The following is a 461,373-nucleotide window of genomic DNA, read 5'->3' as shown; positions in this document are numbered from 1 at the left end:
AGGAACACGTATCGGCATTGCTAAATCGAGCCTTAGAATTAAAATAGAGAAATCAAGTCTTAGACCAACTCCTGCACCTACAGCTATTTCGCTTAAAAAATCTTTGGAGAATTTTCCTCCTGGTCTATAAGGGTCACTATTGATTAACCAGACATTTCCAGCATCCACAAAAGCAGCAACATTTAAAAATTTATATAAATTTGCTCTATATTCTGCATTTACTTCTAGTTTAATATCTCCTGATTGATCAAATGAAAATCCTTGTGATAGGGACCTTGGATCAAAACTTCCCGGCCCTAAAGTTCTTGCTCTAAATGCTCTGATACTGTTACTTCCTCCCACAAAGAACTGTCTGGAAAAAGGGATGAATTCTGAGTTTCCATAAGGATATGCAACTCCGGCAATTATTCTTGATGCGAAATTAGTTTTTTCTGAAAATTTATGGTAAAATCTAAAATCATTTTCAATTTTTGCATATTGACTGAATGGAACTCCAAAAATTTCTTTTTGTTTATCTTTTTTTGCATTAGCTCCTGTCAGCAAGCCTGTAATATTTCCTGCCAAGTCCAGTGTACCTTTATAATAGATAGTATTGGTTTGGGGTAACATGGTATTGGTATAAGTATAGGAGTATGTAGGCCCGAAAATGAGTTGCTTTTCTACAATTCTTTGCTGTGCTGGTGTGGTTGCAATAGATTTATACAATGGAGTTACATTGGCAGGGGAAACCAACGTAATATCAATCACTTTCAGATCATGTTCTTTGCGAGCATTTTCCTTCCATACATAGCCGAAAGATGCTGTAAAGTTGTTCAATGTGTAATATTGCGTACGGTTCTGGAATTCATATCCTAAACTGATATTTGTTCTTGGAACAAAAGCACTCGAAGAATTAAAGCGGAAAGGAGCAACAATCCTAGGAATTGACAACTGTACATTAGCTCCCGCACGATACATATTCTTAGCTTCAGATTGTTGTCCTCCCATCTGTACATCAAATGCTCCGTATACAGATGCTTTGAATTGTTCAGCACCTTTGAAAAAATTTCTGTGGGTCCAGTTTAAGTTGAGCTCACTACCCGCGTAGCTTGCTGAATTGGTTCTCCCTAAAGCCTCAAGGCGTAAAGATTGTACTTCCCGAGGTGTTAACAGGTAATATGCATCAAATTTGTGTTGCAAAGAATCCGAAACGATAAACTCATTTTTCACAAACTTAAAAACCCCTAAACTAATCAGCCTGTTTAATGAAAGGTTATGATTTGTCCGGTTATAAAGATCTCCTTTTTTAAAATATAATGCTCTGTCAAAGATCTTAGGTTTGAATTTATGCTGCGGATCTATAACGTAGATATCATCATAAACATATTTTGATAGTGAATCCGGATTCATAGGGACACTGTATTTTCCCTGCTTTACATCCTGAAGATTATAATTGGGGAATACAATAACCTTATCGATACCGAACTGTTGTGTTGCAAGTTCAGGTGTATCATCTTTTAGTTTTACATTAAGCTCAACCTTATGATTTTTGGCTACTGTACTGTCTGCCTGAACAATAATATTGTCAGGATGAAAATAATAAAATCCTTTTTCTTTCAACCCGTTATCAATCCTGTCACGTTCCGACTTAATAACACCAAGGTCGAATGGATTTCCATTTTTCAGTAAGCTTTTATCTTTTAAATTTTGAATTTCGCGATTAACCAGAGTAGAATCTTTTTGAAATTTTACGTTGCTGATCAGATATTGGGCTCCTGGTCTTAATGTATAAATGACTTTTGCTTTTTTGTTTTTGGAAATCGTATCATAAGTGGCTTTAGCATTAAAATATCCTTTATTCTCGGAGTAATTAACAATAATGTCTTTATTGAATTCACGGTCAACGTCTCCTAATAAGACGGGTTTCTCACCCACCTTATATTTAAGCCAGTAATTGAATCCTTTTTCTTTTTTAGGTTCTTTGGCAATATTATAAAAATATAACCTTGGTCGTAGGCCCAGAATGGTTGAATTAGGTTTGGGAACCAGATTTTCTTCCAAAGCGGCCTGAAGTTCTTTTTTCTCTTTTTTGGAGATGGTATCATTTTCAATTTTTACTTCACCACCGGTGTATAGCATTTGTCCTTCTTTCAGAAACTTTGTATTGCTACACGAAAGTGAAATGGCAGCGAATCCCGATGCACATAAAGATGTAAGATATATTTTGAATGTATTTCCCATTTATTTAAACTCTACCACTTGGTTATTTTTATTTTCTTTTTTTTGGTTTGTCCTGTTTTGATTTCCTGAAAATATCCCGGAATCGGTCATAATCCAATGTAATAATGAAACCGACACCTGTTTCAATAATTTGTCCTTGCAGGGCTACCTGATATTCATCTTTACGATAAGCCCTCAGCATATATCTGCCATCTTTGGAAAGACTGTAATCCACAGTAACATTTCCTGCGATATTGGTTGTGTTCTCATTTTGTCTGGCATCACCTTCCAGGCCGAAATTGCTTCCCACCGTTACTTTAAGACGATCGTTTAGTAGCTTTTTACTAATATCTACGTTGAGGTCGGTTCTTGTATTTTTCTGCCCGGTAGAATAATCTTCGGAAGATTCCAGCCCAAAATTTAGATCAACTCCTTTAATAAGTCCTGAAGCCAGGTTATTCAGTTGCTGCGAAAGGATTTTACTTACACTTTGTCTTGCCATTGCTTCCGCAGACATTCCTGCGCTGCTTTGGAATGGATTCTCTCCAATAAAACGGTTCAATAATAACAAAGCGAAGACCTGTTTATTCATTTCCGATTCCTGAGTTCTGAGCTGGGTAAGTTTCTGATCAACTGCATCAGTTACAGTAGATGAAACAGCATTATTTTTCTTATCTGTAGTGATGTCAAATGTAATCTGTGGTTTCAGTAATTCACCTTTCATTTTTAACAACGTATTGAAAGGAATTCTTTGTTTGAATTGATTCAATGTAGCAGCATCACCCGTGAATTGTTGCTCAACTAGGTCAATTGGAGCCGTTTCGGTTTTATAAATGGCCGTAATATCCATAATGGCTGCAGTAGGCTCTCCTGTCCAGGTAATGGTACTCCCTTTCTGAATATCAAATTTTCTCTTAAGTACACTTACAGAAAGCTCATAAGATCCTTTTTCCACCTGATAAACACCCACAAGGGTAGTTTTTCCGGATGGATCAATGCCTCCGGTGAGTTCCGCCTCTCCCTGCAGTTTTACAAAATCACCATTGGCCTTATCAATAACAATTGACATTTTTGCTTCTTTACTTACTTCGATATTTACACTTACATCCATGCCTTTAATGCGGCTCTGAGCTTTCAAAGAGTCAGCTTTGATTGTTTTGTTTAAAACCACCTGATCCTGATCTACAAACTCCACGATTCCATCTCTTTCCTGCAATGACGGGCTGGATTGAGGAAGGACAAATGTAAAATCAGTATTATCCGCCACGGCTAATCTTCCATCTACTTTCGGAAGATCCAGATTACCACGGATATGCAGTCCTGCGTCGATAGCAAGAATCCCGTACATCATGGCATCATTGGATTTTTCAGAACTTACAACCTTAAAATCTTTAGCGTTTACATCAAGATTGAAGGCGAAGTCTCTATAGGTTTGTGTAAGGACCTGCCCGTCTACGACAAGTGCATTTCCATCCTTATCATTCACTTTAAATTGATTGAACTCAATTCCACGGCTGGTAAAATCGATCTCATCATTCAGTTTTCTGAAATCACTTCCCGTCTTTGCTATCTCAAGCCCAACATTATTAAATTTTACCTTACCGAGGATATTAGGCTTATCCGTACTTCCTGTAATCTTAAGATTTCCGGAAAGGTATCCTTCCGTATTGGTAATGGCATTCATTGAGAAGCCTTGGGCACTTTTCATCTGAAGCTTATTGATAGCCATGTCTAAATCAAATGTGCTTGATGATGTATTATAATCTCCAATGATCTTTACATCATTATCATTGCCTGATAATGCGATATTGGCATTTAAAAGCTTAGGTGAAGTACTGTTAACCTTTACAGCAAGGTTCCCGATTGGATTTCCAAATACATAAAGATCAGAAACGTTGAGGTCTGAGGTAAATGTCATGTCCTTTGTAAGATCCCTTAACTGAGCTGTACCGTTGATCGTTCCCTTCGCCAGTAGAGAATCCTTTTTAACGATCTCTGTGATTGTTTCTATCTTGAAATCCTTTAATGAAATATTTAAAGGACTGTTAGGAGATGTGCTTTCGGACTGAAGGGAAATTTCGCTTCCCGTGTTGGAAAGTCTGAAGTTATCTGCTACAATTCCTTTGCTACTGATCTGTATTTTATTTCCTTCCGCAACGGTCCAGTCATTATAATTTAATTTGAGGCCGTTTGGATTTAACGAGATTTCTGTAATGTCATTCAGTGATTTGGCATTTCCGGCTATCAGGAATTGCGTCACATCTTTCTGATCTTTGGTCGTGATGTTATAATTGATAGTGTTGTCAGAAATATCTCCGCCAATATTTATTTTATTTAAAGCAAAACTTGAGCTTTTCAATCCGGCAACATTCAAATTATATTGCAGGGCTTCGTTTTCATTCGTTACTTTAAGTGAGGCATTTTCAATGGAGTTTTCACCATATAGTAATTGAGGAATTTGTCCGTCGATTTCAATTTTATGGGAGTCAGCATTATAATTTCCAGCTAGATTGATTGTTTCAAAACTTTTAAGATCCGGAACAAACTTTCTGATCAGATCATCATTTTTAATTTTTGCATTAAAGGTAAAATATTGCCCTGCATCGATCTTTTGAGATTTATCAGGTTTCTGAAACTGGTAATACTGGTTAATGGTCTGAGCCAACGATCCGAAGATCTGCGTTAACCTGTATTTTCCTTTGAGCTCGACATCAGCAATCTGAGAATTGAGGACAATGCTTGTTGAATCATTTGCCGAACTTGCTTTCAGCGTTACTTCCTGAACAGGATAAACTTCTTTGGTATCTGAGAACGCGAAATTTTGGAGATTCAGATAACCATTAAGATGATCCGGATCCAGATTTGTAAAGTCACCCTCTATTTTTCCACCGATAATCATTTGTTTATCGTAGAAGCCTAGTTTATTGAGATCTACTTTGATAATATTTCCATTAACCTTTATCGTAGGATTTTTTTCATTATATATTCCCGAGGCTGTTAATTTCAGGTTGGCATTAGGATCATTAGAATCCAATAGGATATTATAAGCACCATTATCAATTTTTCCGGTCAGGTTCATATCTCGGTACTGGTATCCTTTGTAGGTTGCTGAAGCAACATGTCCTTTAAGATCTGCTTTTGCTTTTTTGAAGTCAAAACTTTCTCCTTTTGCAGAGATTTGTGCTGTAACCGAGCCAATGTCCTTATTCTGTATAATTTTTCCCACCTGTATTCCCTGCAAGTTAGCCTTTACATCATAGAGTTCATGATTTTTTCTGCGCATATCCACCTTGGCAATAACTGCAGCATTTCCGAGAGTGGAATACAGGTTGAGGTTGGTATCAACCATCTTCGTGGTTCCTTTCGCTGTCCCTTTGATGCTGAAATTTGATGGAAGGGAAATATTCGATGGAATAGTATTTTTAGGTACCAGGTTAAAGATTGTTTTTGCAGAAGATGACAGTTCGCCAATTTTCAGATCATAATATAACTGATCGGGATTCATGGCGTTTTTAATTCTTCCTGATGCCGAAACCCTTAGTTGATCAAGCCCTGATAATTTAAAATTCTGGATCAGCAGATCATTTACATTTCCTTTTACATTTGCATTAACTGCAAGTATTGCATTAGGATATTTATTAAACGGAACCGTTGTCCTTAAAGTTGGAACCAGATTTAAAATGTCGGCAAATCCTACTTTGGAATCTTTAATGTTAGCTGATATTTTTACTGCGCCCAGGTTTGAACTGAGTTGTTCGATTGAATTATACTCCAAAACAACCTCATCCCTTAGAATTGTTTTTGAGGTCTGCAAATAAAGATCTTTCAGATAGGCCTGTCTTTCACCATATACAAAATCTGTATTGAATTTCTGTATATCCAGCCCACGACTTTCCTTAATTTCCGCAGAGCTTACAGTTCCTGCAAACGTATTGTTTTCCATCTTGAAACTACGGACCTCCACATTCATTTTTGAAAAATTAAGATGGTTAAAATCCATTCCCTGCTTTGTAGGAGTAATCGCGGTATTATTGTATGCTACTTTCACATCGTTCAAAACCATCTTCCCCAAAAGTATTTTCATTGCTTTTTCAGCATTCGCAGAAGGCTTAGGCTCTTCTTTTGAGTTTTTGGGATTGGCATTTTGAGCCGGCAGATAAAGATTGGCATTAATATCTGCTCCGGAAAGAAACAGATTGGCTACGTTGTAAGAGTTGTTATCAAGATCCAGCTTATTGACCTTAGTACTTAATTCTTTAAATACAATTTTTGCAAAAGTTTTGGTATTGTCATCCCCATAATCTATATCAAAATTTGTCAGCTTAATTCCCCTTAATCCAATACTCATTGATTTTTTCTGGTTAAGAGAATCTACTTTCTTTTCAACTTTTTTTTGAAACCTCTTCTACAATATCCTGCTTTAATTTGAGCTTCAGTCCATCGAGGTTGATATCATTAACGGCGTAGCTATTTTTATTTAAATCAAAAGTTTTTACCCTGGTGTCAAAAGATTTAAAATATAATTTAATATCGTTTCGGGATTGCTGGTCATTAAAAGTAACCCCGATATCTTTTAATTTGATTTTATCCAATGAAATAATAAACGGTTTCGAAGGACTTTCTTCTTTATCAGAAGTGGCAAAGGCATCGATAATATAATCAAAATTGAATTTTCCGTCTTTTTTTTCTTACCACGTTGGCCTGTACCCCTTCAAGATCAACAGAAGTAATATCTGCTGTAGAATTAATAAGTTTAAGCATGTTCAGGCCTACATCGAGCTTCTTTACAGCAAGAAGTGTATCAATATTCTGCCCCTTTAAATAAAGATTTTCCATAACCAGGCTGTTAGGGAAACCTATATAGACCCTTTCAAGGCTTACTTTTGTTTTGATTTTTTTCTCAAGATAAACAATAAGTTTGTCTTTGATGAAGTTTTGAACTGCCGGAAGTCTCAAGCTTAAAATAAGTAAGGTAAGAAATACCAATATCGATATAATGGTAATGGCAGTGCGTCTTAGGAGTTTTCTTTTATTGATTTTCAGTTTCAAATGTGATAGGGTTTAGAACAAAGATAATTAATACTATTTAAAAAATTACCTGGTGTGGTACCCTCTGGAGAATGCAAAAATCCTGCCTTGGCTGCCATTTATGGAATTTTAGTTGTGTCGAAGTGAAGTGAATAATTGAGACAACAGCCAAAGCAAGGATTGATTTTTTTTCTTTAAAAAAGCCCCCTTTTGTTTATTTTCAAGTATGAAAAAGGTATCGAAAATAATATAATGTTAGTTAGTTTTCAAAAGGGGGCGAGACATAGTTGAAAAGTTTAGTTTATATTTTTACTGATTATTATTCTCCCATTTTACTTCTTCACCTTGGGGTGCAGCGCCACCCTGAGTAACAGTAATGGGTGTGGTTTCCTGATTGATGTGATAAACATAAGCGGCAATTTTTTCAGCATCCCTTCCGGTAATTGTCCCTTCTTTAACAAATGGTCTCATAGCTGGATTGTTCGGTGAACCATTTTCAAGCATCCAGAAAACATTTTTAAACAGGCTTTTTTCTTTAATATTGATCCAGTATGTATCCGTTAAATTGGGACCAATACCTCCTCTGCCACCATCACCATGGCAGGTTACACAATTGGTTTTAAAAAGTTGCTCACCTTCTGCGATGTTATCAGCGCTGTATTTTGCTGTTTCCAGATTAATGGTGGGAGCATTTTTTTCGTATTCTTCAATGGAAGCCAGCATTACTTTGGTCTCTTTATCATATTCTGCATCCGGATGTGCATAATCTGTAAAGGCGAAAGCCAGCATATATACAGCACAGAAAATAATTCCGAAATAAAATAGTCCGATCCACCATTTGGGTAATGAATTATCCAGTTCCGTAATTCCGTCGAAACCATGATCGATGAGAATGTCTTTTTCCTCTGTTTGTGATTGCTTTTTAAAAGCAGAATTCCAGAGTTTCTGAAAATAAGGAGTACTTTTTTCCCTAAGGTATTCTTGTTTTTCATACGAACTCAATCTGCTGAATTTTTCATTTTCCACCAGATCTCCAATCGAGTTCATGATCAAAAGGAGAATGGTGGCAATCAGTAATAATGCCCAGAAGAATGGGGAACTGAAATAACCGGAATCGTGAGCAAACATTTCGAATGCCATAACTGTTAATCCTACGGTTACAATGATGTATATAGAAATGGGTGTACGTGTTTTCATTTTTACATGTATTTAATAATTAATCCGCACTTGCTGTTTTAATGTCCGTGGTTTTAATATCAGTACCTAATCTCTGGAGATAGGCTATCATTGCTATAATTTCTCTCTGTTCAAGCGGGATAAAGGCAGAGCCTTTTGCTGCTTTATCTTTCTGAACCTGGTCTCTTACGTCTGTTGCCTCCGAATAAATTCTTTTTACAATAGCCTGGGACTGATGGTCTGCCCACTGGTTTGCCGAATCTATTTCCGCTTTTGTGTAAGGGATGTCAAAATTATTTTTCATCAGTTCCATCTTGCTGATCATTTCAGAGCGGTCAAGTTTGTTGGTGATCAGCCATGGAAAACGAGGCATAATGGATCCTGCAGATGTAATTCTTGGATTGTACATATGTTTGAAATGCCATGAGTCAGGATTTCGGCTTCCCTCCCGGTGAAGATCAGGTCCTGTTCTTTTTGAACCCCACAAAAACGGTCTGTCATACACGAACTCACCTGCTTTAGAGTATTGCCCGTTTTTACCGTCAAATCTCATTACCTCATCACGGAAAGGCCTGATCATTTGGGAATGACATGAATTACATCCCTCACGGATATAGAGATCCCTACCTTCCAGCTCCAATGGAGAATAAGGTTTTACTGCCGTAATCTGTGGCAAATTGCTCTTAATGGTAAGGGTGGGGACTATTTCTACCAATCCGCCAACTGAAATTACAATGAAGGCCAATATAGAAAGTAATTTTGGTGTTCTTTCAAGCCAAAGGTGAGCACCTTCACCTTCCTTTCTCTGGCTTCCAATATTTGCTAAAGCAGGAGCTTCTGCAGGAACTTCTCTTTGGAATGATCCGGCCTTAATGGTCTTAATAACATTCACAACCATTAATATGGCGCCGGAAAGGTAAAGGATACCTCCAATAAATCTCATTTTGAAATAAGGAATGATTGCGGTTACCGTATCCAGCCAGTTCTTCCACAATAGGGTTCCGTCCGGGTTGAATTGTTTCCACATCAAACCTTGAGTAAATCCTGAAATATACATTGGTACTGCATAGAAAATAATTCCTAAAGTCCCCAGCCAGAAGTGCCAGTTAGCCAGTTTTTTAGACCAGAGTTCCGTTCTCCACATAATTGGAATCAGATAATAAATAACTCCAAATGCCATAAAACCATTCCATCCCAATGCACCTAAATGTACGTGCCCGATTACCCAGTCCGTGTAATGTCCGATTTTATTTAAAGATTTTGTGGCTAAAAGCGGTCCTTCAAATGTTGCCATTCCGTAACAGGTCACAGCGACTACAAAGAACTTAAGAATAGGATTTTCTCTTACTTTATCCCATGCTCCTCTTAAAGTAAGAAGACCGTTAAGCATTCCTCCCCATGACGGAGCGATAAGCATGATAGAGAACCCGGTTCCTACTGCCTGTGCCCATGCAGGAAGTGCCGTATACTGAAGGTGGTGAGGACCTGCCCACAGGTAGACAAATATCAGAGACCAGAAATGGATAATAGACAGTTTATATGAGAATACAGGACGGTTAGCAGCCTTAGGCATGAAATAATACATCAGTCCTAAAACCGGAGTTGTTAATACGAATGCTACTGCATTGTGACCATACCACCACTGGACAAGGGCATCTTTTACTCCTGAATATACAGAATAAGATTTCCAGCTTGTGAAAGATAACGGAACTTCTAAGTTATTAAAAATATGAAGCATGGCAACAGCAATCCATGTAGCAATATAAAACCAGATGGCTACATAAAGGTGTCGTACCCGTCTTTTGGCAATGGTTCCAAACATATTGAACCCAAAAATGATCCATGAGAAAGCAATTAATATATCAATTGGCCATTCGTGTTCCGCATATTCTTTTGAAGTATTGATTCCCATCAGGAATGTAATAACCACACTGATGATCATAATCTGCCAAGACCAGAAATGGATCCACGAAAGTGTATCGCTATACATTCTGGTTTTTAGTAAACGCTGCATACTGTAATAGGCACCACAGAAAAATGAATTACATACAAAGGCAAAAATTACGGCACTCGTATGCAGCATCCGTATTCTTCCGAATCCCATTGCTCCCTGTGTATTGATCAGCCCCTGGATATTGCCGCTTCGTAAACTCTGAATCGTTGTGTCATCGGTTCCGAATAAAAATTCAGGTAGCTCAGGGTAGAAAAGCATTAGTGCTGCCGTAAGTCCCAGTAAAAAACCGACCAGACCAAATGCGATAGTAGCATAGAGAAATGCTCTGACAATGGTATTGTCATAATTAAATTTTTGCGTCTCCATAATTCCAATAGTTGTTGTAGAGAAAAATATTTATCATTAATAAGTGATCAGCTCTTATTTGTGAAGCTAAATTCCATTAAGAAATAAATATCATGTAACGTGTATAATGTTTTGCCAAAGGTATTTATTAACTTTGTTAGAGGCTAGTAGATATCCTTCTAAACTATACCAAAAACTACTAAAACAAATACAATGAAAGTATGCGGTCAGAACATCAGGAAAATCAGACGAACTAAAGATTTGACACAGGAGTATATGGCTTTTGAAATGGGGATTTCACAAAAGGCTTATTCGGATATTGAGAATTCTAAAGTGAAGATCAATCTGGATATCTTAAATAAAATCTCGCAGATTCTGGAAATTAAGCCTTCGGATATCTGCAGCATTTCACATAAATGCGGAATGGATGATTATGAAGACAAATACCAGTCTCTTTTGGAATATATGAAAAAGAATAATATTTCGGTTCCGGAAGAATATCTGTAAGAAAACAGAGTATTTTACTTTTTAATTCTTTAAAACTGAATGATTTGAATGTTCATGCTGCTTTATAGAAGCAAATTTCTTAAAGTTTTATATATTTAGGGCTTAATTCATTGTATGAACAACGAACAAAAAACCGGACCTAATGATGGGAATCTGGTTAGGGGATTAACCAACAGACATATTCAATTAATTGCTCTCGGTGGAGCTATAGGTACCGGTCTCTTTCTCGGTATTGGTCCTGCAGCTGTTTTAGCCGGCCCTTCCGTTATCTTAGGGTATGCATTAGCAGGGATCATTGCATTTTTTATTATGCGCCAACTTGGTGAAATGGTAGTTCAGGAACCTGTGTCCGGAAGCTTTAGTCATTTTGCATACAAATATTGGGGAAATTTTCCGGGGTTTGCTTCAGGCTGGAACTATTGGATTCTCTATATTCTGGTGAGTATGGCAGAACTTACAGCCATCGGACACTATATCCATTTTTGGTGGCCTGAAATTCCGCTCTGGGTTTCCAGTTTGTTCTTTTTTATCGTCATTAATGCGTTAAACCTTGCCTCTGTAAAAGTGTATGGAGAAACTGAATTCTGGTTTTCTATTATAAAGGTAGTTGCAATTATAGGAATGATTGTTTTTGGTATTTACTTATTGATTAGTGGTACCGGAGGGGATAAGGCAAGTATTTCAAATCTGTGGAATGACGGAGGATTTTTTCCAAAAGGTTTTTTTAATAAAACAGAAAATGGATATTCCGGACTTTTTGCGGCAATGGCCATGATCATGTTTTCCTTTGGAGGATTGGAATTAATTGGAATTACTGCTGCAGAAGCTAAAAGTCCGGAAAAAACGATTCCTAAAGCTACCAATCAGGTTATTTACAGAATTTTAATTTTCTATGTGGGGGCATTGGTTATTCTCTTTTCACTAAGTCCATGGAGAGAAATTACAGAAGGAACAAGCCCGTTTGTCATGGTTTTCCAAAATCTGAATGGATTTGCATTTACCATCTTTGGAAAAGTAATACACTTTAATGTTCTCATAGCAAATATTCTTAATCTGATTGTTTTAACCGCAGCTTTATCAGTTTATAACAGCAGTGTTTACAGTAACAGCAGAATGCTTTTTGGATTAGCGCAACAAGGAAATGCACCCAAATTTCTTACAAAATTAAATAAGAATAGCGTGCCTACCAATGCAATCCTTGTTTCCTCATGTTTTGCTGGGATCTGTATTATCATCAATAAGCTGGTTCCGGAAAAAGCATTTGAATATCTGATGGCCTTAGTAGTTTCCACTCTTATCATCAACTGGCTTATGATATGTTACACCCATTTAAAATTCAGAACTGAGAAAAATAAATCAGGAACAAAAACCAAATTTCCTTCTATATTTTATCCTGTATCGAATTACATATGCATCTTTTTCCTGTTGGCTATTTTAGTTTTAATGAGCATTACAGGAATGGAGATCCAGGTTATCCTGATCCCGGTGTGGTTGATTTTCCTCTTCATACTGTTTAAATTGTACAAGCCTAAAAACAGCTAGCTTTTTTGCAGAAAATAATATAAAAAAGGATGGATATTTTTCTGTCCTTTTTTTGTGAAGGTGTTTTTTAGTAAATTCATACGGTTATTAATTCATATGTGGCTGGCATTTTGTATAAATTGAAAACCCATGTGAATTATAAAGTACATTCATGCAGACTCATTTTGGTGAAATACAGAAGATTGTTGACCTCATTGAGGAAAACTTTGACAGAGAGATCACGGCTTATGAAATAGAGAGCATGTCTCATTATTCCTATAGGAATTTCCAAAGGATCTTTTTTAGGATTTTTAATGAAACCATTTCCGGATTTCAAAAACGGCTCCGCCTTGAGAATGCTTATAAAAAGCTAATATATACAACCGATACAATTTCTGACATTGGCTGGCAAATTGGTTATTTTAATATTCAATCCTTTTCTAAAGCTTTTAAACAACAATATCATATTTCACCGGCAGTAGCAAGGAAAAATAAACAGGAAATGTTTAGTCAGTTTATTGATAATACCCAAGGAAATCTGCCACATGAAATAAGATATAAAGATCCGGTTTCTATATACTGTAGGTTTATTAAAGCTGAAGATTATAATAATCAGGAAATTAATGATCTGTGGGAAAGTATTGAGAATGAAAATGAAATTTCTGATTCTGCCTATGGGATTATTCGGGATCAGCCCCTTATTACGAGCGTGCCTCACTGCAGATACGGAGCAGGTATAACACATATTTCTTCCGGGATATCGGGATTTCAAAAGAAAGAAATTTTTGGAGGCAAGTATATCAAATTTACCCATTACGGAAGCTTTGATAGTATTCTGGAAACGTACAGGATTTTTTATAGATTTTGGCTGACGGAGTCTTTGTTTATGCTGGATAATTCAGATGTTATAGAAGAATATACACAGTCCCCAACAGGAGAAATTATTACACACATTTATTTTCCGTTGTATTCATGAGGTTGTCCTTTTAGGACAATTTTTTGTTTTTTGACGATATAATTTTGCAGTCATCAATAACAAAGATGATTTATATAAGTAAAGACTTTAGAAAACAATAATGATGAAAAAAATAGTATTTCCCGTAGCTTTTCTGTTTTCATATGGAGCAACAGCTCAAATTTCAGTACAAGGTTATGCAGGTATCAAGGAAACAGAAGTTTTAGGGATTTTTGATAAGGATTTTAAGACAAAATGGAATTATTTCGCTTTAGGAACACTTTCCTACGAGTATGAGTCAAAGAAATGGAATGCAGAGTTATATCAGAATCTTAATTATTATATAGGAAGAAACTGGGGAATTTCAGGGGGAGTTCATGTATCTGCTGAAGATGTAATGCCTTCGCTTGGATTTGCCTTTATTAAAGAGAAAGGAGATTTTGGAATTAATTTATATCCGGCGCTGACTTATTCTTTTGATGGGAAAGAAATGGGATTCGGGCTTTATACATTAATGGAATATACACCCAGGATTAATGAGCGGTTTAGCCTGTATAGTATGTTGATTATAGATTCTGATTTTAGCCTTAAGGAGCATCAGATGAGTAATCAGGTCATCAGATTGGGAATAGAAACCCAAAAGAAGATGCAGTTCGGAATCGGAAGTACCGTTTCTCAGACCGGAAATAATTTTGAAACCACAATTGACTTTGGAATATTTATAGGAAAGAAATTTTAATAATATGAATAATAAATTTTTTGCATTTTTTTTTAACATTAAACTCAGTGTTTTGTATGTCACAAACGTATTATTTCCCGGAAGAGTCATCCCTTCACGAAGGAACATGGCTACAGTGGCCACATCATCACCAGCATGGTAAGGTTTACAGGGAAAGGGTCGAGCAGACATGGATTGATATGACCAAAGCTTTACAGGTTAATGAGAAGGTCCACATTATTGCTTATGATGAGGTAGAGAAGAAAAGGATTTTACATATTTTAGAGGAGAATGCCATACCGATGAAAAATATTGATTTTAAGATCTATCCTACAGATGATGTATGGATCAGGGATAATGGGCCTATTTTCGTGAAAGATAGTAAAGGACACCTCCTGATCGAAGATTGGGGATTTAATGGTTGGGGAGAAAAGTTTGATTTTGAAAATTGTGATGAAACTCCACAACGTATCGGAAAAGACATCGGGGCAAAGGTTATAGATCTGAATGAAGAAATGGTAAATGAGGGAGGTGCAATAGAAACTGATGGAAATGGGGTTTTAATGGCATGTAAAAGTTCCGTGATCAGCCAGAAAAAAGGTTCGGTAAGGACAAAAGGGATAACACAGCAGGAGGCTGAGGAAATGTTTAAAACCTATTATGGAGTATCAAAGGTGATTTGGTTGGATGGCGTTACAGGACTGGATGTTACTGATATGCACATTGATGGATTTATGAAGTTTATAGACAAGGATACCATGATTACGATGGATGACGAGGATCTTGCAGAAATGGGGCTGTCGGATAAAGATATCAATACATTGTATACTGCCACAAACGTGAAGGGAAAAGAATATAAAAAAGTTTATGTGCCTGCTACAAAAAACAAGGTGAAAACAGCTTATGGTAAACAACTGGATGAAAAGGGCTCGTATGTAAACTATTACGTGGCCAATAAAATTGTTCTCGTTCCAAATTATGGTGACCCCAATGATAAAGTAGCAAACAAAATTATTCAGGATCAGTATCCTACTAGAAAAGTGATTGGAATTGATGTTAGAAACCTATATGAAAATGGTGGGATGGTACATTGTGTAACCCAACAACAACCTGCCGGAGAATTGGCTAAATAATGATTATAATATTAAATAAATACCCCTGATCCATTAGATCAGGGGTATTTATTTAACGTCTCTTTGTGCTTTTCAGACAATATCAGTGGTAAATTAAAATTTATCCGGGAGTGTGGCTGTTTGATGGATATGTTACGTTTGTTATCCAAAAATTTTGATCAATAATAGAAAAACAAAAGCCACTCTTAAAAAGAGTGGCTTGTAGACCCACAGGGATTCGAACCCCAGATGACTGAACCAAAATCAGTAGTGTTACCGCTACACCATGGGTCTGTGTTATTTTTTGTGGTGCAAATTTATAAATTTTTTCTTGATACACAAAAATCTGGCATAAAAAAAATCATTTTAATACATCCTGAAATAATAAGTAGTTGTGTACTAGTATTTTATTAATGGGATTTTAAACATATAAAATAAAAAACCACTCTTAAGAAAGAGTGGTTGTAGACCCACAGGGATTCGAACCCCAGATGACTGAACCAAAATCAGTAGTGTTACCGCTACACCATGGGTCTGTGTTGTTTTTAGTGGTGCAAATTTAAAGCTTTTTTCTCTACATACAAGAACTTTTTAAACTTTTTTTTACATTTACATCACATTTTATTTGCGGAAAACATGGTGATAGATTTCAATAATCTCAAAATTAATAACTTATATCCACATACGGAATTCGAAAAAAAAAGTCATTCTTTTTTTGGAAAAATGGACTTCCGGTTCGGAAACAGTTGATGTCCAAACTTCAGGATCAACAGGAGTGCCTAAAGTTTTTGAAATTGAAAAAAGGAAAATGATGAATTCAGCAGTGATGACGTGTAACTTTTTACAGTTAAAAGAAGGAGATACGGCTTTGCTGTGTTTACCTGTAGAATATATCTCAGGTAAGATGATGGTAGTTCGCTCCTTTGAGAGAAAGATGAAGCTGCTTGTGGGAGAACCATCTTTACAGCCACTTGAAGAAATTACTGCAGAAATAGATTTTTGTGCAATGACTCCTCTACAGGTGGAAAACTCTGTGGATAAACTTCACCTTATAAAGAACCTGATCATTGGTGGAGCATCCGTTTCAGAGAGCCTGAAAAAAAGGATATCACACCTCAATACAAACATATTTGAAACCTATGGAATGTCAGAAACTTTATCCCATATTGCCTTAAAGCAACTGTCGCCAAAGGCTGAAGATTACTTTACCGCTTTTGAACATGTTGAAATCTCTAAAGATGATCGGGGATGTCTCCGGATATTTGCTCCGGATGTCAACAGTGAGGTCCTGCAAACTAATGACTTAGTTGAAATTAAAAATTATAATCAGTTCAGGTTTTTAGGACGTATTGATAATGTAATTAATTCCGGAGGGGCTAAAATTTTTCCTGAAGAACTGGAAGGATTGGTCAAAAAAGAAATTGCAAACGAAGTTGTATTTTTAGGATTAAAAGATGAAATTTTAGGCCAGAGATTAGTATTGGTTATCGAAGGGCAACGTTCGGAAAAATTGATTGAGAGGATTTCACAAATACCATTTGAAAAAAACTTTCATAAACCTAAAGAAATTATTTTTGTGGACGAAGTACCGAGGACTCCGAATGGTAAGGTGAACCGGCTAGAATTAATGAAAATGCTGTCATGAAATTTTTATCTGTAATCCTTGTTTCAAAACCATGAAAGATTTTTCAAAAGAACTTAGCTATAGAACTTCCAGGAGCAGTGGAGCGGGAGGTCAGAATGTAAATAAGGTGGAAACATCTGTCACCGTACTTTGGAATGTAAACGGATCTGAGTTTTTTACTGAAGATGAAAAAGTTTTAATTCAAAATAAATTAAAAAACAGAATCAATGCAGAAGGCTTGATGTTTTTGACGGTTTCTGAGAGTAGAACTCAATTGATGAATAAAAATAAAGCAGTTGAAAAAATCATAGAAATTGTAAATAAAGCTTTAATAATTCCTAAGAAAAGACTCGCAACCAAACCTTCCAAAGGTCAAAAGCAGAAAAGGCTTGATAATAAAAAGAAACTCTCAGACAAAAAGGAAAACAGACGTTTTAAATTCTGATTGTGCACTTCGGAAAAAATGTTATTTTTGCCGAAATTTTAAAACAAATGATAAAAAAAAATTACACTTTTAGGGATGTTTTCAATTACTGCTATGTCCATGGCACAACAAAAATTTTCAATCATTCCATCCGTGGGATATGCGTGGAGGGTAGCGAAAACTCCATCCAATATTTCAGGGGATACAAGAAACTACATTAAAGGGTTAAAAAGCGGGATGAATTTTGATGTTTCTGCTTATTATAATGTGAAGGGGAATATACATTTAGGATTAAAATATTCCAATTACAGTGCATCCAGTGATGGAAGAATTACCGTAAGAGATAATAATGGGCAAACTATTTCAGGATATGTCAGCACCAAAGACAATATCAATTTCTTTGGACCAGCATTTATGTATTCTAACTTTAACGATGAGTTTAAACATAAATTCTATTATGATGTTGCACTGGGAGCTATTACCTATACAACGAAAACCGGTAGCGTTAAAGGAACGGGGTCAAATTTGGGATTGGAAGCGAATTTTGCTTACCAATATGCAGTCTTGGATAACTTTTTTATTGGTCCTAAAATCGGTCTTACAGCCGGTACATTAAGCAAAATGACAATTAACGGAAGATCTTTTAAGCTGGAGGATGATCAAAAGGAAGGATTAACAAGACTTTCTCTGAGTGCTGCTGCTACATTCCGATTTTAAGTTTTATCTTTGCAAAAATCAAAATAAATGAACAAGCCAATTTCTGAATTTATAGAGAAATATTACCTGCACTTCAATGCAGCTGCATTGGTGGATGCATCAAAAGGTTATGTTGCGCATCTTAAAGATGGCGGAAAAATGATGATAACTTTAGCGGGAGCAATGTCTACTGCTGAATTAGGAAAGATTCTTGCTGAGATGATCCGTCAGGATAAAGTAGACTTTATTTCTTGTACCGGAGCAAACCTGGAAGAAGACTTAATGAACCTGGTTGCGCATTCTCATTATGAAAGAGTTCCGCATTACAGAGATCTTACGCCACAGGAAGAATGGGACTTATTGGAAAGAGGATTAAACAGAGTTACAGATACATGTATCCCTGAAGAAGAAGCATTCAGAAGGTTACAGAAACATATTGTGGAGATTTGGAAAGACGCTGACGCTAAAGGAGAAAGATACTTCCCACATGAATATATGTACAAAATGATCCTTTCTGGAGTTTTGGAGCAGTATTATGAGATTCCAAGAGAAAACTCATGGATGATTGCGGCTGCAGAAAAAAATCTTCCGATTGTTGTTCCGGGATGGGAAGATTCTACAATGGGAAATATTTTTGCATCCTACTGTATTAAAGGAGAGCTTAAAGCTACAACAATGAAATCAGGAATTGAATACATGATGTATCTTGCTGATTGGTATACTAAAAATTCAGGAGGGAAAGGTGTAGGGTTCTTCCAGATTGGAGGAGGAATTGCAGGAGATTTCCCAATTTGTGTAGTACCGATGCTATATCAGGATATGGAGATGCATGATGTACCGTTTTGGTCTTATTTCTGCCAGATTTCCGATTCTACAACATCGTACGGTTCATATTCCGGAGCAGTTCCAAATGAAAAGATCACGTGGGGTAAACTGGATATTACAACACCTAAGTTCATCGTTGAAAGTGACGCAACGATCTGTGCACCATTAATGTTCTCCTATATTCTTGAGAATTCTTAAGATGAAATTTCCGGGATATCCTGGATCATAAAATAAGAAAAACGCTTCATATTATGGAGCGTTTTTTATTTTTTAGATGTTGAAAAAATTCTCATGATATTCTAAAATAGCTAAAATCATCAAAAGTTCCGAGGCTCCAGAAATTGATTGGTCATATCGGGCTTAACAAAATAGTAAAGCTTCCTTTTTATAGAATTTAATCCATAGAATTTATAAGCACAAAATAACGGTATGCAAGAATTCCTTTTTGTAACTTCGTTAGTGAAGAAGGATCCTTATCACTTAATTTGGGTAAGATCTTTTTATTGATCGCATTTAGAATGCGGAAAAATGATTTTTTCATAACTTTATAATTTTAATGAGAAACATCATTGAAACTATTATCATTCAAAAATGATGCAATTATTTTAACCAATATAAATGATCGTGTATGGACGAAATTTTTAAACAACAGGTTTATGAAATTACAAAGCTTATTCCCAAAGGGCGAGTATCTTCTTATGGAGCCATTGCCAAAGCAGTAGGATATCCCAATCATTCACGTCATGTTGGAAAGGCTATGGGTGGATGCCCAAAAGATGTTCCTGCCCATAGGGTAATTTCCAGTTCCGGAGTTTTATCTGTAAAAGAATTTCAGCCTAAGCTGGAAGCAGAGGGTATTGTGGTTGAAAATTTTAGAATTAAAAATTTCAAGAAACTTTTTTGGGATCCTTTAAGTGAATTGTAGAATTTACTTTCTTGCTTTCAGGGTTTTTATTTCTGCCTGTAATTTCTGGTTCTCGGCTTTTAATAAAGAAATATATTCCTGAAGGTTTTCAACAATGGAAAGTGGAATCGTATTATTGTTATATTGATACACTCCCGATGCAGAACTGTCGTTAAATACTGGATGATCATTATTGACAACAATTTGGGCGTCATCTTCTTCATAAATGTCTTCCATAGTAACATCGAGGAAATTAGCAATCTTTTCCCATTCAGCCCTTACGATTTTTACATCTCCACTTTCTTTTCTGCTGTAATTGGAAACATCCGTAGCAATGATATCAGCAATTTGTTGCTGAGTATATCCCTTTTTCTTTCTGATTGATCGTAGCTTTTCTTTTTGCATCTCGCATTTTTATACAAATATGCAAAAAATCACACAAATTTGTATCTGTGTTGTACATGAAAAATGCAAAAAATCTGCAACAGGATTATGCATTTTGAATGTTTTGACTTTTATAGTTTTGGAGTACAACAAATAAAAAAAACAACACAATGAGAAAAAAATTACTTATGGCAGGAGTGCTATTCCTGCTGATTTTTCAGGCATGTTCTTCAAACGAAGATTTATCAACGGGACAAAATTCCAGCACAAAGACAACTCAAAAAAATGTTTTAAGAACTGCGAGATCAGATTCCGGAACTTTATCAGATTATGTATCGACCCAGCTCAGCATTCAGTCGGAAATCAAGAATCTGTTGGATAATGAAAAAGACGCAGATTTTTCACTGATTCAGTCGGGAATTGATAGGGTTAAGACCGTAGAAGAACTTGAAAGTCTTTATAATTCTGCAAAAATTGGAAGAAGCAGGGAGTTGATCTCTATGTATGAGAAAATGAATGATAATAGTTTAGCCTTCAGAGAATCTAATGCTGATTTTTATTCAAAATATACAGAAGAAGAAAGAACAAGAATGCTGACAAATGAGGTAGATTTGCAATTGAATTATGATGAAAGTACTCGTATGGCAAATGGAAAAGACTGTCAGGCAGGTTTTGTTAAAGCATCAAATAGATGTATGAGGAATTATGCAATAACAATGGGAGGAGCTGCTTTAGTAGGGATTTTTTCAGGAGGAACGGGGGCTATAATTGGAGGAGCAGTAGCTACTACTAATATGATTGTGTGTAATTCAGATGCAGAAACAGATTATCGAGGTTGCGTAAGAGAGGGAGGGAAACCATAAAGATAGAATATGAAATTTAATAAGTATATTATAATAATAGTAATGGTTGTGTTAATACTTACTCCACTGTTTACAAAGGATAGTATATGGCGTATCATTTTTGAATGTATCTCTTTTATAATTTTCTTTACCCTTATTATTTCAGCCTGGAGGGAACGTAATAAAAATGCTGTTATTGCTTATACTTTTTTAATAGTTATTTCAACTATTCAATTATTTGATAAGGAAGATAGGTACTTTTTTGTTCAGGTAATTCTTTTGATGATAATGCTTGTTCTGGCAATCTTTAAATCGAACCGATCAGAAAATAAAAATGGTATAGAATAAGCGATCAAGGATGAAGCTTAGTTTTCTAAGAACTAACTAGGATTTAGGCAAATTATCATAGAATAGTCTTATAAGAAAAAAGCGATACAGATTATCTGTATCGCTTTTGTTATTTTATTTTTCAAGCTGCTTGTAACTTCTTTGGATGAAATCTGTAAGATCTTTTCCTTTCAATAAATTCTGAGAAAGTTTCGCAAGATCTAAAGCGTATTTAATCATGCTTGCTTTCTCTTCCTGGTTTTCTGTTTTTAAGATTTGACCAGCGAATTCACTGTTAGAGTTTACTACCAGATTATACATTTCAGGGAAGCCTCCCATTCCAAACATTCCACCTCCGCCTGTTGCCTGCATATCTTTCATTCTTCGCATAAACTCAGGCTGCGTAATCGTAAAAGGAGCATCCGTACTATCTAAGTCTTCCAGCTGAACCGTGAATTTTGCATCACTGATGGTTTCCTCTACATTCTTTTTCAATGATTCCTTTTCAGAATCATTAAGCTTGGAGATTACAGGTTCATCTTTTTTGATCAGATTGTTAACGTGATCCGCATCTACTCTTACAAATGAAACCTTTTCTTTAGTACTTTCCAGCTTTTGAATAAGGTGAGGTACAATAGGAGAATCTAAAAGAAGCACTTCGTATCCTTTATCTTTTGCAGACTGGATGTAGCTATGTTGCTCATCTGCGTTGGAAGCATAAAGAATGATCAGGTTACCATCTTTATCAGTTTGTGCAGGTTTGATTTTTTCAGTCAATTCATTCCATAGGAAATAAGTTCCATCAACTGTAGGATATAAAGAAAACTTATCGGATTTTTCATAGAATTTCTCTTCAGAGATCATTCCGTATTCAATTACGATCTTGATATCATTCCATTTTTTCTCATAGTCTTCACGGCTTTCATTGATAAGGGAAGCCATTTTATCTGCTACTTTTTTAGTAATATAAGAAGAAATCTTTTTTACAGCACCGTCAGCCTGCAGATAAGAACGTGAAACATTCAATGGAATATCAGGAGAATCAATGACACCACGAAGAAGCATTAAGAAGTCCGGAACAATTCCTTTTACTTCATCGGTAACAAATACCTGATTCTGATACAGCTGGATTTTATCTTTTTCAATATTCAGGTTGTTAGCCAGCTTTGGGAAAAATAATATCCCTGTCAGATTGAAAGGATAATCAACATTCAGGTGAATATTGAATAAGGGTTCTTCAAATTGCATTGGATACAATTCGTGGTAGAACTTTACATAATCCTCTTTCGTGAGATCAGTAGGAGCAATTGTCCATGCCGGATTCGGGTTGTTGATGATATTGTCCACTTCCTCTGTTTCAGCAACAGCATCTTCCGGAGCACCTTCCGGTAATGGGAGAGTGTGGGTCTTTGTTCCAAACTTAATCGGAACAGGCATGAATTTATTATATTTTAATAGTAACTCGCGGATTTTTGATTCCTCCAGAAATTCGGTTGAATCTTCTGCGATATGAAGGATAATTTCGGTTCCTCTTTCAGTTTTATCTGTAGTTTCTTCAAGTGTAAATTCAGGGCTTCCGTCACATATCCAACGAACAGCAGGTTCATCTCGGTAAGATTTTGTAAGAATCTCTACCTTCTCAGCAACCATGAAAGCAGAGTAGAATCCAAGACCGAAATGTCCGATAATTCCTGAATCTTTTGCACTGTCTTTATATTTTTCCAAGAATTCTTCGGCACCTGAAAAAGCCACCTGATTAATATACTTTTCGACTTCTTCGGCCGTCATTCCTATCCCCTGATCAATAATATGAAGAGTCTTTTCTTCCTTATTGATTTTTACTTCAAGTTTAGGATTTCCATATTCCACCTTAGCTTCACCAATGCTTGTTAAGTGTTTTAATTTTAGAGTAGCATCAGTGGCATTGGAAATTAATTCTCTTAAAAATATTTCGTGATCACTGTAAAGAAATTTCTTGATAAGTGGAAAAATATTTTCCACAGAAACATTAATATTTCCTTTAGTCATAATAATTTAGTTTTGATTTGCATAATTCTTCTCAAAAAAAATACCATGAGGAAGAAAGTGACAGAATGACACGCTTGAACTTATAATGAAACAGGAGTTTCATGTAATTTTGTCAAAGAAATATCTTACTTTTAAATCTTTAAAATTATTAAAAAAATGAAGTTGAAATGTACAGTTTTTATTCTGCTCATCATGACCTGTTTTATGTATGGACAGAAAAAACCTCTAGATCATTCCGTTTACGACAGCTGGCAAAATATCGGGACAAAAAAAAATCTCAAATGATGGAAAATGGATTGCCTATTCCGTAGATGCTCAGGAAGGAAATTCTAACCTTTTTCTGCACTCAGTTAAAAATAAAACCTCAAAGAAGTTTGCAAGAGCAACAAAATTGGATTTTACCAATGATTCCAGGTTTGCTGTTTTTCAAATCCGTCCGCAGTATAAAGATATAAAGGCGGTAAAAGATAAAAAGCTGAAAAAAAAATAAATTAACGAAAGATAGTCTTGCAATAGTTGATTTTTTCAATGATAAAACTGAGAAAATTCCTAATGTGAAATCATTTAAAGTTCCTGAAAAAGCAGGTTCTTTTGTTGCTTACCTTTTGGAAAATACAAAAGATAAATCCTCTGATGATGCTTCTGATAAAGAAGATGGAGATGAAAATAATGATGAAGATAAAAATGTAAAACCATTACAATTGGTGGTACGGAATTTATTGGATGGAAAAAGTACAACATATGATAATGTAGTGCGTTATGAGTTCAGTAAAAACGGAAGACAACTGGTTTTTGTAACTAAAAAGCCAGAAGAAAAGGCTAAAAAAGAGAAAAAAGAAGATAAGGATTCTGAGGGTGAAAAATCTGCAGATAAAAAAGAAACTGACAAATCAAAGCCAAAGAAATATGCATTTCAAACCGTACAGGTAGTTGATCTGCAAAAAGGGACTGTATCTAAGGTTTCAGAAATGGAGGGCGATTTTTCACAGTTGTCTTTCGATGAAGAAGGAGACCAACTGGCATTTGTGGGAACTGCTTCTGCACAAAATGACCTGGTGAAATTATATCAGCTGTATTACTTTAATTTTAAAGGAAATAAGAAGGAGATTATAACCAATGAAAATGCACAGATGAAAAAGAATTGGGCAGTTTCTGAAAACAGGTTGCCTTTATTCAGCAAAAACGGAAAACAATTGTATTTCGGTGTTGCGCCAAAACCTGTTGCAAAAGATACTGCAATGATTGCCAACGATCATGCTGTTGTGGACATCTGGAATTATAAAGATGATTATCTTCAGACGGTACAGTTAAAAGAATTGAAAAACGATCTTAAGAAATCCTATGCCGCAGTAATGCAGACAGAAAAGCCTGGTTTCTTCAGAAATATTGATGGAGAAGATTTAGATACTTTAAGATTGGTGAACGAAGGAAATGCTGAATTTGCATTAGGAATTACCAGTATCAATAACCGTATTTCCTCTCAATGGGAAGGCTCTACAAAGAAAACCTATTTTCTGATTGATAATAAGACAGGCGAAAGAACAGAAATTATAAAAAATCTTGACGGGGCAGTTGCCATATCTCCGCTTGGAAAGTTTCTTGTGATTTTCAACAAAGAAAAAGGAATGTGGCTGAGTTACAATATCAAAACAAAACAAACTCTTCCTCTCAATAGCGGGTTGCCGGTTTCTTTTGTTGATGAAGAATTTGATATGCCGGATTTTCCAAATTCTTATGGTATCGCATCATGGACGGATAAAGATGAATCTGTAATTATAAGAGATCGCTACGACCTTTGGGAATTCTTCCTGAACGGCTCAAAAAAGCCAAGGAATATCACGAATGGCTTCGGGCGCAAACATAAAATAACATTCGACACATACGATTTAGATAAAGATGTAAAAAGCATGAACCGGAAATCTTCCATTTATTTATCAGCTTTTGATAATACATCCAAAGCAAACGGAATTTTCAGAACAACCATTCAGTCAGACGCTGATCCTGTAAAAATCCAAATGGAAAATGTCTGGGGGTATCGAAGCATTCAAAAAGCTAAAAATGCGGAAGAATATATTTTGGTAAAAGAATCCTATACAGAATCGCCTGATATTTTCGCAACATCAGATTTCTTGGAACAACAAAAATTAAGTAATACAAATCCACAGCAAGCTCATTATAATTGGGGGACGAATGAATTGGTCAACTGGACAACACCAAAAGGCAATTCATCTACAGGAGTTTTGTACAAGCCTGAAGATTTCAATCCCAACAAGAAATATCCTATGATTGTTTACTTCTATGAGAAGCTTTCGGACAATCTGAACCGTTATGTTGCTCCTGCTCCGACACCATCAAGATTAAATATTTCTTACTTTGTGAGCAACGGATATTTGGTTTTTACACCGGATATTTCATATACCGATGGTTTTCCGGGTGAATCCGCAATGGAATATATTAATTCCGGAGTTGAAAAATTAAAGCAGAATTCATGGGTAGACGGTACTAAAATCGGAATCCAAGGACAAAGCTGGGGCGGTTATCAGGTTGCTTACCTTATTGCTCACACAGATATGTATGCTGCTGCGTGGAGTGGTGCTCCTGTTGTCAATATGACCTCTGCATATGGAGGGATCAGATGGACCTCAGGAATGAACAGACAGTTTCAGTATGAAAAATCACAGAGCAGATTAGGGAAAAATCTTTGGGAGGCACCAGATCTTTACATTAAAAATTCACCGCTTTTCACGATTGATAAGGTGAAAACTCCGGTAGTCATTATGAGTAATGATAAAGATGGAGCAGTTCCATGGTATCAGGGAATTGAAATGTTTACGGCATTACGACGTCTGGGAAAACCCGTTTGGCTTCTTAACTATAATGGTGACGACCATAATCTCGTAAAACGACAGAACAGGAAAGATATACAAATCCGCGAGCAGCAGTTTTTTGATTATTATCTTAAAGGGGCTAAAGCACCGGTATGGATGACAAAAGGAGTCTCTGCAACTCAAAAAGGAAAAGATTGGGGCTTTGAATTGACGGATGATAAACCTTAACGATGAAAAAATCGGCGGACGAAATGTTCCGCCGATTTTTTTATTAAAAGATTAAAAGATTTTTTTAGTAAGTCTCATCAATATCTTACAAAAATACCGGCGCGCCAAAGAGTATTTCTCACTTGTGAGGGTAGGAAATAGAGTAAAAACAAAAGACAGCTTGAAGGCTGTCTTTGTTATTGATTTTGATTTGAAAAATTATTTTGATTTATTTTTCAATTCTTCTTTAATTTTATTCTCCAGTTCTTCAGAAAGTTCAGGATTGTCTTTAAGAACGTCTTTTACCGCATCACGGCCTTGTCCTAATTTTGTTTCATCATAGCTGAACCATGAACCGCTTTTCTTTACCACCCCTAGCTCTACAGCCTGATCAAGAATTTCTCCTGTTTTAGAAACTCCTTCTCCGTACATGATGTCAAATTCAGCTTGTTTGAATGGAGGGGCTACTTTATTTTTAACAATCTTTACTTTTACACGACTTCCGATTGCTTCGTCACCATTTTTGATCGGTGCACTTGCCTTTCTGATATCTACTCTTACTGAAGCATAAAATTTCAAGGCATTACCACCGGTTGTCGTTTCAGGATTTCCAAACATTACACCAATTTTCTCTCTCAGCTGGTTGATGAAAATTACGGTACATTTTGTTTTTGAAATTGTTGCAGTCAGTTTTCTTAATGCCTGAGACATTAATCTTGCATGCAGACCCATTTTGGAATCACCCATTTCTCCTTCAATTTCTGCTTTAGGAGTAAGAGCGGCAACTGAGTCGATTACTACAATATCAATCGCTCCTGAACGGATAAGGTTGTCCGCAATTTCCAGGGCTTGTTCACCATTATCCGGTTGAGATATAATAAGGTTTTCTAAATCTATTCCTAATTTTGCAGCATAAGTTCTGTCGAAAGCGTGCTCTGCATCAATAAATGCTGCAATTCCACCTGCTTTTTGAGCTTCTGCAATAGCGTGAAGTGTTAAAGTTGTTTTACCGGAAGATTCAGGTCCATAAATCTCAATGATTCTTCCTCTTGGATATCCTCCTACTCCCAATGCAATGTCTAATCCTAAGGATCCGGAAGGAATAACTTCTATTGTATTATCAACAGAATTATCTCCCAAAGTCATTACAGTTCCTTTTCCGTATGTTTTATCTAATTTATCAAGCACTAGAGCCAGTGCTTTTTTCTTATCGTCAATGTTACTCATTTCTAAAAAATAATTTCTCAAAAGTACATAATTTTGGAATCAAAAGCTAATATTTTTCAATTTCAAAGCGTCTTTTTAAAGTTAAAAAAACAATAATTTTGATTGGTGAAATAATGGCTATCTTATTATGAATGAAATAATAGCAAACTAAAAAAGTAGATCAACTTAATGGAAGTTGGAGCCCGATGTTATTCTTAAATAGTCTTCCAGAACTTTAAGGTGTTTTTTATTACCCGCTTCAATTCTTGCTTTTCGTCCTACTAAAGTATTATATATAATATTAGTTGCTTTTTTTACCTGAGGGAAAACTTTTTTATTGGAGACCTCAGGAATATTCAATCGCTTACAAACCTCATCGTCCAGTAAAAACCAGGTGCAGCAAATATGAAGATACCGTAGATTTCTTCTTTGAAAGCTGAACTTTAATATAGGATTCTCCAGGGATTCATCGAGTAATGAATGGGCAAGAAGTACAGAGTCTTTATCCGAAGGAGGCTGGATGGATGACCATAGGTAAAAATATTCCGTAGCCTGTTTTTTATGATCAGGAAGGAGGTGTTCGGGAATGCCCAGCAAATAACCGACATATTTCCATAGGTGAAAAATACCAAGCTCCTCTTCATTTGAAAAGCTATTGCCCAGTTTTTTTAGGCTATGAAGAAAAACCAAACTAAAACCTATATAGGTGGCCATCATATCCCAGGAGTTGATAGGTTCTCCCCAGTTTTCCGTATCCCAATCAGCATAATGCTTTTTGATCGAAAGTCTTGCATATGAATGAATAAGACGTGTTTTTATAGCAAATTCATAGCCTTTGGCATGAATATCCAGGGCATGGTAGCGGGTTACATTCACCCAGAAATCCAATGTTTCAGAAAGACGTTTTACGGCTCCTTTTTTCAATGCTTCTGTTACAATAAGGGGTTTATTTAGGTAGGCATAATCATAACCTCCAATTAAACAATAATCCCTAAGAGAGATGAGGGCATCTAGTCCACTTCGCATACAAAGCTCCGCGCCACTTTTCAGCAATTCTTCATTTAGCCATTCAGGTTTTTTCTGAACTTCTTTAAAAAGTCTTTTAACACTGTCCGGAACCTGATCGTTTTCAGAAACTCCATTTCTGATGTATTTCTCGATTTCCCTGGTAGCTTCGTGAAATTTTTTAGTAAAATAGACATCTTTTACCACCTGATCACCGGTTTCATCAACGTGATAATAATAGGGGGAAAATTGCTCAAATTCGCTGAAACTCACTTCTGCACCGGAAAATTCAATAAGCAGTTTTCCGTTACCCTTTTGCCAGAAATCTTTGAAATGAGGTGAATTTTTAAAACGGGGATGTACAATTGATCTTTCCATCAATTATAAAAGTACAAGTTTTACGCCGAAATACATCTGTGAGATTTATCAGCATAGAGAGTATATGTTTACTTCAAATATATCTTTTTATAATAGTTATATAATGCCCCATTCAAAAGCCTTTTTCAAAAGCTCTTTACCATTTCTTGAATTGGTTTTTGTAAGGATGTTTTTTCGATGAGAACGAACAGTATGCTGAGATAAAATAAGCATTTCGGATATTTCTGTTCCCGAATATCCTTTTGCAATCAGAGAAAGGATCTCTACTTCCCTTTTGGTGAGATTTTCGAGTGTCTGATGGGTTGATGAGGAGGGATTGTCTATTGTCATTTGGTGAAAATCGGCTCTGGGGCCAATCCCTGAAATCAGGACGGTATAAGGATTTTGCTTTGTTATATGATTGATGTTGGTATGTATATTAATGGATTGTACGAGGTTCCCATTTTCATCTTCTAGGGTAGGAATAGCCTGGTGATGGAACAACTCATAATTTCCTTTTGCAGTCTTCATCCTGAAGCAGTAACTCGATTTTAAGTAGAGATGATGTTCCGGGCCAATTTCAATCATTTTAGATACAACAGCCTGTTCCGCTTTTATTACAAAAGGAATGTCTTCAGGATGGGTGAGATCTATGACTTCTTTAAGGTTTTCAGGATTTTTTTTTTAAACCATGTAATTTTAAAATATTTTCATGATGATGAGAGAGGGTACTGTTTGTAAGATTTAATACATAATAATAAAATTCTCCGATTGCAAACATCTCACCAATGATACGTTCGATGGGGGGCGTCTTCAGTATTTCTTTTTTTTTCCTTTCTTGTAGCGGGATATCTTTCCCAAACTTCAATCAAGGGATGTTTTTTTTTCAGCGTCTTTCATGAAAATAGTCTTTTTTAGATAGTTAATATTTTCTTAAAAATACCCCTAAAGGGGGATTTTTTTGTGTTGAAAAAAATGCAAAATTTGTTATAAACTAATAACCCTGAAAACTTGATTTTCAAAACTGTTTGAGAAATTTTATTTTGATTATCTGTTATGGTAATTAATTTTATTTGTAAAATGCATTAATTTATTTAACTAAAATAAGCATAAAATAATATATTATTTTGTTTTTATTTGGTTTTTAATAATTGTATTTTAAGTTTGAATACGGAAAGGAAATGTTTTCAGGAAAATAATGGTTTATACTTTCTTTATTAGTTGTTTGGAAATGGTAAACTAAAAACCCCACTCACATCATGAGCGGGGTTTGTGTTATTTTAAATGTTTGATTCTTATAAAGAAGCAGCGTGAACAAGCATGTCAACTAATTTATTAGAATAACCCATTTCGTTGTCATACCAAGAAACAAGCTTTACGAAATTAGGTGAAAGCATAATACCTGCATCTTTGTCGAAGATTGAAGTTCTCTTATCACCTACGAAATCCTGAGAAACAACTGCATCTTCAGTGTATCCTAAGATTCCTTTTAGTTCCCCTTCAGAAGCTGCCTTAATAGTAGCGCAGATTTCTTCGTAAGAAGTAGCTTTTTCAATTCTTACTGTAAGGTCAACTACAGAAACGTCTACTGTAGGTACTCTGAAAGACATACCTGTAAGTTTTCCGTTCAATGAAGGAATTACTTTTCCTACAGCTTTAGCAGCACCGGTAGAAGAAGGAATAATATTATTCAATGCAGCTCTACCTCCTCTCCAGTCTTTCATTGAAGGACCATCTACAGTTTTCTGAGTAGCGGTTGTTGCGTGAACAGTTGTCATTAAACCTTCAACGATTCCAAAATTATCGTGGATAACTTTAGCTAAAGGCGCTAAACAGTTTGTTGTACATGAAGCGTTAGATAAGATTTTGATATCATCTGTAAGTTCTTTGTGGTTTACACCCATTACAAACATTGGAGTATCATCTTTAGAAGGAGCAGAAAGGATTACTTTTTTTGCACCTGCATTAATGTGAGCCTGAGCAGCATCTTTAGATAAGAAAAGACCTGTAGATTCTACAATATAATCAGCTCCGATTTCATTCCACTTCAGGTTATTTGGATCTTTCTCAGCAGTTACTCTTATTTTCTTTCCATTTACTACAAGATCATTACCTTCTACAGATACTTCTCCTGGAAAGATTCCGTGTACAGAATCATATTTTAACATGTAAGCCATGTATTCTGCATTGATAAGGTCATTGATTCCTACTACCTCAATGTTATCTCTTTCAGTCATTGCTCTGAAAACAAGACGTCCAATTCTACCAAACCCGTTGATACCTACTTTAATTGTTGACATAATATTTTGATTTTTACAATTATAAAAATTAGATTGCTAATATTTCTGAAATCAGTAAAAGGTCTTTATTGATTTCATTATGTTTTTTAATGGCTTCTTCAATAGGAGTGTATACCATATCGTTAGAACGCATTCCTGCCATTACATTTGTTTTACCTTCCATTAATCCTACCACGGCTCCGTATCCCAGTCTGCTCGCAAGAACCCTGTCTGCACAGCTCGGAGATCCTCCTCTCTGGATATGTCCCAGAATAGCTACACGAATGTCATAGTCAGGAAACTCCTGTTTTGTCTGTTCTGCCAGTTCATAAATATTCGCCAGTTTCTCACCCTCAGCAACAACTACGATACTGGAAGCTTTTCCGGTTTTTTCAGCATTTCTGAAAGTCGCAAAAAGCTCATCTACACTGTCCTTTTTTTCAGGGATAAGGATATCCAAAGCTCCGGTTGCCAGTCCACTATTTAATGCAATAAACCCAGCATCACGACCCATAACCTCAACAAAGAATACTCTGTTGTGAGAAGTGGCCGTATCACGGATTTTATCAATAGCTTCCATAGCAGTATTCAAAGCCGTATCATATCCAATAGTATTGTCGGTACCGAAAATATCATTGTCGATAGTCCCTGGAACACCAATTACTCTGATACCAAATTCTTCATTGAAGATCTTCGCCCCTGTGAAAGTTCCATCTCCACCAATACACACAATTGCATCAACACCATGTTTAACGCAATTATTGTAGGCTTTCTGACGTCCTTCTTTAGTTCTGAATTCCTGGGATCTTGCGGACTTTAAGATAGTTCCGCCCTGGTTGATTATATTTTTTACGGAACGAGGACCCATTTTTAGGAAATCATCGTTGATAAGCCCATTGTAGCCTTCTCTTATTCCGTAACATTCGATATTATAATAATTTGCCGTTCTTACCACCGCCCTTAATGCAGCATTCATACCCGGGGAGTCTCCTCCGGAAGTAAGAACTGCAATTTTTTTTTACAGCACTTTCTTTCATCTAGTAAAAAATTTCGAACACAAATTTACAAAAACAAGTTCAGATTATAGTAGTAAGTTGATAATACTTTTGAATATAAATTGTTAAAAACTTCTAAAGTTTGTTGGTTTAAAAATATATCTCGCAGTTTTTGTTTCGTTAGCTTTTACGTCTAAGTTGTACCACGGAGATCTGTTTTTATCAAAAGGATTGGAAAGAACATGGATAGATTGGGCAGGAGTGAAACCTTCACTTAGTAAAAATAACTTTTTCCCTTCTTTATTTCTGCAAGCGCCACATATCAATACAACATGTCCCGGACTTCCTGGTGTAATAAGAATGTCTCCGCTTTTTAAATCCTCACTTTTTAGAACCGGTTTTGTTTCTTTATTTAATGAAATAGTTCCTGCATAATTAAAGATCATATTTAGATAACTTCTGAAATTTTGAGGCGAGTCATCGAAAGGGGCTGTCTTTTTGAAATTAACAGAATTGCCATTGACAAAGGCCCGTGTTCCGTTTTTATAATCTTTCCAGCTCAGCAGATCACCATTTGTAAAATGAAATTGAATTTCATCTTGTCTTTTATTTTTAAATAAATATTCTGCCCTTAGCCGGATCACCGCATCTGCACATTGTTGAAGATCCTTATCACCGGTATCGATATCAAAAATTGCTTCATGCAGATGCTGGGTAGATATTGGATTTCCGTCATATCTGAGGATCTTGCTTTTATAGGGTTTTAAAGTGAAATTTTCGAGAAAATATCCGAAAGATTCCTGTTTTTCATCAATCCATTCATATCCCTGAGGTGCAGAAAACCTTTCTTTGATAATATTTTTATCGGTATGAACTAAAATTTCTGATCCTGTTCCGTTATCTATTTCAGATATTGCATTTCTTTTCTTATCAGGAATACAGCTGATAATACTGATTAACGCAATTGTACATAAGGTTTTTCCTGCCATCTTATGGTGTTTTTATTTTACATTACCTCTTTTCTGTCAGGTACTTCCAGTACCTTTTCGGGACATGCTGAATATGGAGCTTTAGATTTTTTTCTTTCTGTAATATTGGTTTTTATAAAGTACCGTTGCCATAATTTTTGATATTGGCTCTCTTCATCATGGAATTTCTGCTCATATTGATCCAGATCCAGTTTTTCATCAGGATAAAAGAAGTCACAATTTTCAAGATCAAACAAAATTCCATAATTTCTTCTGAGGTCATAAATCATCCACTTTTGATCCTGATATCGATCTTTAAAATGTTTTCTGATCAGGGGAATAACGTTGAAATCAGGATCTATTTTTGCAAAGAAAACGCCATCCTGCATTTTCTCAAACCTTACAAATGCCGTCATCCGATGCCTTTCTCTGTCTACGGATTTACATATTTTCGATATTTTTAAAATATCATTATCCGCATAATTCTGAAGGATATTTTCATGAGGATGGTGTACAGATAATTGTATGGCTGAAAGGATAATTCTTTCTGATTCCGGATCTTCTGATAGAAAAACTTTCAGCAATTGATGGATTCCGGATCTCCCTATGTTCTCTTCCAGCTTCTTAAAAACTCTTTCTGCCTTTTCTGTCTGTGTGACTACTTCGTGGGTTTCTGCAAAAATGTTTTCCTGATGATATTGATTTTTGCTGAAAATTTCAACGTCTTTATAACGGTATTCGAATACTTCAAACACTGCAGTTAAAAGTCCGTCAAAGCTTCCGTCGTAGAGTAGGGTAGTCATTTATTTTATATGGCAGTTTAATAATATGGAGATGTAAAATTTATAAACTTTTTAGAGATTTTTATCACAGTTTGCCCTTGAACAGGGAGAAAATCATTGTTCTTTAAAACAAGGTAAGTTGCTGTGAAAATTGATTATGAAATTTCGACGAGCTTCCTCCAATCAATAATTTCTTTAAATTTTGATTCGTTAAATATTTCAAAAAACCATTTCCTGCATTGAAGTCAATAAAGTATTTTGCTCTGTTTACAGCTGCTCCTAATTTCTTAAGATGATCCATGTTTAAAATCTGAAAACGTCTTGCTTGTATTATTTTTTTTAGCTGTTTTTACACCAATTCCCGGAATTCGAAGAATCATTTGATAGTCAGCTGTCTGGAGATTGATAGGGAATTGATCAAGATGTCTTAATGCCCAGCTTAATTTGGGGTCAATTTCAAGATCGAGAAAAGGAAGATTGGGATCTAAAATTTCTTCTGCTTTAAAGCCGTAAAATCTCATGAGCCAGTCAGATTGATACAATCTGTTTTCTCTAAGCATTGGAACTTCAGTAGTTAATGAGGGTAATCTTTTGTCTTCCAGTACCGGTACATACCCTGAATAATAGACTCTTTTAAGGTTATAATTTTTATAAAAATGATCCGCGACTTTTATAATCTGAAGATCATTTTCATTGGTAGCTCCTACGATCATTTGGGTCGACTGACCGGCTGGTGCAAATTTCGGAACTTTCCGGAAAATCTTTTTTTCATCATTATATTGGGAGATTCCTTTCTGAATATAACGCATAGGACTGATCATGTCGGCCCTGTTTTTTTCAGGAGCGAGTAGCTTGAGTCCGCTTTCGGTTGGAATTTCAAGATTGACAGACAGACGGTCCGCATAGAGTGCTGCTTCCTGCATTAATTCATCGCTTGCTCCAGGAATGGATTTTAAGTGAATATATCCATTGAAATTTTCTTCAAGTCGTAATTTTTTTGCAACTCTCACCAGACGTTCCATGGTCGTGTCAGCATTTTTAAAAATGCCTGAACTTAAAAAAAAGTCCTTCTATATAATTTCTCCGATAAAAGTTAATGGTAAGATCCACTACTTCTTCCACCGTAAAAGCTGCCCTTTTGATATCATTGGAGCTTCTTGAAACACAGTATGCACAATCATAAATACAATGATTGGTCAAAAGAACTTTAAGCAGGGAGACACATCGTCCGTCTTCTGTATAGGTATGACAAATCCCGCTTATGGAACTGTCTCCCAAAGCACCTTTTTTATTTTTTCGTGTTCCTCCGCTGGAAGAGCAGGAAACATCATATTTCGCTGCGTCAGCAAGGATTTCGAGTTTTTCTTTTAGGCGGTCAAAGTTCATATGTTATGATATAAGGACGATTTAACTCTGTGAATTTTAATTCAAAAGTAATTCCAAAATTGAGAAATGTCACCCTTTTTAACATAAAGTTATCAACAGAATAAAGTATCAAAATCAGTATATTTACGGTTCTTTAAAGTTATACTATGAATCATCAACCGATTGAAGGTTTTTCCAAATTGACCAAACAGGGGAAAATAGACTGGCTAGTCAATGAATATCTTGACGGCGATCAGGAATATCAAAAAATATTAAAGCAATACTGGAACGATAATACAGAACTTCAGAAGCTTCATGATGAATTTTCGGAAAATACGATCTCTAATTTTTATATGCCCTACGGAATAGCACCTAATTTTTTAATAGATGGAAAATTGGTGGCTTTGCCGATGGCTGTTGAAGAAAGTTCTGTAGTGGCTGCTGCATCTAAGGCTGCCAAATTCTGGATCGATAAAGGAGGTTTTAAAACGACCATTATTAATACAGAAAAATTGGGGCATACTCACTTCATTTTTAATGGAGAATCTCATAAACTATTACATTTTTTTAATTTTAAATTAAAGAAAAAACTATTTGAGGCTACGGAAGCAATAACCGCTAACATGAGAAATCGTGGTGGTGGAATTCTGGATATTAAGCTGGTGGATAAGACTGCTGATATGGCTCATTATTTTCAATTGAAGGCAAGCTTTGATACAGTGGATTCAATGGGAGCCAATTTTATAAATTCTTGTCTGGAGCAATTTGGGAAAACATTGAAAGAAGAAGTTGCTAAAGAAGAAGACTTTACCAAAGAGGAAAAAGATTCTTTACAGATCGTAATGAATATTCTCTCCAACTTTACTCCCGACTGTGTGGTTCGTGCTGAGGTTTCTTGTAAAATTGATGATCTTAAAGATGATAGCGGGATTTCCAACGAAGAATTTGCCAGAAAATTTAAACAGGCTGTAACGATTGCTGAAATTGAGCCGTTCCGTGCAACCACTCATAATAAAGGAATTATGAATGGAGTGGATGCGGTGGTGATTGCTACGGGAAATGACTTCAGAGCAACAGAAGCCTGTGCACACGCTTACGCTGCAAGAGACGGTCAGTACAGATCTTTGACTCATTGCACCACCGATAACGGAATTTTCAGATTTTGGATCGATCTTCCTATATCTGTAGGTGTTGTTGGCGGACTGACTAACCTCCATCCGTTAGTCAAGTTTTCATTAGCTCTTCTTGGTAAGCCATCTGCTCAGGAGTTAATGAGTATCCTTGCTGTTTCAGGATTAGCACAGAATTTCGGGGCACTGCGTTCGTTAGTGACCACGGGAATTCAGAAAGGACATATGAAGATGCATTTATTGAATATTCTGAATCAGATGGGAGCAACAGAAGAGGAAAAGCAGCATTTTGTTACCTATTTCAAAGACAAAACAGTTACCCATCATGAGGTTATCACAGAGTTTAACAGAATGAGAGCCCAATAATATGTTTGGAATCATATTGTCAGCATTTATTTTAGTTTTCGGAATTTTTCTGAAAATAACCCGGAACCCCGGTTTTGCAAGAAGTAAAAATATGGCCTGGATGTTAATAGCTATCGGAGCTTTGTCTTTGGTGTTTAAAATTTTAAACTATAAATAAGACAGATTAATTGAAGATCTGATCTCATAAATTGATATAATGAAAACAATTACTTTAGTATTTGGTGCCGTTTATGGCATGTTATCGGTTATTTTAGGTGCGTTCGGTGCGCACGCTTTAAAGAAAATATTGTCAGTTGAAAGGCTGGAAAGTTTTGAAACAGGAGTAAGATATCACATGTATGCTGCTTTCTTTCTGTTGATCATTGGATTCATTTTGAAATTTGAAACCTCTTCAGAAAAATGGGTTTCTATTTTGATGATTGCAGGAACAATGCTGTTTTCATTTAGTATATACTTCCTGAGTTTGCAGGACTATTTGGGAGCTAACCTGAAATTCCTGGGACCGATTACTCCACTTGGAGGCCTGTTAATGATCCTTAGCTGGGGAATGCTTATTCTTTATTTTGCTAAAAATAGGATCTAAACGCAATGAAAATCAACAGAAGGCGAAGGTTAATCAGAACATTTAATCTTTTAGATCAGCCCATTAGATTTAATCCATTTGTATTCAGCCGGACATTTTTTTATGTGGGCTTTTACCGGATTGGTAGGTGGAGTCATTGCCGGACTGTATTGGATTGTATTGGAATATTTTACTGACTTTTTAGCTCAGTATCAAGGTTGGATGGTGATTCCAACAATGGCTGTTTGCGGATTATTAGCCGGTCTTGTTATTCACTTCATCGGTGATCCGGGTGAAATTCATCTGATTGTTAATAATATCAGATTTAATAAAGGAAAGCTCGATCCTAAAAATAACCCCTCCATGATCTTGTCGTCGCTTTTTTGTGTCGCTTCAGGAGGTAGTTTAGGGCCTGAAGCTCCCCTGGTTCAGGTAACAGGATCTACAGGAACCTGGCTAGGGAAGATTTTCAGATTGAAGGGCGAGGAGTTGAGATCTTTAAGTATTGCAGGGATGGCATCCGGTTTCACTGCATTATTTGGTGCACCACTCGGTGGAAGTCTTTTTTTCACTTGAAATTTTACATCATAAGCATGCCGTTGAATATTATAAAGCAATAATTCCTGCATTGGTCGCAAGCTGTTTCAGCTATGTAATGTTTGCATTGATTATTCATCTCGGGATAGGTGCTACATGGAACCTGAAAGCGTATCACTATTCCGGAGTTTACGATTTTATGTATGCCTGTATGTTTGCTGTTGTTGCAACATTTGTAGGATGGTTGTTTATTTTTGTAGTTAAGTTTTTCAAAAAAGTCTTCGAGTACAGAAACTTTCCCATCTATGTAAAAACATTAGTAGGTGGAATTGTTTTGGGTATTATTGCGTTTTACTTTCCCATCACCAGATACTTCGGGCACCATGAAGTTAATGAGCTGATCGGAGGGGATTTTTCTCTGAATTTTTTACTTTTAATTCTGGTCTTTAAAATATTAGCGATAGCAATCACAGTGACTTCGGGCTGGAGAGGAGGGTTTATTATCCCTTTGTTTTTTGTGGGAACTACTTTGGGGCTGATCATACATCATCTTTTTCCATCAGTAGATACCACACTGGCAATTGTAAGCTGTATGGCTGCAATTAACGCTTGTGTAACCAGGACGCCTATGAGTACAACTATTATTCTCGGGACTTTAACAGGATTTACTTATTTTGTTCCGATACTTTTTGCGAGCTTAACAGGATATTTCCTGGCTCCGAAAATCCCTTTTATAGGATCTCAATCAGAAAAAATAACCGAAGAATAAAGAAAATATCAGGACCTGTTAAAAATCAAGGTGCTTACCATTTAATTTTTGGACTTAGAATCTTGAACTTCCATGTCTTTTTAGTAAATTTGTCAACCTTTATAATTTAAAATAAAATAATAAAAATAATATGAATCTTCACGAGTATCAATCAAAAGAGATTTTATCAAAGTATGGAGTAGCTATCCAACGTGGTTTCGTTGCAAACAACGTAGATGAAGCTGTAGCTGCTGCTGAAAAACTAACTGCTGAAACTGGCGCTCAAGGGTGGGTAGTAAAAGCTCAGATCCACGCAGGGGGTCGTGGTAAAGGTGGTGGTGTAAAGTTCTCTCCAAACATGGATAAGCTTAAAGAAAACGCTCAGAACATCATCGGAATGCAGTTGGTAACTCCACAAACTTCTGCTGAGGGTAAAAAAGTAAATTCTGTTTTGGTTGCAGAGGATGTATATTATCCGGGTGAAACAGAAACTAAAGAATTCTATGTTTCTATTTTATTAGACAGAGCTGAAGGTAAAAATACAATCGTATATTCTACTGAAGGTGGTATGGATATCGAACATGTTGCTGAAGTAACACCTCATTTGATTCACAAAGAAATCATTGATCCTGCTTTAGGTCTTCAAGGTTTCCAGGCTAGAAAGATTGCTTTCAACTTAGGTCTTGAAGGAAATGCTTTCAAAGAATTTGTAAAATTCATCGGTTCTCTTTACAACGCATATACAGGAATTGATGCTTCTCTTTTCGAAATCAACCCTGTTTTAAAAACTTCTGATAATAAAATTATCGCAGTAGATGCTAAAGTAACTTTGGATGACAACTCATTGTTCCGTCACAAAGATTTAGCTGAGCTAAGAGATACCAGAGAAGAAGATCCAATGGATGTTGAAGCTGGTGAAGCTGGTCTTAACTTCGTAAAATTAGATGGTAACGTTGCTTGTATGGTAAACGGTGCGGGTCTTGCGATGGCGACTATGGATATCATTAAATTATCAGGTGGTAATCCTGCTAACTTCCTTGACGTTGGAGGAACTGCTGATGCTCAGAGAGTACAGACTGCTTTCGGAATTATCTTAAGAGATCCGAACGTAAAAGCAATCTTAATCAATATCTTCGGAGGTATCGTAAGATGTGATAGAGTAGCTCAGGGTGTTGTAGATGCTTACAAAGCGATGGGAAGCTTACCAGTTCCATTGATCGTGAGATTACAGGGAACCAATGCAGTTGAAGCTAAGAAATTAATTGACGAGTCTGGTCTTCCGGTACACTCTGCAATTACTTTAGAGGAAGCTGCTAACAAAGTAAAAGAAGTATTAGCATAAGCTAGCTACTTATTATAAAAATTAAAACCGCTTGAAAAAGCGGTTTTTTTATTTTCTATTTGTCCTGATTTGATGTAGGACTGCTATTGCTTTCTCCTCCTCCTGTAATATTGATGCTGGTCGGGGTTACTAACAGGATGTTATCCGAATCAAGACGTTGCTTGATCTTCATATATGCATCACTCTTTACGCGGGTAATGTTGGCTCCAATGGTCATCCAGAATTTAGCCTGTAAATTGAATATCCCTTGTTTAAGATCGGTAAATACAACCTCGGCAGTATCCAGTTTGTCTACATATTCTAATCCTTTTATTACTTCCAGAATTCCCATTTGCGCCTTGTTGATATCTTCATCAGCCGGAATTTCAAAATTCAGGATTATTCTTCTCTGCGGAGAAGCAGTGATATTTGAAAAAGGAGAATTAAAAATGACCTGATTGGGAATATAAACCTTTTTACCGTCATCGGTTATAATCTTTGTTGTCAGAAAACCAATTTCCTGTACTGTCCCTGAGTTATTCCCGATAGATACATAATCACCTACTTTAAAGGCTTTATCGATTCCGATAAGCATTCCTGAAAATATACTGGACACCAGATCCTTTAAAGCAACCCCGGCGATAACCCCCGCAACTCCCAGACTTCCGATGAATTTCCATAGAAAACTGCTGAAACCCATTATTTCTAATGCAATAAAACTACCCATTAGCATAATGATAAACCGGAATACGGCCAGTAAAGTTACCAATGAACTTTCTTTTTCACTTTTAGGAAATAATTTATGAAAGAGCTTTACGGCAAGTTTACTTAAATATTTACTTGAAAATAAGAAGAAAGAAAAAACCAGTATGCCCACAATCAATTTAGGGGTCAGTTCTGCAAATTTTAAATACCAGCTTTGTAGAACTCTGTAGACCACTTCAACATAGCTTAAACCAATTTTCTCCATGTATTAATTTTTTTTAATTTAATATGTAATTTTTCATCAAAAATTTTGCCAGTTTCAAAAAGTCTACTAAATTTGTAGACTAATAAACGATAATGTTATGTCAATCAAACTAGGAGATACCGCACCCAATTTTCAGGCAGAAACTACTGCCGGTGATCTTGACTTTTATAATTATCTGGGAGATTCCTGGGGGATTTTATTCTCGCATCCTGCAGATTATACTCCGGTTTGCACTACGGAGCTTGGCTTTACATCAAAGCTAAAGTCCGAATTTGAGGCAAGGAAAACCAAAGTAATTGCATTGAGTGTAGATGGAGTAGAAGACCATCAGAACTGGATCCGGGATATTAATGAAACTCAAAATACGGATGTGCAATTTCCTATTATTGCAGATAAAGACAGGAAAATTTCGGAATTGTATGATTTCATCCATCCTAATGCTTCGGCAACTGCAACCGTACGCTCTTTGCTTATCATTGATCCGGATAAAAAAGTACGTTTGATTATAACTTATCCTGCTTCTACGGGAAGGAATTTTAATGAAATTATAAGGGTTCTCGACTCTCTTCAATTGGTGGATTCCCATAAAGTGGCTACCCCTGTAAACTGGAAAAATGGAGAAGATGTCATTATTCCACCGTCTATATCAACAGAAGAAGCTCGGGAAATTTTTCCTAAAGGCGTTACAGAAATAAAGCCGTATTTAAGATATACGCCTCAACCGAATACATGATTTATTTGATTTTTTATAGTTTAGTTTTAATTTGTACGAAAAGCGCCTCGAAATTATTCGAGGCGCTTTTATCTTTTTTAAGAAAAATAATTTTCTTAACGACTAGTTTTTAACGTCGTTTATGATTTGTTTTCCTTTAGATGTAGGTAAGAAAATACTAAATCCTACGTTGAAGGTAAGGGTAGAAGTTAAACCGTTTTTACCGAAACCTGCAACACCATTGTATTTAACAAGTCCTTCAACACCGATGTTAGGTGTAATGAAGTAAGAGTATCCCGGACCTGCACCGAAATCTAACCCAGTGGTAGAGTTTCCTCCTTCGGTAGACGTTCCTCCAATACCAACGTTACCTTCGAAGAACCAACGTCCGTGATGTAAAAGATTATCTATACCTTTTTCACCTGGTGATACATAGTAACGACCTAAAGCTCCTACCTTGTACACAAAGTTTGTAGGTGATCCTTTTGCAACTTTGTTAAATCCTAAATCAACATATCCTCCAAGTGCTACGTTATCTTCAATGAAATAAGCCGCTTTCGGTTGTAAAGAGATGTTATATCCTCCTCCCGTATTAAGACCAAAATTACTAGCTACAATACTACTACCAACCATCCAGTTACCTTTTTGAATCTGAGCATTGGCTGTTGTTGTTAATCCTGCTACCGCTACTATTCCTGCTAAAATTAGTTTTTTCATAATTTATAATTTTAATAATTAATGCTTATTTATTCTATGGGTGGTGAAAATCAATAAATGTGCCATAGTACTCATTTTTAGCTAATTTTACTAAAATAATGTTAAATTAAGAAAAATGAAAATCAAATTAATTTCCTTGTTTTATTGAATAAAATATAATTTTAGACAAGAAGTAATATAATGGAAACAACCAGTCCTAGAGCAGTAAAAAGCATTCCGCGTTTAAATGCTTTTGTTTTTGGATTAAACATCCAGAAGCTTGAGATTACAAAGAAGAATAGGGCAATTCCAAAAAAAGTGTTAAGAGGTGATAGTGTCTCTTTTGACTGGGATTTATGAAGTTTTGTCATTTTATCCAGGACAAATGGCAGCTCTTTTTTTACGTACTTTGCCTGCCCGGTTACCAGGTTATAGGCTCCCTGTTTGAAATATGCGATGTTTCCGATTCTATTTTCGATTTCTAGGTTTTTAATTTTTAATTCTTTTCCCAATTCCTTTTCAGAAAGGTTTTTAGCTACAATTTTGTCGTAATTTTTCTCCTTTTTTAAAAAGTCTGTATCCCTGTAAACCAGCAATACACCGCTTATTGCATAAACAGCCATAATTCCCGCAAGGAAATATCCTAAGTAACGATGCGTGATCCTCATGAAACTTCTGGTATCTTTTATTTTATCCATATTTTATTGTTTTGCTTTTATTTTTTTTAAATTTCAAAAGTGGAAACTGCAAAAATGCAGTTCCCACTTTTATTGAAAGAATTTTTATATTAAGAATTCTAGAGTCTGTAAGTCAACGTAAAATAATAGTTTCTAGGTGTGATAGGATTCACTGAATAATTCTCATGAACATTGTAGTTTATGACATCAAACAGGTTGCCGACTTTACCCTGGATAGAGAACTTATTCCAACTGTAACCGACACTTATATCAACCGTTGTGAATCCGTTAATATCAATCATTCTTGTTTGCTGTAATTGCCCTTTTACATCATTCCAGCCTGCTTGTCTTTTTCCGGTATAGAATGCTGTAGCTCCTAGCTTCAGGCCTTTTGCAAAATCCGTGAAGGTATAAAAAATAGACGCATTTGCTGTAAGGGCAGGAGTTCTTACCAATCTTTGATCTTCAACAAATCCGTTATCTGGAGTTTTTGTATACACAGTATTATTGTAAGAAATACCTCCTATTAAAGACAGATATTTTGTTGGGTTTCCTGTGATATCCAATTCAACACCCCTACTCCTTATATTGCCGGCATATACTTTATATAATGCCACCTTATTATCTGCAAGATATGGAGATGTGTAAGCATCCCTGTTATTTATTTGATAAGCTGTTAGGTTTACAGCGATAGCATTGTTCCATAAATTTTTCTTAACCCCTACTTCGTATTGATCAATTGTTGATGCTTTTAAAGATTGATTGTTTACATCAAACCCTGAATTAGGTGAGAATGAATTAGTATACGTTGCAAAAACAGATAAATTATCATTAGGATTATAGATTAATCCTACTTTTGGCGATAAGGCATGAGCTTGTAAACCGCTGTTTACTGTAGGCGTTTCTGTTCCTTTTAAGAAATCTTTTACTTCTGTATCTTCATTTTTTAAATAAGACCATCTTATTCCTGCCAATACTTTAAACTCTTTGCTAAGGCTGATCAAGTCTTGTGCATAAAGACCAAATCTTTTCGTTGCTATTCTGTTTCTTGATGATCTATAAGTTTCAGGCATAACACCTTCATTAGACCATGTGGAAGAATTATTTAAATATAATGTTCCATAGTTAATGCTGGTAGGATTAGTAAAGTTGTAAGCATAAGTATCAGCTAAACCATAGTCTCCATCTGCTCCAAATAGAACCTTATTGATAATATTTCCGGTTTTAAATTCTCCATTTAGGTTAACTTGTAATGAAGTGTAATTTTGTTCAGTATAATTTCTTCCCAAAGTTCTGTTCCAGGATGGGTCAAAATTTCCTTTTGCGGATTCATACTGCCATTGAATTCTTTCTGTTGAAAAATAATCTTTTGTATAATTCTGGTAGGAAGCAACTGCATTTAGACTCCATTTACTGTTCAATTGATGGTTTAAAACAACGTCTGTAGTGGCTTGTTGGTTGGTTTGATATTGCCAGTTGGCACCTAAAAAACTCCTGCGGTCAACTTCAGTAGCTAACCTGGATATTCCAGTGGTTTTATCAGTAACACTTCCAATTCCAAAATCAGGAGTGAAATTATGATATAAATAATCACCCTCTACAATTAGTTGTGTGTTTTCACTCAAATTAAAAACAAAAGACGGGTTGAAATAATGCTTTTTAGATTCTACCATATCTCTGAAACTTTCGGCATATTCATAAGTTCCATTGACTCTGAAAGCTACCTTTTGGCTTAAAGGTCCATAAATGTCAAATACAGGTTTATAAGAATTCCAGCTTCCACCGTTTAATCCGACAGATCCACCAAATTCAAATCTTGGTTTTTTAGTTATAAGGTTTACAATTCCACCTGGCCCTACATTACCATATAACATAGCATTTGCACCTTTTAAAACTTCAACTCTTTCAAGTCCACTTACTTCAGGGAAAACTCCACTGTTTACTCTTGCTCCATTTTTGAAGATATTATCATTTCCAAATATAAAACCTCTTCCTCCAAAGCTATCCTGAGACCCTCCTCTTGCAGATGTCAAATAAATACCATTCACATTTTTAATAACATCACTTAGCTGCTTTGCTTGTTGCTGCTCAATAATTTCATGAGTTACAATAGCTATGGGCTGAGGATTTTCCATTACTGTCAGGTTTGATTTTGTAGATAATGTTCTTGCCTGGTTAGGATTTCCTGTTTTATGAAGATTGATGTCCTCAATGGTTTGAATTCTGATGGTATCTGCTTCAGCATTTTTCATCTGTGAACTCACTGAAACAGCAGTAAATAGAAGACCTAAAGAAAGTAATTGTCTTTTCATTTTATTTTTATATAGAACAGTTTTAAATAAGCCGCAAATGTAAGTATTTGTTTAGAATAGATAAAAATAGTTTTATGATTTTGATCATATTTTCCGACTTGGTGAGATGGATTATTTCTATAGTTCCTTTAGATCGGGGAATAGAGAAGTTTTTATGAATATATTTGTTAAAAATTATAATATGCAATTGGTAAAAGCAGGGCTTTGTGCCTTTGGAATGAGTGGAAAAGTTTTCCATGCACCCTTTTTGAAGGAGCATCCGGGATTTTTTATTGCTGCTGTGGTTGAAAGAAGTAAAGAAGAGTCTAAGGATAAATATCCGGAAGCAACCATTTACCGTTCTGTGGAAGAAATGCTTCAGCATGCAGATGTAGAGCTGATCATTATCAATACACCGGTTCAGACACATTATGAATATGCCAAAAAAGCATTGGAAGCGGGTAAGAACATTATTGTGGAAAAACCTTTTACCGTAAATGTTTCTGAAGCGGAAGAACTGGTACAACTGGCTGAAGAAAAAGGACTGTTTCTTAGTGTATACCAAAACCGAAGATTCGACCGGGATTTTTTACAGGTTCAAAAAATTCTGGATGAAGGAAAATTAGGAAACATTAAAGAGGTTGAGATCCGTTTTGACCGGTTCCGGACTACACCCAGCGGAAAACAACATAAAGAAAGCCCCGATCAATTGGGAGCCGGGTCACTTCATGATTTAGGATCTCATTTGGTAGATCAGGCTGTACAATATTTTGGATATCCTGAAAAACTTTTTGCAGATGTATTTTCTATGAAAGGAGCGACGTTTGCCAACGATTATTTTGAGATTCTGTTATTTTATAAAGACGCTTTGAGAGTAAGGCTTAAATCTTCTGTTTTTAGTAAAGAAGGTCATTATGCCTATACCATTCATGGAGACCGGGGAACTTTCCTGCAGGAGAGAACCGATAATCAGGAAAATGAATTGGTAGCAGGCGCTACCCCCACATACGGAAAAGACTGGACACAGCCTTTGAAAGAAGCGGATGGAATTTTAAACTTTTTGAATGATCGTTCAGAAACAGAAAGAGTGCTTATCTCAAGTGAAGCTGGAAATTATATGAATTACTATCAGCAGATTTACGAACATATCGTGTTTGGATATGCATTGCCATCTCCTGGAAAAGAAATCATTCAGAATATGAAAATCATTGATGCTTCTTTAGAAAGTGCAAAAGAAGAAAAAGTAATTAAACTATAAAGATCAATTATGAATGAGTTCAGAGTTTATGGTTGATATTCTTTAATACTAAAATTATCCTATTCTCTAACTCTTTGAACTCATTCATAACTCATCGTTTCTATTTTAAAGGAGCTCCTGAAGTTCCAGCCATCTCATTTCATGGTTTTCAAGTTTTTCTGAAACCGTTTCCAACTCTGAAGAAAGCTTAGCTATTTTCTCATAATCTACTTCATTGTTAAGTTTGTCCAGAATTTTGGAGCGCTGTTCTTCAAGTTCAGGCATTTCTTTTTCAATCGTGTCAAGTTCTCTCTGTTCTTTGAAACTTAATTTTCGTTTCGTACTGGAAGGTGGTGTATTTTCCAATACAGGAACAGTTTCCTTAACCGGCTCAGTCTTTACAGCAGTATTTTTTTCTAATGCTTCTTCGCGACTTCTGGCTTCCCTGTATTCTGAGAAGGTCCCTACAAAATCTCTGATTTTTCCATGGCCTTCAAAAGCCAAAACATGATCTACAATTCTATCCATGAAATATCTGTCGTGGGAAACTATAATCAAAGATCCCTGGAACTGTTGAAGGAAGTTTTCAAGGACTGTTAATGTTGGAAGATCAAGATCATTCGTAGGCTCATCAAAAATCAAAAAATTAGGATTCTGATACAGGATATACATCAGGTGCAATCTTCTTTTTTCCCCACCGGATAATTTTGAAATGGGAGAATATTGCGTTTGATCATCAAATAAAAACAACCTTAAAAACTGGGATGCCGAAAGACTTTTTCCGTTGGCTAAAGGATAGAACTCGGCAATTTCTTTAATAAAGTCAATGACTCTCTCATCTTCTTTGTAAGTGAGCCCTTTTTGCGAAAAATAACCAAAAGAAATGGTTTCCCCTGTTTCTATTTCTCCTTTATCTGCTTTTTCAAGCCCCTGGATAATATTTAAAAGAGTAGATTTTCCCGCTCCGTTTTTACCTACGATTCCAACTTTCTCCCCACGTTGGAAAGAATAACTAAAATCTTTTAGTAAAACCTTCTCACCAAAACTTTTATCTATATTCTTTAATTCTAGAATTTTATTCCCAAGGCGTTTCATTTCAAAATCCAATTCCAGACCTTGTTTTGAAGTGTCTGTTTTTGCTACTTTTTCAGTTTCGTAAAAGGCATCAATTCTGCTTTTAGATTTCGTGGTTCTTGCCTTAGGCTGTCTTCGCATCCACTCCAGCTCTTTTCTGTAAAGATTATTAGCCTTGTCAATGGTAGCATTAAGATTATCCTCTCTGATCATCTTATTTTCCAGATAGGTAGCATAAGAACCATTATGGAAATAAAGGTTTCCGTCTTCCATCTCCCAGATAATACCGCAGACACTATCAAGGAAATAACGGTCGTGGGTTACGAGCAGTAAAGTAATCTTGGCTTTATTAAGATAGTTTTCAAGCCACTCTACCATTTCCACATCCAAATGGTTGGTTGGCTCGTCCATTATCAGTAATGTATGACGATGTTCTGCCCTGGTTTCCGTTAAAAGCTTGGCCAGTGCAACGCGCTTGATCTGCCCTCCGGAAAGGGTTCCCATCCTGGCTTCAAGATTTGTGATCTTAAGCTGGGAAAGGATTTGTTTCATCTCATTTTCCAGATCCCAGGCTTTATGGGCCTCCATATCCGCAAGAGCCTTTTCGATAAAATCAAGGTCCGTTGAGTGGAGTGACTGATGATAATTTTTAAGCGCTGTGATAGGAGCTGAATCAAGGGTCATCATGAATTCCTCAATGGTAAGTTTCGGATCATAATCAATTTCCTGGTCAAATAAAACAACCTGTATATCTTTATTGATAATTACATTTCCACTATCTGCAATTTCTTTTCCCATAAGGATCTTGAGCAGGGTAGATTTTCCACTTCCGTTTTTAGCAACAATGGCTATTTTGTCTCCTTCATTAATATTGAAAGAAATATTTTTGAATAAAACTTTTAGTCCGTATGATTTGGTAAGGTTTTCAGCAGCAACGTAATTCATTTCTATAAAGATTTCGTAGCGCGAAAATACGAAATATTGAAGGTTTTACCGGATAAAATATTTTCTTTGGTTTTTTGAATGAAGTAAAGGGCTGACAGATTTTGTTTGCTAATTTATAATCCTTTTTTACCTTCGATCCAATAAGCCTGTGATCTTACATTGGTGGAATGAACACCTTTTTCTTTCAGATATCTGCGTAAAAAGGACATCGTTTTTCCGTTTCCTGTCAAATAAAACGTGACTTCTTGGTTTTCAATGGCTTTTCGCTCTTCGTGGAGAAATTCATTGATTTGATTTAATATTGCCATCCAGTTGTTTTTAGAAGTATAGTAGCCGTATAAATCAAGTTTTTCGAGGCTTAAAGGATCTTCAAGCTCATGCAGGCAAACAAAGGATTTAGAAGTTTTTTCTGCGGCCTCCCGGATGGCAATTGAACTTCCCAGGGAAGTCTCATCTCCGATTGAAAAATGAATTTTAGCCTCATGATCAAAGAATCTTTTTCCACGGGGTATAATCATTTTAATAGAATCCCCGGCTGTCAGTTGGTTGATGAAGTGACATCCTGCAGCTTGGGTGTCATGTACATGGAAAAGGATATCAAAACTTCCTTTTTCTTTATCAAAATGAAAAGGGGAATAGTTTCTGAAATCCCGGTCATTGATACGGAACCCTACCGCATATGCAGGTTCAAAGTAAACATCTGAGAGGTCGGTTTCAAAAGTTATCTGTTTAAGATCATCTGAAATATAGGTAGTTCTTGTAACGGTACAATCTTTAAATTTTGATGGTAATAGATTTTCAACAGCGTCGTTGATCCATTTTGGTAAACTAGACATAATGATATTTTATTGCAAAGGAAGCTGCAAATGACAAAAATATCAATGGCCATTTTATGGAATTGATTGGACTATTCGTGGTTTACGAATTACTTTTTGCTTTTATTACGGAAAGATAATGGAGAGACTCCTTCCGATCTGGAAAAGAGACGTGAAAAGTAAGTATGGTCATTATATCCCAGCTGATAGGCTATTTCTTTAACCGTGCAATTGGTGAAAAACAATAATCTTTTAGCTTCTATCAAAACTTCCTGTTGAATCCAGTATGATGGAGATTTTCCTGTTGCCTTGCTGATTACCTCAGTTAAATATCCTGGTGAAATGTTCATGATTTCTGCATACCCAGATGCGCTTTTCTGTGTAATGAAATTTTTTCTTACCAGGATCCTGAATTGTCTGGCCAGCTCTAATGTTCTGTTTTCTTTTTGTTTTTTATGAGAGCTTTCATTCAGAAAGTGAGAAGCAAACATTCCGGTATAAGCATTAAGCAAAGATTTTATGATAAAGAAATTTTCTTTTGTGGCCATCATCTCTTCTGTGCATGATTCAAAAAGAACCTGAGCCAGTTTGTTGAATTTTTCAGACTCGGAATTGCTTACAGGTAAAGGCATAATATCCACGAGATATTCTTCAAAAGCTGAGCGGACAAAGTCAGGAACCAGGTCAACGTTTAAAGCAATGAACCATCCACAAGCATTATTCATAAGAAGGCCCTGATGGACCTGACCAGGTAAAACACAGTAAATATGTCCGTTTTTAGCCTCAATGATTTTAAAATCCACCATCATTTTTACATGTCCGGTTTGGAGAAATGTAAAGATATAATGACTATCCCTGTGGATTCCTTTATCTAAAAGATTATCCTCCGAACTATTGATTCGGTCAGTGATTTTTTCTACAATAAAACCATGATCGGAGATCGTACTGAGATCGTAGGTGGGAATTGTCTGTCTCATGTTGAATTATAAAATCAAAGCTAATAAGGTCTTACTGCGATAGCTTATCGTATTGCTTTTGAAAAATTTAACTAAACAAAGATAAAATTTAATAATATGTTATGAGCTTTTAATCCTGTAAATAAAGATTTTTGTGTCAAACCTTTACCATGAAAAAACTTAATTCCTTATTGTTCCTATTTTGTGTGGTGTTTGCTAATGCCCAGATAATTTCAGGAACTGTCCTCTCGAGAGACGAAAACCAGCCTATTCCATATGTTAAAATAGGAGTTGAAAAAGAAAATATAGGTGTAATTTCCGATGAGAAAGGTAATTTTTCTATTGACCTTTCTGAGGCGAATACTTCAGGAAAGATAAGGATAGAAGTTCCGGGATATGATAGTTATACAGTAGGTTTTCAGGATTTTATAAAAAACAGTACACAAAAGATTTTTTTAAAGGAAAAAGTACAGCATATCCGGGAAGTGAAATTGTCCCCTAAAAAGTTAGTAGATAAAAACTGGGGTGTCAATACAAAGACGAAAAGTGTCATGTACTCTGTAAATCCACAATTTAAAAAGGAAGACTTTTTGGGTGAAACAGCATTGGAATTTAATGCAAACAAAAGATCAAAAATAAAGAATATCAACCTGAATATTGCAAGCTATGTTTCCGACAGGCCCGTGTTAATGCGTTACAGTATTTATAGTGAAAAGAATGGTTTTCCGGACAAGAACATCCTCAATGAAGAGATTACAGTAAAGCTTACAGAAGATATGATACAATCCGGAACATATACATTGAGTGTTGATGATCGTAATATTTGGGTACAGGGTAAATTTTTTATAGGAATTCAGTTTTTACAGGAGTTTAACGGTAAAGTGAATATCAGTGCAGCTCTCTTCAGAACAGGCTTCCTGAGGAAGTTTTACGGGGAATGGCAAAAAGTAACCTTAGCTGCTCCTGCGATAAATATCGATGTAAAAGTAGATAAAACAGGAAAAAACGTGGAAGAACAATTGGAGGATGAGAGTCTTGCTGATCTGATTCCCGACCTTAGCAAATATGTTGGTGAGGCAGATCAATCAGGTTATGGTAAAAATCAGGACATAGGTAAAATAGTTAAAGTGAAAAATGCAGATTTATACTATGAGGTATATGGTGAAGGAGAACCACTGGTATTGCTGCATGGAAATTCAGGAAGTATTAAAGATTTTTATCAGCAGATTCCTGTTCTTTCCAAACATTACAAAGTTATTGCTTTAGATACAAGAGGTCAGGGAAAAAGTACAGATTCATCGAAAAAAGATTTGACTTATTTGGGATTTGCCGATGACCTTAAAGCGGTGATTGATCATTTAGGACTTGAAAAGATACATATAGCAGGCTGGAGTGATGGCGGGAATACAGCCCTGGAGTTTGTTCTGAAATACCCTGAACGGGTGAACAAATTAGTGATTATCGGAGCTAACATTCAGCCTGATGGTGTAGATAAGCGTCTTGTAGACCATATGAAAACAGAACTTGAGGTTTTAGAACTTGAAAATAATCCTCAAAAGTTTAATCAGACCAGGATTTTAAAGATCATGCTCAAGGAACCTAACATCAGTACAGGATCTTTACATAAAATTCATAATCCCGTGTTGGTTATAGCGGGTGAAAATGATGTGATAAAAAAAGACCATACCGAATTGATCGCCAGAGAAATTCCGAATGCAAAACTGAGGATATACAAAAATGCAACCCATTTTGTGCCGTTTGAAGAAGCTCAACAGCTGAATGAAGATATGATGAAGTTTTTGGGGAAATAATTAATCCAATGTCATTCTTTTCAAAGACCAGGAACTACCATTGTACATATCCAGGTCAACTTTAGTATTGATTCCGTGGACGATTCCGTTTTCAGTAAATTGCCAGAAATCCCAAGCGTCATCAGGAGACGGAGTGGGTACATCATTATAATTTGCCAGCCACAGAGGATATCCGTCGAATTCACCTTTCAGAAAATCTTTATAATAATGGTAGTAAGTATAGATAATGGGTTTAGTACCGTATGTCTCTTCTATGATTTTACACCATACCTTAAGGTCTTCAACCAGTTTTTTATTGGTTTTTCGTTTTGGAATTTTTTCAATGTCCAGAATAGGAGGGAGGTCTCCGGTTTCCAGCTTTACATTGGCAAGAAAGTTATTAGCCTGAATAATAGGGTCTTCATCTGCTCTGTAAAAGTGATATGCACCTCTTATAAGCTCATGCTTTTTGGCCTGGGACCAGAATTCATCAAAATGTTTATCAGCATTTTTATTTCCCATGGTAGCCCTCATAACCACAAATTCCAACGGAATGGTTTTGTTTCCAATGCTTAAACTATCCCATTTGATATCTTCTTTATTTTGATAATGGGAAATATCGAATCCGTATGTTTTATCGAGATTATCAGTGAGGATTTTTTGAATTCTCAGAGTTTCCTTTTCATTATTATGAAGCTTTTTATGGGTAAACTTATTAAAGTACAAAGCATAATAGTAACTGATGGATTGTTTAAGGTAAAAACCTGTGCCAATAAGTGCTACGATAAGAATAGCCAATAAAATCTTTCGACGAAATAAATAGTTTTTCCGTCTTTTATTATGAATGTTTTTGGCCGCTTTTTTGGTGTACTTTTTTTTTCGTCATAAAGTTTTGCAAAACTAACTTTTTAACAAGTAAAATGCTAAATAAAATCTGTAAATTTGTATACTATGGAAACACGCGAAAAGATCATCATCATCGGAGGAGGTTTTGCGGGGCTACAACTTGCGAAAACACTGAACAATAAAAATAAAAAAGTAATTGTTCTCGACAGGGTAAACCATCATATGTTTCAGCCGCTTTTTTATCAGGTAGCGTGTGGAAGGATTGAACCTTCCAATATTTCCTTTCCGTTCAGGAAAATTTTCCAGAGATCCAGAAATATACAGTTTCGTTTGACAGATGTTAAAGAGATTGATCCTTCTCAGAATAAAGTGATTACCGATGAAGCAGAGTTTCGTTATGATAAATTAATTATCGCAACAGGCTGTAAGACTAATTTCTTTGGGAACAAAGATCTGGAGGGTAAAGCTTTTGGAATGAAAAATACTCAGGAAGCGATTAGTATCAGAAATCATGTCTTAATGACTTTTGAGAAACTAATTCTTGAGAAAAGCAGAAGTGACGATGGAAACTGGAACATCGTTATTGTAGGTAGTGGTCCCACCGGTGTAGAGCTGGCTGGAGCCTTTGCCGAAATGAAAAAAGAAATCCTGCCGAGGGATTATCCTTACATGAATTTTGACCAGCTTAAAATTATTCTGGTCAGTTCGACGGAAAAACCACTTGCCGTAATGAGTGACGAAGCTCAGAATAAATCTGAAAAATACCTTAAGGACCTGGGGGTAACTTTTCTAAGTGGAGAAGTTGTTACCGAATATAACGGAGATAAGGTAATGATGAAAAGTGGAAAAGAAATCCCTTCGAACAATGTGATCTGGGCTGCAGGTGTTACAGGAAATGTAGTAGAAGGATTTCCTGAAGAAAAATTAATCAGAAACAGATATATAGTAGATCGATATAACAGAGTTAAAGGATACGATAATATTTTTGCGATCGGAGATATTGCCTATATGGAAACGCCTAAATATCCGCATGGTCACCCTCAGGTTGCGAATGTTGCGATAAATCAGGCAAAAAATCTGGGCAGGAATCTTTTGAAAAGCAATGAAAGTGAGTGGAAAGAATACGAGTATAAAGATAAGGGTTCTTTGGCAACCATTGGAAAACATCGGGCAGTAGTAGATTTACCATTTATTAAATTTCAGGGGTTCCTGGCATGGTATTTCTGGATGTTTTTACACTTAATGCTTATTTTAAGTGTAAGAAATAAGCTGGCGGTATTTTTCAATTGGATGTGGAGCTATTTTAATAAAGATTCGTCCCTGAGGCTCATTATCTCACCTACTAAGAAAAATGGAACATTACAATGAGAATTGATATTATAAGCGTACTTCCTGAGTTGATGGAAAGTCCATTTCAGACTTCTATTTTGAGAAGAGCAATGGAAAAAGGGTTAGTAGAAGTACATTTTCAACACCTGAGAGAATGGGCAATAAACAAACACAGGCAAATCGATGATGAGCCTTATGGAGGAGGAGCCGGTATGGTAATGATGGTTGAGCCATTGGATAAATGCATCTCCCAACTTAAGTCAGAGAGAAGTTATGATGAGGTGATCTATCTTACCCCTGATGGGGTTACCCTTAATCAGAAAATTGCAAACTCCCTTTCTATAAAAAATAACCTGATTTTTATTTGCGGACATTATAAAGGAATAGATCAAAGAGTAAGAGATCTGCATGTTACCAAAGAAATTTCAATCGGAGATTATGTTCTAACCGGGGGAGAACTTGCGGCGTGTGTCTTGGCTGACTCTATCATCCGGCTGATTCCGGGAGTGCTTAACGATGAACAGAGTGCTTTAACGGATAGTTTTCAGGATGATCTTCTTTCACCTCCGATTTATACAAGACCGGAAAATTATAAAGGATTGGAGGTTCCTAAGGTTTTGTTAAGCGGGAATTTTAAGCAAATAGAAGAATGGAGACATGAAGAGGCCGTAAGAATAACAAAAGAGAAACGTCCTGACTTGCTATAATTTATTGATCATATTTTTAAATTTCGTCCTGTTTTTTTTCTTTTTTTGCAATTTCATATAAAAATGGAATAATAATTGCTATAGAAAGCAGAATAATAAAATAACAACTATTATGTTTTTATAGTTGTTTTTAATTAATATTAAGTATTGTTTGCTGTTTTGATTTTGTTTTGTGCGATTTTAAAACGAATTTGTTAAAAGTTTTAATATATTATATTGATTTGATTAAACTGTTTGAAAAAAATTTCTTTTTAAGACAAAATCAAAACGAATATTTCGTAATTTAACCCGGGAAAAATTCGTAATTTCAAAATTAAAACTATTGATTGAATAGAAATATGTGTTGATGGAGCTTTTTACTTTTTATAATGTAGAAAATTTATTTTTACCGGACATAAAACCAATTCATAAATTAGATCCGACGAAATCGGGTTTGAGGAATTGGGATGAACGTAAATATAATAATAAGCTTTTCAAGATAGCAAATGTATTTCAATTGATCAAAGAAGAAAATGGAGTCTTACCATTTTTAATTGGTCTGTCCGAAGTTTCCGGAAGGAAAGTACTGGAAGATCTTGTGAAGATGGATCCTTTTCATTCTGAATTTGGAATTGTGCATTATAACTCCATGGATGAAAGAAAGGTAGATGTAGCTATGCTATATGATAAAAGCAAAATAGAAGTAATAGACTCGGAGGCTATTACATTCTTTTTTGAAATTAAAAATAAAAACACAGAATATTACGATACAACTAGAGATGTACTCTATTCAAAATTAAAATATAAAGGAGAGATTATTAATGTCTTTATCGCTCACCTTCCCTCAAAGAGAGAAAAAGATGTTAATAAGCCTAAGAGAGACTTTATATTAGCAGAAATTCGTAACAGAATTTTAAATATTGTGAATAGCAGCAATGAGCATGTTGTTTTGTGCGGCGATTTTAATGAAAATCCGGATGATGAAAATTTAACTAATATCCTTTATGATGATAATCATAATAAAATATTAGAAAATCCGTTTAATGAATTGTTTTCAACAGGAAATTTTTCTACTTTTCATTATAAATCTGGCTTATTGTTTGATCAGATTATATTGTCGAAGTCATTTTTCAATGATCATAACAATATAGGATTGTCATTTCAAAGTGCCGAAATATTTAAATCTGAAAAGATAAGCAGCCGGAATAAACAATTTTCAGGTCGACCTTTCAGAACATATGCAGGTACGCGATATTTAGGTGGATATAGTGATCATTTTCCGGTTTTTGTAAAATTTAAAGAATAAAAAAAAACATAAATAATAAAAAAAAATTACAAGATGAAAAATTCAACAAATGCTAGCTATCATTTAGACTCAATCGACAAAGAAATTATCTACATGCTGATGGATAATGCTAAAACTTCTTTAGCCCATATCTCAAAACATGTAGGGATTTCGACAACTGCAGTGCATCAAAGAATCAAAAAGCTTGAGCACGCGGGAGTTATTGAGAATTCTATTTCATTTTTAAATCCAAAAAAAATAGGATATAAAGTTATTTCTTATATCGGAATCTTTTTGGATCAGCCTAGCCACTACCCAGATGTAGTAAAATCTTTAAAAGAAGTTAATGAAGTCGTAGAAGCTCATTACACCACAGGAAATTATACTATTTTCCTAAAAGTTCTTTGTAAAGATAACGACCATTTGATGCAGATCCTTAGTAAACTTCAAAAGTTAAAAGGTGTAACAAGAACCGAAACATTTATATCTCTGGAACAGGGAATAAGCAGACAACTGAAAGTATAATAAGTTATGAATATTGCCCAATATTTGGATTCAACATACCTGAAAACTCCTGCACAGTCGGGGATATCAGAAAAAAAAAACTTTACAGAAAGATATAGATCTTACGCAGGAAGCTATTGATAATGGTATTTTTGCAGTGATGATCCGTCCGGATTATGTATCCGCGATCAAAAAATATATTCTGGAAAAGAATTCAAATGTTGTTGTTGGTACTGTGATTGGTTTCCACGAAGGAACGTATTCTGTGGAAGAAAAGATGGCAGAAGCAACAAAGGCAATTAATGACGGAGCGGACGAACTGGATTTTGTGATTAATTATAATGCTTATCTTAATGGAGATTTAGATTTAGTAAAAAAAGAATTTATACAATGTACTGCATTATGTGTACAACATCATAAAGTAGCAAAATGGATTATTGAAATTGCCGCTTTAACCAATGAACAAATTGCAGACCTTACTAAACATATCTCAGAATGGGCAGCAGAAAATTTTTCTGACCAGGACTTATCTTCCATTTTTGTAAAGTCTTCTACCGGTTTTTATGAAACTACAGATGGAAAGCCAAATGGGGCTACTTTCGAAGGTATCAGAATAATGCTTGATAATGCCGGCAGACTTCCGGTAAAAGCAGCTGGTGGAGTAAGAACTCCTGAAGATGCGGAGAAAATGATCGGGATGGGAGTAAAGAGAATAGGAACTTCTTCAGCTCTATCTTTAATCAAAAATCAATCAGCGTCTGAAGCTTACTAAAAATAATTCAATTGTAACAATAAAAAAACCATCAGCATCTGATGGTTTTTTATTTTATACTTTTTCCTGATATTCTTCGTAGAAATGTTGGGTTTCTTTGATCAGAGCATCCATCTCAGCAAGAGTGAATACTTCAAGGAATTTTTTTCTGAATTCTTTGAAATGAGGAACACCACGGAAATAGTTGCTGTAATGCTGTCTCATTTCTATCAGGCCTAATCTTTCACCTTTCCATTCCGCACTCCATTCCGCATGCTGACGAACCGCCAGTAGCCTATCTGAAATAGTGGGTTCAGGAAGATGTTCACCGGTTCTAAAGAAATGTTTGATTTCATTAAAAATCCATGGATATCCTATAGCAGCACGGCCAATCATTACACCGTCACAAGCGTATTTTTGTTTGTATTCCAATGCTTTTTCCGGAGAGTCAATATCACCATTTCCGAAAATGGGAATTTCAATATTAGGATTTTGTTTTATTCTTGAAATATGTTCCCAATCAGCTTCCCCTTTATACATCTGAGCTCTTGTTCTTGCGTGTATAGTTAAAGCTTTAATACCTGTTTCCTGTAAACGTTCTGCTACTTCATCAATATTAATAGAAGTACTGTCCCATCCTAAACGGGTCTTTACAGTTACAGGCAGGTGCGTAGAGCTTACAACAGCTTTTGTAAGACGAACCATCAGGTCTATATCTTTTAGTACTCCTGCTCCCGCTCCTTTGCAAACTACTTTTTTAACAGGGCATCCGAAATTGATATCTACCAAATCAGGATTTACTGTTTCCACAATTCTTGCAGACATGGCCATAGCCTCCTCATCACCTCCAAAAATCTGTATTCCGACTGGTCTCTCATAATCGAAAATATCCAGTTTTTTACGGCTCTTTATTGCATCACGAATTAAGCCCTCGGAAGAAATAAACTCCGAGTACATCATATCAGCTCCATGCATTTTGCACAAACGTCTGAATGGTGGATCACTCACGTCCTCCATAGGAGCCAGTAAAAGCGGAAATTCCGGCAGTTCTATGTTGCCTATTTTTATCATGGTGCAAATTTACGAAATTCTAAACTTTCATAAAGACTGATATTATCTATTGGTGTGAATGATGAGTTTGAGAACCCAATTGTATACAATAAGCGTCTTAAGATATGAACAAAAAGATTAAGCCTGGGACTTAAATTTTTAAAAGCTTGCTTTTACCTGCATGCTACCAATATGTATGGTACGGTCTCCGGAATTACGTCCTTCATAATTCAGGTTCAGCTGTAAGAATGAGTTGATTGCCTGCTGAATAAAGACACTCCAAACCTGATTTTTTCCAGGCTTAAGGCCGTCCAGCATCTGATTTCCTACAATACTGAAGTTGTTTCCGGTAAAGTTGTTGTTGATGAATGAGAAATTTCCTCTGATAGAGGTTTTTTTACGCTCCCATTGTATGGTTCCTGTAACGTCAAAAGCTTTTAGTAACTCCTCTCCGTCTATTCTCTGTTTCTGGCGGAAGGCGGAGGAAAGCTCTGCCTGTATGGCGTCTGTGAATTTATAGGTAGCTTTTGGCTTGGTTTCAAAGTTATTCAATCTGTAATCCCTCGTCGCAAATAATTGTGAAGAATTTTTAATATCATGAACGGAATTTTCCCAGTCGACTCTGAATTCTTTATTGAACCAATATCCTAAATTCAGGAAGTGGGAGGTCTGCTCCCGTTCTTCATTACTGAAATTGGCATTGATGAGATTATCATTCGAGATGAACCGGTAATTTCCATTCCAACCCGATTTTTCCGTAGGGTTAAACTGTACGGAAGCTAGAATATTTTGATTTTTTAGAATCTGGTCGCTGTTTTTCTCGAACGGGTTGATGACCAGGACCTTATCTTTTTTATAAAAAGAGTTTTGAGAATTCAAGGAAATATTAAAATTCCACCGTTTTAAAAATGCATTTTCAGAATTAAGGACAATGGCCGGGTTAACAAACAACGCCAGCTGTAATTTATTCTTGTTGGATGGGATATACCGGACAGAATTGGTGTATACCCGGATGTACTTGGCTAGATCGGAATATTCGGCAATCTCAAATTCATCGAGCTGCTGGATGCCATCCCCATTGTAATCCGTCCATTTGTAAACTCCCTGTCCATCGGTTACTTTGATATATTGGAACTCTCTTTGTGCTTCCTGTCCGTTTCCGAGTTCATAGAATGCCTGTAAACGCATACCATTTCTGAAAAGCTGCTGATTATAAAGAATGTTCCCAACAACAAAATCATTGTTTCGACTTGTTTGCATATCCTGAATCTGATAGAAAAACTTCCTGTAATGTACTAGCACATTCAAGGTTGTTTTTTCATTTTTGATCAGTTGACTTTCCGCCATGATTCCCAGGATATTATTCATATTCTGCAGCCTGTTGTCACGAACTGAATCATTATCCCTCATATATACTTTCGCAAGCAGTTTTGTTCTTGTACTGTCACCAATCTTCTTTTGAAGAAAAAGCTCTTTCCAGCTGAAACTGGTGACATCCATCAGCTGAGAATCATTGTATTTTTTTTTCGTTATGTTCCATACTTCCACCAAAGGCCCAGCTTCCTTTTTTTCCGGTATATTCTGTAGAAGCTCCCCCTCGTATGAACTTCGTGTCCTGGAGAATAGCATTGGTACTTAAGTAAGACAGATTTCCCTTTGTGAAAAACTTTCCTTTAATCCAGCCAAAATCAAGATCATTTTTAAAACCTTTGTATGAGTTTTGTTCATCCAGATAGTTAAGTCGGTAATTTAAAGTTGATTTGTTATTCCACTTGTTAAGGAAGCTGAATATGAATCGGTTCTGTGTTTTCTGGCTGAATTCCTGAGCTAAGTTGAAATCTCTGGAGAATTCTACATCATTAATTCTATCAAGAATGTGAAATTGCTTATCTATATATTGATACTCAAAACTTGGTGTTCCTTTCCAGTTATTTTTAGTGAAAGTTTTATTCCCGTAAATCCGGCCTGCATAGCCTATATTCTGATCTGAATCCTTCGAAGAAAATAAATTGACATCGTAGTTACTCAAAGATATATCAGCGCCAATTTTACCCTCTTTAAGCAAAAACTCTGAATTGACAGAAAACACCTGTGATTTCTGGGGTGAAGGCAGTTTTCTTACTGCTCTGTAATCTCCTGAATTTGGTCCTGTATATTCAAAAACACGACCGTTATTTGTGGTCTGGGATAATTTATAATCTCCCAGATTAGGGCCAAAATAAGTAAATGATACCTGGTAAAGTGTTTCGGCAGAATTAGTGGAAAATTCATAATGGCTGATTCCTGAATTCTGAACCAATCGATACAGGATCTTATTAACATCATATTCTGTAATGACTCCTGACGGGGCATACATCAGATTAGGATCATTTCCGGCATTGGCCAGAATTTGCTCATCCTCTTTAGATAAATTCAGGGCAAGCGGTGCATTTTTATTATCGTTTTCCATGAACCAGCTTAAGCCTACCTTCATTTTCTCTCTACGGTGTTCCACTTTTCCTGTGAAAAGATATCTGGAATAGTTTCTGTTGGTGTAATTGTAAGAAATGGTAATAAAGTTCTGTTGGAAAATTGGTCGGAAACTGGTGAAAGTAACTTCACCGGTGTTGTAATTTATGATGTAGTCCTGGTTTTCACCACGCTTCATTAATATTCCGTCAATAAATACCTGTTCAGATCCTGAAATCAGAGTAATGAACTGCTCTCCGTTTTTTCCCGTTAAACGATAAGGCCCCTGGTTACCTTCGACCCCTTGAAAACGTACCCTGTGAAACTCACTTCGGGCCACACCCATTGAAACATCTACAAATGTTTTGTTTTCATTCCCAAATTCCGTCTGGAACTCAAGTCCCATGCTACGTCGCTGGTATTTTGCAAAATAATTCTTAGCTTCCACCAAATCCAGATGTCCTGCTCTAAGGATTGACTTATCCTTAATGTTCAGCTGCATGTAGATTTTATCGAACTCTTCGAGTGTTTGAGTATAACCATCGGCCTGGATGGGAAGGTTATGATCAGAAATACTCGCAAGGATGGTAACGTCTTTAGAAAGTCTTCCCGATATCTGAAGGTCCATTGAACTTTGTACAGATTGTCCCTGATTGTTTCCGAAGGTAATTCCCCGGATGATGGAACCTTTTGAGTTAAGCTCGCCTAAGAACCTTTTTTTTGTCATTTTTGGCAAGTACGGCCTCATCTACAATTATTCTGTTTCTTGTTCTTACGAAATCCAGTGTGTCCTTTGAAAAAATATCCTGTTCAAGCCTTGCTGCTAAAATACTATCCTTTTTTATGGTGTCTTCGGGAATATTGGGGTTCTTCCATGAGAAAATCTGAGCATTTGTTACCAATGTGCCCATGAAAAGAAACAAGAATACAAGAATAAAATTCCGCAAATTTTCCAAAATAATTGGTAAAAATACTTAAAAAATGTTAAAGGTAGCCAGTTTAGCTTTATTAACAAAAAATCGCCATATTTATTGTTTTTCGTCAGAGAATACTCTTATTTTTAAAATAGAAAATTATAAAAAATACAAAGATGAAAAAGATTTATTCTCTATTTGTTGCATTGGCAACCACAACAGTTATGTCCGCACAATCTGTTATTACTCAATGGAATTTTGATGGAAATACAAATGCTGCCACCACAGGTTCGGGAACTGCAAGTGTTTTTGGAGTAAGTAATAATCCAACATTTGCTTCAGGGTCTCCGGGCAGAGCATGGAGTGTGAATGGGTTTCCTGGACAAGGCTCTGCATCGGGTACCGCGGGTTTTAAATTTGAAGTAGATACTTCAGGATATTCGGCAATCTCCGTATCTCTTAATATTGCGGGCTCCAATACGAGCTCAAAATATTTTCAAATGCAATACACAACCAATGGTACGGAATGGTTTGATGTAGGGAATGTAATTGAAATCGGACCTACATCATCCTCTAATTGGGTCAGCATGAATAATTCTATTCCGGCTGGAGCCAATAATAACACACAATTTGCGGTAAGGATTGTATCCGTGTTTGATCCTGCGAACAGCAGTACTTATACTGCGGTGGGTGCCTCATCAAATTATAGTACAAGCGGAGCCGCCAGGGTGGATAATGTAACCATATCCGGAACATCCACTACTTTATCTGTTCTTGATGCCGGTAGTGAGAAATTTAGTTTTATAAAAAATACATTCATCAAAAATGAAGGTATTGTTTTCGGAACAAAAGTGAAGGATATCAAGATATTTAATATGTATGGACAGGTTATAAAAACAGCTAAGGTCAATAAAAATCAGACTTTGGATATTTCTGAGCTACAAAAAGGAAGTTATATTGTTACAGGTATCGTCAATAATCAACCGGTATCACAGAAAATTCTGAAAGATTAATTTTGATTTTTGAATGGAAAAACCACCGCTTAAAAAGCGGTGGTTTTTTTATAATAATAGCATATTGATTTAATATTCTTAATAGAAACTTAATCCATCCTTAATTTAGTCGCTTTAATTTAGGTGTAATTTTGTTGTAGAGATTAAAAAAACAAACATAAAAAAGAAAAATTATGAGAAAAATCTTTACAATTTTAAGCATTGCTACATCATTGATTTTTGCGAATGCACAAAATCTCGTACAAAATCCTGGTTTTGAAACAGGAACTTTAGCACCTTGGGCTGCTGGCTGGAATACGGCATATACAGCACCTAATATTACAGCAGATGCACACACCGGCTCTTTTGGAGCTAATTATGTACCAACAGCTACGACTGGTTTTTTTCAAAATGTTAATATTACAGCCGGAACGCAATATACACTTAGCTTTTGGTATAAAATAAACGGCTCAGGTAATGGAGGAAGAATCTGGAGTAATTTTTTAGATGCTGGTGATAATCCGGTTAATCTCGTAACGGACGCTGCTAATGATCCATTAAGAAATAACAATCAATATTTACCTAAAAGTGCAGCCTGGCAACAAAAAGTAATCACATTTACGGCACCGGCCAATGTTAATAGATTACAGCTACATCTTCGTGCATACAGCAATTCAACCGTTAGCTTTGATGACTTTTCATTGACAACCGGAACATTGGCAACCGGCGAGGTTTCTGTATCTAAACACAGGCTTGTTAAAAATACTTTTATTCAGAATGATGGTATAACGTTTGGAACTCAGTCTCGTGATGTGAAAATTTATAATATGTACGGACAGGTTGTAAAAACAGCTTCTGTAAAAGAAAATGAGGTTTTACATGTTTCAGAATTACAAAAAGGAAATTATATCGTAACGGGAATTGTGAACAATGAGCCTGTTTCTCAGAAAATTTTAAAAGATTAATTCTACTTTTCAGATATAAACACGGCCGCTTTTAAAGCGGCCGTTTTGTTTTTATAAAATTTTAGATTTTTTATTTAATACCATCCTCTTCTTGCGGCATTGATAATGGATCCGAGATTGAGAACTAAAGTATATCTGATTCGCCTTCCGTAATCTTTAAATGCGGGTTCAAATCCCAGCGAGGATTGGATTGGGAAATAAATTTCTAGAAAATCAGGAACTATTTTTAATTTAATTCCGCTATCCCAGATAAATTGGGTAGGGTTGTTCCTGTTCTTATAAATTCCTGCATCAGCATACAAATGGAATATCTTCCATACGCTGGTATCAACATTTAAAGAGGTAATCCATTGATTTACACTTCCGGGAATAAAAGATTTAAATCCTCCGTCAGCAAGAATAAACTGCTGTGAAAGAAAACCACTGTTGGCACTTTCCCCTAAAAGATTATATGAAAAAGAGTAATTGGAAACCCTGGAAATCCCATAATTAAAAGTATTATTTCTAGTGTCATTTCTCACGAAATATCCTGCAAATAATCTTAGGCTGAGCTTTTGTTTAGGTGCAAATTCCCATCTGTAAAAGCCTTCGGCAGTTATTTTATTAAAGTCTTCCATTCCCTGGGTGCTGATGCTGATACTTTTTTCATGGATCATCTGGTTATCCGTATATCCATATCCGATACTCCACAGATTATACTTGTCATAGTCATTATTAGCTATCATAAGAGGGCTCAGGTCTCTCTCGAAATAATTATATGACATGCTTATTCCTCTGCTTACCGTACTTCTGGGATTCTTTCTAAAACTGATATTGGAAAAAACAGAGCCTTTCCTGTAAGCAAGATTATAATCATAATGGTAATATGCCCCGGATACTCCGAAGGTTAAACTGCGGATAATACTTTCTGCAGGAAGAAAAGAATATGAAACGGCACCTGAACCCGTTAATTTTCCGGTTCCTGTACTGTACGTAGGTGTAACAGAATAAAGGAATTTCTGATCAAAAAAAGATTGGTTTTTGAAATTAAATCCTAAAAGAAATTTATCATAAGTATTATTGAAACGGATTCTTGGACTGATGTAGATTTCATTAAACTCAGGATTGGGAATATCCTTTATAAGTTTAAGTTTTATTTTTTTTGCATTTGAGAATAAGCCTTTGGAGTAAAGGAAGTTGTCTCTGTAATTCGACTCCGGAAAGATATAATCATTATTTAAAGTGATCTTGTATATATCTAATGCGGGAATGGAAACCGTTTTTGTCATTTCCTCACCGTCGGTCTCTACCCAGTATTCTTTTTTTTTCATCCTCTCTCGTTTTTGTTTCTAATTTAACAGGAATAGGAGCAGAGGTATTTTTATTGATTTTAATATGCAGTGAATCGTCTTGTTTCTTCAATTTCTGAAGCTTAAAGTTAACCCTGTTTTTTTGTTTTAAAAAATCGGTTAAATAAGCGGTCCTGTTATCTTTTTCTGCAAGTTCTATGAGGAAATCTTTAGGATCAATTTGCTTGTCTGTATTTTTAGCTATGTAGTTCTGCAACAGGGTATTGAAGTTTTCATATCCCATTTTATCAGCAGAATAGTTGAATAAGCTTCCTGTTTCAAAGCTACTTATAGCCATTACATTGAAATTGCTCAGTACAGTAAACTTTTCTCCGATTTTCTGATCCAGATTCTGAGACATAATATATTGGTAGGTAAGACCGTAGCGATCAATTAATTTCAAATTAGAAGCATGAAATAATTTTAATGGTCTGATTCCAAATATTTTTGATTCAGGTAGTTTTCCCAGCAGCTTTGTTTCGCCATAGAATTTTTTGATGTATTGAATTTCTATATAGGATTTCAATCCATTCTTAAACCAGTGATTATCCTGTTTATCTGTAATAATACTTTCGTCAAGGACTTTTTTGGCGATAATTCCCAGGTAATCGAGATCTGCCTTTTCTGCATCTGTAAATAATTGAAACCGGAATTTCCAGAAACTAATATCATTATTACCAAAAAAATCTTCATTCGCTCTGAACTTTTCAGAAATAAAAAGTCTTGATGGAAGATAACCGATCTTTTCCTTTATAAATTTTAAATGCAGCGGAAGATAGAATTCTAAATTTTCCTTTTCCTGTGGTGTTAGTGGATATCCAAACCGTACTTCTGTGCTTATATCTCCTGTATTTACGTTAATGAAAGGGTATTCATCCTGGGAAATGATAAACTCGGGATCTGAATCCAGATAACCTTTGAATAAATTGGATTGATCCTGGTGAAGATTACCTTCAATAAAAGATTGGGCAGGAAGGTCAAATTGGAAGGTCCAGTAGGTATTGAAACTTACAGACTCTTCGATATCATGATAATATCTTCCTAAAATATTGCCCGGATCAAAATGATCCGGAACAATAAAGAAATATTTTAAAGCTATATTTCGATCAGATGTACCGTATCCAGTAAATTTTTTATCCGGAAGCTGTATCTGATACTGCAGTTTTAATCTTATGCTTTTCCCCGGTTGAAGAGGTGCATTTAAAGGAATAAAAAGATTTTCCGCACTTAAATTATTTACAGGAATAGCCTCATCATCAGGTCCTTTTATGCTAAATTGTAAAAGTTTCCCCAGTTGTTCAGGTTTTGCGAAATGAAGATCAGTATTACGATCTTCCAGTTTTCTGTAAACAAGTGAAGTTCCTCTTTTTTGATAAGCAGAAACCCAGTTTAAAAGTTTAACGGTACTTAAATCTTTTTCAGAGTTATTGTAATAAACAATTTCCTGATTTATATCCAGCGTTTTTTTATCTGAAGATAACTTCGCTTCAATAGAAATGCTGTCTTTTTGCGCAGAAACCTGCACAATTCCCAAAAACAAAATAAGACAAATACTGATCTTTCTCAATGTGGTGATAAAGCATCAAATATAACTCATTTTGTATAGACTTATAAATTTTTATTCTCGAATTAACCTTTTTTTTAAAGAACTTATATAAGCTTTCCAGCCTTCGTTTTTATAAGTTAATGCGGCAGCTTCAGGATTTTCAGATTTATAAATTCCTCTTCCTACGATTATAAAATCAGTATTCAGGCTTTTAAAAACATGTTCAGGAGTATTGTACTGCTGTCCTTTTCCATCTCCCGAATCTGAAAGATTTACTCCTGGAGTGAATAACAATAATTCTTCAGGAATTGGGTTTTGAGAAACTCCCCCGATTACATTAGGATGGGATAGAGATACTTTAAGAGCTTCTTCACGGTAGCTATTCGTTGTTAACGTTCCTTTTGAAGACATTCCTATAATTGCAACAACACCTACATTCTTAAAGCAGTCAAGAGATTCAAAACCACCGATAACCTGTGACGTTACAAAATCTGCCAGTCGGTAATTTTAAATACTCCACTCGTGAATTGTAATTCCTGTGTGTTTCCAATATCGGCAAATTTTCTATCTTCCATGAGTAAGAATTTATGCTTTTCGGCTAATTCTTTTAACGGAGTAATTGTTTTTTCAAATTCGAAATCTGAGATGATGTCAATATGTGTTTTGAGAGCAATAATATGAGGTCCTACTTTTTCAGCAAATTCCAGTAACTCTCTGGTTGTGGTAACATCTGCTGAAGCAATAAGGTTCGATTCTTTACTGATGGCTAGTTCTAATAATTTTTTAGAAACAGAATGTTGAGCGGATTTTAATTTCTGCTCATAAGAAGCTCTGATTTTTTCTTCAAATTGGATGTGGTTTCCTAAAAGGAAATCCTGGATCCTTTTTACTTCTTCATCTGATAATTCTCCTGTTTCCTGAAGAATAGTACATACTTCTGAAATATTAAATAGGGTATGAACTCTGAATCCTTTACTTTCCAAAAGCTGCTTTCCTCCCTGTTCCCTGTCAAGAACTACAACGATATCTGCTACTTTTAGATCTTCCTGTTCTACTTCAGCAATGGTTTCTAATAAAGATTTTCCGGAAGTGATCACATCTTCTACCAATAAACAGTTTTGTCCTTTCTGATAAATTCCTTCGATCATTTTCTTGGTCCCGTAATCTTTAGCCTCCTTTCTTTTAATGATAAGTGGAATGTAACTTTCCAGAGACATGGCTGTAGCCATAGGAAGAGCGGCATAAGGAACTCCACAAATAAGGTCAAAATTATCCAGAGGAAGCATTTCCAATAAATAATTTGCAAGATTTTTCAAAATTTTAGGATCAGAAGCCAAAGGTCTCAGATCTACGTAGAACGGGCTTTCAATACCGCTTTTTAAAGTGAACCTCCCAAATTTAATGATACCTAGCTTGTAGCACTCTAAAAAGAACTCTTTTTTACTTTCCATTATTTTTTATTAGATGTTGCAAATTTAAGGATTTGTAATAAGGCTCAAAAATTTATCCCTAAATTATAAATAAAAAGCCATTCCAAATTTTTGGAATGGCTTCAAATAATATATTTGCGTCAATTATTTTATAATTTGAGCATCGATTATCTTGGTATTACCTGTATTTAGTTTTTGTTCAGCTTCCCAAAGTAAAAACTTGTCCACTTCTTTGATTAGTTTAGGGATCACTAAGTATAAAACAGCCAGATCATCTAGGACTCCCAAAACAGGAACAGCTACTTCCGGAATTAAGTCGATTGGAGAAATGATATATAAAATCCCTAACATCGGTAAAATAATATCAATGGATTTCATAGGATAAATTCCTTTTCTCCAATATTTAACCATTCTGAAAATGTCAGGTATTTTTTTGACAAAGCCCTTATGGTTGATGGCTTCTTTAGCCAGGTTTAATTTAGAATATTTCATTTTGTGTTTGGTTTAAATAAATTCTTGACTTTACAAAATTCGCAAATTCTATACCAAATAATTATAAAAATTCGTTAAAAGATTTATTTAATAATATTGTCAATGAACTGATGTACAGACTCTGTATTCCAATCTCTGTACGCGTCTTCTTTGATCAGGATCCTTCCCGATTTATCCAGTAAAAATGTTGTCGGGAATGCTTTTGGTAACAGCTTTTCTGAAATCGGACTTTGGGCAATATAAACAGGGACCGTATAATTATTTTCCTGAAGGAATTTCCTTACTGCATATTCTTCATCTTTCATAGCAATCAGTACAAAGTCTACATTCCCTTTTCTGGTGTCGTACAGCTTTTGAATGGTTGGCCATTCTTTTCTGCATGGCGGGCACCAGGTTCCCCAGAAATTTAGAAAGATAGGTTTATCTGTAAAGTTTTTCAGATTTGTACTTGGAACGTTAATCCCCTGTAAATCGATATCATAATCTTCCTTACTTACAGTTACTGCATTTTCTATAGTAGCAACAGGAAAGAACTGGTCCTTCACAAAATTTCTTACTCCTGGAATAAAAGCAATAATTCCTATAATAATGATAAGTACAAGATATGGTATATTTTTTTTCATCTGCTATTTTTTATTGTCATTTCTGACGCATACATTTATTACAATAACTCCAGTATTTCCTGAACAGCATCCTTACCTCTGTTTTTAGCATAGTAAATTTGCAGATCATTATAAAACTGATCTTTAGGATAAGCCTCCGGATCTGCCTTATATTTCATTAACAATTCTTTGCCGTAATGAGGTCGGGGTCCCCATGAGTTCTTTACCGTAAAATCATCATTCAGGATGATAACTTTAGGAATAGACTCTGTTCCATTCGTTAGAAACTGATTAATTAAACTTTTATCACTGTCTCTCAGAAAAATTCTTACCTCATTATGACCCTCAAAAAACTTAACAAGTGCCGGTACCGTTGAGCTGGCGTCACCACACCATACTTCTGAAATAATCAGAATTTTCCCGTTAAAATTCTTAGATTTTAATTCGTTAACCTGGTTTTCGTCAAGGATATATTTTTTTAGGGTTCTGTCCATCCTTTGAAGCCCCAGTTCATAATATTGTTTATAATCGATGTCATGTTGGTTGTCAGGAGTTTCAAGTCTTTGTCTTCCAATACGAACATATTCTTCAAAATTGATTGCTTTATCCCAATAATCTTTCATGGTGTATATTATTGTGTTTAAAAGTTATTTAGATTTCTTGTTTTGTTGATCAAAAATAAGTCGGCTAATACAAATGCGGCTAAACTTTCAACTACGGGAACCGCTCTTGGAACGACACATGGATCATGTCTTCCTTTTCCTTCAACAACAACAGGATTTCCATCTTTGTCTATGCTGTCCTGTGGTCTTAATATGGTGGCTACAGGTTTGAAAGCTACTCTGAAATAAATATCCATACCATTGGAAATACCACCTTGTATTCCCCCAGAAAGATTAGATTTTGTAGTAAAATCGGGATTAAAGGCATCATTATGTTCTTTGCCGGTCATCTTAGCCCCACAAAAACCACTTCCGTATTCAAAACCTTTACAGGCATTGATATTCAGCATTGCCTTTGCAAGTTCAGCCTGCAATTTGGAAAAAATAGGTTCTCCAATTCCTACAGGAACGTTTTTTATAACACAGGTGATGGTTCCCCCGATGGTATTTCCTTCTTTTTTAATTTCTTTAATTCGGGCAATCATTTTTTCAGCTGTCTCAGTATCAGGACAACGTACATCATTGCTTTCTGTTTTGGAAAAATCCAAATCCTGATAAGGCTTCTCACAGAAGATGTCACCTACGGAAGAAACATAGGCATTGATCTCGATATCTGATAAGAGCTGTTTTGCAAGCGCTCCGGCTACAACCCAGTTGATTGTTTCCCGGGCAGATGATTTTCCACCTCCGCGGTAATCCCTGATCCCAAACTTCTGATCATATGTAAAATCTGCATGACTTGGACGGTATGCATTTGCAATATGATCATAATCTTTTGATTTCTGATTTTCATTTTCGATGATAAAACCAATGGGGGTACCTGTGGTTTTTCCTTCAAATATTCCGGAAAGAAATTTTACCGTATCACTTTCCTTTCGCTGAGTAACGATAGCAGACTGGCCAGGCTTGCGACGATCCAGTTCATATTGAACCTGATCGAGATCAACTGTTAAACCTGCCGGAAAGTTATTGATTATTCCACCATAAGCCACACCGTGACTTTCTCCAAATGTTGTAAGACTGAGAAGATTACCTAAAGTATTGAACATAGCACAAATTTACGGCTTTTTATTAATATAATAATGCCTTTGTGTTTAGTTCTGTTTATTGTGGTTAATGATAATATTGATAACCCGCATTGCTTCTTTTTTCTCCTTCATATTCATCGTTTTCCATACAAAGCCTTCCCGGATATTATTTTTATTGATGGTTTGCGGAAAGATGTTTGCGTTAGCATTATCAATAATATAACTAACGGTCATAGAAGGAAGTGGAGTGCCAAAACTATAAGGATAGTTTTCAGGAACATTAAAGATAAGATTTCCGATTCTGAAAGACCTGAACGGGGTATATTGATATACAGAGGGTTGGTAAATCTGTTTTTTTTCAAACTTACCCATGAAACGGGCCATTTTGTAGCTTGGAATATGCGTTGCAATCAATGATGGAAATAAGAAAAAGAATATAACACAAGTGCCCGCTATTGAAAATATGGCTATTGATTTACTTCTGTTAATATAATGAGATAACAAAATAAAGGCTACAATAAAGAAAACATCAATGAAGAACCGGTACTGTGCAGAGAATAAAAGAACAAGGATTGTCTTGATAATTATTGAAATGGTGATAAGATTAATAACTCTGTTTTTCTTTCGAACAGAATACAGTATCAAAAGAAGAAGAGTCAGTATGAATAAAATATTGATCTTTGCTTTAATGCCTTTTAAAAAGAGCCAGTTTTTAATATAATCTATTGAAGAAAACTTTTGAATTTCTTCAAAAGTGTATTGCATGTCATAGGTTTTCTGAATGGCAAACTGAGATGATCTTTTAAGTATTTCAGGGTTGGTTTTCCATGATATTCCCAGGTCAACAAAAGCAATTGGAAATACAGGATACCCGAATGTCCAGATATTTTTTACGAAAAACAAAATAAGTATTACCACACCCAAAAAAATATTCTTTACAGGCGATTTGATAATAAAGACTGAATAAAGAAAACTAAGAACGGGAAGCCAGATCATGGTTGGCTTTATTGTGAAAATAAAAACAGAGAGTGCGAAAAGGAGAGCTGATTTTTTATTTTCTGATAAAATTTCATTTAAAATAATCAGCGAAAAAATAATAACCGGCAGATCCGGGCTTGGGGACTGAGAGAAGAGAAGCATAACCGGAAGAAACCCAAGTTGAATCCAGGATTTTTTTTCAATGATATAAAATGCATAAATGATTAATATGATGACGTTGATCCGTAGAAAAGGATCAGAAAAGTTAGAAAACCCTGCCTGGAATATATGCCATACCGACATTTGCCCTAATGTAAGGTCTAGATTAGAGATTCCTTTAACAAGGCCGTATTCCGTGAGCCATTTTATAGAGGGTACATAATAGCCGAAGTGATCCAGAATATAAGGATAATAAGAACCACAAAAAAGAATGATCAACACGATGGCAGTCAGAAGAATCATGTCTTTTTTTGAAAACCGATAATATTCCAGATAGAGTTTATCTTTAAAAAAAAAAGAACAAACCTATTGCAATCGTGGTTATTTCTACGTTGATATTGAGCGGAATGAAAAATGCGATTAAGGTCCATATAACACTTATGATAAATATTCCCGAAAAAGCTTTTCCTGAAATACCTGAAAATAAAGTTCCTGAAAGCATATCCATAATTTTTCCCCATCCCAGAAGGGTGGAGATAATAATTACAGAGGAAAACAGAATTAGAATCATAAAAAAAGATTGCTTAAAAATAAGCAATCTTTTATTCTTTTATGTATAATTATTAATTACGAGGTTGTACTCTTCCGTCCTTTCTGTCTCCGGATCTACCAATTGCATATCCCGTTGCACCACCTACAACACCACCAATTACAGCTCCTAAACCTCTGTTGTTTTTACTGATAATAGCCCCAGCAGCAGCTCCACCTACGGTACCAATAATGGTTCCCTTAGCAGCCTTACTCATTCCTCTTTTCTGAGTTGTTCCCTGAGAAGCATTGCTTCCGTTGTTTGCATAGTTTCCATTATTACTATTGCTTGAACCTGATTCTCTGTCTCTATATATGGTTCGGGTTTTTGTGATAACTCTTGGTTCAGAATTTCTTGCAGCTACAGCTTTTGCTTTATTGGATTCAACAATACTGTCTGCTTTTTTCTGAGATTCATAGGCCATTTTCTCTTTTTCAATCGCCAACTTTTGTTTTTCTATTTCAAGTTGTTTGGCCTGGAATTCAATTTTCTGTTGTTCCAGTGACTTTTCCGCCACCTGATCATCCTTTTTACAAGCTGTCAGTAAAAATACTGACAATAAACCTGTTATTACTATATTCTTCATAATTCAAATTTTTTAGTCTAAGGTTGCCTCATCAAAAAGATGATAGCTTTCTAAGTATTTTCAATTATGAAGCCAAATTTTAGTTAACAAAAGTTAAAAAATCAGAAAAGAATCAGAAAAAGTAAAAATATATTTTAAAAATTTCAGAAAATAAAAAGTTTTTATTTGTAAGCGTTTTATTGTCAGTTAGTTATAGGTTGGTTGTTTATAATAAAATCATAAGAAAGTTAATTTATTGTGAAGGTTGTTAATTTTTTATGTGTAGGCATGAAAATTGCGGCATAATCCAAAGCTTTTAGTCATTAAAAGGTTTTAATCTTCTAAAATATTATTCATCAAGATCCCTCGGATATACCAGGGATCTTTTATAATGTACATTTCATTTAATTATGGGTTTTGATTAAATTCATATTAAATAAGTACTTTTGAGGATAAGTATATTTTTGAAATATTGTTGATGAAATTAAGTACGGCAAAGTATTGTGATCATTTCCTAAAATGGGATTTAACAGTATTTTATTAATGGATTTTAGAAATAAATAGTATTTTTGGTTTTTTAAAAATTATATTTATACAAATTTTGATCGTACATTGTAGTTTAAATTCAATAATTACAAGTTTAAATAAGCTTAATGAGTATATGATACAGCATTAATTGAGCGGATCAAAAGCAATAGAAAGCTAAATTTTATATTTAAGATATTCTATTTCGACTCTAGAAATAGATTTTTTTCATCATTTGTGTTTTTTGCGGCCTCTCAGGAGGCCGTTTGTTTTTTAATTTTAGTAAAAAATAATTTCCAACATTGAATTTTACAATTCATTTTTTCAGTAAAAAAGTAGAGTTAAATGGGGACTCGGTTTTTTTTTTGTTGGTTGTCATTTCTGTAAAGAGTGATTAATCCGTACTTTTTTCCGCTATCTCAATATTTGTTATTTATAACATTCATATAAAAAATATTAATTTATATACTAAATGTTATAAAAAAACGATTTAGATTTGTAGGATTAATATTAATAATGATAACTTATGAAGAGATTTTCTATTTTTTTAATACTTCTTCTTTGTTTGATCAACGTGAACTTGCTTGCGCAAGCCCCCGCCACGCTGCCGTATATTCAGGATTTTTCGACGGCAAATGATCTGACATTGGTTAATGGAAGTCAAACAAATAAATGGGAATATGGTGCCGCAACAGGAAATGCCGCCAATTCCATTTATATTTCAAATAACGGAGGAACGGCGAATGCTTATGATACTGGAAGTTCCAGCGTTGTACAAGCATATAGAGATATCACAATTCCTGCAGGATCCACAATTGCAACTTTAGCATTTGATTGGAAAGCAGATGGGGAAAGTACATATGATTATTTAAGAGTTTGGTTGGTTCCGGCTACATTAACTCCAACTGCCGGTGCACAGATTGGCACTGGTGGGGGAAATATTCAGCTGGGACAGTTTAATCAGCAGTCAACCTGGCAAACGTATTTAAATACAAGTTTGAACATCAGCAGCTTCGCAGGAAGTACTATGCGTTTAGTGTTTGAATGGAGAAATGATGGAAGTGTAGGAACCCAGCCACCTGTTGCAATCGATAATATTAATCTGTCGATTCCAACATGTTTACTTCCAACAGTATCGCCAGTTTCAGCCATTACATCCAATTCTGCAACGATATCGTGGACAGCACCTACGCCTGCACCTGCGAACGGATATGCTTATTACCTTACGACTACAAATACTCCGCCTGTTGCAGGAACAACCCCTACAGGAACTACTACTACAACTTCTGTGAACTTAACAACTTTAACTCCTAATACTACTTATTATTGGTGGGTAAAAGCAATATGTAGCCCTACAGACAGCAGTATCTGGGCGAATGGAGATAATTTTACCACGACTCAAATACCGGCAACTATTCCATACAGTCAAAACTTCTCGACTGGGAATGATCTGGGATTCACGAATGGAACCCAGGTTAATAAATGGGTATATGGTTCTGCAACAGGAAATCCTGCGAATTCCATCTATATATCGAATAACGGAACCGATAATACTTATTCTACAGGAACAACCAGTATTGTTCAGGCTTACAGAGATATAATTATCCCGGCAGGAACTACTGCAACGACTTTGTCTTTCGACTGGAAAGCAGATGGGGAAAGTTCTTATGACTATTTAAGAGTCTGGCTGGTTCCGGCATCTTTTATGCCTGTAGCAGGAACTCAGATTACTGCCGGAGGAGGAAGAATCCAGGTTGGAGGTAATTATAATCAACAAACGACCTGGCAGACTTATTTTAATACCAACTTAGACCTGAGCAGTTTTGCCGGAACTACAATGCGTTTGGTATTCGAATGGAGAAATGATAGCAGTGGTGGTACTCAGCCTCCTGTAGCTTTAGATAATATCAATTTAGCAATTCCTACTTGTGTGGTACCTTCAGCTTTGGCTGTAAATGGGGTAACAGCAACAGGTGCTGTACTGAGCTGGACAGGTCCGACGCCGGCACCTGCCAATGGATATGCTTATTATCTTACAACAACGAATACTCCGCCTGTTGCAGGTACTCCTCCGACAGGAACAAGTACTACGACTTCTGTAAACTTAACGACGTTAACGCCAAATACCACTTATTACTGGTGGGTAAAGTCTGTATGTAGCCCTACGGACAGCAGTTTCTGGATTGGGGGTCCAAGTTTCAGTACTACGCAGATTCCTGCAACGATCCCATATAATCAAAACTTTACAGGAGCGAATGATTTTGGATTCATCAACGGAACTCAAACCAATAAATGGGCTTATGGTTCAGCAACCGGAAACCCTGCTAATTCCATTTATATATCCAATACAAACGGAACTACGAATGAATATTCTACAAGTTCTACGAGTGTAGTACAGGCTTACCGTGATATTCTTGTACCGGCCGGAGCTTCGATTGCCACATTATCTTTTGACTGGAAAGCAGATGGAGAAAGTTCTTATGATTACCTAAGAGTTTGGTTAGTTCCATCATCTTTTATGCCTGTTGCGGGAGCTCAGATTACTGCAGGTGCGGGAAGAATTCAGTTAGGAAATAACTATAACCAGCAAACCACATGGCAGTCATATCTTAACAGTACATTAAACATCAGCAGCTTTGCAGGAACAACAATGCGTCTGGTATTTGAATGGAGAAACGACAGCAGTGGTGGTAATCAGCCTCCTGTAGCTGTAGATAATATTAAATTACTAATCTGTAGCACAGCAACACCAACTGTAGCTGTAAGTGCTATTACACATAATACAGCAATATTAACATGGCCACAAGATAGCGGTGGAGCTTCATACATTGTGAGATACAGACCGGTAGGTTCTAGTAGTGCATGGACTCAGGTAAGTGTGGCAGCGGCAGCGGCTCCTGCAACTACTAATACATATAACCTGGCAGGTTTATTACCGGCTACACTATATGAAGTAGAAGTAGCGGCAGTTTGTAACAGTATTCCTGGAACATATTCTCATAATGAATTTTTAACGAAATGTGACCCGACACCTCCGAATGTTACAGCAAGTAACATTACGACAACATCTGCATTGATCACATGGTCGCCACTTGCGGTAAGTTCATCTTATAAAATGAGATATAGAATTGTAGGAAGTGGTAATGCAGGATGGAGCGCTGATATTATTTTACCATTAGCGCCGACAAATACGTACTTATTAAGCGGGTTGAATGTCTATACAACTTACGAGGTTCAGATTGCCAATAAGTGTGATAATGAAACAACTTATAACGGATGGTCTTCTCCTGCTGTATTCACAACTGAAAGAACATGTGATTTACCTCCTCCGGGATTAACAATTACTAATCTTACAACTACTACCGCTACTGTAGTTTGGGATTCTTTCCCTGGTGCTACTTATATCTTAAGATATAGAAAAGTGGGTATACCAAGCTGGACAACAGTTGCAGTAACGAACAATAATTATGTGATCACAGGATTATTGGAGTTAACAAAATATGAAATGGAAGTAGCCAATGTTTGTAGTGGTACACCGGGAACTTATACACTTCCTTACTACTTCACAACACCTACAGTAATCTATTGTCCGATGAAATCCGGAAGCTCAGCATCTGAATATATTTCAAAAGTTACGGTAAAACCAAGCGGTAAACCGACTATGGAGAGCAGTACAGATGCCACTACGTATTCAGACTTTACAGCTGATACATCCAAATTTATTCAGTTGATTCAGGGATCTACAGGTAATGAGATTTCTATTGAAAAGTCTTGGACAGGAAATACATATAATGAAGGTATTGCTGTATGGATTGATTTTGACAGAAACGGAAGCTTTGATATCAATGAGAGAATTCTTGTGTCTTCACCCAATACGACAACACCTATTACAGGAACGTTCAGTGTACCTTCTGATGCGTTCATCAGTACGACAGATTATAAGTATGTAGTAATGAGAGTTGCCATGCAGAGAGATGGTATCCCTGTAAATTGTACAGGATTTGCCAACGGGGAAGTTGAGGATTATACAGTAAGAATCTCTAAAAATCCGGTACCTAATGCAACCAACCAAACGGAAATATTGATTTATCCTAACCCGGTACATACAATATTGAATGTGAAAAATATTAGCAAAAGAGCTAATTATAAGATATACAATGCGGCGGGTCAGCTTGTGACAAGCGGGATCATCTTAAATAACAAAATAGATGTAAGCAGCCTGATCCACGGAGTATATGTTATCGATATTGATGATACTCAGGGTACAGCCCAAAAGAAATTTATCAAGGAATAATACATTAAATAATTTGTAAAAAATAAGCTCCCAAATATGGGAGCTTATTTTTTTTCTCAAGTCACTGTTACAAAGCAAAGAAAAATATTTCAATAAATGTTGAAATATTTAAAAATAAAATCTTACCTTTAATGGTGTGGTATTCAGTTGTTTATTTCTTATTAAATGAGTTTTTGATTTTTCTGAGCGTTAGTTTTCAATTTTGTTAGATAAGCATTTAGCCAAGATGAGACAAACTTAAACAAAAAGTCAAACGATCTTATTAAGAATTGGATGATTGTATACACAGGTAATATGATGATATGATATAAAAGTTTTTATTGTTTTTGAGACCTCTTGTATTAATGACGGGAGGTCTTGTTTTATGATACTGTACCATCATATAACTCCAAGCTTACAAATATATTTAAAGGTAAATTCTCAATTAAAATTAAAACCTCCTGGCAAAAGAGGAATACTATAGCGGAATGTATTGAAACTAAGTAATATTAGTAATTATGATTCTGATCATAATGTGTATTTTCCGGTTCAGGTATCTTTACTGTTCCATATATGTTGTAACCTTGAACAAAGGTAAAAGTTTGCCCCCTCAATTTGAGGGGTCTTTTAATGTTAAGAAATAATATTTATTTAATGCGAAATCTTAAAATTAAGTTAAAATAAAATAAATGAAATTCTTGGCACGATATTTCAATGTAAAATGTAACTCATGTTTAAATTGAGTTTTCATGGTTATTAGTTTTTATCCTCAACTTCGGTTGGGGATTTTTTATTCAAAGATGTACTTTAATTTTAAAAGACGTTTAGGACGTAAAAATAAATATATAAGTATTTGTTTAAAATAGGGTTGCGAGATCGTGATGAACTCTAATCAAATATATTCTGAACCTTCAAGCTTATTTATGACTTAAATCATAAATGTTTATTATTAGTTTTCTACAAAAAAAGGAGCCTTCCAAAAATTGAAAGACTCCAGGGGCTGTAATATTATAAGATCTAAAAAAGTGTTTCACATAAAAACTTCCCCATAAAGAGGAAGTAATAATTATCCATTTTAGTTAAAGACACTAAGTGATGATTATTAAAGGATTGTACAACAAACTTACTAGTAGTTTTTGATTTTTTTTATGACTGAGATCATAAGAAGGTGAATTATATTTGAAATTTAATATCATAGATATATAAAAAAAGCTTTCCAATAAAATAAAGGAAAGCTTTGAGGTACCTAGCGTACCCGGATGATGTAATTTAGAACATCTGTATTTTCCTTAAAACAATATAAATAGCTGTAAAATAGTGATTTAGTAGTTTTAACAGATTGCATGGAAATGCAGTAATATTTAGGTAGGTTGGAATTTGGTTGGAATTTGGTTGGAATGTATATTTGCTTAATAATAAAATCACCAAATGGCAACTGTAAAATTCAGAGTACTTCATCAATCGGAAACAGCACAAATTTATGTTAGGCTTTCTGTTAGTCGATCAGTAACTCCGCAAACAAAAATAGGATTAACAATTAATTCCAAAAACTGGAGTGTTGCAAATGCTGCTCCGATTCAAAAGACTCCTGAATTGAAAAAGTTAGCGATTCAACTTGATGAATTCAAATTGCATTTAATTAAATCATATAATTCGGATTATTCAGAGGGTGTGATATTTAACAAGGCTTGGCTTGACGATGTAGTTCAAAAATACTTTGGCAGAGTAGATGATGTAATTGAAAATTCTAATACAGATGAAGGTGCTGAAGAAGACGATAATTACTTTTCAGTGTATCTTAATAAACATATTAAATTCAAGGAAGGTTTAAAGGAAACTAAGAAAGAATATGTTAATAAGCTCAAAAATCTTAGAGATAGATTTTCAGAATTTGAAGAACAAAGGAATCACAAGTATTTGATATTAAATGTTAGCGCAGAAGTATTAGCGAATTTTAAAAATTACCTAATAGTAGATTGTTCTCTAGCTGAAACAACGTCATCAAGATTCATTAAAAATTTTAAAACTGTTTTGTTTTACGCTAATGATAATGACGGGAAACCTTTGCATAATAAAGTTAGAGGATTTTCACCAGGCTCCACAAATGGAGAGTTTAAAATATATCTTAATTTCAGAGAGATTGATAAGGTAAAAAAGGTTGTCACGTTAGATAAGGACTGGAACACGGCAAGAGATTGGCTAGTTATAGGATGTTTTTTAGGTCAAAGGGTAGGAGACCTGTTTAGAATTACGAACAAGGATATATTCACTAAAATTGATTATAATGGCATAACATATAGATTTGTTGAGGTTATGCAGGAAAAGGGAGCTAAAAGGGTGGTTGTTCCTCTTCATAGTGAAGTTGAAAGCATACTTTTGAAGTATGGTGGTCAATTTCCTCCAGTTTTTTCTGAAAACGAAGATTCAAATGCTACATTATTTAATAGATACTTAAAAAAAGTCTGTGAGATTGCAGGGATTCATGATATTATCAAGGGACGAATGTTTAATGAAGAAACGAAAAAAACAGAAATTGTTAATGCGGAAAAATGTTATTTGATTTCTTCTCATGCCTGTCGAAGATCATTTGCGACAAATTTTTACGGAGATAAAAATTATAGTACGCCTCAATTAATGGCCATCACTGGACATACGACTGAAGCACAATTTCTTAATTATATCGGTAAAACAGCAGATGATTGGGCAATGCAAACGGCAAAAACATTTAGAAAACAATCACAAAGTAAGACTTCATAAAAAAAAACAATGACGGAGCTCGTGTTCTCGGATTATTTCTTTCCAAGTAATTTATTAACTTGAGTTTTAATCATAGGCGACGCAAAAACTTTCTGTCCATTTTGATCTATTCCAAATGATACGGCATAGAATAATGTTTTTGAGTTGAAATCAAGATATATATTGCCTTCCGGAAAGGATAGTGTAATTTCCTCCTTCTTTCTTGTTTCAAAATGGTCAGCTATTATATCGTATATTTTGTCAAGGGTGTTTGCTTCTATATTGAAAGTGAAATTAAAGCGCCCCTCTTTTACTCCTTCATTTCCTTTTCTTATTTCACTATTTAAATTATCAAAGTTTCTTTGGCTTTTAGTTTTAAACGTAGACAAAGGATCGTAACCCATTGTTTTACTCCTCACATCAATAACTGTTAACTTTGCTTTTGTTCCGTTAGTGAAAATCGACGTGTCATTAACCTCTTTTCCAAGCATTTTCCAATCAGATGAACTGTCTGATATTGTGAATTGCGAGAATAAACAATGCGAAAATAAAATACAGATAATTAGTATTAATTTAGGTAATTTTTTCATTATTCGTTTTTTAATTTATTTTATTGTTTTCTGTAGTAGTATATGTTGTCTACTGTGTGTGAGCCGGTTACCGTATTAGTAATAATCATTGTATTGCCTTCAAAAGACACACTTTGCCCATCTATTTTTTTTTGTTTCTGGATTGTAAGTATATGTGTAGGTGCCAAGCAAGGAGCATTTTCCAGCATTCGCTCCCCATACTTCATATTTTGCTTGGTTGTCGCTTTTTATTAAGTAATTGGATCGCCCACTGCATGCTCCTTCATGATTATTCTCTGAAGTTACAACTCCATCAATTTTAGCGATATTTTTAACGAAATAGTATTGCCCTACATATGTATCGCTTGGATCCTCGTTGTTACTATTGGAACAAGACATTATTATAGCACTGAAAAGAGTAAATAGTATTTTTTTCATGATTAATGATTTTTACAAATATAAATAAAAATAAAATTTCACATTTTACGGTTTCCCGTAATGTCTTATTTTGAATGAATAAAAAATACACTTTATTTCATTGTGATATGAATTATTTAATTATATTTGAAAAATGAGTATTTGTGTAAAATTAGCAACGTAACGAGCTATTATTTAGTATTTTTATACTGAATTAATCAAATGTAATAATTTATGAAGACAATTAAATTTATTATCGCAGCGTTATTGCTAACATTTACAGTTTACTCTTGTTCGGCTGAAAGAGAAGAAGAGAATGTACAACAATCTTCATCTCCCAAGTTGGACATTAAGAAACTAAAGACGAGTAATAACCAGAAAGAAGCCGGAAAGGTTGGAGATTCCGTTGTGCTTGCGCCAAACAAAGCTAACGATCCCGCTGACGGAGTAAATCAATCAGATCCAAATGCGCCAAACCCAGTCGTTGACCCCACAAAGCCAGATAAGCCGTGGTAAGATAATATTACAAAGAGTGGCAACAGTTTTAGTACTGTTGTCTTCTCTATTTCCGTTCGCAAATAATATCATAAGGAATTTCGTAGATACTGAAAGCATAGTGTTTAACAATATATCGGGAGTGAAACAGCTGGACCTTGATAGTTGTATATTCTTTCTTTCGATGCCATTAAGTTTTTTTATGCGTGGCATTTGGCGGCTACTTTAAAGCTCATAAGTATAGTTTTTATGCTGTATTTGTTTCTTGTTACTTTCAATTTGCATTCTTGATTAGGTTTATCTTTTTAGATAAGAATGACATATTTATAATTTCTGAAGTAGCGGCACTAGTTTTATTCTTGGTAATCGGAATTATCATGTTCAAAACCGAGAAATATCTTCAAAATGTAAATTTAATAGATCAGTTCAAAGAAAAAACACTAGATAGATATTCAGATATAATCAAAAATAGAAATGATGAAGCTGATTGATAGTACAGAAAGATTAAAAATTTTAATCTCGCTTGGTGATCAACTTTGGGAGGACTTGAATAATTTTATTATTTCGGAGAAAGAATACTCGTCAAGTATTGACTACATACGGAAAGAACTCAATAAAGAAGCGTCTTTAACGTTTTCTGATCTGCAAAATATAGCTGCTCAAATAGGCTACGTTTTAGTAAAAAAACAAAATATTGTAACGAAATTAAGCGATTGCAATATTTTAAAGAATTGATTTTTATTTTTCAGACTGATGTTTAAGGTGTTCCTTTAGCATCATTTTTATTTCTCGCAATTCTTCTTCCTGCGCTTTTATCTTATTCATTAACATCTTAAAATCCCGGTCTTGGTAATCTTGCTTTGCAAGAAGAACCGTACTATTGTTTGTAATGGAATTTTGAATTACTGCAAGCTTTTGCTCAAACTCACTTTCTTTATAGTATATTTTTTCCAACTGCTCACCTATTGGGAGTTTATTAAAATCCGTAGCATCTTGTGTAATGGCTTTTTCTGCTTTTTTATTGTTATTTTCTAAGATGAGATACTTTGTAGTTATATAACTAGTTATAGTTTTAAGCGTTCTCTCTAATGGCTTCTTCGACTTTCCATTAATAATCTTCTGCACTCCTTCTGCCGAAATGCCCGTTCCTTGGGCTATATCGTAAGCGGTTATTGAATACTTATCTATCAGATATAATACTTCTTGTAGCAATTTTTCGCGGTCTGACATAATTTTTCATGTTTGATATTCAACAAGTTGCATATTTTTAAAAGAAATATATGCAATAAGTTTGGTTTATAATATAACTAGTTGTATATTTGTCTCAACAAAACAACAACGCAAAGTTAATTAAAAATTGCAATGTTAAAAAATGGGTTTAGCCCTATTGTTTAAATAAAAGATAAATCATATGACAGCATTAGTACATGGACAACCGATCAGTTTAAAAGTGTCGGATTATCTAAAAGAGTTTACGACTCGTGAAGATATAGCAGATGTGAGTACTGAAACAGGAGTGAGTATTTCAACATTGAACTATGTAAAGCGAAGAGCTAATAATGTTTCTGAGGGCAATAAGCCGGGGATTATAAAGCTAATTGAACGAGCTTACAAAAATGCAGAATCGATGAAACGAGAAGCTAGTAAGTGTCAAAAAGAAATGAAATCAATTCTTGAAACTAATTTATCATGAACAGCGTAATAGTTTCTCCCGAAGGATTTATTCAACAGCTAAAAGATTCTCTTATTCCCGAATTAACAGCCAAAATCTATAAGGAATTAAATATCAAGCAGCCCACGGAATATCTAACAAGAGATGAAGTTTGCAAGATGCTAAAAATTGACAAAACCACTTTATGGAGATGGACAAAAGAAAAGAAAATCCCTTCGTATGGCATCGGAAATAGAGTGTATTTCATCAGAGAAGAAGTTGATCAAGTTTTATTAAAGAACAAAATAAATTAAAAAGCCACCAGCGGCAACTGATGGCAGATAAAAATTAACCGACTAAAGCTAATAATTATGGCAACAAAGTTAACACTTTCAAATCCAATCGAGCAAATCAAATTACAGAATATGGTTTTGTCGATTGAGTCAAGAGAGAGATTTACTGACGAAGACTTTATGTTGTTTGAAGATGAAGAGGTAGCATTAGAAGTAAATCTTGAAATAGAAACTGAGGATTCCGACTATGGAAGATCAGTAAAGCATATCAAAGCTCATTTTATCAGTGCTTACAGCAATGAAGAATGTGAAGATTTAGAACTAAATCTCTTAGAGAAGAGAGAGATTGAAAAGTACTTAGAAAATAACCTAATCATCAATTTACAGTAATGAAAAAAATACTTAATCACATTAAGAATCCGATCACTACCGGAGTAATGAAAGATTATTCAAGTGAATACGGATGGTTAGAGGTAACAACAGTTTACTTGTTTGGATTTAAGATTTTCACCGAGGTTCTAACATTTAGCTATGAAGACTATGATCACCATTAAACACGGTATTACCGAGTTTTACTACAGCCTTTTAGAATCACTATTAAAAATGAGGTAGTATGAAAAAGTTACATAAAAAGAGATCGTACATAAAGTGGGTTATTGACAATCGAAAAAACACTTTACAAAACCAAAGAGCTATTTACGACAATCACTCACAATACAAATACACTTACCATGAATAATTTATCACAAACATATCTACTTAACAACGGGTTCCAGCAAAAGCAAGGAGACGAGGAGTATTTTGAGAATGTGTTGACAAGTAAAGGACCTCAGGTTACAATATATGTATTTACGGATTCTACTTGTATGCAGATTGGAGGATCCGGAGAAATGAAAGATTTAAATATCGAGAGCGAAGAGCAAATGACTGTATTTCTATCAACCCTTGAAAGTGTAATACAATGACAGTAACAATAGTAAACGATGGAGGTGTTTTCCTTGTTAATGGTAAACGCCTCGGCCATGATCCTCTTACGGAATTAGAAATGGTAATGCTCAACGAATTCATAAAAGAATATAAAGATGGAATCAATTGACTTTAGCAGAGGAAGAAACAACGAAGTAAGCCAGTTAGCCTTTAGCAAGGTTAGGACTTCGGCAGATGCAATGAGACGTTTGGTTTATAATCTGGTTGATGGGAGTAAATGTACGAGAGAGATATGCGAGAAACTAGAAAAATTACCACACGAAATATCAGGAAGATTCACGGAATTGCTTAATGCTAATAAAATCTACTTAGTACGAAAAGTAAAATATAACAATTCGACATTTTCAGTCTACGCAAAAACAAATATTTAAAATGGAAAATACAGCACATAAAACTCACTTTCGAAAAGTGTATAAATCTGATCACTTAGGAGTGGCCGATTTAGAGGACTTACTCGAAGAAGGAAAAAGGCTTGTTTTCAAAATACGAGAAGTTAAACAAGAGTTGGGGGTAAATGTTGCAGGAAAAAAAGGAAACTTCAATATCGCATATTTTGAAGAAAATATAAAGCCATTAGTATTGAATGCTACGAATGCAGCAATATTAAAATTATTCTCAGGCTCCTCATTCGTAGAGGACTGGAAAGGACTCTTAATTGAGTTGTACATCGATCAGGGTGTAATGATGAAAGGTCAAGTAGTAGGAGGAGTTAGAATCATGAAAAAGCAGCCAATATTTGACAATGGCCTGGATTCTCAAATAGCTCTTTGTAAGGATGTGGCAGAATTACAAACATTATTTACTAAGATGTCTAAAGAACAACAGCAGAAATATAAAGTATTAGTAACCGAAAGAAAAAAAACAACTAGAAAATGTTAAGAGTGCGTGACTTTTCAAATTACAAGTTTAGGCCACATGCTGTTGGTAAATTAATGAAAGGCCTTCCAAAACCTCTTACTCCGGATCAGTCGAAAACATTCGTAGGATTAATCGAGAAAAGAAGAAAAGGAACATTAACAGATGCTCAAACTATTACATTGGCGGATCTGATAAAAAAGAAGAATGCTAGGCCTGAGTTATCAGAAGGAGCTAAAACATATTTAAAGGGAATTTTTAAGGATGAAGTCTTTGGGAGGTCAAAAAATGTTCAAAGCAAGTACTTAACGAAAGGTATAGGAGTAGAAGATGAAAACATAAATCAATACAATGAGGTTCACGGAACCTTTCTATTAAAGAATGAAACCCGTTACGAAAACGATTATTTCTCGGGAGAACCTGACATTATTGAAGACGGAATTATTTATGACTTTAAAAGTTCCTGGGATTACGAAACTTTTCCACTTTTTGAAGATGAGGTCCCAAATGAGGATTATGAATATCAGCTTCAGGCGTACATGGATTTGATTCCGGAATATAAACAAGCGAAACTTGTATACGGCCTTGTTGACACACCCGATGATTTAATCATAGACGAAAAAAGAAGAATGGCATGGAAGGCTGGATGTATTGATGGGATTCCGGAAGATCTTGACAAAGAAATCACAAATAATATGACATACAGTGATATTCCTAAAGAAGCGCGGATTAAAGAGTTTTTAATATATCGTGATGAAAAAAAGATAGCTCTAATGAAACTTATGATAGATCAGGCGAGGGAATATCTAAACTCACTTAACATAAGCCTAGCAACACATTTACAATTAATATGAACATTAACGAAGGATATTTTAAAAAAGTTGTTCTTCAACATTTAGGGCTTGAGTATGATGTATATAAACGAGAAAATGGAAGCTATTCATTCTTTCACCACAAATATGGACCAATTGATATTTATCCTAAAAAGAATAGAATGTTGTTGCGATGGGGAAATCAATGGAGAAGTGATGCTTTTGACTTTATAAACGAAAGAATATTAACAGAAAAATTTAAATAAAATGAGTAAAATAATCAACGTACGTCTTGAATTAGACAAAATCGACAAAACAAAAATCGTCGTAGGTGAAAAAGGAAAATACCTAAACATAATCGTGGCCGAACGTAAGGAGATTGATCAATACGGAAACACTCACACTGTCTACATCCAACAATCAAAAGAGGAAAGAGAAGCTAGGGACGAAAAAATTTACATGGGTAGTGGAAAAGAGTTTGAGTTTGAAAACGAAGTTAAAAACCTGATACCGGGATCAACAGAAGATGATCTTCCTTTCTAATGAAAGATAAAGATGGATTCTATATAGGTCGCGACTCGCAGGGGTTGTTTAAGTGGAATGAAAAGCGCCTTATTAGAATCGAGGAACCAAAAATTAAACAACCAAAAACAAAGAAAAAAATGAATAATCTAACTGCAAATAATCAACAAGGATACAATACTATTATTGTGAGCCTTTTATCTGACGAGGCGGTTGAAACTCCGAAAAGGAAAAACCGTGAGCTTTACAAAACACCTGCTCAGATAAAAGACGCCAAAATCGAAGAGATTAAACAAAGACGAAAATTGAATATTTTACCTGATGGTAATATCCCAAATAGTAGGGTTGCAAGAATGCTAGATAAGCTGGATGCCGAGGCGACATTAGAATATGCTAAATCTTTAAATCGACCCGTAAGAAGAGCTCATGCAGGAGAATGTCAGGCATATTTTGAATTACAGCAAAAAGCTACTACAGAAGTAAAGACCCTATTAACGCCTAGGGAAGCCGCTATACTGTTAAATATGTTCACTAAACGATTTAATATTTTGGTAGAAAAATTCGGACTGCAACCTGCGAAATCTCACGGGAAAAACAAGCTTTACAATCGGTCTGATATTGAGCAATTCCAAAGAAAACACGGTCCTTTTTATTTGGACTAAATGAATCCCACTGGCTCCGCAAAAAAAAAAAATGAAGAGTGTGTAAAAGTCGGAGTTCAGAAAAATAAGGATTGGATAGAGCCAATCTAACTGTTGAAAATTTTGAAAATATATAAATAAATATGAATGGCAAAAGATCCGGCGGTCCTAATTTACTTTGATAAATGGATCGCGTCAACTAATGGCATGAAAGCTCACCTCAGAGCTTGGTATATGGACTTGCTTTTCTTCCAATATGATAATCCAGATGGTATCCCTAATGATCCAGATTTTATTGCTGGGATTTGCAGGATTCTACCAAGTGAATACCAAATGATAGAGCAAATGCTTAAGCAAGTGCTTGAGCAAAAGTTCAAGCTTTGCGAAGGAAAATGGAAGAATAATTTCGCAGAAGAGATAATTTCTAAACGTCAAGATTTTAAAGATAAAAGAGCTAAAAGCGGAAATATAGGTGTTGTAATAAAGCTGGCTAAGACTATAAAAGGCTTTAATATCAAGTATTTAACGAAGCTTAAAAATGCTTTATTTGAAATGAATGATGAAGAAATAGAACAAGCAAAAAACAAGCAAGTGCTTGAGCAAATGCTTAAGCTATATATAAATGAAGATGTAGATGTAAATAAAGATAGAAGTATAAATAAAGATATTCCGTCAAAAGAAGATTTTTCAAATTACGCACTTGAGTACATCGAAGAAAATAAAATCGGAAAAAAAGAACAGTATCAGTCGCAGATCGAATCAAAATATGACACATGGGTAGCTGCAGGCTGGAAAGACGGATACGGCAAAAAGATTGAAAACTGGAAATTAAAAATACAAAACACGATACCTCACATAAAACCAATTTATGGACAATCAACTTACAACAACGCAAACAACGGATTTACCAATCGCTCAGGAAGTGCCGCAATGGGCAAAGGTGGGAAAGTCTCCGCTGCTTCCTTACTTGCCGAAAGAGTTCGTAACCAAAATGCCGGAAACGGTCTTGGCGGAAATTTCGCAACCGAAACTTAAATACGCTGATGATGAAAGCTTAATGCGGTTTGCAAATAGGGTTGTGTTTGAAATAGATCCTAAATTTCCAGACGATAGTGAATATGAAGTAAACGACCCATTATCGCCGCTAAACATTGCATTAAATAGGGTTATTGACTACGGTAGAAGATCTGATTTGACAGAACTGGAATTTATGATAGCATTGGCTATGGCTCCAAAAGGACTGCTGCAAATTGACGGTGAAAAGGTTGGATTTTATAGGGAGATAAATCAGGCACAACTTAGTCAATATGAACAAGGGTATATTGATTTTAAGGTAAGAGACCAAAAGTATCAAAACGCCAGGGGCGAAATAAGTAAACTACTAAATCCCCCACCTCCAAAATTGAGTTCAGAAGAACACGAAGCTTTGAATTTGGAAAACATCAGAAAAGATTATCATCGATTTAAAGCGGACGGATATGTTTTAGCAACTCCTTTATTCTATGATCTTATCAAGGTAGCTAAGGGCGAAAATGTTAAACTGAAATTTGTAGAAAACTTCCTTAAAAATTTTGTACCTGAAGTAGGTGAAGGAAAATTAAGTTCTGGAGGCACAGCATTGCCAAAGGTTGTTAAGAAAGATGTGTATCTCGAATTTCAAAATGAAATGATCAACAATTACGTGACATATTTAAAACTTGACGTCACATCAGAAGAGGTTTGGATGGAACACTGGAAAAGATTACTTCAAAAAAAGAAAGACAATGGCGGATAATAAATCAAGAACACCTTCGGAGCTTTTAGACGACTTAAGGATTTACTGCTTCCGGCTTAGAGAAAAAGGATTGTCGCTTAACAGGATAGCGATGAAGATAGGAAAAGATCATACAACAGTAATGTACCATTTGCAAAAATACACTGACTTTTCCCGGTTTGACAAAAATTTTAAGTTTAAAATTAAAGAATTCGAAGAAGATGAATTCATCAAAAGATACAATAGTTATAAAAAGAGAAAGTGCACTAAGAGCTTTTGTATAGTCCCAAATGCATAAAAAACCAACTAAGACAGTTGCGGATCTTTACAAAGAGATTAGTAAAAGCCCTAAGGTTTCTTAACATCAGTCAATAGTTCGCAAACGCTTACATCTAAATACTCAGCGATCTTGTAAAATACTTCTAAAGCTGGTTGAGATTCATTAGTACACCATCTTGAAATAGATACAACGCCCGCGCCGATCCCTTCAGCTAACTGTTTTTGCGAAACATCCTTTTCCGCTAAAACTATTTTTAAACGATTTAGTTTCTTCTTTTCCATAAAGCAAAGATAATAAATTATATATATAGTGATATAAATTATATTTCAAATATAATTTTTAACAAAACTTTAACACTAACCCGTAATATATTTCGGATATAACAATATATATTTGTAGTATAATTAATCAACAAACAAATATAATTATTATGAAAAATTTAGAAAACAAAATCGGAACAGTAGACAAGTTATTTATCGCAGGAATTGTAATGGTTGGATGTTCAATCGCAATCTATTTAATCGGAAGATTTTTTTAAGATGAAAACAGTTACAAAAAGATTAATTGACCTATTTGAAATGACAGATAGAAACGAGATTGCTAAAGAGATTGATATTTTACTTGATGATATGATTTCGTCAATAGGTGTAAGGTTAGAAAGGGAGTTCAATTTTCAAGATCACGAAGGCAACTATGTAGCAAATACATGTTACATATCACCTCCCAGAGTTGATGACTACATCACAGTACGAGAAAAGATGTATAAGATAGTAAAAGTGATTCATTGTTATGAAACTAACGCAGCAGGAACAATCATAGTAGAATTAGTTTAATGTTAAAGCAAACCTGAGCATGTTGTAAAAAGGCTTTTTAATAACTCTCAAAAATAAATATCATGAAAAAACAAAAAATAAGTTTCAGAGTTGATTGCGACATCGAAGATTATAATCAATCAATTCCAAAAAGAGAAATTAAGACTATCTACATAGATGCCGAAAATGAGCAAGAAGCTGAAGGCGATGCTAAATATTACTTCTTGTGTGTCAGACAGAACTTCGCTTTTTATGGTGTTAAAACAATCAAGAAATTATAATTAATTCAGAGCATAAAACCTATTAAAGTTTCCAGGTCTTCAAAACTGGTTCATGGTAAATGTTTTTCCCCGGCTTTCGGGTCGGGGTTTATTTGAACTCAAAAATTATCATTATGAAAAAAATAGAAAAATTAACAAAAGATCAAGAATCTCAGCTTGAAACAGTAAAAAACAAATGGCTCAGTAAAGTTTTCAATTATGAGTTAAATCAAAATAACTCATTCGAAGCTACAAAAAAGCTGATGAAAGATCTTTATAAATTTTGCAATCTAAAAGAGCCGATAGTACTACAACTTGATTCCCCTATGGCTTGTCAGATAGCAGCAAATATGCTTTGCAAAAAAGAGAGCCAAGTATGGAGCCAAGTAAGGAGCCAAGTAGGGAGCCAAGTATGGAGCCAAGTATGGAGCCAAGTATGGAGCCAAGTAAGGAGCCAAGTAGAGAGCCAAATGACATATTACACATTTTCACCCTACATTAATTACACGGATTTTGGAATTCTTTCATTTTTTGATTTTATGGATTCTACTTTAAATCTTAATATGAACAAGGACTGGCGTAATTGGGTTGACTGGTCAAGCGCCTCGTTTATGTCTATTCAATTAGAAGGATTATGTATTGTTTCAAATTTTCCAAATGTAATCCACAGGAATGATAACAACGACCTACATAGCGTTGAAGAGTATGCAATAAGCTTTAATGATGGTTACGGGATTCATTATATCAATGGAAAATATATACCTGAGGACATTTTTAAGCAAATTAAATCGAACGAATTTAAACTTGAATCTTTTTTAAAGGAACCGAACGAAGAAATTAAATCAGCTGCTATAGAAATGATGCAAATTATAAATGGTGACGCTTTCTTAGTTAGGTTTTTCGGTAACAATCTAAAAGAAGTTGATTCATATGTTGATAAAAAAGAAGCGAAGTATTTGAAAGGAACAACAAGTGGGATGAATATAGGAGTTTACACTTTATATAAAGGTAATATCAACGGTGATAGCATAGCTTATGTACAGTGCTATTGCCCTTCTACTGATAGAATGTTCTTTTTAGGAGTTGAGCCAACGCATAGAACAGCTAAAAATGCTATCGCTTCATTATATAGAGTTCCAACTATAGCAAAGGACGATATAAAATCAATTTCAAGGCAAGGCGAAAGATTCTTTACCGCTTTCACTGAGGAAGGATACAATAAAATTAAAACGTCAAAAAAAAATAACTGATTACTCAACAATATCAGGTGATGAATACTTTTCAAAAATGACCTACGAGTATTAATACTAATTTTTAAAATTAATCAAAATGACACAATCAAAAATCAACGTTGCTCCATCTTCAACAAGTGGACACTACATCACAAAAACACAAAAAGTTATCAATTTAGATAACATTAATGAAACGTTCTTAGTAGAGGAACCTGCTGAATTGGTTACGGAAAACCATACAACTCTTATTCAGCAGGAAAAGGGCTTAATTACTTGCCAAATGGTTTATAACCCATTCGCTAAGATGTTTGAGAAGTCTTACGATTAGTTATTAGTTTTTGCCGGGCGGGTTCGCTCGCTCGGTTTTTCAAATTTTAAAATCAGAAATATTATGAAATCAGAAAACGAAATAGATGTTGAATCATTGACAGAGCAGTTGGTTTACTGGAATCATCATGATGACAAAGACCGTAAAGAATTAAGAAAAATTGAAAAAGATTTGAATATCGAATATATTTCTGTCGATGTTGAAAAGCATAATGAACTGCAATACACCTATTACTTTGAAATTGACTACGGATTGGAGAATTTGTTTTTCGTTGAAATTGAGAATGGGATTATGAATGGAACTCGTGTGAATTCATCGGAATGGGGCTGCGACACAAAGCCTGAAAGCCGAAGCGTTGAAGTTTTACAAGATGTTGTATTAGATAAATCAGAATATCCAGATCTAGATGCCCGCAGAAAAGCTCAGGCAATATTAAATGCCAATAAGCAAAAGTTCTTTGACTTTCACAGGCAAAATAATTATGACAATTATGTCACTGGTGGAAACTCTCAGCTAAAAATGAATGGCCTAATTGCTCATCTGCATGTAAAATACATTTACGAGGATGTACAAGCAGATATAAACTTTATTTAAAACAACTAGAACAGAAATGAAAACTAACAACAATAGGAGACGATCCGGCGCTGCGAATGCCTTTGACAGAAAATACTTAGAAGCCAATCTAGTCGGTGAAATGCATCGAGGGTCTAAAGTAACCGCTGTTACAAGCAAATATATCTACACAGAAACAGATCGATACGAGAAAAAAGGTTATCGAATTTCTTTCGAAGAAAAAGAGGGTACAGATAAATTTATTACACCTGATACTTCCGGCGACACTGAGGGTGACAGACTTTAATACCAAAATCCAAGAAAATGAAAACTAAATACATAAAGGTTCCGGTATCGGAGAATAGACTTCCGAAAGATTTTACAGAAGTATTAGTACAATATAAGAACCAAAAAGACTTTAAAGAATACTCTTTTTTTTGATTCTCTACACTGCAAAGATGAAATAATTAAAGGAATGGACTTTTGGTTAGAAGAAGTACCGGACAGAGAGGAGGAAATGAAAGAAGATTTAATGAGAAATCTCAAAAAGACGGTTGAAGCATTAGAATTAATTGGATCTATAACAGGTGAAGAAATGCCACTAACTATTGAAGATGCAAAAAGGATAATTAATAAATATTCTTAACGAACTAAAACAAAAATAAATAATGGAAGATTATATAATTAACGTGACAAATGACGGCAATGGAATTTACATAAACAATTTATTAGTAGACGATTTTGATAGATTACCTGAATACCATAAAGGTTATGATTTTTGGTATTCTGAAATAAAAAAAATATGGTTTCGATTTAAAAAAGAGACATGATTTTATATGCAAAAGACTACAAGATAAAATGAATAGAAATAGGACAACTGCTGAACGAACTAAAACAAACAACATGAGAGAAATAAGCAAAAAAAATTCTATTTCGAGGTCAGAAAAAAGACTCAAGTGAATGGGTGGTTGGAAACTGTATCAAGCATTCATTTTTAGATAAATATTTTATATATGAAATGTTAGATAATACAGGCTCTTGGCGTAGTGAAGTAAAACCTGAAACTATAGGACAATTCTACATGAAGCTACAAACTTTCAAAGAATTCAACACTCATATTTATGCTTATGAGGGTGATGTTATAAAAGTTGAAAGATATGTTCCTGGTGAATTTTATATTGTAATTATTGAAGATATATCAAAAACGCCAAAAAACCTTTTTGGAAGTAGTGTTATTACAAGAGAATTAATTGGCAACATCCACTCTAACCCCGAACTACTAAATAACAATCAAAATAACTAACAATGGAAGAGCAATCAATTGGCGTTCAATTAATCGCCCAAGAAAGGCAAAAGCAAATAGACAAATACGGATTCACAGCGCAATATAGCGTTGAGCATCCGGAGTACTACGAAAATAAACAACTGCAGCAAGCCGCATTAATCTTAACAGGATTAGATTATGCTGAATCGCCTGTAACCCCTGATAATTGGGATCCAGATCGCTTTACTAAACTGTGCAATGAAAACCGAAAAGAGCGCTTGATAATAGCGGGAGCGTTAATTGCCGCTGAATTGGACAGATTAAGCGAATTAGAAAATTAGAACTCGAGTTAAACAATCATAAACGGAATGCCGAAGCCGTAAGTAGGCACAACACTTAAAAATTAAAATCAATGAAAAAGCTAATAATCTTAGCAATGATCGGAATGATCACACTATCATGTTCGAATGAGTCTGTAACTGGAACAAATCAGGAGCCTGTACAGAAATCAACCGTTAGTAAATCTGCTGCTAAAGGTGAAGATCCAAGCAGAGAAGAACAAGAAGCTATTAAAGCCGTAGAAATGGCTACTACAGGTAGGATTTACAATGGTGGTACTGTCATTAATTGTCATACTGATTACACTGCAAACAGTGGTTCCTCATGCGTAAGTTCAGGCGGATATTTAATTCTAGTTACCTGGATCACAACTACACCAACATCAAATGGAGACGCTGGACCTGTAAGACATTATTTCACGAATCATGTTTCATCTTGCGGCTGCTAAACACTCACGAGGGGAGAGATCCCCTCTTTTAAAATACAATTATGGAAAATACATTAGAAAATAAAGCTCGGTTTTTCGCTCAGTACTGGGGGCAAAATGTATATAGAATAAAAGACGGCATCGATGAACCTGGTAAAAACATTATAAATGACGATTTAGTTGCTTTTTTGGAACTAAAACCCCTTTCAATGATCAGTGATGAAGAAGCAATTGAAGTTGCTAAAATCGTAAGTCCTATGCTTTTTGAAGGGAATGGTGATGACGGAGGTCATGTAGTTGACAAAACGGAAAAAGAATGGATTTCTGTAATACATAAGAGAAAAATAATAAGTGTAGATATTGATTTTGATGGCTATGTTTATGAGTATCATGAAGATGAAAATTATTTAAGACCCATAAGGTCTTCATATGGAACTGATTTCCTACGTTCAAAAGGTTACGCATTACCATGGAATGGACTATCAGTTGAAAAGATGATTGAATACGGCTGGATTAAAATTAAAACATCCTAACCATATTCCCGGAGTCTGCAAAATAGGAATTAACCAATAAAAACAGAACAATGACAAAAGAAGAACAATTAAAGATATTTTCGGCTTATCTGCCGTATGGGTTACAACTGGAAATTTATGAGGAAGTTGAAATCGATTCACTTGATTCAATAATGCCTGGTATTGTAACGCTTGCAGGAATAACTAATGAGACCTCATTTATGCCTGATGCACTTCTGTACACTCGACAAGACGATGAAGGTGACGGGTATATTCAGACTGAGCATGTAAAACCCATCCTTTATCCCTTAGATATGTTAACCCAGGAGATAGAGCATGAGGGGGAAACAATTATTCCTGTTGAATTTGTCTTTGGCAAAAATCACAATATTCGAGAAGTGAAAGATGTCTATATAATCAATAAAAATGGATATTCTTTTCGAGCAACGAGCCTAAGTTATAAACAAGTTCAAAAGCTTTTAGAACTTCGCTTCAACATTTTTGAACTTCCAGAAGACCAGTTTATAAACAAAGCAACACTAAAAACAAAATAAGATGACAGTTAAAAAATTAAAAGAGATCCTAGAAAGTGTAGATGAAAATTTAGAAGTTTTCATTTGTCAAGAAAACATTGAATATGACCATTCAATTTGTGAGAAAGCGGAACCTAAAGTAATTGTGCTTTATGATGGTGATACGCCAATGTGTGAGAGTACTGTATTTGCAATAACTGATGAACTTTAAAACAAAATAAGATGATAAAGCCAGAAGAACAAGAAAAAGAAAACGATCCACATCCAAAAATGGAGGATTACGGATATTACTTTGCTAGATCATATGAAGAAGAATCAGGTTGGATGTATGATGAAGGTGAAGAAAAATACTACGAAGCGGTTAGGCAATGGGAAGAAAGAAACCTTTCAGATTTAGGATCTGAACTAACTATAAAAGAAGAGGGAAACTAATTCCCCTCATGCATTTAAGTATTTAATTTCCTGGGATTTTTGTATCTAAATATGCTTTGCAAGTTAGTTCGTAATAATCAAGATACATTTTAAACAATTGTACAGCATCTATAGTTTTAATGTGATCTTTTACCTCTTGTGATTGCCCTCCAGACTTTAATGGATAATGCACGATAATGAGCTCGTCAGCTAATGAAATTTTAGTGGCGTCAATCATTTTAATTAATTTTTGTCTATCCGAAGAATTATCTACAAATGTTTTGAAACTTAGAAAGCTATCATAGATAGCACCTAAGGCTTCATTTCTAAATATCTCAAGAGTTTCTTGTAATGTTTGCATGTTTATTTTTTTCCAAATATAACAATTAATAATATCCGTCACTACTTTTTACGGAAACCCACAACCAACAACACTAAAACAAAACTAAATTTGAATATGAAATGGCAATTACAAAATTTCATAATCCTTCTGATTATTGACGGGTTGAAAAATACTTCTTACGGGAAAGGAATTAGGGAGCTATATAATATTACCATTACCAGAGGACCTGAACAATCAAAAATAGAATTTTGTAGGAAAGACGGAAAAGACATTGATTTTGTTGATTTCTTTATGATGGCCTTGATGATAAACTGGAATAATTAATATATTTGAATATGGAACTAAAGGAACTAAGAATCGGAAATTATATTAATTATCCGTTAAATATAGATAAACAACCTATCGTTGTAAATGGGATTGTAGGTAATAAAATACTAACAGATTCTTTTGAAGGTGATGCAGAATGCTTTTTCCCTATTATTTTGAATGAGGAGTGGATGGATAAATTAGGATTTGAACATATAGTAAATGAATTTACCAAGGTTGATTTTTGGCAGCTTAAACGTAAACGAAATGAATATCATAAACCGGTAATTGTCATTTATAAAGATCGTACTACGGTAGGAAATAATACCTATGTGAAACATTTAAAATTCGTACACCAAGTGCAAAATCTGTATTTTATTTTATCTGGGGAAGAACTTGAGGTAAAATAATAGTTAGTATATTTACCTCATGGAAAAAATTGAGGAAATAGAATCTAAAATTATTGAAATAGTCAGAGAGCAGCACAAGAAAGACGGAGGTTCGAATGGTGTAACCTGTGGATCTTTCGATCACATTTTAAACTTACCAATTGAAGAAAGAAATGAATTTCTCTTCCGAATGGCCAAGGAACGGAAAATTGTAATTTTCGACAGCCTTAATATGAAGCGAGTAACAATGCCTAAATAAATAAAGCCCCTAATCCTAGGGGTTTTGTTTATTGTAATATTTAATTTGTGCCCCGCCTATTTAGTCAGCGTAAACTTGATTTAAAACATTTTTAGCGAAATCAAAATCAAAGGCCATATCAATCACGGTGCAAACTGGTACGTTAAGAATTTCAGCGATTAATTTAGCTTCGTTGTTTGCTTTTTCGTTGTAAGAATTTACCAACTCTTCATTATTGAACTCAACACCGTAACCGGAGTAATCTGCATTATTGTCTGCAAAGTTGTCTGCGTAGTCAAAAGCTGATTTCAAGTTCTTGATTGATTCTAAAGTGATTTTATAAGCTACCATAATATTTGTTTTAGTTGTTATTGTTTCTTTTTGTTGATACAAATGTATAACAAAATGTTATACAAAACAAATTATTTGAAAACAAAAGTATAGTTTGTTGTTAATTTAAAATTATTCTAAATAATAACATAGTGTTATACGTTTTAAATTTATATACTGATTATTGTTATATTTGTTGTATGAGTACAAGAATTAAAGATGTTGCCGATAGAAAGGGCATCACTTATACAGAAATTGCGAAGCAAATGGGCATATCTCGACAGTCTTTGACCAATTGGACAACGGGCCAGAGAAAAATGAAATTAGACGACCTGCAGGAAATTGCCAATATATTACAATGCGAAATAGCGGAGCTCCTGCCGGCCGGGAAAGACTTTGATCACACATATAATGAGCATGGTGAGTGGTTAGGAATTCGACGGAAAAATAGTTAATGTTGATTGAGGATCATATCTATTTTATGCCGCTTTATTGAGCGGTTTTTTTTATGTATCGCATTAGAGTTAGATTACTCAATAAAAAAAGTTAGAAAAATCTTCAAAATTTGTTAGAATAGTATTGTAATGAAGTTACTTTTTTTGTAACTTTACTATAAATAGGTTGGAAATGAAGGAGATAAAGCCTAAGGAGTGCGTAGTATGTGGTGAAGAATTTATACCGAGTAGAACTACTCAAAAAGTATGTGGATGGAGCTGCGCAATACCTTTAGGACGAACGAATATGGAGAAGCAAAACCGTAAAGCCTGGAACAAAGAGAAGAAGATTATTAAGGATAAACAAAAGACTCACAAAGATTGGTTAAAAGACCTTGAAAAAGTCGTAAATGAGTTTATCAGGCTTAGGGACAAGGGTAAACCTTGTATAAGCTGTGGGTCTGTTAACTATACAATGTCAGCAGGCCACTATTTTCCAGCCGGAAGCTATGGTAATGTTAGATTCGACGAAGATAATATTCACGGCCAATGTTGGTTCAATTGTAACAGTAGTAAACACGGAAACTTAGCTGAATATACGTTGAGGTTGCCGGAAAGAATAGGGAAAGAAAGATTTGAACAACTTCAAGTAAGAGCTAAGCAAACTACATTGAAATTGTCCATTCCTGAGATAAAAGAGAAGATAGAGTACTACCGGGGTAAGATAAGGGAGATGAAGGCGAAGCCGGTAGAAAAATGATGAAGTGGTGTATTGAACTAAGCAGAATGAAGAGGAGAAAAGATTGATGTTGAGGTGATGAGGTTGGAATGCTTAGTTTTTATTAAAAAAAGGAAAGTATGTTAACAGGAAAAGCGAAAGGATTGTTTGAAAAGTGGCTCAATGTAGAAGAGTTACGGAGCGACACGGTTGATTCATTAAAAAAACATGAGGCTTTTTATTTCATCATAAAGTGGCTTGATGAAATTGGATTTGTTAGTCAAATTACTACAACCTATTATGATGGTTATTTTTTTCAATGGCTGATAAACATTACGCATCCAATTAGGAGTGAATATGGTTTTGAAACCAGAGAGGAAGCTTTGACTGATCTTATAAAAAATTGTGACGAAATATTAAATCGAAAACAATTAGTATAAAACGGGATGCTAGCATATAGGTAATGCGCTGTTTTAGAAGTTGATTATTTTATTAATGATCAAATTAACAGAGAACCCTTGTTCGAGTCGGGGGCATCAACAAATAAAGAACAGTGGCGGAAGATAGACGCTAAGGGGATTAGAAAGAGGTGCGGGGAACACCGTGTGTAAGTTAAGTCCCAAGGGTACACAGTAAGTATAAAGTTCTAATGCTGTGTTAAGTTAGAGAAATCAAAGCGAGATACCTGATAAAACTCTTTTATACCAGTATCGAATCTGGTCTGTTCTTTTTTAAATCCCTCGAATTCGAGGGAGATTGATTAATGCAGAGGAGTAAATTTTTTCATATTAATATTTTGTGATTTGGTTTCCCACTGCTTATCGGTAGTGGGATTTTTTTATGATGATGAGTATGGAGAAAGATTTAGTTAAGATGGCAATGTATGAGAGTTTAGCAACAATTGCAGCAATGGTAATTATTTGGATCTGGACAGGTTCGCCTTGGAGCTTATTATTGTTGGTAAATATGAATAGCGTAAAGTATAAGTACTAATTTTTGGATTATGAAGATAGGAACTATGAGTAGTAGTAAAAAAGCCGCAATGAGTTTGTTGTTTGTGTTAGCATTCGGTTATTTGATTGGGTGGTTTATATCTGGAACAATCGATTCCACGAAGTGGGATGTTAATTTAAAGATCGTCCTTGCAGAGGTGTTTAGTGTATTCGGGATACTTTTAATGCTCTTAGTATTTAGTATTAGTGAGTTTCTTAAATAGAAGGCAATGAAGATAGGAGTTAATGAAACGTTGAGTACAAACATTGAGGATCTTCCTGGAGAGATATGGGAGGATATTCCCGGTACTAACGAAAGATACCAAATATCAAATTACTCAAGAGTAAAGAGTTTGATTAAAGGCCGTCCAATTATCGTTAAGAAAAGCTTATCTAATGGACGGTTTAAAGTTATCATATATCCTAAGAAAGGAAAGATTAAAAATCACGAATGCGGAAGGCTTGTACTTGAGGTATTCTTAAGGGCTCCGGAAGAGAATGAAGTAATCTTTCGCAGAGATGGAAATGTCCTAAATGATATGGTAAGTAACTTGAGGTGGACATCTAAAAAGGACAGTGCAAAAGCGGCCGTTGAGCGGGGAAGGTTCCCTGTTAATCATGGACGGGGTGAACGGAATGGGATGAATTTATTATCACCACGCGATGTGATCGAAATTAGAAGACTCAAAGCAGAAGGCAAGACATACAAGCAGCTTTGTGATACTTTCAAAATATCTAAAGGTTGTATACAGAATATGATTCAAAATAGAACATGGAAAACAATTAATTAGTTATGAAAAATAATAAGACATACTCAGAAAGAGGACTAGTAGAATTTGGAAATTACCTACTGTCTAAAGAAAGAGAGAAACACATAGATGGTGACAACCATGGAAAGCGGACCATTAATCTAATTGAAAAAAGGAGAGAGGTTTACCATGCAGATTTAGAAAACTGGAAAAACAAAAAGTAATGGCGGCGCCAGAAGGAAATCAGTTTTGGAGACTAAGAAGTAAACATGGGAGAGATAAATTATTCACTTCTCCTCAATTGTTGTGGGAAGCTGCTTGCGATTATTTTGAATGGTGCGAAAAGAACCCATTAATTGATATTGACTACAAAGGGAAAGATGCAGACAGAGTTGAACTTCCTAAAATGGTAGCCTTTACTATTCATGGGCTTTGTATTTATTTAGGATGTAACACTGCTTACTTTAGACAGTTTAAAGCCTCGCTTAAAGACAAAAAGGTCAAGAAACAAGGTAAAGAAAATGAAGATTTTTCTACCGTCATTACGCGTATAGAGGAAGTTATATACAATCAGAAGTTCATCGGGGCTGCAGCAGGCTTTTTAAATCCGAATATTATTGCCAGGGATTTGGGTCTCGTAGATAAGAAAGAGGTCGATAAAACAGAAACAGTCATGACTTCTGCAGAACGTGATGCAAAAATTAGAGAACTGCTAGACAAAGCGACAAAATAAATGTCACTAACAGACGAAGAAATATTATTGCTTGAGCGACTTCTCCACGACAGGGAAGTCGATCGCTTATTTAGTAGATTGGAGTGTATTGATGATGATACAAACCCAAATTATAAGCTTCTTTTTGAATCTATTAACAACCAGAAATGGGGCTACAACGAAAACAACAGGCCCGCTCTTATATACGGCTACGCTGGAGTGGCATTAGAAGGCAGTTCAAGGTCTGGAAAAACATGGAGCGGTGTTGATATTATTATTTATTTAACAACAATAAAACATAAAAAAGACGGTTGTACGATTAATATTTATCGAGAAACCTACAATGAATTTAAAACGACGCTTTACGAAGATTTTAAAAGGAGATTAGATGATTATGGACTTCCTAATCCATTTCACAACGCTAGAGAAGTGCCTAGTTTTAGGATCGGAAAATCAGTAATTAATTTTCTAGGTGATGGCAAGCACGGGGGCGGTTGTGATTACGCTTTTTTCAATGAATCAATGATGATTCGAAAGGATATTTTCAACCAGGTTGAGATGAGGTGTAGAAGGTTTTGGTGGATGGATTATAATCCAAGCTTTACTGATCATTGGGTTTTTGATAATGTGTTACAACGTCAAGATGTGGCATTTTTGAGAACTACATTTTTGGATAACCCTTATATTGCGCCTAGTGAGTTAAATAAAATTCTTGGATACGAACCATGGCTTCCCGAAAGTTATGAGGTTAGAGTAGATGGTGTGTTTTTTAATGGAATGCCTATTACTGAAAATAATTATCCGCCTCCACATCCTATAAATGTTAAACAAGGTACCGCTGACGAGTTCATGTGGAAAGTCTATGGCTTAGGTCTCAGAGGAGCGATGAAGGGGGTTATTTTCGATAATGTTGTATGGATTGATTCTTTCCCTGATTATTATGGCAATATATACGCGAATGATTTTGGTTTTACCTCTGATCCTAATTGTTTAGGAAAGTATTTCGAAGATGATGAAAATATCTTTGTTGAGCCGTTAGTATATGAACTAATTGAAACTGCTGATATTTTGGGAAGTTGTTTAAATCGGTTTGGGGTTGGAGAAAGTGATTTGATCATCTGTGATTCTTCAGACAAAAGAGTTTCTGAGAACAATGGCACAGTTCAGATGGTTGCGGATCTTATTGATCTTGGATGGAATGCAATGAAGGTAAGCAAAACTAAATCGGTTACGTATCATTTGTTATCAATGAAGAAAAAAAAAGATTCACATCGTTAAAAATCACTTGTACCAAAAAATAAAAAAGGAAGTTGAGAATTATAAGTGGATGGAAATAAATGGTATTCTTATCAATCAACCAATTGACAAATATAACCACTTCTGGGATATGACACGTTACGGCCACATGGCCTGGAACTCAAGCTTTGATGTGGAGACGGAGTGGAATTAAGAGTAACCAATAAATCTAATTAAGGTTCTTGTTTTTGAAATACTCGTCTAATAACCAATCCGGTATTCTAACTTCCTCCATTTCATTTTTTCCGCTGTTCCTACATTTTTCAACTTGATGTTCAATTTTACTGAGAAACTCTTTAGATTCATGACCTGTTCTTGTTGTTAAAAATCTGATAAAATCGGCAAAAATAACAATATTCATAATCTACGCATTTTAAAATCACCTTGCGCTTATCTCTAATATAGTTAAAATTTCTGGCAATTAAAATTATATGTAACAAAAATATTACGTATTTCTCACAATTTTATTTACGCACAACAAGTCCAAATTTAGCCTCTATTACTTTTGTCAATAAACTTTAAAGTATTGGCGACAATGGTTTTAGAACCAAAAGAATTTATTAAGAATAGAATTAATCATTCTTACATCCTTAAGGCTCAGCAGCAGCATAAGGATTTGTCGTATTTCACTCAATCAGCGCTACAAGATGACATTACAGTAGAGTATCTTAGGCAGTGGGCAAATAGAAAATATGCTACAAGTGACAAGTTTTTAAATTGGGTTAAGGCTGTATTTAAAACTGATAACTTTCTTTCATTCTTCAAATATTTAAGAAATCCTTTAGCTTCTGCTAAACTGATCAACGACGATATTAAACCGCAATTACGTAGAGTGTTTCATGCGGATGATTCTATTTTCAAATATACAGTAAATGGGATTGAGGAAGCTTGTCACCCTGAGTTGATGTCAGATAGTTTTGATGATGAGTTATTCAATGCTATACTTTTTAATCATAATTCGATAGTCGTACAGGATATTGATATTGCAAACAATAGGTATCGTGAATTTGTACAGATTGACCAGGTAATATCAGTTGATTGCGAGAAAGATAAGATCAATAAGCTTGCTTATAAATCGTGCTTGGAAATCAATAGCGAACTAGTCTACGGCTTCTCATATCTTGATAGCCAGCGATATATCTTCTTTGATAAGGATTTGAATGAGCTTGTTGCAGTTAATCATGATTTGAAAGAATGCCCTGCAGATTGGGTTTCATCTGAGAATATGTTTAATGACAACTGTGTAATTAAGAAGTCTATATTTTCTTACGCACTTACGGACCTTGAGGAGTATGTGTTTTTAAAGACTCTTCAAAGAATGACCGAGCCTAATGGAGCCATTCCAATTACTACAAAGCTTAAATCAAATGACACTAACGCATCAGGAATACTGAAAAAAACAGTATCCGATAAAGAGCCAATGTCCTCGTTAACGGTTGGCGGTCAAAGTGCTGATATAATCAATGGAGTTTCCTCATCGGAGAGTCAGTTACAAGCCGGGACGATTGTTGCAGTTGCGCCGGTTAAGGATCCTAACGGAAACATTAATATGGATCCTATTAAGCATTATTTCCAGTTTCATTATTTACCTGTTGAATCATTAACGTATTTGAATGACAGGATTAAAGAGATCGAAAATGCTATTAAAAGTTCGTTGCTAGGCGATTTTCAAGAGCAAAACGAAGCGGCTAAGAATGAATTGCAAGTTGCTAAAGGTTATGATGGTAAAGAAGATACTTTACGTTGGTTATCTAAAGAGTTGTCAAGAATCAAGAAACTTTCTGACTATAAAACATTAGCATTATTGCATGGAAGAGATCGTGTTACAGTTGAGGTTTTTTTTGGAACAGATTTCTTCATTGAATCTTTAGATGATTTATTCAGTTCATTTAAGAATGCACCGAACGCTATCGAGAGAAGGAAGATATTGAAGCGTATTTCGCAAAATAAAAATAAATACAATCTCACCCAGGCAAAAAGGGACGTTGTATTATACATGCTTCTTCCATATGCTTCAGATACTGATTTCGAAATAGCATTGAAAAAGGAAATGGACAACACTGTTTTTCAGATGCAAACAAGATTTGATTATTGGATTTCAATGTTTGAGGCTGAATACGGGCAAATAGAAGTTTTTTATGACAGTCTTGGGGATGATCTCAAGGAAAGTTCGAAAATTATATTAATCACGAATTTAATTAAAAACATAATAAATAATGAGCAAACTATCAGTAACGCTTAGGCTATACTATGGCCAAGTAACATATGACGTAAACCAAAAGGTTACGAGCAAAAATGAGCCTATAACTATTCAACATGGAACAGTTGAGTGGGTAAACTTCCTAAAGCACTTAAAAGCGAATGGTATCACTAAGGTTGATGTAGAAAAAATCTACGATCTAGATAAAGTGAACAAAGATGAGCCTGTAGAATCTTTAGAAAGGTATAAGGAAGTAGAGGACGAGAAAATCCAGAAGGAAGTTGATGAATACTTACAAGCTCCAGTAAAAGAATTAACACCAGAGCAAAAGCAAATCAAAGCACTGCAGGATCAGATTAACGAGCTGACTGCTGCAAACACAGCGAAAGCACCGAAGACTCCGCCAGCAGGTAATAAGGATGCTGCAAACACAGCGAAATAATATAAACATAAATACATAAAAGACTATGGTAATTACAGACGAACTAGCAAAGGAAGCAGGTTTAACACCCGAACAAGTTGCTGCTTTAAACCCTAAAATTAACGACTATGTTTCAGAACAAAAGAAAGAATGGGACGGAAAAGCAAATGAAAACGCAGAAAACATCCTTTCAGGAGCAGCGAAATACATTCAAGAAAAAACCGGGGTTAAAGAAGAAAGGCAGCAGGGAGAAAAACTCGGAGATTACCTTTCTAGAATTTCAGACAAAGCGATTGAGTCAAAATCAAATGAGGTTGCACAGCTGAAAAAAGACTACGAACAAAAGATCAAAGAGTTCAAAGGGGATGAAGCTACAAAAGCAGAGTTGGAAGCTTCAAAGAAAAAACTTGATGATGCGCAGAAATTACTAGCGGATTATGATGACTTAAAAGAAAAGGCAAGTAAGTACGAATCAACAGAGCAAACACTTTCAGAGTATAAAAGAAAGGCAGCGTTTGGCAATGTAAAACCGGCATTCTCAAAAGATGCTAACTCGTATGAAGTCGATGCAAAGTGGAAAGCATTTCAAAAGAATATTGAAGAGAAATACACAATCGAGCTTGTTGATGATGATTATATCGCAATCGATAAGGAAAATAAGTACAAGCATATTAAGCTCTCTGAGTTGGTTGAAAAGGATGAAAGTCTTAAACCTCTTACATCAGAAAGACAAGTTGCTGGTACCGGCGCAAAAGCTACTAAAATAACCGTTGAAGGATTTAATGTTGAGGTTACAGAAGAGGCGAAGAAAAGCACCGCTGAGCGTACTAAAGTTATTAAGGAGCAGCTTACAAAAGAAGGAATTTCATTAACGTCTCCTGAGTACTCCAAGAAATTTGCAGAGTACAATAAGAAGATAATGGAAGCAAAATAAAAACGCGAAAGACCGCAGAACGTAGAATAAAAACAATTAAAACAAAACAAAATGAATTTAGATGCAACAATGTGGCTGGATTTTCAAGACGTAAACTCGTCTAATGAGAAGCGTTTTGCGCAACTTGGCGTTTTAGATCTTGCAAAAGACAGCACACAATTTACAGATTACATTTCGCCTACAGCTAGGCAGAAAATGAACGAAGCTTCTTCGTTAAGAGGTGTTCAAATACCGGTAATCAAAGATCAGGAAGTGGAAGTAACAAGTACACCTGGATTTGTTATACCTGCCAACCAAGAAGAATCGGATCAATACGCTTTCGTAGCTTATGATGTATTCTCCGGTTTTAGACATCATCCTGCATTGTACGGAAATAATACTATTGATTCCGAATATGCAGTGAGAGAGAAGATGAAAAACATTTCTTATGCAATGGGTAAGAGAATCGAATCTATTCTTGCTACCGTATTGGAGGCTAGAAAAACTCAATCATTGGGATATACTACACAAGTGAGTCAAGGCGATGGAACATTCGCTTTTAATGCCACTACCGATACTTTGGAGGTGAGTAAGGCTGCTCAGAAGGAAACGATGTTTTTTAATATGGATGCTTTGATGGCAGCAAATGAAGTGGGAGGTTCTTACAACTTTGTTACTTCACGAGGTGGTTTAGCTGTTCAAAAATCAGAGTTAGCCAAGTATGGAGCATCAAATGAAAAGAACCTTCAGGCATTGAACTTTCCTACAATTGACAGGCTGTATGAATCGGGTACTATAGCTCCGGGCAGTAATGTGTTTAACGGATTTGCTGTTAGAGACGGAGCGATCGGTATTGTAGAAAACTATCCATGGGATTTCAGAAACGGGACCGAGTTCGCAGGAAAGAAATGGTCTATTTCCGATCTGGAAATTCCGTTCACAAGAATGAGATCTAATGTATATGTAAACAATGAGGCGACCAACGCAACGGCTTTGGTAGGAAACGGTACCGATTCAAACCTTATTATGACGGCATTTCAGGAAATGGCCTTATGGCATAGATTCTACGTTGTATACAGATACAACAGCGATATTGCTAACAGGGTGAATGACATCGTTAAAATTGCAGGTTTAACTTCTTAATCAAGGAAACATGGAAAATATAACACTTTCAAACGGAGAGATAGGAAGCTTGGATAGAGTAGCTGTGCAAACTGTAGTCAGTGACATAACTTTAAATGCTAATGATTCAGGTAAGATTATTCTAATTGGAACTGATGCAAAGACGGTGACATTGCCGCCTACTAAAGTGGGGTTAACATTCACCTTTGTAAACATTGGAGCTGCAGGAAATAATATTATTAAAGTTTCTCCTGCGGCAGTCGATGGGATTTCAGGAACAATCACACTGGCAAGCAGTGTAGTTGTTTTAGATGGTACGGTTAATAAAGCTGCTCAAAACACAAAGGCGACTTCACAAACTGGAGATTCACTTACCATTATTGGAACTGGATTGACAGGAACAAAAGCATGGATTGTGACTTCTGCCTCTGGTATTTGGGCAAGACAAGCATAATAAAAATAAAGTAAGAAAATGGAACTGGGATTTGTAGAGGATTTTACTTCAAATGTAACACTAGATTCAGAATTAACACTGAATCCAAACACAGGTATAATACTGAATAGTGGCGTACACACGTCGATAACATTAGATAATCTTTTGCATTTCCTTCCTGTTCCTGATCTAAATTTTAGAATATATGATGCTGAGGTAACTTATAATAACTATTCTAAATCACGAAGCAAGAATGATATTGTCCTTTATCAGGATTCTATTTATCAGTGTTTAGCCGATAACATAAAGGGAGTTTTACCTACAAACGGCGCAAGATGGCTTAAAACTAATGAAGAGAGTTTAATTCTTAAATCATTCATAAGCCGGGTAAAGGATAAGGTTATTTCTGATTTAAAGCTTTCGAAAAGGCTTGTAAATGCTCAGTACTTGTACGATGTTGGGAGAAATAAGATTTCATTACCGGGAGACTACACAGCATGGGTTTTTGAGCCAAAGGGAAGCGATTATACTACAATAACAATTAACGAAATCTCTTGTCAAGCTTTGACCGCTGATCCTGTTACAATGTATGTTATAAATCAGAACAAACTCATTGATACTATAATCTTGCATCCTAAAAATGGACTTTTAGAATTCGAGAAAATAGGATATGCTTTTAGTGGTCCCGGTAAATGGATTTTTGCTATCAACAGTCAGGATGTTTTGACCTCCAACAGTTGGATTGATGAACAAAAGTACGACGGATTTGTTTGTTATACTTCGACAGGGACTGGCGCAACAGTGGAAACATCAGATTGGAATATTACTAATAATTCTAACGGACTAGGTTTTAATGTTTCGGTAACGATGGATAGCGATAAATACATTCAGTATAATTTCTTGAATTTGACAAGCTTTATAAAGACTTCTTTCGAATTGATGTCAATGCACTTGTTCCTTAATAATTCAAATCAACGAAGTAATAGAAATGTTCAGATGAATAAAGATATGCTGATGTTTGAAACAAAGGATCTTGAAGGTAATACCGTCGCAAAAAGATATTATTCGGAATTAAGAGAAGCTAAGAAAGTCATTCAAAAGACATTTGATACGCAGCTTAGTGGTGATTGGGGAATTGAAACGGTAACAACATCTGTTTAGTTATGGAATTGTATCTAAGGGAAGAAGAAATAGGGCTTGATTTCATAATTGGGTCAACTCAGAAGAAGCTTTATGAGAAACTCTGTTCTAAATGGGGTGTTTCTTTAGATGCATATCCTAGATGTTATGTATTGGAGGATATTGATGAGAGTGGGAAAAGAACTGTTGAATATTATAAATCAAACAAAGAGTACTCAGGAAACTTAATTGTTTCGGAAAAGAATAAATTCTTTTTTACCGCCGAGGAGGATATTGAACGAGTTAATAACATTCAATTTAAAACGAAAGTCTCATTATACTTCATTTTGGATCTTAAGTTTATATATCCAAACATTTCAGACCGATGTGATGCAAAGATTTTGAATGATGTCGTAAAGGTTTTAGACTCTTGCCCCGGATTCTCCAAGCAAACAACAATTGTGACAGATTATCAAAATGTGTTCAGGGACTTCTATTATGAGTTCGATAATATTCAGCCTTATTACTGCTTTAGGATAGATTGTAATACTCAGCCATATGTTTTAGATCAAATATGTTAAATAAATAAAAAAATAATATAATGTTAACACTTAAAAAATGTAGTACATCAACAGCTATTGCGAGAGCGGGAGGTTTCTTTTGCAACGAAAAACAGGCTGTTGCTTTTATGCTTGTAGACCGATCAGTACGAATTGATCTGGCTACATTCGACAAAACAGAACTTGATGAACTTATGTCACAAGATAAGATCATTGGACCTCTTAGATTTGACAGTGCAGAGGATGCAAACGTAGATCCTGGTTTTACTGATACATCAACGGGTAAGAGAATCAAGAATACAAGAGGAATCAAGCGTTGGAACTTCACGTTCTACAAGGGCTATTGTTTCCAAAACGAGATTGCAAAAGTGGATCAAAGTGAAAGATACGGATGGATGCCGATTTTCGATGATGGAAGTTTCGGAGGTGCGATGCTTAAAGATGGCAGAATTAAAGCTTTTGATTGTGATCTATTCGTAGGTGTTAAGAATCTTAAGACATCCACAGAAGGAGGCGGAGGCTCAGTCTTGATGGTTGATATTACACCTGGATCAATGGGAGCATGGCAGGATAGATTTGCAGTTCTTGAAATGGATACTGTTGATTTTACCGAATTAAACGCAATCGCAGCATTAGATATTGATTTACCGGTATTGGTTGCTGCTGCAACATCTACTGTAGCAACTATTACAAATCTTTGTGCAGATTCTCCGGTAACCGGATTAACTACACCTGCAAACTGGAAAATGAGACGTAACGGAACCCTAGAGGCCGTGACCGCGATCACCGAGGTAAACGGTAAATATACATTTACTCACGCTGCTTTAGTAGCAAATGATATGATTTCATTTGAAACTAATGTTGGAGGTTATCCAGTGTATGTATTGGATACTGATTACTACGTAGGTAAATCGGAAACTGTAAAAGTAACTGCGTAATGACTACTTACACAGTAAGACGATATACAATTGTGCCGCCAAAACCTTTTAAAACATTGGATCAGGCGGTGCAATATATCCAAGAAAAATATCCTGAACTGGATAAAGAGACGATTGAGAAATATATAAACCCATCAATCAAAGAGAATGGCACTGATAAATCCGGAAACACTTCTGAAAAGGCTGCAGGAAGCCCAAAAACAAGTTCCAAAGCTGGTACAGGCGGAATTGAAGAAGGACCAGCTGGAAAAGATTAATCAGGATAACTTATTACATGGGAAAGACAGTGAGGGCGGTAATATGCCGCTCTACTCTCCCAGGTACAGAAGAGGGAATCTATTTTATGCCCAATATAAGCGAAGGTCTAACCCTTTCAACCGTGGCAGATGGGATTTAAAACACTGGTGGAATAAAAAGTACGACGGATTATTTTATAAAAGCATCACAGTAAAAGTGACTCTTAAGGAGGTTGTTTTTGATACAAATTACAATCCTACATACATGAAGGATATTTATTACCACAAGTCCAAAAAAAGAATCCTCGGGATCACTAAGAAACAGTTTATACAGGTTCAGATTACCAACAAACCACGAATAAAAGAGAAATTGTTAAGTATTATCAATAATGGGAGATAATAATGTGTAATTGCAGTAAACCCGTCACACCTTCGGAGTGCAGATGGTTATTAAAGTGCCTGAATGACCCCGAAAAAAGGACTTTTATCTATCATATTTTCGATGATAGAGGGCTTGAAATAGCTCAAGTAAAAAAAGGAAGTAACCCTATACAAGTCGCCATTGAACGGGGATTTGTAGACAAAGACAATAACCCGGAATATTATTTTATATCAGAACACCCCTGTTTACATGGAAAGACTTAAAACATACAAAGATTGCAAAGAACTCCCCTTTTGGAACTATAAACGAATAGTACAAACAGGGGATTTTTTTTTATTTGGTCAAAGGATATGATTCCGGAGACGAGCTATATAAAACTAAATCCACCCGCCAAAAAAAAACAGGCTGAATTAAAAATACAGTTTGATCAAATCGTAGAAGACTATGCTGTCTCTATGAATATGAAAAGCGAAGAAATATTGCAGTATGGGCAAATGATAACAGCTCACAATGAAATAAAGAAGCTTGTTGTTATTATCTGCCTTATTGAGTCCCTACAGAGAATAAATATACTAAGAGAAAACGGAGGGTTCCCGGAAACTCCCGAGTTCAATGAAGAGACGATAAAGGATCTTCTGAAAGACATTAAAGTAGAAAAAAGCGATGATCTTGAAAAACAGAAATCAATACTTGAAACCAAGATCAATAAATATAAAAATCAGCTTGAAAAAAGCAAAAAAAGTGCTGAAAAAGAGGAAAGCTCTGAGCCTGAGGACTTCGATATTGATCAGCAGTTTTGGAACGTGTGTTTAACCTTAGAAATGCATGTGAACCCTAGATTAATAACAGTATATGAATTTGGGGTAATGATTAAGGAGGCAATGAGCAAGGCGGAAGCAATAAATAAAGCGAACAACAATGGCAGATAGATTAGCGATAATACAGAGCGAGGAATCCATACGGGAGTTTCAGGCGATAATTGCCGCTTGTAAGGATGTTGTTTCCAATTTTAAAGATGTTGAAAAAGGAGCAAAAGCCGTTAATAAGGCTCTAAATAGTGGTAAGCCTAGAGAATACGCAAATGCGATCAGGGATTTATCTACTGTGAGTCAGCAATTTGCAAATATTGAGCGTAATTTGGCGGCATCAATGGCACGAACTGCAAGTCTTGAGGCTCAACAGGCGCGAGCCGCAAGGGATCAGGCTGCAGCAAGACGAGATAATGCAGCCGCTGCCAGGGAGGAAGCAAGAGTAAGAGATCAGGCAACACGTCAAGCCGAAAGAGAAGCCCGGGCGAATAGTCAATCCACAAGTGCATTCAAGAACTTACAAAGGGAAATGCAAGCGGTTAGGCAAAAGGCTAGGGATTATAAAGCTGAAATATTCAATTTAAAACGAGCGTTAGCAGATGGTTCAATAACTCAAGCTGAATACAATAGGAGATTAGCTGAATTTTCAAGAAATGCAAGGACTTCTACCAGGGAGGCAATTACCCTGCAAAGAGAGATAAGAAGAATTAATCAGGATACCATACCTTCCGATCAAAGAGGGGGCGCACTATCGGGAAGGGTTACCGATATTATAAAAGGGATAACAGGCGCGGGAGCTATCAATAAGATAGTTGATTCAATGGCAAGTATTGCGACCGATGGTTATGAAACAATAAAAATATTAAATGCACAGAATTTAGCATTAAAATCCGTTTTCGATACACAAGCGCAGATTTCCTTTCAAAAAGAGTACTTAATTGATTTAACAGATAAGTACGGTTTAGAATTAGTTTCCACTACTGAGGCTTATACAAAATATTCTGCCGCGGTAAAAGGAACTTATTTAGAAGGTGAAAAAGCGAGGAAAATATATGACAGCTTCTCTGGCGCATCGGCAAAACTTGGACTTTCAGCCGAGCAGAACACTGGTATATTCAGGGCCTTAGAACAGATGATTTCTAAGGGTAAGATTCAAGCGGAAGAATTACGGGGCCAGTTAGGGGATAGGATGGCGGGAGCTTTCCGTTTGTTTGCTGATGGTATGGGGGTAACTACTGCTCAGCTTGATAAAATGCTTAAGGACGGCGAGGTAGTTGCTGATACAGTACTTCCTAAAGTAGCAGACAGACTTGCCAAGGTTTATAATCTAGATACAGCTGAAAGGATTGACACGATAGCAGCTTCGCAAAACCGTCTAAAAAACGAATGGACATCGTTCCTTGATGACATCGCAGGAAATAAAGAGAATATAGACCTATTAACAGGAGGTATAGAGGCATTATCATATGGTGTTCAATTCCTACTGGATATTTTAATAAAAGATGGCGCCGCTGGCCGTGAGATATTAACAGGTTTAATAGATGTAATAAGCTCTTTGCTTGAAGTATTAGCGGCCGTTGGAGGCGTTTCCGATACGACATCTACAAAGATGGAAAAATTGCAGGCTACACTAACGTATATAAGTGCTGATGTAAATATTCTTGCTTCCGCTATCAAATACCTCACAAGCGTTGTTTCAAACTTCTTTTCTACAATGTTTGAGGAAGACGGATGGGATAAGTTTAATAAAAAGATGGAAAAGTCCGCAGACAGCTTAATTAATGCTTATGAAACATGGGATAAGAAAACAAGCGATGCGGATAAGTTATTTACCGGATTAACAGCTAATGAAAGAGCTATTAGACAACGGGAAGAAGAGACTAAAAGATATACTAAGAATTGGGAAGACGCAAAAGCGGCCAAAGCAGCTTATTTTAACTACAAAGGAAAGTATTTTAGTACTGCTACCGGAAGAAATACAGGCAAAAGCCTTGATGATTATATTGATGTAGGGGATCGTCTTGAAAAAAAGGTAAAAGTTAAACCAACGATATTACCGGACAAAACCAAGAAACCAAAGGCAGCCTCGTTATCTGCCGCGCAAAAGGATCAAATGAACATATTACAGGCGCAAAGAGATACGGCAATTGCATATTTGACACAGAGCCAAAACGAGGGCTTAATTAATGAACAGCAATTCCAGGAAAAAAGAATTGCTATTATAAAAGATTATGCCGCCAAAGTAACAAGTTACTTAAAAGGTCAAAACGCAAAAGAAAAACAAGTTTCTGCCTCGGTAATGCTTAAGGCTTCTAGCGAGATAAAAGCGTCTTTAAAGGATCAAGCCGATTACTTTAGTAAAGAAAATGAGGAAACTTATAAAAAGAGTCAGAATCTTATTGAAAGACAAGCTAAAGATCTTGAAAAAAAATGATTATCTAACCAGTACAGACAGGCTAAATAAGCAAATTGAACTGGATAATTTAGCGTTGGAGCAAGCTGAGAAATTCTACAATGACCAGCTGGACATTGCAAATGCTTTCCATCAAGATACCATAGAAATAGAAAGGAGGCGAGATCAGGAGATTGGTAAAATATTAGATGCTCGTTTCGATCACTATAGATCATTAAATGAAGGATTAAAAAAAAGACCTTGAGAAACAAACGGAATTCGCCAACACCTTTACCGACCTAAACTATGAGGAGCAGAGATCTTTAATTATTGCAAACAAGAAGATTTCAATAGAAGAAAGACAAAGGCAATTAGACATTCTTGAAAAAGCCCATCAAATTGAGCTTAACAAGAACAAAATAAAAGAACTAGAAGCTTTAGAGAAGGAGTTAAACACAAGAATTTCAATTGCTACCATAACAGGCGTTGTAAATCCGGAATATGTACAACAATTAGCAGGCGTTACAAGTCAGAAAAAAGGACTTGAAAATGAAAATGTTGTGCTTAACGACGACATAAAAAATAGCATATCCGAACAAACCCTAGCAATAAGGGAAGCGTTTACAACTGGCTTGAAAAATTTAGGGTTTGAAACTTTGGCGGACAACTACACTCGTATGATTGACCGTCTCAAAGACAAAACGCTAGAATGGCAAGACTACGCCGTTCTAGCAGCTACAGCAGTTTTGGAGAGTTTGTCAAAGGTTACAGATACCCAAAAGGAAAAGCGTATTGCTGCATTAGATGAAGAATTAAAAGCTTCACAGGCAACCAATGAGCAAGAATTAGGCTTTATTAACAATCGTCTTACCTGGCTTAATAACTTGGACGAAATGACCAAGGAACAGCAAGCCGAACGCGATAAGCTTGAGCAAGAAGCCCGAGGAATGAAAGAGCAGCAGTTGCAGCGTGAAAAATTAATCGCAACTCAAAAGGCTAAAGCGGAACAAAGAGCGGATGCAAATAAAGCCTTAATTAATGGAGCGTTAGCGGCTACAACAACATTGGCGCAATTGGGCTTCCCTATCGGGATAATTCCGGCAGGGCTTGCCCTTGGATTTGGTATTGCTCAATCAGTTGCTATCATGTCAAAAGACCCGGTTCCGAAATATTTCAAAGGTAGGGAAAACGGACCTGCCGAATGGGCGGTAACTCAGGATAGACACGGCCGTGAATTAATTGCCAATGAACAAGGAACGATTAAGAGTCTTGGATCTGATACAGGTGGAAAAATGACCTGGTTAGAAAAAGGAGATAAGGTAATTACAGCATCTAAAACAAAGGCGTTAATAAAAAGCCTCGGAAGAATGCCGAAAGTAGGGGAGAATATCTATAAAAATGCAGCAATGAAAACAATGATTGCCCCTGTAGTTGTCCATAATCAAAGCAGAAATGACAATTCAAAAGCCATTGAAACAGAAGTCGCAAAACAAGTTGAGGCGGCAACAATGAAAGCATTTAAACTTCATAGTAACCCATACATAGTGAAGAAAAAAGGGCTGATCATAGAGTATAACGGAGCAAAGAATCCTGTTATCCTCGGAACATATGATTTGAAAACACTTGCAGAAACCTATTACACAGAAGAATAATGAATATACCTATTGAAAATATTATTAACGAAAACGGAGTATCTGAAATATTCCGTTTAGTTGTTCCTTCCGGAGCCTACGCGGGAACCTATGAAATAGAAAAGCCGAGAGAATGGAACGAAAATGATTCCGTTATAGATATTGATGAAGATCTTTTCTTTGTAACCAATTACATTTTGGGTGAGAGTACAAAGCTACGCTTCACAGAATTTAATGATCCGGAGGCATATACTGTTATTAACAATGTTTATAAAGAGTCCGGGGGCGATGGCAGAATCATCTTTAAATACATCGCTAAAATCAACGGTGTAGAATATGATATTTTAGCCGATGGGTTTGAACTTAATCTAAATAAATACTCTACGGGGTTCGAAAAATCCATGATGGCAATTGATGTGGAACTAATAAAGAGCGAAGCTGAGAATAAATTTTTTGCTAGGGAAGACACGACTGTTAATTTGTTGGATACAAAAGATCTTGACGAAAAGGATCTTACTCCGATTCCTACATTTGACATTGGATTTAAAAAAGGGGATAAAACATTGTCTAATTTCTATACGTACGATATTAGTCAGGGAGCTTATGCAGGAAACTTGTATTATCAGAGATATGATCAGTTTTTTGCATATATAAGATCTTCTGATTATGAATTTGGAGATAATACAAATGAGTTTTGCGGATATAAAAACAATCAGAATCTAAGAAGCGAGTATGGTCCATTTGTTTCAACAAATATTACTCTTAAAAAAGTAAAAATTGAGATAACTAATTTTCATGTTTCAGCACAAAGACCCGACGGTGTACTGCCAAGCGTGAGATTGGTTGTGTTAGTTAGAAACGGAGGTACAGTAACCAATAAGCAAGAGTTAAAAAGGTCGTCACCGACAGCATTTCCCGGAGAAGCGGAAATAAAAATCGATAATGAAATTTATGAGCTTGAGGATGGTTTGCAGCCGGGACAGAATATATTTCTAACGGTAGAAAATTTAGATGGCGCAGAGTTTAGGCTATTTAATGTTTTAGATTCAACAACCATTAATATAACTGCTGATTTCGAATCGCCTTTAGTGAAGACTAAGAACATAAGACTGCTTGATGCTATAAATCAGATTGCTAAAAATTATACTTCTAGTCAAATTACGGCCGAAAGTTTAGCTCTTGGGACTGATGGAAACTATTATAATACTTCTGTTTCAACAGGTATGTATCTGCGTGGGCTTCCTGAGAAATATCTATTACAAAAAATAAAAACTTCCATGAAATCTTTGTTGTATGATGGAGGGTGTAAATTGATGGCTCTAGGATATGACATTTTAAACAATAAGCTCATAGTTGAGGATTTAGATTATTTTTTCAAGGATATATCAATCTATGATCTTTCCGATAAAATTTACTTAACTGAGGGACTAAAGTTTGAGAATGATAAAGATATAACTTATAATAGCCTCGCTTTTGGCTCCACCAAGTATTCTACAAAAGTCAACTTTGATATTACAAATTTCAACACTACAGTAGAAATAAGCACCCCAATCAAAAGCAATAAAAACAAATTTGATAAGCAAACAAATTTGATCATTGACCCTTACAAAATACAGGAAATTATTGAGGATAATAGCCCGGCAACAAATGATAATGATGATGATTTGGTTTTAATTGACCTGGTTGAACAGAATGACGTTTGGGACACTGGTATATTTGAAAATTGTAGTCACTCAGAAGAAAACGGTAAACTTGTCATCAGATGTCCCGTTACTCCATTCGACACCACATTAATGCAGCCCAATTATATTATGGAGATAACAGAAGGTAAAAATGTAGGCACATGGTTAATATTATCAATTGATGGTTCCGCCATCACTCTTAACAAGACATCCGGAATAGAGATAGGTATAACTGATACAACTATTAAGTATAAAATCGATAATTTAATTAAAAATAGATCTGCCGAGGGGTTTACGGGCTATGATGAAACCATTAGAAACCCACAATCTACAACTAACATTCGTCATAATCCTAAATATCAAATGGCGAGGTGGTTCCCTTTCTTTGGCAGCGGATTAAGAAAAAAGTTGAATAATGAATTGTTAAAAGTAACTAACTATAAAAATAACTCAGCTGCGAAAATGACTATCGTCCCTCCGGAAATGCCAAATGAATTACAGGGTCCTGTAGTGGTAGGAGCGAATGAGGAATTAGGCAGAATGAGGGATCATAAACAGACCTTTTTTAATGGTGAGACTATTGAAATTACTTACGCTGATATTAGTTATCATGAGTTCATGCTTATTTACAGCTACTGGAAGTTTGGAGAAGGAAACGACAGAATGAAAAGCCGTGGATATATTACTTGTAATACTCCATTAGGTATTTATGACGTTTACCCTTTTGGCAGCGGTGCGTTTTCTCACAACAAGATTAATAACAACCTTACTATTAAAGGCAAGGTTAAAGGTAAATCTGTCGATAATCCTACTTTGTTGTCCGTAATCCAGGTTGATAAAAACACAGTTACAGTAAGTTGGGATTATAACGTAGATTATCTCAATCCGGTTATAAAAGTACAAGCATCCCTGGACGGTGTAAACTGGACGACGGTTAATACAGTTAATAACGTAAAAACTTCGACTTTTTCGTCTGATTATTTTGATGATATTATCACCGGCACTGTGGTTTATTTTAAAGTATTAGTATCTACCGCTGATTATTCGAACAAGTCATCAAATACATTAAATGTAACATGGCAATTTAATGACTGGATTGTAAAGGAAATTAGCAGGACGGAAAACATAAATTGTGGTTACAGTTATTTGACTATAGAAATAACAGGTACGGTTAACCTTGAAATTGAGTGGAACTTCATAAGCAATCCGGGTGGTGGGACATCGTTTGTGTATGATGTAACGAATAATAATGAAACTCATGTTGAGTTTGCGGCACCTTATGGGTTAGATTACTTCGAAACCAAAACTACTAACATATCATTGGTAAACGAAACGAAACAATTACTATTTCAAATAAACAATTCCAACAAAACAGAGGATCTTAAAGTATTGAACTGCAGCGGAGGAAATGCCTTTGCGTTGGTTTATGCCTCTATTGAAGCCAAAATGAAAGACTTAAGCACTTCTAATGTAACAACAAAGTTTTTAACAGCAGAAACTACCAAGAAATATTTTAATAGGCCGACCGATCCAATAGGCCCGGTTGAGTAAATAAAATTACGCACAACAAGTCCAAACATTTGCATAGGTAATTTTGTACTAATTAATTACTTATGCAGAAGTTTTGGTATCATTCCCCGGTTCGTTTCTATAAAACTGAGGAGGAATTGTCTGACATGACAAATCCCCAAAACACGCAATTTTTCGGATATAAAGGCTCATACCCTTTGGAATTGTCGGTAATGCATCGATTTTTAATACCAAACTATCAAAACGAAGTATCCGCAGAGGAGCTTGAATTGTGGCTTGTAGGCGATGAAGAAACTTTAATTGCTTGCCAATTTGGGATTGCAAACGGGAAATTATTTAGAGTTACGTTTATATGTGACGAAGAAATTGAAGGCTCCTTTCAGATTCGCACCGGAGCTGGTGAGATATTATATTACAGTAATTGTGTCAGATTCATGGATAGTACCGATGATGATGGTAGAAAATATATCCGTGTTGCAACAAAGCACTATTATAATCGAAATCTATTTGCTTTTGCGAATAGTCAATATGATTGGGTATTGACAAATTTACCTGCATACTGTTTAGGTCAGTTCGATATAGATTCTGAATATGCTGTACAGAGAACCGGCAAGCAAAATACTTTAAAATCAACAGATTCATACATAGACGAGGTAATTAGCTACCAGTTTTTAGCAAGAGGGGACGCGAATATCTTGTCATTTATTAACGCTCATGTAGGAAATCAAAGCTTTTTTATCGATGGCACAAAGAGAGTCATGAAAGATAAACCAGACGTAGATGAATTTGCTGCAGTAGGTAAATTAAAATTTGTCAATGTAAAGGATGAAAACGGACTGAATGTCTTAATTGACGAGAATGAAATACTTGATGATTCTTGGATTCACGTATTGTCTGATAATACAAAGTCTACAATATACACATACGATACTAATAACATAATACCAACAAGATAATGGCAGGAAAAACAGTAAGCTCGCAATTTTTTAAAGCAGAACCTATCGAAGAGCTGGGGGTTAATAATGAGCCAGAGTTTATATTAAGTGCTGAATTATTAGAGGGGGGCAATAATCAACTGGTTAAGACCAGCTACAACACATTGAAAACTCAGATGATTTCAGGTAGTAAAGGAGAAGCAACTCCAACAAGCTCACCAACTCCCTACGATCCGGTCACTTATCCGGACGGACTATTTGAGAAGTGGGAAGTAAAAACAGCAGGAACATACACTAACTTTAAAGATGCAAGTAATAATCCTATTGTCGTAACGGCTGACGATTTGGACGGCAAGTTTGTTCAAATATGGGTTACAAATGGAGTTTCTAAATTAGAGCCTGTTGATTTACCTGAAAACCCCGCAAAACTTAAAGAGTGGGATCCGTTGGTAGATACTTCTTTAACCTTTCCTGAGACTAGAACAAGGTTAAATGCTATTTACAGAGTTAAGGAGGGTCAAACAGCAACTTCTTCGGATGTTCCCGCATTAGGTTCTACAAAATGGGATTACATTGGGGATAAAAAAATATTCGAAATAAGTAAGACTGAATCGGGTGATCATCCTGAGTATAAAAACTTTGTTTTAGCAGCGGGGCAGGCCACAACAGATGGGGCCTCTAACACATCTACTAACTGGATCAATGCTAAAATAACAGATTTTGCAGTTGGGGATGTATTAAATATAACAGGATTTGGAAACAATACATCTATTGTAAATGGGACCATTCCAAGAATTTTATTTTACAAATCTACTACGGCGACAGCCGCAAACCTAATTTCGGTAATTAATCATAGTAGCACAACGCAGCAAACATTTACTGTTCCTGCCTTAACTGTGATGATATGGATTAATATCGATGGTGGAACAGGTGTGGGAGCAGATATTCCAAACTCTCCTTATAATTCAAGTTTTAAAATATTTAAAATAATTGCCGGAGGAGACATCACGTTTTTAAATCTAGCTGCTGCAAAAACCAGTGATCGGATTGAGACGACGCAGATTACGACTTTAGAAACAAAAGTTACAGCCCTTGAAAACAATACTGGAAATAAATATTTCGATGGCTTAGGCTTCCCGGATAATTCGCTTGGAGGTAATACGGATAAATACTTTGATAAACAGGCCAAGATGCTTTATATTAAGCAAAATGGCAGTTGGGTTTTAAGTCCTCAATATGGAATTAAAAAGTTCGCTTATCCTTCTGCATTTACTTATCAACCAGTGAATATAATTCGCCAGGCAGACGGAAGATATTATCCGGATTGGAAGGGTCTCTTTGAAGAAAAAGTAAAAGCGGATTTCAATACTATTACGAAGTACTACGTAGATAATGTTAACGGACTAAACACAAATAATGGTCTTACACCATCCACAGCGGTAAAAACAATTGCTTATGCCCGTGATACATTAGGAGCGAGAAACATCATTTTAGCAGCTGGGATTTATTGGTTTGATGAACATTTCAAAACATTCACTGATAATAATACAACAACATCTCCATTATTAGTAACATGTAGAACAGGATTCGCTACATTTATTAATGCACATAAAGGAACGCAATATACATGGACAGCTAATGGTACATGTTATCAGGCTACACGGTCGAATGTTGTTAGTGTACTAGATTTAACAAATAAAGATGAAAGAGGTGCTTATAAAAACCTTACGAAAGTAACATCAATTGCACTATGTCAAAGTACTGCTAATAGTTGGTACACAGACAATGTAACACTGTATATACATACATTTAATAGTAGAATTCCTGATGCAAACATTGCATTAAATTTCGACACTCAAAATACTTATACAGCAGGTCAAAATGTGCCTTATGTATATTTTGAGAATATAATAAGCTACATAGACAATACCGGAAGCAGTATGTTTTTCAAAAACAATGCTACTACACAGTACAATACAAAAGTATACTTAAAGAATGTATTTGCTTATGGAAATACCCGTGGAAACGGTGTTGCTGTAGATAATATTAAAGAAGCGATTCTTGAAGGCTGTGGAGGCGGTAATGTGCTTCGTGATGCTCTAAACTATCATACATCTGCATTAGCCAGTGGTTTTATTCCTATGAAGGTTTTAGAAATCAACGGAAGCGGATATAATACCGGAGTAGGTAGTACGGAAGTTTCTTCTAATGGATCTACAACGCATGAAGGTATTACAATAATTAGGATCAACGGTTATTTCAGTACTTGTAGAGGCAGTGTTATCGCTGATGTCAATAACGGCGCAATGTCCTTGAATCTTGGTGTTGAAGCATATGATACGATATTGGATAATGATACATCATATCGAATCAACGGGACAGGATCAAAGATTTGGCTACTTGATTGTATTGGGTTTTCTGATCTTCCAGGGACAAAGTCGGTAACTGCCGAAACAGGCGCAACTGCTTACGTCAGAAAAGGGGAATTAGACAATGGAACAACGGGAGATATTCAACCAGTTTAATAATACTTAATAATGCAAAACCCACTGAATATGAAAGAAACATGGGCGTGGATTTGGAAGGCCATACAAGAGGTTTACGCGTTCTTGCTTAAGCCTTTTGCGGCCTTTATGATCGTTATTGTTGCGGTAGTGGTATGCTGGTATATATCTGATCAAAAATACGATAACGGGTATCAGGCAGGTATTAAAAATCAGAAGTCATCTGATAGTATAAATGTGACGTATCAGGAAAAGACAATAAAGAGTTTAGAACGTGATCGAGATTACTATAAACAAAAATCAGATTCCATGGACTGTGCCGAAGAAACACGAAAGGCTGTCGCGTACATTGAAAGTGTAAAGCGTATGGTTGGTAAGGAAAACCAGTCAAAGTCAGAGAAAATAAAAGAATTTTCTAATAAGAATAGGTCAATGAAAACCGAAATATCAAACTTAGAAAGTTTAATACCTAAAAATAAAAAGCAATGAAACAATTAATTCTAATATTATTTAGTTGTCTTGCTTTCGCGCAGGATCCGCCAAAGCCAGACACTTCGATTATTGCACCTGAACTTAAGGCGGCAATTGTAAGCGTAGAAGCAGAGAAAGCAAAAAGTGATGTTCTTGACAAAAAAATTAGATCAGGTAAAAGATGAAAGCAAAAAACTTGAATCTCGACTTTCTAAACTTCAAGCCTTATTGATAAAATTTTATAAAACATACTTTGGGTCAGAGGATTATAAAAATACAGGTGTAGATAAAGATAAGGCCATCAAAGAAGAAAACAGGACTGAGCCAGTAAATGAAATTGAAGTTTACGACGGGTCTGACACGATCCGGGGCGGATGGCTTTACCGGCTTTTCCATAGGAATGATTTTTATATAAAACGCTATAAAATTGAGAATAATGAAAAAGTTTATTTGGATTAGCGTTCTATTTATTTTCGTTGGATGTGGTTCGCGGAAAAAACAGGTTTACAAAGAGAATACTGAAACTGCCTTATCAAGTTCCGGGATTTTGAATACAAACACTGAACACAATAGTTCCAACGAAGTTAAAACGAACCTTTCAACACTTCTACAAGATAAAGGCTTGAAGATTATATCTGATGGTAATCCGTATCAACTTACATACGGCAGCCTCATATTTTCAGGATCTGCAAGTTTGGAGTTAAACGAAAAAAAAAGAAGAAACACATTATCATTATTTCAATGTTACTAAAACTACTTATGTCACACGGACAAATTACCAAACCAAAACTACATACAAGACCTTAAGTAATGTTAAAGCCGCAAAAGTTGAACGAGAGGGAGTTTCTTTCGGCGCTTTAATTTGGATCGTAATCGCATCTGGAATAGGAGGAGTTTTAGTATGGTCATTACTTAAAAGATATGTTCCAAAATCATTTAAAAACTTTTTCAAATGATCACAACGGCATTATATTTTACCTGGACGGGAATGTGTGCCGCGATTATTCTATTAACTGTATTATTAATTAAAGAAATTACAAAAAATGAAAACTTCACAAAGAGGGATTAACCTAATAAAAGAATTCGAAAGTCTTCATGATGGAGATTTAAAACAAGCAGGTCTCCAGCCAAAGATGGACCCAATTGGTATTTGGACTGAGGGATACGGGAGGGCAATGCGAGATGATAAAGGTAACTTTATAAGAGGTGCTGCAAACAAAGGATTGGCAATTAAAAGAGCTTCTGTTTACACGGAAAAAGATGCTGAGAACGCGCTACGTCAGGACTTAGAAGTTTATGAGAAAATCGTAGCCCAGAAAGTTAAGATTCCACTTACTCAAAATCAATTTGACGCGCTCGTATCATACACATATAATACCGGAGGATCTGATACTTTATGGAACCTAATCAATAGAAGAGCTGATCCAGCAAAAATTAAGAATTGGTTTTTGACTAAATACATTACTGCAGGAGGAGTGAAACTAAAAGGACTTATTAGAAGACGAAAAGCGGAAGCTGATTTATACTTTGAAAACTAACTAAAGAAGATTATATAGGGGGTTATAACTAATTTATTATATTTACATTATGACATTATCACAAGACCAAATTAACACTTTACGATCTTTCGGTTTTAAATCTAGGGGGAAAAAAAGTTTTTCTTTCACTAGTTTTTATCTACAAACTATCAGTGTTGATGTTTTAGAAGACTCTCTACAATTAATTGTTGATGGACGTCGAATATATGGAACTGAGTTGTCATTTGAGGATCTAGTAAAAATAGTAACCATATTATACCCCGATGAAAGCAGGAAAAGAATACGAGCTTTTAATAGCAAATATGTATCGCAGTCTAGAACCAAATGCTGAAGTGACGCATGATGATTATATTTTGGACAAGACAGCAAACGCCAAGAGGCAAATTGACGTTTCAATTAAATATAAAATAGCCGGGGTTGACATCCTCATTATAGTTCAGGCTAAAGATTATAAGCATAAAGCTGATGTTTTGGTAGTAGATCAGTTTAACACAGTAATAAATGATACTAAAGCTAATAAAGGTATTTTAATATGTTCTAAGGGATTTACTAAGGCTGCTCTTACTAAAGCTGAATTTCATAATATAGAATGTCTAACAATACATTCAGCTTTAAATAAAAAATGGGAAACATTATTAAGAATACCAGTAAAAAGAACTGTTCATGCATTCGATTTAGTCTGTAATATAGCATTAAACGTTGCTCACAAAGCAGGCCAAGAATGCACATTTGTGAGACGTACTTTTTCTTATGATGGAATAAATATTATTGGAACAGCCGATATTGTAAAAGACCATATTTTTGATAAGTTAGACTGGAATACTATTACCAGACCGGAAGGGGTAAGCCTAAAGTTAGAAAAAGGCAGTGTCTATCATTCGTTTGATAATGAAATGATTCCAGTTGAATTTGGACTTATAGAATTAAAATATAAAAATACTCAAATTACCAAATTTTACGTAGAGCCTTCCAGTTATATTTATGAAAAAGATCACATAAATAAAACTGACAAAATTCATGACCATACAATCTCTAAAGAGACACTTGAAGACATTGTTTATAAAAATTTTGAGAATGAAGAGGTTGAAGACGTTCTCATAGACGTTGTATTATTTGATTACAATGATGGAGATACTGTCGATGCGCAAATAATTTTCAATACCAAGGGAAATATTGACGGAAACTTTTTTATTAAAGGTAATGTAATGATGAATGATAATGAAATAAGTAGAACAATAGTAGAGTTTGAAAATCTCATAAAAAGTAAATCTCAAAAATAAAAATCCCACCAATATAGTGGGTATTTTTGTTATTCTTTGGTCATAGCTTGAAAAAATATACGTCCATCGGTCGCTACACCGCCTTGCACTTTCCAACCTTGGCTAAGATGTTCATTAACATCTCTTGTAAGAGCCCCAGTATTTGGGTGAAATAAAATTTTGTATTGCATAGGTATTAGTTTTCACTAATATACAAATTATCTCCAAACGAAAAGGAGTCCTTCAAATGAAAGACTCCCATCCAGTATAAAATAATATTAAAAAGTTTCTACGAAAAAGCTTCCCGGTTATGGGAGCTGTCAAACCTAGGATTTATTAGTTGTAAAACTAATGGTCGAATTTAATAAGTACAAATAAGTTCTTTTATGATCGAGGTCATAATACTGCAAGAAGATAAAAACTTGTAGATTTAAAGACAATGTATTTTTTTTTAACGAATTGCATTTGTGTTTTTTTTATCCTCAACTCAGGTTGGGGATTTTGCATTAAAAACTTCCCCAGATTGAGGAAGTTACCACAAAATAATGAAAGTTATTAGCTTTTATCCTTTTCAAACTTAGGCGTTTATGAAAAGATAGTTTATGATCATAATCACATTATTATTTTTGAATAAATCATTGATTTATAATTTTCGCACATCTTAACGGATGTATTAGCCTGTCTTCGGACAGGTTTTTTAATGCCGATTAAATCAGGAAAAATGCAGATTGTTACAAATTGTATCAAAGAATATTTTGAAAATGTTACAGAATGTATCAATTTTGAAGCATGGAAATTAGAGGAGAACTACAGGCAATAAACGCGGATCGTTTAATATTGATTGCAGCTGAAAAGAATCAGATACTTGACATCTTTTATACGCCCTCGCGTCTTCCGGAGATCAAAATATTAGTTCCTCGAGAGAAAGTGATATTTGATGTTATTCTTCAGACCGTTGAGATTAAAGGTGAAAAATTAGGGAAGTTTTGGTTAAACCACATTCTTTTCCCAAGACCTCCGTTGCCTCCAAGTCGAAAAAAAGGTGATAGCGATCGCAATTGGGCGCAAAATCAAGTGGATAGAACAAAAAGCTAGAGTAATGGAAGTAAAAGGATTTATAGAAGAAATAGGGCCGGATTATATTAGGCTCCTAACGTATCATGAAAAACAAGAAGTTGATGTTTTTTTTGAGAGTGATTTGCTAAAAGAACAAGTCAGCACCATGAAATTAGGCGCCATGTATATAGGTCAAGTAAGAATTCAAAGTGTTACTGTAAACGGGCAAAAATTAGCCAGGTTCCTAATGTGGTATGGTGGAACGGAATAAAATTTGTAGTTTCAGTTAAAAATATACACCATGTGCAATCGAATAGATAATTCCGATATGTCATGGGACGAAGTTGAAGAAGCATTAAGAGCGGAAAATGTAGGAGTATCTGAGTATGTGTACCCGCGGGCAAGTGCCTTTGATCGTCCTAAATTACCAATTGTTGCTGAATTCAATGGAAGGATTCTAACTCCTGCAATTTGGACTCTAAACCAGCTCAAAGAAAATGATTATCCCACTAAAGGTATAAACCTACAAGCCGAAAATTCGCATACATATTACCGGAAAGTAGAACATAATAGATGCGTGCTTCCAGTAAGCGGCTTTTTCGATTGGCAGCATTTTATGAATGAAAGAGGCAAGGAAGATACAATGTTACACCGGATGCACTGGGATGGCCTAAGACAATTTTATATAGCTTGTTTTTATAGCCATTGGGATAACGGAGATATGTCATTTGGTATGGTTACAACCGAAGGCAACGACCTAATGAAAATAGTCCATAATAAAGTAAATAAGGACCCGAAACGCAAAAACAACCGGATGCCAATTTGCTTGGATGCTAAAGCTGCAGATCGGTTCCTAAATGACGAGCCTATCGAAAATTTTACATTTCCTGGCTACGATCCTAATTTAGTAGCTGAGAACCTGGAGCCTTTTAAAAAACCAAATACCTTATTCGGATGAATACATACGATTCAGTTTTTCAACTATTAGCAAACTACATCGAAGAGGATCCGGATGACCTGGTAAACTTCTATGATGATGCTATGAACTTAATCAGGGGAGCGGCGGCAGATAAAAATATTGAATTTGATGGCTACTTCCGCACGCGATGGGAAATTTCAGCAGATACAATTTTTGAATTTGATGAAGAATATTTTGAGGATGAAGACCGAAGGGATCTGTATGTCTTTCTTGCTGCTCTCGTTGATGAAGATATTTTTTCGTACCTTCATTATATGTGGCAGTTTGTTTTCCACCAAGAACTCACCGAAGAAATAATTGAAACCAGAATTCACGAACTCAAAGAAAAAGGTGTAACGTTTTAGCTACACCCTTTTTATTATATAAAACTCGTTGGAATTATGTTGGAATTATTAGAAACAAAAAACCCCTAATTAGCATGTTATCAAGCCTTTAGGGGTTTTAAGTGAGGTACCTAGCGGATTCGAACCGCTGTAGATGGTGTTGCAGACCACTGCCTAGCCGCTCGGCCAAAGTACCATTTTTGAGGTGTGCAAATATAAAAATTTTTCTGACTTAATCAAAGTTTTTTAGATATTTTCTTTAGTTCCCAACGTGTTTATATCGCTTTTTAACTGTAACTCAGCTTCATAATTTTTCTTTACAACAACGCAGGTTTCACTCCATTTATCATGGAATCCACTTTTATCTGCTAAAAAAGATAACTGATCTACGAAAGGGATTCCTCGGATGATATTTCTAAGGAGATAATTACCGGCACCGGGAGACGTTCCGTCTATCATGACCACCTTTGTTCCGGTGATCAGTTTCCCTAAGCTTCTTCCCTGGGTGATCAGCTCTGTGAGGAACATCATCAGAAGGTAAGCGGATAAGGTGATCAGCCGGTCCAGTAAAGGATTCATATTTTCCATTCTATAACCTATTTCTTCTACGGTATTTCCTGTAATAAATGCATAGGCAATTCCCAATACACCTAATAATATAAGGATCAGAATATAACTGAAAATAAGGTCAATAATATAATTCGCAAGTCTGAGGCCTTGCGACGCTCTGTGTCTGTCAACAATCTGTAAGTATTTTCTCATGGTAATAGTTTAGTTTTTGGTGTTGTTTTTTTATTTAAATGCCATTGATAATGAGTTTTAAAGAAGCGTTAGTATCAATGACTGCAGTAATTCCTGATGTACCGAGAAGGATCTGGCCTGGCTTCAGATTAAAAACCCTTCCATTCATCTTTAGCCCTTTATAATATTCTTTATTAAAAGCTTCTTCAATACTTTTCTTTGAAGTATCCACCAGTTCCTGTGTTGGGATACCATATTCTTCTTCTATCATTCTTACGATTTTTCCCTGAAATAGAAGGCTTGCTGTTTTTTGGAGGATATTCATTGTCTTCAGCTTAAACTTAGTATCGGACAGTACAATTTTTTTCCTGGCATCATCATAAACAGGAATGCCCGAAATAAGTGCAGTTCCTTTTATATACCCTTCGGTCTGAGCTTCGATCATAATTCTGTTCTCAATGCCGTATACCCTGATATCGGTAATTTTTACTTTAGAATCGCGAACATCATATTCTTTTCCTAGGAACATTTTTCTGGCAATATTAGACGCTTCGGTAAAAGGAACATTGGCTGTTGTCTGAAGCGAAAACTGGTCTCCAAGTACAGGGGTGAAATTGAAGTTAGCTGCCGTTTTAATAGGAGCTGAAGATGCCGGTTTACTTCCGGTAAAGGTTTCGGAGTAAATGTCAATTCCGATATTGGCATCAATCTGATTTCCATAGAATTTCAATGGAGTAATATTTACATTTACAGGGGTTACTTTCAGCCATGTGTTGTATTCCTCCGAAATGTTAAAAGGCTGCGCGAAAACATTCCAGGCCATCACTGCATATTGCTGGAAATTAAGCTGGGTACCCATTTGCTGATCTATTGTTTTGCAAAATTTCAGTTGTTGCTCTTTCAGGCTTTTTTCAACAAGTGCGGTAATCGGGATCTGTACTTTTCCATAATCAAGAACCGGTTTGGTAACCCATTTGAATCCCATAGGCTGCGTATTGGTAACAATAGTCCAGTTATTTTTGAAATTAAGGGAGGTGTTGAAATACATTACCGTTTCAAATGTAGTATTCTGGTAAGTATAAAGTCCCAGGGTACCAATCCCTTTCTCTGCCCATATTTTCAGAGGAACTTCAATTAAAAGGTTTTGATTCGTTCCCCCTACAAGTCGTATAGGCCGGGTTTTCCATACTTTTACCTTAAACTGGTCATTGTTGTTATCCGTGTAGGAATCATCCTGATAAATCAATTCTTTTACTGAAGAATTGATGATATTACCAATTTCAGCAAGCGGAATGGTAACCGGCATGGTAATGCTGGATTTTATCTTTGGAAAATTATAATCAGCCAGTTGGTTGTCAACTTTAGCCTGGCCAAAAATATTGATACAAAGCAGTAATAATATAATTTTAATGGATTTCAATTCTTTAAATTTTAGAGAGTGAAATTAATGATTTTAATTATTTGGATTAAAACTTTTTTCCAGTTCAATACTTGCACCTTTCATTTCTCCCTGCATAGGAGGAGCTGTTTTGGTGATTTTAAGCTTGATATAAGAAACCTCAGGAAAGTTTTGATTAATTTTTGAAATAATTCTTCCGGCCACATGTTCCAGAAGTTTTGATTTAACTTTCATTTCCTCAAGGATAATATCATTGATATCCGCATAGCTGATGGTATCATTCAGATCATCTGATTCTGCAGCTTTCCAGAGATCGGTATGGATCTCAAGATTTAAAATGTAGTACGTACCGATGATGTTTTCTTCAGGTAAAACACCATGGTACGCATATATTTTCACATCTTCCAAAAAGATCTTGCTCATAAAATTCAGTTTTTGTTCAGCAAAAATCGTTTTAATTCTTGAAAATCTGAATTAATTTCAATGGTTTTTTTATCCTTTTTCATTAAATCCGCCAATGATTCGGGAATATCAATTTTTTCTGCAATGGCTTTTTCCACAGCATCGGGGAATTTTACAGGATGGGCTGTTTCCAGGATAAAACCTTTCTTTTCAGGATTTTGCTTCAGATAGTTTTCTAAAGAAGTGTAGGCAACTGCTCCATGGGGCTCGAGAAGATATGCATGATGTTTCCAGACTTTCCTGACGGTTGCTAAAGTTTCTTCGTCATTTACTGAATATCCGGAAATAACATGATTGAGATCTTCAAATTGGTGCTGGAACATTTCAAGAATACGGATAAAATTACTGGGATTTCCGACATCCATTGCATTGGAAAGGGTTGCTACTGTTTCTTTAGGTTCAAAGATTTGTGTTTTTAAATAATGAGGCACTACATCATTGGCGTTACATGCAGCGATAAAATGGTCTGCAGGAAGTCCTCTCATATAAGTCATCAATCCGGCGCAGATGTTTCCGAAATTTCCGCTGGGAACACAAATGACAGGATTTTCTCTTTCAGTTTTTTGCCACTGTTTTAAAGCCAGCAGATAATAGATCTGTTGAGGTACCCATCTCGCAATGTTAATGGAATTGGCCGAAGTAAGGAATAATTCATTATTGACTTCCGGATCTGAAAATGCCTGTTTTACAAGGCTCTGGCAGTCATCAAAATTTCCATTTACTTCTAAAGCAGTAATGTTTCCTCCTAAGGCTGTCAATTGTTTTTCCTGAACAGGACTTACTCTTTCTTTCGGATACAAAATAACCACATCGATTCCATCCACATTATAAAAACCATGGGCAACAGCCCCTCCGGTATCCCCGGATGTAGCAACCAGGACTGTTACTTTTTTCTGTTCTCCCTTTAAGAAGTAAGATAAACAGCGGCTCATAAACCTTGCTCCCACATCTTTGAAGGCGAGGGTAGGACCGTGGAATAATTCGAGTACGGATATGCTATCCGTAATTTTTTTTTAAAGGAATGTCAAAAGAAATTGTTTCCGAAATAATTTGTCGCAATTCATTTTCCGGAATTTCCTCATCTACAAAGTCTTTCATGCATTGAAAAGCAATCTCTTCATCTGAAAACCGGTTCAGATTCTGAATAAAATAGGTATCGAACAACGGAATGTTTTCCGGAAAAAACAGCCCTTTTTCTTTTCCCTGCCCTTTAATTGAAGCGGTTTTAAAACTTACCTTTTCCTTTTTATCTTTTAAATTGTAATAGTTCATCTTTCTGTTTTTTAGTTATTCTGTTCTTCTATGATGATCCCGGTAGAATTAATATCCGATACATAAACCATGCTATTGATATTGATCTGATCATAAACCGATTTCATCATCATGGCAATATCCCTGGCCGTTTTTTTTCTTTTCCGTTAACATGAAAACAGAAGGCCCTGATCCTGAAATTCCTCCCCCCCAGTGCCCCTATTTCCAGGCTTTCTCTCTTAATGGTATCAAATTCCGGAATCAAAATGCTTCGAACCGGTTCTACAATAACATCATTCAGGCTTCTCCCAATTAGGGACAGATCATTTTTTTCAATACCGGCAATGAGCCCGGCAATATTTCCCCATTGCGTTATGGCATCTTTCAGCTGAATATTTTTTTTTAAGGATCTGTCTTGCGTCAGATGTTTTTACTTCAACCTGCGGATGCACAGCGGCAATGAACAAACCAGGAGTATTCAGGGAAATAATATCAATAGGATCAGAGGATTTCACAAGGGTGATCCCCCCCATAAATACACGGCGCAATATTGTCCGCATGCCGTACTCCGGAAGCGAGCTCTTCTCCAAACATCGCAAAATGAATTGTTTCTTCCCTGGACAAAATATTTCCTATCAGGATATTTGCCGCAAAAGCGGCACCTGCAGCACTGGCAGCACTGGAACCGAGGCCGCTGCCGGGCTTGATGTGTTTATGAATAATGACTTCAAATCCGTTCTTCAGGTGAAGATGCTCTTGCATTTTCATAAGGACAACTCCTGCTACATTTTTTGAAGCTTCTTCCGGAAGATTGAAGCCATCGGTATGGCGTACAATAATATCTGGTGTTTCCAATAGTCTTACTTCCATTTCATCATATGGCTCATTGATCGCCATGCCCAGAATATCAAAACCACAAACGAGATTAGCGACAGTTGCCGGGACTTTAATTTTTATACTTTTCATAGATTTTTTTTTAAACGGAACGTACAATATCTGCAAAAACACCACTTGCTGTAACTTCAGCACCTGCACCTGCACCTTTTACAACCAGGGGTTGCTGTGAATATCTTAAAGTTTTGAAAATAACAATATTGTCTTTTCCGTACAGATGAAACAAATCACTGTCGGGCGCTATATGCTGTAATCCAACTTTTGCTTTCCCATTGTCAAACTCTGCGACATATTTTAAAATTTTTCCAACCTTTTTAGCCTGGTCAAATAGATTTTTAAAATGATCCTCATATTTTACAAGTATGGTATAAAAATTTTCTACATCACCCTGCATGCATTCTTTCGGTAAAAAACTAATGTTCTCAATTTCATTAAACTGCAGAGGAAAACCGGCTTCGCGTGCAAGTATTAAAATTTTTCTTGCCACATCAGTTCCGGCAAGGTCCAGTCTCGGGTCGGGTTCAGTAAATCCTTCTTTCTGGGCACGGGCAACAACTTCTGAAAATGATTGGGTTCCATCGTACTCATTAAAGACAAAATTCAAAGTACCGCTTAACACGGCCTTAATGGAAGTAATAGCATCGCCGCTTCTCACCAGATCATTTATAGTTCCGATAATAGGAAGTCCTGCCCCTACATTGGTTTCAAAGAAAAATCTACAATTGTGGTTTTTAGCAAGGTTTTTCAGCTTTTTATAATTTTCAAAATCTGATGCGGCTGCTATTTTATTACAGGCTACAATGTTGACACTCTTTTTTAACAGGTTCTCATAAATTTCCGGGATTTCAGTGTTGGCTGTAAGGTCTACAAAGACCGAGTTTCTAAGATTTCTTGTTACGATCTCTCTGCTAAATTGATGAGCAGAAGCTTTTTCTCCGTTTTCAAGCAGGTTGACATAATCATTTTCCGGAATTCCTTCATTCAAAAATACCATTTTCCGACTGTTGGAAAGACCGGCGATTCTCAGGTTAAGAGATAGATGATCTCTAAGATATTTATTCTGGGCATACACCTGCTGTATAAGCTTAGTGCCTACATTTCCTGTTCCGCAGATGTAAAGATGTACCTGTTTGATTTCCGACTCAAAAAACTCTTCATGCAGAATGTTAACTGCTTTTTTTGTATCATTTTCAGCAATTACGATGCTGATATTTTTTTCCGAAGAACCCTGTGCGATAGCCCTGATGTTTATCCCGTTATTTCCAAGACAGCTGAACATCTTGGCGCTTACACCGCTTCTGCTTTTCATATTTTCTCCTACAACCGCCACAATGGAAAGCCTGTTTTCAATTTTTACAGGTTCAATTCTCTGTAGTTTCAAATCATCTTCAAATGCAAGATTGATTGCGCTTTCCGCGTGAAAAAGCTCTTTTTCATCAATCGCAAGGGTGATTGAATGCTCAGAAGAACTTTGGGTGATTAGGATAACGTTTATTTTTTCGTGGCTTAAACACTGGAAAAGCTTGGCAGAGATTCCGGGAATTCCAACCATTCCGCTTCCTTCAAGAGTGAGAAGAGCAATATTATTCATATTGGAAATACCAACAGCTATTTGTTCCGGATCAGTATTCTGCAGATCATGAGAAATTAAAGTTCCGGAAGCATCCGCATTAAAAGTATTTTTGATACAAAGATCTATATTCTTTATCATGACCGGCTGAATGGTGGGCGGATAAAGTACTTTTGCTCCGAAATGGGATAATTCCATTGCTTCCTGATAAGTTATTTCAGGAATAACTTTTGCCTGGGATACAAGCCTGGGATCGGCTGTCATCATTCCGCTGACATCGGTCCATATCTGAAGCTCCTCAGCGTTAATGGCTGAAGCAATAATTGCAGCGGAGTAGTCTGAACCTCCTCTTCCCAGAGTTGTTCTGTTGCCATGTTCATCACTTGCTATAAAGCCTGGTGCTACGTAAATCTGCCTTGGATTGGTTTCGAAATAATGTCTGAGATTATTATTACTCACATTAAAATCAACTTTTGCCCGGGTATAATGGGTATTTGTTCTGATATAATCAGCTGAATTCATCCATACGGCGTCCAGTCCGGCAGATTCAAACCTTGCCGTAATGATATTTGAAGAGAGGAACTCGCCATAAGAAGCAATCTTATCTTTAATTCTGGGGGTAAATTCTCCCAAGGTGAATATCCCGTTACAAATATCTTCAATATCATTAAAGTGCTTTTTTACAAAACTTAGCCATGCGCTTTGTGCTGAAATGGGAAGAAGGTCTTTTACAAGGTTCAGATGTTTTTCTTCAAGGGTTTTAAGATGATGAGGGTAGCTTTCATTAGCCTCGGAAGCTTGCTCTGCTGCCTTGATCAATAAATCTGTTACTCCATGTAATGCTGAAACTACAACGACAATTTGCTTAGCGGAAGATTCTTTTTTTATAATTTTTTCAACTTGCAGAACTGCCTGTGCATGGGCAACAGAAGTTCCGCCGAATTTTAAGACTTTCATTGTATATTTTTAAGGTTAGGAAAAATTGAAAATGTTACTCTTTAAAAAAAAGAGTACGAGGTACCTGAAATAATATGTGAAAATCTACCCCGTTATGGGGTTGTAGTTGTAGTAGAAATAATAATGGATGATGCAACCGAAGCAGAGAACTCCGGATAAATAGTTACAGATATGTTTTGTACTGATTGCATCTTTGAAGTAACAAATGTAGAAGTTATTTTGGAAAATAAAAATTTTTAATCCAATTTAATGTAATTTTTTTTTAGACTCAAATTTTAGCAGATGTATTGTATTCCTTTGATAGACATAGCTAAATACGATTTTGCATTTCTTTTTTATGACCACCTTTAGACTGTTAGAATGATTGCTTTTATATGTAAGTTCATTGGGAAATCACGAAAACAATAAAAATCTCTACACTTACTTATTGATCCTATACAGATATTAAATACTGCTTTGTTTTGGATTTTATGATTCTCACTTTTATATCAAAAATTTAATCCGAATACAAATAACAAAACTTGAGTGTATGGAAAAGTTAAAGAAGCTCTCCAGAGAAGAGCAGAAAAAAGTGAATGGGGGATTTACCCAATTTCAGATTGATACTTGTGGCGGAGCAGCATATGTGTGTTTCAGACAAGGAGGCTGGGGTTGCTGGCGTACTCCTGGAGGAACCTGTTACCCACCCATGGTGTGATGAACTGACTTTTAGAATTTAAATTGATTAAAATATTCATTATGAAAAAATTATCACGAGTAAAATTAAAAATGATCAACGGAGGATCTTGCCCTGGTGGCTGTCCGGCAGGAAATACTTACGGCCCACCGGGGTCAGGAGCGCCCCATTCCTGTGCTGCCTATCAATTGTTATCACAGTGTTGTAAGAATGAGACGTTTCTGAGTCCTGCGTGTGCCGGGCCAATTACAATGTAGTGTAAGAAAAGGTTATTCTAAATGAGTAACCTTTTTATTTTGTTTGCTTTTTGATTGAATAGAGAGGTCAGTTTGGTCCGGATCCGGAATCATGTGCTGTATTCAATGCAATGCCGGAATGCTGTAAAGCGAGATTAATAGAACTTCCTCCATGTTAATCCAGAGCTAAACACTTTTTGTTTCTAATAAAAATAAATCAAAAAAAGCACTGTGATAACAGTGCTTTTTATTTATTTGATGCTTTTTGAAAGATCAAGCATCGCTTCAATTGGCTTTAAGGCCTTCAAACGAAGTTCTTCGTCGATAAGAATTTCCGGAAGTTCATATTTCATACACAAATAGAGCTTTTCCATAGTGTTTCGTTTCATATAGAAACATTCTGAACAGTTGCAGCTTTCATCGAAAACCAATGCCGGAATCAGTTCCTTATGAGGAGCACGTTTTTTCATTTCGTGCAGAATACCTTCTTCTGTAGCGATAATGAATTTCTGGCAGTCGTCTTTTTCCACATAGTTTAATAACGCAGAAGTAGAACCTATAAAGTGGGCTAATTTTAAAACAGCTTCTTCACTTTCAGGATGTGCAATTAGTTTTGCATCCGGATTATCAGCCAATTGCTGAGCAATTCTTTCCATTGAAAAGGCTTCGTGAACTATACAACTTCCATCCCAAAGGATCATATCGCGGCCTGTTTTTTTAGAAAGATATCTTCCAAGATTTTTATCTGGTGCAAAGATGATAGGTCGGTCTTTAGGTAAGGCCTCAATCACCGTTTCCGCATTGGAGCTGGTTACAATAATATCACTTTCTGCTTTCGTTTCTGCATTACAGTTGATGTAAGTTGCGATCAAAGCATTTGGATGCTGTTCGCGCATTTTTCTCAATCCTTCACCACTACACCCGTCAGCCAATGAACATCCGGCCATTGTATCAGGAAGAACAACTTTTTTTGTAGGGTTAAGGATCTTAGCTGCCTCTGCCATAAAATGGACACCGCAGAATACAATCATATCTGCATTGGTTTCTTTAGCCTGTCTTGCCAGCTGCAAAGAGTCTCCCAGGAAATCTGCGATATCCTGAATTTCTCCCGGTTGGTAATAATGCGCTAAGATAACCGCATTTTTCTCTTCTTTAAGCTTAAGAATAGCTTTCACCAGCTCTTCTCCCTGAGGAATCGCTATATTTTTAATATCTAAAAAACCCCTTACAGGAATTGCAGATTTAGCTTTTTCTAATGTTTCGGTACTCATATCAACCTCAATTTTTTTTAATTACCAGAAGCTAGAGGTTAGAAATCAGAAGTGTGATTTTGGGCATTAGTGCTCATTTCTTACTTTGATCTTCCAGCGATTAGTTGCTGATAAAACTTTTTATTAAACTTTCTATTTCTTTTTTTGCTTGATCCAGATCCGTATTGACGACAATTTTATCAAATTCTCCGGCGTAGGTCATTTCCTCTTCTGCCTTTTCTACACGGGTTTTAATGGTTTCTGCATCATCTGTATCTCTCGAGATCAATCTTCGTTCCAATTCTTCAATGGAAGGAGGTTCAATAAATATAGATAATGCTTTTTCTCCAAAATATTTTTTTAGGGAAATCCCTCCTTTAACATCGACATCAAAAATAACTACTTTACCTTGCTTCCAGATGTTTTCTACTTCAGATTTTAAAGTACCATAATATTTGTCTGTATATACTTCTTCATATTCTACAAAAGCTTCTTCACTGATTTTCTGTCTGAATTCATCAGGTGTCAGAAAATGATAATCTACAGCATGTACTTCACCTCCTCTCGGCTGTCTTGTTGTACAGGAGATGGAGAATTTAAGCTCCGGAAATACGGATAATGAATGTTTTACCAATGTTGTTTTCCCGCTCCCGGAAGGTGCTGAAAATATGATCACTTTTTCCATATAGTTGTCAGTTGCTGGTTGATAGTTAATAGGTTACTTTCAACTGTTAACTATCAATTGTCAACTATTTTATAATACATTTAACGTTTGTTCTTTAATCTTCTCCAGGTCATCCTTCATCATCACCACCAGCTTCTGAATTTCAGCATGGTTGGCTTTTGAACCTAATGTATTGATTTCCCTTCCGATCTCCTGAGAAATGAAACCTAATTTCTTCCCATTGAAATCTTCATTATCCATTACCTCTTTGTAATATTTTAAATGTTGGGAAAGTCTCACCTTTTCCTCAGAAATATCAAGTTTTTCCGTGAAATATGCCATTTCCTGATAGAAACGTGTTTCATCTACATTTTCAAACTCTTTCAGGGACTTTTGATAACGCTCCTTTACACTGTTGATTCTTACTTCTTCGTAAGGAACAACTTCAGATAAATATTTGTCGATATTCTGAATATTCTTTTCAAGTTCAAGGTGTAAGGTTTTTCCTTCTGCTTTTCTGAATTCTTCAAATCTGTCAATTGAACTGTTGACAATAGCAGCTAAATTTTCCCATTCACCTTCTGTTAGTTCGTCGGGTCTGGACGTGATGGCATCAGGAAGTCTTACTGCCATTTTAAGATATTCGAAATCTGGTCCGTCTGAGGCGATAGCACGAAGTTCATTGATGTAAGAGTCAATAAGATTTTTATTAATCTTTACATCGTTGGTTTCTTCAAGATTTTCCACAGAGATGTAGCAATCTACTTTTCCGCGGATAATTCTGTCGTTAAGGATTTTTCTGATTTCGAATTCTTTTTCTTTATAGCGCAACGGTATTTTGATATTTAAATCAAAGCTCTTGCTGTTCAGTGATTTAATATCTACGCATATTTTTTTTCCTTCAAAAACATCTTCGGCTCTACCGAAGCCAGTCATTGATAAAATCATAGTTTTTTATTGTCGTACAAAGATAAACATTTAAATTAGCACTGTGAAATCTATAAAGATTCCATCTGACGATAAAAAATGAAAGTGAACTGATGAAAAATTTGATTTCAGTAGTGGGACCCACCGGAATTGGAAAAACAAGACTGGCAATTGATCTGGCTAAGCATTTCAATACGGAAATCATTTCCTGTGACTCACGCCAGTTTTTTGCGGAAATGAAAATAGGTACCGCCTCTCCATCAGCAGAGGAACTTGCCGAAGCTCCTCATCATTTTATTGGAAATCTTTCGGTCAAAGAATATTACTCTATCGGGCAATATGAAGAAGACGCCTTACAAAAACTAAACGAACTTTTTAAGAAATACAATACCGTGATCCTTGTCGGAGGAAGCATGATGTATGAAAAAGCGGTCATCGAAGGACTGAACGACCTTCCTGAGGCTAATACAGAAAATCAACAAAAATTACAGGATATTTTTGAGACTGAAGGCATTGAAAAACTACAGGAAATTTTAAAAGAACTTGATCCGGAATACTATTCAGTTGTTGATATTCATAATCATAGAAGACTCTTAAGAGCCATTGATATCATCTGGCAAACTGGTAGAAAGTATTCGGAACTGATATCTGTTTCTCAGGATTCCCGTGATTTTAATGTAATCAGGGTGGGAATTGAAGCTCCCAGGGAAGAATTGTATGAAAGGATTAACAGGAGAGTGGATATCATGATGGAGAAAGGTTTGCTGGATGAAGCTAAAGGGCTTGAAGAATTTAAACATCTTACTGCTTTGAATACGGTTGGTTATGCAGAATTGTTTACATATTTTGAAGGAACCTGGAGTCTTGATTTTGCTGTTGAAGAAATTAAGAAAAATAGCCGGAGATATGCGAAACGCCAATTGACCTGGTATCGAAAAGCGGATGATATTCATTATTTGCAGGTAGGGTATTCACAAAATGATTTCAATAACCTGATTGAATATATTAATCGGAAAGCTTTACAATAATTCTTTTTAGTCTTTAGTTATTTGTTAAACTTAAAAAGCAAATTTAGTTTAACTATGTTTTAAGATTAAGAAACGTCTATTTGATTTTCCTTAGAAAACCACACCTACAGAATCTTTTTTCGCTTAAGGATTAAAAAAAAAAGTGCGATCCCTAAAGACCGCACTATCAACAATATTAAATTTAATTGACTACTTCCATCCTCCACCTAAGGCTCTGTACAGATCAACAATACTGCTTAATCTTTGTCTTTTTACAGATGCCAGGTTTAATTCTGCCTGAAGAGAGTTGGCTTGTGCCGTAATCACTTCAAGATAATTAGCTAAACCTCCTTTATAAAGCATTTGAGCACTTTTAATACCATCCTTTAACGTAGTTACCTGCTCAGTTGCTTTTTGTTCCTGAACTTTTAAATTTTCATTGGAAACCAACGCATCGGAAACTTCTCCCATTGCATTTAAAACAGACTGACGGAATGCCAGTACATTTTTCTCCCTCTGAATTTTAGCAACCGCAAGATCGGTTTTCAACTGTCTTTTTTGAAAGATCGGCTGTGTAATTCCTCCCAAAACGGATCCGAATAATGAAGCCGGAATCTGAAACCAATTGTCAAATTTAAAAGAATTGATTCCGCCGTTTGCTGTAATCTTTAATGAAGGATACATGTTAGCTTGTGCAATTCCTACCATGGCGTTGGACTCCAGTAATACCAATTCCTGCTGGCGTACATCAGGGCGACGGCTTACCATTTTTGCCGGAAGTCCTGTGGATAGATCCTGGGACAAAGAAGTATCAGACATTTCGATCCCTCTGTTGACTTTATTGGGAGCTTCACCGACCAATATGCTCAATGCATTTTCCTGGATTGCAATATTTTGCTGCAATTGAGAAATTAAAAGCTCTGTAGACTGCTTCTGAGCGGTAGCCTGCTGAACTCCAAGAGAGGTAGTGTCTCCACTTTCCCACATTTTTTCAGTGATTGATAATGTATTGGTGCTTAGTTCCAGGTTAGATTGTGCAATAGTCAGTTGCTTATCCAGCATAAGCAGGTTATAATACCCCTGAGCAATAGCTGCAACAACCTGGGTCTGGATTGCTTTGGTCGCTTCATAAGTTTGCAGATACTGCATTCTTGAAACTTCCTGCTGATTTTTTATTTTACCCCAGATATCCGCTTCCCATGAAAGGTTGAATGCTGCGTTATAATCCTCTACATGATTTTTTCCTATAAAAAGATTAAGACTTTGCCCGTTCATGCTGTTTTTTGATGGTCTTGAAATCTGTCCTGAGACAGCAAAACCTATATCCGGATATTGAAGGTATTTAGCCTGTAATAATTTTTCCTGTGATGATGCAACTTGTTTTAAAGCAATTTGCAGATCAAGGTTATTTGCAATTCCTTTTTCTATTAATCCCTGTAAAATAGGATCTTTAAAAAAATCTTTCCATTGTAAATTCGCTACACTGGCTGTATCAGCCGTTGCCGTAAAGCGAAAGTCTTCCGGAAGCTGTAAGTCCGGTTCCGTGTAAGCGACCTTAGTCACACACGAAACCGCTATTACAGCCAATATAAAAGTTAGAAAAATATTCTTTATTAATTTCATTGTTTTTCTTTTAAGTGGACCTTAATGACCTGGCGCTAAAGCCTGATTTTGTTTTTGAAGTCTGCGTTTTTTTCTGCTTGGCATTTTTTCATGCAGATATTGGAAAATCACATACATCACAGGGATAATGAAGATCCCGAAAATTACTCCGGTTAGCATTCCCCCCCACAGTACTGATACCGATAGAGTGGTTACCCTTTGCGGAAGCTCCCTGTGTCCAAACCAATGGAAGCATACCAATGATAAAGGCAAATGAGGTCATTAAGATAGGTCTTAAACGTAATCTTGAAGCCTGAAGAGCTGACTCGATCAATGTTTTACCCGCTTTTCTCCTCTGAACAGCAAATTCTACAATAAGAATCGCATTTTTCGCCAGTAATCCCACGAGCATGATCAGTCCCACCTGTACATAAATATTATTATCTATTCCTGCTAACCCTGTGAAGGCAAACACTCCGAATATCCCCGTCGGAACGGTAAGGATAATCGCAAAAGGAAGAATATAGCTTTCATACTGTGCTGCCAATAGGAAGTAAACAAATAAAATACTCAACATGAAGATGAAAGCAGTTTGTCCACTGGTTTTGATCTCTTCACGGGTAATACCTGTCCATTCATATCCATATCCACGCGGAAGAGACTGTTTAGCGACTTCTTCCACAGCTTTGATTGCGTCACCGGTACTGTATCCTGGTTTTGGAGTTCCGTTAATGGTTACCGCATTGAACAAGTTATTTCTTGTTACGGTTTCCGGTCCGAAAGTCCTTTTCAAGGTTACTAATGTTTTGGTAGGAACCATTTCTCCCTGTTTGTTTTTAACATAAATTCCCTCTAAAGAATTGATGTCTGTACGATAAGGAATATCAGCCTGTGCCATTACTCTGTAGTACTTACCGAATCTGTTGAAATCCGAAACGAAGCTACTACCGAAATAAATCTGCATGGTCTGCATCAGATCCGTAACAGATACTCCCAGCTGGTTTGCTTTATCCGCATCCACTTCTATAGTGTATTGTGGATTTCCTGCAGCATAAGTGGTGAAGGCAAATGCAATTTCTTTACGTTTCATCAGCTCACCAATGAACGCCTGGGTATTAGCTCCCAACTGTTCAAAAGATCCGTTGGTTTTATCCTGTAACATAAACTCAAATCCACTTACGTTACCGAAACCTTGGATTGTAGGGAAGTTAAAGAAGAATGCGCTGGCATCTTTTACCTGGCTCACTTTTCCCGTTAACCCGGCAGCAATCTGATCAGGATCTTTTACATCACCTCTTTTGTCAATATCTTTTAATTTGATAAATCCGGCAGAGTAAGGAGAAGCATTCGCATTACTGATAAAGTTTACTCCATCCGCTACCCATAAGTGGTTGGTTGCTTTTTCTCCGTTTACGATTTTATCAATTTGTTTTGTTGCACGTTGGGTTCTGTCCAATGAACTTCCCGGAGGAGTGTTTACCGCATATAAAACAAAACCTTGGTCTTCTGTTGGAATAAATCCTGACGGTGCCTTTTTAATTAAGATAACACTTGCTGCAATTAATACGGCTAATCCACCTACAGCTACCCATTTATTTTTAATTAAAAATTTAAGGCTATAGATATATTTTTGAGTCATGTTATTGAAGCTGGTATTGAATGCATTGAAAAATTTTGCACCAAATCCTTTTTTCTCATGACCATGCTCTCCATCCTGTGGATCTTTTAAGAAAAGAGCACATAAAGCAGGACTTAATGTTAATGCATTTACAGCTGAAATAAGGATCGCAATTACCAAAGTGAAAGCGAACTGTCTGTAGAAGACCCCAGCAGGTCCCTGCATGAAACCAACAGGAATAAATACAGCACACATTACTAAAGTAATGGAAATGATCGCTCCTGAAATTTCACTCATCGAGTTTACCGTTGCGTTTTCCACAGGCATTCCTGTATGTTCCATCTTGGAATGGACTGCTTCTACCACCACAATGGCATCATCCACCACAATACCAATCGCAAGAATTAAGGCAAACAGAGTAAGCATGTTAATACTGAATCCGAATAACTGCAGGAAGAAGAAGGTACCAATAATAGCTACCGGAACCGCAATCGCCGGGATTAACGTAGATCTGAAATCCTGAAGGAAGATATAAACTACGATAAATACAAGGATAAACGCAATCACTAATGTTTCCACCACCTGATCAATAGAAGCATCCAGGAAGTCTTTGGAATTATACATAATAATTGGATTGACTCCTTTCGGCAGCGTAGTTTTAAGCTCGTCTACCTGCTTTTCAATTTCAGTAAGAATCTCATTCGCGTTAGAACCTGCAGTCTGCAAAATTGCGAAACCTGCTACAGGTTTTCCGTCCACCCTGTTGGTTGCCGTATATGTATAAGAGCCGAATTCTACTCTTGCAACATCTTTTAATCTCAGGAAGGAACCATCGTCATTTGCCTTAATAGCTATGTTTTCATAATCCGCATTCTTGTTCAGTTTTCCTTTATATTTAAGGATATATTCGTAAGTTTCCTTACTTCCCTGGCCAAGACGTCCCGGAGCAGCTTCAAGGTTGTGATCTTTAATAGCTGTCATTACCTCTTGCGGAGATAAATTATTAGCTGCCAGACGATCCGGTTTCAGCCATATACGCATGGAATAATCCTGTGTACCGAATACCTGTGCCTGTGCAACTCCCGGAATACGTTGTATCTGTGGAATTACATTGATCTTAAGGTAGTTTTGTAAAAACAGTTCGTCATATTGTTTCGGATCATCACTGGATAATCCCATAAACATGATCATACTGTTCTGTACTTTCTGAGTTGATATTCCGGCCTGAACCACTTCCTGAGGAAGCTGGCTCATTGCCTTTGATACCCTGTTCTGAACGTTTACCGCAGCGTTGTCAGGATCTGAGCCCTGTTTGAAATAAACGCTCAAAGTCATCGATCCGTCATTACTTGAATTGGAAGTCATGTAGGTCATATTTTCAACCCCGTTCACCGCTTCCTCAATAGGGACAGCGACAGAACGTGCTACCACTTCCGCATTGGCACCCGGATAAAAGGCCGTTACCTGAACGGTAGGAGGCGCGATATCCGGAAATAATGTAATCGGAAGATTGAAAACCGACAGTATTCCCAGTAATAGTAATATTATGGAGATGACCGTAGAGAGCACTGGTCTTTCTATAAATTGTTTTAACATAAGAAGTTTATTTTTTTTAAGTCTTCTGTAATGGTACAGGTATTTACAAAGGTTTTGATTTGAACAAGCTGTCAGAAGATACTGCTTTCGGTTGTATCGTAGCACCATCTTTTAAGCTTCCAAGACCTTGATATACAATCTTGTCACCTACAGAAATTCCGTCGGAAATGAAGTAATAGCTTTCTGTTTTTCCAGAAATAGTGATTGGTTTGCTCGTTACTTTTTTGTCTTTTCCAACGACATATACATATGTTTTATCCTGAATCTCAAATGTAGATTCCTGTGGAATAACCACAATATTGGTAAGAAGCTGAGGCATACGCACTCTTCCTGTATTTCCCGTTCTTAGCGCCCCCTGAGGATTTGGGAATACCGCACGTACACTGATTGCTCCTGTACTTTTATCGAACTGACCGTCTACAATGCTCATTTTCCCTTTTTCAGAATAGATGGTGTTGTCAGCGATTACCAATTCTACCATCGGCATATTTTTCAGTTTTTCTTCCAGAGACGCACCCGGGTATTTCTTTTGAAAAGCGATAAAATCAAGTTCACTTAGAGAAAAATACGCATATATTTCGCTGATGTCGGATAATAAAGTTAAAGGGTTTGGATCTGTTCTTGAAATTAAACTTCCTTTTTTATAAGGAATTCTTCCAATATAACCACTTACCGGTGCTGTGATTGTTGTAAATCCTACATTGATTCTCGCATTTCCTACCGATGCCTGAGCCTGTGATGCGGCTGCAACAGCGGCTGCATAATTTGCTTTTGCTGTTTTAAGCTGTACATCAGATACCACTTTCGCAGCTACTAACGGCTGAAGGCGGTCTACTTCTACTTTGGCTTTCTGAATATTAGCATTAGCAGCCTGTAAATTGGCCTGTGCCATATTCATTTGTTCACCATAAGCTCTTGAATCGATTTTGAACAGGGGCTGGCCTGCTCTTACGAAGGCTCCTTCTTCTACATATATTTTATCCAGGTAACCATCCACCTGTGATCTGATTTCCACATTGTTTTTTCCTTCCAATGCAGTCGGGAATTCCTGATATGTTGTAGCTGGAGAAGTAATTACAGTATAAACCGGTAATTCTGGTGCAGGAGGGGCCTGATTCGAATTTTCTGCGGCCTTACTGCAGTTCTGTAAAAGGATAATACTTGTTATAAGTAATAAGATCCTCATTGTTCCAGGTATTTTCATTAAAATTTAATTTGTTTTGTTAAGCGTTTGAAAATTTAATAATGTTGTTTTTTTTAATAATTCGTGTTATTTTTTCTAACGGTGTTAATGATAAGTTTAAAAAAAAATTACAGAATTATTAATACTAGAATTAGATCGTCATTTCCATAATCATAAAGTTTTTAATGTTGTTTTTAAGTATATAAAGGTGAGGTGTATCGCGTTAATTTTACTAACAGTGTTAATGTTCAGGGTTGAATTTATGATTGTATTATCGTTAAATCCTTTGAAGTTCTTAATGCTAATTTTGTTTAAAAATCCAATTTAATTGTGCTATTTTTCCTAACGGTGTTAAGGTTTGGTTCAAAAAAAAATTTACAAAGACTTAATAAAAGCCGCCACTGTTTCATCCAGGGTAGTTTTGTTCATAGTGGCAGGAATATCAGTATTACGCATCATCATAATTGATATTAAACCATGTACCGCAGAAAACAAAGCATGTGACATATGGCATGCATTATCCGGATTAGATCCGTTTTTCTTAATAATATTGTATGTACAGTCGTAGATCATATCCTGGAAAGAAGAAAATTCTTCCTTCATTTGCCCTTTACCACTGCATTGCATTCCCAATCCAAACATTAACTGGTAATATTCTTTATTTTTAAAAGCAAATTTCCAATATGTATCTACAATGGCAGTAAGCTGCTCTTCAGGACTGTCATATTTTTTCTGAGCTTTTACCAATTCTTTGTGTAAAAGTTTAAACCCATTTAAAGAAATCTCAAATAAAATAGCTTCTTTATTTTCAAAGTAATCATAAACAACCGGAGCACTGTATTCAATCGCGTCAGCTATTTTCCTAATGGAAAGTGAAGCCCAGCCCTCTGTTTTTGCCAAAGTGAATGCCTCCTGCAAAATGTTTGCACGGATAGACTCCTTTTCTCTTTGACGGCGTTCATGTAATCCCATGATATTTTTTTACTAACAGCGTTAGCAAAACTACGAATATTAACTTGTAACTTCCAAATAATATTGAATAATATTTTTATTTTAACATTTAACTGAACTTTATAAAAACCTGAATTGCCCAATCATAAAAGAAATTTTATCTTTGTAGGCAAAGAAATAAAGGATATGAATACTCCCTCAAATATGTTGGCATTAGGAACAAGAGCTCCGTTTTTTGAACTTCCTAATCCGTCAAAAAGTAATGAAATTCAGTCATTGGATGATCTGAAAGGAGAAAAAGGAACGTTGGTGATCTTTATGTGCAACCATTGTCCGTTTGTTTTGCATGTAATCGATAAGATTAATGAGCTGTATGAAGACTATCAGGAAAAAGGGATTGAGTTTATAGCTATAAATGCAAACGATATTGAAAAGTATCCCGCAGATTCTCCTGAAAAAATGATCGAGTTCCAGATTGAAAGAAAATTTGATTTTCCTTATTTATATGATGAAAGTCAAAGTATTGCTAAGGCTTATGATGCAGCATGTACTCCGGATTTTTATTTCTTTGATGATAAACTGGATCTTGTTTACAGAGGTCAGATGGATGATTCAAGACCTGGAAATCACAAAGATGTTACAGGTGAAGACCTGATCATTGCTTTTGAAAACCTTCTGTTGGGAGAACCACAGGAAGAGATTCAAAGACCAAGCATGGGATGTAACATTAAATGGAAATAATTATTGAATTGAAATAGAGATTGAAATTTAAACCTGAATTTTTTATATTTTCTTTTCAACCTATTATAATAATAAGATAGTAAAGCTGTTCCTTTTTGGAATGGCTTTTTTATTTGTATAAGTATAAATATCTAAAAAGATTTCTGAACTACTTTTAGAGGTGGGGCCACGCTCTGAATCTTCTCATGTGAAGAATTCCTGATAAACTCTGAAGGTGTTTGTTCGGTGTATTTTTTGAACATCCTGTTAAAATAAGTTACATTGTTGAAACCACAGCTGTAACAGCATTCCGAAATGCTTTTATCCTGAACCATCAGCAGGCAGGCTTTGTTAATACGGTAACGGTTGACAAACTCTGTAAAAGTAATTTGTGTAGCTTTTTTAAAGAAATTGCAAAATGCCGGAAGCGTAAGATTGGCAAGCTTTGCGACGTCTTCTATATTGATGTCCTTATCGTAGTGATGCTCCACATAGGTGAATATATTTTCAAGCCTGGCCTTATTTTTTGAAATGATTGTGTAAGGCATAATCTCTTTATTGAGCAGATTATAATCCTTACGGGTAGAAAGATCAAAAAGAATATCAAGCAAAAGCAGATATCTTTTATACCCTTCAGTTTCCAGCATTTTTTTTCAGCTTAGGCAGTAATGCATTTTTTGTAGCCGGGCTGAAATGAATTCCATATTTGGAAAGCTCCAGTAAGTTTTTAACAGAGCGTGCTTCTATTTCCTGTTCAGGGAATTGTAATATCTCTTCACGGAACTGAAGGACTATTTCCTCATGCGGATCAATGGAATTCAGACCAAATCCGGAATGGGGAATATTCGAACCTATCAGTACCAGATCTCCATTTGAATAATTGCTTTTGTGATAGCCTACGTGCCGGGTTCCACTCCCGGAAATTACGCACACCAATTCAATTTCGGGATGGTAGTGATATTCCCATTTAAATTCAGAAATGGGGGGAGTTATTATGTAATGTGCGAAAGGAGCTTTTCTCATTAGGTAAAACTCTTTCAAAGCTAACTTTCATTAGATTAATGATATTTATGGTATAAAAATAATAATTATATTAATATAGTTCAAATATATATTTACTATGTTAAATTAACGTTAAGGCAAATGCTTCTATCTTAGCCAACAAGAAATTAATTTAATGCGAAATTTCAACATAAAGGCTATTCTGTTTTTAAACTATTTTGTTTTTGCCATTCTTCTGAACTCAGTAGGAACGGTGATCCTGCAGGTCCAGCAGAATTTCGGGATTTCAAAATCCTCAGCGAGTGTTTTGGAGGGTTTTAAAGATCTGCCTATTGCTATCTGCTCCTTTATTCTTGCTTCATTCTTACCCAAAATCGGAATTAAAAATTCCATGCTGATTGCTCTTTTTCTGGTTAGTGGGATGTGCTTTATGATGCCTTTTTCAAATGCATTCTGGTTTTTCAAATTGTTATTTGCCATTGTAGGAGTTTCCTTTGCATTGATTAAAATTTCAGTTTTTACATCCATCGGGCTTGTGACCAATACTGATAAAGAACATTCCAGTTTTATGGGTTTTCTAGAAGGCTTTTTCATGATCGGTGTATTAGCGGGAAATGTACTTTTTAGTTTATTTATTGATGATCATAATCCAAGATCGACACATTGGCTTAATGTATATTGGGTCCTGGGTGCATTGTCTGCTCTGTCGTTTTTGTTTTTATTCTTCTCAAGGTTAAATGAGAAGGAAGCCAGAAGTGAAACGACAGATTTACTAGGAGATATTAAGAATAGCATAAGCTTATTCAGTTACAAAAAAGTATTGTTTTTTCTTGTGTGTGCTTTTCTGTTTGTCTTAGTGGAGCAGAGTTTTCAAACCTGGACACCCACTTTTTATAAGGAGATCCTGAGATTACCCACTTCGATGAGTATACAGGCAGGGGCTGTTTTAGCCGGAGCATTTGCATTGGGAAGGTTTTTATCGGGTTTCTTTTCCAAGAAATTCAGCTGGATTTATGTTGTGTCATTTTGTGTGATAGGTTTTGCCATAAGCTTATTATTTGTTTTACCCCTAACCCATAACATTGAAATCAGTACAGGTACAACATGGTTCAATGCCCCGGTTGTAGTCTATCTGTTTCCCCTTATGGGAGGTCTGTTGGCTCCGATCTACCCGAGTATCAATTCTGTTATTTTAGCATCCATACCTAAATATTTACATAGTGCGATGTCCGGGCTTATTGTTGTTTTTTCCGCAATTGGAGGAACGATAGGTTCGATCATCACCGGTTTTGTATTTCAGGAATTCAGCGGGCAGCGTGCTTTTTATCTTTCATTGATACCACTCTCACTGTTGATCATATCAGCTGTTATTATGAATAAATTAAAAATAAACCCTAAAAAATAGATGAATACACAACTTTATATCAGGGATATCCAGGCACTTTTTGATGATGTCCAAAGATCAAGGATCTTTGAAGATCAAAAGATGATGACAGATGCAGTGCCTTTATTTCCTGTCGCAGAAATCAACGAGAAGTATGAAAAGGAAAGAGTTGCAGCAGATTTTGATCTTAAAGCTTTTGTACTTTCCAACTTTGATTTTTTAGGTGCCACAGTATCTATCCAACGGGAGGATCATTTGCCGATTGATCAGCATATAGAAAAACTATGGGATGAGCTTACCAGGACAGCTTATGAAGAAAGAGGAACACTTTTAAAGCTTCCAAAACCTTATATCGTTCCGGGAGGGCGGTTCAATGAGTTTTTTTATTGGGATAGTTATTTCATTATGCTTGGATTGCAGGTTTCAGGAAGGGTTGAAATGATGAAAAATATCGTTGAGAACTGTTCTTATTTAATTCGAAATATAGGATTTGTTCCTAATGCGAGCAGGACCCATTTCTTAAGCCGTTCGCAGCCCCCTTACTTTTCATTGATGCTTGATCTGCTTGCAGAGAGTACAGGGGATGAAAATGTTTATATCGAATATTATGATACCCTTGAAAAAGAATATGAATTCTGGATGGATGGAGAAGAAGGTTTAAACAATGATACCCAAAGCAAAAGGGTGTTGAAAACCGACAATGGTGATATCCTGAACAGATATTATGATGCTGAAAATACACCCCGTCCCGAGAGTTACCTGATCGATATTGAAGATCATGAAAATGCTCCGGGAGAAGAATTCTACAGAAACATCAGAAGTGGCTGTGAGTCTGGATGGGATTTTTCCAGCAGATGGTTTTCAGACGGGGAAACCATACAAAGTATAGAAACCCTGAACATCTCGCAGGTAGATGTTAATTGCCTTTTGTGGCATCTTGAAAAAACTTTGGCGAAAGCTTCAGGTCTTAAACATTTTAAAGAAAAAGAAAAATATTTCAGTGAAAGGGCAGCAAAAAGGAGACAGGTAATTGATGCATATTTCTGGGATCAGGATGCCCGGACTTACAAAGATTATCATATTAAGAAACACAAAAATACAGTGTCCGAACATATTGCTGCTCTTTATCCATTATTTTTAGGTCTGGCCAGCGATGAACAGGCAAAGGCGGTTTCCGAAATTATCGCTGAAAAATTCCTTTACAAAGGCGGTCTCGTTACGACAACAAAACGTTCCGGCCAACAATGGGATCTACCGAATGCCTGGGCACCTTACCAATGGCTTGGGTTTGTTTCGATGAAAAATTATGGATTTACACAATTAGCTAATGATATAAAAAACAACTGGTGCTCTAATGTCGAGAGAGTTTATGCGAATACAGGTAAACTTATGGAAAAATACAATGCATTAGACAATGAAGCGATAGCCGGAGGAGGAGAGTACCCTAATCAGGATGGATTTGGTTGGACAAACGGAGTCTATTTAAAATTAAAACAATAATTAAATTCTATATGGGCATGAAAAAAAAAATCAATCTTTTTACTCGCAGGAGTCGCTACGCTATATTTTAATAATGCGTATGCACAGGAAACGGTTAAGGATTCCACCAGAACAGGATCTATTGATCAGGTAGTTATCACGGGTAATGCAAACCCGAAAAAGAAAATAGAATCAAGTACGGCAATTTCTACGTTCAGTGCAAAAGAAATCCAAAAACAAAATCCTATCAGTGCAGCGGCATTGCTGCAGCGTGTTCCGGGTTTTGCTGTTGAAACTTCTGGTGGGGAAGTGGGAAATAACCTTTTCGCAAGAGGAATTCCTTCTGCCGGAGCATACGAATTTGTTCAGGTACAGGAAGATGGATTACCGGTTTTTGAAGATGGAGCTTTGCAGTTTGCCAATGCCGACAACTTCTTCCGGGTTGACAATTCTGTAAACCGACTGGAAGCATTAAGAGGAGGTTCGGGATCAATTTATGCTAACAACTCTCCCGGAGGGCTAATCAACTTTATTACGAGAGAAGGAACCAATGATTTCCGGGGAAGTGCTAAACTGGAAACAAGTACTTATGGATTAATGCGTACTGATGTAAACGTAGGTGGCGCTTTGGTACAGGATAAATTGTTCTTTAATATCGGAGGGTTTTACAGGACGGACAGCGGAATCAGAAAAACAGGGTTTAAGGCCAATGACGGGGGACAGATCAGGATGAACTTAAAATATGTATTTGATAAAGGATACGCAAAAGTATATTATAAGAAACTTGATGACAGAAATACCTTTTTCTTACCGATTCCATTAGTACAGAATGGAAATGACCTGAAAGAATTTCCTGGCTTCGATGCTAATTACGGGACATACAGTTACCGATCCATCAGCCAGCTGAATATTCCACAGCCCGGAGGAGGGTTCTTCAGAAGAAATCTGGAAGACGGAATTCATCCGAAAGTAGATGTCGTAGGCGCTGAATTCAAATATGATCTTGGAAACAATTTTACCGTTTTGAACAAGACAAGATATACGAATATCAATATGAATTATACCGGTATATTTCCTGCGGGAGCACCTCAACAGGCAGGTGCTTTTGCCAACAGCAACGGAATTGCGGGAAATAATTATCAATATTCTCTGGTAAGCAACGGGGCTCTTGTAAATCCGCAGTATGTGCAGAAGCTAGGATTCTGGGCGATTGATAAGCAGATGAATAATTTTGTCAATGATTTACAGTTCAATTATAAATTTGATAAAGGAAATGTAACGGCCGGATTTTATAAATCAAACTGGAAGTCTCATCAATACTGGAACTGGAGCAATATTTTGACCACAGCCACAGACAGGCCTCAGCTTCTTAATCTGGTAGATACCTCATTGAGCCCTACTGATGTAGGATATTCTAAAACTTATAACGGGGTTACAGATATGTCTTTTCTTGTGAGGGATTCTCAAATCCAGGGAAGTTTGAATGATGTTTACTTAAATCTGGATTATAATATTACAGATAATTTAAGCTTTAACGGAGGAATTCGTTACAGCCGTGATTATTATAAAGGATATGGAGTAAATACAACAACAGCAAATCTGAATAATTCTGGATTAACGACAGATGGAACCCATAGTTTTGCTACTACGACAGCCGACGACAATATGTCTGTATTGGGAAATAAATACAAATACTGGAATTACGATGTTAACAGAGTATCTTTTACAGTAGCTTCCAACTATAAGATCAATAAAGAAAATGCGGTTTATGCCCGCTTCTCAAATGGGTTCAGATCTCCTAATGAAGAATCATATTATAACAATATGGCAGATCTGAGCCAGATCAAACCGGTACAAACCAATCAATTGGAAATTGGATATAAGTATTACACCCGTACATTCGACATTGGAGTTATCCCGTTTTATTCAACTCTGAAAAACCTTTCTTTTACAGATGTATATTCTGACGGAACTTCAGAAAATAAATTTGCAAATACAACAAACATTGGAGTAGAGCTTGAAGGATTTGCCAGATTATTCAATAACCTTTTGGAGTTATCATTCAATGGAACTTTCCAAAACCCGAAATACAAGGATTTCACAGGAAGAAATGCCGATGGGTCAACATTTGATTACGATGGTAACCAGGTAAGAAGGATTCCCAAATTCTATTTTAATATTTCCCCTGCCGTTAATATTACGAAGCAGTGGAGAGCATATGTGAGCTATAATTATTATGGAAAGCGTTTCCAGGATGAGGCGAACAGTGATAAAAATATTTTACCTTCATTCAGTGAGGTAGGGGCAGGAACTTCCTATCAGTTAGGTAATATCCGTTTTGCAGTTGACGGAACCAATATTTTCAATACCATAGGTATTACTGAAGGAGATCCAAGATCTCCGCTTACAGGAACCGGAGATATAAGAATGGCAAGACCGATCATGGGTGCTGCAGTGAGAGCATCTGTAACATTTGATTTCTAGATCTATTTCTCAATATGTAAAAACCGTCAGAACAGTCTGACGGTTTTTTTATTGAGTGTTATGACTAAAATCTATGAAAAATAAGGTATTGCTAATCTTATTTCAAAAAGGGATTATATTGTTTTTCAAAACCAATGGTCGTTGGATTTCCGTGACCTGAAAAAACCTGGGTCTCTTCATCTAATACAAAAAGTTTGGTTTTAATTCCGGTGATCAGCTGTTCGTAATTTCCTTTATACAGATCTGTTCTTCCAATACTTCCTTCAAACAAAACATCTCCGGAAATCATGAATTTCTGTTTTTCGTTGTGGAAAACAATGCTTCCGGGAGAATGCCCGGGAACATGATAGATTTTGAATTTTTCACCATCAAAGTCCAGTTCGTCACCATCATTGATATATTGAACCTCTACTTTTACAGGGTCAATATTAATTCCAAACCTTATTCCGCTCATCTGAAGCATATCCAGAATTTCCTGATCCTGCTGATGCATATGTACGGGAAGGTTAAACGTGTCATATGCCCACTGCAAACCAAAAACATGGTCAATATGGGCATGGGTGAGAAGTATTTTTTGAATTTTTAGGTCGTTATCCTTAATGAAATTACTGATAAGGTTGGTTTCCTGCTCATTCATGTTTCCCGGATCAATTAACCAGGCATTTTTATGTTCATTATATAAGATGTAGGTGTTTTCGCTTGCAAAGTTGAATACAAAGGCTTGGATCTTCAGCATGTTCTGATTGTTTTTTTATCCAAAAATACGATATTCCTAAGAAAGTGGTGATTTTTCGTTATCTTCGTCATAATGAAAACATTGCGACTACTTTTACTTTCTTTAGGGGGATGGGTGTTCGGACAGAACATCCAGAGCATTCAGCTTTTTAATCCCCAAACCAATGATGAAACTCCTGTGATCAATTTTAATCAGACATTGGTTCTTAGTTTTGATGATCTTACAAATGCCAGTGAGATCTACAGGTATACCATAAAACACTATGACCGCAACTGGAATGATGATAATCTTTTCTTTACGGAAATTGCTAATGGAAGTCTTAATGGCTTATTGGATAAATTTGAATATTCATTCAATACGCTTCAGGCTTATACTCACTATAAACTCGTGTTTCCTAATGATAAAATACAACCGAAGATCTCCGGAAATTTTGAACTGATTGTGTACAAAGATTCTGCGGATAAACCTCTTTTTAAAAGAAGATTTTATTTGGTTGAAGACAATGTTTCTCTGGCCTTAAATGTATCGAGGATCACTGATAAAAACCCGAACATCAATCAAAGGGTAGAGGTGCAGGCGTTAGCAAAAGGAAATGATCTGTCGTCAAATGTAAATTCAATGACATTGAATGTCATGCAGAATAACAATCCCAATGTGGCTGTTAATAATCTGAAGCCCAGTTCCACTCTTGGGAATAAATTACTTTTCCAACAGATGAGCCTCACGTTCCCCGGAAATAATGAGTTTTATTATTTTGATAATAAAAACATGAATATGGCTGCTGATATGGTTCGAGCTACGGAAGTAAAAGACGGAGTGAATCAAACATACCTACATCCGGTGTGGGCTTTTCCTTTGAATTACCAATACCAGCCTGATGTAAACGGAGCTTATTACTTCAGGAGAAATGACCTGGGGCTTGAAAGAAATGCAGAAAGGGAAGCGGATTATTCATGGGTATATTTCTCTTTGGACTCAGATCCTGTAGACAAGGAAATTTATGTATTGGGAGGTTTCAATAATTTTATGCCTAGCAAACTGAATCAAATGCAATATGATGCTGCGGCTAAGAAATATGTGGCGAAGATCTTTCTTAAACAAGGCTTCTATAACTACATTCTCGCAACAAAAGAGAGTAATGGAACCTTAAATTTTGGTGAAATCAACGGAAACTTCTGGCAAACAGAGAATCTATATCAGGCATTTCTATATTATGCTCCTTTTGGAAGAAATTATGATGGTCTGATGGGATATGGAGAGTTCAGAACCCCAATCGGAAAATAATTTATATTAAAAATTAATCAAATAGCATATAATACCTCTACGGTTAAAAAATTGGCCATCTCATTTGAGATGGCTTTTTTTTTTTTTAAAACCATTTGTAGATAAGGATTTTTAAGAAATTTCACTAATATTTTACTAAACAATTAATATGCATAGCATAACGAAAAAATATTTCACTTGTGCATGATTTTTAACTTAATTTATTAATAAAAAAGAAGTTATGATTTGAAATAATAATTAATTAATTTTTTTTTATTGAAAAAACACATTGTATTTTATTTATGGATTTACCATATAAATTGATTTTTTTTCAATGGTTTATTTTTTTTATTGTAAAAAGTCTATAAATTCGCTAGACCATTTAATAAATATTTTTATGAAAACAAAATTTATCTTAGTGGCAAGTATTGCCGCTTGCTCTTTCGTATTTGGGCAGGACAAACCGTCAAAACTGATTTCCGGTAAAAACGGGTTACACGCAGAGTTTTTAAGATTTGATAAAAATGGGCCTTCTTTTCAGGGAAGTCCGGTTTTGTTTGATGAAGCTTCTCAAAGGTATATCCCCGCTGAAGCCAAAAAACTCAGCACAGAAAAGGACAGGTTGGGATTTGAAACCCATAGATTCCAACAAACTGTTAATAACATTCCTGTAGAATATGGAACAATAGCTGTTCAGACCAAGGGTGGAAAAATTGTAGGAGAATCTGGAAAATGGATTCTTAAAGTTCCTGAGAAGATTGAAAAAAGTACGAATATTTCCGAGGATATAGCATTGCAAAATGCATTATCATTTGTGGGAGCGGATTCGTACAAATGGCAGAATAAGGAGGAAGAGGATTTTATTAAAAAAGAATCCAATGATCCTAACGCAAGCTTTGCCCCAAAGGCAGAGTTGGTTTATTACTCAGATCCTACTGATGAAAAGCTTCGTGATTTGAAATTAGCCTATAAGTTTGATATTTATGCGGAAAAGCCATTGAGCAGACAGTATGTTTTTGTAGACGCTAAGAACGGGAAGATCCTGGGAACTGATGCAATAATTCATGATGTGAACGCTCCGGGAACTGCTACTACAGGGTATAGCGGAAACCGAAGTATTGTTGCAGATTCGTATAATGGAAGTTACAGATTGAGAGAAACCGGAAGAAATGCAGGGAGTGGTGCAGGGACTGCTGTAGAAACGTATAATTTAAAGAAAGGAACTAATTATTCTGCTGCTGTAGATTTTACGGATACTGATAACAATTGGAATAATGTAAATGCCAATAAAGACCAGTATGCTACTGATGCCCACTGGGGAGCAGAAGCAACTTTAGACTACTTGTACACAAAATTTAACAGAAAAAGTATTGACAACAATAATTTTGCTATAAAATCTTATGTTCACTATTCTACCAATTATACAAATGCATTTTGGGACGGATCCAGAATGACATATGGTGATGGCGCCTCTAATACCACTGGCGGATTGCCACTAACTGCTCTGGATGTTTGTGGGCACGAAATTACCCATGGAATGACTTCTAAAACTGCAAACCTTGCCTACCAAAGGGAGTCAGGTGCGTTAAATGAAGGTTTCTCAGATGTATTTGGAAATTCAATAGAATTATGGGCGAGACCTTCACAGGCAAGCTGGAAATTAGGAGAAGATTTTAATTATGTCATTAGAGATATGTCTAATCCTAATGCTTACCGTCAGCCTGATACGTATAAAGGAACGTATTGGAAAGATGCGAGCAGCTCTTGTACTCCTCAGGGAAATCCTAATTTACCTGGATATAACGACTATTGTGGAGTACATACCAATTCAGGAGTTCTTAACTTTTGGTATTATTTGTTAGTAACCGGTGGTTCAGGAACTAATGATAACGGTTTTGCATACAATGTTTCAGGAATAGGATTGGATAAAGCGGGAGCTATTGCTTACAGAACATTGACTTCTTATCTTACTTCTTCATCTACTTATGCCAATGCAAGAACTTCTTCATTACAAGCTGCAGCAGATCTTTATGGTACAGGTAGTAATGAAGTTACTCAGGTAACCAATGCCTGGAATGCCGTAGGAGTTGGAGGTGGTACTTCCTCTGCAGGACGTGCTGTTGCTGAGCCAAATACTTCGCTATACACGATTAGTCCAAATCCGGCGACTGATAAATTTACAGTAATATTTGAAGGTAAAGCAGGAAAAGGAGTTGTTGAGGTAGTAAGCTTAACAGGTAAGAAAGAAATTTCTGAAAAAGTAGAGCTTACAGACGGGGTTAATAAACTTGGTTTACAGATTCCATCTACAATGCTTCCTGGAGTATATGTTGTAGTGGTTAATGGCCAGAAAGCTGGGAATTTAATCAAAAAATAATCTTAATATATTTAATTACAGAAAGGACATAAGAATTTCTTATGTCCTTTCTTTTATTGTATTGATCTGAATTTTATACGAAATAGAACTCATTCAGTTTTTCTTCACATAGCGTTTTTACCACTTCAATCCATCGATCTTCATCATTTAAACACGGTATATAATGGAAGTTTTCTCCACCGCCATGTAAAAACTGTTCTTTGCCTTCTACTGAAATTTCTTCCAGGGTTTCAAGACAATCTGAAACGAATGCCGGGCAAACAATAGCCAGATTTTTGACTCCTTTTTTAGGGATTGTTTCTAACGTTTCATCGGTATAAGGTTCTATCCACTTATCCTTTCCCAGTCTGGACTGAAATGAAACAATGGTTTTTTCTTTGGGTAATCCCATTTTTGCAATAACAGTTTCAGTGGTCTTATAGCACTGATGTCTGTAGCAACGGGCATTATGGGCTTCTATTGTACTGTTAATGCAGTTGGAATCATCGATCTTACACGTGTGGGAAGGGTCTGTTTTATAGATATGTCTTTCCGGAACTCCATGATATGAAAACTGCAAGGCATCGAAATTTTCAGGAAGTTTTTCCTTGATACTTTCTGCTAGGCAGTTGATATAAATATCTCTATCGTAAAAAGGCTGGATATAATTGATTTTTACAGTCGGGAAAGTTTTCTTTCTTACTTCTTCTGCCTTTTCAATCACCGTTTCCGTCGTACTCATAGCATATTGGGGATACAATGGGAAAAGAACAATTTCGGAAACTCCCTGATCAACCAGTTTTTGAATCCCGGCTTCGATACTCGGCTGTGCATATCGCATTCCGATTTCCACAGGAACGTCAACCAACTTCTGTAACTTCTTCTGAATCTTCTCAGTAATCACTATCAATGGTGAACCTTCATCTGTCCATACGGTTTTGTAAGCTTCAGCAGATTTGGCCGGTCTTGTATTGAGTATAATACCACGCACAAGGAGAGCTCTGAAAATCCAGCGATAATCTATAACCCTTTCGTCCATTAAAAACTCATCAAGATATTCCTTTACATCGTTTACAGCTGTAGATTTGGGAGAACCAAGATTTACAAGTAAAATTCCTTTTTTAGCCAATTTTTTTATTTTAATTATGAAAAATAGAGTTTTCGAAACTGATCATCAATTTTGATATCATCGCAAAGGTATTATTTTCAATGTTACCATTTTCATCAAATTTACCTTTGATCCCTTTTATAAGGAGTTGATGATCACTCTCCGTTGCAGCACCGAGTGTTCTTAAAATCAGTAAAAGTTCTTCATGCGCTTTTTCTCCCTGAGCCGAAGCTGTAATAACAGCCACAGGTTTTTCAGAAAAGATCGTAGTGGATACACACCATTCCAGAAGGTTTTTTAATCTGCTTGGAATGCTGAAAATATATTCCGGTGTAGAAAATAATACACCTGCAGAACCTTTAATATCTTCTCTGATCTTTAAAATTTCTACAGGTGTATTATGATCCGTTTGTTGCGTGTCAAAATGAGGAAAAATGGAAAGATCGTCGTAAATCTCGAAATCAATGCTGCTCGTTTTAATGGCGTGCTGTATAAGTTTCCAATTACTTGAGTTCTTTGTGGCACTACCAATGATTACTACGATTTTCTTTCCTCCAGACATCAATTATCCATTACAGCTTCCACTCTTTCTACCAAATCAGGAACGAATTGCTTTAAAATATTTTCGATCCCGTTTTTTAGGGTAGCCGTAGAACTTGGACATCCTGAACATGCACCCTGTAACAGCATTTTCGCTGTTTTGTTGGCTTCGTCATATTCCATTAATGAAATTTTCCCGCCATCATTTTCCACTGCCGGTGCAACGTATTCATTTAATATATCAGAGATTTTCTGTTCATCATCCGTATAATCCCTGTTGATGATTTTTTCTACCGGATTCTCGTGCTTCTGAGGTTCAAGGTTTGAAATCTCACCCCCGTTCTGAAGATATTCAGCAATAAGCCCGCGTACAGCCATCATAACCTGATGCCATTCTACAGAATCGTTTCTTGTTACTGCAACGAAATTATCAGAGATAAATACTTCTTTGGCAAAATCAAATTCTTTAAAGATAGCCTGAGCTAAAGGAACTCCATCAGCTTCAGTTCTTGATTTAACCTCTACAAAACCATCCAGTAATAATTTGCTGGAAACAAATTTCATCACATTAGGATTAGGAGTCATCTCTGCATAGATCTGATACATTTCCTTTTTCTTCTGAAGGTAAACCCTTGGGTTAGCAAGCAATTCATCTTCAATTACATTTTTCAGACTTTCAGCAACATGCTCCCATTCTACAGTATCTTGTTTTGCAACAGCCACAAAATTAGCGGTAATGAAAATTCTCTCTACAAAAGGGTAGTTGAAAAGTTCCTGAGCAATAGGAATTTCTGAAATATCTGAACTTCTGTCCAATTCAAGAGACCCGGGAATCAAATTGTAATCAGCAACAAATTTCATCACTTTTGGGTTTTCTGTTGGCTCTATAAGTATCTTACGCATTTTTTCGTTAAATTTGAGATACAAAAATACGCAATTAGAAATTAGGAGGGAGAAGGAAGAAGTTAGATTTTTGCTATCACTGTAATTTAAAAATAGTGATTGCTTCACCTGATTTCAGAAGTTACTCATTTTCAAAATATCAAATTAACAATATGGCACTTATAAAAGAACTTTTAGGCAAAGCACCACAAATAGGGGAAAATACTTTTCTGGCAGAAACGGCGACTATCATTGGAGATGTTACTATGGGAAAAGAATGCAGCGTATGGTATAATGCAGTAATACGGGGAGATGTTAACTACATAAAAATGGGGGATAAGGTAAATGTCCAGGATAACGTCATGCTACACTGTACATATGAAAAATATCCACTGGTTATAGGGAATAACGTTTCTATAGGGCATAACGCCATTGTGCACGGATGTACGGTTCAGGATAACGTTCTGATCGGAATGGGAGCAATTGTGATGGATGACTGCCTTGTGGAAGAAAATTCAATAATTGGTGCTGGATCGGTTGTTACTCAGGGAACGCATATTAAATCCGGAGAAGTATGGGGAGGCGTACCGGCCAGGAAAATAAAAGATATTTCCTCCCAGTTGCTTGAAGGAGAGGTTAACAGGATTGCTGATAATTATGTGAAGTATTCTTCATGGTATAAGGGATAAGATTAAAAATATGATATAAAAAAAATGCTCTGTCATCTGACAGAGCATTTTTTTATCCTTAGTAAAAACTCCTGTTCGTGTATATAAAAATATTGTTTTATTGTCCTTCAAATATGAGCTCGGCTTTTCCATTCTTGCATTTTATGCCCTTGGGTTCAGCAATTACAGAACAATCCGAAGTAATACCATATTTGGTATTAAACTCTGCTTCTTTTTTATTGTAGCCTTCTATTAAAGGTAAAATCTGCTCTTCTGAAACCTTAGGATAAGCAATATAAAATTTAGGACCACCACAAGCTTTTGCTCCCATCGGTGCTATTTTCCAGTCATCAGGATTACTGCATTTTTCCTTGGCAATTTCTGATTCTACTACTGCTTTTGCTTTTTCCAATTGAACTTCATCATATTTCTTGCTGTTTTCATCAGCGGGTCTTTCTGAAATATCTTTAGGTAAATTATCTGTCATATTTTTTGTGCCACAAGAAGCCAAAGCCATTGCTATACATACTGATATCACAGAAATCTTAGCGGGTACTTTTCCCATATTAGTTTTTATCTTTAAAAAACGAACTCAAAAGTTATGCCACAAGAGCGATTTCAAATTCATTTTCCGTAATTTTGAAGACGATGAACAATCATTTTTTTGACATAATAGAGCACACCAACAGAAGTGTTTTCCTCACCGGAAAAGCAGGAACAGGTAAAACAACTTTTCTGAATGATTTTGTAAAAAGGACCAAGAAAAAGCACATTGTGATAGCACCTACAGGGATTGCTGCCATTAATGCAGGTGGAGTTACCATTCATTCCATGTTTGGGCTGCCATTACGAACATTTTTACCTACCACAGAAAGAATCGATGGAAGTTTAGCAAATAATATTGCTGATCTGATGCCTCATTTTAAGTACCGTAAGGATAAACTTAAGCTTTTAAGGGAAATAGAAATTATCATCATCGATGAGGTTTCGATGCTTAGAGCTGATGTCCTGGACATGATGGACTTTTCTCTAAGATTTGTCAGAAGAAACAATCAAAGATTCGGAGGGGTTCAGATGCTGTTCATTGGAGACTTGTATCAGCTGCCGCCGGTGGTAAGAGATGAACATATCCTGAAGATGTATTATCAGTCTCCTTTCTTTTTCGATAGCCTTGCAATCAAGGAAATTCCTTTGATTACTATTGAATTGACAAAAGTCTACCGTCAGTCCGATCAGGAATTCCTGGAAATCCTGAATGCTATCCGGGATGCGATATCGCCAATATTGATTTTGAACATCTTAATGAGAGGTATGACCCCGATTTCGAAACGGGACAGGATTCATATGTTTATTTGTGTTCTCACAATAAAATGGCAGATGAGATCAATCAGAAAAAACTCGCAGAAATAAAAGTTGATCCCAGCACTTATGAAGCGAAACTCTTTGGGGAATTTAAAGAAAACCAGTTTCCGAATGATCAGTTTCTGGAGCTGAAGATGGGAGCTCAGATTATGTTTATCAGAAATGATATTTCTCCTGAGAAGAAATATTTTAATGGAAAGCTCGGGGAAATTGTGGGACTGGATGAAAATGAGATTCGTGTAGCTTTAGAAGGAAGTGAAAGAGAAATCGTTGTCAAAAGAGAAGTATGGGAACAGAAGAAATATTTCCTGGATACTGATAAAAATATTAAAGAGGAGGTTTTAGGAAGCTTTGAGCAATTTCCTATAAAACTGGCATGGGCGGTTACCATTCACAAAAGCCAGGGATTAACCTTTGATAAGGTAATTATTGATGCCGGGAAAAGTTTTACGGCAGGTCAGGTGTATGTTGCATTATCACGATGCAGGACGTTGGAGGGGATTGTTTTAAAATCAAAAATTACTCCTGAAGTCATATTTAAAGATACGAGGATACTTCAATTCCAGGGCGACACTTTTGCTAATGATCATGTAGAAGATATTTTAAATAGAGAAAAATACGATTACAGTATTAAAAAAGTGCTTCGTACAATTGATAGTTTATGGTTTCTGAAAGAAGTTGAAGAATGGAATAAGCTGTCTGTCACTACAAAAAATATTGATCATGTAAAAACCAACCAGCTCTATCTTCAGCTAAAGGATGAAATCGTTCAGCTTGGAAAGATTTTTGGAAAACTGGAAAGGGTATTAACTCAAAAAATAGAGCTTCTTCTTGATAAGAAAGAGGAATGGTCTGAAATTGAAAATAAGGCAAAAGGGGCTGTTAATTTCTTTTTTATCGAGATACGCGACAAGGTTTTTAATCCTTTGAAAGATTTTTATGCTGAAATAAAAGGAGCAAAAGGGCTTAAGCAATATAACGAAGAATTTAAAGACTGGCTGGAAGATATTGAAGAATACCTGAATAGCCTGAAAGATATTCATTTGCTGGATACTAAACTTCTGGATGAGAAAAACAACCAGGAGGTCAGCCTGAAAATTGCCAAAGTTCCATCTCAGGTGCTTACCTTTCAACTATTTGAGCAAGGAAAAACAATTGGTGAAATCTCACTGGAAAGAGGGCTTGTAAAAGAAACCGTTATCGGGCACCTGGCGAAATTTGCAGAACAGGGTTTACTGGATATCTCCAGAGTCATTACTTCAGATAAGATTAAAGCTTTTGAAAAAGAATTTTACCAGAAACCGCACGAGACATTGACGGAATGGAAGAATGCTTTGCCGAATGATTTTGAATTTAATGAGATAAGAATTCTTATCAACCACTATAATTACAAAAAGGAAAAGAATTCCTAAGAATTCTTTTCCTGTCTATAGCATATTGAAAATTAAGGATACATTGCATTGATCGTATTGATGTCTCCTGTCGTAAAGCCTGTCCTGTTGTAGGTGAAATTGGTATTATCCGCTTTTTTAATGGTAGGTAATCCGTTTTTAGAATACGAGGTTGGCCAGTACATCATCACTGAATTAATATTGAAAGGCCCGATATCTGTTCCCGAATTATAAATATTGAAATTGTAAGCCTGTCCGCTTTGGATATTATCCCATTGGATGCTTACATATTGATCCCGGTCTTTACGGCAGTGCTCATGATAAAGCCCTACAGTATGTCCCATTTCATGGATCACTGATGCCGTAGAAATATTCTGATCCAATGAGATGTTTTGTTTACCTCCCTGGTATCCGATATGGGCCCACCCGTCATATCCGGAAGAGCTTCCGAAAATAAATTCTACATAATTGGATTGATTGGTACGGGGAATCCATTGGGTATTGGTTTTTGTATTATACTCATTGACCGCAGAAGTAATCTTATTTGCATTAATAGACCCCATATTGCTGGCTACGGTATAATAAATTTTGCCATTCGGCCACCTTGACAAAGTTGCTCCACCTTTATTTGCAGAATTATCTTCCGCTAATTGTTTATCGGATAACACGATGTCTCCCTGGAAAAAATTCATTCCATTCTTTCTCTCGTAGGTAATAACCTGTCCTCCTAATTTGCCCTGTTTAATATTAGCTGAATTGAAAGCATCAGTTTGTGCTTCCGTCATCATTTCTTCATTGTTTTTACTGCATGATGTAAGAATCAAGGCAACAATCAGGCTGATCGATAGATTTCTTTTGGTTAACATTCTGCTTAAGAATGTTTTTTCAAATCGTTTTTTCATAATAATATTTTTTGTGGTATTAAACTATGATCCAATATGATAGGATCACATACAAATTTAATATTTTATTTCTCTTATATATGATTTATTTGTATGGATGCAGTATAAATTTTACTTATTGTTGATTTTTTTGATGCTACAGACTTTTAAAAAGGGGATTTGGAAAAGTATTTTTCGATCTCATTTCTAGAAAATCCATAAGAGGTCCGGATAAGGATTTTTTAATAGTTTTTGCCTGAAATAGGTCATCAGACTTATCAATTACAAAAAGTAACTGATGCAGTTTTTATGTGGTAAATTTGTATGTTTTTAAATCTCAATTTTATAATTACGAAATTGGCAAAGGAGGTTTCAGATCTTCTTTAGAAAATAATGATCATCTATGAAAAATTTTGAAATATCTGTTTTGGATCTTGCTCCGGTAAAGCAGGGAAAAAGCATCCACGATACCTTTCAGGACAGTCTGTCCCTGGCAAATTATGCTGAAAATATCAATTATAAAAGATTTTGGCTGGCAGAACACCATAATATGGCAAGCATAGCCAGTTCGGCTACCTCTGTTCTTATTGGTTTTATTGCAAATGGAACCCAAAAAATAAGAGTAGGGTCGGGAGGGGTTATGCTTCCCAATCACAGTTCACTGGTCATCGCCGAACAATTCGGGACACTTGAGTCTTTATTCCCAGGCAGAATTGATCTTGGGCTTGGAAGGGCTCCCGGAACGGATGGCATTACCGCCCAGGCACTGGGAAGGAATCCTGCAATTATCAACGAACAATTTCCCAGACAGATTCTGGAACTGCAAAGATATTTTTCCAAAGAAAATTCCAACTCTTTAGTTCGTGCGATTCCTGGTGAGGGACTGGATATTCCATTGTATATCCTGGGTTCGAGTACTGACAGTGCGTGGCTTGCAGCAGAATTGGGCCTTCCATATGCTTTTGCGGGACATTTTGCCCCTGAACAGATGGAAATGGCTTTCAGTATTTACAGAGAACATTTTGAGCCATCCAAACAGCTTGACAAGCCTTATATTATAGCCTGTGTGAATGGAACTGCCGCAGAAACTTCAGAAGAGGCTCATCAGCTTTCTACCACATTATTTCAGGCATTTCTTAATATTATCAGAAATGATAGAAAGCCATTTGCTCCACCTGTGGCGGATATGGATGATATATGGTCGCCTATGGAAAAATCGGCTGTGCTACAGAAATTGAGATACAGTTTTATCGGGGATCAATCTGAAATTGAAAAAAAATTAAAAGACTTCCAGGAAAAATTCAATGTAGACGAGCTTATCATCAATTCTCATATTTATGATCATCAGAAAAGACTTGATTCTTACGGGATTTTCAGAAAAGCTATGGACTCTTTAATCATAAAATAACAAACCATTTATATTAATTGGCGATGCCTTTTTTTATGAGTATCTTTGCAAAAATTTAAAGTAAAAATGTCTGATATTAAATTAAATACTATTCCTGAGGCTATTGAAGACCTTAAAAATGGTAAAATAATCATAGTAGTGGATGATGAGAACAGAGAAAATGAAGGAGATTTTCTTTGTGCTGCAGAACTTACAACTCCTGAACTGATCAACTTTATGGCAGTGCATGGGAGAGGACTTATCTGTATGCCTCTTCCTGAAAAAAGATGTGATGAACTAGGTCTTGACATCATGGTGAGCAGAAGCAGTGATCCTAAAGAAACAGCTTTTACGGTTTCCGTAGACCTTTTGGGAAATGGTACGTCAACCGGAATTTCAGCAGGTGACAGAGCTAAAACCATTCTTGCTTTAATGGACGAAAAATCCAAACCTACTGACTTTATGAGACCGGGACATATCTTTCCGCTTCGTGCAAAGAAAGGGGGAGTACTAAAAAGAGCCGGACATACTGAAGCGGCTATTGACCTTACACATTTGGCAGGTTTAAAAGAAGGTGGAGTAATCTGTGAAATTATGAATGAAGATGGCACGATGTCCCGTCTTCCCGACTTGTACGCATTTGCTCAGAAGCATGATATGAAGATTGTATCAATTGAGGATCTTATTCACTATCAGCTTAAAAAAGGAAATTTAGTTGACAGAATAGAAGAAAGAAAAGTGAAAACCCATTATGGGGAATTCGATTTTTATGCATTCAGGGAAACCTCTAATGAGCAGATTCATTTTGTACTGACCAAAGGTGCATGGACTATAGATGAACCGGTATTGGTAAGAGTACAGTCTTCTGATTCTTATTTTGATGTTTTAACAAGACTGAATAATGGGGAAACTCCGTTATTGGAGAAAGTAACCAAAATGATCAATGAAGAAGGGAAAGGAGTTATTATTTTCATTAATAATGTTTCCAATTCTGAAAACACATTGAAAAAATTACAGCAGTTCCTAGATTATCAGGATGGTCAGCAGCAACATCCGACATTAGCCTATAATTACAGGGACTACGGTATCGGAACACAGATTCTGAAAAACCTGGGAATTAATAAATTCAAAGTACTTACCCAGAATCCTGATGTAAAACCACAGGTAGGAGGATATGATGTGGAAGTTACTGAGATGGTGAAATTATAGAAATATGTACGACATTTCAATATAAAAAATGGCTTGAGTAATCAAGCCATTTTTATTTCGTCAAAATTTCTGAAACCATTCAGGAAATCTTTGATATTCATTCTTTTTTTACCTTCCAGTTGGAGTTCTAATGGCTCATAAATTCCGTCCTGGGTATAAATTTTAAAAGTATTTTTGGATATCTCCAGTGTTCCGGGAGTTTCATTATGATGGGAAACCTCAAATTTTCCTCCAAAAATCTTTAATCCTTTATCTTCTTCTCCAATCTTCAGGGTCGTAAAAGCAGCAGGATACGGGGACATTCCAAGAATAAACTGATGGATGACTTTAGACGGAGCATTCCAGTTGATTTTAGTGTCTTCTTTAAAAATTTTAAAGGCATTTTTAGGATGCTCAACCTGTGGTTGAGGTATTTCCTTAATAGAGTTTTCAGCAAGGCCATCCAAAGTACGTACAACAAGCTTTGATCCTATTTGCATTAATCTGTCGTGAAGACTTCCGGCGTTCTCATCCGGCAGCAACTGTAATTCTTCCTGAAGAAGGATATTTCCTTCGTCTATTTTTTCATTGATAAAGAAAGTAGTTACCCCTGTCTTTTGTTCACCATTAATTACAGCATAATTAATAGGGGCCGCACCTCTGTAATCGGGAAGGAGGGAAGCGTGAAGATTGAATGTCCCTATTCTTGGCATTTCAAAAAGAACTTTGGGCATCATTCTAAAAGCAACAACCACAAATACATCAGCATTCAGATCTTTGATTTGTTGTAAGAATTCAGGATTTCTTAATTTTTCCGGCTGGAAAACAACAAGGTTATGTTCTTCAGCATATATTTTTACAGGAGACTGATGGATTTTCTGGCCCCGTCCGCTCGCTTTATCGGCAACTGTTACAACACCAACTACTTCATGATGAGATTGGTGAATAGCTTCTAAAGCAGTTTTAGCAAATTCGGGAGTACCTAGAAAAACGACTTTTAATGATTTCATACTGCAAAGATAAGTTTTTAGTTGAAGTTGAATGATGGGAATTTAGAAGTTAGAGGTTAGAGGTTAGAGGTTAGAGGTTAGAGGTTAGAGGTTAGAGGTTGCTAATTGAAAACTCATTAGAAATATTAATTTTTATCATTAATACATGAATACATTAATACATGAATACATGAATACATAACTACATTTTTCAACTAAGCCAAAGCATACGTCCTGAAATTCAACATTTTTACTTTTCCGGAGTCCAATAGAAAAATCAGGTTTTCTAAGATGTTCTCTTTGGAATGATAACTAAGCTGGATGGAAAGCTCTTCAATAGTGGCCGGTCTCTTAGCCAATAATGTTATCAGCTGAGTCGATATATTCTTTCCAAAGATGGTTTGTTTATTCTTTTCGCAAATAGAACATTGCCCACAGGTTTTTGAATTTTTCTCTCCAAAATAGGACAAGATAAGCTTCATTTTGCAATAATCTTTGTTTTCTACATAAAACTTCATCTCTTCCCATTTTTGGATTTTATTTCTTTGAATATGTTCAAAAAGCTTCCAGTAGGCGCCATTGATGGTTCTTTCATCCCGGGGTTTTAAAAACTTAATACTGGATAGGGCTCCGTCTACATATTCGAGATAATTTTTTTGCTGGAGTTCTTTAAGACGTTCCTTTATTAAAGGAATTGCAATTCCAATTTTGTTGCTTACATTTTGTTCACTGAACATTACTTTATGAGTTGTTATTCCTGATACAGTACGAAGCATAAGCTCGATAAAGTAAGCATCTTTTTTAGGAAGCTGATCTATTTCATCAGCCTGTATCAGCAACTCAAGTGAAGATAAACTTTTGTTGTCGTTGTGATAGATAATTTCCTGGTTATGAAGAAAGTTCAGAACGTTTTTAATCTTGGCAACAGATAATTTTGTAAAATTCTGAATACCATTCATGTTCAATTGAAATACTTTTTCAGGAAGTTCATATTCGGCAACCTGAAAAACTGAGTAAAGGTAACTGATGATCTTCAGAAACTCTGCTTTGTTAGGAATCTGATTTTTTAATATCTGTTCAAAATTTACAATTTCCTGTTGGTTCCATAATAAATATGCAAAACTATCCTGCCCGTCTCTTCCTGCCCGTCCTATTTCCTGATAGTAATTTTCAAGCGATGGAGAAGGGGAGTAATGAATTACAAACCGGACATTATCCTTATCGATTCCCATACCAAAGGCATTAGTTGAGATCAGAACATAATCATTACGGGTGTTCCATAAATGTTGTTTAGCATTTTTTTCTTTTGTGGATAATCCTGCGTGAAAGTAATCTACATTTTTCAGCTGATTCCTGTGCAGAAATTCCGTAAGCAGTTCAGCTTCTTTTCGGGTACGGACATATATAATTCCTGAGTCATTATTGTATTGTAAAATATCATAAATCCGCTGGTATTTATCGGACACTTCTTCAGTAAAGATCCGTATATTTTCTCTTTTAAAGCTTTTCTGAAAAACTACAGGATTGATCAATCCCAGCTTTATCTTTATTTCTTCTAAAACTTTTGGGGTAGCAGTAGCAGTTAAAGCAAGGCATGGGATATCGGGATTATTTTTTCTGAATTCCTTAATATTCTGATAGCTTGGACGGAAATCCTGTCCCCATTCCGAAATACAGTGTGCTTCATCTACAGCAATAAACGAAAGCTGTATTTCTTCCATATTCTGGATAAACTGTCTGTTCGTTAATCTTTCCGGTGAAACATAAAGCAGCTTGGTTAATCCGTCTTTGCATCGGTTAAAAATAACTTCTGCATCATAGTCATCAAGTTCCGAAGACAGATATTCCGCTTCAATTCCTCTGAATTTAAGCTGATTTACCTGATCCTTCATCAGGGCAAGCAAGGGAGAGATCACAAGGCATACACCTTCCCGGAACAAAGCCGGAAGCTGATAGCATAGTGATTTTCCGGCTCCTGTAGGAAGTAAAACCAGTGTATCTTTTTCGTTAATAATAGAATTAATAATTTCTTCCTGAGAATCTCTGAAACTATCGTATCCCCAGAAATATTTAAGGGTCTTATATTTTAACTGGTCAAAATCGCTTGAAGAAATCATGGCATAAAAATAAGGAAAGTATCACAACAAAAAAAAGTCACGCAATGCGTGACTTTTGTATAATGAATAAATAGTTTATTATTTAGCCTCGAAGTAAACTCTTCTGTTTGCTCTGTTTTTCCATTCAGGGCATTTAGTAGCTGGTTCACATTCAGGATATTTAAGGTCTTTTTCACCTTTACCGATAGCATTTAACTTACCTGTCTGAACACCATTTTTGATTAAGTAATTCTTAACGTTATTTGCTCTTCTTTCAGATAATTTTTTGTTGTAAGCATCAGTTCCTCTTGTATCTGTTGCTCCAATTACGTTATAAGAACCAGTTGATTGATTGATATAAGTAACTGCATTGTTAAGGATTGGTGTATTTGAAGGTAAGATTCTGTCAGAATTTAAATCGAATTCAATTCCTTCAAGAGTTCTTTCTTCTTCTTTTACAGGTCCTGTAGTTGCTGTAGGACAACCGTTGTTTTCAACAGGTCCAGGAACAGTAACACACTTATCGTAAAGATCGATTACACCATCAAGGTCTGTGTCAAGGGCAACACCTGCACCGTCCACTCTTGCACCGGCAGGAGTATCAAGCTGTCTGTCCCAATCGTCGCAAACTCCGTCATTATCAGCATCTCCTTTTTTACAAACTTCGATATCCTGGTTTTTGTTAGCCAAAACATCTAATTTATAATAGATTTCCTGTAATGGGTCATGCCACATTAAATGAGACTCGTGTTTTCCTAATTTTAAAGAAACCCCTAAAGTAGCATTGAAGAAATTATCAGACGTTCCTTCTTCTCTTTGGTTGATTGCACTGTATGGTGCACCTCCACCGTCGAAAGAATCATCACCTGTAACTACATACATTACTCTACCTTCGATGTCTAAGCTTCTGTTTACTTTGAATTTAAGACCTGCTCCGGCTTGTCCAAACAGAGAGTTGAATTTAAAAGGTTTAACTTCTGTCATTAGCTTTTGCCCAGAAGGATCTTTTAAATAAGCTCTATATGCTAGAGTACCGATACCTGCATACCCGTGAAGCGCCCATCTGTAAGTTGAGTGATTATCAACTCTTCTTAATAAATTAGAGAAGTTAACATCCCCCAAGATTGAGATCGCATCGTATTGAGTTCTTGCACCAATTCTGTCTCTTACAGCTAAATCAGTAGGAGCTGAATTTTTTGTGTTGAAGAATCCTTGTCTGGTCTCTCCTCTATCGTATTGTAAGTTAATACCAAAAGCATGAGTAATAGCTTTATCGATACTTACATATGCAGAATATCCGAAAAGATTTTTACCATTACCATTTTTGATAGATGTTAAATCCGCTGATTGCATTAATGGTACCCCGGCACCAAATGAAATCGCCCAGTCGTTGAATCTTTTAGACTTCTGTGTAAAAGGGGATACATTGGCAGAACCCGAAGAAAATGTATTAGGATATTCTCCTTTTGAAACTGCCGTTGAGTCTTGAGCAAAAGAAGCTGTTGGAACAGCTAATGCTAATGCTACAATTGCTAAACTTAATTTCATAGTGTATTTTTTTTTATTTAGTTAATTAAATGATTTCTTTAGTCGTTGTGATTACTTTCCTGTCGGACAACCGTTGTTTTCAGCAGGTCCCGGAACTGTAACACATTTATCATACAAATCAATAACGCCATCAAGGTCCATGTCTAATGCAACACCAGCACCATCTACTCTTGCACCGGCAGGAGTATTAAGTTCTCTGTCCCAATCGTCACAAACTCCGTCGTTATCGTTGTCTCCTTTTTCACAAACTACAAGATCAGTTGTCGCTTTTTCTAGCTCTTCTGTTCTGTAATAAGCTTCCTGTAAAGGATCATGCCATGCCAGATGCGACATATGTTTTCCTAATTTAAAGGATACCCCTAAGTTTACGGTCCACATATTATCAGATCTTGATTTGTTGATCATGTTGTACTTAGATACTTTAGATGCAGGATCATAATCAGCAGGTCCGGCATTACCTCCACCGTCGAACTCGTCATCACCACTGATGATATACATTGTTCTGGCTTCAATATCGATAAGTTTTGAAACGTTATATTTCACCCCAAACCCGAATTGGTAGAAAATAGAGTTGATGTCTATATCCTGTTTGATAAATAAAGGAACTCTTCTTGGAGCATTACTCCATCTGAATTCGTTGTTGTCATGCAGGGAAGTGTTATATCCCATAACACCAATTCCCCCATATCCATGGAAAGCCCATCTGTATGGAGAATGATTATCAACTCTTCTTAATAGATTTGAGAAATTTACATCCCCCAATAAAGCTATCTGATCGTATCTTGTGTTGGCTACACCCACTCCAGCAGCTACACCGGCAGCACCGGCTAATTTAGCTTTTTGATTCGTTTCTCCTCTCTGGTAGATAAGGCTTACCCCAAAAACGTGAGAGATCTGTTTGTCCAAACTGATATATGCATTGTATCCCCAATTGATCTTTCCATCATAAAATGAAGTAAGATCGGCATGTGGCATAAATGCAGCACCTCCACCGATTGATATAGACCAATCGTTAAATCTTCTTGCCTTATTATCAAAAGGCTGAACATTAGCGGAACCCGAGGAGAATGTATTAGGGTACTTGTCCGACGAATTTACTGTAGTACTGTCCTGAGCATAAGTAGCAATAGGCAGCGCGGCCAATAATAATAAACCTAATTTCATACAATATGTTTTATGTTTTGTTTGATAACATCATTTAATAATACTCTGGAAAATTCCCTTTCATAAAGATGTTTGGTATGAGGGATTTCCAACCTTTCTGATATAAATTTTAACTCATCATACTTAACAATATCAATATCAATAATGCGGTCTTTATAACCTCCAGAGGATTTTGAATCGCTAGTTCTTCCCATTTCAAATTCAATACTTTTAACAAAATCAAGCAGTTGAATAGGCGAAAGATGTGTGCGTATTATTGTTGCAATATTACAAAAAATATTAGAACTAACAAACTCTACGGGGTCAGATGTTAAAAAAAATGCTAATATTTAACATTTCAATTCCACCGGCTTTTAACATTTCAATAGCCTGTTCTATATTTTTTTTTCCATCCCCAAGGTTACTCCCTAGTAACAAAACTACCTTATGTTGCGACATATTACAAAAATGATTGATATATGAAAAGTTTTTTTAAAAATGTTTTAGCAAATATAGTGGCAATTGTCATACTATGTGCTGTATTTTTCTTCTTTTTTATAGTCATGCTGGTATTTAGTTCTATGAGTAGTGATAAATCGGTAGTGGTAAAAAAGAACTCAGTTTTAACGATCAATTTAAAGACGATCATAATTGATAGCCCTACTGAAGAACAAACGGGTGTATTTAATATAGGAAATCAGAATAAAAGCATTTTAATATATGAAGCTTTAGAAGCCATTGAAAAAGCTAAAACGGATGACAATATTAAAGGAATCAGTATTGAGGCGGATGATCTAAATGCGGGAATTACGCAAATCGACGATTTAAGGAACGCGATACAGGATTTTAAGAAGAGTGGAAAATTTGTGTATGCTTATGGAAATGCGGCTTCACAGTCATCTTATTACCTGGGATCTGTAGCGGATAAATATTTTTTGAATCCTTCCGGTATGATCGAATTAAAAGGATTGGCTACAGAAGTTACCTTTTTCAAAGATTTTGCGGATAAATACGGAATCGGAATTGAAGTGATCCGTCATGGAAAATTTAAATCTGCAGTAGAACCGTTTTTACGAAATGATATTTCTCCAGAAAATAAAGAGCAATTAAGTACTCTTCTTAACGATCTGTGGAAAAATACATCTTCGAAAATTGCAGCATCAAGAAAAATTGATTCATTACAGTTTAAGACTATTGTTGATAGTTTGTATGGTATGATTCCTGAACAAAGTCTGAAGTATAAACTGGCAGATCAGCTTATTCAGAAAACAGAATATGATGAGCTTATTAAATCTAAGCTAAGCTTAAAAGAAAAAGATAAGCTGAACAAAATTTCATTAGGAAAGTATATCAACTCTTATTCTGATGATGAAAAATCAGGAGATAAAGTAGCGGTATTGTATGCTTCCGGTTCTATAAACAATGGAGATGGTTATAATGAAATTTACTCTGAAAAATACATTAAGTATATTAAGGATCTTCAGGAAAATGATAAAGTAAAAGCAGTTGTATTCAGGATCAATTCCCCGGGAGGAAGTGCTAATGCATCCGATGAGATCTTGTTTGAGCTTCAGCAGCTAAAAAAGAAAAAACCACTGATTGTTTCTTTTGGTGATTATGCCGCGTCAGGAGGGTATTATATTGCAATGGCTGCAGATAAAATTTATTCTGAACCTAATACCTTGACCGGATCAATTGGAGTTTTTGGAGTAATTCCTTATTTCAAGGATATTGCCAATAAGAATGGAATCCGATCAGATATTGTCGCTACGAATGCCAATTCGCAATATTATTCAGGTTTGAACGGTGTAACTCCATATGGTGTAAGTATGATTACAAAAAGTGTGGAAGGAACATATAAAAGATTTGTACACTTTGTAACCCAAAACAGAAAACAGACATTTGAGCAGATCGATAACATTGGTGGCGGAAGAGTCTGGAGTGGTGTAAGAGCTAAACAAATCGGTTTGGTGGATGAATTGGGAACATTAAATGATGCCGTGAAATTTGCAGCGCAAAAAGCAGGATTGAAGTCTTATAATGTGGCCTCATATCCTAAGAAGATGTCTCCTTTTGAACAAATATTTAAAGACCTGAATGAAGATGATATTTCTGCAAGAGTTATCAAAAGTAAAATAGGTAAAGCCAATTATGAAATTTTACAACAGATTACAGAAGAGAAACTAAGATCTGAGGTAAAAATGGAAATGCCTTATCAGATAAAGATCAACTAAATTATTATATTGTTTTAAAAAAAGACCGGCTTGAATTTCAAGTCGGTCTTTTAATTTTTGATAAAATATTTTTTTAGCTTTTCTTTGAGGCCATTCCAAAAATCCAAAGGACGATAAGTGAACCTCCCACTGCTAATAACATGCTTCTGAAGTCAAAGTTTTCAACTGTTCCCCAGCCGATTAAACTTCCAACAAATCCACCTACGAAAGCTCCAACGATTCCTAGTATAATGGTCATAAGCCAACCACCACCTTGTGTTCCAGGCATAATAAGTTTAGCTATTGCACCTGCGATAAGACCAAAAATGATCCAAGTTAAAATTCCCATAGTTTTAAATTTTAATTGTTAATATGTATGAAATGTGTTTTGCAAATTCAGGAAGAATATGATATAAATCATCTCTTCTTGAAGAATGAGTCAACAAATTCCGTACCATTAAACAATTGCAAATCCTGCATTTTCTCCCCAACCCCTATGTATTTCACTGGAATCTGAAACTGATCAGAAATGCCTATAACCACTCCTCCTTTGGCTGTTCCATCTAATTTTGTAACGGCTAAAGCGTTTACTTCTGTGGCTGCTGTAAACTGTTTTGCCTGCTCAAATGCGTTTTGACCGGTAGAACCGTCAAGAACTAAAAGAATCTCATGAGGAGCATCAGGAATTACCTTTTGCATTACTCTTTTGATCTTTGAAAGTTCGTTCATTAAGTTCACTTTATTATGGAGCCTTCCTGCCGTATCAATGATCACAACATCGGCACCCTGGGCAACTGCACTTTGAACGGTATCAAAAGCTACGGAGGCAGGATCGGAACCCATTTCCTGCTTTACAATAGGTACGCCGACTCTTTCACTCCAAATGGTCAGCTGATCCACAGCTGCAGCTCTAAAAGTGTCTCCGGCTCCCAAAACTACCTTTTTGCCTTCCGACTTAAACTGATGAGCCAGTTTTCCGATAGTTGTTGTTTTTCCGACTCCGTTTACACCGACAACCATAATAACATACGGCTTTTTTGATGTATCAATATTTCCGGTTCCTGCATGCGGATTTTCGAGAAGTAAGTTTGATATTTCTTCACGAAGAATTTTATCGAGTTCACCTACATTCACATATTTGTCTCTGGCAACACGTTCTTCAATTCTCTGAATGATCTTGATCGTTGTGGATGCACCAACATCCGAAGCAATTAGTATTTCTTCGAGGTCATCTAATACTTCATCATCTACGGTGCTTTTACCGACTACGGCTTTTGTTATTTTTTCAAAGAAACCCTGGCTGGATTTTTCCAATCCTTTATCTAAAGTTTCCTTTTCTTCTTTTTTGAAAATATTTTTAAACCAACTCATAGTTCCGTTCTTATTTATTTTTTTTTAATAACTGCAGTTGCTTCCACTTCGATAAGCACGTCATCTCTGAAGAGCTTGCTTACTTCCACAAGGCTGCTTACGGGAGGATTCTGAAGATGGATATACCGATCTCTGACTTTTCTGAAGTCTGGAGTCTTGGAAATATCTGTAATGAAAATTCCAAGCTTGATAATATCTTTCGTGGTTCCTCCATATTCTTTTAAAATGCTCTCGATATTTTTAAAGATTTGTTCCGTTTGCTTTTCTACGTTATCCATCCCAACTAAATTTCCTTTGGCATCCAGGGGAACCTGTCCTGATAAAAGGATCATTTTTGAGGATCCGCAATCTATGCTTACAGATTGGGAGAGTCCTTTTATCGGGAAAACATTTTCTGAATTTTTATATTCTATATTATTCATTGTGTTTTGACTGAATGAAAAAAGGAACATTGACGTAAAAACCAGAACAACAATCTTTTTCATATCCAATTGTATTAAATTATCTGGTGAGCAAAGATAACAAAAAAACTTCCTGAAAGCTGTCTTTTTTGGCTAAGCTTATTACAGCGGTTTTAAAACATCATATATATGAAATTATAATGTTACAATATCACCCATTCTTGCAATATTATATCCGTTTTTAATGACAGTCTTACTTTCGTTGCTCTCCGGATTTAATAGTTTATTGGTGTGATTGAAATGGATGAAATATACCCTTTTTTTATACTCCGGGCTTAAATTGTTAAACAATTGCATGCTTTCTTCAACCAGGGGATGAGGAATGGTTGAAATATCCCGGTTATTAAGCTCTGTGGCATTGTAAAATGTTGCATCAATAAAAGCATAATCCACCTTTTTTATGAAGTCCGTAATATTGTATTTCCATTTCCCCCATTTGTCAATATCAGGAATAAACAACGCTTTTTTTTCAAGACCTTCGATCAAAAAACCAACTGTTTCTGAAAACTCATCACGGTGAGGGACCTGAATAGGGGTGATTTTTAGATTAGGGCTTAAGGTAACAGGATGCTCATTTTGCATTTCGTTAACCACAATATTTTTTTGAGTCACCAATTGCGACCATGGTCCGTTGTTATTTAAAAATCCTGTTAATTTGGGCATTGCATATACGGGAATATTTTGTGTGGATGCACCTTCTTTTCCCAGATACATTAAACCTGTATAATGTCCTATATGAGCATGCGTTATGAAGATCCCATCAATTATTTTTGGTGTTGTATGTTCTTGTTGCAGTAGTTGTAACTGAGAAGAAATATCAGGACTGGCATCAAGAAGATAATTTTTTTGGTATTGATGATCCATTACTCCCATGGATATGATCTTTCGTTTTAAATCAGGATTTTTCCAAAGGTCTTTACAACATTCTTTGTTACATCCTAATTGAGGAGAACCTGCGTCCTGAACATTTCCTAATACAATGAGCTGTATTCCTGTTTTACTTTTCTCTGCTGTTGGTGCCTTTCTACTATTGCAGCTCGCTATAAGTAGTAGGAATGTACATAAAATGAAATTTTTCATCAATATTTTTTTACTAAAATAAGTTGTTTTAACTTAAAATATGTAATAAGCAAAAAAACTACTCAAAATATGAGTAGTTTTTATATTGTAAATAAAGTAGGGGATTATTTTTTCAAATAACCATCAACTTCGTCTGCATTCATTACTTTTTCTTCGAAAACGTAAGCACCTGATTTAGATGACTTCACCATTTTCACAACTTTAGTCATTTTTTTTTGACTGACCGCTTTGTAGGGTTGCTACTACTTTTTTTGCCATGGTAAATTATATTTTATAAATTACTTGATTTCTTTATGAAGAGTATATTTCTTAAGAACAGGATTATACTTTTTAAGCTCTAATCTTTCTGTAGTGTTCTTTTTATTTTTAGTAGAAATGTATCTAGACATTCCTGCCATACCGCTTTCTTTGTGCTCTGTACATTCAAGGATTACTTGAACTCTGTTTCCTTTTTTTGCCATGATTCAATTACTTTTTAATCAATCCGTTTCTTACAGCTCTTTCAAGAGCTTCTTCGATTCCAATCTTGTTAATCACTCTCAATCCATGAGCTGATACTTTCAGTGTTACGTGCTTATCTTGCTCCGGAAGGTAAAACTTCTTCTCCAATAAGTTAATTTCAAAACGACGCTTCGTTTTGTTATTAGCGTGAGAAACGTTGTTACCAACCATTGCACGCTTTCCTGTTATTTGGCAAATTCTTGACATATCTCGATGTTCTTATTTGTATAATATTTGAGGTTGCAAAATAACGAAGAATTTTTTAGATAGGCAAATCTTTTAGAAAATATTTACAAATAACATCTTGATTAATAATATTGAAGATTACCTTATATAACAGCTGATTCCTGACAGAGAGCGGGAACTGATATATTTCATGTAAAGATCATAACATTAGATAAATTTATCACATATCTTTGTTTTTAATTAATCTAAATAAAAATAACATGAGGAAGGTCTATGTTTTACTATCTATATTACCGGTCGGTATAATGGCACAAAATTTTTCTGAAGTACAAACGGATATGAAGAATTTTTATTATTCATCCTGTGATGTGGCGGATATTAATGGAGATGGTTTTCAGGATATAGTCGTTAATGGAGCAATAGATACAGATGGAGATGGTAGTGCGGATACTTCATTCAATGAAATATATAAGAATAACGGTACTACAATGACTTCCTATGCTAATCTGGGAGTAGATGTTACTCATCTGGGAGATATCAAATTTATTGATTATAATAATGACGGGCTTGCTGATATTATTTCTACTGGCTTAAGTTATATGGATATCGTTAATTACAAACATTACCGGTTCCGCAATACCGGTTCGGGATTTGTTAAGGAAGCTGAGCTTCCCGGTAAGGTATATGGTTCAATGGAAGTTTTCGATTTTAATCATGACGGGCTGCAGGATTATGCTATTAATGGAGCGCAATACATTAGCGGGACAGGTTTCGTTAATAAATTGGATTATTATCAGAATACAGGGAATGGATTTCTTTTGATTCCGGGTTGGATGGAAGGCACACAAAACAGCAGTTTTAAAATGGTGGATCTGAATAATGATCAGTTGCTGGATATGGTAATTTTGGGATATGATATCAATAGTAATCCGCTATTCAGGGTTTATCTCAATAATTCAGGGGTCCTTACCCTGTCTCAGACGCTTTTATCTTTAGCAAACGGAAAGCTTGAATTTGCCGATTTTAATGCAGACGGTTATCAGGATATTGTGGTAGCTGCTCAGGATGAAAATTATGAGGGATATCTTGGTGTGCTGATGAATGATGGTACCGGCCATTTTAGTCTTCAGCAATTTGACATTCCGGAGTTTTCAGAGCCATCCCTGGCAACAGGGGATCTGAATAATGACGGGTATTATGATTTTATACTGTCTGGAAATGATGAAAATAATAATGCTTTGGTTAAAGTGTTTTTGTTTAATCCTGCCGGTCAAACATTTACTGAAAATATAACAACAGGTTTACATACTTTGGGAGGCCCTGGTTTTGTGCATTTACTTGACTATAACAATGATCATCATCTTGATGTTGTATTGTCCGGATTTGATTGGGCAGATCCGGGAATGCCCTCACTAACTAAAATCTTCAAAAATGTTTCTCCGGAAGCAAATTTAAAACCTTCGCCTCCTGTAAACCTGAATCTTACCAGAAACGGTAACAAGTTTAATTTCTCATGGAGTGGAGCAGGTGATGATAAGACGCCTGTAAATGCTTTGCGGTACGAAATCAAAGTTGGAAAGACTCCCGGAGCTCATGATGTGGCCCGATATGTAATAACAACGCCCTCATGGTTCTTAGATCTTGACCCATCCATTCAGAATGTATATTGGAGCGTAAGATCAATAGATGCCTCAGGAGTATATTCAGATCCTTCTGCAGAAGGAACCTTGGGAACTCAGGATATTATTAAAGATGATGAGTTTTTAATATACCCTAATCCTGCTTCGGAAAAAGTATTTATTAAAGGAAAGCAAATTACTGATGTTGAAATGTATGCAGTAGACGGAAGAAAGTTGACTGTAAAAAAGAATGCGGATCAGTCTGTAAATCTGTTCGGTTTTCCGAAAGGGATTTATTTTCTGAAAGTAAAAATAAAGGATCAATGGACTGTTAAAAAACTTATCATTAAATAATTGAACGTTTTATTAACCGGGAAAAACCAGGTGTCCAGCTGGTTTTTCTCTTTATTGTTTGTATTTGTTTGTGTCGGATCTTCGATATATTAAAGCGGAGAGACGGCTATCGGGAAGCTCAAAAGCTTCCCGTTTTAGTCAATTGAATTTCATTTTTTTTGAAATCTGCTCTGAACTCTTTTAATTAAAAAATAGAAAAGCAAGAAACCTAGTGCAAAAATCGAGATTCTTGATAAAAGGTCCCCGGTCCTTGTATAAAAAGTCTGTTGATCATACAGATTCACTTTCGCAAATAAAGTAGTTTTATCTCCGTAGAAAGTGTCGGCAACAATTTCTCCTCTTGCATCAATGTGTGCTGAAATTCCACTATTGGCTGCGCGGGCAATTTCTCTACGGGTTTCAATGGCTCTTAATTTGGCATAAGACAAAAGTTGCTTATGCCCTTCTGTAACACCCCACCAGGAGTCGTTGGTCATAATGGCTAAAAAGTTAGCCCCTTTTCTCACATAATCCGTAACAAACTCTCCATATATACTTTCATAACAAATAATAGGAGCCAGTTTTCCTTTATTGTAAGGGTTTGAAAAGGCTACCCTTTCTTTGTCTGTACCCAATGATGCTACGGTTCCTCCCAGGTTGAGCATAGCATCTCCTAAAATAGGCTTTAAAACATTCATGTAGGGGAATATTTCCACACCGGGAACTAATTTGCCTTTGTGATAGACTTCTACTTTTTGATTGGGAATGACCTGAATGGCTGAATTGTAGCTGGAAACCCACAGTCCCTGATTGATCTGATAAGCTTCTTTAGGAAGATTGTTCTGATTCAGGTAAAAACGATGCGAAGAAATTCCGGTAGCAAAAACAGAACCTTGATGTTTGGAGAGAAAGTCTTTTATGTTATTCAGAAGTAGGCTTTTTTCAAAAGCAGTTTCCGAAATAGATCCTCTTCCCGGAAGTGCTGTTTCCGGAGCAATATAATAATCAATCTTACCTTTGGAGTTTCTCTCCGCAAGACCAAGAAGGTCATTTTCTATTGTCAGGCTGTCCGTCGAATATTTTTCTGCATATGGATCAAGATCAGGTTGGAGTAATAAAACATTTACCTGGCCTGTCGGTTTTTCATCAAAATTATTATACTTAATTATTGAAATAATCATTGGAATGACGATTATAGCTACGGCAATCGATGTATTTTTGATAAGATCTTTTCTTTTGCGTCCTGCTTCCCAAGTCCTTATGGTATAAAAAATAAAAAGGTTGACGATCAGGATCCAGAAGCTGCCTCCTGTAGCTCCCAGGGTATCATACCACTGGATTAATTTCGGATAATCGGAAAATGCATTGCCGAGATTAAGCCATGGCCATGTAAGTTCCCAGCTCATATGAAATTTCTCAAATCCCATCCAGATAGCGATAAGAAATGCAAATCCCCAGTAGGTTCCCTGTGCATTTTTATACCAATGGTAACATTGGAACATCAGGGAGTATAAAAATGAATTGACGAGAACAGGAAATACAACGGCCATTAATGAATGACTGCCATCCGGGTTTCTTGAACCGTACAGCCATCCTGTTGTCACAATATTCCAGATCACAAAACATAGATAGGAAAGTCCGAAAACTACCCAGCTTTTTCTGTTAAAGCTTGAAAATTTAGAAACGCCATGTTCCATCATAAGGAGAGGAACAAGAGCAAAGAAAATAAAGAACGGAATCCCGTAAGTTGGCCATGATATGGACAGCAGCATCGCTGAAATGAGCGTAAGTAGAACGTATTTCATTACATTAGATTAACATACAAATTTAATGTTTTTGAAATGAATAAATCTGCAATTGAGGGTAAAGAAATTGCAGAGGCTTATTATTATACCTCGAACACTATTTTTACTGTACTTTATGTAGTGGATTTAGCCGTTTAGTTCTTTAGCGCGATTTTCTGCATTTAGAATCCCTTTCCCGATAGCTTCCTTTAATCCTTTTTCTTCAAAAGTCTTTAGAGCTGCTTCGGTAGTACCTCCTTTCGAGGCAACATCTTTTATTAATTCTTCAAGGCTTTTTTCGGAGTTATTCATCAGATGGTAGGCGCCCAACATGGTTTGTTTAACGAAAAGTTTAGAGAGGTTTTCATCAATTCCCATTTCTACACCGGCCTTAATCATTGCATCAACAATGTAATAAAAATAAGCAGGGCCACTTCCGGACAAAGCGGTTACACCGTCCAATAGTTCTTCGTCTTCCAAATAAACCGATCTTCCTGTGCTGTTGAGAAGCCTTTCAATAATAATAAGCTGACTGAAAGAAATACCTTCCGCGGAGGTATATCCCGTAATGCCCATTCCTAAAAGAGTGGGGGAGTTAGGCATCGCTCTGACCACCATTCGATGGTTTAATAATTTCTGAATCTTCTGTATTTTAATTCCGGCCATAATGGATAAAATCATCTGATTTTCTTTAAGAGTAAATTGAATCTTATCCACCACATTCTGAAAGTCCTGTGGTTTTACAGCGATAATAATAAGATCAGCATCCAGCTCCCTAACTTCATCGAACGTAGAAATTTTTGAATGGGGAAATTCTTCCGATATTTTGGCGAATTTAGATTCGTTTCTCGTAATCAGATGCAGATCTGCAGGTTTTATTAACTCATATTTCAGGAAAGATTTTGAAAATGATAACCCCATATTTCCTGCTCCCAGAATGGCTATTTTCATATTGTGCTTTTTTTATTCTAAACGAAAATATTATTTTTTGTAATTAGTTTTTCTATTTTATATGATATTTACTTCTCTCTCCAGCTCTATTCCAAACTTTTCCTTTACAGAGTTAATGATTAATGTGGAGAAATCATAAATTTCTTTTCCTGTAGCATTTCCTGTAGCGTTAATGATAACGAGCGATTGTAATCGGTGTGAAGCTACGTTTCCTATTTGCTTACCCTTCCATCCGCATTGCTCAATCAGCCATCCTGCGGGAACTTTTACCTGATCTCCATTAGGGTATCCCTGAATATTTTCGAATTTTAGTTTAAGGTCTTCAAACTGGGATTGCGGAATTGTCGGATTTTTAAAAAAACTGCCTGCATTTCCGATCAGTTTAGGATCTGGAAGTTTGCTTTGTCTGATATTGATCACAGCATTGGAAACATCCTGTATGGTAGGATTTTTAATGTTTAATTTCTCCAGCTCTCCTGTAATCGCACCATATTCAGTTTTGATGATATGATTTTTCTTTGTCAGCTTGAACGTTACGTCCAGAATCACATACTTTCCTTTTCCTTCTTGTTTGAAAATAGAATCCCTGTAGCCGAACCGGCACTGTTCCAGATCGAATATTTCAACTTCAAGAGTTTCCAGGTTCAGGACAGAGCATTGAACAAAGATGTCTTTTATTTCAGTTCCGTAAGCGCCGATATTCTGCATGGGAGAGGTACCCACATTTCCCGGGATTAAAGATAGATTTTCCAGTCCGCCATAATTATTATCCAGGCAGTACATGACAAACCCATGCCAGTTCTCACCAGCATTTGCTGTTACCAGGATATTGTTTTCGTCCTGATTTTTTTCGGTTATTCCTTTCAGATTGAGAAGAATGACAATACCATCGAAATCTTTTGTAAGTAAAACGTTACTTCCGCCGCCCAAAAATAAGAGCGGTAAAGAGTGAGATCTGGAGAATAGGATTGCTTCTTTCAGCTCATCAATGGTTGTTACTTCTGTAAAATATTTTGCTTTCGCTTCAACGCCAAAGGTATTGTAGGGTTTTAGGGAAAAATTATCGTGCATAGGCTTGTTGGTATTCTTTAGGAAGAATCTCTTCTATTCTGTTTTTAAGAGTTTGCAGTTGGGAATAATGAATCGTGTCCTGATAAGCATTCACGTAGACATGTGCCTTTTTCGGTGTCCTGATCTGAAAAGTTTCGTCAACTCCATCTACCGATTGGGCGCTGGGAGAGCTTTTAATGCTGTTCAGGGTTCGTACGTCAAGACTTGAAACCAGGTGCTTCCATTTGTTAGCATGCATTGAAGAGCTCCAGTACTGGTGTGTCTTTTTTGCTGTTGTGCCTTTTTCTAGGGAAATGGAATCCTTAGTAACTTTTATAATCCTGTAGTCTCCAAGAATGCCACCAATATTTGAAACGCTTATGAAAGTGATTTCGTTAGGATTTTGTGGAGCAGGAGCTTTTTTCTCCTTTGGGGAGCATGAAAAAAGTGTCAGCAATAAAAACATTGAAAATAATATTCTCAAAACGAAATTTCTTACTGCTGACATTGTGTTATTTATAGATTGAACTCTAATTTATATTGTTTTAGTGCTTCTTTTAGAATTTCAACACTTCTTCTTAAATCCTGCTCTTTTAGTACATAAGCAATTCTTACCTGTTTTTTACCCAGTTCAGGATCGCTATAGAAACCACCTGCCGGTGCTACCATGATTGTTTCTTTATTAAGCGAAAACTTTTCCAGCAACCATTGAGCGAATTTCTCAGTGTCATCTACAGGAAGTTGTGCCACACAATAGAAGGCTCCTTTCGGTTTAGGACAGATTACTCCGGGAATAGCATTTAACAGATCCACCAAAACGTTTCTTCTGTGGGTATATTCCTCCCTTACCGCGCGGATATATGCTCCGTCATTGTGGTGTGCAGCTGTAGCTGCAATTTGCCCTAAAAGAACAGGACTTAATCTGGCCTGTGCAAATAGCATTGCTGCATCGTGTATTTTTTTTTGAACGTGTAATCATACAGCCGATTCTTACACCACACATGGAATATCTCTTTGATTCTGAGTCTATAATGATGCAGTTTTCACTTAATTCCGGAAAAGAAAGCATAGATACCTGCTGTTTTCCATCATATACATATTCCCTGTATACTTCGTCGGAAATTACAACGATATCATATTTTAAAGCAATTTCTGCCAGCTTCTGGAGCTCCTCACGGGTATAAAGGTATCCTGTTGGGTTTCCGGGATTGCAGATAACGATAGCTCTTGTTTTTTCAGTGATCTTTTTCTCGAATTCTTCAATTGGAGGTAAAGCAAAACCTGTTTCTATAGTCGATGGAACAGCTACAACGTTGACATTGAATGTGCTTGCAAATCCATTGTAATTGGCATAGTAAGGCTCAGGGATAATAACTTCGTCTCCATCGTCACATAATGTGGAAATAGCAAAATTTAATGCTTCAGAACCTCCGTTGGTTACAATGAAATTATCAGGAGTAAGATCCGCAAACCCCAAAGAATGATAATAGTCTGTAAGTGCTTTTCTATATTCCAGGTTTCCTTCAGAAAGAGCATATTCCAATACTTTTAAATCAATATTTTTTAAAGCATTTAAAGCCGTTTCCGGAGTTTCAATATCCGGTTGTCCGATATTAAGGTGATATACTTTAATTCCTTTCTGCTTTGCTTGAAGAGAAAAAGGAACCAGCTTTCTTACCGGCGATGGCGGCATATGTTGTGCTCTGTTTGATATATTCGGCATTGTTTGAAAAATTTGTATGGCAAAAATAACACTTAATTTTTCAATATTAAAATTATAAGGAACACTATATAATTATATTTCATGCATTAAATTGTTCTTTGAGGTTAAAATCTATAATCCCCTGATTGTCTTTTCAATATTTATTTAATTTTAGTATTGATGATTGTTTTTAATTTTTATTTTAATTATTGTTGATTATGTATATTATAATATTAAATTATTATATATTGTTTAAATAAAGTTGTTTTGTGTTGATTTTTTTATAAATTTACTGAGCTAATGTTAAATACTATGAAAATAAATCTACTTTTTGGAGCATTAAGTACGTGTGCTCTGTTTTTCGGGTCAGATGCGATGGCTCAAAACTTTCAAACAATGCCTGTACAATCAGGATATACTGCAGATGTTATTGCGAATGGGATAGGTTCATCCATGACGTCTACAACAATGGATGTAGATGGGGTTTCCTTTGCATTTGTGGCAAGGGACTTCCAGCTTACTTCCTCAAGTACCCCTATTAATTATGGAATTCCTGTAAATGGAATTATCAATTCAGTAGTGGGAAGTACACCAGGCCTCAGCTATCAGTTGGGAGATCTAAGTGGAAATAACTCTTTAAGGCTTGCGACCATAGGCCAGTCCGGAACTTTGGTTTTTGGAACTCCCAAGGCGGCTTTTAAACTGTACATGCTTTCAACAAGTGGTAGTGGGACATCTACCGTAAGTGCTACGGTAACTTTTACAGATAATACTACTCAGGTATTTTCAGGCCTTGCCCTTTCGGATTGGTATGGGGGATCGAATTATGCCATCCAGGGAATCGGAAGGATTAACAGGACAAATAACGTATTGGAATCCAGTACGACAAATCCCAGATTATATCAATCTGTACTTACCATTGATGCGGCTAATGTTACGAAACCAATACAGAGCATAACCATTGCGAAAAGTGCCGGGTCAGGAATTTCGAATATTTTTGCGTTTTCAGCGGATGCTTTCACAGATTGTTCGGCTCCGACGCTTCAGCCTGTAGGAACACTTACTTCAAATTCAGCGCAGGTTTCGTGGACAATTCCTCCGACAACAACAGCAGCAAGTTATGATGTGTATTACAGTACAACAAACACGCCTCCTACAAGTGCTACAACTCCGAATATTGCGGGAGTTACCGGAACATCAACTACTATTGGAAGCTTGTCTTCATCAACAACCTATTATTATTGGGTGAGAACGAATTGTACAACGGCAACAAGCCAGAGCGGATGGTCAATTGGTGGTACTTTTACAACCTTATGCGGAGCAATGATACCTCCGTATACAAACACTTTTGATTCTATACCTGGAAATTGCTGGGCAAATAATCTTTCCGGAGGTACCCCTACAACAGGCCCTACGGGATCTACAACATATTGGGTGCAGGATGGATTTTTAAATGTAGGGACCACAGGTTCCATAAGAATCAATCTTTACACGACAAATAGCACAGGATGGCTAAAAACAGTACCATTTGATCTTTCAGCAGGTGGTTACAAAGTAAAATTTGATTACGGAGCAACAACCTATTCAGGAACTGCTTCTTCTCCAATGGGTTCTGATGATATAATACATTTTATGGTCTCCAATGATGGTGGAAGTACTTGGAATATATTGAAGACTTGGGATGTAAACAGCCCGGCTACTAATGTATCGACTAATTATTCTTATGATCTGGTAAGTAACACCAGTGCAAATACAGTCTTTGCCTTTTATGGAACGGACGGAGCAGTAGATGATGCTCCGGATTATAATTTCTTTGTTGACAACTTTACGGTAGAATCTGCACAACTAAGCACTTCTGAAGTAAACGCAAACAAAAAAACGGTGAATGTTCATCCGAATCCTTTCAAAGATGTATTGTATATTTCAGATACCAAAGATGTTAAAGCTGTTACGGTTACGGATGTGGCAGGAAGGTTGGTGAAAACGATTGAAAATCCGACGAAAGAAATCAATTTAAGTACATTGAATTCAGGGTTGTATTTTGTGAATATTCAATTTAAAGACGGTTCAAAAACAACAGTAAAGGCTATCAAACAATAGATCCTTAATATAGACTATAAAGAAAGGCAGTTATGAGAATGACTGCCTTTTTTATTTTATATATAATGATATGAAGTTGTCTTTTAATTTTGTTATTTTGAAAACTGATAAAACTGAACGAATATGCAAATCCATACAACCTCTATAGAAGAGTATATCGCCCGGATTCCTGAAGAAAGGAAAGAGGCTTTTAAAAAAACTGTTTGATGCTGTAAACAATAATTTACCCAAAGGCTTTAGTAGCAATACTGGTTATGGAATGGTAGGGTGGGGCGTTCCGTTGGAAACTTATCCCGCCGGATACCATTGTACACCCGGATCACCTCTTCCGTTTATCAGCCTGGCTTCCCAAAAGAATTTTATTGCTCTCTATCATATGGGAATCTACGCAAAGCCGGATCTTCTGGAGTGGTTTGTTGAAGAATTTCCGAAGCATTCAACGAAAAAGCTTGATATGGGGAAATCCTGTATCCGTTTTAAAAAAATGGAGGATATTCCTTTTGAACTAATTGCTGAGCTAAGTAAAAAAATGACCGTCGAAGACTGGATTGAATGTTATGAATCAAATTTTAAAAAATAACCCGGTTTATCCTGTTGTATGCATTGTTCTTTTATTTCTGATATCAGCATGCAAAAGCATTAAAAATGAAGATCTTAAAAATGGGGACTTACTTTTTGTAACGGCAAAAGAGTCTGGTTTGTCGGGAGCGATCAATAATGTAACACAAAGGCAAAAAAATGCTTCTTTTGATCATATCGGTATTCTGAAAAAAGAAGGTAATGCATTTTTTGTATTGCATGCAGCTCCTGAAGGAGGATCTCAAAAACAGTCCCTTAAGAATTTTGTAAAGGCTCAGGTGAAGGATCAGCAAAATGTTGTAGTGTACCGGCTAAAAGATAATTATCAATATACCATTCCGTCTGCTATTGCAAAAGCTGAATCAATGATCGGGAAACCTTATAATTTCAATTATATTCTGGATGACAATTCCTATTATTGTTCGGATTTTATTGAAAGAGCATTTAGAGAGTATCATATTTTTAAGCTGGAGCCGATGACATTTATTGATCCTAAGACAGGAAAGACCAACCTGTTCTGGGAAGAATTCTATGAAAAAAAGAAACTTAAAGTACCTGAAGGAGAACCCGGTTGTAATCCTAATGGATTGGCTGCCTCAGATAAATTGGAAAGAATAAAACAGCTGTAAAAATAAGGAGAAGTGAAGAGCTTCTCTTTTTTTATGTTAAAATTGAAAAATATTAGTCTACTAATTTGGTGGACTAATATTTTTTTATATTTTTGCTAAAGATTTAACGCAATAAGAAAATGTGAAATCAAAGTAGTCTAACCAAAAAAGTTGAGTGATGATAACACCAAATCCGAACCTGCAGGTTTTACAAAATAAAATTAACCTGCCAAAAAAAGAATTAATACTGGAAATAGAATTAAATGGCAAAATGAAGTTTGAAAACATTCTGAATGTCATTTATAACCAGTTCGGAATTTGTCACAGGGTGTTATCTGCCAATGTGGAATATATAGAGGGACGTAATTTTGGTTCAGTACAGTTGTACATTAATGCAGACTCAGATGATTGCCGGCAGCTTGAGCATTATCTGAATAAAAATAAACTTTTAAATACCAGTGTGGAGTATACCTGCAGGAAGTATTTTTAGGGGAGATTCATATAGTTTTAATTACGAAAGTGTTCCGGTTTACCGGGCACTTTTTTTTTATGGTAAACAGTATCTGAAAAAATAGTACTTTTAACTACAATAAATTAAAAATCTATGACCATACTAATTATCATTGTCGCTGTAATTGTTTTGTTTCTTTTATATGGAGTTTCTATTTATAATCGTTTGGTGAAACTGAGGAACCTGGTTCAGGAAGGGTGGAGCAGTATTGATGTTATGCTTAAAAAACGTCATGATCTTATTCCGAACCTTGTAGAAACGGTGAAAGGATATGCAACCCACGAGCGTGAAACTTTAGATAGTGTTACAAGAGCGAGGTCTCAGGCTATAGGAGCTAATTCTGTTGAAGCTAAGGAAGCAGCTGAAAAAAATCTGAACCAAGCCATGATGAATCTTTTTGCCGTAGCTGAACAGTATCCTGATCTGAAAGCCAATACCAATTTTCAGCAGCTTCAATCGGAGCTTACTTCTATAGAGAATGATATTGAAAAATCAAGAAGGTATTACAACGGAACGGTTCGTGAGAATAACACGCTGGTAGAATCTTTTCCAAGCAATATCATTGCTAATATGTATAAATTTGAAAAATCTGCTTTCTTTGAATTACAAAATATAGCTGAAAGAGAAGTTCCATCTGTGAAATTTTAAGCAATGAAAAAAATTCTGTTGCTTTTTGTTCTGTTAGCATTTGTATTGGGTTTTAGTCAGGAAGAGCCCCGGCGTTCCGATCAAATGGCCATCGTAGAAAATACCGAAAAAATTCTCTCCTTTCATTCTGATATTGATGTCGATAAAAGTTCCGGTCTTACGATAACGGAAGATATCAAAGTTCATAGTCTGGGAGATCAGATTAAACGAGGGATCTATCGGGCATTGCCGCTTTCCAGAAATCTGAATAACAAAAATCAGAAAGTTAAGTATACCATCCTCTCCATTAAAAAAAAATGGAGTAGAAGAAGATTATCATGACGTAATAGAAGATGGCTTTTTAAAAATATATGTTGGAAATAAAGACATTATACTGAGTCCGGGAGATTATGAATATGAGATCAGGTATAAAACAGAGAACCAGATCGGTTTTTTTGATAAATATGATGAGGTTTACTGGAATGTAAACGGAACCTATTGGGATTTTGATATTGATTCTGTCTCTGCTAAAGTTAATCTTCCGGAGGGCGCTAAAATACTTCAGAATTCCTGTTATACAGGAGCGTATGGCAGCAGTTCGCAGAACTGTACTGTAAAGGTTTTGTCTGATCGTTCGATAGAATGGACCGCGGCAGATCTTAAGTCTAATGAAGGGCTTACTGTGGCCGTAGGATTTAATAAAGGAGTGATGGTTCCTCCTCCGCCACCCACTTTCTTTGAAAAGTATGGAATTTTAATTGGTGGGTTTATCGTTTTTATCGGATTGATCTTCTATTATTACTCAACATGGAGAAAATATGGAGTGGATCCTGAAAAACCAATAGTTTATCCGCAGTTTAATGTTCCCGAAAATCTTTCTCCTGCTTCTTTAGGGTATTTGAGAAATGAGAATTTCAAAAATAAATATCTGACGGCAGCTATTGTCAATCTGGCCATAAAAGGATATGTTCAGATCATTGAAGGAGAAGATTCCGGAATTCTTGGTCTTTTCAGTTCAAAAATATTTACCCTTAAAAAATTGAAAGAAGCAGATGAGTCTTTACCAAAAGAAGAAATTAATCTCATGAATACGCTTTTTTCAGATAACATCGATACTGTAAAGTTTGATGGGAAATATGATTCCAGAATTGAAAGAGTGGTTACGAATTTTAAGGAAACGCTGAAATTCCAACATGATAAATTTCTCAATGAAGGAAATAACACAGGAAAATTAGTATTGCCTACTTTACTTATTACAATAGTGTATATGCTTGGATTATATATAAGTTATACCATTTATCCGGAAGCGGAAAAGGTTGTCATCGGAATTGCAGTGTATGTTATACTTTTTGTGGCATTTATTTTAGTTACATTTTTATTTAAAAGCCTTTCCTGGAAATTTCTGATTCCAATTCCATTTTGCATACTATTTGGAATAGGTAGCTTAATCAGTAACGGTCATGAAATAACTGAAAGCAGTAATTTCAATATCTGTTATATTTTCATTGCACTTGCATTTACTTCACTGATGATCTATCAATATCTGATCAAAAGGCCGTCAGAAGAGAAATTACAGAAAAAATCACTGATTGAAGGTTTCAAAATGTATATGGGAGCAGCGGAAAATGAACAGTTGAAATTCCATAATCCACCACAATTGACACCGCAGGTTTTTGAAACTCTTCTGCCCTTTGCTATGGTTTTGGGAGTAGATGAAATCTGGGGTAAAAAATTTGATACCTTGTTGAAAAATATGGCTAACGGAACAGAATATGTTCATAGCTGGTATATTGGAAATTCTATAAATCATTATAGCTTTGGAAATACATTGAACTCGAGCCTTACCAAATCTATACAATCTGCATCTACACAACCTTCCAGTTCCGGAAGCGGATCTGGCGGTGGAGGTTTCTCCGGCGGCGGCGGAGGTGGCGGTGGAGGCGGCGGCTGGTAAACCAGGTCTTATAAAAAGAAAAAGCGTTCAGGGGTCCTGAACGCTTTTATATTGTAAACAAATGTTTTTTTATATTCTTTCGATATCCGCTCCAATTGCTTTCAGTCTTCCGTCGATATTTTCGTATCCTCTGTCAATCTGTTCAATATTGTGGATAATAGATTTTCCCTCGGCAGATAAAGCTGCAATAAGAAGAGCGTTTCCGGCTCTGATATCCGGGGAAACCATTGTTGTCCCACGAAGAGGAGCTTCCTGGTTAAGGCCAATTACGGTCGCTCTGTGTGGATCACATAGAATAATCTGCGCTCCCATATCAATTAACTTATCTACAAAAAACAATCTTGATTCAAACATTTTCTGATGAACCAGAATGCTTCCTTTCGCCTGTGTAGCGACTACCAGGATAATAGAAAGCAGGTCAGGAGTGAATCCCGGCCATGGAGCATCCGAAATAGTAAGGATAGATCCATCAATGAATTTCTGAATTTTATAATTTTCCTGAGCCGGAATATAAATGTCATCGTTGCTTTGTTCAAGCTGGATTCCCAATTTTCTGAAGGTATTAGGGATTACTCCCAGCTGATTCCAGTTTACATTTTTTATAGTAAGTTCGGATTTTGTCATTGCAGCAAGACCAATCCATGAACCTATTTCTACCATGTCGGGAAGCATCGTATGTTCCGTACCTCGCAGATGGGTAACTCCTTCAATCGTTAATAGGTTTGAACCTATTCCCGAAATATTAGCTCCCATCCTGTTCAGCATCTTACAAAGTTGCTGAAGATAAGGTTCACAAGCTGCATTGTAAATTCTTGTTTTTCCTTTCGCCAATACTGCTGCCATAACAATGTTTGCAGTGCCGGTTACTGAAGCCTCCTCCAGTAAGATGAATTTCCCGTTGAGCTCCTTAGCCTTTAAAGAGTAAAAATATTCTTCTTCGTCATAGTGAAATTCGGCACCTAATTCTACTAACCCCTGGAAATGAGTGTCCAGTCGTCGTCGTCCGATTTTGTCTCCACCCGGAGTTGGCATATAAGCTTCACCATATCTGGCCAGCATAGGCCCCATAAGCATAATAGAACCACGTAATTTAGCACCGTCCTTTTTGAATTCGCTGGATTTTACATAGTCGAAATTAACGTGATCAGCCTTAAAAGTGTAATTTCCAGGTCCGTTTTTAGTGATTTTTACACCAAAATCGCCCAGAATTTCAATTAACCTGTTTACGTCGTGAATGTCAGGAATGTTTTTAATGGTTACCTCCTCATCAGTTAGTAAAACTGCACATAAAATTTGTAAAGCTTCATTTTTTGCCCCTTGTGGAGTAATTTCACCTTGCAGTCTTTTTCCTCCTCTTATTTGAAACGTTCCACTCATTTACTTTCTGTTTTTATGGTTGTTATTGTTATGTCTTCTCTTGTTGGTCTGATTTTTATTATTGCTGTTGCGATTACTATTGTTATTGTTGTTGCCTCGGTTGTTGGTATTGTAATAGATTTTACTTTTCTCAAGGGATTCTATACCTGTAAGGTCCAGTCTGTTTTCCGAAAGCTCTTTCAAATGACGGAAGATCACATCATCAGTAACATGCTCTTTATTATAAACATTATAGGATTTCTTCATGTTGTTGGCAATCACTTCAATAAGAGCTTCTTTTTCATCTCCGGCCTCAAGCTCTATAGCCTTTTCAATTAATTGAAGAATACTTTTTCCGTAAAATTTAAAATCACCCTGAAGTTTCGGGTATTCCATTCTCTTTGGCTTTTCTTCAAGCTGTTCTTTCGTCGGAAAAGGATAAGGAGAATCTACATCAAGATCATGATTGGCTAAAATGTAAAGATGATCCCAAAGTTTATGTTTATAATTTTCTTCGTCGCGAAGTTGTGGGTTTCTTTGTCCCATAAAATCGATGATTGCCATTGCCATTTCATTTCTCTCCTCTTTAGAAGGAAGTTCTTTGCAACGCTCAACCAACTGTTGTATAATTCTGCCGTATTCCGGCATATTAAGTTGCGTTTTTTGGGTGTTATATTCCATAATATGCAAATATATGGATTAAAAGAAAAATTGTGCCGATAATCTTAAAAGTTTATGATTTTTTAATGAAAATTTATGATACTATTTTAGAGCATATTTTTGAGTCTAAGTAAATTTATTCACGTTAAGTGGAATTTATTTTAATAAAAGTGTAATTTAGTTATTATATTAATAATTAAAAAACGGACTATGAAAAAAACATCTTTCTTATTTTCATTAATGGCTTTAGGAATCATGAATTCCTGTGAAACCAATGATGAAGGAGTCGGGAACACTTCGGGGGAACAAGAAGTTCATTCCAAAATAGTACAGGTCACTCGTCATGATGGAAGGCCGTTCAGTACTGGAAAAGAGTCAGTAAATGGTAAATTTGTTGCAGGTCCGGGAGGAAGTGTTCTGATGCAGGGTTTCTACTGGGATGTTCCGGATGGCGGAAACTGGTGGAATACAGTAAAAGATAAACTTACCGGTTGGTCCAATGCAGGAATCGGGGCAGTTTGGTTACCTCCCGCATCCAAAGCGCAGAACGGAGCTTATTCAATGGGATATGATCCTACCGACTATTATGATTTTGGAAACTTTAATCAAAACGGAAGTGTAGAAACCCGTTTTGGTTCAAGAGCTGAGCTGGAAGCATTGATCACTAAAGCCCATTCAGAAAATATGCAGGTCTATGCGGATATTGTGATCAACCATAACAGTGGAGGGCAGTCGGAAGCAAATCCTTATACTGGAACCAATACATGGACGGATTTTTCAGGAATAGCTTCAGGAAAATTTACCAGAAACTACAATGATTTTTATAAAAATGCCTACGGAAATAACGACGAAGGCTCTTTCGGCGGTTTTCCGGATTTATGCCATGCTAATCCCCATGTGCAGGACTGGCTTTGGGGAAGAGACGATTCCGTTGGTAAATACTATAAGAATGTAATGAAGTTCGACGGTTGGAGATTTGATTATGTAAAAGGTTTTGGTGCGTGGGTGGTTAATAATTGGAATGCAAAGGTAGGTGGCTTTTCGGTAGGGGAATTATGGGATTCCAATGTTAATACACTGGAATCATGGGCAAATAATGCAAACAGTTCTGTATTTGATTTTGCGGCCTATTATAAAATGGATGAAGCATTTGATAACGGAAATCTCAATGTTTTGAATGATGATATGATGTGGAAAAGAAATCCATATAAAGCCGTTACTTTTGTCGCCAACCATGATACTGATATTATTTATAATAAGATGCCAGCATATGCTTATATCCTGACTCATGAAGGGTATCCTACCATATTTTACAGGGATTACGAGGAGTGGCTTAATAAAGAAAGATTAAATAATCTCATCTGGATTCATAACAATAAAGCAACAGGGACAACCTCTATTCTCTACACAGATAATGATGAATATATTGCGAGACGTAACGGGTATAATGGTAATCCTGGCCTGGTGGTGTATATTAACACTTCATCAAGCTGGCAGGAAAGATGGGTAGACACCAATTGGAGCAATCAGCAGATCAAGGATTTTACAGGAGCATCAACCTGGTATCCTACAACACAGACTGATAAGAGAGTGAAAATTCAATGTCCTCCTAATAGTTATTCTGTTTGGTCATTAAATCAATAATTGTAGAACAGAATCGTAAACTTAGTTAATAAATTCCGGAGAGATTTTGTTATGTTGAATAACGAAGTGAAGTTAGAATTTTAGAATTTCGATACGAAAATCAGAATATGTAATATTACTTAATGGCAGGTATTGTGAAATCATATCATGATACTTGCCATTTCTAATTCAGGAATTTAAACTTCTATAAACTTTCTTTTCTGATTTTGATCAGGCAGATAGCATTTTTGAGCAGCAAGTTTCATTCTGTTTCTTGAAATCAAATCATATACCTGATCACTTAAGAAAGTCGGTATGATTTTTCCGGCCGCAATAAGTTGGTATACGCCACCCAGGAGTTGAGCAATCTGAAGAACAGCTCTAGATTTTACCAGATAATACTGATTAGGTTTCCAAAGATACATCGTATTGAAAACAGTAGTCTCCAATCCTCTTTCTGATAAGAACTTCTGGCCGAAATCCGATTGTAAAGAAGCAAAAAGGAATTTGTTTTTTTTGTCGCGTTCCAGGATCCACTGTACCCAGAAATTACAAACTCCACAATCTCCGTCAAAGAAGACAATATATTTATCCTGCCAATTTTCCTGCATAACACTTTTTTTAAAATACCATCGACCGTTCCGTTTCTGCTTTTACTTTTTTAAAATATTGTATAAGCTGCTTTCTCTGTTCAGGGGTTAATTTTGCGTCCTGATGACCGACAATATAGGATTCCAGAGGCATTTCCTCTTTCTCAATCATTTCAATACATTCCTGCAATTTGTGTGCCTGTCTTTCAGGTTCATACATTGCAAAGGTAGAGAAATTTAAATTCTTTCTGCCTTCATCAATATGATTTTTGAGAAACCACGATGAAGGAGCAATGCTTGAGTACCATGGATACTTCGTTTCGTTGGAGTGACAGTCGTAGCATGATGTACGGATGAGTTTGGCGATCTCAGGTTGTGTTTTTTTTATTTTTAAAAAATCCATACCCGGATTCACCGGTGGATTGGTCTTGTCAATAGGAAAAAACTGAATGATAATAAAAGCTACCAGAAGGATGATCAATATTTTTTTCATGCTTTTGAATTTTAGTGTTTATATGTTTAAATGTAATCTTTTTTTCCTTATTATGAAGGATAGAATCATTCTAAATAGGAGGCCTGTGTTTTGATTTTGCTTCATTTTCAATTAAATATAGCTAACTTATTGCAATAAATAAGACAAGGGCTGTAGAAGTTTATTATAGTTTTTAACTATCATAAAAATTTTATCAATAGATCGTATTTATTGAAAGGGTTGTTGTAAGTTTGTCTTGTTCAGATCAGATAAACGGTATTAATCAATATTAAAATTTAAACGACAATGGAAAAAGATTCAAATGACATCAGTAAATGTCCGTTTCATAATGGAACAATGAAACAAAATGTAGCTGGTGGCGGAACTCAAAATCAACAATGGTGGCCTAATCAGTTAAGAGTTGATATTTTACGTCAGCATTCCTCTTTATCCGATCCCATGGATAAAGATTTTAATTATGCTGAAGCATTTAAAAGCCTGGATCTTGAAGCTGTAAAAAGAGATCTTCATGCATTAATGACGGATTCACAGGATTGGTGGCCTGCAGACTTCGGACACTATGGTCCTTTGTTTATCCGTATGGCATGGCATAGTGCCGGAACGTATCGTGTGGGAGACGGAAGAGGAGGAGCCGGAGCAGGTCAGCAGCGTTTTGCACCATTGAATAGCTGGCCGGATAACGTAAGTCTGGATAAAGCAAGAAGGTTACTTTGGCCTATAAAACAAAAATATGGTAAAAATATATCATGGGCGGATCTTTTGATTCTCACCGGTAATATTGCGTTAGAGTCTATGGGTTTTAAAACATTTGGATATGCAGGAGGCCGTGAAGATGTCTGGGAACCGGATATGGATGTGTATTGGGGCTCCGAAACAACATGGCTGGGAGGTGATCTCCGATATGCACATGGTTCTGAGGGAGTAGTGGAAAATCATGCTGTGTTACCAACAGATGATGACGCGGATGGAAAAGTACATTCCAGAAATCTTGAAAAGCCTTTAGCAGCAGTACAAATGGGACTTATCTATGTAAATCCTGAAGGTCCGGATGGAAATCCAGACCCAATCCTTGCAGCTAAAGATATTCGTGATACATTCGGGCGTATGGCGATGAATGATGAAGAGACTGTGGCCCTTATTGCAGGAGGACATACCTTCGGTAAAACACATGGTGCAGGACCGGCCGACCATGTAGATAAAGAACCTGAAGGAGCAGGTATTGAATTGCAAGGGCTCGGATGGGCGAGCAGTTATAAATCCGGAAAAGGAGCAGATGCGATCAGCAGCGGGCTGGAAGTAACCTGGACAGAAACTCCTACCCAATGGAGTAATTACTTCTTCAAAAATCTTTTTGAAAATGAATGGGAACTTACCAAGAGCCCTGCAGGAGCTCATCAATGGGTAGCGAAAGATGGAGCTGAGATCATTCCTGATGCATTCGATTCTTCTAAAAAGCATAAACCGAACATGCTTACAACGGATCTTTCCCTGAGATTTGATCCGGTTTACGAAAAGATATCAAGACATTTTTACGAGAATCCTGATGCTTTGGCTGAAGCGTTTGCAAAAGCATGGTTCAAACTTACACATAGAGATATGGGGCCAAGAGCCCGCTATCTTGGACCGGATGTGCCGAATGAGGTACTGATCTGGCAGGATCCTATCCCTGAGGTAAATCATGCCTTAATAGATGGTTCTGATATTGAAACTTTGAAAGGGAAAATATTTGATTCGGGGTTAAGTTCTCAGGAACTGATCACAACTGCATGGGGTTCGGCTTCGACTTTCAGAGGAAGTGATAAGCGGGGAGGAGCAAACGGAGCAAGAATTCGCTTAGCTCCTCAAAAAGATTGGGAAGTGAATAATCCTGTGCAATTACAAAAAGTTCTGAATGTGTTGGAAAATATTCAGGCAGAATTTAATGCTTCACAGACTTCCGGTAAGAAGGTTTCTTTAGCAGATCTTATTGTTTTAGGAGGAACAGCAGCTGTAGAAAAAGCAGCAAGAGCTGCAGGGCACGATATTTCGGTTTCCTTCACGCCTGGCCGTATGGATACTTCTCAGGAGCAGACGGATATTGAATCGATGGGATATCTGGAGCCGGCAGCAGATGGTTTCCGTAATTATTTAAAAAGGAAATATACGGTTTCTACTGAAGCCCTATTAATTGATAAAGCGCAATTGCTGACCCTTACTGCTCCCGAACTTACAGTATTAATCGGTGGAATGAGAGCATTAGATGCTAATTTTGACGGCTCTAAAAACGGGGTGTTTACAGATCGTCCTGGAGTTCTTACCAATGATTTCTTTGTCAATCTGCTTGATATGGGAACTCAATGGAAAGCAGCCTCTGGTGACAATGAATTATACCTGGGAACTGATCGTAAAAGCGGACAGCCAAGGTGGACAGCTACCCGTGCTGATCTCGTATTTGGATCCAATTCAGAATTAAGAGCAATTGCGGAAGTATATGCAAGTGCTGATGCACAAGAAAAATTTGTAAAAGATTTTGCTGCAGCATGGACAAAGGTGATGAATTTGGACCGCTTTGATATAGCTTAATTTTATTGTTGTATTAAATATATAATAACGAGCCATCCTGATAAGGGTGGCTTTTTTACTGGGGCTCAGATATTTTGCGTTCATAATAAATTAAGTATAGTTAGCTTTCGACTTATGAGGATATGCTAAACCGCCATAAATAAAGGCTTTTCAGCCAAATGATATTTATCATTTTGGGATCAATGGTATGTAATTTGTTTCTTAATTTTTATTTATTCTAATTTAAAACAATATAATGTTTAAACTTATTCCATTTTTAGTGTTTACACCTTTAGTGATCTGTGGAACATTAACGCTAGTAGTTAAAAACACTATTAAAAGAAATGTTGACCATCTGCAAGATCAACCGTTGGAGGATTATAGTAATGCTCGTGGGCATCCGAGAAATCCATATAAAAGGTGTAAGCTTTTTGTTAAATCCAATTTGTAAAGTCATGAAAATCATGATTCATTTTTTAATTCAATTTATAATATTATGATCAAAAAGATATTTGTTTTCTCATTACTATCTTTTTTTACCTCTCTTTTTAGTCAATATTCAATTTCTGAAATAAACAAAGATGCTTATCTTAAAGATTTTGATATTGCTACTGCTATTCTTTTAAATCAGCACCCTAATCCTTATAGATTTCATAGCAAAGAAGCTATTACAAAGAAGCTGGATTCCCTTCGGAAAGTAATTGAAAAAGATCCCAGCTATATTAATTTTAATATTAATAATCCTGGAAGGGTATTAGGTGACGGACATATTTCTTTTATTCCGGATTCTAATTATCATGAAGACTACCTTAATTCTACTTATTTTTTTCCACTAATTACTTATGTTAATAACGGAAATGTTTATGTAAATGCAGATAATAAATACAACATTGAGGTTGGGAGTAAGCTTTTGGAAATTAACAACAGAAGTGTTGCAGATATTTTAAAACAAATTCCTGAACAAGCAGATGGAAATATTAAAGTAGAAGACTTGGATATATCCATGTATGTTTCATTTATTAATGAAAATAAAGATCATACTTTTACGATCAAATATCAGACACTTAACGGAGAACAGAAAAAAGCTAGTCTGGAAGGCATTACATTTACACGATTTAATTACGAATCCCGGCATGCTGTTTTACCAATTGATGTGAGTTCCGAAATCTATGGAATCTTTGGGTATGAAATTAGTCCTGATACATTTTATTTATCTGTAAGATCATTCTCTTATGATGAAAGTTTTTTTTTACGAGAAGTTGAAGAAATATTTTCAGAAAATTAAAAATAAAAAATACAAAAATCTTGTTGTAGACATCCGTAACAACTCTGGTGGTTCTGTTACCAATATTCCACTTTTGTACTCATTTATGTCAAAAGAAAAGATCTTTACAAACTCTTATAAATACGGGAGTAAAGTCATTGATATCAATTATAGTGATTACCTGATAGATCCCCAAACTGACCGATATTACTCTGAGAAAGACATCAGGGATTCTAATAATTTTATGAGACAACGATTTGATAAATCTGAAAAGGGAGATTATTATTTTGGGAATAACAGGTTGGATGATACCTATATCAAAAACTATCCAAGAGATGGACTGTTTTTCGATGGAAAAGTTGTTCTCCTCATTAACAACCGTACATTTTCAGCGGCTACTTACTTTGCTTCTCTGTTTAAAAAGGAAAAACGAGGCGAAATCGTTGGAAAGGAAACGGGTTCTTGTAGTAATTTTACGACGGCAGCCTGGTTTCTTACTTATAAATTACCGAATACTAAAATGACCATATCTATTCCGCGTACAGAAATCTTTTTCAATAATAATGAAAATGATAATATTCCCAATTGCACAGGTGTAATTCCGGACTATAAGATTGATAATAATTTCTTTTTAAAAGTGTTAAAAGAACGAAAAGATCCTGAGTTGCAATATTCGTTACAATTACTTTCTCGTAAATCATAAAGCAAAGTTGACGTTTGTACTTTATAAAATTAATCCGTGGAATAAGCTGTTCCACGGATTAATTTTAATAATGAGGTTTCTGTTATTTTTATCTAAAACGTTTTGATTCAAAAATATTGATCGCTACAGAATTGATATTCCCTCCAGATAATCTGGCATATATTGCTCCGTTTTGATAAAAAAAGACCAAGCTGGTATTATTGGCTCCAAAGTTAAAAGTTGCATCAGCTGTATAAGAAGATATACTGGTATCACCATTATCAGATGTTGAGCTTGTTACCGGATAGCGAGTTGATGTAGAACCGGAAGCGGAACTGAAATTAGATACTGAAAATCCGGAATTAACTCCGAAATTTATCGTTGCCAGAATATTCGATCCTGTACCAGCCGGACCTAATACCAAACCTGAATAAACTTTGAATGTTACAACACCTTTAGCTGTGATGTCTATAATTTTTATTCCGTCAGAATTATTAGGCACTGTGTAGTTGCCATCAAAACTTAAAGCAGTAGGAGAAGAAGGATCATAGGCTTTTACAATATGTCCATTTGCATCAATGTATAGTGGGGCTAACTTATTATAGTTTACACCAGGTCTAACTTTTCCATCCGACTGGTTTTCGGTGGAAGGAGGGTTAATGAGCCTGAGATTAGATCGTGAGCTTTCGCCATACAGATTGAGTAATGCATCATTTGTAGCATCAGGTGTCTGATTATCTGGTTTTCCTATGTAGGTCCTGTTATCACCGTAGACTTCTAAATTATTGGAATCTGATACTTTCCCGTTTTGTACGTAAAATGTTTTGTCGGTTGAGGCTGTATTTTGAGATTTTACATGTAAGGTTGCATCAGGAACCTGTGTATTAATCCCTACCTGTGCAAAATAGAATACTGGTAATAAACAAGTACTTAAGGTAATGTTTCTTTTCATAACGTAAATTTTAAATTATCAATGTGTTTATTAGATCTGTATTATGTTGGATATGCTGAAAATTTAAGGAGAGTTTAAAATTGCTTATCTTAAATAAGCTATAATGTATGAATATAACAATGAATTTTTCTTACAGAAGGAAAAAACATGCCAAAATAATAATAAAATTAAATTTTTAATTTTTTCTGATATAAAAGCTAAATTATGATATTTGGTATTTGCTTTTTTTTTAAAATATTTTTTCAACTTTCTAAAAAAAATAAATGGATGGTATTTTTGTATTTATTAGTGATATAGAAAATTTTTGATCAGCTAAATTTTATAAAAAATTGAAGGGATTAAATACTTTTAATACTTTGAGTTTCAATTGCTAGATATAAAGCCCTATCTTTGCAAAAAATTGAGCTCCAAAGGTTGGAGTAACTCATTAATAACTTGTCCTGAGAGAATCGAAGGATTATTAAACATTTTTTATGTCAAACATTGTCGCTATCGTTGGGCGTCCCAACGTAGGAAAATCCACATTATTTAACCGTTTCCTGGAGAGAAGAGAAGCTATAGTAGACTCTACTGCAGGTGTTACAAGAGACCGTCATTACGGAAAATCCGACTGGAACGGAGTAGAATTTACGGTAATTGATACCGGAGGGTATGATGTAGGAACAGAGGATATTTTTGAAGAGGAAATCCGTAAACAGGTACAGCTGGCAGTAGATGAAGCTACTTCTATTATTTTTATGCTTAATGTAGAAGAAGGCCTTACAGATACGGATTATGAAATTCATGAATTATTAAGAAGATCCAATAAGCCGGTTTATATCGTTGTAAATAAAGTAGATTCTGCAAAAGAAGAATTGGCGGCTACAGAATTTTATCAGTTAGGAATCGAAAAATATTATACACTTTCTTCTGCTACAGGATCAGGAACAGGAGATCTGTTAGATGATATCGTTAAAGACTTCCCAACCACGGATTATCAGGATCCTTTTGAAGGATTGCCTAAAATTACGATCGCTGGTCGTCCGAATGTAGGAAAATCCACTTTAACGAATGCTTTACTGGATGTAGAGAGAAATATTGTAACAGATATTGCGGGAACAACCAGAGACAGTATACAAACACTATATAATAAATTCGGGCATGAGTTTGTATTGGTAGATACTGCGGGGATGCGTCGTAAGGCTAAAGTTTCCGAAGATCTTGAGTTTTATTCTGTAATGAGATCAATTCGTTCTATTGAATATTCTGATGTAGTGATCATTATGGTAGATGCTACTCAGGGATGGGAATCTCAGGATATGAATATCTTTGGTTTAGCACAGAAGAACAGAAAAGGAATTGTGATCTTGGTTAACAAATGGGATCTTATCGAAGATAAGCAAACCAATACGATCCGTGATTTTGAAAAAGCAATTAAAGATAAGATCGGGCAGTTCCAGGATATTCCAATTCTGTTTGTATCTGCATTAACGAAACAGAGAATACTGAAGGCGGTAGAAGTGGCGATGCAGGTATATGAAGACCGTAAGAAGAAGATTAAAACTTCGAAATTAAATGAAGTGATGCTTCCTATTTTCGAACAAACTCCACCTCCTGCAAATAAAGGAAAATTCATTAAAATCAAATATTGTGTGCAGCTTCCTACGCCGTCACCGCAGTTTGTATTCTTCTGTAATCTTCCACAGTATATAAAAGAGCCGTATAAGAGATTTACTGAAAATCAATTGAGAAAAGAATTCGGATTTACCGGAGTTCCTATCGAAGTATATTTCAGACAAAAATAATTACTTCGTCTGCGCTTATTAAAAAAGTGTCACAAAGTAATAATCGATATTTAAAAAGTTCTGGTAAGAAATATCTTACCAGAACTTTTTTTTCTTTCATCAAATATATTTTATCCTTTACAGCCACTTTTCATACATTAGCCGGACAGGTTTATAGCCTTGTTTATCAAGCCAGCTTTGCATAATATGGTTATTGCATAAAGTAAACCTGTAAATTTTCCGGATATTAAAATCTCTATAGGTTTCTTCAAATGCTTTGTTTAGGGCAGTGTAAACACCGTGTTTTCTATATTCCTGCTTTACATATCCTTCAGAAACATACAGGTCATCTGCATCTCCTAGTTCAAAGTTGCTGTCATCTTTTTCATCAATATACCCGAATAAAAAACCAATAGCTTTTCCCTCTGCGTCAGCAATAAGAAATGTTCCGTTATTCTTTTCCTCACAGTCGGTCATAAAGCGCAAATAATGTTTTCTGATCTTGCTCCAGTCGGCTGTTTTCTCATTCATTTCCTTTTCAGAAACATGAAGCTCTCCTACCAACTCATCCACAATGGGGAGATGGTCTGATATTTTTATTTTTCGGATTGTAAAGTTCATAATATAATTTTTTTATTTTCCTCGTATCGGGCTTCCGTGCCAGGATGTATTATCAGAAAGTACCTCGCCCTTCATAATCAGTGAAAGGGCATCAACATTTACGTTATTACCTATTTCGGTATCGTAAAGAATAATGGTTCTTGAATTAATGGTTGTCTGCTTACCGATTTTTACACTTCCTATTTTCATAATACGATCTTCAAAAAGATGCGTCTGCGGCCCGCAGTCTTCATTCAACATTGCTTCGTCATCTATCGTTACCATATCGTACTCTGTAATATCTGTTGTATTGAGCCACACCCTTTTACCGATCTTCACACCCAAAAATCTCATAAAGAAAGGAAGCCACATCGTTCCCCGCAGGAAATCAAGAAAGAAGATTACAGGGAGTGCCTCATATACTGTAGTTATTCCTTCACTCAACCAAACTTTTAGGCTGTACATGGGCATTTCTGTTTTTTTATACTTTCCAACGAGAACCCATTTAAGGAGTACCGTAAAGAAAAAGGAAGGTAGGGCTACAATTCCCAGATAATAAAATGGAGAAAATAAGATCAAATGATGGATTCTTCCTTCAAGATAATTGCTGGTGTAGGCAATAAATAATACACTGCAGATAATAATAACGGTTTGAGGCAGAATAATCCGGATTCCCTCCACAATAGCCCGTGCAAATTTAAGACTGAGGGGAGGGTTGTAGGTAAGGCTATTGTCAAAGCTCTCCGATTTTTGTCTTGAGGGAAGTCCGATTGGCGGAGATCCAAACCAGTCTTTTTCAGAAGAGTTTTTAAGTTGTTCTTCATTCGGAGCTTTGCTTAGCACGCCGATCAGCATATTATCTCCTAATTCATATCCCTGTGGGATCAATCCGCTGTTTCCTACAAAACTATTGTTGCCGATTTTGGTTTTTGCCAGGATCAGTTTTTCATTTCTTACATCATGCTCCCCCAGGATGACCGCGTCAGCAATAAAAGATCCCTCTCCAATTTCCAGAAGATTGTGGGAAACATCGCTTGCTGTAGAGATCTCTGAATTTCTGCCCACTTTGGCTCCCATCATCCTGTAAAATTTACTGATATAAATTGAAGCAAAAAGAGGATGTACAACGGTTAATGCAAGATTAAATATCTGATCCTTTACCCATTTCCGATAATAGATAAAACTGTAAACAGGATATATTCCCGGCTTCATACGGTATTGCAGGCACCTTGTGATAATACTGACAACCCCGATAAAAATTAATATGTAGATTGTAGATAGAATAGGTGCCTGCCATAGGTAATAGAAACTGTAATCCGCTGAACGGTCGTCCAGATAATACAAGGTGTACAATGTTGGAGCAAGCGGTAAAACGATTAAAAGTGGGAAGAAAAAAAGAGAACATGCATATATGATAGCATATTTGTTTCTTTTTGCGGCAGAAACCAGCTGTGGAATCTGCGTCTCTTCCTTACTTTTTGTTCTTAGCTTTTCAGCCGGGCTACCATCCCAGACTTCACCGTACCCGATCGTATTTCCTTCATTTAAACAGCTGAGATCCTGAAGTTCTCCGAATTCCTCAATGACAGTATTACCACATACAATAGCTGAAGAGCCAAGATAAGCGTGTGCTTTAATATGTACTTTTCTTATTTTAAGCACTCCATTTTCTACAGATGCATTATCAATACTACATCCTGAGCTCGTGGTTACGTTTTGATCAATGGTAACAAGATCTTCAGCTGCAATAGGTAAAAGGCTAAGCTGTGCGCTCGGATGAACGTGTACACCTAATAATTTCAGATATTTCGGATACAATGGGGTTTCAACAATAAATTCTGAAGGCATCAGTCTTTTTACGGTTTTCCAAAGCCACCATCTGAAGTAATACCAGCCCCACAACGGATAATCACCTTCTTTTATTTTTCCGATAACAAGCCACTTTGTTAAAAGAATAATAACAGAATAAACCGGTGGTATGAGTGTATACAAAAGAATAGCACTTAACAGGGCTAATCCGGTTCCGTACCCATTAAGCTGGAAATAATAATAACTAAGATAGGGAAAAAATATCTGTACACTAAATAATGCAAAAACAACCAGTAAAGAAATAGTCTGTGCAAGATTGCAGGCATAATATTGAAATGACGAAACTCTTGTAAACGGTTCCTGATCGGATGTCTTTTCAGTGTGTTTATTTTTAAGGCAATCTGAATAAGCGGAAAGCGGCCTGTTTTCATAAATATCTTTTAAAGAAGCGTAAGGAATCCCTGCTTTTTGCCGGAGGTGAGAAACTAATGTTGCAGCAAGCAAGGAATGTCCTCCCAGATCCGTAAAAAAGTCCTGATGTAATTGGATCTCTTTTCCCGGAAACATCCAATGAAGGGTCTGCAAAAGTTTTTCTTCGATAGGAGCTTCAGGATTTATTTCAATGTCTTCACTTTTCTCATGACTGATGAAGCTTTCAGGAACCGGCAGTTTTTTTCGGTCAATTTTTCCACTCGGCATCCTGGGCATTTCCCTCATTTTGATGATCGAGACGGGAACCATATAAGGTGCCAGAAACTTTGCTAACTCTTTACGTATTGTATTTTCATCGAATTCATGATCGTCACTCATTACAGTATAGCCAACGAGTTGCCCCTGTCCGTTAGCGTCTTCTTTCACGGCAACAGCTGCTGAAGAAATGCCGGGAAGCTGATTCAACCGGGCTTCTATTTCTCCCAATTCAATCCTGTAGCCACGGAGTTTGATCTGGTCATCTATTCTTCCCTGAAAATCTATAAAACCGTTTTCCCGTATAATAACAGCATCTCCAGTTTTGTAAATGGTATCGCCGGGAAGTTCAGGAAATGGATTTTTCAGGAATTTTTGATCTGTTAGTTCCGGGAGGTTGAAATAGCCATTACTGACTCCGGGACCAGAAATGATCATTTCACCCCTTTCTCCTCGTGGTACGATATTCAGATTTTCATCAACCACAGCAATATGATAATTGGGTAGAGGATGGCCAATCGTAAGCTCGTCATCATCCTTCAGCTTAGCCATGTTGGAAGATACTGTAGTTTCCGTGGGACCATAGCTGTTGATGAAGGTTCTGTAAGGCTTTGCCCATTTTTCCTGTACTTGTTTTGTGCATGCTTCACCCCCTGTATTGATGATCCTCACTGAAGAAACCTCCTCGATAATGGCTAAGATACTGGGGACTGCATGAAGAACAGTGATTTTATTCCTGATTAATACCTCACTTAATTCATCAATAGCTTTTACAGTAAGGGCATCTGCAATCCATATCGTTGCACCGGAAAAAAGACTGATCCATACCTCTTCACACCACATGTCAAAGGAAACGGAAAACCCCTGATATACAATATCGGTATCTTTTATTCCTATGAAATCTTCTTCAGATCTTATAAGATGACAGATATTCTTGTGGGAAATTGGAATTCCTTTAGGATTTCCGGTACTTCCGGAAGTAAATAACACGTATGCCCATTGATCGGGGCTAATCGGATCGCTGATTGGAGGGATAGTGGTGTCCGGTTGTGGGGCAATGGCTAGAGGCCGACAATGGATTCCGGCATCTGCATCAGAGAAATAAGCTTTTACATGAATGTCTGTAAAAACTTTTCTTATCCTGTCTTCAGGCATCTCCCGGTCCAGTGGAACATAAGAGGCTCCGGCTTTTAATATTCCTAAAATAGCAACAGGAAGCTCCATACTTCGGGGATACCAAACCCCGACACTATCACCCGGCTTTATACCTTCATTGTGAAGCTGTAAAGCAATTGCATTACTCCAGTTATTGAGTTCTTCATAAGAGAGTTTTTTACCATTAAATATAAATGCTGTTTTATTTTTGTATTTTTCAAAAATAGGAGCTAATAACCCGGGAAGAGTCTCTTCCTTCAGAAATTCAGGAGCTATTTTTCCTAAGATTAAACTTTTCATCATTCAAGATTTTTTTATGTACAGATGGGTTGGGAAACTTTCATAAATATACTTTATTTCTGTTTACGTTCAATCTCGGATTTCGTTTTTTAATTGTAATTTTGCAGGAATTAAAGCCCACCAACTCTAATTAAAATTTAAAATTTCATGGTTACTATTTTATCTGAAAACTTTTCTCTTGTTAATGAGTGGATTAACGAACTGCGTAATGTAGATGTTCAACATGACCGATTGAGATTCCGTAGAAATATGGAACGTATCGGAGAGATTGCCGCTTTTGAAATCAGTAAAGAACTTGAGCAAAGAGAAGTTGAAATCCAGACTCCTCTGGATACGATAAAGGTAAGGGAAATAGCAGTACAACCAGTTATTACTACTATTCTTAGGGCAGGAGTTCCTCTATTTCAGGGAATATTAAATTATTTGGATAAAGCTGATTGCGGTTTTGTAGCAGCCTATAGAAAACATGATGCCAACGATTATTTTTCGATCAAGCAGGATTATCTTACTTGTCCAAGTATTGAAGGAAGACCTTTAATCGTGGGAGATCCTATGCTGGCTACAGGAGCGTCATTAATTGAAGCAATCAAAGACTTACTCACACACGGAACACCTACTCAATTGCACATTGTAGCGGCCATCGCATCTAAACAGGGAGTAGAAACAATTGAAAAAGCTTATCCTGAAGCAAAAATTTGGGTAGGTGCTATTGATGATCAACTGACTTCCAAAGGCTATATTACTCCCGGATTGGGAGATGCCGGTGACCTTAGCTATGGTGAAAAATTACAGCGGTAATTAATACACATTCCAGAAATCCTTCATTATATCCATCAATAGTATCGGACGTACTTTTTCCATTGGATGTCTGGTGTCCGGAAGTATCATTAATCTTGCGTTAGGAATACGACGATAGGTTTGAACGGTCTCTTCCAATGTTACCATATTATCATGGTCTCCGGCCATGATCTGGACTGGAGTTGTAATCTTTGATAAACTATCTGAATTTAGCGGTGGTTTTTTACCTAAAGAAACCATCATGCCGGCAATTGCGGGAAGCAGCTCTTTCCATTGGGAGCCGTGTTGTAATTCCAGTTGTTCAGCATATTTCGGAATTTTTAAAAGAATGGTCTCAGGGTCAAGCATTGTACTTTCCTTTAAAGCCTGCTCCTCTGTCCAGTCGAATTTTGTGCCTAATGTCAATACGGAATTTACATTTTCCGGTAACTGCAGAGCATAGCAGAGACCAACATAGCCACCCATGCTGTGTCCGAAAATATAAACATCATTGAGTTTTTGTTGCTTACAGTATTCAGTCAGTTCCTGAGTGTATTTTTCTATGCTGATACCATCTTGCGGAATTTCAGTGTTTCCATGCCCTGAAAAAAGAGGGGTGTGTATATTGAATTGTTTTGATAAGTCCTTTAGATAAGGTTTGAAAATATCACTGTGCCCTAAAGCACCGTGCAGTAAAAGCAGGTTTTTCATATCTATTAGTTTATCCGGAAAATTATGAAAAAGAATTGAAAGCTGGAAGTGAGGTTTAGAGGTTAGAAGTTAGAGGTTAATCTATTGCCATTACCAGAATGCTCACTTTGTTATTGCCGCTATTTAAGATTTCCCATGCTATAGTTGCGATCGTATTGCCGGTGGTAAAAACGTCATCAATTAATAAAATATGTTTGTCGGATACCTTTTTGGATATTGAAAAAGTGTTGTCATTTTTTAGGCGATGTTTTTTATCTTTTAGGGCCTGAGCTTGTGAGTAGTAATTTCTTTTGATCAGGTGATGGTCAAATGGAATATGATATTGACTGGATAGTATTTCTGTAAACAGATGCAATTGATTATATCCTCTTTCTCTTTCTTTTTTAGGATGAAGTGGAACGCTTACCAGTAAATCAGGTTTGTTATTTTTAAAATCCAGTCTACCGATTGTCCAGTTTGCAATCACTTTCCCGGTTTTTTCCCGGTTTTTATATTTTAATTCGTGGATGATCTTACGGCTTAAGTTTTCCTCCTCAAAATACATAAGCGCATATGCGTTTTCAACCGGAAACAATAATTTGCATTTTTCTTTAAACAGGTTATCTTCAAAATAATTGAAATGGGTAAAATGAATATGTTCAAAACAGGAGGAGCATACCAGAAGGTCAGCATCGATGATCCGGTTGCAGTGGATGCAACGATTGGGGAAAAGAAGGTCAAGAATCATTTTTGTGTTTTTACTAATATAAGTTTATTAGCTGAAACATGAAAGAGGTAAGAAGTAATGAAAGAATGTAATGCTTTTTAACCCTGAGATTCCACTTCCTTTCGGATTTTTTCAATGGAATTTTTCATACTCTGATTAAAATATTCCTTCTCAAGGCGAACCGGTGGAGCTTGTCTTACTTCACAATCTGCAATACTGCAGGATTCACAGGTTACCCCCACGTTGATCGTTGGTAAACTTGGAGATTTGATAAAGTTTATTTTCTTTATTGTTTGAGGATTTAATAATATTCCCAGACAGTAGCTTCGGTTACTGCCGTCTGAAAAAGGGTTTTTCTGGGAAGTGGAAATAACGAGATAACTTATCCCCTGATCTTTATAATGGGAGATCTGAGCGTCCGTTAATGTTTCATTTTCCGTTAAATCCTGAAGATTTTTTACAGCAATCCATCTTCTGCAATAATGTTCATTCGTAGCATTAGCATGAGGAGCCTGCTGGTGATTCAGATGCAGTTCTTTTAAAATCTGAATTCTTTCGGAATCTTTCTTTTTAACCAGGCATAAATAAAACAAATCTTTTATTCCTAATTCTGAAGACAGGACATTAGTCAGCCTGTAATAAAATGTTTCCGGAGAATTCGTAAAGCTTTCAATGAGATGGGTGAAGCTTTTGGGTTTCCAGCTATTTTGTAAAAAGAAGTCAGAAGTATTTTCTATAATCTGCTCTTTCGAAATCAATAGTGCGCCGGCGAAATAGGACGCATAGAAATTGTTCAGGATTTCCTCGAAGCTTCCGAAATCCAGCCATGAGTAGGTGTTGGGACGGTTTTTTAATTCAAGAACATTAAAACCAATTTCTTTAGCGAGAATAAATGTCTTCTGGTCTTTTTCTAATTTACTGTTGAGCAGTAAAAGTTTTTTTTCAGGAATAAATAATGAACGGAGATGCACGGATGTTCCAAAAGGTTCGAAATCTTTGGATTGAATCGTGTAATTGAATTTTTCATTGAGGATATTTTGTAAGATATCCGGATCCATATTTTTACTGAACTCTAAACAATGCTCCTGAGCAAAGGATAATACTTTTTCTTCGATATCAGGAAAATAATTATCATAAAGTTCCTGGAAGGATCGCAATACGGCAAAATAAAAACGCTCTTTTCCCAGATTGTAGTTTTGAGATATTTCAATCAGTGCATTGATAAAGGCGGTGACCTTTTTGGGGGCATCACTGATGATGCTGATGAGGTTATTTTTATTTATTCCGAAAAGGTCCAGGGGAACTTCTTTAAAAAAATCCGATTGTAAAATTTCATTAAACGGAGCCAGGCTTTTGTCCAGTTTCGTAGAAACCAGATCATCGAATGTACAGTTCAGAGATTCGGAAAGCTGGATGATCTTATCGTGCTTGGGGTACTTTTTTCCGTTCTCAATTTCGTTGAGGTAAGATTTTGATAACCCTGTTTTTACGGCAAGGTCCTGCAGAGACCAATTTTTCTTTTGTCTCAGCTGCTTCAGTTTAAGCCCGAAAACCGTTTTAATAAAATCACTTTCTGCATTCATTACTCAAATATAGATATTTGATTGCGATTATTCGCATAATAATTTTTAAAAATAATTAGCGAACGTTCGCTAATTGTGAAAATTTTTATTTATGTTTGTAATATCAAATCACAAAATCAATGAGTTATGGAAACAACCACGCAATTAAGAATAAAGGCTCAAAGCCAGTTTGAAGAGATTTTCAATCCCGAATTGATAGAGTTTCTGATTGAACTTCACCAGAACTTTAATGCTAAAAGGCTTGATCTTTTAGAAGAAAGAAAAGAAACTCAGCTTGATTTTGATCGCAGAAATCTTCCCAGGTTTTTACCTCAGACAGAAGAAATAAGAAATGGAGATTGGGTATGTTCGCCATTGCCTGAAGATTTACTTGACCGGAGAGTTGAAATTACGGGTCCGGTAGATCGTAAAATGATCATCAATGCACTTAATTCTGGAGCATCCACATTTATGGCAGATTTCGAGGACAGCAATGCTCCTACATGGAAAAACTGCATGGAAGGGCAGATTAATCTTTCAGATGCCATTAACGGAAGTATAGATTTTACAACCCGAGAAGGGAAAGCGTATCAATTGCAGGAAAAGACCGCCGTATTACAGGTTCGTCCAAGAGGATTACATCTTCATGAAAAGCATATCGAGATCAATGGTGAGGAGGCTTCCGGTTCATTGGTTGATTTTGGGATTTATTTTTTCAGGAATGCACAAAGGCTTCTTGAAAAGGGGAGTGGTCCTTACTTTTATCTTCCCAAACTGGAACACTATAAAGAAGCCAGATGGTGGAATGAAGTTTTTGATTTTGCCCAAAATTATCTTCAGATTCCAAGAGGTACGATTAAGGCTACGGTTTTAATAGAGACGATCACCGCATCGTTTCAGATCGATGAAATTTTATACGAACTAAAAGAACACAGCGCAGGATTGAACTGCGGACGATGGGATTATATTTTCTCATTTATTAAAAAATTCAGAAACCTTCCTGAATTTATAATACCGGATCGTGATCAGGTAACTATGACCTCCCCCTTTATGACTGCCTATTCCAAAAGGGTGATTGAAATTTGCCACAAACGAAATGTACATGCCATCGGAGGAATGGCTGCTCAGATTCCTATAAAAAATGATGATCAGGCGAATCATATTGCCTTTGAAAAAGTAAAAGCAGATAAGGAGCGTGAAGTAAAAAATGGGCATGATGGCACCTGGGTAGCCCATCCTGCTTTGGTTTCTTTGGCTAAAGATATTTTTGACGAATATATGCCTTCAAAAAACCAAATTGACAAGAAAGTGGATTATCAAATCAAGGAAAGTGATCTGCTGGAAATTCCTAAGGGAGAGATTAGTGAAAGAGGTGTTCGTAAAAATATTAATGTGGGAATTCTTTATCTCGAAAGTTGGTTGATGGGTATAGGTGCAGCGGCTATTTATAATCTTATGGAGGATGCAGCTACCGCAGAAATTTCACGGACACAGATCTGGCAATGGCTGAAGAATGAGGCTGTTTTAATTGATGACCGGATTCTTACCAGAGAAATGGTTCTCCAGTGGGAAAGAGAAGAGATGGATACCATTGAAAAATATGTAGGTGAAGAGCGCTTTAAAAACGGGAAATTTAATCTGGCTAAAGAGCTTTTTAACGAATTGATCTTCTCAGAAAAATTTGAAGAATTCCTCACTTTGAAAGCGTATCCTTTTATTTAGGTATCAACGCGTTTGAGAATGAAAAGTTGGTGGTAACTATAATATAGTCACTTCGAGTTGGTTTTTGAAATCATTGAATCTATGAGCGATATGTTCTTTTTGGTCAAGCTGATGGAATTCCAATGATAAACCTGTAGAACTCGTATTCCGAATCTTATAAAAATAATTTATAACTAAATACAAATCAAAATATTATGAAAACGAAACAAGAAAAAATTCAGGCTTTAGAGCAGGATTGGCTGAACAATCCACGTTGGAAGGGAGTACAAAGACCTTATACAGCTGAAGAGGTTTTAAAGCTCAGAGGATCTTATACGATCGATTACACGATCGCCACTGAAATGTCTAAAAAATTCTGGGAGAAGCTTACGACTCAGGATTTTGTAGCCGGATTGGGCGCATTAACAGGAAATCAGGCAGTACAGGAAGTAGATGCCGGGTTGGAGGCTATTTACCTTTCGGGCTGGCAGGTGGCTGCTGATGCGAATTTATCAGGAGAAATGTATCCTGATCAATCTTTGTATCCAGCGAACTCCGTTCCTTCTGTAGTTAAGAAAATCAATAATGCTCTGTTAAGAGCGGATCAGATCCAGTCTGTAAACGGAGGTGGCGATAAAGAATACCTTGTTCCTATTATTGCTGATGCAGAGGCTGGATTTGGAGGTAATCTGAATGCGTTTGAACTGATGAAACAGATGATCGAGGCCGGAGCAGCAGCGGTTCATTTTGAAGACCAGCTGTCTTCTGCAAAGAAATGCGGACATTTGGGAGGTAAGGTATTGGTACCTACTCAGGAAGCCATCAATAAATTAGTAGCTGCCCGTTTAGCTGCCGATGTAGCAGGGGTTCCGAGTGTCATTATTGCAAGAACAGATGCTGATGCCGCAGACCTGCTGACTTCAGATATTGATGACAGAGATAAGAAATTTGTGACCGGAGAGAGGACTTCAGAAGGGTTTTATGTAGTGAAAAACGGAGTAGAACAAGGAATCGACCGTGGTTTATCATATGCGCCTTATGCTGATCTGATCTGGATGGAAACGTCTAATCCTGATCTGGAACAGGCAAGAAGATTTGCTGAGGGAATCCATGCCAGGTTTCCTGGAAAAATGTTAGCGTATAACTGTTCACCTTCATTCAATTGGGCTGCCAAATTAAGTGTTGAGGAAATGACTACTTTCCGTGAGGAGCTTGCCAAAATGGGATATAAATTCCAGTTTATCACGTTGGCTGGTTTCCATGCACTCAATACAGCAATGTTTGAGCTGGCATTAGCGTATAAAGAAAAAGGAATGGCTGGATATTCCGAGTTACAGGAACGTGAGTTTGCTTTACAGCAAAAAGGGTTCAGGGCCGTGAAACACCAGTCTTTTGTAGGAACCGGATATTTTGATGAGATTCAGAATGTGGTAACAGGTGGTTCTTCAGCAACTGTCGCCATGAAAGACTCTACTGAAATAGCACAGTTTCATTAAGAAGTAAGTTTTTTCCACATTATACATATTGTTTGAAATCCTTCTCCATGTTGGGAAGGATTTTTGCGATGAAGAAATTAAATATTCTCAGGTTTGCAGGCTTTTGGACGGGAATAAAGGTTTAAAAAACTAATGAAAATTTGTATTATATTTGAAAACTAAAAAAAATAGTGTTTTTTAAACAATTTAATAAAAAAAATGAAGTTAATTAAGGTACTTTTTATTGCAGCAGGACTTACGCTAACGGCTAACGCTGCTAACGCTCAACAGAAGATTGGCCATGTAAACTCTGATGATATTTTTGCAAGTATGTCTGAAGTGAAAACGGTAACCTCTACTATTGATAACCTGACTAAAACCAAGCAGGCTGAAATTGAGAAGTTGATCACAGAATATCAAACCAGACTTAAGGCAGCTCAAGATAAAGAGAAGACATTGAGTGAAGCCAATAAAGAGGCTGTTACCAAAGAGCTGATGGCTGCACAAACAGAATTACAGACATTAGGTAAAAAGATAGAAGATGCCAGAGGTCAGGCGGCGAAGGAGGTTTCTGCTAAACAGACCGAGTTATTTACTCCGGTACAGCAAAAAATCCAAAATGCGATTTCTGCTGTAGCAAAAGAAAGAAATCTGAGCTATGTATTTGATACTTCATCAGCGCAGGGAGCCAACAATCTGGTATATACAGACGGAAGCGAGGATATTACACCGGCTGTAAAAACCAAACTGGGAGCTACTGCAACAGCCACTAAACCGGCTGCAAAAACTAAGTAAAAACTTTTAAGTTATGATATAAAAGCAGAATCGGATTTATTCGATTCTGTTTTTTTTGATCAAATTAAAATAATAAAACAGGAAAGGTATTTCCTGTTTTGGCAGATTTTATTTTTTATGCCTTATTTTTGGATAAATTTTGAAGAGAGATGAGTCTAGTGTATGAAAAGCAGATCAAGGTAACAGAAGAAAATATAGATCAGAATAAGCATGTCAATAATGTACAATATGTGAGTTGGGTAGAGGAAATTGCAACCGAACATTGGGATTCTGTAAAGCATTTAACTGAATACCCCGAAGATATCTGGATGCTGCTTGATCATCATATCCAATACAAAAAGCAAGTCTATCTGAATGATGTTATTACTGTAAAAACATATCCTAAAAATCCTGAAGGAATCAGGCAACCCAGGAAAGTTGAATTTTATTGTAATGGAGAGCTTGTGGTAGATTCATTAACACTTTGGGTTCTTATTGATTCTAAAACACAAAGGATTCAAAGGCTGAAAAGTGATTGGCTGAAGAAGATTTAAATATAACCGTTCATTTGATTGTACTCCTTGGCATGTGGCCTATACTCAGCCCAAATTCCTTATCTTTGCATCATGATACGTATTACAAAAATTTTTACATTCGAAACAGCACATGTGCTGTATAATTACGATGGAAAGTGTAAAAATATGCATGGACATTCCTATAAGCTGTTTGTAACAGTGAAAGGAAAGCCTATTAATGATTTGGAAAACCCTAAAAATGGGATGGTAGTGGATTTTGGTGATATTAAAAGTATCGTAAAATCTGAAATTGTAGATGTTTGGGATCATGCAGTATTGATCAACGGATTATCGCCGCATAAGGAACTGGGTGAAGATCTTGAAGAAAGAGGGCATAAAGTAATCTATTGTAATTTCCAGCCTACATGCGAAAATATGCTGTATGCTATCGCTGCTAAAATAAAATCTAAGCTTCCTGCTGAGGTTTCTTTAGCTTATCTTAAACTTCATGAAACTGAAAACTCTTACGGGGAATGGTTTGCAGAAGATAATATATAATTGTATTCAATAAAAAACTCAACCGGTGCTAAAGACAACCATCAATTTACAACCTGGAAAAAAAGTATATTTTGCATCCGACCAGCATTTTGGCGCTCCTGATCCTAAACAAAGCAAGGTTCGTGAGGAGAAGTTTATACGCTGGATGGATGAGATAAAGGAAGATGCTCAGGTTTTATTTTTAATGGGTGACCTTTTTGACTTCTGGCATGAATGGAAATATGTTATTCCCAAAGGATACGTTCGTGTATTAGGAAAAATTGCTGAACTGAAGGATCGTGGGATTCATGTTTATTTCTTTGTGGGAAATCATGATTTATGGATGAAAGATTATCTGGAAGAGGAAATAGGATGTACTGTATTCTATAAGAGGCAATATTTTGAAATGGGTGGCAAGCAGTTCCTTCTTGCCCATGGAGATGGTTTGGGTCCGGGAGATAAAGGATATAAAAGAATGAAAAAGTTATTCACTAATCCTATTGCACAATGGGCTTTTAAATGGCTTCATCCGGATATTGCCATGAAGATTGCGTTATATCTTTCACAGAAAAATAAAATGATTTCCGGTGAAGAGGATAAAGCATTTTTAGGAGAGGATAAAGAGTTTCTGATCATCTATTCAAAAGAAAAATTGAAAACAGAGAAAATTGATTATTTCATTTATGGACATCGTCACCTTCCCATGGTTTTAGAGCTCGAACATAAAGCTAAATACATCAATCTCGGAGATTGGATTTCTTACTTTACCTACGGGGTCTTTGAAAAAGATTTTGAATTAAAAACTTTTGATGATAAGGCAAAAAAAAAATTACCTCTAAAAGAGGTAATCTTCGAATGAATAAATTCACTCTGTTTTTAATCCATATTCCGAAAATAGTATTGCAAGAATTTGACCAAAAATTTCAATTTATATTAAAAAAATATTAAAAAAGAATGTTGTAAGGATAACCGGTTAAAAATGAGATCAAAAGAATGTTAAAAATTTAGAAAATTGGAAAATATATTCAACATACGAACTGAACAGGATTTTTTAAATGCTTCATTAAAAACATTTCGCTATCAATATGAAAATGTTGATGTATACAGGAAATTTGTAGATTACCTGAAAATTGATCCTGACACTGTTGACACAGTGACAAAAATTCCATTTTTACCCATTGAGATGTTTAAAAATCATCAGATCCTCGACAAAAGAGTAGTCGCTGATCTGTATTTTCAAAGCTCCGGAACCACGCAGATGAATTTGTCAAAACATTTCATTGCTAATGAAAATCTGTATAGGGAAAGTATTTATAAGAGTTTTGAACAGTTTATCGGAAAACCTGAGGATTTTATATTTCTTGGCCTTCTTCCGAGCTACCTGGAAAAGAAAAATTCTTCTCTGATTTATATGGTGGATTACTTAATGAATGTTTCTGCCCAGTCTGAAAACGGATATTTTTTATACAATCATGCTGATTTATTTGAACTTTTAAAAATTCTGAAGGGTAAAAAAGTAATTCTTTTCGGGGTTTCTTTTGCGCTTTTAGATTTTCTGGATTTTTGTGCCTCCCAAAGAGGTGATGAGCCGATTGGTTTTTCTAAAAATCTTATAATAATTGAGACAGGAGGGATGAAGGGACGTAAAGAAGAAATGACAAAAGATGAACTGTTGGTGATTTTACAAAAAGGTTTTAACACCAATGCCATATATTCCGAGTATTCTATGACAGAACTTTTATCACAGGCGTACTCTTTAGGAAATAACGAGTATGAATGTCCGAAATGGATGCGTGTGCTGGTGAGAAATGCTGAAGATCCTTTAACCTATGAAAAAGAAGGAAGAACAGGTGCTGTGAATATTATCGATTTGGCGAATTTTCATTCCTGCTCCTTTATTGCGACTCAGGATCTGGGTAAGATGCTTCCGAAAAATAAATTTCAGATCCTCGGAAGGATAGATCATTCAGATATCAGGGGATGCAGTTTATTGGTGAGCTGAGGTATGCGTAATGTGCAAGCCTTAGATTTCATCTCAAAGTTTCCAGAGCTTACCCTCTGAAATCTCTCGTTCCCAACCTTATGCCCAAAAGAAATATGCTAAAAATTGAAGAACTTGTTCATGCATTCATTCATTCTCATTGTGACTTTGAGAAAGAACTTGTTTTAACCAATCATTTTCATTCAGATTGGGAAGCTGATATTTTGATTATTGATGCTGTGGGGTTAAGTCATGAAATAGAGATTAAACTCTCTAAAAGTGATTTTAAGAATGATTTCAAAAAATCTTATCAGAATGCATCTACAGGAGAAAAATTTTTAAAACACGACAAAATCTCATGTGGTGATTATGTTTGTAACGCATTTAGCTTTCTCCTTCCTATGGGAATGGTCGATCATGAACAGATTCCGGAACATTGTGGGCTTATTGAGTTTTATCATAATGAGGATACATGGGAAACGGAATTTTATCACATTAAAAAACCGGTACAGGTACATATGGATTCTTACTGGAAGCTTAATGATAAAGACCTTTTTATCCGGAAAATGGCTTTGAATTTACTTCAGAAAAAAATGGAAGTTAAAGGAAAACATGAAGAACTGATTTTTAAAAACCCGTTCGATATTAAAAAAAGAAAATAAAAAATCCTGTCAGATCGACAGGATTTTTTATGATTAAGCAGCGACCTCATTGTCTGACCGCTGAAGTAAAAACTTATAAATTATCCCACCGGCAACTCCACCAAGGATAGGTGCGACCCAGAACAACCATAATTGGGACATGGCAGCTCCTCCTACGAATAATGCCTGAGACAAAGATCTTGCAGGATTTACAGAAGTATTTGTAATTGGGATGGAAATCAGATGAATCAGGGTTAAAGCAAGACCAATAGCGATTCCTGCAAACTTCCCGTTAGCCCATTTATCCGTTGCGCCCATAATAACGATAAGGAAGAAAGCTGTTAACAGAAATTCTGCTAAGAAAGCTGCCCCCATTGAATAGCTTCTGTTGTTATAACCTGGCATATCATAGAAATTCGTTGCAAAGGCTCCGGGCCCTTCGGCGCTGAAAGCTCCGGCTCCATTCAGTATAATGTAAAGACATCCTGCTGCTGCAATTGCTCCGAGACATTGTGCGACAACATATGAAATCAGATCCTTGAAAGGAAATCTTCCTCCGGCTAAAAGGCCGAAAGTAACTGCAGGATTAAAATGTCCACCTGATATATGACCTACAGCGTATGCCATGGTAAGCACTGTAAGACCAAATGCTAAAGCAACACCTAAAAGACCTATACCGATATCGGGAACTCCGGCGGCAAAGACTGCGCTACCGCAACCGCCAAAAACAAGCCAAAATGTGCCGAAAAATTCAGCAAAAAGTTTTTTTATCATAATGTTTATTTTTATATTGAAACCAAATTTATAGTTTAAATTTCAGATTTTCAAATTAATTTTTAAAAAGAATTAAATTAATTTGATTAACGAGTGTGAATATGATAATGTAATATGAAATTTATTGAAGTATATATTTTAAATATACATCTCTTATGGTTGAACTATATTGCATAAATGTTTATTTTTCATTTTTTTAATTAAAAAAAAACGGCAAATGAAAAAAATTCTTTGTTTGATTTTTGGATGTTTTATAGGATGTTTTCATTATGGGCAATCTTCAAAAAAAAATAGGGATCTGTTATGACCTTGCAGATGTTTTGAAGGTAGAGCCGACTCCGCTTTATAAGCCGCATCTCGATGCTTCAAGGAGCTTTGGTGTAAAGTTATTAACAAATAGTAAAACGGTTCAGAAATACATCAACAGTGGAAAATTTCATAAAATAAAAAAGGCGGGAAAAGGTTATCGGGTTCAAAAACTGGATTATAGCAGACCGTATATGGTTTCCAAGGCAAAAACAACACTCGAGAAAATGGGAGCCAGGTTCAGTAAAGAAACAAAAGGACATACTTTTACGGTTTCATCCATGACAAGAACGCTTGAGGATCAATGCAGGCTAAGACGAGTAAACTCCAATGCTTCCCTCGGAATCAGCTCCCACAACTACGGTAACTCTTTTGATATCTCCTATATACGGTTTAATGATGTCCTGAAGTATAATCCTAAAATGGAAATTGCCCTTGAAAAGGTGTTGAAATTTTATGCGAATGCCGGGAGGATTTATTACATCAAAGAAAGGCAACAGAGCTGTTACCATATTACAGTGAGGAACTATTAAGTCTGCTTGAAAAGAAACAATAGCACTTCCTTTGGAAAGACCTTTGAATAGGCTATTCTTATGTATTTAAAAATATTAATAAATCTTCAATTATAGATGGGATATTTGCATAGGTAGTTTAGTTTACATAATTTTATGCCACTAAAACCATGTAAATATGATAATTTTCAACAGAGAAGAGTATGCCGCTGCAATCGCCGCATGGGATACCAGTTCTAAAGATTACTCAACGATAAAAAAACTTATTCCCCCCAATTATGTTTTTACCATTTCCTTTGATCAGATTGATTGGTTAAAAAAGAACAATAAATGTGATGATTTTTGTTCTGAAATAGGGGTATACAAAAATCAGCTTGTACTGATCCTTTGCCCTCTTGATGTCAACGGACAAAAAATTGCTGTTAATGAATATCCATACAGTATTCTTGCAGAACTTACATCGAATCTTACTTTAGTAGAAACCAAAGAATATACATTAGTAAAAAAACGCCGTTCTTTCCAAGGAACTTCAGCAGGTAGATAAAACAGCGGATATGTATTTACCGGTAGCTAATATGCCGATAATGGAGCAGGATAAAGCTGTTGCTGCTATTGAGCTCTGGAGAGATGAAGGATCTACCTGGTTTTACAGGGAATGTGATGAATTCAAAGGAGCAAGGATTTTTAAGAGATTCTATGTACCTGTTGAAGATTTGTGTCCATCCAAAGAAGGATTGAGCTACATCATATGCTCTTTCGGAATTAAATTTTCTGAAATTTATCAGAGACCATTGGTAACACTCATCTTTATTTCATTTTATAAAGATCTGCAAAATACAGGAAGTGTAGAAGTTATTTCCAATACCTACGACTGGTCCAGACCATGTCCTCCAATTTGTCAATTATAGAACAATAAATGCATAGCTATTTTATTACTACTTGGGGTATCACTAATTTTTTACTTCTTGTTTCCCTTATTTTTGGGATAGCAAAGTATTCCGTTCTTAAAAAGGAAGAAAAACAATATGTTTTTTATATCGGATTTCTTTTTTTCATTGAAGCGGCCACTAATTTTTTAACGGTTGTTCTGCATTACAAGGACACTTCATTTTTGTACCCTATTTATATAGCTGGCGAATTTTTCCTTTTGACAAGTTTATTCATTAGAAAGCTGGGAATATCTAAATACGGATGGATTCCGCTAGCGGTTCTTTCTCTCGGTTTTTTACTGATGAATAAAACGTTTAAGATTTACTTTAATGATGATGTTGTAAAAGTAACTTCCAACATCATCATTATTTGCTTTGCAGGATCTACTTTACTGCAACAAATTAAAAATAATAAAGCCATCAACAGGTTTACCCTGGTAGATGCCTGTATTTTTTTCTATTACTCTGTTTCGGTCTTTATTTTTATCATTCAACATCAGATAGCCACCTTGTCAGAAGATGATTATTATACAATTTTAGGAACCAATAATATACTGTCAAGCATTTTGTATGGTTCATTTATATACACTTTTATCAAATTAAAGAAATAACCTTACATATTGATTTTTTAATACTTATAATTGTTACCATAGCAATTATCGTAGTATTTATTTTGTTGGCATACAAAACTTTTGTCGACCGGATCATCAAAGAAAAGAATGTACAGCATGAAGCTGAAGTCCTTCATCAGAAAAAGCTTGTACTGGAAAACATTAAGGCCCAGGAGGAAGAAAGGAAAAGGATTGCCGTAATGATTCATGATGATATGGGAAACAGACTCAATATTCTCTCTTTGTGGCTGAATAATCTCGATACAAAAGGCGATGAACTGATCAAAAAGAACATCAACGGGCAAATGTCTGCCCTTATCGATTCAGCAAGGACAATATCTCATTCACTCTATCCGGTGAATCTGGAATCGGTGGGACTTGTCTTATACATCGAAGAACTGATTGCAAATCTGTCCAACAGGGTTAATATTTCATTACATGTGGCATCTCATTATAAAAAGAAAGATATATTTATTGAGGTTCAGCTTTACCGGATTATACAGGAGTTTACGACCAATGTTATCAAGCATTCAGAAGCCACGAAGATTTGGATTTATCTTAAAGATTATTCGAAAATTACAGCACTCGTGGTTTCAGATAACGGACAAGGGTTTGATTATAACCTGGTCAAAAAAGGGATGGGCATCAAAAATATTGAATCCAGGATCAAATCCATTAATGCCATCCATAAGTGGAAGAATGTACCGGGTAAAAGAAGCCGTCTAATTATTAAAATTCCATGCAACAATGAATTCCAAGATTAAAATAGCACTGATAGATGATGAACAGTTAATTCTCGAGGGAATAAAGTTACTGTTATCAAACGAGCAGAATATTTCCGTGACCCTTACTTCAGATAACGGTCCCGATTTTATAAATAATTTAGAAAGTCTTGCGGAGAATAGTTTTCCGGATATTGCCCTCGTGGATGTGCAGATGCAACCTATGAACGGCTTTGAGTTGGTGGGAATTCTTAAAGAGAAATATCCAGATCTTAAGATTATTATTCTTTCCTCTCATTATAAAAGTTCCATTTTGGGGTATATGGTAAAACTGGGCGTGTCTGCTTTCCTTCCGAAGAATTCCAATAAAAAAACATTTATTGAGGCCATTACCATGGTACATAAAAACGGAGTTTATTTTACGGCAGAAGATCATCAAATGCTTTTTTCATATATGAATTCTTCCAGTAAAAAGAAATCCTTATTTGAAATGGAAGATGAACTTTCCGAGCGTGAAAAAGATGTTGTAAAACTCATCTGCCAGGAGTTTACCAATAATGAAATTGCGGAAAAACTTTTTATAAGCCCTAGAACAGTGGAAAGCCACCGCCAAAGAGTCCTTGAAAAGATCGGAGCTAAAAATACAGTTGGTATTGTGATCTATGCCATCATCAATCATATTTATTCAATAGAAAAAATATGATTCCGTAGAAATACGGAATTTTTTATTTGGTAGCTTTTACTCTACTATTCCATTTTTTTTCACGGTTAATTTGAAATGTTTATCCTGCTGAAAGCTAAAATTTTTAAGGCTTACTGTTAAATGCGCAGAGGGTAAATGTTTAAAATTGTTATTATGGAGAATACTATAATATCCGTCGGAATTTTTTTTTGATGGGGCAGGAAGTAACGGACTCAATGCAACTTCAGATAAAAAAACATTGACGGATCACATAAGTTATCACGCTTTGCCAACCAACATATATAAACTTTTTAAAGTATTCGACGGGAATGAAAAATTATATGTAGAAGGAATTGGAACAATAACAGGTTCCGAAGACAGTGATTTTGCAAAGGCTACCTGTAAAAATCCTATAGGATGTTCCGGCTATTCTTCAGACGATAAACTTCGGAGAGCATATGCTTTTATTGAAGATAAAATGAGAGACACAACCAAAGAATATCAGTTTTATGTTTATGGATTTGGAAGAGGAGGTATGTTGGCGAGGAATTTTTGCTATGAACTGTTAAAGCGGGTGCCTTCAATTTCAGGGCATATAAAAATAAAGTTCCTTGGAGTGTTCGATACTGTAGAATCAGCTCCATTTAACCAATACCACGTAAAGATATCGCAAGGAGTGGAAAATGCCCTTCACTTATGTGCGATGAACGAGTGCCGGTATTTTTTTCCGCTGACCGGTTTTTTTGAGAACTCCCGTACTATGAATGATTCCGAATTTATGACTGACAAATGCGTCTGGAAAGAAATTTTTGTTCCGGGTGTTCATGCGGATGTTGGTGGAGGGTATCTTAATAGCTCACAATCGGTATATATTTCAGGAAATTATTTTGAGGTTTCAGATGTTAATGATTATATTTCTCATGTAAAAGAGACAGCCAAAGACACAGAAGAAAATAAAATATGGGATATACCTTTAAGGAATCACCGGATCGATGAGGGGGATATCCTGTCCCAGGCATATGTTGAAAAAGAAATGGTATATAATGATCTTTCAAAAGTGTACGGGAGTTTAATGCTCATGCAGACAAATTCCGTGGCTCCGGTTTTTATCACTGACTTTAGTGAAAGTGATTTTACATTAGATCCGGAACATTTTTATTTGGAAACCCTTTATAATGAGCTGGAAAAATACGCAGTTAATCTTAAATCAGGCCAGAAACCTTTATATGATTATGAAAAGCTTGCGTGCTATATTCATATTTCAGCCAATTTCGGTTTGTATAAAAAAGGGCAACTTCAAAAATCACAAACTTTAATGTATAAGGAGATCATAAACAATGGACTGAATGTTCCGTGTAAATCCTTAGATAATAACTTTCATTCTGCTCTACGGACCGAAATGCTTTTTCAGGAAGATATGGTCATTACAGATTTTGCCTATGAAAGTAATATTCCAAACAATGATGATTGGATACGTTCTATTATTTATTAAGTAAACCGATAAATCAGATGTTCGCCCTTTTTTACTTGAAACTTATGTAATAAAGCGCCGCATGCAGGAGGCTTTTTTTTATTTCTGGTCTATTCATTTCTTTTTCCGTATTTTTGCACCCGAAAAATATTCAGTATTAATTCTTAAATTATATCATTAAATGCTTTCGGTTCAAGGTCTAGGGTTACATCATTCGGGAAACTATTTGTTTCAAAATGTGAATTTCACAATTAAAAAGGATGATAAAGTTGGTTTAGTAGGTAAAAATGGAGCTGGGAAATCCACTTTATTGAAAATGCTTTCCGGAGAAATTACATTCTACGAAGGAAATGTAGTCCCTGATGGAAATATCACCATTGGTTTCTTAAAGCAGGATCTGGATTTTGTGAAAGGAAGAACTGTTTGGGATGAAACCATGCAGGCTTTTGAACAGATCAATGCCTGGAAAAATGAACTTGAGGAGGTGAATCATCAGATGACGGTAAGAACGGATTATGAAAGTGATTCTTATACGGATTTGATCAACAGAATGACTGAGTTAAACGACCTCTTAATGCACCACGATGCTTACAATCTGGAAGGCGATATGGAAAAAGTATTATTCGGGTTAGGCTTTAAAGCAGATGATTTTAAGAAAATTACAGATGAGTTTTCCGGAGGATGGAGAATGAGAATAGAGCTGGCAAAACTGCTTCTTCAAAAGAATGATGTAATGCTTCTCGATGAGCCTACCAACCACCTTGATATGGAATCCATCATCTGGCTTGAAAACTTTCTTAAAGATTATCCTGGAGCGATTGTACTGGTGAGTCACGATAAACAGTTTATGACTTCTGTTTGTAACAGAACTTTTGATATTAATAACAGAAAGGTTGATGATTATAAGGCAAATTATACTAAGTATCTTGAACTCAGAAAAGACAGAAAAGAAAAGCTGATTCAGGCTAAAAAGAATCAGGATGCAGAAATAAAACACACCGAGGACCTGATCAATAAATTCCGTGCAAGTGCTTCCAAAGCCGCATTTGCCCAGTCGTTGATTAAAAAGCTTGAGAAAGTAGAACGTATCGAGGTGGAAAATGAAGATGTTTCCAAATTCAATATTCGTTTTGTACAATCGGTTGTTCCCGGGAAAGTTAATTTTGAAGCTATAAATCTTGGAAAAGCTTATGGAAATAAGCAAATATTCGATAACGTAGACTTTATGGTCCAACGTGGAGACAGGATTGCTCTTTTAGGGCAAAATGGACAGGGTAAAACAACTTTGGCAAAAATTCTTGCAGGAGAAATCAAAGATTACACAGGAACCTGGAATTTAGGACATAATGTAAATATCGGATACTTCGCCCAAAACCAGGAAGAAGTATTAACACCGGATAAAACGGTTCTGGAAGAAGCGGAAGATGCTGCTACGGAAGAAACCAGACCTAGAGTAAGAGATTTGCTGGGATCATTCTTATTTCAGGGGGAAGCTGTTACCAAGAAAACCAAAGTATTGTCGGGGGGAGAAAGAAACCGTCTGGCGTTATGTAAATTGTTATTGCGTCCGTTCAACACGTTGATTATGGACGAACCTACCAACCACCTTGACATCCAGTCTAAGGAGATTATCAAGCTGGCATTGCAAAAGTTTGAAGGAACATTGATCGTAATCTCTCACGACAGGGAGTTCCTGCAGGGCCTTTGTGATAAGATCTTTGAATTCCGTGATGGGAAAATGAAAGAATTTCTGGGAGATATCAACGAATATCTGGAGTACAGACAAAAAGAATCCATCAGGGAAATTTCTGCGGAAAAGGCAAAGCTTCATAATGATGATGTAAAAGAAGAGGTTAAGCCAAAAGTTGAAACATCGGAAAAAACTGAAACAGTATCTCAGCCAAAATCAGGATTTGTAAGTAAGGAGCAAAAAAAATATCCAGAACAAAATAAAGAAAGTAGAAGAAAGGATTTCCGAATTGGAAACTCAATCTGAAGAAATGGAAGCCTCTTTTGCAAAAGAAAATCCTTCAGAAGAGAGCCTGGAAAAATATAATAAAGTAAAAGCAGACCTGGAGCTGGCTTTACAGGAGTGGGAACATTTAGCATCTCAACTCGAGTAAACCTCGAAATATGATCAGATGTTTTAATTGAGGTTATTATTTTTATTGAATAATTACAATTATTATTGTTATTTTTGGTGCATGATTTTTAAGGAAACCAGACAATTAAAGAATTTTATCTCCAGACTTTTGTTTGGGATCTATTTTCTTGCTCTGTTTTCTCAAAGCTTTCACCACCATGATGTAGTGGATAACTTTAGAAATTTTAACCTCAAAAAATCTGAAAATACCGTTACAAAAAATGTAGCGAAAGAGAAGGTAGGCGATTGTTTAGCTTGTCATTTCCTGGCTACTGGTCATACTTTGGTACCCGAAGAATTTAATTTTTCTTTCGATGGGTATACACAAGAGGTAAAGCAGGTTATTACCATTCAGGAGATCATTTGGTCTCAAACCAAATTTACTTTTCAGCTTCGGGGACCACCCGCAATTTCATAAATTCATAGATCTTTATCGGATTTGTCTTATATCTGAGACTTCAATGTATGCCTGACAAGAAAAACATCAGGTAGGTACTATGAGGTACGATAGAAATAAGACTAAATGTATTGGAGAATTATCATTACATCAATACATTTTACTTCGTACAATTTAGAATTGTATAAAAAATAAAGCAACAAACTTTTACGAAAAAATGTACTTTTTAAGTACGCAATCTATCTATTTACAATGAAATTGATATATAGCTTATTACTGATCTTTTGCGGATTGGTATTAACAAACGCACAAAAAACTTATACCGTTGAAGGTACCGTCCAGGATTTTCATGATAAAAGCATGCTTGAAAATGCAGTCGTGAAAATAGGAGACTTTACGGCTAAAACGGATAAAAAGGGTAAGTTTTTATTCAGTAAAATTCCTTCGGGATCTTATAATCTCATTGCAAAGCATCCTGATTGCCATGATTATACTGAAAATATAGGAGTGGATCAGGATCTTCATTTAACGATCGTCCTGGAACATCATATTCAGGATATTGAGACGGTGACTATTCATGGAAACCATAAATCAAACGGATCTTTGATTATTAAGACCATTGATAAATCTGAAATAGAAAAAAATTCCACTGATAACTTGGGGAATTTACTATCCAAGATTTCAGGTGTTAATGCTTTGAAGACCGGAAATAATATTTCGAAACCCATTATTCACGGATTATATGGAAGCCGTATAGCTATTATGAATAATGGAGTAAGGCTAGCGGAACAAGAATGGGGAGTAGAGCATGCTCCTAATGTGGATATTAATAATTTCCAGCATATAGACGTGATCAAGGGGGCGTCTGCTCTGAAATATGGGAGCGATGCAATTGGAGGAGTTATAGTTATGGAACCTGAAATTTTCCCTAAAAAAGACACGCTAAAAGGTTCTGTGAATCTTTCAGGTATTTCAAACGGGAAAGGTCTTGGGTTAGATGTAAATGTTGCCAAGATCTGGAAAAACGGATGGGCGGTAAAATCCGGAGGATCCATTAAAAAATTAGGTGATCAGCATACTCCTGATTATAACTTAATGAATACCGGGATGGATTTTTCATCATTTAATTTTACAGTTCAGAAGAATAGCTATGAACAGGGAATTTCTTTTGATTATTATCTTACTAATCAGAATATTGGGATTTACAGAGGTTCGCATGTTGGAAATAATAATGATTTTTATAATGCGATGACGCTGAATATTCCTGTATATACGGGGAATTTTAGTTATGATATTGATAATCCAAGACAGGTTATAGAACATCATATTGCCAAAGTTTCTGCTTTTAAAAGATTTGAAAATATTGGTAAGGTATCTGCAAGTTATAGCTTTCAATACAACCATAGGCAAGAATATGATATAAGAAGGGGAGATTTAAAAGATATTCCCTCTTTGGATCTGGCATTGATGACTCATCAGTTTAATGTGAACGATTTATTAGAAAGAGAAAAATGGTCGTTGGAAACTGGAATTGACGCAAGTTTTCAGAACAATTATTCAGATCCGGCCACAAAAGCAAGACGTCTGATCCCTAATTATGACAAATATTCTGCGGGCGTTTACTCTGTTTTTAAATACAAAATTTCAGATGAATTGAATGCAGAGGGAGGTGTAAGATATGACTTTAACCGATATGATGTAACAAAATGGTACGACAAAAGTGATTGGGATAAATTATATAAAGCGACTTATCCTCAGTTTTATGTGAAAACAGATAAAAACAGAGTCTTAACACGTCCGAAACTTAATTATGAAAATATTTCTTTTAATGCCGGACTGGAATATCATCCTAGCTCAAATTTTAATCTGAAATTTAATTATGCTAAAGTAGGAAGAACACCTAATATTGCTGAATTATTTTCCGATGGGTTGCACCATTCTGCAGCGGTAATAGAAATTGGAGATATGGGCTTGAAAAATGAACAGGGACATCAATTTAATTTAGTTGCTGATGCTAAATTTAATGTACTGAAGGGATTAAACATATCAGTAAAACCTTATTTTTTCATAACTAAAAATTACATTAATGAAATTCCTACCGGGGTTCAGAATACGATAAGAGGTGTTTTTCCTGTATGGTCTTATCAACAGATTGATGCCAAAATGTATGGTATAGATGTGGATGTCAACTGGAAACTTACAGAAAACCTTACCTATATAGGAAGAGGAAGTTATGTTAATGGGCAGGACGATTCAAATAACGAACCATTAATCCTGATGATGCCACCTAATTTTTCGAATGCCTTACAGTTTAAAATGGAAAAATGGAATCAATTCTATTTCAGCCTTGAAAATCAAACCTTTTTAAAGCAAAATAGATTTCCTATTCATAATGCTCCCATTACTATTTTTGAAAATGGTGTAGAAGTAGAAAAGATAGTAGATTTCAGCACTCCCCCGAGCGGATATTCACTTTGGAATATTCAGACTGGTATTAATATCAGCAAAAACCTTTCTGCAGGACTTATCGTTAATAATCTATTCAACGTTTCATACAGAGATTATCTTAATCGTATGAGATTTTTTGCAGATGAAGCAGGAAGAAATTTTATACTTAATGTTAGATATCATTTCTAATATTTTACCATTACAAATCAAGATTTTAAAAATTTAAATTAAAAAAAATGAACAAATTATTTAACACTAAAAATATTATCAAACTAATAGGTATTTTATTCATCGCAGTTTCTATCGTATCTTGTCAAAGAGATAACTCAGCAGAAGAAGATGATCTGCCTCAGGAAGATCTTACTAATATTATTTTATTGGTAAAAGATGTTGCCACACAGGTAACTGTACCTTACAATTATAGTGTAGGTGCCGGAGGGGCACAGTCGATAAAATTAGAGAACGGGAAGACATATGAAGTAGAAGTGCAGTTCAAGAATGGTAATGAAGATGCAACCCAGGAAATTAAAGATGCAAAAGATGAACATTTTCTAGTGTACAATTTCCCTAATTCCGATCTTACACTAACCAGAACCGATGATGCAAGTTCTACAAGAGGTGATGGAAAACATGTAGGACTTAAAACAAAATGGGTAGTGACCAAGGCCGTAAAAAATGCATCAGCACAAAGCCAGCTTATTCTTACTCTGTATCACGAACCAGCCACCGTTTCCGAAGCTTCTTCAGTAAGTGGAAACGGAATAGTGTATGGAGCTCAAACAGGAGGAGAAACCGATGCTCAGGCTACTTATACGATTACAAATTAAAAAAAAACAGCAAATAGATAAAACCACTGAAAAATTCAGTGGTTTTTTATTTATAAATATTTGATGCCGAAGAATTTATCTTTAATAGTTTATTTTGATAAAAATTTCATATTTTTGCAACCTAAAATTTTAATCAATAATGAAGGTTACCGCACAAAACCATGATGACGTAAGTGCATTACTTACTGTAACATTGGAAAAATCTGACTACAAAGACAAAGTAGAGAAGCAGTTGATTAATTATGCTAAAAATGCGCAAGTTCCTGGTTTCAGAAAAGGAAAAGTGCCTTTAAGTATGGTTAGAAAACAATATGAAGCAGGTATTGCATTCGAAGAGATCAACAAACAAGTTTCTGATGCTTTAAATAACTATGTAAACGAAAACAAGTTAAGATTAGTTGGCCAGCCTGTACCTCAACCTGTAAATGATTTCAATCATAATGCAGATCAACTTGAAGTTGCTTTTGAAGTAGGATACGAGCCTGAATTCACTATAGATTTAGCTAAATATGAAGCGCCTCACTATAAAGTAGAAGCTTCTGATAAAGAAATCACAAAAAGCATTGAAAACATGCAGAAGCGTTTTGCTGAGCAGGTTCCTCAAGATAAGATCACTAAGGATTCTTATGTTGCTTTAGAGGTTTCTCAGGTTGTAGAAGAAGATGCTGAAGGAGAACACCACCACCATCCGAAAAATGTTACTATTACAGCTGAAAACAAAGAAGCTTTCAAATTAGTTAAAGCTTTAAAAATGGACGGTTCTGTAAAAGTTTCTAAAGAAACATTGGCAGGTGATGAAGAATTAGCTAAAGAATTAGGGTTTACTAAAGAAGAAGTTGAGCATTTACACCACGCTGAAGTTGAAGTTAAAGTAAAAGATTTCTATAGCCTGAACTTAGCAGAACTTAATCAGGATCTTTTTGATAAAGTATACGGAGAAGGAAACATCAAGTCTGAAGAAGAGCTTAAAAATAAAGTTAAGGCTGAATTAGATGAGTATTTCCAGCAAAATGCTGATGTTCACTTTGTGAATAAAGTATTGGAACAAATTACAGAAAAAGAAGAAGTAAAACTTCCTGAAAATTTCCTTGTAAAATGGTTACTATTCTCTAACCAGAATATCCAGACTGAAGAGCAGGCAAAAGAAATCCTTGAATCTGAGAAAAAACAATTAAGCTATCAGATCATCGAAGGTAAATTGATGAATGATAACGATATTAAATTGGATTATGCTGATGTTCTTGCACAAGCTGAACAATTAGTAAGAAACCAATTGGCGATCTACGGAATTCACCATTTAGGAGATGAAGAAATTCAAAAGTATGCTGTTGAAATGTTGAAAGACCAGGAGCAGGTAAGACAGATTTCTTCTGAAGTAGCTATGACTAAATTGAAAGATGTAATTCTTGAAAAGGCAAGCAAAAAAGAAACTGCAATTTCGCATGACGAGTTTTTAGAAGAACTTAAAAAATAATTTATTTTTAAATAAATATTTTAAAACCACCAATTTTGGTGGTTTTTTGTTGTAAAAAACATAGATTTTATATCGGGCAATATTCCTATATTTACGTAATAAATAAATTATATGAAAAAGATAATCATTCCGTTTTTCTGTGCAGTGCTTTTTTCCACTTCAGTAGCAGCACAGCAAAAAACAACCGCTGCTAAAACAGAAGCAGTAAAATCGAAACTGACACCTAAAGAAGTAATAGATAATTATCTTAAAGCTTTGGGGGGAAGAGATAAATTAGAAGCTATAAAAACAACCGTTATAGAAAATACCGTTACTGTACAAGGGATGGAAATTGCTATGACGACTAAAAAGATGGGAAATAAATTCAAGTCCGTACAAAGCGTAATGGGGCAACAAATGACTCAGGTTTTCGATGGCGAAAAAGGAACTTTTGACCAGATGGGACAAAAAATGGATATTCCTGCGGATAAAATTGCTGACCTTAAAAAAAAGCAAAACAGTTGATGCATTGGGATATGATCCTGCTTCTTTCCAATCCGTAAATGTAGAGAAGATAGATGGTAAAGATTATAATGTGCTAACTTCAGATAAAGGAAAATACTTCTTTGATGCAACTACAGGATTGTTATACAAGTCCGAATCAAAAGAAGGTACAGCGATTGTAAAAGATTACATGACTGTAGACGGATTGAAGTTCCCTGGAGAAGTAGATGCCGAGGGAAATGGACAGAAAGTAGTTATCAAAACCACTAAAATTGTTCTGAATTCCGGTGTTACGGACGCTGATTTTAAATTATAATAAGGTAAAACCTACAGCTTATAAAAAATAAAAACCGCAAAATCTGCGGTTTTTATTTTTTTAATTTCCATATTCTTTTTTCCATTCTTCAGCAGCTTCACTTAGAACGGTATAGAATTCATCACCGTATTTCCTGATAAGGGGTGTTTTCAGGAATTTATAAACAGGAACCTGCAATTCTCTTCCCAATGTACATGCATCGCTGCACACAGACCATTCATGGTAATTTAAAGCTGTAAAAGAAGAGTATTCCGTAATTCGTATTGGATACAGATGACATGAAATCGGCTTTTGCCAGTCAATAGCACCGTCTTCATACGCTTTTTCAATTCCGCATTTTGTAATACCTTTTTCATCGAATGTTACATAGGCACACTCGCGGTCTTCTACCATGGGCGTTACATACATTCCGTCAGAGGGATCGGTTGTCCATGTTCCCTGTTCTTCAAGAGCTTTTACACCTTCTTTCGTCAGATAAGGTTTGATTTTATCAAAGATATTATCTAAAATTTCAAGCTCGTTTTTATCTAAAGGAGCTCCAACATCTCCCTCCACACAACATGCTCCCTTACATTTGGTAAGGTTGCAAACAAACTCCTCGGAAAATATTTCCTCGGAGATTAATTTATCGTCTATCTGAATCATAATCTTTTTAAAATAAATTAAAATACGTACCTATTTTAAAGGTAACCAAACTCAAAATAATCAGCCAAAGGCTGACTTCCTGCATCCAGTATTTGGGCAAAAAACGCATCATCCGGCTCAGTATGATACTGGAAGGAAATGCGAGGAGCAGTAAATATTCATAGCTCTTATTCATATACAGGATAATAGTAACCAGCTGAGCTAAAGAGAAAACCAATAGGAAGGTATATTTATATCTGCTTATCGGGCTTTTTTTGTTGTAATTTTTAAAGTGATCATATACCGCATAGATCAGCATTAATGCAACCGGGATTAAAGGGATAATTCCTCTGTAATCTGTGATCAGTTTCATCTTTCCAAATGGGAAATAATCAAGGTTCCAGGTGGTAAAGTCCATAAAGAACATGACAGAAAAATAACTGAACACGATCAGGATAATTCCAAGTAAAAATCTGAATATATTTAAACTTATTTTTTCAGAGGTTGCAATAACGTGTATAACTACAAAAACGGCCATTGGCCATGTGGTAGGTAAAAAAATAAAATTCAATGCAACGATGGCACCTACCAGGACATATGATTTTTTCCGGGTATCTTCATTAGCGCTCGTCAGAAGAAGCAAAAGAAAGGAATTGGTAAGTAGTGATACGGCAATTCCTATATCAAGATTTCCGGGATAGAGCCCGAAAATGAAAAATGAATATAAAAATAAGGGAAGATGAGTCTGGTGATTAAGTGCAATACTGTGAAAACAGAAATATCCCAAAGCAATTCCCAGAAATGTTATTCCGGCAACAATTGCTTCGTAAGTATTGAAATTCAGGATGTTAAATATTATTACTATTAAAAGAAGAAAACCAATATAAACAGGAATTGAAAAAATATTGCTTTCTTTTGAAAGTAATTTAAACATTTTTTATAAATTTGTACAAAGTTAATTTAAAAAAGGAAAATAATGACGTCTTTCTTTCTATTCTTAAGCAAAGTTTTCAAATGGTCTTTCGGTTTTTTTGATTCCTTTGGAAATGTTTTAAACTGGATCCTATTTATTGTTTGCTGTGTGTTGTTCACCTATTGGTGTTACGTTCTGGTGGTTACACTGGGAGGTGATAAAGATAAAGACTACTATTCTCCAACAGAGGGAAAACACCCTTATTATGATCCTAGTATCTACAAAAAAGAAGGTTAATTAATTGGTTATATAGTAAAAAGCCGATCAAATAATTTATTTGATCGGCTTTTTTATAACGGTTAAAATTTACTTTTTTTATTCGTGAATAGGAAGTACCAAAACCGGAATTGTAGAGCTTTTCGTTAAACCTTTAGTCAGGCTGCCTACAAAAACATCATAAATTCCACTTCTTCCGTGAGAGCCCATTACGATATAGCTGGCATTTTTTGATTTAGCGTATTCCAGGATAATATCTTTGGCAATACCTTGTTTTAAAAGATGCTCGCATTCTACATCGTGAGAAATAATTCTCTGTTCAAGCCTATTCAACTGTACCAGTTCTTCTCTGATCTCATTTTCTTCAACTTCAGGAAAATACTGAAATCCCATATCACCAATAGCAAATCCAATGTCTGTAGGTGCTACATGGATCAGATGAATCTTGCCATTTATCTCTTTGGCAAATTTGATCGCACCATCTACGAGTTGTTCTGTTTTATCCCCAAAATCCACGGGCAATATAATGTTTATCATAACCTTTAATTTTGTTAACTAAAGATAGTGAAAAAAATATGAAATACGCTGTTAAATACTTATAATATTCGGATATCCAGAATTTTTTCATCCTCAAGGAATGCTTCCAGAATATCATTTTCTTCAACTTTCCCAACTCCTTTTGGAGTTCCCGTAAAGATAAGGTCTCCCACTCTTAATGTGAAATACTGGGAAACGAACGCGATGATATCATCAAAACTGAATATCATATCCTTTGTGTTTCCGTCCTGTACCTTTTCTTTATTTTGCAGTAATGAAAAGCCTAAACTTTCCAGATTATAATTTTCTTTATTAAAGAAGTTTCCTACTACAGCTGAACCATCAAACCCCTTAGCTAATTCCCAAGGCAGGCCTTTTGATTTTAACTCTGTCTGCAGGTCCCTTGCTGTAAAATCTATCCCCAAACCGATTTCTTCATAATGTTTATGGGCGGAATCTTTTTGGATGTATTTTCCTCCTTTTGAGATTTTCAATACCACCTCAAGTTCATAATGAATATCTTTAGAAAATTCGGGTAGGTAAAAATCATTACCCTTCAGGACAGCAGTATCAGGTTTGATAAAGATTACAGGTTTTTCAGGAATTTCATTTCCTAATTCTTTCGCATGCTCACTATAATTTCTTCCTATGCAGATAATTTTCATATGCTTATATTTTTTTATTGCATGGTATGAAATCATTGACGATGATACCTTGCAAAAATTATTTAATTGTTAATGGGTAAATTCATTCTCACAGTAATAGCAGATGAACTTATGACTTGTTAAGATAGAAACTCCGAAAAAACTTGTAGCACTATCATCTCTGTAAATATGATTGGAGCCACATTTTGGACATACAAAATCGAATTCGGGATCTTCGATGGTATGCTCCACTTCAAGAGCCATATTCTCGTTTTCTTTGTAATCTTTCAAAATTTCCGTTGCTTTACCCAGGTCGTCTTCAAAAACCTGAAGCTGAATTCCTCCCACTGCCTGAGACAATAGCCAGTCCGACTGAATGAGCTGCTCATTAGCTATGAAGCTGTTAAGGCCTTTTTCTGCCAATATCTGTTTATCCCTATTGGCTTCAAGAGCCGTTTCGTAAAATTTAAAACGAACAAGTTTTGACATCCTTAGAATTTACTTGATAGTTGAATTTTTGTAAAGACCTTCTTTGTATACAAAGGAAAATCGGCGTTCTGTAACCAACCATAATATCCCAGGTCTTTCTGGAAAACTACTTTTACACATTGTCCTTTATATTTACCGAAGCTGAAAGTTTCCTCCATCTTCTCGTTGAATCCAATAAACCCTGCTAAATCCGCATTCTTATTATGAAATGTAAATTCACTCAAAGCAGCAATTTCATTCGGCACGTCATCATATTTTCCTACCTGGGCATCTAATACCTCAAAGGTTGCCATAACGTCAGCCTCAGCGGAGTGTGCATTCTCCAATGTCTTACCACAGTAAAACTGATAAGCGGCTCCAAGGTTTCTCGGTTCTTTCTTATGGAAGATGGTTTGGGCATCCACCAACTTGAATTTGCTTAGGTCAAAATCAATTCCTGCGCGCAAAAGCTCCTCTGCAAGAAGAGGAACATCAAACCTGTTGGAGTTGAAACCTCCCAAATCTGAGCCTGAAATCATTTCCATTACCTTCGAAGCAATGGATTTAAAAGTAGGAGCGTCCTTAACGTCTTCGTCATAAATGCCGTGAATCTGGCTCGATTCCAAAGGAATTGGCATTTCAGGATTAATACGCCAGGTTTTACTTTCCCTGGATGCATCGGGATTTACCTTTAGAATACAGATTTCAACAATCCTGTCTTTTCCGATATTTGTTCCCGTTGTTTCAAGGTCGAAAATGCAAAGAGGTTTATATAGTTTTAAATTCATACTGAAGATTTATAAGTTGAGATAGTGAATTTTGAAGTAATAATATATCAATTTATTTTAGTCAAAATTCTGAATTTATGTAAGTTGTTTTTGAAATATAAGTGAAATTAAAATATAATAAAGTATAACCATCGGGATTCCTACTGTTCCCAATATGATCAGAATGATAATGGAACCTATTAATAAAGCAAGTTTTGGATAATTGTCTTCCAGTTTCATGGATTTGAATTTCATGGCAATCATTTTAACAGGGCTTACCAAAAGTAACGAAAAGACAATGGTAATGGCTATCATCAGATATAGATTGGAAAATATAAGCTCATAGCTCTGAGTTTTTTTAAAGGCATAATACAAACCAAAAATTAAAATAGTATTGGAAGGTGTATTTAAACCTTTAAAGTAATACTTCTGATCTTCATCCAGATTAAAAATTGCTAACCTCAGGCATGAAAATACAGTAAGTAAAAATCCTGAATAAGCATACCATGGAATGTGAGAATAAGAATTGTCTGTGAGAGCAACAAACATGGTCAATCCAGGAATAAAACCAAAGCTTACCATATCCGCCAGTGAATCCAGCTGAACCCCCAGATTCGAATTAGCTTTTAAAGCGCGGGCAACAAAGCCATCAAAAAAGTCTAAAACCAGCGAAAGGATAAGGTAAATAGCAGTTATTTTATAGTCACCAAGGATAAGATGCACTGCCCCTATGCATCCGGAAAATAAATTTCCTAAGGTTAGGACGTTCGCAAGATTGTTTTTAATAAAATTCATAGTCACAAAATTACATTTTTTAAGAATTCTAGGTTAAAATATTCCCCACTAAAAAATACATTAATCTGAAATTGATGTAAATTTGCCAAATGAAATTTTTTAAAGAATTTAGAAAACAGGAAGTTCTGGTATTGGTATACCGGATTTTTTTGGCATATGTTTTTTATCAGATTGCCAGATTTTTGTTCTGGTATTTTAATAGAGAGCTCATAAAGGTAGATTCGGTTTCAGACTATTTTAGTTTATCTTTTCATGGAATCGCCTTTGATACTACTGCAATTTTATATGTCAATTCTTTATTTATTTTGCTGAGTCTTATCCCTGTTATAATCAATACCAGAAAAGGATATCAAAAAATGTTATTTTGGCTTTACTTTATTACAAATGGAATTGCCTATGTCATGAACTTCGGTGATTTTGTTTATTATAAGTTTGCCCAGACAAGATTAACGTCGGCTGCATTTCAGGTGGCCAAGCATGAAACTAATATCGGAAAAGTGTTTGGTGCTTCCATTGTTCAGAATCCTTTTGTTCTTATATGGTTTTTTGTTCTTATGGCACTGTGGGTTTTTCTTTACAAAAGGGTAAAGATCACAGAACAGAAGCCGGTAAGACTTATTCCTTATTTTATCCTTTCTGTCCTTTGTCTATGTGGAATTACAGTTTTGGTAGTAGGAGGGATCCGTGGAGACTTCAGACACAGCACAAGGCCTATTAATCTTGTGGACGCAAATCGTTTCGTGAAAATTCCATCTCAGGGGAATATGGTTTTGAACAGTACGTTTTCATTCTTCAGAACATTAGGAACCAATAATTTTAAAGAAGTTCACTTTGTAGACCAGAAGTTTATAGAGGATAATATCCAGCCTTATAAAATATACGACAGGCAGGTAACCAACCGTCCGAATATCGTAATATTTATTGTTGAATCCTTCAGCAGGGAATATTCCGGAGCTTTTAATAAGGATAAGAATATTAAAGATTATGTTTCTTACACCCCGTTTATTGATAGTTTAGCTGGTGAAAGTTTAATTTTTCCCAACACCTTTGCGAACGGAAGACAGTCTATCCATGGAATGAGCAGTGTGCTTGCCGGAATTCCGAGTCTTACGGATGCTTTTACAAGTTCACCATATTCCAATCAGAAAATACAATCTATTGTTTCTATATGTAATGATCTGGGTTATGATACCTCATTTTATCATGGAGCACCCAATGGATCCATGGGATTCCTGGGCTTTGGAAATATTTTAGGCTTCAAACATTATTTTGGAAAGACCGAATATAATCATGATGCCGATTTTGACGGAATGTGGGCGATCTGGGATGAGCCGTTTTTGCAATACTTTGCTAAAAATGTTGGGAAAACGCAACCATTTATGGCTACTGTTTTTACCGCTTCTTCTCACCATCCTTTTAAAATTCCTGAAAAATACCAGGGGAAATTTAAAAAAGGTAAAAATCAAATGCATGAACCGATACAATATACTGATTATTCAATAAAAAAATATTTTGAAACGGCTAAAAAACAACCCTGGTATAATAATACTATTTTCGTGTTTACCGGAGATCATACCAATGAAATCTATTATCCGGAATATCAGAAAAGTATGAACCGTTTTGCCGTTCCGATTATTTTATATTCTCCCAATCCCGAATATCATTTGAAAGGAGTAAATACGGAAGAAGCACAGCAGATTGATATTTACCCAACACTGGCAGATCTGATCGGATATAATAAAAGGATAAGAAGCTGGGGAAGAAGTCTCGTAAGTGATAAAAAATACCCTGCTATCATAGCAAATTCAGATGGCGGTGTGGAACAATTTATTATTGGGAATTATATCTATCGTTTCGACGGAAAAAATGTAGTAGGCATTTATGATAAATCAGATCTGGGATTGGAGAAAAATCTGGCAGATCATTTGAATACACCGGAGACTGAAAAAGGAAAGGAGATTGCCAAAGCCTGGTATCAGGATTATATGGATAGGGTTATCAACCGTAAACTGAACTAAGAGGGTGTTTAATTTTTTAAATTGGTATGTGTCTTGTTATATATGCCTAGTATAATAAATGTTTTTGTTTGTTTAAAATTAATTTATATTTTTAGCGTTAAATAGATAACAAGAACAGTATATCAAAATTAAAATAACAAGTATATGAGAAAATTATTATTTACCCTGGCATTTTCTTTGGCAAGTATATTATCTTTTGCACAGATAGAAGGAAAATGGAAAACTATAGATGATGAAACCAAACAGGCAAAATCTATTGTAGAAATCTATAAAAAAACAGATGGGACTTATTATGGCAAGGTATCGCAATTACTTATAAAGCCTGCTGATCCTAACTGTACAAATTGTAAAGATGACAGAAAAGGAAAACCTATTCTTGGACTGGAAATTATCAGGGGATTAAAAAAAGAAGGTGACGAATTTACCGGAGGAACTATTACAGATCCAAAGACTGGAAAAACGTATAAATGTACGATTACAAGATCCGGAGATCAGTTGAATGTAAGAGGATACATCGGTTTATCCCTGTTAGGAAGAACGCAGACTTGGCAAAAAGTAAACTAATCTGTTTTAAATAAAATTAATTAACGGCATTTCATTTAAATGAGATGCCGTTTTTATGATGTGTGTAATAAAAAAACACTATTTTTGTAGTCTAAATTTTTCAAAGAAATATGGCAGAATATACTTTTCGTGAGGTAATTGCACAGGCAATGAGTGAGGAAATGCGTAAAGACGAATCCATTTATTTAATGGGGGAGGAAGTTGCAGAATACAACGGTGCGTATAAAGCTTCAAAAGGAATGCTGGATGAATTTGGTCCTAAAAGAATAATCGATACACCGATCGCAGAACTTGGTTTTACCGGAATCTCCGTAGGTGCAGCGATGAATGGGAACAGACCCATTGTAGAATTTATGACATTCAATTTCTCTTTGGTAGGAATTGACCAGATTATCAATAATGCAGCAAAAATCCGTCAGATGAGTGGAGGACAGTGGAATTGTCCTATTGTTTTCCGTGGTCCTACTGCTTCTGCAGGCCAATTGGGAGCTACGCACTCTCAGGCTTTCGAAAGCTGGTATGCAAACTGTCCGGGATTGAAAGTGATCGTACCTTCTAATCCTTATGATGCAAAAGGATTATTGAAATCAGCAATCCAGGATAATGATCCGGTAATCTTCATGGAATCCGAGCAGATGTATGGAGATAAAATGGAGATTCCTGAAGAAGAATACTATCTACCGATCGGAAAGGCAGATATCAAGAAAGAAGGTAAGGATGTAACTTTGGTTTCTTTTGGTAAGATAATGAAAGTAGCGATTCAGGCTGCTGAAGATTTGGCTAAAGAAGGAATTTCTGTAGAGGTGATCGACCTTAGAACAATCCGTCCTTTAGATTATGATGCTATTTTAAATTCTGTTAAGAAAACAAACAGACTGGTTATTTTGGAAGAAGCATGGCCGTTTGCGTCTATCTCTTCTGAAATTGCATATATGGTTCAGCAAAAAGCTTTCGATTATCTGGATGCACCAATCAAGAGAATTACGACTCCTGATGCTCCTGCTCCATATTCAGCAGCTTTATTTGCAGAATGGTTCCCTAAACTTGAAAAAGTGAAAGAGGAGATTAAAAATGCGTTGTATATTAAATCATAGAGAAAAACTTCCGAAAGGAAGTTTTTTCATTTATTATATTCATGAAGAATAATTCATGAGGTCATAAATTTAGTGTAGATTTGCGCTTTTAAAATTAGCTGATATGTCAGAAGTTACAGAGGGTGGTCATCATTTTGACTTAAAGAAACTTTCATTTGTAGGGGTTATTGTGTCCCTCGGAATTGTTTTTGGGGATATTGGGACGTCACCATTGTACGTAATGAAAGCAATTGTGAATGCCCGAAAAGATGGTGCGGCAATGCCATTCGATGAATATATTGAAGGTGCATTATCATGTATTATCTGGACATTGACCCTTCAAACTACTATCAAGTATGTAATTATTGCTCTAAGAGCAGATAATAAAGGAGAGGGGGGGAATTCTTGCACTTTATTCACTAGTAAAGAAACTCAAGAAGAAATGGCTCTATGTGGTTGCCATTATAGGAGCAGCAACACTTGTTGCAGATAGTGTAATCACTCCTTCACTAACGGTTATGTCTGCTATTGAAGGTTTAAAAATATATAATCCCGAGACACCGGTAGTTCTCATTACCCTGGTCATCCTGTTTGTAGTTTTTGTGGTACAACAGTTTGGAACGGCTTCTATTGGGAAATTCTTTGGACCCGTTATGGTAACCTGGTTCCTGGCTTTAGGGGTTTTCGGATCAATCCATCTTTTTGATCACATTGAAATTATAAGAGCATTCAACCCGATATATGCCTACAATCTTATTACACACTCTCCAAGTGCTATTGTTATCATGGGAGCAGTGTTCCTTTGTACAACAGGAGCGGAAGCTTTGTACTCGGATTTGGGGCATTGTGGTGCTAAAAATATAAGAATCAGCTGGGTGTTTGTAAAATTAATGCTTATCCTGAACTATCTGGGACAAGGGGCATGGCTGCTGGATAATTATCATCAGGTGTTCAGTGGAGTGAATCCATTCTTTGGAATTATGCCGCAATGGGCTGTTTTACCTGGGGTTATCCTTGCAACAGCTGCTGCAATTATCGCCAGTCAGGCCGTAATCACCGGATCATTTACCATGTTCTCGGAAGCCATGTCAGTTTCATTCTGGCCTAATCAGCACATTGAATATCCTTCGGGTATTAAAGGACAAATGTATATCCCGGGAGTAAACTGGGGATTGATGGTATTCTGTTTTGTTGTGGTTATATTTTTTCAAAAATCTGAAAGAATGGAAGCGGCTTATGGTCTGACGATTACCATTACCATGTTGATGACAACCATACTATTACTTTTCTGGTTGAGCAGAACACGGGTAAGCAAATTCTTTATCATCGGTTTTGGAGCGGTTTATCTTTTCCTTGAATCAGGATTTTTCTATGCTAATGTCATCAAATTTGTTGATGGAGGATGGCTAACAATGGTGTTAGGTGGGTTTATTGCAGTATGTATGTATGCATGGTATAACGGCAGACTGATCAAGGCTAACTTTATACAATATGTAAAGATCGATAAATATGTGTCTATTATTAAGGATATGAAACTTGATGAGACCATTCCTAAATATGCTACCAATCTGGCTTACTTAAGCAGAGCAAAAAGAAATGACGAGGTAGAGTCAAAGATTATTTATTCCATCATCAAGAAACAGCCTAAAAGAGCAGATCATTATTTTGTTTTAAGTATTGTAAATCAGGAAGATCCCTATACTTTTAAATATACGGTAGATGAAATATTACCAGGAACTGTATTTAAAGTGAATTTTCTTTTAGGATTTAAAGTAGACCGCAGAATCAATGATTATTTCGGTATGGTTCTGAAAGACCTTATGGCTGATGGAACTATTCCTTCAAGAAGCAGTCATCCTTCTTTGAGAGCACATAATATACCTCCGGATCTTAAATATGTGATTATAGATAATACATATATCAACGATATACTTTTGACGGTAAAACAAAAAATCACGCTTAATATTTACAATTTTGTGAAGTATATCGGAAGTGACGATTTCAAGGCCTGGGGAGTCACTTCACACAATGTAGTGGTAGAATCTGCTCCGATTACAGAGGAGACATTATATGATAAAAAAAATTGAACAGGCGGGATTTTTACGCCATAACTTCTAAGCACCACTTTATAAGCATACTATCTATTTAAATAAAAATTAATAAATTTGTAGATAATTATTTTAATGGATACTATACAAAAAGAAAAAAATATAGCTCTTATCAAAGATGTTTTGAGAAACTACCTTTTAGAAAAAGGTTTCCGAAACACACCTGAGAGATACACCATATTGGAAGAGATCTATAATATGGATCACCACTTCAATGTGGATGATCTCTATCTGTTGATGATGCAGAAGAAATATCATGTTTCTAAAGCAACAATTTACAATACAATTGAGATCTTCCTGGATGCAGGGCTAATTCGTAAACACCAATTTGGAGAAAAAACACTGACGTCTTCATCTTATGAGAAGTCTTATTTTGATAAGCAACATGATCACTTGGTGATCTACAAAAAAGATTCTGATAAGGAGATTGAGGAAATTATAGAGTTTTGTGATCCTAGGATTCAAGGGATCAAAGAAGCTATAGAAGATGCTTTTGGCGTAAAAATTGATTCTCATTCGCTGTATTTTTATGGCATTAAGAATGACTAATCAATGAGACTGATTCTTTTTCTGATACTCTTTGTTTCTACTTTTATGTTTGCGCAAGATCAACAAAAGCCTGCGCAAAGGGATCCTTATTTAAAAGCTCCTGTAAATAATAATGCACCCAAGCAAATAAGACCTGAAGATAAAATTAAAATCATCCATGCGGATTTTGTAAAAAAAGATCCTGCAAAGTATGACGGAAACCAATATCTTGAGGGAAATGTAAAAATCGAAAATCAGGGTTCTATCCTTACGGCAGATGAAGTTGTGCTGTATAGCGAAGAAAACTTTGCGAAAGCGATTGGTAATACAAAGCTCCAGAACACAGATGGATCGGTAATTACTGCTGGGGAAATGGAATACGATGGGAATACCCAAAAGGGCGTTGCACGTAAGAACGTAGTACTTACCGACCCAAAGCAAACCATCAGAACCGATATTCTTTATTACGATAAACTTTCAAATCTTGCCTATTTTAATACAGGAGGAACGATTTCTGACGGACAGAATGTGATGTATACAAAATCTGCGACCTATTTTCTGGATACGAAGATGATCGATTTTGTAGGTAATGTAAAAATTGATACTCCGGACTATGTTATCGAAGGTCCCAACATCAAACAGAACCAGAATACTAAAGTTGCTGAGTTCTTTGGTCCCACAACGATAACCAACAGGGCCAATCCGAAAAACTATATATACACCGAAAGAGGTACCTATAAAATGGGTTCTAAAGAATCCTACCTTAATAAAAATTCGAGGATACATTATAACGATAAAATTCTGACCGGAGATGATATGTATTTTAATCAGCTCACAGGGTTTGGTACAGCTACCGGAAATGTGACATTAGATGATCCTAAAGAAAAAAGATATGTGAAAGGAGGCTATGGAGAAATTTTTCAAAAGAAAGATTCTTCGATCATTACCAAAAATCCATATGCCGTAAAGATCCTTGAAAAGGATTCTATATATTTTGCAGCTGAAAAGATAATCTCTTATCAGAAACCTGATGAAACTGATGCTACAAAGAAAAAAAGTTTTTTGAGAGCATTCAGGAAAGGACGGTTTTATAAGTCCAATGCACAGGGAAGAGCAGATTCCATTGCATTTAACGAAACGGATGGTATTATGCATATGTATACTGCACCAATCTTATGGAGTGGAGAAAAGCAAGTGACAGGAGATAAAATCGAAGCTTATTTTAATACGGCAACCGAGGATCTTGATTCCTTGAAAGTAATAGGAAATGCATTCGCCATAAGTAAAGTTGATTCTTTGAACCTGAAAGATGAGTTCGACCAGGTAAAAGGAAAGCTCATGACCGTTTATTATGAAAAAAGCGAGGTTAAAGAAACCAAAGTTATAGGAAATGCACAGGCTATAAGTTATGCGGATGACTTTAACGAAAAGACTAAAGAAAATGAAAGAATAGGTATTACACTTACCTCATGTGGGATCATTGATGCTATATTTGAAAGCAGAGTACTTCAGATTGTATCCTGTAATATCGGGGCAACGTCCGATACATATCCTATGAGTAAGATAGAACCTGCCAGAAGGAAGTTTCAGGACTTTAACTGGAATACAAAAGACAGAATCAGGAAATGGCAGGATATCCTCGTAGATACTCCTGGATATGAAGAGATAAAATACGAAGCCGACACTGAACTTTATGATGCGGCTAAAGAAGCTGTTGAAAAGGAAAAAGCTAAGGAAGAAGCTAAAAAACCTAAGAGAGTCAGAAAATAAGTTTCTGTAAAATATAAAAGGCCTGCCAAAAAGCAGGCTTTTTTTGTGTAATGATAATTTCGGGATTTAATGAATGTTTTTTAGCTTTGCTAAAATTTTATTTAAAATGGAATTGCAAAAAGATTTTTTTTTCATACCAGGCACAAACTACACAATTTGCAGCAGGTTTTGAAGTTGAAAAAGCAGAAGGAAGCTATATTTTTGGAACGGACGGAAAGAGATATCTTGATTTTGTAGCAGGAGTTTCTGCAAATACTTTGGGACATTCCCATCCTAAAATCGTTAATGCAATCAAAGAACAGGCGGAAAAGTACCTTCATGTAATGGTATATGGTGAATATGCGCAGGATAAACCTGTGGCATTATGTCGTTTGCTGGCAGAAGCTACTCCGGATCCGCTGGAAGTTACTTATCTTGTCAATAGTGGAGCTGAAGCTATAGATGGAAGTCTGAAGCTGGCCAAAAGATATACCGGAAGGGAAGAAATTATTTCCTTTAAAGATTCTTATCATGGAAATACCCATGGAGCATTAAGTGTTTCGGGAAATGAGTATCATAAGAGGGAATTTCGTCCTCTTTTACCGATGGTATCATTTATTGAATTCAATAATGAAGATGATCTGGATAAGATTACAGAGAAGACAGCCTGTGTAATTCTTGAAACGATACAGGGTGCGGCAGGCTTTTTAGTTCCTCAGAACGATTATCTGAAGAAATTAAAAAAAAAGATGTGAGGAGGTGGGGGCTCTCCTTATCCTGGATGAGATACAACCGGGGTTTGGAAGGACAGGGAAGCTGTTTTCATTTGAACATTATGAAATTGTCCCGGATATCCTTGTTATGGGGAAAGGAATGGGAGGTGGAGTCCCTGTTGGGGCTTTTATGAGCTCTAAGGAAATAATGAATAGTTTGTCACATTCGCCGAAGTTGGGACATATCACTACATTCGGAGGGAATCCTCTTATAGCTGCATCCAGCTATGCAACATTAAAAGAAATACTAGAAAGTGGGCTAATGAATGAGGTGGACAGGAAAGAGGAACTATTCAGAGAATTACTGGTGCATCCCAAGATCAGTAATATAAACGGGAGAGGGTTGATGCTCGCTGTAAATTTAGGAAGCCCGGAATATACTTTAAAAGTTGCTCAGAAGTGTATGGAAAAAGGTCTTGTAGTGTTCTGGCAACTGTACAGGAATGAATATTTAAGAATTTCTCCACCATTAACCATATCTCTTGAGGAAATAAAAGAGGGATGCCAGATTATCCTTGAAGTTTTAAACGAAAATTAGATATCAATCTCTTCTTTCAAAGAAGAGATTTTTTTATGCCAAGCACTGTAAATTTTGCTTTTAAAATCCTTCACGATAGTGTCAGAACAACTGTGACAAATATCATGCATATTGTATAAAAAAGTAAATACATTTTTGTGTAATAAAAAAATTAATTTATATATTGCGGGACGATAAAACAAAGATTATATGGCGAAACTTAAAGTCCATTACGAATTTCCAATGCATTGTCTTTCAGAGATTTTATATGAGTATCTGGCGACGGCAGAAGGATTATCTGAATGGTTTGCGGATGAGGTAGTAGAGAAAGGAGATGACTTCTTTTTTAGCTGGGGTGGAGGCCCTGCTGAAAAGGCGACTTTGATTAGATATAAGCCAGAAGGTTTCGTGCGTTTCAGATGGGAAGAAGATGAGGGAACAAAGAATTTCTTTGAAATGACCATCACGATTGATGATATTACTGAAGATTTGGCTTTAAATATCACAGACTTTTGTGAAGAAGGAGATGAAGAAGAAAATGCGATGTATTGGGAGAATCTTATAGAAAATCTAAGAATAAAACTAGGGGCTGCTTAATAGTGGACTGTACAAAATGATAAAACTGATGAACGATTTATCGTTCATTATTTTTTTATAAATAAATCATACATTGGAAAATCAATATTTTACATCAGACGAATTGAATGTGAAGAACAGGGCATTTCTCCTGGGAGATGCTGTAAAGGTTTCTTTTTTTATTAGGAACTCTAAGCTCATTATGGACGAAGAGTGTTATTTCTTCCTAATGGCCTCAATGAGAAAAATGAGAATGAATATTCCTTTGACTTATACTCTTGAATTTTTTCAAACTCTTTTTCAAAAAGAGGTGATTGAAGGAAAGAATAGTAAAAATGCGATTATTAATTTTCAGGTTTTCAGGAATTCAGATGAACTTACTTTAGCCAAATCATCAATTTCCTATTTTTATGAAGTCGATGAAAAGGATGATATTCTGGCTATTCATCAAAGGCTTCTTGAGCTTGATCTTATCAAAGAAATTAATGTAAATAATAATCTTTTGAGTAATATCAGGGTTCATTGTCCTGAAAACATCTATGGAGGGATTTATGCTCAGGAAAACGATCTGGATGATGTGATTCTGCTTAATCCGAATAAGAGGATTGCGAGATCCACTTCTGGAAACCTTCTGTTTTTAGAAGGAAATATCATTAAAGTTCCAAAACATTCTGAAGGTGCATACATTTCTCCTTTACTGGAAAATTTTGTTACTTTTTTACATAAGAATAATCTTGCTGATATTCAAGAGCATGAAATTATTGCATTTGAATCTCAGAAAGCTGAAGAAATTTTAATGATTTCAGATGAGAAAGGCATATTTTCTGTAGGAAAGATAAGAAATAAGACTTTTGGAAATTCCCGATTCACCGAATTGGTGGAAAAATGGAAGGAAAGTTTTTAAAATTGACAAACCCGGTAAACAACAAAAGTTCCAAAGTCCTTTACCGGGTTTTATTCTGAATATATCAGAAATTGTATTTTTTTAAACCTGCTGAGATGTATCTGGCAGACTTATTTACAATATTATTTTTATTTATTGCCTCGCTTCACCTTAATAGGCTTAAGAGTTAAAAATACTTCCGGAAAGAAAAATAAAATGAGTTGTTTTAAGATTTTCATTTTCACGACTTTTTGGTTATTCAAATAACGGAAATTCTTTCTTAAAAATTGGTTAAAGCAAGCTTAAAATTTGTTAATATTTTTTTCTCGAATTCCAATATAAGTAGAATTAATTCAATGAAATATCTTCCGGGGAATTAGCCCAGAGTAGATATTCACCACCCAGATTCTGCATGATAGTTTTCCATAAGGTCTGGTCATTGGGTAATGTATAGTCGAGATTATAGATATCGACTACAGTCCACATTTTTCTTTGAACCTCACTATCCAGCTGATTGGCTGTCCATCCTGAATATCCGGAAAAGATCTTGACATCATCTATAAGGAGGTCTCCATTTAAAACGGAGCTAATGATGTTTTCAATATCCTCTGTCAGATAAAATCCATCAGCAATATCAGTATATAGTTCCGTTACTTTTTTGCCTTTTACAATAAAGAATATCTTATCATTTTCCACCGGTCCACCATCGTACACATCGATTTTAAAATCAAAGAAGTTCTTGAACTTGCCACTCACCTGATTGTTTTTCTTATTTAATATTAAACCAAATGCGCCGCTTTCGTTGTGTTCTACGATAAGGACTACTGATCTGGAAAAAATATCTCCGGAAATATCAGGTGTGGAAATTAATATTTTACCTTTGTATGAGTAATGCATACTCAAATTTAATAAAAAATATTTATGGAAAACCTTCACGATAAGAGAAAAATCTATGAGAAATCCCAACTTATTGAAAGTGAGATAAAACAAAATCCGATTGAGCAGTTCAGGGATTGGTTTCTTACAGCGTCAGAGAATCCAGATGTTTCCGAAGCAAATGCAATGGCTATATCAACTGTAGAGGAAGATGGATGCCCAAGGACGAGAATGGTTCTTTTAAAGGCATATACGTATGAAGGGTTTATTTTTTACACCAATTATTCAAGCAAAAAAGGAAAGGCAATTGAAAAAAATCATAAGGCCTGTCTCCATTTTTTCTGGCCAACACTTGAAAGGCAGATCATCATAAAAGCCAATTTGGAACGGGTAGCGGAGAATCTGAGTGATGGCTATTTTCATTCCAGACCAAAAGGCAGCCAGCTGGGTGCAGTAGTGTCGCCTCAAAGCCAGATTATTCCCAACAGGGAGTTTCTGGAAGAGAAATTAAAAGAGCTGGAGAAGCAATATGAAACGGATGAAGTTCCAAGACCTGAGAATTGGGGTGGCTATATCGCAAAACCTTATGAGATAGAATTCTGGCAGGGCAGACCCAATAGATTACATGACAGGATTATCTATCAGCTTGAAGGTCTCGACTGGAAAATTTCCCGTTTAGCGCCTTAATCCCTTTATCAAACTGAATAAACATAAAAAAACCTCATCAAAAGATGAGGTTTGCATTTTCTAATCTGAATGATTATTTTTTCTTAGCTCCAGAAACTGCTGTAGATAGATCAGCTCCAGCTTTGAATTTAGCAACTTTTTTAGCAGCAATTTTGATTGGTTTTTTAGTTGCAGGGTTGATACCTTGTCTAGCAGCTCTCTCAGCTACTGAGAAAGTACCGAATCCTACTAAAGAAACTTTTCCGTCTTTTTTCTTTAAAGTAGTAGTTACGTTAGAAATAAAAGATTCAAGAGCAGACTTTGCTGCAACTTTTGTAATTCCTGCATCTTTTGCGATTGCGTCGATTAATTCAGACTTGTTCATAATTTTTAATATTAAAGTTGGTTCGTAATTATAGCAAATATAATACTATTTTCTAATTGTGCAATTTTTTTATTAAATTTTGTGTTATTTTTTTGATTTTGGCGAAAAAACATCAAAATATCATAATTCGGTTTTTCACCAAAAATCTACGTTACCCGTTACTAAAATCATGCCAAATGCTTATGTGTATTGACTTTAGCTAAATCGGAATATTATTTTTTGTATTTATTAAATCTTGAATTTGTATTAAGTATTAATGTATTTGGTGATATGATTGTAGATTTAGTAAGTAAAATCCAAATATTTTAATTTAAAAAAAAAATAAATACCTGTGTATCTGATGCTTTTAAAATGGTTATAAACTTCAATTTATAAATTTTTATTAATAAATTTGCAGCATGTTAATAGAAGTTTTCAAGTCAAAGATTCACAGGGTACGGGTTACTGCCTCAGACCTTAATTATATCGGGAGTATAACGATTGACGAAGATCTTATCGAAGCTGCCGGATTGGTGGTAGGTGAGAGAGTTTATATCGTAAACGTAAACAACGGAGAGCGTTTCGATACATACATTATAAAAGGTAAGAGAAAATCCGGAGAGGTATGCTTAAACGGGCCTGCAGCAAGGAAAGTTCAGAAGGATGATATCATCATTATTATAGCTTATGCACAGATGACGCCGGAGGAGGCAAAAAGTTTCCAGCCAAAGATCGTTTTCCCGGATGAAAAGACAAACCTTCTTACCTGATTCATGGAGAAAAAACAAACGAATCCCATAAAGTCAATAATTACAGTCGTAATTTCGCTTGCTTTTGCAGGCTTTTTTTTTATGGCTTGCTTTAAAGGGACTTGATTTTAAGGTGATTCAGAAATCATTGGCAAAAGCAAATTACCTGTGGGTTTTGTTTGCTTCTGTTTTTGGGATTTTAGCCTACTGGTTTCGGGCTGTTCGCTGGAATCTTTTATTAGAGCCAATGGGGCATCAGATCTCTAACTCCAATTCATTGTGGTCTATTTCATTTGGCTACCTGATGAATCTTACCATTCCCAGAAGTGGAGAAGTAGCAAGGGCTACGGCATTGTATGGAGTGGAAGGAGTTCCGGTAGATAAATCTTTTGGAACGATTATTTTAGAAAGAGTAGTGGATCTTATTTGTATGTTGGGATTCTTGGGATTAACCTTAATCTTTAAATACAAGGCCATTCTTTCTTTTTACGAAAACTCAGGAATAGATATCAACCCAAATAAAATTTTAATCATTCTTTTAATTCTTGTAGCAGGAACAATACTTTTTTTTTGTTCTCAAGAAGAAGCTTGCAGCAATTCCTCTTTTAGGAAAGATTATTGGCTTTATAGATGGAATCTTCCAGGGGATCACTTCGATTTTCAGGCTGAAACAGAAAGGAAAGTTTATTTTGTATACGCTGGGAATCTGGATATCCTATTATTTTGCAGCCTATCTTGTATGTTTTGCACTTCCGGAAACTTCAAACTTCACCATTGCTGACGGTTTCTTTATTATTGTAGTAGGAACATTGGGAATGATCATCCCTGCCAGTGGAGGTATCGGAGCCTTCAACCTGGCTATGAAATTCGGATTTATGGCATTATTTATATCCATGGGAAAAAGTGCGGAATTAGGAGGTGAAATGGGACTTACTTATTCTTTTATTTCCTTACCTCTGCAAATTGTAATTATGCTGGTCATGGGATTGATTTCTATTCCAATGCTGGCGAAAGCAAGAAATAGCAGAGTCAGTCACAATAATTTTGAAAGTTAAATATCCATTCTGATATACAATACAGCCCGGTCAATTAGATCGGGCTTTTTCTATTAAAATATTTGGATATTCGGGAAATCAAATTTATCTTAGATATTTAAGATTTTATTATGGCAATTAACCTACAGAAAGGACAAAGAATAGATATAGGATTAACAAAACTAACGATTGGACTAGGATGGGATCCTAATGATGGAAGAGGATATGATTTTGATCTTGATGCTTCTGCAATTATGATCGATGCGGAAAGAAAGCTTGTAAGTGAAGATTATTTTGTTTTTTATAACAATCTAAGCTCTCCGGATGGCGCATTGACTCATACGGGTGATGATCCGAGTGGAAAGAACAGTGACGGGGATGATGATGAATCTATTATTATCGATTTGGAAAAAGTTGATGGAAGAGTAGAAGAAATACTCTTTGTGGTAACCATCGAAGATTTTGAAAGAAGAAAACAAAATTTTGGTCAGGTAAGAAATTCATATATCAGGATCATCGATAATAATAGCAACCAGGAAATCGCCAAATATGAGCTGGATGAGGATTTTTCTATAGAAACGGGAATCGAGTTCGGCAGGTTATACAAGAGGAATGGAAGCTGGAAATTTGAGGCTTCCGGAATTGGTTACAGGGCAGACCTTTCTTTCTTCCTTGAAAAATATTATAAAGGGCAAATCATTAAATAACAATGGCAATTAATTTACAAAAAGGCCAAACGATAGATCTCAGGAAAAACAATCTTGGTGAAAGCGTTTATGATCTTTCTCAGGTCACTATCGGATTGGGTTGGGACGTTCGCAAGCAGGGAGGTTTCTTTGGGAGGTTATTCAGCAATGAGCCCGAATATGATCTCGATGCTGTTGCTTTTCTTCTGGATAAAAACGGGAAAGTTGCTGATATGGGAAGAACTCTTCATGGGCATAATGGAAAACAGGTTGTGCTTTATGAAAGTGATGTTATTTACTTTAATTCGATGCGTCATCCTTCAGGTCACATCTGGTTGACGGGTGATAATAGAACAGGGGAAGGCGATGGAGATGATGAACAGATTATAGTGAAGCTGGATCAATTAAACGAACGTTATCAAAAGATAATTTTTGTCGTGTCTATATATCGGGGAAGGACCAACAGGCAGCATTTTGGAATGATTGATAATGCTTTTATCAGAGCGGTTGATGCAAGAGGAAAAGAAATTACAAAATATAGTCTTTCCGGAGATAGCAGTATAAATGGCATGTGCTCGATGGTTTTTGCTGAAGCATATCGCCATCATGGAGACTGGAAATTCAGGGCAATAGGAGATCCTTACAGTACGGATAATTTTATAGATGTTCTGGTGCCTTATACATATAAATAGAAAGTATGCTGGAAAGCATACTTTTTTTAATTAAAAAATTTCATATTATAAGAATGATCATCTTCATCGATGATTTTAAAACCTAAGCTGGAATAAAGTTTCTGTGCCCGATTAGTTTTTAAAACACTTAAGGAAACTGATTTCCGATCCGAAACCGATTCACGGATAATTTTTCTCAAAATAGATTTTCCAATACCCAGACCTTGTTGGTCAGGATGAATCTGAAGTTGTAAAATATTTATATTATCTGCAGTTCTGTTTATTTTTAACAATCCCATTGGGTTATCATTTAAAATGATGATATGAGCATTTTCAAATTGATAAAGGATCCTTTGAAGAGCATATTCTTTTGTGGTTGGCAGATTCGAGGTGGCATAATGCTCAGTCATCGTTTTCATTCTCAGATCGAGCAGGAATTCAATATCGCTTTCCTCAGCTTTCCTGTATTTCAATGTAAAGTCCATGGTATATTCAACCTTTTCAATACCACGAATATATTGAATTTAAGATTTAAAAAAGTTCGAAAAAAAATCTTTTTCCGATTTTGATTTTGGTGCCTTCTTTCAATTCAATTCTTCGATCGATATCTGTTATTTTCTCCTGATTAATCTGTACTCCTCCATTTTCAATCAATCTCCTTATAGCTGATTTACTCAGATCACTCTTAAGCTGGTGACACAAATCTGTAAGAAGGACATAATTTTCCGAGAGATGCAGGGAATCAATACCAACAGGTTTGAATGTCTTTTCTTCAAAGTTTTTATTTTGAACCTGATTAGCAAAAAAATCTTCTGCTCTTTTTGCTGAAGACTCGTCATGGTATTGAGTAATAATATTTTTAGCAAGTAACTTTTTAATATTCATGGGATTTTCTCCGTTTTCCATCCTCGATTTCAAATTCTGTTTTTCAACAGCCGAAAAGTCTGTGGTGAGATTCATAAACTCTTCGATTAAAGAATCAGGAATAGACATTGTTTTTCCAAACATCTCATTGGGTTCATCTGTCAGGCCAATGGTATTATGTAGTGATTTGCTCATTTTTTCTTTTCCATCAAGTCCTTTTAATAAAGGCAGGCACATCACAATCTGTGGTGAAAGCCCATACACTTCCTGTAATTGTCTACCCATTGTGCAGTTGAAAAGCTGGTCAGTTCCTCCCATTTCGATATCACATTCAATCTTTACGGAATCAAATCCTTGTAAAATAGGGTATACAAGTTCATGCATCGCAATAGGTGTATTTTCCGAAAATCTTTTATTGAAGTCGTTTCTGTGCATTAACTGGGCTACAGTTACTTTTGAAAGCAATCCGATCGCTTCAGAAAAGTTCAAATGATCCAACCAATCGGAATTAAAAACAATTTTTGTTTTTTTAATATCAATTATTTTAGATAGCTGATCGATATAAGTTTGGGCATTGTCATTAACATCTTTGGTGCTTAGCGGTTTTCGTGCTTTGTTTTTTCCTGTAGGATCCCCAATTCTTGCTGTAAAACTTCCGACAACAATAATAATCCGGTGTCCCAGATCCTGAAATTGTCTGAGTTTTTTTAGAACAACAGCGTGTCCGAGATGCAGGTCCGGAGCAGTAGGATCGAATCCCAGTTTGATGTTTAGTTTCCTGTTTTCGTCTTTAGCCTGTTGTAATTTTTTTTTCCAGACCGTTTTGTGGTAAAATAATTTCCACATTTTCTTGTAATAAATGAATCATTTCTTTTAAAATTTTGCATTAAAAAAGCCCGAACTATAATGTTCGGGCTCTATATAATTAATTAGTATTTTGTTATTGAATTATACACATAGACAGTCTTCCCGAACAGTACATCGGGTAGTAATACTCATTAAAGAAAGGAAGACGTAATATGCTGTTTAAATATTTCATATGAACAGCAAAGATAGAAACTTTTTTCTATTGTAAGAATTCAATCAGGAAACTGGCTGATTATTTTCTTTAAGAAGATTGACGGGTTTGCAATGGATGAGTGTTCAATATTTCAGATTCATTAGCATTCGTTAAGCGATCATTGATTTCATAATATGTATTTCTAATGTGCTCTTTCCATATTTCCACTTGTTCAGGAGATACCCTGTCTGCTTTATCGAAGAAAAAATGTTGGTTGATCTCAAAACCGCAGTATGTAAATATACCTTTATCGGAGGTTAATGAAAGTGCTTTATCCATTCCGATTTGTTCATATTCTGCATGTGATTTACCATGGGTATTGATAATTATGGCCTGTTTTCCTGCCAATAAACCCTTTTGAATGCCCTGGTCATAACGGTAAGCATAACCATAGCTGAAAACCCTGTCGATATATCCTTTCATAATAGCCGGCATTCCGGTCCACCAGATAGGATAGATGAAGGTAATATGCTCTGCCCATGTGATGAACTCCTGCTCATATTTGATATCATCGGCAAGAATTCCCATTCTCTGTTCCTGTATATCTTTTAAAGAAAACACAGGATCAAAGTTAATTGCATAAAGATCTCTTACAATAACTTCATGATTTTGGGAAGTCAGGCTTTCAACAACAGTTTCTAACAGATGGTGGTTTAAACTGTTTTCGTTATAATGTGCGTAAATAATTAGATGTCTCATTTTTTCTACTTTTTTATTGTTACAGGACAAAGGTAGAATAGCTGAGTACACAAAAATTGTAAGAAAACGAAGTGCCTAATCCGATTTTGGGTTGCAGATGTCCTGCTGAAACTTCAGGAACTGTGAAGGTGAAAGATGTATGAAGTGCTTGAAATCATGGATCAGCTGGCTTTGATCGTAATAATTACACTCATCAACAATGGTAAACCATTCAACTTTGTTTTGATTGGCAATTTCTTTCTCAATAAGCTGGATGGCTTTTGAAAACCTGTTATACCGGCTGATCTCTTTGGATGAATATCCAAATTGCTCTTTTTGTTTTAGCTGAATACTTCGTTCACTTTGATTGGTCTTTTCAGCAATTGTTTTAATGGGGTTTAAATTTTTATTTGTAAAATCACTCAAGAGCTGACCTGTGAGATCCCGCTCCTGCAAATAGGGTTTACAAAACTCAAGAATATAATTTACCTGTTCCTGAGTAGAATTAATTTTTGAAATCTGATGCCATAGATTGGTAAAACAGTTTTCTTCAAGAAGCTCGTCAGGATTTATCGCGGCCTGATATGAGATGCACGCTTTTCCAAAAAAACGATAAAAAGCATCATCTTTGAAATTAGCTACAAGAATTGAAGTTCCGGAAGGCAACGTATAGTCGAAAGAGTGCCTGATAGGCCCAAAAACGACACACTTATCTACCGTTATCATCGTTTTTTCCTTGGTTACCATTGATGCACTTTCCCCAAAGCAAAATAGCAATATCGTCTGATACGTGGGCAGCAATGTCTTGGTTACCGGAAATTCGGAATTGTTTTCAGCAAAATAGAAATGTGAAAATATATTCTCGAATTCCGGCGGAACTGAGATTCTGTAACCATTATATTGTGTTGATGATCCGGACATTTAAAAGCCATTTATTATGATGTAAAAATAAAGGATTTTTATTACTACATCGTTTTAACTGAATGGTAAAATTAAAAACAAATTGAGATTTATTTTTTAAGTTTTTGAATAAAATTCAATCGATATAATTTCTGCTGTTCAGGATTTAACAAAGGGTAAAACAAATTCATCTGGATAAGGCTGTAATGCGTAATTGCTTCTTCTTTTGGTAGATTGAGTGTTAGGCTATTATGGGTAACCCAATTATCGGCAATAATAAATATTTGGGTGCTAAGGTTATTTATAATAAAATCAGGGATATCTTCCCGGAAGATCCTGTTCTTCTGAAAATCAAGAAATATAGATTCAAATTCAGTTTTCCTGTGCAAATTAATTTGTTCATACTGAGTTTTTATTTCTGGAATTTTTCTTAGAATATCAACGAAATTGAGGAAGATAAAACGATAAGAATAGAAAATTTCGTAAGTACGGTAAGTAAAGTCAAATAAGTTTTGTAAGGTCTTATGATCAGTTTGCTGAAGTGTATTCATCATTTCATCCATTGCCAGTAGGAGTTCGGAAAAAACAACTTTAATAATATCTTCAGAATGTTTGAAGTGGTAATGCAGATTTCCCGGACTTATATTGAGTTCAGCCGCAATATGTCTTGTCGTGATTGTATTGTATCCTTTTTCGTTGAAAAGCTGGATTGCTGTTGAAATAATCTTTTCCCTGGTTTTCATGCCTCAAATATAAGAGAGATTTTTTGAATATTTTAAAAATTAGAACATTTGTTCTAATTTTTGTATATTTGTACTCAGAAATCAAAATGCAATGGAAGGGAAACAAAAATTTGATTACGAAAAAGTGGCAGAGAGAGGAAAAGATGGAAAAGACTTGCAGGAAGTGATGGTCAAGGTTCTGCAGGTCATTTTAGGGATCATTATGGCGGTATTACATGCTTAGAAAATACAGGATCTCGGTCTTATTTTTATGCGGCTTATTCATCTGGTCAGCCATTATCATTTTCCGAAAGAATGGAATTACTATTCCCTGGTTCAATGATTATTTTACAGATCTTATTACAGTTCCCATGTACGGTTATCTGATACAATATGGGATGAATAAAATATTGGGTTTCCGGTGGCAGCCCGATCTAAAGTTTATCATAAGATCGGTTATTTATCTCTCTCTTTTATTTGAATGGTTTTGTCCATTGGTTTCTGATCACTTTGTTGGAGATTTTTTTGATGTACTGGCTTATTCCATCGGAGGAATTGGATACCACCTTCTTTTTCAGTATAAAAAAGTACCAATCTAAACTGTTGTTGTCCTACTTATTTTAATTACCATTGCTTCCTCCAGCTCTGTTTGATTCTTCGAACTTCATTTGTTTGGTTGCTCCCTTTATATCATTATTACCGAATTTATAGGTTACTGAAAATAACATATTTCGTGAGGTTCCTTTGGAATAATACTCTACATTATAATTGGGATAATATTCTGTTCCCTTATTACGGTCGGTATTTAAAGCATCATTCAGGTATAAGTTGATCATTAATTTTTTCTCCATCAGGTTTAATTTTATTCCCGTATACACCGATCCGTTTCCATTAAAATAAGTATTTCCAATTCTGTTGGGAATGTTTGCCCATATACCTAGCATTAAAGTCAATGTTTTTTCCTTATTAAGGAAGAAGTTATTATCCATGTTAATATTGGCTCCATATCCTGCCGGTGCTGCCACCGCTTCAGGAAGATATGATTTGGATTTGACATAAAACCCATTTAGGAATGCACTAGATTCTAGCCATGTAAGCTTATTATAATTGTAGCTGATGTTAATACCTGCCTGATTTTGATTATAGAAATTTTTGACAATACTGTATTTCAGATTTCCTTCTACGACCTGTATTCTATCCCAATTATCCTTATTATAGTTGTAGTAGAGTGTAATGTTTAAATTATTTTTGAGCACGTAACCCAACTCAAAATTGTCTGAAAAAGAGGGAAGAAGATATGGGTTTCCGGTATTATATTCATATTCTGAAGTATAATATTTGAAGGGATTAAGGTTTCCGAAATAGGGCCGCGAAATTCTTCTGGAATAATTTAATGTAAATGTATTGTTTTCGTTAGGTTTATAACTTAAATAAGCCGTAGGGAAAAATTTTCCGTAATTGATGTTGGCAGAAGAATTATCATTTAATGAAATGCCTTCCAGTGTAGTGTACTCATAACGAAGGCCCGCTTTTGCATCCCATTTATCATTGATTTTGAAGCTGGTAGACAGGTACGCAGCAAAGTTCTCTTCATTATAGATAAATGTATTAGTCCTTTCTCTATTCAAAATATATTGCCCATTCTCAATATTGAAGAAATTAAAATCAGATGCGTTTTTTATTTTGGTGTATTTCAAACCTGATTCCGTTTTTATTTTGACAAAATTCTTTTCCAGATCAGCCTGACCTGAATAGATCCGGTACCTGCTGACAGGATTGGTAAGAGTAGAAACTTTGGTATCGGTGACGGTATTGTAAAAGTTATCGGCGTGTGCGTTATTAATTAATACATTACCTGATATGCTAAGTTTACTTCCAATTGTGTCAAGCTTTATATCGTAAAAAGCATTGGTATTGTGAAGGTTTCTGTGATTTTTATTTTTACTGTCGGAGAATACATTGAGTTTCCCTGTTTCATTAAAAATAGATGTATAATTTTCAGCCTTTTCGAATGGGTTGCCGAAAGAGTAATTATAATTGAATCCTACAAGGTGTTTATCACTGATTTTATATTCTCCTTTCAGATTGGCTCCTTTGTATTTGTTATTGTACAGTTCTTTGGAATCGGTGTTCCAGTAATTTGAGTTAGTAGTGCCTGTTAAATAATTGTAAGATGAACTGTCCCAATAATTATCTCCTGCTGATAAATTGGCTGTAAGAGATAATTTATTCCCCTGGTAATTAAAACCGGCTCCACTTCTTGCACTGACGGTAGGTTTTCCATAAAAGTAACTTCCTGATGTCTGTAAAGAGCCATTCCATCCCATATCAGCCTTCTTTTTCAGAATAATATTTATCAGCCCGCTTTTCCCCTCTGCTTCGTATTTGGCAGGAGGTGTAGTGATAACTTCAATTTTAGCGACATCATCCGAGCGTAATGTTTTTAGATAATTGATCAATTCCTGACCGGATAAATTTAAGATCCGATCATTCAACATCACTGCAACATTGCTTTTTCCTGCAATAGAAATAGCATCATCTGTAGCCCGTACCATTGGAGTTTTTGCTAATGCTTCCACGACATCTATTCCTTGTGATGCAATAGAGTTTTCAACATTAAAAACCAATCGGTCGACTTTTCTTTCAAATAGCTTTTTCTTTATGGAAACAGAAACTCCTTCTATCTTTTGCTCAAAAGGTGTATTTTCTTTTATATGGATGTCTTTAGTAAGATTTCCGCTAACAGTTATTTTTTCGCTTTCTACTTTTATTCCGTCATGAATAACCTCTAATAAATAAATTCCATTTTTATTCAGAACTATTTTAAACATTCCGTTCTGATCTGTAATAGCAGAAAATTTTTCAGTATCGTTTGTTATAACCACTTCAGTTTCTACCGCAGGCTTGTGATGTCCGTCAATAATACTTCCTTCAATGCTTTGAGCATAGATGAAAAGAGAAAATAAGAAAAATATGAAGGTAAATATCTTTCGAACCATATCATTATTTACTGACAGGGGCAATTTAAGAAAATAATGTTACATCATTATTCATTTGATAGTGAATTTTATAAAAAAATATGGTATCCTTATAGATAAATCTATATTTTAAGAGTCGTGAAGTTTGATAATTGGGTCTTTGTAAAATCGGGTTAGGTCATAGAGTTCACCGAAGTGTGTTGAAAGTTGAACACCATGATCAAAGAGTGATCCTGTTTCAGGATTGGTTTGAACAGCATTGAATTTGTCTTCAGCGAAGGAATATAAATCCTTATGATCCGGCTTTAAAAAGTCCATTAAAAGAATATGGCTGTTTTCTTTTTTATGGAACCGGCTGAGTAGTCCGGTAAAAAATATTCCATAGATAAGAAAAGGACTGAATTCTTCTGTATTGAACTTATAGGGTAAAGTGCTTTGAGAATATTTCTGATAATCGGAAATAATCTGGTTGAATGGAGTAACGTCAGGAGGAGAAATTTCGTAAAACTGATCAATCCCATTAATAAAAAGCTGATTAATTACTTCTTCCTTTGAATTTGATGGATCTGCACTTGTATCATGATATTCACCCTGAAACCAGTGAAAAATACTGCATAGTTCATCAGGTGTAAGATTTTCGACACTGTCTTTTACTTTAGCCTTAATAATTTCAAGGCTGGTTTTTTTGTCATCATCCAGATATCTGAGTGCTGAATTTTCCTCACGGCAAAGCTTATTGTACAAATTGATCTTGGCAATAGTAGGGTTAGTTTTTATGAAATAAATTTTTTCTGCCATAATTTTGTATCAAAAAATTAACAATAAAACCTTTAGATGTATTTAAAGATACAAATATGCGGTGATATAAGTTGAATATATTTTTTGGTTTTGTATGCAATGCTTTCTTCTGTCTTTTCAAAGTCGGATAAAGTTCAATTCTGATTTTACTGATGGCCAAAAAAATGACAGCTGTTTGGCTGTCATTTTTTTATTATTGAATGTGTTTTTCTATTTCCCCAGCAATCTGATCCAGTTCGCCGAACTTTCTGGCAATGATCTTTCCATTTTGATCTACCAGAATTTGTAGAGGATATCCGGTAGCATGAAGCTTATTGAGGAATGCCTGATTCACATCGAAATAATTTTTCCAGCTTACTTTATTTTCGTTCAGTATTGTATTGGCACGATCCATTCTGTCTTTCACAATATCGTCAGCAACACTTATGAATTGCACACCTTTATCCTTATATTTTTCATATAAGGTGACCAGCTTGGGCAAATCTTTAATACAAGGTTTGCAGGTTGTAGCCCAATAATCTATCAAGGTAAGTTTGTGGTCAGAAAAACTGGATTTATTTATCTGATCGGTTGAATTAAGTTTCAGGTTCGGGAAATTTGCACCGACACTTGTAGCATTTTCTATTTTCAGGATTTTCTCAAATTCTTTATAACTGAATATCCCTTTTATCTTTTTAGAAAATAAGGGCATATTTTCCACATAGCTTGGGTTAAAACCGTATTTTGAGAAATCATTTACGATTTCCCAGAACGCCACATAGGAGTTTGGATTTTTAGTAATATAGGTTCTCAGCAGCTTTTGTTTACTTTCAATATCACCAGGATTATTGTCTTCATAAGGTTTTAATTTTTTGTCTGCTATCTCAAGTAACTTCTTCAGTTTTTTGTATTCGGCGTTGGTTGGCGTTTCAGAACCTGACGTAAAATTCAGATTTTTATCCACGATACTGATCTTGTAATCCCCTTTTTCAATGAAAAAAATATCAGAACCATATCCTCCCTTTTCTACAGCATTAAAATATCCAAAGATAACAGGCTGAGGATATTCTATTTGTCCGGTCACTGTCTTTGAGTCATCGATCGTGATAAATGCGGTATTAAAACCCTTCATAAATCTTACACCTTTTTCCGGTTGAATGGTAAAATTGTACAGTTTATGGGTTTCTCCCATTCCCATCGGAGGAGCAATGGTTATGGAATCTTTAGCAAATACCGGAGCACTGATATCCATTTTAAAATTGGTTTGGGAATAAATAGTACAGAATGATAAAAAAAGTAAGACCTGTGAAATTTTTTTCATAAATAAATTGAGATTTTAAAAAATTAAAGATATTGTTTTATGAGTAACTTCCGTTATTGTTTTCAGGAAATATCACAAAAAAAAGAGACTTATTTAGTCTCCTTTTTTTACCCTTTGTAATTTTATTTAAAAATCCATTACTGTATCCAGTCCTCTTCTGAGACCTTTGAATGTGCCTATTTTTTCAATAGCAAGTAACCCACCCTTTACATAAGGTTCTGCACTGGTTCCTGAATCGTGTCTGATGATTAATTTTTCATCTTTTAACCCAAAAATAGTTTCTACAGCAATAACATGTCCCGGAAGCCTTACGGAATGAACATGAACCCCTTCCATTTCTGCTCCTCTAGTTGCCTTTTCACCAACCAGCTGATCCGTAGGAATAGGGACAACGGGTTTTTGAACCTGGGCTAATCGGTGAGCGAGTTCCCTTACCGTTCCGCTTGGGGTATCGATTTTTAGCTCGTGTGCATAATCTATAATTTCATAGTTGGGAATATATTTTGCAGCAATTTCAGCAAACTTTTGAAGAAGAACAACTGTGATCGCAAAGTTTCCTACCGCCAGTACGGAAGTATCATTTTCAATGGCAGCTTTTTCTATTTCTGCATAATCTTCTCCTGTAAGGCCTGAAGTTCCCACAATAACTTTTTTACCTCTTTTTACGGCCGCCAGGACATTGGTTTTGGCAACATCAGGTTTTGTGTAGTCAAATAACACATCGAAGTCAAGGGCATCTAAAGCCTTCTCAATGGTATCAAATACCGGAATTTTTTCATTCCCTAAATCAAGGATCTCAGCGAGGTTTTTTCCACTGCCGGAACGGGACAATCCACCGACCAGCTGCATTCCCTTTTGTTTAAAAATAGCTTTGCTCAGCTCAGAGCCGGCCCATCCGGTAGCCCCTGCAATGAATATTTTGATCATGATTTTTTTGTTTAAGTTAATTAATATTTTTTACTCCACTTCAAATACAGCTTGAATCTCAACGGAAGAGTTAACAGGAATCGATGATGCTCCAAAGGTAGCTCTTGCATGCTTTCCTTTTTCTCCAAATACTTCTACAGTAAGATCGGATGCTATATTCATAAGATCTGCGTGTTTAGTATAGTCGTCTTTTGTATTAAATATTCCCGTAAGCTGTACACAACGTTTTACGCGGTTTAAATCACCACCCAAGGCCTCATTTAATACAGAAAGAACATTAAGCATGGTCACTTTCGTAGCTTCTTTTACCTGTTCTTCAGTAAGTGAAAGGCCTAGTTTTCCTGGATTGAGGATTTTCCCGTCTTTTAATGCAACCTGGTTAATGAAAACCAGATTTCCTGAACGTACATAGGGCTGATAATTTCCTGCAGGTTTAGGAACCTGTGGAAGAATGATCTGCTTTTGTTTTAAGACAGTGTTGATATTAGCTGTTTTTTCTTGGATATCATTTTCCGATGTCATCTTATGGGGAAAGATATCTTTCAATGCTGCTGCTATCTTAGCAAAGTTTTCTCCTTGCATTCTGGCAATATAACGTTCACTTTCGCTGGGGCGTTCTACATTTTTAACTGAAGCAAGGCTGGTTACTCCAAGAACGGTGTTTCCCTGTGGGGTATTTTTGTCTATGTTTTCTGCACCACGAATACCATTCGATACCAGTACCATTCCATGAACGGCCAGGCTATTCCAAAAAGACTGAATAGCCAGCTCCTTTCCTGCACCACTTCCTGCAGACATGAAGACGGTCGCCGGCATTCCTTCTAATGCATGGGTGGTCCATAATCCAACCGTTTTTGATAAGAACTCACTCATTCCCGTACTGATATTTCCAAAATAAACGGGTGATCCAAATGCAATTCCGTCGTAGGAAGAGAGTTCTTCGACGCTGGCTATAGGGATATCTTTTAATTTGGGATGGGTTGACGCTTTTACCTGTTTAATTACAGCCTGTACATTTCCTTGGGTTTCAATTCCTTTTGATATTTCTTTTGCTAATTCATAAGTTCCTCCATTATCCGAATAAAACAGAACCAGAACTCTAGCTTTATGTTCTTGTGCCATCATAGATTGGGTTATTATCAGAAGTAGGAAAGCAGTGATGATCTTGCTTATATTTTTCATATTTTTTTAAGGTCTAACATTCAGATACAAAATTAATAATGTCGTTTTTATTAACTTTGCCAAAAAGAATATGCAAAACGCCAAACTTAAATGCGGATTGATTGAAACGAATCAGGGTTTCTACAATGATACCATCTCGAAGGATGCCTATGTGTGGTATGAGGAAAACTGGAAACATGATGAATATGAGCATATTCATGAAAGGGCCCAACTCACTTATGTGGAAGAAGGGTATCAGTATCTGCATATTCAGCAGAAAATATATCTTGTTCCTAAAAATCATGTGATCTGGATCCCTTCCGGAGTTAAGCACCGCACTACTTCTGATGCAAGATCAGTAAATCTGATGGTCATTTTATTTAAAAAGCTTTTACCATCTGATTTTTTTTAAAGAAGTGCATGTTTTTGCGGCACCTCCTGTTTTGAAAGAGATGCTTTTATATGCTTCAAAATGGAATAAACTGGATACTGAAGATCAGGAGCAAACCGTTTTTCTAAAAGCATTGTTAAATAGTTTGCCTAACTTTTGTAATGAAAGTCGTTTTCTGGAAATTCCTGTTCCTGAAGATCATCGCTTAATTCCTGTTTGTGATTATATTAACAGCCATTATCAGGAAAGTTTTAATGTGAGCGATATGGCAGACCTTGCAAAAATGTCTGTCCGAAGTTTACAGAGGATATTTAAAGAGCAGACAGGAATTACTCTTCAGAAGTACGGACAATTGATCAGGATTTTAAAGAGTGTGGAGCTTATCGATACCCGGCAATATACCTTAAGTGAAATAGCTTTTAAAATAGGATATAAAAGTCTTTCTGCTTTTACCTCTTCTTATGCTTCCATTATGAAGGAAGCACCGAAAGCCAAAAAAGATATTATTTTCTAGTCTGCATTGACTTTTTCTGAGTTTGGTTTTCTGCTTAATCTTCCTTTATTTTGAAGAGGTGTAAAAAGATCTCCAGCTAGTTCCAGATCAATCTTTTCAGGGTAGACAGGAGTGGGCTGATCATCATAAATACAATAAAAACTCAGCATAGTAAAGTGTGTTTTTATTAATAATCAATAGCAATTCAGTTGCCTTCATTTCAGTAATTGATCTTCTTTCCAAACATCATAAGCTTAGAATAATTATCTCTGGCTTTCTTTTACTGCTTTGATGAGGTCACGGTTTCGCTTATCTGCTCTTTCATTATTCAGGGAGAGAGCTGCCCAAATTGCAGCAGGGACCCAGCCGATTACAGTGATCTGTAAAATCAGGCATAATATTCCGGTTAGGACTTTTCCACGAACGATAAAAGATAAAAAGGGTAATAAAATTGCTAGTAACATGATTGTAAGATTTTAAATAGTGATACTTTTCTTTTAATTAATTTCTGTTGATATTTTCAAGTGCAAGTTTGGTCATATTCCTTACCGTTTCAGTAGGTGAATGGCAATCACAATTACTGAATCCTACTACATACAGGTCTTCTGACGGAATATATACCCCCATTGATTTAAATCCAAAAATACTGCCTCCATGTTCTCTGGAAGCAACTCCGTTAATGTCTTTAAGGTGCCAGCCATAACCATAGGTAAATTCTTCACCATTATTAAGCCTGTATTTTTGAAATGCTTTTTCGGTCTCCTGTGAATTTAGTAAAATATTTTTATTTAATGCATTTTGCCATTTCAGCATATCTTCAAGCGTGGACATCAGTGAGCCTGAGGAAAAAGGAACACTGAAACTGATAAGGGTCTTGTTTACGTAACCGGATTCTTTCTTATGATATCCAGATGCTCTCTTGAGAACTATTTTTCTGTCCGATGCATAATAAGAATGGTTCATGCCGGCTTTATCAAAAATATTTTTCTGTATGAAATTTTCATAGGAATCTCCTGAAATTAATTCAATCAGATGACCCAATACAACATATCCTGAGTTGTTATAATCAAACTTTTCTCCGGGAGCAAAATCTACCGGCTCATTTTTGAAAAAATCAACCATCATTTCTGGCTTCATTTCCTTTTGGGCAATCGTTGTGATCGATTTCATTTTCGTAAAATCCTTGATTCCTGAAGTATGGGTCAGTAAATGATGAATAGTAATTTTATCACCATTCGGAAAGTCTTTGATGTACTTAGAAATAGGGTCATTAACGCTTAATTTTCCTTGTTGTTCGAGCATTAAAGTGGCTATAGCAGTAAATTGCTTGGTCATGGAGCCGATTTCAAATACATAATCCGCATGAAGATTAGCATCAAGTTCCAGATTCGCCTTTCCAAAAGCCTTTTGATATAAGACTTTACCTTTTTGTGTAACCTGAAATACACCACCAGGAGCTTTTGCATCACTGAATTCTTTAAGAATTACATCATCGATCCTTTTTTCCAGAGTTTGTGCAAAAATAAGACTTGAAGAAAAAAAGAATAACAAAATGAATCGGTTAAAAGTTTTATTTGAGCTCAATAATCTATTGTGCTATACAAAGATATAATTTAATTTCATTACTATGCAATACAATATAGTTATTTCTTTTGTATTAATTATAGGTATTGGTAACTTGGATTGCTATTAGAATAAAATGAATGGAATAGAAGGTGGATATACAGGTAAAAAATAGGCTACCCAATTTGGTAGCCTGATATGATTTCATTTTTTATAAATCCTTAGATCAGTTTTTAGCTGAAATTTTTTTTTAGTTTGCTAGCGTCTATTAAGCAACCAGACCAAGTGTTTTCAGAGGTTTTAATCCGTAGGCACTTTTTATCGTTATCATACACTAGCGTAGCTTTAACAGGAATCAGACTTGTTAATCCTGTTGTGGATTCAGCAGAGGTTACACGTGGAATAACAAGACCCATTTCTTTATCCCTATTTTGGAGGTGGAGTAAACCTTCTGGTTTATTCGTTCCGATAGCCACTTGTGCCTTTCCTAATGCACAACAAATAGAAATACTGATAATATAACTTTATTAGCCATTATTTATTTGTATTTGTTTCAATATTATTTTTAGGATTGTTAAAACTTTTACCAGCAGACATTTGGCTAAGTTGCGTTTTGTCCAGCAGGCAATCTGACCAGTTTGTCTCTGAGTTTTTAATTCGTAAACAATGTTTACTCATATCATATACTAAGGTTGCTTCCACAGGGGTCATATTATCGGGTGTAGTTACAGAATCTACATTCTGTACTGTTGGCAGTACAAGTCCTAAATTTTTATTGTCTTTGTTCTTTATATGAAGGATACCTTCTGGTTTTTCTGTTTCTATTCCTACCTGAGCGTAAAATAATGGACACAGGCTAAAAAATATTAATAGTATCGTCAATTGTTTTGTCATAAGTTTATTTTTTGTGAGTGTTATTGTAAAACATCTATGAGTAATGGATTGTTACCAGAATTTCCGGCTTTGCCTAATTGGTTATTAGAGCCGCTTCCTGCTCCATACAGTTTGAAATTCCCATTTTTATCTTTTACATGAATATACATATTGCTGACCCCAAAGGCAACATCAATCATCTGACCGTCAATATTACTTGTATCAGCTAATGTTAAAGTTTTAAGATGTGTGGTGCCACCTGTGGAAAGTCTTCCATTGGTGTTTCGCCCTGCCACAAAAAGTCTGTTTTTATTGGTAATTAAGGCAACACCGTAGTAATCTAAATCAAATCCAACAAATTTTTCATCAGCAGCGAGTAGTTCTGAAGTAACTTCGATGGGTGTAGTATTGGTTACACCTTGTATTCCGTAATCGTACACGTATCCAAAAGTAAAATATCTTCCCTGATTGGTAATAAATCCACCACCGTTGGTTGTATTATCCATGGTAATTTGAGAGACTTTTTCTCCAGAATTGAATATAGAAGATGTGTCGAGTAGAGTTGGAAGATAAACATTTCCATCAGGAAGCCCGATACGTTTTACATATCCACCGTTTAGTCCCCATACGTAAATATTTCCATCACTGGTAACGGCTACTGCCTGCTGCATTCCAACCTCCATATCAACGACTTCCTTGTCATCAAAAAAGGCTATTTTCTTAAAAGGTCTCACATCCGCTGTTTCTCCACCTCCTGTTACAGAATAAGCATAGTATCCTGAAACGTATAACTTTTTATCCACTCCCAAAACGAGGGCATTAAAATATCCGGCTGTAACACGCTCTGCAAGAACTCCACCAGGTAACGGAATAACTTTTGGGGCAAAAACATTTCCGGTGTTTCCATCACCGATTCTTCCATAAGTATTCGTTCCCCAACCCCATAAAGTTCCATCTTTGGCAACTGCTAGCCCATAAGTTTGTCCCATAGAAACATCTTTGAAAGAGTTGTTTTTAATAACGGGTATTGAATAATTGGAGGAATTTGAGCTAGGAATTTGTCCTCCGGTATTTGCTCCTAGACCATAGACTGCATCATTATCAATAGGATTAATATACACCATCGCATTATCCCTAACGACACCAATTTTTCTTCCTTTACGGCCTAATCTTATTTCCGGAGTTACATCATTTTCGTCTGCAAGACAATCCGACCAGCTTGTTGCTGAATTTCTGACCCTTAAACAATTCTTACTGTTGTCATAAACAAGAGTGCCTTCTAAAGGCTGGCTTACAGTAACTCCTGTTACAGATTCCGCAGTGGAAACTCTTGGAATAACGATTCCCAATTCTTTGTCTGTGTTTTGTAGGTGTAAAATGCCTTTTGGTGAAACTGTTCCTATACCTACCTGTGCATGAATAAGAAGATATTGCGCAAAATAGATGACTATTAAGCTAATTTTTTTGATCATTACTGTTTGTGTTTTTATTTTAGGCAGTAAAAATAATTTTTTTTTAGAATGACTTAAGATTAAAATTTCATTAAAAATTAATTTCACTTTTCATAGCTCATTATGAGTATCATCGGCCTTCGCAATTCATCTTTCATTTCTGAAAATTGTTTGAGCATTTCCTCACTTGGTTGGGCTTCTACAACTTCCTTTAATTTGAATCCTTGGTTTAATAAACAGCTAAGGTATGTCGTTAATGTTCTGTGGTATTTAACAACATTTTCACCAAGAAATGTAGTGTTTCTCCTTCCTTCGATAAAATAGTTATCCACCGGCCAATGTTGCTTTTCTCCATGGGTATCATAACTCCAGTCCTGAGTGCCTTCGGCAGTAAAAACAGGATGTTCTACAGAAAATACAAACTGACCTCCGGGTTTTAACCATTTGTAGATATTTTGAGCAATGGTATCAAATAATTCTACATAATGTAAGGTAAGAGAACTTAAAATTACATCAAAGGTTTGATTTGGATAAGTTACCTCTTCAAGAGCACTCCGAAAGTACTCAATACCTTTTAGGTTATTGATCTCTCTGGCTTTTTTCAAGCATTTTTTCAGAGAGATCAATTCCAATTACAGATTTTGCCCCTTGCTCTATAGCATATCGGCAGTGCCAGCCAAAACCACAACCGAGATCAAGTACATTCTTTTCTGTAAAATCGGGTAGCATATCCTTTAAAACATACCATTCTCCGGCTCCCTCCAATCCAAGTTGAGAGCGAAGCATTTTTTCATATTGTCTGAAAAAAGAAGGATCATCGTATTTGTTTTCTTTCATAATAAAAATGTACTTGTGAATCTGTTGTATAGATTAGCGGTCTTAATGCCTCATAATTAGAAATGGTAATTATCCAAATGCTCTTTTTAATAAACTTTCTACTTTCGGTTCACTTCCTCTGAAGTTTTTATATAATTCCATGGGATCTTTTGTTCCACCTGAAGACAGAAGGATTTTATATTTGGCAGCAATTTCCGGATTAAAGATTCCATTTTCTTTAAAATATTGGAATGCGTCCGCATCCAGAACTTCCGCCCATTTATAAGAATAATATCCGGCAGAATATCCCCCCTGGAAGATATGAGAGAAACTCGGACTCATAGCTGTTTCCGGATTCGTGGGATAGAGTTGGGTTGCTTTGGTGTATTTATCTTCAAAGTTCTTTACGCTTTCACTCTCTAATTCACCTGCATTGGTGTGGTACATCATGTCAAGTATTCCAAAACCTAACTGTCTCATCGTCTGATATCCCTCCATGAAGTTTTTAGATTGTTCAATTTTCTGAATCTTATCATCAGGAAGAACTTCACCTGTTTTATAATGCTTAGCAAAGGTTTTTAAAAATTCCGGCTCATAACAGAAATTTTCCAGGAATTGAGACGGCAGTTCCACAAAATCCCACTTTACCGAAGTGCCGGATAATCCTGGATACTGGGTATTGGCAAGCATACCATGTAAAGCATGGCCAAATTCATGGAATAACGTGGTTACCTCCTGAAATGTTAATAAGCTTGGAGTATCTTTGGTAGGTTTGCTGAAATTGCAGACGATTGAAATATGTGGGCGTGAGTTCTCACCATTCTTTTTATACTGACTTTTATAGCTGGTCATCCAGGCACCTGCTCTCTTACCTTTTCTGGGGAAGTAGTCGACATACAGCAATGATTTGTACTCTCCGTTTTCTTTTACTTCATAGGTTTTTACGTCGTCATGATATTTAGGAATATCGTTTCTTTCCTCAAAAGATAATCCAAATAGCTTGTTGGCTAATCCGAAAACCGCATCCTGAACCTGATTTAAAGGAAAATAAGGTTTAAGCTCTTCATCATTAAGATCAAATTTTTCTTTGCGAAGTTTTTCAGCGTAGAAAGGATGATCATAACCTTGCATTTCTTCAATACCATCTTCTTTTGCCAATCCTTTTAATTCGTCAATTTCTTTTCCTGCATAAGGTTTTGCCTTGGTCAGTAATTCATTTAAAAAATCCAAAACTTTAGCTGGAGATTTGGCCATTCTTTCTTCTAATACAAAGTCAGCATAATTTTTATATCCGAGCAATTCTGCTTTTTTCTGTTTCAGATTAATAATTTCTTTGATAAGGTTTTGATTGTCAAATTCACCGCCATCAAAAGATTTTTTACCATTGGCCAAAGCCAGTTCTTTTCTTAGTTCACGGTTTTCAGCATACGTAATGAATGGTACATAGCTTGGATATTGCAATGTAAGGACCCAGCCTTCTAGGTTTCTTTCTTTTGCTTCTTCAGCATATTGTTCTATGATGGCTTCAGGAATACCTGCCAAATCTTCTTTGTTGGTAATATGCTTAAAATAGGCGTTGGTTGATGCCAGTACATTTTGGCCGAATTTCAGGGATTTCAAAGATAAATCCATGTTGATCTTCTTTAACTTCTCTTTGTCCTCATCATTAAGTAATGCACCGCTTCGTACAAAACCTTTATAGGTTTCCTCCAAAAGAATTTGCTGCTCTTCATTAAGATTGTATTTCTCCTTCTCTTCATATACTTTTTTGATTTTGCTGAAGAGTGCTTCGTTTTGCGAAATTTTTGAAGAATATTCACTTAAAATAGGTGAAACTTCTTCTGCGATTTGTTGTAATTCATCGTTTGTTTCCGCAGAATTTACATTGAAAAAAATATTGGAAAGAATATCTAATTTTTCACCGGAGTAGGCGAGTGCTTCAATAACATTCTCAAATGTGGGAGCTTCATTATTATCAACAATAGCGTTGATTTCTTCCTCAGATCTCTGTATTAGTTCTTTAAAAGCGGGAAGATAATCTTCATTTCTAATTTGATCAAAAGGAGCAGTATGGTAAGGTGTTTTGAAGTTTTCTGTTAAAATATTCATTATTCTATTTTTTATTGATGTAAACTTGATTTTTGAATTCGTCAAAAATAATGCCTTAATTATCGGTTATGACAAAAAGTAGCGATCAGCATAATCTTGTCATAAGAAAAGCAGTGTTATAACAGGAATGCGTAATTTTGGCTTAACATTAAAATCTAAAAACTATGAAAACAATTTTGAAAATCTTAGGGATACTCATTGTTTTAGCTATTTTGTATGCCGTATTTGCTATGGTGGCTTTCAGCAACAAGTATCATTTCGAAAGATCAGTAGTTATCAATGCTCCGAAGGAAAAAGTATGGGAACATGTTGGATCTACAAAAGCTTTTAATACCTGGAATCCTTTCATTAAACCAGATAAAAACATTGCAATCAGCTATTCCGGTACGAGTGGTGAAGTAGGAGATTCTTACAAATGGAAGGGGAATAACGATGTTGGAGAAGGAGTACAAACCGTTACTGCAGTAACCCCCAATGAAAAAATAACCAGTAAACTTCACTTTATCAGACCTTTCGAAGGTGAAGCAGTTGCAAATTTTATCCTGACTCCGGAAGGAAATGGAACTAAAGTAACCTGGACTATGGATGATGAGCTCAGCACTATGATGAAACCTATGAAGCCTATGATGGATAGCCAGATGGGAAAGACTTTTGATCAGGGGCTCGGGGAACTTAAGAAATTAACAGAGCGGTAAAATAAGAAAAGCCTTGTGAGCAGACAGGGCTTTTTAAACCTGATTTTTAATTTTTCGGAGATAAATATATTTATTTAAAAAAATATTATCTTTATGTAAAGATTAGATTTATGGAGAAGATCGTATTTGAGAAAAGTGACATAAGAAATTATGTTAAAAACGTGATCGCCGAAAAGATTGAGAAGCTAAAGAATTTTATAGAATTCACTTTGGATGCGAGCCGAGACATTAAGAAGACTCCAAAATATGACAGCATGCGCGAAGAAATGCAGGAAGAGATTTATCAGATGCAGAAGCAGCTTGGAGCACTTAATGACCTGAAAAGGAATATGTCGAAAGTTCTAAATAATGCCACGGAAAAAGTTCAATTGGGTTCTTTGGTGATAACCAATAAAGCAAGATTTTACATTTCGGTTTCTTTGGGTGAATTCTTTTTTGAAGGAGATCGTTTCTATGCCATTTCACCGCAAAGCCCTATGGCTAAAAAGATGATGGGAATGAAACCGGGAGATGCTTTTACTTTGAATAATATTCATCAGAAAATTGTTGAAGTACTTTAGATTAGTACCATGTATTTCATGATTATCAATTAAACATCAATAATACGGCGATTACTGAATAAGAAAAATTAATATTCATAATTAATAATATGCTTATTCGCAATCGTCTCACATCAACTTTTTCGTAATTTTGTCTCTATGAATAAAGCAGAAATTCTAAAAGAGATCATAGAACAAAGAAGAAGTATCTTCCCTAAAGATTATACCGAAACAAAAATCTCTCAGGATATCCTTGATGAGATTTTACATTCCGCAACACTGGCTCCGAATCATAAACGTACAAAACCATGGCGTTTTAAAACCTTCCGGGGTGAAGAAAAAGCTCAGCTGGCTTTAGAAATGCAGAATATTTACAAAGCAACCCAGTCCGAACAAACTTTCCTGCAGAAGAAATATGATGATATAGGCTTTAAAATAAACAAAGCTGATGTTGTTGTTTCCATTGTGGTCAACTTCAGTGGAATGGTGCCGGAATGGGAGGAAATAGCAGCTGTTTCAATGGCTGTACAGAATATGTATCTTACTTGCACAGCCAATGAAATAGGGTGTTATTGGAGTTCTCCTGGAATTGTCAATCACCTGAAAGATTCTTTAACCATTGAAGAAAACCAAAGATGTTTAGGGCTTTTCTATATGGGAAGACAGGATTAAATTAATTATGTCTGTGAAATTAATTCTACCGAAGGAAGTTATTTTTTAATCACCTGATAGGTAGGATTAGTTTCATCGGTCATATCCAAAACTACATCATAAGTGCCTTCATTGGCTATTTTTATATTATTGCCATGTTCTACCAGTTTCCCATATCCGTTGATACCTAATTCTATTACCCATTCATTATTGCTTCTGAACTTTATTTCACCCGGTTTCAAAAGGATATTTTGAGCCTTCAAAATATTGGTGTTTTTGTTCTCAGAAATTAATTTTATATCTGGTCCGCCCCATCCGTTTGGAGTAGCACTTCCTGTAATTCCCCAAGAAAAAGAATCACTGGTCTTTTCAGCTTCTGTGATCTTCCCATCTGGAGAGGTTATTTTTAACAAATTGACCTTTCCGTCTTTATCAGATTCAAATTCAAATCGAATTTTGTTCCCGTCATTATCTTCAGTGTAAAACTTCCTGTCACTTTCCGGGAAGAAAACCTTGTTTCTTGTGTCAGAATCAACCAAAGTAAGCATACCATCATTAACGGAAATATAAAAATTAGAGTCTGAGGTGTTGTAAATTCCTTTTAATTGATTTAGCCTGTTGAAATCAATGTTAATACGGGTAGGAATCTGATAAGGCAGGTTATAAAAAATAGAGACTATTTTGCTTGTCATTGAATAAAGACTGTCATCTCGCAGATTGCTTAATATGATAATGCTGATGTTGTCTTGTGGAATTGTAAAGAATCTTGAAACGAATCCAGGGCCACCACCATCATGCCCAACAGTTTCTTTTCCTTTTATCGGAGACATATCCCAGCCATAACCATAATGGTAATTATGAAATGGTGTTTGTGCTTTTTCTAAAGTTTCCTTTTTCAGAATTTTATAACTCTTAAGTCCCTCCTCGTATTTATACAAATCTTCCACTGTAGAATACATTGCTCCTGCAGTATGGGGATGGTCGTAATCATAGACTATACCTTCCCGGAAATTATTCTTTGATAAAAATTCATACCCCGTTGTTTTGTTTTTATTTTTCAATTCTTTAAACCCAAAACCGGTATTGGTCATTTTTAACGGATCGAGAATGTACTTTTGAATAGCTTTCTGGTAAGACATTCCAGCAGTCTTGTTGATGATATATCCTAATAAATAATAGTTGGAATTACTGTAATTCCATTGGCTTCCGGGAGAAAAATCCAAGGGTTGAGCTTTTATAAAATTTATAAATGTTTTCTCATCTTTTGTATCTTCAGGATTAGCATTATTCTGAATTCCGGAAGTATGAGTTAATAATTGTTCAATAGTGATACTATCTCCTTTTGGAAAGTTAGGGAAATACTTTGTCAGTTTATCCTGTAAGGATAATTTTCCCATGTCATTTAATAGTAAAATTGTCGTTGCAGTAAATGACTTTGTTGTAGAGTATATTCTGTAGATACTTTGATTGGTGTTTTTTTCCTGTGTTTGGAAGTTTTTGATACCGTAACTTTTTTCAAAAATTATTTTTCCTTTTTCTGAGACCAGAACACTCCCGTTAAAACGATTGAGTTGGCTGTAAGCGCTAATTAATTTTTCAATCTTTTCCTTTTTAGATTGACTTTGTACACTTTGACATAACAACAGAATTGTAGCAAACAGCAATAAATTTTTCATCAATTTAGATTTTGTCCCCAAAGATCTAAAAAAAAATGTATCCGGGACCTGTCTCCAAAAAATAATTGTTTCCACTTTAACCGAACCTGGCTGTAATCCGGATTTCTTTTTTACTTGTTATACGATGAGACAGATAAATTATTACATTTTTATTGATACATTAGAAATTTTATTTATCTTTGCACACTTAAATATTTAACTGGGACGAGTTCCCTTAAAATTCAAACATTATGTCAGTAAAAATCAGATTACAAAGACACGGTAAAAAAGGAAAACCTTTTTTCCACATCGTGGTTGCAGATGCTAGAGCTAGAAGAGACGGTAGATTCATCGAAAAACTAGGAACTTACAACCCAATTACTAACCCTGCAACAATTGATTTGAACGTTGATTCTGCTGTAAAGTGGTTAAACAACGGTGCTCAACCAACTGATACTGCAAGAGCTATCCTTTCTTACAAAGGAGTACTTTACAAAAAACACTTACAAGGTGGTGTTGCTAAAGGAGCTTTTGATGAGGCTGAGGCTGAAAAAAGATTTGCTGCTTGGGTAGATGCTAAAGAACAAAAAGTGCAAGGGAAAGTAGAAGGTTTATCTAAAGCTCAGGCTGATGCTAAAAAAGCTGCTTTAGAAGCTGAAGTAAAAGTAAATGAAGCTAGACTAGCTGCTGCTGCACAAGCTGAGGCTGATGCTAAAGCTGCTGAGGAAGCTGCTAACGCACCTGCTGAAGAAGTTGTTGCTGAAGAAACTGCAGAAGGAGAAGCTCCAGCTGCTGAAACTGAAGAAAACACTGAAGCTTAAGAAACACCATGTATGCGTAAAGACGATTGCTACTTTTTAGGTAAAATCACACGCAGACATGGCCTTGCGGGAAACGTTATCCTTAAATTGGATACCGATCAACCCGAACTTTACAATAAACTGGAATCAATATTCGTTGAAATCAACGGACTATTGGTTCCTTTTTTTATTGAAAAATCATCCTGGAGCAAGTCTGATGCTCTGAATATCGCATTTAGAAACTCTTCTGAAGCATTAGTGGATCAGTCATTGGGGAAAAGTGTATACTTACCGCTTGCTTCCCTTCCTAAACTCACCGGAAAACAATTTTATTACCACGAAGTAATTGGTTTTACTATTTTTGATGAACATGATAATGACTGTGGTGTTATTCGTTCAATCAATGATCAGACAGCTCAAACGTATTTTGTAACCAACCTGGATGGAAAAGAAGTTGTTATTCCTATCATTAAAGACTGGATTCTCGAAGTAAACAGAGAAGAAAGGTTTATTAAAATGCAATTGCCTGAAGGGCTTATTGATGTCTTTCTAGTTCCATCTAAGAAGGACGAGTAACATCTGTTGCATTACCTATTTAAAAGATTTCTATGTTTTAACGGGGTAACTCCCATGTTTTCCCTGAAGCAAAGGATGAAATGGCTCTGATCAGAAAAACCGCATTCAAGAGCGATATCTGTTAGGAATCCATAATTTCTATGAAGAAAACCAAGTGATTTATTTACTTTCAATTTTGGTTAAACCATTAAAATCAAGAGTTTGACTGGTTTGCCCGAAAAATTCACCTTTACGAAGTGAGTCCATTATAATTTTTCCTTTAGATTTTCAATTTGCTGATACATTGCATTAAAGAACATTTTTCTATCTCTGTTTCCTGAAGTGTTCAATGATCTGGAATTTTTAATCTGATGCTCAAAATAACTTAATGAGTCCTGGCAGGTCATCTTGTCATTGGTCATCATATATCCAAACATACTGAACGGAATAAAGAAAGAGCACTGTTGATCATTTTTAAATAAAATACTGTTGTTTAAAATTACTAAATCATTAGCAAATATTTGAAAATTAGACTTTTGAAGCATTTTTTTTTTCTAAATCTTCTAATAATTTTTTTGAGATCTTCCAGGATCAGAGAGGCTTCTTCTTTTTTTAATAATCCAATTTCGGAGTAAAAAGAAATCTGTCTTAATACACTCATGATTGTGGTGTCATTCCAGATTTCTGTGACATTCTGTTTTTCGTACAATTCGATTAGCATCTCATTTTTAGGAGAATGATACTCCATTTTGAATTCATTAAACGGGCTCAGAAACTGATCCTGATTTAATAAATTCATCCACACATAAAATTTAAAGCGGGATAAAATGGAATCTGAAATCGTATAGAAAAATGGAATGTCCTTTGCAGAATAATAGACCTGAGAATTGGTGATGTTGTGGAAAACATCGAGAATCTCAAGTGAGTTTTCAAAATAGTTTAATAAGTCTTCTGTGGTTCGTACCGGCTGTGTTCTTCTTACGACCAGTTGATTTTCAGTTCTTAAATATTGATCCAAAGAAATCTGATAATGTTTAGCCAGTTCCAATGCCTCCTCAAAACTAAATTTAGCTTTTAAAGAAGTTCTCCTATGAGCCGCATCATAACTTATATTCAGAATATTGGCGATCTCATCATTTAATGAGCGATCACCTATTTTTCTTCGGATCTCCTTTAGTAGTGCTTCCTGATGCATAATTTGTGATTTTCACAAATGTAGTATTTTTTTTTAATTCCTTTTCACATTGAGACTAGACTGTTCTGCTGATAATTTTGAATTGTAATTTTTAAGTAATCAGCTATGAAAACAATCATTTTTTCTATAATTAGTGTTATTGCAACTAGCGTATTATACGCTCAGGATAGTATTGCCGTTTTAGAAACGAAAACGAAAATAATTGCATTTACTCCCTTGAAAAAAGATATCAAAGAAGTAGATGGAATTGCTGTAGGAATGGGAGATGCTTTTGATTATCATAAAGGAAGGGTGAGGAAAATCAATGGAATTAATTTAGAACCTAATCCAGTAGGTGTTTTGATCTGGATGTTATTTGATCCTTCAAAATCTACGAATGCAATGCCCCATCTTGTGGTAAATGGTCTTACTATTTCCGGTGCAGGATATGGAAGAGGTACAAGTCATAATGGAATTACTATTTCATTATATAATTATGGGTATACTATGAAAGGTATTTCAATTGGAGGTCTTTCTACTGATATTAATAAAGGAAGTGGAATACTGATTTCTGGTCTGGGAGTAAGCAGTGCAGAATTGAATGGCATAAGTATTTCAGCATTCAACGATTCGAATCAGCTAAAAGGAGTACAGATTGGCATTTATAATAAAGGTCATGAGGCAAAAGGGATGCAGGTTGGTTTGTTTAATAAATCCCGTAAGATGAAAGGGCTGCAGATTGGTTTTTGGAACAAGAACGGTAAACGTAGTCTGCCTTTTATCAACTTTTAAATCTGTAATATGAAAGTTTTAGCTCTTTGTGTATTAATGGTAGTCAATCTACATGCACAACTGCTTACAGAATCTACAAAGAAGGAGAGGAGATCAATGGTCGAAGCGGGAGGTTTTCTTAGTTTTTCATCTTATAAAGAGAGCCAGATGCCTGGTGTCTATGTAGGTTACTGGTATAGGTTTCCTATTGAAGAAAATAAAGCTCATCTTGAATTTGGGTTAAATTTTTATCATAGCACAAGCAGATACGATTTTGAGTATGGTAAAAACGGAGAATTTTATCATGTCAGATCTAAAGAATTTTTATTGAATATAGGATTAAGAATGGTAAAAGAATATCCAGTCCAGAATAACAGCTTAGAATGGGTGAGTGAACTGAGTATGCATAACCTTTTCTTTAATGGGAATGGTATTCCTGGTGATAAGCCAGAAAAAGACAATGGAAATACGATATATGTCGATACAAATACCATGAGTACTGCATCATTAAGGATCGGTCAGGGAATAAGATTTTGGAAGAATAATTTTGGATTGGGGATACAAGGATCTTATATGCCTTTTAGGCTTTTACAGAAAAACGCAGTTCCATCCGGTTTTAATTCTTTTTCAATAGAAACAAGTATACATTTTAAATTTTAAAAACAGTGCATCATGAAAAAGTTACCATACATACTTACCGCAATACGGTTTTTTATTGCTCCAACTGTACTCTTATTAAGCTATTTGAAAGGTGAGGGATTCAGGTCTTTAATCTTAGTATTGATGTATATTGGACTATTAACAGATATTTTTGATGGAATTGTTGCCCGAAAGACAGGTGTTTCCTCTGAAAAATTAAGAAGGCTGGATAGCCAGACAGATCTTATTTTTTGGCTCTCTTTAGGAGTCTCATCATATATTCTGAATCCTGAACTGATAAAAAAGGAATGGACAGGTATTCTTCTGATTTTTATTATGGAGGCTCTGTGTTATATAATTAGCATCTGGAAATTTGGAAAAGAGACCTGTACACACGCTTTTCTTGCAAAGATGTGGGGAGTAAGTCTGTTGATTGCCTTTACATACCTCATTGGATTTCAGGAAATCACTTGGGCTTTCTATCTGTCACTTGGTCTGGGGTTGATTTCCCATATCGATGTGATCTTAATCATTTTACTTCTTCCAAAATGGGAATATGATGTTCCAAGCTCCTATCATGCCTGGAAAATAAGAAGAGGTAAACAAAGGAAAAAAACGATATTCTTTAACTAAATTGAATATGAAAAATAGATTTTATATTAAATAATGGGTCGATGATTTTTTAAAGACGACGCAATCATCAACTTGCGCTGTTTTTTTGTAACTTTGCAGACATTAATTTTTATACGAAAATTTATAATCAACAAATGAAAAAGCAAACGATTAAAGAAATCCTACAGGATTACAAAAAGGTATTACATCATGACATTACGGTATACGGTTGGGTAAAAGCTTTCCGTGCAAATCGCTTTATAGCATTAAATGATGGATCTACAATTAATAATTTGCAAATAATTGTTGACTTTGAAAATTTCGATAAAGAAATTATCAATAAGATCAGTACAGCTTCTTCCCTAAAAGTGGTAGGAGAGGTTGTTGAAAGCCAGGGTGCAGGACAAACGGTAGAGATTATTGCTAAGAAGATTGTTATTTTAGGAGATAACTTTACGGAGGAGCTACAGACAACGATTCTTCAGCCAAAGAAACACAGTCTGGAAAAACTTCGTGAGCAGGCGCATTTAAGATTCAGAACCAATTTATTTGGTGCTGTATTCAGAGTACGTCATGCGGTAACTTTTGCTATTCATTCATTCTTTAACAAAAATCAGTTTTTCAACATTCATACACCGATCATTACAGGTGCAGATGCTGAAGGAGCGGGAGAAATGTTCGGGGTGACTGGTTTTGATCTGAATAATATTCCGAGAACAGAAGATGGAGCTATTGATTATAGTCAGGATTTCTTTGGAAAGCAAACCAATCTTACTGTTTCCGGACAGCTGGAAGGCGAAACTGCTGCTATGGGATTGGGAAGAATTTATACCTTCGGACCTACGTTCCGTGCTGAAAATTCAAATACTACCCGTCACCTTGCGGAATTCTGGATGGTAGAGCCAGAGGTTGCTTTCAACAACCTTGAAGATAACATTGATCTGGCAGAAGATTTCCTGAAATATGTGATCCAGTATGTATTGGATAACTGTAAAGATGATCTTGAATTTTTAGATAAAAGATTTGCCGAAGAACAAAAAGCTAAGCCTGAAAAGGAAAGAGCTAAAGAAGGTCTTATAGAAAAGCTTCAAAATGTAGTGGCTAAACGTTTTATGCGTGTAAGCTATACGGAAGCTATTGAAATATTATTGAATTCTAAAGAGAATAAGAAAGGAAAATTCCAGTTCCCAATCGAAAGCTGGGGGGCCGATCTCCAGTCTGAGCATGAAAGATTCCTGGTAGAGAAACATTTTGAAAGCCCGGTAGTTCTTTTTGATTATCCGAAAGATATCAAAGCATTCTACATGCGTTTGAATGATGATAACAAAACAGTAGGAGCAATGGATGTTCTTTTCCCTGGAATCGGAGAAATCATCGGAGGTTCTGAAAGGGAGGAAAGAATTGAAGTTCTTAGACAGAAAATGAAGGAAATGCATGTTGAGGAAGAAGAACTTTGGTGGTATATGGATACCAGAAAATTTGGTTCGGTACCTCACTCAGGATTTGGATTAGGTCTGGAAAGACTTATTCTTTTTGTAACAGGGATGACGAATATCAGAGACGTGATTCCTTTTCCAAGAACGCCGAAAAGTGCTGAATTCTAGATACAAAAAAAGCCTTAAATTTAATTTAAGGCTTTTTTATTTTTAATAATAGCTTATTATGTTAAATTATATAATGCAAAAATCATGCTAAATATGAAATTTTTAAAAAAAAATTGATTAAATTCGTGGAATATCTTATGTTAAAACACAAAGAGTAATATGCTTAAACAACACTTACAACTCAAACTAGGACAAAAGTTGGCTCCTCAGCAGATCCAATTAATGAAGCTGATTCAACTTCATACTTTGGAATTTGAAGAGGAACTGGAAAGAGAGTTAGAAGAAAACCCAGCCCTGGAAATCGCAAAGGAGGAATCTAAAGAGGATGATTATGCTTCTCTTGAGGATTCTTATGAGAATGAAGGAAATGAAAGCATTGAAACTGATTTTGATGTGAATGAATATATCTATGATGATGAGCCAAGCTATAAAACTGCTTCGAGTAATTATTCTGCGGACGATGAGGAATTCGATAATGAAAGCCTTCTGACCGAAGGGCAGTCTCTATACGATTATCTATTGGAACAGATCCATCTGGCCAACATCAATCCTGAGGACATAAAAATTGCAGAATATATTATTGGGAATCTGGATACCGATGGATACCTTAGAAGGGAGATCAAGTCTATTGTAGATGATCTTGCTTTCTCACAGGGTATTTATACAACTATAGAAAAGGCTGAAGATATTCTGGAAAATTATGTACAGAAACTGGACCCGCCGGGAGTAGGAGCGAGGGGATTACAGGAATGTCTTCTTCTGCAAATCGAGAAGAAGGTAAGTTCGGATAAAGCTGTTTCTTTAGCAGCTAATATTTTGAGACATCAGTTTGATGCTTTAACCAATAAGCATTATAATAAAATCATCCAGAAGTATGATATCGAAGAAGAAGATCTGAAAGATGCTCTGGAAGAAATTTCGAAACTATCTCCTAAAGTCGGAGGTAATTTTGATACGCAAACGATAACGATCAATCAGGAAATTATCCCGGATTTTGTAATTCAGGTGAAGGATGGAGTGGTTATTCCGATGCTTAATAGTAAGAATGCACCTACATTAAGGGTTTCTGAAGAATATAAAGATATCCTTACCACCTATTCTCATGATAAAAACTCTTCAGAGCATAAACAAGCTGCATTATTTATCAAGCAAAAGCTGGATGCAGCGAAATGGTATATTGATGCAATCAACCAGCGTCAGAATACCTTATTGCAAACGATTACGGCTATTGTAAAGTTTCAGAAGGAGTATTTTATTACCGGAGATGAAAAATCTTTAAAACCGATGATTCTTAAAGATATTGCAGATATCACAGGTTTTGATATTTCTACGATTTCAAGAGTAGTAAAAAGTAAATATGCTGATACACCAAACGGTATTATTTATCTTAAAGACCTCTTTTCTGACAGTTTAACGAACGATGATGGAGAAGAAGTTTCTACTAAAGAAATTAAAACTCATCTTCAGGAAGTGATCAGTAAAGAAAATAAAAGAAAGCCTCTTACCGATGACGCCTTAGTAGTTATCTTAAAAGAACAGGGATATAATATTGCCCGAAGAACAATTGCAAAATACAGGGAACAACTTAACATTCCAGTTGCAAGATTAAGAAAAGAACTTTAAAAAATATAAATGCCCGGAGAGCCGGGCATTTTTTATGGTTATATTAATTGTTCCTTAAGTGGTCTAGTTTTAATTCTTTAACAGAGATCTCACGCATTTCAACCTTTCTTATTTTTCCTGAAATCGTCATTGGGAATTCTTCTACAAATTTCCAGTATTTAGGAATCTTGTAATGGGCAATCTTCCCGGTACAGTAGTTAAGAAGTTCATCTTCGGTTACATCAAAGCCATTCCTCACCTTCACCCATGCCATTACTTCTTCTCCGAACTTTTCGCTGGGAACACCTATAATCTGCACATCCAGGATGTTGGGATAGGTATATAGAAAATCTTCAATTTCCTTTGGGGAAATATTTTCACCGCCACGGATAATGAGATCTTTTATTCTTCCGGAAATGGTAATATAACCTTCAGAATCCATTACAGCAAGGTCGCCGGTATGCATCCATCGGGCATCATCAATAACCTTTCTTGTATTTTCCGGATCATTCCAGTACTTGAGCATTACAGAGTATCCCCGGGTACAAAGTTCGCCATGCTCACCACGTTCCACAGTTCTGCCATTCTCATCTATGATTTTTATTTCAAGGTGATCCTGAACGGTACCCACGGTACTTACCTGTTTTTCCAAAGATGTTCCTATTAATGTCTGGGTTGAAACCGGTGAGGTTTCCGTCATTCCATAGCAAATACTCATTTCTTTGATATTCATAAGACTTTCCACCTTTTTCATGATTTCTGGTGGACATACAGACCCGGCCATAACTCCGGTTCTTAAATTAGAGAAATCAAATGTATTAAAATCTTTTACTGCCAATTCGGCGATAAACATGGTAGGAACTCCGTACAATGACGTGCATTTTTCATCAGAAACCACCTGTAGGGTAATGTCCGGATCAAAGCTCTCATTGGGAATTACAATACAGGCGCCATGTGCAGTACAACAAATGTTTCCTATAACCATCCCAAAGCAATGATAAAACGGTACAGGAATACAAACTCTATCCTTTTCTGTGTAATGCAGCCGTATTCCGATAAAGTAACCATTATTCAGGATATTATGATGGGAAAGGGTAACTCCTTTGGGAAAACCGGTTGTACCGGATGTATATTGGATATTAACGGGATCATCAAATTCGATATTTTCTTCAAAATTTCGTAAGGTTTCATCGGAAACTGAATTTCCTTTTTCCAGAAACTGTTCCCAACTGTCGTCAAAGAAAATAGCACCGTCCAATGTAGGGCATACTTCCTTTGCATATTCAACCATTTCTTTATAATTACTGGTCTTAAAGGATAAAGAAGAAAAGATAAAACGAACTTCTGACTGATTGAGAACGTATGTGAGTTCGTGAGTTCTGTATGCAGGATTTATATTCACTAAAGTGCTGCCAATTCTTGCAGTAGCATATTGAAGCAGTACCCATTCATACCTGTTGGCAGACCAGATTCCTATCCTGTCACCAGATTTTGTGCCTAAGTGAATAAGAGCTTTAGCAACGGCTGTGGTCTGGTCATAAAATTCTTTGTAGCTTGCTCGATAGTTCTGCTGAACAGAAACTAAAGCTTCATGATCAGGGTATTTTTCAACTGTTCTTTTAAGGTTTTTACCGATTGTTTCTCCAAGTAAAGGAATATTTGAAGCTCCGGATACATAAGATAAAGCCATACAAAAAGATTTATTGATCTAAAATAACAAATAAATCCTAAGATAGCGCCTGGGAAAAGTTAATTTTCCAGGGAATCAATGTCTCTTAGCTGTGCAAGATTCTTATCAAGTTTTCTCATGATAATTCCATAAACAAGTCTGTAGTATAACCAGATCAGCAAAACACAGAGTCCGGTACTCAATACAGTACCTATGATGAAAATGATAACGGCCGAGTTGGCAGGTTCTACATTTTGAGAGTTTAACGCATAAAAAATAAAGACCGTAAAAATAGAAGTAAAAGCAACGAGTAAAACAATACTGATTAAAATAAAGGCATTAACCGTCTTCTTGAACTTAATAATTCGGGTAATAAGGCCTTTAAGGTTTTCTTCGATTTTTATTCTTCGATAATTCTGATAAAATTTATAGACAAAATAGGCAGTAACAAGTAAACTAAGAATCTTAAGGATCAGATATATCTTGTCAAAACTGTTTTCCACTTCGGGAGTTTTTCGAGCACCCAGTTTTTCTAAAACGTTGAGGAATCCATTGGTTTCTTCTCCCTGAAAGAAATAAAATAGCCCCATTACGGAGAAAAGTAAAAATTCAAAAACACTGATCCAGAAAATATATTTCACGTAGTTACGTGACTTTCTGTTGAGCATATTAAGAATCTCACTATTGTCGTATTTTTGCTGAACAGGCTGTTCCTGCCATGTTTTCTTAAAGTTGTCTAAATCAAAATCAGGCATATTTTTCCATCTGTTCTTTAAGGGTTTTCTTTAATCTGTTCATTTTCACACGGGCATTTACCTCAGTTATCCCAAGGTTTTCTGCGATATCCTTATAGGGCAAATCATCTAAATACATCATTACAATAGCTCTTTCTACATTAGGCAATGTCTTGATCACGGTGTATAGAAGTGAAATCTGCTGTTGTTTTTCATCATCATCCTCAATGAAGTCTTTATGATTGATGTCCAGCTCATTTGTAGGAAGGCTCTTGCTTTTTTTTTCTGAAAAGGGTAATGGCTGTATTTAAGGCAACACGATACATCCATGTGGAGATCTTTGAGTTCCCTTTAAAGGAGTCATAGCTTCTCCAAAGCTGCAGGACAATTTCCTGAAAGAGATCTTCTTCATCTTCCAGAGAATTGGTATAAAGACGCGAAACTTTGATAATCAATCCCTGATTATCTTTTATGAGCTGCGCAAATTCTTTTTCTCTGGAAATCACAATTAGATGTATAACGGCACGAAGATAATAATAATGTGCTAATTAGTGAAGGGTTATGAATTATAAATTGCAAGTTTTGGTAATCGGCACTTACCATATACTTAAGCTTTATCGGATTGTTTGTCTTTGATTAAGAAAGCGTATTGTTCGGCAGGCTTATAAGTAATCGTCATAACATATAATGTAAAGCCTTTAATTCGTATCTTTGCGCTCACGAGAAAAATCGGCCTGTTGATCTTTGTTTCGGCAAGGGTAGGAAAGTCCGGACACCATAGAGCAGCAAAGCGGATAACATCCGTCACCCGTGAGGGTAGGACAAGTGCAACAGAAAGCAAGTACAGTTCGGCTGTAGTGAAACCAGGTAAACTCTTTGCGGTGCAATGATAAGTATATCGGTTCTTTTCAGTAATGAAAATAGGAGTTGCTCGCTCTGAAAGCCGAGGGGTAATCAGCAAAAGTTTTGCAGCAATGTAAGACGCAGATAAATAACAGGCACTTCTCAGGAAGTACAAAATCCGGCTTATAGATTTTCTCGTGATTTTTTTAGATAACGAAATGACTATAAATAAAGCGGGGATTATTCCCCGCTTTTGTATTTCTGAGCCTGTTAAGATAATTAATATCGACTTGAAAATATGAATTTTACAAGTTGAAGCATTGTTTATGATGCTATTCGTTCTCAAGGGCTTTTTTAGCATCAACAAGTCCTTTCTTGTCCTTATCAGAAAGTGCCGGATATTTAAGGTCCATCTTTTCTAATGCATCAATAATGATCTGGATAGCGGCTACTCTTGCAAACCATTTATTGTCTGCAGGTAACACATACCACGGAGCATAATCTTTTGAAGTCTCATTAATAGCCTGCTCATAAGCGCTCATATATTGATCAAACAATGCCCTTTCCGGAAGATCAGCAGCCGAGAATTTCCAGTTTTTTTCTTGCTCGTTAATTCTGTCCAGCAGCCTTTGCTTTTGTTCCTTTTTTGAAACATTTAAAAATATTTTAATGATTTTAGTTCCGTTCTGAGAGAGGTGTTTTTCGAAATTTCTTATACTCTCATATCTGTTTTCCCAGAATTTGGCGTCAAAATCTTTTACGGACTTCCATGTTTTTTCACTGAGATTGTATTCCGGGTGCACCTTACAAACCAAAACACTTTCATAATGTGAACGGTTAAAGATTCCGATCATTCCTTTTTGGGGTAGTGCAATATAATGTCTCCATAAAAAATCATGGGCGTATTCCTTTGAACTTGGGGTTTTAAAACTTGTTACATTACAGCCCTGTGGATTTACTCCACCAAACACATGCTCAATAAGACTGTCTTTTCCTGCGGCATCCATAGCCTGTAAGATGATAAGGAGAGACTGGCTTCCATCCGCATACAACTTCTCCTGAAGGTTACGAAGTTTTTCTTTTTCTATAGCCAGCATTGCCTGTCCTTCTTGTTTAGTAAGAGGTCCCTTGTATTCCGTTGAGGTTTTTTTGATGGAAAATTTTCCTTTTACTTCAAAATCGTCTGAGAAATTGGTGTCCATAAATTATATATTTGAAATAAATGTAATAAAAAACGTCTACATGTAGACGGTTTTTTTATTTTTTCTGAGTAGAGCTTATTTTGCCGCAGCAACTTTTTTCGCTGCCTTAGCCGCTTTTTTAGCCGCTTTAGCATCTGCTGCAGTTTCAACCTTTGCAGGAGTAGCTGCAACTTCAGGAGCGTTAGCATCTACATTTCCTTTGATGTAAATTACACTTCTGCTGTTTGCCGGGTCATTAGAAAATACTTCAATCATTTTGTTGAATGGTCCGTTGATTGTCGTATTGTATCCAACTTTGATTTTAGCAGATTTTCCTGGCATTACAGGATCTGTACTAAATTCAGGAGTTGTACATCCACAAGAAGGTTTTACGTTAGAAATTACCAAAGGCTTATCACCTGTGTTAGTTACTGTAAAAAATCTTGTACCGTCTGCACTAGGCTTAATAGTACCATAATCGAAAGTGGTTTTATCAAAAGTAATAGTTTGTGCAGATGCAATAGCAAATGTTCCAAATAGTGCAATTCCTGCAATTAATTTTTTCATATTCTTGAATGTTAATATGTTTGTTTAGATAAACTTTAAGAAACAAAGTTAAAAATTATTTTAATTCATACTGAAAATTTTTTTTCTTTAAGCTATTTTTGCAAATTGTAAGCTAAAGAAATAGAATTTATGCAGATTTCAGAAAAGTATAATCCACAGGAAACAGAACAAAAATGGTACAACTACTGGTTGGAAAACAAGTTTTTCCATTCGGAGCCTAATGACAAGCCACCATATACCATCGTAATTCCTCCGCCAAACGTGACGGGGATCTTACACATGGGACATATGTTGAACAATACCATTCAGGATGTTCTGGTCCGCCGTGCAAGAATGCAGGGCTTTAATGCCTGCTGGGTTCCGGGAACAGATCACGCTTCAATTGCTACTGAAGCTAAAGTTGTTGCTAAACTGAAATCTGAGGGAGTCAATAAATCTGATATTACCCGTGAGGAGTTTTTAAAACATGCATGGGAATGGACTGACAAATATGGGGGAACCATCCTCGAACAGCTGAAGAAATTGGGTTGTTCATGCGACTGGGACAGAACCAGATTTACGATGGAGGATAAGCTTTCAGCACAGGTAATTAAAAGTTTTGTTGATCTTTATAATAAAGGATTGATCTACAGAGGCTACAGAATGGTTAACTGGGATCCGGAAGCAAAAACGAACATATCTGATGAGGAAGTAATATTTAAAGAACAGAACGGGAAATTATATTTCCTGAAATATAAAATAGAAGGTTCCGAAGAATTCCTTTCTGTTGCGACGACACGTCCTGAAACAATCTTTGGGGATACTGCTGTTTGTATCAATCCTAATGATGAAAGATATGCTCACCTGAAAGGTAAAAATGTGATCGTACCTATCGTGAACCGTGCGGTACCTATCATTGAAGATGAATATGTGGATATTGAATTTGGAACCGGGGCACTGAAAATTACTCCTGCTCACGATACCAATGACTACGAGATCGGGCAAAAACATCAGTTGAAAATGATTGATGCTTTAGATGATGATGGAAATCTTAATGAGTATGGATTACATTATGCCGGGAAAAACAGGTTTGAGGTAAGAAAACAGATTGCAAAAGAACTGGAAGAAAAAGATCTCCTTTTAAAAGCTGAGGATTATGTAAATAAGGTAGGTACTTCTGAAAGAACAGGAGCAGTGATCGAGCCTAAAATTTCTGTTCAATGGTTCCTGAAAATGTCTGAACTTGCTCAGCCTGCTTTGGATGTAGTAATGGACGATGAAATTAAGTTTTATCCTGAAAAATTCAAAAATACCTATAAACATTGGATGGAAAACATCCGTGACTGGAATATTTCCCGCCAGCTTTGGTGGGGGCAGCAGATCCCTGCTTATTATTATGGAAGCGGAGATGAAGATTTTGTAGTTGCAGAAACAAAAGAAGAAGCTTTAGAATTAGCAAAACAAAAAACAGGGGACCAAAATCTTACAGCTGAAAGCCTTACACAAGATCAGGATGCTTTAGATACCTGGTTCTCATCATGGTTATGGCCTATGTCTGTATTTGACGGGCTTGTTGATCCTGAAAATAAAGATATTCAGTATTATTATCCTACTTCTGATCTGGTAACAGGTCCGGATATTATTTTCTTCTGGGTAGCGAGAATGATCATGGCCGGATTAGAATATAAAAAGACAGTTCCTTTTAAAAACGTTTATTTTACCGGTATTGTTAGAGATAAGCAAAGAAGAAAGATGTCCAAGTCTTTAGGAAACTCACCGGATCCTTTGGAATTAATTGATAAATATGGTGCTGATGGTGTGCGTGTTGGAATCTTACTAAGTGCAGCTGCAGGAAATGATCTCCTTTTTGATGAAGATCTTATGCTTCAGGGGAGAAATTTCATGACCAAGATCTGGAGTGCTTTCCGATTAATCAATATGTGGAATCATGAAGATAAACCGGCCAACGTAACGGAAAACCAGACAATAGAGTGGTTCGAAAATAAATTGAACAAAGCGATTGCTGAAATTAATGATCAGTTTGAGAAATTCAGAATTTCTGATGCTCTGCATTTGGTTTATAAATTAATCTGGGATGATTTCTGTTCGTGGTATCTGGAGGCTATCAAACCTAATTATGGTGAAGGGATTTCGAGAGAAGTATACGAAAAGACTATTTATTTCTTTGAAGAATTAATGAAATTACTTCATCCTTTTATGCCATTCCTTACGGAAGAATTATGGCAGACGATTTCGGAAAGAAGTATAGAGGAAGCGTTGATTATCTCTCAGCAGAAAAAAGCAGGAGAATTTAATGAGACTATTATCAAAAACTTTGAAATGGCTCAGGAACTTATTTCAGGAGTTAGAAACTATCGCCAGACGAAGGGGATTTCTCCTAAAGAGGCAGCTGAAATTTATACGGGTTCTTCAGAGTTTGCCAATGAAGCTGTTATCAGAAAACTGGCGAATATTTCAGACATTTATTTTGGTGAAAAAACAAATAAACCAAGTTTTACATTCCTGGTAGGTTCTACCGAAGTGTCCATTCCATTGAGCGAAAACCTGGATCTTGCTGAAGAGAAAACAAAAACGGAAGACGAAATAAAGTATTTGAAAGGATTTTTAATTTCTGTAGAAAAAAAGCTCTCCAACGAAAAATTTGTTGCCAATGCTAAAGCAGAAGTTGTAGAAGCGGAGCGTAAGAAACAGAAAGATGCACAGGATAAAATTGCTATTTTGGAAGAGAAGCTGAAGAGCTTATAAATCTTTTGGCACTTATCTTGAAATAAAACAAATATCAATCCGGACAATCCCGGAAACTATATCCATAAAAGAAGACCAGTTTAACTTGTCTTCTTTTGTGAATTTAATACAATAGTTCAGACATAATATCTGAAGAGCAGATGAGCTGCCAAAATAACTTGTAAGCGGATCAGCTCATCACCAATAAATAAAGACAATAAAAATGACGCACGTAGAGAATATAAAAAAGCTGTTTTCAAGAGATTTTGTAGAAAGTCCTTTGTTAGAAAGCTTTGAGGTTGGGAAAATTTACCTTTCTAGTGGAAAATTGGTAGCTTGTGACCCCTTGATCACAAATGATATGCAGCCTTTTACTACAGATTTCCCAAAAGGGGATTTTGCTGTTCTATTACATAAGGAGAGAGAAAGTAACTGCGTAGCCTATGCTGAAATTATTTTCAGTCACTCAGAAATCGCAGAATGGAAATTGGCAACTACTTCAGGTCAGGATATAAAAGACCTTGCAGAGGGTGAGATATTTGGTTATCCTGTAGAAAGTGGGATGGGTTGTTTTATGGATGTTGATACCCAGGAAAAACTTAATGAACTGGAAAAAAGATTGTATCACAGTAAAGGTGCCGACTTTATGGGAATTTATGAGGAGTTTTTCCACGAATATTTTTTCGATGAAAACGGAGCGATCGATCAATATGCCTTTTTGAAACCTGCGGATGAGCATCCGGGAACTATCTTTGCTTTCGAGACAGGATATGGAGAAGGTTTCTATGCCAGCTATATCGCGTATGATAAAAATAATGCGCCTGTAAAGGTAGTTACGGAATTTATTGAAATAAGTTAATTATTGTTATATTAGTATTCCTAATTTTTTATTTTTGTATAAACCAATTTAACCGCAATGAACTTTTCCTCAGTACAACCCAAAATTATAGTTGTTGGCAGCTCTTCCATAGATCTTGTTCTGGAAACTGAAAAACTTCCGGCTCCTAATGATACTGTTTTAGCCATTAATTCGGATAGTTATTTTGGTGGAAAAGGAGCCAATCAGGCTGTAGGAACTGCAAGATTGGGAGCCAGTGTTTATTTCATTGGATGTGTGGGAATGGACCCACTGGGACAGCAAATTATGCGTAATCTGGTGAATGAAAATGTGAATGTGGGATTTGTTGCAGAAACAGACAAAGAAGCTACAGGAACAGCTTATGTGACGACTTCTGATGGTAATGCTGCCATTGTTGTGGTACCGGCTGCAAATAAGCTTTTAAGTACCAAACATATTGAAGATGCAGACCGGTATTTTCCTACAGCAGATCTTATCCTGGTTCAGTTAGAAGTTTCTATAGAAGTTGTTGAATATACCATTAGAAAAGCAAAAAAATACGGAAAAAAAAGTTGGTCTCTATGCTTCACCGGCTATGAAACTTAGTGAAGAAGTACTGGAAAATGTAGATTTTGTAATCGTAAAAAGTAGTGAACTCTATATTGTTTTTGGTGAGGAGGAAAAAGAGCGGGTTCTTGAAAAATATTTTAATAAAGTTTTTGTAAGAGATGATACGAATTCCACGATTTATTTTGATGGAACTGAAATGAAATACTTCAGAAACCATAACGATAATAAAACGGTACATAAAATGGGAATGGGAGATGCATTTACATCCGGATTTGCCATAGCCTTGTGTCATAATAATCCTATTGAGGAGTGTGTAAAGTTTGGAAATGAAGTTTCTTTAAAAGTCTCTACGAGAAAAGGATCGCAAACCGGATTGCCTAGAATGTCCGATTATGTTATTTAAAGCTATTTGGTACATATCGAAAGTATATAATTAACATAAAATAAACAGTAAAAATTTCCACTTTTGAGTGGATTTTTTCTTTTTACACTATGGAAAAACTAATTCTAAAAACTACAGATCACATTTCTATTGTCGCCCACCTTTTCCTGCCGGAACAGAGCAATAATAAATTATTACTAATCAATTCTGCTACAGGCGTAAAACAGCATGTTTACTTTTCCTTCGCACAATATTTTTCAGAGCAGGGATTTACAGTGATCACGTATGATTATCGGGGAATTGGGCTTTCAAAACCGGAGCAAATGAAAGGTTTCGAGGCTTCCATGCGAATTTGGGGTTCCCAGGATTATAAAGCAGTAACCACCTACATCAGAATCCGCTTTACAGGGTATGAGAAATATTGCCTGGGACATTCTGTTGGAGCATTGATCCTTGGGATGAATAAGGATTCGGAGATGTTTAAAGAATTCTTTTTTGTGGGAACACAAAATGCGTTTGTTGGGAATCTGAAATTCAGGACGAAAATAGAAGCTTATCTTGGATTTGGGATTGTCCAGCCTTTAGCCACGCAGCTTCTGGGTTATTTTCCGGCTCATTGGTTTGGACTTGGAGAAAGTCTTCCTAAAAATTGCGCTTATGATTGGAGAACCTTAATTTTGAATAAAAAATCAACAAACGGTTTACTGGAGAAAATTGATGATTATTCTAAAAAATTGACTCAAAAAGTTTTTGTAATCAGGGCTGAAGATGATGTCTGGCTTACGGATAAAGGAGTAAAGAGTCTATTAAACGACACGTATCCCAACCTTAAACCGACATATCGCCTGGTAAAAACTTCAGAATCTGAAAAAGGAGAAATAGGACATGTTAATTTTTTCAGGAGCTATAACAAGAAGCTTTGGAATATTATTTTAAATGAATTAATACATAATGAGTAGTGTAATTGAAAAGACAATAGATTTTGTAAAGGAAAAACTTAAAGGAGCAGAAGCAGGACATGATTGGTTTCATATCGAAAGAGTCTGGAAGCTTTCCAGAAAAATTGCTGAAAATGAAAACTGTAACAAAGAAGTTGTAGAATTAGGAGCTTTGCTTCACGATATAGCAGATCCCAAATTTCATGATGGTGATGAAACAATTGCGTTAAAAGTGTCCCGTGAGTTTTTGGAAGAACAGCATGTTTCAGAAGAAATTATCGGGCAGGTCCTTTTTATTATTAAGAATATTTCTTTTAAAAACAGGGGAGAAGCTCCGCAGAATTTACCTATTGAATTAAAGATTGTTCAGGATGCAGACCGTTTGGATGCTATAGGAGCAATAGGTATTGCAAGAACCTTTAATTTTGGTGGATTTAAAAATAACCTGATGTACCATCCGGATATTAAGCCAAAGCTGAATATGTCGAAAGAGGAATACAAAAAATCTGACGGCACTACAATCAATCATTTCTACGAGAAATTATTACTTTTAAAGGATTTAATGAACACAGAGAAAGGAAAAGAACTGGCTCAGGAAAGGCATGAGGTGATGCTTCAATTTCTTGATCAGTTTTATAAAGAATGGAATGTTGATTAACGTTCTTTCTTAAAATTCTTAATCAGTATATTTGCAGCATGGGATTAATCATCTTTGTTATCTTTCTTTGTTCTGTCCTCTCTCTTATTTTATCTAAGGTAAAATCAGGAAAAGGTGCTGAATGGGCAAAACTGTTCCGTATCGCAACGCTTATTTTTTCAATCTCGGTATTCACTTATTGGTTTATCAAGAAAAGTGCTGTTGGAGTGGTGAGTAATTCCGTTGGTTTGCAGGTTATTAATAAACTTCCTCAGACCCTGGATTTTTATGTCATCAACGTCAATAATCCGGATAAAAATGCAATGCACGAGGCAAAGCACATTGGAAAGATACGCCCGGAATATTACAGAATAGAATACCTCAAGATGGATAAATCTGATGAGTATTGGGTTATCGGATATTTAGGAAAGAAAAACCTGGTTTATTTTTCACAGCATTCTGTTCCTAACAAAAATATTGATCAGATCGTTGAGGTGAACAACTATATCAATCAAAGTGTAAAATTATCTGAGATTGCTAAAAAGCAGGTGGAAGCCTATAATTATGAAAATGTAAAACTGGGAATCTGGGTATCTCTCGATTTTCTTTTGCTATTTCTTAATTTGGTCTTGCTTTTTAGAATTAAAAAATAAATGTAACCCTTTCAAAATAAAAGATGATCTGCTGAAGCCAGCAGATCATCTTTCTTTTTTAGTTAAATATTAGTATCGATGTCTCTTGTTACATCACGGATAATTTAAAATTATCATGATTTTTTCTTTAAGCTCTTCCGGGCAGTTTTTGATGAGCTTATCCTTGCTTTGACTGCTGATCTGGTCATAGGTCAGCCATTCTGTTACATCCTGATGCTGGCTGGTACTGTCGTAGATTCTTTTAATCTTCTCATTTTCGTAAAAGGTGTAATTGTCACCAAGAGAATTGTTTGTAATGCTGATAGTACATATTTCCTTTTCCATAGTTTTGATTTTTACAGTTGGTAATAAGGGTTTTATACCTTACAATATATCATTTCTTGGTGAAAAATATTGCCTTTTGCTGATAAAAAATTTTTCACACCAAACAGTGATATATTTACTGTTAAAACATAAAAAAAAGCTATAAAATCTTAAATTAAATGATTAAATAGCTGAATATTTTTTTTTATGCTAAAACAAACTTTGGATACTTTCTGTTGCCATTTGAGGCACATGGAGGTCGGTTTTCCATTCCTCATTCATTTTTTTGATGAGATAAGCAGATAATAAAGGGGACGCCTTTTCAATATTCTGATGGACGAAAAAGTATAAATTTTGGAGGCCTTCTTTTTTCCATTGTGTAACCCGCTTTAACCAATCATCCAATCTTTCGTAGTCACTTTCTGCATTTGCTCCTACATAACGGATGAAAGCATTGGGAGTGGTAAGACGCATATGAAGCATATCCCTTCTTCCGGCAGTATCCACAATAATATTAGTGATATGATGGGCTTCAAAAAGATCGCAGGTTGTATTTAAAATGTTTTCATCATTAAACCATTCCGTGTTTCTGAGCTCTATAGCTAGTGGGACTTCTTTTGGCCATTCTTTGACAAACTTCTCTAATCTGTCATAATCTTTTGGTTTAAAGTTATCATGAAGCTGAAGAAATACCATACCCAGTTTTTCATCAAAATTAAGAACCGATGTTGCAAATTGGGTTACAGGTTCTGTAACATCAATTAATCTCCTGAAATGGGAAACCGTATTGGTAATCTTTGGGAAAAATTTAAACCCTGCCGGTGTTTTTTCTTTCCATGTCAATACCTGATCAGGAGTTGGCATTCCGTAGAATGTCGCATTGAGTTCTATAGAATTGAACTGGGTAGCATAATAGGTTAATTCGTCCTTGGTTCCTTTGGGATAAAATCCTTTGAGGTCGGTTTTATTCCATTTGGCACATCCGATGGAGATATTCTCTAATCCCTTTTTATTTTGTTTGAGGATCTCTTTGGTTCTGCTGTGATCTTTGGGTAATGTAAAATCTATTTTTGAAGGATCTTCTACTTGTCCGAATTTCATATTTGAAGTTTTTAAGAATTAAGTATCTAACAAATATAAAATAAAAATAAGACAATTATTTTATGAATTTAAGCTAAAGATATCAAGGAAAAGGGAATCAGTTTTTTATTATTTTTTTTGAAATTTCAGTAGATTTCGTCTTTATTTTGATAAGATAAATTCCTGCAGGATAACCTGACGTATTAATAGTGCAATCTCCTTTGCCACAGCTCTGATGTGATACTGATCTCCCCATACTGTCAAATATATCTATTGTATTCACGGGTTCAGGGGATCTTATCTGAAGGATATTTTTTACAGGATTAGGAAATACATCAATTTTGGTTATTATATGGTCTAGCTTCGTATTTTTTGAATTGGTAGTAGCCGGGCAATTGGTACTGAAATTAATGTCCGGATACATAGTTTGAAGATCGGTAAGTTGAGCAGGATCAACACAAATGGTTAAATTACTATTGTATCCGGAAAAGTCACAACCTTCCAATGCATTGTTTTTGATATTCACCTGGGCTAATCCGGACATGTTAAAGAATGCAATAGCTTCTAAAACGTTGCAATCCGATAAATTCAGATTAGTAATGAGCGGACAGCTTCTCAGAGTAAGGTACTTGAGTTGAACGTTTTGTGAAAAGTTAATATTGTTTACTAATGAATTATATTCAAGATCAGCAGATTCCAATTGTGTACATTGTGAAAGGTCTATCGTAGAAATTTTTGTGTTAGCAATACCTAATTCCCTTAAGGAGTTACATTGATTGATATTAAGGCTATTTAATTCCGTAAAGGTATCAAAAGGTGAGTTGCCTGGTAAATTAGGTCCAAGGTTCAATGTTTGTATAGCCGAACAATTCTGAAGGTCTAAGCTTTTCAGGTCTTTATTTCCTTTTATCGATAGATTGACCAAAGAAATACAGTTTTGTGCAGAAATCTGCTGCAGATCAGTATGTGGATTCAGGAAATTCAGATCACCGGGAATATCTGCTTTCAGAGTTTGGAGATGGGTAAGATTGTCTACATTTAAAACAGCCATGTAGCCACAGGAATTTGTGATATCCATATCTTCCAAAGCAGCCGCACTATTAAAAGTAGCATTGGTTATTGGCTGATTGAAAGCTTTTAGTATTTTCAATTTGGGAAGTCCGGATACATCCAAAGAGGTTACATTTCCAAAATATACTCCTGAAGTAGTATAATAGCCATACCGGTTGTAGAATGATGCATCAAGCTCTTCTAAATTGATTAATCCAGCATTGGAAAAATTGATTGAGGATGCATTAAGACCTTTGATCCTTTTTAACGAAGTACAGCCGTTTAGATCTACGGAAGTAAAATAAGCTCCGGTGGTTTCATAATGATCCGTATCTGCTATAACTTCTTCCAGGTTTGTACAAGATTTCGCAACAAGGTGGATATTCTGATTTCCGGATGGTAATATGGTTCCGGTAGATCCGGAAACTGAAATTTTGGTCAGTGAATTTAAATTTGGAACACTGATCTTATCTAACCGCTTACAGGATGTGAAGGTGAGCGTTTTTACATGGCAGTTTTTGATATGAAGCTCCTTAATGTTTTTATTGTTTAAGACAATATCATCCTTGATGAGAAGGCAGTTTTTATATCTCAAAATTGTGGAGGGGTCGTAAGGAGATAAATTGATGTCTGCAACAAAGTCATTCACATTTTCTACGGCACCACAATTGTCGAAAGAAAAATCAATGGGAACACGGTGGCTAACTCCTACATTGTTTACAAATCCACCACTTCCGGTGTAAAGAACTTTTTTAATTTTATTATTGTTAACAAAACTAATGACCGCTGATTTTGTGTCATTGATGTAAAGTTCTTCGATATTGGGGAATAAAAGAGCATCGGTGATTTGGTTTGGAAGGCTATTGTAAGTGGGAAGCACATTAAACTTTATATTTAAAGTTTTTACTTGCTGGGCTTCAGTAAGCTGAATCTGTCCATCTCCATTTGCATCAATTTTAATATTGTTGCCATTGATGTCTTTTGCAATCTGACTACCCGGACCTGAAGTTAGTAGTAAGGCCTTAAATTTGGCATCTGTAAAATTAAGGTTCTGAGAATAAGCCATGCAGGAAAAGCTTACACAGAAGATAAATAGCATTTTGTACATATTGTGTTTTTAAGGGGTTGCTAATTTTAACAAGGATATATCCAATGAAGGAAATTATAAACCTTAATCTTACAAAAGTACTATATTTTTAAACCTGGCAACTTAGAAATACTACTATAGTATTAATACTATATTTGTTATCCGTACAAATACTGATGAGTGCCTCTATCATGTTTTCCTTTTTTATCAAGGCTTTGATTTAGTAAAATGAACGTTGTTCATATTGTGTTCATATATCTTAAAATAGCTTCAATGCGGTAAAAGATTTATTTGTAAAATGTTACCAAGATCTCATCTTACATATTTACTTTAAGCAATTAAGTTTTTTTTTAAGGAAATATTAAACATTATGTTATATAATGTTAACTGTATGTTACCACACTTCATGATTGTTGCTTCTAATTTTGCCATAAAATTTAGAAGTATAAAAATATGAAGAGAAAATTGATCTGTGCTTTTGCTGTTTTGTCTTTTGGCTTAGCGTTTTCACAAGAAACCAGCTCTAAAATTTTCGGAAGATTAAAAGGGGTAAATTCTGAAGTTACGGTAAAAGTAGTTCACGTTCCCACCAACAGTACCTTTGAAACTAAAAGTAATAACAAAGGACAATTTAGTCTGGATAATCTACAACCCGGAGGCCCCTACACGATAGAGATTTCCGATGGTTCGCAAATTATCTACTCGAATACCAATTTACAGCTTTCATTAGGAAGTAATGATTTGCCTGTAGTAGAAATCAAAAACAGAGAAAAAGTGATCGACGAGGTAAAGCTTACCTCGAAGAGAACCACTGTGAAAAACGGAGTTGCAATTAGCCAGGCTCAGATCTCCGGACTCCCAAATATTAACAGGGGTATTCAAGATGTTACCAAGTTGGTCCCTCAAAGTGCTAACAACTCTTTCAACGGAACCAATTTCAGGTATAATAACGTTACTATTGACGGGTCGATCAATAACGACGCGATTGGTTTTAGTCCGTCTTTGGGTGGACAAACGGGAACATCAGGAATGCCGGGAAGCAGTACACGTTCCAACTCAATTAGTTTGGATGCGATTCAGGATGTACAGGTTTATATTGCTCCTTATGACGTGAAATTAGGAAATTTCCTTGGAGGAAGTATCAATGCCGTTACACGTAGTGGTAGTAATAATGTGGAAGGATCTTTTTATTTCTATGGAAGAAATGCTGTTATAACGGGAAGAAACAGAGTGGGTGACAACTCAAAAATGCCAAGATCTTTTCAGGATTTTATTTATGGGGGGAGAGTAGGATTACCTGTCGTAAAGGATAAGGTTTTTTTGTTCACTAATATTGAATATACAAAAAGAAAAGATCCTGTTTTTTATAATGCCGGCGATCCTAACTCATTGATTACTGAAGATGTTGCTAAAGACATTTCTAAACGTGTTCTTGACAAATATGGTTTTAATGTGGGAAGCTTTAATCAGTACACTAATTTTTCTGAAAGTGCAAAGCTTTTCAACAAATTAGACTGGAAGATTAATGATAAACATACATTATCCATTAAAAATAACACTGTATTCTCGCAGGCCTCAAATCTTGAAAGAGATGGTGCCAATTTCAGGTTTTCAAGCATGGACTATATTCAAAAGAACAATGCTTCAACGACGACTTTGGAACTAAAAAGCCGTTTTAATGATAAATGGAATAATAACTTAGTATTAGGATATTCTTCTATTAATGATTACAGGGATCCTACTTCTTCCAACGCTATGTTTCCACAAGTAGAAATAGGGTATAATGGAGGAACTATTTTATTAGGAAATGATAGAGAGGCAACGGTTTTCAATATGAAGCAGAAAACATTTGAGATCACCGATAATTTAACGTATAAGACAGGGAATCATACTTTCTTATTAGGAACGCATAATGAATTATACAATATCGATTATGGTTTTGTAAATGCATTGAACGGAAGAATCTCTTATAAGAATCTTGATGATTTTTATAACTCAAAACCAGCAAGGATAAGAGGGACTTATCCTTTCAATGGAGATAGCAGAGAGACGCTGTTTAATAATCCGTATGCATCATATAAAGTGAACCTTCTTTCATTATACCTTCAGGACGAGATCAATTTGGGAAGACTCCGTTTATCTCCGGGTGTAAGAGTAGATTATACTGATTTACCAAACAAACCTCTTTTGAGTTCAAAAGTTACTAATTCTCCTACCGATCCTAATATGGGGAATACCTACAGCTATACACCATTAAATCAGCTTACAAACAAATATCTTAATAAACCCACATTGTCTCCAAGATTAGGATTTACTTTGGATCTTACAGAAAACAGATCAGTTGTATTAAGAGGGGGGTCTGGTATTTTCGTAGGAAGAATACCGTTTGCATGGCTGGGTTATGCTTATTATAATGATGGAGTAGGTTTCGGAAGTTATGATTATAATGGTCCGACGGCAGCTCAAATGGCAGCTAATGGAGACCCATTGGTAAGCGGAAACTTTGCTAATTGGCAAAACTCTTCCAAAGTTCAGGTAGACCTTATTGATAATAACTTCAAAATGCCTAAAGTATGGAGAAGTTCATTAGGAGTAGATTATACCGTTGGAGGATATAAGTTGACATTAGAAGGTATTTATACTAAAGTACTTTATGATCTGAAATTCCAGCAGGTGAATAAAACGGATAACGTAACGTATTACAGTTATGACGTGAATCACCAAATGCCTATTTATACAACGAATATCAACAGTAATTTTTCTAATGCGTACATGTTATCCAATACGAAAGAAGGTTACAGGTATAATATAACAGCACAGATTTCTAAATCTTATAATTTCGGATTTAACTTCTTTGCAGCATATACTTACGGAGATGCTAAAGATATTACCAACGGGATCAGAAACTCAATGGAAAGTAACTGGCAGATGAATCAATCCCTTACACCTAATAATCCTCAGTTGACAACTTCTAACTTTGCTATTAAAAATAGAATTGTTGCCAATCTCGGATATGGTTTCAATGTTTCAGAGTCCAACAGATTGTCGGCCAACGTATATTTCAATGCTCAGTCAGGAAATCCTTTCTCATGGGGCTTTGTAAACAGTACGATTGCTAATACAGGACAAGCTGCCGGATTGGCATATATCTTTAAAGATGCTGCTGAAGCTGCTAAATATATTGTTCCGATAAAAGATGCTGCAGGGAATATTTTGGTAACAGCCCAACAGCAGGTAGCTGATTATGAAAGCTTCGTTAATAATAACAAATACCTGAGCAGCAGAAGAGGAACGTTTACACAAAGAAACGGAGACTTTACTCCTTGGAATATTCAGGCAGATATCAGAATTATGGATGAGATCAGACTGAGCCGGAAGTCTAAAAATAATATCCAGATTTCTTTAAGTATCATCAACTTCACCAATCTGTTGAATAAGGATTGGGGTAAGATCTATTTTGTACCGAATACTTTTAATTCAACAGCAAGTGTTGGATTAACTAAAGTTGGAAATGTGGCAGCGGGACAGCCGGGAGCTGGAGATCCAACCTATAATTTCAAATCTCCGGGGTTGCCTTATACGATTGATCAGTTTGCATCAAGATTCCAGGCACAGCTGGGAGTTCGATATAATTTTTAATTTTTACTTTATATATTCTTTCAAGAGTCCAGATTTTCTTTCTGGGCTTTTTTTTATTTTGTAATTCTTTACAAAACAAGATATAAGAAAAGCACGTTTAAAAAAACGTGCTTCAATATATAATTGTTTATTATTTGTAGTCTAAGCTTCGCAGCTTGAACAAGATACAAAGTTCACCATCATTTCCTTAGATACTGATGAGCTTCTTTGATAATATAATGTTTTTACTCCTTTTTTCCATGCTTCGATGTACAGATAGTTTACATCTTTTACGGGCATGGTAGATGGAATTTGTAAGTTCAATGATTGTGCCTGATCGATATATTGTTGTCTCTGAGCGGCCTGGGAAATGATCTCCATCGGAGAAATTTCCTTGAATGTCTTAAATACAGCTTTTTCTTCGTCAGTTAGTTCAGTTAAATGCTGAACGGAACCATGGTTCAACATAATCGTTCTCCATGTTTCTTCGTTATCTAGTCCTTTTTCTTCTAATAATTTTGCCAGGTACTTATTCTTACGCATGAAATTTCCTTTGGCCAAACCGGCTTTATAGTAGTTGGATGCGAAAGGTTCAATTCCCGGAGAAGTTTGTCCCAAAATAGCAGAGCTTGAAGTCGTAGGAGCAATAGCCATTGTGGTAGTATTTCTTAACCCATAACCTTTTAACAATTCAGGTTCTCCATAGATGTTAGCCAGTTCTCTTGATGCCTGTTCAGATTGCTCTTTAATATGTCTGAATGCTCTTGCATTAAACTGAGTTGCTTCAAAACTTTCAAACGGGATCATGTTCTTTTGTAAGTAAGAATGGTATCCTAAAACACCAAGCCCAAGAGCTCTGTGACGCATTGCAAAGTTTCTTGCTCCCTGTAGGTAATAATTGCCTTCTGTTTTATCAATAAATTCAGTTAAAACAGCATCAAGGAAATAAACAGCCAACTTCACTGCGTCCGTATCTTTCCATTCATCATATAATTCCAGGTTCATGGAAGAAAGACAGCAGATAAATGATTCTTCTCTCGTAGAAGGAAGCATGATCTCAGAACAAAGATTACTTGCATTTACAGTAAGTCCCAAATCTTTGTAAACCTGTGGTTTATTTCTGTTAACGTTATCCGTAAAGAAAATATAAGGAAGACCTTTTTGCTGACGGCTTTCCAAAACCCTTGCCCAGATCTTACGTTTTTCCATATCTCCATCGATCATATCCTGCATCCAGTAATCAGGAACACAAATTCCGGTAAATAAATTCTGAATAGGACTTCCGATATCTTTAATTGATAAGAACTCTTCAATATCACCGTGGTCGATATCCAGGTAAGCTGCAAAAGCTCCTCTTCTCACTCCTCCCTGTGATACTACGTCCATTGCTGTATCAAATAATTTCATAAAGGAAACCGCTCCCGAAGACTTTCCATTATCTGTTACTGCAGTTCCTCTGTTACGAAGTTCCCCGAAATATCCTGAAGTTCCACCCCCGATTTTTGTCTGCATGATGACTTCACCCATTTTATGAGTAATCCCTTCAATGCTATCCGGAATGTGTACATTGAAACATGAAATAGGAAGACCTCTCTGTGTTCCCATATTTGCCCAGACCGGAGAGGAAAAACTGATCCATCCTTTGGTGATCATTTCCTTAAAAGCAGGTTGTAATTCCGGTTTGTATAGCTTTTTGGCAGCAGCAGTGGTAATCCTGTCGATAGCTCCGTCTACAGTTTCCCCTTTTAACAGATATCCTCTGTTTAGCATTTGCTCAGACTCCTCGTTGAGCCACCATATATTAGTATTTTGTTCCTCCATAGTTGTTATATTTTCAAATTCCCGGATATCCATGTCGTAATATCCAGGAATTTTGTGTTATTAAATTGATTCTAAAAATTCTACCTTGTGGGAACCATTAAGTCCACTCTCATCTCTTAATCGTTGAAATTCTTTAAAAGATGGTGTATTCAAAACCTCATGTTGTACCTCTTCATTGCTGTAATTAGAATAATGTAAGAATGTAACACCGTCTTCTTTAAGAAAAACCTTGTATTCAAATGCCGACAGATCCAATTGTCTGAAATCATTCAGGAAATTTTGAATGTTTTCTTTGTTTTCTGAAACAAATTCTGGTTTTACGGTATAACTTACAATTACATTAATCATCTTTTGTGCTTTGGTTTTTATTTCATCCGAAAAGGATACTTTCTAATGAAAGATTGTTGAGCTATATACAGAGCTTGTTTAATTAAAACAAATCGTTGGCTGTAATACTCTTGTCGTGTTTCGTATAGTCAACAGGTCTTTTAGCAAAGAAATCATCCATAGAATTAGCAAAAACCTCTTCCTCAAACCATTTCATCGGACGGTATTGTTCCGGCGAAATGTTGTAGCGTGTATCCATATTGATTTTCTTTAAGCTGTCGTCAACACGGTATTTCATAAAGTTGAGTAAGTCTTCTTTTGAGAATACACTCAATTCTCCCAATTCAAAGATCCAGTCTAAGATTTCACCTTCCAATTCTACAGATTGATCTACTAAAGTATAAATATCTTCAATGTCTGAATCAGTTAATAAATCAGGTTGTTCTTCGCGGATTTTGTTTATCAGATAAATTCCTGCGTTAGCATGGATTTGTTCATCAACAGAAGTCCACGCGATAATATTGGAAACGTTTTTCATGTATCCTTTAAATCTTGTGAAAGAAAGAATGATCGCAAATTGTGAGAAAAGCGATACATTTTCAATCAGGATACTGAATAGTAAAAGAGAAGAAACATATTCTTTAGGGGTGGAAGAATTAGCATGTTTCAGAACATTTGATAAGAAGTCTATTCTCTTTTTTACAGCAGGAACTGCTATAACGTTGGTAAATTCTTCATTATATCCCAATACTTCCAATAAACGCGAATAGGCTTCGGAATGACGGAATTCACATTCAGCGAAAGTAGCACCTAAACCGTTCAGTTCAGGTTTTGGCATATGATTGTATAGGTTTCCCCAAAATGTCTTTACAGACACCTCGATCTGTGCAATAGCCAGTAAAGCATTTTTCACAGAATTTTTTTCGTGTGGTTCCAGCTGCGAATGAAAATCCTGAATGTCTGCAGTAAAATCCACTTCCGAATGCACCCAAAACGATTTGTTGATCGCTTCTACAAATTGAAGAACCTCAGGGTATTCAAATGGCTTGTAACTTACTCTCTTATCAAAAATTCCCATATTAAAAATGTCTTTAAATTAAACTAATTAGATCACTGTGGATAAAAATCAAAGAATAAATAACAGCTTGATTTGTTGGAACTTACATTTAAAAGTTTTTCACAAGAAAAGTGTCTTTATTATTTGCTAGTGCGAAGCACAAAGTTCGAAAAAAAGAAACGATTTTGAAAGGGCTAAACACTAATTGGTTGACTTTTAATCGTAAAAGTTTTCCACATTTACATGAAACAAGCACTGATATTGGTTTAGATACAATAATAAGCATAAAATAAATATTTTTGATAAGTTACAGTTAAACATAAAATCATAAAATACTATAAATAAAGGTGTATTATATTAAACACTAAAAAAATACAATAAATTTTGATTCTTGTAACAAATTGAAAATATCTTCTACTTATTGACTATAAAACATAGATCACTTAATGTTAGTAATTCAGGATTTAAACAAATCATACGATACAGGGAAAAGTAAACTGCACGTTCTCAAAGGAATTAATCTCAATATTTCCGAAGGCGAGTTTGTTTCTATTATGGGAAGTTCGGGTTCCGGAAAGTCTACCCTCCTTAATATTATAGGGATTCTGGATGAAAAGGATTCCGGGATTTATGAGCTGGACGGTGTTCCCATCGAGCATTTATCCGAAGTAAAGGCTGCAGAATACAGAAGTAAATTTTTAGGATTTATTTTTCAGTCTTTTAATCTGATAGGATATAAAACGGCTTTAGAAAATGTTGCTCTTCCTTTATATTATCAGAACGTACCCCGAAAAGAACGTAATCAGATCGCCATGGAATATCTGGAGAAAGTAGGACTCGCCCAATGGGCAACTCATCTTCCCAATGAGCTCTCCGGTGGACAAAAACAAAGGGTGGCTATTGCAAGGGCGCTGATCACAAATCCTAAAGTGGTATTGGCCGATGAGCCTACAGGTGCCTTGGATTCAAAAACAACCCATGATATCATGAAATTGCTACAGGATATTAATAATGAAGGAAAAACGATCATTGTAGTAACCCACGAACCTGATGTTGCAGCACAAACAAAAAGAAATGTGATTTTAAAGGATGGAGTTATCGAAAGTGATGAATTTATCAAACAGGTTGTTCTATAAATAGTGAATGTACATTGACTTTAAAAAAGTAAAAAAATAAAAATATGTTTGACCTGGATCGTTGGCAGGAAATATTCAGTTCCATTCGCAGTAATGTATTGCGGACGGTGCTTTCCGGATTTACGGTGGCATTAGGGCTGTTTATCTTTATCGTTCTTTTCGGAATCGGTAAAGGTTTACAAAACGCTTTTACAGAAGGTTTTGCAAGGGATGCTCAAAATCTTATTTCCATCTTTACAGGAAAAACAACCATTGCCTACAAAGGATTACAGTCGGATCGTAACGTAACCATGAATAATGATGACTATGACTTTCTGGTTAAAGCAGATAAGGAAAAAGTAGGCTATTCAACTCCAAGGTATCAAACCAGTTTGCTGGTGAAGTACGGAAAAGAAAGTGGGAATTATCAGGTTAACGGAGGAGATCCTGAAGAAAAGTTCATTGAAAACAGGAAAATTCTTGAGGGACGTTATATCAATCCTTCCGATCTTGAAAGAAAACAAAATGTTGCCGTGATCGGACGAATGGTACAGAGAGATTTGATCAAAAACGGAAGTCCGGTAGGAAAAGAACTGAATATTAACGGAACAATGTTCAAAGTAGTTGGAGTATTTTCCGACGACGGTGGAGACTGGGACGAAAGACATATTACAGTACCCATTACTACTTTGCAACAGATGAAAAAAGGTTCAGATACTGTAACAACGGTTTATATAGCCTATAACGAAAAGCTAACACCTCAGCAAGCTATAAAATACGGTAACGAGCTTAAAGATAGATTAAAAGCAAGGAAGAATGTTTCTCCTGACGATGAAAATGGGGTCCGGGTATGGAATAATGCAGAAAATATGAATGATACATTTATGTTTATGGCTGTACTTACAGGTATTGTTGGTTTTATCGGTATGGGGACTTTGATCGCAGGGATCATTGGAATCAGTAATATTATGGTTTACATTGTTAAAGAGAGAACCAAGGAGATAGGTGTTAGAAAGGCTATTGGAGCGAAACCAAAAAGCATTGTGGCGTTGATTGTACAGGAGAGTGTTGTGATCACCGTGATCTCAGGTTTAATTGGGGTAGGTTTGGGAGTTTTAGCGCTTAGCCTTATGGGAGACAGTCTTGAAGAATTTTTCATCAAGAACCCTAGTGTCGGCTGGACCGAGATCTTTATGGCATTTCTGGCATTGGTTTTTTCAGGATTGATTGCCGGTTTTGTTCCCGCTTACAGGGCATCGAAAATTAAACCTATAGAGGCATTACGAACAGAGTAATAGCTGATGTTCGTACATAATTATAAAAAAAGTATAAATCAAACTCATAACTAACACCAATGAACATCTTATTTAAAAAGGATACCTGGCAGGAAATTTATTATTCACTGAGAAATAATAAACTTCGGACATTCCTTACCATGATCGGGGTGGGTTGGGGTATGTTTTTATACGTAAGTTTGCTGGGAGCAGCAAAAGGAATGGAGAATGGTTTCGATAAATTATTTTCAGGCTTTGCAACGAATTCTATTTTTCTATGGGCTCAGAAAACCTCTATTCCATACGAAGGTTTTCCAAAAGGGAGAGAGATGAAACTGCATTTGCCGGATATGGAAATGCTTAAAAGAAAAATTCCTGAAATAGATTACATTTCACCACAGAATGCTCGGGGAAGTTTTACAGGAACACCCGGAGAATCTATGTCAAGAAACGGGAAAAGTGCTACCTATTCTCTTACAGGAGATTATCCTGTGGGAAATAAAATTTCTGAAAAGAAACTTATTTTCGGACGCTATATAAACGATGCCGATTTATCAGGCAATAAAAATGTTGCCGTGATCGGAGAAGAGGTATATAAAAACTTTTTTAATTCCAAAAAGAAAGAAAATCCTATTGGTAAATCAATAAATATAAAAGGGCTTTTCTTTAATATTATCGGTGTTTTCAGAGTGAAAAAAGGAGGCGGTTTTGAAAATGACCGTACTGTTTTCATTCCTCTTTCTTCATACACGAAAATGTATAATGCGGGAGACAATATTGATATGTTTGCTATTGTCAGCAGGCCGGATGCCGATTTAAAGATTGTGGAAGAAAAAGTAAAACAGGTATTAAAGCTTAAAAATAAAGTTTCACCTGAAGATACAAATGCATTTGGAAGCTTCAACCTTGGAAAAGAATTTGGAAAATTAACCGGATTCTTAACCGGAATGCAGCTATTAACAATTATTGTAGGAACACTTACGATTCTTGCGGGAGTTATTGCGATCTCAAATATCTTACTGATTACGGTAAAAGAGAGAACAAAAGAAATAGGGATCCGAAGAGCATTAGGAGCCAAACCTTCAGAAGTAAGAAATCAGATTCTGCTGGAAAGTGTTGTAATTACACTATCCTCAGGGTTATTAGGATTCATGTTGGGAATATTTGTCCTGATGGTCCTGAATATGGCTACACAGAATCAGGATGCCTTTCCATTTTATAATCCTACGGTAAACTACGGAAATGTATTTGCTGCTATGGCGGTGATGGTAGTTTTAGGATTGATTATCGGAATGATTCCAGCTCAGAGAGCTGTTAAAATCAGACCTATTGAAGCGTTAAGAACTGAATAAAAACCATTTAAATAAAAAATAAACTAGATATATGAAAAAGAAATTCACTTGGAAAAAAGCCATTTATATACTGTTGGGGCTTTTATTTGCAGTGGCATTATTCTCGGGAATCGGTTATCTGATCAAATCCAATTCTAAAGAGAGTGAAGCGTTCCTTACGCGAAAACCAACGGTCCAGAATATGGATGATAAAGTCATGGCGACAGGGAAAATTATACCAAAAGAAGAAATCGAGATCAAGCCTAATATTGCAGGGATTATTGATAAAATTTTAGTTGATGAAGGGGATAAAGTAGTTGCGGGACAATTGGTTGCAACGGTTAGGATTATTCCAAATATCGCAGATGTAAACAATGCACAGCAGGAAGTTCAGAATGCGCAGCTTCAGATCAGCAATGCCAAGCTGAATGTAGATAACATGCAGAAACAATTTGATATGCAACAGAAATTGTATAGTCAGGGAGTTATTTCCAAGCAGGATTATTTAAACTCTCAACAACAATTGTATTCTCAGCAACAGACTCTTAAAAACGCAAACCAGCAATTCCAGACGGCTCAGAAGAGATTACAAATTGTGAAAACCGGAGCAACTCCTGAACTTCAGGGTTTTGCTACAACGCAAATACGTTCAAAAGCTGCAGGAACGGTACTTGATGTTCCTGTAAAAGTAGGAAGCCAGGTTATTGAAGCGAACTCTTTCAACGCGGGAACAACGATTTGCTCTATTGCCGATCTTAATTCACTGATCTTTCAGGGAGAGATTGATGAAGCTCAGGCGGGAAAACTGAAGCAGGGGATGCCAATGAATATTGTGATTGGTGCCTTGCAGAACAAAACTTTTCCAGGGAAATTAACAATGATTGCTCCTAAGGGAAAAGATAATCTTGGAACGATAAAATTTCCTGTAGAAGGCGATGTAACCAATCCTAATAATGAATACATCAGAGCTGGATTTTCAGCAAATGGAGAGATTGTATTGAATTCCCAAAAGAATGCATTATTGCTTGATGAATCTCTTATTCAATATGAGAAAAACAACGGTAAAGACAGATCTTTTGTTGAGGTAAAGCAACCTGATGGAAAATTCAAAAAAGTATATGTGAAATTAGGAGCCAGTGACGGGATCAATGTTCAGATTCTTTCAGGAATAGATAAAAATTCTGAAGTAAAAGTATGGAACCCATCAGATAAGGACAAAGAGGAACTTAAAGAAAAGAAAAAATAATAAACTAATCAGATACATTTTATCTACAGTCCCGGGAATTTTATTCCGGGATTTTTTTTTGCTCCTTAAAGTTGTTGCCTATTCCGTTAAACAAGGTTTGAAAATGTAATGAATGAGAAGCTTAAAATGTCTTAATTTTAATTTCAAACTTTGACCTATGAAGAAAAGCTATCTTATTCTTTTCGTTTTTATTATTGCAAAATTTATTCTTCAATATTTATTGATTAACCCCGAATACGAATTACATCGGGATGAGTTTCTTCATATTGATCAGGGAGATCATCTTGCGTGGGGATATTTGTCCGTTCCACCAGTTAGTTCTTGGGTGGCATGGTTAATTAAAATATTAGGTAGATCAGTATTCTGGGTTAGATTTTTTCCGGCTTTATTTGGGGCGCTGACTATAGTTGTTGTGTGGAAGATCATTGAAGAGTTAAAAGGAGGATTGTTTGCTCAGATTTTGGCTTCTTTTGGGCTATTATTTTCTGTGCTTTTGCGATTAAATATGCTTTTTCAGCCTAACTCTTCGGAAGTGTTTTTATGGACTTTATTCTTTTATATTTTAATTAAATACATATATACAGAGAAAATAAAATGGCTTTATTCCGGTGGGATAATTTTTGGTTTGGGTATTTTAAATAAATATAATATTGCTTTTCTGGCATTGGGTTTTATCCCTGCACTTTTGTTAACAGGCCAAAGAAAGATCTTTGCAAACAAGCACACCTATTGGGCTGCACTTGTAACTTTAGTTATTATTTTTCCTAATCTCTTATGGCAGTATAATAATAACTTCCCTGTTATTCATCATATGAAGCAGCTTTCAGAGAATCAATTGGTCAATGTGAATAGATTTGACTTTTTTAAATCTCAATTACTATTCTTTATAGGAGTTACGTTTGTTATCATATTGGCTTTCTACGCCCTGTTATTTTACAAACCATTTGAAAAGTTCAGATTTTTCTTTTGGGGATATGTAATTGCAATATCTCTGTTTGTCTTTTTTTAAAGCTAAAGATTATTATGCAATTGGTCTTTATCCTGTTTATATTGCCTTTGGGTCAGCTTATTTGGATCACATTTTAGAAAGCGGATGGAAAAGATTTCTTAAACCACTCTGTATACTTTTTCCCATACTATTATTTATTCCCATGTATCGTATTTTGTTTCCTAATAAGAGTCCTGAGTTTATTGTGAATAATCCGGAGCGTTATAAAAAATTTGGATTGTTGAGATGGGAGGATGGAAAGGATCACTCATTACCTCAGGATTTTGCAGATATGCAAGGGTGGAAAGAATTAGCACAAAAAGTAGATAAAGAATATTATAAATTATCAAAGATAGGAAAGACTTTAGTTTTATGTGATAATTATGGTCAAGCTGGAGCTATTAACTATTATTCAAAGATGGGAATAAAAGCTGTCTCATTTAATGCCGATTATATCAACTGGTTTGATCTTAAAGACAAATATTTTAACTTGATAAGAATAAAAGATAATGATAATGATGATGAGCTAAAAGAGACTGGTCCTTACTTTGAAATTTCAAGAAAAGCTGATTCTATTACCAATCCTTTTGCCAGAGAAAAAGGTACTCTTATTTTTAGTTTCAGTCGGGCAAAAATAGATGTTAGACCGAAATTAAAAAATGAGATCGATGATAATAAAAGGGAATTTTGAAATAATTCATTATTGCAACTTTATTGCATTATCAAAAAATTATTTTATCTTTGTCTTAAATTTTATTTCAGACCATGGAAGTAAACCCTTATGATGTTATAATAATTGGAGGCAGTTATGCTGGTCTTTCAGCTGCAATGGCTTTAGGAAGATCTTTGAGAAATGTATTAATTATTGATGGAGGAAAACCTTGCAATGAGCAAACACCTTATTCTCATAATTTTCTGACACAAGATGGAAGGACTCCCCGGGAGATTAGTGATGAGGCTAAATCTCAGGTGAAAAAATATAGTTCTGTAAAGTTTTATGATGGTATTGCGAGTAAACTTCTGAAAATAGATAACGGATTTGAAGTCGAAACTCAGTCACTAGAAAGATTCAAATCTAAGAAATTGATTATTGCCACTGGAATTAATGATATAAAGCCACTTATTCCAGGATTCAAAGATTGTTGGGGTATTTCTGTTTTACACTGTCCGTATTGTCATGGGTACGAAGTGAAAAATGAGAAAACAGGAATTATGGGTAATGGCGATTTTGCCTATGAGTTTTCAAAAATGATTTCACATTGGACGAAAGACCTTACTCTGTTTACCAATGGAAAGGCAGAGCTCACAGAAGATCAGATCAGAAAGTTACAAGAAAAAAAAAATTAATATCAATGAAAATGAAATTACGGAATTGAAGCATAGGAACGGGATCATTGAAAGTGTCCTCTTTAAAGACGGATCAAAAGTTTCTTTAAAAGCTGTCTATGCTAAAGTTCCTTTTGAGCAAAATATAAACGTTTCACAGGATTTAGGCATCGAAATAACTGAGTCAGGCCATATAAAAACAGATGCTTTTTATAAAACCAATGTGTATGGTGTTTATGCCTGTGGTGATAGCTCTTCAATGATGAGATCTGTAGCAAATGCTGTCGGATCTGGAAATACCGTTGGTGCTATGGTAAATAAGGAGCTTATTGAAGAAGAATTTTAATTAAATTTTAAGTGTTTTTAGTATTCCTTGCTGTATTAATATAGCAGGGAATATTTTTTTATAAGAAGTGATGGGCACTTTTTCACTGAGATTTTAAGCTAGATAGGGATTGAGAAATAAATTGTGTTTTATATTATTTTATCCCAAAAATCATATTTTTATGAATAAAATCTTGTTGAAAATTCCGTACATTTGGGGTGAAAAATCTCAAAAACTAAAAGTAAATGGATATTATTTTCGACCTGATTGAAAAGGAAAAACAAAGACAAACTCATGGATTGGAGCTTATAGCATCGGAAAATTTTGTTTCTGATAATGTAATGAAGGCGATGGGGAGTGTATTAACAAATAAATACGCAGAAGGGTACCCTGGTAAAAGGTATTATGGTGGATGCGAAGTAGTAGATGAGGTCGAAACATTAGCAATAAACAGAGCAAAGGAGCTTTTTGGAGTTGACTATGTAAATGTTCAGCCTCACTCCGGATCTCAGGCTAATGCAGCTATTTACCTTGCCGTTTTGAAACCCGGAGATAAAATTATGGGAATGGATCTTTCCATGGGAGGACATCTGACTCATGGTTCAGCCGTTAATTTTTCAGGAATTCAGTATAATGTTGTTTCTTATGGCGTACAACAGGAAACAGGTTTGATCGATTACGATCAAATGAGAGAAGTTGCTTTGAGAGAAAGGCCCAAAATGCTTATTGCCGGTTTTTCCGCTTACTCCAGAGACCTGGATTATGCAAAATTCAGAGAGGTGGCAGATGAAGTAGGTGCTACTCTGTGGGCTGACATTGCACACCCGGCAGGTTTGGTTGCAAAGGGATTGCTGAATTCTCCATTTGAACATTGCCACGTAGTAACTACAACTACTCATAAAACACTAAGAGGGCCAAGAGGAGGAATGATCATGATGGGTAAAGATTTCGAAAATACGTATGGTCATAAGACACCTAAAGGAGAGATCAAAATGATGAGTCAGGTTTTAGATGGTGCAGTATTTCCTGGAATTCAAGGAGGACCTCTTGAACATGTGGTTGCTGGTAAAGCAATTGCTTTTGGAGAAGCTTTGGATACTCAGTTTGAGACTTATGCAAAACAAGTTAAATCTAATGCTCAGGCTTTAGCAAAAGCAATGATCAGTAGAGGATTTGATATTGTGAGCGGGGGAACAGATAATCACTTAATGCTTGTGGATCTTAGAAATAAAGACGTTAATGGTAAAGAGACTGAAAAAGCATTAGTTCTGGCAGATATTACATGTAACAAAAATATGGTTCCTTTTGATGATAAATCGCCATTTACTACATCTGGAATCAGACTAGGAACGGCAGCAATTACAACAAGAGGATTAAAAGAACAGGATATGGAAACTATTTCAGAGCTGATCTCCGAGGTTGTTGATAATATCAAGAATGAAGAAGTTATTGCATCTGTAAAAAAGAAAGTAAATGAATTAATGGAAGGGAAAGCTTTGTTTAATTACTAAATTTTACTTCAATTTAAATACTAAGAATGGGCACTTTGCTCATTCTTTTTTTATAATATATGGATAAGAAATCTTATACTTTTGAAGAAATCAAACAAAAGCTGGTTAACTATTGTGTTTATCAGGACCGATGTCATGCTGAAGTTGAACAAAAGATGAAAGAATTCATGCTGATCAACGAAGCTAAAGAGGAGATTCTTTTATATCTGATTCAGGAAAATTATCTGAATGAGGAGAGGTTTGTAAGAAGTTATATCAGGGGAAAGTTTTATATAAAGCACTGGGGGAGAAATAAGATTCGGATGAATTTAAAGCAAAAGCAAATTTCCGAAAAGCTTATTCAATCCTGCTTTAATGAAATAGATGAGGACGATTATTTTAAAACCCTTAAAAAGATGTTTGATGATCACTATTCCAAATCCAGTGGGCTGAAAGAGTACCAGAGAAAAACGAAAACAATCAGTTATTTAATAGGCAAGGGGTACGAATATGAAATAATCCTGCAGGTTCTTGAGAATTAATATATATGTAATTTACGTTCCGTTTATTTTCTGTTTAAAAAAAAATAGCTTTGTTGAAATTTTAAGGATAATAAATTATAACAATTATACTGTGAATTGAGCTGTAGTTTTATATAAGACTTTTATATGTAATATCTTACATTGTTTTATTAAAAAAAAAATTAAAATTTTAAAAGAAATTAAAGTAAGTGGCACGAAAAATGCATGTGGTTTGCAATATTTATATTTTGAAATTTATATCTGAAAAACAATGAAAATATGATATAAATAGCGTAAAAAGTATGGAGATTGTGTATAAATTTTTTTATAGACAATAATATGTGTTAGAAATAGTTTTTATTGGAAATAGATAAAGTAGAAAAAAGAAATTAAACAATTGCATTAAAATTATGAATAATATCTATTACCTTTGCCCCGCTAATAAAATCACCTAATGTTGAATGAAAAAGTTGCATGAAGCTTTTAATGCTCTTTACAATGGCGATAACATTGTGAAAATCACGAAATTGAGATATATACCGAGATGGTTGGTTATCATTATCGATATTTTAATTATCTTTTTTTCAATTTTGCTTTCACGTCTTTTCTTAAGGAATCTGGATGTGAAAGTTAATTTTCCGGAATATGTTGTTCAGAAAAGGATTTTAGTAATTGGGATTAATATCCTGTTTATGTATGTCTTCAAAACCTATGCAGGTATTATAAGACATTCTACTTTCTTTGATTTTTTCAAGATTATACTATCATCAGGAAGTACATTGGTCAGTCTTTTGATTATCAATTACATTTCACAGATGGCCATGGGTACATCACTTTTCCTGTATCCTAATCTGTTTTTATATTTCCTTATTTCGGTATCCATCATGTTCTTTTTCAGGATGGTTACCAAGCAATTCTTTAATATGCTGATTGATATTAAAGGTGCTTCTTCTAAAGTAAGAATAGCAGTGGTAGGCGTTGGAGAGGCTTCTGTAGCATTGGCTCGCGCCATTATGCATAATCCTAACTATCCCTATCGATTACAAGGGTTTCTAACTGGAAGATCAGATTCAAACAGAGCCTTACTATTGGGCTACAAGATTTATAATAAAAATCAGTTTTTTAAAAGCGAAAAATTAATCAAGCAGTTTGATGCTGTATTGTTGATTAAGGAGATTATGACAAAGCAGGAAATCGAAGAATGGATGACCTTAGCTTTGGATAGTGGTTTAAGAGTGCTGAAGGCTCCGACACTTAGTAAGATGCGAGATAGTGATCTTGTTGGAGGAATCAGCCAGCTTCAGATTGAAGATTTACTGAATCGTAAACCTATAAAAATAGAGAGTGAAGACGTAAAAAAGAGACATTTTGATAAAAATGTTTTAGTTACAGGAGGTGCTGGTTCTATTGGAAGTGAAATTGTTAGGCAAGTTGCGCAGTTCAATCCTGCATTAATTGTAGTTCTTGATCAGGCAGAGTCCCCATTATATGAATTGGAATTAGAGCTTCTGGAAAAATTTCCTGAGCAACGGTTTAAATTTGTACTGGCGGATATTTCTAACAGTTACAGATTAGAAAAAGTGTTTGAAGACTATCAGTTCTCAATGGTATATCACGCGGCTGCATACAAGCACGTTCCGTTAATCGAAGAAAATCCACATGAAGCTATTTTTGTAAATATCTTAGGGACAAAGAACGTTTCTTTATTATCGAAAAAGTATAAAGTAAACCGTTTTGTGATGGTTTCTACCGATAAGGCTGTTAACCCTACCAATGTAATGGGGGCGTCAAAAAGAGCAGCAGAATTGTTTGTTCAGTCTTTACAGAATTCACCGGGAAATACTACTAAGTTTATTACTACGCGTTTTGGGAATGTATTGGGATCAAACGGTTCGGTTATTCCTCACTTTAGAAAGCAAATAGAAAAGGGAGGTCCCGTTACGATTACTCACCCGGACATTATTCGTTACTTTATGACAATTCCTGAAGCATGTGAACTTGTACTTCAGGCAGGAACTATGGGTAATGGAGGAGAGATTTATGTATTTGATATGGGTGAACCTGTTAAGATTTTAGATCTTGCTAAAAGAATGATAAAACTCTCTGGTTATACGCCAGATGTAGATATAAAAATTACTTTCATTGGTTTAAGACCGGGAGAGAAATTATATGAGGAACTTTTAAGTAATAATACTGTTACCATTCCTACACATCATGAAAAGATTTTGATCTCAAGAGATCCGATAATGGAATTCGATGAGGTGGATATGCTATGCAAGCAGATTATATTAGCTGCTGTTAAAAGAGATAAATTACAGGTAGTTAGAATTTTAAAAACTATTGTTCAGGAGTTTATAAGCAATAACTCCGAGTTTGAAATTTTGGATAAAGAACCATTAGTAGAAGACTAATTGAGTGCAATGAAATCAATGAATAGTTTGTAAAAAAATAATTATCCTATTTTTGTGGAAAAATTATCAGGAATGAGTTTAAAGTATTTTATTTATGGTGCTGTAAGTTTAGCAATGTTTTCTTGTACAACGAGACAGGATATCAATTATATGAAAGATATTGATAGTATTACACTCGAAAATTCGATTAAAAATAGCAGAGTTGATTTTCAGCCTGGGGATCAATTAATTATTACAGTTTCAGCAAAAGATATGGATGTAGTAAAGCCTTTTAATCAGAATTATTCTTCAGGTAGTACAGTTGCTCAATACACATTGCCTAGTTCCAATAATCTTCCTCAGCAGGTTCCGGCGTCCGGACCAACTTATGTCATAGATACCAATGGTGATATTGTTTTTCCTCAGATAGGAAAAGTAAGCACTAAAAATGAAAATATTGAAACATTAAGAACTAAACTTACAGGGTTAATTTCAGAATATGTAAAAAACCCTATTGTAGACATCAAACTCATCAATTTTAAAGTTTCTGTTCTTGGGGAAGTTGCTAAGCCTGGAACTTATGTAATACCTGATGGAAATACAACTTTACTAAGTGCGATCGGTTTAGCAGGAGATTTAACTGCTTATGGAGTAAGAAATAATATTTTAATTGTTCGAAATGTTGATGGACAGATAAGTAAAGAAAGAATAGATCTTACAAGTGCTAATTTTATAAATTCTCCTTACTATTATCTTAAACAAAATGATGTAGTATATGTTCAACCAAATGCTAACAGGGAAAAAGCAGCAAGGGTAGATCCTAATACAGGGCTTTACATTTCTGTTGCCTCTGTAATTGCTTCAATAACTGTAGGGATATTGGCTTTGATTAAAAATTAAATAAATAAAATTTAGAATAGACTGTCACCAGCAGGTGAACGCTAAATCACAAATTAATAGAAAAAAAAACAGCTTGTTCATAAGATTATAATGACTAATGTATTGATTACAAGCGAACAGACTTAAATAATAATATGAATAAAACAATTATTAAATATCTTTTAATCCTGTCGGTGGTTTTAATATCATGTAAACCTAAACAGAATATGGTATATATGGCACATCATAATATGGAAGAGGAAGTGGCTAAAGCTAAATTCCAAGGATTACATATTCAAGAAAGTGATGTGCTTTTAATTCTGGTTTCTGCACTTGATGAAGCAGCGGTTAAACCTTTTAACCTTAATACTGTAAATAAAGTAGGAAGCGAATCAACTACAGGTGTAAACCAATATGTACAGCCTAGTGAATATTTGGTTAATGAAGAAGGGTATATTAATTTTCCTGTCTTAGGAAATGTGTATGCTAAAGGTATGACACAAGTACAGCTAAAGCAAGATCTTGAAGCTCGGTTAAAAAGATATCTAACAGATCCTTTAGTAACTATTACTTTGAAGAATTTTAATGTAAGTGTTTTAGGTGAAGTTAAAGTTCCAGGGCAAAAAGAAAGTACTACACAAAAGCTTAACATTTTTCAGGCATTAAGTTTGGCCGGGGATATGACTGATTTTGGGGATCGAACAAAAGTAAAACTTATTCGTCCTGGAGATGATGGAGTAGACCAAGTAATAAACCTAGATCTATCTCGCTCTGACATTGTGAATTCACCATATTATTATATGAAACAAAATGATGTTCTTTATGTAGAACCAGATCATAATAAGCAAATACAGGCAAACTCTAATCCAAATAGAGCTTTAACATTTCAGATCTTAGCATCAGCCTTAGGGGTAGCAACATTAATTATTTCTTTAACTCGATAAACCTTGGATATGCAGAAGATAGAATTAAAGGAAAATGAGGAAACACTAGATTTAAGAAAGGTTGTAGGTAAATATATTGGTAAATGGCCGTGGTTTGTTGGATTTGTAATTATTTTTGTAATTATAGCGGGTATTTATCTAAGATATTCCGTTCCTCAATATGAAACAACAACAACACTTAAATTCGATAAGAAACAGACCGATATTACAGGTGCATTAGCAGATTTGGATAATTTAGGATTAGGTCTTGGTAATGCTGATGAATTAAAAAGTGAATTGGCAGTAGTTAGTTCCAGGCCAATTCTTACAAAAGTTGTTGAAAATCTAAATCTGAATGTACAATATTATCATTCCGGGGAAATAAAAGATTCTGAACTATTTACAAAGATACCTATTACAGCAAAGGTAATTTCTTATAATGATCCAAAAAAATTCTTATCTTCCGAGTATACTGTTAAAGAGGTAAAAGGGAATGATTTTATCTTACATAATGATGAAAAAGGTGATTATAAAGGAAGTTTTAATAAATTATTAAGGTTAGATTTTGGAACTGTAACACTACAAAAGACTTCTGGCGTATCCTTTCTTTCAAAATATAAGATCGTTTTCTGGAATCCGCTTGAAAAAGTTAAAAAGTTAGAAAAGAAAATACAGGTAAATTTACCTGATCAAAAAGCTATGTTGATGGATATCAGTATAGTTGGAACTGTTCCTGAAAAATCAGAAGCTATCCTTAATGAGGTTACGAAGCAGTATAATCTTGATGGTTTGAAAGATAAAAATCTACAGGCTCAGAATACTCAGGAATTTATTGATAAGAGATTAGAGGTAATTACCCGCGATCTTTCTGGTGTAGAGAACCAAAAAGAAGATTTTCAAAATCGTAATCGTATTGTTGATTTGCAAGCTCAGGCTCAATTAGCACTTCAAAATACAAGTGATAATACAAAATTACTTCTTCAACAACAAGCCCAGCTCGATCTCTTAAATTCATTACAAACTGAAGCGTCAAAAGGAAGTAATCAGCTAATGCCATCTAATCTAGGACTAAATCCTTCATTAGAACAAGCAATTTCTCAATATAATGGACTTCTTATTAGCCGAAATAAGACATTAAAGCAGGCAACTAATGAAAACCCAGCAGTGATTGAGATGAATAAAGAAATTAGTTCATTGAAAGATATTGTCCGTGATAACATTAATCAGCAGAAAGCTGCGGTAGCGGCATCAATCGCACAGTTAAACGGTCAAATATCATCGAGTACCGGAATGATTGAAAAAGTTCCGGGACAATCAAAAATATATAGAGGCATAGAGCGTCAACAAACACTTAAAGAGCAACTCTTTCTTTTCCTCTTACAAAAGAGAGAAGAAAATGCAATTAATCTTTCTGTAAATGTTCCAAAGGCCAAAATTGTAAATCCGGCATTTACTAATGACATCCCTGTTTCACCTAAAAAGAATCTGATCCTTTTAGGAGCTGTTCTTTTAGGATTACTATTTCCTTTTGCAATATTTTATCTTTACTTTTTGTGGGATGATAAAATTTATAGCCGTAACGACATTACAGAGCGAACGTCATTGGGAGTGCTTGCAGATGTACCTTCCTTAAAAGATGAGGATAGCCATTTGGTTCAGAAAAACGATTTTTCAGAACTTGCTGAAGCATTTAGAGTATTAGTTTCCAATCTTAAATTTATATTACCTACGAAAGATTCAGCTAAAGTTATTATGGTAACATCTTCTGTAAAAGGAGAAGGTAAAACACTAGTATCTGTAAATTTAGCATTAACATTAGGAAACAAGAACGGAAGAGCTCTTCTTATTGGATCGGATATAAGAAATCCCCAGATCCAGCGATATGATAATGAGCCTGTGAAAAGAAAAGGCCTTACAGAATATTTATATGATGATTCAACTAATGTTGAGGACTTAATTCTTACATCTGATACCAATCCAAATTGTGATGTGATTTACGCAGGAAGTATTCCTCCAAATCCTCAAGAGTTATTATCAAATGGAAGATATAAAAAGCTTATTGATGAAGTTAGAGGTAAATATACTTACATCGTCATAGATTCTGCACCACTTATGTTGGTTTCGGATACACTCTATATTTCAGATACAGCGGATGCAACACTATATGTTGTAAGATCCGGAGTTTCAAGAAACATATTAATAGATTTTGCTAATGGACTAGTTAAAGAATCTAAATTGACAAATGTTTCTTTTGTAATTAATGATGTTTCTAAAAATGCTGGAGGTTATGGCTATGGTTATAATTACGGTTATGGTTATGGTTATTCAAGTGAAAAGAAAAAGAAATGGTGGCAAAAAATATTTAAAAAATAAATATGTATAAAATTTTAATTACCGGAGGAGCAGGTTTTATTGGTTCCAATCTAACTGAATACTTTTTAAATAAAAATTGTAAAGTTGTTTGTCTAGATAATTTTGCTACAGGTCATCGTCATAATGTGGAGCCTTTTCTAACAAATTCTAATTACACTCTAATAGAAGGAGATATTCGTGATTTGGAAATCTGTAAGAGAGCTGTAGAAGATGTTGATTATGTTTTACATCAAGCCGCTCTAGGTTCAGTACCTCGTTCAATAAAAGATCCTATTACCAGTAATGATGTAAATGTTTCTGGGTTTTTAAATATGTTGATTGCTGCACGTGATGCAAATGTTAAACGTTTTGTATATGCTGCATCCTCATCTACATATGGAGATTCTGAGTCTTTACCTAAAGTTGAAGATGTTATTGGAAAGCCATTATCTCCTTATGCAATTACTAAGTATGTGAATGAGCTTTATGCAGATGTATTTAGTAAAACATATGGTATACAATGTATAGGCTTGCGATATTTTAATGTTTTCGGTCGTCGCCAAGATCCAAACGGAGCTTATGCTGCTGTAATTCCTCTATTTGTAAAACAATTAATGAATCATGAATCACCGAAAATTAATGGCGAAGGAAACTATTCACGTGATTTCACTTATATAGATAATGTTATTCAAATGAATGAGCTAGCTATGCTTGCAGATAATCCTGCAGCTATAAATACAGTATATAATACTGCAGTAGGGGATAGGACAACTTTAAATGATTTAGTTAAATATTTAAGAGAATATTTAAGTGAATTTGATAAAGAAATAGCTGATATTGAACCTGTTTATGGACCCAATCGTATAGGTGACATTCCACATTCGTTGGCATCAATTGAAAAAGCTAAATCCTTATTAGGATATCAACCATCCCATACGATCGATAAAGGTCTGAAAGAAGCAGTAAAATGGTATTGGGAAAATTTGAAATAATATAAACCAAATTAATAAAAATAAAAGTATTAATGAATACAACTCATAAGATCGCAATTATCGGTTTAGGCTATGTTGGATTGCCTTTAGCACGTTTATTTGCTACGAAATACCCAGTAGTGGGTTTTGATATCAACCAGAAGCGTATTGAAGAATTGAATCAAGGAAAGGATCATACATTGGAGCTTGATGATGATATTTTACAATCAGCATTGGTAAAAGAAAACCCTTTTAAGTCTTCTAGCAACGGATTGTATTGTTCATCGGATTTGGATGATATTAAAGATGCAAATATTTATGTAATTACAGTGCCAACACCGGTTGACAAGCACAATCGTCCGGATTTGACACCATTATACAAATCCTCAGAAACTGTTGGTAAGGTATTATCAAAAGGGGATATTGTAATTTATGAGTCAACTGTATATCCTGGGGTGACAGAAGAAGAATGTATTCCTGTACTAGAGAAAATATCAGGATTAAAGTTCAACGAAGATTTTTATGCAGGTTATTCGCCTGAACGTATTAATCCCGGAGATAAAGAACATACTGTTGAAAAGATCTTAAAAGTTACATCTGGCTCTACACCAGAAATTGGAGAAACGGTAAATAATTTATATAAATCTGTTATTACAGCTGGTACACACCTAGCACCAACTATTAAAGTAGCAGAAGCTGCAAAAGTTATTGAAAATTCGCAAAGAGATATTAATATTGCTTTTGTAAACGAATTGGCAAAAATTTTCAACTTGCTGGAAATTGATACGCATGCTGTTTTAGAGGCTGCTGGAACAAAATGGAACTTTCTACCATTTAAGCCGGGCCTTGTTGGTGGACATTGCATAGGAGTAGATCCTTATTATTTGGCTCAAAAGGCACAAGAGAAAGGATATCATCCCGAAATTATTTTAGCAGGTAGAAGACTTAATGATTCAATGGGACAATATGTAGCCTCGCAGGTAGTAAAGACAATGATTAAGAAAGATATCAAGGTAAATGGAGCTAAGATATTAAATTTGGGAATTACCTTTAAAGAAAACTGTCCTGATGTTCGAAATACAAAAGCAGTTGACGTTATTAAAGCACTAGAAGATTATTCATTAGAGGTGACAACTTATGATCCTTGGGCTAATGAAGCAGAAGTACATCATGAGTACAATATAAATTCAGTCAGTACTATAAATAAAATACGAGATAAGTATGATGCTATAATTCTTACAGTCGCCCATAAAGAGTTTTTAGAATTGGATTTAAATCAATTTTTAAATGAAAATGGGGTGATCTACGATGTGAAAGGCATATTAACTGACTGCGATTCAAGATTGTAGAATATATTTTAAAGATATAATAAAAGAAGCCGGTTTTATCGGCTCTGATGTTACAAGTTAAATTATTTATCCTGATCTCAAGATCAGTAAATCTTTTAATATTTTGTTTTAGGCAGGTAGAATTGAAAATATTCATGATAAGCCTGATATAAAAATATAACGAATACCACTAAATAATTATTAATAATGCAAGCTATAGAAACAAAATTAAAAGGGTGTTTTATTTTAGAACCTACTATTTTTGAAGATGACAGAGGGTATTTTTTTGAGTCATACAATGAAGAAAAGTTGAAGGGTATTTTAGGATATAAACCTATTTTTGTTCAGGATAACCAATCGAAATCTTCATATGGTGTGGTTCGTGGTTTGCATATGCAGGAGGGAGAGTATTCACAGGCCAAGCTTGTTAGGGTAATAGAAGGGGCGGTTATTGATGTTGTAGTAGATGTTAGACCAGGTTCTGGCACATATGGAGAGTTTATTGCAATAGAGCTTACGGAACAGAATAAAAAACAATTATTTATTCCAAGAGGATTTCTACACGGTTTTTCTGTCGTTTCAGAAAATGCCATTTTTTTCTACAAGTGTGATAATGGATATAACAAATCATCTGAAGACGGAATCAATCCTTTGGATACCGAACTAAATATTAATTGGCAAATTCCTTTAGAGAAAATGATTATTTCCGAGAAAGATAAATTAGCTCAATCATTTAACGAATTCAAAATTAAGAATTTAATATAATTTGCTTTTAGAATAGGAGTGAAATTATTCATTTTAGACTTCAATATTGGTTTACATCCAGGAAATTTTCTAATTTGTGTAGTAGGTAGTTTTAATCTATAAAGAAAGAAGATAGGCAAATATTAATGACGTTAGTATAAAGAAATGAATAACGACCGTACTTTAATTATTTATGATTCTGTAAAATATTTTGTACCATTTATTAAAGATAAGGGGATAAAATGTTTTTCATCATTTCGAACTGTAACCAAGTCAGAAAAAATTTTCAGAAAACTTTCTTTTGTAGCTAAAGTTAATGAAAAAGAATGGTACGGCGAATGGAAAAATTATTTAATATCTGTAGATCGGGTTATTATTTTTGCGACTAATCGATATGACTACATAGATTATATAGCAGTACATTATCCACATATAAGAATAATTGTTTGGTATTGGAATCCTGTATTTAGATGTTTTCGACCAGATGTTCTCAATAGAAAAAATGTGGAATATTGGTCCTTTGATAAAGAAGATTGTAGAAAGTATAATTTGAAATATAATACAACTTTTTACTTTAATAACATTTCATTAGATAGTAATAGGTCAGAAATAGACGTTGTTTTTGTGGGAGCAGATAAAGGTAGGAAAGAGGCACTTATTGAATTACAGAAAGTTTTTACTGATATGAATGTATCTACTAATTTCCATATAGTTCCAGATAAAAATAAGCCGAACCCTGATCAGATTAAACCAATTGTTTATAATGATTATTTAAATTTAATAGGTCATTGTAAGGTGATATTGGATTATGTCCAAATAGGACAGGCCGGACTTACGTTACGTCCAATGGAATCAATTTTTTTTTAAAAAGAAGCTGATTACAAATGATATTAGTATCCTTAGTGAAGATTTTTATAATTCAAATAATATTTTTGTATTGGATCATGATAGTATTGATAAAATAGCAGATTTTATTAGACTACCCCATGTGGATCTTGATGAGAGTATTATTTCAAAATATGATTTCACGAACTGGCTAAAAAGATTTGATAATGAATAATTTTATAAAAGCATTTCTTTCCTTTGGATTAGCTACATCGATTGAAAAACTATTGGGATTTGTAATTTTGCCTATTTACACAAAATATTTTAATGCTACAGAATATGGGATCATAGATATGATTGGTACAATTCTGCAGGTTACGTGTATATTTGGATTACTGCAACTAGAAACTTCCTTGCAGAGGTATTATTATGAATATGACAAACTAAAAAGGAAATTGTTAGTCTCAACAATTTATTATTGGATAGGTTCATGTTCGTTAGTTATTGGGTTGATCATATTTTTTATATCTGATATTTTATCACAAAAACTTTTTGGAAGTGCTAGCTATTCAATATTAATTAAAACAATTGCTATACAACTTCCTTTAACTAATATTAGCATGTTAGGCCTTGTTCTGCTTCGGTTTGAAAAAGAAAATTTAAAATTTTTAAGTGTTATAATAACCAAAGTAGCATCTACTCTCTTATTTGTCTATTTATTTGTTGTCTATTTAAAATTGGGATTGAAAGGTGTTTTTATTGCACAGGTAAGTGCGATTTTTTGTTCCACTTCCTTAGTAACTTTTTATGTGAGAAAGCAATTTATACTAAAATTGTCTAGAATAATGTCTCGTAAGAATCTTGGATATGCCTTACCTCAATTTCCTGCACGTGTAGGAAGTATGGTATTGGGACAAGCAAATAGATTTTTCATGTTGGGATATTTATCACTAGCTGCGATAGGTATTTATTCTGTTTCTATGAAACTGGCATCTTCGATACAACTTATAAATACGGCATTTATAATGGCTTGGGCACCATTTATGCATGTTCAATTTAAAAAAGAAAATAATCAAAAAGTTTTTAGTAACGTCTTTCCTTTGGTAGTCGGAGTTACTTTTTTGTGCGTATGTTTAATAAGTTTGTTTTCACTTGAAATGGTGAAATTGCTTGCAACACAAGAATTTTATTCTGCCGCAAAATATGTTGGAGGATTATCTTTGTTCTTTTCATTATATATAATAAAGGAAGTTGTAGATATTGGACCAAAGATAAAGGAGAAAACAAAATACCTATCTTTTACTTTTATATTATCAGTCATTGTAAATATTGGATCGCTCTATATTTTGATTCAGTTTTTAGAACTAAAAGGGGTAGTAATTGCAATGGTCGTAACGAATTTATTTTTAGTATGTCTGTCATGGTTTATATCAAATAAGTTATATTATATTCCATTTAGTGTTTTCCAGTTTATATTATTGTTGGTTCCGACTCTTATCATTTCTATTATGATGATGTATGTGGAGCTTGATTTTGTCAGGAGAATTATGATAGCAATAGTTATTTGTTTGTTTTTTGGTATGCATTTATGGGTTTCTTATAAAAACGTAAAGAAAATATTATAATGATTTATTTATTAGTTTTTATTTACTTATTCCTATTATCGATCTTTTTTGATTTTTTTAAAGTCAAAGGGCCTAGAAATTTTTTCTATTATTTATCAATGATTATATTGATTTTGATAGCTGGACTGAGGTGGCGGGTAGGGGGCGATTCCCTGATTTATCAGGATAAGTTTGAAACATTTATTTTTCCTATTTTTCAATTCACAAAAATAAAATTTCTGGAAATAGGTTGGGAGCCGGGGTATTTACTTGTAAATTCTTTAAGTAAGTCGATTGTACCTGAATTTTGGTTTTTCCAGCTTTTGCAATCGATTTTTATAAATACTATTCTTTTCCGTTTCTTTAAACGATATACGCCCTATTATTTTACTGCAATTTTATTATATGGAATCTTTTATTATTTCTATTTCAACATGGAAATTTTAAGAGAAATTATACCAATATGTATTTTTATTAACTGGATGTATCCTGCATTAGAAAAAAAAGATTATAAGAAATATTATCTGCTTAATGTTATTTTATTATTTTTCCATATTTCAACAGTGGTTTTATTATTAATTCCTTTTTTTGGAAGATTTAAATTAAATAGGAAAGGTTTTATAATACTAGGATGTATTTCAATAGGATTTATTTCCATATTTATATTATTTCCGGGAGTTGTTAGTACGATTGCCTTAACAGATCGTATGGCTTCTAAGCTGGATATTTATTCTAAATATTCTTTTAGTATTAATGGAATGATATATCTTTTCTTGGTATTTGGATGCTTTCCATATTTTTTGGTGCAATTAAATAAGAAGTATTATAAAGATATATATTTTGAAAAATTAATATATCCTTATTTCTTTATAGTTGCAATTTATATAGCTTATTCTGGATTTGGTCGGTTTATTAACTATTTTGGGCCATTTATGCTTGTTTTCTTTGTAAATACCATTTATCTAGTAATGAATGTAAAGAAATTTGTGGGGATTAGGGTCGTGTCTGTTATTCTTTTATTAATCGGACCTTTGCTTTATAAATATCAATATTATTCAATTTCATATGATTATATTGTTAAAGGATCGACTAAATTTAATATGTATTATCCATATTCTAGTATTTTTAATAAGGAAGATTATTATGAATATCGGCTAATTATTTATACCCAAAGTATGAGTGATGCTTATAATAATTCTCAAAAAAGAGAGAAATAACACCAATAAAAAATGAATATATTATTTTTAGAAGCTGTACAGGTTCATGGAGGAGCAAGAAAAAGTACCGTAGAGTTAGCTGAAAGATTGTTAAAGCAAAATCATAAAGTTCATATTGCCGATTTTTGGGGAAACTGTAAAGAATTTGTTGAAGATGTTAGGCATCGGAATATTAATCTTGAAATATTACTTAAAAAAGATGAACCAATTATTATAAAATCTTCTAAAAATCCTTTTATAATCTTTAAAAATATATTGAGTTTTTACATAGAGAAAAGGGAGATACAGAAAAATTTAGAAAGATATATTAAAGAAAATAATATCGAATTAATCATTGTTAATAATTCTAAAACAATATCAATTCTAAAGAAGTCGGATCATTACAAAATCGTATACTTTGCAAGAGGATGGTTTAATTTAAATTCTATCCCAAAACTAAAAGCTTACATTTTTAGAAAAAAAGCAGAATATTTTATAGGTGTTTCTGAGTCTACACGTCAAGCAATTTTTTCTGGTGGATTTTCAAAACTTGAAAATATCTATGTTGTACCTAACGCAATTGATATAGATAAAATTGAAAAATATAAAGTAAACAATCCCGTAGAAAAGAATGATCTGCTAAAAATTCTTCACTGTGGAGGATATTTAAAGGAAAAAGGACAATTGCTTACAATTGACTTGGCAAAGAGAATGAAGGAAATTAATATTAATTTTGAAATTTCTATTGTTGGAGCTATATATGATGGAATCGAGTCTCAGATTTTTGTAAAAAATCTGAGAAACATGATTGAAAATTATGGACTAGAGGATAAAGTTAAATTAATTACAAACAGTAATGATCCGTATAAGTATTTTAATGAAGCTGACATTGTAATACATCCGTCCTATACTGAAGGATTGCCACGTGTTGTTATGGAAGCATTGGCGTTTAAGAAACCTGTTATTGCCAATGCTGTAGGAGGTGTCACTGATTTTATTTTGCATAATTATACAGGATATTTATCGGATTTTAATTCTACTGATGATTATTTAAAGGCGATACTTTTACTAAAAGAAAATCGAGAAGAATATAATAATATTGCTCAAAATGGGTATAATTTAATAAAAACAAATTATGCACCGAAAGTGCAAGTTTCTAGGTTTGAAAATGTGTTAGAAAAAATTTTAAATAAATGAATACAATAACAGTATTTACTCCTACATATAACCGAGAGAAAACCTTACCGAGATTATATCAAAGTTTACTGAAACAATCATATAAAAATTTTGAATGGTTAATTATTGATGACGGAAGTGTAGATAATACAGAATCTCTTATCAATAAATGGATAGCAGAGGAAAAACTTGCAATTAGTTATTATAAACAAAAAAATGGGGGTAAGCATAGGGCTATTAATAAGGGATTGGATCATGCTAAGGGTGAATTGTTTTTTATTGTTGATAGTGATGATTATCTCCCTGCAAATAGTTTGGAAATTGTTTGTAAACGTTATTTAACAATCAAAGAAGATAATTCTATTATTGGGATTGTCGGTTTATATGCAACACCCAATGGTACAATATTAAAAAATCAGCAATTTCCCTTAGATGTTGTTGATACAAACTTAATAGAAAGAAGAGAGCGATATGGTATTACTGTTGATATGGCTAAAGTGATAAAAACCAATAAGTTTAAAGAATTTAGATTTCCTGATATAGTTGGTGAAAACTTTGTGGCAGAATCAATCGTCTGGAATAGAATGGCACTAGAGTATAAATTTAGATACTTTAATGAAGTTATTTATATAGCAGAATATTTCGAAGATGGTTTATCCAGTAACAGTATAAGAAATAGGAGAAAGAATCCAAAATATGCTACGTTATTATATAAAGAACTTGCCCATAATCCTAAAGCACCAATTAAATTAAAATTTAAATCTATAATTAATTTTTGGAGATTTGGATTTTGTGACACCAAAAATATATTTGCCCTATTAAAGAAAATAAACAATTTTCCTTTAGCTCTAATAGCTTTACCGCTTGGATTTGGCTTATATATAAAAGATTCTTATTCTGATGATATTAATATAAAAAAAATGAATAATGACGGGTAGAGATCAATTTAAAAAATATGAACTTATTATAAATATTTTAGTTTCTGTTTTTAAATCTTTAGGAAGAGGGGGGAACTTGTTTTTGTTAAAGTTTTTTAGGAATACAAATGGAAAATTGGGTCTTTTGTTACGATATGTCTTTTTAAAAAATCTGGCTAAAAAAGTAGGAAGTAATGTTTCAATTCAACCCGGAGTATTTTTGTTTGGCTTAGAAAATATAGAATTTGGAAATAATGTTAGTATACATCCAATGTGTTATATAGAGGGTGCTGGTGGCATTATTATTGGGAATGATGTATCTATTGCACATTCAACAACATTAATTTCAACTAGTCACACTTGGGATGATATTTCCATTCCAATTAAATACAATAAAGAGATATCTTCTTTAATAGTTATAGAAAATGATGTTTGGTTGGGCTGTGCTGTGCGAATTTTATCAGGTGTAAGATTAGGTACAAGATCAATTGTTGCGGCAGGAGCAATAGTAAATAAATCTTTTGAAAAAAATTCATTAATAGGAGGGGTTCCTGCAAAATTAATTAAGAAAATTAATGAATATTAATATGGTATTCTTTTTGTCACATAAATAAAAAATATTATATGAAAATGATTACAAGCTTCTTAGTGCTAATTTTTATCAATTGTACTAATCCAAAAGAAAAAATAGATGTCAGTTTAAATCGGGATAGTATTGATTCTAACACAAAGCATGCGCAACTCAATTCGTCTAAAGAAATCGTATTTAGTGATACTAGTAAAAGCGATATCTCTGAAAATAATTCCACAGATAACATTCAGGATTCATCAAATATAATTAAATATTTGCCAGGTAACTATTCAACTACAGGGACCGTAGATTATACAAATGAATTACAGAAGGCTTTTAATGAAAATAAAGATATTCTAATGCCTAATTTTCCTATAGCTGTAAATTTCAGTGGATTAAGTGTGAAAAGCGATTCTAAAATTACTTTTCAAAGTGGTTCAAAATTGATTGTTTTACCAAATTCTAATGCTAAATATCAGGCACTGTTAATTAAAAATATTAACAATGTGAAAATTATAAACCCTGTTTTGGTAGGTGATAGAGATCAACATACTGGAACTACAGGAGAGTGGGGGATGGGAATAAATATCCTATCTTCTTCTAATATAACCATTGTGAACCCTAAAATCAAGAATTTCTGGGGAGATGCTATTTATATTGGGCGTAATGAAAACAGTATATCTTATTGTAATACAATTAAAGTTACAGGTGGTATTTTGGACAATAATAGAAGAAATGGAATTTCTATTATTTCAGGAAAAGATATTACAGTAAGTAATATGATTATTAAAAATACAAATGGCACAAGTCCTATGGCAGGGATTGATTTGGAGCCTAATTTAAAAGACGAATTATTATATAACATCAACTTGAATAACATTACTACTATTAATAATAAAATTGATGGAATAAAAGTAGTATTTCAAAAATTAACGGATCAAAACAAAGTGTTGATAAATATAGATAATCATAACGATCAAGGAAGTCCAAATCCATTAACCTTAGTTGGACTAGAAAATGTAAATAATGATAAACTAAGTGGTGTGCTAAATTATACAAATCCAAAATGGAATAATATGAACTCTAAAGTTAAGGTTCAGAGAGCTTTGTCTCCAAATTTAAAATTAAACATCAACCAAGTTAATGTTAATGGAAAGATGCTAAATAAATCCATTAAATAAATAGGATAATGAAGAGACTTTTAATGGTTGCCAATGTAGATTGGTTTTTTATTTCGCACAGATTGTGTATTGCACAGCAAGCGAGCAGAGCAGGATGGAAAGTTTTTGTGGCTTGCGAAGATACTGGAAGAAGAAACGAAATTGAAGTGGACGGTATAACCTTTCTTGACTTTAAATTTTCAAGGTCTGGTATAAATCCGGTTGAAGAAGTCAAAACATTAAGGCAATTTTACCAGCTATATAAAAGTATTAAACCAGATATAGTTCACCATATTACTCTTAAGCCTGTAACCTATGGGTCAATTGTTGCCAAAACTCTAAATATAAGGGGTGTACTTAATGCAGTTAGTGGACTAGGATATAATTTTACAGGAGATAGGAAAGGGGCCGTTCAAAGAATGATGATTCGGCTAATGCGCTACGGTTTTGATAGAGATAAATTAACTGTTATCTTTCAAAATGACGATGATCAAAAAGCTTTTGAAAATTTAAGAATATTATCTCCTAAAAATAAAATAGTAAGAATAAAGGGCTCAGGCGTAGATCTGGTCAAATTTCCTAAAAGTCCATTTCCTTCCTTTGACCGTGTTAAAGTGTTATTACCTATTAGAATGCTTTGGGATAAAGGTGTCAAAGAGCTTAAAGAGGCCTCAGATTTGTTAAAGAATAAATATCACAATAAATTGCAGATTATCCTCTCTGGTTTGGCAGATGAAGATAATAAGGCTGGAGTACCTTCTAGTTATTTAAAAAAATGGCAAGATGGGAATTATGTGACATGGATTGGATACCAAAAAGATATGGTAAAAGTATATCAAGATTCTCACATCGTAGTATTACCGTCTTACAGAGAAGGCATGCCTAAAACTTTGATAGAAGCTTGTGCAATAGGTAGAGCTATTATTACAACTGATGCAATAGGATGTCGTGAATGTGTTGATGAAGGAGTTAATGGATTAAAGGTACCAGTATATTCTGTTCAGGAACTTGCTGATGCTATTGAAAAATTGATGTTAAATCATGATTTGATAGCAAAAATGGGAGATGAATCTCGGAAAAAGGCAGAACTTGAATTTGATGTGAATTCTGTTATAAAAAAACATTTAGAAATTTATTCAAGTTTAATAAATTGAATGTAATGAAAGTTATCATCACAGGAGCCACAGGATTTGTTGGCAAAAATTTAAGCGAATATCTTAATTCCACATCTATTAATGTTGAATCTTTATCACTTAGAGATAAGGAATGGAGAAAGCAAATAGATCAATATGCCGATGCAATAGTTCATTTGGCTGGTAAAGCACATGATACATCCAATACGTCTGAAGAAAAAGAATATTTTAAGATAAACACAGATCTCACTTTTGAATTATTTAACGAATTCTTAAAGTCGGACATTAAATATTTTTTTTTACTTTAGTTCCGTAAAGGCAGTAGCGGATACTGTTGATTCTATTCTAACAGAAGAAGTTAAACCTAATCCTTGTACTCCATATGGTAAGTCCAAGCAAGAAGCTGAAGAGCAAATTCTTAAACAACCGTTACCAGCAAATAAAAAAGTATATATTATTCGACCATGTATGATTCATGGACCAGGCAATAAGGGAAACTTAAACTTACTTTACAAAATCGTTAAAATGGGTATACCTTGGCCATTGGCTGCTTTTGAAAATGACAGATCATTTTTGAGTATTGATAATTTAAATTTTTTAATAAAACAAATGCTTACTAATGAGAATCTTGCCTCAGGTATTTATAATTTTGCTGATGATCAGGCCATATCTACTAACGAACTAATTAAAACTATAAATACTGCAGTTGGTAAAAAATCAAAACTGTGGTATATACCTAAGAGCATAATTGAAATAGTAGCAAGACTTGGAGATAAATTACATTTACCCTTAAATTCAGAACGATTAAAAAAGTTGACAGAATCTTATGTTGTTTCCAATCAAAAGATAAAAACTGAATTAAAAATAAAATCACTACCCTTCACCGTTCGGGAAGGACTCACCAAAACTATACAAAGTTTTAATATTTAATTTAAATCTTAAACATCTTACAATGATACGCATCCTCGATTTTTTATTTTCTTTTTTAGGAATTCTTTTCTTATGGCCAGTTGGACTAATTCTCTACATAATCGGTTTATTTGATACCGGATCTCCAATTTTTATTCAGGAAAGAGTTGGTAAACATAAAAAGCCATTCAAATTAATGAAGTTTCGTACAATGCATGTAAATACTAAATCTGTAGCGACACATCTTTCCAGCACCTCGTCTGTGACTAAATTTGGTAGTTTTTTAAGAAAATCAAAATTGGATGAACTTCCACAACTTATTAATGTTCTGATGGGAGAGATGAGTCTTGTTGGTCCTAGACCTAATCTTTTTAACCAAACAGATCTAATTGTAGAGCGAGAGAAAAGAGGAGTATACAATTTTCTTCCGGGAATTACCGGATTAGGACAAATTAGTGAAATTGATATGTCAACACCGGTTGAATTGGCAGAAAAAGACGCTGAAATGCTTAAAAATCTAACGGTATCGGATTATTTAAAATATATTTTCGCCACAGTTGGTGGAAAAGGTCAGGGAGACAGAATCAAAAAATAAATCTATTTTACTAAAAAAATACCAGTATTTCCATAAGTGAAAAAATGAATGTCAAAATTCAGTAGGAAAAGTTATATTTGCTTCTCAATAACACACGATGCACGATAAAATTTGGCTTTCCCCTCCTCATCTTTCAGGAAATGAATTGGAATTCATTGATGATGCTTTTCAGAAAAACTGGGTTACCTCAATAGGCAATAATATTGATGAATTTGAAAATGATGTAAGGAGCTTTCTTGGAGGCAATATTGAAGTTTGTGCCCTGAATTCTGCTACTTCAGCAATACATTTGGCTCTTATGCTTTTAGGGGTAGGTAATGAGGATGATGTTTTGACCTCAACTTTCTCTTTTGTTGCTTCAGCCAATCCGATTATCTATTGCAATGCCAATCCTGTTTTTATTGATAGCGAACCGGAAACATGGAATATGTGCCCTGTTACCTTGGAAGAGGCTATTAAAGACAGGCTTTTACAAGGAAAAAAAATCAAAGCTATTATTGTCGTACACCTTTATGGAATGCCTGCCAAAATGGATGAAATTTTATCTATTGCAGAAAAATATAAGATCTCGGTGATAGAAGATGCTGCGGAATCACTTGGATCCAGATATAAAGGGAAACCTTGTGGTGGCTTTGGTCAATTTGGTATCATATCGTTTAATGGGAATAAAATTATTACAACATCTGGTGGAGGGACATTGATATGCCATTCTAAAGAAGATAAGAATAAGGCGATATTTTTGTCCACACAGGCCAGAGATGATGCTCCTCATTATCAGCATTCATCTACAGGATATAATTATAGAATGAGTAATATTATTGCAGGAATAGGACGTGGACAAATGAAAGTTCTAAATGATAGGATTCAGGCAAGAAGAGGTATTCATAATTTTTATACTGCTCTATTTAAAAATATAGACGGAGTTGATGTTTTTACAGAACCGAATGAAGATTTCTACTCGAATCATTGGCTATCTGCAATCACAATAAATTCTGAAAAAACGGGAAAAACAAGAGAAGATTTACGTCTCGCTCTTCTTAATGATAATATAGAATCAAGACCACTCTGGAAGCCTTTGCATTTACAGCCTGTCTTTTCAAACTTTCCATATTATGGAGGACAAACAGCTGAGAACCTCTTTAATTCGGGGCTTTGTTTACCTTCCGGATCTAACCTTTCCATTGAGCATAAAGAAAGGATTGCTAGAGTTTTAAAAGATTTTTTCAAGCACAGTTGATTCTAAAATATGTCACAGTCATTGTATATAAATTCCAGGTGAATATTTTTTTTAATAAATCGGTACACTTTGCTTATTTTTCTCATATTAGAGACATATTTCATATATTTGTAATGAATCCAGAGATTGTGAAAAAATACCCTATTTGGAAGATGTTGATGGACTACAGCATAGCTTTTTTTGCTGTCATTCTTTTATTACCTCTGTTTTTTTTATTAGTAATTATAGCTTCTATAGATACCGGTTTCCCTGGGATCTTTGTTCAGAAGCGAATAGGTTTGAATGGGGAAATTTTTAATGTCTACAAATTCAGAACATTGGAACCTAAAACATCTCGAAAATCAAGGATCGGCCTATGGCTGAGAAAATATAAACTGGATGAACTTCCTCAGTTGATTAATATTTTAAAAGGGGACATGTCTTTAGTTGGACCTCGCCCAGATATTCCTGGGTATTATGATAAACTTGAAGGAGAAAATCGTTTTGTTCTGCTTCTTAAACCTGGGCTTACCAGTGAAGCAGGAATTAAATATCGGAATGAAGAACAAATACTTGCTCAGCAGAAAAATCCTTTACAATATAATGATGAGATTTTATTTCCGGATAAAGTAAAAATGAACCTTGATTACTATCATCATCTTTCCTTTAAAAATGACCTTTATATACTCCTCAAGACCTTTTCAGTACTCAAATCATAATATATTAATAAGAAAAATGTTATATTCTAATGAAATCTCTGATTAAAAAATTATGCTTTATAAGCAGCTTATTTCTGGCATCTGTCCTGAATGCACAAATAGAAGTAAAAGTAAACACTCTTTTTGCTCCGATAGGTATCTACAATATTGCCGTTGAAAAGCCAATTACAAATAAGATTTCATTACAAGCCGAAGTGTTTGTTTCCCCATGGAAATCTTTTGCTGGAAGGAATCTGCAGATTTATATGGGAACTCTCGAAGGAAGATATTATTTTGGAGAAAAAATGAAAAAATGGTATGTGGGCACCTATGTTTCCATGACTGCATTTAATCTTCAAAAATGGAATTACTGGAATGATAAACCAGTAGTAGATGAATTTGGTAACCCCGAGATACTTCCAGATGGAAGTGTTCGAGTTACTGGAAAATATCAGAAAGGAATTTCTTTTATTTTTGGTGTAAGTGGAGGATATCATTTTACAATTAATGATCGTTGGGGTTTGGATCTGTATGCCGGAATAGGTACTACACAATCCTTCTATAAAGGATATTTTAAAGATAATAATCAGAGATATGAAGGAGCAACCAAATTTAATAAAAGTGGAGAACTTATTCCGACGAGAGGTGGGCTGATGCTGACTTATAAGATAAAAGGAAAAGAGTAGTATCTGTCACTGCGCGATACAAAGTAATATACTATTTTATTTCATAACATGTCTCTTGGTGAATATATGTGGCAAAATGATTTTATGGCTAATTTGATAAAGATTATAAAATTGTATGGAATATTAGATATCTTTGTCCAAAATTATTTTTTGGAACAGCCTATTTTCTCTATAAGGGCGTCTAAATACTCTTTAAATATATCTTATTGGAGACTATAAAAATCTATAAATTGGAAAATGATGAAGGCAAGTTTCAATTTTTTTAAAGGATGAAAAAACTAAGCACAAAAGTAAATTACGTTCTTAATTTTATTCGTATTGTTTCTGCAACTTTAGTTGGACTTATTATGATGCCATACGTTAATAGAGTATTAGGCGTAAATAATATTGGAAAAATTGAATACGCTTATACTATAATAAACTATTTTCTTATGTTTTCGGCGATTGGAATTCCTATTTATGGAATAAGAGAAATTGCTAAAGTAAGCAATGATATAATTGAAAGAACAAAAGTTACACTAGAATTATTTGTAATTTTATTAGTAACAACAATTATAGCATATATTTCTTTATTCATTTTATTGTTTCCATTGCATTTTTTTTTCAGATTATAAGAATTTTATTATAATACTTAGCTCGATGATATTGCTAACGAATATAGGAGGAGATTGGTATTTTCAAGGGATGGAAAATCAAGTATATATTACAGTGCGTTATACCCTGGTACGCATTCTTACAATAACTTTGCTTTTTTTGTTTGTTAAGAATGATACAGATGTTATCATGTACTGTTTCCTATTAGTACTCAACTTTGCAGGATCTAATATTTTTAATTTACTATTTATTTTTAAGTCTATCAGCCTTAAAGCAATTCGATTTTCTGATTTGAATATTAGAAGGCATTTTTCGCCTGTATTAAAGGTTTTTATAGCTGCCATTTCAATAAATATCTATGCCCAGTTGGATAACTTTATCATTGGTTTTTTAGCTGGAGACAAATATTTAGCCTACTATACTGTGCCGAATAAGCTAATAAGATATGTTATTAGTTTTATTACAGTGGCAGGAATCGTTATGCTTCCCAAAATATCAAGATTGTGGCAAACAAATAAAGTTGAGTATTATGAAAATTTAAAATTAGCATTTGAGATTATCTTCCTTTTATCTGTGCCTTTTATGGGATATTTTTTAATATTTTCTTCTTTTATAATACATATTATGGCTGGACAAGACTTTTACGAATCAATAACAACAATGCGAATTTTATCTCCACTTTGTGTTATTGTTGGTCTTGCATATTTTTTTGGATATCTTTTACTTTATACACAAAAGAGAGAATCTGTATATACAATTTCAGTTTTGATATCAGCAGTATTAAGTGTTTTTATGAATATTATTATGGTAAAGTATTTTCAGCAAAATGGGGCTGCTGTCACACAAGTTATAGTTGAATTACTAGCTATAAGTTTCATGGCATATAAAACAAGAAGTCAAATTTTAAAGCTTAAATTATCCTTTAAAGAAATTAGTAAAGTAATTTTTGCTTCATCTTTTGCATGTTTTAGCTCTATTTTAATTTCAAAATTATTCCATGAAAGTCTTATAGAATTTGCTATCTTATCTGTAATTTATTTTTTTCAAATATTCATTATTTTAATTATTTGTAAGGAAAAAATGTATTAGATATTTTGGGAAAAATGAAAATAGGTCTTAAAAAAATATAATAATATTTAATGAATGAAAAAACTATCGATAATAATTGTTACATATAATTCGCTCAAAGACATCTTGAATTGTATTGAGGCAATTTATGATAAATCAGATATAGAAGATGAGTTTTTAGAAATAATAGTAGTAGATAACAGTTCTGCCGATGTTTTTGAAACAATGAAAAGTATGATTGAACTTAAATATGGAAATAAAGTACGGATTATCCATAATTATGAAAATAAAGGATATGGGCAAGGTAATAATATTGGGATTAAATATGCTCTTTCAAATATAGTTTGTGTGATAAATCCCGATGTTCTTCTTCAAAATTTTGTTTTTTCTAAGATATTAAATTCTTTCAAAGAAGATACCAGACTTGCTATGATCGGTGGTAAACAATTGGGTGGAATAAATTTATCTTTTTGGATTAGACCAGAGTTTGAATTATTTATAGTAACTACACCATTATGTCTTTTGCTCAATAAGTTAAATCTATATTTTCAGCGGTTTTTTTTTTCTTTCAGGAGCTTTACTTTTCATAGATAAAACCAAATTTGAGAGAATAGGTGGTTTTGATGAAGAAATCTTTCTTTATTGTGAAGAAGCTGATGTTACAAAGAGGTTTTTACAGTTTGATTTTAAAACTAAATTTGATAAATCCATTATTTATAAGCATTTAATAGATGAAAGAGCAGAAGTTGGAGAAAGTAACTTTAATCTACAAATGAGATCTGTAAAATACTATCTCCAAAAATATAATTATAGTTTCTCAAAATTTGTAAAAAAGAGATTGTTATCCTATAAATTTTTAATGTTTATATCAAAGATTATCAAAAATAAAAATCTAGAAAAGAAATCATTCAAAAATATTTCCTTTTTGAACAAAATAAAAATGTAATTTCATCTTAAAACGTGATTATATTAAATAGTTTTTTGTGTGATATAGATCACTTATTCAGTTGATACAAATTTGTTTTTTAAACTTATTAAATATATATTTGCCATCATTTTTTTTAATGTTAAAAGATTTTTATGAACGAAAATCAACAGCTTGCTGACACTACTTTTTCTGATCTTATTAAGCCTTTTACTTCTAAATGGTATTTGTTTTTTATCTCAGTTTTTGTTTTCTTACTATTGGGAATCACTTATATCTATTTTAATGCTCCTCTATACCAGGTACAAGCAAAAGTTTTAATAAAAGAAGCCAAGAAAAGTATGGCCGGTGGAAGTGAAATTGCTAATATTTCAGGACTTTCAGGGCTAGGTACTATGCCTACAAATAGTATTGAAAATGAATTGCAAGTGCTTTCTTCAAAAAATATTGCAGAGAAGATTGTAAATGATCTGCATCTTCAGGTCTCTCAATTTAAAAGGAGTAGTCGTTATGATATTGAACTATTTGGAGCTCAATTACCTTATAAAATCTACGTCATAAATGAAAAACCGTTTGTGAAGTTTCCAAAGAAACCAATCAAAGTTACTCAGAAGGGAAATAAATTTATCCTTGAATCAAAAGAATTAAATAAAGAAATAGAAACGTCTTTAGGGCAAACTGTTTCCTTACCTTATGCCAATATAATTTTAGTTAAGAATAAAAATTATAATCCTGTTTTAGTAAAAGATATCGCTCCTTTAGACGATATGTACTTTAGAATTACACCAAAAGACGTTGCTGTTGAGGACTTACAAAAAGAATTAAAAGTTCTATTGGTTGACGAGGATGGAACTGTTGTACAGGTAGAAATGATACATGCAAATATTGCAAAAGCAAAAGCAATTATAAACGGTGTAATAAAAATATATAATACTGATGCTCAAGCAGATAAGAATAAAGATGATCAGAGAAGTAAGGATTTTATTGACGGAAGGTTGGATATCATTGCAAATGAGTTGGGACAAGTTGAGGGAGAAAAAGAAAGGTTTAAGGTAGCTAATAAAATTGTTGATCTACCAAATCAGGCTCGCATTGATATGCAAACAAACCTCCAGGCGAATGATAGATTGTTGGAGATGGAAACAAAAATGCAGCTTAATGATATGATGCTGTCCTATCTTAATAAAAGTAATTACCAATTACTTCCTAGTAGTATAGGAGTAGAAAATGCTACTGCAGCTTCTATTTTATCTTCCTACAATCAGCTTGTTGCGCAAAGATCTAAATTATTAGAAAGTGCAACACCTAAGAATCCACTTGTAGTGGAACTTACCAATCAGATTGATGATCTTAATAAAGCTTTAAGGGAAAGTATTATTAAAAGTAAGACCGCATTAGAGCTTTCAAGGAATCAAATTGTAAAGCAGGAAAACAAATCAGAGAATAATATTGATGTATTTCCTAAAAAAGAAAGATCATATAGAGGAATTGAGAGACAGCAACAAATAAAAGAGAATCTTTATCTTATGTTGTTAGAGAAAAGGGAAGAAGCATCTATAAAACTTGCTATGACAGCTGAAAAAGCTCGTGTGATAGATACTGCATATAATAGTTTAAAAGCTGTTGCTCCAAAAAAGATTATTATTTTAGTAAGTTGCGTTATACTAGGTCTAATTATTCCATTTCTTTACATTGTTATAAGAAAAATTACTGATAACAGAATTACAACAAAGGATGATATTGAGAAATTGAGTACAACATCAGTTATTTCAGAAATTCCACGTAATAAAAAAGGAATAACAGAATTAATTAAAGTAAATGAAATATCCCCATCAGCAGAAGCTTTTAGAATTTTGGCAACTAATTTGAAATTTATCTTGCCAAAAAATGAGGGCGCAAGTAAAATACTGATTACAAGTAGCGTGAAGGGAGAGGGAAAGACTTATATTGCAATCAATACGGCATTAAGCCTGGTTTCTGCAAGTAAAAAAGTTCTGTTAATTGGAGCTGATATACGAAACCCTCAATTACAGAGATATAATGAAAGTATGAGAAATGCTGCTGGTCTTACAGAGTATTTATTTGGTGAAGAGGAAGATATTGAAAAGATAATACATCCAAGTGGTTTGCATAAAAATTGTGACTACATTTATTCGGGTGCAATACCTCCCAATCCTGTTGAGCTTCTTTCTAATGGGAAAATTGAAGAATTGCTTAATAATCTGTCACAAACATATCAATATATATTAATAGATGCCGCCCCAATGATGCCGGTAACTGATACAAGTATCATCGTAGAATACACAGATGCAATGCTTTATGTCGTAAGATCCGAATATAGTGATAAGAGATTTATTGATTTCTTTAATAATATGAAAGAACAAGGAAAAATAATCAATCCTGTATTTGTATTAAATGATGTACATGAAACAAATTATGGGTATGGTAATACATACGGATATGGTTATCAAAATGATAAAAAGTCACTTTGGGATAAAATCCGTACTTTCACAAAATAACACTATAATTTAATGATCAAGGATGAGCGAGCAAGTATTTTAAATCTAAGAATGTTTCTTGGGTTATATATTGGTCTTTTTTTTTGTGGCACCTATGGTCTTTTATTTTGGATTGTCAACATCTTTGATGCTTGGAACTATTGGGGTGATAGGGATTTGGTTTTTAGTACACCTAGTGATTACTATGAATGAGAAGTTTGTTTTTAGTATGCGAATTACTAATTCTTTTCTTTTTCTTTTTATCTTTTTTATTCTTCATTTTATTGCCGCTTATTTTTATTTTCAGCATAACGCCAGTTTATCAAGAGGCTTTTTTTTCTCTATTACTACTCTCATTTTTTTTATATTGTGCGTTTCAATTCACAAAGTACTTCTCAAAAGTTAGCAATGATCAAGTAGATTTTTCTATGAAAATTGCCTTCGTTGCATTTCTAATTATTTTTATTTTTTCTTTTATAAAACCAATTCAACCGGTATATTATAACAAATCTATATTTCCTTTTACAGAAGCTTCGCACTATGCTCTGTATTTCGTGGGGTGTCTTTATTATACAGCGGTAAGATATAAAAATTATAGAGTTTGGCTGCTTCTGTTTGCTCTTGCTGTCTCACTATTACTTAAAAATCTCACTCTTTTGGTTTCTGTAATTGCTTTGGCTTTTTGCCTATTTAAGTTTTGGATGGTTTTTGTAGGTCTTGCAGTAAGTGTGTTGATGTATAATTTTTTGGATTTAAGTTATTTTACAGGCCGGGTTGAAAATATCTCATCAGATTCAAGTAACCTTTCGACATTAGTATTTGTACAAGGTTGGGAGTTGGCTATTGACGCATTGAAAAAATCTTCTGGATTAGGAATTGGTTTGCAACAATTGGGTGAAATTAGGTTAACCTCAAGAGCTTCAAGGATTATTTATGCATTAACTAAGACTGAATATAATATCACGGATGCTGGGTTAACAGCTCCAAAACTAATTTGTGAATTTGGTGTTTTCGCTATTGCTGCTTTGAGTGTATTTCTCATAATTCTTGCAAAGGGTGTTTTATATATGAGGAAATTTGTACCAGGTAAATTCTCTAATAAAAAATTATTAGCATATTGCTTTATAGTATCTTTTTTTACGGAGTTGTTCGTTCGGGGAGTAGGATATTTTGCAGGTACATTTTTTCTGGTTATTACTAGTTTGATTTATTTATATTTTTATAGAGATTACTCCGAAAAAGATACCGAATGATTCTTATTGATGCAATATATACCCATCAGACAGGTGGTAAAGTACTTTTAGATTATTTTGTTTCAAAACTTGAAGAAACTGAAGCTGAAGTGTTTTATTTGTTTGATGATCGGATACCAACAAATGCTTACAATATCAAAAATTCTAACAAAGTTTTATTTCTTAAATCATCATTTTTAAAAAGATTTATTTTTTACAAAAAAAATAAAAGGATTTTTAAAAAAGTATTCTGTTTTGGAAATGTCCCCCCCCCCCATACAAATTGATGCAGTTGTTTACACATTTTTACATCAAAAAATGTATTTAAATATTCCTTCTGAACTGCCTTTTATATCCCGTTTTTCTTTTATAATTAAAACAAAAATTATTAATTTATTAAAAGGTAATACAGATTATTGGGTGGTTCAAAATAAGAACGTCAAATTAAAATTAAGTGAAAAATTTAAGATTAACCAGAATAAAATTTGGGACTTACCTTTTTATCCTTCGATGAAGGGAGAAGGAGAGTTTGAACGAAATGATTTTGGTTTTATATATGTTAGCCATCCGTTTTTGCACAAAAATCATTTAAAACTTATCGATGCATTTTGTCTTTTTTATGACAAAATGAAAAAAGGAGAATTAACTTTAACTATAGATGATTCCTACACTGAACTTAATGACTATATCAACACAAAAATAGCATTAGGATACCCTATAAAAAATATCGGATTTATAAAACGTGATGAATTGTATACGTATTATCAGAGTAATCGATATTTGATTTTTCCATCATTAACTGAAAGTTTTGGTTTGGGAATTATAGAAGCCTTAGAAAATGGTTGTGATATTATCGGATCGGATTTGCCTTATATGCATGACGTTTGTACTCCCTCCGTGGTATTTGATCCCAATAGTATACAATCTATAGCCGATGCTTTAAATAAATCAATTGTCTTTCAGAATATTAAAAGATCGGAATCTAAAGTGAAAGATGAAATCGAAACATTAATATACAGATTAAATAAATAGTTGTATTTTTAAAAGTGAAAACACAAATTACAAACGATAAACATAATTTAAATCAAGAATGAAAAAAAAGATAGAATCAAGACAGATTTTAACAAGACTTCTCTTAAGTTTTGTCGAAAATAAAATTCTAAATATAAGGTTTTGCTGGATAATTAAGTTTTCATGCTATTAGACCTTGATAAAATACCTTTAAAAATTCAATATAATAATACAATCAAAAAAAAGAAAATCTCATGCCAAAATTGGCTTTAAGATAGTATTTTTGTAAAAATATAATTAGAAAATAAATAAACTTTTTTAAAATTTATTTTTAATTTAAATAAAAAGCTATGAAAAACATTGTGATACTTGGTGGTGGCGGTTTCATCGGAGGACACCTAGGAAAAAGACTTAAGAAAGAAGGTAATCACGTAAGAATTTGCGATATAAAAAAACACGAATATTTTGAACATTCTGAAATTTGTGATGAATTTATTGTTGGAGATCTTACTGATCCTAATGTTGTTAAAATAGTAATTGAGGAAGGTGTAGATGAAGTTTATCAACTTGCTGCCGATATGGGAGGAGCGTTATATATTTTTACGGGTGAGCACGATGCTGATGTGATGCATAATTCAGCGATAATAAATTTAAATGTAGCGAGAGAATGTGTTTTAAAGAAAGTAAGAAAAGTTTTTTACTCATCTTCAGCATGTATGTACCCTGAGCATAATCAGCTTGATCCAGAAAACCCAAATTGTGAAGAAAGTTCAGCATATCCAGCAAATCCGGATTCAGAATATGGTTGGGAAAAATTATTTTCTGAAAGGCTTTATATGGCATATAACAGGAATTATAATCTTGATGTAAGAATAGCAAGATTTCATAATATCTTTGGACCACAGGGAACATGGGTTGGAGGAAAGGAAAAATCGCCAGCGGCAATGTGTAGAAAAGTAGCAGAAGAAAATGATAATGGGAGTATTGAAGTTTGGGGAGATGGAAAGCAAACAAGATCTTTTTTATATATTGATGAGTGCATTGAAGCTGTATTAAGGCTTATGGACTCAGACTTTTTAGGTCCTGTAAATATAGGTAGTGAAGAGATGGTTTCTATCAATGAATTAGCTGAAATGGCAATAAGCATTTCTCAAAAGAAATTAGAGATAATAAATCTGGAAGGCAAAGAGTTTTTTGATAAATATGGATTTAAATGTCCTCTAGGTGTAAAAGGTCGTAATTCTCATAATAAATTGTATAAAGAAAAAATTGGATGGGAAGTTTCACAACCTTTAAGAATAGGAATGGAAAAAACTTATCAATGGATTTCTAAACAAGTGCAAGATAGATTGATTGTGCATTCCATTTAATATAGAGATGAAAATAAGTATCATTACAGTTTGCTGGAATAGTGAAAAATATCTAAAAACAGCTATAGAATCAATTCTTCATCAAACATACAAGAACATTGAATATATTATTGTTGATGGAGGGTCTTCAGATTCTACCTTAGATATCATTAAATCCTATGAGGCCTCTTTTAATGGGAATATGCGATGGATTAGTGAAAATGATAATGGGATTTATGATGCCATGAATAAAGGTGTAAAGATGGCTACAGGAGATGTAATAGGTTTGCTTAATTCAGATGACCTGTATATATCAGAAAATTCACTTGAGCATATTATGGAATGCTTCCATAAAAATGATGTGGATACTGTATTTGCAGATCTCTATTATGTAAAGGAGAACGATATAAACACAATTATTCGAAAATGGAAAACAGGAAAAAGAAAGCCATTTGCAGAAGGATGGCACCCTGCGCACCCTTGTTTTTTTTGTTAAAAAAAAATATTTATAATAAGTATGGTCTTTTTGACTTAAAATACAGGATAGCTGCTGATTTTGAAATTATGTTAAGGTTTTTAGATAAACATAAAGTGTCTTCATTCTACTTAAAAGATTTTATTTTAAAAATGAGACTAGGAGGAGAATCAAATAAAAATTTTTCAAATATTAGAAAAGGGAAAAGGGAAATCTTAGATGCTTTCAAAAAACATGATATAAGTGTTCCGCTTTATTATCCTTATAAAAGATGGATTTTAAAACTTTTTCAACATTTTTGATTTAATCTAGGTAAATATTAAAAACTGTATAAAAAAATATACATTTGTAATCCCACATAATATCGGGAAATAATGGTGGATTTTTTGAGAACCTCATAATATGAAAAAATATTTAAGTCTTTCTAATCATAGTGAAAGATACCTTTTTATTAACATTAGTAGCATTACATTAAAAATCTTAAAGGAGGAAAAATTTAATAAATCTCATAAATCTGTTTTTTTTAATTCAGAAACTAATCATAAAAGTATTTTTGAATATATTAAAAAATTAAATGTAAAAACTATAATTATCGAAACTTCAGATTTAAATCATCTTCCGGAAAAGATTACTAATGAAATTATTGAAGCTAAACTTCAAGGTATCAAGGTTTTCGAAGTTCATGAATTCTATGAGAGAATAAATGGAAGAATACCTCTTGTTAAATTAAATACTAATGAATATTTAGCAGATGGAGTTTTTTCTATCGGTTTGGAAAATAGTGATTTTATTTTAAAAAGATTTGTCGACTTATTTGTATCTATATTATTGTTACCAATAGCCTTACCTATAATAATTTTTGGATCTTTATTAGTTTTCATAAATTCTCCGGGAAATGTCTTTTTCTCCCAAAGACGAGTGGGCAAAAATTCTAAACAATTTGTAATCTATAAGCTAAGAACAATGAAAATGAATCACAATGGAAGCTATACTACAAATAATGATGATAGACTTTTAATTGTGGGGCGTTTCTTGAGAATGACTAAGATTGATGAATTACCTCAGCTTTTTAACGTTTTAAATGGAGATATGAGTCTAATAGGACCAAGGCCGGAACAACAAAAGTATGTGGAAGAATCCGTATCAGAAAACTCTTATTTTGATTTAAGACATCTTGTAAAACCTGGGATTACAGGATGGGCACAAGTAAACTTACCAAGAGCAACACCAAAAGATAATCTTAAGAAATTAGAGTATGATCTTTATTACATCAAGAATTATAGCTTTAGATTGGATTTACTTACACTTTTAAAAACAGTAAAAGTTGTTTTAACAATGAATAGTCACTAATAATATGAAGTATTTTATTTTATTGATTTCAATTATATTCTCTTCTTTATTTTATGCACAATCTATTATTGAGAGGGACGTCTCTACAGGAAAGCAAATAGAATACTCTCCTGTTAAGACTTGGGTTGATGGTAGTTTAATGACAGATGAAAAAGTAGATGATATTATTTATATTAAGAAAAATGCACAGTATTATTTAAGAGATATTTCCGAAGACAAGGTTAATGTTAAATGGTTCGGAGCAAAAGGGGATAATAAAGCAGATGATAGTAATGCTATACAAAAAGCAGTTAATAGTGGGTATGCTTTATATTTTCCTCCTGGGATATATAGATTAAATGTTACAATATATCAACATATTAAAATGGAAGGTAATGGAATTAATACTATTCTAAAACCTTTTGATTTTAACAAAGCAATTTTTTTATATAAAACCAAACGACCTTTTTGGTCTTATTCAAATGTTCTGTCAAATATGATTTTAGAATCTGATGCAAAGAAAGGCTTTGGTGTTGCTTTTGGAAATGTGGATTTAAATAAAAAAGGAGTTGAAGATGAGTATGCAGGTAATGTAACATTTCAAAATGTAAATTTTAAAAATTTTAACAAGGCAGTGTATTTCCCATTTGGTAATATCGGAAGTAATTTTTATAATTGCTCGTTTCAAAATAATAAGTACGGTGTTTATTCATTAAATAATAAATTTGGTGGTGATATTATGCATGCTGGAAATAAATATTTTTATGGCTGTGAATTTAGTTCCAATGATGTTGGTGCATATGTTAACAACACTGCGATAGGCTTTGGTGGAATATCTTTTAATAATGTTATTTTTCAAATGAATCAGATTAATGCATATATTTATTCTAACAATACCTATATGCCATTGCAGTTTCTAGATTGTTGGGATGAAAAATCGGCTACAGAAAATGAAATTGAAATAGACTTCTTCAATGAAAAGGAAAAAAAAAATAAAGAAAGTTGTTCCTTTTAGTTTCTACTTTGAGGGAAAAAATTCTAGCTATAATTTTTTTGGAGGCAGAATTAACAATATTAAGGTAGATGGAGATAATATTAATGTAAATGCTTATTCTTCAAACTTTGAGCACCTTCAAGGAGTAGAAGCTAAAGATTCTGATATTTCTAAAAACTCCTATTTAAATCTTATTAATCCTAGCTCGGAACAAGGGATACAGATACATCCTAACATTAATATTAGTGGAAAAGTTAATTTTCCAGATAATACATTAATTATGAAACCTACTTCGTTACCTTTTCGTGTATTTTCAAATCCTAATATTTCTAAAAAAATGGGTGGACAGATAATATATGAGCTAAATCAGGGAACACTTCATCTTACTGGCTCATTACAAAATTATAATATTGCAAATACAAACAAAAAAGTGGATCCGAATATACAGATTAACTTTACTGCTCCTAGACAATATATGAGGATTGAAGAATCAAAGACAAAGCTTTCCCCTGGCTACTATCTTGTGAATTTTGATGTAAAAGTTAATAAGGGAAAGGTATTATTATACATTTGGGACCGCGATAAAAACCAATTTATTTCGCTTAAACCAATACAGGACGGAAAGTATCATACTTATTCTGGGATTGGCAAGCTTGATCAGCCATGTGAAATTTATATAGATATTTCTTCCGAAGATGGTAACCCCGTTGATTTAAATATATTAAACTACAAAATATCAAAAGCGAAAAATTACCAGGAATTAATGGAGTTGTTCTAGTAATTTTAAAATGTAATAGCAATATCGTAACTTTATGAAAATAAAAGAAACCCCACTTAAAGACTGCTACATTATAGAACCTACGGTTTTCGAAGATGATAGAGGTTATTTCTTTGAGAAATATAATGAAAAAAGATTTGAAGAATTGACGGGAATGAATGGACATTTTGTTCAGGATAATATTTCTAAATCATCTTATGGAGTTTTAAGAGGGATACATTTGCAAAAAGGTGAACACGCGCAATCAAAATTAGTGTCTTGTCTTGAAGGGAAGGTTTGGGACGTTGCAGTGGATTTAAGAGAGGATTCTCCCACTTTTGGAAAATGGTTTGGAATTGAGCTTACAGGAGAAAATAAGCTTCAGTTGTATATACCAAGAGGATTTGGACATGGCTTTTCTGTATTAAGTGACACTGCTGTCTTTGCTTACAAATGTGATAATTTCTATAATAAAGAATCGGAAGGTGCAGTGAGATTTAATGATAAAGATCTTAATATTGATTGGATGGTTGATGAAAAAGATATGCTTTTATCCGAAAAAGATAAAAATGCGCCCAGCCTTAAAGAAAAAAAACTTCTAAACAGTTTACTGAAAACCACTTTATTAAAGTGGTTTTTATTTTTTGATTCAAACTTTTTAATATTTCGTATCTTTGCACACTCAAATCAAAAAGATGCGCACAAAATCTGTAGGTAAAAAGAAAATTAATATCGTAACCCTTGGTTGCTCTAAAAATGTATATGATTCGGAAGTATTGATGAGTCAGCTTAAGGCAAATGGTAAAGAAGTTGTACATGAAGACAAGGGAGATATTGTGGTCATCAATACCTGTGGTTTCATAGACAACGCAAAAGAAGAATCTATCAATACTATTCTTGATTATGTTGATGCGAAGAACAGGGGAGAAGTGGAGAAAGTTTTCGTTACCGGATGTCTTTCTGAAAGATACAAACCAGATCTGGTTAAGGAAATTCCTGATGTGGATCAGTATTTTGGAACCAGAGATCTTCCGGTCTTGTTAAAACATTTAGGTGCAGATTATAAGCATGAGCTGGTAGGTGAAAGATTAACTACAACGCCAAAACATTATGCATATCTTAAAATATCTGAGGGCTGTGACAGGCCGTGCTCTTTTTGTGCGATTCCCCTAATGAGAGGCGGACACGTTTCTACACCAATTGAAAAACTAGTGCGTGAGGCTGAAAAGTTAGCTAAAGTTGGAACCAAAGAATTGATCCTTATTGCTCAAGACCTTACATACTATGGATTAGATATTTATAAAAGACGGGCACTTGGAGATCTTTTAAAAGAGCTTGTGAAAGTGGACGGAATCGAGTGGATAAGACTTCATTATGCTTTTCCTAGTGGTTTTCCGGAAGATGTCTTAGATATTATCAGAGAAGAGCCTAAAGTCTGTAATTATATTGATATTCCTCTTCAGCATATAAATTCTGATCTTCTAAAATCAATGAAAAGAGGAACTACTCATGAAAAGACAGATGCTTTACTAGCAAAGTTCAGAGAAAAAGTACCTGATATGGCAATCAGAACTACATTAATCGTTGGATATCCGGGAGAAACGCAGGAAAGATTCCAGGAATTAAAAGATTGGGTAAGAGAGCAAAGATTTGATAGATTGGGTTGCTTTACCTATTCTCACGAAGAAAATACATCAGCACATGTTTTGGATGATGATATACCTCAGGAAATTAAAGAAGGAAGAGTTGAAGAAATCATGGAACTTCAATCTCAGATTTCATGGGAAAAAAATCAAGAAAGAATCGGGGAAGTTTACAAATGTATTTTTGATAGAAAAGAAGGAAATTATTTTGTAGGAAGAACTGAATATGATTCTCCTGATGTAGATAACACTGTATTAGTTCCTGCTGATAATACTTATATTTCAATTGGAGAATTCGCTATGGTAAAAATAACCTCTGCAGAAGAATTTGATTTATATGGGGAGCTGATTTAAAAAAAAAATAGATAAAAAAAATATTTTCATAAAAATAATGTAGAGTCTTTAAACTTTACATTATTTTTTTTTTATAAAAAATAATATTGATTTATTTATTAACAATTCTGTTTTTTGTTTGTTTTGATTTATTTTTTACATTGTTTTGATTACCAGTTTGTTGTGTTTCTTTTTTATTCCTTAAAGTTAGGGTAAGACAGGGTGGATTTGAATTTTTAATAATTTAACTCTAACTTTGCAGATGTAATAATTAATACTAGATCTGCAACATTAAATCACAAAAAATAATGGATTAAGAGTAATTTTATTTTTGTTTTTATGATTAATATAGCATAGGTTGGGATATGTAAAAACTATGAATCTTGTATAATAATTATCACAAAAAATAATTAAAAAATTCAAAAAACACGTATGAAAAAAAAATTTATTGACAGCAGTAATGCTGGTTTCATTTGTTATGCTTTCAAAAGCGCAACAAAAAGGAGTTGGTATTAATACAATTTCGCCGGCAGCTACTCTTGACGTAGTAGCAAATGTTAGGGATAGGAATATGGCAGATGCCGTTTTAGTTCCAAGAATGACAGTTGCACAATTGGCAGATAAAGATGAGGCATATCAATCTGCTCAAAATGGAGCTCTCGTTTTTGTTACATCAGGTACTGGCACTCCGGGTAGTAAAACAGAAAACATTAACGGTACTGGTTTCTATTATTATGATGATCCCACCTCAAAATGGACTGCTTTAGCGGGGACTACAGTAGCTCCTACTACTTTTAGACTAAATCTGGCACAAGCTGCTTCTACTTCTTATGATTGGTCAAACTCTGATTTTGATTTCTGGGAATTTACATCAGGAACTCAATTAACATTACCAGCACCCTCTTCATACAATGGGAGAACAATATACCTAAGAAATAATACCGGAGGTACTGTACAATTTAACGGAACAGATGGAGTGGGAACGCCAAAAGGTTTGGCTTCTTTTACAGCGCAAGCAGCAGTTAGAATTTATAGTAATGGAACGACCTGGTATTTATTCTCAGGTAGAAATTAATTATTAAAAACACAAGACGAAATGAAAAAGATTTTATTGGACATAACAGGTTTTTTTTTTATTGCTTTTTAGCGTTAATGGTAATGCCCAGCTTTTGAGTAATGGAATTATTACACCGGCATTAGGAGATACAAATTATTTTATGGATGCCAGTAATTTTGAAGGATTAGCAAATAAAAATTATGGTAGAGGGCTTGGATTTCCCCGTACGGATCTAACAAATTTTAAATTTAATACGGCTGCTATGGAGGATGAAACTATTGTTTCTGAATTTGATGGTATGGTAGTATATAATACAGCAAGTGGAAAGACTCTTGCAGGGCAAGGTATTGTTACGGAAATTTCTCCGGGGTTTTATTATTTTTCAAACCCGGGAAATCCTGGAAATATTTCTAATGGCCGATGGGTTGCAATAGGTGGAAGCTCAAGTAAAACTAATATAACAAATTCTGAAACAGCCACACATACTCTAATAAACAATTCGCAGATATATGCTGTAAAAGGAACGTTTGCGGCTACAGGAACATCTAGTGCGGTAAATATCCCTTCACCAGATGGGATGAAATCAATGTATGGTATTACAATCTACAAGTCGGGTTCAGGAACAGTTTATTCTCGAGATTTGTATTCCTATACATTAGGAACTGCAGAAGGAAATGCGGTTACCGGGTCTCAAGGTATGTCTGTAGTTTATCCGGCAGGAACCTATGATTATGTATTAGAATATTTAAAATAATAGTATTTATCTTCTTTAAAAAGACCAATGAAATATTTCATTGGTCTTTTTTGTATTATATAAAGAATGATTTATTTTTTTTATTACATTGTATATCAGTCAATTATATATTATCTATGGATGATGTGTATCGCAATTAGTTAATTATGTTAACTTTTTGGGGGTATTTTTAACACTTTTTAACAGTGGGTTCTAAAACCCCTATTTGTAAAGGGTTACAGACGTTGTTAACTTTGAATTGGGTTTTTGTTAACAGTTTTTAATATATCGGCTATGGTCTTAAGCAGATTCATGATACATTTGCCAAGTCAAAACCAATAAAATTCAAAATGATGAAAAGATTCATTCTCGTAATCATAATGATGATTTCAGCCTTTGGTATTTATTCTTTCAAGAACAATGCCACAGATGCGAAAAAAACAAGTTATGCATCGTTCTATCACGATAAGTTTAATGGTAGAAAAACTGCAAACGGAGAAATTTTTGATAATTCAAAATTCACCGCTGCAAACAGAACGCTTCCTTTTGGGACTAAAATTAGAGTTACCAATTTAAGCAATGGAAAAGAGGTTACAGTGAGGATAAATGATAGAGGACCTTTCCATTCATCAAGAGCTTTGGATATTTCCAGAGCCGCGTTCGATGAAATCGGAAATACCAATCTTGGTACTATTCCGGTGGAATATGAAATTGTCGATTAAATTTATGATTTATTAAATTTTAAAAGCCAACTGATTCAGTTGGCTTTTTTATTTGAACGTTTTTATATGTCTAATTCCAGCAATGCGGGGCAATGATCTGAATGAACGGCTTCTTTTAAAATAACAGCTCTTAACAGCTTATCCTTTAAAGCATAAGAGGTAAAGTTATAATCCAATCTCCAGCCTTTATTATTTGCTCTTGAATTTTGCCTGTAGCTCCACCATGTGTAATTATCAGGCTCATTATTAAAAAACCTGAAACTGTCTATCAGTTCACATTCTTCGATGAAATTGGTCATCCATTCACGTTCCATAGGTAAAAAGCCGGAAACATTTTTTAAGCGCACAGGATCATGAATATCAATAGCCTGGTGGCAAATATTAAAATCACCCGAAATAATGAGGTTAGGAATTTCTTTTTTAAGGATTTTAATATAATTCAGAAAATCATGACAAAACTGCATCTTAAAGTCTAATCTTTCAATATTAGATGCAGAGGGGACATATACCGAAATTACGGAATAATCATCAAAATCTGCTCTGATAATCCTTCCTTCATTATCATAGCTTTCAATTCCGCAACCATATTCTACATGATTGGGCTGAATTTTAGAAGCTATTCCTACGCCGCTATATCCTTTTCTTATAGCAGAATGCCAGTAACTATGATAACCAAGTTTTTGAAGACTGTCGATGTCTATCTGGTCATTTCCTGCCTTACTTTCTTGAATACAAATGATATCCGGATCAGCAGTCTTTAGCCAACCCAAAAAATCTTTTGTAAAAGCTGCCCTGATTCCGTTAACATTATAAGTGATTAATTTCATACAAAAAATAAATTTTTTCAAATGTAGGGAAATTAAAAAGCCGGCCCTGAATTTCAAAACCGACTTTTTATCTTATTATAATAGATTTTATTTTTTAAAAACTACTTTTCCATCTTTTGTAAGTTCAATTTCTTCTCCTTTTCCTCTCAATTCATAGTGATCATTTTTATACCATATTCCAGATGCGGGCTTTTGACCCTGTAATTCAATCGTTTCTTTGTTGAATACTACTGTTGCTGTGTTTTTGGTGTTATTGAACGTCATTTCCAGTGTTTTTCCACTACTGTCTGTTGAGGTACTTTTTACAATTTCATCCTTACCGGCTGAAACAGCAGCTGAATCAGATGGTTTTGAAGATATTGTATCTACGGTTGCAGTTGTTGCAGTATCTGCAGGAGTTTTCTCCTTATTACATGAGGTTAAAAACAAAGCTGCTATAGCAGCTGTAGCAAAAATGCTTCTTTTCATAATAGTGTATTTAATTATTGTGTATGTATTAGTATACAAAATAGATGCCTTAAAAAAGGGCGGAAAAAATCAATTGATTTTTTCCGCCCTGAACCCAAAATTAATAAACTATGAAAAAACTACTTGGGTTCTAATATACTAATGGGAATAATACATTCTTCTAATGATATTCCTCCGTGTTGATATGTTTCTTTATAATAGTTGACAAAGTGGTTGTAATTCTTAGGATAAGCCAGGAAGATATTGTTTTTAGCAAAGATATACTTAGAGCTCAAGTTTCCTTTGGGTAAAAATAATTTCTCAGGATTGGTGATAGCCCATACATCCCTGTCATCATAAGTTAAACTTTTACCTGTTTTATAACGGATATTAGTGGAGGTTTCTCTGTCACCTACTACTTTGCTTGGCTTTTTCACATATACCGTTCCATGATCAGTAGTAATCACCAATTTATAACCATTTTCAGCAGCGAGTTTAATGATCTTTAAGATGGATGAATTTTCAAACCAGTTATAAGTTAAAGATCTAAAAGTTTTATCATCCCGGATCAATTGGTCTACAATATGATTATCTGTTTTGGCGTGAGATAGTATATCGATGAAATTATAAACAATCACTAATAAATCATTATTCTTGTGTTGATTAAAATCATCATAGATCTTTCTCTCGAAATCTGCATTCAATACTTTTAAGTATTTCATTGATTTGGAACCGAGGCCAATTCTTTTCATCTGATCCTCAAGAAAATCACGTTCAAATTCGTTTTTATTTCCGTCTTCATTATCGTTAAACCATTTATCTGGGAAACGTTTTTCTATTTCAGATGGTAATAAGCCTGCAAAGAATGAATTTCTTGCATACTGAGTAGCTGTTGGAAGAATGCTGTAATAATAATCTTCAGACACTTTATTATAATACTTTGTAAATAGAGGCTCAACTACTTTCCATTGATCATATCTTAGATTGTCTATCATAAGAAGAAGAACCTTACTTTTTTCTACCTCAGGTTTTACTTTATCTTTGAAAAGGGTATGGCTCATAGATGGTTTATCGCTTCCGCTTAACCACTCTTCGTAATTATTTTCAATAAACTTTGCAAACTGAATGTTGGCTTCTTCTTTCTGAGATTGTAGAAGATCTGCAAATTCGTTATCAGTTACCTTATCAAATTTAATTTCCCAGTTTAGAATTTTCTTATAATATTCCGCCCATTCCTGATAAGATTTTAAATAAGAAAGTTCCATAGAAAGATTTCTGAATTCCTGCTGGTATTGCAAAATGGTTTTTTGTTCAACCAGATTATCTTCCTGAAGATTTTTTTTCAATGATAAAAGAATCTGATTCGGATTAACGGGCTTCAGTATATAGTCGGCAATCTGTGAACCTATTGCTTCCTCCATAATATGCTCTTCCTCACTTTTAGTAACCATTACTATCTTTAAGGAATTATCTTTTTCTTTGATCATAGGAATTGCTTCCAAACCTGAAATCCCGGGCATATTTTCATCGATCAGTGTCAATGCAAATTTCTCAGAATCGATAAGCTCCAGTGCTTCATTCACATTATTAACAGGAGTTACCTGGTAGCCTTTTTTTTTCTAAAAATACGATATGAGGTTTGAGTAAATCTATTTCATCATCTATCCATAATATTTTTTCGGACATAATATATATTTTTTACATGGTTATAGTATCAAAAGTGCGACCAACTCATTATAAAATCTGTCAAAATGAACAGATAAAAAGTTAAATTATAGTTAAATGGAAACTCCCTCTACTTCTTATCTTGAGGATTACATCTAGCGGCCGGTTTTTAAATACTCGAGGGCTCTTTCCAAAACCTCATCCTTTCCTGCTTTTATCCCTTTTAAAGTTGGTCTGACAATGATGTCAGGAATAATTCCGATTCTCTGTGTTTCCCTTTGATCAGGATAATAGGCACCAAGGCCGCTAAAGCTGGTTTCCAGGCCTGCAATTTTAAACCGGATAACATCTCCGTTGGCTCCGGAAGTATGACTTCCGATAATTTTTGCTTTAGGATGCTGTTTGAACATCATGGTTGTTGTTTCGGCTTGGCTTTGGGTGTTTTCATCTACCAAAACTACTACATTTCCTTTATAGTATTGATCATTATTTCTTCCGATGCTGTTTTTTCTGATATAAATAATCCCGGATAGGTCGTTTCCGGAAATGTAAATTCATAGTATATACTTGTTTTAGGCAGAATTAATAGACTTAAAGGTCTTATTGTTTGTTTGGGATAATTTCTAAGATCAAAAATAATAGATTCGGTAGTTTTTAAATTTTGGTACATTTCATCCAGATCTTCTCTTTCAATAATTCCCATATTGACAATTCCAATCTTTTTTTCCTCATCATAAAATTGCCATTTCCGGGGAGTAACTTTCTTTTCATAAACGATATCCTTTAATAGATACGTTTTTGATTTAAGTGCAATATTTTGTCTTTCTCTTTCTACTTTGACTTCGATACTGTCTGAATTGGAAAATAGAAAAAGATTTTTTACTTTTTTAATTTTTCCCCAGGTATTTGAAGCCGGAATATATTTTGAAAAGCTGTTAACCATTTGAGAGATCGTTTTACCGTTGATATCATAAATAATATCTCCCGGCTTTAACACAGATTCTTCATTATATTGATTGGAATTGATTTTAGTGACAATAAGTTTCCCTTCTGCGAAGAGTATTCAACAGGGATTCTCCTTCGTATGAGAATCATCAGTTTTTGTTACCAACTCTGCCAATGTTAAATGATAATTGACATCGTTGTCTATCACCAGGAATTTAGGAATCATTTCTGTTAATACATCATCCCAGTTCTGATTTGTTTCATATTTATAAGGAAAGAAATATTCCACAAAATTCCAATATCTGAAAAGCTCCAGGAGTGCAATCTTTTTAGAAATGAATTTGGAACCCGTTGAATCATCATTGCGGAAAAATATTTTTCGGCCCCCTTTCCCAAAATAATAAGGGTACCTACATATCTGTTTTCTTCAATAAATTGTAACCTGTTGGTGATACTTTCAATAAATATATTGTTGTCATTTATCCAGTCCAGATTAAAATTCTTACGAAAATAGACCTTGGTGTTGGTCAGTTTACAGGATTTGCACTTTTCAACAGCACCAAGGCTATCAAGCCATTGAGTATACAAGATATTAAGCTGGCTTTTATCTTGAATGCCGTCTAGCTCATCTATCTTTTGGAGCAATTGCTGATCCCAATTGAATGTGCCGTTAGCAACATGAGGATGATAGTATTTTAAGAATCCCCATATTTTACATAGAGATTCCAGTTTTTGAACTTCAGAGATGGTTTGAGCGGAAAAGATATTATACTGATAAACAGTAGTACAACAATTGAAAACGCTCTCATAAATTATTCGTCAATTATAATTTCAAAGATAAAGATCTCTGCATTATGGTGGGTTATTCTTGAAAGCAAAACCTAAGATTAAATTTCCCTAACTTTGTTAGCTTAATACTTCAGTTTTTCAAATGCAGAATAAGCTAAAAATTATCAACGATCCTGTTCATGGATTTATTAAAATCCCACATGAAATCTTATTTGATGTTATTGAGCATCCTTATTTTCAGCGGTTGAGGAGAATTTCACAGACAGGACTTCTTAATCTTATTTTTCCGGGAGCAACCCACACCAGATTTCATCATGCTATTGGAGCGATGCATCTTATGTTTACTGCTCTTGAAACTTTAAAGCAAAAGGGCGTAAAAATATCTGATGAAGAAGAAAAAGGAGCTATGTTAGCTATTTTGATGCATGATATAGGACATGGGCCATTTTCTCACGCATTGGAAAGCATGCTGATGGATGACTGGCATCATGAAAACCTTTCATTATTATTAATGAACAGGCTTAATGAAAAGTTTGAAGGTCAGCTTACGGTAGCAATTGAAATGTTTCAGGGTAAGTACCACAGGAAGTTCTTTAATCAGCTGATCTCATCTCAGTTGGATGTTGACCGTCTGGATTATTTAAAAAGAGATAGCTTTTTCACGGGAGTATCTGAAGGAAACATCAATACACAAAGGATCATTTCTATGATGAATGTTTGTGAAGAAGGAGAATTGGTGATTGATGCCAAAGGAATTTATTCTATTGAAAACTTTTTGACTGCCAGAATGTTTATGTATTGGCAGGTTTATTATCACAAAACATCAGCATTAGCAGAATTTATTTTGGTGAAAATTCTGGAAAGGGCCAAATATCTGGTTTCCCAGGGAATCGATTTGCCGGCCACTGAAAATCTGAAATACTTTTTATATAGAGGAAAAAGTGCCGCAACCAATGAAGATATTGAAAGGTTTACCCAGCTTGATGATAATGACGTAATCCAGGCGATGAAGTTATGGCAGAATTCCGATGACTTTATATTGTCTTACTGGTGCAGAAGTGTGATTAAAAGAGATCTTCCTAAAACCATTATTTCATCACATCCATTTGATAAAGAATTTGTTGATGAAAAAATAAAAAATACGAACGAGTTTTTTGGAATTGATAATGGGGAAGAATTAGTTCACGAAATTAAGAGAAAACTTTTGCCATACAATACCAAAATGCAACCCATCTATTTGTTACAGAAAAATGGTGAGAAAATAAGACTTGATGAGTCTGAAGACCAGCTTTTATCGGGATTGATCGTTAATAAGACGACACGATATATTTTAACATTTCCAAGAGATTTTTCCAAAATAAATTCTTAAAGAATATTAAAATTATCGATCCGAAAACTAAAAAATGTTTACGAATTATAGAATTTCTTATCTTTGCAGAATATGGAATTTACAGCTTCGCAAATTGCAAGTTTTATTGACGGGAAAATAATAGGTGACGAAAATGCACTTATTAATGGCGTTTCACCAATTGAAAATGGAGAATCGGGACATCTTTCTTTTATAGCTCAGGACCGGTTTTCTCATTATTTGGATACTTCCAAGTGTTCAGTAATTATTGCTTCAGAAAAACTTCTTGTAAAAGATAGTTATACTCCTACTATTATTGCCGTAAAAGATGCATATCTGTCCTTTCAGGTTCTTATGAATCTGTATCAGGAAATGCAAGGAAAAAAAGAAGGAATCGAAGATGGAGCATCTATTCACGATACCGCTGTAATAGCAGATAAAGTATATATTGGAGCATTTACCTATGTTTCAGAAAAAGCTAAAATCGGAGAGGGGACACAAATCTATCCACAAGTATACATCGGAAAAGGTGTTAAAATTGGAAAGAACTGCAAAATAGATAGCGGAGCAAGAATCTATGATTATTGTGTTATTGGGGATAATTGTGTTATCCATTCCAATACGGTAGTAGGGGGAGATGGATTTGGTTTTCAGCCAACAGCAGAAGGATTTAAAAAAATTCCACAACTTGGGAACGTTATTATTGAAGATGATGTGGAAATTGGTTCAAACTGTAGTATAGACAGGGCTACCATTGGATCTACCATTATTGGAAAAGGAACAAAAATAGATAACCTGATTCAGATTGCACATAACGTTAAGATTGGTCAGAATAATGTAATTGCAGCCCAGGCCGGAATTGCAGGCTCTACAACGATCGGAGACTGGAACCAGATTGGAGGACAGGTAGGTGTAGTTGGTCATATTAAGATCGGCAATCAGGTGAAAATTCAGGCTCAGAGTGGAGTGAACTCCAGTGTAGGTGATAAAGAAACTTTATACGGTTCACCTGCAATCAGTTATAATGACTATTTGAGAAATTATGTTCATTTCAGGAATTTTACTGAAATCGTAGGAAGAATAAATAATCTTGAGAATACCTCAAAAGATAATACTAATGAGTGATATGCAAAAAACACTTCAGCAAGAGGTAACTCTTTCTGGAATTGGCCTTCATACTGGTAAAGAAGTAAAACTTACCATTAAACCTGCTAAAGAAAATACAGGTTTTGTTTTTGTAAGAACCGATTTAGAGGGGCACCCTCAGGTTGAAGCAGATGTTAACTATGTTGTAGCAACAGAAAGAGGGACAACCTTAGAAAAGCTAGGCGTTAAAATTAACACATGCGAGCATCTTCTTGCAGCTTTAGTAGGCTGCGATGTCGATAACGCTATATTGGAGATGGATGCTTCAGAACCTCCTATTATGGATGGATCTTCAAAGTTTTTTGTTGAAGCTATCGAAAGTGTAGGGGTAGTTGAGCAGACCATTGCCCGAGAATACCTTGTGGTAAAAGAAGTTCTTAGCTATACAGATCCTGCAACAGGTTCTGAGATTACCATTATTCCATCTGATAACTACGAAATTACAACGATGGTAGATTTTGGAACTAAAGTATTAGGTACCCAAAATGCCACACTTAAAAATATCTCTGAGTTTAAAGAGGAAATTTCATCAGCAAGAACATTCAGCTTCTTACATGAACTGGAAATGCTTTTAGATCATGGTCTTATAAAAGGAGGTGATATTTCTAATGCAATTGTTTACGTTGATAAGGATTTAACTCCGGATACCACAGAAAAACTTAAAAAAGCATTTGGTAAAGACAATGTTTCTATCAGACCAAATGGTATTCTTGATAACCTTACTTTAAATTATCCTAATGAGGCAGCAAGACATAAATTACTTGATGTAATTGGTGATCTGGCTTTAGCTGGTGTTAAAATAAAAGGTAAAGTTATCGCAAATAAACCAGGACATTTCGTGAATACTCAATTTGCAAAAAAACTGAATCGTCAGTGGAAACTGCAAAAAAAGAAAAATGTGCCTGATTTTGATCTTACAAAAGAACCGGTTTTTGATATTAACGGAATCATGAAACTGATGCCTCACAGACCTCCGTTCTTATTGATCGATAAGGTTCTGGAGCTTTCGGATTCTCACGTAGTAGGTTTGAAAAACGTTACAATGAATGAACCATTCTTTGTTGGGCATTTTCCAAAGGAACCTGTAATGCCGGGGGTTTTGCAAGTAGAAGCTTTAGCTCAGACCGGAGGAATTTTGGTTCTTGCAAGTGTTCCGGATCCTGAAAACTATTCTACTTATTTCATTAAAATGGATAAAGTAAAATTCAAAAGAAAAGTAGTTCCGGGAGATACGATGATTTTCAAAATTGAATTGATAGAGCCGATCAGAAGAGGTATCGTTCATATGCAGGGATACGGATATGTAGGAGATACAGTGGCTGTAGAAGCCGAATTAATGGCTCAAGTTGCAAAAAATAAAGTTGACTAAATGGTTCATCAATTAGCTGCCGTAGATAAACGTGCAAAAATCAGCAAGAACGTAATCGTAGAACCTTTTACTACTATTGCAGGGGACGTGGAAATTGGAGAAGGAAGCTGGATAGGTCCCAATGTTACCATTATGGATGGAGCTAGAATAGGGAAGAATTGCAGGATTTTTCCGGGAACTGTAATTTCTGCGATTCCGCAGGATTTAAAGTTTGATGGTGAAGATACTCAGGTAATTATCGGTGACGAGACTACAATCAGAGAGTGTGTTACCGTAAACAGGGGTACTAAAGCTCTAGGCTATACCAAAATAGGTAAAAACTGTCTGATTATGGCTACTTCTCATATTGCACACGATTGTGTAATTGGAGATCATGTTATCATAGTAAACGGTTGCGGTATTGCCGGTCACGTAGAAATAGGTGACTATACGGTAATGGGAGGACTAAGTGCTGTTCATCAGTTTGGGAAAATAGGAAAACATGTAATGATCTCTGGGGGTACATTGGTAAGAAAAGATATTCCTCCTTACGTAAAAGTTGCGAGAGAACCGATGTCTTATGCAGGGATCAATTCAGTAGGTTTAAGAAGAAGAGGATTCACAAATGAGAAAATTTTTGAGATCCAAAAGATCTACAGAGCTATTTTCCAGATGAAGATGAATGTGTCTCAGGCAATTAGTCATATTGAAAAAGAAATGCTACCAACGGCTGAAAGAGATGAAATCCTTCAGTTTATACAAAACTCTCCAAGAGGTATCGTAAAAGGTTATGGTACTGGAAAAGAGTAACTCATTTAAAAATAAAAAGATAATATAAAAAATTAATGGCAACAAGTAACGATATCAGAAAGGGACTTTGCATTGAATATAGCAATGATATTTTCAAGGTAATTGAATTTCTTCACGTAAAACCAGGAAAAGGACCTGCTTTTGTTAGAACCAAATTAAAATCTGTAACTAATGGAAAAGTAATTGATAATACTTTTTCAGCGGGACATAAAATAGATGAAGTAAAAGTAATTACCAGAAAATTCCAGTATCTTTATGATGATGAGAATGGATTCCACTTCATGAACAATGACGACTTTTCCCAGTTGTATATCAATAAGGAAATGATTGAAAACGCTCAGTTTATGAAGGCTGGTGAAGAAGTTACAATTATCCTGAAAGAAGCTGATGAAACTCCTCTTTCTGCTGAACTTCCACAATCTGTATTTTTAGACGTAATTGAAGCAGATCCGGGAGTGAAAGGGAATACTGCTACGAATGCTCTTAAGAATGCAATCGTTGAAACAGGAGCAAGAGTAATGGTTCCACTGTTTATTGAGCCGGGAGACAAAATCAAAGTAAATACTGAAGACGGTACTTATTTAGAAAGAGTAAAATAACAATATAATCTACATAAATTCGGTCTGCACCTGCAGTCCGAATTTTATTTTATAATAAGATTAATGTATGAGATTCCATTCTCCACAAAAGCTTAAAACAATAGCTGATTTAATTGGGGCAAGATTTATTGGCTCCGAAGATTTTGAAGTGTTGGGAACCAATGAGATTCATAGGGTAACCCCTGGGGATATTGTATTTGTTAACCACCCGAAATATTATGACAAAGCACTGAATTCGGCAGCAACGGTCATTCTTATCGATAAAGAGGTTGAGTGCCCGGAAGGAAAAGCTCTTCTTGTTTCTGAAGATCCGTTCAGGGATTTTAATTTTATCAATACTCATTTTACAAGAATATACAATTTTACAGAAGAATTACATGATGTTGAAATTGGAGAAGGAACCAGAATTCATCCTTCTGCAGTGATTGGCAATAATGTGAAGATAGGGAAGAATACCCATATATTCCCCAATGTTGTGATTGGTGACAGGACCGTGATCGGTGATAATGTTATTATTCAATCCGGAACGGTATTGGGAGGTGATGCATTTTATTACAGAAAGCTGAATGGTAATTTTGATCGTCTTATTTCAGTAGGAAATGTTATTATTGAAAATAACGTTGAAATTGGTAATAATTGTACTATAGACAGAGGTGTTACGGATTCTACCATAATAGGAGAAGGCTCTGTATTAGACAATCTGATTCAGATAGGTCATGATACCATAATTGGTAAAAGATGTTTGATTGCTTCTCAGGTAGGAATAGCAGGATGTTGTATTGTTGAAGATGAGGTCACCATGTGGGGGCAGGTTGGAGTTGCATCAGGGATCAGACTGGAGAAAGGAACCATCCTTCTGGCCAAGGTGGGAGTGAACAGAGACCTGACTAAAGGAACCTATTTTGGAATGATTGCAGAAGAATTTCGTGAGTATTTGAAGAAAGAGGTAAAGCTGAGAAATCTCAAATAAACAATTCTTTTGGATTAGTCTAAAATCAAAGAAATTTAAGTAAATTTGTGAGCATTAATAAAATAGTAAATAAATTAAAAACAACAATAAAATGTCAATTTTAGTAAACAAAGATTCTAAAGTAATTGTACAAGGATTTACAGGAAACGAAGGTACTTTCCATGCTGGTCAGATGATTGAATACGGAACCAACGTAGTAGGTGGTGTTACTCCGGGAAAGGGAGGAAGCGAGCACTTAGGAAAGCCTGTATTTAATACGGTTGCTGATGCTGTTCAAAAAGCTGGAGCTAACGTAAGTATTATTTTCGTACCACCTGCATTTGCTGCTGATGCTATTATGGAAGCTGCTGAAGCTGGAATTAAAGTTATCGTATGTATTACTGAAGGAATTCCTGTAGCGGATATGGTAAAAGTAAAATCTTACATCGCAGACAGAGACTGTAGATTGATCGGTCCGAACTGCCCTGGGATTATTACTTCAGAAGAAGCTAAAATTGGTATTATGCCAGGTTTCGTTTTCAAGAAAGGTAAAGTAGGTATCGTTTCTAAATCTGGTACTCTTACTTACGAAGCTGCTGACCAGGTTGTAAGAGCTGGTTTTGGTATTTCAACAGCTATCGGTATTGGTGGAGATCCAATTATTGGAACTACAACAAGAGAAGCTTTGGAGTTGTTTATCAATGACCCTGAAACAGAAGCAGTAGTGATGATTGGTGAAATTGGTGGTGGACTTGAAGCTGAAGCTGCAAGATGGTACAAAGCAAGTGGTTCTACTAAACCTGTAGTAGGTTTTATTGCAGGACAAACGGCACCTAAAGGAAGAACAATGGGACATGCTGGTGCTATTGTAGGTGGAGCTGAAGATACTGCTCAGGCTAAAATGGAAATCATGAGAGAAAATGGAATTAACGTTGTAGATTCTCCTGCTGACATTGGCGTTACTGTAGCTAAAGTGCTAGGATAAACCATAAAACAAAACAATATGAAAAAACTTTTATTAGCCTCTGCCCTGGCTTTCACTACCTTGTCTTTTGCTCAGATTAATTTCAGCGGGACAAGATTCGGTATCACGGCAGGAGGAAACTATTCCCGGGTGCAAAATGCGCACAACCCTTCCGGTCCCCGATACGCAGTACAGGCAGGAGCCTTAGCTTTGATTCCTGTTGGAAAGGGAAACCAATTCTATATCCAACCTGAAGTTTTGTACTACGGTGCAGGGGAAACAGGAAAAGATAAAGATGTTAAAGGAAGAGACGGATATGATGCGGTATATGCCAATAATTATCTAAGTGTACCTATCTATTTCAAAGGATATTTTTCAGAGGCAGAATCTGAATTTTTTGGAATGATAGGCCCTCGATTTAATTTTTTGCTAAATCAAAATGTTAAAAATGTTCCTGTAAGCAGACCATACTATGATCCGGATGTAACAGATCCAAAAAATCCGGGAGTAAGTGGCAAAGCAAACAGTTTTAATTTTGGACTGGGTGTAGGAGTAGGATATAGCTATAAGAGACAACTCGAACTAGCTTTAAAATACGATTTTGGATTTTCAAATACCTATCCTGATTTGGGAAAAGAACCTGGTGGAACTAGCAAAAGTAAGTCTGAACAAGTTCTTAGTGTAAGCTTAAGTTACATATTCAACTAAGACAACACTTAAAATAAAAAAATAACCCCGGAACCATTTTCCGGGGTTATTTTTTTGACTATATAGAATTAATTTCTAATCCATTTCCAAAGCTCCTTAAGCGTTGCTTTATTTCCATACATTAAAATACCGACTCTATAGATTTTACCGGCTAAAAAGATCATAAAAAAATGTTGTCACTACTAACAGTGTTATTGACAGTGCGATTTGCCATGCAGGAACTCCAAAAGGAATTCTGGCAATCATAGCGACAGGAGACGTGAAAGGAATCATGGATAGCCAGAATCCCAGCGGACCGTCAGGGTTATTCATTAATGAAAAGCTGCCATACATCCCCAAAGTTAATGGCAATATAGCAAATAAGGTAAACTGCTGTGTTTCTGTCTCATTGTCCACGGCAGAACCAATGGCAGCGTATACAGAACTGTAAAAGATATATCCAAGAAGGAAGAAAACAATAAATACAAAAATAATCAAAGGAAAATTAAGTTCAAGCAGACTATGGGAAACCTGTGTAGCGATTTGTGTTACATCCAGTTTACTTGCCATTCCTTCGCTTCCTCCGGGAATGTTTTTCTGAATAGATGAAAAGCCGGTATTTAATACCAGGGCTCCGATAACGGACATGGTAATCCAGATGATAAACTGAGTTAAAGCTACCATCGTTACTCCCAAAATTTTCCCCATCATAAGCTCAAACGGCTTTACGGAAGAAATAATGATTTCCACCACTCTGTTATTCTTTTCCTCAAGTACACTTCTCATTACCCGTACTCCATAGATAATAATGAACATGAAAGTTACGTACATCAAAACCATACTTAGTCCGGATTTTACCCCGAAAGTAAGGTCAGAATCCTCTTTATTATCTTCAGAAACATTAATTGTTTTTAAAGAGAAGCTTTTATCAAGATTATTGAGCTGGGTTTCTGCAATACCCAATTCTTTGATTTTTTCCTTTTTAATGACATTTGAAATATCTGAAACGATACGTTGCTTAGTATCAAAACCTATTTTGCTGTTGATGACAAGCCTTGTGTTTTTTTCAAGATCATCAAAATTATGATTATTCAGTTCAGGTAGAATAAGAATTCCATCCAAAGATTCATTTCCTTTTAGTGTACTTATCTTTGATTTTTCTTCTGCAGCAGGAACAAAAATATAATTGAGTTTGGAATCTGAAGGTAGCTGATCCTTGAATAAGCCACTTCGGTCTACTACTTCAATGACGTTATGCGATTCATTGGCTTTAAACATCAGGCCTATAATTGCTCCAAAAGCAATGATCATAAGAGGAGCAAGTAAAGTTAATATAATGAAGGATTTCTTCTTGACCTGTGTAAGGAATTCCCTTTTGGTTATTAAAAAAATATTATTCATAAAATTAAGAATGATGGCCTACAGCGTTAATAAATACTTCATTCATGCTCGGAATTCTTTCGTCAAATGATCTGACTTTTCCTACATGTACCAAATCTAAAAGGATGTTGTTCTGATCACTTTCGTTTTTCAGATCAAAAGAAACAAGATCATTTTCATTTGAGAAATTAAACACCTCATATTTCTGTTTGAATGTCTCAAAATTTGAATCATTTACAGCAGAAAGGGTAATACCGAAGATGTTCTTTTTGAATTTTTCCCTAACGTCGAAAACTCTGCCATCCAAAACTTTTTTCGAATTGTCGATCAGTGCTACATAGTCGCACATCTCTTCTACACTTTCCATTCTGTGGGTTGACAGAATGATGGTGGTTCCGTTATTTTTAAGATCAATAATCTGATCCTTTATTAAATTTGCATTTACGGGGTCAAAACCTGAAAAGGGCTCATCGAGAATAAGTAAATGGGGTCTGTGCAATACCGTAACCACAAACTGGATTTTTTGTGCCATCCCTTTCGAAAGCTCGGAAAGCTTTTTCTTCCACCACTGATCAATATTAAGTTTTTCAAACCATTTCTTTGCTTCACTGAGAGCATCATTTTTGCTCATTCCTTTTAGTTCTGCGAAGTAAAGAATCTGATCTCCTACACTCATATTTTTATACAAACCTCTTTCTTCAGGCATGTAACCGATATTTTTGATGTGATCGGGATTTAACTTCTCTCCATTGATGAATATAGTTCCGGAGTCTGCCTGGGTAATTTGATTGATGATACGGATAAATGATGTTTTTCCCGCTCCATTTGGGCCTAAAAGACCATAGATGCTCCCTTTTGGGACATGTATGCTAAAATCATCCAATGCGGTTTTTTTTCCGGCATTGTAGGTTTTAGTAATATGTTCAGCTTTTAGCATTAAATTGTTTTTTTACTATTAGTATAAAAATGTCCCGAAAGTTACGGAATAATTAAAAGGACTACTAACGTAAAAGAAAAAATCCTGATGATTATCAGGATTTAATTTATTGTTTTACGATCTGGGTAACTTTTTGAGTGTTGTCACTTAAAATGTAACGGATCAAATATTTACCGGGTTTTAATTTTTCAATATTAATTTCTCCCGAATTCATATTAACCGCATAAGTGGCAACCTGTGTACCAAGAATAGAATAGAATGTAACATTTTTAACCTTCAAAGAAGGGTCTTTTGCTCGAATAATGAGGAAATCTTTCGCAGGATTAGGGTAAGCAATAAAAACTCCATCATCAGATTTTTGTGAGATGGAACCAGGCTCCCTGAGTTGTGCATTTAGATTGCTGGAAAATCCAACAAAAGTGCCTGCGAAAAGAAATAAAAGTAAAAGTTTTTTCATCAAAATATAATTTCTCAAGTATTTATAAAACAAAAATATAAAAAATCTACCACTCTCCAACATATTTTTTCATTTAACTTGTAGTAAATTTGCATAAACTTATTCAAAAAGTATTCCAAAATGATACATTCAAGAAACAGAAGGCTACGAGTAAATGAATCAATGAGAAGTTTGGTAAGGGAAAATATACTTACAACTCATGATTTCGTAATGCCTATCTTCGTAATGGAGGGTGAAAACAAGCAGGAACCAATTGCATCAATGCCGGGAATATTCAGGCGGAGTATCGATCTTACAGTTAAAGAGTGTAAAGAACTGTTTTCTTTGGGGGTAAAATCTGTCAACCTGTATATGAAGGTGTCAGATCATTTAAAAGATAATACGGGAAAAGAAGCTTGGAACAAAAACGGATTAATGCAGAACACCATTAAAGCCATAAAAGATGCTCTTCCCGAAATGATCGTTATGCCTGATGTAGCGCTGGATCCTTATTCTATTTATGGACATGACGGAATAATCGAAAACGGAAAAATTCTAAATGATGCAACTGTAGATGCACTGGCAAGAATGTCTGTATCTCATGCAGAAGCCGGGGCAGACATTGTCGCACCAAGTGATATGATGGATGGCAGAGTATTAGGGATTCGTGAAGCCTTAGAAGAAAGTGGATTTACAGATGTAGGGATTTTAAGTTATTCCGCAAAATACGCAAGTTCTTTTTATGGGCCTTTCAGAAGTGCTCTGGATAGTGCTCCAAAAGATAATATGGAAATTCCAAAAGATAAAAAGACTTATCAGATGGATTTTCATAATTCCAGGGAAGCTTTAAATGAAGTATTTAAAGATATTGATGAAGGAGCGGATATCATTATGATTAAACCGGGGCTTCCTTATCTTGATATTGTTTCTAAAGTTCGTGAAGCAATTGATCTTCCGATTGCTGTGTATAATGTAAGTGGAGAATATGCAATGGTAAAAGCGGCTGCCCAAAACGGCTGGTTAGATAATGATAAAACGATCATTGAGAGCTTAACATGTTTTAAAAGAGCTGGTGCAGATATGATCTTCACTTATTTTGCAAAGGAAGCAGCAATGCTTTTAAATAAATAGTTTTAAAACAGATAAATAAAAAACACCTCTATATAGAGGTGTTTTTTATTTATCCGAAACAGGCATTGTAATGAGGTTTTCCCGGAACTATAGGGTCTTTACCTCCATTGTCATAAACGCAGATATTACTTGGGCATAAAAACCAACCTGATGGGCAGTTGCCATTTGCATCGGGTGGTCTTATATTTCCACCGTTGATGGTTTTTAGATTTTTTTTCGTTAATTTTTTCATGATAATATTTATTTTTTTTAGATAAACTAAATATAGTTAAAATTTATCACATTATATTGAAATCTTTACCTTTTGTAAATTTAGCAGCAAAGGGAGCCTGGTTACCCATATATTTTAGAACAAAATGTTTCTTAGTATCCGTATCTAACTTTGATTCCACTTCAACGTCCTGCGTTTGAAAGCTTACATCAAGAACAGTTGAAGATTCTTTTTCTAAATAAATCTCAACGCTTTCGGCATAAAATAAAGAAGTACTCAAATAATTAAACTTGATATTTTTTCTGTACGTCTTTGTTTTATCCTGCGTAAATGCTGAATAGTTTTTTAAGATTTCAATTCCCGGAGAATCAATGTTGGTGATTCTTGATTTTGTTACTCCATTGACACGGACAGAAAAGTTTTTAGCATTTTTTATATTTCCGTTAACTCCGATATTAAAAAGAGAAGGCAGCGAAAGGCCGTATTCGATCATGCTGTCTTTGGTAAATTCAAAATCAGGAATCAGAGCAGGATGTTTCGGAGCATTAATCAACTGGTTTTTTATTGTAGTCAGATTCTCTCCTGAAAAGAGATACCCAATAAGATTATTGCTGGTTGTTCTCCAGTTTCTGCCATTCCATTCAAAAATTTCACAAAGTAAGGTGTCTGTGGATGAATGGGGAAGGAGATCCATATCCTGCCATTTAAAAACTTCCTTAGCATAAGGTCTACGGTCAACCAGGTTGATTCCTAAATCTAATGCAAGGAGTTCTGTTAATTCTTTGTTATTTTCCATTAAAATTAATTTGCTGTTGGTGCAGTAAATGTATCAAATTCGTTAGAATATCTGATGCCTGGATTTATAGCCAGCCTTTTTTACCATATACATAAGTGTCATCAAACTGTTTGTCACTCATAAACAGGTACAATATACCTTCAATGAAAGGAATGATAGAAGCTGCCCCAAAAGTAATAAGGTTTAAAATAATCTGAATAATACCTTCTTTAGTATAGCCAAGATAAAATTTATTCAGGGCAAGCCATCCTACAAGTATACCTAGTATTGCAGCAGGGATCTTTTTTTTCAGAGCGATATGGTACATGGGCCTGCTGATCCCGGGTATTTTCTGTTTTTGTATAACCGTAATTTTCCATTTTAGTATTTTTTATGATAAAGTGAATTGTTTTTAACATAAGTCGAAGAAAAATATGAGTAGTTACAAAATCATAACTTAAAACAAATTTATATCTTTGCGACTATGATTTTACGAGGAGAAAACTTAATCAAAGAATACGGTCCAAAAAAAGTTGTAAAAGGCGTTTCTGTACAAGTCCAGCAGGGAGAAATTGTTGGTTTGCTAGGTCCTAATGGAGCAGGTAAAACCACTTCATTTTATATGATCGTGGGATTGGTTAAGCCGACATCCGGTAAAATTTTCCTGGATAAACAGGAAATAACAACTGATGCGATGTATCGCAGAGCACAAAAAGGAATTGGTTATCTTGCTCAGGAGGCCTCTGTCTTCAGAAAACTTTCTGTTGAGGAAAATATTATGGGAGTTTTACAGCTTACCAATCTCTCCAAGCGTGAACAGCAAATCAAATGTGATGAGCTGATCGAAGAATTCTCATTGCAGCATGTTCGTAAAAACAGAGGAGATCTTCTTTCCGGAGGAGAAAGACGTAGGACTGAAATTGCGCGCTGTCTTGCTACCAGCCCGAACTTTATCCTTCTTGATGAACCTTTTGCAGGTGTAGACCCCATTGCAGTGGAAGATATACAGAAAATTGTAAGAAGTCTTGTCGATAAAAATATCGGAATTTTAATCACCGACCATAATGTTCAGCAGACTCTCGCTATTACTAATAAAACATACATCATGTTTGAAGGAAGGATCCTGAAAGAAGGTCTTCCGGAGGACCTGGCTAATGATCCGCAAGTAAGGGAAGCTTATCTGGGTGAAAATTTTGTGTATCAGAGTATCCTGGATAAGCCTAAAAAGAAGAAATACGCATACAATATCTGGGCAGGGAATTTTGATTCGAAATCACAGCTTCAGAGTTTTGTTGATAATCAGTTTTCAGAATTTGATGATTTAAGGTTGATGTATGGATTTGAGGATATTAGTTTTGCATCGTTGGCAAATTCAGAGATAGAACACATCTTCAATGATGTGGTTGATAAAAATGCAAATAATTCATTTGTATTCCAGCGTAAAGAAATTACCTCCCAATATTCTCTGGAACAGGCGGAAGCGGAATCAAAAGAAGCAAGTAAGCCTGAGCTTCATTACCTTACAACATATCTTTACGAAGGTTAAGTTTTAATTACTGGTATGCTGGCTCGCAAAAATGATATCCCAATTATTAAAAACAAGGTCGGATAAATAATGCTTGTTCATACTATCGATAAATGCCTGATAGGCGATGTCTAAAAATGATTTTAGCTGGCAGTTATAAGACATAAATACGCACGATTTACTTTGGCAGTTGATAATCGGACTATCATCCTGTTCAAGTAGGTGAATAAGATCACCAAGCCCTGTCGTACGGGCCTTATCAGAAATAATGATTCCACCATTTTTTCCTCTTTTGGTAATAACAAATCCTTTCTGAGATAAAAACTGAACCACTTTAATAAGGTGATTGCGAAGAATATGCAACTTTTCTGATAATTCGTCCAATGAGCAGGACTGAGCATTATCTTTTTTATTTAAATAGATTAAAACGCGCAAACTATAATCAGTAAAGTGGTTCAATTTCATTAATTACTAATTTAAATGAAGGAGCTGAGGTCCGAATTCTTCGTAAAAAATATTTTCTCCGGCAATTCCTAATTGCATCAAAGAATTGTACTGCACTTTAATAAATGCTTCGGGACCACAAATATAATACTTTGCATTGTCAATAAGAATTTCTTCTTTCACTTCATGGAGGTTAATTCTTCCTTCATGTATTGCCTGGTCATCTTCTTTATTTTTATTTTCATAAAAGATGTGGGTGGTGAGCCATTCATTATTTTGTTCTAAATAGTCAATATGATCTTTGAAGGAATGAACTGTTTGATCCCGGCAACTATGCAACCATACAACAGGGTTACGATTGTTGTTTTCATTTGTTTCCAGCATACTTAAAAGAGGGGTAACTCCAATCCCTCCACTTATAAGCACTAAAGGATATTCCGATAAAGGATTAATGTGAAAGATTCCTGCAGGTGCGCTCACTTCTATTTCATCTCCTGCTAACTTAGAATGCATGATATGGGATACAATACCATCCGGATTAAATTGATTTTTCTCTTTTTTTACAGATATCCTGTAATATTTAGGAGTGAAGGCCGATGATAGACTATATTGTCTTGGTTGTTCATATCCCAGTGATGGAATATATGTTTTTACAGATATGAATTGACCGGGAAGGTATTCTGCAATTGGCTGCCCATCTTTAGGCTTAAGATAAAAGGATTTAACCTCCATGCTTTCCTCTACGATTTTACTGATGATGAATGTTCTCCAACCTTTCCATCCCCCATTTTTGTTTAGGTTAGAACAATATATTCCGTCTTCGATAGAAATCATTATTTGGGCAAGTTCATGATAGGCTTGCGTCCAAGCTTCCAATAATTCGTCAGTAGCCGCTTTTCCTAAAACTTCTTTTATCGATGAGATCAGATGAAGTCCTACAATATTATATTGTTCCGGTTTTATATTAAGGCTGACGTGCTTATTGCCTATAGATCTTAAAATATTAATTAGTAAAGTTGGATTTTCAATATGTTCAGCATAGGCAAGCACTGCTCCGGCTAGTGCGTGTTGTTGCTTGCCACTTGCCTGATGACTCATGTTAAAAAGATTTTTGAGCTCAGGATTATGGTTGAACATTCTGTTGTAAAAATATTGAGTGAGATCTGCACCGTTTGATTTTAAAACCGCAACGGTTGACTTTACTAAGGCTTTTTGTTTATTATTCATCTTGTCGTTTTTTTAATGATAAAACAAATGTACTATAAATATTTAATTGTTGTATTTTAAATACAACAATTAAAATATGATATTTTACATACCTAGGAGAAAGGGTGGAAATTTTTTAAAGTACATTATTACTCTCCAAGAAAGAATGATAGCTAATTTTTAATATAGAATAAATTTTAAATTGATATTTTTCGTATTTTATATAAAAAGCACTTTTAAATTGTTTTAAAGGCCTGGTTTTTGTATTTAATTGTGTTAAAATGATAAAATAAATCATTAAATTTCATTATTAATAAAAAATACAAATATGTCATTACAAGAAAAATTACAAAAACTAGCCAATGAAAGAAATGAACCTTGTGTAAGTATTTCATTAAATACCCACAGAACATTTCCTGAAAACCAACAAGACGAAATCATTTTAAAAAACCTCATTAAAGAAGCAGAAAACCGTGTTATTGATGAGTACGGAAAAAGACCTGCCGCAGGAGTTTTGGAAAAGCTGGATCATATTGCAGGGAAAATTGACCATCAGTACAATCTGGATAGTTTGCATATTTTTTTGTCGAACGACACAGAAGAAATTATAAAATCTACATGGGCTTCAAGAGGAAATGTAACAGAAGTGGAGGAGAAGTTTGCTGTAAGGCCTCTGATCAAGGCTGCAGTAAGAGCTCAGGAATATCTCATCTTAGTTTTAACGCAAAGCGGTACCAAGCTGTACGAAGCATTAAATGATTCTATTGTCGGGGAAGTCCGAGAGGAAGGGTTTCCATTTCCCCAAAATCCCTTTTATATTACCCATTCAGATGTGAGAAGCGATTCCAAACAGGTAGATAATCAGATCAAAGAATATTTTAACAGGGTTGATAAATCCATTGTTGAAATTTACAAAAAATCAAATTTAAACGTAGTTGTTATTAGTACTGCAGATAATTATAGTAAACTTCTTGAAGTTGCTGATATTCCTAAGATCTATATTGGGCATGATAATAAAAATTATGTATCTGCTGATGAGCATCACATTGTAGAGCAGGCTTATGAAATTATTAAGGCTAAACAAAAAGAAAGTCGTGCATTGGCTATTGAGGAAGTTAAAGAGGCGGTGTCTCACGGAACAGTTCTTACGGATCTTCAGGAAATTTACCAGGCCGCTTTAGACGGGAGGGGTGATCTGCTGATCGTACATCAGGATTATGAACAGCCGGTAAAAATGATTGATGAACGTACATTTGAGTACGTTGACGATTCTAAAGAACAGGGAGTTGTTGATGATATTGTTTCCATGATCGCATGGGAAGTATTTTCGAAGAAAGGGCGTGTTCACTTTACCCAGCAGGATGAGCTTTTAGAACTAGGAAAGATCGTTTTGAAAACCCGATATTAAAGAGAAATTTTTATAGCAAAAGAATGAGCCGGCTTTTATGCTGGCTTTTTTTATAGATTGTTTTAAAAAAGCTTTAATTTTACTAAAGATCTTATAATAATGGCGAAACCTTTTAATAGAACAGTTACTTTATTTGGAATATATAAACAGCTTATTCCATTTATCAGGCCTTATCGTTTGATGATTTACGGAACTTTATTCCTGACGTTTTTAGGAGCTCTTGCAGCCCAGGTCAATCCTTTGGTTTTGAAGTATACTGTTGACGAGGTAACCCTACTAACACATCTTCCACATCCTATGACGGAAGGAATTCATGTGTTGGTAGTGATTTCCATAATATTACTGGGAAAAGAACTGTTGAATATTTTTATCAATTTCGGACAGAAATTTTATGGGGAAAAGATCCGGATCAATGTAAGTTCTGTTCTGGCTCAGTCAGCTATTGATAAAATACTGACGTACCGGGTTGCATATTTTAATGATGAAAACCACGAATCAGGAAAATTGCAGATCAGGATCGATCGTGGGATTGAAAGTCTCACCAAGCTTGTTCAGAATTTTTTCATAGATATTTTGCCTCTCTTTTCCAATGCGATCATTGCTTTGATCATCATGTATATGCAAAATGTATATGTTGGCATGGTATCCACCATAATTGTTCCTATTTATTTTTATATAAGTTCATTACAGGCTAAAAAGCTGGGTGGGGTTCGCAGGCAGCTGAGAAACCAGCGTGAGCAAAAGACTTCGGGCCTTCTGAACCTGATCAATTCGATTATGGTGATTAAAAGTTTTGTCCGTGAAAAATTCGAGGGTAAAAAGCAGTATGATCTTCAGATGCAATTAATGGAGAGCCAGATGTTCACCAGAAAAACAAATTTTATTTATGATGGGCTTAAGACTTTTATAGAACAGTTTGGGGTTGTACTCATCATTTTGCTCACCGTTTATCTTGTTCTGGACCAGCAGATGACAATTGGTGCAATTATGCTTCATATTATGCTCTTCAATAATGTTTCATCCCCGATACGCCAGCTTCACCGTATTTATGATGATATGAATGATGCGATGATTTATGCTGAAGGTTACTTTGATATTTTAAATGCTGACGATGAAAAAGAACCAAACGGGACATTTGTAGAAAGGGAAATTAAGGGAACATTTGAACTTAAAAATATAGACTTTACCTATCCAAACGGAACGAAAGCTTTACATGATGTTTCTATGAAAATTGAAAATGGAAAGACAACGGCTTTGGTGGGATTAAGTGGTGCCGGTAAATCCACAATTATCAATCTCTTGTGTAAATTTTACCTTCCGGATTCAGGAGATATTCTATTGGATAATGTCAATTTAAATGATTTTGATAACACATTTTTAAGAAATGATATAGGTCTTGTACTTCAAAGAAATCATATTTTTCAGGGAAGTATAGAAGATAATATCCGGTATGGAAATATGAATGCCAGTTTTGATGAAATCCGGGAAGCTGCAAAAAAAGCATACCTCCATGAACAGATCCAGGATCTACCGGATCAGTATAACCACGATGCTACCCAGCTTTCAGGGGGACAACAACAAAGAATTGCCATTGCGAGATTATTCCTTAAGAATCCGCCAATTATTTTTCTCGATGAGCCTACTGCTAGCCTGGACGCTATTGCAACAGAACAGATCAAAAACTCGTTAGATGCCATTAAAGAAGGAAGAACAGTAATCATTATTTCACATTCTTTGTCTCAGATTCTGGATTCTGATAAAATCTATGTTATGAAAAAGGGAAGAGTGGTTGAAAGTGGAACGCACAATGAACTGGTTCAGGAAAACGGGACTTACCGTGAAATTTTTGAAGCATCTGCCAGAAGTCTGAATCTTGATAAATTGATGAATTCCTTTAAATAGGATTAATATGATAAAAAATGAAACCTGTAAAAGAAATACAGGCTTCATTCAATTAATGTAAAAGTTTTTTAGTTCTTTTGAGGAACCTGATAAGTGCCTACTTCAGCTCCCAAGGCAATATTTATCCTATTGTAGCTGTTGATCGCGATAATAGCCATGGTAAGATCCACCATTTCTGTTTCAGAAAAATGGTTGCTTACTTCCTGGTATAGGGCATCCGCAATTTCTTTTCCGTTCAGTTCGGTAAGTTTTTCCGCCCATAAGAGACCTGCCTTTTCCTTTTCTGTGTAGAATGGGCATTCTCTCCAGGAACTTACCAAAAATATTCGCTGCTCGGTTTCACCCTTTGCCCTTAATTGTTTCGAGTGCATATCCAGGCAAAAAGCACAGCCATTCATCTGTGAAACACGAAAATAAAGAAGTTCCAGAAAGGCATTGTCAAGAGATGAGTTTTCTACATGATATCCCATGGTGTGAAGTGCATTTACAGATTTATTTCCCATAGCAAATGCGTTGATTCTTTGTGACATAATTTTGTTTTTTTTTGATTAATTATGTGACAAATGTAGATTGCAATTAATTCAGATTTTTTTACAAATGATAAAAAATCATTTTTGCGCACGGATCCTGCTTAGTGAAACCTGGGTAATGCCAATATAGTCCGCAAGGTCTCCCAGGCTGATACGCTGGATAAGTTCCGGCTTTTGTTTCAGAAAATTATGATATCTCCTCTTGCCATCATCTTCCAGCATTTCACTTATTCTACCCATCATGTTAACAGGTGCTTTTGAATATAGCTTACTGAAAAGGGTTTCTGCAGAATGGTATTTTTTACATAAGTCGTCGACAACAGATTTGCGAATGGAGTATACTTCCACAGGCTCTAGTGCTACAAACATATATTTGGATGGTTTACCAGTAAGAAATCCGCTCAATTCCGTAAAAAAAGAATTTTCAGCAAAAAAAGTCATGATAAAATCTTTATCCCCATTATCAAAGAACAATTTTACCAGTCCTTTTTGCAGGAAATAAAAATGTTTACAGGTTTCATCAGATTTTAATAAAAAATCTCCTTTTCTGTAATTTTTTAATTCTAACTTTGAAATCAGTTCATCAATGACATCCTGTTCAGGATTCGAAATCCTTTCAATAGTCTGGATGAAATTGGTGTAGCTCATTAGTAATAAAATGTGATTCTTGAATATCTAAATATAGGTAAAATTGTCGGTTTTACTATATCTGGAATTATTGTATAAAAGTTTAGAGTGACCGGATAAAATGAATGACCATTATCTTAAAAAGCTTGACAGGGTAACAGCAATTCTTACTCAACTGCAATCCAAACCTTTGGTAAGGGCTCAGGATCTGGCAGAAAAGTTCGAAGTAAGCATCAGAACGATCTATCGGGATGTAAAAACACTTGAAAATGCGGGGATTCCGATTGTCGGAGAAGCGGGTAGCGGATATTCTTTAATGGACGGATATAAACTTCCTCCTGTCATGTTTACAAAAGAAGAAGTTTTGAGCTTTATTACAGCCGAAAAGCTGATGCAAAAGTTTTCTCACGAGAGTTTGGGCTCTCATTACCGGACGGCTATGGAAAAAGTGCGTTCAGTCCTGAGGCATTCCGATAAAAATTTAATACAGACAGTAGAAAAGCAGGTTGATGTTTTTAATTACCATGCTCAATCAACGGATTCTGTTAAAAATGTGATCCCCCTGATCCTTGAAAGTATTGCAGAAAAAATGCAACTGTCCATAGAATACAGAAGTATGGATTCAAAAGTATCTAACCGGATTATAGAAGCGGTAGGTTTATTTTTTGAATTTAATTATTGGTACATTATGGCTTTTTGTACGTTAAGACAGGATTTCAGACAATTCAGGGTAGACCGGATTCTTCAGGTTTCCAAAACCAGTGTTCCTTTTTCAAAAGAGTATGGTGGAATTAATGATTATAGGAAAAATTCCGGTAATGATGTTACCAAAGTAAAATTGCTGGTAGATAAGAAAATAATGGGGCATCTCGTTAATTCTAAAAGATACTATGGTTTAATAGACGAAACTGAAACCGATGAAGGAGTTGTGATGACCTTTGAAACGGAGTGGATCAAAGAGGGATTTCCAAGATGGCTGATTACATTTGCGGATTACGCTGTAGTTTTGGAACCAGAAACACTCAAAACAAAAATTGGTGAGCTGATCACAAATATTTCTACGAAATTACAATAACCAACTGATTAATTATGAAATTTATATTGATGCGTTCTATGCTGCTCCTGGCTCTTCTTCATTACGGGATTTCTTCCGCCTGCTCAGCATTTTTATTAAAGGGTAATGATTATTGTGTAATCGGATTCAATGAGAATTGGAAAACAATGCCGGGGATGATCGTCGTCAATAAACGTGGGATTGCCAAAAGAAATATAAGCTGGGAAAATCTTACCTCCCGACATCTGAATGCTGAAAAGAAATGGCAATCATTATATGGTTCTGTAACCTTTAATCTTCTAGGCTATGATTTCCCTTGTTACGGTGTAAATGAAAAAGGTCTTTTTCTGGTTGAACTTTCTCTGGAGGAAACCACAAAAGTTTTTAATCCCACACAGCCTAATATGTTTTGGGCACAATGGATTCAATACCAGTTGGATAATTATAAATCTGTTCAGGAAGTGATAGATCATTTGAATGGCGGTCCTAATATTGATTGGTGGCCTAGTGCTGGAGGAAGCCACTTCTTCGTTACTGATGCTAAAGGAAATACAGCAACTATAGCTTTGCTAAATGGAAAGTATAAGGTGCTTACAGGAAAGGATATGCCTATGCCTCTTCTATGCAATAATCAGTATAAGAAAGATATTGAACGGGTTCAGAGGTTTGATTTTTTAGGAGGTAATGAAAAATTTGATCTTGGTCAGCAAAATAAATGGGAAGACAGATATAGTAAAGCTTACTATATGCTTTATAGTTATAAGTATGATAAAAAGCCTGTAGAATATGCCTGGAATGTTCTTAATTCTGTATATGCGGGAGAATGGCAGACCGTTATTGATGTCAAGAAGATGAATCTTTATTTCCGGTCCGACCTTAAGAAAGAAGTTAAAACAATTGATATTACTCAACTCGATTTTTCAAAACAGGCCTCTATAAAATATTTGGATATTCATACAGATAAGCTGGGTAAAGTAAATGATGACTTTGAGGTGCTTACTTTAAATAAAAATAATGAGTATGTTGCCAAGGGATTTCCTATAGGATATGATAACAAAGAATTTGGAGCCTCAAGTGCCTTCGCCCAGTTAAAAGAGAACATTATTACTTTCTTTAAAAATATTTTGCCGGGTTAAAAAACAAAAGCTTTCAGAGAATCTGAAAGCTTTTGCATTCACTAAATTTAATAATTTGATAGAAGAAAAATATTTTTAAACAGAATTAAAATCTCTCCCAGAAAAAAGGAGGTTCAATTCCTAATGATCTTAGATAAACATAACCTTGTCCACGATGATGGATTTCATTATCGATAAAATATAGGATATTCTGATATACCGGAAATTCATATTGGCCAAACAGATTGAATGTTTCCTGCATACGCTCTTCAGAAATCTGATTAAAATAATGGTTGATTACTTCTGTTTCTTCGTCCCATTTTTTCAGTATTTCTTCTTTTGTTTTAGGGTTGAATCCCTCTTCGTTATAAGCCTCCATGTTTTTTTCATTGATTCCCTTTAATGCCGGTCCTGCAATGCTGATAAGCTCAACTGCCAGTTTAGCAAATGGTCTCATACCTGCTACAGAAAATTCGAATAATTCTTTTTCAGGAAACGCTTCAATTACTCTTCTGGTCAGATTTCTGTGTCCTTGCCAGTGCTCTAATAATTGGTCTGATGTCATAAACTGTTTTGTTGCTGTTGCTGTAGTTGCCATAATATTTTTGTTTAATTTGTTATTGTTGATACAAAGATAAGAGCAGGTTATGACAACAGTTTGTCAGTAGGATTTGGCACATTGAAAATATTTTTTTCTCCTAAAATATCATTGCGTTTTTTACGTTTAAAAGAGAGATGTACCGGGTATTATTTATAATTTCAGAGAAATGAAGAAGCTAATTTTAGGAATTACAAGTGCTTTGTCACTACTATCGTGTAATAAAATCAGTGATAAAATAGATCAGACTGTACAGGAAACAACCGAAACAGTAAAGCAAAGGACCCAGCAGGCAGTGGAAGAGAGGGTGAAAAAGACCGTGAATGAGTCCATCAAGTCCCTGACAAATTCTGAAGATGTTCAATTTAATCAGGTTTTTCCTGGTTCAGGGAAAGCTGTTGTATCCGATGAAAACGGGAAAAAGTTTGTATTTCCAAATGGCACTACAGGATATATTTTTAAGTATAAAGCAGACAAAAAAGATATCATTCCATTTCTGGAGTCTCAACCTACAACGGATGAAACCCGGTCCGATAAGGCAGCCCGAAGGGTAGACGGACAAAACATCGTAGATAAAATAAGTTTTATTGAAAAGTTCCTGCCTGAAAATACAATTGATAAAAGCATTTTAGAAGATATAAAGAATGACAATGGTTTCGAGTATTATAAATTAAAGCGGTTTCCCAATAAAAGTACCATTATTTATAATTCTAAAAACAAGACAGTGTTGCAATATGTTGAGGTAGATAAATAATTTGAAGATGGCTGGTTTTTACCGGTCATTTTTTATTAGCAGAATTACAAAACAAGATAACAAACAAATCCGTAAGTATTGTAAAGCTAATTTTAAAAAAGTAATTTAGTCGTATGAAAATTTATACAAAAACAGGAGATAAAGGACAAACCGCTCTTTACGGAGGAACAAGAGTTTCCAAGGCCAGCGCCAGAGTAGAAAGTTATGGTAATATCGATGAGTTGAATTCTTTTATTGGCATTGCAAAAAGTCATATTGAAGATGTTGAGGTTTTAAAGCAATTGAAGAAAATTCAGTTTGATTTATTTACCGTGGGCTCTGAAGCAGCAACTCCGGTTGATAAATTAATGCTTGCCAATGGAAAATCCAGGCTTCCGTTGATTATTTCAGAAAATGAGATCGAAGAATTAGAGCATTGGATGGATGATTTTGATACCCAGCTGGAGCCTCTTCAATATTTTATACTTCCTGGTGGCGGAAAATCTGCGACATTTCTTCATGCAGCTAGAACAATCTGCAGAAGGGCAGAACGTTCTCTGGTTTTCCTGAATGAAGCTGAAGAGGTACGTCCTGAACTAATTAAATATCTCAACAGGCTTTCAGATTATCTTTTTGTTCTTGCCCGGTATATTTCAAAACTAAATAACGAACCGGAAGAATACTGGAATCCGAATGAAAGATAAAGCATTACTTTTTATTAACGGAGAACCTCCCAAATCCTTTCCTGACCTATCCGGATATGATTTAATTGCATGTACGGATGGTGCTTTTCATTACTTAAAAGAGAAAAGATTTCCTTTAGATAAATTGGACTTCATTTCCGGTGATTTTGATTCACACACAGGATCCGATGAAGAGGTATATCAGGAAAAATTTATTCTCACCCTGGATCAGGATAAAACAGACTTTCATAAAGCTCTGGAAATTATCTTGAATAAAGGATTTCGCGCTATAGATGTTTTTGGGGCCAGTGGTGGTGAGCAGGACCATTTCTTGGGAAACCTTACGGTTGCTTATACCTTTAAAGACAGATTGGAGATAAGATTTTATGATGAATTTTCTGAATATTATTTTATTCCTAAAGATTTTACAGTGCAAAAGGTGAAAGATAAAATGATTTCTTTATATCCTTTCCCTATTGTGGAAAATATAACAACAAAAGGATTGAACTGGCCGCTTACAAATGGTAGCTTAAGCATTACTTCAAGGATCGGAACCCGAAATTTTGCTGTTGAAGATGAAGTATCCGTTCACTATGAATCCGGCGATTTGTTGTTTTTTGTAGGACGCGATGATATAGAATATCCACCAATATATTAAGCTGATGTTTGTTTTTAGAACGATAAGCTGAATACCTTTGAAATTGAGTATTCGGAGAAACTTTTGTATCTTGTATCGACATCGACTTAATTTTTCTAGGATATTGAAGAAATTACTTAAAATACTATTCCTTTTTACTGTGCTATTCTGTGCTTTTTCCTGTAAAACACAGAACTTCACTGCACCCGAGTATGGAAAAAGCCAGGCTGAAAATGCGGGGGTGAAAAAAGTACATAATTTCCGGACATTGGAAGAAATGAAAAATGTTGACGGGAGAACATTACGAAAAGGTGTTTTTTACAGGAGCGGGCATCTTAATAAGCTTAAGAAAAAATCATTTGACACGATTAACAAACTGGGAATAGCGGAAGTGATCGATCTCAGAAATGAAAAAGAAATCGGTCTGAAGCCTGATCATCTACCTGCTCAGCTTAGCTATAAAAAATACTCAGCATTTGAAGATCAGGGAGACCAGCTATCACAAGCAAGGAAGCTGGTTTTAAAGGGAAAGGTAAATTCTGCCGATGCTGATAAAAGAATGGTTGATTTTTATCGTGAATATGTAACCGAAAATCCGGCAACAATCAAAAAGATTATTAGTGAAATTTTGGATTCAGATCAACCTGTTTTATATCACTGCACGGCAGGGAAAGACAGGACAGGTATTATTACGGCTCTTATTCTGACCATTTTAAAGTTTGATAAAGCAACAATTTATAATGATTATCTGATGTCTAACAACTACAGGGAAGATATGGTTATGAAGCGATTAAAGCTGGCTGGAAACCTGCATTTTCTATATCCTAAAATGGATATCAAAGTATTGGAAAAGCTCAGCTGGGTAGAGAGGAATTATCTGGATTCTGCATTTAATGAAATTGATAAGAAATACGGCTCTGTAGATGTATATATTCAACAAGTGCTGGAGATTTCTGATGATAAAAGACAATTCTATATTCGTAAGTTTACATATTAATAAACGGTGAATTAGCGGGTGCTGATTTCGATAGAGCCTTTCATGAAGATCAAATAAAATTATAATAATTTTAACATCAAAAAATCAAACTTTTTTAGCAATTTTGCATTCTTAATTCACTTGCTAAAAAATGAAAATAAAATACTCGGAACTTATTGATCAGACGTTATATTTTCCAACAGAAGAATTTAACGTTTCTGAAAACAATTTGTTGTTTCACGATATTCCTTTGATGGATGTTGTTGAAAAGTTTGGAACTCCTTTAAAGGTTAGTTACCTCCCGAAGATTTCTCAGAATATTCAGAAAGCAAAAGGCTGGTTCAAGGAGGCTTTTGAGAAAATCGAATATAAGAAAAATTACAGATATTGTTACTGTACGAAATCCAGTCATTTTAATTTTGTTATTGAAGAAGCTCTGAAGAATGATATTTCTATTGAAACATCTTCGGCTTATGATATGGATATTGTAAGGTCTCTTTACAAAAAAGGTAAAGTAGATAAAAATATTGAAGTAATCTGTAATGGATTCAAAACAGATGATTATCTGGCAAAAATTTCGGAGATGATCAATAATGGTTTTGAAAATATTACTCCGATCCTTGATAATTACAGGGAACTAGACAAACTTACAGAGAGTATCGATACTACTTTTGATATAGGGATCAGAATTGCTTCCGAGGAAGAACCGAAATTCGAATTTTATACATCCAGATTAGGAATAGGATATAAAGACATTATTCCTTATTACAGTCAGAAAATTGCTGAGCACCCGAATGCGCGATTGAAAATGCTTCACTTTTTCATCAATACAGGGATCAAAGATACTGCGTATTACTGGAATGAATTATATAAATGTCTTCGTGTATATGCACGTTTGAAGAAAATTGCTCCGGAGGTGGATTCTTTGAACATCGGAGGAGGTTTCCCGATTAAGACTTCTTTGAACTTTGATTACGATTACCAGTATATGGTTGAAGAGATCGTTTCCCAAATTAAAAAATTCTGTGAAGAAGAAGGAGTAGAGGAACCGAATATTTATACTGAATTTGGAAGTTTCACGGTAGGAGAAAGTGGAGCTAACCTCTATAAAATTATTTCGCAAAAACGTCAGAACGACAGAGAGAAGTGGAACATGATCGATTCTTCATTCATGACGACACTTCCTGATACATGGGCGATTTCAAGACACTTTATCATGCTTCCTCTGAATCGTTGGGAAGATACTTATGAAAGAGTATTTCTGGGAGGCTTAACGTGTGATTCGGATGATTATTATAATTCCGAACAGCATACCAATGCGATCTATCTGCCTGTTTTCAGTGATACAAAACCTCTATATATTGGTTTCTTCCATACAGGAGCTTATCAGGAAACGATTGGAGGATACGGAGGAGTGCATCATTGCTTAATGCCTCAGCCAAGACATATTCTGATTCAGAAAGATGAAAACGGAGAGTTTCAATATGAAATATTCCGTGAAAGACAGGAGCCGGAAGATGTTTTAAAACTTTTGGGATACTAGCGCTCCTCTCGGAGACGGATCAATATAAAAAAAAGGTTCTCGATCGAGAACCTTTTTTATTTAAAATAATCTGAGATTTTATCTAATTCCAATTCAGTGTAATCTGAAATGGTGATGTTGGCTAAAGAATAATCCTGATTATGGGAATGTTCGCTTTTATAGGCGGCACAGAAAATGTTCGCATTATGCGCGGCCAGAATTCCATTCGTAGAATCTTCAATTACCAGGCAGTTTTCTATCGGCTGTTCAGCCAGCTGGGCTGCCAAAAGAAAAACTTCAGGATGAGGTTTTGATTCTTTTAACTCGGCACCACTTATTTTTCCGTTGAAATATTTTTCCAGTCCGAATTTTTCAAAAACCATATTGATTGTTACCATGCTTGCGGAAGAAGCTACTATGAGCTGGATTTTATTTTCATAATAATGCTCTATCAGTTTTCTTACCCCGGGAATAAGGTCAAAATCTGCATCATTATAGAAGTAATCTTTAAAATAATCCCTTTTTATATTGGTCAACTCCTGATAAGTGTTGTTGAGCCCGAATATCTGAATTAATGTTTCACAGACTTTTTTGGTGGAAGCTCCGGTAAATGAAGTGTAAAGTTCTTCAGATACCTGAATTTTAAGATCTTCGAACATCTTGAAGTAAGCTTTTCTATGCAAAGGTTCTGTATCTACAATTACCCCATCCATATCGAAAAGCACCGCTTTTAAGGACATATTTGATTTTTTTGCAAAGGTAATGAATTTTATAGGAGATGAAAGTTAGAGGCTTGAGGTTACGCTATGGCCTGTTAGCCTCCTTTCAAAAACTTCCCTTCTCTTGCTCCCGGCTTCTAACTTCTTTGTATCTTTGCGGGAAGTATTTCAAATTTTAAATCATTTAATTTTTAAATAAAAACATGAAAACATACGCTGGAATTCCTGAAGAAAATGCGTCATTAGAAAACTCAAAAGTAATGTTGGTTACCGTTCCTTATGACGGAACCTCAACATGGGGTAAAGGAGCAGATAAAGGTCCTGAATTATTCCTTAATGCTTCTGAAAATATGGAGCTTTATGACATAGAAACAGGAACCGAGCCTTACCTTGATGGTGTTTATCTTGCCGGGGAAGTATCTGAAAATGCAACACCTGAAGCGATGACGGAAGCGGTTTATCAAAAGACAAAAGAGCTGTTACAGAATGAAGGAAAATTGTTTACTCTTTTTGGAGGGGAACACTCCGTTTCTATTGGTTCGATCCGTGCAGTAGGTGAGAAATATGATAATTTAACAGTATTACAACTGGATGCTCACACGGATTTACGTCCTGAATTCCATGGTTCTACTTCCAATCATGCATGTGCTGTTTTTGAAGCTAATCAGAAGCACAACCTGGTTCAGGTGGGTATCCGTTCAATGGATGTTGAAGAATACCAGTATTTACCTGAAGGAAGAGTATTTTTTGCACATGAAATTGCTGTCAATGATAACTGGATCAATGATGTTTTAGAAAAAGTTTCGGGGAATGTATATATTACAATCGACTTGGATGCTTTTGACCCATCTATCTGTCCATCTACCGGAACACCAGAACCCGGAGGTCTGCAATGGTATCCAACGTTGGAATTATTAAGAAAAGTATTTGAAAAATGTAATGTTGTAGCTTTTGATATTGTGGAATTGATGGATTCTCCGATGGCTAAGCCAAGCGCATTCCTTGCCGCTAAACTATATTACAAAATGTTAGCTTATTATCACATCAGCCAGGATTAAAATTCCACAAGAATCGGATTTTTTCTGCGGGATTTTCTTTGGAAATTTGTGAGATAAAATACAAAGATATGTCTACACAAAGTCAAATAGATTACAACAGGATCGCTAAAGCGATAGAGTATATCCAAAGTAATTTTAAACTTCAGCCGAGTCTGGAAGAAGTAGCAGAAAAAGTGCATCTTAGTCCTACCCATTTTCAAAAAATCTTTACAGATTGGGCAGGAACAAGTCCGAAAAAATTTTTACAGTTCATCAGTATAGAACATGCCAAAAGTCTTTTGAAGGAAGAGAAATTGAGCGTATTTGATGCTGCTTATGAGACCGGGCTTTCCAGTACAAGCAGGCTTCATGATTTATTTGTAAAAATAGAAGGAATGTCTCCGGCTGAGTTTAAAAATGGCGGAAAAAGCCTGAGAATTAACCATAGTTTTTCAGAAAGTCCATTTGGAAACATTCTGGTAGCTTCTACCGAAAAAGGAATTTGCCATCTGGCCTTTGAAAATAATCAAGAAATGGCATTAGGAAATCTGAAAGCCCAGTTTCCTAATGCTTCTTTTTATGAGAAGCAGGATCAGTTTCAAAAAGATGCCTTGTCTATTTTCGGTAAAGACTGGAACAAGTTAAATACCGTAAAACTTCACCTTAAGGGCACTGATTTTCAGTTAAAAGTTTGGGAAAGCCTTCTGACAATTCCTATGGGAAAACTGTCTACTTATGGTAATCTGGCCGGGAAAATAGGCAATCCTAAAGCTTCCAGAGCAGTAGGAACAGCTATTGGAAGCAATCCTGTAGCCTTTCTTATACCTTGTCACAGGGTCATTCAATCATCAGGGAACATGGGCGGTTACCGTTGGGGAAAAGACAGAAAACAACTTATTATCGGTTGGGAAAGTTCACGCACTTCCAATGCAATAGATTCAATCTAGAAATCAAAGGATACAATCATGATCAAACATAAAATCTTATCTGCCTATGAGGAGATCGCTGAGAAATATAATGAGCTGATCGATCACAAACCACATAATGCCTATTATGACAGACCGAATACATTGGAGCTTATTCCGGAGGTAAAGGGTAAATTTATCCTTGATGCGGCTTGTGGTCCGGGGAAATATGCTGAAATCCTAATATCTGAGGGAGCGACAGTAAAAGGTTTTGATATCAGTGAGAAAATGGTCATGCTGGCACGTGAAAGAAATAATAATGAAAAAGATTTTTTCGTCCATGATTTATCTTTACCCCTTGAAATGTTTGAAGATCGAAGCTTTGATACTGTTATTTGTGCATTAGCGCTTCATTATATAGAGGATTGGAATTTTACCATTCAAGAATTTTGCAGGGTTTTGAAACCTGATGGTAGTCTTGTTATATCGATTGAGCATCCTTTTTTTGAATACAATTACTTTCATTCAGAAAAATATTTCGAAATTGAACATGTAAATTGTATATGGAACGGATTCGGAAAACCTGTTGAAATTAACAGCTTCAGAAGACCTCTTAGTGAATGCATCACTCCGCTTACAGACAATGGTTTTTATATTGATAAACTAGTTGAACCAAAACCTACAAAAGAATTTGAAAAACTGGATCCGAAACATTTTAAAGAACTAAATGAGTTTCCGGCTTTCATGTGTATCCGTGCCATAAAAAAATAGGAATGAGTTTATTTGAAGAAATATATGATTTTCCGGTCAATATCCTTCCCAAAGACGGAACGGTTAATTATTACGGAACCATTTTCTCTAAAGAAAAATCCGATTTCTATTATAACTATCTTTTGAATCAGATTCCCTGGGAAAATGACGAAGCCATTATTTTCGGTAAACTTATTCTAACCAAAAGAAAAGTGGCGTGGTTCGGGGAAAAAGCATTTGAGTATACCTATTCCAACAGAACCAAGTATGCAACGCTATGGACGCCTGAGCTATTGGAGTTAAAGAAAAAGTGTGAGGAAATATCAGGAGAAACCTATAACTCATGTCTTCTCAATTTATATCATGACGGCAGTGAAGGGATGGCTTATCATAGTGATAGTGAAAAAGACCTGAAAAAGCATGGTGCCATTGCATCGGTAACCTTTGGAGCGGAACGGAAATTTTTGTTTAAACACAAACAAACCAAAGAGAAAGTGGAGATTTTCTTACAAAACGGAAGCCTATTGGTAATGAAAGGAATAACACAGGATAACTGGCTCCACAGGCTTCCCCCAACTACAAAGGTAAAAACTCCAAGAATAAACCTGACATTCAGAACGATTGAAGAATAAAAAAAGGTGGCTGAGATTTTCGAAGCCACCTTTTTGTTTATAAACAATGGTTTTTATTATAAAACCATACTACAAGTATTAGAAGAGAAGTGACTAAAGTTCCTGAAGTCACCCGATTTTTTTATTTTATCACCTCAGCTTCAATTGAGCTGTCATTATAAATTCTTATGAATGCTTTGGTATAATCTTCTTTAGAAGCCATGTTCGGATTATCCATGAATTTCTGTGGATTTACAGAAAAGAGCGGGAACCATGTACTGCTGATCTGGATCTGGATTTTATGTCCCTTTTTAAACGTATGAACTACATCCTGAAGTCTGAATTGAACCGCTGTTTTCTGACCAGGAACTAAAGCTTCGGCTTTTTCCCTTGAGTTTCTGAATCTCGCAGGCATAATTTCACTTCTTACCATCTGGTGATAATTACCATACACAACACCGTCTTTTTTCTCAATAGGTTTGAAATCCTCCGGATATACATCAATGAGTTTTACAGCGAAATCAGCATCTGTGGAAGTAGAGGCGATGTTTAATTTTGCCATAATCTCTCCCGCGAAGGTCATGTCTTCTGATAAAGCATCTGTTGTAAAAGTAACAACATCGGGTCTTCCTTCCGCAAACCTTTGATCTTCCGACATATAATTTCTGGGAGTAAATCCATTAAAATCCTTTAAGCTTGTTGAGCTTACTACCGGATTATTCGGGTCGCTATAATATTCTGAAAAACCTTGTTGAGAAGTACTTTTTAATGTTCCGTCAGCCAGGTAGAAATTAACTTTTTTAGCATCTTTTGGAGGATAATATGCAAATTCTTTCCACTGTTTTGCTCCTGTATCATACATCATAGCTTCAGGAAGTCCCGCATCTTCTTTGGTATTTCCTTTCAGGTAGTGATTAAAAAATCTTGTCTCGATGTTCTTCTGGTAATAGGTAGCGAGGCTGTCTCCGAAATAAATTTCATTATGAAAATGTTTTCCCATTTCCTGTGACCATCCGCCATGAGAAAAAGGTCCCATAACAATTGTGTTTTTTGCTTTCGGGCTGGATTTTTCTATCGCTTTATAAATATTCAAAGGACCGGATAAATCTTCAGCATCAAACCATCCTCCAACGGTCATTACTGCATGCTTTACATTTTTAAGATGAGGTAAAAGGCTTCTTTTCTGCCAGTACTCATCATAATTAGGATGGTTCATTATTTCGGTCATGAAGAAGTTGTTCTTATAGTATTTGTCATAGCCGTCCTTTAAGGTTCCCATTTCCCTGTAGAATTTCAGTCCGTCTTCTGATGTCTGCTTTACAAAAGTATCCATGTACCATGCCTGTTTTTCAGCTTTGGTCTTCTGAACCCCAAAAACAGGGAAGGTTCTGAAGTACCCCAGCATAAATTTTCCGTTGTGAAGAAAATCGTCATTCCAGAAATCAGAAATAGGTGCCTGAGGTGATGATGCAACCAGTGCCGGATGATCCGCTAAAATCCCTACAGCTGTATAAAAACCAGGATAAGAAGTTCCAAATTGACCTACCTTTCCATTGTTGTTTTTGACGTTTTTCAATAGCCATTCTATCGTATCATAGGTATCCGTACTTTCATCGACATCTTTTTTCGATTGACGTTCTACCTGAGGCGTCATGTTCGTGAAAGTTCCCTCACTCATATATCTTCCGCGGACATCCTGGTATACAAAGATATATTTATCCTTCATCAGGTACTGATTAGGGCCTACTTTAGTTTTATATTCATTCTCACCATAAGGTGCAATGCTGTAGCAGGTTCTCTGCATCAGAAACGGATATTTGTTTTTATTGGTTATATCTTTAGGAATATATACTGCTGTGAAAAGTTTAACACCATCACGCATGGGAATATAAAATTCTTGTTTGGTAAAATTATCTTTCACAAAATTGTCCTTTTGTGATGCATTTTGTGCATTACCCAAAATGAAAATGAAAATAAATAAAATGGAAATATGGGTTTTCATAAATAAAATTTGAAGCTAATTTAAAAATAAAAATGCGTTTACCACGATAAATATTACCCATTACTGCCAAATAATAAAAAAGGCCGAATCAATTCGGCCTTTTTTTATATATTATCGTCCTATGGTTACTGATTACGCATCTTTTTTCCTGCAAACTTATTCAGCTTCATGCTTAAGGAGAACATAACATAACGTTTCAGGATAAGGTCATCCCGATCCTCAAAATATGAATTGGTAATGGTTCTTCTTACGCTCTGATTTTGATTCAAAACATCATATACTTTAATTTTTGCAGTAAGCTGTTTCTTGAAAAAAGAGTATCCGAGGCTTGTATTCCAGAAATAAAAATCGCGTTTGAATCCCGGAGCAATATTAGAATTTGTATTGTATTCAAAATCATTTCCAAAAACAAGATTGCTTTTAAAAAGATAATTGGTTAATTGGAGTTTTAATACCTGATTGGTGGTTTGAACTTTTTCAATACTATAATTGGTATAGTTAGAGAAGTTGTATCCGATTGAGTAGGAAGGTTTTATGGTGAACTTGTCTTTAACTTCATAAGTAAGATTTAATCCGGGATTAATACTGTATGTCCCGCTGCTGAATTGTTGGCTATTGATAAAACCTCTGTTATAGCCGTAACTCGTATTAATTCTTGGATTAATCACAAGCTTATTTTCCTTCCATTTAAAACTTTTACTGAATCCACCACCAAGGTTGATATTTTTATTACCACTTATGTTGGCATACGTAACAAACTGTTTTCCCGAATTATCATAATAGGAATAATTGGTAACATCATTATTTCCGTAGGTAAATCCAATATTCACATAATAATTGATATCTTTTACCATATTATAATTACTGAAGTAAAGGTAGGTTCTGTTGGTCCAGGTATTTTTAAGATCCGGATTTCCCTTGTAGGTAATTAAAGGATTGGAAAGGTCTTCATAAGGAGTTAGCTGCTCAGCGCTTGGAATATTAAAGTCAGCATAATTGTAGAGGCTTAGCCTTTTATTCTTGGAAAATTGATATTGCAGGTTAAGATTATAGCTGGGAAGAACAAAGCTCTTCTGAAGGTCATATTGTTGATCATTAAAAACAGAGTTCACTTTCATATCGGAAATCTGAAGATTCACGGAAGACCAGATGTTGATTTTGTTTTTATTGAGCTCAAAACTAAACTCCGGGGAAAGCTGATTAATTTTTTGATCCATGCTGTTTGAAAGAACAGAGTTGTATTTTGAGTACTGCCCGGTATTGGCATCAAAGTCATTAACGTTTCTCTCAGCTCCGGAGATCTTTGCTTCATAATTTAAATTAAGGCTTACGGTAGCAGAATCTGAAACAGGTTCCGTATATCCTGTACTAAAACGGTAATTGCTGTTTTGTGTTTTATTTTTAGCGAGTTGGTTCCTGTCATCATTAGTCCCGTTGTTCTGATAAAATACAGTCCTGGACTGGTTTAAATTATTACTTTTAGATTCCGAAATATTGCTGTTGATATTAGCGTATACAACGCGCCCTTTTTTTCTGAACTTTCTCGAAAAATAGATATTCGGATTGAATGAATTGCTCTCAGAATCTGTACTTGTGTAAGCATCACTTTCGTTGAGAAGGGTATTATCCCTGAAAGTGGATGATTTTGAATTATTAAAATTAGATCCTTCGCTTCTGGAAAATGAAGGTGAAATGTAAATACTGGTTAACGAATCTAATTTAATCCGTGCAGCAGTATCAAAATTATATTGTCTGTTTTCGCTTTCTCCACTGCTTTCGGAGTTGGTTTTTAAGGTATAATCCGGAAGTAAGGTTGTTCTTGAAACTTTAGATCGTGTTTTCAGATTATTATTCGAATGCATGAAGCTCATGGTCTCAAGGTCTGCATCTTTTCCCAATTTATCACTATAATTAAATCCTATCGTTGTAGACCTCTGGATTCCTTTGGTGTTGCCTCCTCCCTGGGAATAATACGTATTGCCTCCTACCGTCATTACGCTTCCTCCCTGCATCATCCAGGAATTTCTTCCACGTCCCATGCTGTCAAAGACCTCATCATTAGAAAAGCCCTGGGAATTAATATTATTGGATGAAGCCAGCAGGCTTATTTTCGTGTCCTTTTTAAAGTAGCTTATAAGGCCGCTTCCTTCATAACGTTTATCAGAACCATAGCCCAGAGTTAACCTGGAAATAAGTCCTTTGTTTTTCTTTTCGTCAATATTGAAGTTGATGGTTGTATTGTTTGATTTCGCCGTTTTTCCATTGAGCTCTTCCTCTTTGGTTTTAGTAGTCGTAAACTGAATATTTTTTATAATATCTGCCGGAAGATTCTGTAATGCAATTTTGCCGTCTTTATCGAAAAAAGGTTTTCCGTTGATCATGATCTGATCCACATCTTTACCATTTACTGTAATTTTTCCTTCGTTACTGATTTCAACTCCGGGAATCTGTTTAAGCAGTTCCTCGATTTTACTATCAGGCCGTACTTTGATCGAGGATGCATTAAATTCGATAGTGTCTTTTTTAATTTTTACCGGAGAAACGGTAAGCTTCACCTCTTCAATATTAAAAACAGAATTTTTTTCCAGTTCAATAGAGCCTAATGAGAGCGATTGATTTATTTTCTCTATATTTTTAGAATAGGATACTAATTTTTCAGCATCAATTTTCAGAACGGTAGGTTCATTGGACGGATCCGTTTTTAAAGAAAATTTACCTTCTTTATTAGTGGGGGTATAATTGATAATGGAAGAATCTTTTTGTTTGAGAAGATAAACGGTGGCGTTTTCTACAGGTTTTTTTTTCAAAATCCATCACTTTTCCATCGATGGCGAGTTTTTGACCGTTTAAGATCGCAGTATTGATCAGAATAATCAATACCAGCAAAATTTTCTTCATTTATTACTTTTTCGATTCAAAAGTAAAAAAAAATCCCTGAAAGAAATTTCAGGGATTCAATATTTATTGTCATGAATTAAGCTCTCAAATATCTTGAATAAGCATATCCTTCTTGTCCGTCGGCAGTTTTTACTTTCCACCAATCGTCTGAAGTTTGTTCAATTAAAGTTACAGAAGAACCTTTTGATGCTTTTCCTACAACAGCAGCTTCCGTAGAAGGCTCTTGTCTGATGTTCAGGTTTGAATCTTCAGTAGCCACTGTAAGCGCTGCTCCTGATGCAAGACCTGCAACCTGTACATCTACATTAATATCGGAAGCAGAGTAAGTAGAATCGATAGTCCCCAAAGCATTCCATACAGCATCTTTTGCTGCAGTATTGGAAGCTGCTCCTGAGATGTATAAAATTCCATCCTGTTCCTGAACCTGAAGGTTTGAAATTCCTGCAGACTGAGCTGCTGAAATTACACTTGAATATTTATCTTGTAATGTGCTCATTTTAAATTATTTTACAGTGTAGTTATAATTTACTTTTCCTGCTTTCAAAGCATCCACAGATTGCTTGATTTTTCTAGCCTGCTCTTTAGAAACGTTTCCAGTAAGCGTTAATTCACCGTTTACAACTTCTACTTTCACAGAAGGGAAATCTTTTACAGCATCCTGAACTTTTTTCTGAACTGCCGGATCTACTGCAGATTGCGTTTCAACCGGAGGAGTTGCAGGAGCAATAGTCGCCATATCCATAACGTCTTTTACACCATTTACTGCTTTTAGTTGTTTGATCATTGCATCTTTAGAAGCCTGATCAGGAAATGTTCCACTTAGGTGGGCTACACCATCTTTTACTTCAACGGAAGCACTTGGGTTGGACGTTACAATCGTGGTAGCTTGAGTCTGAAGATCAGCATCAGAAACTTTCTTTTTACAAGAAATAGCACCGAACGATACTGCCAGAGCTAAGGCAGCCATTGCAATAGTTTTTTTCATAGTTGTATATTTAATTTAATGTATTGATACTATAAATGTAACAATAAAATTTATACCAAATGATTAAAAATTGACTAAATGTTTCTTAATTTTTTTACAAAGTTTTTAAAACCAGTATTTTAATTTTAACTATGTCCAATTTAATAAGTAATAGCACACAATTTAAAAACTATTATATTTGCGCAAGTTGAATTATTTATATGAAAGGACAAAATAAGCTGTTTATAGCGATTATTATTGCACTTATCTTGGGTGTAGGAATTGGAGGAATTGTTCACGTACAGTATCCGGAAAGTGCAGAACCTTTTTCTAAAAATATTAAATTACTGGGAACTATTTTCATCAGGCTGGTACAGATGATCATTGCTCCATTGGTATTTACCACTCTTGTAGTAGGAATTGCCAAGATGAGCGATATCAAAATGATAGGCAGAGTAGGAACAAAAGCAATGTTATGGTTTATCTCTGCATCGCTGATGTCTCTTTTTATCGGTTTGATGCTGGTGAACTGGCTTGAACCCGGGCATGTTACCAAACTTCCGATCCAGGATGCTGCTTCAGCGGAAGAGCTTTTAAAAAGCAGTAAAGGATTTACTCTGGAAGATTTCGTAAAGCATGTTATCCCGAAAAGTTTATTTGAGGCTTTTGCAACCAATGAGGTATTGCAGATCGTAGTATTTTCGATTATGTTTGGTGTTGCACTGGCTAATCTGGGTGAAGAATATGCAAAACCTGTTATCAAGCTATTTGATATTGTGGCCCATGCCATTTTGAAAATGGTAGGATATATTATGTGGTTTGCACCATTGGGTGTACTTGGTGCTATTGCTGCTGTGGTAGCGGTGAATGGCTTTGAAATTTTTAAAGTATATGCAGTTTATCTCAGAGATTTCTTCTTTGCTTTAGGTGTTCTTTGGCTGGTGCTGCTATTGGTAGGATATCTGATTTTAGGGAATCGTTTGTTTGAGTTATTAAAAAGAATTAAAGCTCCTTTGCTTATTGCTTTTTCTACAACAAGTTCTGAGGCTGTTTTTCCAAAGTTGGTTGAAGAACTGGAAAAATTTGGTTGTAACAGCAGGGTAGTGTCTTTCATCTTACCTTTGGGATATTCATTCAATTTGGATGGAAGTATGATGTATATGACGTTTGCTTCAATATTTATTGCTCAGATCTATGGAATTGAAATGACCCTGGGGCAGCAGATCACGATGCTTTTGGTTTTAATGCTTACTTCTAAAGGAATTGCAGGTGTACCGAGAGCTTCACTGGTAATTATTGTGGCGACTTGTTCCATGTTCGGAATTCCACCGGAGGGAATTGCTTTGATTTTACCTATTGACCATTTCTGTGACATGGGAAGAAGTATGACAAATGTATTAGGAAATGCTTTGGCTACGTCCGCAGTATCCAAATGGGAGGGACAGCTTGAAAATCCTGTTGTAGAAGCGTAACTTATTCTGAATATAAGTATTAGAGTTTACAATATGACGAATTGAAGATTCTCCTATGATCTAAATAAAAAAACCTCTTTCAATTTGAAAGAGGTTTTTTAATGTATAATACGGTTATTGAGCGGAAATTTCGTCTATAAAGATGTAAGAATCACCGCCGGCTCCCTGGTGCCACTCCGGAAGTTTACCAAAGTGATAAGCTTTTATTTTAATATACCGGGCCTCTGTAGGCAGAATATCTGCGGTAAAATCTTTGATCTGAACTTTCTCATCTTTAGAATCCACAGTATTATCAACGGTTTTCAATAGTATAAAATCTTTTCCGTTCATTGAAGCATAGTATTCTACCTTTTTAGGCATTAAAATCCATGCCCTGTTATCCTGAAGATAGGTTGAAGACAGTCGGGTAAGCTGTTGCGGAGATTTAAAATCAAGAATAGCTTCAAAAGTTTGCCCCTGATAGCCTTGCCATTCTCCCTTTCTCCAGTTTTCAGTACCATTGATGCCATCAATAAGAGCGAGTTTGCCTCCTGCTGTGTATTGAGGATTCACCTTTGAGTTTACAGTAATATCCCAGTGATTAGGCCTTCTGTTAAAATTAGCAGTGGTAACTGAGCTTTTTTCTCCATTTCTTTGAGCATATGCAGAAACCTGGGTGGTTTTATTAATGGTGAACGGACCTTTGTACGTGGAGAAAGTTTTTCTTACATTTTTATCATTTTCGTCTATGGTCATGTAATAAACCTTGTCTTTTGGGTTAAGGGGAATGATCTGTACTTTAGTAGAAAAATCAAAAAGCCTGTCAGCTACAATCACAGGAGATGCGGTTTGTTCATTGTATTTAAAATCTTTTATGGATTTTACATTTTCAAATCCCAGTTTCCTGAGCTCCTCTTTGCCTGTGTTTTTTGTAATCGTTCTGGTAGTGCCGTCTTCAAGGTGAAGCTTAATTTCATCAAAATAAGGGGTAACGGTTTCCCATTCCGGCTTACCCGGAGTTACAGAATAAATACCCATGGAACTTAAAACATACCATGCACTCATCTGTCCGCAATCTTCATTTCCGATCAATCCATCCGGAGTGTTTTGATAAAAATGATCGAGTATGTATCTGATCTTCTCGTCTGCTTTTTGTGGTTTATCCACAAAATTATACAGATAAGCAATATGATGGCTTGGTTCATTGCCTTGCGCATACTGTCCTATAAGACCTGTGATATCAGCTTGTTCCCTGCCCGTTGTTGTGCTAGGGGCGGTGAAAATGGCATCGATGAACTGTTCGAATTTTTCTTTTCCTCCATGGGAATCAATTAAGCCCGGAATATCCTGGGGAACAAAATAAGAATAATGCCATGAGTTTCCTTCCGTGTAATTGTTGTTTACCTCTCTTGGATCAAAAGGTTGATACCAGTTCCCGTTTTTTCTGGCCTGCATAAAGCCGTTTTCAGGATTGTAGAGGTTTTTCCAGTTCTGGGAACGGTTCATGAAATACCGGTAGTCTTCTTTCTTGTTTAAAATTTTAGCCATTTGTGCAATACACCAATCGTCATATGCATATTCCAGCGTTTTGGAAACGCTCTCATGTTCATCATCTACGCTGATATAATTGTTTTGCTTGTAAGCATTCAGTCCGAAAATATCCAGCATTGCAGAATTTTTAGAAGCTTCATACGCTTTTTCGTAATCGAAACCCTTGATTCCTTTGGTCATGGCGTCTGCAATTACAGAAACTGCATGATAACCGATCATACATTCTGTTTCGTTTGAAGCAAGCTCCCATACTGGCAATTTTCCACCTTGCTCGTACTGTCTGATGAAGGTATTAATAAAATCCGCAGTTCGTTTCCTGTCAATTAAGGTCATGAGCGGATGTGCAGCTCTGAAAGTATCCCACAGAGAAAAAACAGAATAGTAATCGAATCCATTTGCCGTATAGAACTTATTATCACGACCCCTGTATTTTCCATCAACATCCATATAAATATTAGGCTGCGTAAAAACATGATATAAAGCGGTGTAAAAAATACTCAGCTTATTAGTGTTGTCTGATTTTACCTCAATCTTGGAAAGTTCCTTGTTCCAATCTTTGTCTGCTTGTTTTCTTATGTTTTCAAAATCATTCGACTGACCTTCTGCCAGCATGTTTTTTCCTGCACCTTCATAGCCTGTTGGAGATAAAGCGACTTTTACGCTGATTTTCTCTCCTTTTTTAACAGGAGCCGAAAATGCTAAAGCCAGCTTTGTTCCAGTATACATATTATTTTCCTGCTTTCCATTAGCTTCTTTCTTCGTCAATTTTAATGGTTTGGAAAATTCAATCCGGGCATAAATATATTGGTTTGTGGCCCAGGCCTCACTTCTTCTGAAGACCTCAATCGTTCTATCATCAATAATTTTCACCTCTCCTTCCAGAAGTTTATCCCTGTGATTAAGGTCAAGTATGATATTGGCATTTCCACTGTTGTTGAAAGTATATTCATGATATCCTACTCTTTTGGTTGTTGTTAAACGGACATCAATATTGTTTTTATCCAATTTTACAGAATAGAATCCAGCAGAAGCAGTTTCATTTTTATGGGAAAATTCTGAAGAATAGTCTTTGTTGTCCAGGCTTGGATTTCCCATGGTAGGCATTAGCATAATATCACCATAGTCTGAAACTCCCGTACCATTGAGGTGGGTATGGGAAAACCCATAAATGACAGAATCGGAATAATGATAACCACTACATCCGTCCCAGCTGCCATCTATCCTGGTATCGGGTGAAAGCTGGACCATTCCGAAAGGAACAATCGCTCCCGGAAAGGTGTGGCCATGACCTCCGGTTCCTATGAAAGGATTAACATACCGGGAATAATTCTGGGAATAAATAACCTGAGCAATAAATAAAGAAACTACTATGAAACCTTTTCTCATATCATAATTTTATGACGGTGAATATATTGAAAAATAGAAGAACTAAGAGTACTAAATGATTGCAGCCCTATACTTCTCCTTCAAAAAAATCATCCAGATACTGCTGTCTGTTGTTTTCCTGTTTGTCAGTTCCCAGAAACTTTTTCCAGGCTCTGGATTCATGGTATACAATTCCCATTTCCCAGACACAGTAGGTAGGAATGTGATTGTTCTTTCTTTCCCAGGTTTCGAATTTTCCGGTTCCGTCATAATATACACTTTCCCATAATTCGTTTTCACTTCTCCAGGTACAAACCAGAAGCAAATAATTGCTGCCGCATCTGTGGAGAATTACAAAACCAAGATCTTCAATGTCCTGAAAATGTTCAGTTGCATTTTCGATGCATGTTTTTGCATGGCTGATATCTTCAGAAGAAATGTCATGTGTATTTTCAGCTAAGTTGTACCATTTGAATCTTGTTTTTCCCACGTTAAAAATACCATTGAATGCAGCAAATTTAGAGGGATAAGATGTAGGATTGGTGTTCATTTTTATAGAGTTTAAAAGTTTATTTCCCGAAAAGGGAAACCGGAAAAGTTGATTGATATATTTTTAGTGATGCGATTTATCACCTTGAGTTATAGATTTTATTCATTCTAAATTATAGAAAAAATCCGTAAATTTGTAAACAATTTATAGCAATTTTATGTTGACGAAAGAAAAGGTTCAAGATTTCCTTAAAGAAATAGAAGTAGATGATTTAGTTAATAATCTTCAGATTGTAGGAAATGATGTATATATAGATATGACGGCGCATTCACCGGCAATGCATGAAAAGAAAAAATTAGAGGCTGCAATGAAGCAGGCTTTTGCCAGTGAGTTTGGAGAAGATATCCATTTAAAGCTTAAAATAGTTTCTCCTGAGCCAAGTGAAATTCAGCAAAGCCAGATCAAAGGAAAGCAGATTCCGGGAATTCAGAATATTATCGCAATTGCTTCCGGTAAAGGAGGCGTTGGAAAATCTACCGTAGCTGCAAATATGGCAGTTACTTTAGCTAAAATGGGCTTTAAAGTGGGTTTATTGGATGCAGATATTTACGGACCATCTGTCCCTACCATGTTTGATACGGAAGGACAAAAGCCGATTTCTGTAGAGGTTAACGGAAAAAATCTAATGAAGCCTGTAGAGAACTATGGTGTGAAAATGCTTTCAATCGGATATTTCTCGGGAGCTAATCAGGCAGTAGTTTGGAGAGGTCCAATGGCTTCTAAAGCTCTGAACCAAATGATTAGAGATGCGAATTGGGGAGAGTTGGACTTTTTATTGATCGACTTACCTCCGGGTACAGGAGATATTCACTTATCAATTATTCAGGAAGTGCCTGTTACAGGAGCTGTGATTGTAAGTACACCCCAACATGTTGCATTGGCAGACGTAAGAAAAGGTATTGCCATGTTCCAGATGGAAAGTATTAATATTCCGGTTCTTGGATTAATCGAAAATATGGCGTACTTTACACCTGAAGAATTACCTGATAATAAATATTATATTTTTGGAAACCAGGGAGCACAATATTTAGCTGATGATCTTGGAATTCCGGTACTGGGAGAAATTCCTCTGATCCAGAGTATAAGAGAGGCAGGAGATGTGGGAAGGCCGGCAGCATTGCAGGAAAATTCCAAAATCGCAGATATTTATACGGAAACAGCGCGTAATATGGTAGAAAGTCTTGTAGAAAGGAATAAAAATCTTCCACCTACTGAAGCTGTAAAGATCACAACTATGGCAGGATGCTCTCCAAAGGCAAAAAAATAATATTCAAATTAAATTTTGAAAAAAAAACCGAATTGAACTGAAAAATATGGAAACAAACGTAGCACACGAAGATACTGTAACAAGAGTAATGGAGGCTTTAGAAAGTATCCGTCCGTTTTTGAATAAAGACGGAGGTGATATTGAGCTTATTGATGTGAAAGATAACTCGGTTTATGTAAAACTTTTAGGAAACTGTTCCGGATGTTCTTTGAACTTTTCAACACTTAAACTGGGTGTAGAAAATACAATAAAGCAGCACGCTCCGGAGATCGAAAAGGTAATAAGCGTAGAGTAACATCAATTAAGATGTAAAGATAACGAAGACAGGTTTTTATAGCCTGTCTTTTTTATTATGGTCCTTTTCCGAATCATATGGTGGTTTTTGTTATATTTGTTAAAACACATAGATATGTTTGGATTTATAGAAAATTTAGAACCTCTTAATCAAGGCTTTTGGTATATCGCTTTGGGTGCCAGTTTAATATTTTTAATTCAGACAATCCTTACTTTTATCGGAGGTGACCATACTGGGGCTGTTCATACAGATTTCAGTGGTGATGCACCGCATGGTGACAGTCCTTTCCAACTGTTTTCCTTCAGGAATCTGGTTAATTTCCTTTTAGGATTCGGATGGGGTGGAGTGGCCTTTTATGATTCCATAGGAAGCAAAGCACTGTTGTTTCTTGTAGCTATTCTTATCGGAACAGGTTTTCTTTTCCTTTTCTTTATTCTTATTCTACAGATTTTAAAATTAACAGAAGACAATACCTTTAAAATGGAAGATCTTATCGGAAGAACGGGTGAGGTGTATATCACGATTCCTCCAAAGATGAGTGGAATGGGAAAGATACAGATCTCCTTAAAAGGAACAAACCACGAGCTTCAGGCGATGACGGAAGCTGAAGAAAGCATTCCGTCGAGTCATTCTGTAAGAGTGATATACATTTATGACAAGATCCTTGTTGTTTCGAAAGTTTAATTAAAATTATAAAACGATATATGGAAATTCCCGGAACCCTTATTTTAACAGTTGTAATAGTCGTCGTACTATTTGTCACATTTTTAGCCCTTATTTCGCGATACAAAAGATGTCCTTCAGATAAAATTTTAGTGATCTACGGTAAAACAGGCGGAAGCTCTGCAAAGTGTATTCATGGAGGGGGAGCTTTTGTATGGCCGGTTATCCAGGATTTTGCTTATCTGGATCTGAAACCAATTTCCATTGAAGCCAATCTTACCAATGCGCTTTCGCGCCAGAATATCCGTGTGGATGTTCCTTGTCGTTTTACGATTGCCATTTCTACAGATCCTGATTCTATGGGAAATGCAGCAGAGCGTTTACTCGGATTATCTCCCGAGCAGATTCAGGAGCTTTCGAAAGATATTTTATTCGGGCAATTGCGTTTGGTTATTGCTACAATGACCATTGAGGAAATTAACTCGGACAGGGATAAATTTCTGGATAATATTTCTAAAAATGTTGATACGGAATTAAAGAAAATAGGCCTGAAGCTAATCAATGTAAACGTTACGGATATCAGGGATGAATCCGGATATATTGAAGCTCTGGGAAAAGAAGCTGCTGCAAAAGCGATCAATGAAGCGATTATCAGTGTAGCGGAACAGACAAAGATCGGTGAAACAGGAAAAGCTCTTGCTGATCGCGAGAAAGATACTCAGATTGCAGAGACACAGAGGGACCGGGATGTTAAGATAGCGATTACTCAAAAAGACAGGGAGATCAGTATTGCGGCCGCAGGAAAAGATGAGGCTATCGGTAAGGCAGAAGCTGCAAAAGAAGCACGTATTGCAACATCTTTGGCTAACTCTATTGCTGTAAAAGGAGAAAATGAAGCAAAAATTACCATCGCAAACTCCGATGCTGAAAGAAGGGAAAGAGAAGCGGAGGCATTAAGAATTGCTACTGCTGCTGAAAAGGTACAAGCGGCGAAATCACTTGAAGAGGCTTATGTGGCTGAACAGAAAGCAGAGGCTGCGAGAGCGGAAAGAGAACGGTCTACACAACAGGCTAATATTGTAGTTCCCGCAGAGATTTCAAAACAGAAAATGATTATCGATGCACAGGCTGAAGCTGAAAAAATAAGATTGCAGGCAAAAGGAGAAGCAGACGCCATATTTGCTAAGATGGAAGCTGAAGCGAAGGGTCTTTATGAGATCCTTACCAAGCAGGCTGAAGGATATGATCAGGTGGTTAAAGCTGCTGGGGGTGATGCTAACAGTGCATTCCAGCTATTGCTATTGGAAAAACTTCCTGAGTTGGTAAAAACCCAGGTGGAAGCAGTTAAAAATATCAAGATTGATAAGGTTACTGTATGGGATAGTGGAAATGGGAAAGATGGAAACAATTCTACGGCTAATTTTGTTTCAGGGATGATGAAAACAGTTCCGCCATTAAATGATTTGTTCAATATGGCAGGACTTAATTTACCGGACTATTTAAAAGGAAAGCCAGAGGAGGTTCAAAAAGAAATTGTTAAGATCATTGAGAAGAAAGAGAAAAAGAATTTTGATGACATGACTCTTGAAAATGATGGATCAAAAGATGATTTTCCTAAGCCGTAAAAAGGAATTCATATTTGTATATATTTAAAAATTTCCAGTGAATTATTATTTTTAATAAATTATTCACTTAAAATAATGTAATATGTTTAAAGACAGGTTTTTATAGCCCGTCTTTTTTTTATTGGTTACACTTATTAAATAAGGTGTATTAAACTAGAATTAATATTAAATTCATATAGAAATAATTCTATGTTTTTGTGAGTTTTATTAATGTTACTTTTGTAAAAAATTTATTTACAACACTATATGAGGTTTGGGCTGCTTCTGTTATGTTTTTTCTTTCCCTGTTTTATATACAAAACTCTTCAATTTGTTTCGGAGCGAGTAGTATCGTTTTACAAAAAAGATGGCAAAGCACTTCAGAAGATAAATCAGGTTTTGTATACCTTATAAAACCCATATTATTTCCAAATATATGATTCTACACTAATTGACAATACAAATAAAAAATGATCACAATAAGGTTTACTATGAAAAAGTCTAAAAACACATGGGGAATCGTCAAAATTGCCAATTTTGGGTATGGATTTTCTAAAGAAATAATAAATCGCTGTATAAATGCGGTGAAAGATCTTTATAACGGAGAAATTTATTTTCAAAAAGATCGTATCGGCCTACATGTTGTATTGCATCTTGCTAAAAATCGGAAGAGGAAATGTACTCCAAAAAAATCATATCCATGGTTTCCTTTGGAAGTTATGATCAAAAACTAAGAACTATGAAAAAAATACTCATTGCGGATGACCATTATATTGTGAGAACGGGTACTGCGTTGCTGTTGGAATCGAAACTTCAATATCCCTGTATAATAGATTTTGCTGAAAATTATATTGAGACAAAGGACAAGGTTTCTAAAGAACAATATGATCTGGTGATTCTGGATATTGATATGCCTGACAGCACTTCGAAAACAATGGTAAAGGAACTAAAAGGAAAACAGGAAGATCTTAAAATCATGATCTTTTCTACTTATGATGAAAGTGTAGGCATTCAATATATTGAAGAAGGGGCGGAAGGGTTTCTTAATAAGGGTGCTTCAGAATCTGAAATATTGAGAGGCATTACAGCGATCTTTGAAGAAGGGTATTATTATCCTTCAAAAATGGTCAATAAATTATTATCCCATTCTAAAGATGGACGTACTGTAGAAAAGCTTTCTAAAAGGGAATTCCAGATATTTAAACTTCTGGCTGAAGGAAACGGGAATATAGAAATTGCCAACATTCTCGACCTTAAAATGTCTACGATCAGTACCTATAAAAAGAAAATTTTTGATAAGCTAAAAATTAAGAATGTCGTAGATCTTGTTCGGATCTATGATGATATGCATTAATATAAAAAGCTCAGGATTTTCCTGAGCTTTTTTATCAATCTAATGTATATTCTATTTTACGATAAACCGTTTCAGTATACCCTCTGAAGTTTTAATGAGGTACACACCTGTAGCAAGTGATGAAGTTTCAATAAGTAAAGAATTTTTCTCTTTTTTCAAAAGTTTTCCTGACATATCGTACAATTCATAACCTTGTGCCCGGTTGAAATATAGAGTATTTCCTTTTATCACAGGATTAGGGAATACATTAAATGTGTGCTGCTCAGCTTTTACCTCACCCGTTCCCAATGTGGGAGGTGTTACTACTTCATACATCGATAAAGTTCCGCTGATTTCATTTGCAATAACTACATAGCCTTTGCCTGTTGCTGTATTTTGTGGAGCTATGTAAATAATTCCTTCGGGGCCGTTATCACCACCATATGCTGAAGTTGATCTCGAATTTTTGTAATCCGTAAAAGTTACATTATTTGGATCTGTAATATTATAAACCATTACACCACCGGTTCTTTCCAACGTGATGAAGGCAAAAGTCTGGCCGTTTATGGTTCCTAAAGCAACACCTTCTGGTTCCGGACCTTTGGCACGGCTCCTGCTTTTAACTGCATTACTTTCGTTATCTGCGTTAAAGATTAATGGATGGCTGTATGCAATATAACGTTCAAACTGATCTCCACTATCATATACAATCTGTTTTGTATCGGCATTGAAAATGGAAAAAGAACGTGCTCCCATTGCATTAATTTCTTCGTATTCGGCATCTCCGTCTGTATTGCCATTTACATTGGTTACCCTGAATCTTCCCAGGTTGTGAGAAGCTTTTAATATAGATGAATTAGGGAAATTTGTAGCATCTAAAGGATAGCCATTGGCTCCTACAGTTGTTCTTTCGCTGAACCCGGAAAGGTCTTTTTCATCACCTTCATTAGCTGTTACGATATAATTGGTATTACCTGCTTTATAGTTTTGTACAGCATCGGGAGTATAAAATGTTTTTACCGGCCAATTGGCAATCAGTACCTCTCCGTTATTATCCGAAGCATCAAAACCATTTCCGGGTAAACTCATATCTTTTTTGCCTAATCCCCAAATACTCGTTATGGATTTCGTTACCAGATTTACTTCAGCAATCCCATTGTTTTCCTGAAGAGTAACCCATGCCTTTTGGCTGTCTGAGCTTACCGTTACATATTCCGGTTCCAGATCCTGGGCCAGCGTACTCGTTGCCCTTACTTTTCTTAATCCGGTTGCAAATAGAGAAGATTCCTGGGTGTTGAAATTGGTGAAATTGAGTGTGGTAACCTGACTTTGGGTAAGATTGTTTATTCCTCCGGAAATGTCAATGATACTGATTGAGCCTTCAGGATCAACTGTGTAGGCGTCATTAGGTTCTCCTTCATTGGCTGTAATAACCTTTGTTCCATCCGGAGTAAAAGTAATCATATCAGGTAATGCACCTACAGTAACTTGTTTCAGGAAATTTCCGTTAATGTCAAAAAAGATGACAGCTCCGTTTTGTTGTGGGTTTACATTTGGAGAAGAAACTGCGATGATTCCGTTTTTAACCGCGATACTAGTGATTCCTCCATAAGAAGCCATATTTACCGTTTTGATAACCACAGGAGCCGTTGGAGTACTGAAATCAATAATATCAAAAACATCGGTCAGTGAACTGATCGTAAACAATCTTTGAGTGGCAGGATCATGAACAACAATTTCTGTAGAACTGTTGTTGTTTCCGGAAGGATCGAAGCTTCCGATATAGTTCAAATGAATTTGATTTGAAGGAACAGGTGCGGCCTTATCATTATCTACGATATAAATTGTGGCTGAATTATCTCCTGTAATAGTTGCACCTACCGGGTTTTCAAGGCTTACTACAAAATATTCTGCCTGCTGTTCTTCGAGTATATCATCAATAATCGGAATATTTACAATATAGCTGGTAGTGGTTGGTGTAATAGTGATTGTTTGATTATTTAATGTAAAATCACTGCTGTTGGCTGTGCTGAAAGGAGCCGGCTTTACAACAAGATTTACTGTAGAGGCGGAAGGATTATTAATATTGATCTTGAAACTTAGGTTACCTGCATTTTCGTTTACTTTGATGAAATTTTTATCGAGTGAAATAGTGGTACCTGCCGTAGTGAAAGTAGTAGAAGTAGCTGAAGTAACAGCATTATCACTAAAATCTTCAACGGTATTGGGTTTTAGTGCTAAATAATATGTTTGATTAGGAAGGAGAGGGGTGCCAGGAATAATCGTGATTGTGTTATTACTGAAAGTAGTTGTGAATGGTATCTGTGCGCCTGAAGCATTTGCCACCCTGAATTCAACAAGATTTTGTGCATTGGTATCAGTGATTGAAGCGTTATCAATCTGCCTTACATTTTCATTAAACGAAATACTCGGATTTATTGTTGTGGATGCATTATTGGTATTATTAGCCGGAAGATACGTTACTGTAGGTGGAGTAGTATCTGTGGAACCGGTTGCTGCGGCATCTACCGTAAAATTATCAAAACGATTATTTCCAGCATTTCCTCCCAATCCTGTAGCAAATTCAACTTTTAATTTAAAATTGGGGTTGTTGGAAACTCCTGCAATATTTGAAAAATCAAAAGTAACTAACTGAGGGACGTCATCCACCGGAGTAACGCTCTGGTAATTAGTAAAAGTATTTCCGTCAAGGGAATATGACCAGATTTGTGTTCCTGCCCCTGAACCAGACCTTCTGGTTGTGAATTTTACCACTACATTATTATATCCGGTAGTAGGCAGGGAAAATTGAAGTCCACCACCAATAGGGTTGTTAAACCTTAAATGGGTTCCGGCAAGATCATTATTCCTGGCATTTAAATTATTGGTGTCGAAATTTTGACCTGATCCTCCTGCAAAATCAATAACACTTGTTCCCCCTGCAATAGCAGCAAGTGAAGAGCCGTTTACCAGCGAGGATGTCGGAGTGGTAATAGAGGTTTGAGAAGCATTGTTATTGAAATTCCAGTAATGGATCAACGATTGTCCGAAAAGACCGCCTTGAAACAGGACAGCAATAGGCAGGAAGCCTCTAAAAAGATAGTTTTTCGTCATTTTTACCTTAAATTTTGATTAATGCAAAAATGAACTTTATACCTTGTAAATATTTTAATGCAATCTTAACAAATGATTAATAATAATGTAGGTGTCTATGCTTATTAGTTTCCAACCTGCTTTTGATTAATGGCTTTTTGTATCCATTGTTTTTCATTGGACGCTTTTTCAAGTGGATGTTTCTGGGTATACAGAAAACCTGAAATTGCTGTCAAAACCAGTAGGATAAAAATAACAAGGATAATTCTTTTTAACATTTCTCTCATATCGCAAGTTTTTTAATGTCTCGAATTTCTAAAACTGATGTTGGGTACCCTTTTTTTACTACATTGACCATAGCTCTTCCTACTTCATGCAATGTTAATGATTGAGACGGGAGCAAAACAGGAAAAAGCCATATAATAGGTTTGAAAAACCATTTGACATGAACCTGACCTTCTACGGGCTTCATAAATCCCGGACGAAAGTTATAGGCAGATCTGAATCCTAACTTCTTTAAAGAATTTTCGGTTCTTCCTTTTACTCTTGCCCACATTGTCTTTCCACTTTCTGTGCTGTCTGTATGGGCTCCGGAAACATAATTAAAAACCATTCCGGGGTTTTGCTTCAAAACAGCATTTGCAAAATGGAGAGTTGTATCATATGTTATTTTAGTATAATCTTCTTCATTCATTCCCACACTGCTGATCCCTGCACAGAAAAAACAGGCATCATAACCTTTCAGGTTTTCATCATTTTCAGTGATGCTTAGAAAATCTGGAACGATATACTCTTTTAATTTAGCATGCTTTTTTCCTGATGGTTTCCTGCTGACACTTAAAATTTCTGAAATACCGGGGTTTTCAAGACATTCCATCAGCACGCCTTCTCCTACCATTCCTGTGGCACCTGTTATTATTATTTTAATTGGGTTTGAACTCATGTTACTAAGATTATACTTTTATAACGATTTCGCACTTAAATTTACTTTAAAAAAAATTAACTTTTATAAAAAAAATTAAACATTTGCGTTTGATTAACTTTAAAATAAAAGATAAATGCGCTCTCTTCCCAGAGGTTACCCATGTTTTTCGAATAATGAAATTTTCAAACATAACCATATTTTAAGTAAATTTTAATAAAAGAACATCGCTAAAATTCTTGTAAAAGGGTGCAGTGTCCTTGACCGATTATTTTAAATTACCCCAAAAGACAGCCCAAGACGGCAGATTTAATAAAAATTGGTTTTAAAAATAAAAAAGTCAGATGCGTAGTGGCAAATGACTTTTTATTTTTATAATGTGCTATCCATTTATTTCTTTTCTTGTAGCTTACTGTAGATATTATGGATGAGCCCGTCTGCTACGGAAATCTTCGGAACAAAGATCCTGTTGATATCTGCCCATGCCATTACACTATTGAAAATCTTTAATGCGTGGGCCAGCACATCAGCTCTGTCTTCTCTCAGATTATGTTTTGTCATTCTTTCATCGACGCTGAGTTCATCAAATTCTTTATATACCTTTTTAAGATGAGCTAAAGACATTGGTTTTCCGTCTTTGGTTTTACTCATTGAAAACACTTTATTGATGTTTCCTCCAGATCCGATAGCAACAATCGGTTTCTTGCTCATAATATTTTTCTTGACCTCCTGCTTCATCTCATACCAGTTGTCCGGAGTAACAAGATTGTTGAGTAACCGGATGGTTCCAATATTGAAAGATTTTTCATACACCATTTTGTCATTTTCATAGAATGTAAGCTCAGTAGAACCACCGCCAACATCGATATATAAGTAGGCGAAGTCTTTATCCAGACCTTCGGCCACATGATTTTCATACACCAAGGTAGCTTCTTCATCTCCTGATATAATTTCAATGTTGATGCCTGAAGTTTTTCTTACCTGTTCAATGATATCTTTTCCATTTACAGCATCGCGCATGGCACTTGTCGCACATGCCCTGTAGTGTTCTACTTTATAAATTTTCATCAGGTCACTGAAAATTTTCATTGAATCGATCACCATTTTTTCCCTTTCAGGTCCTATTTCTCCACGGGTAAAGACATCCATACCCAGTCTTAGAGGAATCCGTAAAAGATTAAGCTTTATAAATTCCGGGTGTTTGCCGTTATCTTTTACTTCATTGATTAAAAGTCTTGCTGCATTACTTCCTATATCTATTGCTGCGATCTTCATTTTGTACTCGTTTTAGCTTTTAAATATTTATAAGTTTCAATTTGAGAACGACATTCCTGCTTGTCATTTCTTACATATTCGTTACTCAGTTTTTTATCCAGAATCCTGGCCTTTACATTATCTCTCAATTGTATATCGAGGATGTCCTTCAGCTCTTTTTTCAGTTCTTTATCTGTTATTTTTACTGCCGCTTCAATTCTGTAATCAAGGTTTCTGGTCATCCAGTCTGCTGATGAAATATACATGTCTTCAGCTCCTTTGTTGTAAAAATACATGACCCTGGCATGTTCCAGATATTCATCAACAATACTTATACCTTTTATTTTTTCTTTAAATTCTTTTTGATTGACAGCGCAATAAATTCCTCTCACAATTGTTTTTATAACCACTCCTGCTAAAGCCGCATCATATAGTTTTGTAATTAAAGCACGGTCACTTACCGAATTAGCTTTAACAATAATTTCTGCTCTTCTCCCTGCTTTTGCTTCTTCGATCTCTTTATCGATATGATGGACGATCTTTTCACGCATGAATTGTGGGCAGACCATTAAACTTTTACAGGTTTTCAGAACAGCAAGGTAATCTTCCTTAGGTTTTTTAAGGACGTTGAAAACTTTATTGATATCTGCCATAATTCCTCTGTCTGCAGTCATTAATAAATGATCTCCATAAATTCTGGCCGTTTTTTCATTGAAATTCCCTGTACTGATAAATCCGTACTGAATGGTTTTGTTGTGAGCTCTTTTCTTGATAACACAAAGCTTAGCATGAACTTTTTTATCCGGAATTCCAACTAAAACGGTAATACCTTCCGGCTCGAGCATTTCTTTCCATTCAAGATTGGATTCCTCATCGAACCGGGCCTGAAGTTCGAGCATTACCGTAACCTCTTTTCCATTTCGTGCAGCATAGATCAATGCATTGATAATTTTCGAACTGCTTGCCAGTCTGTAAGCTGTAATCTGTATTGATTTTACATCAGGATCCATTGCCGCCTCACGAAGAAGATCAATAACCGGATTATATTTATGGTATGGAAAAGTGAGCAACACATCATTTTTCATGATCACATCAGTTACCCTTTCGCCATGTTCAAAAGCCTGATGGCTAAAAGAAGTTCTTTCCACAGGTCTGGCATAAGCTTCAAAAACATCCGGAAAATCCATGAAATGCTTAAAGTTATGAATTTTTCCACCGGGAATAATGCTGTCTTTTTTAGTGAGATTGAGCTTACGGATTAATAATTCCAGTAAAGCTTTATCCATATCTTTATCGAAAACGAATCTTGTCGGTTTTCCTTTTCTTCTGTTCTTAAGCCCTTTTTCTATTTTTTCTGCAAAATTGGTTTTGATGTCATTATCAAGATCCATTTCAGCATCCTTAGTTACTTTAAATGCATTTGCAGCAAATTCGTCATATCCAAAATAAGAAAAAATATGAGGCAGGTTGAAAGTGATAACATCCTCCAGTAACATTACATTTTTTTCCTTTGGATCTTCAGTAGGGAGCAAAACAAACCTTCCCACAAAGCGTGACGGTATTTCGATGATAGCATAATTACTCTGGTATTGCCAGTCTTTTTTTCTCATGGCAACACCCAGATAAAGACTTTTATCTCTTAAGTATGGCATTGATGTGTTTTCATGAAGAAGAATAGGAATGACATTGGATTCTACCACTTCATCAAAATATTTTCTGACAAATTCTTTCTGGAGTACGGTTAAGTTTTTAGCATTCTTGATGAAAATATTCTGATCAGCCATTTCATTCTGGATTTTTTTCCAGGTTTTATCAAAATTCTGCTGTTGTCTGATCACAATTTCATTGATCCTTTGTAAAATTTTCGAAGGTGGCTGGTAGAAGGATTCCGCAATTACTTTCTCCTTAAAATCCATGGCTCGCTTTAATCCGGCAACACGTACTCTGAAAAATTCGTCAAGATTATTGGAAAAAATTCCCAGAAAGCGTATTCTTAAATGCAATGGAACATTTTCGTCCATTGCCTCCTGTAAAACCCTTTCATTAAAAGCCAGCCAGGTAATATCCCTCGGATTAAAGTGTATTGACATATTTGTGTGTAAAATTTATCAAAAATAAGGATTAATACATATTGAAAGTGGATAAACAAGATTAAACTTTGATTAAGAATGTAATTGTTTTGATCCCTGAGAATATCACATATTTTACTGTAAATAAAAAAGCTGCTTTTACAGCAGCCTTCTATAAAATTATATGTAATAGCAAATTAATGACTCAATACATATTTGATAGCCTTATCAAATATATTACAAAACAAAATGGATTTGCTGTTATCGGAGCAACTTGAGGATCCCTGATAAAAACCATCATCTGATTGGTAATTGATGTACCAGTTAATATCCGAAACAACGATTAAGTTATCAGCAATGATAGAATTAACAGTTCCATCCATATTTTTCATAAAAGGAGTGGAATTGGATGTGTAATTCGTCATTTTTCCGACGGCTAATGTCATATTTATTTGTGTACCGGCTGGTAGCGTACCAAATGCACCTTTATCAGGTCCCACTGTTGTTGATACAATAGAACCAGAATAATTACCATAATTAAAGTAGTCAAATGTCTGTCCTGAAAAGACGGATTTTCCCGGAAAAACCGAACCATTATAATTATCGTTACCAATAAAAAAGAATTTTTTCTTTTCATTGATTTTTTGTTCCAGAGCATTCCTCATTTCCGCATTGATATTTCCGTTGGTTATATAACTGATCCAGATGATATCAGCATTATCAATAGCTGTTTGCAGTCCCTGTGCAGTCCCTGTACTAACATCAAAGGTACTATACGTGAATCCAGATATTTTTACAGTTCCGGACGGTCCGAAGTGGGATGAATTATTGAGTTTAGACCTGGCAACACTTGTATAGGGATCATTTGATAAGTTTGTAGACCAGGCATCAGGTACCAGCGATAGTATTTTTATGGTGCGGATCTGCTGCTCAACCTTGACCGTGAATGTGCATGTTTTCCCTAAAAAATTGATTATGAATGTTGCTGTTCCGGATGTAGTTGGTGTTCCAAAAATATTTAAAGTAATGCTTCCGTTACCATTATTTAATGTTCCGGCCGGAGCGGTAGCGGTAAGTCCTGTAACTCCTGTTGATGCGATGTTTATGGCATCATAAGTCTTTCCATTTCCGTTCGTATAGTTGATTACTTTCATACCATTACTAAGTGTCCCTTGATTATAAGTTCCAGTCAAAGAACCATTGCATTCCAGATTGTCTATTTTACCTGCTATGTTGTTGTTATCACTAAGGCAATTGGACCATCCTGTAGATTTATGCACCTTAACACAGTCCTCAGTAGAATCATACATCATTGTTCCAACAGCAATATTTCCTCCTTGAGGATTGATTATTTTTGTTGTGCTGGTGTTGGTTGGTAGTACAAACCCAAATTCGTTAGTCGTCGGCTTATTGATGTCCAGTGCACCTCTTGGAGTTGTTGTCCCTATACCTACTTGGGAATAAATTGTTTTAAATGCTAAAAGCATTGAAAGTAGAAAAAAATTTCTTTTCATATTTGTATTTATTTATGTTTATAATGAAATATATTCTTACCGGTTATGGTCTAATTTGTTGATATTGATCTTTTTAAATTAGGTGAACCCGATAATATGAATATGGTTTATCAGTGCCCTAAAGAAAAATAGGGTATGAATAATTTTTTATAAAATAAGAAATTTCATTGGTTTTCATCTTGAATGTTTGTGTTGGGTACTCCTATTATCAATATATGTGCCAAAATCCAAATATCATTGTCTTATACGTATGTAGAAACTAGAATGCGATTTTGTATACGACAACTGTTTTTACCATTTGTATTGTGAGAAATATGCTGAAAAAGGTTGCCACAAGGGGCAACCTTTTTAAAGTCTGGAGATATTTTAAATGTTATTTAATGAGTTAAGACGTATTGTACTGCCTTTTCAAAAATATTACAGAATAATATAGAGTTGTTGTTGTCTGAGCAGCTGCTTGAGCTTCCATAAAAACCGTCTGCTCTTTCATAGTTTGTATACCAATTAATATCTGATACAATTACCAAATTATCACTGCTTACTGCATTAGTTGTTCCATCTGTATTCCGTATAAATGCGGTAGATCCGGAAGGGTAATTCGTTACTTTACCAATAGCTCTGTACATTTTTATAGGAGCTCCGTCGGATAGGTTCCCGAAAATTCCTTTATCAGGTCCGTTTGTCGTTGATATGATATTATTCGAAATGGTTCCGAATCTGAAATAATCAAACGTGTGCCCTGCAAAACTGGTTTTACCCGGAAAATATCCTCCGTTGTAATTATCGTTACCAATAAAGAAGAATTTCTTTTTTTTCTCTGATTTTTTTTGTCCAGCATTTGTCTTTTTTCCGGAGTAAAATAGCTATTGCTTATGTAGCCTATCCAAATAATATCTGCATTGTCTATTGCATATTCCAGCTCCTGGGCACTGTTAGAGTATATATTAAAGGTGTCGTAGGTAAATCCTGTTACTTTAACTTTTCCTGAAGGGCCAAAGTTAGAAGAATTATTTAATTTGGATCTTGCAATATTTGTATATCTGCCATTGGATAAATTGGAATTCCAGGCATCAGGAATAATTGATAATATTTTTACGTTTCTTACTTGTGGTTGGCCGATATTGATTATAAAAGTACATGTTTGTCCTGCTATATTTATGGTAAAATTAGCTGTACCACTTCCGGATGGCGTTCCTGAAATATTTAAAGTGATTGACCCGTTTCCATTAGCTAAAGCCCCTGCGGGTGCCGAAGCTGTAAGGCCTGTAACTCCTGTTGAAGCTACAGATATTGCGTTATAACTTTGTCCGCTTGCTCCTGTGTAATTAATGGTTTTAGTTCCACTGCTAGGTATAGACTGCGTATAAGTTCCTGTTAGTGTTCCACTACTACAATCCAAAACAAAGCCTTGATTAATGCCTTCACCCAGACACTGAGACCATCCTTTAGATTTATAAACTTTTACACAATCCTCTGTTGAATCATAAATAATTGTTCCGATTGCTACCTCTCCACCCAAAGGATTAGATATTTTAGAAGTACTTGAATTTGTAGGTAATACCAATCCATGATCATTGGTTGTAGGTTTATTGATATCAAGAGCTCCTCTTGCGTTAGGTGTTCCGATCCCTATTTGTGCAGATGTTATTTCAAACAACAAAATTGAGGATAAAAATAGCATTTTTGTTTTCATATGTGTTTATTTATATGTTATTGTATATTATGTATTGAAGGCTTTTTATAAATAATAATACCCGGCCAGGAGCAAAAGCTGCTAGCTTATATAGTTACTGTTAAAGAATTTAAGAATGGATATAGCAACAAAACACAACTGGAAGACATGGATGTGTTATATTTAAAACAGATGTGGAATATCCGTATTCAGTATCTTTTAGACAATAAGTTGAATTGGGAGTGTTATATAGTATTAGAATTTAGGGTAGGCTCATACCATAACAGGAAGTAGTTAATTTCATTTTTCATCGTGTGTGTTTGTGTAAATAGAATATTGGACAAATCCAAGCAATTAATATGCCAGAATGGTCATGCTGGTTAGCTCAATATGGCAAAAAAGTCTTAAACCAGATTATTCATAAATTGTTGATATATAAAGGAATATTTTTGAGTGCTGACTTATGCGATGGCCGGCTGCGTCCATGTTCTCTGATGATGTATGTCAATTTGTCATATATATTTGAATGGTACGAATATTGAGAAATGTACAGTGTAAATCAAATTAAAAATTAGAAAAATAAAAAATATTATGAGTAAAATAATTGGAATTGACTTAGGAACGACCAACTCTTGTGTTGCTGTAATGGAGGGTAAAGACCCTGTTGTTATCCCTAATGCGGAAGGAAAAAGAACAACTCCTTCTATCGTAGCGTTTACAGAAGATGGTGAAAGAAAAGTAGGTGATCCTGCAAAAAGACAGGCTGTAACGAATCCAAAGAAAACTGTATACTCTATTAAAAGATTTATCGGGACTCATTTTAAAGAAGATGCTAAAGAAATCTCAAGAGTACCTTACGAAGTTGTATCCGGACCAAATGATACTGTAAAAGTAAAAATCGACGACAGAGAATATACACCACAGGAAATTTCTGCAATGATTCTTCAGAAAATGAAGAAAACGGCTGAAGATTATCTTGGACAAGAAGTAACAAGAGCGGTAATTACTGTTCCTGCATACTTCAATGATGCACAAAGACAAGCTACTAAGGAAGCGGGTGAAATCGCAGGTTTAAAAGTAGAAAGAATTATCAATGAGCCTACTGCTGCAGCTTTAGCGTACGGTCTTGATAAAAATCACAAAGATCAAAAGATCGCGGTATATGACCTTGGAGGTGGTACTTTCGATATTTCTATCCTTGATTTAGGAGATGGTGTATTCGAAGTATTGTCTACAAACGGTGATACACACTTAGGAGGTGATGATTTCGATGATGTGATCATCAACTGGATGGCTGATGAATTCAAAGCTGAAGAGGGTGTAGATTTGAAAGCAGATGCTATTGCTCTTCAAAGATTGAAAGAAGCTGCAGAAAAAGCAAAAATCGAATTATCTTCTTCTCCACAAACTGAAATCAACTTGCCATATATTACAGCTACAGCTACAGGTCCTAAACACTTAGTGAAGACTTTAACTAAAGCTAAATTCGAGCAGTTATCTGCTGATCTTGTAAGAAGATCTATGGAGCCGGTTGCTAAGGCATTAAAAGATGCAGGTTTATCAACTTCTGATATCGACGAAGTAATCCTGGTAGGTGGTTCTACAAGAATCCCGATCATTCAGGAAGAAGTGGAAAAATTCTTTGGTAAGAAACCATCTAAAGGAGTTAATCCGGATGAGGTTGTAGCTATTGGTGCAGCTATCCAAGGTGGTGTATTAACAGGTGATGTAAAAGATGTATTACTTCTTGACGTTACTCCACTTTCTTTAGGTATTGAAACAATGGGTTCTGTATTCACTAAATTAATTGAAGCGAACACTACGATCCCAACGAAAAAATCTGAAGTATTCTCTACAGCTTCTGATAACCAGCCAGCTGTAAGCATCAGAGTAGGACAAGGTGAAAGACCAATGTTCAATGACAATAAAGAAATCGGTAGATTTGATCTTACAGATATTCCACCTGCACCAAGAGGAGTTCCTCAAATCGAAGTTACTTTCGATATTGATGCCAACGGTATCTTAAGTGTATCTGCTAAAGATAAAGGTACAGGTAAAGAGCAGTCTATCAAAATCCAGGCTTCTTCAGGTCTTTCTGACGAAGAAATCGAAAGAATGAAAAAAGAAGCTCAGGAAAATTCTGCAGCGGATGCGAAAAGAAAAGAAGAAGTTGAGATCTTCAATAAAGCAGACGGATTGATCTTCCAGACTGAAAAGCAATTGAAAGAGTTTGGGGATAAATTATCTGCAGATAAAAAAGCAGCCATAGAAGCTGCAGCAGCAGAACTGAAAACAGCATTTGAAGCTAAAAATTCTGACGATGTAAAAGCTAAAACTGAAGCTTTGGATGCAGCTTGGATGGCAGCTTCAGAAGAAATGTATGCAGCAGGACAACAAGCTCAGGGTGCTGATGCAGGAGCTCAGAATCCTGGCGGAAATGCAGGAGGTGATGATGTACAGGATGCAGACTTCGAAGAAGTGAAATAATAAGTTGTAAGTATATACTTACCTTTAATAATATAACCGCAGTAAAAGATTTTTTTACTGCGGTTTTTTTATAATAGAGGAGTTGTCTTTTAAAGAATTTCAACCTCTTCAGGGATCATAAAGAAGATCAGACATCCGTTTTCTGATTTTACAGAGTGTTTAAAGTTAGGAGGTGTATACAAATAATCTCCTTTTTCCAAACGTGCTCCGGCAATAATAGCATCTCCTTCCATAATAAACAATTCTTCTCCTGCCGGATGATTGTGATAAGGATAGCTTGCTCCCGGTTCAAATTTTAAAAGAATTGTGGTTGATCTGTTCTTTTCAGGATCAAATTTCAGAGATTTAACGAAAATGCCTTCATAGTGAATTCCTTTTTCAATTAAAGGTTGCCATTCTTTTTGTTCTGTTTTTACGATGTAATCGTGAATGTTAGTGTTCATTGTAATTTATTTTTAATTGTTATTGATTCAAAAGATCTTCAAGGGTCCACTTATAATGTGGAAAAGTACTGAGTAAAAATGCTCCGGCACTGAATGCAAATACTGAATAATCCAAAGGCTCTTTAAGTCCAAAAGAAAAAGACATTGCTAAAGCAAATAATAAAGTGAGGAATGATGCAAATAAAGCTGCTTTATGGATTTGGTATCCCACCAATAATAAAATACCGAGCGACAACTCTATAATAGTTGATGCCGTTGCAATGAATGGTGCTAATGACCGGGGTAAGAATGAATTGGTTTCTGCGGTATAGTTTACAAAATTTATCCATCCCGAAGACCGGTTTCCCCAAAGTCCCAATCTGCTGGCAGTAGCGGATAAAAATCCGGTAGCAAGGGCTATTCTTAATAGAAAAACAGCTATGTCCTGTCTCGCTTTCATACTCATTATTTTATTGGTTGAATTATAAGTACAAATTTCGCGAATGACTCGTAGCTAAAGAATAGACAATCCTGGGAAAAGCATATAAGATTTAGTTTTTCACTGCCTTTTGATAATCCTTGGGAGATAAGGAAGTATGCTTTTTAAAGAAGTTTGAAAAGTAAAAAGGATCATTGAATCCCAACTGATAAGCGATCTCTTTAACCGTGAGCTTTTCGTAGAGCAATAATCTTTTAGATTCGGAAATAATAAGACTGTAGATGACGTTCAGTGCTGTTTTATTGGTGTGCAATTTAGAGACCTCATTGAGCTTTGCTTCTGTAGTCCCCAGAATATCGGCAAAATAGGATACCGGATAGTTCTGCGAAAAATTACGGCGGACATTTTCCAGAAACTTTAAAAATAAAGCATCAGGTTTCCAGATCTCATCACCATTTGCAATTTTACTGCGATTGATTTCTATTAACAATAATTCAACCAATGAATGGGTAGAAATGAGATATTGATAAGGCTTTTCATTTATTTCATCTTCAATCTGTTTAAGTGTTTCTGTAAAGAAGTCCGGACGGTGTATCGTGATCTTTTCATTCATACCGAAATGGCAGAACAGTCCGTTATGGAAAATGAGCTCTATATCGCTGTCGCTTTTACTGAAAAAATCAAGCGTGAATTCAAGAGCCGTTAATTCGCCTTCAACAGATTTTAACTGATGAAATTGTCCTGAGGTAATGGTTACGGTTTGATTGGCTTCCAGAATAAAAAAATGCTCGTCAATCAGAATTTCAGCATGCCCGCTCTTGCACCAGAACAGCGTATACCTAATGACACGCCTAGGTTCAGGGTGTCCCTTTTGATCTGAGTATTTTTTTTATATCAATCATTTTGTTTATTCTCTAATGTAAGCAGCATGAGCCCGGAAATGCATTCATCTAAATTACAAAAAAGTTAAAGTAAAAAATAAGCGGGAAATAATATTAATAAACCATTGGATAAAATACCGATGAAATTGATCATGGAACTTGATTATTTATTTTAAATAAGTATATTTGTTTTTATTTAGAATTAATAAAAATTAAATTTTAACAAACTAAAACAGTTTGATTATCAACTATATCTATTGAATTAAAACAGAACTATGGAACAACTCAACAAAAGAATCTTAACATTGGACCTGATAAAAGGAATGAGTGTAATAGGGATGATTATCATTCATACCTTACTCATATTTGCCAATGTGAAATCACAATCAGATACGGCAATTGGAAGTTTTATTGTCTTTTTAGGAAGAGGAACTTCTATTTTTCTGATTTGTATGGGAATCACATTCATGACTTCCAGCCATCAAAGTTTAACAAGTGCCATCAAACGGGGAGGTTTACTTTTATTAGCAGCTTTTTTTTATGAATTTTATGAAGTTCATTGTTCCCGTAATTTTAGGTTTTGCTCCTGCACATTTTATCGAAAAATATGGATGGCATGGTCCGATAGAGCAGCAATATCTATATCTGGCACTGCTGGGGGATATCTTGCAACTGGCAGGAATGTCTCTCCTTTTTGTAGGATTTATCAGGAAATATGTGAAGAATAAATATGGTATCCTTGCGATAGGTCTTTTGGTGGCCCTTGTATCAAGAGAAGTAAGCGGTATTCATATTAATTTTTCCGTCGTTAACTATATTCTGGATCTTCTTTTTAATAATGATTTTCCTGCTTATGTGTATTTTCCTGTTTTTCCATGGATGTCTTTTATTATTATCGGGATGTTTTTTGGGAAATGGTTTCAGGAGCTGAATTATAACGGGCCGCAATTGTTTAAAAATATGCTCTGCGTCGGGCTTATATTTATTGCCTTAGGTGCTCCTTTGGTTTTTATGTATGGGAATTATCACTACAATGGTTTTTATCATATGGGGCCTGGAGGTGTAATTTATTTTGCAGGATGGACGCTGATATTCCTTTGGGCTATTTTCAGACTGACAAGTAAAGCAAAGGAAAATACATGTATGAAAGTTTTAAAATATTGCAGTAAAAACCTCACCTCCATGTATATGATACAATGGATATTGATTTCATGGGGAAAAGGGATTTTTGGATACAGACAGCATGGAATTGAATTTGTCTCAATCCTGATTCTCTTTTATATACTGCTCACTTTTTTTAGTTCAGAACACATTGGACATTGTAAGGAAAAAAGAACCTTTGATTGTCTTCCGACGTATTGCCGTGGATGAAACAGTGTTAAAATAATATTGTAAATATATATAGATACCAGACGGAAAACCAGCAGTTTTTTTAATTTTATATTTTATTATTATAAATTCCTGATAAATTACCTAAATTCGTGTTGTATTAACTTAAAAAATATTGAAATGAAATATTCTAAAATAATCCTGGTGTTTACTGTACTTTTATTTCAGTTGGGATTTGCGCAGGAAAAAGCAGATGTAGTCCTTAACAAAGCTCTTACAGATGCTAAAAAGGAAAATAAAAATGTACTTCTTGTATTCCATGCGTCATGGTGCCAATGGTGTAAACTGATGGAAAAGAATATGAATCTTCCGGAAACAAAGCCTTTGTTTGATAAAAACTATGTTACGGCCTATGTGGATGTTCAGGAAAGAGGAGAAAAGAAAGTTCTTGAAAATCCCGGAGGCGAAGCAATGATGAATCAATATAAGGGTGAGAATGCAGGCCTTCCTTTTTGGTTGGTATTGAATTCTAAAGGTGAGGTTCTTACAGATTCTTTTAATGACAAAGGCGAAAATCTGGGATCCCCAGCAACTCCGGAGGAAGTAGATGTTTTTTTAGCGAAACTTGAAAAAACTACAAAATTGAACAGACAAGAACTTGAAACCATTCAAAAAGTTTTCGTGAAGAAAAAAGATCAGTAAAGAGATTGATATCATCCAATAAAAATGCCCCGGAATCGAAAGATTCCGGGGCATTTTGCTATTTATTTTTTACCAAAAAATATCTGATCTTTTTTCTGCTGTTCCAGGTAAATTTCCTGGAAATTAACCGGCATATACTGAAAGATCGCATTCCAGTGTTGTATTTTAGTATGCTTTTTAAAGCTTTCAAATGATCTTACGAAAAGATTTTCGATAATATCTTTAACATAAGTATCCGCATTACGGTAAATTCCTTCCATCAATTTGATATGATGGCCGATAATATTAATCTTGGATTCCCGTAAGAGGTTCTTCAGGTAATTTACCGTGGATTGAATAATACCGGCGAAATTTTTTTGCATTGATAATTGAGTAATTTCACTTCTAAGAGTGGGATAGAAAAATTTTAAATACTCTACAGCTGTCTCTTCATTAATAGTTTGCATTGGCTCGTTCATCATAAATAATATTTTATTTTTCAAACACTTTTATTGCCGCCAAAATTATACCAAACTTATAAGTATGATGCAACAATAAATACTCCGATTATTAAAGCAATATGAGTTGCCAATATTTCGATATTGTGTCTGGAATTCGCTTCTTTCCACTGTTTCCAGTCGAATTGTTTTCTGATTTTTGTCTTCATAGTGATGATAATTGTGTAATGAAATACCTGAAAAATGTAATAAAAAAATAAGATGGCCGGTTTTTATCAACCGTTTTCCACGGAAAATCTCCTTAAAGTGACAAAAGGATTCTTTTTCTGATGATAAATGCTGTCATTATATGCCATGATTGTAAATCTGCTTGGCATATATTTTTTGCAAATCCCTGGACATGTGGCTAAAGATTGCTTTCCGGTATTCTTCATTACAAAGGATAGTGACATTATCGAGGGAATAAATAAAAGTACATTCTATAGCATTCTTAAGCATAGCATCTCCGTTTTTATAGATGTTACTCATCTTTTTTAAACTTTTAAAAAGGAGTGTCCTTTCATTTTGACGAATCATTCGCTTGATATGATCTGTAAAAGTGCTCATGGCATAATAAGAACTTTGTGTTTTGTGCTCATCCAACTCGTACTGTATATCAGGAATAACTTCTGTAATTTCCTGAACGGCCTGTAAGTAATTCATATTTATTTAATAATGGTTTTGTTCTAAAAATCTGATAAATCCTCCGAAAATAAAGAGTACAAGAAATGCTATGAATAGCAAGTGATAAGGCTTCATCCATTTCGGGGTTTTCGGTCCTCTGCTTTTTAATCTTCGCAGCCGGTCTATTCTGTTTAAGGTTTTTAAGTCCATTTTTTATGTTTTGAGAATGGTGATGCCAAATGTGTTCCTTTGAAAATGTTTTTATTTTAATATGCTGTATATCAATTTATTGAACTAATATTACTGATGTTTATGCAGCCAGAAAACCTTTCAAAATGATAAGGTTATTATCAGAATGAAATGCTGTCCGGTATTTGATATTATTAATATCTTTGCAATCCATAAAAATCAAAAATGTTTTCAAAAATTATAGTACACAGAGTAGGAAATAAGATCAACGGTGAGTCTTTAACACTTTCCCAGGAAGAGCTGCAGTTGGAAGAAGGGATGGCAGAAATGCTGGAAGATTACTTTCTAGGTTCTTTTAAAACAGAAGAAACGTACCAGTTTTACAGTGATACTTATCTTGTCAATAATCCTGTTTACAGTTCTGTAACAGAAATTTTTGAGGATAAGGCCAAATTTCTATGGGAATCGGAGAATATTGCCAAACACCTTTTTGAAGCTGCTGAAAATCCGAGAGTGCAGGGAGGAGAATTGTTTATTGTTTTCTTTGAAGATGAAAGGGAAGGCGATGAGAAAGTGGATAAAATAGGTATTTTTAAGACTGAAAAAAGAGAATCTTTCTTAAAAATATTTCCTCAGGAAGAAACTTTTGGACTTGAAAAAGATCAGGGTATTGGCTTGTCAAAAATTGATAAGGCAGCTTTGATCTATAATAATAACAAAGAAAGCGGATATGTTTTATCTGTAGTGGATAATAACAAGAACGGTGATATGTATTACTGGTTTGAGGATTTTCTTAAAGTAAAGCAGCGTGATGATGAGTATTTCCATACCCAGGAAGCTTTAATGGTGTACAAGGACTATATTACCAAGCAGCTTCCTCAGGAATTTGAGGTTTCTAAAGCGGATCAGGCTGACTTTCTGAATAAATCCATCAATTTCTTTAAAGAAAAAGAAGAGTTTAAGCTTGATGATTTTGCAAGTGAGGTACTTGGTGATGAACACGTGATTGAGAGTTTTGTTAACTTTAAAACAGATTATGAACAGGATATGCAGATCAATATTGCTGAAGAATTTCCGATCAGTGAAGCGGCTGTAAAAAAGACACAACGACATTTTAAAAGCATTATCAAATTAGATAAAAATTTTCATATCTACATTCATGGTGACCGGAAGATGCTGGAACAGGGACAGGATGAAAAAGGAAAGTATTATATGCTGTACTTTGATAAGGAAGTCTAAGGAAGTTAAAACATAAGATGTAAAAGGGCAAAAGGGTAGAATAACGAAAAAGAAAATTCACCTTTTTGTCCTTTTGCTTTTTTTATTTACTTTTTTCTGAAAAATAAAGCCCTGCTGTATTCATAGTTCATACGCGCGATATTAAGGACTGATATTCCCTGAGGGCATTCCACTTCACAAGCTTCTGTGTTGGAGCAATGACCGAATAATTCTTTATCCATCTGCTGAACCATTTTAATCACCCGTTCGCTCCTTTCTTCTTTTCCCTGGGGAAGAAGTGCCATATGGCTTATTTTTGCAGAGGTAAACAATGCTGCACTCGCATTTTTACAAGTGGCTACACAAGCTCCGCATCCGATACAGGCCGCGGAATCAAAAGCTTCTTCGGCAATCTGGTGAGTAACTGCAATGGCCGTGGCATCCGGAGCCTGTCCCGTATTCACGGAAACAAAACCTCCCGAAGAAATAATTCTGTCAAAAGCCGAGCGGTCAACTTTTAAATCTCTTTTTACCGGAAATGCTTCCGCCCGGAAAGGTTCTATAACAATAGTTTCTCCGTCTTTAAAAGAACGCAGGTGGAGCTGGCATGTGGTCGTGTTTTCTAAGGGACCGTGTGCCAGGCCATTGATCATGATTCCACATTGTCCGCAAATACCTTCACGACAGTCATGATCGAATTCTACCGGTTCTTCTCCTTCTATGATCAGCTTTTCATTAAGTGTATCGAGCATTTCGAGAAAAGACATGTGGGAATTGAGATCTTTTAAATCATAATTTACGAGCTTTCCTTCCGTGCTTCTGTCTTTCTGTCTCCATATTTTAAGATGTAAATCCATAATTTCTTTTTTTTTATTTATAACTTCTTACAGTGGGCTGTATTTCTTCAAATACAAGCGGTTCTTTAATTAATTCAGGTTCCTGATTTTCACCTTTCCATGCCCAGGCAGAAATAAACTGAAATTCAGAATCATTTCTGAGAGCTTCTCCATCGGGAGTCTGATATTCTTCGCGGAAATGGGCTCCACAAGATTCGTTTCGGGTGATGGCATCGTAGCACATCAGTTCACCGATTTCAAAATAATCTGCAACACGTCCGGCTTTTTCCAATTCTGTATTCATGTGGTTTTCATCACCGGAAACTCTTACGTTTTGATAAAATTCTGCTTTCAGTTTTTTTTATTTCTTCAATGGCATATTTCAGGCCTGCTTCATTTCTTGCTAATCCACAATAATCATAAAGCAGTTTGCCCAGGGTTTTATGATAGTAGTCTACGGTTTTGTTCCCTTTGATATTGATAAGGTGTTCAATCTGTTGCTTAACGGCATTTTCTGCATTCTCAAATGCCAGGTTATCGGTTGATATTTTTCCGGTATGGATTTCATTGGAAAGATAATTTGCGATCGTATACGGAGCAATGAAATAGCCATCTACGGAAGCCTGAAGAAGGGAATTGGCGCCCAGTCTGTTGGCTCCATGATCTGCAAAATTGGCTTCTCCCAGAGCAAACAGCCCCGGAATGGTTGTCATGAGCTCATAATCTACCCATAATCCGCCCATAGAAAAGTGGGCAGAAGGAGAGATCATCATGGGTTCTTTATAAGCATCATATCCGGTTATTTTTAAATACATGTCGAACAGGTTTCCATATTTTTCCTTAATTTTTTCTTTGCCCTGTTCCTTAATTGCTTTGGAAAAATCAAGATATACTGCATTTTTAAGAGGTCCGATACCGAATCCGGCATCAATTCTTTCTTTAGCAGCCCGGGAGGAAATATCCCTTGGTGCCAGATTGCCAAAAGCAGGGTACCGCCTTTCCAGATAATAATCCCGTTCATTCTCAGGAATATCATTTGGTGATCTGGTTTCATTATTTTTTAAAGGAACCCATATCCTTCCATCATTACGGAGAGATTCGGACATCAGGGTCAGCTTGGATTGATAATCTCCGGATTGGGGCAATGATGTCGGGTGAACCTGTATCCAACTTGGTGAAGCCATTAAAGCTCCTTTTTTATGGGCTCTCCAGATTGCTGAGCCATTACATCCCATGGCCAGTGTGGAGAGGTAATAAATTTTACCATATCCGCCGGTGGCTAATACAACAGCATGAGCAGAATGCCGTTCAATCTCGCCGGTATCCAAATTTCTTACAATAACTCCTCTTGCCTTGCCATCAATGAGCACAAGATCCAGCATTTCATGTCTGGAAAACAATTGTACGGTATTTTTACCAACCTGCCTCATCAATGCCTGATATGCTCCCAGAAGCAATTGCTGACCGGTTTGACCTCTGGCATAGAATGTTCTGCTTACCTGTACTCCGCCAAAAGACCGGTTGTTGAGGTAGCCTCCGTACTCCCTGCCAAAAGGAACTCCCTGCGCTACTGCCTGATCAATAAGGTTTAACGAACATTCAGCCATGCGGTATACATTGGCCTCACGAGCTCTGAAATCTCCTCCTTTGAGGGTATCCACAAACATTCTGTAAACACTGTCTCCATCATTTTTATAATTTTTAGCAGCATTTACTCCTCCCTGAGCTGCTACGGAGTGGGCTCTTCTCGGACTGTCCTGAAAACAGAATGATTTTACATTATAGCCCATTTCTCCAAGAGATGCAGCTATGGAACTTCCTGCCAGCCCTGTTCCGACTACGATAACATCCAGCTTTTTACGGTTTGCAGGATTAACGAGTTTTGCCGTTTTTTTTATATTGAGCCCATTTTTGTTCTAATGGTCCCTGGGGTATTTTAGAATCTAACTTCATCGGTTTTATTTTTAATTAGCGGTAAAGAAAACATAAACAGGCATGAGCGCAAATCCAATGCTGATTATGACTGAATAAGCAATTCCTATGGTCTTAAACCATTTTACAAACTTCGGATGATAAAGTCCCAATGTTCTTACTGCGCTATAGATCCCATGGATAAGATGATAGCATAGGGCAGCCATGGAAATTACATAAATGATCACATACCACCATTCTTTAAATACCGTCACCACCAGTATATAAAGATCCTTATTCCCGTTATTGTCTAATGGCGGACTACCGAATTTATATATATACCAGAAGTTCTGAAAATGGATCACCAGAAAGATCAGTAATAAAGTTCCCAATATTCCCATATTCCGGGAATACCACTTGCTTGCTCTTCCGCGTCTGTCGGCAGAATAACGTCCGCCCGATTTTTTGTTTTTTAAAGTGATGATTAAACCATCTACTGCGTGAAGAATAATACTTGCATACAGGACATAAGAAACGATTTTGATTACAATATTACCCGAAAGGAAGTGAGAGTAGGCATTGAATTGCAAATGTGCCTGCTCCTGCGGCAGGAACAGCTGAAGATTTCCCAGGAAATGGATCAGCAAGAAAAAACTCAGAAACAATCCTGTGAGGCACATCAGCATTTTTCTTGACAAGGTAGACAGCATAATTTTTGTTTTTTATTTTAATAATATCCCAATACTTTCATCCATAGGCCACCTACTACCATGTAGATAATAAGAAGTACAATTCCTATTTCCAAACCGCGAAGCCACCAGGCTTTCAGTTCTACATAGCCGCTTCCGAAAAATACCGGAGCAGGACCGTGGCCATAATGCGTAAGTACCCCATAAATAGAACCCAGAAAACCGAGCATCATGGCCAGTAACATTGGTGGTATCCCCACGGCAACCCCTACACCTAACAATGCGGCGTACATGGCAGCGACATGGGCAGTAGCACTGGCGAAAATATAATGGCTGAAAAAGTATACAACAATAATTACTGGAAAGGCCACCTGCCAGCTCAGTCCACCGATTTTCACTTTGATCAGGTCACTGAACCATCCGATAAAGCCGAGTTCATTCAGTGAGCTTGCCATCATAACCAGTACGGCAAACCATACGATGGTATCCCAGGCTCCTTTCTCTGACTTTACATCTTCCCATGTCAGGACAGAAGTCAGAAGCAGTAAGGTTAATCCTATAAAAGCGGTTGTAGTAGCATCAATTGAAAGTGCTCCGCCAAATATCCAGAGTGCCAGTAAAATGAAGAATGCCAATAGCATCAGCCATTCGTTCCTTGAAATAGGCCCCATGTCTTTAAGCTTTTGAGCAGCCATTTTAGGAGCGTCACCTGTTTTTTTTCAATTCCGGTGGATACAATTTATAGAGTACTAACGGAACTACAAAAAAGGCAACCAAACCAGGCAGGAAACCAGCAGCAGCCCATGACATCCAAGTGATGTTGATGCCCAGATTGGCTGCAAATTTCTGACACATCGGATTACTGGCGGTTCCTGTTAAGAACATAGAGGAAGCGATCAGGTTCATATAATAGCTGTTCAGCGTTAAGAATGCCCCTAGCTTTCTGTGGGTTTCCGGTTTTTCCGGAACAGAATCAAAACTGATAGCCATGGATTTCATAATAGGGTAGATGATACCTCCTCCCCGTGCGGTATTACTAGGGATAGCGGGAGCCAGGCAGACATCCGCTAATCCCAGACCATAAGCCAGCCCAAGGGAACTTTTACCGAAAATCCTTATGAATAAAAAAGCAATACGATTTCCCAGGCCGGTTTTTATAAATCCCCGTGCAATAAAAAATGAGATCCCAATCAGCCATATCACTTTATCTCCAAAGCCGGAGAGTGCTTTAGTGATTGATTTTCCCGCATCACCCGGTGCAATTACCTGGGTTAGTGCAGTGAATCCGATAGCCATCATACACATGGTTCCCATAGGAGCCGCTTTTAGAATGATTCCTAAAATTGTTGCCGCGAAAATGGCAAAAAGGTGCCACGCATCTGCGGTAACACCATCGGGCTCAGGAATAAACCAGATGATAAGGGCAACAGCAAAAGTTATTGCGACATTCTTGATATTTATTTCTTTCATAGTAGTAATGTGTTAATGATTAAAATCTACTTTGCACCTGAACGATGAATAGATTATTATTGTATTGTGAGGTATTTTCAATCTGTTTTTTATATCTGTCGAACTGTACACCCAATTGAATTCTTGCGCCATAGTTTTTAAGAAACTCTAAACCAAACATCGGAGTGATCGTTTGCCGGGGATTGGAGTTCATCCTGAAATTGGTGTCCAGGTATTCATACCGGCAGGATAATTCGAAGGCGCTGAGGTTTCTATGGTTGATTTCATATCTTAAGTTTGGTAAAAAATAAATGCCACGAATCAGATAATTGTCCGGATTGTCGGGCCTTTGTTCGGGTGTTATTGAATTATACAAAACATGATTTGTTGCCTGTTTCGCCTCCAACTGCATATCGAGGCTCCATTTAGGATCAAAAGTAACCAATGAGCTGAGGTCAACTCCAAGGGCGTAAACCTTTTTACCAAAGACTTCACCTATGCCTCCATTTAAACCAACGTTAAAATTGTATTTTTTTAAAAGCCCGAATACCAGGCGGGTTGAATATTGTTTTCCGTTGTCGTTATCATTAACCTGATTCTTTCCATTACCATTAACTACAGAAACCGCATATTGGAAAGGTATTTCTCCCAGCTCAAGCTGCCCGGTAGCAGACATCCCTATCTGGAAACTTGTCCATCCCAATTTTCCGAATTCGGTATACTGATTGGACCAGTCCAAAGACTTGATGATGTCTATAGGGTAGGTTTCTTCAATCCCGAACCACGGACGGAATTGCCCGACAGTGATGGCAAGTTTAGGATTGAAAGTGTATTTCAAATAAGCATTTTCAAGAACCCTGCTTTTAGGATCATTTTTGAAATCTGCCAGATTAGCCAATACGACCACTTCAGTGCGTTTGCTGATCTGTGCTCTTACCTGTACCCTCATGTATTTGAGCATGAAATTATTATCAGTTCCGGATCCGTCTTCATGATGAAGTCCGTTTACATCGACATCTTTGGTCATACCAACAAGATATCTCGCCTGAAAAAGTCCTTTAATCTGTAGCTGAGGATATTTTACATTATCTTCTTCCGGTTGGGTCTGTGCAGAGTCTTTCACCTGCCCGCTTACTGATATCGAGAAGACAATCAGGCAAAGTAATTGCATTCTTTTTTTTTAGTGAAAAAAAGGTCATAGTGCTTTATATTGAGTTTAAAGATTGAAAAGGATCTACAGTCCCAGGAATTTAAAAGGCTTGCTTTCTACAAAGTCTTTATTGGTTTTTCCGTTGTAGGTTTTAAAATTATCAAGGTTTAATTTTAATATTTTTCCTTTGGGGCTGAAATCAAATTCTTTAAGATCTACCCAAAAGGTATTGGGAGTGAATACGGTTTCGAAGTAGTAAACCAGATTTTTATGGTCGGAGACAGAACGCCATCTTGTTGAAGAGATATTAGGTTCTGTTTCTGAACTTATACCGTATGGTACCGAACAATTTCTGATCACACTGAAAACACTTGCTACCGCACAGAGCGGGTATCAGAAGTTTTAGGAATCGCATCGATATAATAAGAAGCTCTTACAAAACGGTCTGCTGCACGATTGGTTCCGGGAAGCATAATAGTACCCGGGATTCCTTTCCAGTAATTATTTAAAGCGAGTTGCTGATCAAAAACAGGGGAGTTTGTCATTACAGTGTAAGACGGATCATGATGGATAACCAGTTTTCCGTCGATGTATTCTAAAACAGCATTATCCCCGGAAGCATCTGATAAAGATAAATGAAGGGTGGTAAATCGTTCAGTTCCCGGGATATAATCACTTACAACAACGAACGGTTCTTTTTTCATATAATCGACAGCCTCTTTTACATTTTCAAAATTATCGAGGAAATATTGGGGCCACATCGAAATGGAAATGCCTTTCTCGCGTCCCTTGGGATTAAATTTCGGATATTGGCTTTCCCCCAGCCATAGTACATTGGCAACAAGTCCTTTTTCGTTCATTCCGTCAGCGGTTGCAATATCCCATGCTGTGCTGATAAGGCTGCCATATTTAGAGGTCCATTTAACGGATTTTGCACCAACTTCGCCGTCACGTTGTATTCCTCGCGGGAGTACCCATAAATTTACTGCAATTTCATCACGCCAGTCCATAGACCGGGCAGTGATAACTGTGTTATCAGGACCTTTATAAACGACTCTTGTACAAGCTTCGGAATAATTAATGAGTCCAGGTAGAAAAAAGGAAATAAGAGGGATTATAAATAATTTTTTCATACTGATGTATTTGAGTGTTAGGTAAATAAATAATATATTTCTTTTAAAAATATTTGATTATTTATTTATGTTTTCATGTTTTGGTGATATAAAACTAGTGAATTTTACTTAATTATTAGAATTATTTTAATTTAATATTAGTTTGATGTTAATAATCATTTTCCTTTAATTTTATGAAAAAAATTGTGATTTTCTTAACAAAATTTATTATATTAATAACAATGGATTGTATTCTAATGTGCTGTTATTTAAATAGTTGAATTTATAAAAGGTTTAGATACCACAAAGTAATATTTCATCAAAAAAATCGTTATATTTGATTGATTTTAGAATACTATGAATTTTGTAGAATGTCACGAAGAACCCATCCATATTCCGGGGTATGTACAAAGTTTTGGATACCTGATTGGCATTGATGCAGAATCTCACTTCATTACTTTTTTCAGTGAAAATATAAGGGATATATTTGCTATCGAAGATGTAAACATCCTTTTCGATAAAAAGATCAGTGATTTTCCGGAAAGCTTCCAAAGTATTATAGAATCAGAGATTTATAATTCACTGAATACGTTTACAAGACGAGAAAATGAGACGTATTTCGATAAAATATTCATCCACGGAACGGAATATCATTTTTCTGTTTTCCGAAATAGCGGCCGCATCTTTTTAGAATTTGAGAAGGTTATTGAAAATCCCAATAAGCGGATATCCAATAAGTACGATAACTTTTATATTATAGACAATGCTCAGGAAATCTGGGATCAGCTTTTAAACACGCTTTCTAAAATTGTGAATTATGACAGAATGATGGTGTATAAGTTTATGACCGATGGTTCGGGAAAGGTGATTGCTGAAAAAAGAAGTAATGGTACACATAGTTATCTCGGATTGCATTATCCTGAAACGGATATCCCAAGACAGGCCAGGGAACTGTATCTTAAAAAAAGAAAGAGGATTTTCAGTAATGTATATTCTGAAACTGTTCCTATTTTAAGCAAAATACAACAAAATATAGATCTTACATTCGCTGCGTCACGTGGAATGTCGCCTATTCATGGGCAGTATATCAAAAACTCCGGAGCTTCTTCAAGTTTTAGTGTTTCCATCATTATCGATGATAAGCTATGGGGATTGGTAACCTGTCAGAATACCGAACCTAAACATATAGATCTGGAAGACCGCGTTCAGGCAGGGATTTTTACAGCATTGGCATCTAATGCCTATTCGTCTTTTAAAACCAAAAGAGAACTGAAGTATCGCCTGGATTTGAATGAAAAATCTGCATTTCTGAAAACAGAGTTTCTGAAACAAAATTCTTTATTCGACTCTCTGGTTCAGAACAGGAAAGAAATTATGAATATTGCGGAAGCAGATGGTCTGGCAATTATTTCGGATGACAATATTGTAAAAACAGGAATTACTCCAGCCCACGCAGTTATTCAGAAAATAGTAAACTGGGCTTACGAAAACACAGATGAAAGTATTTACATTAACCGCAGTTTCCTGAAAGAGTACGGTAATGATCTGGAACTCGACAAAGATAGTGCAGGGATTATCATATACTTCATAGACCGGGTTAAGAATGAAATGTTGATCTGGTTCCGCCGGGAATTTGACGAACATATAGATTGGGCCGGAAATCCTGAAAAGAAGGTTGATGTTTTCGTTCAAAACGGGGAGGAAAAGCAGATCGTTTCTCCAAGAAAATCTTTTGAAGTATTTAAGGAAAACATTAAAGGTAATTCCAAACGATGGAGTTCCAGAAACATAAGCGGAGTACAGGTGGTCCGTGATGTAATTTTAGAAACATCCCACAAGCAATATAACACCATAAAACAGCTGAATGACCAGCTTAAAAAGGTAAATGAGGAGCTGGACAGTTTTTCTTATACCATCTCTCATGACCTGGGAACACCACTTACCGTAATGAAGCTTAATGCCCAGATGCTTCTGTCTAATTTTGACAAGTCCGAAAAGGAAAAAAACAAGCTAAAGTCTATTATCGAAGAAATTGATAATATGGCAGAGATGATGCATGATGTCCTTCAACTGAGTCGTGCAAAGCACAGTGAAATTGAACTGGAAAGCCTGCAGCCTCATCAGACAATCGAAAAAATTTCTGAAAATGCCAGAATCACTTTCGATAGCCCGAAAACAGAGATTATCATCAAGGAAGCTCCCGAGGTCCTGGCAGATAAAACCATGTTGCACCAGGTATTTTTAAATATCATTAATAATGCCGTAAAATACTCCTCTCATCAGGAGCAACCGACAGTAAAAATCGAAGGGCAGGAAGTGGGAGAAACGGTTGTTTATAAAATTTCAGACAATGGAATCGGAATTCCTGAAGAGGAAAAGCATAAAATGTTTAAGATTTTCAACAGAATGGATAATGCCAAGAAGTTTAAGGGGAATGGCATCGGGCTGTCTATTGTTCATAGGATTATGAAGAGAATAGGAGGGAATGTGGATTATAAAAGTGATAAAGAGGGTACTTCTTTCATTTTAACGTTTAAAAAGCCCTAAATTTGAGGAACTTTTAAATCCATATTATGGTATCTGAATATCTTAAACAAAATACAGCTGAATATCACGATGCTGCTGAGAAACTTTTTAACTCTGAAAAGATTTTTAATAAGACCTTTACTTTAGAAGATTATAAAAAAATCATTCATACGAATTACCTGATGCTTTTGCATTCTGAAGATAAAATTTTCAACAGCCTTCATGACAAGTTTGGTGATAAACTTCAATTGGAACAGAGAGTAAAACTTCCCCTTATCGAAAAAGATCTGGAAAGTCTTGCTTTGGAAAACCAAAAGACATCCCAGAGGCTTGAGGTAAATAATGAGCATGAGGCATTAGGAATGATGTATGTAATTGAAGGTTCTACATTGGGAGGAAATGTTATTGCGAAACAACTTTCTAAAACGGAGGGTTTTGATGAGGTAACTTTCAATTTCTTCGGTTGTTATCAGGAGAACACAGGACCCATGTGGAAAAACTTTAAAGAGGTTCTGGATACTGAAGTTTCTGAAGAGAACTACAACGAGGTATTATCGGGAGCCAAAAAATTATACACTTTTTTACTGAACGTAAATTAATTTCCGGTCTGAAATCCAAATATATCCTTTGCAGATAATTAACTTCCTGAAAGATTGCTCAATTTTTCAGGAATTGTTAAATTTGGGAGTCAAATTTTTAGACTGAACTAAAAATAAATAATTTTAAAAAGTATACATTATGAAAGTAACTGTAGTAGGTGCAGGCGCTGTAGGAGCAAGCTGTGCAGAATACATCGCTATGAAAAACTTCTGTTCAGAGGTAGTTTTAGTAGACATTAAAGAAGGTTTTGCTGAAGGTAAAGCAATGGATTTGATGCAGACAGCGTCGCTTAACGGTTTTGATACCAAAATTACGGGAACAACAGGAGACTACAGCAAAACTGCAGGATCTCATGTAGCAGTAATCACTTCAGGGATTCCAAGAAAACCTGGAATGACAAGAGAAGAATTGATCGGAATTAATGCAGGAATCGTAAAAGACGTTACTGCTAACCTGGTAAAGCATTCTCCTGATGTAATCATCATTGTAGTTTCTAACCCTATGGATACAATGGCATATTTAGTACACAAAACTTCCGGTCTTCCAAAACATAAGATCATTGGAATGGGGGGTGCATTGGATTCTGCCAGATTTAAATACAGATTGGCTGAAGCATTGGAAAGCCCTATTTCTGATGTAGACGGAATGGTAATCGCTGCTCACAGTGATACAGGAATGCTTCCATTATTGAGCAAAGCGACAAGAAACGGAGTTCCTGTAACTGAATTCCTTGATGCTGATCAACAAAAATATGTAATTGAAGAAACGAAAGTTGGTGGAGCTACATTAACTAAATTATTAGGAACTTCAGCTTGGTATGCTCCAGGTGCGGCTGTTTCTGTAATGGTTCAGGCAATTGCATGTGACCAGAAAAAAATGATCCCTTGTTCTTTGATGCTTGAAGGGGAATACAACCAAACTGATATCTGCTTAGGTGTTCCTGCTATTATCGGTAAAAATGGTGTTGAAAAGATCGTAAACGTAACACTTACTGTAGAAGAGCAATTGAAGTTTGCTGAGGCTGCTAAAGCGGTAAGAGAAGTGAACGGAGATCTGAAGTTTTAATTACATTAAACTTTATATATAAAAAACGCGCCCAAAAGGCGCGTTTTTTTATGTAGTCTTTTTAATCAATTCTTTCGATCAACATCTTTCTTCCACCCGCATCAATTTCCTGTTTCAAAACCTGGTTGGATTTTGTGTCAATATAAAAAGTCATTTTTACAGCATTGTCAGAAATATCATCTGTCACACTCACCATCCAGACCTCTTTATTGAGAAAAGTTCCTTTTTGTGTATCTGTAATATGGGCCTTCATTAACCTCTTGCTTGATTTCGGATTGTAGTCAAAAATGGCAATATCAGTCTTATAATGATCTTTAAGCGGTAACCACCGGATGATCTGAGGATAGATGTTACTATCGAAAAATCCTCCCTCTCCCTTTTCGTTAATTTCGGTTTTGGTATTGCTTGCTTTGTCTGTATAATATCCGGTTACTGTTTTCCCAAAATGTAAAGCCATGTCCCTTTGTGTGTTGAAAGAAGTATGTTTTATTGGTTTTAATTGAGGAAGCTCTGCAATGGTTTCATCAACCCAATCTGGCTTACCAGCCATTTTTACGGTAGTTTTTACATCCACTGTGGTATTGCTACGGGTAATTTCTGTGTTTATCTTAGCAATTTCAATTTTAGCCCCATCCTTTAAGGCATACCAGATCATTGCTTCTTTTTCATTTTTGATTAAGTTATTGATCACTTCATTCTTTTCAGGAGTCTGAACTTTATCTTGTGCACAAAATAGGGAATTGCCTAATATCATCATGAGAACTGTGCAGGAAAGAAACCTTGTTTTCATAGTATAGTTATTTGTTGGTTATAATCAGTAAGTCACTGAAAATGAACAAATGTTACATTGCTATGAGTATTATGGGATAGGGAGAAATAAAAAACGCACAATTTGTGCGTTTTTAGGTAATCTCTTATTTTTCAGCGTGAAGGCCAATTCGGTTGCCTTCCGTATCTCTAATTACAGCAATATAGCCTGCATTCATTTTCATCGCCGGACTTACGATCCTGCCACCAGCTGATTCTACTTTGTCCAAGACCACCTGGATTTCCGGATAAGCATTGATGTAGACTAATGTTCCTTTGTCCGAAGGCTGATTGTTTTCTGATTTTGATAAAACTCCTGTAATTCTACCCGAGGTAGCCTGCACAACATCAGGGTTATAAGGGAAGAAGGTAAGTTCTTCCTGAGTTTCCGGAATAGAGCGTGTGATCATTTTAATATCTAAAATTGTTTCATAAAATGTTTTCGCCCTTTCCGTATTGATGACCGGAATTTCAAACCATGTAATAACATTGGTGTTTTCGTCAATTTTTTTTTAATGCTTTCATAGCTTAATATTTATGGTGTATGATTAAGGCAGCTAATACAATACCAATAGCAGCTATGTTTGAATTATTTTTATTGACAATTTGCAGATTTATTATTTTTTCCTTCCTACAAAATTCCAGACCGCTTTAATGAATTCAGGATTTTTTTCATAATACAGCAGGTGTCCGCCATCAATGGAAACAATTTCTTTATCAGGGAACTTAAAGGATTGATAGTGTTTTGTACCTACAGCCTTATCCTTTTTCCCAGTAATGATCAATGTTGGAACTTTGATGTCTTTTGTAATCGGGGCATAATCTGCATAGTATTCGGGAAATTCTTTAGGCTTTGTAATCACTGCCATCCCAAAGTCAATGATTCTTGGATGTAATGAATCAACCTTATCCATTTCTTTGATCGTTTCAATATCATCCGTAAGGAATCTGAATCCCATTCTTTTGGATCTTAAAGCCTTGCTTAATTTGGAAAGTTCAGAAGAAAGACTGTCTTTTGCAATCTTTTGGTTTTTCAAATGGAGAAGCTCATTGGCATATTCAATCTGTTCTTTGACAGATTCATTATTTAAGAAATGTAAAGTCACATTGGCTAAAATAATGCCTTTTACGTTTTGAGGATATTTTTTAGCATAGCTTACGGCAATAATTCCTCCAAAAGAATGAGCCATTAAGAAAACCTTGTTTAATTTTAGATGCTGTCTTAATTCTTCAATATCCTGTACCATTTTATTCAAATAATAATCATTCGACTTCCCGGATGTTCCAGATCCTCTCTGATCCATATAGACCATAGTAAGATTTTTCTCAAGCTGATTTCCGCCCATCAATTCAAAGGAAGGATATCCTTGCCCGGGACCACCTGGAATATAAATACAGGCTTCTCCTTTTCCTGAAACTTTGTAATGGATCTGTACATGATCACTTGTCTGAAAAAAATCCTCAGATTTGGATTGAGCTGATATAGTATTAATGAATAATAGCAGAGTAAAGAAAATAAATTTCATGTATTCAATTTTATACGAATATAACATTTTATACCAGGTATTTATTACACCTCTTTTATCTTAAGAGATAGAAGATAGGTCTCTGTACTTTTAAAATAATCCAAAATCTTATAGGATTATATTTCTACGGTTTTCGGTACCTTAAATAACAAAACAACAGCCCATATTTGCAGGATAGTTTGAACAACATTTATAATTCCAAGAACAGGATCTGCTAAAAAATTCATTATTACAATTGGGATTGCAAGAATTCCTAAAATTAAAAGAACCAAAAGGACATATTTTATCCATTCTGTACCTTTTCCTGCTAAATATCCAATTCCAAAAATGATTGTAATTGTTACTACAGCTGTAAATATTGCAGAACCTGAACTAAGAGATTCATAGGTCCAGATCATATTACCGACACCTAACGCAGCTGAAAGATAAATTAAGTTAGCTGCTTTCATATGGTTAGAGTGGGGAATGACCTCTGCTTTTTCTTTTTCTGTTGTCATCAAAGAATTCTTTCGTTCAATTTCTTCAGAACTGAATTCTTTCCCTCTGGATTCCAATATATCAAAAGCATACAGAATAGCTTGAGGCACAACCTTAGTATCTGGTTTTATATATTTTTCAAGCTCCTGGCTTGACATTTTTTCTAAGACATTTTTATTGACACTCATTTTAAATCAGATCGTAGTTTTTAAGAACGCAAATTTAATAAAACCTCTCTCTTAAAATAAACAAATCTGAATAATAAATAGATTTCAGCTAAAAGACTGAAGCTACTTTTCTGTAGCCGAAAAAGTGGGTGTGTTTATAAAAATAAAAGAAGCAAATTTTCTTTATGTAAAATTGAAAGTAGTGAAAAATTATATTCTATATTTCTGAACTTATAATTAAAATATTATTAAAAAATATTGTAAATACTTATTTCACTTGTAATAAAATTTATTTTTGAACTGTCTATTATGATAGACACCTTAATTCAATATGAAGCAAAGATTATTTTTTCTCTTATTCATCGTATATGCATTTTCGCACGGACAAAAAATAGAACTCGGGAAATCATATCCAAATGGGGTGATTGGAATTACTTCAAAAAAATGACCAAAAATGAAAGTTCAGATAAGTGAAATAAAAGCATCAAAATTACCGCGCTAAAGTAAAAAAAATAGATACCAAGATAAACCTAAAACCACGAGATGAAAAGAACTACATTATTGATATTCAGTGTTATTACAGTGTATTTTTGTTCTACCAACCAAAAGCTTAGCCCGGAGAATTCTTTCGAAAAAGATGTTGAGAAAGTGGCAGACAGTATTAAAGTGAACGATATTGTCATTAAAAACCTTTTCAAATATCAGATACTGGCGCATCAAAATAATTCTTTTGATGAAAAAATGATTGTTCAAAAGGTGTATCATCCTCATAAAAAGCTTTGGGATAGTTGCTATGCTATGATTTTTGGTGAAAAAAATGCTTCTTTATACAATACTCCGGAAGGAATGGTTGAATGGAATAAAACTCTTTATCCCAAACATAAAGCTGAGTTTGACCGTAAAACCAAAGAATTGCTAAAGGTGAATATCAACCGTGTGCTGACTACTAATTTGAAGAAATTTGGCAGAATGGTTCCATACCAGCCTAAAGCAACTATTAGTATACTTTTCAGCCCATTAACAGGAATTGGTTTTGGAGGTTGTAATGCCGGGCAATTTGCTCTTGAACTTAATAATAAAAATATTGATCCTGAATTTGTACTCGAGAAAGGGTTACCTCATGAACTCAATCATTTGGTATATGAAAAGTTCAGAAATCAGGATAAGGATAAAAATTCAGCATTAAGCCAGACTATTGATGAGGGTTTTGCCTGTTATTTTACCTGGGTATTTTTCGAAGGGAAAATGGAGAAGCATAATGCAGTAGAAAATATGTCCCAGGAAAACTGGACATGGTATCTGAATCATGAAAAGGAAATCTTCACCAATGTAAAACCTTATTTTGAGGATACCTCCGGAGATAATCCATTGTTAAGAAATGATCGGAAAAAACTTTTCCCCCAAGCTCCCACAACTTTAAATTACTGGCTTGGCTTCAGGATTGTAGAAAAATATGTAGAAAAACATGGACCTGAATCGTGGAAGGATATATACAAACTGACCCCTAAAGAGGTGCTTGGCAAAAGTGGCTACGAAAATTATATAGCTACATTGTAAACATTTCTTTTGTTGAAATGATTTCAATAAAAAAGAGTGGGTAACCACTCTTTTTTCATATCATTAGTAGACGCATCCACATCCTGTTTCCCATTCCTGGCAGAAACGTTTGGGTTCATGACATCCACCTATTGGGCCCCCACCTGTTTTGGGAGTTTTATAACATACATCACCACTACAGTAAGTATCATAACCAGGACCCGCCGGAGGACAAACGCCATCGAGGCAAAATGCATATGCTGTATCACCGCCGCTGATCAATACCAGATCTCTTCTTGATAATTTCTTTGAATTTTTCATAGTAATAGTATTTTAATTTATTGATTACTAATATACTAAAATTATCAAGGCACTTATTTGTGAGTTATTAATTTGTGTTGGAAAACTGATTTTTTTATAAAAAAATGCTGCTCCTAAATTGGGAACAGCATGATTAATATATTTACGATGCAATAAAAAATCTTTATGCAACAGGATGATTTTGTATCACATGACCGGAGCTGGTTCCAAATAATACGGGCTGACTGTTGGCGATTACCTCATGGGGCGAACCCAAGTTAACGGCACTTATTTTATTCAGTAGCTGAATTTCATCATCACCAAGTGTTACAGACAGAGATTCTAAATTATCACTAAGCTGATTTGTATTTTTGGCTCCCAAAATAGTGATTGTTGATAATAAGCTGTATTGATGCTTTTGACGAAGCCATGCCAGGGCAATCTGGCTAGCCTTTACTCCTTTTTCAGAGGCAATTTTTTCAAGAGCATCTAAAATAGCCGTTTCACGAGGTCCTGCTTCATCCTTTACCAGATAACCATTCCATTCTTTTTTACGGGAATTTTCTAAAGACTCGGGATGACGGTATTTTCCTGTCAGCAAGCCTCCTGCAAGCGGAGACCAGAAAGCAACTCCAAGCCCTAATGCTTCGGCCATAGGCAGAAGATCCCGGTCTGGTGTGCGTTCAATTAAATTATATTCAATCTGTATTCCTGCGATAGGTGACCATCCCCGTAAATCGGCCATGAGAGAGGCATTGGCAATTCGCCATGCAGGGAAGTTAGAGAAACCTGCATATACTATTTTTCCGTCTCTCACCAGATCATCGAAACCGCGAACGATTTCTTCGATGGGAGTTTGCCCATCTGAAAGATGTGCCCAGTAAATATCAATATAATCTGTTCTAAGCCGCTTGAGGCTTGCCTCTACAGAGTGAATGAGATTCTTGCGACTGTTTCCGGAAGTGAGTAAATCCTTTCCACCCATGGTATATTTTGTAGATAAAACCAGATTCTGACGTTTGCCCGCAATCATTGTACCAAGTAGTTCTTCAGATTCGCCGGATTGATAGCTATCCGCAGTATCTATGAAATTTCCTCCTGCTTCAATGTAAGTGCCAAATACTTTTTGTGCTTCCTCAGGTAAAGAACCATAACCACGGCGTGTGCCGAATGTTCCGGTTCCCAAAGCTAATTCGGAAACCCGAAGTCCGGTTTTACTTCCAAAAATTTTATATTTCATTATCTGATTATTTATTGAATACCTCGAAAGCGCCTTCTGAGCCTGCAAAGAAATTGCTGTAAACCATTTCGGTATTTCCGACGCGAACTTCAAAGGTATCTTGCTCAAGGGCTTTTACAAGATTTTCAGCAACAACAGATGCCGGAATGCCGTTTTCACGGCCACCGATCTCTACAGAGAAATCTGTGTCAACCAAAGGAGGCATAAGCTCAAAAACCTTAATGCCCGTATCTTTTGCCAGTTCATATCTCAATAATCTTGTATAGGAATGTAAAGCTGCCTTGGAATCCGAATAGGTGGGCACATGAGATCCCGGAATAAATGCAACAATTGAGGATACGTTAACTATTGCCGCGTTGTTTTGCTGTTTCAGTAAAGGGAGTAATTTTTCAGTAAGTCGGATAGGAGCAAAGTAATTGGTTGTAAATTCTGCAATCGCTTTAGTATAGGTGTCAGAAGAGTCCGATAAAGTATAAGCATATGCATGGCCGGCATTATTAATCAGGATGTTCAATGTCCCAAAATTGATTTTAATCTCTTCTATCAGACGATTGATGTCATTTTCATCAGTGATGTCTGCCTGAATAGTGAATACATTTTCCAATCCCTGGGCAGCATTGTCCAGTTTTTCTTTGTTTCTACCCACAATAATAATTTTATTGGACGGATTTAACAATTTTGCGATTTCTAAGCCGATTCCTGATCCTCCTCCTGTGATAAGGATGGTGTTGTTTGTAATGTTCATAACTGTTGATTTAAAATATTTATTTAATATTGTACTATTCAGTACAAAATTGTCCAAAAAAATTTAGTCAAGCACTTTCAAATTCATTTCAATGATTGAGCGAAGTGTTTTAAATGAATTCTCCATACGTCTTGTAACATGAAGTCCATTCCATAAATTGGTGAGATGCCACGCAAGAATTTCGGGATCTTCTGCATTTTTTATTTGTCCGGTGTCCTGAGCTTTTTTGATCGATTTTTTAAAGGTCTGCTGAAGTTTTTTCAAAAGCCTTCCTGAGATGTGCTTGGCTTCAATATCTTTTTCGGATAGCTGTACTAAAGCATTTCCCAGATAGCAACCTGTCTCTCTATCGCAATCAGGTTTTTGTGAAAGCTGTAAAAAAAATGTTTTAATCAATTCAATTTCATTATCAGAACTTGAAAGCTGCTGCTCAAATCTACTAAGAAAACCTTCGGAAAACTGTTCAATGGAACGTACATAAAGCTCCTGTTTTCCTCCTTTAAAGGCATGATAAAAACTTCCTTTTCCTATCCCCATCGCATTAAGCAATTCGTCTGCAGAAGACGCATCGTATCCCTTTGCTCTGAAAACTTCAGTAGCCTTTTCAATTGCCTGATGCTCGTCGAATATTTTAGGTCTTCCTGCCATGATGAATGATTTAACAGAGCAAAGGTATGTAATTGTACCGTTCGGTACAAAATGGAATTTGTAATATCTTTAATTGATTTTGTCGATTGAGTTAGAAATGAGATCATCTCTTTTTCGTCCAGATAATAAACAGAGCCACCAGCAGAAAAAATATATTTATACCAATTTGTCCTGCTTCTCCCCGTGAAATATGAAATACACTTGCGAAAATCATCAATATAATTACTCCATATGCTGTGTATAAGGTAAGCCTTGATTTGAGTGTTATCAGATCAGGAAGAAGAATCCCGATCGCAGCCACCGCATCAATAATTCCTGTTACCAAAACCAAACTACGGTTTTGTTCAGTCCATGGCCACATTTGAGCTAATGTTTCAGCAGGCTGGAATAATTTCATAGAGGCTGCCCAAAGTAGTGAAACGGATAAAAAGATTTTTGCAGCCCAAATGGTAATGCTTAAAATTTTTGAGGTTTTCATTTCTAATGATCTATTGATTTTAATGATTCAAAATTACTTACATTTGTTATGCGGCCATGGTTACTTTCCCTTTGGATAGTACTTTCCGGCCGGAAAGTAATAATGAAATCAATAAGTTATGCTGGCAAAAGGAGGATGCCCCAAGACAATGCTTTCTATTAAGGATGCTCTTGAAGCAGTAGAAGGAAAGTGGAAATTATTAATTTTATTTTCTTTATCTGAAAAACCCAAAAGATTTGGCGAACTTTCTAAAGAAGTAACCGGTATTACAGATAAAATTCTGTCCAAAGAGTTGAAACTTCTGGAGGTAAATAAACTGATAAAAAGGAAAGCTTTTGATACTGTTCCGCCTAAAGTAGAATATTCCATTACAGAGCACGGCATGTCCCTTGAAAAAGTTTTGGACGAGCTGCACTTCTGGGGACTTTCTCACCGATCAAGAATTCTAAGTGAATGGTAGAGCTATAAGACATCAAAGCTCATGTATATTGCTGTTTCCGTAGAGTCATTATAGAGTTTTGTATTGATCCCAGTAAAACTAAATCCTGCACGCAGATAAAATTTTATGGCAAGGTAGTTGGTGTTTTGGGTTTCCAGTTCTACGATTCTGCAATTTAAATCCCGGGCTTCTCTGTTTGCCTTTTTAATCAGTTGCTTTCCAATATCCTGTCCTCTAAATTTTTCACTGATTAAAATATTTTCAATATAAAAGCTATTATTCCACTCCCGGAATTCAGCAATAAGCCAGCCTACAAGTTCACCATTGATAAAGGCCCCGAAAGAGTGTCCCTGCTTTATAACCTCATTGAGATCATTAATCTCATCAGGACCTGTTTCCCAGGTTTTTTTATAATGCTGTTTTTTCTCTCTTAATGAAAATTCAAAAGTATTACCCATCGCAATGGCGGAAACAACAAATATCGTATCTGTCTCATATCCATTAAGTCCCCAATTGATTGTTGGGTCAGATATCAGTTTTTCTAACTTCTTAATTTCTATCATTTGAAAGGTCTATCGGTTAGCAATATTATTTTCATAAAAATCAGTAAATCTTTCAAGGAGATCATCGGGATTTTCCCTGTCAAATTGACCAAATCCCAAAGTCATGATATGCCCTGAAACAAATTGCGAAAATACTGAATTGAAATTCTCAATATAGGTTTCGGCATGCCCTTGCAACTGTATCTCTGCTTCGATCATTTTTGTCCAATGTGGAGGGGTCTCTTCATTCTTTGAATAAGTAAGATAAGGTAAAATAAAAGGGACGAACTTCTGATATTGTTGATATTTATTAGGATCCAGGCTATCATTTGGCCAAACCCTGAATTGTTTTAATCCCAGGTTATCAGATTCTACTACGATTGCAGTTTCATTGTTGGCAACTTCTGTGATCACTTTTTTTTCCTTAAGAAAAATCGAAAACCAGGCACGGTCCCATGCCGTTGCTCCATTTTGATTAACAAGATAATAAGGGTGAAAAATAGAATCTATTGCAATGAAACCTTGATTACCAACGGTATTTCTTATAATTTCCGAAACTGCTTCTTTATCTGAAATTTTCTGCATTGGATTACCATTGATAAAACCATAGATATAATGAGAGTTCCAGAGAGAAGGATCAAATGAAGGGTTATTATCTTCTTCTTGATTAATTGCTTGTGAATGCATTTTTGTGATATTAGGCCAGTATTAATATTCGTCTATTTCGGCTCTTGAAAATTATTGTAATTTTTTGATAATTCCATTTCCGTAATTTTTATTTTTTACTTTTTTCTTAACTCAGGATGAAAAAATCTAATAACCCGTTTTCACTTTTTTTATACTAAATCTTATTTTCATATCGCATATTCAGCCGTTCAATAGAAAAAGACTGATACGGAGAATATCTTTAGACTCATTAAGTATATCAGTTTTAATTAAGATATAAAATCCAAATTTAATCAAAATTTCATACTACAAAACTTTCAAAACCCTTAAATTTGCTAGCAATAAAAATTTACCAGATGCTTAGGAAAATTTCAATTGCGGCACTTACCATGTTGTCCTTAGTTACAATTGATGCTCAGAAGAACAAAAATTCTCAATTAGAAAGACCCAAATTAGTTGTAGGCTTAGTTGTAGATCAGATGCGTTGGGATTATCTGTACCGCTTTTACAATAAGTATGGAAATGATGGTTTTAAAAGATTGCTGAATACAGGTTATGCTTTAAATAATGTTCATATTCCTTATGTACCCACGATAACAGCTCTGGGACATACTTGTATTTATACAGGCTCTGTTCCGGCTATTCATGGAATTGCAGGAAACGACTGGACCGATAAGGAGACAGGAAAGAATGTCTATTGTACTACCGATGAAAGTGTACAGCCTGTTGGAACCACAAATACTAAAATAGGAAGCCACTCGCCGAAAAATCTTTGGTCGACAACTGTGACGGATGAGCTAAAATTAGCAACCAATTTCCAGGCAAAGGTAATCGGGGTATCTTTAAAAGACAGAGCTTCCATTCTTCCGGCAGGACATACTCCAAACGGAGCGTTCTGGTTTGATGATTCCACAGGGAATTTTATTACCAGTACTTGGTATATGAATGATCTGCCACAGTGGGTGAAATCTTTCAATTCACAAAATTTACCTGAAAAGCTGGTTGCTAACGGATGGAATACTTTATTGCCTGTTAATCAATATACAGAAAGTGCACCGGATAACTCTGCTTGGGAAGGTCTTTTAGGAAGTGCAAAAACGCCAACATTCCCTTATAGTAATCTCGCAAAAGATTATAAAGATAAAAAAGACAATATCCGCTACACTCCTTTTGGTAATACCTTGACGTTGAAATTAGCTGAAGCTTCAGTTGAAGGGGAGAAGTTAGGAAATGATAATGTTACAGATTTCTTAGCGATCAATCTTGCTTCAACGGATTATGCGGGACATAAGTTCGGACCTAACTCGATTGAGGTAGAAGATGTTTATTTAAGATTAGACCAGGATCTTGCGGAATTCTTTAATTATCTTGATTCTAAGGTAGGAAAGGGTGAATATACTGTTTTTCTATCTGCAGACCATGGCGGAGCACATTCTGTAGGTTTCCTGCAAGAGCATAAAATTGCTACAGGTTTCTTTGGAGAAAATAGCCAGAAAGATATCAATCAGAAATTAAAAGAGAAATTCGGAGTAGACAAACTGATTAATGCTGTAGACAACTATCAGATTTATTTTGATAGAAAATTATTAAAAGATAATAAGATCGAATTAGATGATGTGATAAATTTTACAGTTAAAGAATTGGAAAATGATCCTACCGTTTTATATGCTGTTTCTGTAACCAAAGTACAGGAATCTTCGATCCCGGAGCCGATTAAGCAGAGAATTATTAACGGAATCAACAGGCAGAGAAGTGGAGACATTCAGCTGATCTCTCATGATTCTATGCTTCCGTCTTATGCAAAAACAGGGACAACGCACAGTGTATGGAATTCATATGATTCTCACATTCCGTTATTATTTATGGGATGGGGAGTTCAGCACGGAGAAAGCAATAAACCTTATTTTATGACGGATATTGCTCCTACAGTGTCTTCTTTACTTAAAATTCAGTTTCCAAGTGGTACGGTTGGAAATCCTATTACGGAAGTGATTGGAAAATAAACTTACCACATAGTATACATTATTAAGCATTCCTTTCGGGATGCTTTTTTGTTGGTCATGCTGAAATTTTCAGATTATGATCTGATCAGTAATTGAATTTCTTTATGGTATTTATTATTTCGTTTCTTAATACTTACGATGAAGTAAATGAGAATAGCAATAATTGCTGAACCGGATAAAATAATCCCAATACTAAGATAGTTGTATTTATTTCTAAGTTCTTTCGCTTTCTTCTGTGTTTCCCTGTTGTGGTTATTGATGGAATGATTAATGGAGCTTAATTCACTTTGTTCCCTTTTAAATCGCATTTCAAAATACTTTTTGTTGTAAACCTGGTAAAGGTCAGGCTTTCCCATGGCCAGATAGTTTTCTGACATTTCTTTGTAGATTCCCTCATTGAGGATTAGGTCTCCTGTATTTTGAGAAAGGCTTTCTGCCTGGATAAGAAGTCCCAGGGCTTTTTCATTTTCCCGGTTTTGCTTGTACATTTCTGCCAAGCCTTTAAGGGCAAATGCTTTGAGACTTTTGGCATTGAGTTTTTCTGCGTATTGTATAGATCTGATAAATGCCTGCCTGGCTTTTTCCTGTTCATTCAGATTAAGATAACAATATCCTATGTTGTAATAAACCACACTCATATTGGCAAAGGTGGTTTTCTTCATTTTTACTTTTTCAAAATTCCCGATAGAGATCAGGAATTTTTCCAGAGCAATTTCCGAGTTGGACTGGCTTTTATAAATCATGCCCCGGATAGCATAGCTTCTAGCTGTTTCAATAAGTTTTTCAGGAGATTCTTTTGGAAGGCGCTCTAAATAACGGTCAGCTTCATTAAGGGTTTCCAGACTTTTGCTGAATAGTTCCATTTGCTGGTATTGTATAGCTACGGAAACCAAAACACTGGTTTGTAGTTTCAGATCGTTGGTCTTTTGAGCCAGGTCTTTTGCTTTCAGAATATATTGAAATGATTCATCAAAGTTTCTTTTTGCAATATTTGCGGTAGACAATAACAGATAAACAGATATGGACTTGTTAATATCCTTTTCCTTTTTCAATAAATTTTTTCCAATGGCTATAGCGTGATCGGGGTTATCATAAATATCGAGGCGGGCCTTTTTGAGCAGTGAATCATGAGAAATGCTCTGAGCACACACGAAAAAAGAATTAACTAATAATATGATCATAAAAATGGTATGGGATCTTATTCTCATAATGCTTTATTTTTTGTGATTTCCTGAATATATACATTGGGAGACATTCCCGTTACTGATTTAAATACTGTTGTAAAAGCACTGTGCGACGAAAATCCTGAAAACTCTGCCAGATAGCTTACTTTATAGTGAAGAAAGCTGGAATCTGTCTTTAATAAATGAGCGATATGGTTGATTCTGAGCTCGTTGATGTACCCATTAAAATTTTTACCTTTGCTGGTATTGATTACTTCAGATAAATATTTGGTGTTAACTCCCATCTGTGCGGATAAAGATGAAAGAGACATATTGCGGTTAAGGTACCGGTGAGATTGCTCCCACTCATTCAATTTTTGGAGAATTTCTTTTTCTTTCTCTTTCGAAATTTTATGGGTGTCTTTTTCAGAGTTAAGGTCAATTCTGTTTTCTTTTCCGGTCTCCACATGATCTGTTTTAAGAGGAGCGGAAAGTGCCCGCAGTTTTTGTTTTTCAAAAAAGTACAGCTGTTTTTTCAGGTCCTTATTTTTGTTTTTTTCCAGAAAGAAATAGATAACCAATGCTGTAATAACTGCAAGAATGATAAAGGTTAAAATCCATAATTTCCTGGACTCATTCTGTTTCTGGAATTCAAGGTTGTTATTCTGGTAAGTTTCTACCAATTTAACGATATACCGTATACCTTCTTTTTGATTGGAATCAAGTTTAGATCTTAATTCGGTATACAGCTTATTGTATTGATGGTATTTTATATCATTATGTAAAGCGAAATTGGTTTTTGCCAGTGATTCATATATCTTCAGTTTCAAATTATTATAAGGAAGATCTTCAATTTCAGAAAGTCCTTTTTCAAGATGGGCAAGGGCTGTTTTATAATTTCCGTTAAGAAAATAATAACGGGATAAATTTTCATTGGCTAAAGCAGAGAGAAAAGGTTGGTCGGGGCTTCTCTCAATATCAGAAATAACAAGATCTAATATTTTTTTAGCATCAATATACTTGTTTTGCCGAAGCAGATAGGAGGCACGGAAGATTTTATTTTCTATGCTGATCATGCGGTTTTCCTCATTATGAAGATCAATATACTGATCACTTTTGCTAAGATTCGCAAAAGCGGTATCAAAATTTCTTATAATGGCAGAATTGATGGCTTGCAGTTGATACAGTTTGGCAACGGTAATTTTAGACTTCGGGCTGTCATTTTTTAATAGTTTAGAATCTGATAAAAGACGGGAAATGATCTCTCCGGACTGGTTATACAAATCTAAATTCTGATATTGATCCGCGAGATTATAATCGCTGAACAGCTGCATAAAATAAGAAAGGTTTTTTCTTTCGGAATCATTTTGCTGTGCTGATGTTGTAACGGATTGTACATAATCCCCTTTCATGGCGTAAGCCTGTGAGATTATATTTTGCAGAATCATTTTATGCTCTGTATTCTGGTCGCTTATCAATAAGCTTTGGGTATAACTGATACAGTTATCCGGATTCTGGTAAAGCTTCTGAAATGCTTTATCTGCTAAAATGGAAAAATCGGGGCCGGATTGGGCATGGTAAAAAACGGAGGATAAAAAAGTCAGGAGTAAAATCGCACATTTTATGACACTACAAGATAAAAATAATTCGTTTTTTGCTTTTCTTTTTTCAATCGTCTTACAATCTGTCCTCAAAGTTGAATTTTTATAATATGGTGATTTTTAATTATTTAAATTTTAAATGTTTTTGGATTTCACGAATTATGTAAGCCAAATTCTTTTTAAATGGTAAATATAATATTAATATTGTTTCCGCCAATTCAAAATATTAAAACCAAATAAATATGGAAAACTTTTACAAGATTTTAACAAAAACGGTATACGCTTACTTTTTATTCAACCTGTTTTCGGTCATGAATGCTCAGGTGACGGTGATGGCGACAGCCAATTACTCACCCGGTGCAGTATCTGATAACGGGGTTGTAAGCATGCAGAGTAGTGGTGGTCAGATTTTTAAATGGGACGCTGTTAACGGGTTGTCTCAGATCGGAGCAACCTCTAATGGCTATCCTGGTGCAGGGAGGGCTGTAATTTCTAATGACGGGACAAAAATTGCCTCTACAATGACCAATACGGGTACGGGATTTAATGAGATATCAGTTTATGATATCGCTAATTCGACATGGACTTCCCTGGGAGGACTTGTTCCTACAGGATGGGACGGTTCTGTAAGTTCTACCTGGGGATTGTCGTATGACGGAAGTATCATTGTAGGATTAGGATGGTTAACTGCTGCCAATGCTCATGCGGTAAAATGGACTGCACAAAACGGAATGATAGACCTGGGAAGCATGGTTTCGGGAAGAAGTTCGAGGGCTAATGCCGTAAATGCTGATGGGACGGTAGTGGTGGGCTGGCAGGATGAAGATAACGGGACCAGAAGTGGTGCTAAATGGGTGAATGGAACAGAAAGCTATATTACAGACAGTAACGGAAATAATGTTGGCGAAGCAGGAGCCGTTTCTGCCGACGGAAACACAATAATTGGGGCAGGTATGCCCAATCCTTATGTATGGAACAGTACTTCAGGACTTACTTACATTACACATCCTAATTCCTCAGCCTTCTTCAGAGGCGGTGCAACCGGAATTTCTGCTGATGGCGGAACGGTAATAGGTTATTTCAGGCCTTTTGCAGCACCTCCGATGTCTGGAGAAGGCTTTATATGGACTGCTGCCGTGGGGAGAATCAATTTAAATGATTATGCGACAAGCCTGGGGATCAATACTCAGGGAATAACGATGTCCCTGCCGTTGGCTATTTCCCATGATGGGAAAAAAATAGCGGGTGTTGGGACCAATTCTTCCAATCAGATTGTAGCATTCTATCTGGACCTTTCTGAATTCTTATCTACCCACGAAGCAATCAAAAAAGGTCAGGGAATATCTGTCTATCCCAATCCGGTAAAAGATATCCTCTACGTGAAAGGAATTGAAAAAATAGAAAAAGCTGAAATTTATAATATGGTCGGTCAGAAAGTAATGACCTCAGATTCTGCAGGAAATCAGATTAATGTTTCCTCATTGTCGACAGGGAATTACATACTGCAGATTTTTGTGAAGGGGGAAATTTTACAAAGTCTAAAATTCATTAAACAGTAGATAAAAATTGGACACTTTTATTTGACTCAGGCCAAAAAAAACTCGCAGATACATCTGCGAGTTTTATTTTTTTGATGGGATTTAAGTTTAGTCTTCTTCGGGAGCCTCTTCGTCATCATCTTCATACTGCTCCAGGTAATAGCTGAAAGTAAAACCCTCAAGCTCTTCTTCTGCATCCTCCAGGGTGGTGAGCAGGTCCTCAAATAATTCCAGCTGATCTACCGTTAAATTAACAAACTCAAGATGCAGAGGCATTTCCAGGTCACCCGTAATAACATCATAAAGGGCATCAAGATTGTCCCCAAAATGTTCCGGAAGACTGATTTTCTCTTTCAACTGGCTATAGAAATCTTCATAATCTCCTATATCTGTAAAATCTATATATACTGTTTTCATATTGAATTGAATTTCCAATTTTTATTTATTAAAAAGGCTTTGCATTTTTTGCAAAAATCCACCTCTTCATCTGTGGGATTTTTACCTTCTGCGCTCCTCATAAAACATGTTTTTTCAGGGCAATGCTCCAATCCCTGTGTGTGACCAAGTTCATGAATGGCAATTTTAAAAAGCTGTTCATCAGCTTTTGCTTTATTTAATCTGAAATTTGATGCTACGCATGCTTTTCCGGGTCTATAACCGAGTCCCATTATACCAAAGTCTTTTATTTTACCCTTAGTGGTGCTTATATCTTTTGATGTTAAGCCGATTGTGACATAACCTCTGTCGGTTCTGTTATTTAAAAATCGGATAACAGAATCAGCCTTGTAGCGTTTTCTCTCCGGATAATAAGCCTCTTCCGGTAAATCGATAGCATTCAGAATTTTTATATCCGGATATATTTTCCTGACCTCATTGCTTACGAATTTTACACTTTCAGGTTTTAAATCATTAAACGGCTGAACCAATACTATCAATCCTTTATTTTCCATTGTCAGCTTATGCGATTTATCTGAACAGGAAAATAGAATAAGCATCAGTATGCTGATTAAGCAGCTACTGTTTTTCAAAACTTTTATAATGATTTTTGGTAAGATATACATCCCCATCTTTTGTGAAAATAATGCGGTCGGCATTTCTACTTCCACAACTGTAATTTACATCAGCTTCATAGTATTGATTCCCTTGCGGAAGACTTCTTTCTCTGTTTCCGAAGCGGTCTCCTCCTATGGCACGTCCGGGGAGAACATCGCAAAGATTTCCCTTCGAAGGATTCCAGCCAAGCTTTCTGGCTTCATTTTTTGTAATGTAATAATCAGGTAACTGATGATGTTCCTTTACATAACTGATTACCGTTTTTTCTGCGGTAAGCTGATCGATAGATTGTTGATTTGCTGTACCGGCAGTTGTGCTGTATTCAGCTTTTGGATTCTGAATATCTTTTTCTGTACCAGAAAACTTATTAAAAATATACATCACAGACATTCCAAACAGAAGGCCGATGCAGGCAAAAAATACGGGTCTCATTTTACTATTCATACTCTATTATATACTTTACCAATATAAACAATCTACCAATTTTACCAAGACGGTGATATTAGCATACTGATTATTTTATGATCTCCATTCTTCAGGAATATCACAAACAGGAATAGGATTCATTTTATGCTGGGCTGCTTTATGCATTCTGTCAAATATTAAGAATACCTCGCGATCACGTCCCTCATAATCTTCTGCAGTTTTAGAACCATATTCCTTCTGGATCTTTTCAAGTTCCGGATAGGTGGCACCAATTTGTTGCTCGTCAGTCCTGTCTACATCCCAAAGTCCATCTGTAGGAATAGCTTCCTGGATATTTTTAACAAGGTTCAAGGCTCTTGCAAGTGTATAAACTTCTGTTTTATAAAGGTCTGCAATAGGGGAAACATCAACACCTCCGTCTCCATATTTGGTGTAAAATCCGATTCCGAAATCCTCGACCTTATTTCCGGTTCCACAAACCAATAAGCCGTTAAGCTGTCCATAATAATATAAGGTAAGCATACGCAAACGTGACCTTGTATTGGCAAAAGCTAATTTTTCATTCGGATACAAGTCATCCTTTACATCGAAAGTCTTGTACAGTTCTTCAAAAGCAGGAGTCAGATTAACAGACATGGCTTCTACATTAGGAAATCTTGACTTTAGATCATTCATGTGCTCCCATGCACGATTTACCTGATCTTCTTTCTGACGGATCGGCATTTCTATTAATAAAGTCTTCAGACCGGTCATAGCTGCTAGTGTTGATACTACTCCTGAGTCAACACCTCCCGATACTCCAACCACATATCCGTTTACTTTTGATTTTTCTGCGTAATTTTTTAACCAGCTTACAATATGATCAATTACTTTTTGTGTCTGCATTATATATGATATTTTTAATCTATTCCAAATTCTTTAGGATATGTTACAATCCCGGTTACATTTTTTAAAGCATCGGGTATCAATTCTATAGCCATCCCATTTTCTTCCGGAAGGTCAAAAGGAAATGATATTCCAAAATTACTTGTTTTTTTATATCCAAATCTCGGATAATACTTTTCATGGCCTATTAAAATGACTGATTCATAACCCAATTCCCTGGCAATTTTATGTCCATAACTGATCAGTTGACTACCTATTCCTTGTCCCTGATATTGAGGTTTCACGGAAACAGGAGCCAGAGCCAATGAATTGAAGGCTTTGTCATTATTTTTAACGGACAGTATGGTGAAAAGTATATGGCCGACAATTTCGTTTTCTATTTCGGCGACAAGGGATAATTCTGGAATGAAAGCATCCGATCTTCTTAGCTTTTCTACTAAAAACTGTTCCTGATGGTCGCTGTGTTCCGCATTTTTAAATGCCTGTTCCACCAATTCAAAAACCTGTGGATAATCTTTTTCCAGTTCCTGTCTTACAATCATTTTTTTGAATTGTATTTTTCACGTTTCAGTTCATACCAAAAGCATATACCGTCCGGTTCTTCAAATTCCCCTTTATTTTCAAATCCTAACTTACTCAGTATATGATTGGAACCAGTATTCTCAGAATGCGCACAGGCATATATAACGGGGAGATCAAGATCATAAAACCCAAAATCCAAAGAAGCTTTTGCAGATTCAATCGCATATCCCTGACCCCAAAATTCAGGAATAAAACGATAACCGAGATCGTAAATGTTCTTGTAGCCATTTATTTCTGTAGTGATGAATTTTAAACCGCTCCATCCAATTAAAAGATTGCTCTTCTTTTCAATCACTGCAAATCTTCCCACACCATTATCCTCGTATTGCTGTTGAATCATTTTAATAACATTTTCAGATTCACTGATATCTTTTGCCGGGGGGGTACATACATACTTTACCACTTCCGGATCGGAATCCAGAAGGAAAAGACGCTCGGCATCATCAGCTTCGAATTTTCTTAGAATCAGTCTTTCAGTTTCCAGTTGCATATGTTTATTTTTTAATCAATAACAGATTTCGAAATGGAATGGGTATTTTAAATCATGAAAAAAGGAAAACATTGCAGCAAAGCAAGCTGTTTTATTTTATTTTCATCATGATATTATGTTTAAATCCGTATTTTCGTAACCTTAAATTTCTGTAAAAATAATGAAGATTTTTAGAACTATAGCGCTTTCTTCTATATTAGTTTTAGGATTGTACTCCTGCAAGAAAGAACCGGACAATGTATGGAAAGTAGAATTAAAGGAACCTGCCGAAAAAGTTGAGATGACAGATATTTCCAGTCAATTCTACGACCAGAATATCCCTCTGGAAAAATTTAAATCGGAGTTTCCTTGGTTTCAGGGTACTGTTTCTGATGAAGATTTTGGAAAGAGAAGAGCTGACGCAGAAGAAATAAAGATTTATAAAGAGGCCGTTGCAAAAATTGATCAGAAGAAACTACAAAAAGAGCTTCAGGACCTGTTTTCACATATCAGGCATTATTTCCCGAAATTTAAAAGCCCTAAAGTGTATCTTTTTTCATCAGCGTTGCAGATGATTCAGGATCCGGTTTTTTATGATGAAAAAGGAAACCTTTTGTTTATAGATATTACCGGGTTCATGGGGGACAAAAACCCAAATTACAAAGGACTGGAATTGTATTTCCAGAAATCCATGAATCCAAACAATATTGTCCCTAAAGTATCAAGGATGTTTGCCGAAAACATTGTTCCTTTCTCTACAGATCATCAGAAGTTTATTGACCAGCTGATATATAACGGAAAAGTAATGATCCTCCAGGACGCATTTCTTCCGGATACTCCTGATTACCTTAAAATGAATTATACGAAACAGCAGTATGAGTGGGCAGTAAGCAATGAAGGCAACATCTGGAATTATTTTGTCGAGAATAATTTATTGTTTGGGGATGACCACAGACTGGAGGAGCGTTTTATCTCTCCGGGACCTTTTTCTAAATTTTATACCGATATCGACAATGAATCGTCTCCGCAGATCGGTATTTATACAGGATGGCAGATCTGTAAAAAATATCTGAAAGAAA

At 35.4% G+C, this 461,373-nt stretch carries 445 protein-coding genes, 3 tRNA genes, 1 other RNA gene and 25 pseudogenes (2 of these 474 running past the window's edge); 271 read left to right on the top strand and 203 right to left on the bottom strand.

Annotated elements, in window-relative coordinates; translation table 11 throughout:
- From tamL to ccoN, 6 genes are all read right to left on the bottom strand, one after another.
- Positions 1–2,220, bottom strand: partial view of a translocation and assembly module lipoprotein TamL gene (tamL, locus tag ACJ5H0_RS10350; protein WP_345991977.1) — the 5' portion only. It extends 108 nt beyond the left edge of the window; only the first 2,220 of its 2,328 coding nucleotides appear in the window; its start codon is at positions 2,218–2,220; its stop codon lies beyond the left edge, outside the window.
- 28 nt (positions 2,221–2,248) lie between these two features.
- The gene (locus ACJ5H0_RS10345) at positions 2,249–6,547 is read right to left on the bottom strand and encodes a translocation/assembly module TamB domain-containing protein (RefSeq protein ID WP_458796243.1); all 4,299 of its coding nucleotides are present in this window, start codon (positions 6,545–6,547) and stop codon (positions 2,249–2,251) included.
- Positions 6,548–6,581: 34 nt separating this feature from the next.
- Complete coding sequence (locus tag ACJ5H0_RS23150) at positions 6,582–6,791, bottom strand: hypothetical protein (protein ID WP_458796242.1); 210 nt, start codon at positions 6,789–6,791, stop codon at positions 6,582–6,584.
- A 67-nt stretch (positions 6,792–6,858) separates the two neighbouring features.
- Positions 6,859–7,248, bottom strand: a complete 390-nt coding sequence (locus ACJ5H0_RS23145) for a hypothetical protein (protein ID WP_458796241.1) — start codon at positions 7,246–7,248, stop codon at positions 6,859–6,861.
- A 288-nt stretch (positions 7,249–7,536) separates the two neighbouring features.
- On the bottom strand, positions 7,537–8,424 hold the full coding sequence (locus ACJ5H0_RS10340) for a cbb3-type cytochrome c oxidase N-terminal domain-containing protein (RefSeq protein WP_411249356.1): 888 nt from the start codon (positions 8,422–8,424) through the stop codon (positions 7,537–7,539).
- 19 nt (positions 8,425–8,443) lie between these two features.
- Positions 8,444–10,723: a cytochrome-c oxidase, cbb3-type subunit I gene (ccoN, locus tag ACJ5H0_RS10335; RefSeq protein WP_411249354.1), complete on the bottom strand. Its 2,280-nt coding sequence runs from the start codon at positions 10,721–10,723 to the stop codon at positions 8,444–8,446.
- 192 nt (positions 10,724–10,915) lie between these two features.
- Here ccoN and ACJ5H0_RS10330 point away from each other — a divergent pair, with 192 nt between their 5' ends.
- The 5 genes from ACJ5H0_RS10330 to ACJ5H0_RS10310 all read left to right on the top strand — a co-directional run bounded on the left by ACJ5H0_RS10330 (position 10,916) and on the right by ACJ5H0_RS10310 (position 15,536).
- Positions 10,916–11,209 (top strand): helix-turn-helix domain-containing protein, encoded by a 294-nt coding sequence (locus ACJ5H0_RS10330; protein ID WP_172280476.1) that lies wholly within the window; start codon positions 10,916–10,918, stop codon positions 11,207–11,209.
- Positions 11,210–11,323: 114 nt separating this feature from the next.
- The gene (locus ACJ5H0_RS10325; RefSeq protein ID WP_345991985.1) at positions 11,324–12,751 is read left to right on the top strand and encodes an amino acid permease; all 1,428 of its coding nucleotides are present in this window, start codon (positions 11,324–11,326) and stop codon (positions 12,749–12,751) included.
- Between the two features lie 151 nt (positions 12,752–12,902).
- Entirely contained in the window at positions 12,903–13,706 is an 804-nt protein-coding gene (locus ACJ5H0_RS10320; protein WP_411249352.1) for an AraC family transcriptional regulator, read from the top strand.
- 103 nt (positions 13,707–13,809) lie between these two features.
- On the top strand, positions 13,810–14,424 hold the full coding sequence (locus ACJ5H0_RS10315; protein WP_411249350.1) for a hypothetical protein: 615 nt from the start codon (positions 13,810–13,812) through the stop codon (positions 14,422–14,424).
- A 56-nt stretch (positions 14,425–14,480) separates the two neighbouring features.
- Positions 14,481–15,536, top strand: coding sequence for an agmatine deiminase family protein (locus ACJ5H0_RS10310; protein WP_411249348.1), 1,056 nt, complete (start codon positions 14,481–14,483; stop codon positions 15,534–15,536).
- Between the two features lie 202 nt (positions 15,537–15,738).
- Here the strand turns inward: ACJ5H0_RS10310 and ACJ5H0_RS10305 are convergent.
- Positions 15,739–15,809: transfer RNA gene (locus ACJ5H0_RS10305), tRNA-Gln, on the bottom strand.
- Between the two features lie 171 nt (positions 15,810–15,980).
- Positions 15,981–16,051 (bottom strand) — tRNA-Gln (locus ACJ5H0_RS10300).
- Between the two features lie 100 nt (positions 16,052–16,151).
- On the opposite strand from ACJ5H0_RS10300, the pseudogene ACJ5H0_RS10295 reads away from it, so the two are divergent.
- The 5 genes and pseudogenes from ACJ5H0_RS10295 (at position 16,152) to ACJ5H0_RS10275 (ending at position 20,009) form a co-directional block, all read left to right on the top strand.
- Positions 16,152–17,160, top strand: a pseudogene (locus ACJ5H0_RS10295) (AMP-binding protein).
- A gap of 31 nt (positions 17,161–17,191) precedes the next feature.
- The gene (arfB, locus tag ACJ5H0_RS10290; protein WP_273649431.1) at positions 17,192–17,584 is read left to right on the top strand and encodes an alternative ribosome rescue aminoacyl-tRNA hydrolase ArfB; all 393 of its coding nucleotides are present in this window, start codon (positions 17,192–17,194) and stop codon (positions 17,582–17,584) included.
- Positions 17,585–17,659: 75 nt separating this feature from the next.
- Entirely contained in the window at positions 17,660–18,280 is a 621-nt protein-coding gene (locus ACJ5H0_RS10285; protein WP_411249346.1) for a hypothetical protein, read from the top strand.
- Positions 18,281–18,307: 27 nt separating this feature from the next.
- Positions 18,308–19,282 (top strand): deoxyhypusine synthase family protein, encoded by a 975-nt coding sequence (locus ACJ5H0_RS10280; RefSeq protein ID WP_172280460.1) that lies wholly within the window; start codon positions 18,308–18,310, stop codon positions 19,280–19,282.
- A 430-nt stretch (positions 19,283–19,712) separates the two neighbouring features.
- Positions 19,713–20,009 carry an MGMT family protein gene (locus tag ACJ5H0_RS10275; protein ID WP_172280456.1) on the top strand — a complete coding sequence of 99 codons (297 nt, stop codon included), beginning with the start codon at positions 19,713–19,715 and terminating at the stop codon, positions 20,007–20,009.
- A 3-nt stretch (positions 20,010–20,012) separates the two neighbouring features.
- On the opposite strand, the gene ACJ5H0_RS10270 is transcribed toward ACJ5H0_RS10275, so the two are convergent.
- On the bottom strand, positions 20,013–20,393 hold the full coding sequence (locus tag ACJ5H0_RS10270; RefSeq protein WP_172280454.1) for a helix-turn-helix transcriptional regulator: 381 nt from the start codon (positions 20,391–20,393) through the stop codon (positions 20,013–20,015).
- Positions 20,394–20,542: 149 nt separating this feature from the next.
- On the opposite strand from ACJ5H0_RS10270, the gene ACJ5H0_RS10265 reads away from it, so the two are divergent.
- Entirely contained in the window at positions 20,543–21,235 is a 693-nt protein-coding gene (locus tag ACJ5H0_RS10265) for a hypothetical protein (RefSeq protein WP_411249343.1), read from the top strand.
- Positions 21,236–21,676: 441 nt separating this feature from the next.
- Here ACJ5H0_RS10265 and htpG read toward each other — a convergent pair whose 3' ends face one another.
- The gene (gene htpG / locus ACJ5H0_RS10260) at positions 21,677–23,569 is read right to left on the bottom strand and encodes a molecular chaperone HtpG (protein WP_411249341.1); all 1,893 of its coding nucleotides are present in this window, start codon (positions 23,567–23,569) and stop codon (positions 21,677–21,679) included.
- 554 nt (positions 23,570–24,123) lie between these two features.
- On the opposite strand from htpG, the gene ACJ5H0_RS10255 reads away from it, so the two are divergent.
- Complete coding sequence (locus ACJ5H0_RS10255; RefSeq protein WP_411249339.1) at positions 24,124–26,625, top strand: alpha/beta hydrolase family protein; 2,502 nt, start codon at positions 24,124–24,126, stop codon at positions 26,623–26,625.
- A gap of 198 nt (positions 26,626–26,823) precedes the next feature.
- On the opposite strand, the gene recA is transcribed toward ACJ5H0_RS10255, so the two are convergent.
- From recA to ACJ5H0_RS10215, 8 genes and pseudogenes are all read right to left on the bottom strand, one after another.
- Positions 26,824–27,831: a recombinase RecA gene (gene recA / locus ACJ5H0_RS10250; protein WP_172280446.1), complete on the bottom strand. Its 1,008-nt coding sequence runs from the start codon at positions 27,829–27,831 to the stop codon at positions 26,824–26,826.
- 165 nt (positions 27,832–27,996) lie between these two features.
- On the bottom strand, positions 27,997–29,193 hold the full coding sequence (locus tag ACJ5H0_RS10245) for an oxygenase MpaB family protein (protein ID WP_411249337.1): 1,197 nt from the start codon (positions 29,191–29,193) through the stop codon (positions 27,997–27,999).
- Positions 29,194–29,289: 96 nt separating this feature from the next.
- Positions 29,290–29,760: a response regulator transcription factor gene (locus ACJ5H0_RS10240; protein ID WP_411249335.1), complete on the bottom strand. Its 471-nt coding sequence runs from the start codon at positions 29,758–29,760 to the stop codon at positions 29,290–29,292.
- A gap of 707 nt (positions 29,761–30,467) precedes the next feature.
- Positions 30,468–31,472: a type I glyceraldehyde-3-phosphate dehydrogenase gene (gene gap / locus ACJ5H0_RS10235; RefSeq protein ID WP_172280441.1), complete on the bottom strand. Its 1,005-nt coding sequence runs from the start codon at positions 31,470–31,472 to the stop codon at positions 30,468–30,470.
- Positions 31,473–31,500: 28 nt separating this feature from the next.
- Positions 31,501–32,427, bottom strand: a complete 927-nt coding sequence (gene pfkA / locus ACJ5H0_RS10230) for a 6-phosphofructokinase (protein ID WP_411249333.1) — start codon at positions 32,425–32,427, stop codon at positions 31,501–31,503.
- A gap of 144 nt (positions 32,428–32,571) precedes the next feature.
- On the bottom strand, positions 32,572–33,435 hold the full coding sequence (locus tag ACJ5H0_RS10225) for a DUF4846 domain-containing protein (protein ID WP_411249331.1): 864 nt from the start codon (positions 33,433–33,435) through the stop codon (positions 32,572–32,574).
- Positions 33,436–33,452: 17 nt separating this feature from the next.
- The gene (locus tag ACJ5H0_RS10220) at positions 33,453–34,217 is read right to left on the bottom strand and encodes a TIGR03915 family putative DNA repair protein (protein WP_411249329.1); all 765 of its coding nucleotides are present in this window, start codon (positions 34,215–34,217) and stop codon (positions 33,453–33,455) included.
- A 103-nt stretch (positions 34,218–34,320) separates the two neighbouring features.
- Positions 34,321–35,582, bottom strand: a pseudogene (locus ACJ5H0_RS10215) (putative DNA modification/repair radical SAM protein).
- Between the two features lie 146 nt (positions 35,583–35,728).
- Here ACJ5H0_RS10215 and ACJ5H0_RS10210 point away from each other — a divergent pair.
- From ACJ5H0_RS10210 to sucC, 4 genes and pseudogenes are all read left to right on the top strand, one after another.
- A complete protein-coding gene (locus ACJ5H0_RS10210) occupies positions 35,729–37,057 on the top strand; it encodes a hydroxymethylglutaryl-CoA reductase, degradative (protein WP_411249327.1) in 1,329 nt (442 codons plus the stop codon).
- A gap of 196 nt (positions 37,058–37,253) precedes the next feature.
- Positions 37,254–37,640, top strand: a complete 387-nt coding sequence (locus tag ACJ5H0_RS10205) for a DUF423 domain-containing protein (protein WP_411249325.1) — start codon at positions 37,254–37,256, stop codon at positions 37,638–37,640.
- 5 nt (positions 37,641–37,645) lie between these two features.
- Positions 37,646–38,925 (top strand): annotated as a pseudogene (locus ACJ5H0_RS10200) (chloride channel protein).
- 130 nt (positions 38,926–39,055) lie between these two features.
- Positions 39,056–40,246 (top strand): ADP-forming succinate--CoA ligase subunit beta, encoded by a 1,191-nt coding sequence (gene sucC, locus ACJ5H0_RS10195; protein ID WP_076390839.1) that lies wholly within the window; start codon positions 39,056–39,058, stop codon positions 40,244–40,246.
- 55 nt (positions 40,247–40,301) lie between these two features.
- On the opposite strand, the gene ACJ5H0_RS10190 is transcribed toward sucC, so the two are convergent.
- A complete protein-coding gene (locus tag ACJ5H0_RS10190) occupies positions 40,302–41,195 on the bottom strand; it encodes a mechanosensitive ion channel family protein (RefSeq protein WP_172280425.1) in 894 nt (297 codons plus the stop codon).
- A 97-nt stretch (positions 41,196–41,292) separates the two neighbouring features.
- On the opposite strand from ACJ5H0_RS10190, the gene ACJ5H0_RS10185 reads away from it, so the two are divergent.
- Positions 41,293–41,928, top strand: a complete 636-nt coding sequence (locus tag ACJ5H0_RS10185; protein WP_172280423.1) for a peroxiredoxin — start codon at positions 41,293–41,295, stop codon at positions 41,926–41,928.
- A gap of 102 nt (positions 41,929–42,030) precedes the next feature.
- Here ACJ5H0_RS10185 and ACJ5H0_RS10180 read toward each other — a convergent pair whose 3' ends face one another.
- From ACJ5H0_RS10180 to ACJ5H0_RS10170, 3 genes are all read right to left on the bottom strand, one after another.
- A complete protein-coding gene (locus ACJ5H0_RS10180; protein WP_172280422.1) occupies positions 42,031–42,624 on the bottom strand; it encodes a hypothetical protein in 594 nt (197 codons plus the stop codon).
- A 161-nt stretch (positions 42,625–42,785) separates the two neighbouring features.
- The gene (locus ACJ5H0_RS10175; protein ID WP_411249322.1) at positions 42,786–43,301 is read right to left on the bottom strand and encodes a hypothetical protein; all 516 of its coding nucleotides are present in this window, start codon (positions 43,299–43,301) and stop codon (positions 42,786–42,788) included.
- Between the two features lie 98 nt (positions 43,302–43,399).
- Positions 43,400–45,592, bottom strand: coding sequence for a TonB-dependent siderophore receptor (locus ACJ5H0_RS10170; RefSeq protein ID WP_411249321.1), 2,193 nt, complete (start codon positions 45,590–45,592; stop codon positions 43,400–43,402).
- A gap of 181 nt (positions 45,593–45,773) precedes the next feature.
- On the opposite strand from ACJ5H0_RS10170, the gene ACJ5H0_RS10165 reads away from it, so the two are divergent.
- Positions 45,774–46,829 (top strand): Gfo/Idh/MocA family oxidoreductase, encoded by a 1,056-nt coding sequence (locus ACJ5H0_RS10165; protein WP_411249319.1) that lies wholly within the window; start codon positions 45,774–45,776, stop codon positions 46,827–46,829.
- 105 nt (positions 46,830–46,934) lie between these two features.
- Here ACJ5H0_RS10165 and ACJ5H0_RS10160 read toward each other — a convergent pair whose 3' ends face one another.
- The 3 genes from ACJ5H0_RS10160 to ACJ5H0_RS10150 form a co-directional block, all read right to left on the bottom strand.
- On the bottom strand, positions 46,935–48,827 hold the full coding sequence (locus ACJ5H0_RS10160) for an ABC-F family ATP-binding cassette domain-containing protein (RefSeq protein ID WP_411249317.1): 1,893 nt from the start codon (positions 48,825–48,827) through the stop codon (positions 46,935–46,937).
- A 113-nt stretch (positions 48,828–48,940) separates the two neighbouring features.
- The gene (locus ACJ5H0_RS10155; protein ID WP_411249315.1) at positions 48,941–49,663 is read right to left on the bottom strand and encodes an SIP domain-containing protein; all 723 of its coding nucleotides are present in this window, start codon (positions 49,661–49,663) and stop codon (positions 48,941–48,943) included.
- A gap of 89 nt (positions 49,664–49,752) precedes the next feature.
- Entirely contained in the window at positions 49,753–50,619 is an 867-nt protein-coding gene (locus ACJ5H0_RS10150) for a helix-turn-helix domain-containing protein (protein WP_411249313.1), read from the bottom strand.
- Between the two features lie 149 nt (positions 50,620–50,768).
- Between ACJ5H0_RS10150 and ACJ5H0_RS10145 the strand changes: the two genes are divergently transcribed.
- Complete coding sequence (locus tag ACJ5H0_RS10145; protein WP_411249312.1) at positions 50,769–52,409, top strand: alpha/beta fold hydrolase; 1,641 nt, start codon at positions 50,769–50,771, stop codon at positions 52,407–52,409.
- Here the strand turns inward: ACJ5H0_RS10145 and ACJ5H0_RS10140 are convergent, their stop codons facing one another.
- Complete coding sequence (locus ACJ5H0_RS10140; RefSeq protein ID WP_411249520.1) at positions 52,410–53,234, bottom strand: glycoside hydrolase family 25 protein; 825 nt, start codon at positions 53,232–53,234, stop codon at positions 52,410–52,412.
- 105 nt (positions 53,235–53,339) lie between these two features.
- On the opposite strand from ACJ5H0_RS10140, the gene ACJ5H0_RS10135 reads away from it, so the two are divergent.
- The 5 genes and pseudogenes from ACJ5H0_RS10135 (at position 53,340) to deoC (ending at position 57,810) form a co-directional block, all read left to right on the top strand.
- Positions 53,340–54,602: an NAD(P)/FAD-dependent oxidoreductase gene (locus tag ACJ5H0_RS10135; RefSeq protein WP_172280406.1), complete on the top strand. Its 1,263-nt coding sequence runs from the start codon at positions 53,340–53,342 to the stop codon at positions 54,600–54,602.
- On the top strand, positions 54,599–55,270 hold the full coding sequence (gene trmD, locus ACJ5H0_RS10130) for a tRNA (guanosine(37)-N1)-methyltransferase TrmD (protein ID WP_411249310.1): 672 nt from the start codon (positions 54,599–54,601) through the stop codon (positions 55,268–55,270). The genes ACJ5H0_RS10135 and trmD overlap by 4 nt, the downstream gene beginning before the upstream one ends.
- A gap of 346 nt (positions 55,271–55,616) precedes the next feature.
- Positions 55,617–56,555 (top strand): endonuclease/exonuclease/phosphatase family protein, encoded by a 939-nt coding sequence (locus ACJ5H0_RS10125; RefSeq protein ID WP_411249308.1) that lies wholly within the window; start codon positions 55,617–55,619, stop codon positions 56,553–56,555.
- Positions 56,556–56,588: 33 nt separating this feature from the next.
- Complete coding sequence (locus ACJ5H0_RS10120; protein ID WP_172280401.1) at positions 56,589–57,059, top strand: Lrp/AsnC ligand binding domain-containing protein; 471 nt, start codon at positions 56,589–56,591, stop codon at positions 57,057–57,059.
- 6 nt (positions 57,060–57,065) lie between these two features.
- Positions 57,066–57,810 (top strand): annotated as a pseudogene (gene deoC, locus ACJ5H0_RS10115) (deoxyribose-phosphate aldolase).
- A 54-nt stretch (positions 57,811–57,864) separates the two neighbouring features.
- Here the strand turns inward: deoC and dusB are convergent.
- Together dusB and ACJ5H0_RS10105 are read right to left on the bottom strand one after the other, a co-directional pair.
- Positions 57,865–58,860, bottom strand: a complete 996-nt coding sequence (gene dusB, locus ACJ5H0_RS10110) for a tRNA dihydrouridine synthase DusB (protein WP_411249306.1) — start codon at positions 58,858–58,860, stop codon at positions 57,865–57,867.
- A gap of 138 nt (positions 58,861–58,998) precedes the next feature.
- Positions 58,999–62,198 (bottom strand): annotated as a pseudogene (locus tag ACJ5H0_RS10105) (hypothetical protein).
- Positions 62,199–62,377: 179 nt separating this feature from the next.
- Here ACJ5H0_RS10105 and ACJ5H0_RS10100 point away from each other — a divergent pair.
- Both ACJ5H0_RS10100 and ACJ5H0_RS10095 read left to right on the top strand, forming a co-directional pair.
- Complete coding sequence (locus ACJ5H0_RS10100) at positions 62,378–63,214, top strand: T9SS type A sorting domain-containing protein (protein WP_411249305.1); 837 nt, start codon at positions 62,378–62,380, stop codon at positions 63,212–63,214.
- 173 nt (positions 63,215–63,387) lie between these two features.
- On the top strand, positions 63,388–64,158 hold the full coding sequence (locus tag ACJ5H0_RS10095; protein ID WP_411249303.1) for a carbohydrate binding domain-containing protein: 771 nt from the start codon (positions 63,388–63,390) through the stop codon (positions 64,156–64,158).
- A 74-nt stretch (positions 64,159–64,232) separates the two neighbouring features.
- On the opposite strand, the gene ACJ5H0_RS10090 is transcribed toward ACJ5H0_RS10095, so the two are convergent.
- The 10 genes and pseudogenes from ACJ5H0_RS10090 to ACJ5H0_RS10045 all read right to left on the bottom strand — a co-directional run bounded on the left by ACJ5H0_RS10090 (position 64,233) and on the right by ACJ5H0_RS10045 (position 73,558).
- A complete protein-coding gene (locus ACJ5H0_RS10090; RefSeq protein ID WP_411249301.1) occupies positions 64,233–65,468 on the bottom strand; it encodes a hypothetical protein in 1,236 nt (411 codons plus the stop codon).
- On the bottom strand, positions 65,431–67,053 hold the full coding sequence (locus tag ACJ5H0_RS10085) for a hypothetical protein (RefSeq protein WP_411249299.1): 1,623 nt from the start codon (positions 67,051–67,053) through the stop codon (positions 65,431–65,433). The genes ACJ5H0_RS10090 and ACJ5H0_RS10085 overlap by 38 nt, the downstream gene beginning before the upstream one ends.
- A gap of 51 nt (positions 67,054–67,104) precedes the next feature.
- Positions 67,105–68,483: pseudogene (pyrF, locus tag ACJ5H0_RS10080) on the bottom strand (orotidine-5'-phosphate decarboxylase).
- Between the two features lie 123 nt (positions 68,484–68,606).
- The gene (locus ACJ5H0_RS10075; protein WP_172280389.1) at positions 68,607–68,954 is read right to left on the bottom strand and encodes a YkvA family protein; all 348 of its coding nucleotides are present in this window, start codon (positions 68,952–68,954) and stop codon (positions 68,607–68,609) included.
- A gap of 83 nt (positions 68,955–69,037) precedes the next feature.
- Positions 69,038–69,577 carry a TlpA family protein disulfide reductase gene (locus tag ACJ5H0_RS10070; RefSeq protein ID WP_172280387.1) on the bottom strand — a complete coding sequence of 180 codons (540 nt, stop codon included), beginning with the start codon at positions 69,575–69,577 and terminating at the stop codon, positions 69,038–69,040.
- 38 nt (positions 69,578–69,615) lie between these two features.
- The gene (locus ACJ5H0_RS10065) at positions 69,616–70,179 is read right to left on the bottom strand and encodes a thioredoxin family protein (RefSeq protein ID WP_411249297.1); all 564 of its coding nucleotides are present in this window, start codon (positions 70,177–70,179) and stop codon (positions 69,616–69,618) included.
- A gap of 17 nt (positions 70,180–70,196) precedes the next feature.
- On the bottom strand, positions 70,197–71,267 hold the full coding sequence (aroC, locus tag ACJ5H0_RS10060; RefSeq protein ID WP_172280384.1) for a chorismate synthase: 1,071 nt from the start codon (positions 71,265–71,267) through the stop codon (positions 70,197–70,199).
- A gap of 45 nt (positions 71,268–71,312) precedes the next feature.
- The gene (locus ACJ5H0_RS10055; protein WP_411249294.1) at positions 71,313–72,686 is read right to left on the bottom strand and encodes an LIC_10190 family membrane protein; all 1,374 of its coding nucleotides are present in this window, start codon (positions 72,684–72,686) and stop codon (positions 71,313–71,315) included.
- Between the two features lie 43 nt (positions 72,687–72,729).
- Positions 72,730–72,954, bottom strand: a complete 225-nt coding sequence (locus tag ACJ5H0_RS10050; protein WP_411249292.1) for a hypothetical protein — start codon at positions 72,952–72,954, stop codon at positions 72,730–72,732.
- Between the two features lie 52 nt (positions 72,955–73,006).
- Positions 73,007–73,558 (bottom strand): YMGG-like glycine zipper-containing protein, encoded by a 552-nt coding sequence (locus ACJ5H0_RS10045; protein WP_172280380.1) that lies wholly within the window; start codon positions 73,556–73,558, stop codon positions 73,007–73,009.
- 1,078 nt (positions 73,559–74,636) lie between these two features.
- Between ACJ5H0_RS10045 and ACJ5H0_RS10040 the strand changes: the two genes are divergently transcribed.
- Together ACJ5H0_RS10040 and ACJ5H0_RS10035 are read left to right on the top strand one after the other, a co-directional pair.
- Positions 74,637–78,356, top strand: coding sequence for a fibronectin type III domain-containing protein (locus tag ACJ5H0_RS10040; RefSeq protein WP_411249517.1), 3,720 nt, complete (start codon positions 74,637–74,639; stop codon positions 78,354–78,356).
- 1,407 nt (positions 78,357–79,763) lie between these two features.
- Positions 79,764–81,092 (top strand): site-specific integrase, encoded by a 1,329-nt coding sequence (locus ACJ5H0_RS10035; protein WP_411249290.1) that lies wholly within the window; start codon positions 79,764–79,766, stop codon positions 81,090–81,092.
- A gap of 32 nt (positions 81,093–81,124) precedes the next feature.
- On the opposite strand, the gene ACJ5H0_RS10030 is transcribed toward ACJ5H0_RS10035, so the two are convergent.
- Together ACJ5H0_RS10030 and ACJ5H0_RS10025 are read right to left on the bottom strand one after the other, a co-directional pair.
- Positions 81,125–81,661, bottom strand: coding sequence for a hypothetical protein (locus ACJ5H0_RS10030; RefSeq protein ID WP_411249289.1), 537 nt, complete (start codon positions 81,659–81,661; stop codon positions 81,125–81,127).
- 99 nt (positions 81,662–81,760) lie between these two features.
- Entirely contained in the window at positions 81,761–82,078 is a 318-nt protein-coding gene (locus tag ACJ5H0_RS10025) for a hypothetical protein (protein WP_411249287.1), read from the bottom strand.
- A gap of 213 nt (positions 82,079–82,291) precedes the next feature.
- On the opposite strand from ACJ5H0_RS10025, the gene ACJ5H0_RS10020 reads away from it, so the two are divergent.
- Both ACJ5H0_RS10020 and ACJ5H0_RS10015 read left to right on the top strand, forming a co-directional pair.
- Positions 82,292–82,573 (top strand): hypothetical protein, encoded by a 282-nt coding sequence (locus ACJ5H0_RS10020; RefSeq protein WP_411249285.1) that lies wholly within the window; start codon positions 82,292–82,294, stop codon positions 82,571–82,573.
- Between the two features lie 453 nt (positions 82,574–83,026).
- Positions 83,027–83,287: a hypothetical protein gene (locus ACJ5H0_RS10015; RefSeq protein WP_411249283.1), complete on the top strand. Its 261-nt coding sequence runs from the start codon at positions 83,027–83,029 to the stop codon at positions 83,285–83,287.
- Positions 83,288–83,290: 3 nt separating this feature from the next.
- On the opposite strand, the gene ACJ5H0_RS10010 is transcribed toward ACJ5H0_RS10015, so the two are convergent.
- Positions 83,291–83,782: a hypothetical protein gene (locus ACJ5H0_RS10010; RefSeq protein ID WP_411249281.1), complete on the bottom strand. Its 492-nt coding sequence runs from the start codon at positions 83,780–83,782 to the stop codon at positions 83,291–83,293.
- Between the two features lie 181 nt (positions 83,783–83,963).
- Between ACJ5H0_RS10010 and ACJ5H0_RS10005 the strand changes: the two genes are divergently transcribed.
- The 13 genes from ACJ5H0_RS10005 (at position 83,964) to ACJ5H0_RS09945 (ending at position 90,364) form a co-directional block, all read left to right on the top strand.
- The gene (locus ACJ5H0_RS10005) at positions 83,964–84,245 is read left to right on the top strand and encodes a hypothetical protein (RefSeq protein ID WP_411249279.1); all 282 of its coding nucleotides are present in this window, start codon (positions 83,964–83,966) and stop codon (positions 84,243–84,245) included.
- On the top strand, positions 84,242–84,517 hold the full coding sequence (locus tag ACJ5H0_RS10000; protein WP_411249277.1) for a helix-turn-helix domain-containing protein: 276 nt from the start codon (positions 84,242–84,244) through the stop codon (positions 84,515–84,517). The genes ACJ5H0_RS10005 and ACJ5H0_RS10000 overlap by 4 nt, the downstream gene beginning before the upstream one ends.
- A gap of 111 nt (positions 84,518–84,628) precedes the next feature.
- The gene (locus ACJ5H0_RS09995) at positions 84,629–84,886 is read left to right on the top strand and encodes a hypothetical protein (protein ID WP_411249276.1); all 258 of its coding nucleotides are present in this window, start codon (positions 84,629–84,631) and stop codon (positions 84,884–84,886) included.
- On the top strand, positions 84,886–85,050 hold the full coding sequence (locus ACJ5H0_RS09990; protein ID WP_411249274.1) for a hypothetical protein: 165 nt from the start codon (positions 84,886–84,888) through the stop codon (positions 85,048–85,050). The genes ACJ5H0_RS09995 and ACJ5H0_RS09990 overlap by 1 nt, the downstream gene beginning before the upstream one ends.
- A gap of 102 nt (positions 85,051–85,152) precedes the next feature.
- On the top strand, positions 85,153–85,461 hold the full coding sequence (locus tag ACJ5H0_RS09985; protein ID WP_411249272.1) for a hypothetical protein: 309 nt from the start codon (positions 85,153–85,155) through the stop codon (positions 85,459–85,461).
- Entirely contained in the window at positions 85,458–85,592 is a 135-nt protein-coding gene (locus tag ACJ5H0_RS09980) for a hypothetical protein (protein WP_411249270.1), read from the top strand. The genes ACJ5H0_RS09985 and ACJ5H0_RS09980 overlap by 4 nt, the downstream gene beginning before the upstream one ends.
- A 263-nt stretch (positions 85,593–85,855) precedes the next feature.
- A complete protein-coding gene (locus ACJ5H0_RS09975; protein ID WP_411249268.1) occupies positions 85,856–86,362 on the top strand; it encodes a hypothetical protein in 507 nt (168 codons plus the stop codon).
- The gene (locus ACJ5H0_RS09970) at positions 86,356–87,192 is read left to right on the top strand and encodes a hypothetical protein (protein WP_411249266.1); all 837 of its coding nucleotides are present in this window, start codon (positions 86,356–86,358) and stop codon (positions 87,190–87,192) included. Before ACJ5H0_RS09975 ends, ACJ5H0_RS09970 begins: the two co-directional genes overlap by 7 nt.
- On the top strand, positions 87,189–87,416 hold the full coding sequence (locus tag ACJ5H0_RS09965; protein WP_411249264.1) for a hypothetical protein: 228 nt from the start codon (positions 87,189–87,191) through the stop codon (positions 87,414–87,416). Before ACJ5H0_RS09970 ends, ACJ5H0_RS09965 begins: the two co-directional genes overlap by 4 nt.
- Before the next feature lies 1 nt (position 87,417).
- Positions 87,418–87,693 carry a hypothetical protein gene (locus tag ACJ5H0_RS09960; RefSeq protein WP_411249262.1) on the top strand — a complete coding sequence of 92 codons (276 nt, stop codon included), beginning with the start codon at positions 87,418–87,420 and terminating at the stop codon, positions 87,691–87,693.
- A complete protein-coding gene (locus ACJ5H0_RS09955; protein ID WP_411249261.1) occupies positions 87,693–88,334 on the top strand; it encodes a hypothetical protein in 642 nt (213 codons plus the stop codon). Before ACJ5H0_RS09960 ends, ACJ5H0_RS09955 begins: the two co-directional genes overlap by 1 nt.
- Positions 88,335–88,460: 126 nt before the next feature.
- Entirely contained in the window at positions 88,461–89,348 is an 888-nt protein-coding gene (locus tag ACJ5H0_RS09950) for a DUF1376 domain-containing protein (protein ID WP_411249260.1), read from the top strand.
- Between the two features lie 728 nt (positions 89,349–90,076).
- On the top strand, positions 90,077–90,364 hold the full coding sequence (locus tag ACJ5H0_RS09945) for a helix-turn-helix domain-containing protein (protein ID WP_411249258.1): 288 nt from the start codon (positions 90,077–90,079) through the stop codon (positions 90,362–90,364).
- Between the two features lie 50 nt (positions 90,365–90,414).
- Here the strand turns inward: ACJ5H0_RS09945 and ACJ5H0_RS09940 are convergent, their stop codons facing one another.
- The gene (locus tag ACJ5H0_RS09940; RefSeq protein WP_411249257.1) at positions 90,415–90,627 is read right to left on the bottom strand and encodes a helix-turn-helix transcriptional regulator; all 213 of its coding nucleotides are present in this window, start codon (positions 90,625–90,627) and stop codon (positions 90,415–90,417) included.
- 258 nt (positions 90,628–90,885) lie between these two features.
- Here ACJ5H0_RS09940 and ACJ5H0_RS09935 point away from each other — a divergent pair, with 258 nt between their 5' ends.
- From ACJ5H0_RS09935 to ACJ5H0_RS09865, 14 genes are all read left to right on the top strand, one after another.
- Positions 90,886–91,179, top strand: a complete 294-nt coding sequence (locus ACJ5H0_RS09935; protein WP_411249255.1) for a hypothetical protein — start codon at positions 90,886–90,888, stop codon at positions 91,177–91,179.
- A gap of 62 nt (positions 91,180–91,241) precedes the next feature.
- The gene (locus tag ACJ5H0_RS09930; protein ID WP_411249253.1) at positions 91,242–91,439 is read left to right on the top strand and encodes a hypothetical protein; all 198 of its coding nucleotides are present in this window, start codon (positions 91,242–91,244) and stop codon (positions 91,437–91,439) included.
- 113 nt (positions 91,440–91,552) lie between these two features.
- Positions 91,553–92,668 carry a hypothetical protein gene (locus ACJ5H0_RS23140; RefSeq protein WP_458796240.1) on the top strand — a complete coding sequence of 372 codons (1,116 nt, stop codon included), beginning with the start codon at positions 91,553–91,555 and terminating at the stop codon, positions 92,666–92,668.
- Positions 92,669–92,747: 79 nt separating this feature from the next.
- Positions 92,748–92,978, top strand: a complete 231-nt coding sequence (locus ACJ5H0_RS09915; protein ID WP_411249247.1) for a hypothetical protein — start codon at positions 92,748–92,750, stop codon at positions 92,976–92,978.
- A 63-nt stretch (positions 92,979–93,041) separates the two neighbouring features.
- Entirely contained in the window at positions 93,042–93,572 is a 531-nt protein-coding gene (locus ACJ5H0_RS09910) for a hypothetical protein (RefSeq protein ID WP_411249245.1), read from the top strand.
- Positions 93,573–93,588: 16 nt separating this feature from the next.
- Complete coding sequence (locus ACJ5H0_RS09905; protein ID WP_411249243.1) at positions 93,589–93,837, top strand: hypothetical protein; 249 nt, start codon at positions 93,589–93,591, stop codon at positions 93,835–93,837.
- A 168-nt stretch (positions 93,838–94,005) separates the two neighbouring features.
- On the top strand, positions 94,006–94,176 hold the full coding sequence (locus ACJ5H0_RS09900; RefSeq protein WP_411249241.1) for a hypothetical protein: 171 nt from the start codon (positions 94,006–94,008) through the stop codon (positions 94,174–94,176).
- Between the two features lie 372 nt (positions 94,177–94,548).
- Positions 94,549–94,833, top strand: a complete 285-nt coding sequence (locus tag ACJ5H0_RS09895) for a hypothetical protein (protein WP_411249239.1) — start codon at positions 94,549–94,551, stop codon at positions 94,831–94,833.
- Positions 94,834–94,835: 2 nt separating this feature from the next.
- Positions 94,836–95,135 carry a hypothetical protein gene (locus ACJ5H0_RS09890; protein ID WP_411249237.1) on the top strand — a complete coding sequence of 100 codons (300 nt, stop codon included), beginning with the start codon at positions 94,836–94,838 and terminating at the stop codon, positions 95,133–95,135.
- Between the two features lie 71 nt (positions 95,136–95,206).
- Positions 95,207–95,581, top strand: coding sequence for a hypothetical protein (locus tag ACJ5H0_RS09885; RefSeq protein ID WP_411249235.1), 375 nt, complete (start codon positions 95,207–95,209; stop codon positions 95,579–95,581).
- A gap of 41 nt (positions 95,582–95,622) precedes the next feature.
- On the top strand, positions 95,623–96,093 hold the full coding sequence (locus tag ACJ5H0_RS09880; protein ID WP_411249233.1) for a hypothetical protein: 471 nt from the start codon (positions 95,623–95,625) through the stop codon (positions 96,091–96,093).
- A gap of 50 nt (positions 96,094–96,143) precedes the next feature.
- Entirely contained in the window at positions 96,144–96,626 is a 483-nt protein-coding gene (locus ACJ5H0_RS09875; protein ID WP_411249231.1) for a hypothetical protein, read from the top strand.
- A gap of 1 nt (position 96,627) precedes the next feature.
- Complete coding sequence (locus tag ACJ5H0_RS09870) at positions 96,628–96,816, top strand: hypothetical protein (protein WP_411249229.1); 189 nt, start codon at positions 96,628–96,630, stop codon at positions 96,814–96,816.
- 11 nt (positions 96,817–96,827) lie between these two features.
- Entirely contained in the window at positions 96,828–97,037 is a 210-nt protein-coding gene (locus ACJ5H0_RS09865; protein WP_411249227.1) for a hypothetical protein, read from the top strand.
- Between the two features lie 22 nt (positions 97,038–97,059).
- On the opposite strand, the gene ACJ5H0_RS09860 is transcribed toward ACJ5H0_RS09865, so the two are convergent.
- The gene (locus tag ACJ5H0_RS09860) at positions 97,060–97,377 is read right to left on the bottom strand and encodes a hypothetical protein (RefSeq protein WP_411249225.1); all 318 of its coding nucleotides are present in this window, start codon (positions 97,375–97,377) and stop codon (positions 97,060–97,062) included.
- A 96-nt stretch (positions 97,378–97,473) separates the two neighbouring features.
- On the opposite strand from ACJ5H0_RS09860, the gene ACJ5H0_RS09855 reads away from it, so the two are divergent.
- Genes ACJ5H0_RS09855 through ACJ5H0_RS09845 form a run of 3 tightly spaced genes read left to right on the top strand, consistent with a single transcriptional unit; the run spans position 97,474 to position 98,313 of the window.
- The gene (locus ACJ5H0_RS09855) at positions 97,474–97,683 is read left to right on the top strand and encodes a hypothetical protein (protein WP_411249223.1); all 210 of its coding nucleotides are present in this window, start codon (positions 97,474–97,476) and stop codon (positions 97,681–97,683) included.
- Positions 97,684–97,694: 11 nt separating this feature from the next.
- Complete coding sequence (locus tag ACJ5H0_RS09850; RefSeq protein ID WP_411249221.1) at positions 97,695–98,075, top strand: hypothetical protein; 381 nt, start codon at positions 97,695–97,697, stop codon at positions 98,073–98,075.
- A 19-nt stretch (positions 98,076–98,094) separates the two neighbouring features.
- Positions 98,095–98,313, top strand: coding sequence for a hypothetical protein (locus ACJ5H0_RS09845; protein WP_411249219.1), 219 nt, complete (start codon positions 98,095–98,097; stop codon positions 98,311–98,313).
- A gap of 60 nt (positions 98,314–98,373) precedes the next feature.
- Here the strand turns inward: ACJ5H0_RS09845 and ACJ5H0_RS09840 are convergent, their stop codons facing one another.
- On the bottom strand, positions 98,374–98,643 hold the full coding sequence (locus tag ACJ5H0_RS09840) for a hypothetical protein (protein ID WP_411249217.1): 270 nt from the start codon (positions 98,641–98,643) through the stop codon (positions 98,374–98,376).
- Between the two features lie 179 nt (positions 98,644–98,822).
- Between ACJ5H0_RS09840 and ACJ5H0_RS09835 the strand changes: the two genes are divergently transcribed.
- The 7 genes from ACJ5H0_RS09835 to ACJ5H0_RS09805 all read left to right on the top strand — a co-directional run bounded on the left by ACJ5H0_RS09835 (position 98,823) and on the right by ACJ5H0_RS09805 (position 103,505).
- Positions 98,823–99,077: a helix-turn-helix domain-containing protein gene (locus tag ACJ5H0_RS09835; RefSeq protein ID WP_411249214.1), complete on the top strand. Its 255-nt coding sequence runs from the start codon at positions 98,823–98,825 to the stop codon at positions 99,075–99,077.
- 172 nt (positions 99,078–99,249) lie between these two features.
- Complete coding sequence (locus ACJ5H0_RS09830; RefSeq protein WP_411249212.1) at positions 99,250–99,816, top strand: recombination protein NinG; 567 nt, start codon at positions 99,250–99,252, stop codon at positions 99,814–99,816.
- Positions 99,817–99,914: 98 nt separating this feature from the next.
- Positions 99,915–100,214: a hypothetical protein gene (locus ACJ5H0_RS09825; protein WP_411249210.1), complete on the top strand. Its 300-nt coding sequence runs from the start codon at positions 99,915–99,917 to the stop codon at positions 100,212–100,214.
- 782 nt (positions 100,215–100,996) lie between these two features.
- Complete coding sequence (locus tag ACJ5H0_RS09820) at positions 100,997–101,557, top strand: NUMOD4 domain-containing protein (protein ID WP_411249209.1); 561 nt, start codon at positions 100,997–100,999, stop codon at positions 101,555–101,557.
- 2 nt (positions 101,558–101,559) lie between these two features.
- A complete protein-coding gene (locus ACJ5H0_RS09815) occupies positions 101,560–101,739 on the top strand; it encodes a hypothetical protein (protein WP_411249207.1) in 180 nt (59 codons plus the stop codon).
- On the top strand, positions 101,739–102,248 hold the full coding sequence (locus ACJ5H0_RS09810; protein WP_411249205.1) for a DNA-packaging protein: 510 nt from the start codon (positions 101,739–101,741) through the stop codon (positions 102,246–102,248). Before ACJ5H0_RS09815 ends, ACJ5H0_RS09810 begins: the two co-directional genes overlap by 1 nt.
- Positions 102,249–103,505: a phage terminase large subunit gene (locus ACJ5H0_RS09805; protein ID WP_411249204.1), complete on the top strand. Its 1,257-nt coding sequence runs from the start codon at positions 102,249–102,251 to the stop codon at positions 103,503–103,505. It abuts the gene before it with no gap.
- A 187-nt stretch (positions 103,506–103,692) separates the two neighbouring features.
- Here the strand turns inward: ACJ5H0_RS09805 and ACJ5H0_RS09800 are convergent, their stop codons facing one another.
- Entirely contained in the window at positions 103,693–103,884 is a 192-nt protein-coding gene (locus tag ACJ5H0_RS09800; RefSeq protein WP_411249202.1) for a hypothetical protein, read from the bottom strand.
- A gap of 174 nt (positions 103,885–104,058) precedes the next feature.
- Here ACJ5H0_RS09800 and ACJ5H0_RS09795 point away from each other — a divergent pair, with 174 nt between their 5' ends.
- The 25 genes from ACJ5H0_RS09795 (at position 104,059) to ACJ5H0_RS09675 (ending at position 128,977) form a co-directional block, all read left to right on the top strand.
- Positions 104,059–105,765, top strand: coding sequence for a hypothetical protein (locus ACJ5H0_RS09795; RefSeq protein WP_411249200.1), 1,707 nt, complete (start codon positions 104,059–104,061; stop codon positions 105,763–105,765).
- Positions 105,740–106,165, top strand: a complete 426-nt coding sequence (locus ACJ5H0_RS09790; protein ID WP_411249198.1) for a hypothetical protein — start codon at positions 105,740–105,742, stop codon at positions 106,163–106,165. Before ACJ5H0_RS09795 ends, ACJ5H0_RS09790 begins: the two co-directional genes overlap by 26 nt.
- Positions 106,166–106,190: 25 nt before the next feature.
- Entirely contained in the window at positions 106,191–107,078 is an 888-nt protein-coding gene (locus ACJ5H0_RS09785; protein ID WP_411249196.1) for a hypothetical protein, read from the top strand.
- A gap of 51 nt (positions 107,079–107,129) precedes the next feature.
- Positions 107,130–108,200: a hypothetical protein gene (locus ACJ5H0_RS09780; RefSeq protein WP_411249195.1), complete on the top strand. Its 1,071-nt coding sequence runs from the start codon at positions 107,130–107,132 to the stop codon at positions 108,198–108,200.
- Positions 108,201–108,264: 64 nt separating this feature from the next.
- Entirely contained in the window at positions 108,265–108,633 is a 369-nt protein-coding gene (locus ACJ5H0_RS09775; protein WP_411249193.1) for a hypothetical protein, read from the top strand.
- Positions 108,634–108,651: 18 nt separating this feature from the next.
- A complete protein-coding gene (locus ACJ5H0_RS09770) occupies positions 108,652–109,773 on the top strand; it encodes a hypothetical protein (protein ID WP_411249192.1) in 1,122 nt (373 codons plus the stop codon).
- Between the two features lie 2 nt (positions 109,774–109,775).
- The gene (locus ACJ5H0_RS09765) at positions 109,776–110,312 is read left to right on the top strand and encodes a hypothetical protein (protein ID WP_411249190.1); all 537 of its coding nucleotides are present in this window, start codon (positions 109,776–109,778) and stop codon (positions 110,310–110,312) included.
- A 20-nt stretch (positions 110,313–110,332) separates the two neighbouring features.
- The gene (locus tag ACJ5H0_RS09760) at positions 110,333–111,229 is read left to right on the top strand and encodes a hypothetical protein (protein ID WP_411249188.1); all 897 of its coding nucleotides are present in this window, start codon (positions 110,333–110,335) and stop codon (positions 111,227–111,229) included.
- The gene (locus ACJ5H0_RS09755; protein WP_411249186.1) at positions 111,229–111,486 is read left to right on the top strand and encodes a hypothetical protein; all 258 of its coding nucleotides are present in this window, start codon (positions 111,229–111,231) and stop codon (positions 111,484–111,486) included. Before ACJ5H0_RS09760 ends, ACJ5H0_RS09755 begins: the two co-directional genes overlap by 1 nt.
- Entirely contained in the window at positions 111,377–111,865 is a 489-nt protein-coding gene (locus tag ACJ5H0_RS09750) for a hypothetical protein (RefSeq protein WP_411249184.1), read from the top strand. Before ACJ5H0_RS09755 ends, ACJ5H0_RS09750 begins: the two co-directional genes overlap by 110 nt.
- A gap of 332 nt (positions 111,866–112,197) precedes the next feature.
- Positions 112,198–112,776 (top strand): hypothetical protein, encoded by a 579-nt coding sequence (locus ACJ5H0_RS09745; protein WP_411249182.1) that lies wholly within the window; start codon positions 112,198–112,200, stop codon positions 112,774–112,776.
- Positions 112,766–115,090 (top strand): tape measure protein, encoded by a 2,325-nt coding sequence (locus tag ACJ5H0_RS09740; protein ID WP_411249180.1) that lies wholly within the window; start codon positions 112,766–112,768, stop codon positions 115,088–115,090. Before ACJ5H0_RS09745 ends, ACJ5H0_RS09740 begins: the two co-directional genes overlap by 11 nt.
- Entirely contained in the window at positions 115,077–115,313 is a 237-nt protein-coding gene (locus ACJ5H0_RS09735) for a hypothetical protein (protein ID WP_411249178.1), read from the top strand. The genes ACJ5H0_RS09740 and ACJ5H0_RS09735 overlap by 14 nt, the downstream gene beginning before the upstream one ends.
- 295 nt (positions 115,314–115,608) lie before the next feature.
- A complete protein-coding gene (locus ACJ5H0_RS09730; protein ID WP_411249176.1) occupies positions 115,609–116,700 on the top strand; it encodes a hypothetical protein in 1,092 nt (363 codons plus the stop codon).
- Positions 116,700–119,912, top strand: coding sequence for a hypothetical protein (locus ACJ5H0_RS09725; RefSeq protein ID WP_411249174.1), 3,213 nt, complete (start codon positions 116,700–116,702; stop codon positions 119,910–119,912). The genes ACJ5H0_RS09730 and ACJ5H0_RS09725 overlap by 1 nt, the downstream gene beginning before the upstream one ends.
- A gap of 62 nt (positions 119,913–119,974) precedes the next feature.
- Positions 119,975–120,847, top strand: a complete 873-nt coding sequence (locus tag ACJ5H0_RS09720; protein WP_411249172.1) for a hypothetical protein — start codon at positions 119,975–119,977, stop codon at positions 120,845–120,847.
- Positions 120,847–123,351: a hypothetical protein gene (locus tag ACJ5H0_RS09715; RefSeq protein ID WP_411249169.1), complete on the top strand. Its 2,505-nt coding sequence runs from the start codon at positions 120,847–120,849 to the stop codon at positions 123,349–123,351. The genes ACJ5H0_RS09720 and ACJ5H0_RS09715 overlap by 1 nt, the downstream gene beginning before the upstream one ends.
- Before the next feature lie 30 nt (positions 123,352–123,381).
- On the top strand, positions 123,382–123,819 hold the full coding sequence (locus ACJ5H0_RS09710) for a hypothetical protein (protein WP_411249166.1): 438 nt from the start codon (positions 123,382–123,384) through the stop codon (positions 123,817–123,819).
- 135 nt (positions 123,820–123,954) lie between these two features.
- Positions 123,955–124,260: a hypothetical protein gene (locus ACJ5H0_RS09705; RefSeq protein ID WP_411249164.1), complete on the top strand. Its 306-nt coding sequence runs from the start codon at positions 123,955–123,957 to the stop codon at positions 124,258–124,260.
- Positions 124,261–124,844: 584 nt separating this feature from the next.
- Positions 124,845–125,339 carry a lysozyme gene (locus ACJ5H0_RS09700; RefSeq protein ID WP_411249162.1) on the top strand — a complete coding sequence of 165 codons (495 nt, stop codon included), beginning with the start codon at positions 124,845–124,847 and terminating at the stop codon, positions 125,337–125,339.
- Positions 125,340–125,602: 263 nt separating this feature from the next.
- Positions 125,603–126,619 carry a restriction endonuclease gene (locus ACJ5H0_RS09695; RefSeq protein ID WP_411249160.1) on the top strand — a complete coding sequence of 339 codons (1,017 nt, stop codon included), beginning with the start codon at positions 125,603–125,605 and terminating at the stop codon, positions 126,617–126,619.
- 768 nt (positions 126,620–127,387) lie between these two features.
- Positions 127,388–127,693, top strand: coding sequence for a hypothetical protein (locus ACJ5H0_RS09690; RefSeq protein WP_411249158.1), 306 nt, complete (start codon positions 127,388–127,390; stop codon positions 127,691–127,693).
- Between the two features lie 4 nt (positions 127,694–127,697).
- Positions 127,698–127,925 carry a hypothetical protein gene (locus ACJ5H0_RS09685; protein ID WP_411249156.1) on the top strand — a complete coding sequence of 76 codons (228 nt, stop codon included), beginning with the start codon at positions 127,698–127,700 and terminating at the stop codon, positions 127,923–127,925.
- A 30-nt stretch (positions 127,926–127,955) separates the two neighbouring features.
- Positions 127,956–128,612, top strand: a complete 657-nt coding sequence (locus ACJ5H0_RS09680; protein ID WP_411249154.1) for an SOS response-associated peptidase family protein — start codon at positions 127,956–127,958, stop codon at positions 128,610–128,612.
- Entirely contained in the window at positions 128,609–128,977 is a 369-nt protein-coding gene (locus ACJ5H0_RS09675) for a hypothetical protein (RefSeq protein ID WP_411249152.1), read from the top strand. The genes ACJ5H0_RS09680 and ACJ5H0_RS09675 overlap by 4 nt, the downstream gene beginning before the upstream one ends.
- Before the next feature lie 104 nt (positions 128,978–129,081).
- Here ACJ5H0_RS09675 and ACJ5H0_RS09670 read toward each other — a convergent pair.
- From ACJ5H0_RS09670 to thrA, 9 genes and pseudogenes are all read right to left on the bottom strand, one after another.
- Positions 129,082–129,152, bottom strand: a tRNA-Cys gene (locus tag ACJ5H0_RS09670).
- Positions 129,153–129,202: 50 nt separating this feature from the next.
- Positions 129,203–129,718: an RDD family protein gene (locus ACJ5H0_RS09665; protein ID WP_345992057.1), complete on the bottom strand. Its 516-nt coding sequence runs from the start codon at positions 129,716–129,718 to the stop codon at positions 129,203–129,205.
- A 34-nt stretch (positions 129,719–129,752) separates the two neighbouring features.
- Complete coding sequence (locus ACJ5H0_RS09660) at positions 129,753–131,117, bottom strand: DUF4403 family protein (protein ID WP_411249150.1); 1,365 nt, start codon at positions 131,115–131,117, stop codon at positions 129,753–129,755.
- 33 nt (positions 131,118–131,150) lie between these two features.
- Positions 131,151–131,519, bottom strand: coding sequence for a dihydroneopterin aldolase (folB, locus tag ACJ5H0_RS09655; protein WP_172280361.1), 369 nt, complete (start codon positions 131,517–131,519; stop codon positions 131,151–131,153).
- 5 nt (positions 131,520–131,524) lie between these two features.
- A pseudogene (gene thrC, locus ACJ5H0_RS09650) lies at positions 131,525–132,830 on the bottom strand (threonine synthase).
- A gap of 109 nt (positions 132,831–132,939) precedes the next feature.
- A complete protein-coding gene (locus ACJ5H0_RS09645; protein WP_411249515.1) occupies positions 132,940–133,098 on the bottom strand; it encodes a hypothetical protein in 159 nt (52 codons plus the stop codon).
- A gap of 43 nt (positions 133,099–133,141) precedes the next feature.
- Positions 133,142–133,342 carry a hypothetical protein gene (locus ACJ5H0_RS09640; RefSeq protein ID WP_411249148.1) on the bottom strand — a complete coding sequence of 67 codons (201 nt, stop codon included), beginning with the start codon at positions 133,340–133,342 and terminating at the stop codon, positions 133,142–133,144.
- Positions 133,311–133,775, bottom strand: coding sequence for a GHMP family kinase ATP-binding protein (locus tag ACJ5H0_RS09635; protein ID WP_411249146.1), 465 nt, complete (start codon positions 133,773–133,775; stop codon positions 133,311–133,313). Before ACJ5H0_RS09635 ends, ACJ5H0_RS09640 begins: the two co-directional genes overlap by 32 nt.
- A gap of 10 nt (positions 133,776–133,785) precedes the next feature.
- Complete coding sequence (gene thrA, locus ACJ5H0_RS09630) at positions 133,786–136,230, bottom strand: bifunctional aspartate kinase/homoserine dehydrogenase I (RefSeq protein ID WP_411249144.1); 2,445 nt, start codon at positions 136,228–136,230, stop codon at positions 133,786–133,788.
- Positions 136,231–136,759: 529 nt separating this feature from the next.
- Between thrA and ACJ5H0_RS09625 the strand changes: the two genes are divergently transcribed.
- Together ACJ5H0_RS09625 and ACJ5H0_RS09620 are read left to right on the top strand one after the other, a co-directional pair.
- The gene (locus ACJ5H0_RS09625) at positions 136,760–136,927 is read left to right on the top strand and encodes a bacteriocin-like protein (RefSeq protein WP_172280353.1); all 168 of its coding nucleotides are present in this window, start codon (positions 136,760–136,762) and stop codon (positions 136,925–136,927) included.
- Between the two features lie 41 nt (positions 136,928–136,968).
- On the top strand, positions 136,969–137,163 hold the full coding sequence (locus ACJ5H0_RS09620) for a hypothetical protein (protein ID WP_411249141.1): 195 nt from the start codon (positions 136,969–136,971) through the stop codon (positions 137,161–137,163).
- 230 nt (positions 137,164–137,393) lie between these two features.
- On the opposite strand, the gene nadA is transcribed toward ACJ5H0_RS09620, so the two are convergent.
- The 3 genes from nadA to ACJ5H0_RS09605 form a co-directional block, all read right to left on the bottom strand.
- Positions 137,394–138,413: a quinolinate synthase NadA gene (gene nadA, locus ACJ5H0_RS09615; protein ID WP_411249139.1), complete on the bottom strand. Its 1,020-nt coding sequence runs from the start codon at positions 138,411–138,413 to the stop codon at positions 137,394–137,396.
- A gap of 100 nt (positions 138,414–138,513) precedes the next feature.
- The gene (gmk, locus tag ACJ5H0_RS09610; RefSeq protein ID WP_273649339.1) at positions 138,514–139,077 is read right to left on the bottom strand and encodes a guanylate kinase; all 564 of its coding nucleotides are present in this window, start codon (positions 139,075–139,077) and stop codon (positions 138,514–138,516) included.
- A 69-nt stretch (positions 139,078–139,146) separates the two neighbouring features.
- A complete protein-coding gene (locus ACJ5H0_RS09605) occupies positions 139,147–140,004 on the bottom strand; it encodes a YicC family protein (protein WP_172280340.1) in 858 nt (285 codons plus the stop codon).
- Positions 140,005–140,096: 92 nt separating this feature from the next.
- On the opposite strand from ACJ5H0_RS09605, the gene miaA reads away from it, so the two are divergent.
- Entirely contained in the window at positions 140,097–141,011 is a 915-nt protein-coding gene (miaA, locus tag ACJ5H0_RS09600; RefSeq protein WP_411249137.1) for a tRNA (adenosine(37)-N6)-dimethylallyltransferase MiaA, read from the top strand.
- 189 nt (positions 141,012–141,200) lie between these two features.
- Here miaA and ACJ5H0_RS09595 read toward each other — a convergent pair whose 3' ends face one another.
- From ACJ5H0_RS09595 to ACJ5H0_RS09580, 4 genes and pseudogenes are all read right to left on the bottom strand, one after another.
- Positions 141,201–142,613, bottom strand: a complete 1,413-nt coding sequence (locus ACJ5H0_RS09595) for an efflux transporter outer membrane subunit (protein WP_273649334.1) — start codon at positions 142,611–142,613, stop codon at positions 141,201–141,203.
- A gap of 21 nt (positions 142,614–142,634) precedes the next feature.
- Positions 142,635–145,806: pseudogene (locus tag ACJ5H0_RS09590) on the bottom strand (efflux RND transporter permease subunit).
- Positions 145,807–145,849: 43 nt separating this feature from the next.
- Positions 145,850–147,010: an efflux RND transporter periplasmic adaptor subunit gene (locus ACJ5H0_RS09585; RefSeq protein WP_172280332.1), complete on the bottom strand. Its 1,161-nt coding sequence runs from the start codon at positions 147,008–147,010 to the stop codon at positions 145,850–145,852.
- Between the two features lie 354 nt (positions 147,011–147,364).
- Positions 147,365–147,961 (bottom strand): TetR/AcrR family transcriptional regulator, encoded by a 597-nt coding sequence (locus ACJ5H0_RS09580; protein ID WP_411249134.1) that lies wholly within the window; start codon positions 147,959–147,961, stop codon positions 147,365–147,367.
- Positions 147,962–148,126: 165 nt separating this feature from the next.
- Here ACJ5H0_RS09580 and ACJ5H0_RS09575 point away from each other — a divergent pair, with 165 nt between their 5' ends.
- Entirely contained in the window at positions 148,127–148,681 is a 555-nt protein-coding gene (locus tag ACJ5H0_RS09575) for a thioredoxin family protein (protein WP_172280328.1), read from the top strand.
- A 131-nt stretch (positions 148,682–148,812) separates the two neighbouring features.
- Here the strand turns inward: ACJ5H0_RS09575 and ACJ5H0_RS09570 are convergent, their stop codons facing one another.
- Together ACJ5H0_RS09570 and ACJ5H0_RS09565 are read right to left on the bottom strand one after the other, a co-directional pair.
- A complete protein-coding gene (locus ACJ5H0_RS09570) occupies positions 148,813–149,307 on the bottom strand; it encodes a helix-turn-helix domain-containing protein (RefSeq protein WP_411249132.1) in 495 nt (164 codons plus the stop codon).
- The gene (locus ACJ5H0_RS09565) at positions 149,294–149,683 is read right to left on the bottom strand and encodes an AraC family ligand binding domain-containing protein (protein WP_411249130.1); all 390 of its coding nucleotides are present in this window, start codon (positions 149,681–149,683) and stop codon (positions 149,294–149,296) included. The genes ACJ5H0_RS09570 and ACJ5H0_RS09565 overlap by 14 nt, the downstream gene beginning before the upstream one ends.
- A gap of 154 nt (positions 149,684–149,837) precedes the next feature.
- Between ACJ5H0_RS09565 and ACJ5H0_RS09560 the strand changes: the two genes are divergently transcribed.
- From ACJ5H0_RS09560 to ACJ5H0_RS09550, 3 genes are read left to right on the top strand one after another with little or no spacing between them, the layout of a single operon-like run.
- Positions 149,838–151,067, top strand: a complete 1,230-nt coding sequence (locus ACJ5H0_RS09560) for an MFS transporter (RefSeq protein ID WP_411249128.1) — start codon at positions 149,838–149,840, stop codon at positions 151,065–151,067.
- Complete coding sequence (locus ACJ5H0_RS09555; RefSeq protein ID WP_411249126.1) at positions 151,068–152,546, top strand: trehalase family glycosidase; 1,479 nt, start codon at positions 151,068–151,070, stop codon at positions 152,544–152,546.
- A 33-nt stretch (positions 152,547–152,579) separates the two neighbouring features.
- The gene (locus ACJ5H0_RS09550; protein ID WP_411249513.1) at positions 152,580–155,009 is read left to right on the top strand and encodes a TonB-dependent receptor; all 2,430 of its coding nucleotides are present in this window, start codon (positions 152,580–152,582) and stop codon (positions 155,007–155,009) included.
- 97 nt (positions 155,010–155,106) lie between these two features.
- Here ACJ5H0_RS09550 and ACJ5H0_RS09545 read toward each other — a convergent pair whose 3' ends face one another.
- Entirely contained in the window at positions 155,107–155,745 is a 639-nt protein-coding gene (locus ACJ5H0_RS09545) for an MBL fold metallo-hydrolase (RefSeq protein WP_411249124.1), read from the bottom strand.
- A 72-nt stretch (positions 155,746–155,817) separates the two neighbouring features.
- Here ACJ5H0_RS09545 and ACJ5H0_RS09540 point away from each other — a divergent pair, with 72 nt between their 5' ends.
- Together ACJ5H0_RS09540 and ACJ5H0_RS09535 are read left to right on the top strand one after the other, a co-directional pair.
- Positions 155,818–157,029, top strand: a complete 1,212-nt coding sequence (locus ACJ5H0_RS09540) for a type IX secretion system plug protein (protein ID WP_273649320.1) — start codon at positions 155,818–155,820, stop codon at positions 157,027–157,029.
- A 376-nt stretch (positions 157,030–157,405) separates the two neighbouring features.
- The gene (locus ACJ5H0_RS09535) at positions 157,406–159,385 is read left to right on the top strand and encodes a M4 family metallopeptidase (protein WP_411249122.1); all 1,980 of its coding nucleotides are present in this window, start codon (positions 157,406–157,408) and stop codon (positions 159,383–159,385) included.
- Between the two features lie 73 nt (positions 159,386–159,458).
- Here the strand turns inward: ACJ5H0_RS09535 and hemH are convergent, their stop codons facing one another.
- The 3 genes from hemH to ACJ5H0_RS09520 are packed head-to-tail and all read right to left on the bottom strand — an operon-like array spanning position 159,459 to position 161,915.
- A complete protein-coding gene (gene hemH, locus ACJ5H0_RS09530) occupies positions 159,459–160,493 on the bottom strand; it encodes a ferrochelatase (protein WP_273649316.1) in 1,035 nt (344 codons plus the stop codon).
- Positions 160,494–160,503: 10 nt separating this feature from the next.
- A complete protein-coding gene (locus tag ACJ5H0_RS09525; protein WP_172280312.1) occupies positions 160,504–161,034 on the bottom strand; it encodes an NADPH-dependent FMN reductase in 531 nt (176 codons plus the stop codon).
- A complete protein-coding gene (locus ACJ5H0_RS09520; RefSeq protein ID WP_411249121.1) occupies positions 161,034–161,915 on the bottom strand; it encodes a NifU family protein in 882 nt (293 codons plus the stop codon). The genes ACJ5H0_RS09525 and ACJ5H0_RS09520 overlap by 1 nt, the downstream gene beginning before the upstream one ends.
- A 152-nt stretch (positions 161,916–162,067) precedes the next feature.
- Between ACJ5H0_RS09520 and ACJ5H0_RS09515 the strand changes: the two genes are divergently transcribed.
- Positions 162,068–162,583: a gamma carbonic anhydrase family protein gene (locus ACJ5H0_RS09515; RefSeq protein ID WP_273649313.1), complete on the top strand. Its 516-nt coding sequence runs from the start codon at positions 162,068–162,070 to the stop codon at positions 162,581–162,583.
- A gap of 97 nt (positions 162,584–162,680) precedes the next feature.
- Here the strand turns inward: ACJ5H0_RS09515 and ACJ5H0_RS09510 are convergent, their stop codons facing one another.
- Positions 162,681–163,127 carry a hypothetical protein gene (locus ACJ5H0_RS09510; RefSeq protein WP_411249119.1) on the bottom strand — a complete coding sequence of 149 codons (447 nt, stop codon included), beginning with the start codon at positions 163,125–163,127 and terminating at the stop codon, positions 162,681–162,683.
- Positions 163,128–163,210: 83 nt separating this feature from the next.
- On the opposite strand from ACJ5H0_RS09510, the pseudogene ACJ5H0_RS09505 reads away from it, so the two are divergent.
- Positions 163,211–165,336: pseudogene (locus ACJ5H0_RS09505) on the top strand (helix-turn-helix domain-containing protein).
- 32 nt (positions 165,337–165,368) lie between these two features.
- Here the strand turns inward: ACJ5H0_RS09505 and ACJ5H0_RS09500 are convergent.
- Positions 165,369–166,217, bottom strand: a complete 849-nt coding sequence (locus ACJ5H0_RS09500) for a M12 family metallopeptidase (protein WP_273649309.1) — start codon at positions 166,215–166,217, stop codon at positions 165,369–165,371.
- 382 nt (positions 166,218–166,599) lie between these two features.
- Here ACJ5H0_RS09500 and ACJ5H0_RS09495 point away from each other — a divergent pair, with 382 nt between their 5' ends.
- Both ACJ5H0_RS09495 and ribB read left to right on the top strand, forming a co-directional pair.
- Entirely contained in the window at positions 166,600–167,604 is a 1,005-nt protein-coding gene (locus ACJ5H0_RS09495) for an LLM class flavin-dependent oxidoreductase (RefSeq protein ID WP_411249117.1), read from the top strand.
- A 66-nt stretch (positions 167,605–167,670) separates the two neighbouring features.
- On the top strand, positions 167,671–168,792 hold the full coding sequence (gene ribB, locus ACJ5H0_RS09490) for a 3,4-dihydroxy-2-butanone-4-phosphate synthase (protein ID WP_172280297.1): 1,122 nt from the start codon (positions 167,671–167,673) through the stop codon (positions 168,790–168,792).
- A 41-nt stretch (positions 168,793–168,833) separates the two neighbouring features.
- On the opposite strand, the gene fmt is transcribed toward ribB, so the two are convergent.
- The 5 genes from fmt to ACJ5H0_RS09465 all read right to left on the bottom strand — a co-directional run bounded on the left by fmt (position 168,834) and on the right by ACJ5H0_RS09465 (position 174,825).
- Complete coding sequence (fmt, locus tag ACJ5H0_RS09485) at positions 168,834–169,781, bottom strand: methionyl-tRNA formyltransferase (protein ID WP_411249115.1); 948 nt, start codon at positions 169,779–169,781, stop codon at positions 168,834–168,836.
- A 194-nt stretch (positions 169,782–169,975) separates the two neighbouring features.
- On the bottom strand, positions 169,976–171,877 hold the full coding sequence (locus ACJ5H0_RS09480; RefSeq protein WP_411249112.1) for a RecQ family ATP-dependent DNA helicase: 1,902 nt from the start codon (positions 171,875–171,877) through the stop codon (positions 169,976–169,978).
- A 78-nt stretch (positions 171,878–171,955) separates the two neighbouring features.
- Positions 171,956–173,404: an OmpA family protein gene (locus ACJ5H0_RS09475; protein ID WP_172280292.1), complete on the bottom strand. Its 1,449-nt coding sequence runs from the start codon at positions 173,402–173,404 to the stop codon at positions 171,956–171,958.
- A 51-nt stretch (positions 173,405–173,455) separates the two neighbouring features.
- Positions 173,456–174,568, bottom strand: coding sequence for an OmpA family protein (locus ACJ5H0_RS09470; RefSeq protein ID WP_172280290.1), 1,113 nt, complete (start codon positions 174,566–174,568; stop codon positions 173,456–173,458).
- Entirely contained in the window at positions 174,565–174,825 is a 261-nt protein-coding gene (locus ACJ5H0_RS09465) for a 2-amino-4-hydroxy-6-hydroxymethyldihydropteridine diphosphokinase (RefSeq protein ID WP_411249511.1), read from the bottom strand. The genes ACJ5H0_RS09470 and ACJ5H0_RS09465 overlap by 4 nt, the downstream gene beginning before the upstream one ends.
- 201 nt (positions 174,826–175,026) lie before the next feature.
- Here ACJ5H0_RS09465 and sppA point away from each other — a divergent pair, with 201 nt between their 5' ends.
- The gene (gene sppA, locus ACJ5H0_RS09460; RefSeq protein WP_306614075.1) at positions 175,027–176,781 is read left to right on the top strand and encodes a signal peptide peptidase SppA; all 1,755 of its coding nucleotides are present in this window, start codon (positions 175,027–175,029) and stop codon (positions 176,779–176,781) included.
- Between the two features lie 73 nt (positions 176,782–176,854).
- Here the strand turns inward: sppA and ACJ5H0_RS09455 are convergent, their stop codons facing one another.
- The 7 genes and pseudogenes from ACJ5H0_RS09455 to rpmB all read right to left on the bottom strand — a co-directional run bounded on the left by ACJ5H0_RS09455 (position 176,855) and on the right by rpmB (position 180,380).
- Positions 176,855–177,109, bottom strand: a complete 255-nt coding sequence (locus ACJ5H0_RS09455; protein ID WP_089027653.1) for a GlsB/YeaQ/YmgE family stress response membrane protein — start codon at positions 177,107–177,109, stop codon at positions 176,855–176,857.
- Between the two features lie 68 nt (positions 177,110–177,177).
- Positions 177,178–178,131: a signal recognition particle-docking protein FtsY gene (gene ftsY, locus ACJ5H0_RS09450; protein ID WP_172280285.1), complete on the bottom strand. Its 954-nt coding sequence runs from the start codon at positions 178,129–178,131 to the stop codon at positions 177,178–177,180.
- A 14-nt stretch (positions 178,132–178,145) separates the two neighbouring features.
- Positions 178,146–178,616 (bottom strand): RidA family protein, encoded by a 471-nt coding sequence (locus tag ACJ5H0_RS09445; protein WP_411249110.1) that lies wholly within the window; start codon positions 178,614–178,616, stop codon positions 178,146–178,148.
- A gap of 111 nt (positions 178,617–178,727) precedes the next feature.
- Positions 178,728–179,672: an MBL fold metallo-hydrolase gene (locus ACJ5H0_RS09440; protein WP_411249108.1), complete on the bottom strand. Its 945-nt coding sequence runs from the start codon at positions 179,670–179,672 to the stop codon at positions 178,728–178,730.
- Positions 179,673–179,776: 104 nt separating this feature from the next.
- Positions 179,777–179,930, bottom strand: a pseudogene (locus ACJ5H0_RS09435) (DUF4295 domain-containing protein).
- A 20-nt stretch (positions 179,931–179,950) separates the two neighbouring features.
- Positions 179,951–180,133, bottom strand: coding sequence for a 50S ribosomal protein L33 (gene rpmG, locus ACJ5H0_RS09430; protein WP_034683820.1), 183 nt, complete (start codon positions 180,131–180,133; stop codon positions 179,951–179,953).
- Positions 180,134–180,140: 7 nt separating this feature from the next.
- On the bottom strand, positions 180,141–180,380 hold the full coding sequence (gene rpmB, locus ACJ5H0_RS09425; protein WP_007841810.1) for a 50S ribosomal protein L28: 240 nt from the start codon (positions 180,378–180,380) through the stop codon (positions 180,141–180,143).
- Between the two features lie 239 nt (positions 180,381–180,619).
- Between rpmB and ACJ5H0_RS09420 the strand changes: the two genes are divergently transcribed.
- Positions 180,620–182,332 carry a T9SS type A sorting domain-containing protein gene (locus ACJ5H0_RS09420; protein WP_411249105.1) on the top strand — a complete coding sequence of 571 codons (1,713 nt, stop codon included), beginning with the start codon at positions 180,620–180,622 and terminating at the stop codon, positions 182,330–182,332.
- 149 nt (positions 182,333–182,481) lie between these two features.
- Here ACJ5H0_RS09420 and lnt read toward each other — a convergent pair whose 3' ends face one another.
- The 5 genes and pseudogenes from lnt to ACJ5H0_RS09395 all read right to left on the bottom strand — a co-directional run bounded on the left by lnt (position 182,482) and on the right by ACJ5H0_RS09395 (position 187,819).
- Complete coding sequence (gene lnt / locus ACJ5H0_RS09415; protein WP_411249103.1) at positions 182,482–184,116, bottom strand: apolipoprotein N-acyltransferase; 1,635 nt, start codon at positions 184,114–184,116, stop codon at positions 182,482–182,484.
- A gap of 126 nt (positions 184,117–184,242) precedes the next feature.
- Complete coding sequence (proC, locus tag ACJ5H0_RS09410; RefSeq protein ID WP_306614064.1) at positions 184,243–185,046, bottom strand: pyrroline-5-carboxylate reductase; 804 nt, start codon at positions 185,044–185,046, stop codon at positions 184,243–184,245.
- Positions 185,047–185,103: 57 nt separating this feature from the next.
- Complete coding sequence (gene murB / locus ACJ5H0_RS09405; protein ID WP_411249101.1) at positions 185,104–186,117, bottom strand: UDP-N-acetylmuramate dehydrogenase; 1,014 nt, start codon at positions 186,115–186,117, stop codon at positions 185,104–185,106.
- On the bottom strand, positions 186,107–186,604 hold the full coding sequence (locus ACJ5H0_RS09400) for a hypothetical protein (RefSeq protein WP_411249099.1): 498 nt from the start codon (positions 186,602–186,604) through the stop codon (positions 186,107–186,109). Before ACJ5H0_RS09400 ends, murB begins: the two co-directional genes overlap by 11 nt.
- Before the next feature lie 8 nt (positions 186,605–186,612).
- Positions 186,613–187,819, bottom strand: a pseudogene (locus ACJ5H0_RS09395) (pyridoxal phosphate-dependent aminotransferase).
- A 291-nt stretch (positions 187,820–188,110) separates the two neighbouring features.
- Between ACJ5H0_RS09395 and ACJ5H0_RS09390 the strand changes: the two are divergent.
- From ACJ5H0_RS09390 to ACJ5H0_RS09360, 7 genes and pseudogenes are all read left to right on the top strand, one after another.
- The gene (locus ACJ5H0_RS09390; RefSeq protein ID WP_411249096.1) at positions 188,111–189,898 is read left to right on the top strand and encodes a T9SS type A sorting domain-containing protein; all 1,788 of its coding nucleotides are present in this window, start codon (positions 188,111–188,113) and stop codon (positions 189,896–189,898) included.
- Between the two features lie 123 nt (positions 189,899–190,021).
- Positions 190,022–190,478: pseudogene (locus tag ACJ5H0_RS09385) on the top strand (DUF1801 domain-containing protein).
- A complete protein-coding gene (locus tag ACJ5H0_RS09380) occupies positions 190,456–191,106 on the top strand; it encodes a YiiX/YebB-like N1pC/P60 family cysteine hydrolase (protein WP_411249094.1) in 651 nt (216 codons plus the stop codon). Before ACJ5H0_RS09385 ends, ACJ5H0_RS09380 begins: the two are co-directional and overlap by 23 nt.
- Before the next feature lie 157 nt (positions 191,107–191,263).
- Positions 191,264–191,575 carry an NIL domain-containing protein gene (locus tag ACJ5H0_RS09375; RefSeq protein WP_172280263.1) on the top strand — a complete coding sequence of 104 codons (312 nt, stop codon included), beginning with the start codon at positions 191,264–191,266 and terminating at the stop codon, positions 191,573–191,575.
- A gap of 114 nt (positions 191,576–191,689) precedes the next feature.
- Positions 191,690–192,244 (top strand): LemA family protein, encoded by a 555-nt coding sequence (locus tag ACJ5H0_RS09370; protein WP_172280261.1) that lies wholly within the window; start codon positions 191,690–191,692, stop codon positions 192,242–192,244.
- 3 nt (positions 192,245–192,247) lie between these two features.
- Positions 192,248–192,565, top strand: a complete 318-nt coding sequence (locus ACJ5H0_RS09365; protein WP_411249092.1) for a DUF2207 domain-containing protein — start codon at positions 192,248–192,250, stop codon at positions 192,563–192,565.
- Positions 192,492–194,177, top strand: a complete 1,686-nt coding sequence (locus tag ACJ5H0_RS09360; protein ID WP_411249508.1) for a DUF2207 domain-containing protein — start codon at positions 192,492–192,494, stop codon at positions 194,175–194,177. The genes ACJ5H0_RS09365 and ACJ5H0_RS09360 overlap by 74 nt, the downstream gene beginning before the upstream one ends.
- A 69-nt stretch (positions 194,178–194,246) precedes the next feature.
- Here the strand turns inward: ACJ5H0_RS09360 and murA are convergent, their stop codons facing one another.
- Together murA and ACJ5H0_RS09350 are read right to left on the bottom strand one after the other, a co-directional pair.
- Entirely contained in the window at positions 194,247–195,554 is a 1,308-nt protein-coding gene (gene murA / locus ACJ5H0_RS09355; protein WP_172280257.1) for a UDP-N-acetylglucosamine 1-carboxyvinyltransferase, read from the bottom strand.
- Positions 195,555–196,214, bottom strand: a complete 660-nt coding sequence (locus ACJ5H0_RS09350) for a DUF4290 domain-containing protein (RefSeq protein WP_172280255.1) — start codon at positions 196,212–196,214, stop codon at positions 195,555–195,557. It lies immediately after the preceding gene.
- A 189-nt stretch (positions 196,215–196,403) separates the two neighbouring features.
- On the opposite strand from ACJ5H0_RS09350, the gene ACJ5H0_RS09345 reads away from it, so the two are divergent.
- Positions 196,404–197,837 carry an alpha-amylase gene (locus tag ACJ5H0_RS09345; RefSeq protein ID WP_411249089.1) on the top strand — a complete coding sequence of 478 codons (1,434 nt, stop codon included), beginning with the start codon at positions 196,404–196,406 and terminating at the stop codon, positions 197,835–197,837.
- A 176-nt stretch (positions 197,838–198,013) separates the two neighbouring features.
- Here ACJ5H0_RS09345 and ACJ5H0_RS09340 read toward each other — a convergent pair whose 3' ends face one another.
- Positions 198,014–198,427 carry a thiol-disulfide oxidoreductase DCC family protein gene (locus ACJ5H0_RS09340; protein ID WP_411249087.1) on the bottom strand — a complete coding sequence of 138 codons (414 nt, stop codon included), beginning with the start codon at positions 198,425–198,427 and terminating at the stop codon, positions 198,014–198,016.
- Positions 198,428–198,437: 10 nt separating this feature from the next.
- Entirely contained in the window at positions 198,438–198,899 is a 462-nt protein-coding gene (locus tag ACJ5H0_RS09335) for a heme-binding domain-containing protein (RefSeq protein WP_411249085.1), read from the bottom strand.
- A 285-nt stretch (positions 198,900–199,184) separates the two neighbouring features.
- On the opposite strand from ACJ5H0_RS09335, the gene katG reads away from it, so the two are divergent.
- The 3 genes from katG (at position 199,185) to ACJ5H0_RS09320 (ending at position 203,407) form a co-directional block, all read left to right on the top strand.
- A complete protein-coding gene (gene katG, locus ACJ5H0_RS09330) occupies positions 199,185–201,461 on the top strand; it encodes a catalase/peroxidase HPI (RefSeq protein ID WP_411249083.1) in 2,277 nt (758 codons plus the stop codon).
- 475 nt (positions 201,462–201,936) lie between these two features.
- Entirely contained in the window at positions 201,937–202,725 is a 789-nt protein-coding gene (locus ACJ5H0_RS09325) for a hypothetical protein (RefSeq protein ID WP_411249081.1), read from the top strand.
- Entirely contained in the window at positions 202,700–203,407 is a 708-nt protein-coding gene (locus ACJ5H0_RS09320) for a S41 family peptidase (RefSeq protein ID WP_411249079.1), read from the top strand. The genes ACJ5H0_RS09325 and ACJ5H0_RS09320 overlap by 26 nt, the downstream gene beginning before the upstream one ends.
- Before the next feature lie 88 nt (positions 203,408–203,495).
- Here ACJ5H0_RS09320 and ACJ5H0_RS09315 read toward each other — a convergent pair whose 3' ends face one another.
- Positions 203,496–204,338: a hypothetical protein gene (locus tag ACJ5H0_RS09315; protein WP_411249077.1), complete on the bottom strand. Its 843-nt coding sequence runs from the start codon at positions 204,336–204,338 to the stop codon at positions 203,496–203,498.
- Between the two features lie 473 nt (positions 204,339–204,811).
- Between ACJ5H0_RS09315 and der the strand changes: the two genes are divergently transcribed.
- A complete protein-coding gene (der, locus tag ACJ5H0_RS09310) occupies positions 204,812–206,122 on the top strand; it encodes a ribosome biogenesis GTPase Der (protein ID WP_172280246.1) in 1,311 nt (436 codons plus the stop codon).
- A gap of 117 nt (positions 206,123–206,239) precedes the next feature.
- Here the strand turns inward: der and ACJ5H0_RS09305 are convergent, their stop codons facing one another.
- Both ACJ5H0_RS09305 and ACJ5H0_RS09300 read right to left on the bottom strand, forming a co-directional pair.
- A complete protein-coding gene (locus ACJ5H0_RS09305) occupies positions 206,240–206,722 on the bottom strand; it encodes a GNAT family N-acetyltransferase (RefSeq protein ID WP_411249075.1) in 483 nt (160 codons plus the stop codon).
- A gap of 12 nt (positions 206,723–206,734) precedes the next feature.
- A complete protein-coding gene (locus ACJ5H0_RS09300) occupies positions 206,735–210,655 on the bottom strand; it encodes a Pls/PosA family non-ribosomal peptide synthetase (RefSeq protein WP_411249073.1) in 3,921 nt (1,306 codons plus the stop codon).
- Between the two features lie 144 nt (positions 210,656–210,799).
- On the opposite strand from ACJ5H0_RS09300, the gene upp reads away from it, so the two are divergent.
- Positions 210,800–211,450, top strand: coding sequence for a uracil phosphoribosyltransferase (gene upp, locus ACJ5H0_RS09295; RefSeq protein WP_172280240.1), 651 nt, complete (start codon positions 210,800–210,802; stop codon positions 211,448–211,450).
- Here upp and ACJ5H0_RS09290 read toward each other — a convergent pair whose 3' ends face one another.
- The 3 genes from ACJ5H0_RS09290 to ACJ5H0_RS09280 all read right to left on the bottom strand — a co-directional run bounded on the left by ACJ5H0_RS09290 (position 211,451) and on the right by ACJ5H0_RS09280 (position 214,429).
- Positions 211,451–212,140 (bottom strand): alpha/beta fold hydrolase, encoded by a 690-nt coding sequence (locus ACJ5H0_RS09290; RefSeq protein WP_411249071.1) that lies wholly within the window; start codon positions 212,138–212,140, stop codon positions 211,451–211,453.
- 76 nt (positions 212,141–212,216) lie between these two features.
- Positions 212,217–212,867 carry a ComF family protein gene (locus tag ACJ5H0_RS09285; protein ID WP_411249070.1) on the bottom strand — a complete coding sequence of 217 codons (651 nt, stop codon included), beginning with the start codon at positions 212,865–212,867 and terminating at the stop codon, positions 212,217–212,219.
- 77 nt (positions 212,868–212,944) lie between these two features.
- On the bottom strand, positions 212,945–214,429 hold the full coding sequence (locus ACJ5H0_RS09280) for a helix-turn-helix domain-containing protein (protein ID WP_411249068.1): 1,485 nt from the start codon (positions 214,427–214,429) through the stop codon (positions 212,945–212,947).
- Positions 214,430–214,555: 126 nt separating this feature from the next.
- On the opposite strand from ACJ5H0_RS09280, the gene aceB reads away from it, so the two are divergent.
- The 8 genes from aceB to ACJ5H0_RS09240 all read left to right on the top strand — a co-directional run bounded on the left by aceB (position 214,556) and on the right by ACJ5H0_RS09240 (position 222,053).
- A complete protein-coding gene (aceB, locus tag ACJ5H0_RS09275) occupies positions 214,556–216,130 on the top strand; it encodes a malate synthase A (RefSeq protein ID WP_411249066.1) in 1,575 nt (524 codons plus the stop codon).
- A 194-nt stretch (positions 216,131–216,324) separates the two neighbouring features.
- Positions 216,325–217,605, top strand: coding sequence for an isocitrate lyase (gene aceA, locus ACJ5H0_RS09270; protein WP_273649244.1), 1,281 nt, complete (start codon positions 216,325–216,327; stop codon positions 217,603–217,605).
- A gap of 198 nt (positions 217,606–217,803) precedes the next feature.
- The gene (locus ACJ5H0_RS09265) at positions 217,804–218,379 is read left to right on the top strand and encodes an OmpH/Skp family outer membrane protein (RefSeq protein ID WP_411249064.1); all 576 of its coding nucleotides are present in this window, start codon (positions 217,804–217,806) and stop codon (positions 218,377–218,379) included.
- A gap of 149 nt (positions 218,380–218,528) precedes the next feature.
- Positions 218,529–218,912: an acyl-CoA thioesterase gene (locus ACJ5H0_RS09260; RefSeq protein WP_411249062.1), complete on the top strand. Its 384-nt coding sequence runs from the start codon at positions 218,529–218,531 to the stop codon at positions 218,910–218,912.
- Between the two features lie 72 nt (positions 218,913–218,984).
- A complete protein-coding gene (locus ACJ5H0_RS09255; protein WP_411249060.1) occupies positions 218,985–219,431 on the top strand; it encodes a 6-pyruvoyl trahydropterin synthase family protein in 447 nt (148 codons plus the stop codon).
- Positions 219,432–219,456: 25 nt separating this feature from the next.
- The gene (locus ACJ5H0_RS09250) at positions 219,457–220,269 is read left to right on the top strand and encodes a UDP-2,3-diacylglucosamine diphosphatase (protein ID WP_411249058.1); all 813 of its coding nucleotides are present in this window, start codon (positions 219,457–219,459) and stop codon (positions 220,267–220,269) included.
- 153 nt (positions 220,270–220,422) lie between these two features.
- Positions 220,423–221,412 carry a LuxE/PaaK family acyltransferase gene (locus ACJ5H0_RS09245; RefSeq protein ID WP_172280222.1) on the top strand — a complete coding sequence of 330 codons (990 nt, stop codon included), beginning with the start codon at positions 220,423–220,425 and terminating at the stop codon, positions 221,410–221,412.
- Positions 221,413–221,507: 95 nt separating this feature from the next.
- Positions 221,508–222,053, top strand: coding sequence for a hypothetical protein (locus tag ACJ5H0_RS09240; RefSeq protein WP_172280220.1), 546 nt, complete (start codon positions 221,508–221,510; stop codon positions 222,051–222,053).
- Positions 222,054–222,086: 33 nt separating this feature from the next.
- On the opposite strand, the gene aqpZ is transcribed toward ACJ5H0_RS09240, so the two are convergent.
- The gene (gene aqpZ, locus ACJ5H0_RS09235) at positions 222,087–222,803 is read right to left on the bottom strand and encodes an aquaporin Z (protein WP_172281032.1); all 717 of its coding nucleotides are present in this window, start codon (positions 222,801–222,803) and stop codon (positions 222,087–222,089) included.
- Between the two features lie 272 nt (positions 222,804–223,075).
- Between aqpZ and ACJ5H0_RS09230 the strand changes: the two genes are divergently transcribed.
- The 14 genes and pseudogenes from ACJ5H0_RS09230 (at position 223,076) to ACJ5H0_RS09165 (ending at position 236,127) form a co-directional block, all read left to right on the top strand.
- The gene (locus ACJ5H0_RS09230) at positions 223,076–223,645 is read left to right on the top strand and encodes a DUF5715 family protein (protein ID WP_411249056.1); all 570 of its coding nucleotides are present in this window, start codon (positions 223,076–223,078) and stop codon (positions 223,643–223,645) included.
- A 157-nt stretch (positions 223,646–223,802) separates the two neighbouring features.
- Positions 223,803–224,168, top strand: a complete 366-nt coding sequence (locus ACJ5H0_RS09225; protein ID WP_411249054.1) for a hypothetical protein — start codon at positions 223,803–223,805, stop codon at positions 224,166–224,168.
- A 10-nt stretch (positions 224,169–224,178) separates the two neighbouring features.
- Positions 224,179–224,532: a hypothetical protein gene (locus ACJ5H0_RS09220; RefSeq protein WP_411249053.1), complete on the top strand. Its 354-nt coding sequence runs from the start codon at positions 224,179–224,181 to the stop codon at positions 224,530–224,532.
- An 8-nt stretch (positions 224,533–224,540) separates the two neighbouring features.
- Complete coding sequence (locus tag ACJ5H0_RS09215; protein ID WP_411249051.1) at positions 224,541–225,164, top strand: hypothetical protein; 624 nt, start codon at positions 224,541–224,543, stop codon at positions 225,162–225,164.
- Between the two features lie 65 nt (positions 225,165–225,229).
- A complete protein-coding gene (locus tag ACJ5H0_RS09210) occupies positions 225,230–225,928 on the top strand; it encodes a sensor histidine kinase (RefSeq protein ID WP_273649227.1) in 699 nt (232 codons plus the stop codon).
- Positions 225,912–226,589, top strand: a complete 678-nt coding sequence (locus tag ACJ5H0_RS09205) for a response regulator transcription factor (RefSeq protein WP_273649225.1) — start codon at positions 225,912–225,914, stop codon at positions 226,587–226,589. Before ACJ5H0_RS09210 ends, ACJ5H0_RS09205 begins: the two co-directional genes overlap by 17 nt.
- 238 nt (positions 226,590–226,827) lie before the next feature.
- Positions 226,828–228,060 (top strand): T6SS phospholipase effector Tle1-like catalytic domain-containing protein, encoded by a 1,233-nt coding sequence (locus ACJ5H0_RS09200; RefSeq protein WP_411249049.1) that lies wholly within the window; start codon positions 226,828–226,830, stop codon positions 228,058–228,060.
- A 160-nt stretch (positions 228,061–228,220) separates the two neighbouring features.
- Positions 228,221–230,162, top strand: a pseudogene (locus ACJ5H0_RS09195) (ABC-F family ATP-binding cassette domain-containing protein).
- An 81-nt stretch (positions 230,163–230,243) separates the two neighbouring features.
- On the top strand, positions 230,244–230,600 hold the full coding sequence (locus ACJ5H0_RS09190) for a hypothetical protein (protein ID WP_172280208.1): 357 nt from the start codon (positions 230,244–230,246) through the stop codon (positions 230,598–230,600).
- 231 nt (positions 230,601–230,831) lie between these two features.
- Complete coding sequence (locus ACJ5H0_RS09185; protein ID WP_411249047.1) at positions 230,832–233,216, top strand: TonB-dependent receptor; 2,385 nt, start codon at positions 230,832–230,834, stop codon at positions 233,214–233,216.
- A gap of 47 nt (positions 233,217–233,263) precedes the next feature.
- Positions 233,264–233,854 (top strand): hypothetical protein, encoded by a 591-nt coding sequence (locus ACJ5H0_RS09180; protein ID WP_172280204.1) that lies wholly within the window; start codon positions 233,264–233,266, stop codon positions 233,852–233,854.
- Positions 233,855–233,993: 139 nt separating this feature from the next.
- Positions 233,994–235,328 carry a trigger factor gene (locus tag ACJ5H0_RS09175; RefSeq protein WP_172280203.1) on the top strand — a complete coding sequence of 445 codons (1,335 nt, stop codon included), beginning with the start codon at positions 233,994–233,996 and terminating at the stop codon, positions 235,326–235,328.
- 111 nt (positions 235,329–235,439) lie between these two features.
- Positions 235,440–235,832 (top strand): hypothetical protein, encoded by a 393-nt coding sequence (locus tag ACJ5H0_RS09170; RefSeq protein ID WP_411249045.1) that lies wholly within the window; start codon positions 235,440–235,442, stop codon positions 235,830–235,832.
- On the top strand, positions 235,801–236,127 hold the full coding sequence (locus ACJ5H0_RS09165) for a hypothetical protein (RefSeq protein WP_411249043.1): 327 nt from the start codon (positions 235,801–235,803) through the stop codon (positions 236,125–236,127). Before ACJ5H0_RS09170 ends, ACJ5H0_RS09165 begins: the two co-directional genes overlap by 32 nt.
- A gap of 60 nt (positions 236,128–236,187) precedes the next feature.
- On the opposite strand, the gene ACJ5H0_RS09160 is transcribed toward ACJ5H0_RS09165, so the two are convergent.
- Entirely contained in the window at positions 236,188–236,772 is a 585-nt protein-coding gene (locus ACJ5H0_RS09160) for a DUF3109 family protein (RefSeq protein ID WP_172280199.1), read from the bottom strand.
- A gap of 7 nt (positions 236,773–236,779) precedes the next feature.
- Positions 236,780–237,685, bottom strand: coding sequence for a DUF6427 family protein (locus ACJ5H0_RS09155; RefSeq protein WP_172280198.1), 906 nt, complete (start codon positions 237,683–237,685; stop codon positions 236,780–236,782).
- A 42-nt stretch (positions 237,686–237,727) separates the two neighbouring features.
- On the opposite strand from ACJ5H0_RS09155, the gene ACJ5H0_RS09150 reads away from it, so the two are divergent.
- Positions 237,728–237,961: a DUF6341 family protein gene (locus ACJ5H0_RS09150; protein WP_172280196.1), complete on the top strand. Its 234-nt coding sequence runs from the start codon at positions 237,728–237,730 to the stop codon at positions 237,959–237,961.
- 78 nt (positions 237,962–238,039) lie between these two features.
- On the opposite strand, the gene ACJ5H0_RS09145 is transcribed toward ACJ5H0_RS09150, so the two are convergent.
- From ACJ5H0_RS09145 to ACJ5H0_RS09125, 5 genes are all read right to left on the bottom strand, one after another.
- On the bottom strand, positions 238,040–238,477 hold the full coding sequence (locus ACJ5H0_RS09145; protein ID WP_172280194.1) for a universal stress protein: 438 nt from the start codon (positions 238,475–238,477) through the stop codon (positions 238,040–238,042).
- A gap of 59 nt (positions 238,478–238,536) precedes the next feature.
- A complete protein-coding gene (locus ACJ5H0_RS09140) occupies positions 238,537–239,142 on the bottom strand; it encodes a fumarylacetoacetate hydrolase family protein (protein WP_172280191.1) in 606 nt (201 codons plus the stop codon).
- A gap of 69 nt (positions 239,143–239,211) precedes the next feature.
- Positions 239,212–239,610, bottom strand: coding sequence for a putative signal transducing protein (locus tag ACJ5H0_RS09135; RefSeq protein ID WP_411249040.1), 399 nt, complete (start codon positions 239,608–239,610; stop codon positions 239,212–239,214).
- A 2-nt stretch (positions 239,611–239,612) separates the two neighbouring features.
- A complete protein-coding gene (locus ACJ5H0_RS09130; protein ID WP_273649206.1) occupies positions 239,613–240,377 on the bottom strand; it encodes a 3'-5' exonuclease in 765 nt (254 codons plus the stop codon).
- Positions 240,378–240,452: 75 nt separating this feature from the next.
- Entirely contained in the window at positions 240,453–241,151 is a 699-nt protein-coding gene (locus tag ACJ5H0_RS09125; RefSeq protein WP_411249038.1) for a CDP-alcohol phosphatidyltransferase family protein, read from the bottom strand.
- Between the two features lie 89 nt (positions 241,152–241,240).
- On the opposite strand from ACJ5H0_RS09125, the gene ACJ5H0_RS09120 reads away from it, so the two are divergent.
- The 10 genes and pseudogenes from ACJ5H0_RS09120 (at position 241,241) to ACJ5H0_RS09075 (ending at position 251,961) form a co-directional block, all read left to right on the top strand.
- Complete coding sequence (locus tag ACJ5H0_RS09120; RefSeq protein WP_411249036.1) at positions 241,241–243,169, top strand: LTA synthase family protein; 1,929 nt, start codon at positions 241,241–241,243, stop codon at positions 243,167–243,169.
- Positions 243,170–243,313: 144 nt separating this feature from the next.
- Positions 243,314–243,733, top strand: a complete 420-nt coding sequence (locus ACJ5H0_RS09115) for a DUF2147 domain-containing protein (protein ID WP_172280181.1) — start codon at positions 243,314–243,316, stop codon at positions 243,731–243,733.
- Positions 243,734–243,843: 110 nt separating this feature from the next.
- Positions 243,844–244,827, top strand: a complete 984-nt coding sequence (locus tag ACJ5H0_RS09110) for a pyruvate dehydrogenase complex E1 component subunit beta (protein ID WP_273649199.1) — start codon at positions 243,844–243,846, stop codon at positions 244,825–244,827.
- 103 nt (positions 244,828–244,930) lie between these two features.
- The gene (locus ACJ5H0_RS09105; RefSeq protein WP_411249034.1) at positions 244,931–245,299 is read left to right on the top strand and encodes a KUP/HAK/KT family potassium transporter; all 369 of its coding nucleotides are present in this window, start codon (positions 244,931–244,933) and stop codon (positions 245,297–245,299) included.
- Entirely contained in the window at positions 245,259–246,893 is a 1,635-nt protein-coding gene (locus tag ACJ5H0_RS09100) for a KUP/HAK/KT family potassium transporter (protein ID WP_411249032.1), read from the top strand. Before ACJ5H0_RS09105 ends, ACJ5H0_RS09100 begins: the two co-directional genes overlap by 41 nt.
- A gap of 96 nt (positions 246,894–246,989) precedes the next feature.
- The gene (locus tag ACJ5H0_RS09095; protein ID WP_089027587.1) at positions 246,990–247,463 is read left to right on the top strand and encodes a Fur family transcriptional regulator; all 474 of its coding nucleotides are present in this window, start codon (positions 246,990–246,992) and stop codon (positions 247,461–247,463) included.
- A 3-nt stretch (positions 247,464–247,466) separates the two neighbouring features.
- A complete protein-coding gene (locus ACJ5H0_RS09090) occupies positions 247,467–249,212 on the top strand; it encodes an OstA-like protein (protein WP_411249030.1) in 1,746 nt (581 codons plus the stop codon).
- 50 nt (positions 249,213–249,262) lie between these two features.
- A pseudogene (locus tag ACJ5H0_RS09085) lies at positions 249,263–250,502 on the top strand (aspartate aminotransferase family protein).
- Between the two features lie 189 nt (positions 250,503–250,691).
- Positions 250,692–251,078, top strand: coding sequence for an START-like domain-containing protein (locus tag ACJ5H0_RS09080; RefSeq protein ID WP_172280173.1), 387 nt, complete (start codon positions 250,692–250,694; stop codon positions 251,076–251,078).
- Between the two features lie 73 nt (positions 251,079–251,151).
- The gene (locus ACJ5H0_RS09075; RefSeq protein WP_172280171.1) at positions 251,152–251,961 is read left to right on the top strand and encodes an aminotransferase class IV; all 810 of its coding nucleotides are present in this window, start codon (positions 251,152–251,154) and stop codon (positions 251,959–251,961) included.
- A gap of 327 nt (positions 251,962–252,288) precedes the next feature.
- Here the strand turns inward: ACJ5H0_RS09075 and ACJ5H0_RS09070 are convergent, their stop codons facing one another.
- Entirely contained in the window at positions 252,289–252,837 is a 549-nt protein-coding gene (locus tag ACJ5H0_RS09070; protein WP_411249028.1) for a YqgE/AlgH family protein, read from the bottom strand.
- A 24-nt stretch (positions 252,838–252,861) separates the two neighbouring features.
- Here ACJ5H0_RS09070 and pdxH point away from each other — a divergent pair, with 24 nt between their 5' ends.
- Positions 252,862–253,503, top strand: coding sequence for a pyridoxamine 5'-phosphate oxidase (gene pdxH, locus ACJ5H0_RS09065; RefSeq protein ID WP_172280167.1), 642 nt, complete (start codon positions 252,862–252,864; stop codon positions 253,501–253,503).
- A 73-nt stretch (positions 253,504–253,576) separates the two neighbouring features.
- On the opposite strand, the gene ACJ5H0_RS09060 is transcribed toward pdxH, so the two are convergent.
- Positions 253,577–253,867, bottom strand: coding sequence for an HU family DNA-binding protein (locus tag ACJ5H0_RS09060; protein ID WP_034682524.1), 291 nt, complete (start codon positions 253,865–253,867; stop codon positions 253,577–253,579).
- A gap of 398 nt (positions 253,868–254,265) precedes the next feature.
- Between ACJ5H0_RS09060 and panD the strand changes: the two genes are divergently transcribed.
- The 5 genes from panD to ACJ5H0_RS09035 all read left to right on the top strand — a co-directional run bounded on the left by panD (position 254,266) and on the right by ACJ5H0_RS09035 (position 257,007).
- Positions 254,266–254,616, top strand: coding sequence for an aspartate 1-decarboxylase (gene panD / locus ACJ5H0_RS09055; RefSeq protein ID WP_172280165.1), 351 nt, complete (start codon positions 254,266–254,268; stop codon positions 254,614–254,616).
- 64 nt (positions 254,617–254,680) lie between these two features.
- Positions 254,681–255,376: a lysylphosphatidylglycerol synthase transmembrane domain-containing protein gene (locus ACJ5H0_RS09050; protein WP_411249025.1), complete on the top strand. Its 696-nt coding sequence runs from the start codon at positions 254,681–254,683 to the stop codon at positions 255,374–255,376.
- Positions 255,377–255,410: 34 nt separating this feature from the next.
- Positions 255,411–255,650, top strand: coding sequence for a hypothetical protein (locus ACJ5H0_RS09045; protein ID WP_411249023.1), 240 nt, complete (start codon positions 255,411–255,413; stop codon positions 255,648–255,650).
- A gap of 110 nt (positions 255,651–255,760) precedes the next feature.
- Entirely contained in the window at positions 255,761–256,336 is a 576-nt protein-coding gene (locus ACJ5H0_RS09040; protein ID WP_172280161.1) for a TerD family protein, read from the top strand.
- Positions 256,337–256,338: 2 nt separating this feature from the next.
- Positions 256,339–257,007, top strand: coding sequence for a TerD family protein (locus tag ACJ5H0_RS09035; RefSeq protein WP_411249021.1), 669 nt, complete (start codon positions 256,339–256,341; stop codon positions 257,005–257,007).
- Positions 257,008–257,033: 26 nt separating this feature from the next.
- Here ACJ5H0_RS09035 and ACJ5H0_RS09030 read toward each other — a convergent pair whose 3' ends face one another.
- From ACJ5H0_RS09030 to ACJ5H0_RS09010, 5 genes are all read right to left on the bottom strand, one after another.
- Positions 257,034–257,471 carry a GNAT family N-acetyltransferase gene (locus ACJ5H0_RS09030; RefSeq protein ID WP_411249019.1) on the bottom strand — a complete coding sequence of 146 codons (438 nt, stop codon included), beginning with the start codon at positions 257,469–257,471 and terminating at the stop codon, positions 257,034–257,036.
- A gap of 46 nt (positions 257,472–257,517) precedes the next feature.
- Complete coding sequence (gene tyrS, locus ACJ5H0_RS09025; RefSeq protein ID WP_411249017.1) at positions 257,518–258,696, bottom strand: tyrosine--tRNA ligase; 1,179 nt, start codon at positions 258,694–258,696, stop codon at positions 257,518–257,520.
- Between the two features lie 262 nt (positions 258,697–258,958).
- A complete protein-coding gene (locus ACJ5H0_RS09020) occupies positions 258,959–259,609 on the bottom strand; it encodes an NAD(P)H-dependent oxidoreductase (RefSeq protein WP_411249015.1) in 651 nt (216 codons plus the stop codon).
- 75 nt (positions 259,610–259,684) lie between these two features.
- Positions 259,685–260,509, bottom strand: a complete 825-nt coding sequence (locus ACJ5H0_RS09015; protein ID WP_411249013.1) for an AraC family transcriptional regulator — start codon at positions 260,507–260,509, stop codon at positions 259,685–259,687.
- Between the two features lie 89 nt (positions 260,510–260,598).
- Positions 260,599–261,231, bottom strand: a complete 633-nt coding sequence (locus ACJ5H0_RS09010) for a TetR/AcrR family transcriptional regulator (RefSeq protein ID WP_172280141.1) — start codon at positions 261,229–261,231, stop codon at positions 260,599–260,601.
- A gap of 91 nt (positions 261,232–261,322) precedes the next feature.
- Here ACJ5H0_RS09010 and ACJ5H0_RS09005 point away from each other — a divergent pair, with 91 nt between their 5' ends.
- Positions 261,323–261,454 (top strand): hypothetical protein, encoded by a 132-nt coding sequence (locus ACJ5H0_RS09005; protein WP_411249011.1) that lies wholly within the window; start codon positions 261,323–261,325, stop codon positions 261,452–261,454.
- Entirely contained in the window at positions 261,447–261,809 is a 363-nt protein-coding gene (locus tag ACJ5H0_RS09000) for a hypothetical protein (protein WP_411249009.1), read from the top strand. Before ACJ5H0_RS09005 ends, ACJ5H0_RS09000 begins: the two co-directional genes overlap by 8 nt.
- A gap of 21 nt (positions 261,810–261,830) precedes the next feature.
- On the opposite strand, the gene ACJ5H0_RS08995 is transcribed toward ACJ5H0_RS09000, so the two are convergent.
- The 5 genes from ACJ5H0_RS08995 to ACJ5H0_RS08975 all read right to left on the bottom strand — a co-directional run bounded on the left by ACJ5H0_RS08995 (position 261,831) and on the right by ACJ5H0_RS08975 (position 268,395).
- The gene (locus ACJ5H0_RS08995) at positions 261,831–264,209 is read right to left on the bottom strand and encodes a TonB-dependent receptor domain-containing protein (RefSeq protein WP_411249008.1); all 2,379 of its coding nucleotides are present in this window, start codon (positions 264,207–264,209) and stop codon (positions 261,831–261,833) included.
- Positions 264,210–264,317: 108 nt separating this feature from the next.
- Positions 264,318–264,986 (bottom strand): hypothetical protein, encoded by a 669-nt coding sequence (locus tag ACJ5H0_RS08990; RefSeq protein ID WP_411249007.1) that lies wholly within the window; start codon positions 264,984–264,986, stop codon positions 264,318–264,320.
- Between the two features lie 193 nt (positions 264,987–265,179).
- Positions 265,180–266,286, bottom strand: a complete 1,107-nt coding sequence (locus ACJ5H0_RS08985; protein WP_411249005.1) for a TlpA family protein disulfide reductase — start codon at positions 266,284–266,286, stop codon at positions 265,180–265,182.
- A 126-nt stretch (positions 266,287–266,412) separates the two neighbouring features.
- Positions 266,413–267,213 (bottom strand): 4-hydroxy-tetrahydrodipicolinate reductase, encoded by an 801-nt coding sequence (dapB, locus tag ACJ5H0_RS08980; RefSeq protein ID WP_411249003.1) that lies wholly within the window; start codon positions 267,211–267,213, stop codon positions 266,413–266,415.
- 30 nt (positions 267,214–267,243) lie between these two features.
- On the bottom strand, positions 267,244–268,395 hold the full coding sequence (locus tag ACJ5H0_RS08975; protein WP_411249001.1) for an Atu1372/SO_1960 family protein: 1,152 nt from the start codon (positions 268,393–268,395) through the stop codon (positions 267,244–267,246).
- A 70-nt stretch (positions 268,396–268,465) separates the two neighbouring features.
- Between ACJ5H0_RS08975 and ACJ5H0_RS08970 the strand changes: the two genes are divergently transcribed.
- On the top strand, positions 268,466–268,786 hold the full coding sequence (locus ACJ5H0_RS08970) for an AraC family ligand binding domain-containing protein (protein WP_411248999.1): 321 nt from the start codon (positions 268,466–268,468) through the stop codon (positions 268,784–268,786).
- 4 nt (positions 268,787–268,790) lie between these two features.
- The gene (locus tag ACJ5H0_RS08965; protein WP_411248997.1) at positions 268,791–269,279 is read left to right on the top strand and encodes a helix-turn-helix domain-containing protein; all 489 of its coding nucleotides are present in this window, start codon (positions 268,791–268,793) and stop codon (positions 269,277–269,279) included.
- Here ACJ5H0_RS08965 and ACJ5H0_RS08960 read toward each other — a convergent pair.
- The 8 genes from ACJ5H0_RS08960 to ACJ5H0_RS08930 all read right to left on the bottom strand — a co-directional run bounded on the left by ACJ5H0_RS08960 (position 269,276) and on the right by ACJ5H0_RS08930 (position 276,070).
- Entirely contained in the window at positions 269,276–269,428 is a 153-nt protein-coding gene (locus ACJ5H0_RS08960) for a hypothetical protein (protein ID WP_273649161.1), read from the bottom strand. The genes ACJ5H0_RS08965 and ACJ5H0_RS08960 overlap by 4 nt on opposite strands.
- Positions 269,429–269,521: 93 nt before the next feature.
- Complete coding sequence (locus ACJ5H0_RS08955) at positions 269,522–269,722, bottom strand: YqaE/Pmp3 family membrane protein (protein WP_194304243.1); 201 nt, start codon at positions 269,720–269,722, stop codon at positions 269,522–269,524.
- A 37-nt stretch (positions 269,723–269,759) separates the two neighbouring features.
- Positions 269,760–270,809: a serine hydrolase domain-containing protein gene (locus tag ACJ5H0_RS08950; RefSeq protein WP_411248995.1), complete on the bottom strand. Its 1,050-nt coding sequence runs from the start codon at positions 270,807–270,809 to the stop codon at positions 269,760–269,762.
- 546 nt (positions 270,810–271,355) lie between these two features.
- Positions 271,356–271,715, bottom strand: a complete 360-nt coding sequence (locus ACJ5H0_RS08945; RefSeq protein WP_411248993.1) for a hypothetical protein — start codon at positions 271,713–271,715, stop codon at positions 271,356–271,358.
- A 20-nt stretch (positions 271,716–271,735) separates the two neighbouring features.
- Positions 271,736–273,166, bottom strand: coding sequence for an RCC1 domain-containing protein (locus tag ACJ5H0_RS08940; RefSeq protein WP_306613980.1), 1,431 nt, complete (start codon positions 273,164–273,166; stop codon positions 271,736–271,738).
- 83 nt (positions 273,167–273,249) lie between these two features.
- Complete coding sequence (locus ACJ5H0_RS08935; RefSeq protein WP_458796239.1) at positions 273,250–273,750, bottom strand: class I SAM-dependent methyltransferase; 501 nt, start codon at positions 273,748–273,750, stop codon at positions 273,250–273,252.
- Complete coding sequence (locus ACJ5H0_RS23135; protein ID WP_458796238.1) at positions 273,725–273,982, bottom strand: class I SAM-dependent methyltransferase; 258 nt, start codon at positions 273,980–273,982, stop codon at positions 273,725–273,727. The genes ACJ5H0_RS08935 and ACJ5H0_RS23135 overlap by 26 nt, the downstream gene beginning before the upstream one ends.
- Before the next feature lie 69 nt (positions 273,983–274,051).
- Positions 274,052–276,070, bottom strand: a complete 2,019-nt coding sequence (locus ACJ5H0_RS08930) for a M3 family metallopeptidase (protein WP_411248991.1) — start codon at positions 276,068–276,070, stop codon at positions 274,052–274,054.
- A gap of 164 nt (positions 276,071–276,234) precedes the next feature.
- Between ACJ5H0_RS08930 and ACJ5H0_RS08925 the strand changes: the two genes are divergently transcribed.
- The 3 genes from ACJ5H0_RS08925 to ACJ5H0_RS08915 all read left to right on the top strand — a co-directional run bounded on the left by ACJ5H0_RS08925 (position 276,235) and on the right by ACJ5H0_RS08915 (position 277,976).
- Positions 276,235–276,765 carry an SRPBCC family protein gene (locus ACJ5H0_RS08925; RefSeq protein WP_411248989.1) on the top strand — a complete coding sequence of 177 codons (531 nt, stop codon included), beginning with the start codon at positions 276,235–276,237 and terminating at the stop codon, positions 276,763–276,765.
- 110 nt (positions 276,766–276,875) lie between these two features.
- A complete protein-coding gene (locus ACJ5H0_RS08920; protein WP_172280109.1) occupies positions 276,876–277,325 on the top strand; it encodes a hypothetical protein in 450 nt (149 codons plus the stop codon).
- 138 nt (positions 277,326–277,463) lie between these two features.
- Positions 277,464–277,976 (top strand): nitroreductase family protein, encoded by a 513-nt coding sequence (locus tag ACJ5H0_RS08915; protein WP_273649147.1) that lies wholly within the window; start codon positions 277,464–277,466, stop codon positions 277,974–277,976.
- Positions 277,977–278,014: 38 nt separating this feature from the next.
- Here ACJ5H0_RS08915 and ACJ5H0_RS08910 read toward each other — a convergent pair whose 3' ends face one another.
- A complete protein-coding gene (locus tag ACJ5H0_RS08910) occupies positions 278,015–279,631 on the bottom strand; it encodes a serine hydrolase (protein ID WP_411248987.1) in 1,617 nt (538 codons plus the stop codon).
- A 230-nt stretch (positions 279,632–279,861) separates the two neighbouring features.
- Here ACJ5H0_RS08910 and ACJ5H0_RS08905 point away from each other — a divergent pair, with 230 nt between their 5' ends.
- Positions 279,862–280,431 carry a 30S ribosomal protein S16 gene (locus tag ACJ5H0_RS08905; RefSeq protein WP_172280105.1) on the top strand — a complete coding sequence of 190 codons (570 nt, stop codon included), beginning with the start codon at positions 279,862–279,864 and terminating at the stop codon, positions 280,429–280,431.
- Positions 280,432–280,443: 12 nt separating this feature from the next.
- Complete coding sequence (gene rimM / locus ACJ5H0_RS08900) at positions 280,444–280,986, top strand: ribosome maturation factor RimM (protein ID WP_411248985.1); 543 nt, start codon at positions 280,444–280,446, stop codon at positions 280,984–280,986.
- Between the two features lie 11 nt (positions 280,987–280,997).
- Here rimM and ACJ5H0_RS08895 read toward each other — a convergent pair whose 3' ends face one another.
- The 3 genes from ACJ5H0_RS08895 to ACJ5H0_RS08885 all read right to left on the bottom strand — a co-directional run bounded on the left by ACJ5H0_RS08895 (position 280,998) and on the right by ACJ5H0_RS08885 (position 282,160).
- Complete coding sequence (locus ACJ5H0_RS08895; RefSeq protein ID WP_411248983.1) at positions 280,998–281,159, bottom strand: AraC family transcriptional regulator; 162 nt, start codon at positions 281,157–281,159, stop codon at positions 280,998–281,000.
- Positions 281,160–281,231: 72 nt separating this feature from the next.
- Entirely contained in the window at positions 281,232–281,402 is a 171-nt protein-coding gene (locus tag ACJ5H0_RS08890) for a hypothetical protein (RefSeq protein WP_411248981.1), read from the bottom strand.
- A gap of 65 nt (positions 281,403–281,467) precedes the next feature.
- Positions 281,468–282,160: a helix-turn-helix domain-containing protein gene (locus ACJ5H0_RS08885; RefSeq protein ID WP_411248979.1), complete on the bottom strand. Its 693-nt coding sequence runs from the start codon at positions 282,158–282,160 to the stop codon at positions 281,468–281,470.
- Positions 282,161–282,265: 105 nt separating this feature from the next.
- On the opposite strand from ACJ5H0_RS08885, the gene ACJ5H0_RS08880 reads away from it, so the two are divergent.
- From ACJ5H0_RS08880 to rpoN, 5 genes are all read left to right on the top strand, one after another.
- Positions 282,266–282,931: an LA_2272 family surface repeat-containing protein gene (locus tag ACJ5H0_RS08880; RefSeq protein WP_411248977.1), complete on the top strand. Its 666-nt coding sequence runs from the start codon at positions 282,266–282,268 to the stop codon at positions 282,929–282,931.
- A gap of 9 nt (positions 282,932–282,940) precedes the next feature.
- Positions 282,941–283,570 (top strand): hypothetical protein, encoded by a 630-nt coding sequence (locus ACJ5H0_RS08875; protein WP_411248975.1) that lies wholly within the window; start codon positions 282,941–282,943, stop codon positions 283,568–283,570.
- Positions 283,571–283,582: 12 nt separating this feature from the next.
- Entirely contained in the window at positions 283,583–284,182 is a 600-nt protein-coding gene (locus ACJ5H0_RS08870; RefSeq protein WP_411248973.1) for a CDP-alcohol phosphatidyltransferase family protein, read from the top strand.
- 134 nt (positions 284,183–284,316) lie between these two features.
- Entirely contained in the window at positions 284,317–285,765 is a 1,449-nt protein-coding gene (gene asnS, locus ACJ5H0_RS08865; RefSeq protein WP_411248971.1) for an asparagine--tRNA ligase, read from the top strand.
- A gap of 159 nt (positions 285,766–285,924) precedes the next feature.
- Positions 285,925–287,388 carry an RNA polymerase factor sigma-54 gene (gene rpoN, locus ACJ5H0_RS08860; RefSeq protein ID WP_172280097.1) on the top strand — a complete coding sequence of 488 codons (1,464 nt, stop codon included), beginning with the start codon at positions 285,925–285,927 and terminating at the stop codon, positions 287,386–287,388.
- Between the two features lie 43 nt (positions 287,389–287,431).
- Here the strand turns inward: rpoN and ACJ5H0_RS08855 are convergent, their stop codons facing one another.
- The 3 genes and pseudogenes from ACJ5H0_RS08855 to ACJ5H0_RS08845 form a co-directional block, all read right to left on the bottom strand.
- Entirely contained in the window at positions 287,432–289,057 is a 1,626-nt protein-coding gene (locus ACJ5H0_RS08855; RefSeq protein WP_411248969.1) for an AMP-binding protein, read from the bottom strand.
- Between the two features lie 59 nt (positions 289,058–289,116).
- The gene (locus ACJ5H0_RS08850) at positions 289,117–289,791 is read right to left on the bottom strand and encodes a beta-carotene 15,15'-monooxygenase (RefSeq protein WP_411248967.1); all 675 of its coding nucleotides are present in this window, start codon (positions 289,789–289,791) and stop codon (positions 289,117–289,119) included.
- A pseudogene (locus ACJ5H0_RS08845) lies at positions 289,784–290,276 on the bottom strand (RNA polymerase sigma factor). Before ACJ5H0_RS08845 ends, ACJ5H0_RS08850 begins: the two are co-directional and overlap by 8 nt.
- A 214-nt stretch (positions 290,277–290,490) precedes the next feature.
- On the opposite strand from ACJ5H0_RS08845, the gene rnpB reads away from it, so the two are divergent.
- An RNA gene (gene rnpB / locus ACJ5H0_RS08840) (RNase P RNA component class A) lies at positions 290,491–290,815 on the top strand.
- Between the two features lie 130 nt (positions 290,816–290,945).
- Here rnpB and ACJ5H0_RS08835 read toward each other — a convergent pair.
- Both ACJ5H0_RS08835 and ACJ5H0_RS08830 read right to left on the bottom strand, forming a co-directional pair.
- The gene (locus ACJ5H0_RS08835; protein ID WP_273649135.1) at positions 290,946–291,815 is read right to left on the bottom strand and encodes a PPK2 family polyphosphate kinase; all 870 of its coding nucleotides are present in this window, start codon (positions 291,813–291,815) and stop codon (positions 290,946–290,948) included.
- Between the two features lie 75 nt (positions 291,816–291,890).
- A complete protein-coding gene (locus tag ACJ5H0_RS08830; RefSeq protein ID WP_172280089.1) occupies positions 291,891–292,361 on the bottom strand; it encodes a DUF1573 domain-containing protein in 471 nt (156 codons plus the stop codon).
- A gap of 129 nt (positions 292,362–292,490) precedes the next feature.
- Here ACJ5H0_RS08830 and ACJ5H0_RS08825 point away from each other — a divergent pair, with 129 nt between their 5' ends.
- From ACJ5H0_RS08825 to ACJ5H0_RS08800, 6 genes and pseudogenes are all read left to right on the top strand, one after another.
- Positions 292,491–295,106, top strand: coding sequence for a valine--tRNA ligase (locus ACJ5H0_RS08825; protein ID WP_411248965.1), 2,616 nt, complete (start codon positions 292,491–292,493; stop codon positions 295,104–295,106).
- Positions 295,107–295,308: 202 nt separating this feature from the next.
- Positions 295,309–295,944 carry a DUF4241 domain-containing protein gene (locus tag ACJ5H0_RS08820; protein WP_411248963.1) on the top strand — a complete coding sequence of 212 codons (636 nt, stop codon included), beginning with the start codon at positions 295,309–295,311 and terminating at the stop codon, positions 295,942–295,944.
- A 57-nt stretch (positions 295,945–296,001) separates the two neighbouring features.
- A pseudogene (locus ACJ5H0_RS08815) lies at positions 296,002–296,896 on the top strand (ribokinase).
- Positions 296,897–296,985: 89 nt separating this feature from the next.
- A complete protein-coding gene (locus ACJ5H0_RS08810) occupies positions 296,986–297,834 on the top strand; it encodes an alpha/beta hydrolase family protein (RefSeq protein ID WP_411248961.1) in 849 nt (282 codons plus the stop codon).
- Positions 297,827–298,471 carry an HD domain-containing protein gene (locus ACJ5H0_RS08805; protein WP_172280079.1) on the top strand — a complete coding sequence of 215 codons (645 nt, stop codon included), beginning with the start codon at positions 297,827–297,829 and terminating at the stop codon, positions 298,469–298,471. Before ACJ5H0_RS08810 ends, ACJ5H0_RS08805 begins: the two co-directional genes overlap by 8 nt.
- 38 nt (positions 298,472–298,509) lie before the next feature.
- Positions 298,510–299,103 (top strand): hypothetical protein, encoded by a 594-nt coding sequence (locus ACJ5H0_RS08800; protein ID WP_172280078.1) that lies wholly within the window; start codon positions 298,510–298,512, stop codon positions 299,101–299,103.
- A gap of 93 nt (positions 299,104–299,196) precedes the next feature.
- On the opposite strand, the gene ACJ5H0_RS08795 is transcribed toward ACJ5H0_RS08800, so the two are convergent.
- From ACJ5H0_RS08795 to ACJ5H0_RS08785, 3 genes are all read right to left on the bottom strand, one after another.
- Entirely contained in the window at positions 299,197–299,427 is a 231-nt protein-coding gene (locus tag ACJ5H0_RS08795; protein ID WP_172280076.1) for a hypothetical protein, read from the bottom strand.
- Positions 299,428–299,616: 189 nt separating this feature from the next.
- On the bottom strand, positions 299,617–300,507 hold the full coding sequence (locus tag ACJ5H0_RS08790) for a DUF72 domain-containing protein (RefSeq protein WP_172280074.1): 891 nt from the start codon (positions 300,505–300,507) through the stop codon (positions 299,617–299,619).
- Between the two features lie 97 nt (positions 300,508–300,604).
- Positions 300,605–302,644 (bottom strand): T9SS type A sorting domain-containing protein, encoded by a 2,040-nt coding sequence (locus tag ACJ5H0_RS08785; RefSeq protein WP_411248959.1) that lies wholly within the window; start codon positions 302,642–302,644, stop codon positions 300,605–300,607.
- Between the two features lie 432 nt (positions 302,645–303,076).
- Between ACJ5H0_RS08785 and ACJ5H0_RS08780 the strand changes: the two genes are divergently transcribed.
- Entirely contained in the window at positions 303,077–306,262 is a 3,186-nt protein-coding gene (locus ACJ5H0_RS08780) for a TonB-dependent receptor (protein ID WP_411248957.1), read from the top strand.
- A 141-nt stretch (positions 306,263–306,403) separates the two neighbouring features.
- On the opposite strand, the gene ACJ5H0_RS08775 is transcribed toward ACJ5H0_RS08780, so the two are convergent.
- From ACJ5H0_RS08775 to ACJ5H0_RS08765, 3 genes are all read right to left on the bottom strand, one after another.
- Positions 306,404–308,095 (bottom strand): ribonucleoside-diphosphate reductase subunit alpha, encoded by a 1,692-nt coding sequence (locus ACJ5H0_RS08775; RefSeq protein ID WP_262888817.1) that lies wholly within the window; start codon positions 308,093–308,095, stop codon positions 306,404–306,406.
- 27 nt (positions 308,096–308,122) lie between these two features.
- Positions 308,123–308,410: an antibiotic biosynthesis monooxygenase gene (locus ACJ5H0_RS08770; RefSeq protein WP_172280068.1), complete on the bottom strand. Its 288-nt coding sequence runs from the start codon at positions 308,408–308,410 to the stop codon at positions 308,123–308,125.
- 82 nt (positions 308,411–308,492) lie between these two features.
- Complete coding sequence (locus ACJ5H0_RS08765) at positions 308,493–309,467, bottom strand: ribonucleotide-diphosphate reductase subunit beta (protein ID WP_172280067.1); 975 nt, start codon at positions 309,465–309,467, stop codon at positions 308,493–308,495.
- A gap of 425 nt (positions 309,468–309,892) precedes the next feature.
- Between ACJ5H0_RS08765 and ACJ5H0_RS08760 the strand changes: the two genes are divergently transcribed.
- The 47 genes and pseudogenes from ACJ5H0_RS08760 to ACJ5H0_RS08530 all read left to right on the top strand — a co-directional run bounded on the left by ACJ5H0_RS08760 (position 309,893) and on the right by ACJ5H0_RS08530 (position 358,055).
- On the top strand, positions 309,893–310,582 hold the full coding sequence (locus ACJ5H0_RS08760; RefSeq protein WP_172280066.1) for an ABC transporter ATP-binding protein: 690 nt from the start codon (positions 309,893–309,895) through the stop codon (positions 310,580–310,582).
- A 44-nt stretch (positions 310,583–310,626) separates the two neighbouring features.
- The gene (locus ACJ5H0_RS08755) at positions 310,627–311,856 is read left to right on the top strand and encodes an ABC transporter permease (RefSeq protein WP_172280065.1); all 1,230 of its coding nucleotides are present in this window, start codon (positions 310,627–310,629) and stop codon (positions 311,854–311,856) included.
- A gap of 59 nt (positions 311,857–311,915) precedes the next feature.
- Positions 311,916–313,187 (top strand): ABC transporter permease, encoded by a 1,272-nt coding sequence (locus tag ACJ5H0_RS08750; protein ID WP_172280064.1) that lies wholly within the window; start codon positions 311,916–311,918, stop codon positions 313,185–313,187.
- Between the two features lie 31 nt (positions 313,188–313,218).
- Positions 313,219–314,412, top strand: a complete 1,194-nt coding sequence (locus ACJ5H0_RS08745) for an efflux RND transporter periplasmic adaptor subunit (RefSeq protein WP_172280061.1) — start codon at positions 313,219–313,221, stop codon at positions 314,410–314,412.
- Positions 314,413–314,569: 157 nt separating this feature from the next.
- On the top strand, positions 314,570–315,421 hold the full coding sequence (locus tag ACJ5H0_RS08740; RefSeq protein WP_411248954.1) for a glycosyltransferase family 39 protein: 852 nt from the start codon (positions 314,570–314,572) through the stop codon (positions 315,419–315,421).
- Positions 315,408–316,091 carry a hypothetical protein gene (locus tag ACJ5H0_RS08735; RefSeq protein WP_411248952.1) on the top strand — a complete coding sequence of 228 codons (684 nt, stop codon included), beginning with the start codon at positions 315,408–315,410 and terminating at the stop codon, positions 316,089–316,091. The genes ACJ5H0_RS08740 and ACJ5H0_RS08735 overlap by 14 nt, the downstream gene beginning before the upstream one ends.
- 74 nt (positions 316,092–316,165) lie before the next feature.
- Positions 316,166–317,072 (top strand): annotated as a pseudogene (locus ACJ5H0_RS08730) (NAD(P)/FAD-dependent oxidoreductase).
- A gap of 224 nt (positions 317,073–317,296) precedes the next feature.
- Positions 317,297–318,562, top strand: coding sequence for a serine hydroxymethyltransferase (gene glyA / locus ACJ5H0_RS08725; protein ID WP_411248950.1), 1,266 nt, complete (start codon positions 317,297–317,299; stop codon positions 318,560–318,562).
- Positions 318,563–318,621: 59 nt separating this feature from the next.
- The gene (locus ACJ5H0_RS08720) at positions 318,622–319,083 is read left to right on the top strand and encodes a regulatory protein RecX (protein ID WP_172280053.1); all 462 of its coding nucleotides are present in this window, start codon (positions 318,622–318,624) and stop codon (positions 319,081–319,083) included.
- Between the two features lie 440 nt (positions 319,084–319,523).
- Positions 319,524–321,473: a polysaccharide biosynthesis protein gene (locus tag ACJ5H0_RS08715; protein ID WP_172280051.1), complete on the top strand. Its 1,950-nt coding sequence runs from the start codon at positions 319,524–319,526 to the stop codon at positions 321,471–321,473.
- Positions 321,474–321,545: 72 nt separating this feature from the next.
- The gene (locus tag ACJ5H0_RS08710; protein WP_411248947.1) at positions 321,546–322,352 is read left to right on the top strand and encodes a polysaccharide biosynthesis/export family protein; all 807 of its coding nucleotides are present in this window, start codon (positions 321,546–321,548) and stop codon (positions 322,350–322,352) included.
- 134 nt (positions 322,353–322,486) lie between these two features.
- Complete coding sequence (locus tag ACJ5H0_RS08705; protein WP_411248945.1) at positions 322,487–323,275, top strand: polysaccharide biosynthesis/export family protein; 789 nt, start codon at positions 322,487–322,489, stop codon at positions 323,273–323,275.
- Positions 323,276–323,284: 9 nt separating this feature from the next.
- Positions 323,285–325,627 carry a GumC family protein gene (locus ACJ5H0_RS08700; protein ID WP_411248943.1) on the top strand — a complete coding sequence of 781 codons (2,343 nt, stop codon included), beginning with the start codon at positions 323,285–323,287 and terminating at the stop codon, positions 325,625–325,627.
- Positions 325,628–325,629: 2 nt separating this feature from the next.
- Entirely contained in the window at positions 325,630–326,598 is a 969-nt protein-coding gene (locus tag ACJ5H0_RS08695) for an SDR family oxidoreductase (protein ID WP_411248941.1), read from the top strand.
- Positions 326,599–326,630: 32 nt separating this feature from the next.
- Positions 326,631–327,926 (top strand): nucleotide sugar dehydrogenase, encoded by a 1,296-nt coding sequence (locus ACJ5H0_RS08690; RefSeq protein ID WP_411248939.1) that lies wholly within the window; start codon positions 326,631–326,633, stop codon positions 327,924–327,926.
- Positions 327,927–328,112: 186 nt separating this feature from the next.
- The gene (gene rfbC / locus ACJ5H0_RS08685; RefSeq protein ID WP_411248937.1) at positions 328,113–328,670 is read left to right on the top strand and encodes a dTDP-4-dehydrorhamnose 3,5-epimerase; all 558 of its coding nucleotides are present in this window, start codon (positions 328,113–328,115) and stop codon (positions 328,668–328,670) included.
- 144 nt (positions 328,671–328,814) lie between these two features.
- Positions 328,815–329,516: a hypothetical protein gene (locus tag ACJ5H0_RS08680; protein ID WP_411248935.1), complete on the top strand. Its 702-nt coding sequence runs from the start codon at positions 328,815–328,817 to the stop codon at positions 329,514–329,516.
- Positions 329,517–329,701: 185 nt separating this feature from the next.
- Complete coding sequence (locus ACJ5H0_RS08675; protein ID WP_411248933.1) at positions 329,702–331,099, top strand: lipopolysaccharide biosynthesis protein; 1,398 nt, start codon at positions 329,702–329,704, stop codon at positions 331,097–331,099.
- The gene (locus ACJ5H0_RS08670) at positions 331,099–332,295 is read left to right on the top strand and encodes an EpsG family protein (RefSeq protein ID WP_411248931.1); all 1,197 of its coding nucleotides are present in this window, start codon (positions 331,099–331,101) and stop codon (positions 332,293–332,295) included. The genes ACJ5H0_RS08675 and ACJ5H0_RS08670 overlap by 1 nt, the downstream gene beginning before the upstream one ends.
- A gap of 12 nt (positions 332,296–332,307) precedes the next feature.
- Positions 332,308–333,471 (top strand): glycosyltransferase family 4 protein, encoded by a 1,164-nt coding sequence (locus ACJ5H0_RS08665; protein ID WP_411248929.1) that lies wholly within the window; start codon positions 332,308–332,310, stop codon positions 333,469–333,471.
- A complete protein-coding gene (locus ACJ5H0_RS08660; protein WP_411248927.1) occupies positions 333,468–334,388 on the top strand; it encodes a glycosyltransferase family 2 protein in 921 nt (306 codons plus the stop codon). Before ACJ5H0_RS08665 ends, ACJ5H0_RS08660 begins: the two co-directional genes overlap by 4 nt.
- Positions 334,378–334,953: an acyltransferase gene (locus tag ACJ5H0_RS08655; protein ID WP_411248925.1), complete on the top strand. Its 576-nt coding sequence runs from the start codon at positions 334,378–334,380 to the stop codon at positions 334,951–334,953. The genes ACJ5H0_RS08660 and ACJ5H0_RS08655 overlap by 11 nt, the downstream gene beginning before the upstream one ends.
- 38 nt (positions 334,954–334,991) lie before the next feature.
- On the top strand, positions 334,992–336,119 hold the full coding sequence (locus ACJ5H0_RS08650; protein WP_411248923.1) for a hypothetical protein: 1,128 nt from the start codon (positions 334,992–334,994) through the stop codon (positions 336,117–336,119).
- Between the two features lie 8 nt (positions 336,120–336,127).
- A complete protein-coding gene (locus ACJ5H0_RS08645; RefSeq protein ID WP_411248921.1) occupies positions 336,128–337,252 on the top strand; it encodes a glycosyltransferase family 4 protein in 1,125 nt (374 codons plus the stop codon).
- Positions 337,253–337,257: 5 nt separating this feature from the next.
- On the top strand, positions 337,258–337,539 hold the full coding sequence (locus ACJ5H0_RS08640; protein WP_411248920.1) for an NAD-dependent epimerase/dehydratase family protein: 282 nt from the start codon (positions 337,258–337,260) through the stop codon (positions 337,537–337,539).
- Positions 337,523–338,161 (top strand): Rossmann-fold NAD(P)-binding domain-containing protein, encoded by a 639-nt coding sequence (locus ACJ5H0_RS08635; RefSeq protein WP_411249506.1) that lies wholly within the window; start codon positions 337,523–337,525, stop codon positions 338,159–338,161. The genes ACJ5H0_RS08640 and ACJ5H0_RS08635 overlap by 17 nt, the downstream gene beginning before the upstream one ends.
- Positions 338,162–338,183: 22 nt before the next feature.
- On the top strand, positions 338,184–338,735 hold the full coding sequence (locus ACJ5H0_RS08630; RefSeq protein WP_411248919.1) for a sugar transferase: 552 nt from the start codon (positions 338,184–338,186) through the stop codon (positions 338,733–338,735).
- Positions 338,736–338,832: 97 nt separating this feature from the next.
- Positions 338,833–339,972 (top strand): DegT/DnrJ/EryC1/StrS family aminotransferase, encoded by a 1,140-nt coding sequence (locus ACJ5H0_RS08625; protein ID WP_411248917.1) that lies wholly within the window; start codon positions 338,833–338,835, stop codon positions 339,970–339,972.
- 113 nt (positions 339,973–340,085) lie between these two features.
- Positions 340,086–340,670: a sugar transferase gene (locus tag ACJ5H0_RS08620; protein WP_411248916.1), complete on the top strand. Its 585-nt coding sequence runs from the start codon at positions 340,086–340,088 to the stop codon at positions 340,668–340,670.
- A 29-nt stretch (positions 340,671–340,699) separates the two neighbouring features.
- Entirely contained in the window at positions 340,700–341,335 is a 636-nt protein-coding gene (locus tag ACJ5H0_RS08615; protein WP_411248914.1) for a DUF3575 domain-containing protein, read from the top strand.
- Between the two features lie 269 nt (positions 341,336–341,604).
- On the top strand, positions 341,605–341,949 hold the full coding sequence (locus ACJ5H0_RS08610; protein ID WP_411248912.1) for an oligosaccharide flippase family protein: 345 nt from the start codon (positions 341,605–341,607) through the stop codon (positions 341,947–341,949).
- A gap of 25 nt (positions 341,950–341,974) precedes the next feature.
- A complete protein-coding gene (locus tag ACJ5H0_RS08605) occupies positions 341,975–343,018 on the top strand; it encodes an oligosaccharide flippase family protein (RefSeq protein ID WP_411248910.1) in 1,044 nt (347 codons plus the stop codon).
- A gap of 54 nt (positions 343,019–343,072) precedes the next feature.
- Complete coding sequence (locus ACJ5H0_RS08600; protein WP_411248908.1) at positions 343,073–343,591, top strand: glycosyltransferase family 2 protein; 519 nt, start codon at positions 343,073–343,075, stop codon at positions 343,589–343,591.
- Positions 343,592–344,077: 486 nt separating this feature from the next.
- Positions 344,078–346,441, top strand: a complete 2,364-nt coding sequence (locus ACJ5H0_RS08595; protein ID WP_411248906.1) for a GumC family protein — start codon at positions 344,078–344,080, stop codon at positions 346,439–346,441.
- Between the two features lie 407 nt (positions 346,442–346,848).
- Positions 346,849–347,673, top strand: a complete 825-nt coding sequence (locus ACJ5H0_RS08590; protein WP_411248904.1) for a hypothetical protein — start codon at positions 346,849–346,851, stop codon at positions 347,671–347,673.
- On the top strand, positions 347,670–347,939 hold the full coding sequence (locus ACJ5H0_RS08585; RefSeq protein ID WP_411248902.1) for a hypothetical protein: 270 nt from the start codon (positions 347,670–347,672) through the stop codon (positions 347,937–347,939). Before ACJ5H0_RS08590 ends, ACJ5H0_RS08585 begins: the two co-directional genes overlap by 4 nt.
- Entirely contained in the window at positions 347,914–348,684 is a 771-nt protein-coding gene (locus ACJ5H0_RS08580; protein ID WP_411249504.1) for a glycosyltransferase, read from the top strand. The genes ACJ5H0_RS08585 and ACJ5H0_RS08580 overlap by 26 nt, the downstream gene beginning before the upstream one ends.
- A 329-nt stretch (positions 348,685–349,013) precedes the next feature.
- A complete protein-coding gene (locus ACJ5H0_RS08575; RefSeq protein ID WP_411248900.1) occupies positions 349,014–350,033 on the top strand; it encodes an NAD-dependent epimerase/dehydratase family protein in 1,020 nt (339 codons plus the stop codon).
- Between the two features lie 7 nt (positions 350,034–350,040).
- The gene (locus ACJ5H0_RS08570) at positions 350,041–350,508 is read left to right on the top strand and encodes a glycosyltransferase family 2 protein (protein WP_411248898.1); all 468 of its coding nucleotides are present in this window, start codon (positions 350,041–350,043) and stop codon (positions 350,506–350,508) included.
- A gap of 381 nt (positions 350,509–350,889) precedes the next feature.
- Positions 350,890–351,837, top strand: coding sequence for a sugar transferase (locus ACJ5H0_RS08565; protein WP_411248896.1), 948 nt, complete (start codon positions 350,890–350,892; stop codon positions 351,835–351,837).
- A gap of 4 nt (positions 351,838–351,841) precedes the next feature.
- Positions 351,842–352,831, top strand: a complete 990-nt coding sequence (locus ACJ5H0_RS08560) for a glycosyl hydrolase family 28-related protein (RefSeq protein WP_411248894.1) — start codon at positions 351,842–351,844, stop codon at positions 352,829–352,831.
- Complete coding sequence (locus ACJ5H0_RS08555; protein ID WP_411248892.1) at positions 352,791–353,588, top strand: hypothetical protein; 798 nt, start codon at positions 352,791–352,793, stop codon at positions 353,586–353,588. The genes ACJ5H0_RS08560 and ACJ5H0_RS08555 overlap by 41 nt, the downstream gene beginning before the upstream one ends.
- Positions 353,589–353,622: 34 nt before the next feature.
- Positions 353,623–354,159 (top strand): annotated as a pseudogene (gene rfbC / locus ACJ5H0_RS08550) (dTDP-4-dehydrorhamnose 3,5-epimerase); the annotation flags it as partial.
- 103 nt (positions 354,160–354,262) lie between these two features.
- A complete protein-coding gene (gene rimO / locus ACJ5H0_RS08545; RefSeq protein ID WP_411248890.1) occupies positions 354,263–355,564 on the top strand; it encodes a 30S ribosomal protein S12 methylthiotransferase RimO in 1,302 nt (433 codons plus the stop codon).
- Between the two features lie 427 nt (positions 355,565–355,991).
- A complete protein-coding gene (locus ACJ5H0_RS08540) occupies positions 355,992–356,618 on the top strand; it encodes a hypothetical protein (protein ID WP_411248888.1) in 627 nt (208 codons plus the stop codon).
- Between the two features lie 61 nt (positions 356,619–356,679).
- Positions 356,680–357,354 (top strand): hypothetical protein, encoded by a 675-nt coding sequence (locus ACJ5H0_RS08535; protein WP_411248886.1) that lies wholly within the window; start codon positions 356,680–356,682, stop codon positions 357,352–357,354.
- A 329-nt stretch (positions 357,355–357,683) separates the two neighbouring features.
- Positions 357,684–358,055: a septal ring lytic transglycosylase RlpA family protein gene (locus ACJ5H0_RS08530; RefSeq protein WP_172279995.1), complete on the top strand. Its 372-nt coding sequence runs from the start codon at positions 357,684–357,686 to the stop codon at positions 358,053–358,055.
- A 62-nt stretch (positions 358,056–358,117) separates the two neighbouring features.
- Here ACJ5H0_RS08530 and ACJ5H0_RS08525 read toward each other — a convergent pair whose 3' ends face one another.
- The 6 genes and pseudogenes from ACJ5H0_RS08525 to ACJ5H0_RS08500 form a co-directional block, all read right to left on the bottom strand.
- Entirely contained in the window at positions 358,118–358,882 is a 765-nt protein-coding gene (locus ACJ5H0_RS08525; protein ID WP_411248884.1) for an exodeoxyribonuclease III, read from the bottom strand.
- A gap of 87 nt (positions 358,883–358,969) precedes the next feature.
- Entirely contained in the window at positions 358,970–359,350 is a 381-nt protein-coding gene (locus ACJ5H0_RS08520; protein WP_172279991.1) for an MliC family protein, read from the bottom strand.
- A gap of 119 nt (positions 359,351–359,469) precedes the next feature.
- Positions 359,470–361,015 (bottom strand): annotated as a pseudogene (porX, locus tag ACJ5H0_RS08515) (T9SS response regulator signal transducer PorX).
- Between the two features lie 134 nt (positions 361,016–361,149).
- Positions 361,150–361,449 carry a S41 family peptidase gene (locus ACJ5H0_RS08510; RefSeq protein WP_411248882.1) on the bottom strand — a complete coding sequence of 100 codons (300 nt, stop codon included), beginning with the start codon at positions 361,447–361,449 and terminating at the stop codon, positions 361,150–361,152.
- Between the two features lie 5 nt (positions 361,450–361,454).
- Positions 361,455–361,991 carry a hypothetical protein gene (locus ACJ5H0_RS08505; protein WP_411248880.1) on the bottom strand — a complete coding sequence of 179 codons (537 nt, stop codon included), beginning with the start codon at positions 361,989–361,991 and terminating at the stop codon, positions 361,455–361,457.
- A gap of 179 nt (positions 361,992–362,170) precedes the next feature.
- On the bottom strand, positions 362,171–362,584 hold the full coding sequence (locus ACJ5H0_RS08500) for a hypothetical protein (RefSeq protein ID WP_411248878.1): 414 nt from the start codon (positions 362,582–362,584) through the stop codon (positions 362,171–362,173).
- Between the two features lie 286 nt (positions 362,585–362,870).
- Between ACJ5H0_RS08500 and ACJ5H0_RS08495 the strand changes: the two genes are divergently transcribed.
- From ACJ5H0_RS08495 to ACJ5H0_RS08460, 8 genes are all read left to right on the top strand, one after another.
- Positions 362,871–364,097: an HD domain-containing protein gene (locus ACJ5H0_RS08495; protein ID WP_411248876.1), complete on the top strand. Its 1,227-nt coding sequence runs from the start codon at positions 362,871–362,873 to the stop codon at positions 364,095–364,097.
- Between the two features lie 72 nt (positions 364,098–364,169).
- Positions 364,170–365,201 carry a UDP-3-O-(3-hydroxymyristoyl)glucosamine N-acyltransferase gene (lpxD, locus tag ACJ5H0_RS08490; RefSeq protein WP_172279983.1) on the top strand — a complete coding sequence of 344 codons (1,032 nt, stop codon included), beginning with the start codon at positions 364,170–364,172 and terminating at the stop codon, positions 365,199–365,201.
- Entirely contained in the window at positions 365,194–366,591 is a 1,398-nt protein-coding gene (locus ACJ5H0_RS08485; protein WP_411248874.1) for a bifunctional UDP-3-O-[3-hydroxymyristoyl] N-acetylglucosamine deacetylase/3-hydroxyacyl-ACP dehydratase, read from the top strand. The genes lpxD and ACJ5H0_RS08485 overlap by 8 nt, the downstream gene beginning before the upstream one ends.
- Positions 366,592–367,380 (top strand): acyl-ACP--UDP-N-acetylglucosamine O-acyltransferase, encoded by a 789-nt coding sequence (gene lpxA, locus ACJ5H0_RS08480; protein ID WP_172279979.1) that lies wholly within the window; start codon positions 366,592–366,594, stop codon positions 367,378–367,380.
- 35 nt (positions 367,381–367,415) lie between these two features.
- Positions 367,416–367,979 (top strand): elongation factor P, encoded by a 564-nt coding sequence (efp, locus tag ACJ5H0_RS08475; protein WP_172279977.1) that lies wholly within the window; start codon positions 367,416–367,418, stop codon positions 367,977–367,979.
- A 67-nt stretch (positions 367,980–368,046) separates the two neighbouring features.
- On the top strand, positions 368,047–368,949 hold the full coding sequence (locus ACJ5H0_RS08470; RefSeq protein WP_411248872.1) for a UDP-3-O-(3-hydroxymyristoyl)glucosamine N-acyltransferase: 903 nt from the start codon (positions 368,047–368,049) through the stop codon (positions 368,947–368,949).
- 91 nt (positions 368,950–369,040) lie between these two features.
- Positions 369,041–369,913, top strand: a complete 873-nt coding sequence (gene sucD, locus ACJ5H0_RS08465) for a succinate--CoA ligase subunit alpha (RefSeq protein ID WP_273649044.1) — start codon at positions 369,041–369,043, stop codon at positions 369,911–369,913.
- An 18-nt stretch (positions 369,914–369,931) separates the two neighbouring features.
- Positions 369,932–370,600 carry a porin family protein gene (locus tag ACJ5H0_RS08460; RefSeq protein ID WP_172279971.1) on the top strand — a complete coding sequence of 223 codons (669 nt, stop codon included), beginning with the start codon at positions 369,932–369,934 and terminating at the stop codon, positions 370,598–370,600.
- Positions 370,601–370,668: 68 nt separating this feature from the next.
- On the opposite strand, the pseudogene ACJ5H0_RS08455 reads toward ACJ5H0_RS08460, so the two are convergent.
- The 3 genes and pseudogenes from ACJ5H0_RS08455 to ACJ5H0_RS08445 all read right to left on the bottom strand — a co-directional run bounded on the left by ACJ5H0_RS08455 (position 370,669) and on the right by ACJ5H0_RS08445 (position 373,353).
- Positions 370,669–371,980 (bottom strand): annotated as a pseudogene (locus ACJ5H0_RS08455) (ABC transporter permease).
- A gap of 4 nt (positions 371,981–371,984) precedes the next feature.
- A complete protein-coding gene (locus tag ACJ5H0_RS08450; protein ID WP_172279967.1) occupies positions 371,985–372,896 on the bottom strand; it encodes an ABC transporter ATP-binding protein in 912 nt (303 codons plus the stop codon).
- Between the two features lie 106 nt (positions 372,897–373,002).
- Positions 373,003–373,353, bottom strand: a complete 351-nt coding sequence (locus tag ACJ5H0_RS08445) for a T9SS type A sorting domain-containing protein (RefSeq protein WP_172279965.1) — start codon at positions 373,351–373,353, stop codon at positions 373,003–373,005.
- A 120-nt stretch (positions 373,354–373,473) separates the two neighbouring features.
- On the opposite strand from ACJ5H0_RS08445, the gene hemB reads away from it, so the two are divergent.
- Positions 373,474–374,463 (top strand): porphobilinogen synthase, encoded by a 990-nt coding sequence (gene hemB / locus ACJ5H0_RS08440; protein ID WP_411248869.1) that lies wholly within the window; start codon positions 373,474–373,476, stop codon positions 374,461–374,463.
- Between the two features lie 49 nt (positions 374,464–374,512).
- On the opposite strand, the gene ACJ5H0_RS08435 is transcribed toward hemB, so the two are convergent.
- The 3 genes from ACJ5H0_RS08435 to ACJ5H0_RS08425 all read right to left on the bottom strand — a co-directional run bounded on the left by ACJ5H0_RS08435 (position 374,513) and on the right by ACJ5H0_RS08425 (position 375,777).
- Complete coding sequence (locus ACJ5H0_RS08435) at positions 374,513–374,695, bottom strand: bacteriocin (protein ID WP_172279961.1); 183 nt, start codon at positions 374,693–374,695, stop codon at positions 374,513–374,515.
- Between the two features lie 46 nt (positions 374,696–374,741).
- Positions 374,742–375,470: a hypothetical protein gene (locus ACJ5H0_RS08430; protein ID WP_273649037.1), complete on the bottom strand. Its 729-nt coding sequence runs from the start codon at positions 375,468–375,470 to the stop codon at positions 374,742–374,744.
- Positions 375,471–375,534: 64 nt separating this feature from the next.
- Complete coding sequence (locus ACJ5H0_RS08425) at positions 375,535–375,777, bottom strand: TM2 domain-containing protein (protein WP_411248867.1); 243 nt, start codon at positions 375,775–375,777, stop codon at positions 375,535–375,537.
- A gap of 156 nt (positions 375,778–375,933) precedes the next feature.
- Between ACJ5H0_RS08425 and lptB the strand changes: the two are divergent.
- Positions 375,934–376,659: pseudogene (lptB, locus tag ACJ5H0_RS08420) on the top strand (LPS export ABC transporter ATP-binding protein); the annotation flags it as partial.
- A 339-nt stretch (positions 376,660–376,998) separates the two neighbouring features.
- Here the strand turns inward: lptB and ACJ5H0_RS08415 are convergent.
- On the bottom strand, positions 376,999–377,439 hold the full coding sequence (locus ACJ5H0_RS08415; protein WP_411248865.1) for an Rrf2 family transcriptional regulator: 441 nt from the start codon (positions 377,437–377,439) through the stop codon (positions 376,999–377,001).
- Positions 377,440–377,445: 6 nt separating this feature from the next.
- The gene (hmpA, locus tag ACJ5H0_RS08410) at positions 377,446–378,645 is read right to left on the bottom strand and encodes an NO-inducible flavohemoprotein (RefSeq protein ID WP_411248863.1); all 1,200 of its coding nucleotides are present in this window, start codon (positions 378,643–378,645) and stop codon (positions 377,446–377,448) included.
- Positions 378,646–378,952: 307 nt separating this feature from the next.
- On the opposite strand from hmpA, the gene ACJ5H0_RS08405 reads away from it, so the two are divergent.
- Positions 378,953–380,032 (top strand): baeRF3 domain-containing protein, encoded by a 1,080-nt coding sequence (locus tag ACJ5H0_RS08405; RefSeq protein WP_273649025.1) that lies wholly within the window; start codon positions 378,953–378,955, stop codon positions 380,030–380,032.
- A gap of 180 nt (positions 380,033–380,212) precedes the next feature.
- A complete protein-coding gene (locus ACJ5H0_RS08400) occupies positions 380,213–381,934 on the top strand; it encodes an ABC transporter ATP-binding protein (RefSeq protein ID WP_411249502.1) in 1,722 nt (573 codons plus the stop codon).
- 68 nt (positions 381,935–382,002) lie between these two features.
- Here ACJ5H0_RS08400 and ACJ5H0_RS08395 read toward each other — a convergent pair whose 3' ends face one another.
- Both ACJ5H0_RS08395 and ACJ5H0_RS08390 read right to left on the bottom strand, forming a co-directional pair.
- Positions 382,003–382,464, bottom strand: a complete 462-nt coding sequence (locus ACJ5H0_RS08395) for a carboxymuconolactone decarboxylase family protein (protein ID WP_411248861.1) — start codon at positions 382,462–382,464, stop codon at positions 382,003–382,005.
- A gap of 78 nt (positions 382,465–382,542) precedes the next feature.
- Complete coding sequence (locus ACJ5H0_RS08390) at positions 382,543–383,112, bottom strand: Crp/Fnr family transcriptional regulator (protein WP_411248859.1); 570 nt, start codon at positions 383,110–383,112, stop codon at positions 382,543–382,545.
- Between the two features lie 100 nt (positions 383,113–383,212).
- On the opposite strand from ACJ5H0_RS08390, the gene ACJ5H0_RS08385 reads away from it, so the two are divergent.
- A complete protein-coding gene (locus tag ACJ5H0_RS08385) occupies positions 383,213–384,166 on the top strand; it encodes a helix-turn-helix transcriptional regulator (protein WP_411248857.1) in 954 nt (317 codons plus the stop codon).
- 14 nt (positions 384,167–384,180) lie between these two features.
- Positions 384,181–385,281, top strand: coding sequence for a linear amide C-N hydrolase (locus ACJ5H0_RS08380; protein WP_411248855.1), 1,101 nt, complete (start codon positions 384,181–384,183; stop codon positions 385,279–385,281).
- A gap of 85 nt (positions 385,282–385,366) precedes the next feature.
- On the opposite strand, the gene ACJ5H0_RS08375 is transcribed toward ACJ5H0_RS08380, so the two are convergent.
- Entirely contained in the window at positions 385,367–385,858 is a 492-nt protein-coding gene (locus tag ACJ5H0_RS08375; RefSeq protein ID WP_172279943.1) for a DinB family protein, read from the bottom strand.
- Positions 385,859–386,027: 169 nt separating this feature from the next.
- Here ACJ5H0_RS08375 and ACJ5H0_RS08370 point away from each other — a divergent pair, with 169 nt between their 5' ends.
- The 5 genes from ACJ5H0_RS08370 to ACJ5H0_RS08350 all read left to right on the top strand — a co-directional run bounded on the left by ACJ5H0_RS08370 (position 386,028) and on the right by ACJ5H0_RS08350 (position 390,430).
- Positions 386,028–386,612, top strand: a complete 585-nt coding sequence (locus ACJ5H0_RS08370) for a hypothetical protein (RefSeq protein ID WP_411248853.1) — start codon at positions 386,028–386,030, stop codon at positions 386,610–386,612.
- Positions 386,613–386,725: 113 nt separating this feature from the next.
- Positions 386,726–387,295: a cob(I)yrinic acid a,c-diamide adenosyltransferase gene (locus ACJ5H0_RS08365; RefSeq protein WP_172279939.1), complete on the top strand. Its 570-nt coding sequence runs from the start codon at positions 386,726–386,728 to the stop codon at positions 387,293–387,295.
- A complete protein-coding gene (locus ACJ5H0_RS08360; RefSeq protein ID WP_411248851.1) occupies positions 387,285–387,932 on the top strand; it encodes a thiamine diphosphokinase in 648 nt (215 codons plus the stop codon). The genes ACJ5H0_RS08365 and ACJ5H0_RS08360 overlap by 11 nt, the downstream gene beginning before the upstream one ends.
- Before the next feature lie 103 nt (positions 387,933–388,035).
- A complete protein-coding gene (locus ACJ5H0_RS08355) occupies positions 388,036–388,908 on the top strand; it encodes a tyrosine-protein phosphatase (protein ID WP_411248848.1) in 873 nt (290 codons plus the stop codon).
- Between the two features lie 130 nt (positions 388,909–389,038).
- Positions 389,039–390,430, top strand: coding sequence for a type III PLP-dependent enzyme domain-containing protein (locus ACJ5H0_RS08350; protein ID WP_172279933.1), 1,392 nt, complete (start codon positions 389,039–389,041; stop codon positions 390,428–390,430).
- Between the two features lie 56 nt (positions 390,431–390,486).
- Here the strand turns inward: ACJ5H0_RS08350 and ACJ5H0_RS08345 are convergent, their stop codons facing one another.
- Positions 390,487–391,149, bottom strand: a complete 663-nt coding sequence (locus tag ACJ5H0_RS08345; protein WP_411248846.1) for an HAD family hydrolase — start codon at positions 391,147–391,149, stop codon at positions 390,487–390,489.
- Between the two features lie 182 nt (positions 391,150–391,331).
- Here ACJ5H0_RS08345 and speB point away from each other — a divergent pair, with 182 nt between their 5' ends.
- From speB to ACJ5H0_RS08325, 4 genes are all read left to right on the top strand, one after another.
- Entirely contained in the window at positions 391,332–392,186 is an 855-nt protein-coding gene (gene speB, locus ACJ5H0_RS08340) for an agmatinase (protein ID WP_172279929.1), read from the top strand.
- Positions 392,187–392,254: 68 nt separating this feature from the next.
- Positions 392,255–393,112: a bifunctional helix-turn-helix domain-containing protein/methylated-DNA--[protein]-cysteine S-methyltransferase gene (locus tag ACJ5H0_RS08335; RefSeq protein ID WP_172279927.1), complete on the top strand. Its 858-nt coding sequence runs from the start codon at positions 392,255–392,257 to the stop codon at positions 393,110–393,112.
- An 18-nt stretch (positions 393,113–393,130) separates the two neighbouring features.
- Complete coding sequence (locus tag ACJ5H0_RS08330) at positions 393,131–393,841, top strand: class I SAM-dependent methyltransferase (protein ID WP_411248838.1); 711 nt, start codon at positions 393,131–393,133, stop codon at positions 393,839–393,841.
- A gap of 2 nt (positions 393,842–393,843) precedes the next feature.
- The gene (locus ACJ5H0_RS08325) at positions 393,844–394,452 is read left to right on the top strand and encodes an alpha-ketoglutarate-dependent dioxygenase AlkB family protein (RefSeq protein WP_273649002.1); all 609 of its coding nucleotides are present in this window, start codon (positions 393,844–393,846) and stop codon (positions 394,450–394,452) included.
- Between the two features lie 121 nt (positions 394,453–394,573).
- On the opposite strand, the gene ACJ5H0_RS08320 is transcribed toward ACJ5H0_RS08325, so the two are convergent.
- From ACJ5H0_RS08320 to ACJ5H0_RS08305, 4 genes are all read right to left on the bottom strand, one after another.
- Complete coding sequence (locus ACJ5H0_RS08320; protein ID WP_411248832.1) at positions 394,574–396,433, bottom strand: CocE/NonD family hydrolase; 1,860 nt, start codon at positions 396,431–396,433, stop codon at positions 394,574–394,576.
- A gap of 125 nt (positions 396,434–396,558) precedes the next feature.
- Positions 396,559–399,240 carry an outer membrane beta-barrel protein gene (locus ACJ5H0_RS08315; RefSeq protein WP_411248828.1) on the bottom strand — a complete coding sequence of 894 codons (2,682 nt, stop codon included), beginning with the start codon at positions 399,238–399,240 and terminating at the stop codon, positions 396,559–396,561.
- Positions 399,241–399,407: 167 nt separating this feature from the next.
- A complete protein-coding gene (locus tag ACJ5H0_RS08310) occupies positions 399,408–399,827 on the bottom strand; it encodes an SH3 domain-containing protein (protein ID WP_172279917.1) in 420 nt (139 codons plus the stop codon).
- 6 nt (positions 399,828–399,833) lie between these two features.
- A complete protein-coding gene (locus ACJ5H0_RS08305) occupies positions 399,834–400,316 on the bottom strand; it encodes a BON domain-containing protein (protein ID WP_172279915.1) in 483 nt (160 codons plus the stop codon).
- A 200-nt stretch (positions 400,317–400,516) separates the two neighbouring features.
- On the opposite strand from ACJ5H0_RS08305, the gene ACJ5H0_RS08300 reads away from it, so the two are divergent.
- The gene (locus tag ACJ5H0_RS08300) at positions 400,517–401,767 is read left to right on the top strand and encodes a dicarboxylate/amino acid:cation symporter (RefSeq protein ID WP_411248821.1); all 1,251 of its coding nucleotides are present in this window, start codon (positions 400,517–400,519) and stop codon (positions 401,765–401,767) included.
- Positions 401,768–401,881: 114 nt separating this feature from the next.
- Here the strand turns inward: ACJ5H0_RS08300 and ACJ5H0_RS08295 are convergent, their stop codons facing one another.
- Positions 401,882–404,683, bottom strand: a complete 2,802-nt coding sequence (locus ACJ5H0_RS08295; protein WP_411248818.1) for a GH92 family glycosyl hydrolase — start codon at positions 404,681–404,683, stop codon at positions 401,882–401,884.
- A 67-nt stretch (positions 404,684–404,750) separates the two neighbouring features.
- A complete protein-coding gene (locus ACJ5H0_RS08290) occupies positions 404,751–405,212 on the bottom strand; it encodes a hypothetical protein (RefSeq protein ID WP_345992383.1) in 462 nt (153 codons plus the stop codon).
- Between the two features lie 157 nt (positions 405,213–405,369).
- Between ACJ5H0_RS08290 and ACJ5H0_RS08285 the strand changes: the two genes are divergently transcribed.
- The 6 genes from ACJ5H0_RS08285 to ACJ5H0_RS08260 all read left to right on the top strand — a co-directional run bounded on the left by ACJ5H0_RS08285 (position 405,370) and on the right by ACJ5H0_RS08260 (position 410,395).
- Entirely contained in the window at positions 405,370–406,479 is a 1,110-nt protein-coding gene (locus tag ACJ5H0_RS08285) for an Mrp/NBP35 family ATP-binding protein (RefSeq protein WP_172279907.1), read from the top strand.
- 46 nt (positions 406,480–406,525) lie between these two features.
- Positions 406,526–406,774: a NifU family protein gene (locus ACJ5H0_RS08280; RefSeq protein ID WP_172279905.1), complete on the top strand. Its 249-nt coding sequence runs from the start codon at positions 406,526–406,528 to the stop codon at positions 406,772–406,774.
- A gap of 114 nt (positions 406,775–406,888) precedes the next feature.
- Positions 406,889–407,458, top strand: coding sequence for a serine protease (locus ACJ5H0_RS08275; protein ID WP_172279903.1), 570 nt, complete (start codon positions 406,889–406,891; stop codon positions 407,456–407,458).
- A gap of 20 nt (positions 407,459–407,478) precedes the next feature.
- Positions 407,479–409,062, top strand: coding sequence for a flotillin family protein (locus ACJ5H0_RS08270; protein WP_411248808.1), 1,584 nt, complete (start codon positions 407,479–407,481; stop codon positions 409,060–409,062).
- Between the two features lie 470 nt (positions 409,063–409,532).
- The gene (locus ACJ5H0_RS08265) at positions 409,533–409,775 is read left to right on the top strand and encodes a hypothetical protein (protein WP_411248806.1); all 243 of its coding nucleotides are present in this window, start codon (positions 409,533–409,535) and stop codon (positions 409,773–409,775) included.
- A 5-nt stretch (positions 409,776–409,780) separates the two neighbouring features.
- A complete protein-coding gene (locus ACJ5H0_RS08260) occupies positions 409,781–410,395 on the top strand; it encodes a response regulator (RefSeq protein ID WP_411248802.1) in 615 nt (204 codons plus the stop codon).
- Between the two features lie 51 nt (positions 410,396–410,446).
- Here the strand turns inward: ACJ5H0_RS08260 and ACJ5H0_RS08255 are convergent, their stop codons facing one another.
- The 8 genes from ACJ5H0_RS08255 to ACJ5H0_RS08220 form a co-directional block, all read right to left on the bottom strand.
- Positions 410,447–413,488 (bottom strand): choice-of-anchor I family protein, encoded by a 3,042-nt coding sequence (locus ACJ5H0_RS08255; RefSeq protein WP_411248799.1) that lies wholly within the window; start codon positions 413,486–413,488, stop codon positions 410,447–410,449.
- Between the two features lie 104 nt (positions 413,489–413,592).
- Positions 413,593–413,754, bottom strand: coding sequence for a hypothetical protein (locus ACJ5H0_RS08250; RefSeq protein WP_172279893.1), 162 nt, complete (start codon positions 413,752–413,754; stop codon positions 413,593–413,595).
- The gene (locus tag ACJ5H0_RS08245; RefSeq protein ID WP_273648983.1) at positions 413,751–414,410 is read right to left on the bottom strand and encodes an NAD-dependent epimerase/dehydratase family protein; all 660 of its coding nucleotides are present in this window, start codon (positions 414,408–414,410) and stop codon (positions 413,751–413,753) included. The genes ACJ5H0_RS08250 and ACJ5H0_RS08245 overlap by 4 nt, the downstream gene beginning before the upstream one ends.
- 369 nt (positions 414,411–414,779) lie before the next feature.
- Complete coding sequence (locus ACJ5H0_RS08240; protein WP_172279889.1) at positions 414,780–415,664, bottom strand: Ppx/GppA phosphatase family protein; 885 nt, start codon at positions 415,662–415,664, stop codon at positions 414,780–414,782.
- Positions 415,661–417,733, bottom strand: a complete 2,073-nt coding sequence (ppk1, locus tag ACJ5H0_RS08235) for a polyphosphate kinase 1 (protein ID WP_172279887.1) — start codon at positions 417,731–417,733, stop codon at positions 415,661–415,663. Before ppk1 ends, ACJ5H0_RS08240 begins: the two co-directional genes overlap by 4 nt.
- Before the next feature lie 176 nt (positions 417,734–417,909).
- Positions 417,910–419,226: a hypothetical protein gene (locus ACJ5H0_RS08230; RefSeq protein WP_411248795.1), complete on the bottom strand. Its 1,317-nt coding sequence runs from the start codon at positions 419,224–419,226 to the stop codon at positions 417,910–417,912.
- A gap of 377 nt (positions 419,227–419,603) precedes the next feature.
- Positions 419,604–419,852, bottom strand: coding sequence for a hypothetical protein (locus tag ACJ5H0_RS08225; protein WP_411248794.1), 249 nt, complete (start codon positions 419,850–419,852; stop codon positions 419,604–419,606).
- A gap of 2 nt (positions 419,853–419,854) precedes the next feature.
- Entirely contained in the window at positions 419,855–420,919 is a 1,065-nt protein-coding gene (locus tag ACJ5H0_RS08220; RefSeq protein WP_411248791.1) for a hypothetical protein, read from the bottom strand.
- Between the two features lie 570 nt (positions 420,920–421,489).
- Here ACJ5H0_RS08220 and dnaK point away from each other — a divergent pair.
- Positions 421,490–423,385: a molecular chaperone DnaK gene (gene dnaK / locus ACJ5H0_RS08215; protein WP_172279883.1), complete on the top strand. Its 1,896-nt coding sequence runs from the start codon at positions 421,490–421,492 to the stop codon at positions 423,383–423,385.
- Between the two features lie 89 nt (positions 423,386–423,474).
- Here the strand turns inward: dnaK and ACJ5H0_RS08210 are convergent, their stop codons facing one another.
- The 3 genes from ACJ5H0_RS08210 to ACJ5H0_RS08200 form a co-directional block, all read right to left on the bottom strand.
- Entirely contained in the window at positions 423,475–423,828 is a 354-nt protein-coding gene (locus ACJ5H0_RS08210) for a cupin domain-containing protein (RefSeq protein WP_273648846.1), read from the bottom strand.
- 19 nt (positions 423,829–423,847) lie between these two features.
- A complete protein-coding gene (locus ACJ5H0_RS08205) occupies positions 423,848–424,267 on the bottom strand; it encodes a DoxX family membrane protein (protein WP_273648844.1) in 420 nt (139 codons plus the stop codon).
- 91 nt (positions 424,268–424,358) lie between these two features.
- Entirely contained in the window at positions 424,359–424,859 is a 501-nt protein-coding gene (locus tag ACJ5H0_RS08200; protein WP_411248784.1) for a helix-turn-helix domain-containing protein, read from the bottom strand.
- A gap of 543 nt (positions 424,860–425,402) precedes the next feature.
- On the opposite strand from ACJ5H0_RS08200, the pseudogene ACJ5H0_RS08195 reads away from it, so the two are divergent.
- The 3 genes and pseudogenes from ACJ5H0_RS08195 to ACJ5H0_RS08185 all read left to right on the top strand — a co-directional run.
- Positions 425,403–425,651, top strand: a pseudogene (locus ACJ5H0_RS08195) (heparan-alpha-glucosaminide N-acetyltransferase domain-containing protein); the annotation flags it as partial.
- A gap of 25 nt (positions 425,652–425,676) precedes the next feature.
- Complete coding sequence (locus tag ACJ5H0_RS08190) at positions 425,677–426,498, top strand: acyltransferase family protein (RefSeq protein ID WP_411248780.1); 822 nt, start codon at positions 425,677–425,679, stop codon at positions 426,496–426,498.
- 138 nt (positions 426,499–426,636) lie between these two features.
- Positions 426,637–427,158, top strand: a complete 522-nt coding sequence (locus tag ACJ5H0_RS08185; RefSeq protein ID WP_172279877.1) for a thioredoxin family protein — start codon at positions 426,637–426,639, stop codon at positions 427,156–427,158.
- Positions 427,159–427,220: 62 nt separating this feature from the next.
- Here ACJ5H0_RS08185 and ACJ5H0_RS08180 read toward each other — a convergent pair whose 3' ends face one another.
- From ACJ5H0_RS08180 to ACJ5H0_RS08165, 4 genes are all read right to left on the bottom strand, one after another.
- On the bottom strand, positions 427,221–427,619 hold the full coding sequence (locus tag ACJ5H0_RS08180) for a DUF7674 family protein (protein ID WP_172279876.1): 399 nt from the start codon (positions 427,617–427,619) through the stop codon (positions 427,221–427,223).
- A 53-nt stretch (positions 427,620–427,672) separates the two neighbouring features.
- Entirely contained in the window at positions 427,673–427,804 is a 132-nt protein-coding gene (locus ACJ5H0_RS08175) for a hypothetical protein (RefSeq protein WP_262888816.1), read from the bottom strand.
- A gap of 136 nt (positions 427,805–427,940) precedes the next feature.
- Entirely contained in the window at positions 427,941–428,297 is a 357-nt protein-coding gene (locus ACJ5H0_RS08170) for a DUF7674 family protein (protein ID WP_172279875.1), read from the bottom strand.
- A 6-nt stretch (positions 428,298–428,303) separates the two neighbouring features.
- Positions 428,304–428,468, bottom strand: a complete 165-nt coding sequence (locus ACJ5H0_RS08165) for a hypothetical protein (protein WP_306613886.1) — start codon at positions 428,466–428,468, stop codon at positions 428,304–428,306.
- Positions 428,469–428,672: 204 nt separating this feature from the next.
- Between ACJ5H0_RS08165 and ACJ5H0_RS08160 the strand changes: the two genes are divergently transcribed.
- Entirely contained in the window at positions 428,673–429,686 is a 1,014-nt protein-coding gene (locus ACJ5H0_RS08160) for a nucleoid-associated protein (RefSeq protein WP_172279874.1), read from the top strand.
- An 86-nt stretch (positions 429,687–429,772) separates the two neighbouring features.
- Here the strand turns inward: ACJ5H0_RS08160 and ACJ5H0_RS08155 are convergent, their stop codons facing one another.
- The 6 genes and pseudogenes from ACJ5H0_RS08155 to ACJ5H0_RS08130 all read right to left on the bottom strand — a co-directional run bounded on the left by ACJ5H0_RS08155 (position 429,773) and on the right by ACJ5H0_RS08130 (position 436,833).
- Entirely contained in the window at positions 429,773–430,522 is a 750-nt protein-coding gene (locus tag ACJ5H0_RS08155; RefSeq protein ID WP_411248769.1) for a succinate dehydrogenase/fumarate reductase iron-sulfur subunit, read from the bottom strand.
- Between the two features lie 13 nt (positions 430,523–430,535).
- Positions 430,536–432,454: pseudogene (locus ACJ5H0_RS08150) on the bottom strand (fumarate reductase/succinate dehydrogenase flavoprotein subunit).
- Between the two features lie 11 nt (positions 432,455–432,465).
- Positions 432,466–433,122, bottom strand: coding sequence for a succinate dehydrogenase cytochrome b subunit (locus ACJ5H0_RS08145; RefSeq protein ID WP_411248766.1), 657 nt, complete (start codon positions 433,120–433,122; stop codon positions 432,466–432,468).
- Positions 433,123–433,139: 17 nt separating this feature from the next.
- Positions 433,140–434,571: pseudogene (locus ACJ5H0_RS08140) on the bottom strand (anion permease).
- A gap of 19 nt (positions 434,572–434,590) precedes the next feature.
- A complete protein-coding gene (locus ACJ5H0_RS08135; RefSeq protein WP_411248763.1) occupies positions 434,591–435,721 on the bottom strand; it encodes a porin in 1,131 nt (376 codons plus the stop codon).
- Positions 435,722–435,784: 63 nt separating this feature from the next.
- Positions 435,785–436,833: pseudogene (locus ACJ5H0_RS08130) on the bottom strand (linear amide C-N hydrolase).
- 336 nt (positions 436,834–437,169) lie between these two features.
- Here ACJ5H0_RS08130 and ACJ5H0_RS08125 point away from each other — a divergent pair.
- The 3 genes from ACJ5H0_RS08125 (at position 437,170) to ACJ5H0_RS08115 (ending at position 441,003) form a co-directional block, all read left to right on the top strand.
- Positions 437,170–439,359, top strand: coding sequence for an ATP-binding protein (locus tag ACJ5H0_RS08125; protein ID WP_273648824.1), 2,190 nt, complete (start codon positions 437,170–437,172; stop codon positions 439,357–439,359).
- 26 nt (positions 439,360–439,385) lie between these two features.
- Positions 439,386–439,937, top strand: coding sequence for a biliverdin-producing heme oxygenase (locus ACJ5H0_RS08120; protein WP_172279866.1), 552 nt, complete (start codon positions 439,386–439,388; stop codon positions 439,935–439,937).
- A 139-nt stretch (positions 439,938–440,076) separates the two neighbouring features.
- Positions 440,077–441,003 (top strand): malate dehydrogenase, encoded by a 927-nt coding sequence (locus tag ACJ5H0_RS08115; protein WP_172279865.1) that lies wholly within the window; start codon positions 440,077–440,079, stop codon positions 441,001–441,003.
- Between the two features lie 61 nt (positions 441,004–441,064).
- On the opposite strand, the gene ACJ5H0_RS08110 is transcribed toward ACJ5H0_RS08115, so the two are convergent.
- The 4 genes from ACJ5H0_RS08110 to ACJ5H0_RS08095 form a co-directional block, all read right to left on the bottom strand.
- The gene (locus ACJ5H0_RS08110) at positions 441,065–441,793 is read right to left on the bottom strand and encodes a hypothetical protein (protein WP_172279864.1); all 729 of its coding nucleotides are present in this window, start codon (positions 441,791–441,793) and stop codon (positions 441,065–441,067) included.
- A 124-nt stretch (positions 441,794–441,917) separates the two neighbouring features.
- Complete coding sequence (locus tag ACJ5H0_RS08105) at positions 441,918–442,295, bottom strand: VOC family protein (protein ID WP_411249499.1); 378 nt, start codon at positions 442,293–442,295, stop codon at positions 441,918–441,920.
- A 132-nt stretch (positions 442,296–442,427) separates the two neighbouring features.
- Complete coding sequence (locus ACJ5H0_RS08100) at positions 442,428–443,336, bottom strand: alpha/beta fold hydrolase (RefSeq protein WP_411248756.1); 909 nt, start codon at positions 443,334–443,336, stop codon at positions 442,428–442,430.
- A gap of 116 nt (positions 443,337–443,452) precedes the next feature.
- Positions 443,453–444,001, bottom strand: a complete 549-nt coding sequence (locus ACJ5H0_RS08095) for a hypothetical protein (RefSeq protein ID WP_411248754.1) — start codon at positions 443,999–444,001, stop codon at positions 443,453–443,455.
- 522 nt (positions 444,002–444,523) lie between these two features.
- On the opposite strand from ACJ5H0_RS08095, the gene ACJ5H0_RS08090 reads away from it, so the two are divergent.
- Positions 444,524–445,537 carry a DUF2268 domain-containing putative Zn-dependent protease gene (locus ACJ5H0_RS08090; RefSeq protein ID WP_411248751.1) on the top strand — a complete coding sequence of 338 codons (1,014 nt, stop codon included), beginning with the start codon at positions 444,524–444,526 and terminating at the stop codon, positions 445,535–445,537.
- Between the two features lie 63 nt (positions 445,538–445,600).
- Here the strand turns inward: ACJ5H0_RS08090 and ACJ5H0_RS08085 are convergent, their stop codons facing one another.
- From ACJ5H0_RS08085 to ACJ5H0_RS08065, 5 genes are all read right to left on the bottom strand, one after another.
- Positions 445,601–445,837, bottom strand: a complete 237-nt coding sequence (locus ACJ5H0_RS08085; RefSeq protein WP_172279854.1) for a hypothetical protein — start codon at positions 445,835–445,837, stop codon at positions 445,601–445,603.
- Between the two features lie 163 nt (positions 445,838–446,000).
- On the bottom strand, positions 446,001–447,056 hold the full coding sequence (locus ACJ5H0_RS08080; protein WP_411248747.1) for an aldo/keto reductase: 1,056 nt from the start codon (positions 447,054–447,056) through the stop codon (positions 446,001–446,003).
- A gap of 7 nt (positions 447,057–447,063) precedes the next feature.
- Positions 447,064–447,801 carry an SDR family oxidoreductase gene (locus ACJ5H0_RS08075; RefSeq protein WP_411248744.1) on the bottom strand — a complete coding sequence of 246 codons (738 nt, stop codon included), beginning with the start codon at positions 447,799–447,801 and terminating at the stop codon, positions 447,064–447,066.
- Between the two features lie 63 nt (positions 447,802–447,864).
- Positions 447,865–448,449, bottom strand: a complete 585-nt coding sequence (locus tag ACJ5H0_RS08070; RefSeq protein ID WP_411248742.1) for a TetR/AcrR family transcriptional regulator — start codon at positions 448,447–448,449, stop codon at positions 447,865–447,867.
- A 103-nt stretch (positions 448,450–448,552) separates the two neighbouring features.
- Positions 448,553–448,927 carry a DoxX family protein gene (locus ACJ5H0_RS08065; RefSeq protein ID WP_411248739.1) on the bottom strand — a complete coding sequence of 125 codons (375 nt, stop codon included), beginning with the start codon at positions 448,925–448,927 and terminating at the stop codon, positions 448,553–448,555.
- Between the two features lie 118 nt (positions 448,928–449,045).
- Here ACJ5H0_RS08065 and ACJ5H0_RS08060 point away from each other — a divergent pair, with 118 nt between their 5' ends.
- Complete coding sequence (locus ACJ5H0_RS08060) at positions 449,046–449,387, top strand: winged helix-turn-helix transcriptional regulator (protein WP_411248736.1); 342 nt, start codon at positions 449,046–449,048, stop codon at positions 449,385–449,387.
- 2 nt (positions 449,388–449,389) lie between these two features.
- Here the strand turns inward: ACJ5H0_RS08060 and ACJ5H0_RS08055 are convergent, their stop codons facing one another.
- The gene (locus ACJ5H0_RS08055) at positions 449,390–449,929 is read right to left on the bottom strand and encodes a GNAT family N-acetyltransferase (RefSeq protein WP_411248733.1); all 540 of its coding nucleotides are present in this window, start codon (positions 449,927–449,929) and stop codon (positions 449,390–449,392) included.
- Between the two features lie 9 nt (positions 449,930–449,938).
- Complete coding sequence (locus tag ACJ5H0_RS08050; RefSeq protein WP_411248731.1) at positions 449,939–450,595, bottom strand: hypothetical protein; 657 nt, start codon at positions 450,593–450,595, stop codon at positions 449,939–449,941.
- Between the two features lie 335 nt (positions 450,596–450,930).
- On the opposite strand from ACJ5H0_RS08050, the gene pafA reads away from it, so the two are divergent.
- Positions 450,931–452,577 carry an alkaline phosphatase PafA gene (pafA, locus tag ACJ5H0_RS08045; protein ID WP_411248729.1) on the top strand — a complete coding sequence of 549 codons (1,647 nt, stop codon included), beginning with the start codon at positions 450,931–450,933 and terminating at the stop codon, positions 452,575–452,577.
- A 74-nt stretch (positions 452,578–452,651) separates the two neighbouring features.
- On the opposite strand, the gene ACJ5H0_RS08040 is transcribed toward pafA, so the two are convergent.
- Both ACJ5H0_RS08040 and ACJ5H0_RS08035 read right to left on the bottom strand, forming a co-directional pair.
- Entirely contained in the window at positions 452,652–453,785 is a 1,134-nt protein-coding gene (locus ACJ5H0_RS08040; RefSeq protein ID WP_411248726.1) for a tetratricopeptide repeat protein, read from the bottom strand.
- Entirely contained in the window at positions 453,782–455,434 is a 1,653-nt protein-coding gene (locus ACJ5H0_RS08035; protein WP_411248724.1) for a helix-turn-helix domain-containing protein, read from the bottom strand. Before ACJ5H0_RS08035 ends, ACJ5H0_RS08040 begins: the two co-directional genes overlap by 4 nt.
- 149 nt (positions 455,435–455,583) lie before the next feature.
- Here ACJ5H0_RS08035 and ACJ5H0_RS08030 point away from each other — a divergent pair, with 149 nt between their 5' ends.
- Positions 455,584–456,900 carry a T9SS type A sorting domain-containing protein gene (locus tag ACJ5H0_RS08030; RefSeq protein WP_411248720.1) on the top strand — a complete coding sequence of 439 codons (1,317 nt, stop codon included), beginning with the start codon at positions 455,584–455,586 and terminating at the stop codon, positions 456,898–456,900.
- Positions 456,901–456,987: 87 nt separating this feature from the next.
- On the opposite strand, the gene ACJ5H0_RS08025 is transcribed toward ACJ5H0_RS08030, so the two are convergent.
- The 6 genes from ACJ5H0_RS08025 to ACJ5H0_RS08000 all read right to left on the bottom strand — a co-directional run bounded on the left by ACJ5H0_RS08025 (position 456,988) and on the right by ACJ5H0_RS08000 (position 460,315).
- Entirely contained in the window at positions 456,988–457,296 is a 309-nt protein-coding gene (locus ACJ5H0_RS08025) for a barstar family protein (RefSeq protein WP_172279834.1), read from the bottom strand.
- Positions 457,293–457,829: a matrixin family metalloprotease gene (locus tag ACJ5H0_RS08020; RefSeq protein WP_411248716.1), complete on the bottom strand. Its 537-nt coding sequence runs from the start codon at positions 457,827–457,829 to the stop codon at positions 457,293–457,295. Before ACJ5H0_RS08020 ends, ACJ5H0_RS08025 begins: the two co-directional genes overlap by 4 nt.
- Positions 457,830–457,893: 64 nt before the next feature.
- Positions 457,894–458,364: a ribonuclease domain-containing protein gene (locus ACJ5H0_RS08015; RefSeq protein ID WP_411248713.1), complete on the bottom strand. Its 471-nt coding sequence runs from the start codon at positions 458,362–458,364 to the stop codon at positions 457,894–457,896.
- A gap of 87 nt (positions 458,365–458,451) precedes the next feature.
- Complete coding sequence (nadE, locus tag ACJ5H0_RS08010; protein WP_411248710.1) at positions 458,452–459,243, bottom strand: NAD(+) synthase; 792 nt, start codon at positions 459,241–459,243, stop codon at positions 458,452–458,454.
- 14 nt (positions 459,244–459,257) lie between these two features.
- On the bottom strand, positions 459,258–459,785 hold the full coding sequence (locus tag ACJ5H0_RS08005) for a GNAT family N-acetyltransferase (RefSeq protein ID WP_411248707.1): 528 nt from the start codon (positions 459,783–459,785) through the stop codon (positions 459,258–459,260).
- Positions 459,782–460,315 (bottom strand): GNAT family N-acetyltransferase, encoded by a 534-nt coding sequence (locus tag ACJ5H0_RS08000; protein ID WP_411248704.1) that lies wholly within the window; start codon positions 460,313–460,315, stop codon positions 459,782–459,784. The genes ACJ5H0_RS08005 and ACJ5H0_RS08000 overlap by 4 nt, the downstream gene beginning before the upstream one ends.
- 160 nt (positions 460,316–460,475) lie before the next feature.
- On the opposite strand from ACJ5H0_RS08000, the gene gldB reads away from it, so the two are divergent.
- On the top strand, positions 460,476–461,373 hold the 5' portion of the coding sequence (gene gldB, locus ACJ5H0_RS07995; protein ID WP_411248701.1) for a gliding motility lipoprotein GldB. It continues 89 nt past the right edge of the window; 898 of the gene's 987 nt are visible here — the first part of the coding sequence; the start codon lies at positions 460,476–460,478; its stop codon lies beyond the right edge, outside the window.

Origin of the sequence: Chryseobacterium proteolyticum, from assembly GCF_046591535.1 — a bacterium.
Classification (GTDB): Bacteria; Bacteroidota; Bacteroidia; order Flavobacteriales; family Weeksellaceae; genus Chryseobacterium; species Chryseobacterium proteolyticum.
This window is presented reverse-complemented; position numbering and strand designations above follow the sequence as displayed.

What these genes read in the sequence shown, in the direction of transcription:
- ACJ5H0_RS09375 (WP_172280263.1), top strand. Translation starts at nt 191,264, where the DNA reads ATGATAACACCAAATCCGAACCTGCAGGTTTTACAAAATAAAATTAAC.
- ACJ5H0_RS09135 (WP_411249040.1), bottom strand. Translation starts at nt 239,610, where the DNA reads ATGTCAAAACTTGTTCGTTTTAAATTTTACGAAACGGCTCTTGAAGCC.
- lpxA (WP_172279979.1), top strand. Translation starts at nt 366,592, where the DNA reads ATGGTTCATCAATTAGCTGCCGTAGATAAACGTGCAAAAATCAGCAAG.
- ACJ5H0_RS09835 (WP_411249214.1), top strand. Translation starts at nt 98,823, where the DNA reads ATGAGTACAAGAATTAAAGATGTTGCCGATAGAAAGGGCATCACTTAT.
- ACJ5H0_RS08690 (WP_411248939.1), top strand. Translation starts at nt 326,631, where the DNA reads ATGAATACAACTCATAAGATCGCAATTATCGGTTTAGGCTATGTTGGA.
- ACJ5H0_RS09525 (WP_172280312.1), bottom strand. Translation starts at nt 161,034, where the DNA reads ATGTCTGGAGGAAAGAAAATCGTAGTAATCATTGGTAGTGCCACAAAG.
- ACJ5H0_RS09555 (WP_411249126.1), top strand. Translation starts at nt 151,068, where the DNA reads ATGAATACACAACTTTATATCAGGGATATCCAGGCACTTTTTGATGAT.
- ACJ5H0_RS10090 (WP_411249301.1), bottom strand. Translation starts at nt 65,468, where the DNA reads ATGAAAAAAAAAGAATACTGGGTAGAGACCGACGGTGAGGAAATGACA.
- ACJ5H0_RS08375 (WP_172279943.1), bottom strand. Translation starts at nt 385,858, where the DNA reads ATGGCAACTACAGCAACAGCAACAAAACAGTTTATGACATCAGACCAA.
- ACJ5H0_RS09570 (WP_411249132.1), bottom strand. Translation starts at nt 149,307, where the DNA reads ATGCTGGAAACTGAAGGGTATAAAAGATATCTGCTTTTGCTTGATATT.
- ACJ5H0_RS09915 (WP_411249247.1), top strand. Translation starts at nt 92,748, where the DNA reads ATGACACAATCAAAAATCAACGTTGCTCCATCTTCAACAAGTGGACAC.
- ACJ5H0_RS10160 (WP_411249317.1), bottom strand. Translation starts at nt 48,827, where the DNA reads ATGAATTACGTTGCTGCTGAAAACCTTACCAAATCATACGGACTAAAA.
- ACJ5H0_RS09875 (WP_411249231.1), top strand. Translation starts at nt 96,144, where the DNA reads ATGACAAAAGAAGAACAATTAAAGATATTTTCGGCTTATCTGCCGTAT.
- ACJ5H0_RS09520 (WP_411249121.1), bottom strand. Translation starts at nt 161,915, where the DNA reads ATGCGTAAGATACTTATAGAGCCAACAGAAAACCCAAAAGTGATGAAA.
- ACJ5H0_RS08695 (WP_411248941.1), top strand. Translation starts at nt 325,630, where the DNA reads ATGTATAAAATTTTAATTACCGGAGGAGCAGGTTTTATTGGTTCCAAT.
- ACJ5H0_RS08370 (WP_411248853.1), top strand. Translation starts at nt 386,028, where the DNA reads ATGAAGAAGCTAATTTTAGGAATTACAAGTGCTTTGTCACTACTATCG.
- hemB (WP_411248869.1), top strand. Translation starts at nt 373,474, where the DNA reads ATGATACATTCAAGAAACAGAAGGCTACGAGTAAATGAATCAATGAGA.
- ACJ5H0_RS08785 (WP_411248959.1), bottom strand. Translation starts at nt 302,644, where the DNA reads ATGTACAAAATGCTATTTATCTTCTGTGTAAGCTTTTCCTGCATGGCT.
- ACJ5H0_RS08450 (WP_172279967.1), bottom strand. Translation starts at nt 372,896, where the DNA reads ATGCTAAAAGCTGAACATATTACTAAAACCTACAATGCCGGAAAAAAA.
- ACJ5H0_RS09255 (WP_411249060.1), top strand. Translation starts at nt 218,985, where the DNA reads ATGATACGTATTACAAAAATTTTTACATTCGAAACAGCACATGTGCTG.
- ACJ5H0_RS08080 (WP_411248747.1), bottom strand. Translation starts at nt 447,056, where the DNA reads ATGAAATATAAAATTTTTGGAAGTAAAACCGGACTTCGGGTTTCCGAA.
- ACJ5H0_RS09035 (WP_411249021.1), top strand. Translation starts at nt 256,339, where the DNA reads ATGGCAATTAATTTACAAAAAGGCCAAACGATAGATCTCAGGAAAAAC.
- ACJ5H0_RS08470 (WP_411248872.1), top strand. Translation starts at nt 368,047, where the DNA reads ATGAGATTCCATTCTCCACAAAAGCTTAAAACAATAGCTGATTTAATT.
- ACJ5H0_RS08875 (WP_411248975.1), top strand. Translation starts at nt 282,941, where the DNA reads ATGAAAGTTTTAGCTCTTTGTGTATTAATGGTAGTCAATCTACATGCA.
- aceA (WP_273649244.1), top strand. Translation starts at nt 216,325, where the DNA reads ATGAAAACGAAACAAGAAAAAATTCAGGCTTTAGAGCAGGATTGGCTG.
- ACJ5H0_RS09975 (WP_411249268.1), top strand. Translation starts at nt 85,856, where the DNA reads ATGGAAAATACAGCACATAAAACTCACTTTCGAAAAGTGTATAAATCT.
- der (WP_172280246.1), top strand. Translation starts at nt 204,812, where the DNA reads ATGTCAAACATTGTCGCTATCGTTGGGCGTCCCAACGTAGGAAAATCC.
- ACJ5H0_RS08075 (WP_411248744.1), bottom strand. Translation starts at nt 447,801, where the DNA reads ATGAACATTACAAACAACACCATCCTTATCACAGGAGGAGGATCAGGA.
- ACJ5H0_RS08700 (WP_411248943.1), top strand. Translation starts at nt 323,285, where the DNA reads ATGCAGAAGATAGAATTAAAGGAAAATGAGGAAACACTAGATTTAAGA.
- ACJ5H0_RS08015 (WP_411248713.1), bottom strand. Translation starts at nt 458,364, where the DNA reads ATGAGACCCGTATTTTTTGCCTGCATCGGCCTTCTGTTTGGAATGTCT.
- ACJ5H0_RS09480 (WP_411249112.1), bottom strand. Translation starts at nt 171,877, where the DNA reads ATGATTTCTTCAAGCGATTTTGACCAGTTAAAATATAAGACCCTTAAA.
- ACJ5H0_RS09785 (WP_411249196.1), top strand. Translation starts at nt 106,191, where the DNA reads ATGGTAATTACAGACGAACTAGCAAAGGAAGCAGGTTTAACACCCGAA.
- ACJ5H0_RS09545 (WP_411249124.1), bottom strand. Translation starts at nt 155,745, where the DNA reads ATGCTGAAGATCCAAGCCTTTGTATTCAACTTTGCAAGCGAAAACACC.
- ACJ5H0_RS10020 (WP_411249285.1), top strand. Translation starts at nt 82,292, where the DNA reads ATGAAGACAATTAAATTTATTATCGCAGCGTTATTGCTAACATTTACA.
- ACJ5H0_RS08350 (WP_172279933.1), top strand. Translation starts at nt 389,039, where the DNA reads ATGAAAATAAAATACTCGGAACTTATTGATCAGACGTTATATTTTCCA.
- ACJ5H0_RS08925 (WP_411248989.1), top strand. Translation starts at nt 276,235, where the DNA reads ATGAAAACAATTTTGAAAATCTTAGGGATACTCATTGTTTTAGCTATT.
- rimO (WP_411248890.1), top strand. Translation starts at nt 354,263, where the DNA reads ATGCGCACAAAATCTGTAGGTAAAAAGAAAATTAATATCGTAACCCTT.
- ACJ5H0_RS09715 (WP_411249169.1), top strand. Translation starts at nt 120,847, where the DNA reads ATGGCAGGAAAAACAGTAAGCTCGCAATTTTTTAAAGCAGAACCTATC.
- ACJ5H0_RS08780 (WP_411248957.1), top strand. Translation starts at nt 303,077, where the DNA reads ATGAAGAGAAAATTGATCTGTGCTTTTGCTGTTTTGTCTTTTGGCTTA.
- ACJ5H0_RS08835 (WP_273649135.1), bottom strand. Translation starts at nt 291,815, where the DNA reads ATGGACACCAATTTCTCAGACGATTTTGAAGTAAAAGGAAAATTTTCC.
- ACJ5H0_RS09990 (WP_411249274.1), top strand. Translation starts at nt 84,886, where the DNA reads ATGAAAAAAATACTTAATCACATTAAGAATCCGATCACTACCGGAGTA.
- nadE (WP_411248710.1), bottom strand. Translation starts at nt 459,243, where the DNA reads ATGCAGACACAAAAAGTAATTGATCATATTGTAAGCTGGTTAAAAAAT.
- ACJ5H0_RS09885 (WP_411249235.1), top strand. Translation starts at nt 95,207, where the DNA reads ATGAAAAAGCTAATAATCTTAGCAATGATCGGAATGATCACACTATCA.
- ACJ5H0_RS10070 (WP_172280387.1), bottom strand. Translation starts at nt 69,577, where the DNA reads ATGAAAAAAAATATACCATATCTTGTACTTATCATTATTATAGGAATT.
- ACJ5H0_RS08945 (WP_411248993.1), bottom strand. Translation starts at nt 271,715, where the DNA reads ATGACAAAACAATTGACGATACTATTAATATTTTTTAGCCTGTGTCCA.
- ACJ5H0_RS08275 (WP_172279903.1), top strand. Translation starts at nt 406,889, where the DNA reads ATGTTTGGATTTATAGAAAATTTAGAACCTCTTAATCAAGGCTTTTGG.
- ACJ5H0_RS09265 (WP_411249064.1), top strand. Translation starts at nt 217,804, where the DNA reads ATGAAGTTAATTAAGGTACTTTTTATTGCAGCAGGACTTACGCTAACG.
- murB (WP_411249101.1), bottom strand. Translation starts at nt 186,117, where the DNA reads ATGCACGATAATTTTTCCCTAAAACCCTACAATACCTTTGGCGTTGAA.
- ACJ5H0_RS09345 (WP_411249089.1), top strand. Translation starts at nt 196,404, where the DNA reads ATGAAAAAAACATCTTTCTTATTTTCATTAATGGCTTTAGGAATCATG.
- ACJ5H0_RS08800 (WP_172280078.1), top strand. Translation starts at nt 298,510, where the DNA reads ATGGGATTAATCATCTTTGTTATCTTTCTTTGTTCTGTCCTCTCTCTT.
- ccoN (WP_411249354.1), bottom strand. Translation starts at nt 10,723, where the DNA reads ATGGAGACGCAAAAATTTAATTATGACAATACCATTGTCAGAGCATTT.
- ACJ5H0_RS09625 (WP_172280353.1), top strand. Translation starts at nt 136,760, where the DNA reads ATGGAAAAGTTAAAGAAGCTCTCCAGAGAAGAGCAGAAAAAAGTGAAT.
- ACJ5H0_RS08650 (WP_411248923.1), top strand. Translation starts at nt 334,992, where the DNA reads ATGAAAATGATTACAAGCTTCTTAGTGCTAATTTTTATCAATTGTACT.
- ACJ5H0_RS09420 (WP_411249105.1), top strand. Translation starts at nt 180,620, where the DNA reads ATGAGGAAGGTCTATGTTTTACTATCTATATTACCGGTCGGTATAATG.
- ACJ5H0_RS09340 (WP_411249087.1), bottom strand. Translation starts at nt 198,427, where the DNA reads ATGCAGGAAAATTGGCAGGATAAATATATTGTCTTCTTTGACGGAGAT.
- sucD (WP_273649044.1), top strand. Translation starts at nt 369,041, where the DNA reads ATGTCAATTTTAGTAAACAAAGATTCTAAAGTAATTGTACAAGGATTT.
- ACJ5H0_RS09335 (WP_411249085.1), bottom strand. Translation starts at nt 198,899, where the DNA reads ATGAAAAAAATATTGATCATCCTTCTGGTAGCTTTTATTATCATTCAG.
- ACJ5H0_RS09370 (WP_172280261.1), top strand. Translation starts at nt 191,690, where the DNA reads ATGACCATACTAATTATCATTGTCGCTGTAATTGTTTTGTTTCTTTTA.
- ftsY (WP_172280285.1), bottom strand. Translation starts at nt 178,131, where the DNA reads ATGAGTTGGTTTAAAAATATTTTCAAAAAAGAAGAAAAGGAAACTTTA.
- ACJ5H0_RS09285 (WP_411249070.1), bottom strand. Translation starts at nt 212,867, where the DNA reads ATGATTCTTGACCTTCTTTTCCCCAATCGTTGCATCCACTGCAACCGG.
- ACJ5H0_RS08165 (WP_306613886.1), bottom strand. Translation starts at nt 428,468, where the DNA reads ATGGACTTAAAAACCTTAAACAGAATAGACCGGCTGCGAAGATTAAAA.
- efp (WP_172279977.1), top strand. Translation starts at nt 367,416, where the DNA reads ATGGCAACAAGTAACGATATCAGAAAGGGACTTTGCATTGAATATAGC.
- ACJ5H0_RS09110 (WP_273649199.1), top strand. Translation starts at nt 243,844, where the DNA reads ATGGCAGAATATACTTTTCGTGAGGTAATTGCACAGGCAATGAGTGAG.
- ACJ5H0_RS08220 (WP_411248791.1), bottom strand. Translation starts at nt 420,919, where the DNA reads ATGAAAACAAAAATGCTATTTTTATCCTCAATTTTGTTGTTTGAAATA.
- ACJ5H0_RS08460 (WP_172279971.1), top strand. Translation starts at nt 369,932, where the DNA reads ATGAAAAAACTTTTATTAGCCTCTGCCCTGGCTTTCACTACCTTGTCT.
- dusB (WP_411249306.1), bottom strand. Translation starts at nt 58,860, where the DNA reads ATGATAAAAATAGGCAACATAGAACTGCCGGAATTTCCGCTTTTACTG.
- ACJ5H0_RS08955 (WP_194304243.1), bottom strand. Translation starts at nt 269,722, where the DNA reads ATGTTACTAGCAATTTTATTACCCTTTTTATCTTTTATCGTTCGTGGA.
- ACJ5H0_RS08260 (WP_411248802.1), top strand. Translation starts at nt 409,781, where the DNA reads ATGAAAAAAATACTCATTGCGGATGACCATTATATTGTGAGAACGGGT.
- htpG (WP_411249341.1), bottom strand. Translation starts at nt 23,569, where the DNA reads ATGACTAAAGGAAATATTAATGTTTCTGTGGAAAATATTTTTCCACTT.
- ACJ5H0_RS09890 (WP_411249237.1), top strand. Translation starts at nt 94,836, where the DNA reads ATGGAAGAGCAATCAATTGGCGTTCAATTAATCGCCCAAGAAAGGCAA.
- ACJ5H0_RS09855 (WP_411249223.1), top strand. Translation starts at nt 97,474, where the DNA reads ATGAAATGGCAATTACAAAATTTCATAATCCTTCTGATTATTGACGGG.
- ACJ5H0_RS09815 (WP_411249207.1), top strand. Translation starts at nt 101,560, where the DNA reads ATGAAAAATAATAAGACATACTCAGAAAGAGGACTAGTAGAATTTGGA.
- ACJ5H0_RS09190 (WP_172280208.1), top strand. Translation starts at nt 230,244, where the DNA reads ATGATTTTTAAGGAAACCAGACAATTAAAGAATTTTATCTCCAGACTT.
- ACJ5H0_RS08060 (WP_411248736.1), top strand. Translation starts at nt 449,046, where the DNA reads ATGCTGGCAAAAGGAGGATGCCCCAAGACAATGCTTTCTATTAAGGAT.
- ACJ5H0_RS08710 (WP_411248947.1), top strand. Translation starts at nt 321,546, where the DNA reads ATGAGTTTAAAGTATTTTATTTATGGTGCTGTAAGTTTAGCAATGTTT.
- lpxD (WP_172279983.1), top strand. Translation starts at nt 364,170, where the DNA reads ATGGAATTTACAGCTTCGCAAATTGCAAGTTTTATTGACGGGAAAATA.
- ACJ5H0_RS08830 (WP_172280089.1), bottom strand. Translation starts at nt 292,361, where the DNA reads ATGAAAAAATTAATTGCAGGAATTGCACTATTTGGAACATTTGCTATT.
- thrA (WP_411249144.1), bottom strand. Translation starts at nt 136,230, where the DNA reads ATGAAAGTCTTAAAATTCGGCGGAACTTCTGTTGCCCATGCACAGGCA.
- ACJ5H0_RS10280 (WP_172280460.1), top strand. Translation starts at nt 18,308, where the DNA reads ATGAACAAGCCAATTTCTGAATTTATAGAGAAATATTACCTGCACTTC.
- ACJ5H0_RS09940 (WP_411249257.1), bottom strand. Translation starts at nt 90,627, where the DNA reads ATGGAAAAGAAGAAACTAAATCGTTTAAAAATAGTTTTAGCGGAAAAG.
- fmt (WP_411249115.1), bottom strand. Translation starts at nt 169,781, where the DNA reads ATGAAATCATTAAAAGTCGTTTTTCTAGGTACTCCCGAATTTGCTAAA.
- ACJ5H0_RS10120 (WP_172280401.1), top strand. Translation starts at nt 56,589, where the DNA reads ATGAAAAATTCAACAAATGCTAGCTATCATTTAGACTCAATCGACAAA.
- ACJ5H0_RS08525 (WP_411248884.1), bottom strand. Translation starts at nt 358,882, where the DNA reads ATGAAATTAATCACTTATAATGTTAACGGAATCAGGGCAGCTTTTACA.
- gmk (WP_273649339.1), bottom strand. Translation starts at nt 139,077, where the DNA reads ATGGAAAAAGTGATCATATTTTCAGCACCTTCCGGGAGCGGGAAAACA.
- dnaK (WP_172279883.1), top strand. Translation starts at nt 421,490, where the DNA reads ATGAGTAAAATAATTGGAATTGACTTAGGAACGACCAACTCTTGTGTT.
- lnt (WP_411249103.1), bottom strand. Translation starts at nt 184,116, where the DNA reads ATGAAATACGTTCTACTTACGCTCATTTCAGCGATGCTGCTGTCCATA.
- sucC (WP_076390839.1), top strand. Translation starts at nt 39,056, where the DNA reads ATGAATCTTCACGAGTATCAATCAAAAGAGATTTTATCAAAGTATGGA.
- ACJ5H0_RS10320 (WP_411249352.1), top strand. Translation starts at nt 12,903, where the DNA reads ATGCAGACTCATTTTGGTGAAATACAGAAGATTGTTGACCTCATTGAG.
- pafA (WP_411248729.1), top strand. Translation starts at nt 450,931, where the DNA reads ATGCTTAGGAAAATTTCAATTGCGGCACTTACCATGTTGTCCTTAGTT.
- ACJ5H0_RS08590 (WP_411248904.1), top strand. Translation starts at nt 346,849, where the DNA reads ATGAAAATTGCCTTCGTTGCATTTCTAATTATTTTTATTTTTTCTTTT.
- ACJ5H0_RS09585 (WP_172280332.1), bottom strand. Translation starts at nt 147,010, where the DNA reads ATGAAAATACCTGGAACAATGAGGATCTTATTACTTATAACAAGTATT.
- ACJ5H0_RS08065 (WP_411248739.1), bottom strand. Translation starts at nt 448,927, where the DNA reads ATGAAAACCTCAAAAATTTTAAGCATTACCATTTGGGCTGCAAAAATC.
- ACJ5H0_RS10190 (WP_172280425.1), bottom strand. Translation starts at nt 41,195, where the DNA reads ATGGAGAAAATTGGTTTAAGCTATGTTGAAGTGGTCTACAGAGTTCTA.
- ACJ5H0_RS09825 (WP_411249210.1), top strand. Translation starts at nt 99,915, where the DNA reads ATGTTAACAGGAAAAGCGAAAGGATTGTTTGAAAAGTGGCTCAATGTA.
- ACJ5H0_RS08600 (WP_411248908.1), top strand. Translation starts at nt 343,073, where the DNA reads ATGAAAAAACTATCGATAATAATTGTTACATATAATTCGCTCAAAGAC.
- ACJ5H0_RS08570 (WP_411248898.1), top strand. Translation starts at nt 350,041, where the DNA reads ATGAAAATAAGTATCATTACAGTTTGCTGGAATAGTGAAAAATATCTA.
- ACJ5H0_RS08135 (WP_411248763.1), bottom strand. Translation starts at nt 435,721, where the DNA reads ATGCAATTACTTTGCCTGATTGTCTTCTCGATATCAGTAAGCGGGCAG.
- ACJ5H0_RS08245 (WP_273648983.1), bottom strand. Translation starts at nt 414,410, where the DNA reads ATGAGTTCAAACCCAATTAAAATAATAATAACAGGTGCCACAGGAATG.
- ACJ5H0_RS10135 (WP_172280406.1), top strand. Translation starts at nt 53,340, where the DNA reads ATGGAAACACGCGAAAAGATCATCATCATCGGAGGAGGTTTTGCGGGG.
- ACJ5H0_RS09565 (WP_411249130.1), bottom strand. Translation starts at nt 149,683, where the DNA reads ATGAGAAAAGCTCCTTTCGCACATTACATAATAACTCCCCCCATTTCT.
- ACJ5H0_RS09475 (WP_172280292.1), bottom strand. Translation starts at nt 173,404, where the DNA reads ATGAAATTAAGTTTAGCAATTGTAGCATTAGCATTAGCTGTTCCAACA.
- ACJ5H0_RS10030 (WP_411249289.1), bottom strand. Translation starts at nt 81,661, where the DNA reads ATGAAAAAATTACCTAAATTAATACTAATTATCTGTATTTTATTTTCG.
- ACJ5H0_RS10025 (WP_411249287.1), bottom strand. Translation starts at nt 82,078, where the DNA reads ATGAAAAAAATACTATTTACTCTTTTCAGTGCTATAATAATGTCTTGT.
- ACJ5H0_RS09315 (WP_411249077.1), bottom strand. Translation starts at nt 204,338, where the DNA reads ATGAAAAGAAACATTACCTTAAGTACTTGTTTATTACCAGTATTCTAT.
- ACJ5H0_RS10175 (WP_411249322.1), bottom strand. Translation starts at nt 43,301, where the DNA reads ATGGATAAAATAAAAGATACCAGAAGTTTCATGAGGATCACGCATCGT.
- ACJ5H0_RS08560 (WP_411248894.1), top strand. Translation starts at nt 351,842, where the DNA reads ATGAAGTATTTTATTTTATTGATTTCAATTATATTCTCTTCTTTATTT.
- ACJ5H0_RS08430 (WP_273649037.1), bottom strand. Translation starts at nt 375,470, where the DNA reads ATGGAAAATAACAAAGAATTAACAGAACTCCTTGCATTAGATTTAGGA.
- ACJ5H0_RS08905 (WP_172280105.1), top strand. Translation starts at nt 279,862, where the DNA reads ATGTCAGTAAAAATCAGATTACAAAGACACGGTAAAAAAGGAAAACCT.
- ACJ5H0_RS09895 (WP_411249239.1), top strand. Translation starts at nt 94,549, where the DNA reads ATGTTAGATAATACAGGCTCTTGGCGTAGTGAAGTAAAACCTGAAACT.
- ACJ5H0_RS08605 (WP_411248910.1), top strand. Translation starts at nt 341,975, where the DNA reads ATGATATTGCTAACGAATATAGGAGGAGATTGGTATTTTCAAGGGATG.
- ACJ5H0_RS09770 (WP_411249192.1), top strand. Translation starts at nt 108,652, where the DNA reads ATGGAACTGGGATTTGTAGAGGATTTTACTTCAAATGTAACACTAGAT.
- ACJ5H0_RS09150 (WP_172280196.1), top strand. Translation starts at nt 237,728, where the DNA reads ATGACGTCTTTCTTTCTATTCTTAAGCAAAGTTTTCAAATGGTCTTTC.
- ACJ5H0_RS09020 (WP_411249015.1), bottom strand. Translation starts at nt 259,609, where the DNA reads ATGAGACATCTAATTATTTACGCACATTATAACGAAAACAGTTTAAAC.
- ACJ5H0_RS10275 (WP_172280456.1), top strand. Translation starts at nt 19,713, where the DNA reads ATGGACGAAATTTTTAAACAACAGGTTTATGAAATTACAAAGCTTATT.
- ACJ5H0_RS08255 (WP_411248799.1), bottom strand. Translation starts at nt 413,488, where the DNA reads ATGACGAAAAACTATCTTTTTAGAGGCTTCCTGCCTATTGCTGTCCTG.
- ACJ5H0_RS08745 (WP_172280061.1), top strand. Translation starts at nt 313,219, where the DNA reads ATGAAAAAGAAATTCACTTGGAAAAAAGCCATTTATATACTGTTGGGG.
- ACJ5H0_RS08930 (WP_411248991.1), bottom strand. Translation starts at nt 276,070, where the DNA reads ATGAATATTTTAACAGAAAACTTCAAAACACCTTACCATACTGCTCCT.
- ACJ5H0_RS08805 (WP_172280079.1), top strand. Translation starts at nt 297,827, where the DNA reads ATGAGTAGTGTAATTGAAAAGACAATAGATTTTGTAAAGGAAAAACTT.
- ACJ5H0_RS08625 (WP_411248917.1), top strand. Translation starts at nt 338,833, where the DNA reads ATGCACGATAAAATTTGGCTTTCCCCTCCTCATCTTTCAGGAAATGAA.
- ACJ5H0_RS09795 (WP_411249200.1), top strand. Translation starts at nt 104,059, where the DNA reads ATGGTTTTAGAACCAAAAGAATTTATTAAGAATAGAATTAATCATTCT.
- ACJ5H0_RS09155 (WP_172280198.1), bottom strand. Translation starts at nt 237,685, where the DNA reads ATGTTTAAATTACTTTCAAAAGAAAGCAATATTTTTTCAATTCCTGTT.
- ACJ5H0_RS10095 (WP_411249303.1), top strand. Translation starts at nt 63,388, where the DNA reads ATGAGAAAAATCTTTACAATTTTAAGCATTGCTACATCATTGATTTTT.
- ACJ5H0_RS10345 (WP_458796243.1), bottom strand. Translation starts at nt 6,547, where the DNA reads ATGAGTATTGGATTAAGGGGAATTAAGCTGACAAATTTTGATATAGAT.
- ACJ5H0_RS10315 (WP_411249350.1), top strand. Translation starts at nt 13,810, where the DNA reads ATGAAAAAAATAGTATTTCCCGTAGCTTTTCTGTTTTCATATGGAGCA.
- ACJ5H0_RS09290 (WP_411249071.1), bottom strand. Translation starts at nt 212,140, where the DNA reads ATGAAAAACCTGCTTTTACTGCACGGTGCTTTAGGGCACAGTGATATT.
- ACJ5H0_RS10005 (WP_411249279.1), top strand. Translation starts at nt 83,964, where the DNA reads ATGACAGCATTAGTACATGGACAACCGATCAGTTTAAAAGTGTCGGAT.
- ACJ5H0_RS08775 (WP_262888817.1), bottom strand. Translation starts at nt 308,095, where the DNA reads ATGGATATCCGGGAATTTGAAAATATAACAACTATGGAGGAACAAAAT.
- ACJ5H0_RS09080 (WP_172280173.1), top strand. Translation starts at nt 250,692, where the DNA reads ATGGCGAAACTTAAAGTCCATTACGAATTTCCAATGCATTGTCTTTCA.
- ACJ5H0_RS09380 (WP_411249094.1), top strand. Translation starts at nt 190,456, where the DNA reads ATGAATCAAATTTTAAAAAATAACCCGGTTTATCCTGTTGTATGCATT.
- ACJ5H0_RS09755 (WP_411249186.1), top strand. Translation starts at nt 111,229, where the DNA reads ATGACTACTTACACAGTAAGACGATATACAATTGTGCCGCCAAAACCT.
- ACJ5H0_RS09350 (WP_172280255.1), bottom strand. Translation starts at nt 196,214, where the DNA reads ATGGAATATAACACCCAAAAAACGCAACTTAATATGCCGGAATACGGC.
- ACJ5H0_RS08395 (WP_411248861.1), bottom strand. Translation starts at nt 382,464, where the DNA reads ATGTCACAAAGAATCAACGCATTTGCTATGGGAAATAAATCTGTAAAT.
- ACJ5H0_RS09305 (WP_411249075.1), bottom strand. Translation starts at nt 206,722, where the DNA reads ATGAACTTTACAATCCGAAAAATAAAAATATCAGACCATCTCCCCATT.
- ACJ5H0_RS09725 (WP_411249174.1), top strand. Translation starts at nt 116,700, where the DNA reads ATGAATATACCTATTGAAAATATTATTAACGAAAACGGAGTATCTGAA.
- ACJ5H0_RS10015 (WP_411249283.1), top strand. Translation starts at nt 83,027, where the DNA reads ATGATGAAGCTGATTGATAGTACAGAAAGATTAAAAATTTTAATCTCG.
- ACJ5H0_RS08365 (WP_172279939.1), top strand. Translation starts at nt 386,726, where the DNA reads ATGAAAATTTATACAAAAACAGGAGATAAAGGACAAACCGCTCTTTAC.
- ACJ5H0_RS10220 (WP_411249329.1), bottom strand. Translation starts at nt 34,217, where the DNA reads ATGACTACCCTACTCTACGACGGAAGCTTTGACGGACTTTTAACTGCA.
- ACJ5H0_RS09780 (WP_411249195.1), top strand. Translation starts at nt 107,130, where the DNA reads ATGAATTTAGATGCAACAATGTGGCTGGATTTTCAAGACGTAAACTCG.
- ACJ5H0_RS09280 (WP_411249068.1), bottom strand. Translation starts at nt 214,429, where the DNA reads ATGAATGCAGAAAGTGATTTTATTAAAACGGTTTTCGGGCTTAAACTG.
- ACJ5H0_RS09185 (WP_411249047.1), top strand. Translation starts at nt 230,832, where the DNA reads ATGAAATTGATATATAGCTTATTACTGATCTTTTGCGGATTGGTATTA.
- tyrS (WP_411249017.1), bottom strand. Translation starts at nt 258,696, where the DNA reads ATGTGGAAATTATTTTACCACAAAACGGTCTGGAAAAAAAAATTACAA.
- ACJ5H0_RS09455 (WP_089027653.1), bottom strand. Translation starts at nt 177,109, where the DNA reads ATGGGAATTTTAACTTGGATCATTTTTGGTCTTATCGCAGGTGCAATA.
- ACJ5H0_RS08990 (WP_411249007.1), bottom strand. Translation starts at nt 264,986, where the DNA reads ATGGCAGAAAAAATTTATTTCATAAAAACTAACCCTACTATTGCCAAG.
- ACJ5H0_RS09845 (WP_411249219.1), top strand. Translation starts at nt 98,095, where the DNA reads ATGGAAAAAATTGAGGAAATAGAATCTAAAATTATTGAAATAGTCAGA.
- ACJ5H0_RS08640 (WP_411248920.1), top strand. Translation starts at nt 337,258, where the DNA reads ATGAAAGTTATCATCACAGGAGCCACAGGATTTGTTGGCAAAAATTTA.
- ACJ5H0_RS09540 (WP_273649320.1), top strand. Translation starts at nt 155,818, where the DNA reads ATGAAAACATTGCGACTACTTTTACTTTCTTTAGGGGGATGGGTGTTC.
- ACJ5H0_RS09120 (WP_411249036.1), top strand. Translation starts at nt 241,241, where the DNA reads ATGAAATTTTTTAAAGAATTTAGAAAACAGGAAGTTCTGGTATTGGTA.
- ACJ5H0_RS09090 (WP_411249030.1), top strand. Translation starts at nt 247,467, where the DNA reads ATGAGACTGATTCTTTTTCTGATACTCTTTGTTTCTACTTTTATGTTT.
- pdxH (WP_172280167.1), top strand. Translation starts at nt 252,862, where the DNA reads ATGGAAAACCTTCACGATAAGAGAAAAATCTATGAGAAATCCCAACTT.
- ACJ5H0_RS08940 (WP_306613980.1), bottom strand. Translation starts at nt 273,166, where the DNA reads ATGATCAAAAAAATTAGCTTAATAGTCATCTATTTTGCGCAATATCTT.
- ACJ5H0_RS09300 (WP_411249073.1), bottom strand. Translation starts at nt 210,655, where the DNA reads ATGATGAAAAGTTTAATCTTAGGAAAAATAGCTCCTGAATTTCTGAAG.
- rpoN (WP_172280097.1), top strand. Translation starts at nt 285,925, where the DNA reads ATGCTTAAACAACACTTACAACTCAAACTAGGACAAAAGTTGGCTCCT.
- ACJ5H0_RS10240 (WP_411249335.1), bottom strand. Translation starts at nt 29,760, where the DNA reads ATGATTGAAATTGGCCCGGAACATCATCTCTACTTAAAATCGAGTTAC.
- ACJ5H0_RS08095 (WP_411248754.1), bottom strand. Translation starts at nt 444,001, where the DNA reads ATGAGTGTCAATAAAAATGTCTTAGAAAAAATGTCAAGCCAGGAGCTT.
- ACJ5H0_RS09170 (WP_411249045.1), top strand. Translation starts at nt 235,440, where the DNA reads ATGAAAAAGATAATCATTCCGTTTTTCTGTGCAGTGCTTTTTTCCACT.
- ACJ5H0_RS09400 (WP_411249099.1), bottom strand. Translation starts at nt 186,604, where the DNA reads ATGTCAGCAGTAAGAAATTTCGTTTTGAGAATATTATTTTCAATGTTT.
- ACJ5H0_RS08880 (WP_411248977.1), top strand. Translation starts at nt 282,266, where the DNA reads ATGAAAACAATCATTTTTTCTATAATTAGTGTTATTGCAACTAGCGTA.
- ACJ5H0_RS09040 (WP_172280161.1), top strand. Translation starts at nt 255,761, where the DNA reads ATGGCAATTAACCTACAGAAAGGACAAAGAATAGATATAGGATTAACA.
- ACJ5H0_RS08825 (WP_411248965.1), top strand. Translation starts at nt 292,491, where the DNA reads ATGCAGATTTCAGAAAAGTATAATCCACAGGAAACAGAACAAAAATGG.
- ACJ5H0_RS10050 (WP_411249292.1), bottom strand. Translation starts at nt 72,954, where the DNA reads ATGATTCTAATTCTGTTTTCCTCTGTAATTATTATCTCCACCCTTCTG.
- ACJ5H0_RS10165 (WP_411249319.1), top strand. Translation starts at nt 45,774, where the DNA reads ATGCAATTGGTAAAAGCAGGGCTTTGTGCCTTTGGAATGAGTGGAAAA.
- recA (WP_172280446.1), bottom strand. Translation starts at nt 27,831, where the DNA reads ATGAGTAACATTGACGATAAGAAAAAAGCACTGGCTCTAGTGCTTGAT.
- ACJ5H0_RS08960 (WP_273649161.1), bottom strand. Translation starts at nt 269,428, where the DNA reads ATGCTGAGTTTTTATTGTATTTATGATGATCAGCCCACTCCTGTCTAC.
- ACJ5H0_RS09595 (WP_273649334.1), bottom strand. Translation starts at nt 142,613, where the DNA reads ATGAAATTAATAAAGAATATTTTTCTAACTTTTATATTGGCTGTAATA.
- ACJ5H0_RS08995 (WP_411249008.1), bottom strand. Translation starts at nt 264,209, where the DNA reads ATGGTTCGAAAGATATTTACCTTCATATTTTTCTTATTTTCTCTTTTC.
- ACJ5H0_RS08985 (WP_411249005.1), bottom strand. Translation starts at nt 266,286, where the DNA reads ATGAAAAAAATTTCACAGGTCTTACTTTTTTTATCATTCTGTACTATT.
- murA (WP_172280257.1), bottom strand. Translation starts at nt 195,554, where the DNA reads ATGAGTGGAACGTTTCAAATAAGAGGAGGAAAAAGACTGCAAGGTGAA.
- ACJ5H0_RS08250 (WP_172279893.1), bottom strand. Translation starts at nt 413,754, where the DNA reads ATGAGAGAAATGTTAAAAAGAATTATCCTTGTTATTTTTATCCTACTG.
- ACJ5H0_RS09685 (WP_411249156.1), top strand. Translation starts at nt 127,698, where the DNA reads ATGGAAGTAAAAGGATTTATAGAAGAAATAGGGCCGGATTATATTAGG.
- ACJ5H0_RS08110 (WP_172279864.1), bottom strand. Translation starts at nt 441,793, where the DNA reads ATGAAAACAAGGTTTCTTTCCTGCACAGTTCTCATGATGATATTAGGC.
- ACJ5H0_RS09665 (WP_345992057.1), bottom strand. Translation starts at nt 129,718, where the DNA reads ATGAGAAAATACTTACAGATTGTTGACAGACACAGAGCGTCGCAAGGC.
- ACJ5H0_RS09575 (WP_172280328.1), top strand. Translation starts at nt 148,127, where the DNA reads ATGAATACTCCCTCAAATATGTTGGCATTAGGAACAAGAGCTCCGTTT.
- ACJ5H0_RS23140 (WP_458796240.1), top strand. Translation starts at nt 91,553, where the DNA reads ATGAAAAAAATAGAAAAATTAACAAAAGATCAAGAATCTCAGCTTGAA.
- ACJ5H0_RS08715 (WP_172280051.1), top strand. Translation starts at nt 319,524, where the DNA reads ATGAAAAAGTTGCATGAAGCTTTTAATGCTCTTTACAATGGCGATAAC.
- ACJ5H0_RS09125 (WP_411249038.1), bottom strand. Translation starts at nt 241,151, where the DNA reads ATGAATTTTATTAAAAACAATCTTGCGAACGTCCTAACCTTAGGAAAT.
- ACJ5H0_RS09605 (WP_172280340.1), bottom strand. Translation starts at nt 140,004, where the DNA reads ATGATTTTATCAATGACTGGCTTCGGTAGAGCCGAAGATGTTTTTGAA.
- ACJ5H0_RS08180 (WP_172279876.1), bottom strand. Translation starts at nt 427,619, where the DNA reads ATGATGAACGAGCCAATGCAAACTATTAATGAAGAGACAGCTGTAGAG.
- ACJ5H0_RS10330 (WP_172280476.1), top strand. Translation starts at nt 10,916, where the DNA reads ATGAAAGTATGCGGTCAGAACATCAGGAAAATCAGACGAACTAAAGAT.
- ACJ5H0_RS09145 (WP_172280194.1), bottom strand. Translation starts at nt 238,477, where the DNA reads ATGATAAACATTATATTGCCCGTGGATTTTGGGGATAAAACAGAACAA.
- ACJ5H0_RS08720 (WP_172280053.1), top strand. Translation starts at nt 318,622, where the DNA reads ATGGATAAGAAATCTTATACTTTTGAAGAAATCAAACAAAAGCTGGTT.
- ACJ5H0_RS09850 (WP_411249221.1), top strand. Translation starts at nt 97,695, where the DNA reads ATGGAACTAAAGGAACTAAGAATCGGAAATTATATTAATTATCCGTTA.
- ACJ5H0_RS08050 (WP_411248731.1), bottom strand. Translation starts at nt 450,595, where the DNA reads ATGCATTCACAAGCAATTAATCAAGAAGAAGATAATAACCCTTCATTT.
- ACJ5H0_RS08620 (WP_411248916.1), top strand. Translation starts at nt 340,086, where the DNA reads ATGAATCCAGAGATTGTGAAAAAATACCCTATTTGGAAGATGTTGATG.
- ACJ5H0_RS09535 (WP_411249122.1), top strand. Translation starts at nt 157,406, where the DNA reads ATGAAAACAAAATTTATCTTAGTGGCAAGTATTGCCGCTTGCTCTTTC.
- ACJ5H0_RS08705 (WP_411248945.1), top strand. Translation starts at nt 322,487, where the DNA reads ATGAATAAAACAATTATTAAATATCTTTTAATCCTGTCGGTGGTTTTA.
- ACJ5H0_RS10245 (WP_411249337.1), bottom strand. Translation starts at nt 29,193, where the DNA reads ATGGAAAGATCAATTGTACATCCCCGTTTTAAAAATTCACCTCATTTC.
- ACJ5H0_RS08285 (WP_172279907.1), top strand. Translation starts at nt 405,370, where the DNA reads ATGTTGACGAAAGAAAAGGTTCAAGATTTCCTTAAAGAAATAGAAGTA.
- ACJ5H0_RS09690 (WP_411249158.1), top strand. Translation starts at nt 127,388, where the DNA reads ATGGAAATTAGAGGAGAACTACAGGCAATAAACGCGGATCGTTTAATA.
- ACJ5H0_RS08030 (WP_411248720.1), top strand. Translation starts at nt 455,584, where the DNA reads ATGGAAAACTTTTACAAGATTTTAACAAAAACGGTATACGCTTACTTT.
- ACJ5H0_RS09140 (WP_172280191.1), bottom strand. Translation starts at nt 239,142, where the DNA reads ATGAAAATTATCTGCATAGGAAGAAATTATAGTGAGCATGCGAAAGAA.
- ACJ5H0_RS10180 (WP_172280422.1), bottom strand. Translation starts at nt 42,624, where the DNA reads ATGAAAAAACTAATTTTAGCAGGAATAGTAGCGGTAGCAGGATTAACA.
- panD (WP_172280165.1), top strand. Translation starts at nt 254,266, where the DNA reads ATGTTAATAGAAGTTTTCAAGTCAAAGATTCACAGGGTACGGGTTACT.
- ACJ5H0_RS08330 (WP_411248838.1), top strand. Translation starts at nt 393,131, where the DNA reads ATGATCAAACATAAAATCTTATCTGCCTATGAGGAGATCGCTGAGAAA.
- ACJ5H0_RS08300 (WP_411248821.1), top strand. Translation starts at nt 400,517, where the DNA reads ATGAAAGGACAAAATAAGCTGTTTATAGCGATTATTATTGCACTTATC.
- ACJ5H0_RS08020 (WP_411248716.1), bottom strand. Translation starts at nt 457,829, where the DNA reads ATGGAAAATAAAGGATTGATAGTATTGGTTCAGCCGTTTAATGATTTA.
- ACJ5H0_RS09830 (WP_411249212.1), top strand. Translation starts at nt 99,250, where the DNA reads ATGAAGGAGATAAAGCCTAAGGAGTGCGTAGTATGTGGTGAAGAATTT.
- ACJ5H0_RS08190 (WP_411248780.1), top strand. Translation starts at nt 425,677, where the DNA reads ATGAAGTTCATTGTTCCCGTAATTTTAGGTTTTGCTCCTGCACATTTT.
- ACJ5H0_RS09470 (WP_172280290.1), bottom strand. Translation starts at nt 174,568, where the DNA reads ATGAAATTAGGTTTATTATTATTGGCCGCGCTGCCTATTGCTACTTAT.
- ACJ5H0_RS09045 (WP_411249023.1), top strand. Translation starts at nt 255,411, where the DNA reads ATGATCATCCCTGCCAGTGGAGGTATCGGAGCCTTCAACCTGGCTATG.
- ACJ5H0_RS09365 (WP_411249092.1), top strand. Translation starts at nt 192,248, where the DNA reads ATGAAAAAAATTCTGTTGCTTTTTGTTCTGTTAGCATTTGTATTGGGT.
- ACJ5H0_RS09580 (WP_411249134.1), bottom strand. Translation starts at nt 147,961, where the DNA reads ATGGGATTACATGAACGCCGTCAAAGAGAAAAGGAGTCTATCCGTGCA.
- ACJ5H0_RS10035 (WP_411249290.1), top strand. Translation starts at nt 79,764, where the DNA reads ATGGCAACTGTAAAATTCAGAGTACTTCATCAATCGGAAACAGCACAA.
- ACJ5H0_RS08380 (WP_411248855.1), top strand. Translation starts at nt 384,181, where the DNA reads ATGAAATTTATATTGATGCGTTCTATGCTGCTCCTGGCTCTTCTTCAT.
- ACJ5H0_RS08100 (WP_411248756.1), bottom strand. Translation starts at nt 443,336, where the DNA reads ATGAAATTTATTTTCTTTACTCTGCTATTATTCATTAATACTATATCA.
- ACJ5H0_RS08345 (WP_411248846.1), bottom strand. Translation starts at nt 391,149, where the DNA reads ATGTCCTTAAAAGCGGTGCTTTTCGATATGGATGGGGTAATTGTAGAT.
- ACJ5H0_RS09745 (WP_411249182.1), top strand. Translation starts at nt 112,198, where the DNA reads ATGATTCCGGAGACGAGCTATATAAAACTAAATCCACCCGCCAAAAAA.
- ACJ5H0_RS08120 (WP_172279866.1), top strand. Translation starts at nt 439,386, where the DNA reads ATGGTATCTGAATATCTTAAACAAAATACAGCTGAATATCACGATGCT.
- ACJ5H0_RS09325 (WP_411249081.1), top strand. Translation starts at nt 201,937, where the DNA reads ATGATCAAAAAGATATTTGTTTTCTCATTACTATCTTTTTTTACCTCT.
- ACJ5H0_RS10310 (WP_411249348.1), top strand. Translation starts at nt 14,481, where the DNA reads ATGTCACAAACGTATTATTTCCCGGAAGAGTCATCCCTTCACGAAGGA.
- ACJ5H0_RS09095 (WP_089027587.1), top strand. Translation starts at nt 246,990, where the DNA reads ATGGATACTATACAAAAAGAAAAAAATATAGCTCTTATCAAAGATGTT.
- ACJ5H0_RS08680 (WP_411248935.1), top strand. Translation starts at nt 328,815, where the DNA reads ATGAATAACGACCGTACTTTAATTATTTATGATTCTGTAAAATATTTT.
- ACJ5H0_RS09680 (WP_411249154.1), top strand. Translation starts at nt 127,956, where the DNA reads ATGTGCAATCGAATAGATAATTCCGATATGTCATGGGACGAAGTTGAA.
- ACJ5H0_RS08870 (WP_411248973.1), top strand. Translation starts at nt 283,583, where the DNA reads ATGAAAAAGTTACCATACATACTTACCGCAATACGGTTTTTTATTGCT.
- ppk1 (WP_172279887.1), bottom strand. Translation starts at nt 417,733, where the DNA reads ATGTCAATACACTTTAATCCGAGGGATATTACCTGGCTGGCTTTTAAT.
- ACJ5H0_RS08225 (WP_411248794.1), bottom strand. Translation starts at nt 419,852, where the DNA reads ATGTACAGAGCTATTGGTAAAGTAACGAATTACCCTTCCGGATCTACC.
- ACJ5H0_RS09750 (WP_411249184.1), top strand. Translation starts at nt 111,377, where the DNA reads ATGGCACTGATAAATCCGGAAACACTTCTGAAAAGGCTGCAGGAAGCC.
- ACJ5H0_RS08280 (WP_172279905.1), top strand. Translation starts at nt 406,526, where the DNA reads ATGGAAACAAACGTAGCACACGAAGATACTGTAACAAGAGTAATGGAG.
- ACJ5H0_RS08025 (WP_172279834.1), bottom strand. Translation starts at nt 457,296, where the DNA reads ATGAAAACAGTATATATAGATTTTACAGATATAGGAGATTATGAAGAT.
- ACJ5H0_RS08210 (WP_273648846.1), bottom strand. Translation starts at nt 423,828, where the DNA reads ATGAACACTAACATTCACGATTACATCGTAAAAACAGAACAAAAAGAA.
- ACJ5H0_RS08325 (WP_273649002.1), top strand. Translation starts at nt 393,844, where the DNA reads ATGAGTTTATTTGAAGAAATATATGATTTTCCGGTCAATATCCTTCCC.
- ACJ5H0_RS08615 (WP_411248914.1), top strand. Translation starts at nt 340,700, where the DNA reads ATGAAATCTCTGATTAAAAAATTATGCTTTATAAGCAGCTTATTTCTG.
- ACJ5H0_RS08305 (WP_172279915.1), bottom strand. Translation starts at nt 400,316, where the DNA reads ATGAAAAAAACTATTGCAATGGCTGCCTTAGCTCTGGCAGTATCGTTC.
- ACJ5H0_RS09500 (WP_273649309.1), bottom strand. Translation starts at nt 166,217, where the DNA reads ATGAAAAAACGATTTGAAAAAACATTCTTAAGCAGAATGTTAACCAAA.
- ribB (WP_172280297.1), top strand. Translation starts at nt 167,671, where the DNA reads ATGTCTGATATTAAATTAAATACTATTCCTGAGGCTATTGAAGACCTT.
- ACJ5H0_RS08850 (WP_411248967.1), bottom strand. Translation starts at nt 289,791, where the DNA reads ATGCCTGATTTTGATTTAGACAACTTTAAGAAAACATGGCAGGAACAG.
- ACJ5H0_RS08040 (WP_411248726.1), bottom strand. Translation starts at nt 453,785, where the DNA reads ATGAGAATAAGATCCCATACCATTTTTATGATCATATTATTAGTTAAT.
- ACJ5H0_RS10210 (WP_411249327.1), top strand. Translation starts at nt 35,729, where the DNA reads ATGAATCATCAACCGATTGAAGGTTTTTCCAAATTGACCAAACAGGGG.
- ACJ5H0_RS09790 (WP_411249198.1), top strand. Translation starts at nt 105,740, where the DNA reads ATGAGCAAACTATCAGTAACGCTTAGGCTATACTATGGCCAAGTAACA.
- ACJ5H0_RS09870 (WP_411249229.1), top strand. Translation starts at nt 96,628, where the DNA reads ATGACAGTTAAAAAATTAAAAGAGATCCTAGAAAGTGTAGATGAAAAT.
- ACJ5H0_RS09910 (WP_411249245.1), top strand. Translation starts at nt 93,042, where the DNA reads ATGAAATCAGAAAACGAAATAGATGTTGAATCATTGACAGAGCAGTTG.
- ACJ5H0_RS09215 (WP_411249051.1), top strand. Translation starts at nt 224,541, where the DNA reads ATGCATAGCTATTTTATTACTACTTGGGGTATCACTAATTTTTTACTT.
- ACJ5H0_RS09800 (WP_411249202.1), bottom strand. Translation starts at nt 103,884, where the DNA reads ATGAATATTGTTATTTTTGCCGATTTTATCAGATTTTTAACAACAAGA.
- ACJ5H0_RS09945 (WP_411249258.1), top strand. Translation starts at nt 90,077, where the DNA reads ATGGCGGATAATAAATCAAGAACACCTTCGGAGCTTTTAGACGACTTA.
- ACJ5H0_RS08310 (WP_172279917.1), bottom strand. Translation starts at nt 399,827, where the DNA reads ATGAGCACATTACAAGATAAATATTCAAGTGTAATTTCAGCAGCTCAG.
- ACJ5H0_RS08290 (WP_345992383.1), bottom strand. Translation starts at nt 405,212, where the DNA reads ATGAACACCAATCCTACATCTTATCCCTCTAAATTTGCTGCATTCAAT.
- ACJ5H0_RS08565 (WP_411248896.1), top strand. Translation starts at nt 350,890, where the DNA reads ATGAAAAAATATTTAAGTCTTTCTAATCATAGTGAAAGATACCTTTTT.
- ACJ5H0_RS09930 (WP_411249253.1), top strand. Translation starts at nt 91,242, where the DNA reads ATGAAAAAACAAAAAATAAGTTTCAGAGTTGATTGCGACATCGAAGAT.
- ACJ5H0_RS08580 (WP_411249504.1), top strand. Translation starts at nt 347,914, where the DNA reads ATGTCCCCCCCCCCCATACAAATTGATGCAGTTGTTTACACATTTTTA.
- ACJ5H0_RS08125 (WP_273648824.1), top strand. Translation starts at nt 437,170, where the DNA reads ATGAATTTTGTAGAATGTCACGAAGAACCCATCCATATTCCGGGGTAT.
- sppA (WP_306614075.1), top strand. Translation starts at nt 175,027, where the DNA reads ATGAAAAGTTTTTTTAAAAATGTTTTAGCAAATATAGTGGCAATTGTC.
- ACJ5H0_RS09865 (WP_411249227.1), top strand. Translation starts at nt 96,828, where the DNA reads ATGATAAAGCCAGAAGAACAAGAAAAAGAAAACGATCCACATCCAAAA.
- ACJ5H0_RS09440 (WP_411249108.1), bottom strand. Translation starts at nt 179,672, where the DNA reads ATGAAAAATTTCATTTTATGTACATTCCTACTACTTATAGCGAGCTGC.
- ACJ5H0_RS08435 (WP_172279961.1), bottom strand. Translation starts at nt 374,695, where the DNA reads ATGAAAAAATTAACGAAAAAAAATCTAAAAACCATCAACGGTGGAAAT.
- ACJ5H0_RS09560 (WP_411249128.1), top strand. Translation starts at nt 149,838, where the DNA reads ATGCGAAATTTCAACATAAAGGCTATTCTGTTTTTAAACTATTTTGTT.
- ACJ5H0_RS09760 (WP_411249188.1), top strand. Translation starts at nt 110,333, where the DNA reads ATGTTAACACTTAAAAAATGTAGTACATCAACAGCTATTGCGAGAGCG.
- ACJ5H0_RS08240 (WP_172279889.1), bottom strand. Translation starts at nt 415,664, where the DNA reads ATGAAGATCGCAGCAATAGATATAGGAAGTAATGCAGCAAGACTTTTA.
- ACJ5H0_RS09820 (WP_411249209.1), top strand. Translation starts at nt 100,997, where the DNA reads ATGAAGATAGGAGTTAATGAAACGTTGAGTACAAACATTGAGGATCTT.
- ACJ5H0_RS10340 (WP_411249356.1), bottom strand. Translation starts at nt 8,424, where the DNA reads ATGAAAACACGTACACCCATTTCTATATACATCATTGTAACCGTAGGA.
- ACJ5H0_RS08160 (WP_172279874.1), top strand. Translation starts at nt 428,673, where the DNA reads ATGTTTTCAAAAATTATAGTACACAGAGTAGGAAATAAGATCAACGGT.
- ACJ5H0_RS09240 (WP_172280220.1), top strand. Translation starts at nt 221,508, where the DNA reads ATGCTAAAAATTGAAGAACTTGTTCATGCATTCATTCATTCTCATTGT.
- ACJ5H0_RS09260 (WP_411249062.1), top strand. Translation starts at nt 218,529, where the DNA reads ATGAGTCTAGTGTATGAAAAGCAGATCAAGGTAACAGAAGAAAATATA.
- ACJ5H0_RS08790 (WP_172280074.1), bottom strand. Translation starts at nt 300,507, where the DNA reads ATGAAATTCGGACAAGTAGAAGATCCTTCAAAAATAGATTTTACATTA.
- ACJ5H0_RS08445 (WP_172279965.1), bottom strand. Translation starts at nt 373,353, where the DNA reads ATGAAAAAACTTTTACTTTTATTTCTTTTCGCAGGCACTTTTGTTGGA.
- ACJ5H0_RS10325 (WP_345991985.1), top strand. Translation starts at nt 11,324, where the DNA reads ATGAACAACGAACAAAAAACCGGACCTAATGATGGGAATCTGGTTAGG.
- trmD (WP_411249310.1), top strand. Translation starts at nt 54,599, where the DNA reads ATGAGAATTGATATTATAAGCGTACTTCCTGAGTTGATGGAAAGTCCA.
- ACJ5H0_RS08085 (WP_172279854.1), bottom strand. Translation starts at nt 445,837, where the DNA reads ATGAAAAATTCAAAGAAATTATCAAGAAGAGATCTGGTATTGATCAGC.
- ACJ5H0_RS09710 (WP_411249166.1), top strand. Translation starts at nt 123,382, where the DNA reads ATGAAAGAAACATGGGCGTGGATTTGGAAGGCCATACAAGAGGTTTAC.
- ACJ5H0_RS08885 (WP_411248979.1), bottom strand. Translation starts at nt 282,160, where the DNA reads ATGCATCAGGAAGCACTACTAAAGGAGATCCGAAGAAAAATAGGTGAT.
- ACJ5H0_RS09000 (WP_411249009.1), top strand. Translation starts at nt 261,447, where the DNA reads ATGCTTAGAAAATACAGGATCTCGGTCTTATTTTTATGCGGCTTATTC.
- ACJ5H0_RS10045 (WP_172280380.1), bottom strand. Translation starts at nt 73,558, where the DNA reads ATGAAGAATATAGTAATAACAGGTTTATTGTCAGTATTTTTACTGACA.
- ACJ5H0_RS10205 (WP_411249325.1), top strand. Translation starts at nt 37,254, where the DNA reads ATGAAAACAATTACTTTAGTATTTGGTGCCGTTTATGGCATGTTATCG.
- ACJ5H0_RS09810 (WP_411249205.1), top strand. Translation starts at nt 101,739, where the DNA reads ATGGCGGCGCCAGAAGGAAATCAGTTTTGGAGACTAAGAAGTAAACAT.
- arfB (WP_273649431.1), top strand. Translation starts at nt 17,192, where the DNA reads ATGAAAGATTTTTCAAAAGAACTTAGCTATAGAACTTCCAGGAGCAGT.
- ACJ5H0_RS09970 (WP_411249266.1), top strand. Translation starts at nt 86,356, where the DNA reads ATGTTAAGAGTGCGTGACTTTTCAAATTACAAGTTTAGGCCACATGCT.
- ACJ5H0_RS10185 (WP_172280423.1), top strand. Translation starts at nt 41,293, where the DNA reads ATGTCAATCAAACTAGGAGATACCGCACCCAATTTTCAGGCAGAAACT.
- ACJ5H0_RS08170 (WP_172279875.1), bottom strand. Translation starts at nt 428,297, where the DNA reads ATGAATTACTTACAGGCCGTTCAGGAAATTACAGAAGTTATTCCTGAT.
- ACJ5H0_RS08520 (WP_172279991.1), bottom strand. Translation starts at nt 359,350, where the DNA reads ATGAAAAGAAGCATTTTTGCTACAGCTGCTATAGCAGCTTTGTTTTTA.
- ACJ5H0_RS08390 (WP_411248859.1), bottom strand. Translation starts at nt 383,112, where the DNA reads ATGAGCTACACCAATTTCATCCAGACTATTGAAAGGATTTCGAATCCT.
- rimM (WP_411248985.1), top strand. Translation starts at nt 280,444, where the DNA reads ATGCGTAAAGACGATTGCTACTTTTTAGGTAAAATCACACGCAGACAT.
- ACJ5H0_RS08795 (WP_172280076.1), bottom strand. Translation starts at nt 299,427, where the DNA reads ATGGAAAAGGAAATATGTACTATCAGCATTACAAACAATTCTCTTGGT.
- ACJ5H0_RS08185 (WP_172279877.1), top strand. Translation starts at nt 426,637, where the DNA reads ATGAAATATTCTAAAATAATCCTGGTGTTTACTGTACTTTTATTTCAG.
- nadA (WP_411249139.1), bottom strand. Translation starts at nt 138,413, where the DNA reads ATGAGTACCGAAACATTAGAAAAAGCTAAATCTGCAATTCCTGTAAGG.
- ACJ5H0_RS09840 (WP_411249217.1), bottom strand. Translation starts at nt 98,643, where the DNA reads ATGGTAGCTTATAAAATCACTTTAGAATCAATCAAGAACTTGAAATCA.
- ACJ5H0_RS09115 (WP_172280181.1), top strand. Translation starts at nt 243,314, where the DNA reads ATGAGAAAATTATTATTTACCCTGGCATTTTCTTTGGCAAGTATATTA.
- ACJ5H0_RS08000 (WP_411248704.1), bottom strand. Translation starts at nt 460,315, where the DNA reads ATGCAACTGGAAACTGAAAGACTGATTCTAAGAAAATTCGAAGCTGAT.
- ACJ5H0_RS08765 (WP_172280067.1), bottom strand. Translation starts at nt 309,467, where the DNA reads ATGGGAATTTTTGATAAGAGAGTAAGTTACAAGCCATTTGAATACCCT.
- ACJ5H0_RS08335 (WP_172279927.1), top strand. Translation starts at nt 392,255, where the DNA reads ATGTCTACACAAAGTCAAATAGATTACAACAGGATCGCTAAAGCGATA.
- ACJ5H0_RS09205 (WP_273649225.1), top strand. Translation starts at nt 225,912, where the DNA reads ATGAATTCCAAGATTAAAATAGCACTGATAGATGATGAACAGTTAATT.
- ACJ5H0_RS09995 (WP_411249276.1), top strand. Translation starts at nt 84,629, where the DNA reads ATGGTTTTGTCGATTGAGTCAAGAGAGAGATTTACTGACGAAGACTTT.
- ACJ5H0_RS10000 (WP_411249277.1), top strand. Translation starts at nt 84,242, where the DNA reads ATGAACAGCGTAATAGTTTCTCCCGAAGGATTTATTCAACAGCTAAAA.
- ACJ5H0_RS08585 (WP_411248902.1), top strand. Translation starts at nt 347,670, where the DNA reads ATGATTCTTATTGATGCAATATATACCCATCAGACAGGTGGTAAAGTA.
- ACJ5H0_RS08890 (WP_411248981.1), bottom strand. Translation starts at nt 281,402, where the DNA reads ATGTTTGGATATATGATGACCAATGACAAGATGACCTGCCAGGACTCA.
- ACJ5H0_RS08530 (WP_172279995.1), top strand. Translation starts at nt 357,684, where the DNA reads ATGATGAAAAGATTCATTCTCGTAATCATAATGATGATTTCAGCCTTT.
- ACJ5H0_RS08270 (WP_411248808.1), top strand. Translation starts at nt 407,479, where the DNA reads ATGGAAATTCCCGGAACCCTTATTTTAACAGTTGTAATAGTCGTCGTA.
- ACJ5H0_RS08070 (WP_411248742.1), bottom strand. Translation starts at nt 448,449, where the DNA reads ATGGCAGGAAGACCTAAAATATTCGACGAGCATCAGGCAATTGAAAAG.
- ACJ5H0_RS09220 (WP_411249053.1), top strand. Translation starts at nt 224,179, where the DNA reads ATGTATTTACCGGTAGCTAATATGCCGATAATGGAGCAGGATAAAGCT.
- ACJ5H0_RS09740 (WP_411249180.1), top strand. Translation starts at nt 112,766, where the DNA reads ATGGCAGATAGATTAGCGATAATACAGAGCGAGGAATCCATACGGGAG.
- ACJ5H0_RS08920 (WP_172280109.1), top strand. Translation starts at nt 276,876, where the DNA reads ATGGAGAAGATCGTATTTGAGAAAAGTGACATAAGAAATTATGTTAAA.
- ACJ5H0_RS08610 (WP_411248912.1), top strand. Translation starts at nt 341,605, where the DNA reads ATGAAAAAACTAAGCACAAAAGTAAATTACGTTCTTAATTTTATTCGT.
- ACJ5H0_RS08115 (WP_172279865.1), top strand. Translation starts at nt 440,077, where the DNA reads ATGAAAGTAACTGTAGTAGGTGCAGGCGCTGTAGGAGCAAGCTGTGCA.
- ACJ5H0_RS08575 (WP_411248900.1), top strand. Translation starts at nt 349,014, where the DNA reads ATGAAAAACATTGTGATACTTGGTGGTGGCGGTTTCATCGGAGGACAC.
- ACJ5H0_RS08665 (WP_411248929.1), top strand. Translation starts at nt 332,308, where the DNA reads ATGAATATATTATTTTTAGAAGCTGTACAGGTTCATGGAGGAGCAAGA.
- ACJ5H0_RS08295 (WP_411248818.1), bottom strand. Translation starts at nt 404,683, where the DNA reads ATGAGAAAAGGTTTCATAGTAGTTTCTTTATTTATTGCTCAGGTTATT.
- ACJ5H0_RS08385 (WP_411248857.1), top strand. Translation starts at nt 383,213, where the DNA reads ATGAATGACCATTATCTTAAAAAGCTTGACAGGGTAACAGCAATTCTT.
- ACJ5H0_RS09960 (WP_411249262.1), top strand. Translation starts at nt 87,418, where the DNA reads ATGAGTAAAATAATCAACGTACGTCTTGAATTAGACAAAATCGACAAA.
- ACJ5H0_RS10145 (WP_411249312.1), top strand. Translation starts at nt 50,769, where the DNA reads ATGAAAAAACTTAATTCCTTATTGTTCCTATTTTGTGTGGTGTTTGCT.
- ACJ5H0_RS08975 (WP_411249001.1), bottom strand. Translation starts at nt 268,395, where the DNA reads ATGAAAAATATAAGCAAGATCATCACTGCTTTCCTACTTCTGATAATA.
- ACJ5H0_RS08005 (WP_411248707.1), bottom strand. Translation starts at nt 459,785, where the DNA reads ATGATTGTAAGACAGGAACTGGAAAAAGATTATCCACAGGTTTTTGAA.
- ACJ5H0_RS09860 (WP_411249225.1), bottom strand. Translation starts at nt 97,377, where the DNA reads ATGCAAACATTACAAGAAACTCTTGAGATATTTAGAAATGAAGCCTTA.
- rfbC (WP_411248937.1), top strand. Translation starts at nt 328,113, where the DNA reads ATGCAAGCTATAGAAACAAAATTAAAAGGGTGTTTTATTTTAGAACCT.
- ACJ5H0_RS09635 (WP_411249146.1), bottom strand. Translation starts at nt 133,775, where the DNA reads ATGAAAAGTATAAAAATTAAAGTCCCGGCAACTGTCGCTAATCTCGTT.
- ACJ5H0_RS09955 (WP_411249261.1), top strand. Translation starts at nt 87,693, where the DNA reads ATGAAAGATAAAGATGGATTCTATATAGGTCGCGACTCGCAGGGGTTG.
- ACJ5H0_RS08415 (WP_411248865.1), bottom strand. Translation starts at nt 377,439, where the DNA reads ATGAAATTGAACCACTTTACTGATTATAGTTTGCGCGTTTTAATCTAT.
- glyA (WP_411248950.1), top strand. Translation starts at nt 317,297, where the DNA reads ATGGATATTATTTTCGACCTGATTGAAAAGGAAAAACAAAGACAAACT.
- ACJ5H0_RS08855 (WP_411248969.1), bottom strand. Translation starts at nt 289,057, where the DNA reads ATGGCTTTATCTTATGTATCCGGAGCTTCAAATATTCCTTTACTTGGA.
- speB (WP_172279929.1), top strand. Translation starts at nt 391,332, where the DNA reads ATGAAAACATACGCTGGAATTCCTGAAGAAAATGCGTCATTAGAAAAC.
- ACJ5H0_RS09230 (WP_411249056.1), top strand. Translation starts at nt 223,076, where the DNA reads ATGGGCAATCTTCAAAAAAAAATAGGGATCTGTTATGACCTTGCAGAT.
- ACJ5H0_RS08910 (WP_411248987.1), bottom strand. Translation starts at nt 279,631, where the DNA reads ATGAAAAATTTATTGCTGTTTGCTACAATTCTGTTGTTATGTCAAAGT.
- ACJ5H0_RS09225 (WP_411249054.1), top strand. Translation starts at nt 223,803, where the DNA reads ATGATAATTTTCAACAGAGAAGAGTATGCCGCTGCAATCGCCGCATGG.
- ACJ5H0_RS09005 (WP_411249011.1), top strand. Translation starts at nt 261,323, where the DNA reads ATGGAAGGGAAACAAAAATTTGATTACGAAAAAGTGGCAGAGAGAGGA.
- ACJ5H0_RS08810 (WP_411248961.1), top strand. Translation starts at nt 296,986, where the DNA reads ATGGAAAAACTAATTCTAAAAACTACAGATCACATTTCTATTGTCGCC.
- ACJ5H0_RS08915 (WP_273649147.1), top strand. Translation starts at nt 277,464, where the DNA reads ATGAATAAAGCAGAAATTCTAAAAGAGATCATAGAACAAAGAAGAAGT.
- ACJ5H0_RS08660 (WP_411248927.1), top strand. Translation starts at nt 333,468, where the DNA reads ATGAATACAATAACAGTATTTACTCCTACATATAACCGAGAGAAAACC.
- ACJ5H0_RS09765 (WP_411249190.1), top strand. Translation starts at nt 109,776, where the DNA reads ATGGAATTGTATCTAAGGGAAGAAGAAATAGGGCTTGATTTCATAATT.
- ACJ5H0_RS10125 (WP_411249308.1), top strand. Translation starts at nt 55,617, where the DNA reads ATGGAGCTTTTTACTTTTTATAATGTAGAAAATTTATTTTTACCGGAC.
- ACJ5H0_RS09695 (WP_411249160.1), top strand. Translation starts at nt 125,603, where the DNA reads ATGAAAGCAGGAAAAGAATACGAGCTTTTAATAGCAAATATGTATCGC.
- aroC (WP_172280384.1), bottom strand. Translation starts at nt 71,267, where the DNA reads ATGTTCAATACTTTAGGTAATCTTCTCAGTCTTACAACATTTGGAGAA.
- ACJ5H0_RS09510 (WP_411249119.1), bottom strand. Translation starts at nt 163,127, where the DNA reads ATGGGAAAAGTACCCGCTAAGATTTCTGTGATATCAGTATGTATAGCA.
- ACJ5H0_RS09935 (WP_411249255.1), top strand. Translation starts at nt 90,886, where the DNA reads ATGAAAACAGTTACAAAAAGATTAATTGACCTATTTGAAATGACAGAT.
- ACJ5H0_RS08265 (WP_411248806.1), top strand. Translation starts at nt 409,533, where the DNA reads ATGAAAAAGTCTAAAAACACATGGGGAATCGTCAAAATTGCCAATTTT.
- ACJ5H0_RS08405 (WP_273649025.1), top strand. Translation starts at nt 378,953, where the DNA reads ATGTCATTACAAGAAAAATTACAAAAACTAGCCAATGAAAGAAATGAA.
- ACJ5H0_RS08320 (WP_411248832.1), bottom strand. Translation starts at nt 396,433, where the DNA reads ATGAAAACCCATATTTCCATTTTATTTATTTTCATTTTCATTTTGGGT.
- ACJ5H0_RS08205 (WP_273648844.1), bottom strand. Translation starts at nt 424,267, where the DNA reads ATGAAAGCGAGACAGGACATAGCTGTTTTTCTATTAAGAATAGCCCTT.
- ACJ5H0_RS08200 (WP_411248784.1), bottom strand. Translation starts at nt 424,859, where the DNA reads ATGAATGAAAAGATCACGATACACCGTCCGGACTTCTTTACAGAAACA.
- ACJ5H0_RS09700 (WP_411249162.1), top strand. Translation starts at nt 124,845, where the DNA reads ATGAAAACTTCACAAAGAGGGATTAACCTAATAAAAGAATTCGAAAGT.
- ACJ5H0_RS09175 (WP_172280203.1), top strand. Translation starts at nt 233,994, where the DNA reads ATGAAGGTTACCGCACAAAACCATGATGACGTAAGTGCATTACTTACT.
- ACJ5H0_RS08145 (WP_411248766.1), bottom strand. Translation starts at nt 433,122, where the DNA reads ATGCTGTCTACCTTGTCAAGAAAAATGCTGATGTGCCTCACAGGATTG.
- ACJ5H0_RS09445 (WP_411249110.1), bottom strand. Translation starts at nt 178,616, where the DNA reads ATGAAAAAGATTGTTGTTCTGGTTTTTACGTCAATGTTCCTTTTTTCA.
- ACJ5H0_RS08230 (WP_411248795.1), bottom strand. Translation starts at nt 419,226, where the DNA reads ATGAAAAGAAATTTTTTTCTACTTTCAATGCTTTTAGCATTTAAAACA.
- ACJ5H0_RS08175 (WP_262888816.1), bottom strand. Translation starts at nt 427,804, where the DNA reads ATGAAGACAAAAATCAGAAAACAATTCGACTGGAAACAGTGGAAAGAA.
- ACJ5H0_RS09390 (WP_411249096.1), top strand. Translation starts at nt 188,111, where the DNA reads ATGAAAATAAATCTACTTTTTGGAGCATTAAGTACGTGTGCTCTGTTT.
- ACJ5H0_RS10285 (WP_411249346.1), top strand. Translation starts at nt 17,660, where the DNA reads ATGTTTTCAATTACTGCTATGTCCATGGCACAACAAAAATTTTCAATC.
- ACJ5H0_RS09060 (WP_034682524.1), bottom strand. Translation starts at nt 253,867, where the DNA reads ATGAACAAGTCTGAATTAATCGACGCAATCGCAAAAGATGCAGGAATT.
- ACJ5H0_RS10265 (WP_411249343.1), top strand. Translation starts at nt 20,543, where the DNA reads ATGAGAAAAAAATTACTTATGGCAGGAGTGCTATTCCTGCTGATTTTT.
- ACJ5H0_RS08645 (WP_411248921.1), top strand. Translation starts at nt 336,128, where the DNA reads ATGAAGAGACTTTTAATGGTTGCCAATGTAGATTGGTTTTTTATTTCG.
- ACJ5H0_RS09965 (WP_411249264.1), top strand. Translation starts at nt 87,189, where the DNA reads ATGAACATTAACGAAGGATATTTTAAAAAAGTTGTTCTTCAACATTTA.
- ACJ5H0_RS09180 (WP_172280204.1), top strand. Translation starts at nt 233,264, where the DNA reads ATGAACAAATTATTTAACACTAAAAATATTATCAAACTAATAGGTATT.
- ACJ5H0_RS09030 (WP_411249019.1), bottom strand. Translation starts at nt 257,471, where the DNA reads ATGGACTTTACATTGAAATACAGGAAAGCTGAGGAAAGCGATATTGAA.
- ACJ5H0_RS10270 (WP_172280454.1), bottom strand. Translation starts at nt 20,393, where the DNA reads ATGCAAAAAGAAAAGCTACGATCAATCAGAAAGAAAAAGGGATATACT.
- ACJ5H0_RS09010 (WP_172280141.1), bottom strand. Translation starts at nt 261,231, where the DNA reads ATGAAAACCAGGGAAAAGATTATTTCAACAGCAATCCAGCTTTTCAAC.
- ACJ5H0_RS08760 (WP_172280066.1), top strand. Translation starts at nt 309,893, where the DNA reads ATGTTAGTAATTCAGGATTTAAACAAATCATACGATACAGGGAAAAGT.
- proC (WP_306614064.1), bottom strand. Translation starts at nt 185,046, where the DNA reads ATGAAAATAGCCATTCTGGGAGCAGGAAATATGGGGTTATCATTTTCA.
- ACJ5H0_RS09105 (WP_411249034.1), top strand. Translation starts at nt 244,931, where the DNA reads ATGTCAGAAGTTACAGAGGGTGGTCATCATTTTGACTTAAAGAAACTT.
- hmpA (WP_411248863.1), bottom strand. Translation starts at nt 378,645, where the DNA reads ATGAATAATAAACAAAAAGCCTTAGTAAAGTCAACCGTTGCGGTTTTA.
- ACJ5H0_RS10100 (WP_411249305.1), top strand. Translation starts at nt 62,378, where the DNA reads ATGAAAAAGATTTATTCTCTATTTGTTGCATTGGCAACCACAACAGTT.
- ACJ5H0_RS09720 (WP_411249172.1), top strand. Translation starts at nt 119,975, where the DNA reads ATGCAGAAGTTTTGGTATCATTCCCCGGTTCGTTTCTATAAAACTGAG.
- ACJ5H0_RS10065 (WP_411249297.1), bottom strand. Translation starts at nt 70,179, where the DNA reads ATGAAAGATTATTGGGATAAAGCAATCAATTTTGAAGAATATGTTCGT.
- ACJ5H0_RS08485 (WP_411248874.1), top strand. Translation starts at nt 365,194, where the DNA reads ATGAGTGATATGCAAAAAACACTTCAGCAAGAGGTAACTCTTTCTGGA.
- ACJ5H0_RS08740 (WP_411248954.1), top strand. Translation starts at nt 314,570, where the DNA reads ATGAAGAAAAGCTATCTTATTCTTTTCGTTTTTATTATTGCAAAATTT.
- gap (WP_172280441.1), bottom strand. Translation starts at nt 31,472, where the DNA reads ATGTCAACAATTAAAGTAGGTATCAACGGGTTTGGTAGAATTGGACGT.
- ACJ5H0_RS23135 (WP_458796238.1), bottom strand. Translation starts at nt 273,982, where the DNA reads ATGAAAGAAAACAAATACGATGATCCTTCTTTTTTCAGACAATATGAA.
- ACJ5H0_RS08055 (WP_411248733.1), bottom strand. Translation starts at nt 449,929, where the DNA reads ATGATAGAAATTAAGAAGTTAGAAAAACTGATATCTGACCCAACAATC.
- ACJ5H0_RS08360 (WP_411248851.1), top strand. Translation starts at nt 387,285, where the DNA reads ATGAAAGATAAAGCATTACTTTTTATTAACGGAGAACCTCCCAAATCC.
- ACJ5H0_RS10170 (WP_411249321.1), bottom strand. Translation starts at nt 45,592, where the DNA reads ATGAAAAGACAATTACTTTCTTTAGGTCTTCTATTTACTGCTGTTTCA.
- ACJ5H0_RS08670 (WP_411248931.1), top strand. Translation starts at nt 331,099, where the DNA reads ATGATTTATTTATTAGTTTTTATTTACTTATTCCTATTATCGATCTTT.
- ACJ5H0_RS09070 (WP_411249028.1), bottom strand. Translation starts at nt 252,837, where the DNA reads ATGCATTACTCATACAAAGGTAAAATATTAATTTCCACACCTGATATT.
- ACJ5H0_RS09515 (WP_273649313.1), top strand. Translation starts at nt 162,068, where the DNA reads ATGGCACTTATAAAAGAACTTTTAGGCAAAGCACCACAAATAGGGGAA.
- upp (WP_172280240.1), top strand. Translation starts at nt 210,800, where the DNA reads ATGGTTACTATTTTATCTGAAAACTTTTCTCTTGTTAATGAGTGGATT.
- dapB (WP_411249003.1), bottom strand. Translation starts at nt 267,213, where the DNA reads ATGATCAAAATATTCATTGCAGGGGCTACCGGATGGGCCGGCTCTGAG.
- ACJ5H0_RS08750 (WP_172280064.1), top strand. Translation starts at nt 311,916, where the DNA reads ATGAACATCTTATTTAAAAAGGATACCTGGCAGGAAATTTATTATTCA.
- ACJ5H0_RS09495 (WP_411249117.1), top strand. Translation starts at nt 166,600, where the DNA reads ATGAAAAATTTTGAAATATCTGTTTTGGATCTTGCTCCGGTAAAGCAG.
- ACJ5H0_RS08090 (WP_411248751.1), top strand. Translation starts at nt 444,524, where the DNA reads ATGAAAAGAACTACATTATTGATATTCAGTGTTATTACAGTGTATTTT.
- ACJ5H0_RS09900 (WP_411249241.1), top strand. Translation starts at nt 94,006, where the DNA reads ATGGACTTTTGGTTAGAAGAAGTACCGGACAGAGAGGAGGAAATGAAA.
- ACJ5H0_RS08655 (WP_411248925.1), top strand. Translation starts at nt 334,378, where the DNA reads ATGACGGGTAGAGATCAATTTAAAAAATATGAACTTATTATAAATATT.
- folB (WP_172280361.1), bottom strand. Translation starts at nt 131,519, where the DNA reads ATGAGCAAGATCTTTTTGGAAGATGTGAAAATATATGCGTACCATGGT.
- pfkA (WP_411249333.1), bottom strand. Translation starts at nt 32,427, where the DNA reads ATGAATGCTGCATTAAGGGCGGTGGTAAGAACGGCAAATTATTATAAT.
- ACJ5H0_RS08820 (WP_411248963.1), top strand. Translation starts at nt 295,309, where the DNA reads ATGACGCACGTAGAGAATATAAAAAAGCTGTTTTCAAGAGATTTTGTA.
- ACJ5H0_RS09620 (WP_411249141.1), top strand. Translation starts at nt 136,969, where the DNA reads ATGAAAAAATTATCACGAGTAAAATTAAAAATGATCAACGGAGGATCT.
- ACJ5H0_RS08770 (WP_172280068.1), bottom strand. Translation starts at nt 308,410, where the DNA reads ATGATTAATGTAATTGTAAGTTATACCGTAAAACCAGAATTTGTTTCA.
- ACJ5H0_RS08675 (WP_411248933.1), top strand. Translation starts at nt 329,702, where the DNA reads ATGAATAATTTTATAAAAGCATTTCTTTCCTTTGGATTAGCTACATCG.
- ACJ5H0_RS09905 (WP_411249243.1), top strand. Translation starts at nt 93,589, where the DNA reads ATGAAAACTAACAACAATAGGAGACGATCCGGCGCTGCGAATGCCTTT.
- ACJ5H0_RS08595 (WP_411248906.1), top strand. Translation starts at nt 344,078, where the DNA reads ATGAACGAAAATCAACAGCTTGCTGACACTACTTTTTCTGATCTTATT.
- ACJ5H0_RS10225 (WP_411249331.1), bottom strand. Translation starts at nt 33,435, where the DNA reads ATGGCAGGAAAAACCTTATGTACAATTGCGTTAATCAGTATTATCAGC.
- ACJ5H0_RS08400 (WP_411249502.1), top strand. Translation starts at nt 380,213, where the DNA reads ATGATTTACGGAACTTTATTCCTGACGTTTTTAGGAGCTCTTGCAGCC.
- ACJ5H0_RS08495 (WP_411248876.1), top strand. Translation starts at nt 362,871, where the DNA reads ATGCAGAATAAGCTAAAAATTATCAACGATCCTGTTCATGGATTTATT.
- ACJ5H0_RS08630 (WP_411248919.1), top strand. Translation starts at nt 338,184, where the DNA reads ATGATACGCATCCTCGATTTTTTATTTTCTTTTTTAGGAATTCTTTTC.
- ACJ5H0_RS09880 (WP_411249233.1), top strand. Translation starts at nt 95,623, where the DNA reads ATGGAAAATACATTAGAAAATAAAGCTCGGTTTTTCGCTCAGTACTGG.
- ACJ5H0_RS09675 (WP_411249152.1), top strand. Translation starts at nt 128,609, where the DNA reads ATGAATACATACGATTCAGTTTTTCAACTATTAGCAAACTACATCGAA.
- katG (WP_411249083.1), top strand. Translation starts at nt 199,185, where the DNA reads ATGGAAAAAGATTCAAATGACATCAGTAAATGTCCGTTTCATAATGGA.
- ACJ5H0_RS10155 (WP_411249315.1), bottom strand. Translation starts at nt 49,663, where the DNA reads ATGTCTAGTTTACCAAAATGGATCAACGACGCTGTTGAAAATCTATTA.
- ACJ5H0_RS09640 (WP_411249148.1), bottom strand. Translation starts at nt 133,342, where the DNA reads ATGGGGGGGATCACCCTTGTGAAATCCTCTGATCCTATTGATATTATT.
- ACJ5H0_RS09015 (WP_411249013.1), bottom strand. Translation starts at nt 260,509, where the DNA reads ATGTCCGGATCATCAACACAATATAATGGTTACAGAATCTCAGTTCCG.
- ACJ5H0_RS10075 (WP_172280389.1), bottom strand. Translation starts at nt 68,954, where the DNA reads ATGAAATATTCTAAATTAAACCTGGCTAAAGAAGCCATCAACCATAAG.
- ACJ5H0_RS08425 (WP_411248867.1), bottom strand. Translation starts at nt 375,777, where the DNA reads ATGTACCATATCGCTCTGAAAAAAAAGATCCCTGCTGCAATACTAGGT.
- ACJ5H0_RS09950 (WP_411249260.1), top strand. Translation starts at nt 88,461, where the DNA reads ATGGCAAAAGATCCGGCGGTCCTAATTTACTTTGATAAATGGATCGCG.
- rpmB (WP_007841810.1), bottom strand. Translation starts at nt 180,380, where the DNA reads ATGTCAAGAATTTGCCAAATAACAGGAAAGCGTGCAATGGTTGGTAAC.
- ACJ5H0_RS08555 (WP_411248892.1), top strand. Translation starts at nt 352,791, where the DNA reads ATGAAAAGGAAAAAAAAAATAAAGAAAGTTGTTCCTTTTAGTTTCTAC.
- ACJ5H0_RS08755 (WP_172280065.1), top strand. Translation starts at nt 310,627, where the DNA reads ATGTTTGACCTGGATCGTTGGCAGGAAATATTCAGTTCCATTCGCAGT.
- ACJ5H0_RS09805 (WP_411249204.1), top strand. Translation starts at nt 102,249, where the DNA reads ATGTCACTAACAGACGAAGAAATATTATTGCTTGAGCGACTTCTCCAC.
- ACJ5H0_RS09160 (WP_172280199.1), bottom strand. Translation starts at nt 236,772, where the DNA reads ATGATTCAGATAGACGATAAATTAATCTCCGAGGAAATATTTTCCGAG.
- rpmG (WP_034683820.1), bottom strand. Translation starts at nt 180,133, where the DNA reads ATGGCAAAAAAAGGAAACAGAGTTCAAGTAATCCTTGAATGTACAGAG.
- ACJ5H0_RS08970 (WP_411248999.1), top strand. Translation starts at nt 268,466, where the DNA reads ATGCAAAACGCCAAACTTAAATGCGGATTGATTGAAACGAATCAGGGT.
- ACJ5H0_RS10150 (WP_411249313.1), bottom strand. Translation starts at nt 50,619, where the DNA reads ATGAGACAGACAATTCCCACCTACGATCTCAGTACGATCTCCGATCAT.
- asnS (WP_411248971.1), top strand. Translation starts at nt 284,317, where the DNA reads ATGAAAAAGCAAACGATTAAAGAAATCCTACAGGATTACAAAAAGGTA.
- ACJ5H0_RS08155 (WP_411248769.1), bottom strand. Translation starts at nt 430,522, where the DNA reads ATGGATTTACATCTTAAAATATGGAGACAGAAAGACAGAAGCACGGAA.
- aceB (WP_411249066.1), top strand. Translation starts at nt 214,556, where the DNA reads ATGGAAACAACCACGCAATTAAGAATAAAGGCTCAAAGCCAGTTTGAA.
- ACJ5H0_RS09980 (WP_411249270.1), top strand. Translation starts at nt 85,458, where the DNA reads ATGACAGTAACAATAGTAAACGATGGAGGTGTTTTCCTTGTTAATGGT.
- ACJ5H0_RS10055 (WP_411249294.1), bottom strand. Translation starts at nt 72,686, where the DNA reads ATGATTCTTCTGACTGCCATCGTGTTGATCATTCTTTTTTGTGGTTCT.
- miaA (WP_411249137.1), top strand. Translation starts at nt 140,097, where the DNA reads ATGAAAAATTTGATTTCAGTAGTGGGACCCACCGGAATTGGAAAAACA.
- ACJ5H0_RS10010 (WP_411249281.1), bottom strand. Translation starts at nt 83,782, where the DNA reads ATGTCAGACCGCGAAAAATTGCTACAAGAAGTATTATATCTGATAGAT.
- ACJ5H0_RS09130 (WP_273649206.1), bottom strand. Translation starts at nt 240,377, where the DNA reads ATGAATTTAAAACTATATAAACCTCTTTGCATTTTCGACCTTGAAACA.